The 447,413-nt window shown below is 65.9% G+C and carries 443 protein-coding genes, 8 tRNA genes, 1 other RNA gene, 13 pseudogenes and 1 CRISPR repeat array (2 of these 466 only partly in view); of the genes and pseudogenes, 226 read left to right on the top strand and 239 right to left on the bottom strand.

Annotated features, from left to right (window positions below; translation table 11 throughout):
- The 7 genes from fimV to leuC form a co-directional block, all read right to left on the bottom strand.
- Positions 1-1,595: the 5' portion of a motility hub landmark protein FimV gene (gene fimV / locus LE197_RS03045; RefSeq protein WP_058017422.1), read on the bottom strand. Its footprint begins 1,165 nt before the window's first position; 1,595 of the gene's 2,760 nt are visible here — the first part of the coding sequence; it begins with the start codon at positions 1,593-1,595; its stop codon lies off the left edge, out of view.
- A 168-nt stretch (positions 1,596-1,763) separates the two neighbouring features.
- Positions 1,764-2,774, bottom strand: a complete 1,011-nt coding sequence (locus tag LE197_RS03040) for an aspartate-semialdehyde dehydrogenase (RefSeq protein ID WP_033975872.1) — start codon at positions 2,772-2,774, stop codon at positions 1,764-1,766.
- 101 nt (positions 2,775-2,875) lie between these two features.
- Positions 2,876-3,988, bottom strand: coding sequence for an aspartate-semialdehyde dehydrogenase (gene asd / locus LE197_RS03035; protein ID WP_003111187.1), 1,113 nt, complete (start codon positions 3,986-3,988; stop codon positions 2,876-2,878).
- 69 nt (positions 3,989-4,057) lie between these two features.
- On the bottom strand, positions 4,058-5,140 hold the full coding sequence (gene leuB / locus LE197_RS03030) for a 3-isopropylmalate dehydrogenase (protein ID WP_058017420.1): 1,083 nt from the start codon (positions 5,138-5,140) through the stop codon (positions 4,058-4,060).
- Between the two features lie 58 nt (positions 5,141-5,198).
- Positions 5,199-5,960 (bottom strand): class I SAM-dependent methyltransferase, encoded by a 762-nt coding sequence (locus LE197_RS03025; protein ID WP_010793226.1) that lies wholly within the window; start codon positions 5,958-5,960, stop codon positions 5,199-5,201.
- A gap of 70 nt (positions 5,961-6,030) precedes the next feature.
- Positions 6,031-6,669, bottom strand: coding sequence for a 3-isopropylmalate dehydratase small subunit (gene leuD, locus LE197_RS03020; RefSeq protein ID WP_049239609.1), 639 nt, complete (start codon positions 6,667-6,669; stop codon positions 6,031-6,033).
- A gap of 11 nt (positions 6,670-6,680) precedes the next feature.
- Positions 6,681-8,105 carry a 3-isopropylmalate dehydratase large subunit gene (gene leuC / locus LE197_RS03015; RefSeq protein ID WP_003091399.1) on the bottom strand — a complete coding sequence of 475 codons (1,425 nt, stop codon included), beginning with the start codon at positions 8,103-8,105 and terminating at the stop codon, positions 6,681-6,683.
- A 162-nt stretch (positions 8,106-8,267) separates the two neighbouring features.
- Between leuC and LE197_RS03010 the strand changes: the two genes are divergently transcribed.
- Entirely contained in the window at positions 8,268-9,161 is an 894-nt protein-coding gene (locus tag LE197_RS03010; protein ID WP_033971524.1) for a LysR family transcriptional regulator, read from the top strand.
- 92 nt (positions 9,162-9,253) lie between these two features.
- Here LE197_RS03010 and LE197_RS03005 read toward each other — a convergent pair whose 3' ends face one another.
- Together LE197_RS03005 and LE197_RS03000 are read right to left on the bottom strand one after the other, a co-directional pair.
- A complete protein-coding gene (locus LE197_RS03005; RefSeq protein ID WP_003091402.1) occupies positions 9,254-9,631 on the bottom strand; it encodes a RidA family protein in 378 nt (125 codons plus the stop codon).
- Positions 9,632-9,710: 79 nt separating this feature from the next.
- Positions 9,711-10,622, bottom strand: a complete 912-nt coding sequence (locus tag LE197_RS03000) for a LysR substrate-binding domain-containing protein (protein ID WP_058017419.1) — start codon at positions 10,620-10,622, stop codon at positions 9,711-9,713.
- A 111-nt stretch (positions 10,623-10,733) separates the two neighbouring features.
- On the opposite strand from LE197_RS03000, the gene LE197_RS02995 reads away from it, so the two are divergent.
- Positions 10,734-12,062, top strand: a complete 1,329-nt coding sequence (locus LE197_RS02995; protein WP_058017418.1) for an SGNH/GDSL hydrolase family protein — start codon at positions 10,734-10,736, stop codon at positions 12,060-12,062.
- 42 nt (positions 12,063-12,104) lie between these two features.
- On the opposite strand, the gene LE197_RS02990 is transcribed toward LE197_RS02995, so the two are convergent.
- A complete protein-coding gene (locus LE197_RS02990) occupies positions 12,105-12,554 on the bottom strand; it encodes an Hsp20 family protein (protein WP_003091405.1) in 450 nt (149 codons plus the stop codon).
- Positions 12,555-12,711: 157 nt separating this feature from the next.
- On the opposite strand from LE197_RS02990, the gene LE197_RS02985 reads away from it, so the two are divergent.
- The gene (locus LE197_RS02985; protein ID WP_058017417.1) at positions 12,712-13,515 is read left to right on the top strand and encodes a GNAT family N-acetyltransferase; all 804 of its coding nucleotides are present in this window, start codon (positions 12,712-12,714) and stop codon (positions 13,513-13,515) included.
- Positions 13,516-13,531: 16 nt separating this feature from the next.
- Entirely contained in the window at positions 13,532-14,278 is a 747-nt protein-coding gene (locus tag LE197_RS02980) for an SDR family oxidoreductase (RefSeq protein ID WP_033971534.1), read from the top strand.
- Between the two features lie 14 nt (positions 14,279-14,292).
- On the opposite strand, the gene LE197_RS02975 is transcribed toward LE197_RS02980, so the two are convergent.
- The 11 genes from LE197_RS02975 to LE197_RS02925 all read right to left on the bottom strand — a co-directional run bounded on the left by LE197_RS02975 (position 14,293) and on the right by LE197_RS02925 (position 21,246).
- Positions 14,293-15,252, bottom strand: coding sequence for a tRNA dihydrouridine synthase (locus tag LE197_RS02975; RefSeq protein WP_003091408.1), 960 nt, complete (start codon positions 15,250-15,252; stop codon positions 14,293-14,295).
- Positions 15,253-15,344: 92 nt separating this feature from the next.
- Positions 15,345-15,782, bottom strand: coding sequence for an acyl-CoA thioesterase (locus LE197_RS02970; RefSeq protein WP_003107647.1), 438 nt, complete (start codon positions 15,780-15,782; stop codon positions 15,345-15,347).
- A complete protein-coding gene (locus LE197_RS02965) occupies positions 15,782-16,429 on the bottom strand; it encodes a bifunctional 4-hydroxy-2-oxoglutarate aldolase/2-dehydro-3-deoxy-phosphogluconate aldolase (RefSeq protein ID WP_226033855.1) in 648 nt (215 codons plus the stop codon). Before LE197_RS02965 ends, LE197_RS02970 begins: the two co-directional genes overlap by 1 nt.
- A 112-nt stretch (positions 16,430-16,541) precedes the next feature.
- The gene (locus LE197_RS02960; RefSeq protein ID WP_058017416.1) at positions 16,542-17,399 is read right to left on the bottom strand and encodes an alpha/beta hydrolase; all 858 of its coding nucleotides are present in this window, start codon (positions 17,397-17,399) and stop codon (positions 16,542-16,544) included.
- An 11-nt stretch (positions 17,400-17,410) separates the two neighbouring features.
- On the bottom strand, positions 17,411-17,953 hold the full coding sequence (locus tag LE197_RS02955) for a TetR/AcrR family transcriptional regulator (RefSeq protein ID WP_003091415.1): 543 nt from the start codon (positions 17,951-17,953) through the stop codon (positions 17,411-17,413).
- Between the two features lie 158 nt (positions 17,954-18,111).
- Positions 18,112-18,187, bottom strand: a tRNA-Glu gene (locus LE197_RS02950).
- Between the two features lie 46 nt (positions 18,188-18,233).
- Positions 18,234-18,309: transfer RNA gene (locus LE197_RS02945), tRNA-Ala, on the bottom strand.
- A 93-nt stretch (positions 18,310-18,402) separates the two neighbouring features.
- Positions 18,403-18,478, bottom strand: a tRNA-Glu gene (locus LE197_RS02940).
- Between the two features lie 48 nt (positions 18,479-18,526).
- Positions 18,527-18,602, bottom strand: a tRNA-Ala gene (locus LE197_RS02935).
- A 201-nt stretch (positions 18,603-18,803) separates the two neighbouring features.
- Complete coding sequence (gene gltX / locus LE197_RS02930) at positions 18,804-20,288, bottom strand: glutamate--tRNA ligase (protein WP_033971539.1); 1,485 nt, start codon at positions 20,286-20,288, stop codon at positions 18,804-18,806.
- 37 nt (positions 20,289-20,325) lie between these two features.
- Positions 20,326-21,246: a LysR family transcriptional regulator gene (locus LE197_RS02925; RefSeq protein WP_058017415.1), complete on the bottom strand. Its 921-nt coding sequence runs from the start codon at positions 21,244-21,246 to the stop codon at positions 20,326-20,328.
- Positions 21,247-21,348: 102 nt separating this feature from the next.
- On the opposite strand from LE197_RS02925, the gene LE197_RS02920 reads away from it, so the two are divergent.
- Together LE197_RS02920 and LE197_RS02915 are read left to right on the top strand one after the other, a co-directional pair.
- On the top strand, positions 21,349-22,383 hold the full coding sequence (locus LE197_RS02920; RefSeq protein WP_058017414.1) for an HlyD family secretion protein: 1,035 nt from the start codon (positions 21,349-21,351) through the stop codon (positions 22,381-22,383).
- Positions 22,384-22,432: 49 nt separating this feature from the next.
- Positions 22,433-23,932 (top strand): MDR family MFS transporter, encoded by a 1,500-nt coding sequence (locus tag LE197_RS02915; RefSeq protein ID WP_003130539.1) that lies wholly within the window; start codon positions 22,433-22,435, stop codon positions 23,930-23,932.
- A gap of 3 nt (positions 23,933-23,935) precedes the next feature.
- Here LE197_RS02915 and uvrB read toward each other — a convergent pair whose 3' ends face one another.
- Positions 23,936-25,948 carry an excinuclease ABC subunit UvrB gene (gene uvrB / locus LE197_RS02910; protein WP_058017413.1) on the bottom strand — a complete coding sequence of 671 codons (2,013 nt, stop codon included), beginning with the start codon at positions 25,946-25,948 and terminating at the stop codon, positions 23,936-23,938.
- Between the two features lie 187 nt (positions 25,949-26,135).
- On the opposite strand from uvrB, the gene LE197_RS02905 reads away from it, so the two are divergent.
- Both LE197_RS02905 and LE197_RS02900 read left to right on the top strand, forming a co-directional pair.
- Positions 26,136-27,332, top strand: a complete 1,197-nt coding sequence (locus tag LE197_RS02905; RefSeq protein ID WP_033942683.1) for an amino acid aminotransferase — start codon at positions 26,136-26,138, stop codon at positions 27,330-27,332.
- Positions 27,333-27,400: 68 nt separating this feature from the next.
- A tRNA-Asn gene (locus LE197_RS02900) sits at positions 27,401-27,476 on the top strand.
- 72 nt (positions 27,477-27,548) lie between these two features.
- Here the strand turns inward: LE197_RS02900 and LE197_RS02895 are convergent.
- From LE197_RS02895 to mtnA, 22 genes are all read right to left on the bottom strand, one after another.
- Positions 27,549-27,878 carry a ComEA family DNA-binding protein gene (locus LE197_RS02895; protein WP_003091430.1) on the bottom strand — a complete coding sequence of 110 codons (330 nt, stop codon included), beginning with the start codon at positions 27,876-27,878 and terminating at the stop codon, positions 27,549-27,551.
- Between the two features lie 190 nt (positions 27,879-28,068).
- Entirely contained in the window at positions 28,069-30,066 is a 1,998-nt protein-coding gene (locus LE197_RS02890; protein WP_057388198.1) for a polysaccharide biosynthesis protein, read from the bottom strand.
- 184 nt (positions 30,067-30,250) lie between these two features.
- Positions 30,251-31,288 carry an MraY family glycosyltransferase gene (locus LE197_RS02885; RefSeq protein WP_058017424.1) on the bottom strand — a complete coding sequence of 346 codons (1,038 nt, stop codon included), beginning with the start codon at positions 31,286-31,288 and terminating at the stop codon, positions 30,251-30,253.
- Positions 31,288-32,250, bottom strand: a complete 963-nt coding sequence (locus LE197_RS02880; protein ID WP_058017412.1) for a UDP-glucose 4-epimerase family protein — start codon at positions 32,248-32,250, stop codon at positions 31,288-31,290. Before LE197_RS02880 ends, LE197_RS02885 begins: the two co-directional genes overlap by 1 nt.
- Complete coding sequence (locus LE197_RS02875; RefSeq protein WP_079753951.1) at positions 32,247-33,377, bottom strand: glycosyltransferase family 4 protein; 1,131 nt, start codon at positions 33,375-33,377, stop codon at positions 32,247-32,249. The genes LE197_RS02880 and LE197_RS02875 overlap by 4 nt, the downstream gene beginning before the upstream one ends.
- A 79-nt stretch (positions 33,378-33,456) precedes the next feature.
- Entirely contained in the window at positions 33,457-34,527 is a 1,071-nt protein-coding gene (locus LE197_RS02870) for a glycosyltransferase family 4 protein (protein ID WP_079753950.1), read from the bottom strand.
- A 5-nt stretch (positions 34,528-34,532) separates the two neighbouring features.
- Positions 34,533-35,468 carry a glycosyltransferase family 2 protein gene (locus LE197_RS02865; protein WP_079753949.1) on the bottom strand — a complete coding sequence of 312 codons (936 nt, stop codon included), beginning with the start codon at positions 35,466-35,468 and terminating at the stop codon, positions 34,533-34,535.
- Positions 35,449-36,684, bottom strand: a complete 1,236-nt coding sequence (locus tag LE197_RS02860) for an O-antigen ligase family protein (protein ID WP_126547003.1) — start codon at positions 36,682-36,684, stop codon at positions 35,449-35,451. Before LE197_RS02860 ends, LE197_RS02865 begins: the two co-directional genes overlap by 20 nt.
- A complete protein-coding gene (locus LE197_RS02855) occupies positions 36,671-37,960 on the bottom strand; it encodes an oligosaccharide flippase family protein (protein ID WP_058017410.1) in 1,290 nt (429 codons plus the stop codon). The genes LE197_RS02860 and LE197_RS02855 overlap by 14 nt, the downstream gene beginning before the upstream one ends.
- A gap of 61 nt (positions 37,961-38,021) precedes the next feature.
- Positions 38,022-39,047: an NAD-dependent epimerase/dehydratase family protein gene (locus LE197_RS02850; protein WP_079743188.1), complete on the bottom strand. Its 1,026-nt coding sequence runs from the start codon at positions 39,045-39,047 to the stop codon at positions 38,022-38,024.
- A gap of 9 nt (positions 39,048-39,056) precedes the next feature.
- On the bottom strand, positions 39,057-40,322 hold the full coding sequence (gene tviB / locus LE197_RS02845) for a Vi polysaccharide biosynthesis UDP-N-acetylglucosamine C-6 dehydrogenase TviB (protein ID WP_057386782.1): 1,266 nt from the start codon (positions 40,320-40,322) through the stop codon (positions 39,057-39,059).
- A gap of 86 nt (positions 40,323-40,408) precedes the next feature.
- Complete coding sequence (locus LE197_RS02840; RefSeq protein WP_413247426.1) at positions 40,409-41,458, bottom strand: LPS O-antigen chain length determinant protein WzzB; 1,050 nt, start codon at positions 41,456-41,458, stop codon at positions 40,409-40,411.
- 351 nt (positions 41,459-41,809) lie between these two features.
- The gene (locus tag LE197_RS02835; protein ID WP_079743189.1) at positions 41,810-42,070 is read right to left on the bottom strand and encodes a lipopolysaccharide assembly protein LapA domain-containing protein; all 261 of its coding nucleotides are present in this window, start codon (positions 42,068-42,070) and stop codon (positions 41,810-41,812) included.
- A 29-nt stretch (positions 42,071-42,099) separates the two neighbouring features.
- A complete protein-coding gene (gene ihfB, locus LE197_RS02830; RefSeq protein ID WP_003091441.1) occupies positions 42,100-42,384 on the bottom strand; it encodes an integration host factor subunit beta in 285 nt (94 codons plus the stop codon).
- 136 nt (positions 42,385-42,520) lie between these two features.
- A complete protein-coding gene (rpsA, locus tag LE197_RS02825) occupies positions 42,521-44,200 on the bottom strand; it encodes a 30S ribosomal protein S1 (protein ID WP_003091442.1) in 1,680 nt (559 codons plus the stop codon).
- Between the two features lie 267 nt (positions 44,201-44,467).
- On the bottom strand, positions 44,468-45,157 hold the full coding sequence (gene cmk / locus LE197_RS02820) for a (d)CMP kinase (protein WP_033978822.1): 690 nt from the start codon (positions 45,155-45,157) through the stop codon (positions 44,468-44,470).
- On the bottom strand, positions 45,157-47,397 hold the full coding sequence (locus LE197_RS02815) for a bifunctional prephenate dehydrogenase/3-phosphoshikimate 1-carboxyvinyltransferase (protein WP_033971594.1): 2,241 nt from the start codon (positions 47,395-47,397) through the stop codon (positions 45,157-45,159). The genes cmk and LE197_RS02815 overlap by 1 nt, the downstream gene beginning before the upstream one ends.
- Positions 47,390-48,499, bottom strand: coding sequence for a histidinol-phosphate transaminase (gene hisC, locus LE197_RS02810; RefSeq protein ID WP_033971597.1), 1,110 nt, complete (start codon positions 48,497-48,499; stop codon positions 47,390-47,392). Before hisC ends, LE197_RS02815 begins: the two co-directional genes overlap by 8 nt.
- Before the next feature lie 68 nt (positions 48,500-48,567).
- Positions 48,568-49,665 (bottom strand): prephenate dehydratase, encoded by a 1,098-nt coding sequence (pheA, locus tag LE197_RS02805; protein WP_003091446.1) that lies wholly within the window; start codon positions 49,663-49,665, stop codon positions 48,568-48,570.
- On the bottom strand, positions 49,665-50,750 hold the full coding sequence (gene serC / locus LE197_RS02800) for a 3-phosphoserine/phosphohydroxythreonine transaminase (RefSeq protein ID WP_033978820.1): 1,086 nt from the start codon (positions 50,748-50,750) through the stop codon (positions 49,665-49,667). Before serC ends, pheA begins: the two co-directional genes overlap by 1 nt.
- Positions 50,751-50,837: 87 nt before the next feature.
- The gene (gene gyrA / locus LE197_RS02795; protein WP_003116419.1) at positions 50,838-53,603 is read right to left on the bottom strand and encodes a DNA gyrase subunit A; all 2,766 of its coding nucleotides are present in this window, start codon (positions 53,601-53,603) and stop codon (positions 50,838-50,840) included.
- A 236-nt stretch (positions 53,604-53,839) separates the two neighbouring features.
- Positions 53,840-54,916, bottom strand: coding sequence for an S-methyl-5-thioribose-1-phosphate isomerase (gene mtnA, locus LE197_RS02790; protein ID WP_033971602.1), 1,077 nt, complete (start codon positions 54,914-54,916; stop codon positions 53,840-53,842).
- 109 nt (positions 54,917-55,025) lie between these two features.
- Between mtnA and LE197_RS02785 the strand changes: the two genes are divergently transcribed.
- From LE197_RS02785 to LE197_RS02750, 8 genes are all read left to right on the top strand, one after another.
- Positions 55,026-56,360, top strand: coding sequence for a TRZ/ATZ family hydrolase (locus LE197_RS02785; RefSeq protein WP_033971604.1), 1,335 nt, complete (start codon positions 55,026-55,028; stop codon positions 56,358-56,360).
- 150 nt (positions 56,361-56,510) lie between these two features.
- Positions 56,511-57,209 carry a bifunctional 2-polyprenyl-6-hydroxyphenol methylase/3-demethylubiquinol 3-O-methyltransferase UbiG gene (gene ubiG, locus LE197_RS02780; RefSeq protein ID WP_003122245.1) on the top strand — a complete coding sequence of 233 codons (699 nt, stop codon included), beginning with the start codon at positions 56,511-56,513 and terminating at the stop codon, positions 57,207-57,209.
- Entirely contained in the window at positions 57,206-57,886 is a 681-nt protein-coding gene (gene mupP / locus LE197_RS02775) for an N-acetylmuramic acid 6-phosphate phosphatase MupP (protein WP_078452126.1), read from the top strand. The genes ubiG and mupP overlap by 4 nt, the downstream gene beginning before the upstream one ends.
- Before the next feature lie 64 nt (positions 57,887-57,950).
- Entirely contained in the window at positions 57,951-58,691 is a 741-nt protein-coding gene (locus LE197_RS02770; RefSeq protein WP_003091453.1) for a YciK family oxidoreductase, read from the top strand.
- A gap of 158 nt (positions 58,692-58,849) precedes the next feature.
- Complete coding sequence (locus LE197_RS02765; protein ID WP_058017409.1) at positions 58,850-59,578, top strand: IclR family transcriptional regulator; 729 nt, start codon at positions 58,850-58,852, stop codon at positions 59,576-59,578.
- A gap of 15 nt (positions 59,579-59,593) precedes the next feature.
- Complete coding sequence (gene hutG / locus LE197_RS02760; protein ID WP_049239600.1) at positions 59,594-60,529, top strand: formimidoylglutamase; 936 nt, start codon at positions 59,594-59,596, stop codon at positions 60,527-60,529.
- Positions 60,530-60,567: 38 nt separating this feature from the next.
- Positions 60,568-61,782 carry a sodium/glutamate symporter gene (gltS, locus tag LE197_RS02755; protein WP_033978818.1) on the top strand — a complete coding sequence of 405 codons (1,215 nt, stop codon included), beginning with the start codon at positions 60,568-60,570 and terminating at the stop codon, positions 61,780-61,782.
- A gap of 228 nt (positions 61,783-62,010) precedes the next feature.
- Positions 62,011-62,934 carry a GGDEF domain-containing protein gene (locus LE197_RS02750; RefSeq protein ID WP_033971618.1) on the top strand — a complete coding sequence of 308 codons (924 nt, stop codon included), beginning with the start codon at positions 62,011-62,013 and terminating at the stop codon, positions 62,932-62,934.
- Positions 62,935-63,040: 106 nt separating this feature from the next.
- On the opposite strand, the gene LE197_RS02745 is transcribed toward LE197_RS02750, so the two are convergent.
- Both LE197_RS02745 and rluB read right to left on the bottom strand, forming a co-directional pair.
- On the bottom strand, positions 63,041-63,418 hold the full coding sequence (locus tag LE197_RS02745) for a hypothetical protein (RefSeq protein WP_033971621.1): 378 nt from the start codon (positions 63,416-63,418) through the stop codon (positions 63,041-63,043).
- Positions 63,419-63,510: 92 nt separating this feature from the next.
- The gene (rluB, locus tag LE197_RS02740) at positions 63,511-64,671 is read right to left on the bottom strand and encodes a 23S rRNA pseudouridine(2605) synthase RluB (RefSeq protein WP_033971624.1); all 1,161 of its coding nucleotides are present in this window, start codon (positions 64,669-64,671) and stop codon (positions 63,511-63,513) included.
- 147 nt (positions 64,672-64,818) lie between these two features.
- On the opposite strand from rluB, the gene LE197_RS02735 reads away from it, so the two are divergent.
- The gene (locus LE197_RS02735; protein ID WP_049239378.1) at positions 64,819-65,256 is read left to right on the top strand and encodes an NUDIX hydrolase; all 438 of its coding nucleotides are present in this window, start codon (positions 64,819-64,821) and stop codon (positions 65,254-65,256) included.
- 90 nt (positions 65,257-65,346) lie between these two features.
- On the opposite strand, the gene LE197_RS02730 is transcribed toward LE197_RS02735, so the two are convergent.
- Genes LE197_RS02730 through zwf form a run of 3 tightly spaced genes read right to left on the bottom strand, consistent with a single transcriptional unit; the run spans position 65,347 to position 68,199 of the window.
- The gene (locus tag LE197_RS02730) at positions 65,347-66,009 is read right to left on the bottom strand and encodes a bifunctional 4-hydroxy-2-oxoglutarate aldolase/2-dehydro-3-deoxy-phosphogluconate aldolase (RefSeq protein ID WP_039028008.1); all 663 of its coding nucleotides are present in this window, start codon (positions 66,007-66,009) and stop codon (positions 65,347-65,349) included.
- A 17-nt stretch (positions 66,010-66,026) separates the two neighbouring features.
- On the bottom strand, positions 66,027-66,743 hold the full coding sequence (gene pgl / locus LE197_RS02725) for a 6-phosphogluconolactonase (RefSeq protein WP_033971625.1): 717 nt from the start codon (positions 66,741-66,743) through the stop codon (positions 66,027-66,029).
- Positions 66,730-68,199: a glucose-6-phosphate dehydrogenase gene (gene zwf / locus LE197_RS02720; RefSeq protein ID WP_033971626.1), complete on the bottom strand. Its 1,470-nt coding sequence runs from the start codon at positions 68,197-68,199 to the stop codon at positions 66,730-66,732. The genes pgl and zwf overlap by 14 nt, the downstream gene beginning before the upstream one ends.
- A 186-nt stretch (positions 68,200-68,385) precedes the next feature.
- Between zwf and LE197_RS02715 the strand changes: the two genes are divergently transcribed.
- Positions 68,386-69,243, top strand: a complete 858-nt coding sequence (locus tag LE197_RS02715) for a MurR/RpiR family transcriptional regulator (RefSeq protein ID WP_033978814.1) — start codon at positions 68,386-68,388, stop codon at positions 69,241-69,243.
- Between the two features lie 8 nt (positions 69,244-69,251).
- Here LE197_RS02715 and LE197_RS02710 read toward each other — a convergent pair whose 3' ends face one another.
- The 11 genes from LE197_RS02710 to edd all read right to left on the bottom strand — a co-directional run bounded on the left by LE197_RS02710 (position 69,252) and on the right by edd (position 81,758).
- Entirely contained in the window at positions 69,252-70,103 is an 852-nt protein-coding gene (locus tag LE197_RS02710; protein WP_003112064.1) for a D-hexose-6-phosphate mutarotase, read from the bottom strand.
- Positions 70,104-70,316: 213 nt separating this feature from the next.
- Complete coding sequence (gene oprB, locus LE197_RS02705) at positions 70,317-71,681, bottom strand: carbohydrate porin OprB (protein WP_003116413.1); 1,365 nt, start codon at positions 71,679-71,681, stop codon at positions 70,317-70,319.
- 43 nt (positions 71,682-71,724) lie between these two features.
- The gene (locus LE197_RS02700) at positions 71,725-72,885 is read right to left on the bottom strand and encodes an ABC transporter ATP-binding protein (RefSeq protein WP_049239510.1); all 1,161 of its coding nucleotides are present in this window, start codon (positions 72,883-72,885) and stop codon (positions 71,725-71,727) included.
- Between the two features lie 32 nt (positions 72,886-72,917).
- A complete protein-coding gene (locus LE197_RS02695) occupies positions 72,918-73,763 on the bottom strand; it encodes a carbohydrate ABC transporter permease (RefSeq protein WP_033971634.1) in 846 nt (281 codons plus the stop codon).
- A complete protein-coding gene (locus tag LE197_RS02690; protein WP_003091471.1) occupies positions 73,756-74,688 on the bottom strand; it encodes a carbohydrate ABC transporter permease in 933 nt (310 codons plus the stop codon). Before LE197_RS02690 ends, LE197_RS02695 begins: the two co-directional genes overlap by 8 nt.
- Positions 74,689-74,788: 100 nt before the next feature.
- On the bottom strand, positions 74,789-76,051 hold the full coding sequence (locus LE197_RS02685) for an ABC transporter substrate-binding protein (protein WP_033971636.1): 1,263 nt from the start codon (positions 76,049-76,051) through the stop codon (positions 74,789-74,791).
- Between the two features lie 19 nt (positions 76,052-76,070).
- A complete protein-coding gene (locus tag LE197_RS37035; protein ID WP_079387377.1) occupies positions 76,071-76,586 on the bottom strand; it encodes an endonuclease domain-containing protein in 516 nt (171 codons plus the stop codon).
- A 39-nt stretch (positions 76,587-76,625) separates the two neighbouring features.
- A complete protein-coding gene (gtrS, locus tag LE197_RS02675; protein WP_073649433.1) occupies positions 76,626-78,047 on the bottom strand; it encodes a two-component system sensor histidine kinase GtrS in 1,422 nt (473 codons plus the stop codon).
- Between the two features lie 23 nt (positions 78,048-78,070).
- Entirely contained in the window at positions 78,071-78,799 is a 729-nt protein-coding gene (gltR, locus tag LE197_RS02670; RefSeq protein ID WP_003091475.1) for a two-component system response regulator GltR, read from the bottom strand.
- Between the two features lie 34 nt (positions 78,800-78,833).
- Positions 78,834-79,829: a glucokinase gene (locus LE197_RS02665; RefSeq protein WP_033971639.1), complete on the bottom strand. Its 996-nt coding sequence runs from the start codon at positions 79,827-79,829 to the stop codon at positions 78,834-78,836.
- 102 nt (positions 79,830-79,931) lie between these two features.
- The gene (gene edd, locus LE197_RS02660; protein ID WP_033971641.1) at positions 79,932-81,758 is read right to left on the bottom strand and encodes a phosphogluconate dehydratase; all 1,827 of its coding nucleotides are present in this window, start codon (positions 81,756-81,758) and stop codon (positions 79,932-79,934) included.
- Between the two features lie 129 nt (positions 81,759-81,887).
- Between edd and gap the strand changes: the two genes are divergently transcribed.
- On the top strand, positions 81,888-82,892 hold the full coding sequence (gene gap / locus LE197_RS02655) for a type I glyceraldehyde-3-phosphate dehydrogenase (RefSeq protein ID WP_033978720.1): 1,005 nt from the start codon (positions 81,888-81,890) through the stop codon (positions 82,890-82,892).
- 6 nt (positions 82,893-82,898) lie between these two features.
- On the opposite strand, the gene LE197_RS02650 is transcribed toward gap, so the two are convergent.
- The 6 genes from LE197_RS02650 to LE197_RS02625 all read right to left on the bottom strand — a co-directional run bounded on the left by LE197_RS02650 (position 82,899) and on the right by LE197_RS02625 (position 87,389).
- Positions 82,899-83,081, bottom strand: a complete 183-nt coding sequence (locus tag LE197_RS02650) for a DUF1289 domain-containing protein (protein ID WP_003091481.1) — start codon at positions 83,079-83,081, stop codon at positions 82,899-82,901.
- 114 nt (positions 83,082-83,195) lie between these two features.
- A complete protein-coding gene (locus LE197_RS02645; protein ID WP_003114836.1) occupies positions 83,196-83,726 on the bottom strand; it encodes a hypothetical protein in 531 nt (176 codons plus the stop codon).
- An 81-nt stretch (positions 83,727-83,807) separates the two neighbouring features.
- A complete protein-coding gene (scpB, locus tag LE197_RS02640) occupies positions 83,808-84,806 on the bottom strand; it encodes an SMC-Scp complex subunit ScpB (protein WP_033971644.1) in 999 nt (332 codons plus the stop codon).
- Between the two features lie 144 nt (positions 84,807-84,950).
- Positions 84,951-85,703 carry a segregation and condensation protein A gene (locus LE197_RS02635; RefSeq protein ID WP_003124353.1) on the bottom strand — a complete coding sequence of 251 codons (753 nt, stop codon included), beginning with the start codon at positions 85,701-85,703 and terminating at the stop codon, positions 84,951-84,953.
- A 172-nt stretch (positions 85,704-85,875) separates the two neighbouring features.
- Positions 85,876-86,505: an L-threonylcarbamoyladenylate synthase gene (locus LE197_RS02630; RefSeq protein ID WP_003091486.1), complete on the bottom strand. Its 630-nt coding sequence runs from the start codon at positions 86,503-86,505 to the stop codon at positions 85,876-85,878.
- Positions 86,502-87,389, bottom strand: coding sequence for a PHP domain-containing protein (locus LE197_RS02625; protein ID WP_003091487.1), 888 nt, complete (start codon positions 87,387-87,389; stop codon positions 86,502-86,504). Before LE197_RS02625 ends, LE197_RS02630 begins: the two co-directional genes overlap by 4 nt.
- Positions 87,390-87,604: 215 nt before the next feature.
- Between LE197_RS02625 and LE197_RS02620 the strand changes: the two genes are divergently transcribed.
- The 7 genes from LE197_RS02620 to LE197_RS02590 all read left to right on the top strand — a co-directional run bounded on the left by LE197_RS02620 (position 87,605) and on the right by LE197_RS02590 (position 92,268).
- Positions 87,605-88,192 (top strand): septation protein A, encoded by a 588-nt coding sequence (locus tag LE197_RS02620; protein WP_003091488.1) that lies wholly within the window; start codon positions 87,605-87,607, stop codon positions 88,190-88,192.
- Position 88,193: 1 nt separating this feature from the next.
- Entirely contained in the window at positions 88,194-88,493 is a 300-nt protein-coding gene (locus LE197_RS02615) for a YciI family protein (RefSeq protein ID WP_003091489.1), read from the top strand.
- A 175-nt stretch (positions 88,494-88,668) separates the two neighbouring features.
- Positions 88,669-89,037 carry a hypothetical protein gene (locus tag LE197_RS02610; RefSeq protein WP_033978721.1) on the top strand — a complete coding sequence of 123 codons (369 nt, stop codon included), beginning with the start codon at positions 88,669-88,671 and terminating at the stop codon, positions 89,035-89,037.
- Positions 89,038-89,047: 10 nt separating this feature from the next.
- A complete protein-coding gene (locus LE197_RS02605; protein WP_003091491.1) occupies positions 89,048-89,725 on the top strand; it encodes a response regulator transcription factor in 678 nt (225 codons plus the stop codon).
- Positions 89,726-89,853: 128 nt separating this feature from the next.
- A complete protein-coding gene (locus LE197_RS02600) occupies positions 89,854-90,294 on the top strand; it encodes a Spy/CpxP family protein refolding chaperone (protein ID WP_003091492.1) in 441 nt (146 codons plus the stop codon).
- A 114-nt stretch (positions 90,295-90,408) separates the two neighbouring features.
- A complete protein-coding gene (locus tag LE197_RS02595; protein WP_033971646.1) occupies positions 90,409-91,746 on the top strand; it encodes a sensor histidine kinase in 1,338 nt (445 codons plus the stop codon).
- 42 nt (positions 91,747-91,788) lie between these two features.
- The gene (locus LE197_RS02590; protein WP_059309688.1) at positions 91,789-92,268 is read left to right on the top strand and encodes a hypothetical protein; all 480 of its coding nucleotides are present in this window, start codon (positions 91,789-91,791) and stop codon (positions 92,266-92,268) included.
- On the opposite strand, the gene LE197_RS02585 is transcribed toward LE197_RS02590, so the two are convergent.
- The gene (locus LE197_RS02585; protein WP_059309689.1) at positions 92,249-92,809 is read right to left on the bottom strand and encodes a nitroreductase family protein; all 561 of its coding nucleotides are present in this window, start codon (positions 92,807-92,809) and stop codon (positions 92,249-92,251) included. The genes LE197_RS02590 and LE197_RS02585 overlap by 20 nt on opposite strands.
- 64 nt (positions 92,810-92,873) lie before the next feature.
- Positions 92,874-93,245 (bottom strand): YkgJ family cysteine cluster protein, encoded by a 372-nt coding sequence (locus LE197_RS02580; RefSeq protein WP_033971649.1) that lies wholly within the window; start codon positions 93,243-93,245, stop codon positions 92,874-92,876.
- Positions 93,246-93,402: 157 nt separating this feature from the next.
- On the opposite strand from LE197_RS02580, the gene LE197_RS02575 reads away from it, so the two are divergent.
- The 5 genes from LE197_RS02575 (at position 93,403) to LE197_RS02555 (ending at position 98,441) form a co-directional block, all read left to right on the top strand.
- Positions 93,403-94,857 carry a TrkH family potassium uptake protein gene (locus LE197_RS02575; protein WP_003114825.1) on the top strand — a complete coding sequence of 485 codons (1,455 nt, stop codon included), beginning with the start codon at positions 93,403-93,405 and terminating at the stop codon, positions 94,855-94,857.
- A 66-nt stretch (positions 94,858-94,923) separates the two neighbouring features.
- Complete coding sequence (locus tag LE197_RS02570; RefSeq protein ID WP_059309690.1) at positions 94,924-96,069, top strand: MlaE family ABC transporter permease; 1,146 nt, start codon at positions 94,924-94,926, stop codon at positions 96,067-96,069.
- On the top strand, positions 96,066-96,860 hold the full coding sequence (locus LE197_RS02565; protein WP_003114823.1) for an ABC transporter ATP-binding protein: 795 nt from the start codon (positions 96,066-96,068) through the stop codon (positions 96,858-96,860). Before LE197_RS02570 ends, LE197_RS02565 begins: the two co-directional genes overlap by 4 nt.
- 1 nt (position 96,861) lies before the next feature.
- A complete protein-coding gene (locus tag LE197_RS02560) occupies positions 96,862-97,800 on the top strand; it encodes an MlaD family protein (protein ID WP_003091500.1) in 939 nt (312 codons plus the stop codon).
- The gene (locus tag LE197_RS02555) at positions 97,797-98,441 is read left to right on the top strand and encodes an ABC-type transport auxiliary lipoprotein family protein (RefSeq protein WP_042168065.1); all 645 of its coding nucleotides are present in this window, start codon (positions 97,797-97,799) and stop codon (positions 98,439-98,441) included. Before LE197_RS02560 ends, LE197_RS02555 begins: the two co-directional genes overlap by 4 nt.
- Positions 98,442-98,463: 22 nt before the next feature.
- Here the strand turns inward: LE197_RS02555 and LE197_RS02550 are convergent, their stop codons facing one another.
- Positions 98,464-99,477, bottom strand: coding sequence for an AraC family transcriptional regulator (locus tag LE197_RS02550; RefSeq protein WP_039027969.1), 1,014 nt, complete (start codon positions 99,475-99,477; stop codon positions 98,464-98,466).
- A 142-nt stretch (positions 99,478-99,619) separates the two neighbouring features.
- Here LE197_RS02550 and LE197_RS02545 point away from each other — a divergent pair, with 142 nt between their 5' ends.
- Together LE197_RS02545 and LE197_RS02540 are read left to right on the top strand one after the other, a co-directional pair.
- Entirely contained in the window at positions 99,620-99,937 is a 318-nt protein-coding gene (locus LE197_RS02545) for an Mpo1-like protein (protein ID WP_003114819.1), read from the top strand.
- Positions 99,938-100,153: 216 nt separating this feature from the next.
- Positions 100,154-101,545, top strand: coding sequence for a protein CyaB (locus LE197_RS02540; RefSeq protein ID WP_003124349.1), 1,392 nt, complete (start codon positions 100,154-100,156; stop codon positions 101,543-101,545).
- Here the strand turns inward: LE197_RS02540 and LE197_RS02535 are convergent.
- Both LE197_RS02535 and LE197_RS02530 read right to left on the bottom strand, forming a co-directional pair.
- A complete protein-coding gene (locus tag LE197_RS02535; protein ID WP_033978726.1) occupies positions 101,535-102,590 on the bottom strand; it encodes a glycosyltransferase family 4 protein in 1,056 nt (351 codons plus the stop codon). The genes LE197_RS02540 and LE197_RS02535 overlap by 11 nt on opposite strands.
- The gene (locus LE197_RS02530) at positions 102,587-103,399 is read right to left on the bottom strand and encodes a UDP-2,3-diacylglucosamine diphosphatase (protein ID WP_003091510.1); all 813 of its coding nucleotides are present in this window, start codon (positions 103,397-103,399) and stop codon (positions 102,587-102,589) included. The genes LE197_RS02535 and LE197_RS02530 overlap by 4 nt, the downstream gene beginning before the upstream one ends.
- Positions 103,400-103,545: 146 nt before the next feature.
- Here LE197_RS02530 and LE197_RS02525 point away from each other — a divergent pair, with 146 nt between their 5' ends.
- The 3 genes from LE197_RS02525 to LE197_RS02515 all read left to right on the top strand — a co-directional run bounded on the left by LE197_RS02525 (position 103,546) and on the right by LE197_RS02515 (position 105,619).
- The gene (locus LE197_RS02525) at positions 103,546-104,310 is read left to right on the top strand and encodes a helix-turn-helix domain-containing protein (RefSeq protein ID WP_058173275.1); all 765 of its coding nucleotides are present in this window, start codon (positions 103,546-103,548) and stop codon (positions 104,308-104,310) included.
- 64 nt (positions 104,311-104,374) lie between these two features.
- Entirely contained in the window at positions 104,375-104,710 is a 336-nt protein-coding gene (locus tag LE197_RS02520; protein ID WP_003109191.1) for a tRNA-binding protein, read from the top strand.
- A gap of 9 nt (positions 104,711-104,719) precedes the next feature.
- On the top strand, positions 104,720-105,619 hold the full coding sequence (locus LE197_RS02515; RefSeq protein WP_003116401.1) for a DMT family transporter: 900 nt from the start codon (positions 104,720-104,722) through the stop codon (positions 105,617-105,619).
- A gap of 104 nt (positions 105,620-105,723) precedes the next feature.
- Here the strand turns inward: LE197_RS02515 and azoR3 are convergent, their stop codons facing one another.
- Both azoR3 and LE197_RS02505 read right to left on the bottom strand, forming a co-directional pair.
- Positions 105,724-106,365 (bottom strand): FMN-dependent NADH-azoreductase AzoR3, encoded by a 642-nt coding sequence (gene azoR3, locus LE197_RS02510; protein ID WP_033971660.1) that lies wholly within the window; start codon positions 106,363-106,365, stop codon positions 105,724-105,726.
- Positions 106,366-106,511: 146 nt separating this feature from the next.
- The gene (locus tag LE197_RS02505; RefSeq protein WP_003091533.1) at positions 106,512-106,829 is read right to left on the bottom strand and encodes a hypothetical protein; all 318 of its coding nucleotides are present in this window, start codon (positions 106,827-106,829) and stop codon (positions 106,512-106,514) included.
- A 199-nt stretch (positions 106,830-107,028) separates the two neighbouring features.
- Between LE197_RS02505 and LE197_RS02500 the strand changes: the two genes are divergently transcribed.
- The 5 genes from LE197_RS02500 to LE197_RS02480 all read left to right on the top strand — a co-directional run bounded on the left by LE197_RS02500 (position 107,029) and on the right by LE197_RS02480 (position 111,769).
- Positions 107,029-107,958 carry a LysR family transcriptional regulator gene (locus LE197_RS02500; RefSeq protein WP_003091534.1) on the top strand — a complete coding sequence of 310 codons (930 nt, stop codon included), beginning with the start codon at positions 107,029-107,031 and terminating at the stop codon, positions 107,956-107,958.
- Between the two features lie 6 nt (positions 107,959-107,964).
- Positions 107,965-108,792 carry an alpha/beta fold hydrolase gene (locus LE197_RS02495; RefSeq protein WP_033971662.1) on the top strand — a complete coding sequence of 276 codons (828 nt, stop codon included), beginning with the start codon at positions 107,965-107,967 and terminating at the stop codon, positions 108,790-108,792.
- Positions 108,774-109,337, top strand: a complete 564-nt coding sequence (ppiA, locus tag LE197_RS02490) for a peptidylprolyl isomerase PpiA (protein WP_003114812.1) — start codon at positions 108,774-108,776, stop codon at positions 109,335-109,337. Before LE197_RS02495 ends, ppiA begins: the two co-directional genes overlap by 19 nt.
- Positions 109,338-109,399: 62 nt before the next feature.
- The gene (locus LE197_RS02485) at positions 109,400-111,232 is read left to right on the top strand and encodes an ABC transporter ATP-binding protein (RefSeq protein WP_033978728.1); all 1,833 of its coding nucleotides are present in this window, start codon (positions 109,400-109,402) and stop codon (positions 111,230-111,232) included.
- 270 nt (positions 111,233-111,502) lie between these two features.
- Entirely contained in the window at positions 111,503-111,769 is a 267-nt protein-coding gene (locus LE197_RS02480) for a DUF2790 domain-containing protein (RefSeq protein WP_033971663.1), read from the top strand.
- A gap of 32 nt (positions 111,770-111,801) precedes the next feature.
- On the opposite strand, the gene LE197_RS02475 is transcribed toward LE197_RS02480, so the two are convergent.
- The 7 genes from LE197_RS02475 to LE197_RS02445 all read right to left on the bottom strand — a co-directional run bounded on the left by LE197_RS02475 (position 111,802) and on the right by LE197_RS02445 (position 119,040).
- Complete coding sequence (locus LE197_RS02475; RefSeq protein WP_059309691.1) at positions 111,802-112,926, bottom strand: GNAT family N-acetyltransferase; 1,125 nt, start codon at positions 112,924-112,926, stop codon at positions 111,802-111,804.
- A gap of 296 nt (positions 112,927-113,222) precedes the next feature.
- Positions 113,223-113,381, bottom strand: coding sequence for a DUF3309 family protein (locus LE197_RS02470; protein WP_003109182.1), 159 nt, complete (start codon positions 113,379-113,381; stop codon positions 113,223-113,225).
- Between the two features lie 108 nt (positions 113,382-113,489).
- Complete coding sequence (locus tag LE197_RS02465; RefSeq protein ID WP_033971666.1) at positions 113,490-114,116, bottom strand: 3'-5' exonuclease; 627 nt, start codon at positions 114,114-114,116, stop codon at positions 113,490-113,492.
- Positions 114,113-115,912, bottom strand: a complete 1,800-nt coding sequence (locus LE197_RS02460) for a cyclic nucleotide-binding/CBS domain-containing protein (protein WP_039027965.1) — start codon at positions 115,910-115,912, stop codon at positions 114,113-114,115. Before LE197_RS02460 ends, LE197_RS02465 begins: the two co-directional genes overlap by 4 nt.
- Positions 115,913-116,001: 89 nt before the next feature.
- Positions 116,002-117,657 carry a cation acetate symporter gene (locus LE197_RS02455; RefSeq protein WP_033971668.1) on the bottom strand — a complete coding sequence of 552 codons (1,656 nt, stop codon included), beginning with the start codon at positions 117,655-117,657 and terminating at the stop codon, positions 116,002-116,004.
- Positions 117,654-117,965: a DUF485 domain-containing protein gene (locus LE197_RS02450; RefSeq protein ID WP_003091547.1), complete on the bottom strand. Its 312-nt coding sequence runs from the start codon at positions 117,963-117,965 to the stop codon at positions 117,654-117,656. The genes LE197_RS02455 and LE197_RS02450 overlap by 4 nt, the downstream gene beginning before the upstream one ends.
- Before the next feature lie 217 nt (positions 117,966-118,182).
- Positions 118,183-119,040 carry a glycine betaine ABC transporter substrate-binding protein gene (locus LE197_RS02445; protein ID WP_033978730.1) on the bottom strand — a complete coding sequence of 286 codons (858 nt, stop codon included), beginning with the start codon at positions 119,038-119,040 and terminating at the stop codon, positions 118,183-118,185.
- A 293-nt stretch (positions 119,041-119,333) separates the two neighbouring features.
- On the opposite strand from LE197_RS02445, the gene LE197_RS02440 reads away from it, so the two are divergent.
- The 4 genes from LE197_RS02440 (at position 119,334) to LE197_RS02425 (ending at position 122,863) form a co-directional block, all read left to right on the top strand.
- Positions 119,334-119,555 carry a DUF2061 domain-containing protein gene (locus LE197_RS02440; RefSeq protein WP_033971671.1) on the top strand — a complete coding sequence of 74 codons (222 nt, stop codon included), beginning with the start codon at positions 119,334-119,336 and terminating at the stop codon, positions 119,553-119,555.
- A gap of 142 nt (positions 119,556-119,697) precedes the next feature.
- On the top strand, positions 119,698-121,059 hold the full coding sequence (locus tag LE197_RS02435; protein ID WP_003114807.1) for an alpha/beta fold hydrolase: 1,362 nt from the start codon (positions 119,698-119,700) through the stop codon (positions 121,057-121,059).
- Positions 121,060-121,062: 3 nt separating this feature from the next.
- Positions 121,063-121,866, top strand: a complete 804-nt coding sequence (locus LE197_RS02430; protein WP_033971674.1) for a VacJ family lipoprotein — start codon at positions 121,063-121,065, stop codon at positions 121,864-121,866.
- Positions 121,867-122,005: 139 nt separating this feature from the next.
- Positions 122,006-122,863 carry a pirin family protein gene (locus tag LE197_RS02425; RefSeq protein ID WP_033971675.1) on the top strand — a complete coding sequence of 286 codons (858 nt, stop codon included), beginning with the start codon at positions 122,006-122,008 and terminating at the stop codon, positions 122,861-122,863.
- 63 nt (positions 122,864-122,926) lie between these two features.
- On the opposite strand, the gene LE197_RS02420 is transcribed toward LE197_RS02425, so the two are convergent.
- Both LE197_RS02420 and LE197_RS02415 read right to left on the bottom strand, forming a co-directional pair.
- Complete coding sequence (locus tag LE197_RS02420; RefSeq protein ID WP_003091575.1) at positions 122,927-124,096, bottom strand: patatin-like phospholipase family protein; 1,170 nt, start codon at positions 124,094-124,096, stop codon at positions 122,927-122,929.
- Positions 124,097-124,163: 67 nt separating this feature from the next.
- The gene (locus tag LE197_RS02415) at positions 124,164-125,102 is read right to left on the bottom strand and encodes a lipid A biosynthesis lauroyl acyltransferase (RefSeq protein WP_033971676.1); all 939 of its coding nucleotides are present in this window, start codon (positions 125,100-125,102) and stop codon (positions 124,164-124,166) included.
- Between the two features lie 159 nt (positions 125,103-125,261).
- On the opposite strand from LE197_RS02415, the gene minC reads away from it, so the two are divergent.
- The 7 genes from minC to LE197_RS02385 all read left to right on the top strand — a co-directional run bounded on the left by minC (position 125,262) and on the right by LE197_RS02385 (position 129,915).
- Complete coding sequence (minC, locus tag LE197_RS02410; protein WP_033971678.1) at positions 125,262-126,053, top strand: septum site-determining protein MinC; 792 nt, start codon at positions 125,262-125,264, stop codon at positions 126,051-126,053.
- A 61-nt stretch (positions 126,054-126,114) separates the two neighbouring features.
- Entirely contained in the window at positions 126,115-126,930 is an 816-nt protein-coding gene (gene minD, locus LE197_RS02405; protein ID WP_003091579.1) for a septum site-determining protein MinD, read from the top strand.
- On the top strand, positions 126,927-127,181 hold the full coding sequence (gene minE, locus LE197_RS02400) for a cell division topological specificity factor MinE (protein WP_003091581.1): 255 nt from the start codon (positions 126,927-126,929) through the stop codon (positions 127,179-127,181). Before minD ends, minE begins: the two co-directional genes overlap by 4 nt.
- 103 nt (positions 127,182-127,284) lie before the next feature.
- Entirely contained in the window at positions 127,285-127,920 is a 636-nt protein-coding gene (locus tag LE197_RS02395; RefSeq protein WP_003091582.1) for an RluA family pseudouridine synthase, read from the top strand.
- Positions 127,920-128,351: a class I SAM-dependent methyltransferase gene (locus LE197_RS02390; protein WP_318840967.1), complete on the top strand. Its 432-nt coding sequence runs from the start codon at positions 127,920-127,922 to the stop codon at positions 128,349-128,351. The genes LE197_RS02395 and LE197_RS02390 overlap by 1 nt, the downstream gene beginning before the upstream one ends.
- Entirely contained in the window at positions 128,261-128,497 is a 237-nt protein-coding gene (locus LE197_RS37030; protein ID WP_318840966.1) for a hypothetical protein, read from the top strand. The genes LE197_RS02390 and LE197_RS37030 overlap by 91 nt, the downstream gene beginning before the upstream one ends.
- Before the next feature lie 128 nt (positions 128,498-128,625).
- Positions 128,626-129,915 carry a M18 family aminopeptidase gene (locus LE197_RS02385; RefSeq protein WP_033971682.1) on the top strand — a complete coding sequence of 430 codons (1,290 nt, stop codon included), beginning with the start codon at positions 128,626-128,628 and terminating at the stop codon, positions 129,913-129,915.
- Between the two features lie 42 nt (positions 129,916-129,957).
- Here LE197_RS02385 and LE197_RS02380 read toward each other — a convergent pair whose 3' ends face one another.
- Together LE197_RS02380 and LE197_RS02375 are read right to left on the bottom strand one after the other, a co-directional pair.
- Positions 129,958-130,509 carry a GNAT family N-acetyltransferase gene (locus tag LE197_RS02380; protein WP_039027963.1) on the bottom strand — a complete coding sequence of 184 codons (552 nt, stop codon included), beginning with the start codon at positions 130,507-130,509 and terminating at the stop codon, positions 129,958-129,960.
- A 65-nt stretch (positions 130,510-130,574) separates the two neighbouring features.
- Complete coding sequence (locus tag LE197_RS02375) at positions 130,575-131,291, bottom strand: UTRA domain-containing protein (protein WP_057388481.1); 717 nt, start codon at positions 131,289-131,291, stop codon at positions 130,575-130,577.
- A 363-nt stretch (positions 131,292-131,654) separates the two neighbouring features.
- Here LE197_RS02375 and LE197_RS02370 point away from each other — a divergent pair, with 363 nt between their 5' ends.
- From LE197_RS02370 to LE197_RS02345, 6 genes are read left to right on the top strand one after another with little or no spacing between them, the layout of a single operon-like run.
- Complete coding sequence (locus tag LE197_RS02370) at positions 131,655-132,713, top strand: ABC transporter substrate-binding protein (RefSeq protein WP_033975452.1); 1,059 nt, start codon at positions 131,655-131,657, stop codon at positions 132,711-132,713.
- Between the two features lie 54 nt (positions 132,714-132,767).
- Positions 132,768-133,577: an alkaline phosphatase family protein gene (locus LE197_RS02365; protein WP_226033854.1), complete on the top strand. Its 810-nt coding sequence runs from the start codon at positions 132,768-132,770 to the stop codon at positions 133,575-133,577.
- Positions 133,574-134,413, top strand: a complete 840-nt coding sequence (locus tag LE197_RS02360; protein WP_003091588.1) for an ABC transporter permease — start codon at positions 133,574-133,576, stop codon at positions 134,411-134,413. Before LE197_RS02365 ends, LE197_RS02360 begins: the two co-directional genes overlap by 4 nt.
- Positions 134,400-135,197, top strand: coding sequence for an ABC transporter permease (locus LE197_RS02355; RefSeq protein WP_033975454.1), 798 nt, complete (start codon positions 134,400-134,402; stop codon positions 135,195-135,197). Before LE197_RS02360 ends, LE197_RS02355 begins: the two co-directional genes overlap by 14 nt.
- Positions 135,198-135,199: 2 nt before the next feature.
- Positions 135,200-136,195, top strand: coding sequence for an ABC transporter ATP-binding protein (locus LE197_RS02350; RefSeq protein WP_057388478.1), 996 nt, complete (start codon positions 135,200-135,202; stop codon positions 136,193-136,195).
- Between the two features lie 32 nt (positions 136,196-136,227).
- Complete coding sequence (locus LE197_RS02345) at positions 136,228-136,845, top strand: HAD family hydrolase (RefSeq protein WP_134568645.1); 618 nt, start codon at positions 136,228-136,230, stop codon at positions 136,843-136,845.
- A gap of 66 nt (positions 136,846-136,911) precedes the next feature.
- Here the strand turns inward: LE197_RS02345 and LE197_RS02340 are convergent, their stop codons facing one another.
- Complete coding sequence (locus LE197_RS02340; protein WP_033971686.1) at positions 136,912-137,874, bottom strand: NAD(P)H-quinone oxidoreductase; 963 nt, start codon at positions 137,872-137,874, stop codon at positions 136,912-136,914.
- Positions 137,875-138,003: 129 nt separating this feature from the next.
- Here LE197_RS02340 and LE197_RS02335 point away from each other — a divergent pair, with 129 nt between their 5' ends.
- Positions 138,004-140,100 (top strand): carboxy terminal-processing peptidase, encoded by a 2,097-nt coding sequence (locus LE197_RS02335; protein WP_003091593.1) that lies wholly within the window; start codon positions 138,004-138,006, stop codon positions 140,098-140,100.
- A 95-nt stretch (positions 140,101-140,195) separates the two neighbouring features.
- Positions 140,196-141,944, top strand: coding sequence for a bifunctional diguanylate cyclase/phosphodiesterase (locus LE197_RS02330; protein WP_057388477.1), 1,749 nt, complete (start codon positions 140,196-140,198; stop codon positions 141,942-141,944).
- A 13-nt stretch (positions 141,945-141,957) separates the two neighbouring features.
- Here the strand turns inward: LE197_RS02330 and LE197_RS02325 are convergent, their stop codons facing one another.
- The 3 genes from LE197_RS02325 to LE197_RS02315 are packed head-to-tail and all read right to left on the bottom strand — an operon-like array spanning position 141,958 to position 143,106.
- On the bottom strand, positions 141,958-142,437 hold the full coding sequence (locus LE197_RS02325) for a sel1 repeat family protein (protein ID WP_059309692.1): 480 nt from the start codon (positions 142,435-142,437) through the stop codon (positions 141,958-141,960).
- Entirely contained in the window at positions 142,427-142,792 is a 366-nt protein-coding gene (locus tag LE197_RS02320) for a hypothetical protein (protein WP_003114793.1), read from the bottom strand. Before LE197_RS02320 ends, LE197_RS02325 begins: the two co-directional genes overlap by 11 nt.
- Positions 142,793-142,794: 2 nt before the next feature.
- Positions 142,795-143,106, bottom strand: a complete 312-nt coding sequence (locus tag LE197_RS02315) for a helix-turn-helix domain-containing protein (RefSeq protein ID WP_059309693.1) — start codon at positions 143,104-143,106, stop codon at positions 142,795-142,797.
- A gap of 103 nt (positions 143,107-143,209) precedes the next feature.
- Here LE197_RS02315 and LE197_RS02310 point away from each other — a divergent pair, with 103 nt between their 5' ends.
- Positions 143,210-143,956 carry a substrate-binding periplasmic protein gene (locus tag LE197_RS02310; RefSeq protein WP_033971689.1) on the top strand — a complete coding sequence of 249 codons (747 nt, stop codon included), beginning with the start codon at positions 143,210-143,212 and terminating at the stop codon, positions 143,954-143,956.
- Here LE197_RS02310 and LE197_RS02305 read toward each other — a convergent pair.
- The 4 genes from LE197_RS02305 to LE197_RS02290 form a co-directional block, all read right to left on the bottom strand.
- The gene (locus LE197_RS02305; RefSeq protein ID WP_057388476.1) at positions 143,944-144,375 is read right to left on the bottom strand and encodes a YkvA family protein; all 432 of its coding nucleotides are present in this window, start codon (positions 144,373-144,375) and stop codon (positions 143,944-143,946) included. The genes LE197_RS02310 and LE197_RS02305 overlap by 13 nt on opposite strands.
- A 371-nt stretch (positions 144,376-144,746) precedes the next feature.
- Positions 144,747-145,508, bottom strand: coding sequence for an FKBP-type peptidyl-prolyl cis-trans isomerase (locus LE197_RS02300; protein ID WP_003091600.1), 762 nt, complete (start codon positions 145,506-145,508; stop codon positions 144,747-144,749).
- 256 nt (positions 145,509-145,764) lie between these two features.
- Positions 145,765-145,841, bottom strand: a tRNA-Asp gene (locus LE197_RS02295).
- A 16-nt stretch (positions 145,842-145,857) separates the two neighbouring features.
- Positions 145,858-145,933, bottom strand: a tRNA-Val gene (locus LE197_RS02290).
- A 164-nt stretch (positions 145,934-146,097) separates the two neighbouring features.
- Here LE197_RS02290 and rdgC point away from each other — a divergent pair.
- From rdgC to LE197_RS02270, 4 genes are all read left to right on the top strand, one after another.
- Positions 146,098-147,018 carry a recombination-associated protein RdgC gene (rdgC, locus tag LE197_RS02285; RefSeq protein ID WP_003091601.1) on the top strand — a complete coding sequence of 307 codons (921 nt, stop codon included), beginning with the start codon at positions 146,098-146,100 and terminating at the stop codon, positions 147,016-147,018.
- A gap of 86 nt (positions 147,019-147,104) precedes the next feature.
- Positions 147,105-148,040 (top strand): bile acid:sodium symporter family protein, encoded by a 936-nt coding sequence (locus tag LE197_RS02280; RefSeq protein WP_042168025.1) that lies wholly within the window; start codon positions 147,105-147,107, stop codon positions 148,038-148,040.
- Between the two features lie 139 nt (positions 148,041-148,179).
- On the top strand, positions 148,180-148,494 hold the full coding sequence (gene sugE / locus LE197_RS02275; RefSeq protein ID WP_003091603.1) for a quaternary ammonium compound efflux SMR transporter SugE: 315 nt from the start codon (positions 148,180-148,182) through the stop codon (positions 148,492-148,494).
- 214 nt (positions 148,495-148,708) lie between these two features.
- Positions 148,709-148,918 carry a cold-shock protein gene (locus LE197_RS02270; protein WP_003091604.1) on the top strand — a complete coding sequence of 70 codons (210 nt, stop codon included), beginning with the start codon at positions 148,709-148,711 and terminating at the stop codon, positions 148,916-148,918.
- Between the two features lie 60 nt (positions 148,919-148,978).
- Here LE197_RS02270 and LE197_RS02265 read toward each other — a convergent pair whose 3' ends face one another.
- The 4 genes and pseudogenes from LE197_RS02265 to LE197_RS02250 form a co-directional block, all read right to left on the bottom strand.
- On the bottom strand, positions 148,979-150,853 hold the full coding sequence (locus LE197_RS02265) for an MFS transporter (RefSeq protein ID WP_033968656.1): 1,875 nt from the start codon (positions 150,851-150,853) through the stop codon (positions 148,979-148,981).
- A 174-nt stretch (positions 150,854-151,027) separates the two neighbouring features.
- Positions 151,028-153,193: pseudogene (locus LE197_RS02260) on the bottom strand (TonB-dependent receptor family protein).
- Between the two features lie 96 nt (positions 153,194-153,289).
- Positions 153,290-154,144, bottom strand: a complete 855-nt coding sequence (locus LE197_RS02255) for an AraC family transcriptional regulator (RefSeq protein WP_057388475.1) — start codon at positions 154,142-154,144, stop codon at positions 153,290-153,292.
- Between the two features lie 66 nt (positions 154,145-154,210).
- Positions 154,211-154,798 carry a GNAT family N-acetyltransferase gene (locus LE197_RS02250; RefSeq protein ID WP_079761040.1) on the bottom strand — a complete coding sequence of 196 codons (588 nt, stop codon included), beginning with the start codon at positions 154,796-154,798 and terminating at the stop codon, positions 154,211-154,213.
- Positions 154,799-155,063: 265 nt separating this feature from the next.
- On the opposite strand from LE197_RS02250, the gene LE197_RS02245 reads away from it, so the two are divergent.
- On the top strand, positions 155,064-158,543 hold the full coding sequence (locus LE197_RS02245) for a PAS domain-containing hybrid sensor histidine kinase/response regulator (RefSeq protein WP_058017285.1): 3,480 nt from the start codon (positions 155,064-155,066) through the stop codon (positions 158,541-158,543).
- Between the two features lie 7 nt (positions 158,544-158,550).
- On the opposite strand, the gene LE197_RS02240 is transcribed toward LE197_RS02245, so the two are convergent.
- Both LE197_RS02240 and LE197_RS02235 read right to left on the bottom strand, forming a co-directional pair.
- Positions 158,551-162,897 carry a DEAD/DEAH box helicase gene (locus tag LE197_RS02240; protein WP_042168019.1) on the bottom strand — a complete coding sequence of 1,449 codons (4,347 nt, stop codon included), beginning with the start codon at positions 162,895-162,897 and terminating at the stop codon, positions 158,551-158,553.
- A 68-nt stretch (positions 162,898-162,965) separates the two neighbouring features.
- Positions 162,966-163,349, bottom strand: coding sequence for a hypothetical protein (locus LE197_RS02235; RefSeq protein ID WP_003091614.1), 384 nt, complete (start codon positions 163,347-163,349; stop codon positions 162,966-162,968).
- A gap of 166 nt (positions 163,350-163,515) precedes the next feature.
- On the opposite strand from LE197_RS02235, the gene LE197_RS02230 reads away from it, so the two are divergent.
- Positions 163,516-163,803 (top strand): hypothetical protein, encoded by a 288-nt coding sequence (locus LE197_RS02230; protein WP_003091615.1) that lies wholly within the window; start codon positions 163,516-163,518, stop codon positions 163,801-163,803.
- A 78-nt stretch (positions 163,804-163,881) separates the two neighbouring features.
- Here the strand turns inward: LE197_RS02230 and LE197_RS02225 are convergent, their stop codons facing one another.
- From LE197_RS02225 to LE197_RS02165, 13 genes are all read right to left on the bottom strand, one after another.
- Positions 163,882-164,211, bottom strand: coding sequence for a YnfA family protein (locus tag LE197_RS02225; protein ID WP_033968651.1), 330 nt, complete (start codon positions 164,209-164,211; stop codon positions 163,882-163,884).
- The gene (locus tag LE197_RS02220) at positions 164,208-164,630 is read right to left on the bottom strand and encodes a hypothetical protein (protein ID WP_003091617.1); all 423 of its coding nucleotides are present in this window, start codon (positions 164,628-164,630) and stop codon (positions 164,208-164,210) included. The genes LE197_RS02225 and LE197_RS02220 overlap by 4 nt, the downstream gene beginning before the upstream one ends.
- Before the next feature lie 232 nt (positions 164,631-164,862).
- Positions 164,863-165,675: an SDR family oxidoreductase gene (locus LE197_RS02215; protein WP_003091619.1), complete on the bottom strand. Its 813-nt coding sequence runs from the start codon at positions 165,673-165,675 to the stop codon at positions 164,863-164,865.
- 124 nt (positions 165,676-165,799) lie between these two features.
- Positions 165,800-166,099 carry a hypothetical protein gene (locus LE197_RS02210; RefSeq protein ID WP_033968650.1) on the bottom strand — a complete coding sequence of 100 codons (300 nt, stop codon included), beginning with the start codon at positions 166,097-166,099 and terminating at the stop codon, positions 165,800-165,802.
- A 168-nt stretch (positions 166,100-166,267) separates the two neighbouring features.
- Positions 166,268-167,590, bottom strand: a complete 1,323-nt coding sequence (gene oprP, locus LE197_RS02205; protein ID WP_039028144.1) for an outer membrane porin OprP — start codon at positions 167,588-167,590, stop codon at positions 166,268-166,270.
- A 459-nt stretch (positions 167,591-168,049) separates the two neighbouring features.
- Positions 168,050-169,366: an outer membrane porin OprO gene (oprO, locus tag LE197_RS02200; protein WP_003104423.1), complete on the bottom strand. Its 1,317-nt coding sequence runs from the start codon at positions 169,364-169,366 to the stop codon at positions 168,050-168,052.
- 246 nt (positions 169,367-169,612) lie between these two features.
- A complete protein-coding gene (locus LE197_RS02195; RefSeq protein WP_033975465.1) occupies positions 169,613-170,203 on the bottom strand; it encodes a DoxX family protein in 591 nt (196 codons plus the stop codon).
- A 2-nt stretch (positions 170,204-170,205) separates the two neighbouring features.
- Positions 170,206-170,940, bottom strand: coding sequence for a DUF2063 domain-containing protein (locus LE197_RS02190; RefSeq protein ID WP_033968645.1), 735 nt, complete (start codon positions 170,938-170,940; stop codon positions 170,206-170,208).
- A complete protein-coding gene (locus tag LE197_RS02185; RefSeq protein WP_033975467.1) occupies positions 170,937-171,791 on the bottom strand; it encodes a DUF692 domain-containing protein in 855 nt (284 codons plus the stop codon). Before LE197_RS02185 ends, LE197_RS02190 begins: the two co-directional genes overlap by 4 nt.
- 18 nt (positions 171,792-171,809) lie before the next feature.
- Positions 171,810-172,124: a hypothetical protein gene (locus tag LE197_RS02180; protein ID WP_059309695.1), complete on the bottom strand. Its 315-nt coding sequence runs from the start codon at positions 172,122-172,124 to the stop codon at positions 171,810-171,812.
- A 405-nt stretch (positions 172,125-172,529) separates the two neighbouring features.
- Positions 172,530-172,769 (bottom strand): anti-sigma factor family protein, encoded by a 240-nt coding sequence (locus LE197_RS02175; protein ID WP_033968640.1) that lies wholly within the window; start codon positions 172,767-172,769, stop codon positions 172,530-172,532.
- Positions 172,763-173,374, bottom strand: coding sequence for an RNA polymerase sigma factor (locus tag LE197_RS02170; RefSeq protein WP_003091628.1), 612 nt, complete (start codon positions 173,372-173,374; stop codon positions 172,763-172,765). Before LE197_RS02170 ends, LE197_RS02175 begins: the two co-directional genes overlap by 7 nt.
- Before the next feature lie 2 nt (positions 173,375-173,376).
- Positions 173,377-174,498, bottom strand: a complete 1,122-nt coding sequence (locus LE197_RS02165) for a beta-ketoacyl-ACP synthase III (protein ID WP_033968638.1) — start codon at positions 174,496-174,498, stop codon at positions 173,377-173,379.
- A gap of 490 nt (positions 174,499-174,988) precedes the next feature.
- Between LE197_RS02165 and LE197_RS02160 the strand changes: the two genes are divergently transcribed.
- Complete coding sequence (locus LE197_RS02160) at positions 174,989-175,504, top strand: ankyrin repeat domain-containing protein (protein ID WP_059309696.1); 516 nt, start codon at positions 174,989-174,991, stop codon at positions 175,502-175,504.
- Positions 175,505-175,507: 3 nt separating this feature from the next.
- Here LE197_RS02160 and LE197_RS02155 read toward each other — a convergent pair whose 3' ends face one another.
- Positions 175,508-176,011 (bottom strand): cysteine hydrolase family protein, encoded by a 504-nt coding sequence (locus LE197_RS02155; RefSeq protein WP_073649430.1) that lies wholly within the window; start codon positions 176,009-176,011, stop codon positions 175,508-175,510.
- Between the two features lie 79 nt (positions 176,012-176,090).
- On the opposite strand from LE197_RS02155, the gene LE197_RS02150 reads away from it, so the two are divergent.
- Positions 176,091-176,504, top strand: coding sequence for a hypothetical protein (locus LE197_RS02150; RefSeq protein ID WP_058017281.1), 414 nt, complete (start codon positions 176,091-176,093; stop codon positions 176,502-176,504).
- A 39-nt stretch (positions 176,505-176,543) separates the two neighbouring features.
- Here the strand turns inward: LE197_RS02150 and LE197_RS02145 are convergent, their stop codons facing one another.
- The 6 genes from LE197_RS02145 to LE197_RS02120 form a co-directional block, all read right to left on the bottom strand.
- On the bottom strand, positions 176,544-178,667 hold the full coding sequence (locus LE197_RS02145) for a T6SS phospholipase effector Tle1-like catalytic domain-containing protein (RefSeq protein WP_375080379.1): 2,124 nt from the start codon (positions 178,665-178,667) through the stop codon (positions 176,544-176,546).
- Positions 178,668-179,200: 533 nt separating this feature from the next.
- Positions 179,201-179,758 (bottom strand): DUF3304 domain-containing protein, encoded by a 558-nt coding sequence (locus LE197_RS02140; protein ID WP_071575258.1) that lies wholly within the window; start codon positions 179,756-179,758, stop codon positions 179,201-179,203.
- Positions 179,743-180,264 carry a DUF3304 domain-containing protein gene (locus LE197_RS02135; RefSeq protein WP_031641002.1) on the bottom strand — a complete coding sequence of 174 codons (522 nt, stop codon included), beginning with the start codon at positions 180,262-180,264 and terminating at the stop codon, positions 179,743-179,745. The genes LE197_RS02140 and LE197_RS02135 overlap by 16 nt, the downstream gene beginning before the upstream one ends.
- A complete protein-coding gene (locus tag LE197_RS02130; RefSeq protein WP_058017280.1) occupies positions 180,261-181,073 on the bottom strand; it encodes a DUF4123 domain-containing protein in 813 nt (270 codons plus the stop codon). Before LE197_RS02130 ends, LE197_RS02135 begins: the two co-directional genes overlap by 4 nt.
- Positions 181,074-181,082: 9 nt before the next feature.
- Positions 181,083-183,149, bottom strand: a complete 2,067-nt coding sequence (tssI, locus tag LE197_RS02125; RefSeq protein WP_059309697.1) for a type VI secretion system tip protein TssI/VgrG — start codon at positions 183,147-183,149, stop codon at positions 181,083-181,085.
- A 228-nt stretch (positions 183,150-183,377) separates the two neighbouring features.
- Complete coding sequence (locus LE197_RS02120) at positions 183,378-183,815, bottom strand: HIT family protein (protein WP_003105490.1); 438 nt, start codon at positions 183,813-183,815, stop codon at positions 183,378-183,380.
- A gap of 204 nt (positions 183,816-184,019) precedes the next feature.
- On the opposite strand from LE197_RS02120, the gene phoA reads away from it, so the two are divergent.
- The gene (gene phoA, locus LE197_RS02115; RefSeq protein WP_033968628.1) at positions 184,020-185,450 is read left to right on the top strand and encodes an alkaline phosphatase; all 1,431 of its coding nucleotides are present in this window, start codon (positions 184,020-184,022) and stop codon (positions 185,448-185,450) included.
- A gap of 72 nt (positions 185,451-185,522) precedes the next feature.
- Here the strand turns inward: phoA and hrpA are convergent, their stop codons facing one another.
- From hrpA to fadD2, 4 genes are all read right to left on the bottom strand, one after another.
- On the bottom strand, positions 185,523-189,503 hold the full coding sequence (gene hrpA, locus LE197_RS02110; protein WP_059309698.1) for an ATP-dependent RNA helicase HrpA: 3,981 nt from the start codon (positions 189,501-189,503) through the stop codon (positions 185,523-185,525).
- 175 nt (positions 189,504-189,678) lie between these two features.
- Complete coding sequence (locus LE197_RS02105; protein WP_059309699.1) at positions 189,679-189,888, bottom strand: addiction module protein; 210 nt, start codon at positions 189,886-189,888, stop codon at positions 189,679-189,681.
- A 121-nt stretch (positions 189,889-190,009) separates the two neighbouring features.
- A complete protein-coding gene (gene fadD1, locus LE197_RS02100; protein WP_003091643.1) occupies positions 190,010-191,698 on the bottom strand; it encodes a long-chain-fatty-acid--CoA ligase FadD1 in 1,689 nt (562 codons plus the stop codon).
- Between the two features lie 234 nt (positions 191,699-191,932).
- On the bottom strand, positions 191,933-193,621 hold the full coding sequence (gene fadD2, locus LE197_RS02095; protein WP_033968624.1) for a long-chain-fatty-acid--CoA ligase FadD2: 1,689 nt from the start codon (positions 193,619-193,621) through the stop codon (positions 191,933-191,935).
- Between the two features lie 246 nt (positions 193,622-193,867).
- On the opposite strand from fadD2, the gene LE197_RS02090 reads away from it, so the two are divergent.
- The 8 genes and pseudogenes from LE197_RS02090 to LE197_RS37025 all read left to right on the top strand — a co-directional run.
- The gene (locus LE197_RS02090) at positions 193,868-194,818 is read left to right on the top strand and encodes an alpha/beta hydrolase (protein WP_039027787.1); all 951 of its coding nucleotides are present in this window, start codon (positions 193,868-193,870) and stop codon (positions 194,816-194,818) included.
- A complete protein-coding gene (locus LE197_RS02085; RefSeq protein WP_003091647.1) occupies positions 194,815-195,285 on the top strand; it encodes a MaoC family dehydratase in 471 nt (156 codons plus the stop codon). Before LE197_RS02090 ends, LE197_RS02085 begins: the two co-directional genes overlap by 4 nt.
- A gap of 150 nt (positions 195,286-195,435) precedes the next feature.
- Positions 195,436-196,590: pseudogene (locus tag LE197_RS02080) on the top strand (MFS transporter); the annotation flags it as partial.
- A gap of 52 nt (positions 196,591-196,642) precedes the next feature.
- A complete protein-coding gene (tnpA, locus tag LE197_RS02075) occupies positions 196,643-196,933 on the top strand; it encodes an IS66 family insertion sequence element accessory protein TnpA (protein WP_004423344.1) in 291 nt (96 codons plus the stop codon).
- Positions 196,930-197,274 (top strand): IS66 family insertion sequence element accessory protein TnpB, encoded by a 345-nt coding sequence (gene tnpB / locus LE197_RS02070; protein ID WP_004423345.1) that lies wholly within the window; start codon positions 196,930-196,932, stop codon positions 197,272-197,274. Before tnpA (LE197_RS02075) ends, tnpB (LE197_RS02070) begins: the two co-directional genes overlap by 4 nt.
- Before the next feature lie 28 nt (positions 197,275-197,302).
- Positions 197,303-198,934, top strand: a complete 1,632-nt coding sequence (tnpC, locus tag LE197_RS02065) for an IS66 family transposase (protein WP_004423346.1) — start codon at positions 197,303-197,305, stop codon at positions 198,932-198,934.
- On the top strand, positions 198,924-199,193 hold the full coding sequence (locus LE197_RS02060; RefSeq protein WP_003458515.1) for a hypothetical protein: 270 nt from the start codon (positions 198,924-198,926) through the stop codon (positions 199,191-199,193). The genes tnpC (LE197_RS02065) and LE197_RS02060 overlap by 11 nt, the downstream gene beginning before the upstream one ends.
- A gap of 29 nt (positions 199,194-199,222) precedes the next feature.
- Positions 199,223-200,418: pseudogene (locus LE197_RS37025) on the top strand (DNA topoisomerase); the annotation flags it as partial.
- A gap of 171 nt (positions 200,419-200,589) precedes the next feature.
- Here the strand turns inward: LE197_RS37025 and istB are convergent.
- On the bottom strand, positions 200,590-201,342 hold the full coding sequence (gene istB, locus LE197_RS02050; protein ID WP_226033853.1) for an IS21-like element IS1474 family helper ATPase IstB: 753 nt from the start codon (positions 201,340-201,342) through the stop codon (positions 200,590-200,592).
- Positions 201,339-202,913, bottom strand: coding sequence for an IS21 family transposase (gene istA / locus LE197_RS02045; protein ID WP_226033779.1), 1,575 nt, complete (start codon positions 202,911-202,913; stop codon positions 201,339-201,341). The genes istB and istA overlap by 4 nt, the downstream gene beginning before the upstream one ends.
- Positions 202,914-203,373: 460 nt before the next feature.
- Here istA and LE197_RS02040 point away from each other — a divergent pair, with 460 nt between their 5' ends.
- Together LE197_RS02040 and LE197_RS37020 are read left to right on the top strand one after the other, a co-directional pair.
- Positions 203,374-203,583, top strand: a complete 210-nt coding sequence (locus LE197_RS02040) for a cold-shock protein (RefSeq protein WP_003105733.1) — start codon at positions 203,374-203,376, stop codon at positions 203,581-203,583.
- A gap of 221 nt (positions 203,584-203,804) precedes the next feature.
- Positions 203,805-204,407, top strand: a pseudogene (locus tag LE197_RS37020) (hypothetical protein); the annotation flags it as partial.
- 29 nt (positions 204,408-204,436) lie between these two features.
- On the opposite strand, the gene LE197_RS02035 reads toward LE197_RS37020, so the two are convergent.
- From LE197_RS02035 to LE197_RS01990, 11 genes and pseudogenes are all read right to left on the bottom strand, one after another.
- A complete protein-coding gene (locus tag LE197_RS02035) occupies positions 204,437-204,706 on the bottom strand; it encodes a hypothetical protein (RefSeq protein WP_003458515.1) in 270 nt (89 codons plus the stop codon).
- A pseudogene (gene tnpC, locus LE197_RS02030) lies at positions 204,696-206,326 on the bottom strand (IS66 family transposase). Before tnpC (LE197_RS02030) ends, LE197_RS02035 begins: the two are co-directional and overlap by 11 nt.
- Before the next feature lie 28 nt (positions 206,327-206,354).
- A complete protein-coding gene (gene tnpB, locus LE197_RS37230; RefSeq protein ID WP_226034097.1) occupies positions 206,355-206,615 on the bottom strand; it encodes an IS66 family insertion sequence element accessory protein TnpB in 261 nt (86 codons plus the stop codon).
- Positions 206,616-206,694: 79 nt separating this feature from the next.
- Complete coding sequence (tnpA, locus tag LE197_RS02020) at positions 206,695-206,985, bottom strand: IS66 family insertion sequence element accessory protein TnpA (protein WP_004423344.1); 291 nt, start codon at positions 206,983-206,985, stop codon at positions 206,695-206,697.
- 127 nt (positions 206,986-207,112) lie between these two features.
- On the bottom strand, positions 207,113-207,970 hold the full coding sequence (locus LE197_RS02015) for an HlyD family secretion protein (protein WP_033968619.1): 858 nt from the start codon (positions 207,968-207,970) through the stop codon (positions 207,113-207,115).
- A 27-nt stretch (positions 207,971-207,997) separates the two neighbouring features.
- Positions 207,998-208,201: a DUF1656 domain-containing protein gene (locus LE197_RS02010; protein ID WP_003091655.1), complete on the bottom strand. Its 204-nt coding sequence runs from the start codon at positions 208,199-208,201 to the stop codon at positions 207,998-208,000.
- Positions 208,188-210,182 carry an FUSC family protein gene (locus tag LE197_RS02005; protein WP_057388510.1) on the bottom strand — a complete coding sequence of 665 codons (1,995 nt, stop codon included), beginning with the start codon at positions 210,180-210,182 and terminating at the stop codon, positions 208,188-208,190. Before LE197_RS02005 ends, LE197_RS02010 begins: the two co-directional genes overlap by 14 nt.
- Positions 210,183-210,389: 207 nt before the next feature.
- Positions 210,390-210,503, bottom strand: coding sequence for a cytochrome c oxidase subunit CcoM (gene ccoM, locus LE197_RS37015; protein WP_003091657.1), 114 nt, complete (start codon positions 210,501-210,503; stop codon positions 210,390-210,392).
- 248 nt (positions 210,504-210,751) lie between these two features.
- Complete coding sequence (locus LE197_RS02000) at positions 210,752-210,913, bottom strand: hypothetical protein (RefSeq protein ID WP_003091659.1); 162 nt, start codon at positions 210,911-210,913, stop codon at positions 210,752-210,754.
- Entirely contained in the window at positions 210,910-211,512 is a 603-nt protein-coding gene (locus tag LE197_RS01995; protein ID WP_057388509.1) for an alpha-ketoglutarate-dependent dioxygenase AlkB family protein, read from the bottom strand. The genes LE197_RS02000 and LE197_RS01995 overlap by 4 nt, the downstream gene beginning before the upstream one ends.
- Positions 211,513-211,565: 53 nt before the next feature.
- A complete protein-coding gene (locus LE197_RS01990; RefSeq protein WP_003122428.1) occupies positions 211,566-211,874 on the bottom strand; it encodes a hypothetical protein in 309 nt (102 codons plus the stop codon).
- 235 nt (positions 211,875-212,109) lie between these two features.
- Here LE197_RS01990 and rapA point away from each other — a divergent pair, with 235 nt between their 5' ends.
- Positions 212,110-214,962 (top strand): RNA polymerase-associated protein RapA, encoded by a 2,853-nt coding sequence (rapA, locus tag LE197_RS01985; protein WP_371915126.1) that lies wholly within the window; start codon positions 212,110-212,112, stop codon positions 214,960-214,962.
- A 283-nt stretch (positions 214,963-215,245) separates the two neighbouring features.
- Positions 215,246-215,701, top strand: a complete 456-nt coding sequence (locus LE197_RS01980; protein ID WP_003091672.1) for a universal stress protein — start codon at positions 215,246-215,248, stop codon at positions 215,699-215,701.
- A 69-nt stretch (positions 215,702-215,770) separates the two neighbouring features.
- Here LE197_RS01980 and LE197_RS01975 read toward each other — a convergent pair whose 3' ends face one another.
- Positions 215,771-217,426: a phosphoethanolamine transferase gene (locus LE197_RS01975; protein WP_059309701.1), complete on the bottom strand. Its 1,656-nt coding sequence runs from the start codon at positions 217,424-217,426 to the stop codon at positions 215,771-215,773.
- A gap of 319 nt (positions 217,427-217,745) precedes the next feature.
- On the opposite strand from LE197_RS01975, the gene LE197_RS01970 reads away from it, so the two are divergent.
- Positions 217,746-219,926, top strand: coding sequence for a putative bifunctional diguanylate cyclase/phosphodiesterase (locus LE197_RS01970; protein ID WP_033968614.1), 2,181 nt, complete (start codon positions 217,746-217,748; stop codon positions 219,924-219,926).
- 3 nt (positions 219,927-219,929) lie between these two features.
- Here the strand turns inward: LE197_RS01970 and LE197_RS01965 are convergent, their stop codons facing one another.
- Positions 219,930-220,820 (bottom strand): NAD(P)-dependent oxidoreductase, encoded by an 891-nt coding sequence (locus LE197_RS01965; RefSeq protein WP_033968613.1) that lies wholly within the window; start codon positions 220,818-220,820, stop codon positions 219,930-219,932.
- A gap of 148 nt (positions 220,821-220,968) precedes the next feature.
- Here LE197_RS01965 and LE197_RS01960 point away from each other — a divergent pair, with 148 nt between their 5' ends.
- The 6 genes from LE197_RS01960 (at position 220,969) to LE197_RS01935 (ending at position 225,638) form a co-directional block, all read left to right on the top strand.
- Positions 220,969-221,826, top strand: a complete 858-nt coding sequence (locus tag LE197_RS01960; protein WP_059309702.1) for a putative selenate ABC transporter substrate-binding protein — start codon at positions 220,969-220,971, stop codon at positions 221,824-221,826.
- Positions 221,823-222,626, top strand: coding sequence for a phosphonate ABC transporter ATP-binding protein (locus tag LE197_RS01955; RefSeq protein ID WP_033975480.1), 804 nt, complete (start codon positions 221,823-221,825; stop codon positions 222,624-222,626). Before LE197_RS01960 ends, LE197_RS01955 begins: the two co-directional genes overlap by 4 nt.
- Positions 222,620-223,453, top strand: coding sequence for a PhnE/PtxC family ABC transporter permease (locus LE197_RS01950; protein WP_059309703.1), 834 nt, complete (start codon positions 222,620-222,622; stop codon positions 223,451-223,453). Before LE197_RS01955 ends, LE197_RS01950 begins: the two co-directional genes overlap by 7 nt.
- Positions 223,450-224,220, top strand: coding sequence for a phosphonate ABC transporter, permease protein PhnE (gene phnE / locus LE197_RS01945; RefSeq protein ID WP_003091685.1), 771 nt, complete (start codon positions 223,450-223,452; stop codon positions 224,218-224,220). Before LE197_RS01950 ends, phnE (LE197_RS01945) begins: the two co-directional genes overlap by 4 nt.
- A 123-nt stretch (positions 224,221-224,343) precedes the next feature.
- On the top strand, positions 224,344-225,072 hold the full coding sequence (locus tag LE197_RS01940) for a hypothetical protein (RefSeq protein ID WP_033968604.1): 729 nt from the start codon (positions 224,344-224,346) through the stop codon (positions 225,070-225,072).
- A 65-nt stretch (positions 225,073-225,137) separates the two neighbouring features.
- Positions 225,138-225,638 carry a hypothetical protein gene (locus LE197_RS01935; protein ID WP_059309704.1) on the top strand — a complete coding sequence of 167 codons (501 nt, stop codon included), beginning with the start codon at positions 225,138-225,140 and terminating at the stop codon, positions 225,636-225,638.
- A gap of 57 nt (positions 225,639-225,695) precedes the next feature.
- Here LE197_RS01935 and LE197_RS01930 read toward each other — a convergent pair whose 3' ends face one another.
- Positions 225,696-227,774 carry a phosphocholine-specific phospholipase C gene (locus LE197_RS01930; protein WP_003113149.1) on the bottom strand — a complete coding sequence of 693 codons (2,079 nt, stop codon included), beginning with the start codon at positions 227,772-227,774 and terminating at the stop codon, positions 225,696-225,698.
- A 230-nt stretch (positions 227,775-228,004) separates the two neighbouring features.
- Positions 228,005-228,460, bottom strand: coding sequence for a DMT family transporter (locus LE197_RS01925; protein ID WP_023517851.1), 456 nt, complete (start codon positions 228,458-228,460; stop codon positions 228,005-228,007).
- A gap of 88 nt (positions 228,461-228,548) precedes the next feature.
- Between LE197_RS01925 and LE197_RS01920 the strand changes: the two genes are divergently transcribed.
- Complete coding sequence (locus LE197_RS01920; protein WP_033968600.1) at positions 228,549-229,463, top strand: LysR substrate-binding domain-containing protein; 915 nt, start codon at positions 228,549-228,551, stop codon at positions 229,461-229,463.
- Between the two features lie 7 nt (positions 229,464-229,470).
- Here LE197_RS01920 and LE197_RS01915 read toward each other — a convergent pair whose 3' ends face one another.
- The gene (locus LE197_RS01915) at positions 229,471-230,169 is read right to left on the bottom strand and encodes a MerR family transcriptional regulator (protein ID WP_228777877.1); all 699 of its coding nucleotides are present in this window, start codon (positions 230,167-230,169) and stop codon (positions 229,471-229,473) included.
- A 426-nt stretch (positions 230,170-230,595) separates the two neighbouring features.
- On the opposite strand from LE197_RS01915, the gene LE197_RS01910 reads away from it, so the two are divergent.
- From LE197_RS01910 to LE197_RS01900, 3 genes are read left to right on the top strand one after another with little or no spacing between them, the layout of a single operon-like run.
- On the top strand, positions 230,596-231,471 hold the full coding sequence (locus tag LE197_RS01910) for a M24 family metallopeptidase (protein ID WP_033975486.1): 876 nt from the start codon (positions 230,596-230,598) through the stop codon (positions 231,469-231,471).
- The gene (locus tag LE197_RS01905; protein WP_059309705.1) at positions 231,468-233,246 is read left to right on the top strand and encodes an SDR family oxidoreductase; all 1,779 of its coding nucleotides are present in this window, start codon (positions 231,468-231,470) and stop codon (positions 233,244-233,246) included. Before LE197_RS01910 ends, LE197_RS01905 begins: the two co-directional genes overlap by 4 nt.
- A gap of 9 nt (positions 233,247-233,255) precedes the next feature.
- Positions 233,256-234,143 carry a metal-dependent hydrolase gene (locus LE197_RS01900; protein ID WP_057388501.1) on the top strand — a complete coding sequence of 296 codons (888 nt, stop codon included), beginning with the start codon at positions 233,256-233,258 and terminating at the stop codon, positions 234,141-234,143.
- A gap of 343 nt (positions 234,144-234,486) precedes the next feature.
- Here LE197_RS01900 and LE197_RS01895 read toward each other — a convergent pair whose 3' ends face one another.
- Complete coding sequence (locus LE197_RS01895; protein ID WP_003091706.1) at positions 234,487-235,092, bottom strand: ATP-dependent Clp protease proteolytic subunit; 606 nt, start codon at positions 235,090-235,092, stop codon at positions 234,487-234,489.
- Positions 235,093-235,573: 481 nt separating this feature from the next.
- Between LE197_RS01895 and LE197_RS01890 the strand changes: the two genes are divergently transcribed.
- The 10 genes from LE197_RS01890 (at position 235,574) to LE197_RS01845 (ending at position 251,084) form a co-directional block, all read left to right on the top strand.
- A complete protein-coding gene (locus LE197_RS01890; protein WP_059309706.1) occupies positions 235,574-242,632 on the top strand; it encodes an amino acid adenylation domain-containing protein in 7,059 nt (2,352 codons plus the stop codon).
- Entirely contained in the window at positions 242,629-243,795 is a 1,167-nt protein-coding gene (locus LE197_RS01885; protein ID WP_033968594.1) for an FAD-dependent oxidoreductase, read from the top strand. Before LE197_RS01890 ends, LE197_RS01885 begins: the two co-directional genes overlap by 4 nt.
- On the top strand, positions 243,792-245,120 hold the full coding sequence (locus tag LE197_RS01880; protein ID WP_079761056.1) for a condensation domain-containing protein: 1,329 nt from the start codon (positions 243,792-243,794) through the stop codon (positions 245,118-245,120). Before LE197_RS01885 ends, LE197_RS01880 begins: the two co-directional genes overlap by 4 nt.
- 1 nt (position 245,121) lies before the next feature.
- Positions 245,122-246,036: an SDR family NAD(P)-dependent oxidoreductase gene (locus tag LE197_RS01875; RefSeq protein ID WP_033968592.1), complete on the top strand. Its 915-nt coding sequence runs from the start codon at positions 245,122-245,124 to the stop codon at positions 246,034-246,036.
- On the top strand, positions 246,029-247,285 hold the full coding sequence (locus LE197_RS01870) for a cytochrome P450 family protein (RefSeq protein WP_058017922.1): 1,257 nt from the start codon (positions 246,029-246,031) through the stop codon (positions 247,283-247,285). The genes LE197_RS01875 and LE197_RS01870 overlap by 8 nt, the downstream gene beginning before the upstream one ends.
- Positions 247,282-247,707: a nuclear transport factor 2 family protein gene (locus tag LE197_RS01865; protein ID WP_003091711.1), complete on the top strand. Its 426-nt coding sequence runs from the start codon at positions 247,282-247,284 to the stop codon at positions 247,705-247,707. Before LE197_RS01870 ends, LE197_RS01865 begins: the two co-directional genes overlap by 4 nt.
- Positions 247,708-247,710: 3 nt before the next feature.
- Entirely contained in the window at positions 247,711-248,703 is a 993-nt protein-coding gene (locus LE197_RS01860; RefSeq protein WP_003091712.1) for a beta-ketoacyl-ACP synthase III, read from the top strand.
- 13 nt (positions 248,704-248,716) lie between these two features.
- A complete protein-coding gene (locus LE197_RS01855) occupies positions 248,717-248,956 on the top strand; it encodes an acyl carrier protein (protein ID WP_003106204.1) in 240 nt (79 codons plus the stop codon).
- Positions 248,957-249,073: 117 nt separating this feature from the next.
- Positions 249,074-249,826: an SAM-dependent methyltransferase gene (locus LE197_RS01850; RefSeq protein WP_059309708.1), complete on the top strand. Its 753-nt coding sequence runs from the start codon at positions 249,074-249,076 to the stop codon at positions 249,824-249,826.
- A 91-nt stretch (positions 249,827-249,917) separates the two neighbouring features.
- Positions 249,918-251,084, top strand: coding sequence for an MFS transporter (locus LE197_RS01845; RefSeq protein WP_058173264.1), 1,167 nt, complete (start codon positions 249,918-249,920; stop codon positions 251,082-251,084).
- 10 nt (positions 251,085-251,094) lie between these two features.
- Here LE197_RS01845 and rfaD read toward each other — a convergent pair whose 3' ends face one another.
- Positions 251,095-252,087, bottom strand: a complete 993-nt coding sequence (rfaD, locus tag LE197_RS01840; protein WP_003106207.1) for an ADP-glyceromanno-heptose 6-epimerase — start codon at positions 252,085-252,087, stop codon at positions 251,095-251,097.
- A gap of 95 nt (positions 252,088-252,182) precedes the next feature.
- A complete protein-coding gene (locus tag LE197_RS01835) occupies positions 252,183-252,473 on the bottom strand; it encodes a SelT/SelW/SelH family protein (protein WP_003091717.1) in 291 nt (96 codons plus the stop codon).
- Positions 252,474-252,541: 68 nt separating this feature from the next.
- Between LE197_RS01835 and plpD the strand changes: the two genes are divergently transcribed.
- Complete coding sequence (gene plpD, locus LE197_RS01830) at positions 252,542-254,728, top strand: patatin-like phospholipase PlpD (protein ID WP_033968586.1); 2,187 nt, start codon at positions 252,542-252,544, stop codon at positions 254,726-254,728.
- Positions 254,729-254,735: 7 nt separating this feature from the next.
- Here plpD and LE197_RS01825 read toward each other — a convergent pair whose 3' ends face one another.
- From LE197_RS01825 to LE197_RS01780, 10 genes and pseudogenes are all read right to left on the bottom strand, one after another.
- Entirely contained in the window at positions 254,736-256,784 is a 2,049-nt protein-coding gene (locus LE197_RS01825; protein WP_059309709.1) for a FimV/HubP family polar landmark protein, read from the bottom strand.
- Between the two features lie 276 nt (positions 256,785-257,060).
- Positions 257,061-257,495 (bottom strand): MarR family transcriptional regulator, encoded by a 435-nt coding sequence (locus LE197_RS01820; RefSeq protein ID WP_003091721.1) that lies wholly within the window; start codon positions 257,493-257,495, stop codon positions 257,061-257,063.
- A 117-nt stretch (positions 257,496-257,612) separates the two neighbouring features.
- Positions 257,613-258,629 (bottom strand): DUF2804 domain-containing protein, encoded by a 1,017-nt coding sequence (locus LE197_RS01815; RefSeq protein WP_059309710.1) that lies wholly within the window; start codon positions 258,627-258,629, stop codon positions 257,613-257,615.
- A gap of 150 nt (positions 258,630-258,779) precedes the next feature.
- Positions 258,780-259,949, bottom strand: coding sequence for a diguanylate cyclase (locus LE197_RS01810; RefSeq protein ID WP_033968583.1), 1,170 nt, complete (start codon positions 259,947-259,949; stop codon positions 258,780-258,782).
- A gap of 88 nt (positions 259,950-260,037) precedes the next feature.
- Positions 260,038-262,176 (bottom strand): DNA helicase RecQ, encoded by a 2,139-nt coding sequence (gene recQ / locus LE197_RS01805; RefSeq protein ID WP_003091724.1) that lies wholly within the window; start codon positions 262,174-262,176, stop codon positions 260,038-260,040.
- Between the two features lie 83 nt (positions 262,177-262,259).
- The gene (gene htpB / locus LE197_RS01800) at positions 262,260-262,610 is read right to left on the bottom strand and encodes a two-component system sensor histidine kinase HtpB (RefSeq protein WP_003091725.1); all 351 of its coding nucleotides are present in this window, start codon (positions 262,608-262,610) and stop codon (positions 262,260-262,262) included.
- Positions 262,611-262,674: 64 nt separating this feature from the next.
- Positions 262,675-264,392 (bottom strand): annotated as a pseudogene (gene hsbR / locus LE197_RS01795) (two-component system response regulator HsbR).
- A gap of 1 nt (position 264,393) precedes the next feature.
- A complete protein-coding gene (hsbA, locus tag LE197_RS01790) occupies positions 264,394-264,699 on the bottom strand; it encodes an anti-anti sigma factor HsbA (RefSeq protein ID WP_003091727.1) in 306 nt (101 codons plus the stop codon).
- A 313-nt stretch (positions 264,700-265,012) separates the two neighbouring features.
- The gene (gene cheR / locus LE197_RS01785) at positions 265,013-265,837 is read right to left on the bottom strand and encodes a protein-glutamate O-methyltransferase CheR (RefSeq protein ID WP_003091728.1); all 825 of its coding nucleotides are present in this window, start codon (positions 265,835-265,837) and stop codon (positions 265,013-265,015) included.
- Between the two features lie 76 nt (positions 265,838-265,913).
- The gene (locus LE197_RS01780; RefSeq protein ID WP_003098747.1) at positions 265,914-266,846 is read right to left on the bottom strand and encodes a chemotaxis protein CheV; all 933 of its coding nucleotides are present in this window, start codon (positions 266,844-266,846) and stop codon (positions 265,914-265,916) included.
- A gap of 131 nt (positions 266,847-266,977) precedes the next feature.
- On the opposite strand from LE197_RS01780, the gene flgA reads away from it, so the two are divergent.
- The 4 genes and pseudogenes from flgA to flgZ form a co-directional block, all read left to right on the top strand.
- The gene (flgA, locus tag LE197_RS01775; RefSeq protein WP_003122412.1) at positions 266,978-267,676 is read left to right on the top strand and encodes a flagellar basal body P-ring formation chaperone FlgA; all 699 of its coding nucleotides are present in this window, start codon (positions 266,978-266,980) and stop codon (positions 267,674-267,676) included.
- Positions 267,677-267,820: 144 nt separating this feature from the next.
- Positions 267,821-268,144, top strand: a complete 324-nt coding sequence (flgM, locus tag LE197_RS01770; protein WP_003098742.1) for a flagellar biosynthesis anti-sigma factor FlgM — start codon at positions 267,821-267,823, stop codon at positions 268,142-268,144.
- Positions 268,145-268,198: 54 nt separating this feature from the next.
- Positions 268,199-268,669, top strand: coding sequence for a flagella synthesis protein FlgN (locus LE197_RS01765; protein ID WP_033968578.1), 471 nt, complete (start codon positions 268,199-268,201; stop codon positions 268,667-268,669).
- Between the two features lie 28 nt (positions 268,670-268,697).
- Positions 268,698-269,405, top strand: a pseudogene (gene flgZ, locus LE197_RS01760) (flagellar brake protein FlgZ); the annotation flags it as partial.
- Positions 269,406-269,554: 149 nt separating this feature from the next.
- Here flgZ and LE197_RS01755 read toward each other — a convergent pair.
- Positions 269,555-270,984 (bottom strand): annotated as a pseudogene (locus tag LE197_RS01755) (IS1182-like element ISPmo1 family transposase).
- Positions 270,985-271,052: 68 nt separating this feature from the next.
- On the opposite strand from LE197_RS01755, the pseudogene LE197_RS01750 reads away from it, so the two are divergent.
- Positions 271,053-271,148 (top strand): annotated as a pseudogene (locus LE197_RS01750) (pilus assembly protein PilZ); the annotation flags it as partial.
- Between the two features lie 3 nt (positions 271,149-271,151).
- Here the strand turns inward: LE197_RS01750 and LE197_RS01745 are convergent.
- The 3 genes from LE197_RS01745 to LE197_RS01735 form a co-directional block, all read right to left on the bottom strand.
- Positions 271,152-271,763 (bottom strand): TIGR04282 family arsenosugar biosynthesis glycosyltransferase, encoded by a 612-nt coding sequence (locus LE197_RS01745; RefSeq protein ID WP_033975497.1) that lies wholly within the window; start codon positions 271,761-271,763, stop codon positions 271,152-271,154.
- 41 nt (positions 271,764-271,804) lie between these two features.
- Entirely contained in the window at positions 271,805-273,109 is a 1,305-nt protein-coding gene (locus LE197_RS01740) for an MFS transporter (protein ID WP_003098737.1), read from the bottom strand.
- Positions 273,110-273,292: 183 nt separating this feature from the next.
- Complete coding sequence (locus LE197_RS01735) at positions 273,293-274,534, bottom strand: glutamine synthetase family protein (RefSeq protein WP_073647204.1); 1,242 nt, start codon at positions 274,532-274,534, stop codon at positions 273,293-273,295.
- Positions 274,535-274,859: 325 nt separating this feature from the next.
- Between LE197_RS01735 and dsdA the strand changes: the two genes are divergently transcribed.
- Together dsdA and LE197_RS01725 are read left to right on the top strand one after the other, a co-directional pair.
- The gene (gene dsdA, locus LE197_RS01730; RefSeq protein ID WP_059309711.1) at positions 274,860-276,206 is read left to right on the top strand and encodes a D-serine ammonia-lyase; all 1,347 of its coding nucleotides are present in this window, start codon (positions 274,860-274,862) and stop codon (positions 276,204-276,206) included.
- A 56-nt stretch (positions 276,207-276,262) separates the two neighbouring features.
- Positions 276,263-277,141, top strand: a complete 879-nt coding sequence (locus tag LE197_RS01725) for a DMT family transporter (protein WP_033975502.1) — start codon at positions 276,263-276,265, stop codon at positions 277,139-277,141.
- Positions 277,142-277,145: 4 nt separating this feature from the next.
- Here LE197_RS01725 and LE197_RS01720 read toward each other — a convergent pair whose 3' ends face one another.
- The gene (locus LE197_RS01720) at positions 277,146-278,156 is read right to left on the bottom strand and encodes a DUF2955 domain-containing protein (RefSeq protein WP_003119630.1); all 1,011 of its coding nucleotides are present in this window, start codon (positions 278,154-278,156) and stop codon (positions 277,146-277,148) included.
- A gap of 22 nt (positions 278,157-278,178) precedes the next feature.
- A complete protein-coding gene (locus LE197_RS01715; RefSeq protein ID WP_042169959.1) occupies positions 278,179-279,237 on the bottom strand; it encodes an HlyD family secretion protein in 1,059 nt (352 codons plus the stop codon).
- A gap of 467 nt (positions 279,238-279,704) precedes the next feature.
- Here LE197_RS01715 and lecB point away from each other — a divergent pair, with 467 nt between their 5' ends.
- Positions 279,705-280,052, top strand: coding sequence for a fucose-binding lectin LecB (gene lecB, locus LE197_RS01710; protein ID WP_003098728.1), 348 nt, complete (start codon positions 279,705-279,707; stop codon positions 280,050-280,052).
- Positions 280,053-280,105: 53 nt separating this feature from the next.
- Here the strand turns inward: lecB and LE197_RS01705 are convergent, their stop codons facing one another.
- The 5 genes from LE197_RS01705 to LE197_RS01685 all read right to left on the bottom strand — a co-directional run bounded on the left by LE197_RS01705 (position 280,106) and on the right by LE197_RS01685 (position 284,676).
- The gene (locus tag LE197_RS01705) at positions 280,106-280,624 is read right to left on the bottom strand and encodes an AmiS/UreI family transporter (protein ID WP_033968569.1); all 519 of its coding nucleotides are present in this window, start codon (positions 280,622-280,624) and stop codon (positions 280,106-280,108) included.
- Positions 280,625-280,666: 42 nt separating this feature from the next.
- Positions 280,667-281,257: a transcriptional antitermination factor AmiR gene (gene amiR / locus LE197_RS01700; RefSeq protein ID WP_058178850.1), complete on the bottom strand. Its 591-nt coding sequence runs from the start codon at positions 281,255-281,257 to the stop codon at positions 280,667-280,669.
- Complete coding sequence (gene amiC / locus LE197_RS01695; protein ID WP_033968566.1) at positions 281,254-282,411, bottom strand: aliphatic amidase expression-regulating protein AmiC; 1,158 nt, start codon at positions 282,409-282,411, stop codon at positions 281,254-281,256. Before amiC ends, amiR begins: the two co-directional genes overlap by 4 nt.
- A 25-nt stretch (positions 282,412-282,436) precedes the next feature.
- Positions 282,437-283,552 (bottom strand): AAA family ATPase, encoded by a 1,116-nt coding sequence (locus LE197_RS01690; protein ID WP_003098718.1) that lies wholly within the window; start codon positions 283,550-283,552, stop codon positions 282,437-282,439.
- A gap of 83 nt (positions 283,553-283,635) precedes the next feature.
- Entirely contained in the window at positions 283,636-284,676 is a 1,041-nt protein-coding gene (locus LE197_RS01685) for an aliphatic amidase (protein ID WP_023106108.1), read from the bottom strand.
- 266 nt (positions 284,677-284,942) lie between these two features.
- On the opposite strand from LE197_RS01685, the gene LE197_RS01680 reads away from it, so the two are divergent.
- A complete protein-coding gene (locus LE197_RS01680; protein ID WP_033968564.1) occupies positions 284,943-285,281 on the top strand; it encodes a hypothetical protein in 339 nt (112 codons plus the stop codon).
- 50 nt (positions 285,282-285,331) lie between these two features.
- Here LE197_RS01680 and LE197_RS01675 read toward each other — a convergent pair.
- A tRNA-Arg gene (locus LE197_RS01675) sits at positions 285,332-285,408 on the bottom strand.
- Between the two features lie 119 nt (positions 285,409-285,527).
- Here LE197_RS01675 and LE197_RS01670 point away from each other — a divergent pair.
- From LE197_RS01670 to LE197_RS01655, 4 genes are all read left to right on the top strand, one after another.
- The gene (locus LE197_RS01670) at positions 285,528-286,046 is read left to right on the top strand and encodes a GNAT family N-acetyltransferase (RefSeq protein ID WP_003091762.1); all 519 of its coding nucleotides are present in this window, start codon (positions 285,528-285,530) and stop codon (positions 286,044-286,046) included.
- A gap of 192 nt (positions 286,047-286,238) precedes the next feature.
- The gene (locus LE197_RS01665; RefSeq protein ID WP_033968561.1) at positions 286,239-286,517 is read left to right on the top strand and encodes a hypothetical protein; all 279 of its coding nucleotides are present in this window, start codon (positions 286,239-286,241) and stop codon (positions 286,515-286,517) included.
- Positions 286,518-286,605: 88 nt separating this feature from the next.
- The gene (locus LE197_RS01660; RefSeq protein ID WP_003091766.1) at positions 286,606-286,752 is read left to right on the top strand and encodes a hypothetical protein; all 147 of its coding nucleotides are present in this window, start codon (positions 286,606-286,608) and stop codon (positions 286,750-286,752) included.
- A gap of 51 nt (positions 286,753-286,803) precedes the next feature.
- Positions 286,804-286,989: a PA3371 family protein gene (locus tag LE197_RS01655; protein ID WP_003091768.1), complete on the top strand. Its 186-nt coding sequence runs from the start codon at positions 286,804-286,806 to the stop codon at positions 286,987-286,989.
- 38 nt (positions 286,990-287,027) lie between these two features.
- Here the strand turns inward: LE197_RS01655 and phnP are convergent, their stop codons facing one another.
- The 13 genes from phnP to phnC all read right to left on the bottom strand — a co-directional run bounded on the left by phnP (position 287,028) and on the right by phnC (position 297,653).
- Positions 287,028-287,798, bottom strand: a complete 771-nt coding sequence (phnP, locus tag LE197_RS01650) for a phosphonate metabolism protein PhnP (RefSeq protein ID WP_059309712.1) — start codon at positions 287,796-287,798, stop codon at positions 287,028-287,030.
- Positions 287,789-288,346: a phosphonate metabolism protein/1,5-bisphosphokinase (PRPP-forming) PhnN gene (gene phnN / locus LE197_RS01645; protein WP_059309713.1), complete on the bottom strand. Its 558-nt coding sequence runs from the start codon at positions 288,344-288,346 to the stop codon at positions 287,789-287,791. The genes phnP and phnN overlap by 10 nt, the downstream gene beginning before the upstream one ends.
- Positions 288,346-289,509, bottom strand: coding sequence for an alpha-D-ribose 1-methylphosphonate 5-triphosphate diphosphatase (locus LE197_RS01640; protein ID WP_033968555.1), 1,164 nt, complete (start codon positions 289,507-289,509; stop codon positions 288,346-288,348). Before LE197_RS01640 ends, phnN begins: the two co-directional genes overlap by 1 nt.
- The gene (gene phnL / locus LE197_RS01635) at positions 289,499-290,215 is read right to left on the bottom strand and encodes a phosphonate C-P lyase system protein PhnL (protein ID WP_003098702.1); all 717 of its coding nucleotides are present in this window, start codon (positions 290,213-290,215) and stop codon (positions 289,499-289,501) included. Before phnL ends, LE197_RS01640 begins: the two co-directional genes overlap by 11 nt.
- A gap of 49 nt (positions 290,216-290,264) precedes the next feature.
- Entirely contained in the window at positions 290,265-291,080 is an 816-nt protein-coding gene (gene phnK / locus LE197_RS01630; protein ID WP_042169985.1) for a phosphonate C-P lyase system protein PhnK, read from the bottom strand.
- Positions 291,077-291,961 carry an alpha-D-ribose 1-methylphosphonate 5-phosphate C-P-lyase PhnJ gene (locus tag LE197_RS01625; protein WP_003113123.1) on the bottom strand — a complete coding sequence of 295 codons (885 nt, stop codon included), beginning with the start codon at positions 291,959-291,961 and terminating at the stop codon, positions 291,077-291,079. The genes phnK and LE197_RS01625 overlap by 4 nt, the downstream gene beginning before the upstream one ends.
- Positions 291,958-293,058 carry a carbon-phosphorus lyase complex subunit PhnI gene (locus LE197_RS01620; RefSeq protein ID WP_058178457.1) on the bottom strand — a complete coding sequence of 367 codons (1,101 nt, stop codon included), beginning with the start codon at positions 293,056-293,058 and terminating at the stop codon, positions 291,958-291,960. Before LE197_RS01620 ends, LE197_RS01625 begins: the two co-directional genes overlap by 4 nt.
- Positions 293,058-293,687 (bottom strand): phosphonate C-P lyase system protein PhnH, encoded by a 630-nt coding sequence (gene phnH, locus LE197_RS01615; protein ID WP_003113122.1) that lies wholly within the window; start codon positions 293,685-293,687, stop codon positions 293,058-293,060. The genes LE197_RS01620 and phnH overlap by 1 nt, the downstream gene beginning before the upstream one ends.
- Positions 293,687-294,145: a phosphonate C-P lyase system protein PhnG gene (phnG, locus tag LE197_RS01610; protein WP_003098697.1), complete on the bottom strand. Its 459-nt coding sequence runs from the start codon at positions 294,143-294,145 to the stop codon at positions 293,687-293,689. The genes phnH and phnG overlap by 1 nt, the downstream gene beginning before the upstream one ends.
- 9 nt (positions 294,146-294,154) lie before the next feature.
- On the bottom strand, positions 294,155-294,877 hold the full coding sequence (phnF, locus tag LE197_RS01605; RefSeq protein ID WP_073648728.1) for a phosphonate metabolism transcriptional regulator PhnF: 723 nt from the start codon (positions 294,875-294,877) through the stop codon (positions 294,155-294,157).
- Between the two features lie 20 nt (positions 294,878-294,897).
- Positions 294,898-295,692 (bottom strand): phosphonate ABC transporter, permease protein PhnE, encoded by a 795-nt coding sequence (phnE, locus tag LE197_RS01600; RefSeq protein WP_033968551.1) that lies wholly within the window; start codon positions 295,690-295,692, stop codon positions 294,898-294,900.
- A gap of 67 nt (positions 295,693-295,759) precedes the next feature.
- A complete protein-coding gene (gene phnD / locus LE197_RS01595) occupies positions 295,760-296,764 on the bottom strand; it encodes a phosphonate ABC transporter substrate-binding protein (protein ID WP_003091795.1) in 1,005 nt (334 codons plus the stop codon).
- A 52-nt stretch (positions 296,765-296,816) separates the two neighbouring features.
- The gene (gene phnC, locus LE197_RS01590; RefSeq protein WP_058017929.1) at positions 296,817-297,653 is read right to left on the bottom strand and encodes a phosphonate ABC transporter ATP-binding protein; all 837 of its coding nucleotides are present in this window, start codon (positions 297,651-297,653) and stop codon (positions 296,817-296,819) included.
- 360 nt (positions 297,654-298,013) lie between these two features.
- On the opposite strand from phnC, the gene amrZ reads away from it, so the two are divergent.
- Entirely contained in the window at positions 298,014-298,340 is a 327-nt protein-coding gene (gene amrZ / locus LE197_RS01585) for a transcriptional regulator AmrZ (protein WP_003091802.1), read from the top strand.
- Positions 298,341-298,594: 254 nt separating this feature from the next.
- Here amrZ and LE197_RS01580 read toward each other — a convergent pair whose 3' ends face one another.
- From LE197_RS01580 to LE197_RS01565, 4 genes are all read right to left on the bottom strand, one after another.
- On the bottom strand, positions 298,595-299,680 hold the full coding sequence (locus LE197_RS01580; RefSeq protein WP_059309714.1) for a DUF3396 domain-containing protein: 1,086 nt from the start codon (positions 299,678-299,680) through the stop codon (positions 298,595-298,597).
- Between the two features lie 15 nt (positions 299,681-299,695).
- The gene (locus LE197_RS01575) at positions 299,696-300,403 is read right to left on the bottom strand and encodes a VRR-NUC domain-containing protein (protein ID WP_059309715.1); all 708 of its coding nucleotides are present in this window, start codon (positions 300,401-300,403) and stop codon (positions 299,696-299,698) included.
- Positions 300,400-300,918 carry a PAAR domain-containing protein gene (locus tag LE197_RS01570; protein WP_059309716.1) on the bottom strand — a complete coding sequence of 173 codons (519 nt, stop codon included), beginning with the start codon at positions 300,916-300,918 and terminating at the stop codon, positions 300,400-300,402. The genes LE197_RS01575 and LE197_RS01570 overlap by 4 nt, the downstream gene beginning before the upstream one ends.
- Before the next feature lie 340 nt (positions 300,919-301,258).
- Positions 301,259-301,527: direct repeats of the CRISPR family, unit length 28 nt; unit sequence TTTCTTAGCTGCCTACACGGCAGTGAAC.
- 270 nt (positions 301,528-301,797) lie between these two features.
- Entirely contained in the window at positions 301,798-302,112 is a 315-nt protein-coding gene (locus tag LE197_RS01565; protein ID WP_058017157.1) for a hypothetical protein, read from the bottom strand.
- Between the two features lie 855 nt (positions 302,113-302,967).
- Between LE197_RS01565 and LE197_RS01560 the strand changes: the two are divergent.
- A pseudogene (locus LE197_RS01560) lies at positions 302,968-303,335 on the top strand (DUF2784 domain-containing protein).
- 33 nt (positions 303,336-303,368) lie between these two features.
- The gene (tsaA, locus tag LE197_RS01555) at positions 303,369-304,064 is read left to right on the top strand and encodes a tRNA (N6-threonylcarbamoyladenosine(37)-N6)-methyltransferase TrmO (protein WP_058017156.1); all 696 of its coding nucleotides are present in this window, start codon (positions 303,369-303,371) and stop codon (positions 304,062-304,064) included.
- Between the two features lie 6 nt (positions 304,065-304,070).
- Here the strand turns inward: tsaA and LE197_RS01550 are convergent, their stop codons facing one another.
- Positions 304,071-304,373 carry a putative quinol monooxygenase gene (locus LE197_RS01550; RefSeq protein ID WP_057389221.1) on the bottom strand — a complete coding sequence of 101 codons (303 nt, stop codon included), beginning with the start codon at positions 304,371-304,373 and terminating at the stop codon, positions 304,071-304,073.
- A gap of 60 nt (positions 304,374-304,433) precedes the next feature.
- Here LE197_RS01550 and LE197_RS01545 point away from each other — a divergent pair, with 60 nt between their 5' ends.
- The 7 genes and pseudogenes from LE197_RS01545 (at position 304,434) to LE197_RS01515 (ending at position 312,737) form a co-directional block, all read left to right on the top strand.
- Positions 304,434-304,847, top strand: a complete 414-nt coding sequence (locus tag LE197_RS01545; RefSeq protein WP_003098688.1) for a VOC family protein — start codon at positions 304,434-304,436, stop codon at positions 304,845-304,847.
- A gap of 231 nt (positions 304,848-305,078) precedes the next feature.
- Entirely contained in the window at positions 305,079-307,226 is a 2,148-nt protein-coding gene (gene nosR / locus LE197_RS01540) for a transcriptional regulator NosR (protein WP_058173258.1), read from the top strand.
- Positions 307,227-307,268: 42 nt separating this feature from the next.
- Positions 307,269-309,178: pseudogene (gene nosZ, locus LE197_RS01535) on the top strand (TAT-dependent nitrous-oxide reductase).
- On the top strand, positions 309,175-310,461 hold the full coding sequence (locus LE197_RS01530) for a nitrous oxide reductase family maturation protein NosD (RefSeq protein ID WP_079385228.1): 1,287 nt from the start codon (positions 309,175-309,177) through the stop codon (positions 310,459-310,461). Before nosZ ends, LE197_RS01530 begins: the two are co-directional and overlap by 4 nt.
- The gene (locus LE197_RS01525) at positions 310,458-311,366 is read left to right on the top strand and encodes an ABC transporter ATP-binding protein (RefSeq protein ID WP_196752380.1); all 909 of its coding nucleotides are present in this window, start codon (positions 310,458-310,460) and stop codon (positions 311,364-311,366) included. The genes LE197_RS01530 and LE197_RS01525 overlap by 4 nt, the downstream gene beginning before the upstream one ends.
- Positions 311,357-312,184 (top strand): ABC transporter permease, encoded by an 828-nt coding sequence (locus LE197_RS01520; protein ID WP_033975521.1) that lies wholly within the window; start codon positions 311,357-311,359, stop codon positions 312,182-312,184. Before LE197_RS01525 ends, LE197_RS01520 begins: the two co-directional genes overlap by 10 nt.
- Before the next feature lie 16 nt (positions 312,185-312,200).
- Complete coding sequence (locus LE197_RS01515) at positions 312,201-312,737, top strand: nitrous oxide reductase accessory protein NosL (protein WP_196752379.1); 537 nt, start codon at positions 312,201-312,203, stop codon at positions 312,735-312,737.
- 82 nt (positions 312,738-312,819) lie between these two features.
- Here the strand turns inward: LE197_RS01515 and fpr are convergent, their stop codons facing one another.
- A complete protein-coding gene (fpr, locus tag LE197_RS01510; protein WP_003091832.1) occupies positions 312,820-313,596 on the bottom strand; it encodes a ferredoxin-NADP reductase in 777 nt (258 codons plus the stop codon).
- A gap of 273 nt (positions 313,597-313,869) precedes the next feature.
- On the opposite strand from fpr, the gene LE197_RS01505 reads away from it, so the two are divergent.
- A complete protein-coding gene (locus LE197_RS01505; protein ID WP_003091833.1) occupies positions 313,870-314,796 on the top strand; it encodes a LysR family transcriptional regulator in 927 nt (308 codons plus the stop codon).
- Position 314,797: 1 nt separating this feature from the next.
- Here LE197_RS01505 and LE197_RS01500 read toward each other — a convergent pair whose 3' ends face one another.
- From LE197_RS01500 to LE197_RS01480, 5 genes are all read right to left on the bottom strand, one after another.
- Positions 314,798-315,139, bottom strand: coding sequence for a YceK/YidQ family lipoprotein (locus tag LE197_RS01500; protein ID WP_003098676.1), 342 nt, complete (start codon positions 315,137-315,139; stop codon positions 314,798-314,800).
- A gap of 53 nt (positions 315,140-315,192) precedes the next feature.
- Positions 315,193-316,326 carry an ABC transporter permease gene (locus LE197_RS01495; protein ID WP_003098675.1) on the bottom strand — a complete coding sequence of 378 codons (1,134 nt, stop codon included), beginning with the start codon at positions 316,324-316,326 and terminating at the stop codon, positions 315,193-315,195.
- Positions 316,323-317,495, bottom strand: coding sequence for an ABC transporter permease (locus LE197_RS01490; RefSeq protein WP_003098671.1), 1,173 nt, complete (start codon positions 317,493-317,495; stop codon positions 316,323-316,325). The genes LE197_RS01495 and LE197_RS01490 overlap by 4 nt, the downstream gene beginning before the upstream one ends.
- Positions 317,496-317,498: 3 nt before the next feature.
- Positions 317,499-318,470 carry an HlyD family secretion protein gene (locus LE197_RS01485; RefSeq protein WP_003091837.1) on the bottom strand — a complete coding sequence of 324 codons (972 nt, stop codon included), beginning with the start codon at positions 318,468-318,470 and terminating at the stop codon, positions 317,499-317,501.
- Positions 318,471-318,570: 100 nt separating this feature from the next.
- Positions 318,571-319,056, bottom strand: a complete 486-nt coding sequence (locus tag LE197_RS01480; protein ID WP_003091838.1) for a phosphate-starvation-inducible protein PsiE — start codon at positions 319,054-319,056, stop codon at positions 318,571-318,573.
- 174 nt (positions 319,057-319,230) lie between these two features.
- Here LE197_RS01480 and LE197_RS01475 point away from each other — a divergent pair, with 174 nt between their 5' ends.
- Positions 319,231-319,518, top strand: coding sequence for a DUF3509 domain-containing protein (locus tag LE197_RS01475; protein ID WP_003091839.1), 288 nt, complete (start codon positions 319,231-319,233; stop codon positions 319,516-319,518).
- A 26-nt stretch (positions 319,519-319,544) separates the two neighbouring features.
- Here the strand turns inward: LE197_RS01475 and LE197_RS01470 are convergent, their stop codons facing one another.
- On the bottom strand, positions 319,545-319,763 hold the full coding sequence (locus LE197_RS01470) for a hypothetical protein (RefSeq protein WP_073648724.1): 219 nt from the start codon (positions 319,761-319,763) through the stop codon (positions 319,545-319,547).
- 119 nt (positions 319,764-319,882) lie between these two features.
- Positions 319,883-320,152 (bottom strand): DUF2790 domain-containing protein, encoded by a 270-nt coding sequence (locus tag LE197_RS01465; protein ID WP_003091850.1) that lies wholly within the window; start codon positions 320,150-320,152, stop codon positions 319,883-319,885.
- A gap of 209 nt (positions 320,153-320,361) precedes the next feature.
- Here LE197_RS01465 and LE197_RS01460 point away from each other — a divergent pair, with 209 nt between their 5' ends.
- From LE197_RS01460 to LE197_RS01450, 3 genes are all read left to right on the top strand, one after another.
- Positions 320,362-320,628, top strand: a complete 267-nt coding sequence (locus LE197_RS01460; protein WP_024914800.1) for a YebG family protein — start codon at positions 320,362-320,364, stop codon at positions 320,626-320,628.
- Positions 320,629-320,663: 35 nt separating this feature from the next.
- On the top strand, positions 320,664-321,248 hold the full coding sequence (locus tag LE197_RS01455) for a hypothetical protein (protein WP_042171123.1): 585 nt from the start codon (positions 320,664-320,666) through the stop codon (positions 321,246-321,248).
- Positions 321,249-321,341: 93 nt separating this feature from the next.
- Entirely contained in the window at positions 321,342-321,740 is a 399-nt protein-coding gene (locus LE197_RS01450) for a DUF2809 domain-containing protein (protein WP_042171120.1), read from the top strand.
- Here LE197_RS01450 and LE197_RS01445 read toward each other — a convergent pair whose 3' ends face one another.
- The 4 genes from LE197_RS01445 to LE197_RS01430 all read right to left on the bottom strand — a co-directional run bounded on the left by LE197_RS01445 (position 321,741) and on the right by LE197_RS01430 (position 326,129).
- Positions 321,741-322,853 carry a dihydrolipoamide acetyltransferase family protein gene (locus tag LE197_RS01445; RefSeq protein WP_057389318.1) on the bottom strand — a complete coding sequence of 371 codons (1,113 nt, stop codon included), beginning with the start codon at positions 322,851-322,853 and terminating at the stop codon, positions 321,741-321,743.
- Between the two features lie 17 nt (positions 322,854-322,870).
- Positions 322,871-323,872, bottom strand: coding sequence for an alpha-ketoacid dehydrogenase subunit beta (locus tag LE197_RS01440; RefSeq protein WP_042171118.1), 1,002 nt, complete (start codon positions 323,870-323,872; stop codon positions 322,871-322,873).
- On the bottom strand, positions 323,865-324,962 hold the full coding sequence (gene pdhA, locus LE197_RS01435) for a pyruvate dehydrogenase (acetyl-transferring) E1 component subunit alpha (protein ID WP_196752378.1): 1,098 nt from the start codon (positions 324,960-324,962) through the stop codon (positions 323,865-323,867). Before pdhA ends, LE197_RS01440 begins: the two co-directional genes overlap by 8 nt.
- A 141-nt stretch (positions 324,963-325,103) precedes the next feature.
- A complete protein-coding gene (locus LE197_RS01430) occupies positions 325,104-326,129 on the bottom strand; it encodes a Leu/Phe/Val dehydrogenase (RefSeq protein WP_017149250.1) in 1,026 nt (341 codons plus the stop codon).
- 245 nt (positions 326,130-326,374) lie between these two features.
- Here LE197_RS01430 and LE197_RS01425 point away from each other — a divergent pair, with 245 nt between their 5' ends.
- The gene (locus LE197_RS01425; RefSeq protein ID WP_033968517.1) at positions 326,375-327,187 is read left to right on the top strand and encodes a SirB1 family protein; all 813 of its coding nucleotides are present in this window, start codon (positions 326,375-326,377) and stop codon (positions 327,185-327,187) included.
- A 6-nt stretch (positions 327,188-327,193) separates the two neighbouring features.
- Here LE197_RS01425 and LE197_RS01420 read toward each other — a convergent pair whose 3' ends face one another.
- From LE197_RS01420 to LE197_RS01410, 3 genes are all read right to left on the bottom strand, one after another.
- Positions 327,194-329,677 (bottom strand): LuxR C-terminal-related transcriptional regulator, encoded by a 2,484-nt coding sequence (locus tag LE197_RS01420; RefSeq protein ID WP_121333548.1) that lies wholly within the window; start codon positions 329,675-329,677, stop codon positions 327,194-327,196.
- Between the two features lie 149 nt (positions 329,678-329,826).
- Positions 329,827-331,197 carry a DUF1329 domain-containing protein gene (locus LE197_RS01415; RefSeq protein ID WP_058018102.1) on the bottom strand — a complete coding sequence of 457 codons (1,371 nt, stop codon included), beginning with the start codon at positions 331,195-331,197 and terminating at the stop codon, positions 329,827-329,829.
- Between the two features lie 56 nt (positions 331,198-331,253).
- Positions 331,254-333,011, bottom strand: coding sequence for a DUF1302 domain-containing protein (locus LE197_RS01410; protein ID WP_033975537.1), 1,758 nt, complete (start codon positions 333,009-333,011; stop codon positions 331,254-331,256).
- Between the two features lie 284 nt (positions 333,012-333,295).
- Between LE197_RS01410 and LE197_RS01405 the strand changes: the two genes are divergently transcribed.
- The 3 genes from LE197_RS01405 to LE197_RS01395 all read left to right on the top strand — a co-directional run bounded on the left by LE197_RS01405 (position 333,296) and on the right by LE197_RS01395 (position 335,914).
- A complete protein-coding gene (locus tag LE197_RS01405) occupies positions 333,296-334,039 on the top strand; it encodes an AraC family transcriptional regulator (protein ID WP_003119583.1) in 744 nt (247 codons plus the stop codon).
- Positions 334,040-334,128: 89 nt separating this feature from the next.
- Positions 334,129-335,535, top strand: coding sequence for an NAD(P)/FAD-dependent oxidoreductase (locus LE197_RS01400; protein ID WP_033968507.1), 1,407 nt, complete (start codon positions 334,129-334,131; stop codon positions 335,533-335,535).
- 34 nt (positions 335,536-335,569) lie between these two features.
- Positions 335,570-335,914 carry a cupin domain-containing protein gene (locus LE197_RS01395; RefSeq protein WP_003091873.1) on the top strand — a complete coding sequence of 115 codons (345 nt, stop codon included), beginning with the start codon at positions 335,570-335,572 and terminating at the stop codon, positions 335,912-335,914.
- Positions 335,915-335,933: 19 nt separating this feature from the next.
- Here LE197_RS01395 and LE197_RS01390 read toward each other — a convergent pair whose 3' ends face one another.
- The 7 genes from LE197_RS01390 to LE197_RS01360 form a co-directional block, all read right to left on the bottom strand.
- Positions 335,934-336,704 (bottom strand): crotonase/enoyl-CoA hydratase family protein, encoded by a 771-nt coding sequence (locus tag LE197_RS01390; protein ID WP_003091874.1) that lies wholly within the window; start codon positions 336,702-336,704, stop codon positions 335,934-335,936.
- 116 nt (positions 336,705-336,820) lie between these two features.
- Positions 336,821-337,732, bottom strand: coding sequence for an SDR family oxidoreductase (locus LE197_RS01385; RefSeq protein WP_003111019.1), 912 nt, complete (start codon positions 337,730-337,732; stop codon positions 336,821-336,823).
- A 115-nt stretch (positions 337,733-337,847) separates the two neighbouring features.
- A complete protein-coding gene (locus tag LE197_RS01380) occupies positions 337,848-338,141 on the bottom strand; it encodes a hypothetical protein (protein WP_003111018.1) in 294 nt (97 codons plus the stop codon).
- 98 nt (positions 338,142-338,239) lie between these two features.
- Entirely contained in the window at positions 338,240-339,136 is an 897-nt protein-coding gene (locus tag LE197_RS01375) for an alpha/beta fold hydrolase (protein ID WP_003102328.1), read from the bottom strand.
- Complete coding sequence (locus LE197_RS01370) at positions 339,133-339,912, bottom strand: class II aldolase/adducin family protein (RefSeq protein WP_003114490.1); 780 nt, start codon at positions 339,910-339,912, stop codon at positions 339,133-339,135. Before LE197_RS01370 ends, LE197_RS01375 begins: the two co-directional genes overlap by 4 nt.
- Before the next feature lie 128 nt (positions 339,913-340,040).
- Complete coding sequence (locus LE197_RS01365) at positions 340,041-340,727, bottom strand: LrgB family protein (RefSeq protein ID WP_003102323.1); 687 nt, start codon at positions 340,725-340,727, stop codon at positions 340,041-340,043.
- Positions 340,714-341,103 carry a CidA/LrgA family protein gene (locus LE197_RS01360; protein WP_003091885.1) on the bottom strand — a complete coding sequence of 130 codons (390 nt, stop codon included), beginning with the start codon at positions 341,101-341,103 and terminating at the stop codon, positions 340,714-340,716. Before LE197_RS01360 ends, LE197_RS01365 begins: the two co-directional genes overlap by 14 nt.
- Before the next feature lie 95 nt (positions 341,104-341,198).
- On the opposite strand from LE197_RS01360, the gene LE197_RS01355 reads away from it, so the two are divergent.
- Positions 341,199-342,092 (top strand): LysR family transcriptional regulator, encoded by an 894-nt coding sequence (locus LE197_RS01355; RefSeq protein WP_196752377.1) that lies wholly within the window; start codon positions 341,199-341,201, stop codon positions 342,090-342,092.
- Between the two features lie 240 nt (positions 342,093-342,332).
- On the opposite strand, the gene LE197_RS01350 is transcribed toward LE197_RS01355, so the two are convergent.
- Positions 342,333-342,785 (bottom strand): flavodoxin, encoded by a 453-nt coding sequence (locus LE197_RS01350; protein ID WP_003102319.1) that lies wholly within the window; start codon positions 342,783-342,785, stop codon positions 342,333-342,335.
- Positions 342,786-343,064: 279 nt separating this feature from the next.
- On the opposite strand from LE197_RS01350, the gene LE197_RS01345 reads away from it, so the two are divergent.
- The 6 genes from LE197_RS01345 to LE197_RS01320 all read left to right on the top strand — a co-directional run bounded on the left by LE197_RS01345 (position 343,065) and on the right by LE197_RS01320 (position 346,218).
- The gene (locus tag LE197_RS01345; RefSeq protein WP_003102317.1) at positions 343,065-343,622 is read left to right on the top strand and encodes an antibiotic biosynthesis monooxygenase; all 558 of its coding nucleotides are present in this window, start codon (positions 343,065-343,067) and stop codon (positions 343,620-343,622) included.
- A 110-nt stretch (positions 343,623-343,732) separates the two neighbouring features.
- Positions 343,733-344,437 carry a dihydromonapterin reductase gene (gene folM, locus LE197_RS01340; protein ID WP_003091895.1) on the top strand — a complete coding sequence of 235 codons (705 nt, stop codon included), beginning with the start codon at positions 343,733-343,735 and terminating at the stop codon, positions 344,435-344,437.
- A gap of 17 nt (positions 344,438-344,454) precedes the next feature.
- Complete coding sequence (folE, locus tag LE197_RS01335; RefSeq protein WP_003091896.1) at positions 344,455-345,015, top strand: GTP cyclohydrolase I FolE; 561 nt, start codon at positions 344,455-344,457, stop codon at positions 345,013-345,015.
- Position 345,016: 1 nt separating this feature from the next.
- On the top strand, positions 345,017-345,388 hold the full coding sequence (gene folX, locus LE197_RS01330; RefSeq protein ID WP_003091897.1) for a dihydroneopterin triphosphate 2'-epimerase: 372 nt from the start codon (positions 345,017-345,019) through the stop codon (positions 345,386-345,388).
- A gap of 128 nt (positions 345,389-345,516) precedes the next feature.
- Complete coding sequence (locus tag LE197_RS01325) at positions 345,517-345,828, top strand: DUF1244 domain-containing protein (protein WP_003091898.1); 312 nt, start codon at positions 345,517-345,519, stop codon at positions 345,826-345,828.
- A 51-nt stretch (positions 345,829-345,879) separates the two neighbouring features.
- The gene (locus LE197_RS01320) at positions 345,880-346,218 is read left to right on the top strand and encodes a HopJ type III effector protein (RefSeq protein WP_003091899.1); all 339 of its coding nucleotides are present in this window, start codon (positions 345,880-345,882) and stop codon (positions 346,216-346,218) included.
- 179 nt (positions 346,219-346,397) lie between these two features.
- Here LE197_RS01320 and LE197_RS01315 read toward each other — a convergent pair whose 3' ends face one another.
- The 10 genes from LE197_RS01315 to LE197_RS01270 form a co-directional block, all read right to left on the bottom strand.
- Entirely contained in the window at positions 346,398-346,613 is a 216-nt protein-coding gene (locus LE197_RS01315; RefSeq protein ID WP_003091900.1) for a TOBE domain-containing protein, read from the bottom strand.
- A 40-nt stretch (positions 346,614-346,653) separates the two neighbouring features.
- Complete coding sequence (gene ssuB, locus LE197_RS01310; protein ID WP_003102311.1) at positions 346,654-347,478, bottom strand: aliphatic sulfonates ABC transporter ATP-binding protein; 825 nt, start codon at positions 347,476-347,478, stop codon at positions 346,654-346,656.
- Complete coding sequence (ssuC, locus tag LE197_RS01305) at positions 347,475-348,263, bottom strand: aliphatic sulfonate ABC transporter permease SsuC (protein ID WP_003102309.1); 789 nt, start codon at positions 348,261-348,263, stop codon at positions 347,475-347,477. Before ssuC ends, ssuB begins: the two co-directional genes overlap by 4 nt.
- Before the next feature lie 20 nt (positions 348,264-348,283).
- Positions 348,284-349,432, bottom strand: coding sequence for an FMNH2-dependent alkanesulfonate monooxygenase (gene ssuD, locus LE197_RS01300; RefSeq protein ID WP_003091910.1), 1,149 nt, complete (start codon positions 349,430-349,432; stop codon positions 348,284-348,286).
- 77 nt (positions 349,433-349,509) lie between these two features.
- The gene (locus tag LE197_RS01295; RefSeq protein WP_003117542.1) at positions 349,510-350,481 is read right to left on the bottom strand and encodes a sulfonate ABC transporter substrate-binding protein; all 972 of its coding nucleotides are present in this window, start codon (positions 350,479-350,481) and stop codon (positions 349,510-349,512) included.
- A 118-nt stretch (positions 350,482-350,599) separates the two neighbouring features.
- On the bottom strand, positions 350,600-351,193 hold the full coding sequence (gene ssuE / locus LE197_RS01290) for an NADPH-dependent FMN reductase (RefSeq protein ID WP_003091915.1): 594 nt from the start codon (positions 351,191-351,193) through the stop codon (positions 350,600-350,602).
- A gap of 154 nt (positions 351,194-351,347) precedes the next feature.
- Complete coding sequence (locus tag LE197_RS01285; protein WP_003091922.1) at positions 351,348-352,097, bottom strand: ABC transporter ATP-binding protein; 750 nt, start codon at positions 352,095-352,097, stop codon at positions 351,348-351,350.
- Positions 352,094-352,918: an ABC transporter permease gene (locus LE197_RS01280; protein WP_060627484.1), complete on the bottom strand. Its 825-nt coding sequence runs from the start codon at positions 352,916-352,918 to the stop codon at positions 352,094-352,096. The genes LE197_RS01285 and LE197_RS01280 overlap by 4 nt, the downstream gene beginning before the upstream one ends.
- A gap of 3 nt (positions 352,919-352,921) precedes the next feature.
- The gene (locus LE197_RS01275; protein ID WP_060627486.1) at positions 352,922-353,923 is read right to left on the bottom strand and encodes an aliphatic sulfonate ABC transporter substrate-binding protein; all 1,002 of its coding nucleotides are present in this window, start codon (positions 353,921-353,923) and stop codon (positions 352,922-352,924) included.
- A gap of 250 nt (positions 353,924-354,173) precedes the next feature.
- Positions 354,174-354,812 carry a peroxiredoxin gene (locus LE197_RS01270; RefSeq protein WP_003102302.1) on the bottom strand — a complete coding sequence of 213 codons (639 nt, stop codon included), beginning with the start codon at positions 354,810-354,812 and terminating at the stop codon, positions 354,174-354,176.
- Positions 354,813-355,017: 205 nt separating this feature from the next.
- Between LE197_RS01270 and LE197_RS01265 the strand changes: the two genes are divergently transcribed.
- The gene (locus tag LE197_RS01265) at positions 355,018-355,227 is read left to right on the top strand and encodes a DUF6316 family protein (RefSeq protein WP_003102301.1); all 210 of its coding nucleotides are present in this window, start codon (positions 355,018-355,020) and stop codon (positions 355,225-355,227) included.
- Between the two features lie 202 nt (positions 355,228-355,429).
- On the top strand, positions 355,430-357,001 hold the full coding sequence (locus tag LE197_RS01260; protein WP_003102300.1) for a malate:quinone oxidoreductase: 1,572 nt from the start codon (positions 355,430-355,432) through the stop codon (positions 356,999-357,001).
- Between the two features lie 223 nt (positions 357,002-357,224).
- Here the strand turns inward: LE197_RS01260 and LE197_RS01255 are convergent, their stop codons facing one another.
- The 4 genes from LE197_RS01255 to LE197_RS01240 all read right to left on the bottom strand — a co-directional run bounded on the left by LE197_RS01255 (position 357,225) and on the right by LE197_RS01240 (position 360,991).
- Positions 357,225-357,890: a YceH family protein gene (locus tag LE197_RS01255; RefSeq protein ID WP_003091932.1), complete on the bottom strand. Its 666-nt coding sequence runs from the start codon at positions 357,888-357,890 to the stop codon at positions 357,225-357,227.
- Between the two features lie 128 nt (positions 357,891-358,018).
- Positions 358,019-359,203, bottom strand: a complete 1,185-nt coding sequence (locus LE197_RS01250) for a thiolase family protein (protein WP_003102299.1) — start codon at positions 359,201-359,203, stop codon at positions 358,019-358,021.
- 152 nt (positions 359,204-359,355) lie between these two features.
- The gene (gene pap / locus LE197_RS01245; RefSeq protein ID WP_003122193.1) at positions 359,356-360,846 is read right to left on the bottom strand and encodes a polyphosphate:AMP phosphotransferase; all 1,491 of its coding nucleotides are present in this window, start codon (positions 360,844-360,846) and stop codon (positions 359,356-359,358) included.
- A 25-nt stretch (positions 360,847-360,871) separates the two neighbouring features.
- Positions 360,872-360,991, bottom strand: a complete 120-nt coding sequence (locus tag LE197_RS01240) for a hypothetical protein (RefSeq protein ID WP_003091936.1) — start codon at positions 360,989-360,991, stop codon at positions 360,872-360,874.
- On the opposite strand from LE197_RS01240, the gene mnmC reads away from it, so the two are divergent.
- Positions 360,990-362,954, top strand: a complete 1,965-nt coding sequence (mnmC, locus tag LE197_RS01235) for a bifunctional tRNA (5-methylaminomethyl-2-thiouridine)(34)-methyltransferase MnmD/FAD-dependent 5-carboxymethylaminomethyl-2-thiouridine(34) oxidoreductase MnmC (RefSeq protein WP_196752376.1) — start codon at positions 360,990-360,992, stop codon at positions 362,952-362,954. The genes LE197_RS01240 and mnmC overlap by 2 nt on opposite strands.
- A 100-nt stretch (positions 362,955-363,054) precedes the next feature.
- On the top strand, positions 363,055-363,807 hold the full coding sequence (locus tag LE197_RS01230; RefSeq protein ID WP_003117537.1) for a sulfite exporter TauE/SafE family protein: 753 nt from the start codon (positions 363,055-363,057) through the stop codon (positions 363,805-363,807).
- A gap of 228 nt (positions 363,808-364,035) precedes the next feature.
- Here LE197_RS01230 and LE197_RS01225 read toward each other — a convergent pair whose 3' ends face one another.
- A complete protein-coding gene (locus LE197_RS01225; protein WP_003091943.1) occupies positions 364,036-364,509 on the bottom strand; it encodes a MarR family winged helix-turn-helix transcriptional regulator in 474 nt (157 codons plus the stop codon).
- 142 nt (positions 364,510-364,651) lie between these two features.
- On the opposite strand from LE197_RS01225, the gene LE197_RS01220 reads away from it, so the two are divergent.
- The 5 genes from LE197_RS01220 to LE197_RS01200 all read left to right on the top strand — a co-directional run bounded on the left by LE197_RS01220 (position 364,652) and on the right by LE197_RS01200 (position 372,587).
- A complete protein-coding gene (locus tag LE197_RS01220; RefSeq protein ID WP_003106635.1) occupies positions 364,652-366,421 on the top strand; it encodes an N-acetylglutaminylglutamine amidotransferase in 1,770 nt (589 codons plus the stop codon).
- Positions 366,422-366,461: 40 nt separating this feature from the next.
- The gene (gene ngg / locus LE197_RS01215; RefSeq protein WP_003111433.1) at positions 366,462-368,219 is read left to right on the top strand and encodes an N-acetylglutaminylglutamine synthetase; all 1,758 of its coding nucleotides are present in this window, start codon (positions 366,462-366,464) and stop codon (positions 368,217-368,219) included.
- Positions 368,216-369,412: an osmoprotectant NAGGN system M42 family peptidase gene (locus LE197_RS01210; RefSeq protein ID WP_003091951.1), complete on the top strand. Its 1,197-nt coding sequence runs from the start codon at positions 368,216-368,218 to the stop codon at positions 369,410-369,412. The genes ngg and LE197_RS01210 overlap by 4 nt, the downstream gene beginning before the upstream one ends.
- A 136-nt stretch (positions 369,413-369,548) precedes the next feature.
- Positions 369,549-372,305, top strand: coding sequence for a hybrid sensor histidine kinase/response regulator (locus tag LE197_RS01205; RefSeq protein WP_196752375.1), 2,757 nt, complete (start codon positions 369,549-369,551; stop codon positions 372,303-372,305).
- Positions 372,306-372,356: 51 nt separating this feature from the next.
- Complete coding sequence (locus LE197_RS01200) at positions 372,357-372,587, top strand: YheU family protein (RefSeq protein WP_003091959.1); 231 nt, start codon at positions 372,357-372,359, stop codon at positions 372,585-372,587.
- 473 nt (positions 372,588-373,060) lie between these two features.
- On the opposite strand, the gene LE197_RS01195 is transcribed toward LE197_RS01200, so the two are convergent.
- Positions 373,061-374,386 carry a hypothetical protein gene (locus LE197_RS01195; RefSeq protein ID WP_003113892.1) on the bottom strand — a complete coding sequence of 442 codons (1,326 nt, stop codon included), beginning with the start codon at positions 374,384-374,386 and terminating at the stop codon, positions 373,061-373,063.
- Between the two features lie 216 nt (positions 374,387-374,602).
- Between LE197_RS01195 and LE197_RS01190 the strand changes: the two genes are divergently transcribed.
- Positions 374,603-376,318: an MFS transporter gene (locus tag LE197_RS01190; protein WP_003091965.1), complete on the top strand. Its 1,716-nt coding sequence runs from the start codon at positions 374,603-374,605 to the stop codon at positions 376,316-376,318.
- A gap of 121 nt (positions 376,319-376,439) precedes the next feature.
- On the opposite strand, the pseudogene LE197_RS37225 reads toward LE197_RS01190, so the two are convergent.
- Both LE197_RS37225 and LE197_RS01185 read right to left on the bottom strand, forming a co-directional pair.
- Positions 376,440-376,517: pseudogene (locus tag LE197_RS37225) on the bottom strand (hypothetical protein); the annotation flags it as partial.
- A gap of 163 nt (positions 376,518-376,680) precedes the next feature.
- On the bottom strand, positions 376,681-377,394 hold the full coding sequence (locus LE197_RS01185) for a helix-turn-helix transcriptional regulator (RefSeq protein WP_016068295.1): 714 nt from the start codon (positions 377,392-377,394) through the stop codon (positions 376,681-376,683).
- Between the two features lie 169 nt (positions 377,395-377,563).
- On the opposite strand from LE197_RS01185, the gene LE197_RS01180 reads away from it, so the two are divergent.
- The 56 genes and pseudogenes from LE197_RS01180 (at position 377,564) to LE197_RS00910 (ending at position 414,153) form a co-directional block, all read left to right on the top strand.
- Positions 377,564-377,920 (top strand): helix-turn-helix domain-containing protein, encoded by a 357-nt coding sequence (locus LE197_RS01180; RefSeq protein ID WP_015649676.1) that lies wholly within the window; start codon positions 377,564-377,566, stop codon positions 377,918-377,920.
- A gap of 2 nt (positions 377,921-377,922) precedes the next feature.
- Positions 377,923-378,357: a hypothetical protein gene (locus LE197_RS01175; RefSeq protein ID WP_015649675.1), complete on the top strand. Its 435-nt coding sequence runs from the start codon at positions 377,923-377,925 to the stop codon at positions 378,355-378,357.
- On the top strand, positions 378,357-378,566 hold the full coding sequence (locus LE197_RS01170; protein WP_015649674.1) for a hypothetical protein: 210 nt from the start codon (positions 378,357-378,359) through the stop codon (positions 378,564-378,566). The genes LE197_RS01175 and LE197_RS01170 overlap by 1 nt, the downstream gene beginning before the upstream one ends.
- Positions 378,567-378,633: 67 nt before the next feature.
- Positions 378,634-380,628 (top strand): DNA-binding protein, encoded by a 1,995-nt coding sequence (locus LE197_RS01165; protein ID WP_016068551.1) that lies wholly within the window; start codon positions 378,634-378,636, stop codon positions 380,626-380,628.
- A 14-nt stretch (positions 380,629-380,642) separates the two neighbouring features.
- Positions 380,643-381,395 (top strand): AAA family ATPase, encoded by a 753-nt coding sequence (locus LE197_RS01160; protein WP_003099407.1) that lies wholly within the window; start codon positions 380,643-380,645, stop codon positions 381,393-381,395.
- A complete protein-coding gene (locus LE197_RS01155) occupies positions 381,392-382,057 on the top strand; it encodes a hypothetical protein (protein ID WP_016068552.1) in 666 nt (221 codons plus the stop codon). The genes LE197_RS01160 and LE197_RS01155 overlap by 4 nt, the downstream gene beginning before the upstream one ends.
- Before the next feature lie 71 nt (positions 382,058-382,128).
- On the top strand, positions 382,129-382,764 hold the full coding sequence (locus tag LE197_RS01150; RefSeq protein WP_016050126.1) for a hypothetical protein: 636 nt from the start codon (positions 382,129-382,131) through the stop codon (positions 382,762-382,764).
- A 100-nt stretch (positions 382,765-382,864) separates the two neighbouring features.
- Positions 382,865-383,278: a hypothetical protein gene (locus tag LE197_RS01145; RefSeq protein WP_012613773.1), complete on the top strand. Its 414-nt coding sequence runs from the start codon at positions 382,865-382,867 to the stop codon at positions 383,276-383,278.
- Positions 383,241-383,552, top strand: a complete 312-nt coding sequence (locus tag LE197_RS01140) for a hypothetical protein (protein ID WP_014604074.1) — start codon at positions 383,241-383,243, stop codon at positions 383,550-383,552. The genes LE197_RS01145 and LE197_RS01140 overlap by 38 nt, the downstream gene beginning before the upstream one ends.
- 16 nt (positions 383,553-383,568) lie before the next feature.
- Positions 383,569-384,087 carry a host-nuclease inhibitor Gam family protein gene (locus LE197_RS01135; RefSeq protein WP_016068554.1) on the top strand — a complete coding sequence of 173 codons (519 nt, stop codon included), beginning with the start codon at positions 383,569-383,571 and terminating at the stop codon, positions 384,085-384,087.
- A gap of 1 nt (position 384,088) precedes the next feature.
- Positions 384,089-384,466 carry a hypothetical protein gene (locus LE197_RS01130; RefSeq protein WP_016068555.1) on the top strand — a complete coding sequence of 126 codons (378 nt, stop codon included), beginning with the start codon at positions 384,089-384,091 and terminating at the stop codon, positions 384,464-384,466.
- Between the two features lies 1 nt (position 384,467).
- Entirely contained in the window at positions 384,468-384,746 is a 279-nt protein-coding gene (locus LE197_RS01125; protein ID WP_015649667.1) for a hypothetical protein, read from the top strand.
- 224 nt (positions 384,747-384,970) lie between these two features.
- Positions 384,971-385,252 (top strand): hypothetical protein, encoded by a 282-nt coding sequence (locus LE197_RS01120; RefSeq protein WP_016068556.1) that lies wholly within the window; start codon positions 384,971-384,973, stop codon positions 385,250-385,252.
- 1 nt (position 385,253) lies between these two features.
- Positions 385,254-385,460, top strand: coding sequence for a hypothetical protein (locus LE197_RS01115; RefSeq protein WP_016068557.1), 207 nt, complete (start codon positions 385,254-385,256; stop codon positions 385,458-385,460).
- A gap of 2 nt (positions 385,461-385,462) precedes the next feature.
- Complete coding sequence (locus LE197_RS01110; protein WP_016068558.1) at positions 385,463-385,732, top strand: hypothetical protein; 270 nt, start codon at positions 385,463-385,465, stop codon at positions 385,730-385,732.
- Positions 385,731-385,802, top strand: an RNA gene (locus LE197_RS01105) — hammerhead ribozyme type II. Before LE197_RS01110 ends, LE197_RS01105 begins: the two co-directional genes overlap by 2 nt.
- A complete protein-coding gene (locus LE197_RS01100) occupies positions 385,803-386,099 on the top strand; it encodes a hypothetical protein (protein ID WP_016068559.1) in 297 nt (98 codons plus the stop codon).
- The gene (locus LE197_RS01095) at positions 386,096-386,497 is read left to right on the top strand and encodes a gp16 family protein (RefSeq protein ID WP_016068560.1); all 402 of its coding nucleotides are present in this window, start codon (positions 386,096-386,098) and stop codon (positions 386,495-386,497) included. Before LE197_RS01100 ends, LE197_RS01095 begins: the two co-directional genes overlap by 4 nt.
- Positions 386,490-386,939, top strand: a complete 450-nt coding sequence (locus LE197_RS01090; protein WP_003137290.1) for a Mor transcription activator family protein — start codon at positions 386,490-386,492, stop codon at positions 386,937-386,939. The genes LE197_RS01095 and LE197_RS01090 overlap by 8 nt, the downstream gene beginning before the upstream one ends.
- Before the next feature lie 102 nt (positions 386,940-387,041).
- Positions 387,042-387,389, top strand: coding sequence for a hypothetical protein (locus LE197_RS01085; RefSeq protein WP_015994813.1), 348 nt, complete (start codon positions 387,042-387,044; stop codon positions 387,387-387,389).
- A complete protein-coding gene (locus LE197_RS01080; RefSeq protein ID WP_015994814.1) occupies positions 387,334-387,804 on the top strand; it encodes a hypothetical protein in 471 nt (156 codons plus the stop codon). Before LE197_RS01085 ends, LE197_RS01080 begins: the two co-directional genes overlap by 56 nt.
- Positions 387,804-388,220, top strand: a complete 417-nt coding sequence (locus tag LE197_RS01075) for a virion protein (RefSeq protein WP_015994790.1) — start codon at positions 387,804-387,806, stop codon at positions 388,218-388,220. Before LE197_RS01080 ends, LE197_RS01075 begins: the two co-directional genes overlap by 1 nt.
- Complete coding sequence (locus tag LE197_RS01070) at positions 388,220-388,462, top strand: hypothetical protein (RefSeq protein WP_012613781.1); 243 nt, start codon at positions 388,220-388,222, stop codon at positions 388,460-388,462. The genes LE197_RS01075 and LE197_RS01070 overlap by 1 nt, the downstream gene beginning before the upstream one ends.
- Positions 388,459-388,860: a hypothetical protein gene (locus LE197_RS01065; protein ID WP_015649661.1), complete on the top strand. Its 402-nt coding sequence runs from the start codon at positions 388,459-388,461 to the stop codon at positions 388,858-388,860. Before LE197_RS01070 ends, LE197_RS01065 begins: the two co-directional genes overlap by 4 nt.
- 110 nt (positions 388,861-388,970) lie before the next feature.
- Positions 388,971-389,159 carry a hypothetical protein gene (locus tag LE197_RS01060; RefSeq protein WP_003094538.1) on the top strand — a complete coding sequence of 63 codons (189 nt, stop codon included), beginning with the start codon at positions 388,971-388,973 and terminating at the stop codon, positions 389,157-389,159.
- An 8-nt stretch (positions 389,160-389,167) separates the two neighbouring features.
- Positions 389,168-389,668, top strand: a complete 501-nt coding sequence (locus LE197_RS01055; protein ID WP_015649660.1) for a DUF1804 family protein — start codon at positions 389,168-389,170, stop codon at positions 389,666-389,668.
- Positions 389,665-391,440 carry a hypothetical protein gene (locus tag LE197_RS01050; RefSeq protein WP_015994816.1) on the top strand — a complete coding sequence of 592 codons (1,776 nt, stop codon included), beginning with the start codon at positions 389,665-389,667 and terminating at the stop codon, positions 391,438-391,440. Before LE197_RS01055 ends, LE197_RS01050 begins: the two co-directional genes overlap by 4 nt.
- 11 nt (positions 391,441-391,451) lie before the next feature.
- On the top strand, positions 391,452-393,038 hold the full coding sequence (locus tag LE197_RS01045) for a DUF935 domain-containing protein (RefSeq protein WP_016068563.1): 1,587 nt from the start codon (positions 391,452-391,454) through the stop codon (positions 393,036-393,038).
- Entirely contained in the window at positions 393,038-394,324 is a 1,287-nt protein-coding gene (locus LE197_RS01040) for a phage minor head protein (RefSeq protein WP_016068564.1), read from the top strand. The genes LE197_RS01045 and LE197_RS01040 overlap by 1 nt, the downstream gene beginning before the upstream one ends.
- Positions 394,324-394,791 (top strand): phage virion morphogenesis protein, encoded by a 468-nt coding sequence (locus LE197_RS01035; RefSeq protein ID WP_016068565.1) that lies wholly within the window; start codon positions 394,324-394,326, stop codon positions 394,789-394,791. The genes LE197_RS01040 and LE197_RS01035 overlap by 1 nt, the downstream gene beginning before the upstream one ends.
- A 112-nt stretch (positions 394,792-394,903) precedes the next feature.
- Complete coding sequence (acrE1, locus tag LE197_RS01030; RefSeq protein WP_016068566.1) at positions 394,904-395,206, top strand: anti-CRISPR protein AcrE1; 303 nt, start codon at positions 394,904-394,906, stop codon at positions 395,204-395,206.
- Positions 395,207-395,228: 22 nt separating this feature from the next.
- Positions 395,229-395,648: an anti-CRISPR protein AcrF3 gene (acrF3, locus tag LE197_RS01025; protein WP_016068567.1), complete on the top strand. Its 420-nt coding sequence runs from the start codon at positions 395,229-395,231 to the stop codon at positions 395,646-395,648.
- Positions 395,645-395,884, top strand: a complete 240-nt coding sequence (gene acrF / locus LE197_RS01020; protein ID WP_016068568.1) for an anti-CRISPR protein — start codon at positions 395,645-395,647, stop codon at positions 395,882-395,884. Before acrF3 ends, acrF begins: the two co-directional genes overlap by 4 nt.
- Complete coding sequence (locus LE197_RS01015; RefSeq protein WP_016068569.1) at positions 395,881-396,102, top strand: winged helix-turn-helix domain-containing protein; 222 nt, start codon at positions 395,881-395,883, stop codon at positions 396,100-396,102. Before acrF ends, LE197_RS01015 begins: the two co-directional genes overlap by 4 nt.
- A 219-nt stretch (positions 396,103-396,321) precedes the next feature.
- Entirely contained in the window at positions 396,322-397,428 is a 1,107-nt protein-coding gene (locus LE197_RS01010; RefSeq protein ID WP_016068570.1) for a phage protease, read from the top strand.
- A 9-nt stretch (positions 397,429-397,437) separates the two neighbouring features.
- The gene (locus tag LE197_RS01005) at positions 397,438-397,836 is read left to right on the top strand and encodes a hypothetical protein (protein ID WP_012613793.1); all 399 of its coding nucleotides are present in this window, start codon (positions 397,438-397,440) and stop codon (positions 397,834-397,836) included.
- Positions 397,837-397,863: 27 nt separating this feature from the next.
- Positions 397,864-398,772, top strand: coding sequence for a Mu-like prophage major head subunit gpT family protein (locus tag LE197_RS01000; RefSeq protein WP_016068571.1), 909 nt, complete (start codon positions 397,864-397,866; stop codon positions 398,770-398,772).
- Between the two features lie 11 nt (positions 398,773-398,783).
- Positions 398,784-399,086: an HI1506-related protein gene (locus LE197_RS00995; RefSeq protein WP_015994824.1), complete on the top strand. Its 303-nt coding sequence runs from the start codon at positions 398,784-398,786 to the stop codon at positions 399,084-399,086.
- A gap of 62 nt (positions 399,087-399,148) precedes the next feature.
- A complete protein-coding gene (locus tag LE197_RS00990) occupies positions 399,149-399,325 on the top strand; it encodes a hypothetical protein (protein WP_012613796.1) in 177 nt (58 codons plus the stop codon).
- The gene (locus tag LE197_RS00985; protein WP_015972874.1) at positions 399,322-399,738 is read left to right on the top strand and encodes a gp436 family protein; all 417 of its coding nucleotides are present in this window, start codon (positions 399,322-399,324) and stop codon (positions 399,736-399,738) included. The genes LE197_RS00990 and LE197_RS00985 overlap by 4 nt, the downstream gene beginning before the upstream one ends.
- Complete coding sequence (locus LE197_RS00980) at positions 399,735-400,214, top strand: hypothetical protein (protein ID WP_012613797.1); 480 nt, start codon at positions 399,735-399,737, stop codon at positions 400,212-400,214. Before LE197_RS00985 ends, LE197_RS00980 begins: the two co-directional genes overlap by 4 nt.
- Positions 400,202-400,381 (top strand): hypothetical protein, encoded by a 180-nt coding sequence (locus LE197_RS00975; RefSeq protein ID WP_003099460.1) that lies wholly within the window; start codon positions 400,202-400,204, stop codon positions 400,379-400,381. The genes LE197_RS00980 and LE197_RS00975 overlap by 13 nt, the downstream gene beginning before the upstream one ends.
- Before the next feature lie 32 nt (positions 400,382-400,413).
- Entirely contained in the window at positions 400,414-401,184 is a 771-nt protein-coding gene (locus tag LE197_RS00970; protein ID WP_003137261.1) for a hypothetical protein, read from the top strand.
- A gap of 3 nt (positions 401,185-401,187) precedes the next feature.
- The gene (locus LE197_RS00965) at positions 401,188-401,673 is read left to right on the top strand and encodes a DUF6631 family protein (RefSeq protein ID WP_012613798.1); all 486 of its coding nucleotides are present in this window, start codon (positions 401,188-401,190) and stop codon (positions 401,671-401,673) included.
- Positions 401,673-401,801: a hypothetical protein gene (locus tag LE197_RS36735; protein WP_015972878.1), complete on the top strand. Its 129-nt coding sequence runs from the start codon at positions 401,673-401,675 to the stop codon at positions 401,799-401,801. Before LE197_RS00965 ends, LE197_RS36735 begins: the two co-directional genes overlap by 1 nt.
- Before the next feature lie 2 nt (positions 401,802-401,803).
- Positions 401,804-405,361: a phage tail length tape measure family protein gene (locus LE197_RS00960; RefSeq protein ID WP_034069570.1), complete on the top strand. Its 3,558-nt coding sequence runs from the start codon at positions 401,804-401,806 to the stop codon at positions 405,359-405,361.
- A 7-nt stretch (positions 405,362-405,368) separates the two neighbouring features.
- Positions 405,369-406,325 carry a hypothetical protein gene (locus LE197_RS00955; protein WP_016068573.1) on the top strand — a complete coding sequence of 319 codons (957 nt, stop codon included), beginning with the start codon at positions 405,369-405,371 and terminating at the stop codon, positions 406,323-406,325.
- A gap of 1 nt (position 406,326) precedes the next feature.
- On the top strand, positions 406,327-407,250 hold the full coding sequence (locus LE197_RS00950; protein WP_016068280.1) for a hypothetical protein: 924 nt from the start codon (positions 406,327-406,329) through the stop codon (positions 407,248-407,250).
- Positions 407,250-408,953, top strand: a complete 1,704-nt coding sequence (locus LE197_RS00945; RefSeq protein WP_003117242.1) for a hypothetical protein — start codon at positions 407,250-407,252, stop codon at positions 408,951-408,953. The genes LE197_RS00950 and LE197_RS00945 overlap by 1 nt, the downstream gene beginning before the upstream one ends.
- Positions 408,943-409,764: a phage BR0599 family protein gene (locus tag LE197_RS00940; protein ID WP_003117241.1), complete on the top strand. Its 822-nt coding sequence runs from the start codon at positions 408,943-408,945 to the stop codon at positions 409,762-409,764. The genes LE197_RS00945 and LE197_RS00940 overlap by 11 nt, the downstream gene beginning before the upstream one ends.
- 8 nt (positions 409,765-409,772) lie before the next feature.
- Positions 409,773-410,012, top strand: coding sequence for a hypothetical protein (locus LE197_RS00935; protein ID WP_003094581.1), 240 nt, complete (start codon positions 409,773-409,775; stop codon positions 410,010-410,012).
- On the top strand, positions 410,009-410,227 hold the full coding sequence (locus LE197_RS00930; RefSeq protein WP_003117240.1) for a hypothetical protein: 219 nt from the start codon (positions 410,009-410,011) through the stop codon (positions 410,225-410,227). The genes LE197_RS00935 and LE197_RS00930 overlap by 4 nt, the downstream gene beginning before the upstream one ends.
- Positions 410,217-412,424 carry a phage tail protein gene (locus LE197_RS00925; protein WP_016068574.1) on the top strand — a complete coding sequence of 736 codons (2,208 nt, stop codon included), beginning with the start codon at positions 410,217-410,219 and terminating at the stop codon, positions 412,422-412,424. The genes LE197_RS00930 and LE197_RS00925 overlap by 11 nt, the downstream gene beginning before the upstream one ends.
- Positions 412,421-413,571: pseudogene (locus tag LE197_RS00920) on the top strand (hypothetical protein). The gene LE197_RS00925 and the pseudogene LE197_RS00920 overlap by 4 nt, the downstream one beginning before the upstream one ends.
- Positions 413,568-413,855, top strand: a complete 288-nt coding sequence (locus LE197_RS00915; RefSeq protein ID WP_016068576.1) for a hypothetical protein — start codon at positions 413,568-413,570, stop codon at positions 413,853-413,855. Before LE197_RS00920 ends, LE197_RS00915 begins: the two are co-directional and overlap by 4 nt.
- Before the next feature lie 73 nt (positions 413,856-413,928).
- A complete protein-coding gene (locus LE197_RS00910) occupies positions 413,929-414,153 on the top strand; it encodes a hypothetical protein (RefSeq protein ID WP_003121473.1) in 225 nt (74 codons plus the stop codon).
- 47 nt (positions 414,154-414,200) lie between these two features.
- Here the strand turns inward: LE197_RS00910 and LE197_RS00905 are convergent, their stop codons facing one another.
- Positions 414,201-415,514: a DEAD/DEAH box helicase gene (locus tag LE197_RS00905; RefSeq protein WP_196752320.1), complete on the bottom strand. Its 1,314-nt coding sequence runs from the start codon at positions 415,512-415,514 to the stop codon at positions 414,201-414,203.
- 185 nt (positions 415,515-415,699) lie between these two features.
- On the opposite strand from LE197_RS00905, the gene LE197_RS00900 reads away from it, so the two are divergent.
- The 4 genes from LE197_RS00900 to LE197_RS00885 all read left to right on the top strand — a co-directional run bounded on the left by LE197_RS00900 (position 415,700) and on the right by LE197_RS00885 (position 419,580).
- Complete coding sequence (locus LE197_RS00900) at positions 415,700-417,067, top strand: MFS transporter (protein ID WP_003113893.1); 1,368 nt, start codon at positions 415,700-415,702, stop codon at positions 417,065-417,067.
- Between the two features lie 167 nt (positions 417,068-417,234).
- Positions 417,235-418,563, top strand: coding sequence for a mechanosensitive ion channel family protein (locus tag LE197_RS00895; protein ID WP_003103754.1), 1,329 nt, complete (start codon positions 417,235-417,237; stop codon positions 418,561-418,563).
- Between the two features lie 19 nt (positions 418,564-418,582).
- Positions 418,583-419,125 carry a dihydrofolate reductase family protein gene (locus LE197_RS00890; RefSeq protein WP_124148478.1) on the top strand — a complete coding sequence of 181 codons (543 nt, stop codon included), beginning with the start codon at positions 418,583-418,585 and terminating at the stop codon, positions 419,123-419,125.
- Entirely contained in the window at positions 419,122-419,580 is a 459-nt protein-coding gene (locus tag LE197_RS00885) for an NUDIX hydrolase (protein ID WP_003113894.1), read from the top strand. Before LE197_RS00890 ends, LE197_RS00885 begins: the two co-directional genes overlap by 4 nt.
- Before the next feature lie 121 nt (positions 419,581-419,701).
- Here the strand turns inward: LE197_RS00885 and LE197_RS00880 are convergent, their stop codons facing one another.
- Complete coding sequence (locus LE197_RS00880) at positions 419,702-421,396, bottom strand: NAD-dependent malic enzyme (protein WP_003103761.1); 1,695 nt, start codon at positions 421,394-421,396, stop codon at positions 419,702-419,704.
- Between the two features lie 456 nt (positions 421,397-421,852).
- Here LE197_RS00880 and LE197_RS00875 point away from each other — a divergent pair, with 456 nt between their 5' ends.
- Complete coding sequence (locus LE197_RS00875; RefSeq protein WP_003103763.1) at positions 421,853-422,449, top strand: C40 family peptidase; 597 nt, start codon at positions 421,853-421,855, stop codon at positions 422,447-422,449.
- Positions 422,450-422,469: 20 nt separating this feature from the next.
- Here the strand turns inward: LE197_RS00875 and rarD are convergent, their stop codons facing one another.
- The 9 genes from rarD to apbC form a co-directional block, all read right to left on the bottom strand.
- Positions 422,470-423,369 (bottom strand): EamA family transporter RarD, encoded by a 900-nt coding sequence (gene rarD, locus LE197_RS00870; protein WP_003103767.1) that lies wholly within the window; start codon positions 423,367-423,369, stop codon positions 422,470-422,472.
- Positions 423,366-424,226, bottom strand: coding sequence for a carboxylate/amino acid/amine transporter (locus tag LE197_RS00865; protein WP_151155379.1), 861 nt, complete (start codon positions 424,224-424,226; stop codon positions 423,366-423,368). Before LE197_RS00865 ends, rarD begins: the two co-directional genes overlap by 4 nt.
- Positions 424,227-424,319: 93 nt before the next feature.
- Positions 424,320-425,126, bottom strand: coding sequence for a cyclohexadienyl dehydratase (gene pheC / locus LE197_RS00860; protein WP_003092003.1), 807 nt, complete (start codon positions 425,124-425,126; stop codon positions 424,320-424,322).
- Between the two features lie 154 nt (positions 425,127-425,280).
- Positions 425,281-425,886, bottom strand: coding sequence for an acyl-homoserine-lactone synthase (gene rhlI / locus LE197_RS00855; protein WP_003111059.1), 606 nt, complete (start codon positions 425,884-425,886; stop codon positions 425,281-425,283).
- 179 nt (positions 425,887-426,065) lie between these two features.
- The gene (rhlR, locus tag LE197_RS00850) at positions 426,066-426,791 is read right to left on the bottom strand and encodes a transcriptional regulator RhlR (RefSeq protein ID WP_003119559.1); all 726 of its coding nucleotides are present in this window, start codon (positions 426,789-426,791) and stop codon (positions 426,066-426,068) included.
- Between the two features lie 124 nt (positions 426,792-426,915).
- Positions 426,916-428,196 carry a glycosyltransferase gene (locus LE197_RS00845; protein WP_023109763.1) on the bottom strand — a complete coding sequence of 427 codons (1,281 nt, stop codon included), beginning with the start codon at positions 428,194-428,196 and terminating at the stop codon, positions 426,916-426,918.
- A gap of 65 nt (positions 428,197-428,261) precedes the next feature.
- Complete coding sequence (gene rhlA / locus LE197_RS00840) at positions 428,262-429,149, bottom strand: 3-(3-hydroxydecanoyloxy)decanoate synthase (RefSeq protein ID WP_003092013.1); 888 nt, start codon at positions 429,147-429,149, stop codon at positions 428,262-428,264.
- Between the two features lie 423 nt (positions 429,150-429,572).
- Positions 429,573-430,139 carry a dCTP deaminase gene (dcd, locus tag LE197_RS00835; RefSeq protein WP_003092017.1) on the bottom strand — a complete coding sequence of 189 codons (567 nt, stop codon included), beginning with the start codon at positions 430,137-430,139 and terminating at the stop codon, positions 429,573-429,575.
- Positions 430,140-430,239: 100 nt separating this feature from the next.
- A complete protein-coding gene (gene apbC / locus LE197_RS00830) occupies positions 430,240-431,334 on the bottom strand; it encodes an iron-sulfur cluster carrier protein ApbC (protein ID WP_003092020.1) in 1,095 nt (364 codons plus the stop codon).
- A 130-nt stretch (positions 431,335-431,464) separates the two neighbouring features.
- Here apbC and metG point away from each other — a divergent pair, with 130 nt between their 5' ends.
- The 12 genes from metG (at position 431,465) to LE197_RS00770 (ending at position 442,997) form a co-directional block, all read left to right on the top strand.
- Positions 431,465-433,498 (top strand): methionine--tRNA ligase, encoded by a 2,034-nt coding sequence (gene metG / locus LE197_RS00825; protein WP_012613760.1) that lies wholly within the window; start codon positions 431,465-431,467, stop codon positions 433,496-433,498.
- A gap of 33 nt (positions 433,499-433,531) precedes the next feature.
- Complete coding sequence (locus LE197_RS00820; protein ID WP_003117530.1) at positions 433,532-434,332, top strand: DUF4349 domain-containing protein; 801 nt, start codon at positions 433,532-433,534, stop codon at positions 434,330-434,332.
- An 86-nt stretch (positions 434,333-434,418) separates the two neighbouring features.
- Positions 434,419-435,645: a type VI secretion system effector muramidase Tse3 gene (gene tse3, locus LE197_RS00815; RefSeq protein ID WP_003092026.1), complete on the top strand. Its 1,227-nt coding sequence runs from the start codon at positions 434,419-434,421 to the stop codon at positions 435,643-435,645.
- The gene (gene tsi3 / locus LE197_RS00810) at positions 435,642-436,079 is read left to right on the top strand and encodes a T6SS effector muramidase immunity protein Tsi3 (RefSeq protein ID WP_003113900.1); all 438 of its coding nucleotides are present in this window, start codon (positions 435,642-435,644) and stop codon (positions 436,077-436,079) included. The genes tse3 and tsi3 overlap by 4 nt, the downstream gene beginning before the upstream one ends.
- 136 nt (positions 436,080-436,215) lie before the next feature.
- Entirely contained in the window at positions 436,216-436,800 is a 585-nt protein-coding gene (gene rsxA, locus LE197_RS00805; protein ID WP_151155377.1) for an electron transport complex subunit RsxA, read from the top strand.
- Positions 436,797-437,363 carry an electron transport complex subunit RsxB gene (gene rsxB, locus LE197_RS00800; protein WP_003103780.1) on the top strand — a complete coding sequence of 189 codons (567 nt, stop codon included), beginning with the start codon at positions 436,797-436,799 and terminating at the stop codon, positions 437,361-437,363. The genes rsxA and rsxB overlap by 4 nt, the downstream gene beginning before the upstream one ends.
- Entirely contained in the window at positions 437,360-439,684 is a 2,325-nt protein-coding gene (rsxC, locus tag LE197_RS00795; RefSeq protein ID WP_003112915.1) for an electron transport complex subunit RsxC, read from the top strand. The genes rsxB and rsxC overlap by 4 nt, the downstream gene beginning before the upstream one ends.
- Positions 439,685-439,686: 2 nt before the next feature.
- Entirely contained in the window at positions 439,687-440,721 is a 1,035-nt protein-coding gene (locus LE197_RS00790; RefSeq protein WP_151155375.1) for an RnfABCDGE type electron transport complex subunit D, read from the top strand.
- Complete coding sequence (gene rsxG / locus LE197_RS00785; protein WP_023118769.1) at positions 440,721-441,365, top strand: electron transport complex subunit RsxG; 645 nt, start codon at positions 440,721-440,723, stop codon at positions 441,363-441,365. The genes LE197_RS00790 and rsxG overlap by 1 nt, the downstream gene beginning before the upstream one ends.
- On the top strand, positions 441,358-442,074 hold the full coding sequence (locus LE197_RS00780) for an electron transport complex subunit E (protein WP_003107418.1): 717 nt from the start codon (positions 441,358-441,360) through the stop codon (positions 442,072-442,074). The genes rsxG and LE197_RS00780 overlap by 8 nt, the downstream gene beginning before the upstream one ends.
- A complete protein-coding gene (nth, locus tag LE197_RS00775; protein ID WP_003092050.1) occupies positions 442,071-442,709 on the top strand; it encodes an endonuclease III in 639 nt (212 codons plus the stop codon). Before LE197_RS00780 ends, nth begins: the two co-directional genes overlap by 4 nt.
- Positions 442,710-442,817: 108 nt before the next feature.
- On the top strand, positions 442,818-442,997 hold the full coding sequence (locus LE197_RS00770) for a PA3496 family putative envelope integrity protein (protein WP_003092052.1): 180 nt from the start codon (positions 442,818-442,820) through the stop codon (positions 442,995-442,997).
- A gap of 199 nt (positions 442,998-443,196) precedes the next feature.
- Here the strand turns inward: LE197_RS00770 and LE197_RS00765 are convergent, their stop codons facing one another.
- The 4 genes in view from LE197_RS00765 to LE197_RS00750 are tightly spaced (at most 49 nt apart) and all read right to left on the bottom strand, a layout consistent with a single transcriptional unit that may run on beyond the window.
- Complete coding sequence (locus LE197_RS00765) at positions 443,197-444,270, bottom strand: class I SAM-dependent methyltransferase (RefSeq protein ID WP_003092054.1); 1,074 nt, start codon at positions 444,268-444,270, stop codon at positions 443,197-443,199.
- Positions 444,271-444,319: 49 nt separating this feature from the next.
- A complete protein-coding gene (locus LE197_RS00760) occupies positions 444,320-445,771 on the bottom strand; it encodes an adenylosuccinate lyase family protein (protein ID WP_003092055.1) in 1,452 nt (483 codons plus the stop codon).
- On the bottom strand, positions 445,771-447,204 hold the full coding sequence (locus LE197_RS00755; RefSeq protein WP_003124274.1) for an adenylosuccinate lyase family protein: 1,434 nt from the start codon (positions 447,202-447,204) through the stop codon (positions 445,771-445,773). Before LE197_RS00755 ends, LE197_RS00760 begins: the two co-directional genes overlap by 1 nt.
- Positions 447,205-447,234: 30 nt before the next feature.
- Positions 447,235-447,413, bottom strand: partial view of an HOASN domain-containing protein gene (locus LE197_RS00750; RefSeq protein WP_003110004.1) — the 3' end only. 808 nt of this gene lie beyond the right edge of the window; the window shows 179 of its 987 coding nt (coding positions 809-987); its start codon lies beyond the right edge, outside the window; the stop codon is at positions 447,235-447,237.

Genomic DNA, 447,413 nt, shown 5'->3' with positions numbered 1-447,413 from the left:
GCTGCGACCTGCGGCTCAGGCTCGTCGAGGGTCAGGTCGTCGAAGCCGTCCTTTCCCAGGTCCAGCGCATCCTCCTGTTCCTCGCCGGCATCCGCGGCGAAAGCCTGGGCTTCTTCCTTCTCTTTCTGCGCATTGCGCCGCGACAGGATCATCAGCAGCACCAGCAACGCCAGCAGTGCGCTACCGCCGATCACCGCCAACCACAGCGGGTTGGCCAGCAGTTCGTCGAGGAAGCTCGGTGCCGGCTGTTCTGCCGCCTGTACCGGAGCGGGCGCCGGAACGGCAGGTGCCGGAGGCTTCTCGGCAGCTGGCGCGGGCGGCGGCGCCACCGGAGTCTGCGCCGGAGCGGCGGGTGCTTCTCCGGCCGGAGCAGGAGTCGGCGCTGCCGCAGCGGGAGTCCCGGGCTGAGCCGGCGCCTGCGCGGCTGCATTGGGCTGGGACGCATCCGGCAGGGCTGCGTTCGGCTGGGCTGCGCCCTGGCCTTCGGCGCCCAACTGCCCTTGCAGCTTGGCCAACTGGGCGTCCTTCAGCTGGATCAACTTCTGCAGCTTGTCCAGCTGGCTCTGCAGATCCTGCATGCGGCTCTGCAGTTCTTCGTTCTCGCGGCGAGTGCTATCGAGGCTTTCCTTGGTCACCGCCAGGGTATCGGCGATCGCCTTGCTGTCGCCCTTCCCGCCCTTGTCGGCCCCCTTGCTGGCCTTGCCCTCGCCAGACACCAGGCGCAGGTTGTCCGTGGCGTCGACCTTGGATGGCGCCGACCCGGCGGCATTGCGCTGGGTCGCATCCAACTGCCTGGCGCCAGCGGTGCCCGCAGCCGGATTGCGGCTGCCGCGCCAGCTCTGGTTCTGCGCCTGAACCTGGGACAGCGCCTCGCGCGGCGAGCGCTCCAGCATCTGCTGTTCGGTGGGAATGCGCAGGACCTGGCCGCTCTTCAGCCGGTTGATGTTGCCATCGACGAAAGCGCCCGGATTCAGCTCCTGGAACGCGAGCATCGCCTGGGGTACGGAAACGCGATCGGTACGGTTGCGCTGGGCAATCTCCCAGAGCGTGTCGTTGGAAACGGTGCGATAGGTGTCGCTGCCTGCCGGCGCAGTGGTACGCACCGGAGCCGGTGCCTGCGGGGTTCGCGGGGCGCCGGTCGCGCGCGGCGCGCTGACCGGCGCTTGCGGAGCGCTTGCCGCGGCCTGCGGGGAGTACAGCGGCGGATCCAGCAGGACGGTGTACTCGCGCAGCAGGCGGCCGTTCGGCCAGAGCACCTGGACCAGGAAGTTCAGGTAGGGCTCCTGCACCGGTTTCGACGAGGTCACGCGAATGACGCTCTTGCCGTTGGGCTTCACCACCGGCGTGAACTTCAGGTCGGTGAGGTAGTACAGGCGATCGACACCCGCCTTGCTGAACTCTTCCGGCGACGCCAGGCTCGGGATCACCTCGCCCGAACCCAGGTCACGAACTTCGAGCAGCTCGATCTCGGCATCCAACGGTTGGTTCAACGCCGACTTCAGGGTGATTTCCCCCAGTCCCAATCCATGCGCCATGCCGGAAGTCAGGACCGAGGCCGCCGCGATTGCCCGAACCAGTGTACGAAGCCGAACCATAGTGTAATCCCTTGGTTTTAATATCTTTTCTCGTTTCACGAGAGGGAGTGCGTCGGTGCTTGCTGTCCGCTCGCCCAGCCATGCATGGACGGACGCTCCCCGGCAGCAGCGGATCGAACCAGTATTAACAAGCTCGAATAATTCTACAAATCTGTGGGTAAGTATCTTTTACAGATAGTGTTTTATCAACAACTCACCCAGGAGCACGGCGTTCAGCGCGGCACCTTTTCGCACATTATCAGACACAATCCACAAATTGACCTGACAGGGATCAGCCTGCCCCGCCCTCACCCGGCCGACATAGGTCTCGTCCTGGCCGAGGGCATCGCCGACCACCGTCGGATAATCGCCCTCGCCGATCCATTCGATGCCTTTCGTCGCATCGAGGACCCGCGTCACCGCGGCCAGGTCCACCGGTTCCGCGCATTGCAGGGTCACGCTGAGGCTGTCGCCGAAGAATACCGGCGCCTGGATGCAGGTAACGTTCAACGGTCCGATACGCTCGCCAAGCAAGGCCTGCACCTCCGCGAAGATGCGCCGCTCGATCGCGCTGTGCCCCTCGGCATCCACCGCGCCGACCTGCGCCAGCAGGTTGAAGGCGATCTGGCGGTCGAAGAGACGCGGCTCCAGGGGGCGCGCATTGAGCAGTTCGGCGGTCTGCCGGGCGAGTTCCTTGACCCCTTCGCGCCCCAGGCTGGAGACGGAGAGGCAGGCTGTCAGGTTCAGCTGCCGGCAATCCAGCGTGGCCAGGAGTGGCGCCAGCACTTCGCACAGTTCGGCGGCTACGGCGCAAGGACTGGACAAAAGGAACGGCGCCGCTTGCGAGGCCAGGCATTCGGCATTCACCGAAACCATGACCGGCGGTGCGACGCTCGGTTCCAGGGCGCCGCTCAGGTCGATCACCGAACAACCCGCCGCGCGGGCACGCTCGGCATGGGCACGCGACACCTCCGCTGCCGCGGCGAAGAAGGCCAGGCCGACACTGGAAAAATCGAAGCTATCGACATCGCCGACACGCAGGCTGCTTTCGGCGAACCCCATGCGCTGCCCGGCCGACTCGGCGCTGGCCAGCAGGTGCAGACGATGAAGCGGGAAGTCGCGTTCGTCGAGGAGACCGACCAGAGCCTCGCCAACCGATCCGGTGGCGCCTACGACTGCGACATTGAGGGGCTGGGACATGGGAAAAGCCTCGGCGGTCTGCGAAATAGGCGTGGCACTTTACTTGCCCACCTTCGCCCAGGCAATCGAGGCGCCGCCCATTGCGGACGGCGCCGGATCGATCAGCGCTCCAGCAGGATGCGCAGCATGCGCCGCAGCGGTTCGGCAGCGCCCCACAGCAACTGGTCGCCGACGGTGAAGGCGCCGAGGTACTGGGAACCCATGTTCAGCTTGCGCAGGCGCCCGACCGGAACGCTCAGGGTGCCGGTGACGGCGGCCGGGGTCAGCTCGCGCACGCTTACCTCGCGGTGGTTCGGCACCAGCTTGACCCAGGGATTGTGCTGGCTGATCAGGCCCTCGATGTCGGTCAGCGGCACATCCTTGTTCAACTTGATGGTCAGCGCCTGGCTGTGGCAACGCATGGCGCCGACGCGCACGCAGATACCGTCGACCGGGATCGGGTTCTTGAAGCGGGCGAGGATCTTGTTGGTCTCCGCCTGGGCCTTCCACTCTTCGCGGCTCTGTCCGTTGGGCAGTTCCTTGTCGATCCAGGGGATCAGGCTGCCGCCCAGCGGCGCGCCGAAATGCTCGGTGGGGAAGGCTTCGCTGCGCAGGGTCTCCGCCACCTTGCGGTCGATGTCGAGAATCGCGCTGGCCGGATTGGCCAGGTCATCCGCCACCGATGCATGGGCGGCGCCCATCTGCTTGAGCAGCTCACGCATGTTCTGCGCACCGGCACCGGAAGCGGCCTGGTAGGTCATGGCGCTCATCCACTCGACCAGGCCGGCGTCGAACAGCCCGCCCAGGGCCATCAGCATCAGGCTGACGGTGCAGTTGCCGCCGATGTAGTTGCGGGTACCGGCGTCCAGAGCCTGGTCGATGACCTTGCGGTTGACCGGGTCGAGGACGATCACCGCGTCGTCTTCCATGCGCAGGCTGGAGGCGGCATCGATCCAGTAGCCCTGCCAGCCGGCCTCGCGCAGCTTGGGGAATACTTCGCTGGTGTAGTCGCCGCCCTGGCAGGTCAGGATCACATCGAGGGTCTTCAGCTCGTCGATGCTGTAGGCGTCCTTCAGCGGAGCGATGTCCTTGCCCACTTCCGGGCCCTGGCCACCGACGTTCGACGTGGTGAAGAACACCGGCTCGATCAGGTCGAAGTCCCGCTCTTCCAGCATCCGCTGCATGAGTACGGAACCCACCATCCCGCGCCAACCGATCAGACCTACACGCTTCATCGCAACTACACCTATATGAGAGAAGTGAGCTGGCCGGCAGCCATCATGGCGCCGGCCAAGCCCGTCAGATTACAGATTCTTGAGTGCCGCGACTACGGCATCGCCCATTTCCCGGGTGCCGACCTTGCGGCAGCCTTCGGACCAGATGTCGCCGGTGCGCAATCCCTGGTCGAGGACCTTGCTCACCGCCTGTTCGATGGCGTCGGCGGCGGCTGCCTGGTTGAAGCTGTAGCGCAGCATCATCGAGACCGAGAGGATGGTTGCCAGCGGGTTGGCGATGCCCTGACCGGCGATGTCCGGGGCGGAACCGTGGCAGGGTTCGTACATGCCCTTGTTGTTCGCGTCGAGCGAGGCAGAAGGCAGCATGCCGATGGAACCGGTCAGCATGGAAGCCTCATCCGACAGGATGTCGCCGAACATGTTGTCGGTGACCATCACGTCGAACTGCTTGGGCGCGCGCACCAGTTGCATGGCGGCGTTATCCACGTACATATGGGAAAGCTCGACGTCCGGGTAGTCCTTCGCCACCTCTTCCACCACTTCCCGCCACAGATGGCTGGAGGCGAGGACATTGGCCTTGTCCACCGAACAGAGCCTGTTATTGCGTACGCGGGCCATATCGAAACCGACGCGGGCGATACGACGTATTTCGCTCTCGCTGTAAGGCAGAGTGTCGTAGGCCTGGCGCTCGCCGTTCTCCAGCACGCGCTGCTCGCGGGGCTGGCCGAAGTAGATGCCGCCGGTCAGTTCGCGGACGATGAGGATGTCCAGCCCGGCGACCACTTCCGGCTTCAGGCTGGAGGCCGCGGCCAGCTGCGGGTAGAGGATGGCCGGACGCAGGTTGGCGAACAGGCCCAGTTGCGAGCGAATCTTCAGCAGGCCACGCTCGGGACGGATATCGCGTTCGATCCTGTCCCATTTCGGCCCCCCTACCGCGCCCAGCAGCACCGCATCGGCCTGACGCGCGCGCTGCAGGGTCTGGTCGGCCAGCGGCACGCCGTGCTTGTCGATGGCCGCGCCACCGATGACGTCCTCGGCCAGTTCGAAGCCGAGCTGGAACCTGTCGTTGGCCAGTTCCAGCACCTTGACCGCTTCCGCCATGATTTCCGGGCCGATACCGTCACCGGGGAGAACCAGGATCTGCTTGCTCATAACACCCTCTTGTCCTTCATTCATTGAACGGCGGGCATGCGCCGCCGCGATCGAACCGTCACTCCCGACGCAGCCACAGCACCAGCACGTCGGTGCTGAACGAGCCGTCGTCGGCAATCTCGAAATACTCCCTGACTTCCTCGCCCACCGCCAGCTGCAGGCTGCGGATCGCCTGGCGGAACACCTCCGGCGTACGCATCCGCTCGACCCACGACTGGAACTCCAGGCGCAGGCGCTGGCGCCGACTTCCGGTGACCAGTAACCCCGCCTCGCCGCTCAGACGCGCCCACTCGGCCGGCGAGTAGTTGCGCACATGGCTGGTGTCGCGGAGCATCTCGACGGTCTGCAGGAAGGTGTCCGGCAAGGCCTGCCCGGGCGCCGCCACATCGACGAAGATCGCCACCCCGCCGGGCTTGAGCACCCGCCGCACCTCGCGCAGGGCCAGGCCGACGTCGCGCCAGTGATGAGTGGAATAGCGACTGAAGACGAAATCGAACTCGCCGTCGGCGAAGGGCAGGCTCTCGGCCTTGCCCTGTTCGGTACGGATGTTCGCCATGCCCCGTTCCGCGGCGCTCTGCGCCACCACGGCGAGCATCTCGGCGGAAAGATCGTAGGCCACCACCTCTCCTGCCAGGGCAGCGACCTGGAAGCTCACGTGGCCGGCGCCGCAGCCCAGGTCGAGGACCCGCGCTTCCGGGCGCCCGGCCAGGGCGTCGCGCAGCAAGGCGAATTCCTCGCCCTGGGCATGCACGGCGCTGCTCAGGTAGGCCGAAGCCTGGGCGCCGAACTGGCGCTGGACAACGTCATCGTGGTCGCTCATGAACCTACTCCGGGAGAAAAACCAGGCGCACCCAACCCAGGATGCGCCGGCAAGGGGACTCGCGTGCCGCTCAGCGGAACAGCCAGGGCTGCTGCTGACGGTAGCCGTCCTCGAAAGCACGGATCGCATCGGCGTCCTGCAACGTCAGGCCGATGTCGTCGAGGCCATTGAGCAGGCAATGCTTGCGGAACGGGTCGACCTCGAAACCCAGCACCTTGCCATCAGGACGGGTAACCGTCTGCGCCGCCAGGTCGATGGACAACTGGTAGCCTTCGTTCGCCTCGACCTGGCGGAACAGTTCGTCCACCTCGGCCTCGGGCAGGATGATCGGCAGCAAGCCGTTCTTGAAACTGTTGTTGAAGAAGATGTCGGCATAGCTCGGTGCGATCACCGTGCGGAAACCGTACTCGTCCAGCGCCCAGGGCGCGTGCTCGCGGGACGAGCCGCAGCCGAAGTTCTCCCGCGCCAGCAGTACGCTGGCGCCCTGGTAGCGCGGCTGGTTGAGGACGAAGTCCGGGTTCAGCGGACGCTTCGAACTGTCCTGTCCCGGCTGCCCGACATCCAGGTAGCGCCATTCGTCGAACAGGTTGGGGCCGAAGCCGGTGCGCTTGATCGACTTGAGGAATTGCTTGGGAATGATCTGATCGGTATCGACGTTGGCGCGATCCAGCGGAGCGACGAGACCGGTCGTCTGGGTATAGGGTTTCATCTCGGTTCTCCTCAGGCGAGCAATTCGCGGACATCGATGAAGCGGCCGTTGACGGCCGCGGCGGCGGCCATCGCCGGGCTGACCAGGTGGGTACGGCCACCGGCGCCCTGACGGCCCTCGAAGTTGCGGTTGGAGGTCGAGGCGCAGTGTTCGCCGCTCTCCAGCCGGTCCGGATTCATCGCCAGGCACATGGAACAGCCCGGCTCGCGCCATTCGAAACCGGCCTCGATGAAGATCCGGTCCAGGCCTTCCTTCTCGGCCTGCTCCTTGACCAACCCGGAACCCGGCACCACCAGCGCCTGCTTGATGGTCGCGGCGACCTTGCGGCCCCTGGCCACTTCGGCGGCGGCGCGCAGGTCCTCGATCCGCGAGTTGGTGCAGGAACCGATGAATACCCGGTCCAGCTGGATGTCGGTGATCGCCTGGTTCGGCCGCAGGCCCATGTACTTCAAGGCGCGCTCGATGGAGCCGCGCTTGATCGGGTCGCTCTCGCGGGCCGGGTCCGGCACGTTCTGGTCGACGGCCAGGACCATTTCCGGCGACGTGCCCCAACTGACCTGCGGCTTGATCTGCGCGGCGTCCAGCTCGACCACGGTATCGAAACGGGCATCGGCGTCCGACACCAGCCCCTGCCAGCAGGCGACGGCCTGATCCCATTGCTCGGCGCTCGGCGCGAAGGGCCGGCCCTTCACGTAGTCGATGGTCTTCTGGTCGACGGCGACCAGGCCGACGCGGGCGCCCGCCTCGATCGACATGTTGCAGATGGTCATCCGCCCTTCGATGGACAGGTCGCGGATGGCGCTGCCGGCGAACTCGATGGCGTGGCCGTTGCCGCCGGCGGTGCCGATCCTGCCGATCACCGCGAGGACGATATCCTTCGCCGTGACGCCGGCCGGCAGCCTGCCTTCGACCTTGACCAGCATGTTCTTCATCTTCTTCGCCACCAGGCACTGGGTCGCCAGCACATGCTCGACCTCGGAAGTGCCGATGCCGTGGGCCAGCGCGCCGAAGGCACCGTGGGTGGAAGTGTGCGAGTCGCCGCAGACCACGGTCATCCCCGGGAGGGTCGCGCCCTGCTCCGGGCCGACCACATGGACGATACCCTGGCGCACGTCGTTCATCTTGAATTCGGTGATGCCGAAGTCGTCGCAGTTCTCGTCGAGGGTCTGCACCTGCAGGCGCGAGACCTCGTCGGCGATGGCGGCGATGCCGCCCTTGCGCTCGGTGCGGGTGGTCGGCACGTTGTGGTCCGGGGTGGCGATGTTGGCGTCGATCCGCCACGGCTTGCGCCCGGCCAGGCGAAGGCCCTCGAAGGCCTGCGGCGAGGTCACTTCGTGCAGGATATGGCGGTCGATGTAGATCAGCGCCGAACCGTCGTCGCGCTGCTTGACCAGGTGCATGTCCCAGAGTTTGTCGTAGAGGGTCTTGCCGGCCATCGGGATTTCCTCATCAGCTCATTTCTATGCCCACAGGGCTTGTGAGGATGATCCTATGGCCTGACCACGAATAACTCAAATTCATATTTTTCATCCAAAGCATTCCCAACGGGAATCCATTGGCGCTAAGCTCCGGGCAGCCGAAACCAGCGGAGGCCCGCAATGGACCTGAACAGCCTCAACACCTTCATCGCCATTGCCGAGACCGGCAGCTTCTCCGAAGCCGGCGAGCGCCTGCACCTGACCCAACCGGCGGTGAGCAAGCGCATCGCCGCCCTCGAACAGCAACTCAATGCCCGGCTGTTCGACCGGGTCGGCCGCGAGGTCAACCTCACCGAGGCCGGCCGCGCCCTGCTGCCGCGCGCCTACCAGTTGCTCAACGTGCTCGACGACACCCGCCGGGCGCTGAACAACCTCACCGGCGAGGTCAGCGGCCGGCTGGTCCTGGCCACCAGCCACCACATCGGCCTGCATCGCCTGCCGCCGCTGCTGCGCGCCTTCACCCGGGCGCATCCGCAGGTGGCGCTGGATATCCAGTTCCTGGATTCGGAAGTGGCCTACGAGGAGATTCTTCATGGCCGTGCGGAGCTGGCGGTGATCACCCTGGCCCCGGAAACCGCCGAACCGGTGCGCGCAGTCCCGGTGTGGGACGACCCGCTGGACTTCGTCGCCGCCCCGGAGCACCCGCTGGCCCGACAGGGCACGGTGTTCCTCGCCGACGTCGCCAAGCACCCCGCGGTATTCCCCGGCGGCAACACCTTCACCCACCACATCGTGCGGCGCATGTTCGAAGCCGAAGGGCTGACGCCGAACATCGCCATGAGCACCAACTACCTGGAGACCATCAAGATGATGGTCTCCATCGGTCTGGCCTGGAGCGTGCTGCCGCGGACCATGCTCGACGACCAGGTGGTGCGCCTGCCGCTGCAGGACATCCAGCTCAGCCGCCAGCTCGGCTATATCCTGCACACCGAGCGGACCCTGTCGAACGCCGCGCGCGCCTTCATGCGCCTGCTCGACGAACAGGCACTCGGCAACGGCACTCCAGCGGCCTGAAGCGATTCAGGTCGGACGCCACGGGTAGGCCCTCCCCTATTCGCCATCCGCGGCCAGCGCTCACCCGACCTGCATCACAATGCCCTCGCGACTCAGCCCTCGCCGACCCACGCCTGCACCTCGACCTCCACGTCGACCCCCAGCGCCAGCCCGGCGGTCACCGTCGAGCGTACCGGCAAGGCCCCCTGCACATGACGCTGGTAGACCTCGTTGAAACCGGCGAAGTGGGCCATGTCCGACAGCCAGACGGTGACCTTCACCAGTTGGTCGAAACGCGCGCCACAGCTCTCCAGGGTCTCGCCGATGCGTGCCATCACCGCTTCGGTCTGGGTCTGGATATCGCCACGTACCACCTCGCCGGTCGGACTCATCGGCACCTGTCCGGAAAGAAACAGGAAGCCGCCGGCCCGCACCGCGCGGGAAAAGGGAAACGGCAGGCTGCTGGGGTAACGCTGGATGTCATCGCTCATCTGGATTGCCTCCTGTGGATGAAGCGCTAGGAAGAAAAGGTTTCGGCCGCGGAATCGGCGTATTCATGTAGCACTGCGATCAACCCTGGCTCATATCGACGCGCTCCGCCAGAAAGTCCAGGAACGCCCGCACGCGCAGCGGCAGATAGCCGCCCTGGCCGACGTAGACGGCGTGGACATCCTCCTGGTCGCCCGGGTTGTATGCCTCGAGCACGGGAAGCAGGCGGCCGGCGGCTATGTCTTCGCGCACCTGGAACGCGGCCAGCCGCGCCAGGCCCAGGCCGGCCACGGCCAGGCGGCGTAGCGCCTCGCCATCGCTGGCCTGGGCGTTGCCCGACAACGGCACCACGAGTTCCTCACCGGCGTCCCGCAGCGGCCAGCCGGAGCGCGTTCGCACATAGTTGGCGCCGAGCCGGTTGTGCCCCAGCAGCGCCTGCGGCGTGGCCGGCATGCCATGCCGGGCCAGGTAGGCCGGCGCACCGACGATCAGCATGCGCGTGCTCCCCAGCTTGCGCGCCACCAGGCTCGAGCTTTTCAGCGGCCCCGCGCGCACGGCCACGTCGGTGCGCTGCTCGAGGATGTCGACGACCTCATCGGTCAGCACGATATCCAGCGACACCTCGGGATGCTGCGCGAGGAACTCGGGCACCAGCGGCAGCAGGAAGTGATGTCCGAAAGGCACGTTGGCGTTGACTCGCAAGCGCCCGCGCGGCGCCGCGTTTTCGCTCGCACACCGCTCGGCTTCCTCCAGGTCGGCCAGGATACGCACCCCGCGCTCGTAGAACGCACATCCCTCGGGCGTCAGTTGCAATTGACGGGTGGAACGGTTCAGCAAGCGGGTTCCCAGGCGCTGTTCGAGCCGGGTGATCAGCTTGCTGACTGCCGAGGGCGTCATGCCGCAATGTCGAGCGGCGGCGGAAAAGCCCCTCGACTCGACGACCCGGGCAAACACCTCCAGTTCGCCGGAACGGTTGACTTCAAGCCGGGCCATGGCGCCCTGCCTGATGATTTCGCTTCATAAATGATGTTCCCCGCGAAGGTCTATTTCCCTTAAATCTTTGAATTCATCATCAGCTACAGGATAACCACTGAATTCAACGACATGAAACGACCCATCGAAAGACTTCCCGCCGCGACCTCCAGCGCAACCCGGGCCTTCGCGCTCGCGACGAGCCTGTTGTACGCCTGCGCCGCGCCGGCCGCTTCCTGGACCGCCAGCTGGCAGGCCAGCCCGCAGCCGGTCTGGGCTGAGGACTTCCTGTTTCCCAGCAACGTGCCGGCCGAACTGCACGACCAGACGGTGCGGCAACTGGCGCGAATCAGCCTGGGAGGAACGCGCGTGCGCATCGTCCTGGCAAATACCTATGGAAAGCGCCCGATCCGGATCGGCAGGGCCACCCTGGCCAAACCCGGTTCCGAGCGCGCCGCGGTCGCCACCGGCAGCCTGCATGACGTGACCTTCGGCGGACGCCGGACGGCGACCATCGCGCCCGGCGCCACGCTACTCAGCGATCCGGTGGCGATGCCGGTTGCCGCGCTCTCGCAGGTGCTGGTGAGTATCTACCTGCCGGCCGCCACGCCCATGGAAACCTTCCACTGGGACGGCCGCCAGACGGGCTGGATCGTCGCCGGCGAGCAGACCCAAAGCCACGCATTGCAGCTGGACGCGGCGGACAGCCAGAGCACCACCGCGCGCCTGCTGTTGACAGGTATCCTGGTCGAAACCGAAACGGCAACGCGGACGCTGGTGACGCTCGGCGACTCGATCACCGACGGAGCCAGCGCCAGCCTCGACCGGAACAGCCGTTGGCCGGACTTCCTCGCCGAACGCCTGGCCCCGCATGGCGTCGCCGTGGTCAATGCCGGGATCTCCGGTGCCCGCCTGCTGAGCGACGGCATGGGCGTGAACGCGCTGGCACGCCTGGACCGCGACGTACTGGCCCAGCCAGGCGCAAGCAGCATGGTGGTGATGCTCGGCATCAACGACATTGCCTGGCCCGGTACCGCTTTCGCCCGGAATGCCGCACCGCCCACCCTGGAAGCGCTGATCGCCGGCTACCGGCAATTGATCGAACAGGCGCACAACCGGGGTATCCGGGTCGTCGGCGCGACCCTCACGCCGTTCGAGGGCGCACTGCCCGGCACGCCGCTGAGCGATTATTACCATCCCGCCAAGGAAGCCCTGCGCAGGCAGGTTAACGAGTGGATCCGTCATGCCGGCGCCTTCGATGCGGTGATCGACTTCGACGCGGCATTGCGCGATCCGGAGCAGCCGTCGCGGCTCGCCGTGCGCTACGACTCCGGCGACCACCTGCATCCCGGCGACGAAGGCAACCGGGCGATGGCAGCCGCCGTCGACCTCGACGTCCTGCTGGACGAGATGCCCCACGGCCCACCGGCAGAGCCCCGGGCCGATAGCGCAACGAAATGAAAAAGGCGCCCGGAGGCGCCTTTTTTCGATCACCGCTGACGGTTACTGGTTGTCCAGTGCCGGGCGCTGGCCATTGATGGCGATACGCTTCGGCTTGGCTTCTTCCGGAACCAGCCGGACCAGGTCGATGTTCAGCAGGCCGTTGGCCAGCGAAGCCGCCTTGACCTCGATATGGTCGGCGAGGCGGAACGACAGCTTGAAGGCGCGCTGGGCAATGCCCTGGTGCAGGTAGGTCACGTTGTCCGTGGACTTCTCGCGCTTGCCGCCACTGACGGTCAGCACGCCGCGCTCGACCTGCAGGTCCAGGTCTTCTTCCTGGAAGCCGGCGGCGGCGATGACGATGCGATACTCGTCGTCACCGTGCTTTTCGACGTTGTAGGGCGGGTAGGTACTCCCGGCCTCATTGCGCAGGGCCGACTCGAACAGATCGTTGAAGCGATCGAAGCCTACGGAATGACGGAACAGCGGGGCGAGGGAAAAAGCGTTGCTCATTGCGAATCTCCTGAATTATCAGCAAGTACTCTGGTGCGGAACCCGTCTTCGGCATCCCGCACGAACTAGATAGGGATCGTCGGAAGTATTTCAAGAGCCTTGAGAACGACCGTTCGTCGTGCTCAGATCGAAACTCATCCTTTCGAGAATCGTCGCCATGGAACGCGCAATCCCGACCTTCCCCTGCCGCGATCTGGACAGCGCCAGCGCCTTCTACCAGTCCCTCGGCTTCCACCTTGGCGCTCGCTATCCGACCTACGCCATCCTCCAGCGCGGCGCCCTGGAGCTGCACCTGTCGCTGTTCGAAGCGCTCGAACCGAAGACCAATTGCAGCGCTGCCTACCTGCGCCTGGAGGACGCCCAGGCGCTGCATCGCCAGGCCGAGGCACTCGGCCTGGGCGGCCAGGGGATTCCACGCATCACGGCCCTGGAAGAGCAGCCCTGGGGCATGCGCGAATTCGCCCTGATCGATCCCGACGGCAACCTGCTGCGGGTCGGCCAGGAGCTCGATGCGACGCCAGAGCAACATCGGGTTCGCCTGGCCAGCGCCGACGACGTCCCCGCGGTGGCCACGCTCTGGCAAGCCAATGTCCGCGAAGCCGGGGAAACCCTGGATGCCGGCGACCAGCAGGCGATCCAGGCACTGCTCCTGGCCGCCTCGCGCAACCGCTTGCTCTGGCTGGCGGAGGCCCAGCAGCATCCCCGCGGCTTCGTCCTCGCCCACTTGTGGCAGATCGAGGACGGTCAGGCACGGGTCGGAGAGATCGCAGAGCTCTACGTATTGCCGCAGGCCCGCCGCCAGGGCCTGGCCCGGGAACTGGTGGGCAGCGCCGAGGAGGCCCTGCGCTCGCGCGGCGCTGGCCTGATCCGCGCGCAATCGGCCCTTGACGCGCCGCTGTCCAACCTGTTCTGGCAGGGCCTGGGCTGGGATGCCGACTACCTGACCTTCACTCGCTACTGACCTGGGGAGCATCATCGTGCGCAACGTCATGCTGATCACCGGAGCCAGCCGCGGCATCGGCGCCGCCACCGCTCTGCTCGCCGCCGAACGCGGCTATGCGGTCGTCCTCAACTATCTGCGCAACCGCGAGGCCGCCGAAGCGCTGCGCCAGCGCATCGAGCGCCAGGGCGGCGAAGCCCTGGCGGTGGCGGCCGACGTAGCCGAGGAAGGCGATGTCGAGCGGCTGTTCGCCGCCATCGACGAACGTTTCGGCCGCCTCGATGTGCTGGTCAACAACGCCGGCATGCTGGAAGCGCAAACGCGCCTGGAAAACATCGACGCGGCGCGCCTGCACAGGGTATTCGCGACCAACGTGACCGGCAGCTTCCTCTGCGCCCGCGAGGCGGTGAAGCGCCTGTCGACCCGCCACGGCGGACGCGGCGGCAGCATCGTCAACGTATCCTCCATGGCCTCGCGATTGGGATCGCCCAACGAATACATCGACTATGCCGCCGCCAAGGGCGCCATCGACAGCATGACCATCGGGCTGGCCAGGGAAGTGGCGGCGGAGGGTATCCGGGTCAACGCGGTGCGGCCCGGACTTATCGATACCGATATCCACGCCAGCGGCGGCGAGCCCGGCCGTATCGAACGCCTGAAGGGCGGCATACCGCTAGGACGCGGCGGTACGGTGGAGGAAGTCGCGCGGGCGATTCTCTGGCTGGCGTCGGACGAAGCCAGCTACAGCACCGGCACCTTCATCGATGTCAGCGGCGGCCGCTAGGCCTGGTACGCAAGCTAGGCCGCCTGGCTGAACGACACCTGCAACAGCCGGTCGATGGTTTCGCAATCGCTTTCCCGGCGAATCCGTGCGAACAGCTCGACGGCTTCGGGATAGGTGCGGGTGAGCATGCCCAGCCACTGCTTGAGACGGCCCGGGGCATAGCGCGGGGCGAGCTTGCGCCGGGCCTGCAGCCAGAAGTCGCGCAGCAGCGGCAACAGCTCGCTCCAGGGCATCTCGTGGATTTCGCCGCCATCGCGCCAGGCGGCGATCTGCCGAGCCAGGCCTGGGCGCGAGACCAGGCCGCGACCGAGCATGATGTCCTCCACCCCACTGACCTCGCGACAACGCAGGTAGTCGTCGAGCGTCCACACTTCGCCATTGGCGAACACCGGCACGCGCACCGCCTCGGCCACCCGCGCCACCCACTCCCAGTGCGCCGGCGGCCTGTAGCCATCGACCTTGGTCCGGGCATGCACCACTACATGGGCCGAGCCGCCGTCGGCCAGGGCCCGCGCACAATCCAGGGCGCCGTCGGGACTGTCGTAGCCCAGACGCATCTTCGAGGTCACCGCAATCTCGCTCGGCACCGCGCGACGCACGGCGGCGACGATGTCGTGCATCAGCTCCGGCTCCTTGAGCAATACCGCGCCGCCACGCGAGCGGTTCACGGTCTTGGCCGGACAACCGAAGTTCAGGTCGATCACCGGGGCGCCCAGCTCACAGGCGAACGCGGCGTTATCGGCCAGGCACGCAGGATCGGAGCCGAGCAACTGGACACGCATCGGCGTCCCGGCGCGGGTCCGGCTACCGTCGCGCAGCTCCGGCGCCAGCTTGTGGAAAGCCGTGGCCGGCAGCAGGCGATCGGTGATGCGGATGAATTCGGTGACGCACCAATCGATGCCGCCGACGCGGGTCAGCACGTCGCGGAGGATTTCATCCACCAGACCTTCCATCGGCGCCAGGGCGATTTGCACGAACCACTACCTCGAAAATGACAGGCGGCGGATTCTAGAGAATCCGCCGCCCGGAACAAAGTGCGAATGCCTGCCGGCCGACGCGCGACGGGTCAGGCCCCGGCGAGCAGAGCCTGGCCATAGCCGTCGATGAACTCCGCCGGCATCCGCTTCGGCTTGCCGCTGGACAGTTCGATGCAGACGAAGGTGGTCTGCGCCCGTAGCAGCGTGGCGCCATCCGCCGGGCGTACCAACTGGAAGCGCCGGTTCATCCGCAGGCGCTGGTCGGACTCGACGATCCAGGTCGCCAGTTGCAGTTCGTCGCCCTCGTAGGCCGCAGCCAGGTAGTCGATCTCGTGGCGCAGCACCGCCATCGCCCGGTCCAGCCGGCGGTACTCGGCCAGGTCCAGGCCCAGCCGCTGCGAGTGGCGCCAGGCGCAGCGCTCCAGCCAACTGACGTAGACGGCGTTGTTCGCGTGGCCGAGCCCGTCGATATCCTCGGCGAGGACCCTGAGGTCGATCACGAACGGATCGGCGTAGTCCCAATTCATCAATGCTGCTCCAGGCTGCCGGCCAGTTCGCGCGCTTCCCTGGCCAGTTGTGTGATCTGATCCCAGGCCCGCGCCCGGATCAGGCTCGGTGGCGCCAACCAGGTGCCGCCGACACAGGCGACATTAGGCAGGCGGAGGAAATTCAGCAGGTTGACCAGGTTCACCCCGCCGGTCGGGCAGAAGCGGATGCCGGTGAACGGCCCCTTCAGGCTTTTCAGCATTTTCACGCTGGCAGTGCCATCGGCCGGGAACAGCTTCAGCGAGCGATAACCGTACTCCAGCGCCAGCAGCACTTCCGAAGGCGTCATCACCCCGGGCAGGTATGGCAGGCCGGCATCCTCCGCGGCGGCGGCAAGGCGCGGCGTGCATCCGGGGCTGACGGCGAACTGCGCGCCCGCGTCGCGCGCCTCGAGAAACTGCTCGGTGTGGATCAGGGTACCCGCCCCCAGCAAGACCTCGGGCACCTCGCGATGGATGGCGGCGATCGCGTCCAGCGCCTGCGGCGTGCGCAGCGTCACTTCCAGCACCGTGACGCCGCCCGCATACAACGCACGCGCCAGGTCAGGCGCCAGTGCCACGTCCTCGATCACCAGCACCGGCAATACCGGGCTGGCCTGCTGCAGGACCCGATCCAGCGGCAATGTCATGGGCACTCCTCGATTCGAAACGGTTCGCCCCGCCGGATCGCTCCGCGCGGGCCACAGCGCTTTTTACCGAAGAACCGAGGCCAGGACAACGACAACCCCTCTGCTACGCGCCTCAGGAAGCGCTCGCCGTCTTTTCCACGCGTCGGCAAGCGCGCATCGCCGGGCGCTCCTCGAGCAGCGCCAGCAGCGACTCGCTCAGCCTGCGCTCGCCGAGCAGCCGGTGGTGGCCGCCGCCCGGCAGGCGCAGCAAGCGACTGGCCGGCCAGGCGGCATGGATGCGCTCGGCATTTTCCACCGCTACGCGCGTGTCGTCGTCGGCATGCACCACCAGTCCGGGCATTTCCAGACGGTAGCGCGCCACATCCAGGCACGCCGCGGATATGCCCGCCTGACGCTCGACCAGACGGATGAAATGCGAGCGAGCCAGGGTCGGCAAACCGACGAAACGAGCGAACAGGCGCAACTGTTCGAGAATCCGCGACGGCGCCGAGACCGTCACCAGCGCTTCGCTGCGCAACCCCATCTGGGCCGCCAGCAACGCCGCCGCGCCACCCAGGGAATGACCGACCACCGCACGCAGCGGCGGCAACTCGCCAGCGGCCTCCAGCAAGGCATGGGCGAACAGCACCACGTTCGCCTCCCTGCCCGGCGAGCGGCCATGTGCCGGCGCATCGAGGGCATACACCGAATAACCCGCGCCGACCAGTTGCTCGATCAGATGGGCGAACTGTGTCGGCCTGCCAGCCCAGCCATGCAGCAGCAGGACTGCCGGTCCCTCGCCCCAGCGCAACACCGACAGCCCGAAGCGCAGAGTGACGCGCTCCGAGCTGGCCAGCAGCGGCAGCTCCCAATCCTTCGGCGGCCACTCGCCAGGCATCATGAACGCCCGACGCATACGCTCGGCCGTCCAACGCGGCGCGATGCGGCCGATCGTCCCGTTGAAACCGCGAATCCAGGTCAGGCTGCTCATCTCGCACCTCCTCAGTTCACCGCCTGCTTGGCGGCACGCAGAACCCGGTCGGACAGTTCGCCCGGCCCCAACGCCCGGGCCAGCGCCAAACCGCCAATCATCAACACCAGGTCGGCCAGGGCGACGTCGGTTTCCTCGGGACTTTCCGCCAGGCTGGCGACCATGATCTCGACATGTCTGCTCAAGACCTCGCGAAACCCCTCTGGCAGGCGCGCCACCTCGGCGAGGGTCGCCGGCAGCGGACAACCGGCGTCGACCTGTGCGTCCCGATGCTTGCGCGACAGGTAGAAGGCGGCCGCCAAGGCCCGACGCTCCTTTCCCGACAATCCGGGGTCGAGTTCGCCGAGCAGTTCGCGGCGTTTGCCGAGCAATTGCTCGAATGCCTCGAGCATCAGCGCATCCTTGCTCTGGAAGTGGGCATAGAAGCCGCCGACGGTGAGCCCCGCCGCGCCCATCACTTCCCCGACGCTAGGCTCGACGGCGCCCCGCTCGAGCAGGGCCTGGGTGGCGGCACCGAGGATGCGGGCACGGGTCTGGGTTTTCTTGTCGCTCATGACGGCCTCCGAAAATATTATGGATGAAATATTACATGCATAATAAAAATCGACAAGCGTACGGCCGGACCGTCTGTCAGGAAATTCGAAAAGGGAAAAAACAAAAGGGCCATTCCAATTCGGAATGGCCCTATAGAGCCCCGCAGAGCGGGAAAAAGTGGCGTCCCCTAGGGGACTCGAACCCCTGTTACCGCCGTGAAAGGGCGGTGTCCTAGGCCACTAGACGAAGGGGACAATGAAACCTTCGAAAAGTAAGGCCAGCGATGCTGGCCTTGGAATGTGGTGGAGCTAGACGGGATCGAACCGTCGACCTCTTGCATGCCATGCAAGCGCTCTCCCAGCTGAGCTATAGCCCCGAATTCGCCATCAGGCGGGCGATCTTCCGATCGCTTCGACAACCTTCCGGTCATCGACACGTTCACCCATTGCTGGGACGGATGAACATGAAGTGGCGTCCCCTAGGGGACTCGAACCCCTGTTACCGCCGTGAAAGGGCGGTGTCCTAGGCCACTAGACGAAGGGGACGAAACCTTCGTAGGAATCCGCAAAACCGACCGCGTATTCCCGGCAATTTGGTGGAGCTAGACGGGATCGAACCGTCGACCTCTTGCATGCCATGCAAGCGCTCTCCCAGCTGAGCTATAGCCCCAAAGTACCGCTGGATCGCTTCACTTCGTTGAGTTCGTCGTGAAGACGGGGCGCATACTAAGGGCGAGGCTTGAGGCTGTCAACATTATTTTTCATCGAAACCTAAAAAATTTTACCGGAAGAACAATCACTTACCTCCCCTCCCCCAAAAACGAGGCCCGCAACTGGGCGGGCCTCGTCATCGACTGTGGAAGAAAGCCGGTCAGCCGGGAATGGCGTCGCGGATCTTCTCCCACTCCTTGGTTTCCTTTTTCGACGCCCCGCCCAGCAGCTCCAGGGCCTGGCGCAAGCGATAGCGTGACAGGTCGGCGCCAAGGATCTCCATGGCGTCCAGCACCGAAACCGAGCTGGCATGCCCGGTGATGGCCGGGAACATCAGCGGCATCACGTCGCGCAGCTTGAGCTGGAGGTGTTCGGCGACAGCCTGGATGCAGCCGGTGATGCGCTCCTTCTCCCACTGGCGCAGGGATTCGAGTTTCCACAGCACCAGTTGCAGGACCTGGCGGACCTGGGTCGGATCGAGCTTCTTGTGTTCGAACAGCGAAGCGTCCAGCGACACCCCGCCGCTGAAGAAGAATCCGGCCAGCGGCGCGATCTGGCTGAAGTTCTCCACCCGTCCCTGCACGTGCGGAGCGATCTTCATCAGGTATTCGGGATTCAACGCCCACTTCTGTACCTCACGGGCGAACTCCTCCACGGACTGCTCGCGAATCCACTGTCCGTTCAGCCAGGAGAGCTTCTCCAGGTCGAAGATCGGTCCGCCCAGGGAGACGCGCGACAGGTCGAAATGCTCGATCATCTCGGCAAGGGTGAATTTCTCGCGCTCGTCCGGCATCGACCAACCCATCCGCCCGAGATAGTTGAGCAGCGCCTGCGGCAGGTAGCCCATGCGTTCGTAGAAGGTGATAGAGGTCGGGTTCTTGCGCTTGGACAGCTTGCTCTTGTCCGGGTTGCGCAGCAGCGGCATGTAGCAGAGCTGCGGCTGCTCCCAGCCGAAATACTCGTAGAGCTTGATCAGCTTGGGCGCCGACGGCAGCCACTCTTCGCCGCGCAGGACATGGGTGATCCCCATCAGGTGGTCGTCGACCACGTTGGCGAGGAAGTAGGTGGGCAGGCCGTCGGCCTTCATCAGCACCTGCATGTCCATGCGATCCCACGGAATCTCGACATCGCCGCGGAGCATGTCCGGCACCACGCAGACACCCTCGGTCGGCACCTTCATGCGGGTGACATGGGACTCGCCGGCGGCGACGCGGCGCTGCACCTCATCTTTCGGCAGGTGCATGCAGTGGCCGTCGTAGCGCGGGGTTTCCTTGCGCGCCATCTGCTCGGCGCGAACCGCATCGAGGCGCTCGGGTGTGCAGAAGCAGGTGAAGGCATGGCCCTTCTCGACCAGTTCGTCCGAATACTTCTTGTAGATGTGCCCGCGCTCGCTCTGCCGGTACGGGCCATGCGGGCCGCCGACGTCCGGGCCCTCGTCCCACTCGATGCCGAGCCAGCGCAGGGCGTCGTAGATCTGCTGCTCGGACTCCCGCGTCGAACGCAGTTGGTCGGTGTCCTCGATGCGCAGGATGAACTGACCGCCGTGCTGACGCGCGAAGCACAGGTTGAACAGCGCGATGTATGCGGTACCGACGTGCGGGTCGCCCGTCGGCGACGGGGCGATGCGAGTACGAACAGTGGTCATGGAGACTCTCTTGCCAAGCGGAAGTTAAAACGGAAATTCAGGGGCGCGATGTTATCAGGCGGGCCGCATCCGGCTCCAGTAAACGACCGGTGTCGGCCGGCAGTCGGCTGATCAGGAAATCGAGGAAGGCCTTGACCTTCATCGCCTGGAAACGCCGCGAAGGATAGACCGCATACAGTTCGCCGACCGGCAGCGGCACGTCCGCCAGCAAACGCACCAGACGCCCGCTGTGCACGCTCTCCGCACAGATCAGTGCCGGTAGCGCGGCAATGCCGGCGCCGGCGACCACCGCCTCGCGGGCGAAGGTGATGTTGTTGCAGGACAGCACGCGCTGGCAGGGCAGGCTGTCTCCGGAAAGCGGCCAGTAGCGCTGGGAGTCGGTGGACAGAAGGACCGCGCGATGCCCGGCGAGCTCTGCCACCGATGTCGGCGTGCCGTGCGCCGCCAGGTAGTCGGGGCTGGCGCAGAGCCAGCGGCTGGTGGAGAGCAGGCGACGAGCCACCAGAGTGGAATCCTCCGGCTGGCCGACCATGATCACGATGTCGACGCCCTCCTGCAACGGATCGACGCTGCGCGAGGCCAGCTCGACCTCGGCGGTGATCTGCGGGTACTGGCGCATGAAGTCGCCCAGCAGGCTGGCGAGGAACATCTGGCCGAACTCTATCGGCGAGGTGATCCGCAGCAATCCCGACGGCGCCCGCTGCAACTGCATGACCGCCTGCTCGGCCTCGGCGAAATCATGCATGATCTGCCGGCAGCGCTCGTAGTAGGCCTGCCCTACTTCGGTCAGGCGCAACTTGCGGGTGGTGCGATTGAGCAGGCGGACGCCCAGGCGCTCCTCCAGCAGGGCGATGCGCCGGCTCACCGTGGACTTCTGCATGCCCAGGCTCTGCGCGGCCTGGGTGAAGCTGTGGTACTCCACCACGCGGGTGAAGATCAGCGCATCATCAAGCCCCATTATTGTTCCCTATAAGCAACAAAGAGTCCGAAGTGTAGCGCCTATAACGTCCGGCGGAACACTGCTAGATTGGCCGAATTTTGCCGACGGAACACTCCACCCATGCCCACCCAACTCAAACGTCGCCTGACCGTCTTCCTGGTGGCCGTCGGCCTGATCGCCCTGGCCTTCTTCCTGCACTGGTGGTTCATCGGCCGCCATGTGGAAAGCACCGACAACGCCTACGTCCAGGGCGAGATCACGCGGGTGGCCAGCCAGTTGGGCGCGCGGGTCGAGGAAGTCCTGGTGCGCGACAACCAGCACGTGGACAAGGGGCAGCTACTGGTACGCCTGGAAGACGCCGACTTCAAGCTCGCCGTCGAGCGCGCCCAGGCCGCGCTGGCCACCCGCGAGGCGGAACTGGCCCAGGCGCGCAGCAAGCTGGTGCAGCAGGGCAGCCTGATCGCCGCCAGCGCCGCCGACGTCAACGCCAGCCAGGCAACCCTCGGCCGCGCACAGATCGACCTGAACCGCGCCGAAGCCCTGCGCAAGCCCGGCTACGTTTCCGAGGAGCGGGTCACCACCCTCACCGCCGACAACCACGTGGCCCGCTCGCAACTGGCCAAGGCCCGCGCCGACCTCGAGGCACAACGCGTCCAGCGCGACACCCTGGGCGCCGAGATCAAGCGCCTGGAAGCGCAGATCGCCAGCGCCCGCACCGAACTGGCGCAAGCCGAAATCAACCTGTCACGCACCCTGATCCATTCGCCGATCAGCGGCCTGGTCGGCCAGCGCAGCGCACGCAACGGCCAGTACGTGCAGGTTGGTACCCATTTGCTGTCGCTGGTGCCGGACGAAGACATCTGGGTCCAGGCCAACTTCAAGGAGACCCAGGTCGGCCGCATGCGCGACGGGCAGAAGGCGCGCCTGACCTTCGACGCCTTCCCCGATACGCCTATCGACGGCCGCATCGACAGCCTGTTCGCCGCTTCCGGCGCGCAGTTCAGCCTGCTGCCGCCGGACAACGCCACCGGCAACTTCACCAAGGTGGTGCAACGCATCCCGGTGAAGATCGTGTTCGACGCCGACAACCCGCTGCATGGCCGCATCCGTCCCGGCATGTCCGTCGAAGCCGAGGTCGAGCTCCGTGACCGCTGAGGCGCTGGCCCGGCCGCTTGGCGAACCGACCCGGCGCGACTGGATCGCGGTGCTCAGCGCCATGCTCGGCGCATTCATGGCGGTGCTCGACATCCAGATCACCAACTCCTCGCTGAAGGACATCCAGGGCGCGCTGGCGGCGACCCTCGAGGAAGGCTCGTGGATCTCCACCTCCTACCTGGTAGCGGAGATCATCATGATCCCGATGACCGCCTGGCTGGTGCAGCTGCTCTCGGCAAGGCGCCTGGCGGTGATGATCTCGGTGGGCTTCCTGGTGTCCTCGCTGCTCTGCTCGTTCGCCTGGAACCTGGAAAGCATGATCGTGTTCCGCGCCATGCAGGGTTTCACCGGCGGCGCGCTGATTCCGCTGGCGTTCACCCTGGCCCTGGTCAAGTTGCCGGAACACCACCGTCCGAAGGGCATGGCGCTGTTCGCCATCACCGCCACCTTCGCACCCTCTATCGGACCGACCCTGGGAGGCTGGCTGACGGAAAACTTCGGCTGGGAATACATCTTCTATATCAATGTGCCGCCGGGCCTGTTGATGATCGCCGGGCTGCTCTACGGCCTGGAGAAAAAGGCGCCGCACTGGGAACTGCTGAAGAGTACCGACTACGCCGGCATCGTCACCCTCGGCATCGGCCTGGGCTGCCTGCAGGTCTTCCTCGAGGAAGGTCACCGCAAGGACTGGCTGGAGTCGCAACTGATCGTCAGCCTCGGCAGCGTCGCCCTGTTCAGCCTGGTCCTGTTCGTCATCCTGCAGCTTTCGCGGCCGAACCCGCTGATCGACCTGGGCATCCTGCGCAACCGCAACTTCGGCCTCGCGAGCATTTCCAGCATCGGTCTGGGCATGGGCCTGTACGGCTCGATCTACGTACTGCCGCTGTACCTGGCGCAAATCCAGGGCTACAACGCCATGCAGATCGGCGAGGTGATCATGTGGATGGGCATTCCCCAGCTGTTCCTGATCCCGCTGGTTCCGAAGTTGATGAAGCTGGTCTCGCCGCGCCTGCTCTGCGCCGCCGGCTTCGGCCTGTTCGGCCTTGCCAGCTTCTTCTCCGGAGTGCTCAACCCGGACTTCGCCGGACCGCAGTTCAACCAGATCCAGCTACTGCGCGCCCTCGGCCAGCCGATGATCATGGTGACCATTTCGCTGATCGCCACCGCCTACCTGCAGCCACAGGATGCCGGCTCGGCCTCGAGCCTGTTCAACATCCTGCGCAACCTCGGCGGCGCCATCGGCATCGCCCTGCTCGCGACCCTGCTCGACAGTCGCGCCAAGGTGTACTTCGACTATCTGCGCGAAGCCCTGGTGCCGACCAACCCGCAGGTCGACGAACGCCTCGCGCAACTCGCCGCGCAACTGGGCAGCCAGCAGGCGGCGCTGGGCAAACTCAGCGAGATCACCCACCAGCAGGCGATGATCATGGCCTACAACGATGCTTTCCATGTCATCGGCATGGTGCTCGCAGTGAGCATGCTCGCGGTGCTGCTGACCCGCTCGCTGCCGGCCGGCATCGGCGCCCGCGCCGACGCCGGGGCTCACTGAGGATCAGACGTTGACCAGGCGCTCGCGCAGCGTCTGGATCTCGTCGCGTAGTTGCGCCGCCGCCTCGAACTCCAGGTCGCGGGCCAACTGGTACATCTTTTCCTCCAGTTGGCGGATGCGCTTGCTGATCTCGCTCGGCGAGCGCAGTTCGTTCTCGTAGCGCCCGCTCTCTTCCGCCACCTTGGCCACGCCCTTGCGCTTGCCGCGCGCGCCGGGCACCACGGCGCCTTCGAGAATGTCCTTGATGTCCTTGCGCACCCCCTTGGGCACGATGCCATGGGCTTCGTTGAAGGCGATCTGCTTGGCCCGACGCCGCTCGGTCTCGTCGATCGCGCGCTGCATCGAGCCGGTGACGTTGTCGGCGTAGAGGATCGCCTTGCCGTGCAGGTTGCGCGCGGCACGACCGATGGTCTGGATCAGCGAGCGCTCCGAGCGCAGGAAGCCTTCCTTATCCGCGTCGAGGATCGCCACCAGCGACACCTCGGGCATGTCCAGGCCTTCGCGCAGCAGGTTGATCCCCACCAGCACGTCGAACGCACCGGCGCGCAGGTCGCGGATGATCTCCACTCGCTCGACGGTATCGATGTCCGAGTGCAGGTAGCGTACCCGAACGTCGTGATCACCGAGATAATCGGTGAGGTCCTCGGCCATGCGCTTGGTCAGGGTAGTCACCAGCACCCGCTCGTCCTTGGCCACCCGCTGGCGGATCTGCGAGAGCAGGTCGTCCACCTGGGTCATCGCCGAACGTACCTCGATCTCCGGATCGACCAGCCCGGTGGGACGCACCACCTGCTCGATGACCCGCCCGGCATGTTCCGCCTCGTAGGGGCCCGGGGTGGCGGAGACGAAGATGGTCTGCGGACTCACCGCCTCCCACTCTTCGAAGCGCAGCGGCCGGTTGTCCAGCGCCGAAGGCAGGCGGAAACCGTATTCCACCAGGGTCTCCTTGCGCGAGCGGTCGCCCTTGAACATCGCGCCGACCTGCGGAACGCTGACGTGCGACTCGTCGATAACCAGCAGCGAATTGTCCGGCAGGTAGTCATAGAGCGTCGGCGGCGGCTCGCCGGGGGCCCGCCCGGAAAGATAGCGCGAGTAATTCTCGATGCCGTTGCAGTAGCCCAGTTCGAGGATCATCTCCAGGTCGAAACGCGTGCGCTGCTCCAGGCGCTGCGCTTCCACCAGTTTGTTGTTGTTGCGCAGGTAGTCAAGGCGTTCCTTGAGTTCGGCCTTGATCTGGTCGACCGCCTCCAGCAGCGTCTCGCGCGGGGTCACGTAGTGGCTCTTGGGGTAGAAGGTGAAGCGCGGCAGCTTGCGGATCACCTCGCCGGTGAGCGGGTCGAAGGCCGAGAGACTTTCCACCTCGTCGTCGAACAACTCGACACGGATCGCTTCGAGATCGGATTCGGCCGGGAAGATGTCGATCACATCGCCACGCACACGGAAAGTCGCACGGGCGAAATCCATGTCGTTACGGGTGTACTGCAGGCTGGTCAGTCGCCGCAGCAGTTCGCGCTGGTCGATGCGGTCGCCGCGGTCCAGGTGCAGGACCATCTTCAGGTAGGACGCGGGATCACCGAGGCCGTAGATGGACGACACGGTGGCAACGATGATCGCATCCGGACGCTCGAGCAGCGCCTTGGTCGCTGACAGGCGCATCTGCTCGATATGGTCGTTGATCGAGGAATCCTTCTCGATATAGGTATCGGAAGACGGTACGTAGGCCTCCGGCTGGTAGTAGTCGTAGTAGGAAACGAAGTACTCCACGGAATTGTGCGGGAAGAACGTCTTGAACTCCCCGTAGAGCTGGGCCGCCAGGGTCTTGTTCGGCGCCAGGACCAGGGTCGGGCGCTGCACCTGGGCAATCACGTTGGCGATGCTGAAAGTCTTGCCAGAGCCCGTCACCCCCAGCAGGGTCTGGTGCGAAAGCCCCGCCTCCAGCCCCTCGACCATCTGCCGGATGGCTTCCGGCTGGTCGCCGGCGGGCTTGAAGCGCGAGTCGAGTTGGAACGTATCCATGAAAAACCTCGCAGGGAGCTGTGACGCCAAGGAAAATCCGGCGTCAGAAATAGCTGAAAGCATGCACCTAAATGTCGCCGCATGCATCAAGGGGTGTCTATAATAACCCCCCGTTTGCGCAACCCTTTGCGCCCCCGCATAACGGGTTGCGTTGCCCTCCTCTCTTCACACTCCGAGCAGCCGCAAAATGAGTCTGTTTTCTGCCGTCGAAATGGCACCGCGTGATCCCATCCTTGGCCTGAACGAAGCCTTCAACGCCGATACCCGTCCGGGCAAGATCAACCTGGGCGTGGGCGTGTACTACAACGAGGAGGGGCGCATTCCGCTGTTGCGTGCCGTGCAGGCTGCCGAGAAGGCCCGCATCGAGGCCCACGCGCCGCGCGGCTACCTGCCGATCGAAGGGATCGCCGCCTACGACCAGGGCGTACAGAAACTGCTGTTCGGTAACGAATCCGAGCTGCTGGCCGCCGGCCGTGTGGTCACGACCCAGGCCGTCGGCGGCACCGGCGCCCTCAAGCTCGGCGCCGACTTCCTCAAGCGCCTGCTGCCCGACGCCACCGTGGCCATCAGCGACCCGAGCTGGGAAAACCACCGCGCACTGTTCGAAGCCGCCGGCTTCCCGGTGCAGAACTACCGCTATTACGACGCCGCCAGCAACGGCGTGAACCGCGCCGGCCTGCTGGAAGACCTGAATGCCCTGCCGGCCCGCTCGATCGTGGTCCTGCACGCCTGCTGCCATAACCCGACCGGCGTCGATCTCGAGCTGGACGACTGGAAGCAGGTGCTGGACGTGCTCAAGGCCAAGGGCCATGTACCGTTCCTCGATATCGCCTACCAGGGCTTCGGCAACGGCATCGAGGAAGACGCCGCCGCGGTGCGCCTGTTCGCCCAGTCGGGCCTGAGCTTCTTCGTCTCCAGCTCGTTCTCCAAATCCTTCTCGCTCTATGGCGAACGCGTCGGCGCCCTGTCGATCGTTACCGAAAGCCGCGATGAATCGGCCCGCGTGCTGTCGCAAGTGAAGCGGGTGATCCGCACCAACTATTCGAACCCACCGACCCACGGCGCCAGCGTCGTCTCCTCCGTGCTCAACAGTCCGGAACTGCGGGCCCTCTGGGAACAGGAACTGGGCGAGATGCGCGACCGCATCCGCGACATGCGCCTGGCGATGGTCGAGCAACTGGCAACCCACGGCGCCAAGCGCGACTTCAGCTTCGTCGGTCGCCAACGTGGCATGTTCTCCTATTCCGGTCTGACCGCCGACCAGGTCGAGCGCCTGAAGACCGAGTTCGGTATCTACGCCGTCAGCACCGGCCGTATCTGCGTCGCCGCGCTGAACAAATCGAACCTGGAGACCATCACCAAGGCCATCGTCCAGGTCCTGTAGGGAAAATGGGGAAGTCATCGGGAGAGGCTTGACTTCCCCTTTTTAATCAGTAACATACGCCTCGCTGTTCCGCGATAGCTCAGTCGGTAGAGCAAATGACTGTTAATCATTGGGTCCCTGGTTCGAGTCCAGGTCGCGGAGCCAAATTCAAAGCCCTCGGCACATGCCGGGGGCTTTTTCGTTATCGGGACGAAAGTTCGTCCCTTCAGTCGCACCTCACTCGATGACGATCCGCGACCGGTTCTTCTCCAGCAACGCCGGGCCTACCCCTTTCACTTCCAGCAGTTGATCCACCGAGACGAACGGACCATGGGCCGCACGATACTCGAGGATCGCCCTGGCCTTGGCCTCGCCGACACCGTTGAGCCCCCGTATCAGGGCGGCCTCGTCGACCGTGTTGATATTGACCTGTTCCCCCGGCGACACGGTCGTCGCAGGTGTCGTTGCGGCCAGCGGATTCTTGGCGACGGCGACCGGTGCGGCGGAAGCCGAAAACGGAAGACAGGCGAACAGGATGAGAAGCAGAGCGGATTTGATTAGGTGCATGGGTGCACTCCTTCAGAGATGAATGACCACGTAGAGGGCTTCATGCCCATCCACGAAACCACCTTATCGCCGTGGAACGCACCTGGATCGACAGCCCCAGCAAAGCAGTCGCTTCCTGGTCCGGCACCGGAAACATCGTACGTAGAAAACAAAAAAGGCCGCTAGGCGGCCTTTTCCGGAGAACGATGACTCAGGGTTCTCGCCGCCTCTGGCGATAGATCCAGTCGACGATTTCACCGTCAGGCGCATAGCCGCTAACGGTTTCCCGCAGCAACTGGCGAACCCGCGAGTAGTCGTCCTTCTCCACGGCGGCCAGCAACTGCTCCAGCACGACCTTGAAGGCCTCCCAGCTCAGGTGTTCCTCGTTGGCCCGCATGATCATCGGATGGTCGGTGGGATTCACGTTGTCACCGATCAGCAGCTCTTCGTAGAGCTTCTCGCCAGGACGCAGGCCACTGAACTCGATGGCGATGTCACCATGGGGTGAACGCTCGGAACGCACGCTCAGGCCGGACAGGTGGATCATCTTCTCGGCGAGTTCCAGGATCTTCACCGGCGGCCCCATGTCCAGCACGAATACATCTCCGCCCTGCCCCATCGAACCGGCCTGGATAACCAACTGCGCCGCCTCGGGAATGGTCATGAAGTAACGGGTGATGCTCGGGTGGGTGACCGTCACCGGGCCGCCACGCTTGATCTGCTCGCGGAACAGCGGAATGACCGAGCCGGACGAACCGAGGACGTTGCCGAAGCGGACCATGGTGAAACGGGTCTTGTTGACGTGATGCACGTCCTTCCGGTCGCCGAACAGCACCGGCGCCGATTCGTTGCTGAGCGCCTGAAGGACCATCTCCGCCAGGCGCTTGGTGCTGCCCATCACATTGGTCGGTCGCACCGCCTTGTCGGTGGAAATCAGCACGAAGTTCTGCACGCCGACCTGCACCGCGGCCTGCACCGCATGCAAGGTGCCTATCACGTTGTTGAGAACGCCTTCGGCGATGTTGTGCTCGACGATCGGCACATGCTTGTAGGCCGCCGCATGGTAGACGGTATTGACCTTCCAGGTGCGCATCACGTCCACCAGGCGCTCAGGGTTGCGCACCGAACCGAGGATCGGCAACAGGTTCACCGAAAGCGACTCGCGCTTGATCCGACGCTCCAGTTCCTGATGGATGCTGTAGAGGTTGTATTCGCTGTGCTCGAACAGGATCAGCACGCCAGGCGAACAACTCATGATCTGCCGACAGAGTTCCGAACCGATAGAGCCGCCCGCCCCGGTCACCATCACCACCTGACCGCGGATGCACCGTTCCAGCAGCTCCTTGCGCGGTGCGACGCTGTCGCGCCCCAGCAGGTCAGCGATGTCCACCTCCTGCAGGTCGTCCACCTTGACCCGGCCGCTGGCCAGGTCCATGAAGCCGGGCATGCTGCGCACGTGGAGCGGGAACGGCTCCAGGGACTCAAGAATCTCTCGGCGCCGGGCCCGAGTGGCGGAAGGAATCGCCAGGAGAACCTCCTGCGCGCCCGTCTCGTCGATCATCTGGCGGATATGCTTGGCGGTATAGACCCGCAGACCGGCGATGACCCGGTTGGCGATCTGCTTGTCGTCATCGATGAACGCCACCGGACGCATCGCCCGACCGAGACGCAATGCCGCAACCAACTGGTTGCCGGCCGCCCCTGCGCCATAGATGGCCACCCTGGGCAGGCCGTCCTGGCGATTGAGAAATGGTACCGACTGCACAGCAGAGTACCAGTCGCCCATGAAATACTGGCGCATGGCCAGACGCAAGCCGCCGATCAGCAGCATGCTCAGCCACCAGTAGTTGAACACCAGGGAACGCGGCACCACCGCCGGCGGGGAGCGGTACCAATAGACCAGCAACGACAGGACCAGAGCGGAAATGGTGACGGCCTTGGCGATCGCGATAAGGGCGTCGTTGCCCAGGTAGCGCATCACCGCCCGGTACATGCCGAAGCGGATGAACAGGGGAATGGCCACCAACGGGGCGGCGATGAACAGCCAGGCATGGCCGCCGAAGGGGCTGATCATGTCTTCCGTGCCAAGACGCACCAGAAAGGCCAGCCACAATGAGAGCCATACCAGAGCGATGTCCGTCGCGACCTGGAGAATCCGCTTTTGGCGGCGAGGTAATCCCAAGAGGCGTACACGCAAGTTATCCAACATCCTATTAATCAGCCCCCTTCAATACAACCGTACCCGGCCAATCCATTTATTCGATCTGGCACATGCCATTCTGGAATCCAAGTCGCGATATTAGCGGTATTCACACACTAGATAATCGCCTGCACATTCCCTTCATAATATACGTTTCTGCAGAACCAGCCCGCTCCTCTAGCCGAAGGGGCATTCAGGCAACGCGTGGTTCCAGGGTTCCGGCCTTGAACCGAAGGGCCAGGGCTACCAAAGGCAGGTAGCCGATCAACAACGCAAGCATGCCGTCAATTCGACCCGACGCAACAAATAGCGCCAATGGTAGCAACCAGACAAGATTGATACACCCAACTGCCAGGGTGACAGGCAGGTGACGTCCGTAATAACGAGAGGCGTACTGATATGCATGACTGCGATGTGCCTCATATACCTTGTCTCCCCGCAGCAATCGACGCAGCAGGGTCAGAGTGGCATCGACGACGAAAACCCCCAGCAGGATCAGCCATCCCCAGAAGAGTTGCGACGAGACCCAGGCAGCCTGCAGGGAAAGGCCTGCAAGGATGATTCCCAAAAAACCGCTACCGGCGTCTCCCATGAAGATCCGCGCCGGGGGGAAGTTCCAGAAGAGGAAACCCGTCACCGCGGACGCCAGCAGTGCCGACAACCAGATGCCTTGGGATGCATTATTGGAACCGACGCCACTGACGACGACAAGCAGAACAGCACCAATGCACACGCACACAGCCTCGACGCTGGCAATCCCATCGATACCATCCATGAAATTGTAGAGATTGAGCATCCAGACCAAGTAGAACACCGCACCTATATGTCCGACCCACCCTAGGTCGACCATAAAACCGAAAAAGACCAGCGCCGGCAGGCCTCCCAGCCAGTACAGCAGCCAGCAGGCGCCGGCGAAATGCCCGAGCAGACGCCAACGGGCAGCGATATGACCGTGGTCATCCAGAAAACCCAGCAATGCGGTCCCCACGCCTGCGCCGAGGATGCCGATGGCCAGCCTCATATCCATCATGCCCAGGAAGGCCGCCAACAGGACTGCCAGCAGGAAGGAAAGCACGATAGCGACACCGCCGCCTCGTGGTGTCGGAACCTGGTGGGAACTTCGGGCATTGGGTACGTCCATCAGACTGCGAGCAATCGCATAACGACGCAGCCCCGCGGTCAGCAAGAGGGAAAGGCCGGCAACCGCCGGCAACAACAACCACAGATTCATCATTGGTGATCCAGGAAATAGCGGGCGGTTTTTTCCAAAGCCTCGTCCACGCCTACAGGCGGCGTCCAGCCAAGCATCCGACGGTTTTTTTCTATATCGACCTGCAGCGAACCGCACAGGCGCTGAGCAAACGCCTGCTTGTTCAGCGTCTTGGCGACCAGGCCAATCCAACTGGCGGGAACAGGCACCAGGCGCGCGGGCGTACGTAACGCGTTCCCCATTCTCCGAAGCAGGTCAGTAGTGGAAAGATCCTCCCCGTCGCTTACCAGAAAGACCTGGTTAACCGCTGCCGGGTGATCGATACAGGTAGCGATCAAATCGGTCAAGTTATCCAGCGCCACCAGACTGCGCCGATTGTGTATCGCCCCCAAGGGAAGCGGAACCCCTCTCTTCAGCCAGCGCATCATAGTCTGTACGTTGGCCTTGACCCCAGGGCCATACACCAGGACAGGACGAATGATCACAACCTCGAGGCCGGTCTCCGCCGCCAGGTCCAGGAGCGCCCGCTCCGCCTCCAGCTTGGAAACACCATAGGGATCGACTGGATTAGGCAGGCTATCGGCGAAGTAGGGCTGCCCGGGCTCGCTCCCCTCGCCATTGACTTTGATCGAGCTGAGATAGATAAAACGACGAACTCCCAGGGATGCGGCCTGACGGGCCAGATCGAGGGTACCCTGGACATTGGCCTTGCGAAACTCGGCAAGCGGATCGGAAACCGTCTCGCTCATGACATGCACACGCGCGGCACAATGGATCACCGTGTCGATGAGCGATTCCGTCTCCCAGGCCACGGAACTACCCAGCTCCCCCAAGAACAAAGGGGTAACCCCCTCGGGCCAGGGGCTACTCTCTCGACGGTAACCGGCCCAGACCCTGTACTTTTCCGAAGACCAAAAACTCTCGACCAACGCAGCCCCGACGAATCCGGTAGCGCCCGTCACCAATACATTGTGTCGACTCAAGCTCCGCTCCCTAGTGCCCGATAGATATCGAGGTGCTGTTGGACGATACTTTCGATCGCAAAATCACGCTCTGCCAATGTCCGCCCAGCAGCCCCCATCTTCTTCCGCAGCTCCGGAGATTCGACAAGACGCTGAATGGCGTCAGCCAACGCCACTGCGTCACGAACTGGCACCAGCAGGCCGGTTCTATCCGCTTCGATAGCGTCCCGGCAACCCGGCACATCTGTCGTCACGACTACGCGACCGCAGGCAGCAGCCTCAACCAGGACCTTGGGAAGTCCTTCGCGATACGAAGGCAAGACAACTATATGCGAATGAGCGAAGACGGACGCAATATCCTGACGATAACCAAGACACTCGACCGTACCTTCGCTCCGCCACCGCTCCAGGTCGAACTCTTCGATACTGCTGGGATTCCCCGGATCCAAATCCCCGACCAACTGGAAATGCGCTGACACACCACGCTGCCTGAGGATATTTGCCGCTTCGACGAACTCCACTACACCTTTATCTCTGAGCAAGCGAGCTGCCAGAGTGACCACCGGCGTACCAGGACTTTCCGGTGCCGGATGGCACAGCGACAGGTCAACTCCAGAGCCGCGGATCAGGACGGACTTTTCATAAGTGATCGCCCCCAAGCCAATCAGCGCATCCCGATCATCGGGATTCTGAAAGATGACACGCAACCTTTTCTTGCCCAAGGCCCGCCGATAAAGCCAAGCGATCCCTGAGCGAAACACACTGGCCTTCGAGCCCTTGGCCATAAAGACGAAACCAAGTCCAGAAACAGCCGCTACAACTCCCTTCACCGGCGCCAGACGGGCAGCGATACCGCCATATAAGACCGGTTTTATCGTGACCAGATGCAAAATATCGGGGCGTAGCTTCCACAGCAGACGCCATATAGACAGCAAGAGATAAAACTCCGAAAAAGGATTTTTTCCACTTCTGGACAAAGGCAGTTCATGATGCCGAAAACCTTCCGCTATGAGCCTTGATACAGCCTGTCCGGGTCTGGTCGCAATATGCACATCGAAACCGGAACTCCTAGCCCCTGTCGCAATGGGTAGACGATGAGATATAAAGAACGCCGGATCGTTTATCACCATTAGCAAAACCGGCCTCATACAGGCTCCTGACAGCTTTTAGCACTCATACCTAACTTCACCCAAAAATCCCCAGCAAGCAGACTCAATAGACCGGCGACTAACTCAAAACTTCAGTAAATGTCTGATGAAGACGGCGGGACTGAACTTGAAGGGAATATATTTTTTCTACCGAGGAACGTCCGTTCCGCCCGCACTCCCGCCTGAGTTCGGAAGACTGCAGAAGCTTCTGCAAGGATTCACGCCATCCTCTATTTCCCTCAGCCAGAAGTCCTGACTCATTATTTTCGACGATTTCAATATTAACACCAACTGGCGAGGCAACGACGGGAACGCCACATGCCATATATTGAATTAGCTTATATCCACACTTTCCTTTTTCCCAAGGGCCATCGGGCAACGGCATTATACCAATTGTCATCTGCCGAATATATCCTACCTCATCTTCTTCCTTCCACGCTTTGACATCCACATAGACGCCTGAGAAGTAGGATGATATCTCGGGCGTAGCCCCTACAAGGAGCATGGATGCCTGATATTCGACACAGAGCTTCACTAGTTCAGGGGCAATATCGAGTAGATACTTCTGAGTCGAAGGAGAACCAATCCAGCCTATGACTATTTTCTTAGAACAAGACTCATCTCTGACCTCGTAACGTTCGAGATCGATCACTGTAGGAATAATTTCCACTCGAGATGAACCAGCAACCCGGGCTCGCTCAGCTAAGTAGTCATTACCTGCGATCACACATGAAGAGTGACGCATGACGCTATCAATTTTTTTGCCGAGAAATTTTCTGACCAACCAATTCCCAGAAAGATCATAGTTATGAAAAATGGCATCATCGTAGTCAACCACATAAGGCTTTCCAAAAAATCTTAAAAACCTCTCAGCCACAGAAGGAAAATACGGAAAAATCTCTTTTTCAATCCAGATTAAATCGTACCTACAGACAGTGAAAAGTACAAAGAAACGCGAGATGTATGACTTTAAAACATTATAAAAAGAACGACGCCCCGAGGAATAGAGACCAGACAGGTAGCCATCATCAAAAAAACTTCTAACATCTACCCTTCCTCCTTTCGACTCTAGATAATCGATATATTGGAGAGTCCGCAGTCGGCTGCTGGCTCCTAGGCGTGGGTACTTGGAAAGCAACAATATTTTCATAATAGCTATCGCGTAGCGTTAAAGAAAATCCACTTCGGCAACCAGCGGTAAAGCATTAAATAAGCTGACCAGGTTTCCCGAAGAGCAGGAAAGGAAAGTTTAACCATGGAAAACATAGATCTAATGACAGGCTCAAAAAACAAGCTGGACAACAGAATCAAAAACGCAGAAACGGTCGGAAGGTTCTTGAAAATATAGATAAGTCGGCTTCTCAGGGAGTAGAAAAGCCGCCGCGCCTTGATCTGCCTTGAGGCACCTCCACCGGCATGGAATGCCTGGGCAGTGGAAAGGTAAAAACTACTCCATCCAGAACAGGATATACGGTAAGACAGATCAAGGTCCTCTAGATAGACGAAGAAGCGCTCATCAAAGCCACCGACCAGCTTGAAAACATGCCGCCTTACAAAATAGAACGCTCCGATAACATGATCTACAGGCCTGGATGACAAGTGATCCCAATCAGTCATTGCATATCCGAGAGCAGGAAAGATTCGATCAACGCCCATAGTATGCATCAACATTCTTGCGGAAGAGGGAAATCGAGCACAGCTACGACTAACCTGTCCTTGTTCATCGATTAATTGCACTCCACAAACTCCTACCTTAGAGTTTTCGGATCTATTCATGAAGCGAACAACAGAACCTATCGTCTCTTCATAGAGTTCCGCATCTGGATTCAGGAAAAGTATATATTCAGCCTTTCCTTTGGAAGCTCCGAGATTGCAGGCTGTAGCGAAACCGAGATTCTCTCCTGTCAACACGACCTCAAGATTCTCCCGTTCACCAAGAAGGGCACAAGAGTTATCGTTAGAGCCATTATCGATCACAATGACTTTTCTTATCAGTCCGGAAGAGTTTTTAAAAATGGAGTCAACACAGGCACGCAACTGAAGGCCCGCATTCCAGTTAACAACGACAACATCAATAATTGGACTTTCCATCCTTCCCCCTAGAAACGGCACTGTAATTAAGCAATGCTACCGGAATAAATATTACCCACATATAATCAAATTTTGCCAAATATGGATTGGTTGCCGTAGCCATTAGGAATGCTAACATGCCGGACAGATAGCAAAACTCAAAGCTTCTCCTTCCAATTTTTCTCACACGCAAAACTAGAAAGACAAGCAAAAAAAGCACGCCCAAAGCATAGAACAAGAAACCCAGAATCCCATATTGAAAAACAAGTGAAACATAGAAAAGTTCATACGCCCACGGCATTTCTTCCGAACGAATATAATCAGCAATAGCTCCTGCGCCCATTCCGAAGAATGGTTGCTGATAGACTCCCTTCATCAAGGCTTCGAACTGATACCGTCGCTCAAGATTGCTATCATTATCTGAAAAATTACTTATGGATAAAAAAAGGTTTTCGACATACTCAGGATACGTATTATAAAAAATCAAAAAACCCAACATGAAGACTATAAAAACCAGTAAAACACGAGAAATGACTTTCCATTGAAAACGGTCGGCACCCATGGTAAGAAAATAAGCCAAGAAAGGTGCTGTAAAAGCAACAAGCAACAGTGCTCTCCTGCCTGAAACAAATGCTACCAGTAGCAAAAGGGCCAGAAGAAATAGACCGGAAAGAGAGAATTTTCGGCACAGAAGATAACTGACCACATAGGGGATCAAGAATATCAAAGATGAAACATTGGGAAGCGTAAACTTTATATATCTTCCCGCATTATCCACCACAGCAGCATCGCCATACATCGCAGCCATGGACTCATAAACTGGATTGTAGGAAAAAAGGTAATTACCAAAAACGAAAAATATATCAAGAACAGCTATCAAAAGTGCCGCGTAAAAAAACAACTTACCTAGCGCCTCAGATTGTCCTCTATAAGAAACTGCCAACAAAACGAAGAGAACAGGATATACCACCATGACGGTAAGTACCTGTAGAGCCCCTGCATTCCCCCTCAACTCACCATAAATAGACCAAACCAACCCTACACCGCTATAAAACAATCCAGCCAATAGTACATATAGGTTCAGATCAGCCCGAGCGAGGCTAGAGATAAGCGTAAACAATAATGCCAAGATCAGTAAAATGAATTTAATACCGATCAAAGCCGTAGGAAAAACCAAAGAAAAAATCAGAAGAGTAGCAATAAAAAAGCTGGCGACTCTTGCACTAGCAGTTAGCAAATTTCACTCTCCAGCCTGAAAAATAGCTCAAAACAGCAAGCACTATGGTATCCACTAATGTTCTCAGCGACCACGCAACAGCCGCCCCCACGATCCCATGTCGTGGAATCAGAATAATCAAAATGAGGATAAATATTGGTAGCTCTATGGAGTGCAAAATTGCAGTTTCTTTCACCTTGGCGTTGGCATGCAAGAAAGAATAGAACATAGCACCCAACGCATTGAAAAACACTCCAAGACAAAGGATCCTTCCTACACTGATAGAGTCGTCCCCTATATAATCCCCCACCCACAACTTCAAAATAAAGGGCAAAAGAAAAGCCAGGCAAAGCATCCCTCCTCCCATTATCAACAGCACACGCAAGAGCCATTTATTAAAACACTCCAGAGCTTCAGCAAAGGAAGTGCGAATTAAATTTGATATAGACGGAAAGGCAACGGTGGAAACAGCACCCACAAGGATCATCGACTGAATAGTGATTTCATATGGAATTACATAAGAGGTTACCGCTGCAGCAGACAATAAAACACCAATAAAAAACCTATCGGACTGAACAAGAAAAGGATTTATTATACTACTTACAGTGACCCAACCACCAAATCGGAACAACTCAACAGCCTGACGCCGATCATATTTGCAACTTCTCTCCACCAGTGTTTCTTTGAGTACTCCATGAGCTAAACGCCGGAATATAAAGAAAGCCAAAGCCCGAGACAGGACAAGGGTAGTTACAAGATAATGAAGATCCTTTGCATAGAAAGAAACTAGAAAAGGACCACCAAAATTAGTCGCCCCAAGAAAGATACGTAAGAGGTTGATCCCTTTGAAGTTGAGATACGCCTCATTCACCCCTCTATAGGTAGCACTTATAGCTTGCAAAGGTAAGGCAAAAGCCAATAGTAAAACAGAGAATTCTAGCTCAAGCGAACTGACATCTTTATGGGAAAAAAATTCTCCGCCCCCCAGGAGGCCAAATATGATAATCAGGGAAAAGCCCAGCCCACCAACAATGGCGGTGATCCGAATAGCTGTACTCATTATTGTGTATGAATTCATCTCCTCATCAGAGCCACGAATAGAGGAGAGTTTCTGAGTAACAGCTCGACCTATCCCCAGATCAAGTATTCCGGCATAGCCAATAAGCCCCCATGACAGAGCAAGAAAGCCAAACCTTTCAACTCCTACAGTGGCAATGAGATGTGGCACTGTCAGAGCGGCAATAATTAAAGGAAGCCCTAATCCCAGCAGATTCCAAAATATATTTTTTGGATTCATGCAAGCTTACTCTCAGAGCTATTCAGGAAACTGCTTGAATAGAGCTTCATCTTCCAAGAGCCTACTTTACAAAAGATATATACCAAGGCATAGCCTCAGCAATACCAGCCTGGATATCATATTCGGGATTATAGCCTAGATAGGCTTGAGCCTTTTTGATTTCCGCTTGAGAGTGACGTACATCCCCCGCACGAAACTCCCTATAAATAGGTCCTTGCTCATAGTTAATACCGTTCCGGGAAAGCTCAACTTTTAGCGAGTCAAAAAGCTGACCCAATGTTGTGCGACCACCATAAGCAACATTATAAACCTGATTTTTTGCCTCTTCGGTTTCACAAAAAGCAGCCAGCAGATTCGCTTTTATCACATTATTAATGAAGCAAAAATCCCGACTAGTTTCACCATCCCCATTAATATATACGGGCTCACCCTTTATCATAGCTGAAATCCATTTTGGAATCACTGCAGCATAGGCCCCATTAGGATCCTGCCGTTTTCCAAAAACATTAAAATATCTCAAACCAATCAAGTTGAAGCCATAGCAGCGCGAAAAGACATCAGCATAAAGCTCATTGACGTACTTGGTTACTGCATAGGGCGACAGTGGTTTCCCTATAACTTCCTCTACCTTAGGCAATCCTGGGTGGTCACCATAGGTTGAACTACTAGCTGCATAGGTAAGGCTCTTAACCCCCGCCTCTTTGGACGCCACGAGGATATTCAGAAATCCTGAGATATTTACCGAGTTTGTAGTAATCGGATCTGCAATTGAGCGAGGAACGGAACCCAAGGCGGCCTGATGAAGAACATAATCGACGCCCTCGACTGCACGCCTGCAATCACCAATGTCTCTGATATCCCCCTGTATAAGCTTGAAGTTCCTCCATCTCTCCTCGCCAACAAGCCCCCTCACTTCATCAAGGTTATACATATGCCCGGTAGAAAAATCATCCAACCCCACAACCTTCTGATTAAATTTCAGAAGTAACTCCAGAAGATTCGATCCAATAAAACCGGCAACCCCAGTGACCAGCCAACTACTAGTAGTAGTCTCTAGCCTACTTAAAGCCTTAGCGTAAGCGTTCATGACCCCTCCTTACAAGCGCAAGTCAGAATCTGACTTATCCAAGATAAACTTCAAATCATATATTACACTTTCAAGTTTCCCGAATGCCCTGATCTTATCCGCACCAAGCTCCTTGAACTCGTTATGAGCTACCGCTAGGACAACCGCATCATAGTTGCCCTCGACGGGCGCGGAAATAGGAGTAAGCCCATACTCATGCTGAGCCTCTTCAACACTTACCCAAGGATCATATACATCCACGGCGATATTGTATTCGGCCAACTCCCGAACTATATCCACGACCTTTGTATTTCGTAAATCGGGACAGTTCTCTTTGAAGGTCAACCCCATGACCAAAACACGAGCGCCGTCTACATGAATACGCTTTCTTAGCATGGCTTTGACCAGCTGAGAAACTACATACGCACCCATGCCATCATTGAGACGTCGCCCTGCCAGTATGATTTCCGGATGATAACCTATGCTTTGAGCCTTATGGGTAAGGTAATAAGGATCTACACCAATACAGTGCCCACCAACAAGACCCGGCCTAAAGGGGAGGAAATTCCACTTCGTTCCTGCCGCCTGCAGCACGGACTCGGTATCAATCTCAAGTTTATTGAAAATAATTGCCAGCTCATTTATAAGCGCAATATTTAGATCACGTTGAGTATTTTCAATAACCTTGGCAGCTTCTGCTACTTTTATGCTCTCAGCCTTATGAGTCCCAGCCGTAATTATTTCCCTATAAAGAGAATCGACTATCTCTGCTACTTCAGGGGTAGACCCTGAAGTTACTTTCTTGATTGTCGAGACACGATGCTCTTTGTCCCCCGGGTTTATACGTTCAGGACTATAGCCTACAAAAAAATCAGAATTAAATCTTAGCCCGGATTCCCTTTCCAGAACGGGCACGCACACTTCCTCAGTCGCACCAGGATAGACCGTGGACTCATACACCACGATGTCATTCTTTTTCAGAACCTTGGCGATACTCTCAGATGCCTTCACCAGAGGCGTCAAATCAGGCTGTTTATGTTCATCAATGGGTGTAGGCACAGTAACAATAAAGAAATTACACTCTTGAAGCTCACTCAGAGTGGAAGTAAATTTCAGATGTACAGCACTTTCCAGCTCTTCCTTTTCGACCTCAAGAGTAGAATCATACCCTTTCTGCAGATCTCGAATACGACTATGATTTATATCGAAACCTGTGACGGATCGCTTCTTTCCAAACTCCACAGCCAGAGGTAGCCCAACATACCCCAACCCGACAACAGCGGCCTTAATATCCATGAAAGGAACCTCCAACTATAAAGCCAAACCAGAATTGTAAAGCTCTCTTGAATATCCAAAAATCCAAATAGCAGTAAATATATAGACTATTTTGCGCGAGACCTTCTAACGGCCATAACGATGAAAGCAATCATCACTCCCCAAACGAGTCCAGAGAGCGCACCCAGCACTAGAAGTATTCCCTTCTTCGGGCGAACTGGATCATCCGGCACTTCGGCTACTCCATCCTGCCTGAATACCGCGACCTTATTTACGTCCAATTTCAAAGTAGAATACATAGCTTGCTTTTCTTGCAAATTTCGCAAAGCAGGAATGAATGGATCGTCCGACGTTCGCTCTTCCAAAGCCCTGATTTCTGCCCGCAAGGCCTTGGTACCTCTCATATACATCAATGCTCCCTCCATGATAGAAGAAAGCTGCTGATCCATCTGCCCGCCAATCAAAGGGGGATTTTCCAACTTCAGCGACTCGGCTATTTGATAAGCTTCTTTCAAACGATTGATGCGGTCTTCACGACGCGCCTTCGCCGCATCGCGCAAAATATCTATCTGTTGCTGAATATTCCGACTTTTTACCTCAAACTCTCGCTGCACGGCGTCTTGCATTTCCTTCATGGAGCCTTCGGCAGCCAGCTTTATATATCTACGCCCCCAGTCAGCCGCCTGACCGGGATCGTGCTTTTCAAAGATCACGGTGTAGCGCTCACGCTCATCCTTACTAGGTCTCTGTATTTCCATTTCTTCAGAAAGATTCGAATAAAGACGATCTTTCGAACCAGAGCGCTCGTTTTCACTCAAGGAAGGCAGATAAACTTCGCGAAAAAAATTTCTCCGAGTCTCTTCAGCTAAAAGATTTCGCAAAAAAACGGAATAAACATCATTAACGGAGAATGTGGTTAATCCATTATCGGCTCGCCCCAAATTAAATCCTGCAATACTGCTCCATGATGGAGGGAGTACCGCTATACGTGCCTCATAAACCGGCTTACTTAAAAAGGCATATGTCCCGACCAAGGATGTAGTCAATATCGTTATACAAGCTATCAGCCACTTTTCAGCCCACAAGCCTCGTAAAAGCCCTATCAGATCGAACTCTTCATTTTTGGCCACGCGCTGGAAAAAGGTTTCTTCTGTCACAACTAGTCCGTCTTTGATTGGTTGGCGGAAATCACCAGCAGCATGAGCAAAGCTATGGGCTGAAGCTGCTGCATTTTGACAGCATGCTCCAAGATTACAAGCAGTTACACCGCTGCTACCGATCTGGGTCGGCAATCAGCACTAGCGACTGGATGCCGACAACAACTGCATGGCACACCCTCCTAAGCAGGGTATACCGCAGCCCTTTTAGACATTCTAGCTAGAAATTAGTTGCCGCCCCTCTTCCTTTCCCACCGTCAACAGCATGCCGGCAGTGGATAGAGAAACGCCCTCGCTCAACGAAGTGAAAATAGCAAGGGATATCATCAACTGAAACGCAGAGGAGTAGAGCTATTTCATAGCTTCACGACGAACTGGCAGATGGCCTTTGGATACGGAACCTATCAAACGGAGCCACATGCCGCTGAGTACTCCACCTAAACCACCGAGAACAAAGGCTAAAGATACAAACAAGGATAATGGCCCCTCAGGCGTGCGCCACCCAAGGAAAGATAGATTGACACCACTTTGATTTTCCAAGACAAAAATGATGACCGTCAGCGCAACCATCAGTACAACCACCGCAGTCAAAATCCGTCTGAACCATCGCATGGAAAACTCCCTCTTAATCGCCGCCAAGATCACTCCGGCTCGTTGACCCGATCCCGCAACTCCTTGCCCGGCTTGAAGTGCGGCACGAACTTGCCGTCGAGGCGTACCGACTCCCCGGTCTTGGGGTTGCGACCGACGCGCGGGGCGCGGTAGTGCAAGGAAAAGCTGCCGAAACCACGGATCTCGATCCGGTCCCCGGTCGCCAGGGCCTGGGACATTTGCTCCAGCATGGTCTTGATTGCCAACTCGACATCCTTCGCGGACAGTTGCCCCTGATGGGTAACGATCCGTTCGATCAACTCCGACTTGGTCATGGTTTTCCCTTCTTTTTCAAGCGGCTAGATCAGCTCAGGTCTCTTTTAGCATGCTGATCAGTCTTTGAACAGGTCCAAGAAAGGGAAAACGAAAAAGGGCGGCCTAGGCCGCCCTTTTTTATGATGGATCAGAGACTTAGCCCTGATTCTCCATCTGAGCACGGATCAGGTCACCGATGGTGGTCGGACCAGCGCTTTCTACTTCCTGCTTGCGCAGTTCTTTCATTGCGTCCTTCTCGTCGTCGACGTCCTTGGACTTGACGGAGAGGCTGATGACGCGGCTCTTGCGGTCGATGCTGATGATCTTGGCTTCGACTTCCTCGCCTTCCTTCAGGACGTTGCGCGCATCTTCGACGCGGTCACGGCTGATTTCGGAAGCCTTCAGGATACCTTCGATGTCATCGCCCAGGCTGATGACAGCGCCCTTGGCGTCGACTTCCTTCACGGTACCGCGGACGATGCTGCCTTTCTCGTGCAGGGACGCGTAGTTGGAGAACGGATCGTCTTCCAGCTGCTTGATGCCCAGGGAGATGCGCTCGCGCTCCGGGTCGACCGACAGGATGACGGTTTCCAGCTCGTCGCCCTTCTTGAAGCGACGTACGGCTTCTTCGCCGACTTCGTTCCAGGAGATGTCGGACAGGTGGACCAGGCCGTCGATGCCGCCGTCCAGACCGATGAAGATACCGAAGTCGGTGATCGACTTGATGGTACCGGAGATACGGTCACCCTTGTTGAACTGGCTGGAGAAGTCTTCCCACGGGTTGGATTTGCACTGCTTGATACCCAGGGAGATACGACGACGCTCTTCGTCGATGTCCAGAACCTGAACTTCCACCTCGTCGCCAACCTGGACGACTTTCGACGGATGGATGTTCTTGTTGGTCCAGTCCATTTCGGAGACGTGTACCAGGCCTTCCACGCCCTCTTCCAGCTCGGCGAAGCAGCCGTAGTCGGTGAGGTTGGTGACGCGGGCCATGACGCGGGTGCCTTCCGGGTAACGCGCCTTGATGGCAACCCACGGGTCTTCGCCCAGTTGCTTCAGGCCCAGGGACACACGGTTGCGCTCGCGGTCGAACTTCAGGACCTTGACGTCGATCTCGTCGCCAACGTTGACGATCTCGGACGGATGCTTGATGCGCTTCCAGGCCATGTCGGTGATGTGCAGCAGGCCGTCTACGCCGCCCAGATCCACGAATGCGCCGTAGTCGGTGAGGTTCTTGACGATACCCTTGACCTGCTGGCCTTCCTGCAGCGATTCCAGCAGAGCTTCACGCTCGGCGCTGTTCTCGGCTTCCAGGACGCTGCGGCGGGAAACGACAACGTTGTTGCGCTTCTGGTCGAGCTTGATGACCTTGAACTCGAGCTCTTTGCCTTCCAGGTGGGTGGTGTCGCGAACCGGACGAACGTCGACCAGCGAACCCGGCAGGAACGCGCGGATGCCGTTGACGTCGACGGTGAAACCGCCCTTGACCTTGCCGTTGATGACGCCCTTGACCACTTCGTCGGCAGCGAAAGCCGCTTCCAGAACAATCCAGCTCTCGGCGCGCTTGGCTTTCTCGCGGGACAGCTTGGTCTCGCCAAAGCCGTCTTCTACCGCGTCCAGTGCGACGTGGACTTCGTCACCCACCTTGATGGTCAGCTCGCCCTGTTCGTTGTAGAACTGCTCGACCGGGATGACGCCCTCGGACTTCAGACCGGCATGGACGGTGACCCAGTCACCATCGATGTCGACCACGATGCCGGTGATGATGGCACCCGGCTGCATGTCGAGGGATTTCAGACTTTCTTCAAAGAGTTCTGCGAAGCTTTCGCTCATGTTCATACCTGTAGTCAAAGGCCCGGAAGGGCCCGATTCCGCATCACCAGCCAATGCGGTCAAGTCATTAAATGAAGCCGCAGGACAATGTGCTGGTTTCCTGCTAGCTTCTGATTGCACTCCCGAATGGGAATGCCCAGTTGGGTTGTTCTGCGATGGCGTCAGGCAAGTCGGGAGGCAACCCTCGCCGCACCTGCAAAACACCACAACATAAGGTCTGGAATATTAGCAACCAGGCCCTGTATCGTCAATTCCCGCGCCGAGACCTCAGACGTCCCAGCCCTGCCGCTCGCAGTGCCGGATGATCGTCTCGACCACCGCCTCGATGCTCATTTCGGTGGAGTCCAGCAGGATCGCGTCATCGGCCGGTTTCAGCGGCGCGACCGCGCGCTGGCTGTCGCGCTCGTCGCGCTCGCGGATTTCTTCCAGCAAGGCAGACTGGTCGACATCCGCGCCCTTCGCCTTCAACTGCAGGTAGCGTCGACGCGCACGCTCCTCCGCCGAGGCAGTGAGGAAGATCTTCAGAGGCGCATCGGGAAACACCACGGTGCCCATGTCGCGTCCGTCGGCCACCAGTCCCGGCACCTCGCGAAACGCCCGCTGGCGCTGCAGCAGCGCATCGCGCACGGCCGGCAGCGCCGCGACCTGCGAGGCGCCGGCACCGACCTGCTCGGTACGGATCACATCGGTCACTTCCTCGCCTTCGAGAATGATGCGCTGCCCATGGCTGCCATCGGCGGCGACGAACTGCACATCGAGGTGCGCAGCCAGGACCTTCAGCGCCTCTTCATTAGTCAGGTCGACACCATGGTTGACCGCGGCGAACGCCAACAGCCGATAAAGCGCCCCGGAATCCAGCAGGTTCCAGCCCAGGCGCCGGGCGAGCAGCCCGGCGACCGTGCCCTTGCCGGCGCCACTGGGGCCATCGATGGCGAGCATCGGTACAGCGCCGTTCATCAGTTGTTCTCCACGGCCACCCGGATACCGGTCTGGGCACACAGGGCAAGGAAGTTGGGGAACGAGGTGGCGACGTTGGCGCAATCGTGGATGCGGATCGGCCCGCTGGCGCGCAGCGAAGCGACGCTGAAGGACATGGCGATACGATGGTCGCCGTGCGCCCAGACTTCACCGCCTCCGAACGCTCCACCCTCGATGACGATGCCATCCGGGGTCGGCTCGGCCTTCACGCCCAGGGCCTTCAGGCCGTCGGCCATGACCTGGATACGGTCCGACTCCTTGACCCGCAGCTCTTCGGCGCCACGCAGGACGGTGCGCCCCTCGGCGCAGGCGGCAGCCACGAAGAGTACCGGGAACTCGTCGATGGCCAGTGGCACCAGGTCCTCGGGAATGTCGATGCCCTTGAGCCGCGCGGAGCGCACACGGATGTCGGCGACCGGCTCGCCGCCGACCTCGCGCTGGTTTTCCAGGCTCAGGTCACCGCCCATCAGGCGCAGTATCTCGATGACGCCGATGCGCGTCGGGTTGATGCCGACGTGCTGCAGGACCAGCTCCGAACCTTCGGCGATACTGGCGGCAACCAGGAAGAAGGCTGCCGAGGAAATGTCGGCCGGGACCTCGATATGGGTGGCGCTCAACTTGTGCCCGGATTCGACCTTGGCGGTGCTGCCCTCGACCTCCACCGGATAGCCGAAGCCGCGCAGCATGCGCTCGGTGTGGTCGCGGGTCGGTGCCGGTTCGGTGACCGAGGTCTCGCCCGCGGCATAGAGCCCGGCGAGCAACAGGCAGGACTTCACCTGGGCGCTGGCCATCGGCATGTCGTAATGCATACCGGTCAGGCGCTGGCCGCCGCGAATGGTCATCGGCGGGCGACCTTCCGGCCCCGTCTCGATTACCGCGCCCATCTCGCGCAGCGGCTTGGCTACGCGATTCATCGGCCGCTTGGAAAGGGAAGCGTCGCCGGTCAGGGTGCTGTCGAACGGCTGGGCCGCCAGCAGACCGCTGAGTAGACGCATGGAAGTACCGGAGTTACCCAGGTAGATCGGCCCAGGCGGGGCCTTGAGGCCGTGCAGGCCAACGCCATGGACGGTGACGCGGCCGTTCTGCGGCCCCTCGATCACCACCCCCATGTCGCGGAACGCCTGGATGGTTGCCAGTGCGTCCTCGCCCTCGAGGAAGCCCTCCACTTCGGTGGTGCCTTCGGCCAGGGAGCCGAGCATGATCGAGCGATGGGAAATCGACTTGTCGCCCGGTACCCGGATGGTTCCGGACAGGCTGCCGCCCGGCTGGGCCAGATAAATCAGGTCGTTGTTGTGCATGGCGTCCACATAGGCCCGACGGGCCAGGATTTTGCTGAAATGCTCACGGGCTACCCGGGCGCGCGTGAAAACGCCCAACAACTGGTGCCCGTCCCCAGTGTCGACGGCCTCGCGCAGCGCGTCGAGGTCGTCACGAAAAACATCCAGTGTACGCAGCACCGCCTCGCGATTGGCGAGAAAGATGTCGTGCCACATCACCGGGTCGCTGCCGGCGATCCGCGTGAAATCACGGAAACCGCCGGCGGCATAGCGGAAGATCTCCAGGTTCTCGCTGCGCTTGGCCAGGGAGTCGACCAGAGTGAAGGCCAGCAGGTGAGGCAGGTGGCTGGTGGCCGCCAGAACCTCGTCGTGATGCTCGACCTCCATATGCTCGACATCCGCGCCCAGCGCGCGCCACAGGCTGTCGACCAGCGCCAGCGCGTCGGCATCGGTCTCCGCGGAGGGCGTGAGAATCACCTTGTGCCGGCGGAACAGGGTCGCCTTCGCCGCGGTCACTCCGCTCTGCTCGGAACCCGCGATCGGATGCCCCGGTACCAGGTACCGCGGCATCCCACCGAACGCGGCACGCGCGGCACGCACGATATTGCCCTTGGCGCTGCCAACGTCGGTCAATACAGCCTTGCCCAGGTCGAGCTTCGCCAGGTCGGCCAGCACCCGTTCCATCGCCAGGATCGGCACCGCCAGCTGGATCACGTCGGCGCCGACGCAGGCGCGGCCAAGATCCTCCTCGCAACGGTCGACCACGCCGAGCTCCACCGCCAGGCGGCAAGACTCGGCATCCCGATCCACGCCGACCACTTCCCGGAACACCCCTTTGCTCCGCAACCCCTTGGCGAAGGAGCCGCCGATCAGGCCCAGCCCCACCACCACCAGGCGGCCCAGCTTAGGGGTCGACTGTTGCAGCGGCGTGACCTCAGTCATGCGCCAGCACCTTGCCCAGCGCCTGGAGGAAACGATCGTTCTCTTCCGGCAGCCCGATGGAGACGCGCAGGAAGGTCGGCATCCCGTAGCCAGCCACCGGACGCACGATCACGCCTTCGCGCAGCAGCGCCTGGTAGACCGGACCGGCATCGCGAGCCAGATCCACGGCGATGAAGTTGCCCTTCGAGGGAATCCAGGAAAGGCCCAACGCGTGGAAACCATCCTCCAACTGCGCCATGCCGGAATCGTTCAGGCGGCGACTCTGCGCCAGGTAGTCATGGTCGTCCAGCGCCGCGCAGGCAGCCGCCAGGGCCAGGCTATTGACATTGAACGGCTGGCGCACGCGGTTGAGCACATCGGCCACCGCCTTGCTCGAAAGCGCGTAGCCGACCCGTAGCGAAGCCAGGCCATAGGCCTTGGAGAAGGTCCGCGAGACCAGCAGGTTGGGGTGACGCGCCAGGTAGTCCAGGCCATCGGGCAACTCGTCGCCCTCGGCATATTCGATATAGGCCTCGTCCAGCACCACCAGCACCTCCGCCGGCACCCGGGCGAGGAAACGCTCCAGGGCGTCCGCACCGAACCAGGTCCCGGTCGGGTTGTTCGGGTTGGCGACGAACACTACGCGAGTTTGCCCATCGATGGCGGCGAGCATCGCCTCCAGGTCATGCCCCCAGGCGCGCGCCTTGACCGCCCGCCCCTCGGCGCCCACGGCCTGGGTGGCGATCGGGTAGACGGCGAAGGCATGTTCGCTGAACACGGCGTTCAGACCAGGCGCGAGGTAGGCACGGGCGACCAGGTCGAGAATGTCGTTGGAGCCGTTACCCAGGGTCACCTGCGCCGCATCCACCGCGCAACGCTCGGCCAGCTTGCGCTTGAGTTCGAAACCGTTGCCGTCAGGATAACGGGTCAGTTCCGCCAGTTCGGCGCGGATTGCCTCCAGCGCCTGTGGGCTCGCACCCAGCGGATTCTCGTTGCTGGCGAGCTTGACGATCGCCGCAGGGTCGAGGCCCAGCTCGCGGGCCAGTTCGTCCACCGGCTTGCCAGGGACGTAGGGCGACAGCTTTTGCACCCCCGGCTGGGCCAGGGCAAGGAAATCGGACATGGATAGTTCAGCCTCGACGCGGGACGGGGCATTCATCGATGCCCCGTCTCTTCGGAATGACAGCGCGCTCAGAGCACCGCTTTCGGATAGGACCCCAGGACCTTCAGGGCGACGGCTTCCTGGCCGATCTTCTCCAGGACGTCCTTGATCAGCGGTTCTTTATGGTGGCCGACGAAATCGATGAAGAACACGTAGGTCCATTTGCCGCTGCGCGACGGACGGGTTTCGATGCGGGTCAGGTCGATACCGTTGTTGTGGAACGGTACCAGCAACTCGTGCAGGGCCCCCGGCTTGTTGCGCATGGAAACGATGATCGAGGTCTTGTCGTCGCCGGTCGGCGGCACCTCCTGGTTGCCGATGATCAGGAAACGCGTGGAGTTGTCCGGGCGGTCCTCGATCTTCTCGTGCAACTTACTCAGGTCGTACAGGCTGGCCGCCATGTCGCCGGCGATCGCTGCCGAATTCCACTCGCTCTTCACCCGCTTGGCCGCGTCGGCGTTGCTCGACACCGCCACCCGCTCGACGCTCGGGTAGTGCGAGTCCAGCCACTTGCGACATTGCGCGAGGGATTGGGCATGGGAATAGATCCGGGTGATGTTGTCGGTCTTGGTGGTTTCGCCGACCAGCAGGTGATGGTGGATACGCAGCTCGACTTCGCCGCAGATCACCATGTCATGCTCGAGGAAGCTGTCGAGGGTATGGTTGACCGCTCCCTCGGTGGAGTTTTCCACAGGCACCACGCCAAAGTTCACCGCGCCGGCGGCAACCTCGCGGAACACCTCGTCGATCGCCGCCATCGGCGTGCTGATCACCGCATTGCCGAAATGCTTGAGCGCCGCGGCCTGGGTGAAGGTGCCCTCGGGTCCGAGATAGGCCACTTTCAGCGGCTGCTCGAGCGCCAGGCAGGACGACATGATCTCGCGGAACAGTCGCGCGACCTCTTCGTTGTCCAGCGGCCCCTTGTTCAATTGCATGATGTGCTTGAGCACCCAGGCTTCGCGCTCGGGACGGTAGAACACCGGCGCCTCGCCCTCGCCCAGGGTCTGGGTCTTCACTCGCGCCACGTCCTGGGCGCAACGGGCACGCTCGCTGATCAGCTCGAGCAACTTCTCGTCGAGGCTGTCGATGCGCAGGCGCAAGGCCTTGAGCTGGTCCTGGTCCGCCATCAGCCGTGCTCCTTCTCGAACTCCGCCATGTATGCGACCAGCGCCTCGACCGCGTCCAGGCCAAGAGCGTTGTAGATGGAAGCGCGCATGCCGCCGACCGAGCGGTGGCCTTTCAGGTTGAGCAGCCCGCGCGCCTCGGCGCCTTCCAGGAACGGCTTGTCGAGACGCTCGTCGGCCAGGCGGAACGGCACGTTCATCCAGGAGCGGGCGCTCGGCTGGATCGGGTTGGTGTAGAAGTCGCTGGCATCGATGGTCTTGTACAGCAGGTCCTTCTTGGCGCGGTTGCGCTGCTCCATCGCGGTCACCCCGCCCTGCTCCTTCAGCCATTCGAAGACCAGGCCGGACAGGTACCAGGAGTAAGTCGCCGGGGTGTTGTACATGGAACCGTTGTCCGCGGCGATCTTGTAGTTGAGCATGGTCGGGCAGACGCTGCGGGCGCGGCCGAGCAGGTCTTCGCGAACGATCACGACCACCAGGCCGGACGGGCCGATGTTCTTCTGCGCCCCGGCATAGATCAGGCCGAAGCGGGACACGTCGAGCGGGCGCGAGAGGATATCGGAGGACATGTCGGTGACCAGCGGTACGTCGCCGGTCTCGGGAATCCAGTCGAACTCGAGGCCACCGATGGTCTCGTTGGAGGCGTAGTGCACATAGGCCGCACCCTTGGTCAGCGTCCACTCGTTCTGACCCGGAATGGCGAAGTAGTCGTACTCCTTGGCGCTGGCCGCGACGTTCACGCTGCCATAGCGACGGGCCTCCTCGATGGCCTTCTTCGACCAGATACCGGTATCGATATAGTCGGCGACGCCATCTTCGGGCAGCAGGTTCAGCGGGATCTCGGCGAACTGCTGGCTGGCGCCGCCCTGCAGGAACAGCACCTTGTAGTCAGAGGGAATGTCGAGCAGGTCGCGCAGGTCCTGCTCGGCCTTGCTGGCGATGGCCACGTAGTCGTCGCTACGGTGGCTCATTTCCATGACCGAAAGGCCCTTGCCCCGCCAGTCGAGAAGCTCGGCCTGGGCACGTTGCAGAACTGCGTCGGGAAGCGCCGCGGGACCGGCGCAGAAATTGAAGGCTCGCTTGCTCACATCCACTCTCGCTATAGGTAGGGCGGATAGCCGTGAGTTATCCGCCGACGTCATCGGCCGGGCGGGCGCAGGCACCCGCCCCGAGCCTTACTCTTCGTTGCCTTCCGCTTCCGCCGCAGGTTCGGATTCGGCCGACTCGCCCAGCGATTCGGCAGCTTCCTCGCCCTCGGGCAGGTCCTCGTCATCCCCGCCCGACGGCTCCTGGACACGCTCCAGACCGACCAGTACCTCGTCGCTGGCGAGCTTGATCAGGGTTACGCCCTGGGTATTGCGGCCGGACAGGGAGACTTCGTCGACACGCGTCCGCACCAGGGTGCCCTGGTCGGAAATCAGCATGATCTCCTCGCCTTCCTGGACCTGTACCGCGGCGATCAGCGCGCCGTTGCGCTCGTTGGTGACCATGGCGATCACCCCCTGGCCGCCACGGCCGCGACGCGGGAACTTGCTCAGCGGGGTACGCTTGCCGAAGCCGCGCTCGGAGGCGGTGAGGATCTGCGCCCCGGACTCCGGAATCAGCATGGAGATCAGCTGCTGTCCCTTGCCCAGGCGCATGCCACGTACGCCACGGGCGTTGCGGCCCATGATGCGCACCACGCTCTCGGCGAAGCGGATCACCTTGCCGGCGCTGGAGAACAGCATGACTTCCTTGGCGCCATCGGTGATCGCGGCGGCGATCAGGGTGTCGCCCTCTTCCAGCTTGAGCGCGATCAGGCCGCTGCTGCGCGGACGGCTGAACTGCACCAGCGGGGTCTTCTTCACGGTACCGAAGGCGGTGGCCATGAAGATGTAGGCGCCGGTCGGCTCGGCCACCAGCTCGGCGGTCTCGCCCTCGACTTCCTCGACCTCGGCGGCCTCGACCACCTCGCCCTCGAGCACCGCGCCTTCGGCTTCGTCGAGGTCGTCATCGGCGCCGCCGTTCTGCTGCAGCGCCTCCAGGTCGATCTGCAACATCGCGGTGATCCGCTCGCCCTCGTCCAGCGGCAGCAGGTTCACCAGCGGCCGGCCACGCGCGGTACGCGAGGCTTCCGGAATCTCGAAGGTACGCAGCCAGTAGACCTTGCCCTTGCTGGAGAACAGCAGGAGGGTCGCATGGCTGTTGGCCACCAGCAGGTGTTCGATGTAGTCCTCGTCCTTCATCCCGGTGGCGGACTTGCCCTTGCCGCCGCGACGCTGCGCCTGGTAGGCGGCCAGCGGCTGGGACTTGGCGTAGCCGCCGTGAGAGATGGTCACCACGCGGTCTTCCTCGGTGATCAGGTCGGCGATGGTCAGGTCGACCTGGGAAGCCACGATCTCGGTGCGGCGAGCATCGCCGAATTCGGCCTTGACCGCTTCCAGCTCCTCACGGATCACCTCCATCAGGCGCGCCGGATTGGTCAGGATGCGGATCAGCTCGCCGATCAGGTTGAGGATTTCCTGGTATTCGGAGAGCAGCTTCTCATGCTCCAGGCCGGTCAGGCGATGCAGGCGCAGCTCGAGGATCGCCTGGGCCTGTTCCGGCGACAGGTAGTACTTGCCGTCGCGCAGGCCGTACTGCGGATCCAGGTCTTCCGGACGACAGGCGTCGGCGCCGGCACGCTCGACCATCGCTTCCACCGCGCTGGACTCCCAGGCAGTGGCGATCAGGCGTTCCTTGGCCTCAGCCGGGGTCGGCGAACTCTTGATCAGCTCGATCACCGGGTCGATGTTCGACAGGGCTACCGCCTGGCCTTCCAGGATGTGCCCGCGCTCGCGGGCCTTGCGCAGCTCGTAGACGGTACGCCGGGTCACCACTTCGCGGCGGTGGCGGACGAACACTTCGAGCATGTCCTTCAGGTTCAGCGTGCGCGGCTGCCCGTCGACCAGGGCCACCACGTTGATGCCGAACACGCTCTGCAGCTGGGTCTGGGCATAGAGATTGTTGAGGACCACCTCGCCCACCTCGCCGCGACGCAGCTCGATGACCACGCGCATGCCGTCCTTGTCGGACTCGTCGCGCAGCTCGGAAATACCCTCGATCTTCTTCTCTTTCACCAGCTCGGCGATCTTTTCGATCAACCGCGCCTTGTTCAACTGGTACGGCAGCTCGGTGATGATGATCTGCTCGCGGCCGCCGCCTTTCTCCATCTCCTCGACGACGGCGCGGGCGCGGATGTAGATGCGCCCGCGCCCGGTGCGGTAGGCCTCTATGATCCCGGCGCGGCCGTTGATGATACCGGCGGTGGGGAAGTCCGGACCGGGGATGTACTGCATCAGCTCATCGACGGTCAGGTCGGGGTTGTCCATCAGCGCCAGGCAACCATCGATCACTTCGCCGAGGTTGTGCGGCGGGATGTTGGTCGCCATGCCCACGGCGATACCGCTGGAACCGTTGACCAGCAGGTTGGGAATCTTGGTCGGCATGACCGCCGGGATCTGCTCGGTGCCATCGTAGTTGGGCACCCAGTCGACGGTTTCCTTTTCCAGGTCCGCCAGCAGTTCATGGGCCAGCTTGGCCATGCGCACTTCGGTGTATCGCATGGCTGCGGCGTTGTCGCCGTCCACCGAACCGAAGTTGCCCTGGCCGTCTACCAGCATGTAGCGCAGCGAGAACGGCTGCGCCATGCGCACGATGGTGTCGTAGACCGCGGTGTCGCCGTGTGGGTGGTACTTACCGATCACGTCGCCGACCACACGGGCGGATTTCTTGTAGGGCTTGTTCCAGTCGTTGCCCAGCTCGCTCATGGCATAAAGCACACGGCGGTGCACCGGCTTCAGGCCGTCACGTGCATCCGGCAGGGCCCGCCCGACGATCACGCTCATCGCGTAGTCGAGATAGGACTGTTTCAGCTCGTCTTCGATATTGACCGGGAGAATTTCTTTGGCCAGTTCGCCCATGAGAAGCCTGGTTCCTTTTTCTGGTGGAACTTCGCCGCCTCGATCCTGAGGCAAACGAAGTAGGTCGGCGCATGCCCGAGCAGCGCCAACTCACTACAAATCAACGACTTGAGTCAAGGATTCGCGCACTCTCGAGGCCCCTCCGCGGGGCGCTCGAATAACCGTCGGAGCTTACCACAGCCCACGCCCCAGCCCAAGGCAAAGGCCCTGGCGGGGACGACCTCCAGTCGCCTCGTTCAATGCAGGCGCTTGCGGCTCATCAGGGCGGCCATGCGCTCGGCGTCGGGACGCTCGACGACGCCACGCTCGGTCACGATGGCATCGATAAGATCCGCCGGGGTCACGTCGAATACCGGATTGTAGGCATCGACCTCGGCCGCCACCCGTCGCCCGCCGATTTCCAGCAGCTCGCGACCGTCGCGCTCTTCGATCGGGATGTCCTCGCCGCTCTCCAGGTTCATGTCGATGGTCGAACTCGGCGCCACCACCATGAAGCGCACGCCGTGGTGCATGGCGTTGACCGCCAACTGGTAGGTGCCGATCTTGTTGGCGACATCGCCATTGGCGGTGATGCGGTCGGCGCCGACGATGACCCAGGTGATGTTCTCGGTCTTCATCAGGTGCGCGGCGGCCGAATCCACGTTCAGGCTGACCGGGATGCCTTCGTTGGCCAGCTCCCAGGCGGTCAGCCGAGAGCCCTGGAGCCAGGGCCGGGTTTCGTCGGCGTAGATGCGATTGACCAGGCCTTCCAGGTGCGCGGCGCGGATCACCCCCAGCGCGGTGCCGAACCCGCCGGTCGCCAGGGCGCCGGTATTGCAGTGGGTGAGGATGTTCTGCGGGCTGCCCTGCTGCTTGCGGATCAGCTCCATGCCCAACTGGGCCATGGTCAGGTTGGCCTCGCGGTCGCTTTCATGGATGGAGATCGCCTCGGCTTCCAGCACCGCCAGCGGCCGGTCGCCCTCTTTCATTCGCTCCAGACGGTCGCGCATGCGGTTCAGCGCCCAGAACAGGTTGACCGCCGTGGGTCGCGAGTCGGCCAGCAGGCGGAAGTCCTCCTCCAGCGCGGCGCGCCAGTCGCCGCCCTGCGCCAGGCGCGCGCGGGCGCCAAGGACGATACCGTAGGCGGCGCTGATGCCGATGGCCGGCGCGCCGCGCACGACCATATCGCGAATGGCCTTGGCCACCTCGGCCGCCGACTCGTGTTCGAGCCAGACCTCCTCCTGGGGCAGCAGGCGCTGATCCAGCAACCGCAGCGTACCGTCCCGCCACTCGATCGCCTTGACCCGCTCGGCCGCCAGCAGTCGCTCTCGCATGCACACACCTCTCGCTGAATCACGGAAAAGCTGCGGATTATAACGAGCCCCAGCCGCGGACGCTCGGGTATACTTCCGGCTTCCCGCTCTGCGCCCAGGATGCGCCGCCATGCCCAACGTCCGTAACCCCTTCGACCTCCTCCTGCTGCCGACCTGGATCGTCCCCGTGGAGCCCGCCGGGGTGGTGCTGCGCGATCACGCGCTGGGTATCCGCGACGGCCAGATCGCCCTGGTCGCGCCGCGCGAGCAGGCCATGCGCCATGGCGCCACGGAAATCCGCGAATTGCCCGGCATGCTGCTCGCCCCCGGCCTGGTCAACGCCCACGGCCATTCGGCGATGAGTCTGTTCCGCGGTCTCGCCGACGACCTGCCGCTGATGACCTGGCTGCAGGACCACATCTGGCCGGCCGAAGGCCAATGGGTCAGCGAGGATTTCATCCGCGACGGCACGGAGCTGGCCATCGCCGAACAGGTAAAGGGCGGCATCACCTGTTTCTCCGACATGTACTTCTATCCACAGGCCATCTGCGGCGTGGTCCATGACAGCGGGGTACGCGCCCAGGTGGCGATCCCGGTGCTGGACTTCCCGATCCCCGGCGCCCGCGACAGCGCCGAGGCGATCCGCCAGGGCATGGCGCTGTTCGACGACCTCAAGCACCACCCACGCATCCGCATCGCCTTCGGCCCGCACGCACCTTATACGGTGAGCGACGACAAGCTGGAGCAGATCCTGGTGCTCACCGAAGAACTCGACGCCAGCGTCCAGATGCACGTCCACGAGACCGCCTTCGAGGTGGAGCAGGCCATGGAGCGCAACGGCGAGCGCCCGCTGGCCCGCCTGCACCGCCTCGGCCTGCTCGGCCCGCGCTTCCAGGCGGTGCACATGACCCAGGTGGACGACGACGACCTGGCGATGCTGGTGGAAACCAACAGTTCGGTGATCCACTGCCCGGAATCCAACCTCAAGCTGGCCAGCGGCTTCTGCCCGGTGGAAAAGCTCTGGCAGGCCGGGGTCAACGTAGCCATCGGCACCGACGGTGCGGCGAGCAACAACGACCTCGACCTGCTCGGCGAGACCCGCACCGCGGCGCTGCTGGCCAAGGCCGTGTACGGCCAGGCCACCGCCCTCGACGCCCATCGCGCGCTGCGCATGGCCACCCTGAACGGCGCCCGCGCGCTTGGCCTGGAGCGCCTGATCGGCTCCCTGGAAACCGGCAAGGCCGCCGACCTGGTGGCCTTCGACCTGTCCGGCCTGGCCCAGCAACCGGTCTACGACCCGGTTTCGCAACTTATCTATGCCAGCGGCCGCGACTGCGTTCGGCATGTCTGGGTCGGCGGCAGGCAACTCCTCGACGACGGCCGCCTGCTCCGTCACGACGAACAGCGCCTGATCGCCAGGGCCCGCGAATGGGGGGCGAAGATCGCCGCCAGCGACAGGTCCTGAACCGCGGCGGGCCGGCCCGCTGCGACAAACTGACATAGGAAGGCGAACCGCCGCCGGCCCCATCCCTCCGCCAAAGCTGGCAACATGAAGGATTGGATTCCGCCGCCGCGGCCCTTCCCCCAAAGGCTTCATTCTTCAACGGGAACGATTATGAGCAACGTCGACCACGCCGAGATCGCCAAATTCGAGGCACTGGCCCATCGCTGGTGGGACCGCGAGAGCGAGTTCAAGCCGCTCCACGACATCAACCCGCTGCGCGTCAACTGGATCGACGAGCGCGCCGGCCTGGCCGGCAAGAAGGTGCTCGACATCGGTTGCGGCGGCGGCATCCTCAGCGAAGCCATGGCCCAGCGCGGCGCCAGCGTCACCGGCATCGACATGGGCGAAGCGCCGCTCGCGGTGGCGCGCCTGCACCAGCTGGAATCCGGTGTCGCCGTCGACTACCGGCAGATCACCGCCGAGCAGATGGCCGAGGAAATGCCCGGGCAGTTCGACGTGGTCACCTGCCTGGAGATGCTCGAACACGTGCCGGACCCGGCCTCGGTGATCCGCGCCTGCCACCGCCTGGTCAAGCCGGGCGGACAGGTATTCCTCTCGACCATCAACCGCAATCCCAAGGCCTATCTGTTCGCGGTGATCGGCGCGGAATACATCCTCCAGTTGCTGCCGCGTGGGACCCACGACTTCCGCAAGTTCATCCGTCCGTCGGAACTCGGCGCCTGGTCGCGCGAGGCCGGTCTCGAGGTCAAGGACATCATCGGCCTGACCTACAACCCGCTGACCAAGCACTACAAGCTGGCCAACGATGTCGACGTCAACTACATGGTCCAGACCCAGCGGGAGGCGTGAAGCGCATGCGGCTCAAAGCGGTACTGTTCGACATGGATGGCACCCTGCTCGACACGGCGCCGGACTTCATCGCCATCACCCAGGCCATGCGTGCCGCCCATGGCCTCCCGCCGGTGGACGAGCAACGGGTGCGCGACGTGGTCTCCGGCGGCGCGCGCGCGATGGTCGCCGCGGCCTTCGGCCTGTCGCTGGACAGCCCGGAACTGGAACCCCTGCGCCAGGAGTTCCTCGACCGCTACCAGGAGCATTGCGCGGTTCTCAGCCGGCCCTACGACGGCATCCCCGAACTGCTCGCGGCGATCGAGAAAGCCGGGTTGATCTGGGGCGTGGTGACCAACAAGCCGGTGCGCTTCGCCGAACCGATCATGCAGCGCCTGGGCTACGCCGAGCGTTCCAGGGTGCTGGTCTGCCCGGACCACGTGACCCGCAGCAAGCCCGATCCCGAGCCACTGCTACTGGCCTGTAGCCAGCTCGGCATCGATCCGTCGAGGGTGCTGTTCGTCGGCGACGACCTGCGCGACATCGAATCCGGCCGCGACGCCGGGACCAAGACCGCGGCGGTGCGCTATGGCTACATCCATCCCGAAGACAACCCCGCGCACTGGGGTGCCGACGTGATCGTCGACCACCCGCGCGAACTCATCGACGTTCTCGACCGCGCGCTCTGCGACTGCTGATCCGCAGCGCCGCCGACAGACAACGACCCGCCGCCAGGCGGGTCATGCATTCAAAGGATTCGACATGTTCCAGTACTCCGCTCGCCCCGACCTGCTGAAAGACCGCGTGATCCTGGTCACCGGAGCCGGCCGCGGCATCGGCGCCGCCGCCGCCAAAACCTTCGCCGCCCACGGCGCCACCGTGCTGCTGCTGGGCAAGACCGAGGAGTACCTGAACGAGGTCTACGACGCCATCGAGGCCGCCGGCCATCCGCAGGCCGCCGTGATCCCGTTCAACCTGGAGACCGCCCAGCCGCACCAGTTCGAGGAACTGGCGGCAACCCTGGAGAACGAGTTCGGCCGCATCGACGGCCTGCTGCACAACGCCTCGATCCTCGGTCCGCGCTCGCCGATGCAGCAGATTTCCGGGGAGAACTTCATGCGCGTGATGCAGGTGAACGTCAATGCCATGTTCATGCTGACCACCGCCATGCTGCCGCTGATGAAGCTCTCCAGCGACGCCTCGATCATCTTCACCTCGAGCAGCGTGGGCCGGAAGGGCCGCGCCTACTGGGGCGCGTATTCGGTATCGAAGTTCGCCACCGAGGGCCTGATGCAGACCCTTGCCGACGAACTCGACGGTACCAGCGCGATCCGCGCCAACAGCGTCAACCCCGGCGCCACCCGTACCAGCATGCGCGCCCTCGCCTACCCTGGGGAAAACCCGCTGAACAACCCCACCGGCGAGGAGATCATGCCGGTCTACCTGTACCTCATGGGGCCGGACAGCGCCGGCGTCAACGGCCAGGCCTTCGACGCCCAGTGATTCGCCGGCAGCCTCGCCGCCCGGCGAGGCTGCCCTGTCCTTCCTTTCTCTCTTCCCGTCCGGAACTTCCCATTCTTTTTGCATATTTTTCCCACTGAGTGGGAAAGTGGTTTCATTTTCCGGGAAATCGCCTTCACCCTGTGGGTCAAGGAGTTCCCATGTCGAAGCATTCCCCCACCGATCGCCTGCTGCAGATCCTCATTGCCCTCGGCCAGGCTCCCGAAGCCCTGTCTGCCAAGGAGCTGTCGCTGACCCTGGAGCAGCCGCTGAGCAGCACCTACCGCCACCTGAAGACCCTGTTGCGCTGGGGCCTGGCCGAAGAACAGGCCGGCCAGGGCCGCTACCTGCCCGGCCCGGCCTGCCTGCAACTGGCGAAGAAATTCGATCGCGAGGCCTCGCTGATCGGTCTCGCCAAACCGGAACTCAAGCGCCTGGCCGACCTGAGCCAGGAGAGCGTGGCGCTGATGGTGGCCAGCAACCAGCAGGCGATCTGCCTGGAGCTGTTCGACAGTCCGCAGCCGCTGCGCTGCTGCTACCAGAAAGGGCTGGCGCAGCCGCTGTTGCATGGCGCCTCGGCCAAAGCCCTGCTGGCGCACCTGGAGGACGAACGGCGCGAAGAGCTGTACCTCGCCCAGGAACTCTCCGCCGAGCGTATCGACAAGCTGGAGCAGGAACTCCGGCTGATCCGCGAACAGGGCTACGCCGTCAGCCAGGGCGAGATCGACGAAGGCGTCTGGGGTATCAGCGTACCGCTGCTGGACAGCCGCCAGCGCCTGCACGGCTCCCTCAGCCTGATGGCCCCCGCCTTGCGCGCCCAGTCGCGCAGCGAACGCTTGCGGCAATGGACCCTCGACGCCGCCGCGCGACTTTCCGCGCGGCTGGACTGACCAACAGGAGTTTCGATGTACCCCGCCCCCGACATGAGCCTCTGGCAAGGCCGGATCGATAGCCAGGAAGGCGCCGACGCGCGGCGCTGGCACCAATGGATGCGTCCCTACGCAGACGACGCCGAAGCGGCCAGCGTGCTGCTCGGTTTCGCCAGCGACGAAGGCGTGCGCCGCAACCAGGGTCGCCAGGGCGCGCGCCACGGACCGCCAGCCTTGCGTCGCGCGCTGGCCAACCTGGCCTGGCACGGCGAGCAAGCGATCTACGATGCCGGCGACATCGTCGCCGGCGAAGATCTGGAAGCCGCCCAGGAACGCTACGCGCAACGCGTCGCCGACCTGCTCGCGCGCGGCCATCGGGTGGTCGGCCTGGGCGGCGGCCACGAAATCGCCTATGCCAGCTTCGCCGGCCTAGCCCGCCACCTGAGTCGGCATGAGCGCCTGCCGCGCATCGGCATCCTCAATTTCGACGCGCATTTCGACCTGCGCCACGCCGAACGGGCCAGCTCCGGCACGCCGTTCCGCCAGATCGCCGAACTCTGCCAGGCCAGCGACTGGCCGTTCGCCTATTGCTGCCTGGGCATCAGCCGCCTGAGCAACACCGCGGCGCTGTTCGACCAGGCCCAGCGCCTGGGCGTGCGCTACCTGCTGGACCGCCAGTTGCAGCCGTGGAATCTGGAACGCAGCGAAGCCTTCCTCGACGGCTTCCTGCAATCCGTCGACCACCTCTACCTGACCGTTTGCCTCGACGTGCTCCCGGCCGCCCAGGCGCCCGGCGTCAGCGCACCCTCGGCGCACGGCGTGGAGATGCCGGTGCTGGAGCACCTGGTCCGCCGCGCCAAGGCCAGCGGCAAGCTGCGCCTGGCCGACATCGCCGAACTCAACCCGCAACTCGATAGCGACCAGCGCACCGCCCGGATCGCCGCGCGCCTGGTCGACAGCCTGGTCAACTGATCGCCCTTTCGCCCACACAACAACAATAGAGCCACACCATGCCGACATTGCACCTGGACGCCCTGTCCACCACCGCCCTCGCCCTGCTCCTGCTCGCCCTCGGCAGCCAATTGAAGAAGCGCAGCCGCTGGCTGACACGTCTGTGCGTACCGTCGCCGGTGATCGCCGGCTTCGGCTTCGCCTTCCTGGTCTGGCTGCTCAGGGATCGCGGCTGGCTCGACATCGGCCTCGACACCAGCCTGCAGACGCCCCTGATGGTGGCGTTCTTCACCACCGTCGGCCTCGGCGGCAGCCTCGGCCTACTGCGCAAGGGCGGCAAGACCCTGCTGGTCTACCTGGCGGCCTGCTGGGCACTGGCGATACTGCAAAACCTGATCGGCGTCGGCAGCGCCGGGCTGCTCGGCCTCGACCCGCTGCTCGGGATCATGGCCGGCGCGGTGTCGCTGGAAGGCGGCTTCGGCGCGGCGGCGGCCTTCGGCCCGGTTGCGGAAGGGCTCGGCGCCCAGGGCGCGACCACCGTGGCGCTGGCCTCGGCCACCTTCGGCATGGTCGCTGGCGGCCTGCTCGGCAGCCCGGTGGCGCGCTGGCTGATCGAACGCAATCGCTTGCCGGTGCAGGCGGAAAGCGACAGCCGGCTGGAAGCCCTCGGCCAGCAGGAGCGGCGCCAGCAGGCCGGGGCCACGCTGGACGGCAATCTCCTGCTGCGCCTGCTGACCTGCGTGCTGCTGGTGATGGTGCTCGGCTTCTGGCTCGGCGACGCGCTCGAGGAACGCCTGGGCCTGGTGCTGCCCAGTTATGTCGGGGCGATGTTCATCGCCATCGTGCTGCGCAACCTCGACGACCGCCTCGGTTGGCTGCGCATTCCGGACCATGCCGTCGGCACCTTGGGCGACGTCTGCCTGGGTATATTCCTGACCATGGCGATGATGAGCCTGAAGTTCTGGGAACTGGAGAACCTCGGCCTGCCGCTGCTCGGCGTACTGCTCATCCAGGTCGCGGTGCTGTTGCTGCTGACGATCTTCGTGCTGTTCCGCCTGCTCGGCCGCAATTACGACGCCGCGGTGCTCTGCGCCGGCTTCCTCGGCCACGGCCTGGGCGCCACGCCCAACGCGGTGGCCAACATGGGCGCGGTCTGCGAGCACTATCGGGTGTTCTCGCACAAGGCCTTCATCATCGTACCCCTGTGCGGCGCGGTACTGATCGATCTCGTCGCCATCCCGGCGATCACCTGGTTCATCAACGCCTTCAGTTGAACCATGGCGGCGCTCCGCCAGCGGAGCGCCAGCTTTCCGACGAGCACTGCGGCAGTTTGCAATCAAAACGCCATTATTCCGTCGAAATCTCTTCGAAATTCCTACAGAATGTGGAAACAATTCCTAGGAAAACCTGTCTGTGCCTCTGATTTCTCCGTTCTTCAGTTGGCTGGCACGAAACTCGCCTTAGCCCTACTGTCGCCGTCTTTCGCGCCAGAGGTCCCGCGCATGGCTCCTCCCAAACAGTCCAATACCATCGATTTCGACGCCGCCAAGCAAAAGCGCGGCTCCCAGCCCGGCGGTAACGCCAGCGGGCCGCGCGCCGGCAACCTGATGGAGTTGCGCCAGCAACTGACCCAGCAGTTGCAGAGCAGCCTGGAGGCAGAGCGGATTCTCGGCCTGTTCTTCGAGGAAGTCCGCCAATTGATCCCGCTGGACGCCCTTGGCTATCGCCATCCGGGCTCCGACCTGCGCCTGGAGTTCGGTAGCAGCGCCAAGCATTCGGTGAGCTATCGCCTGAGCCACGATAGCGACTACCTCGGCGAACTGATCTTCCGTCGTCGCCAGCGCCTCGGCGAAGACGAACAACGGCAACTGGAGAGCCTGCTCGGCACCCTGCTATTCCCGCTGCGCAACGCCCTGCTCTATCGCGCCGCGATCCAGACCGCCTTGCGCGACGCCCTGACCGGCACCGGCAACCGCATCGCCATGGACCAGGCGCTCGGCCGCGAACTGGAACTGGCCCGGCGCAACCTGCAGCCGCTCTCGGTGCTGATGCTCGATATCGACCACTTCAAGCGGGTCAACGACCACTACGGTCACGCCGTCGGCGATGAAGCCCTCAAGGCCGTGGCGGAAACCATCAAGGACCACCTGCGCAATGTCGACATGGTGTTCCGCTTCGGCGGCGAGGAATTCCTCGTCCTGCTGTCCAGCACACCGCTGCAGGCTGCCTGCATGGTCGGCGAACGCCTGCGCCAGGCGGTGGAGGAACTGGACTACCGGCACGCCGGCGAAGCGCTGAAGCTGTCGATCAGCCTCGGCTGCGCCGACCTGCGGCCCGGCGAAGGCAGCGACGACCTGCTGCGACGGGTCGACGAGGCGCTCTACGAAGCCAAGCGCGACGGCCGCAACCGCCTGCGCTGCGCCTGAGGCTTGCAGACTCGCACACCCCGAAGCGCGGAGCGGGCGCATCGGGCGATGGCAGTAGCAACGGCTCTCACCGGCGCAGTCACGGTTTCCGCCAAGGCCCTGCCTCTTATGGCTGTGCCGGCTCGTCCGGGGCGCCATAGGCCTGGCGCAAGCGGACGCGCTTCTCCAGCAGCCAGCCGCTGGTTTCCTTGCCGTCTCGAGCCACGTACATGACGTTCAGCCACTCGCCGCTCGGCTTGTAGACAGTGACGAAGTCGCCGGGAATCACGAAGACCCCAGTGGCACAGTCGGCACGCGGCGCGCTGTGGAAATAGGCGCGCCCCTTGTCGATCACCTCGCCCTCCAGCGGCGGACGGAAGTTGTCCTCGGGGCCAGCCGTCGCCTCGCCAAGGCTTGCGCAGCTCTGCGCCGGCATCGCCGCATCCTCCGCCAGCCCGGCGACGCTCCATAGCGTGCAGAACGCGATAGCCAGGATCCTGTGCATTTCACCACCTCCTTGTGTGCGAGCGACCATTAGACACCGATTCCCAGGCATGAAAAAGGCCCCCGAAGGGGCCTTTCCAGGGCGCTTTCCGCTCAGCGGCGGAAGCCCGGACGCATACCGTCGCCGGCCGGTTTCGGCCGCCGCTTGACCTGCGGCTTGCGGGCCGCCGGCTTGTCGCCCGGCGCGCTGGCCGGACGCTCGTCGCGCGGCTTGCTCGGGCGCGGCTTGCGGTTGCTCTCACGAGGCCGCTCGGCAACCGGAGTGCCCTGCTCGCGCCCCTTGCGCTCGGCGCTCGGCTGCGGACCGCGCGCGGGACGCGAAGCCGGCGCGCGACGAGCGGCATTCTCGCCCTCCTCGCGCCGCGGCGCACGCTTGCGCCCGGCTTCCGGGCGTTCGCTGCGCGCCAGCGGACGGGCCTGCTTGCGCTGCTGGCGTTCGGCCTTCTCGCGCGCCTTGGTGGTCATGCCCGGCAGGGTCACCGGCTTGAGGCCGACTTCCTCGCTGAGGATATCGATCTCGCGCTGGTCCATTTCGCGGTAGCGGCCCATGGTCAGCTCGGAGGTCAGGAACACCGGGCCGAAACGCACCCGCTTCAGGCGGCTGACCACCAACCCCTGGGATTCCCACAACCGGCGCACCTCGCGGTTGCGGCCCTCCATCACTACGCAGTGGTACCAGTGGTTGAAGCCTTCGCCGCCCGGCGCCTGCTGGATATCGCTGAACTTGGCCGGGCCGTCCTCGAGCATCACGCCGTTGAGCAGGCGCTCGATCATCTCTTCGGTAACCTCGCCGCGCACCCGTACCGCGTACTCGCGGTCCATCTCATAGGAAGGATGCATCAGGCGGTTGGCCAGTTCGCCATCGGTGGTGAACAGCAGCAGGCCGGTGGTGTTGATGTCCAGGCGACCGACATTGATCCAGCGCCCGGTGCGCAGGCGCGGCAGGCGGTCGAAGATGGTCGGACGGCCTTCCGGATCGTCGCGGGTGCAGACCTCGCCTTCCGGCTTGTTGTAGATCAGCACGCGACGGACACTCTCGGCGGCCTCTTCGCGGCGGATCAGGTGGCCATCGACGGTGATCGCATCGTGGCTGTCGACCCGCTGGCCGAGGCTGGCCACGCTACCATTGACGTTGACCCGGCCTTCGGCGATCCACACTTCTACGTCGCGCCGGGAACCGACACCGAGACGGGCGAGGACTTTCTGCAATTTTTCCCCGACCGGTACGTGGGGATTCTCTGGGGTATCGTTCATCTGGGCACCTCCCGGTGTGGCTGGCAACGAATCGAAGGGCGCGCATCATACGCGCTTCGTCAGGACAAAGCACCGTCCCCGGGCGGAAACCCGGACAATCCCGCTAGACTAGGCCGGGTTCACCCACCCCGCCACCCGGAGGCCCCGGTGCACGATGTCCCCCACTTCAGCGGCGCCAAGCTGGCGCTGTTCTATGGCGACCACCTGGTCGTCTACAAACGCGACGAAAAACCCGGCATTCCCTTCCCCGGCTACTGGGACTTTCCCGGCGGCGGCCGCGAGGGCCTGGAGACGCCTGCCGAATGCGCCCTGCGCGAACTCGAGGAAGAGTTCTCCATCCGCCTGGAAGAACCTCGTATCGAATGGCAGCGACAGTATCCGAGCACCAGCGGCAGCGCGCCCTTCGCCTACTTCCTGGTGGCGCGCCTGGAGGACCGCGAGTTCGAGGCCATCCGCTTCGGCGACGAAGGACAATACTGGCGATTGATGGAGGTGGACGCCTACCTCGCGCATGCCATGGCCGTACCCTACCTGCAGAGCCGGCTCGGCGATTATCTGCGGGAACGCCGGCGCATCGGCGAATAACGCGGATGACGTTATCCGTTCTATGCCCCGGATAGTCCGGGCGGCATAAAAAAAACCCGGCCGAAGCCGGGCATGCCCAGGCGGGCAGTCTCAGTGTCTGCGGTGCTCGGCGAAGCGCTCCAGGGCTTCGCGGCTGAGGCGCTCGACCTGGGCCCAGTCGCCACGGTCGACCACGGCCTTGGGCAGCATCCAGGTGCCGCCGACGCACATCACGTTGGGTACCGCCAGGTAGTCGGCGAGATTGTTCAGGCTGACGCCTCCGGTGGGGCAGAAGCGGATATCGGGGAATGGCCCCGAGAATGCCTTCAGTGCCGCCGGGCCGCCGCTGACCTCGGCGGGGAACAGCTTGAAGCGGCGGTAGCCATGGCGATAGGCGAGCATGATCTCGGAAGCGCTGGCCACGCCGGGCAACAGCGGGACTTCGCTGTCCAGGGCGAAGCGCAGCAATTCGTCGGTGCAGCCGGGAGTGACCACGAAGCTCGCCCCGGCCTTTTCCGCAGCGGCGAAGGTCTGCGGGTCGAGCACGGTGCCGGCGCCGATGCGCAGGTGTGGGCGCTCCTCGCTGAGGCGACGGATGGCGCTCAGCCCGTGCGCCGTGCGCAGGGTGATCTCCAGGGCGGTCAGGCCGCCGGCGGCGAGGGCATCGGCCATCGGCAGGATGTCCGCCTCGCGGTCGATGGTGATCACCGGGAGGATGCGCGCCTCCCGGCACAGCGTGTCGATGCGGGCGGTCTTCTGTTCAAGGTTGTGCATGGCTACAGCTCCGCCACTCAGGGGTACCAATGGATCGTCAGCGGCGCGCGGAGGAAGGCGCGAACCGGCATCCGCCGTTCGTCCTCGACCGCCAGCGCGGTGTTCAGGGTGGCCAGCTTGGACTGGCCCTGGATCGCCAGGAGCTGCACCTTCGCAGCCGCCAGCACGGCGCGCGACAGGGTCAGGCGCTGGTGCGGCACGCTCGGCGCCCACATCGGCAGGCAACGGCGCGTCCCCTGGGGATCCATCGCCAGGTCCAGGCCAGGGCTGTTCGGGAACAGCGAGGCGGTATGGCCGTCGTCGCCCATGCCGAGGACCAGCACGTCGATCGGCAACGGCAGCTCGTGCAGGTGGTGGTCGGCCAGCTCGGCCGCTTCCTCCAGGCTCGCCGCCGGCTGGTAGAGGCCGATGAAGCGCGCCTTCGCCGCCTCGCCACGGAGCAGGTGGCGGCGAACCAGGCCGGCGTTGCTATCGGCATGCGACTCCGGCACCCAGCGCTCGTCGGCCAGGCTGACGGTGACCCGCGACCAGTCCAGCGGCTCCTCGCTCAAGGCTTCGAGGAAGGCCACCGGGCTGCGTCCGCCGGACACCACCAGCAGCGCCTGGCCCTGCTCGGCCAGCGCCGAGCGCAACCGGTCGGCGACCCCGGCGGCCAGGCCGCGGGCCTGCTCGGCGGCGCTGTCCCAGACCTTCAGGCCGACGCCGGCCGGCAGCTTCAACTCAGAAATCGCCATACCAACTCCTCCCATCGCGGGCCACCAGGGCCACCGAGGCCACCGGCCCCCAGCTCCCCGCCGGATACGGCTTGGGCGCTTCGCTCAGGCGTTCCCAGCCGGCGATCAGCTGGTCGCACCACTTCCAGGCGAACTCCACCTCGTCCTTGCGCACGAACAGGTACTGGTTGCCCTGGGTGACCTCCAGCAGCAGACGCTCGTAGGCATCGGGAATCCGCGCCGCGTGGTAGGTCTCGGAAAAACTCAGTTGCAGCGGGCCGGTACGCAATTGCATGCCCTTGCCCAGGCCCTGGTCCTTGGTCATCACTTGCAGGGAGATCCCTTCGTCCGGCTGCAGGCGGATGATCAGCCGGTTGCTGATCAGCGAACGCTGCTCGGGAGCGAAGATGTAGTGCGGCGGCTCCTTGAAGTGGATGACGATCTGCGACAGCTTCTGCGGCATGCGCTTGCCGGTGCGCAGGTAGAAGGGCACGCCGGACCAGCGCCAGTTGCGGATGTCCACGCGCAGGGCGACGAAGGTTTCCGCGTCGCTGTCGCGATTCGCATGTTCCTCCTCCAGGTAGCCCGGCACTGCCTTGCCGTCGCTGAAACCGGCGGTGTACTGCCCACGCACCACGCGCGAAGCCAGTTGTTCGGCGGGAATCGGCTCGAGGGCGCGGAGCACCTTGACCTTCTCGTCGCGAATGCTGTCCGCCGAAAGGTCGCTGGGCGGATCCATGGCGATCAGGCAGAGCAGTTGCAACAGGTGGTTCTGCACCATGTCGCGCAGTTGCCCGGCCTGGTCGAAGTAGCCCCAGCGGCCTTCGATGCCGACCTTCTCGGCCACGGTGATCTCCACGTGGGAGATGTGGTTCTGGTTCCACTGGGTCTCGAAGAGGCTGTTGGCGAAGCGCAGGGCGATCAGGTTCTGCACCGTCTCCTTGCCCAGGTAATGGTCGATCCGGTAGATGCGGCTTTCCGGGAAGAACCGGGCGACTGCCTCGTTGACCTCGCGGGACGACTCCAGGTCATGGCCGATGGGCTTCTCCAGCACCACCCGGGTGCGCTCGGCGAGATCGGCGGCGGCGAGGTTCTCGCAGATGCCGCCGAACACTGAGGCCGGCGTGGCGAAGTAGGCAACCAGCGGCAATTCGTCGTCCACCGCCTCGCGCAAGCCGACATAGGCCTGCGGGTCGAGGAAGTCCATGCTCAGGTAGTCGAGGCGTTCGCGGAAACGCTGCCAGACCGCGTCGTCCCACTCCTTCGCCGGCACCGCCAGGCGCAGGCGCTGCTCCAGCGTCGCCAGGTGTTCGGCGGGAGCACCTTCGTCACGGGCCAGGGCCAGGACGCGGGTATCGCGGTGCAGCAGGTTCTCGCGATCGAGTTGGTAGAGCGCCGGGAACAGCTTGCGCAAGGCGAGATCGCCCAGCGCACCGAACAGCGCTAACGTGCAAGGCAGAACGCGGACATCAGGCATTTGTTGTTACCAACCAAATATTGAGTGATATTGAGCCATCCACTGCGCAATTAAGACAAATATGTAGTAATTAAACAACATATTTTTCCAAGTCCGCCACGCTGTTGGTCGCATGCCGGCCTGACGTTAGGATAGGCGCCGCCGCCGGCCCTTCCCCGCCGGGCCGACAGAACACGAGGAACCCGGATGAAAAACCTGCTGGAGCAGATCCAGAGCCGCCTGGACGAACTGAACAAGGCGGAGCGCAAAGTCGCCGAGGTCATCCTGCAGAACCCGCAGCAGGCCACCCGCTTCAGCATCGCCGCCCTGGCCCAGGCGGCAGCGGTCAGCGAACCGACGGTGAACCGCTTCTGTCGCTCCTTCGGCATGAGCGGCTATCCGGAACTGAAGATCCAGCTGGCCCAGAGCCTGGCCAGCGGCGCTGCCTTCGTCACCCAGGCGGTAGCCGAGGACGACGGACCGGAAGCCTATACGCGGAAGATCTTCAGCAACACCATCGCCTCCCTCGACGGCGCCCACAAGCTGCTCGACCCACGCGTCATCGACCGCGCCGTGGACCTGTTGATCCAGGCCCGGCAGATCCACTTCTTCGGTCTCGGCGCCTCGGCCTCGGTAGCGCTCGACGCACAGCACAAGTTCTTCCGCTTCAACCTGGCGGTGAGCGCCCAGGCCGACGTGCTGATGCAACGGATGGTCGCCTCGGTGGCGCATACCGGCGACCTGTTCGTGGTGATTTCCTACACCGGACGCACCCGCGAGCTGGTGGAGGTGGCGCACCTGGCGCGGGAGAACGGCGCCTCGGTGCTCGGCCTGACCGCTGCCGGCTCGCCGCTGGCGAGGGCCAGTACCCTGTGCCTGGATATCCCGTTGCCGGAAGACACCGACATCTATATGCCGATGACTTCGCGGATCGTCCAGCTCACCGTGCTCGACGTACTGGCCACCGGGGTGACCCTGCGCCGCGGCGTGGACTTCCAGCCGCACCTGCGGCGGATCAAGGAAAGCCTGGTACCGACCCGCTATCCCCTCGACGAGGACAACTGACCGCCCGTCTATTGCAGGCCGGCGGCGAGGCTCAGGCGCATGCGTTCGCCGGGCGCCAGGATCAGCCCGCCCGGGCGGTAGCCAGCGGCGCCGATACAGAGAAAGCGTTCCGCTTCGCCCGGCTCGACCTGCTCCACCGGGCGGCTGCCGGGGTGCCAGATCACGCTGCCGGCGCTGACGTTCTTGTCGATCCGCAGGCGGCGGTTCCAGCCGCCGTCCTCCAGCACCAGCGATCCGGGATGGTAGAGCACCTGCTTGACCGCGCCGCGCGGTATCCAGGTTCCCGGAATCCGCGAAGCGCCGCGCTGGCCGCGAGCCGACTCCAGCTCCATGCCGTGCACCACCACCCGGCTCAGCGCGCCGACCCGCCAGTAGGGCTGCAGGGCAAAGCTGAACAGACAATCGTCGTCTTCCTCATGGTAGCTGCACAGCTCCAGCTCCAGGCGCTGGCCAAGGCGCGCATCGAGGCGCACGTGCCAGTCCTCCAGATCCAGTTGCCAGCTCACCACCACCTTGCTTTCGTCGGCGTAGGCATCCAGCAGGCGCCATTCGCGTTGCCGCGCCCAGCCCTGCTGCGGCCATTCGCTGCCGTTCGGATGGCTACCGAACCACGGCCAGCAGACCGGGATGCCGCCGCGCACCGGCGCACTGCTGAGGGCCGGCCATTCGCTGGCGCACCACAGCAACGGGCGTTCGCCCTGCGGCTGGAAATGCAGGAGCTGCGCCCCTTGCCGACTGAATACGGCCTGGCACAGTGGATGGTCGATCAACAGCAGATCGCGACGTTGGAAGCGTACCCAGTCGAACGGTCGCTTGGCCCGCATGGAATGAAAGAAACGCTGCAGCGGATGCTCAAGCATGTCCGATTGTCCTACCCTCTCCCCTTCCCGGAAAGCCCGGGCGTGCATCCGTGTAGTTTTACTACATTTCGCACGCAAGCCCCAAATGATCGGCACAGGAAAAGCGTAGTCGGTTTGTAACAGGCAGCCGGGAAGAACGGTCGCCGGAAAAAACGGCCCGCCCGAAACGCTCGGGCGGGCCCAGGCACAACACCGGAGCAGGCAACGCGACGGTCAGAACACCGTCTGGATCTTGATCCCCGCCACCAGCGCGTTGTCGACCTCGTCGACCCCGCCCGGCTGCTTGATGTATTGCAGGTTCGGCCGCACCGTCAGCCAGTCGGTCACATGCACCCCGTAGTACAGCTCGGCGTTGTACTCGGTGTCCTGCAGCGGCTGGTACAGCGGGTTGTCGTAGTCGTCGATGCCGTTCACCTGGTTCACCAGGCGCTGGCGCTTCTTCACATCGTCGTTGACATGGATGCGCGCGATGCCCAGGCCGATATCGTCCTTCGGCCGCGCGTCGAACGGCCCCTTGTAGACCACCCCGAGCTGCTGGTAGTTGTCCACCACGTTGGTCGCCTTGTCGTGGACGGTCAGGTTGGCGAACAGGCTCAACCCGCGCGAGGCATCGCCGTTGTGCGAAGTGACCTGCTGCTGCGCCACCACCCACCAGCCATGCTTGCTGCCGCGCGACTTGAAGTCGTTGCCGGTCAGCCCCTGCGGCTGGCCGTCGACGTCGTCGTAGACGTCATCGGCCTTCGCCGTGCTGTAGTAGTAGCCCAGCCGGTACTCGCCCGGCAGTTGCTCGGCGCCGACTTTCGGCTGCCAGATCAGTTCCACCGGCAGCAGCGCGCCCTTGGTCCCGCTGCCGCTCATCTTGAAGCCGTTGCCGGTCTCCAGGTTCGACGGGTTCTGCTCGTAGGCGCCGACCTGCACGTACCAGTCCGGCGCGAAGTTGTACTTCACCCGCAGCGCCCACTGGCTGACCGGCCAGTTGTACCAGATGCTCCCCGCCCAGTTGCCCACCTGCGAGCCGCAGAAGGCCAGGTTCTGGAAATCGCAGGGGAAGCTGTTGAAGTCCTCGCCCTCGCCGAAACGGCCGAATTTCACGTCCAGCGCGCCGTCGAAGTACTGCTGCTTGAGCCACAGCTGGGTCAGCCGCCAGGTCTGCCCGCGGCCCCAGACCTCCTGCACCGAGCTGATGTGCCCGGCACGCGGGTCGCCGATGCGGTCGTTGGAAAGGTTCTTGCCGTTGCGCTCGGTGACGGTGAACTGGAACTCGGTGGCCTTCCAGCCGAGGATCTTCTCCAGGTCCATGTGCACGCCCAGGGCGAACTGGTCGGTGTAGCGCCCGGTCTTGTCGTCGTCATAGCCGCCGTCGAGGTTGGCCGCCGCCTCGCCGACGTACTCCAGCTTGAAGTCGTAGCCCTTCTCCAGCAGCTCGGTGCGCTTGCCGCCCCAGTCGCCGAGCATCCATTTCGAGTTCGGCGAGAACGCCTCGGCGGCGTGCGCCGCGCTCCCCAAGCCCAGCGCTCCAAGGGCAAACAGGCAGCCAACGGTCCTGGCGGCCGGTCTGGTTTTCTTGTTCTTGTACATTTCCAGCATCCTCGTGGTTGTGGTCTAGGCAGTACGAAAGGAATCAGGAGTTCTTCTGGCGATTGCCGTTCAAGGCAGTGACCTTCTCCGCCGCCGCGCCCGCCGTGCGCACGGCCACGCGCTCGCCGCTCTGCGCGTCGAACAGCAGGACCCGCGCGGGATCGAAGCGCAGGCTCATGCCGCTGCCCGCGGCCGGCGCGACGTCCGGCGCCAGGCGGCAACAGACCTTGACCTGGTTGACGGTGACGAAGACCAGGGTGTCCGGCCCGGTCGGTTCGAGCACCTCGACCTCGGTACGCAGATCATGGGCAGCGCTGCCATCGCCCAGGGCGATCTGCTCCGGCCGTACACCGAGGATCAGCTCGCGTCCCTCCTCCAGGCCGGGCTCCAGGCTCAGCGGCAGTTCGATACGGTCCTGGCCGCTATCGAGCAGGCCGGTCCAGTGTCCGTCCCGGCGCTGCAGGCGCAACGGAATGAAATTCATCGGCGGCGAACCGATGAAGCTGGCGACGAACAGGTTGGCCGGGTCGTTGTAGATCTGCTGCGGCGTGCCGAACTGCTGGATGACGCCGTCCTTCATCACCGCCACCTTGTCGCCGAGGGTCATGGCCTCGATCTGGTCGTGGGTGACATACACGGTCGTGGTCTTCAGCCGCTGGTGCATCAGCTTCAGCTCGGTGCGCATTTCCACCCGCAGCTTGGCATCGAGGTTGGACAGCGGCTCGTCGAACAGGTAGACCTTGGGCCGCCGCGCCAGCGCCCGGCCCATGGCCACCCGCTGCTGCTGGCCACCGGAGAGCTGCGAGGGCTTGCGTTCGAGCAGGTGCTCGATCTGCAACAGCCTGGCCACCCGCGCCACCTCTTCGTCGATGGCGGCCTGGGGCATCTTGCGGATCTTCAGGCCGAAGGCGATGTTCTCGCGCACGCTCATGGTCGGGTACAGGGCGTAGGACTGGAAGACCATGGCGATGTCGCGGTCCTTGGGGCTCATGCCGCTGATATCCTGGCCGTCCACCAGGATCGCACCGCCGGTGATGCTCTCCAGCCCGGCGATGCAGTTCATCAGGGTCGACTTGCCGCAGCCCGAGGGCCCGACGAGGATCAGGAATTCGCCGGAGTCGATCTTCAGCCGGATGTCCCTGAGGGTATCGGCCAGGCCGCTGCCGTAGCTCTTGTGCAGGTTGCGCAGTTCGAGGGTTGCCATGTTTCGTTCGTCTCCGGGGTCAGCGACCCGTCTCAGCCTTTCACGGCGCCGGCGGTGAGGCCGCGCACGAAGTACTTGCCGGCCAGTACGTAGACCACCAGCGTGGGCAGCGCGGCGATCATCGCCGCGGCCATGTCGACGTTGTATTCCTTGACCCCGGTGGTGATGTTCACCAGGTTGTTCAGGGCCACGGTGATCGGTTGCGCATCGCCGCTGGCGAACACCACGCCGAACAGGAAGTCGTTCCAGATCTGGGTGAACTGCCAGATCAGGCAGACCATCACGATGGGCGTGGACATCGGCAGCAGGATGCGCAGGAAGATGGTGAAGAAACCGGCACCGTCCAGGCGCGCAGCCTTGACCAGGGCATCCGGGATCGCCACGAAATAGTTGCGGAAGAACAGCGTGGTGAAGGCCAGGCCGTAGATCACGTGGACCAGCACCAGGCCACTGGTGGTATTGGCCAGGCCGAGCTTGCCGAGGGTGAAGGACATCGGCAGGAGGATCACCTGGAACGGCAGGAAGCAGCCGAACAACAGCGCGCCGAAGAACAGCTGGGAACCGCGGAAGCGCCACATCGACAGCACGTAGCCGTTCAGCGCACCGATGAAGGTGGAGATCAGCACGCCGGGCACGGTGATCAGCACCGAGTTCCAGAAGAACGCGCCGACGCTGTCCCAGGCCTTGATCCAGCCGATGACGGTGAAGGTGTCGGGCAGCGACAGCAGGTTGCCGGTGCGGATGTCGTCCGGCGTCTTGAAGCTGGTCAGCAGCATCACCAGCAGCGGCACCAGGTAAAGCGCGCAGGCGCCCCAGAGGGTCAGGTGCACGGCCAGGCGGCTGACGCTGAAGCTCGGGTTCAGGGACGCGTCACGCATGGCGCTTGCCTCGCAGTTCGGAATACAGGTAAGGCACCACGATCGCCAGTACCGCGCCGAGCATCAGCATCGCGCTCGCCGCGCCGAGCCCCATCTGGCCGCGGGTGAAGGTATGCGCATACATGAACATCGCCGGCAGGTCGGAAGAATAACCCGGGCCGCCGGCGGTCATCGCCGCCACCAGGTCGAAGCTCTTGATCGCGATATGGGCGAGGATCATCAGCGCGCTGAAGAACACCGGGCGCAGGCTCGGCAGGACGATGCGCAGGTAGATGGTCGGCAGGCTCGCACCGTCGACCTGGGCGGCGCGCACGATGGCCGGGTCGACCCCGCGCAGGCCGGCGAGGAACAGCGCCATGACGAAGCCGGAGGCCTGCCACACGGCGGCGATCACCAGGCAGTAGACGACCCGCTCCGGGTCCACCAGCCAGTCGAAGCGGAAACCTTCCCAGCCCCAGTCGCGGAGCAGCTTGTCCAGGCCCAGGCCCGGATTGAGCAGCCACTTCCAGGCGGTGCCGGTGACGATCATCGACAACGCCATGGGATACAGGTAGAGGGTACGGATGAAGCCTTCGCGGCGGATGCGCTGGTCCAGCAGCACCGCGAGGAACACTCCGAGCACCAGGCAGATGGCGATGAACGAGCCGCCGAAGAGCAGCAGGTTCTTGCTCGCCACCCACCAGCGGTCGTTGTCCCACAGGCGCTGGTACTGGCTCAGCCCGGCCCACTTGTAGCTGGGCATGAAGCGCGAGTTGGTGAAGGACAGCAGCAGCGTCCAGCCGATGTAGCCATACATGCAGAACAGCACCACGACCACGCTTGGCGCCAGCACCAGCTTCGGCAGCCAGCCTTGCAGGCGATCGAGCGGCGAGACGCGACGAGGCGCTACCGGAGCCGTGGGATAGACAGGGGAATTGGTCGCCATGCGTTTTCTCGCGTGCGAAGGAACCCACCCGTGCCGCTCGGCGGCACGGAGCCAGTCGGGAGGATCGAGCGGAGCCCAGGCCGGGCTCCGCGCCAGGGACTTACTGCGCCGCCGCCTCGATGGCGGCCGCCAGTTGCTGGGCGGCCTTCTGCGGATCCGCGGCGGGGTCGTTGAAGAAGTTGGTCACCACGTCGAAGATCGCCCCCTGCACGTAGCTGGAAGCAGCCATGCTGTGGGCCATGCTCGGCACCAGGTTGCCGTCCTGGGAAGCCTGCTTGAAGTCCTTCATCGACTGCTGGGCGCAACTGTCGAACGGCGCCATGTCGGCGTCCAGGCGAACCGGGATGGAGCCCTTGTTGAGGTTGAAGTCCTTCTGGAAGGACGGATCGAGCACGCTGCGCGCGAGATCTTCCTGGGCCTTGCGGTTCTCCGCGTTGCTCAGCTTGAACATCACCAGCGAGTCGATGTTGTAGTCGAAGGCCTTCTGCGTGCCGGGGAACGGCAGGCACTGGTAGTCCTTGCCCGGCACCTTGCCGGCGGCGGTGAATTCGCTCTTCGCCCAGTCGCCCATGATCTGCATGCCGGCCTTGCCGTTGATCACCATCGCCGTGGCGGCGCTCCATTCGCGACCGGCGGCGTCGGCATCGACGTAGCCGCGGAGCTTCTTCAGCGCGGCGAACACCTCGACCATCTGCGCTCCGGTGAGGGTTGCCTTGTCCTGTTCGACGAAGGCCTTGCGATAGCCTTCCGGCCCCATCTTGCTCAGCACCAGGTTCTCGAACACGGTACCGTCCTGCCACGGTTGGCTACCATGGGCCAGCGGCGTGAAACCGGCGGCCTTGAGCTTGTCGGCGGCGACGAACAGCTCGTCGAGGGTGGTCGGCGGGGTCGCGCCGGCCTTCTTGAACACTTCCGGGTTGATGTAGAGCCAGTTCACCCGGTGTACGTTGATCGGCACTGCTACGTAGTCGCCGTCGTACTTCATGATCTGCGCCACCTGCTTCGGCAGCAGGGTGTCCCACTTGCCTTCGGCGGCCACCGCGTTGAGGTCGGCGAGCAGGCCCAGTTCGCCCCACTCCTGGATATCCGGCCCCTTGATCTGCGCCGCGGCCGGCGGATTGCCGGACACCGCGCGGGTCTTCAGCACGGTCATCGCCGCCTCGCCGCCACCGCCGGCCACGGCGAAGTCCTTCCAGGTGTGGCCCTTGGCTTCGACCAGCTTCTTCAGGGTTTCGGCGGCGCGCTTCTCGCCGGCGGAGGTCCACCAGTGCAGCACTTCGACTTCGCCGGCCTGGGCCAGCAGCGGGGAGAGACAGAGGGAGGAAAGACAGATGACGGCAGAGAGGCGACGGATCGCATTCATGAGGAAAACCTTCTTCTTGTTATTCGGAGCAAGTCTGCGCTTGCAATGCTCCGAGTCTATTCAAGCGTTCCGCGTCGCGGGTAACGAAGCGATCCGGGTTTGTCACGGAGTGGTTACATTGGGATTGAGGCAGAGCAGGAAAATCTAGGCTTGGACTCGGCAAAGCGGTTTCGCGACAGAAACCTCCGACAACACGAGAAGGTTCCTTCGTGCCGCCCTCTCCCCACGACTCCACAGCCCTCAGAATGACCTCCAGCACCACCTCCCTGCGCGCCAGCACGTTGTCGTTCCAGAATGACCCCCGGCTCTCCAGCCAGGCATCGGCCGGCGAACCCACATGCTGCCCGCCATCCCGTTCGATCACCAGCATCCGCTCACGGCAGACGAAATCGACGATGTACGGCCCGAGAACCTTCTGCCGACGAAACTTCAGCCCGAGCAATCGATGCCCGCGCAAGCACTGCCATAGCGCCCGCTCCGCCTCTGTCTGCCGCTGCCGCAGAACGCGGGAAAAACCGTTTCGGGAAAACCTCATGCCTACCTGCCTCGTTCAAGGGCCCGGCAGGCCAGCCCATCACTCCAGCCCCAGGCGCGGCAGGCGCAGGCTGACCCGCAGGCCGCCCTCGCGACGGTTCTGCAAACTGACCTCGCCGCCATGGGTGTGCGCGATGTTGCGCGCGATGCCCAGGCCCAGCCCGTAGCCCTGCCCTCGCGGAGACAGGCGGAAGCGCGGCTCGAAGATCTGTTCCAGGCGCTGCTCGGGCACGCCGGGGCCGTCGTCGTCGACATGCAGCACCACCGCTTCCGGCCCGTCCTCCAGGCTCAGGCGGGCGCGTTCGCCGTATTTCAGCGCATTGTCCAGCAGGTTGCCGATACAACGCTTGAGCGCCAGGGGCTTGCCCGGATAAGGCTCCGCGGCGCGACCGACGACCTCCACCCGGCCATCGGCCAGGTAGGGCTCGGCGATGTGCTGGAGCAACAGGTCGAGGTCGACCGGCTCGACGTTCTCGTGGATATCGGTGTCTTTCACGCACTGCAGCGCGCCCTTCACCAGCAGTTCCAGCTCGTCCAGGTCGCGCCCGAACTTCTCCTGCAAGCGCTCGTCCTCGAGGAGTTCTACCCGCAGGCGCAGGCGGGTGATCGGCGTGCGCAAGTCATGGGAGATGGCGCTGAACAACTGCCCGCGCTCGTTCAGGTAGCGGTCGATGCGCTCGTGCATGGTGTTGAAGGCGCGCGCCACCTCCACCAGTTCGCTGGCGCCGCGCTCCTCCAGCGCTGCCGACGGACTGCCCAGGGCCAGGTCGCGGGCGGCGCGCGCCAGGCGCTTGAGCGGACGGCTCTGCCAATGCATCAGCAAGCCGGTGAAAAGCAGCAGCAACAGGCTGGTGAAAACGATCGAGAGCACCTGCTGCGGCTGCAGTCCCTCGGGTTCCAGGCTGACGTACGGCGCCGGCATCAGGCTGGCGATGTACAGCCACTCGCTGTCGCCGATGCGGATCTGGGTCACCAGCACCGGCGGGTTCACCGGTTCCAGGGTCAGCGCGTAGTGCGCCCAGGAACGCGGCAGCTCGTCGAGCTTCAGCGCGCCGTTGAACAGGCGCAGCTCGTCGGGACTGACGAACTCGACCTGTAGCTCGACCTCCTTGCCCAGGCGTTGGTGCAGCACATCCCGGACGATCTCCAGCACCGCCTGCTTGTTCGGCGTGTCCGGCAGGGCGCGCATCTCCAGCGGCCGGTCGTTCAGCGAGACGAAGAAGCGCGTACCGCCCATGCTGCGCAACTGGTCGAGCACCAGCGGACGGTAGCCGAGCGGCAGGGAACGGAAGTAGCTGACGCTGGCCGCCATCGAGTAGGCCAGGCTGCGCGAGCTGGTGAGCAGGCCCTCGCGCTGGCTGGAGCGCAGGTGCGACAGCCAGAACAGGCTGGAAAGCCCTTGCGCGACCAGCACCGCGAGCAGGGTCAGGAGCAGCATGCGCCCGAGCAGCGAGCGCGGCACCGGCGACCAGCGCCGCCGTTCGCTCATGGCTGCAGGTGCGGCCGCACCTGCGCCGCCAGCAGGTAGCCACTGCCGCGCACGGTCTGGATCAGCCGCGGCGCCTTGCCGGTATCGCGCAGGCGCTGGCGCAGGCGGCTGACCGCCATGTCGACGATACGCTCCAGCGGCAGCACCTCGCGGCCGCGGGTGGCATTGGCGATGGTGTCGCGGTCGAGGATCTGCTGCGGATGGTCGAGGAACAGCTTGAGCAGGGCGAAATCCGCACCGCTGAGGAAGAACTCCTCGCCGTCCTCGTGGAACAGTCGGTGGCTGACCGTGTCCAGCCGCCAGTCCTCGAAGGCCAGTACGTCGCCACCGCGCACCTGGGTGAACTGCGCGCGGCGCAGCAGGGCCTTGATCCGCGCCAGCAGCTCGCGCGGGCTGAACGGCTTGCCCAGGTAGTCGTCGGCGCCCAGTTCCAGGCCGATCACCCGGTCGGCCTCGTCGGAACTGGCGGTGAGCATGATGATCGGCATGCAGGCCAGGCGCTGGTGGGAGCGAATCCAGCGACAGAGGCTGAAGCCGTCCTCGTCCGGCAGCATCACGTCGAGGATCGCCAGGCTCGCCTCCTCCTCGCACAGCGCCTGGCGGAAGTCGGCGCCCCGCGAGACGCTGCGGACCTGGAAGCCGGCACGGCTCAGGTAGGTCTCCAGCAATTCGCGGATCTCCTGGTCATCGTCCACCAGCAGGATCGATCGTCCGTTCGCGCTCACGAGGTTCCTCCTTATGCGGTTGCTCGACGCCGACTCAGCCCTCGGCGTCCAGGGCCTGCTGCAGGGCGACACCGGCGCCGAGCAGGCCCGGATGTTCGGCGGTCATGACCCACACCGGTACGTCCTGCAGGTAAGCGCCGCTGGTCTTGCCACGGCTGGCGAAGGCCTCGGCGAAGCCGCTGGCGATGAAACGCTCGAGGAAACGCGGGACGATGCCGCCGGTAATGTAGACGCCACCGAGCGCGCCGACGGTGAGCACCGCGTTGCCGGCGACCCGCGCCAGCCACAGGAAGAAGCGCTCCAGCACGGCGTCCGCCTGGGCGTCGCCGGCCATGGCCAGGGCACCGACTTCCGCCGCACTGCTCGCGCGGACGGCGACCCCGTCCAGGGCACAGCTGATTTCATAGAGGGCGAGCAGGCCGTTGCCGGACAGTGCGCGCTCGGCGGAGACGTGTCCGTAGCGCGCCTGCAGGCCCTGCCAGAGCGCGAAGTCGCGCGGCGAAGTGACCGGCAGGTCGACGTGCCCGCCCTCACAGGGCAGCACTTCCCAACGTCCCCCGCCCAGCGGCAGCAGGCTGCCGACGCCAAGGCCGGTGCCGGGACCGATGATCAGCCGGGCGCGATCCGCCTGGGCGCTGCCGGCGCGGACCTGCACCAGCTCGTCCGCGCCCAGCCGCGAGGCGGCCCAGGCCATGGTGCTGAAGTCGTTGACCAGCAGCAGGTGATCCAGCCCCAGCTCCTCGCGGAACGCGGCACGATTGATCACCCAGTGGTTGTTGGTGAAACGGAAATCCGCCGCCCCGACCGGCCCGGCGCAGGCCAGGCAGACCGAGTCGATGTTCGCCACCGATTCGCCGATCCGCGCCAGGTAGTCGCGTACGGCCAGTTCAGGCCGCGGGTAGTCGGCACAGGCGAGCACCTCGATGGATTCCAGGCGCTGCCCGCGCCAGAGCGCGAAACGCGCATTGGTGCCGCCGATATCGCCGACCAGGCCGAGGCCGCCGGCGCTTCTCTTGTTGTCGTTATTCATCGTCGTTGAACCGCAATGCCCCGCGCCAGGGCGGGGCGGTCGGCAGATGTTGCCGGAGAGACAGCCGCCAGCCAAGCGCCGGCGGACATCGACCTATCAGAATCAGCGCCAGCCGGTGAGGCTCTCGGTAAAGCTGCAGGCGCCCTCTTCCGCGCTGCTCATGGCGTTGCGCATGAAGGCGAACAGCTCGCGACCGCAACCCAGATTGCCGTCCTGCGGCGCCGGCTCCAGGCTGCGCGCCTGCCATTCGGCGTCGTCGACCAGCACCCGCAGCTCGCCGCTCACCCCATCCACCCGTACCCGGTCGCCGTCGCGCAGGCGCGCCAGGGGACCGCCGGCGATGGCTTCCGGACTCACATGGATGGCCGCGGGCACCTTGCCCGACGCCCCGGACATGCGCCCGTCGGTGACCAGCGCCACCTTGAAGCCACGATCCTGCAGGACCCCGAGGAAAGGGGTGAGCTTGTGCAGCTCCGGCATGCCATTCGCCCGCGGACCCTGGAAGCGCACCACGGCGACCAGGTCGCGCTCCAGCTCGCCGGCCTTGAAGGCCGCGGCCAGGCTGGCCTGGTCGTGGAAGATCCGCACCGGTGCCTCGACCACCTGGTGTTCCGGCGCCACCGCCGAGACCTTCATCACGCCGCGACCGAGGTTGCCCTCCATCAGGCGCAAGCCGCCTTCGGCGGAGAACGGCTTGTCCAGCGGACGCAGGATGGCTTCGTCGAGACTCCGTTCAGGCCCTTCGCGCCAGACCAGCCGGCCATCCTCGAGGAACGGCTCACGGGTGTAGCGGCGCAGGCCGGGGCCGGCGACGGTCTGTACATCCTCGTGAAGCAGCCCGCCGTCGAGCAGTTGGCGGATCAGGAAGGACATGCCGCCGGCCGCCTGGAAGTGGTTGATGTCGGCCTGGCCGTTCGGATAGATGCGCGCCAGGGTCGGCACCACATGGGACAGCTCGGACATGTCCTGCCAGGTCAACTGGATGCCCGCCGCCTGGGCGATCGCCAGCAGGTGCAGGGTGTGGTTGGTCGAGCCGCCGGTGGCGAGCAGCGCCACCACCGAGTTGACGATGGCCTTCTCGTCGACGATCTCCGCCATCGGCACGTAGTTGCCGTTCTCGGGGGTCAGCCGGCTGGCCTGGCGCGCCGCTTCGCGGGTGAGTTCGTCGCGCAGCGGGGTGTTCGGGTTGACGAAGGAGGCACCGGGCAAGTGCAGGCCCATCACCTCCACCAGCAACTGGTTGGTATTGGCGGTGCCATAGAAGGTGCAGGTGCCGGGTGCATGGTAGGAGGCCATTTCCGAGGCCAGCAACTCTTCGCGAGTGGCCTTGCCCTCGGCGAACAGTTGGCGCACCGCGGCCTTTTCCTTGTTGGAGATGCCGGTCGGCATCGGCCCGGCCGGGACGAACACGGTGGGCAGGTGGCCGAAGCGCAGCGAGCCGATCAGCAGGCCCGGCACGATCTTGTCGCAAACACCCAGGCACAGCGCCGCATCGAACATGTTGTGAGACAGCGCGATGGCGGTGGACATGGCGATCACGTCGCGGCTGGCCAGCGACAGTTCCATGCCCGGCTCGCCCTGGGTCACACCGTCGCACATGGCCGGCACGCCGCCGGCGAACTGGCCGACCGAACCGATCTCGTGCAGCGCCTGCTTGATCAGCCCCGGAAAGCGCTCGAACGGCTGGTGCGCCGAGAGCATGTCGTTGTAGGCGGAAACGATGGCCACGTTGGCCTGGTTCATCAGCCGCAGGGTCTGCTTGTCGCTTTCGCCACAGGCCGCGACCCCGTGGGCGAGGTTGCCGCACGGCAGGGTGCCGCGGTGCGGCCCCTTGCTGGCCGCCGCCCGGACCATCTCGAGGTAGCGCTGGCGAGTGGCCGCGCTACGGGCCTGGATGCGGCGGGTGACTTCGAGCACACGAGGGTGCATGGCAGATTCTCCTACAGACTATCAATTGTTGTTTTTACAACATAATCATCGGTTGAAGGATGTTTACTTTTCTTTCTGGACGAAATGTAATGGTTTTTACCACAACAATAGAAAAGAGACGACCTCATTATGACTATCCGCCTGGCCATCAACGGCTTCGGTCGCATCGGCCGAAACGTTCTTCGCGCCCTGTATACCGGCCACTACCGCGAACAGTTGCAGGTAGTGGCGATCAATGACCTCGGCGACGCCGCGGTCAACGCCCACCTGTTCCAGTACGACAGCGTCCATGGACGCTTTCCCGGCGAGGTCGAGCACGATGCCGAAAGCCTGCGGGTGATGGGCGACCGCATCGCCGTCAGCGCCATCCGCAACCCGGCGGAACTGCCCTGGAAGAGCCTCGGCGTGGACATCGTGCTCGAGTGCACGGGGCTCTTCACCCGCCGCGACAAAGCCGCCGCCCACCTGCAGGCCGGCGCCGGCAAGGTGCTGATCTCGGCGCCCGGCAAGGACGTCGACGCCACCGTGGTCTACGGCGTCAACCACGAGGTGCTGCGCGCCTCCCATCGGATCGTCTCCAACGCCTCCTGCACTACCAACTGCCTGGCACCGGTGGCCCAGGTACTGCATCGCGAACTGGGCATCGAGCACGGCCTGATGACCACCATCCATGCCTACACCAACGATCAGAACCTCTCCGACGTGTACCACCCGGACCTGTACCGCGCACGTTCGGCGACCCAGTCGATGATCCCCACCAAGACCGGCGCCGCCGAGGCGGTCGGCCTGGTCCTGCCGGAACTCGCCGGCAAGCTTACCGGGCTGGCGGTGCGGGTGCCGGTGATCAACGTGTCGCTGGTCGATCTCACCGTGCAGGTGGCCCGGGATACCAGCGTAGACGAGGTCAACCGCCTGCTGCGCGAAGCCAGCGAAGGCTCTCCGGTGCTCGGTTACAACACCCAGCCACTGGTGTCGGTGGATTTCAACCACGACCCGCGCTCGTCGATCTTCGACGCCAACCACACCAAGGTCAGCGGTCGGCTGGTCAAGGCGATGGCCTGGTACGACAACGAGTGGGGCTTCTCCAACCGCATGCTGGACAGCGCCCTGGCGCTGGCCGCCGCCCGCGACTGACGCGCCTCAGCGGAACTTGCGCCGACCGCGCGCCTGCAACGCCAGCAGGCGCAGGTCGGCCTCGGCGAGGATCAGTCGCTGCTCGGCCTTGTCCGCGCGCTTCCAGGCACGGATTTCCTGGCGCGTACGCCCGCAGCCGCGGCACACGTCGGCATCGAACTCACAGATATTGATGCAAGGACTCTTCAAGCGTTCCCCCTTTTTCGGCGCGGACCGCAACCGGTCCTCGCCCGTCACTTCACGACAGGCGGCGGGCCGGCGTCCAGGAGGGAATGACTATCGGGCCGATCGAGCGGCCCGCGGTCACTCGGCCTCGGCGTCGCGCAGGCTTTCGTAGGCAGGTGCGGCATAGATGCCGGCCTCGACGCAGAGCGCCATGACCCGCGGCAGGTCCTGGGTATAGACCAGCACCGCCTGCAACTCGTCGTCCAGCGGCTCGCTGAAATCCACCAGCACGTAGCCGCCCTTTTCCGGATACATGCTGCTCAGTTGCACCTGGATACGGTTGAGGGCGACCAGCGGCTCGGTCTTGAGCAACTGCTTCGGCTTGATGTTGAACGCCACGTCCTTGCCGAAGGAGGCGACGATCCGGGCGAACAGCTCGGCATAGGTGTCGGCCTGGAACAGCACGATATCCGGCAGGCTACCGACCACCACCCACTCGCCGAGCGGGATCGGGAAGCTGTCGTCGTAGTTGATGTCCGGGTTGGCGGCGAGGAACCCTGCCGGATCGGCGTAGGCCTGGGCCGCCTCGTCGGCGATCCGCCGGATCTCCTCGGCGCCCATGCAGCCGGTGCTGATGAGGGTGATCAGTTCGTTCAGGGTCTCTTTCATGAGTGGGTTCCAGGGTCGATGAAACGGAGCGGGCCAGACTCGCCGGCGCGTCCGGATGAATTCTACAGGGTGGAACGACGGTCAGCGGCGCGGCCAGTCGTCGTCGGCGTCCAGTGCCTCGCGCTCCTCGCGCATCGCCTCCGCCAGGGCACGCTCTTCGTCATCGGGATCGGCGCCCGCGACAGCCTCCGCGACGGCAGGCTCGACGGCTTGCTCCGCGACCACGGGAATCGGCCCAGCCGCTGGCTCGGCGGACTCGTCGCCCTGCTCCGAGGGCTCCGGAGGGTCGAGCAGGTCGTCGAAGTCGGTCTTCAGGCCCTGCTCCATCTCGTCCAGTTCCAGCAGCAGGCTGCGGAAGCTGGTTTCCTCGCGCGGTTTCTCCGGCTCGCCGGCCTCCCCCTCGATCTCCTCGAGGCTTTCCCCGGCCTCGGCGATGGCGCGATCGGCCAGGGCCTGGATCGAGGCGGGAATCGCATCCTCGTCGAGACCGTCGCGCGGCGGCTGCGCCACGGGCGCCACTTCGACCGGCGGTTCCGGCTCGGGCTCCATCTCGCGCAGCGCCGACAGCGGCGGCAACTCGTCGAGGCTCTTCAGGTTGAAATAATCGAGGAACGCCTTGGTGGTCGCCAGCATCGCCGGGCGCCCCGGCACCTCGCGGTAGCCAACGATGCGGATCCACTCCCGCTCCATCAGCGTCTTGACGATCTGGGTGTTCACCGCCACGCCGCGGATCTCCTCGATCTCGCCACGGGTGATCGGCTGGCGGTAGGCGATCAGCACCAGGGTTTCCAGCAGCGCGCGCGAATAGCGCTGCGGACGCTCCTCCCAGAGGCGGCCGACCCACGGCGAGAAACGCTCGCGAATCTGCAGGCGATACCCGGACGCGACTTCCTTCAGCTCGAAGGAACGCCCTGCGCAGGACAGCGCCAGGATCGCCAGGGCGTCGCGAAACTGCCCCGGCTCCGGCCGCTCGGCCTCGTCGAACAGCTCGGCCAGGCGTTCCAGCGACAGCGGCTTGCCGGCCGCGAGGAGGATGCCTTCGAGCAGGGTGGCGAGTTCGTGGGGATCGGACAGGTTCATCGTCGCAACGGATACCGGAGCCAGGAAGAGGAAAAGATAGCGGAATCGGGCATGCAGCTTAACAGGCCACGGCAGGGAGCGAAGCCGGAAGCGCGGAAAAGCTGACCGTCCGCAGGGGGACGAGCGGCCAGCGGCGCGGCGCGTTCACTCGAAATCGTCTTCCAGGGCTTCCTCCAGGGTTTCGCCTTCCTCCGCTTCGCGGGCTATCCGCAGGCGCACATGGATGGCGCCGAAAGCCTCGTTCTGCACCAGTTCCACCATCTGCTCCTTGACCAGCTCGAGGATCGCCATGAAGGTGACCACCACGCCGAGCTTGCCCTCCTCCAGGGTGAACAACTGGATGAACGGCACGAAGGCGCCGCCTTTCAGGCGTTCCAGCACTTCGCTCATGCGTTCGCGGGTGGACAGTACCTCGCGGGTCACCTGGTGGCTCTCGAACAGGTCGGCGCGGCGCAGCATCTCGCCCATCACCAGCATCAGCTCTTGCAGCGCCAGCTCCGGCAGTAGCTTGCGCGCCCGCGCCTCCGGCGCAGCCACCGCCGGCACCAGCACGTCGCGGCCGACCCGGGGTAGTTCGTCGAGGTCTTCGGCGGCCTTCTTGAACCGTTCGTACTCCTGCAGGCGGCGGATCAGCTCGGCCCGAGGATCTTCCTCTTCCTCCTCGGCTTCCGCCGAGCGCGGCAGCAACATGCGCGACTTGATCTCCGCCAGCATCGCCGCCATCACCAGGTACTCGGCGGCCAGCTCCAGGCGCACCGCCTTCATCAGCTCGACGTAGCCCATGTACTGGCGGGTGATTTCCGCCACCGGGATATCCAGGATGTCGATGTTCTGCTTGCGGATCAGGTACAGCAGCAGGTCGAGCGGGCCCTCGAAGGCCTCGAGGAAGACCTCCAGCGCGTCCGGCGGGATATAGAGGTCCTGCGGCAGCTCGGTGACCGCCTCGCCGTAGACCAGCGCCAGTTGCAGCGGCACCCGCTCGGCCGCGGGCTCGGCTGGTGGGGTGTCGGCGTTGGCCGGGTTATCGTCCTGCATCGGTAGGCTCGTGGTGGGCGGATTCGGGCGGCGCTCAGGCCGGCTGCATGAACGGCGCCGGATCGCCGCAACCCACGCGGATCACTTCGGGATCGGTGTCGGTCAGGCTGATCACGGTGGAGGCCTCGCCGCCACCATAGCCCCCGTCCACGATCAGGTCGACCTGGTGTTCCAGCACCTGGCGCATTTCATAGGGATCGTTCAGCGGCTCGCCGCTGCCGGGCATGATCAGGCTCACGCTCATCAGCGGTTCGCCCAGTTCCTCCAGCAGCGCCCGGGCGATCGGACAGTTCGGCACGCGCAGGCCGATGGTGCGGCGCTTGGGGTGCAGGAGCATGCGCGGCACCTCGCGGGTGGCGCTGAGGATGAAGGTGTAGGGACCGGGGGTGTGCGCCTTGAGCAGGCGGAACAGACCGGTGTCGACCTTGGCATAGACGCCCAGCTCGGAAAGGTCGCGGCAGACCAGGGTGAAGTTGTGCTTGTCGTCCAATTGGCGGATGCGGCGGATGCGATCCACCGCAGTCTTTTCGCCGATGCGGCAGCCCAGGGCATAGGACGAGTCGGTGGGATAGACGATCACCCCACCCTGGCGGACGATCTCCACCGCCTGCTTGACCAGCCGCGGCTGGGGATTTTCCGGATGGATCTGGAAGAACTGGCTCATTCGGCCCCCTTGGCTTCGGAATGACGTTCGGTATCGCGAAAATGCCTGGCGAAACGCGGCCACATGGCCGGAAGGTCCTCTGGAACCGCACGGTACATGCCCAGTTCGGACCAGTCGCCCGGCGCGTGGAAATCGCTGCCGGCGGTGACCATCAGGCCGAACTCGCGGGCCAGGATCGACAGGGTACCGACCTGTTCGGCCGGCTGCACGCCATTGACCACCTCGATGGCGTGTCCGCCTGCCTGGAGAAAGTCGGCGACCAGGCGCCGGCGCTTGGTCCGGGTGAAATCATAATGGTACGGGTGCGCCAGGCTGATCCAGGCGCGCGCCTCGCGCAGGCAGCCGACCACTTCCTCCAGGGTCGGCCAGTGCTGCTTGACGTCTCCCAGCTTGCCGGCCCCCAGCCACTTGCGGAACGCGTCGGCGCGATCCTTGACCCAGCCGCCCTGGACCAGGAACTCGGCGAAATGCGGCCGCGCCGGCGCGTTGCCGCTGTCGCCCAGGGCCCGCTGGATCGCCCGCGCGCCCTCCAGCGCACCGGGCATACCCTTGGCCGCAAGCCGCCGGTCGATTTCCTCGGCGCGCGCCCAGCGGCCCCGGTGCAGGGCTTCGGTCGCCTGGCGCAGGGGAGCGGCGTCGAGGTCGAAACCGTAGCCCAGCACATGAATGGTGGCACCGCCCCAGGTGCAGGACAGCTCGACACCGTTGACCAGTTCGATACCGAGTCGAGCGGCCGCCTGGTGGGCTTCCGGCAGGCCTTCCAGGGTGTCGTGGTCGGTCAGCGCCAGCAGCCCGACGCCTTTCTCGTGGGCCCGCTGCACCAGGGCGGCGGGCGCGAGCACGCCATCGGAGGCGGTACTGTGGCAATGCAGATCGACACGCATGGCTGAATCCTGATTCCAGTGAAGAATGGTGATGAAGCAGCGCCGATTCGCTGCCTCGCGGTATCGAGACGTACCGTTCATGGGTCCGGGGAGCCTGCTCCACCTGGCGAATGCGCCTGCGGCACAGGCCTGACGCATTCGGAAAGACAGGATGACTGTTTCAGAACATCCAGAGGTTGCTATTATGCCGCTTCAACCGTGTCCTGACTGCCACCATGAAGCAATTCATCGATTTCATCCCACTGATCCTGTTCTTCATCGTCTACAAGATAGACCCTCAGAACGTCGAGTTCGCCGGGTTCAATCTGAGTGGCATCTACGGCGCGACCGCGACCCTGATCCTCGCCTCGGTGATCGTCTACGGCGCCCTCTGGCTCAAGCACCGCCACCTGGAAAAGAGCCAGTGGTTCACCCTCGGCGCCTGCCTGGTCCTCGGCGGCCTGACCCTGGCCTTCCACGAGGACACCTTCCTCAAGTGGAAGGCGCCGCTGGTCAACTGGCTGTTCGCCCTGGCCTTCGCCGGCAGTCACTTCATCGGCGACAAGCCGATGATCCAGCGCATCATGGGCCATGCCATCCAGTTGCCGCAGGGCCTCTGGGTGCGCCTGAACATCGCCTGGGTGGTGTTCTTCCTGGTGTGCGGCTTCGCCAACCTCTACGTGGTCTTCACCTATCCGAACTTCTGGGTGGACTTCAAGGTGTTCGGCAGCCTCGGCATGACCTTGCTGTTCCTGATCGGCCAGGGCCTGTTCCTGGCTCGCCACCTGCACGACGCCGATACCGGCGAAAAGCCCAAGGACTGACATGCTCTACGCGATCATCGCCCGTGACATCCCCGCTTCCCAGGAACGCCGCCTGGCCAGCCGCCCGGCCCACCTGGCCCGTCTCGAACAGCTGAAGGAAGAAGGCCGCCTGGTACTCGCCGGCCCGCACCCGGCGATCGACAGCAACGACCCGGGCGCCGCCGGCTTCACCGGCAGCCTGATCGTCGCCGAATTCGATTCGCTGGCCGCGGCGCAGAGCTGGGCCGAGGCCGATCCCTACCGGGCCGCCGGGGTGTACGCCGAGGTGGTGGTCAAGCCGTTCAAGAAAGTCCTGCCCTGAGGCAGTCGCCGGGTACCGGCGGCCGGCCCGGTCGCCCTCCCGGCAAACGTTTTCGCACCGGACGTCGCTTTCCGGTGCCCGCCGCAGTGCAACCAGGCCGGCCCGGCGCTTTCGCCAAGCCGGAAGGGCGAACCGGAAGACAGTGCAATCCGTCGCTTCATCGGTACAAGGAGTCATGATGCGTCCATCCACTGCCCACTGCCTGCTGCTGAGCCTGAGCCTGGGAGCTTCCCTGGCCCTGGCCGAGGAACCCGCGCCAGCACCGCTTCCAGCCGCGCAGCCTTCCATTGCGCAGGCTACCGCCGAACTGGAGCGCCGCCTGGTGGAAACGGAACGCCAGCGCGACGAACTGGTCAGTCGTATGCGCCAGGAGAACCGCCAGCTGCGCGAGCAATTGCAGGCGGCCCAGGCGCAACGGCAACCGCCGCTGCTCACGGAAGAGCAGACCTGGTATGTCGCCGGCGCCGCCACCGCCCTGCTCGCGTTCGTCCTCGGCGCCCTGAGCCGCGGCCGCCGGCGACAGCGACGCGAATGGATCAATTGAGCGACACTCGATGAGCGAACTGCTGTTGATCGATGATGACCGGGAGCTCTGCGAGCTGCTCGGTACCTGGCTGGTCCAGGAAGGTTTCTCCGTGCGTGCCAGCCACGACGGCGCCCAGGCCCGTCGCGCCCTCGCCGAGCAGACACCGGATGCCGTGGTGCTCGACGTGATGCTGCCGGACGGTAGCGGCCTGGAACTGCTCAAGCAACTGCGCGGCGACCATCCCGACCTGCCGGTGCTGATGCTGTCCGCCCGCGGCGAGCCGCTGGACCGCATCCTCGGTCTGGAACTGGGCGCCGACGACTACCTGGCCAAGCCCTGCGACCCGCGCGAACTCACCGCACGGCTGCGCGCCGTGCTGCGGCGAACCCACCCGGCGCAGCCCAGCGCGCAGATGCAACTGGGCGACCTGTCGCTGAACCTGACGCGCGGCGTGGCACAGATCGACGGCCAGGAGATCAGCCTGACCCTTTCCGAAAGCCGCATCCTCGAAGCGCTCCTGCGCCAGCCCGGCGAGCCGCTGGACAAGCAGGCCCTGGCGCAACTGGCGCTGGGCCGCAAGCTGACCCTCTACGACCGCAGCCTGGACATGCACGTCAGCAACCTGCGCAAGAAGCTCGGCAGCCACCCCGACGGCAGCCCGCGCATCCTCGCCCTGCGCGGCCGCGGCTACTACTACAGCCACTGAGCGGGTTTCGTCAGCCCGCCGACACAAGGTCTTTACCCAAGCTTTACCCAGGGCTGACCGCGCTTGACCTTGACCTCCCTAGACTGGGCTCATCCGGTAAATGGCCGGACCCAGAAAGGAGAAACACCATGCGCAAGACGCTAACCGCCCTGTTCATCGCCGCCGCCCTGCCGACCTTCGCCATGGCCGCGCCCGCCGCCAACGACCTGCCGCCCCCGCCGATGGAAGGCGGCCACATGATGGGCCAGCACGGTCCCCGACATGGCGGCCCGATGAAGGAACTGAACCTGACCCGCGAACAGCGCCAGCAGATGGGCAAACTGATGGGCGAACAAATGAAGGCCCGCCACGAGATCACCCAGCGCTACCTGGCCAAGCTGCCGGCGGCCGAGCAGAAGGCCCTGAAGGACGAACTCAAGGCCAGCCACGAGAAGACCCAGAAGGACATCCGCGCCCTGCTCACCCCCGAACAGCAGAAGAAGTTCGACGAACTGCAGAAGAAGCGCGAGCAGCGCAAGGCAGAGTGGGCCGAATTCCAGCAGTGGAAGGCCGACAAGAAGTCCAACTGACGTCCGAGCCACCGCTACCGGGTCCTCCGGTAGCGGTCTTCCGACCAGCCGGAATCGCATATCCTAGGGGTTTACCCACGCGGCCGGCCCGATATGCGATTCAACAGGAAAACCATGCGTTCACTCTTCTGGCGAATCCTCGCCGCCTTCTGGCTGGCCCTGCTGCTGGTCGCCGGGCTGTCCATCCTGCTGGGCCGTGCGCTGAACCAGGACACCTGGATCATCGCGCGCCATCCTGGCCTGAAGGACCTCGCCGAGCAGTGGACCGCCCTCTACGAAGAACAGGGCAGCTACGCGGCCCAGGGTTTGCTGGAGCAACGCCGCCGCGACTACGGGATTTCCATCCAGGTGCTGGATGAAAGCGGCCAGCGCCTGGTCGACGGCACCTACCTGCCGCGCCCCCACCACCGCCCGCCGCGCACCAGCGACCGCAACCTGCCGCGCTTCCCCTGGCGCCAACTGAGCCAGGAATACGTCAGCCCGCAGAGCAACCATACCTATCTGTTCATCTACCGCATCCCGCACCCGGAACTGGAGGCCTGGCACCGCGGCAGCCTGCTCTGGCCGCTCAGCGCGCTGGGCATCGCACTGGTGGTGCTGACCCTCTTCAGCCTGCTGCTGACGCTGTCCATCACCCGTCCGCTGAACCGTCTGCGGCGCGCCGTACACGACCTCGGCCAGACCGCCTACCAGAAGGACAGCCTGGCCCGACTGGCGCGGCGCGGCGATGAACTGGGCACCCTGGCACGCGATTTCAACCGCATGGGCGAACGCCTGCAAAGCCTGATCGGCAGCCAGCGCCAGTTGCTCCGCGACGTGTCCCACGAACTGCGCTCGCCGCTGGCGCGCCTGCGCATCGCCCTGGCCCTGGCCGAACGCGCCGAACCGGAAGCGCGGGCGCAGATGTGGCCGCGCCTGGAACAGGAATGCGACCGCCTGGAAGCGCTGATCGGCGAGATCCTCGCCCTCGCCCGGCTCGACGCCGAACCCGGCGCGAGCCAACGGATCGCCCTGCTGCCGCTGCTCCAGCGGCTGCGCGAAGACGCCCTGCTGCTGGCTCCGGAGCAGGATATCCGCCTGGAAGTGACGCCTGACCTGAGCATCGACGGCTGGCCGGACATGTTCGAGCGCGCGGTGGACAACCTGCTGCGCAACGCCGTGCGCTTCAACCCCGTCGGCCAACCCCTGGAGGTGCGTGCCAGCAGCGCCGGCGACTACCTGCGCCTGAGCGTCCGCGACCATGGGCCAGGCATCGCCGCCGAACTGCAGGAGCAGTTGGGCGAACCGTTCTTCCGCGCACCCAACCAGAGCAGCCCGGGACACGGCCTGGGCCTGGCCATCGCCCGCCGCGCCATCGAGCGCCACGGCGGGCACCTGCGCCTGGGCAACCATCCCGACGGCGGCTTCATCGCCACCCTCAGCCTGCCGCTACGGCGCAAGGCGACCGAATGACGCCGCGCCCAGATGAACGGCAATTCCCCAGGAGCATCCGGCATGACGCTTCCCGCTTCGTTGTTCCTCGATGAACGCCCTTTCGCCCAGGCCATCGCGCCGCCGCCGGAACCTCCCGGCGACGAACCGCAATCGCTGGTGCTGGCGGTCGAACTGGGACAGGTCGCCCAGCAACTACGGCAACGCTGGGCGCGTCTCGACCTGAGCCTGCCGGAACGCGGTACCTGGCCACTGGAAAGCTGGCGCCCGGCCTTGCACGAAGCGCTCTACGGCCTGCTCGGCGGCGCCGCGCAGGCCCGCCCGTGGCAGCGCATCACGCTGAATCCGGCGCTGGACGCTCGCCGCGGACGGCTGCGCCTGGACATCCTCGGCCAGGCGGAAGAAGGCCGGCGCTGGCTGCCGGCGGCCGTGGAAGCCGCCCGAAGACTGGCCGGCTGGCAGGGCGGACGACTGCTCTGGCACGCCCAGGGCACGCATTGGTGCGTACGCCTGCTGTTGCCGCTCAGCCCGGCCAGGAGCTGACGAAGGCCGCCGGGTCGAGTTCCGCCGGCGTGCGCAACTCGCCCATCGGCGTACCCAGGTAGACGAAGCCGATGATCCGCTCCTGCTCGCCGAGCCCCAGGCCGGCGTGCACCACCGGATCGGTGGCCATCTCGCCGGTCCGCCACATCGCCCCCAGTCCCTGGGCATAGGCGCCCAGCACCAGGCCGTGGGCGGCGCAGCCGGCAGCCAGCAGTTGCTCGCCGTGCGGCACCTTCGGGTGGTCCAGCAGGCAGGCGACCGCCACGACCAGCAGCGGTGCGCGCAGCGGCATGTTGCGGGCCTTGGCCAGCGCTTCCTCGGCAGCGTCCGGCTGGCGGCTCGCCAGGGCGCGGGCGTAGAGGTCGCCCAGGGCCCGGCGACCTTCGCCCTCTACCAGGATGAAGCGCCAGGGCCGCAACTGTCCGTGGTCCGGGGCGCGCAAGGCGACCCGGAACAGCCGGTCGAGCTGCTCCGGCGAGGGCGCGGGATCGCTCAGGCGGGCGTGGGAAACGCGAGTGAGCAAGGCGTCGAGAGCCTCCATGGGCGAACTCCTGTCAGAAACGAAATCGCCATTGTAGACGCAATCGCCAGGCTCACGCCCGCTCTCAGGCGACCCGTCCCGGCGCCAGGTGCGGCTGCAGCGGCGGGGTCAGCGGCGGCAGGCCGTAGGCGGCGCGCGCGGCATCGCAGGCCGGATTGGGCTGGCCGTTGGCCCAGGCCGCCTCGAACTCGCGGCAGGTACCCGAGCGCTGCTCGTAGACGGTGCAGCGAACGCCGCAACCGACCTCGCCGAGCAGTCCGACGCAGCGTGCCGGCTTGTTCTCGGTACCGCTCATGGCGACCATCTGCGGGCTGATGCGGACGGTCAGTTCGTCGGGTACGACGCCGCCTGCGGAACGGCACTCGCCCCAATAGAAGGACACACGAAAATGCGCACAGCAGGCGCCGCAGGTAAGACACGGATTGTCAGTGGACATGGTTGGCAGAACACCAGAGAAACCGGCGAGCGCCGGCGGGCGAAGCGAGATTCTAGCGATTTCGCGGCAGCTGTGAAGAGGGGCGCAGCGGCAGATTTACTCTCCGCGGACGGCTGGTAGAATGGCCGGTCCGCCACAGCCCAGAGCCCCACGATCCATGGCCTTGCCGACCCTACGTATCCTCGGTTTCATCATCGGCATCTTCCTGATCACTCTGGCCGCCAGCATGCTGGTCCCGATCCTGACCATGCTCGCCTTCGACCGTACCGAAGGCATCCAGGCATTCATCTGGTCCAGCGTCGCCACCTTCGTCACCGGCCTCGGCCTGGTCCTGCCGGGGCGTCCCGAGCATGTCCACCTGCGCCCGCGGGACATGTACATGCTCACCGTATCGAGCTGGGTGCTGGTATGCATCTTCGCCGCCCTGCCGTTCGTCCTGCAGCAGCACATCAGCTACACCGATGCCTTCTTCGAAAGCATGTCGGGAATCACCGCCACCGGCTCCACCGTCCTCAGCGGGCTGGACGACATGTCCCCGGGCATCCTCATCTGGCGCTCTCTGCTGCACTGGCTGGGCGGCATCGGCTTCATCGCCATGGCCGTGGCGATCCTGCCGATGCTGCGGATCGGCGGCATGCGCCTGTTCCAGACCGAATCCTCGGACCGCTCGGAAAAGGTCCTGCCACGCTCGCACATGGTCGCCAAGTACATCGTCGCCACCTATGTCGGTATCACCCTGCTCGGCAGCCTGGCCTTCTGGGGCGCCGGCATGAGCCCGTTCGACGCGGTCAACCACGCCATGTCGGCGATTTCCACCGGCGGTTTCTCCACCTCCGACCAATCCCTGGCCAAGTGGAAGCAGCCAGCGGTGCACTGGACCGCGGTAGTGGTGATGATCCTCGGCAGCCTGCCGTTCGCGCTCTACGTCGCCACCCTGCGCGGACACCGCAAGGCGCTGATCAAGGACCAGCAGGTCCGCGGCCTGCTCGGCCTGCTGCTGGTGACCTGGCTGCTGATGGGCACCTGGTACGCGGTAACCTCCAAGCTGCCCTGGATGGATGCTTTCCGCATCGTCGCAGTGAACGTCACCTCGGTGGTCACCACCACCGGCTTCGCCCTCGGCGACTACAGCATGTGGGGGCACTTCTCGATCATGCTGTTCTTCTACCTCGGCTTCATCGGCGGTTGCTCCGGCTCTACCGCCGGCGGTATCAAGATCTTCCGCTTCCAGGTCGCCTACACCCTGCTCAAGGCCAACCTCTACCAGTTGATCCATCCGCGCGCGGTGCTCAAGCAGAACTACAACGGCCATCGCCTGGACGAGGAAATCGTCCGCTCGATCCTGACCTTCTCGTTCTTCTTCGCCATCGTCGTCTGCCTGCTCGCCCTCGGCCTGTCGCTGATCGGCCTGGACTGGATGACCGCGCTCACCGGCGCCGCCAGCACCGTGGCCGGCGTAGGCCCGGGGATGGGGCCCATCATCGGCCCCTCGGGCAACTTCGCCAGCCTGCCGGACGCCGCCAAGTGGCTGCTGGCCGCCGGCATGCTGCTCGGTCGCCTGGAGATCATCACCGTGCTGGTCCTGCTGACCCCGGCGTTCTGGCGCCACTGAGCGCTCACGGGCCTGTCTGCAATGGCTCTACTCAGGGACTGAAAAGCCGGTGTAAGCTTCTGCACCATGACGATACAGCCGCAACCCGGCCACGTGAGCCTGGATAGCTCCACCCAGCCCGCCCGCGTCAGAGCCATAGGTGATTGGACGCTCGCCCACTACACGGCCCTGGAGCGCGAAGTGACGCGCCTGCGCAGCGAAGTGGCGGCCAACGTCAGCTTCGACCTGAGCCAACTGGGCGCCCTGGATACCGCCGGTGCCGCCCTGCTCGCCGAATTGCTCGGTGCCGAGCGCCTGGCCGACCTCGCCGAGCTGGAGCCCGGTCTGCCGCGCGAGCGCCAGGCCCTGCTGAAGACCGTCGGCCACGCCCTGCACGACTTCTGCGAGCCGGAGAAACCCAAGCCGCCCACCACCGCCATCGAGCTGCTGGCTCGCATCGGTTGTGCCATGGAGACCTTCTGGCTGCACCTCAAGGCACTCCTCGGCTTCATCGGCCTGACCCTGGAGACCCTGCTCCGCAGCCTGGTCCGCCCGGCCAGTTGGCGGGTCACGCCGCTGGTGGCGAACATCGAGAAGAGCGGCCTGGACGCGGTGCCGATCATCGCTCTGCTGACCTTCCTGGTCGGCGCGGTGATCGCCTTCCTCGGCGCCACGGTGCTGGCCAACTTCGGCGCGACCATCTACACGGTCAACCTGGTGGTGTTCTCCTTCCTCCGCGAGTTCGCCGTGCTGCTCACCGCGATCCTCATGGCCGGCCGCACCGCCAGCGCCTTCACCGCGCAGATCGGTTCGATGAAGGCCAACGAGGAGATCGACGCGATCCGCGCCCTCGGCCTCAACCCCATCGAGCTGCTGGTGCTGCCGCGGGTGCTGGCGCTGCTGGTATCGCTACCGATGCTGACCTTCGTCGGCATGCTCTGCGGCATCGTCGGCGGCATGACCGTCTGCGCCTGGACCCTGGACATCCCGCCGGCGATGTTCCTGTCGATCATGGAGGACGGAATCGGCGTACAGCATTTCCTGGTCGGTATCAGCAAGGCCCCGCTGTTCGCCTTCCTGATCGCCGTGATCGGCTGCCTGGAAGGCTTCAAGGTCAGCGGCAGCGCCCAGTCGGTGGGCGCGCACACCACCACCAGCGTGGTCCACTCGATCTTCGTGGTGATCCTGCTCGACGCCCTCGCCGCGCTGTTCTTCATGGAGATGGGCTGGTGAACCAGGACAACCCGCAAGCGATCATCCAGGTCCGCGACCTGTGCAACCGTTTCGGCGCCCAGGCGGTCCACGAGCACCTCGACCTCGACGTCCGTCGCGGCGAGATCCTCGGCGTGGTCGGCGGCTCCGGCACCGGCAAGTCGGTGCTGCTGCGCAGCATCGTCGGCCTGCGCCGGCCGACCTCCGGCAGCGTGCGGGTGTTCGGCGAAGACCTGCTGCAACTGCCGGAGGAACGCCGCTCCCTGGTCGAACGGCGCTTCGGCGTGCTGTTCCAGCAGGGCGCGCTGTTTTCCTCGCTTACCGTGGTGGAGAACGTCGCCCTGCCGCTGATCGAGAACGCCGGCCTGCCGCGCGCCGACGCAGAGCACCTGGCCCAGGTCAAGCTGGCCCTGGCCGGGCTACCGGCCAACGCCGGCGACAAGTATCCTGCCTCGCTTTCCGGCGGCATGATCAAGCGCGCCGCCCTGGCCCGCGCCCTGGCGCTGGACCCGGACATCCTGTTCCTCGACGAGCCCACCGCCGGCCTCGACCCGATCGGCGCGGCGGCCTTCGACAACCTGATCCGAACCCTGCGCGACGCCCTCGGCCTGACCGTATTCCTGGTCACCCATGACCTGGACACCCTGTACACCATCTGCGACCGGGTCGCCGTGCTGTCGCAGAAGAAGGTCCTGGTGGTCGATACCCTGGAACGGGTCGCCGCCACCGACGACGCCTGGGTCCGCGAATACTTCCACGGGCCGCGCGGGCGCGCCGCCCACCAAGCCGCCGCCGTGCCGGAGAATCACTGAGATGGAAACCCGAGCCCACCATGTGTTGATCGGCCTGTTCAGCGTGATCGTGATCGGCGCCGCCCTGCTCTTCGGCCTGTGGCTGGCCAAGTCCGGCTCGGAGGGCAAGTTCAACTACTACGACATCGTCTTCAACGAAGCGGTCAGTGGCCTTTCCCAGGGCAGCTCGGTGCAGTACAGCGGGATCAAGGTCGGCGACGTGGCCTTCCTTCGCCTCGATCCGCAAGACCCACGCAAGGTCTGGGCACGCATCCGCGTGGTGGCCAGCGCGCCGATCAAGCAGGACACCACCGCCAAGCTGGCGCTCACCGGGATCACCGGCACCTCGATCATCCAGCTCAGCAGCGGCACGCCCGCCAGCCCGATGCTGGAGGGCAAGGACGGGAAGATCCCGGTGATCGTCGCCACGCCCTCGCCGCTGACCCAGTTACTCAGCAACGGCGAAGACCTGATGGGCAACATCAACCAGCTCATCGCGCGCTTCAGCAACCTGCTCTCCGAGGAAAACACAGCGCGCATCAGCCGCACCCTCGACCATCTCGACCAGGCCACCGGCGCACTCTCCGCCGAGCGCGAGAACGTCAGCGCGGTGATGCAGCAGCTGGCCCAGGCGAGCAGGCAGGCCAACGCCGCCCTGGCCCAGGCCAGCGAGTTGATGCGCAGCGCCAACGGCCTGCTCAACGAGCAAGGCAAGGGGATGCTGGAAAACGCCAACAAGACCATGGCTTCGCTGGAGCGCACCAGCGCCACCCTCGACCAGTTGATCAGCGAGAATCGCCACTCTCTGGACGGCGGCATCCAGGGACTCGCCGAGCTGGGCCCGGCGGTCAGCGAACTGCGCGATACCCTGGCGGCACTGCGCGGAATCAGCCGGCGCCTGGAAGAAAACCCGGCGAACTACCTGCTGGGCCGGGAAAAAACCAAGGAGTTCACCCCATGAGGCTCGCCCTTCGCCCGCTCCGTCGCCTGTCCCTGGCCGCCGGCCTGGCCGCGTTCGCAGCCCTCGGCGCCTGCTCGATCCTGCCGGAGGCGCAGGTCCTCCAGGTCTACCTGCTACCGGTGCACAACCCTCCGGCCAGCGCCGCCGCCAGGCCGGTCGACTGGTCGCTGCGGATCGCCCGGCCGCGTACCAGCCTGGTGCTGGAGAGCCCGCGCATCGCGGTGCGTCCGCACGGCGACGAGATCAGCGTGTACCAGGGCGCACGCTGGAGCGATCCGGCGCCGTCGCTGCTGCGCGACCGTCTGATGCAGGCGTTCCAGGCCGACGGCCGGGTCCGCGGCCTGAGCAGCGACGACAGCAACCTGCAGGCCGATTTCGAACTGGGCGGCGACCTTCGCGCCTTCCAGACCGAGTACCCGAACGGCCAGGCCAGCGCGCTGATCCGCTACGACGCGCGCCTGGTGCGTACCGACGACAAGCGCGTGGTCGCCAGCCGGCGTTTCGAGGTCAGCCAGCCGGTGGACGGCAAGAAGGTCGCGGCGGTGGTCAGCGCCTTCGGCAAGGCCGGCGATACGCTGTCGGCCCAGGTTCTCGACTGGACCCTACGCCAGGCCTCGGCGCAACCCGCCGTGCAGCCCTGAAGCGTCCCGCCTGGCCTGGCGACTAGCCCGGGGGCTCCTGGCGGCGCGCCCGGTATTCGTTGGGCGTGCAGCCGAACCAGCGACGGAATGCCCGGAAGAAATTGCTCGGATCGGCGAAACCCAGCAGGTAGGCGACTTCCAGCAAGGTCAGGCCGGGCTGCTGGAGATACTGCTCGGCCATATCCCGGCGCGTGTCGTCGAGCAGTTGCTGGTAGCTGGTGCCTTCTTCCTGGAGGCGCCGTTGCAAGGTGCGCTGCGACAGGTGCAGCGCCTGGGCCACCCGTTCGCGCCTGGGTTCTCCCTGCGGCAGCAGCCGGCACAAGGTCTGCCGGGCCAGATGGGTGATGCGGCTGGTACTGAAACGCGCCAGGTATTCGCCGGCGAAGCGATCGTGCAACTGGGCCAGCGCCTCGTTGGCCGAGGGTAGCGGCGTCTCGAGGTCGACGCGGGAAAACACCAGCGCGAACTCCTCGGCGTGAAAGCGCAGCGGCGCGCGGAACAGCTCGACATAGGGTGCCAGCGGCTCGCGGGGCGCGCCGGGCAGTTCCACCGCCAGCGGGTCCAGCGACCGGCCGGTGATCCAGCGGACCATGTCCACCAGGTAGGCCAGCGAGCATTCGGCACTCTGCGGTGGCGCCGGCAGGCGATCGCCATGCACCGTGACGCCGATTCGATAGCCCTGCGGCGTGCGGCGGAAAGTCAGGTCGGACGCTTCCGCGATGATCCGCTGGTAGCGCTCCAGGCGCGCGAAGCCTTCCGCCAGGTTGCGGCTCGACATCAGCGCATAGCCGACGACGTGGAAAGCCGGGCGCCGGACCCGGGCGATGTTCAGGGCGATCGCCGGGTTGCCGCTGAGCGCCACCGCACGCTGCCACAGACGGCTCATGGCGTCCTGCGGGAAGCGCGCGTCGGGGTCCTGCAGGGCCTGGTAGTCGAGGCCCAGCTCGGCGAACAGCTGGCGTCCGTCGAGGCCTTCCAGCTCCAGGGCGATGACGATGCCCTGGACCCAGCTGGACAAGGTTGTACGTTCCGGCATCGGTCTCTTCTTGTTCTGGCGGGAGGCACGCCGACCGTCGACCGGCCTGGCGGCCCAAGGATACTAAACTGGCCCTGTATGTCATCCGCGACATCGTGCGGCCCGCACTACACTGCGTGGACACAACGAGAGGAGGCATTCCATGAGCAGCCCTGACGACGAGCGTTTCCACAGTTTCGCCGAGTTCTACCCCTACTACCTGCAGGAACACAGCAACGCGGTCTGCCGCCGCCTGCACTACGTCGGCAGCCTGCTGGTGCTGGCGGTGCTCTTCCACGCCGTGGCCAGCCAGCAGTGGCTATGGCTGCTGGCGCTGCCGCTGGTGGGCTACGGCTTCGCCTGGGTCGGCCACTTCGTCTTCGAGAAGAACCGCCCGGCCACCTTCAAGTACCCGCTGTGGTCGTTCATGGGCGACTGGGTGATGCTCAAGGACGCTTTCACCGGCCGCATCCGCTTCTGACCCATCCGCGCGGCTGGCCCCCGGGCCGGTCGCTCCCCCGGGACGACCGTCGGTCCCGGATCGGCGCGCTTTCCTGAACTATCGATCAGCTGTCACTGGCCGCCGCGCAAACGCTTGGTTAAGATTCCGCCAGCAACCTGGCCACCCGCCATTCCCCAGGCGGAAAGCTCACGAGGCCGAGCCGGGACGAAAATACACAGGGATCCTCTCCAGCGCATGAAGCCTACCCTCCCCGACCGCTCGCCGACGAGCCGGTCCGTCGCGTCCATGCGTGAATACTATTCGCGCGTGCTGGCCTATATCGCCTGTGGCGCCAGCATCGCGGCGGGAACCTACACCCAGTATTTCAGCTACGGCATCCTCTGGATGGTGCCCTATGCGCTGCTCTACCCGCACCTGGCGTACCACCTCGGCCAGCGCTTCCGCCAGCACGACCCGCGCAAGGTGACCCGCGCCCTGCTCGCGGTCGACGCCGTGCACTGTGGCCTGGGCATGGCGCTGCTCGGCTTCTCCGTGGTACCCAGCCTGATGTTCCTGCTGGTGCTGAGCTTCACCGCACTGGTCATCGGCGGCCTGCGCCTGCTCGGCATGGCCTTGCTGGTATCGGCCAGCAGCGCCCTGCTGGTCGCCGTGCTCGTCGCCCCGCCGCTGCTGGGCAATACCCCGGTCGAGGTGGCCGCGGTCAGCATCCTGTTCTGCGGCCTGTACATCTGCATCACCGCCTTCTTCGGCCACCAGCAGGGCCTGCGCCTGGCCCAGGTGCGCCAGGAGATCGCCCGCGAGCAGGAGAAGGCCGCGCGGCTCGCGCGCAACCTGGCCAAGTACCTATCGCCGCAGGTCTGGGAAATGATCTTCAGCGGCAAGAAGAGCGTGCGCCTGGAAACCCAGCGCAAGAAGCTCACCGTGTTCTTCTCCGACATCCGCGGCTTCACCGAGCTATCCGAGGAACTGGAAGCCGAAGCCCTGACCGACCTGCTCAACAACTACCTCAACGAAATGTCGAAGATCGCCCTCAAGTACGGCGGCACCATCGACAAGTTCGTCGGCGACTGCGTCATGGTGTTCTTCGGTGACCCCAGCACCCAGGGCGCGAAGAAGGACGCGGTGGCTGCGGTATCGATGGGCATCGCCATGCGCAAGCACATGAAGGTGCTGCGCCAGCAGTGGCGGGCCCAGGGCATCACCAAGCCGCTGGAAATCCGCATGGGCATCAACACCGGCTATTGCACGGTGGGCAACTTCGGCGCCGACACGCGCATGGACTACACCATCATCGGCCGCGAGGTGAACCTCGCCAGCCGCCTGGAAAGCGCCTCGGAAGCCGGCGAAATCCTCATTTCCCACGAGACCTACTCGCTGATCAAGGACGTGATCATGTGCCGCGACAAGGGCCAGATCGCGGTCAAGGGCTTCAGCCGCCCGGTGCAGATCTACCAGGTGGTGGACTCGCGCCGCGACCTCGGCGCCGCGCCCAGCTACGTCGAGCACGAATTGCCCGGCTTCTCCATGTACCTGGACACCAACAACATCCAGAACTACGACAAGGAACGGGTCATCCAGGCCCTGCAACAGGCCGCCGAGCGCCTGCGCGACAAGGTCATCCTCTAAGTTCGTCGAACGCCGCCGGCAGTTCGTCGCGCCATTCCGGCGCAGTCCGCGGGCCGCTCGCCTGCAGCGCCAGGAACTCCTCCGCCGAAACCCGCCAGGACTGCTCCCGCGCCCAGCGCCCGCAGGCCTGGCGATCCAGCGCCAGCGCCTGGCGGCAGGCTTCGCCAAGATCCTCGTGCATGACCCCGGTCACGCCCTGCTGCAATACATCCAGCGGCCCCGGCACGGCGAAGGCCGCCACCGGCACGCCACAGGCCAGAGCTTCGAGCATCACCAGGCCATAGGTATCGGTCAGCGAGGGGAACACCAGCACCGAGGCCGCCCGGTAGGCGTCGGCCAGCGCGCGGCCATGGCGGTAGCCGAGAAAACGCGCCTGTGGATAGCGCTGCTCCAGCGCCGCCCGCTGCGGGCCGTCGCCCACCAGCCATTTTTCGCCCGGCAGTTCGAGATCGAGGAACGCCTCCAGGTTCTTTTCCGTCGCCAGCCGCCCGACATACAGGAACACCGGCGGCCGCTCTTCCGCCGGGGGTGTCTCGGCGGGGTGGAACAGTTCGGTATCGACGCCCTTGCGCCACAGCCGCAGGTGCTGGAAGCGCCAGGCGCAGAACTCGTCGCGCAGGCGCGGGGTGCTCACCAGCACCGCCCGGCTCGGCCGATGGAAGGTGCGCAGGAAGGCATAGCCCCAGGACAGCGGCAGCCACGGACAGCGGTCACGCAGGTATTCGGGAAAGCGCGTATGGATCGCCGAGGTGAATTCCAGGCCGCGCTTGCCCAGCCAGCGCCGCGCGGCCCAGCCGAGCGGCCCCTCGGTGGCCAGGTGCACGGCATCCGGGGCGAAGGCCTCGATCAGCCCGCCGAGGCGCCAGAGGTTCCAGGCCAGGGGGATTTCCGGATAGCTGGGACAGGGCAGGCAGCGGAAGTCGGCGGGCGACAGCACCCGTACCTGGTGGCCCAGCAGTTCCAGCTCGCGCTGCAGGGCCAGCAGGCTGGTGACGACTCCGTTGACTTGCGGTAACCAGGCGTCGCTGACGATCAATAGCCTCATGCCGCCGGCTCGACCGCCGCGGCCTGCGCCGCCAGCCGCGCCTGCTCCTCGGCCAGGCGGTAGAGCTGGATGCTGCCGTCCCAGTGTTCGATCAGCGCCGTGCAGGACTCCACCCAGTCGCCGCAGTTGAGGTAATCGACGCCCTCGATGCGGCGGATCTCGGCATGGTGGATGTGCCCGCAGACCACCCCGTCGAGCCCGCGCTTGTGGCACTCGTGGGCGATGGCTTCCTCGAAGTCGCTGATGAAGTTCACCGCGGTCTTGACCTTGTGCTTGAGGTACGCCGACAGCGACCAGTAGCCGTAGCCCCAGCGCCGCCGCCAGTGGTTCAGCCAACGGTTGAGGAGCAGGGTGAACTCGTAGGCGGAATCGCCGAGGAAAGCCAGCCAGCGGTGGTAGCGGGTGATCACGTCGAACTGGTCACCGTGTATCACCAGCAGCTTGCGGCCGTCGGCGGTACTGTGCACCGCCTCGTCGACCAGGCGGATGTTGCCGAGGATCAGGCTCGAATAGCGGCGCAGGAATTCGTCATGGTTGCCGGTGACGTAGATCACTTCGGTGCCGCGCTTGCTCAGGGTGAGCAGGCGACGGATCACATTGGTGTGCGCCTGCGGCCAGTAGATGCCGCCGCGCAGCTTCCAGCCGTCGATGATGTCGCCCACCAGGTAGATGCGATCGGCGTGGTAGCGCTTGAGGAACGCCGCCAGGTGTTCGGCCTGGCAATCCCGCGTCCCCAGGTGGACATCCGAGATCCACAGGGTCCGGACCCGCTGCTTGCGGTTCGAGGTGAAGCGTTGCGCGGTGCTCATCGGCGGGTCTCCGACGGTGTTTTTCCGATCTTGGCCGGCGCCGGTGAAACGACTGTGACAGGCCGGCGACCGTTGCGTGACAGGGCCCGGCTGTCTGTCGCCGGCGCCAGCGGGTAGACTGGGCGCCTGCCTCCGGGAGCTTCGCCATGGGTTCGATCCTTTCCCTGCGTCACTACAGCCACGACCAGATCGTCCACAGCCATGACCATGCCCAATTGGTCCTGGGCCTCAGCGGCTGCCTCGACTTCGAGGTCGAGGGGCGCGGCAGCCGCGTGTTGCGGCAGACCTTCGCGGTGGTTCCGGCGCAAGCCCGGCATGCCTGCTCGAGTCCCTCCGGCAGCCGCTGCCTGGTCCTCGACCTGCCCTGCGACGGCAGCCTGCTGCTGGGCCTGGGCGAACACACCGAAGCCGGTCGGCGGCTGTTCGAGCGACCGCAGGCGCTGTCGCTGACGCCCGCCCAGGGCCAACTGGTGAACTGGCTGGCCAGCGGCCCGATCAACGACCCGGTGATCGCCCACCAGGGCGCCGGCCTGCTCCTCGCCAGCCTGGCCAGCGAGCGCCAGCCGCCGCGCCAGCAGCCCCGCCTGCCACTGGCCAGCCTGGACGCCTACCTCGACCGCCATGCCGCCCATCCGCTACAGGTAGCCGACCTGGCGCGGCTGGCCGGTCTTTCGGTGGCGCGCTTCCACAGCCTGTTCCTCGCCGAGACCGGACAGACGCCCATGGACTACGCGCGCAGCCGACGCCTGCACCAGGCCCACGAACTGTTGCTGGAGAGCAGCCTGGCGGTGGGCGAGATCGCCGCCCGGGTCGGCTACGCCTCGCAGAGCGCCTTCACCGCAGCGCTGGTCCGCGAGTTCGGCGTCACCCCGCGACAACTGCGTCGCGAGTCCCGCGACAAAACCGGCTAGCCGCACGACAGACAAATCCGTCACGACTCCTTACTCTCTGCCCATCGACAGACCAGGAGTCAGCATGGACATCATCGAATGGCAGGATTTCGAACGCGTCGAACTGCGCGTCGGCACCATCCTCAGCGCCGCTCCCAACCCCAAGGCACGCAAACCCGCCTATGTCCTCGAGGTCGACCTCGGACCGCTCGGCCTGCGCACCTCCAGCGCGCAACTGACCGCACACTACCAGGCCGAGCAACTGGTCGGACGCCAGGTCCTCTGCGTCTGCAACTTCGCTCCGAAGCAGATCGCCGGGGTGCGCTCGGAGGTCCTGGTCACCGGGGTCTACGATAGCGAGGACAAGGTGGTCCTGGCCGGCTTCGACAAGCCCCTGCCCAACGGTGCGCGCCTGGCCTGAAGGATCCCCATGAATCGACGTTCCGCCCTCGCCGCCCTGCACGGCGGCGCCCTCCTCTTCGGCCTGACCGGGGTGTTCGGCAAGCTGGCCAGCGCCTCCCCCGGGGTGATCGTGTTCGGCCGTGCGCTGTTCGCGGTGCTCGCCCTCGGCCTCTTCGCCCGCCTCGCGGGCCAGGCCTGGCGCGCCCTGGGACCCGCGCAATGGCTGCGCCTGGCGCTCTGCGGCCTGCTCCTGGCCGGGCACTGGGTGAGTTTCTTCATCGCCGTGAAGACCGCCGGCGTGGCCATCGCCACCCTCGGCTTCGCCAGCTTCCCGGCCTTCACCGTAATCCTCGAAGGGCTGCTCTTCCGCGAGCGCATTCATCTCGCGGAAGGACTGCTGGTGGTCCTGGTCAGCCTTGGCCTGGTGCTGGTCACGCCGAACTTCGACCTCGCCAGCGGCGCCACCCTCGGCCTGCTCTGGGCGATCCTTTCCGGCCTGCTGTTCGCCCTGCTGTCGCTGGCCAACCGTAGCAACAGCGGGCAGGTCGGCCCGGTGCAGGCGGCGCTCTGGCAGAACCTGGTAGTCGCCCTGTGCCTGCTGCCGTTCGCGGTCGGCGAACTACCGGCGCTACCCGCTCTCGACTGGCTCTGGCTGGCCCTGCTGGGCGTCTTCTGCACCGGCCTGGCGCACAGCCTGTTCGTGGCCAGCCTGGCGGTGGTCAAGGCCCGCACCGCGGCGCTGGTATTCGCCCTGGAGCCGGTCTACGGGATCGCCTTCGCCTGGCTGTTGTTCCATGAGACGCCGGGGCCACGGATGTTCCTCGGCGGTGCCCTGATCATCCTCGCCATCGTGCTGTCGGCGCGCCTCGGTGCACGGGGCAGGAAAACCGCAGTCGGCGACGAACGAGGCGATCCCGAGCGCGCCTGAATCCGCCCCGGCCGTCACACCGGCAACCATCGAAAGTCCGCAGGGAATAAAAAAACCCGGTCGAACACGCGGGGGGAAGGGGTTCGACCGGGTGCTGCGTCCAATCACCGGAGCGTTGGCAGAGGGACGCAAAGGGAGGTGTCGGTTTCCAGCGCCTGCCGCATCCGCTCGCGGGCTCGCGCCAGGCCTTTCTCACGGAATTCCGGGCCCATGTTCATGCCCTCCGCGTGGACGAAGGTAACGTCGTGGATGCCGACGAAGCCCAGCACCTGGCGCAGATAGGGTTCCTGGTGATCGAGACCGCCGCCGGCGTAGATCCCGCCGCGGGCGGTGAGAACGAAGGCGCGCTTGCCCTGTAGCAGGCCTTCCGGACCCTGCTCGGCGTAACGGAAAGTCAGGCCGGCACGCAGCACATGGTCGAACCAGCTCTTCAGGCTGCTGGGAATGGCGAAGTTGTACATCGGTGCCGCCAGCACCAGCACGTCCGCCATCCGCAACTCCTCGGTCAGGCGATTGGAACGCTCGAGGGCGCGCCTTTCCGCAGCGCTATGGCCATCACAGGGGGTGGTCCAGGCTCCCAGCAATAATTCATCGAGGTGCGGCAGCGGCTCGCGCGCCAGGTCGCGGACCTGGAAGCGATCAGCGGGATGCGCGGCTTTCCAGTGGGAGATGAATTCCGCCGTCAGCAGGCGGGAAACCGAGCCCCGTTGGCGGGCACTGCTCTCGATAACCAGGACACGGGACATGACTCGACCTCCACCCACTGCGCTACAACGATGGAGGTGAGGGTAGAGAATGATTAATCGATTAAAAAGTTGAAAAAACCGCTGTTAAATATCGACCAGGTTGATTTATAAACAGGCACCACCTAGTCTTTCGGTGAGAGAACGCTCTATTTCGCGATCTTGCAGGTCAGCTTGATCCGCAACTTGATGATGTCGCGGCCGAACTGCGCGGTGAAGTTGCTGTTCTGCCCGGGCTGGATCACGCCCTTGCGCACTTTCGGGGTCTCCGGGCCGTTGCGGAACACCGCCGTGCACTCTGCCGCCTGGCCTCCCAGGTTGGTGAGGAGGATCGCGCCCATGTCGCGACCGATGTCCTGGGTGCTGTAGGAGACCTCGGTGCCGTTGAGTTGCGGGTCGACCTCGATCGGATAGGCGAAAGCGGACAGGGGCAGCAGCGATAGTGCGAAACAGCAAAGCCTTTTCATGGCCGGACTCCCGGTAGCGACAGATGGAAAAATGGCAACACCCTGAAAACCACGGCATCCCGTACGTCAAGAGAATGGACAGCTACCCCGTACAGGACGCCGACGACACGATAAGCGAAGTCGCCCCTCCGGCGCACTCGTCATCGCCTGCCGGCCGCGGAAACGCCGGCGAGGCATCCCTGCATTCGAGGAGGCGGAAATGAAAGCGCCACGCGTAACCCTGGACCAATGGCGGACCCTGCAGGCGGTGGTCGACCACGGCGGCTTCGCCCAGGCCGCGGAAGCCCTGCACCGCTCGCAATCATCGATCAGCTATACCGTGGCGCGCATGCAGGAACAGCTCGGCGTGCCGCTGCTGCGCATCGACGGACGCAAGGCGGTGCTGACCGAGGCCGGCGAAGTGTTGCTGCGCCGTTCGCGGCAACTGGTCAAGCAGGCCGGGCAACTGGAGGAACTGGCCCACCACATGGAACAGGGCTGGGAACCCGAGGTGCGCCTGGTGGTGGACGCCGCCTACCCCACCGCGCGGATCGTCCGCTCGCTGTCCGCCTTCATGCCGCAGAGCCGCGGCTGTCGCGTGCTGCTGCGCGAGGAAGTGCTCTCCGGCGTCGAGGAAGCGCTGATCCAGGGCGCCGCCGACCTGGCGATCAGCGGCCTGATCATTCCCGGCCACCTCGGCGCCGACCTCAGCGTGGTCGAGTTCGTCGCCGTGGCCCACCCCGACCATCCGCTGCACCGCCTGCAACGCGAACTGACCCACCAGGACCTGGAAACCCAGATGCAGGTGGTGATCCGCGACAGCGGCCGGCTACAGCCGCGCGACCACGGCTGGCTGGGCGCCGAACAGCGCTGGACGGTGGGCAGCCTGGCTACCGCGGCGACCTTCGTCGGCAACGGCCTGGGCTTCGCCTGGCTGCCGCGGCACATCATCGAGCGCGAACTGCAGAGCGGCCAACTCAAGCCGCTGCCGCTGAGCCAGGGCGGCGTGCGGCAGAGCCGCTTCTACCTCTACACCAACAAGGAAAAGCCGCTCGGCCCGGCCAGCCAGATCCTCATGGAAATGCTCAAGTCGTTCGCCAACGTACCGCTCAACGCGCCCTTCGCGGCGCCCGAACCGGCCGCCGAGTGAGCGCAGATGCCTGACTTCCAGCACCGCGACTGCACCCTCGTCTACGACGACCACCCCGGTCCCGCCGAGCGCGCGCCGGTCCTGCTGCTGCACGGTCTCGGTTCGAGCGCCCGCGACTGGGAATACCAGTTGCCGGCCCTGCTGGGCCGCTACCGCCTGCTGATCCCGGATCTGCGCGGCCACGGCCGCTCCGGCAAGCCGCGCGGCGGCTACAGCATGGCCGGCTTCGCCGAGGACTGCGCGGCGCTGCTCGACCGGCTCGGCTGCGGCCCGGTACACCTGGTCGGCATCAGCATGGGCGGGATGATCGGCTTCCAGCTGGCCTGCGATCGACCCGACCTGCTGCGCAGCCTGACCATCGTCAACAGCACTCCGGAAGTCATCCCGCGCAAGCCTCGCGAGCATCTGGAGGTGGCCAAGCGCAAGCTCCTCTCGCGCCTGCTCAGCCTGCGGACCATCGGCCGCGCCCTCGGCCGGCTGTTGTTTCCCAAGGCGGAACAGGCCGTGCTGCGAGAGAAGATCGAGGCGCGCTGGGCGGAGAACGACAAGCGCGCCTACCTGGCCAGCCTCGACGCGATCATCGGTTGGGGCGTGCAGGAACGATTGGCCGAGATCGCCTGTCCGACCCTGGTGATCAGCGCGGATCGCGACTACACGCCGGTATCGCTGAAGCAGGCCTATTGCGAGCGGATCGCCGACGCCCGCCTGGTGGTGGTGGAGGACTCCCGCCACGCCACGCCGATGGACCAACCCGAGATTTTCAACACCACCCTGCTCGGCTTCCTCGCCGATATCGACAAAACCAAGGAACAACCATGCTCAAACGTCTCCTGATCGCCGCCTGCACCCTGCTCTTCGCCGGTTCCCTGCTGGCCGCCACGCCTGCCGCCAAGCCGCACGTCCTGATCGCCACCAGCCTCGGCGAGATCGAGGTAGAGCTCGATCCGGCCAAGGCGCCGATCAGCGTGAAGAACTTCCTCGAGTACGTCGACAGCGGCTACTACGACGGCACCCTGTTCCACCGCGTGATCCCTGGCTTCATGGTGCAGACCGGCGGCTTCAGCGCCGGCATGCAGGAGAAGAAGACCCGCGCACCGATCAAGAACGAGGCCGACAACGGCCTGCTCAACGAGCGCGGCACCCTCGCCATGGCCCGTACCGGCGTGGTCGATTCGGCCACCAGCCAGTTCTTCATCAACCTGACCGACAACGACTTCCTCAACCATGGTGCCCGCGACTTCGGCTATGCGGTGTTCGGCAAGGTGGTGCGTGGCATGGGCGTGGTCGACCAGATCGCCAAGGTTCCCACCACCCGCCGCAACGGCTTCGCCGACGTGCCGAGCGACGACGTGGTGATCCTGTCCGCCAAACGCCTCTGAGTTCAGCCGCAGGGGCTTGATCCGGCGGGCCCAGGACGGGCCCGCTCCAGAAGAGAGCCATCATGCTTTATCGTCGTTTCGAACGTCTGATCGACCCGTTCCGCAACGCTTCCGAACGCATGCCGCCCAGCGAAGTGCTGCGTTTCTATGTCTACTTCCTGCGCCAGGTCTGGCCGGTGTTCCTGGCCCTGCTGGTGGTCGGCCTGATCGTCGCGCTGATCGAGGTAGCGCTGTTCAGCTACCTCGGCCGCATCGTCGATCTCGCCCAGAGCACGCCCAGCGCGGAGTTCTTCCGCGTGCACGCCAACGAACTGATCTGGATGGCGGTGGTGGCGCTGGTTCTGCGCCCGCTGTTCAACGCCCTGCACGACATGCTGGTGCACCAGAGCATCAACCCGAGCATGACCAACCTGATCCGCTGGCAGAACCACCGCTACGTGCTCAAGCAGAGCCTCGGCTTCTTCCAGAACGATTTCGCCGGGCGCATCGCCCAGCGCATCATGCAGACCGGCAACTCGTTGCGCGATTCGGCGGTGCAGGTGGTAGACGCACTCTGGCACGTGCTGATCTATACCGTCAGCGCCCTGGTGCTGTTCGCCGAGGCCGACTGGCGCCTGATGATCCCTCTGGTGCTGTGGGTGTTCGCCTACGTCGGCGCCCTCGCCTACTTCGTTCCCCAGGTCAAGCGCCGCTCGGTGGAGGCCTCGGATTCGCGCTCGAAGCTGATGGGGCGGATCGTCGACGGCTACACCAACATCACCACGCTGAAGCTGTTCGCCCACACCCGCCAGGAAGAGGACTACGCCCGCGAAGCGATCGGCGACCAGACCCTCAAGTCGCAACGCGCCGGGCGCGTAGTGACCTCCATGGACGTGACCATCACGGTGATGAACGGCGTGCTGATCACCGGCACCACCGGCCTGGCCCTGTGGCTGTGGAGCCAGGAGCTGATCTCGGTGGGCGCCATCGCCCTAGCCACCGGGCTGGTGATCCGCATCAACAACATGTCCGGCTGGATCATGTGGGTGGTCGGCGGCATCTTCGAGAACATCGGCCAGGTCCAGGATGGCATGCAGACCATCGCCCTGCCGCGCAAGGTGGTCGACCGCGAGGACGCCCGGCCGCTGCGGGTAGAGCGCGGCGAGGTGGAGTTCGAGCACATCGCCTTCCACTACGGCAAGGGCAGCGGCGTGATCCAGGGTCTCGACCTGAAGGTCCGGCCCGGCGAGAAGATCGGCCTGGTCGGACCTTCCGGCGCCGGCAAGTCGACCCTGGTCAACCTGCTGCTGCGCCTGTACGACCTGGAGAGCGGACGCATCCTGGTCGATGGCCAGGACATCGCCGGGGTGACCCAGGAAAGCCTGCGCGCGCAGATCGGCATGGTCACCCAGGACACCTCGCTGCTGCACCGTTCGATCCGCGACAACCTGCTCTACGGCCGCCCCGGCGCCAGCGACGCGGAACTCATGGAGGCGGTGCGCAAGGCCCGCGCCGACGAGTTCATCCCGCTGCTCAGCGACGCCGAGGGCCGCCGCGGCTTCGACGCCCATGTCGGCGAACGCGGAGTGAAACTCTCCGGCGGCCAGCGCCAGCGCATCGCCATCGCCCGGGTGCTGCTCAAGGACGCGCCGATCCTGATCCTCGACGAAGCGACCTCGGCGCTGGACTCGGAAGTCGAATCGGCGATCCAGGAAAGCCTGGAGACCCTGATGCAGGGCAAGACGGTGATCGCCATCGCCCACCGCCTGTCGACCATTGCGCGCATGGACCGCCTGGTGGTGCTGGACAAGGGCCACATCGCCGAAAGCGGCACGCATGCCGAGTTGCTCGCCCATGGCGGCCTCTATGCGCGCCTCTGGCAACACCAGACCGGCGGCTTCGTCGGCGTCGACTGAAGGGCGGCGTCTCGCGCCGCCCGACCTGGGTGACCTTGTCAAAGGCTCTGCAACGGGCCTTTGCGCGGCAATCATCACCGCCGTCGATCTCGACTAGCACGCGCTTCGATTTTTTCCGCCAGCGAAACGGTGTTCTTATCGAACCCGTGCCCCGGCTCGATCCCGACGCCTGCCGCATCGTCCCCGTCCACCTGGCGTCGGCCACGGACGACCAAGGATGCCAGTGCTCGGTACCGGGGATTTCGCCCCATCGCTACGGAGAATCACAGAATGAAACTTGCCTCTGTCGTGTCCGCCGTCATCACCAGCCTCGCCCCCATGGCCTTCGCCCAGGACGTGGACAAGGACCCGGGCCGCGGCCTGCCGGTCGAGGAATACCACTACGGCATGCAACTGGACGTGAAGACTGTCCTGCACCGTACCGACAATTCGACCAGGACCGGCGTAGTGCCGGTGACCGTGGTCTACGAGGACCATAGCGGCGAACTGCACAAGATCCGCTTCCTCGAATGGGGCGGCAGCACCAGCAACGGCTGAGCGGACGCCACGCCCTATCGTTCCGGCCCCCTTCAGGCCTGGCGGTAGGGCAACAGGCCGTGGGCCTCCTCGGCGTAGGCGCGCACTCCCGCCCGCTCCTGTTCGAGGAACTGCGCCACGGCATCGCGCAGACCGGGATGCGCCAGGTAGTGCCAGGAGCGCGTCAGCACCGGCTCGAAACCGCGGATCAGCTTGTGTTCGCCCTGGGCGCCGGCGTCGAAGCGCGCCAGGCCGGCGCCGATGGCGAATTCCAGGCCCTGGTAGAAGCAGGTCTCGAAGTGCAGCCGGTCGAACTCGGCCAGGCATCCCCAGTAGCGCCCGTACAGGGTGTCTCCAGCGACCAGGCTGAACGCCATCGCCACTGGCTTGCCACGCTGGTGGGCGAAGACCACGCGGATCGCCTCCGGCATGCGCTCGGCCAGCAGGCCGAAGAACTCGCGGCTCAGGTAGGGATCGCGGTCGCGCACCAGGTAGGTGTTGGCGTAGCAGAGATAGACGAAATCCCACTCCAGTTCGGACAACTGGCCGCCTTCCCGCCATTCGAACTCGATGCCCTGTCCGCCGACCTGTTCGCGCTCCTTGCGCAGTTGCTTGCGCTTGCGCGAACTGAGGGCCTCGAGGAAGTCCTGGAAGTCCCGATAGCCGCGGTTGTGCCAGTGGTACTGGCAACCCAGGCGTTCGAGCCAACCGTCACGCGCGGCAAGCAAGGTGTCCGCCCGGGCGTCGGTGAAATTCACATGGATGCTCGACAGACCGCTCGCCTCGGCCTCCTCGCCAAGGGACGCGAGCAGCCCCTGCAACCCTTCGTCCTCGCCCAGCAGGCGCGCACCGGCGACCGGGGTGAAGGGTACCCCCACCAGCAGCTTCGGGTAGTAGCGGATACCGGCCCGCTGGCAGGCGTCGGCCCAGCTCCAGTCGAACACGTACTCGCCGTACGAGTGCGCCTTCACATAGGCCGGCAGCGCCGCGCACAGGCGCCCTTGCGGATCGCGCAGCACGCGATGGGCCGGGCGCCAGCCGGTGGCGGGCGTCACGCTGTGGCTGTCTTCCAGCGCGGACAGGAAAGCATGACGCAGGAATGGCTGGGCGGGAGGCAGCAAGGCGTCCCACTCGGCGGCATCGATAACGGCAAGGGTGTCAAGCGTCTGGATCGGCATGCGCGCCAGTCTGGCGCGAGACGCAAGGCAAGTGAAGCCGGTCGATGGAAAAAAGCGCCCGGCGGACCCGCAATGAAACCGCCTTTCACCAAGCGAAGGCTTCGAACCATTTTACGTAGAGCGCATAACGCCAACGGCGTTATCCGCCGATACCCCGCCGCAACGGCGGATAACCGCGATGCGGTTATCCGCCCTACCCCAGCGCGGAGCGAAAGCTTGGAACCCTCCGCGTAGGGCGCATAACGCCGGAGGCGTTATCCGCCGAGACCCGCCGCGACGGCATTCCCGATCGGGCCCTAGATCATGCCCAACAGCAACAGGACCAACAGCACCACCAGCAATGCGCCGATGATCCCCGAGGGCCCGTAGCCCCAGTTGCGCGAATGAGGAAAGACCGGCAGGCCGCCGATCAGCAGCAGGATCAGGATGATCAGAAGAATCGTACCGAGACTCATGGGCGTCGCTCCTGTTCGGCTCATGGGGCAAAGGGCGGGAGATTCCGCCCTTGTAGTTCTCGACCCCCGCCGAGCAATGAAGATTCAATAAATCCGCGCCCTCCAGCCTCAGTGGATGACCTTGGGCGCCGGCCCCTTGAGCAAACGCATGAACATCAGCGCCACCGCCTGGGCGTCGCCGAGGGCGGTGTGGCGACCGCTCACCGGCACATCCAGGGCCCGCGCCAGGGTGTCGAAGCGCAGGTCGATGTGTGCGTCGGGAAAATGCCGGCTGACCTTCCGGTGGTACAGCGACGAAATCTCGATGGAGGGGTTGTGCAACTGTCGGTCGAGGAGCTGGCGCAGGTGCCGGTTCAGCACGGCGACATCGAACGACAGGTAGTAGCCCAGCAGCGGCCGGTCGCCGATGAACGCCAGCACCTGGCGCAGGGCATGCTCCAGTTGCAACTGTCCCTCCAGGTCGGCGCGGCGCAGCTTGTGGATGCGGATCGACTCCGCGTCCAGGCTCGGCGGCGGCTCGACGTAGAGTTCCAGGCGCTCGCCCATGACCAGTTTGCCGCGCCGCACCAGCACCGCGCCGATGCTGAGGATGTCGGCACGACGCGGGTCGAGGCTGGTGGTCTCGAGATCGAGGGAGATCACTTCCTCCGCCTCGACCGCCTCGTGCATCCACCAATACAGCCGGCGGCGCCAGCCCGGCCAGCGGCTGTCGGGCAACTTGACCATGGTGTTCATCGGGTCTCCAGGTGGAATTGACGGGCCACGCTCTGCTTGAACTTCTTCACCACATGCAGGCCGTAGCGCAGCATGTCGCGCTCGTGGCGGCTCATGCCACTGACGTCCAGGCCCTGCTGGCGACCATCGCGTTGGCCGGCCAACTGGCGGGTCAGGCGCAGTTGCAGGAACAGCTCGAAGGACTCGCTCAGGTCGTCCGCCAGGCGCGCTTCGAGGACCTTGTGTCGCTTCAGTGCCTCGATCCGTGCCAGGGTCCCGCGGGTCTCCAGGCCTTCGCGCAGGGCCAGGGTGCGGATGCCGTGGACGATGGGGAAGATCCCGCCACGCTTGAGATCGAGGCGGGCGCCCTGGGTTTTCAGTTGGCCGAGGAAGGTCAGCGGCGTATCGAATTGCAGGGCCGCCGCCGCGATATCCGCCAGCCAGCGCTCGCCGCCGTCGGCGAAACCGCGCAGTTGCCGACGCAACGGCTCGAACAGTTGCAGGTTGCCGGCCACCGGCCAGGCATCGGCCAGGATCGACAGGCGCAACAGCTGCTCCGGCTTGCCCTCCAGCAGCGTCGCGCGCAGCTCCGCCTGCCAGGCCGCCAGCGGCTTGCACCATTCCGGCCGACTGGCCATCACCCCTCCGGGACAGGGCGGATAACCGAACTCCAGCAAGGCCGCGCTGAAGCGCTGCATCATCGCCAGGGCCTGTTCCTGCGGCAGATCGTCGGCCAGGACCAGGGCATTGTCCTGGTCGGTCTTCAGCAACTGCTCGCCGCGTCCTTCGCTGCCCATCACCAGCAAGCAGCAGCGCCCGCGCAGGGCCGGCGGCAGCAACAATTCGAAAAGCCGTTCGAGCAATTGCTCGTTGAGCGCGCTGACCAGCTGCATGATGAAGCGCAGGCGGATACCGTTGCCGGCCAGGGTAGCGATCAGGGTGTCCAGGGTTTCCGCGCAGCGGCGCAGGTCGCCGAGGTCGTCGGCGCGGGCGATGCGCAGCGCCAGGACGTGGGAATGGGTGGAGAACAGGCTGAGCACCTGGGTCAGGTGCAACAGGCCGATCACCTGACCGTCCTCGGTGACCGCGACCCGCTCGATACGCTGGCGCGTCATGAGGATCATCGCGTCGAACAGGAAATCGCCCAGTTCGACGCTGGTCAGCGGACCATGGGCCAACGGCCCGATCGCCTCCAGCTCGCTGCGCCCGTCGCGGAAGTGCGCGCTCATGAGGTCGGTGCGGGTGACGATGCCGAGCTCGGGCCCGTCCCTCTCCAGCCGCACCAGCAGGGCATCGGCGCCATGGCTCAATTGCAGGCGCGCGGCGTCGCCGAGGGACAGCGAGGCCTCCACCTCCAGCGCCGGCAGCAGATGCTCGCGGGCGATGCGGGTAAGGATGAACTCGGCAAGGTTCTGCCCGTCGCGCTGGGCCAACTGGCGCTTGGCCGCCAGGTCGGCCTGGAAGAAGCGGGCGAAACCCGGGTTCTCCCCGCACAACTGGTGGAAGCAGCTGGCCGGCAGCTCGTAGACGATGCTTTCCTCGATCGCCAGGTAGCGATGCTTGCTGCTGCCGGAGAACAGCCCGCGAACGTCGAACAGGTCGTCCGCGGCGTACTGGGCGAACACCCGCCCGTCGTCGCCGCGCTCCTCGACCACGCCCTTGAGCAGGACGAACAGCCCGGGGACCGCCGAACCGGCCTCCAGCAAGGTTTCCCCCGGCGCGTAGTAACCGACGCTGAGGGCCTGCTTGAGGGTCTCGCGCTGATGGGGACGCAACTGGTCGAAGGGCGGCGAGGCGAAGTTGAAACTGTCAGGCATGGATCATCTCGCTGTGACCGGGACGCTGAAACGAAAGGCGGCGGACCGGAAATCCGGCCGCCGCCTCGGGCTACGCCTTCACGTAGCGCTTAGTGGGCCACCGCGCCAGAGGCGCCGAGGCCGGTCTGGGAACGGATGAACTGCGGGAAGAAGCGCGCCCGCTCCTCGTCGGCCGCCGCCGACTTGTCGGTGATGGAGAAGAACCAGATACCGGCGAAGGCGACGATCATCGAGAACAGCGCCGGGTACTCGTACGGGTAGATGGCTTTCTCGTGGCCGAGGATCTGCACCCAGATGGTCGGGCCGAGGACCATCAGGCCAACCGCGGTGACCAGGCCCATCCAGCCGCCGATCATGGCGCCGCGGGTGGTCAGCTTCTTCCAGTACATGGAGAGCAGCAGCACCGGGAAGTTGCAACTGGCGGCGATGGAGAAGGCCAGGCCGACCATGAAGGCGATGTTCTGCTTCTCGAAGAGGATGCCGAGCACGATGGCGACCACGCCCAGGGCCACGGTGGTCATCTTCGAGACCCGCAGCTCGTCCTTCTCGTTGGCCTTGCCGCCCTTGAACACGCTGGCGTACAGGTCATGGGAGACGGCCGAGGCCCCGGCCAGGGTCAGCCCGGCGACCACCGCGAGGATGGTGGCGAAGGCCACCGCCGAGATGAAGCCGAGGAACAGGCTGCCGCCCACCGCGTCGGCCAGGTGCACCGCCGCCATGTTGTTGCCGCCGATCAGGGCGCCGGTGGCGTCCTTGAAGTCCGGGTTGGTGCTGACCAGCAGGATCGCGCCGAAACCGATGATGAAGGTCAGGATGTAGAAGTAGCCGATGAAACCGGTGGCGTAGAACACGCTCTTGCGTGCTTCCTTGGCGTCGCTGACGGTGAAGAAGCGCATCAGGATGTGCGGCAGACCGGCGGTGCCGAACATCAGCGCGAAGCCCAGGGAGAATGCCGAGATCGGATCCTTGACCAGGCCGCCCGGACTCATGATCGCCTCGCCTTTCGGATGCACCTTGATGGCTTCGGAGAACAGCGTGCTGACGTCGAAGTTGACGTGCTTGAGCACCATGATCGCCATGAACGAGGCGCCGGAGAGCAACAGCACGGCCTTGATGATCTGCACCCAGGTGGTCGCCAGCATGCCGCCGAACAGCACGTAGAGCACCATCAGGATGCCCACCAGGACCACCGCGACATGGTAGTTGAGGCCGAACAGCAGCTCGATCAGCTTGCCGGCGCCGACCATCTGCGCGATCAGGTAGAACGCCACCACCACCAGCGAGCCGCAGGCCGACAGGGTGCGGATCTGCTTCTGCTTGAGGCGGTAGGAGGCGACGTCGGCGAAGGTGTACTTGCCCAGGTTGCGCAGGCGCTCGGCGATGAGGAAGAGGATGATCGGCCAGCCGACCAGGAAGCCGATCGAGTAGATCAGGCCGTCGTAGCCGGAAGTGAAGACCAGCGCCGAAATACCCAGGAAGGATGCCGCCGACATGTAGTCGCCGGCGATCGCCAGGCCATTCTGGAAGCCGGTGATGCGGCCGCCTGCGGCATAGTAGTCGGCCGCCGAGCGGTTGCGCTTGGATGCCCAGTAGGTGATGCAGAGGGTCGCGCCGACGAAGGCGACGAACATGACGATGGCCGAGACGTTCAGCGGCTGGCGCTGCACGTCGCCGGTCAGCGCGTCGGCCCAGAGGGCCGGAGCGAAGGCCGCAAGGCCGAGCGCGGCAAGGAGACGAGCGATCATTGCTGCGCCTCCTTGAGGATTTCCTGGTTCAGGCTGTCGAACTCGCCGTTGGCGCGACGCACGTACAGGCCGGTCAGGATGAACGCGGCAAGGATCAGTCCGACACCCATCGGGATGCCCCAGGTCACGGACGAATCGGGACTGATACGCGCGCCCAGCAGCTGCGGCTGGAAAGCGATCAGCAGGATGAATATCACGTAGAGGCCAAGCATGATCGAAGAAAGTATCCAGGCGAAACGCTCTCGCTTGGCCACCAACTCCTTGAAGCGCGGATTGGTATCAATCCGCTGGTAGATGCTGTCGTTCATTGTTTTTATCCTCACAGCGGGGTGACGCGGAATGTCGTCGATATCCACTGTAGGACGCTGGTGCAAGCGCTCCAGACGACTTTAGTCGTAGCGTTTCGCCAGCCGCTCTAGACCGGTATTCCCGGGCCTTCCGGCAGATTCCGGAGCCAGCCTTCGGCAAGGAAAAACGCCGTGCCCGGTTGCCCGGGCACGGCGTTCCCCAATCGAACCAGCCGTGCTACTGCACCCAGTCCTTGACCCGTCCCGGGTTGGCCGCCACCCACTGCTTCGCCGCATCCTCGGGTTTGGCGCCCTCCTGGATCGCCAGCATCACCTGGCCGACCTCGTTGCCATCCTTCCAGCCGAACTTCTTCAGGAACTCCCAGACCGGCCTGGCCTTGGCTTCCAGCGCCGGGTTGGCGACGGTGTCGACATGCTCGGTATCGCCATAGACCTTCTTCGGATCGTCGAGGAACTTCAGCTTCCACTTGGCGAACATCCAGTGCGGAATCCAGCCGGTCACCACCACCGGCTTCTTCTCGTTCTCGGCACGGGTCAGCTCGGCGATCATGCCGCTGCCGGAACTGGCCACCAGCTTGTAGTCGAGGCCATATTGCTTGATCGCCTCGTCGGTCTTGATCATCACCCCGGCGCCGGCATCGATACCCACCACGCGGCCGCCGAAAGCGTCCTTCTGCGCCTGGAGGTCGGCGATGCTGTTGGCGCTCACGTATTCGGGGACGATCAGGCCGATGCGTGCGTCGGGGTAGTTGATGGCAAGGTTGACCACCTTGTCCTTCATCTTCTCGTAGTAGGCGCCGTGAGTGCCCGGCAGCCAGGCCGAGAGCATGGCATCGAGCTTGCCGCGCGCCACTCCCTGCCACATGATCCCCGCTGCCACCGGCATCAGCTTCACCTCGTAGCCGAGCTTCTCGCGGATCACCTCGGCGGCCACATGGGTGGTCGCCACGCTGTCCGACCAGCCGTCCACGTAACCGATGGTGATCACCGGCTTGTCCGCCGCGGCCGCCATCCCCACAGCCGCCGACATTGCCAGGCCCGCACTCCAGCACAACAGTCGTCGCATCATTCGCATCAGACGTACCCCTTGTTCTATGCCGACGGGGACGCTCCCCGGCGGTCGCGGCACTCTGCGGTGCCGCCGTCCATCATCGGCGCGCCCGGACGGCGGACTGCTCTGAGAACGACACCCATCGCACCCGATAACGACATGCCTCGAACTGCGCTGCGGCACGCTGCGGGTGTGCTCCGAGACAGTGCGATCGAAGCGCTCTATGCACTCGATTGGACAGGCCGATTTCCGCTTGGCCGAGCGCCTGGATAGGCTTTCGCCAAAGAGGAATGATTCTCGATTAAAGGAGAGCAGCCATGCTCAAGACCCTGACCTTCACCGTCATGCACTTCATCATCGCCTTCAGCGTGGCCTATGCGCTGACCGGCAGCATCGCGGTCGGCGGGCTGGTGGCGGCGGTCGAGCCGCTGTGCAACTCGGTCGGTTTCTACTTCCACGAGAAGATCTGGAAACGCTTCGAGAAAGACGGCGCGCCGCGCCCGGCTGGCACCCACGGCTGGCTGCACCGCCACGCCTGAAGGGATATTCGCGAGGCACGGCAAGAGGCGGGAAAGACCGATTGGAACGCTGGCTGCAATAACCCACTGCACTACTGAGGCTTGCAGTTGTCATAGCGGCAGTATATTCACTCAGTACTTTTCCCTCGAAGGGATTCCCCCGATGCCCCACTTCCTCCGTTTCGCTGCCCTGCTCGGCGGCCTCGCCCTCGGTTGTGCCAATCTGGCGCAGGCCCGGGACGTCGACGCCGCGAGCTACGGCTATCCATTGACCAACCCGTTCGAGGCGACCATCGCCACCACGCCGCCGGAACTGCGTCCCGAGCTTCCGCACAGCGAGGACATCGACCAGAAGGACTACAGCCTGAAATTGCGCCCGGAGCGCGAGTTCGCCCTGCCGGACAACTTCTGGCCGGTGAAGAAGCTGCGCTACCGCCTGGCCCGCCAGGATCATGCGGCGCCGCTGATCTTCATCATCGCCGGGACGGGCGCGCACTACGCCAGCAGCTTCCCGGAATACCTGAAGAAGCTCTTCTACCAGGCCGGCTACCACGTGGTGCAGCTGTCCTCGCCGACCAGCTGGGACTTCATGGCCAGCGCCTCGCGCTTCGCCACGCCGGGCTTTTCCAGCGACGACGCCGATGACCTGTACCGGGTGATGCAGGCGGTGCGCGCACAGCAGCGCGACCTGCCGGTGACCGACTATTACCTCACCGGCTATAGCCTGGGGGCGCTGAACGCCGCGTTCGTCAGCCACCTCGACGAAAGCCGCCGGAGCTTCAACTTCAAGAAAGTGCTGCTGCTCAACCCACCGGTGAACCTCTACACCTCGGTGAGCAACCTCGACAAACTGGTGGAAACCCAGGTCAAGGGCATCACCGACTCGCGCACCTTCTACGAGGTGGTGCTTAGCAAGCTGACCCGCTACTTCCGGCAGAAAGGCTACGTCGACATCAACGACGCCATGCTCTACGACTTCCAGCAGTCGAAGCAACGCCTGAGCAACGAAGAAATGGCCATGCTGATCGGCACCTCTTTCCGCTTCTCCGCCGCCGACATCGCCTTCACCTCGGACCTGGTCAACCGTCGCGGCCTGATCACCCCGCCGAACTATCCGATCAACGAAGGCACCAGCCTGGAGCCCTTCTTCAAGCGCGCGCTACAGTGCGACTTCGAATGCTACATGACCGAGCAACTGATCCCGATGTGGCGAGCCCGTTACGACGGCGGCAGCCTGACCCAACTGGTCAACCAGGTCAGCCTCTACAAGCTGCAGGACTATCTGCACGACAGCCCGAAGATCGCCGTGATGCACAACGCCGACGACGTCATCCTCGGCCCGGGCGACCTCGGCTTCCTCCGCCGGACCTTCGGCGAACGCCTGACCGTCTATCCCTATGGCGGTCACTGCGGCAACCTCAACTACAAGGTCAACGCGCAGGACATGCTGGACTTCTTCGCCACGCCCGCTGCCGGACAGACCCAGGTCGCCAGCGCGGCCCTCACCCAGCAGGCAGGAAACTGATCGATGAGCCGAACCGCACACTGGATGTTCGCCCTTCTGCTGAGCGCTGCCGCCAGCGCCCAGGCCGACGAGGCCGCCGCACCGGCCGAACTGCCGCCACGCCAGCTCGACGGCGACGGTTTCAGCCGTCCGCTGGACCAACTCAAGTTCAATCCCGGCCTGGATCAACGCGAATTCGAACGCGCCACCCTCGACGCACTGAACATGTACGATCCCTGGGAATCCTGGAACCGCCGGGTCTACCACTTCAACTATCGCTTCGACGAATGGGTGTTCCTGCCCGTGGTACGAGGCTACGAATACGTCACCCCGCACTTCGTCCGCAGCGGCGTGAGCAATTTCTTCGACAACCTCGGCGACGTGCCCAATCTGCTGAACAACCTCGCCCAGTTGAAGGGCAAGGCGGCGATGGAAACCACCGCGCGGCTGCTGTTCAACACCACCTTCGGTGTGCTCGGCCTGTGGGATCCTGCGACCAAGATGGGCCTGCACAAGCGCAGCGAGGATTTCGGCCAGACCCTCGGCTTCTATGGCGTGGGCAGCGGCCCCTACCTGGTGCTGCCGATCCTCGGCCCGTCCAACCTGCGCGACACCGGCGGACTGGTGGTGGACTACGTCGGCGAATACCAGGTGAACTACCTCAACGTTCCCCAGGCCAGCGGCGACCACCCGGAGATCACCGCCCTGCGCGTGGTGGACAAGCGCTACAACACCAGCTTCCGCTACGGCCAGATGAACTCGCCGTTCGAGTACGAGAAACTGCGCTACATCTATACCGAGGCGCGCAAGCTGCAGATCGCCGAGTGAGACGAAGAACCGTCGCCCTGTGCGGCGGTTTCTTTTCCTCAGAACAATCCAATAAATCGATAGGAATCACATAAAACTCGCATCCATATATCGACCATAGAGGACTATCATCGAGCCATACACGAACCAGGAGGTTCCCATGACCCGCTACCGTGATGTCCTCGAACTGCATACCGGCCACCCCGCCTCCGATGGCGCCGGCGTCCGCCTGACCCGCGTGATCGGCGGCCCGTCCCCGGAACGCTTCGACCCGTTCCTGATGCTCGACCAGTTCGATACCCAGAACCCGGATGACTATGTCGCCGGTTTCCCTTCGCACCCGCACCGCGGCTTCGAGACCGTGACCTACATGCTCGAAGGGCGTATGCGCCACGAAGACCACCTCGGCAATCGCGGCCTGCTCAAGCCCGGCGGCGTACAGTGGATGACCGCCGCCCACGGCATCATCCACAGCGAGATGCCGGAACAGGTGGAAGGCGCGATGCGTGGCTTCCAGCTGTGGGTCAACCTGCCGGCGAAGAACAAGCTGGCTCCGGCCGGCTATCGCGATATCGAGCCGGAAGACGTGCCGCGCCTGGAAACCGCCGGAGGCGTGAAGGTCACGGTGATCGCCGGTCGCTTCGACGACGGCCAGGCGCAGCAGATCGGCGCCGTGGAAAGGCCGGACACCGAGCCACACTACTACGACCTGCAACTGCCTGCCGGCGGCCGCATCGCCCCGCGCCTGCCGGACGGCCATCGCGTGCTGCTGTACGTCTACGAAGGCAGCCTGACGGTGGAAGGCGAACGCCCGGTGGAAATCTCCACCAACCGCCTGGCTCGGCTGTCCGAAGAAGGGGAACTGAGCCTGCGCAGCGAAGCCGGCGCCCGCGTGCTGGTTCTCGCCGGCAAGCCGTTGCGCGAGCCGATCGTCCAGTACGGCCCGTTCGTGATGAACAGCCGCGAGGAAATCGAGCAGGCGCTACGCGACTATCGCGACGGTGTCCTGGCCGTCTGAGCCGTACGCGAGCCGCCCTTCGGGGCGGCTTTTTCCTTCCGCCTGTCCCGTTCCGAATAAGGTTTACCGCTCGATCCGCAGGAAGCGCTCCAGCTCCGCCCGCTTGCCCATCGCATCGTGGTAGCCCAGTTCGATCAGTTCGCTGCAGTAGCCGCGCTCGAACAACAGGTAGCTCAATACCCCCGCCCCGCTGGCGCGGGTCGCTCCGGGACCGCGCAGGAAAAGCCGCAGCACCCGCGACAGCTCCCGGTAGTGCCGCGCGGCGATCTCGTCCAGCGGCCGGCTCGGCGACACCAGCAATACCTCCACCGGCTCCAGCCCACCCGCCTGGCGGCGCACCTCCGGCGCCACCAACTGGCCGATCTGGTTCATCCGCTGCAACTGCTCGATGTCGCCTTCCAGGCTGTCGATGAAGGTGCTGTTCAACAGGTGGGCGCCGATCTGCGCCAGGCTCGGCGGTCGGTCGGACGGCGGCAGCCCGGTCATGGCACTGTCGCCACCGGTGGCCGGGTTGCCGCTGACGCCGATCACCAGCACCCGCGTGGCACCCAGGTGCAACGCCGGACTGATGGGCGCCTGGGAACGCACCGCGCCGTCGCCGAAGTATTCGCGGTTGATCCGCACCGGCGGGAACAGCAGCGGGATCGCCGCGCTGGCCAGCAGGTGCCGAAGCTCCAGGCGGGTGGGAATGCCCAGGCGCCGATGGCGTACCCAGGGATCGATGGTCGCGCGCCCCTGGTAGAAGGTCACCGCCTGCCCCGACTCGTAGCCGAACGCGGTCACCGCCACCGCGCGCAACTGGCGCTGGCGCACCGCCGCATGAATCCCGGAAAAATCCAGCTCACGTGCCAGCAGCTCATGCAACGGCCGGTTGTCCAGCAACGCCACCGGCACCCGCCGCCCCAGACCGAGCAGGCTATGGCCGAGGAAGCGCGAGGCCTGGCGGGTCACGCCCGGCCAGTCGCTGCGATAGACATGTTCGGTGCGGAATCCCTGCCAGACCGCGGTCAGGCGCTGGATCGCCTGGCGGAATTGCAGGGCGCCGCAAGCCAGGCCAACGGCGTTGATGGCGCCGGCGGAGGTACCGACGATGACCGGGAAAGGATTGCCGGCACTGTCCGGCAGCAGGTCGGCGATGGCGGCCAGGACCCCGACCTGGTAGGCCGCGCGGGCGCCGCCCCCGGAAAGGATCAGGCCGGTGAGCGGCGGACGTGGGGCAAGGGGATCGGACACAGCGGGGCTTCCGTCATGAACTGCGGCGAGTATAGCCAGGCCCCGCGCGCATCCGGAATGCCCGTCCTCAGCGCTTGCGCCGTTTCGGATAGAGCTTGGCTTCGCCTGGCGGGCGGGTCTTGAAACGCCGGTGCGCCCACAGGTACTGCTCGGGCTGCTGGCGCACGCAGCACTCGACCCACTGGTTGATCCGCAGGCAATCGGCTTCCTCGCTCTCGCCGGGGAAGTCCTCCAGCGGCGGGTGGATGGTCAGGCGGTAACCGCTGCCATCGGCCAGGCGGCTCTGGGTGAACGGCAACACCCGCGCCCGGCCCAGGCGAGCGAACTTGGTAGTGGCGGTGACGGTGGCCGCCGGGATGCCGAACAGCGGCACGAACAGGCTCTGCTTGGCGCCGTAGTCCTGGTCCGGTGCGTACCAGATGGCGCGACCGCCACGCAGCACCTTGAGCATCGAGCGCACGTCCTCGCGCTCGATGGCGGTGGCATCGAGGTTATGCCGCTCGCGGCCACGGCGCTGGACGTAGTCGAATACCGGGTTGTCGTGCTCACGGTACATGCCGTCGATGGTGTGCACCTGGCCGAGCAGCGCCGCGCCGATCTCCAGGGTGGTGAAATGCAGGGCCATGAGGATCACCCCCTCGCCCTGCGCCTGGGCCTCGCGCAGATGCTCGAGGCCTTCTATATGGGCAAGACGGGCCAGGCGCGCCTTCGGCCACCACCAGCTCATGGCCATTTCGAAGAAGGCGATGCCACTGGAGGCGAAGTTCTCCTTCAGCAGACGCTCGCGTTCGGTGGGCGACTTTTCCGGAAAGCACAGTTCGAGGTTGCGCGCGGCAATCTCGCGGCGCGAGCCGACCAAGCGATACATCAGCGCCCCCAGGCCACGGCCGAGCATCAGCAGGACGGGATACGGCAACTGCACCACCAGCCAGAGCAGCCCCAGGCCGAACCAGAGCGGCCAGTAGCGGGGATGGAGAAAAGCGCTGGAGAAACGGGGGCGATCCATGGACGGTTCCGACGACGATCAAAGCCCGCCATTCTACCCTGCCCGCCGTCCCGGCGGGACGCCGCGTTGCCGATCGATGCCGCCCCGGCTATCTGCCACGCTTGCGGGCATCCGGCGTTCTCGTTATAAGTCCCTGCAATTCAACGACCGACAAGCCCCATGAGCCAAGCCGACCTCCTCGACCAAGACCCCGTATTCCAGCTCAAGGGCAGCATGCTCGCGGTGACCATCCTCGAACTGGCGCACAACGACCTGGCGAGGCTCGAACGGCAACTCGCCGACAAGGTGGCGCAAGCGCCCAACTTCTTCCGCGACACCCCCCTGGTCATGGCCCTCGACAAGCTGCCCGAAGGCGAAGGCCGCCTCGACCTGCCGGCGCTCCTCGAGGTCTGTCGCCGCCACGGCCTGCGCACCCTGGCGATCCGCGCCGGGCGCGAGGAGGACATCGCCGCCGCCCAGGCCCTGGACCTGCCGGTGCTGCCGCCCTCGGGCGCCCGCGAACGGCCGCTGGACATCAAGGACAGCGCCCCGCGCAAGCCTGCCGAAGAGCCCAGCCCGAGCGCCAGTGAAGCCAGGCCCGAGCCGGCCAAGGCGGAAGAAAAGCCCGCCGACCCCGTCAGCCGCCCGACCAAGGTGGTGAAGACCCCGGTGCGCGGCGGCATGCAGATCTACGCCGCCGGCGGCGACCTGATCGTGCTGGCCGCGGTCAGTCCCGGCGCGGAACTTCTCGCCGACGGAAACATCCATGTGTACGGCCCGATGCGCGGACGCGCACTGGCCGGCGTGAAAGGCGATGCCACGGCACGAATCTTCTGCCAGCAGCTGGCCGCCGAACTGGTCTCCATCGCCGGTAACTACAAGGTCGCGGAGGACCTGCGACGCAGCCCGCAGTGGGGCAAGGCAGTGCACGTCAGCCTGTCGGGTGACGTGTTGAACATCACCCGCCTTTAACGGATACTGCCGCCACTTTCAGGGACCAGAATTCTTACGTTTTTCATTGGGGTGAATCACCTTGGCCAAAATTCTCGTAGTCACTTCCGGTAAGGGTGGCGTCGGTAAAACCACCACCAGCGCAGCTATCGGCACCGGCCTGGCCTTGCGCGGTTTCAAGACCGTCATCGTCGACTTCGACGTCGGCCTGCGTAACCTCGACCTGATCATGGGCTGCGAACGCCGCGTGGTGTACGACTTCGTCAACGTCGTCAACGGCGAGGCCACCCTCACCCAGGCCCTGATCAAGGACAAGCGCCTCGAAAACCTGCATGTCCTGGCCGCCAGCCAGACCCGCGACAAGGACGCCCTGACCAAGGAAGGCGTCGAGAAAGTCATGGCCGAGCTGCGCAAGGACTTCGAATACATCATCTGCGACTCCCCGGCGGGCATCGAGAAAGGCGCCCACCTGGCCATGTACTTCGCCGACGAAGCGATCGTCGTGACCAACCCCGAGGTTTCCTCGGTACGCGACTCCGACCGCATGCTCGGCCTGCTGGCAAGCAAGTCGCAGCGCGCCGAGAAAGGCGAGGAGCCGATCAAGGAACACCTGCTGCTGACCCGCTACAACCCGGAGCGCGTCACCAAGGGCGAGATGCTCGGCGTCGACGACGTCGAGGAGATCCTCGCCATCCGCCTGCTCGGAGTGATCCCGGAATCCCAGGCCGTGCTCAAGGCGTCGAACCAGGGCGTGCCGGTGATCCTCGACGAGCAGAGCGACGCCGGCCAGGCGTACAGCGATGCGGTCGACCGCCTGCTCGGCAAGGAAATACCGCATCGATTCCTCGATGTGCAGAAGAAAGGATTCCTGCAAAGACTGTTCGGAGGACGTGAATGAGCCTTTTAGACTTCTTTCGCAGTCGGAAATCGCAGAACAGCGCTTCCATCGCGAAAGAACGACTGCAGATCATCGTTGCCCACGAACGTGGCCAGCGCGCACAGCCGGATTATCTGCCCCAGTTGCAGAAAGACCTGCTGGAAGTGATCCGCAAGTACGTACCGATCGACCAGGAGCAGATCCAGGTGGAACTGGAGAACCAGGGCAACTGTTCGATCCTGGAACTCAACATCACCCTGCCGGATCGTTGATTCGCCCAGGGTCCATACTGCGGCGGCCATTGGCCGCCGCAGTCGTTTCACCGAGCCTGCCCGCCAGGCTCCCTGCCGCCTCCCGGCGATGAGCCCGTTCGCTATGCCGCTGTCCCAGATCCGAATCGTTCACCAGGATGATGCCCTGCTGGTGGTCGACAAGCCCACCCTGCTGCTGTCGGTGCCCGGCCGCGCCGATGACAACAAGGACTGCCTGGTCACCCGCCTGCAGGAAAACGGCTATCCCGAGGCCCGTATCGTCCACCGCCTGGACTGGGAAACCTCCGGCCTGATGGTGCTCGCCCGCGACGCCGACAGCCACCGCGAGCTGTCCCGCCAGTTCCACGACCGCGAGACCGAGAAAGCCTATACCGCCCTTTGCTGGGGCCTGCCGGAACTGGACAGCGGGCGCATCGAACTGCCGCTGCGCTACGACCCGCCGACCAAGCCGCGTCACGTGGTGGACTTCGAGCACGGCCGCCACGCCCTGACCTTCTGGCGTGTGGTCGAGCGTCATGAACGCTGGAGCAGGGTCGAGCTGACGCCGATCACCGGCCGTTCGCACCAGTTGCGCGTGCACATGCTCTCCATCGGCCATCCGCTGCTCGGCGACCGCCTCTACGCCAACCCCGAAGCCCTCGCCGCCCACGAACGCCTGTGCCTGCACGCCAGCCTGCTGTGCCTGACCCATCCGCAGAGCGGCGAACGCCTGCGCTTCGAGTCGCCGGCGCCGTTCTGATGGAACACTCGCGTTTCCACGCCGCCTCCCTCGGGGCTCCCGCCCACCCAACCCTGCTGCAGGCCCTGAGCCACTGGCAGGACGAACCGGGGCTGGCGCTGGACCTCGGTTGCGGCAGCGGCCGGGACAGCCTGGAGCTGCTGCGCAATGGCTGGGCCGTTCAGGCCATCGACCGCGACGCGGACGCATTGCGCCTGCTCAGGGATCAGGCTCCGGAAGCCCACCGGGCACGCCTGGAAACCCGGCAGGCCGGTTTCGAAAGCCTGGTCCTGCCGACGGCGCAACTGGTCAACGCCAGCTTCGCCCTGCCCTTCTGCGCAGCGCCCGTCTTCTCTCGGCTGTGGCGAGAAATCGAAAGCACGCTGGCCGCCGGGGCCTGTTCGCCGGGCACCTGTTCGGCGAGCGCGACCAGTGGCGCGAGCGCGGCCTGACCCTGCATAGCCGGGAGCAGGCTCAAGCGCTGCTGGGCGACTGGCAGGTACTGCAATTCGAGGAACTGGAGTGGCAGGGGCGCACCGCCCTGGGCCGCGACAAGCACTGGCACCTGTTCGCCATCGTCGCCCGCCGGCGCGACTAGACCGTAACGTTGATCCCCTCTTGGAATACCGCGACCAACTTCCGCTTTTTCTGGCCGGCCCCGCCGCCAACGACCTGAACCCCGTCGGACAATACGATAGACTGCATGGATTGCCGTCCGGAGCCACTATGCGCGCAGAACTCAACCAGGGCCTGATCGATTTCCTCAAGGCCTCGCCCACGCCTTTCCATGCCACCGCCAGCCTCGCCCGCCGCCTGGAAGCCGCCGGCTACCGCCGCCTCGACGAGCGCGACGCCTGGCACACCGAAGCCGGTGGCCGCTACTACGTGACCCGCAACGACTCGTCGCTGATCGCCATCCGCCTGGGCCGTCGCTCGCCCCTGGAAAATGGCTTCCGCCTGGTCGGCGCGCACACCGACAGCCCCTGCCTACGGGTCAAGCCGAACCCGGAGATCGCCCGCAACGGTTTCCTCCAGCTCGGCGTCGAAGTCTATGGCGGCGCGCTCTTCGCCCCCTGGTTCGACCGCGACCTGTCGCTGGCCGGACGCGTGACCTTCCGCGCCAACGGCAAGCTGGAAAGCCGTTTGATCGACTTCCGCAAGGCCATCGCGGTGATCCCCAACCTGGCCATCCACCTCAACCGCGCCGCCAACGAGGGCTGGCCGATCAACGCGCAGAACGAGCTGCCGCCGATCATCGCCCAGCTGGCGCCGGGCGAGGCCGCCGACTTCCGCCTGCTGCTCGACGAACAGCTGCTGCGCGAGCACGGCATCACCGCCGACGTGGTACTGGACTACGAGCTGTCGTTCTACGACACCCAGTCCGCCGCGGTGGTAGGCCTCAACGACGAGTTCATCGCCGGGGCGCGCCTGGACAACCTGCTGTCCTGCCATGCCGGCCTGGAGGCCCTGCTCAACGCCGAAGGCGACGAGAACTGCATCCTGGTCTGCACCGACCACGAGGAAGTCGGTTCCTGTTCGCATTGCGGCGCCGACGGTCCGTTCCTCGAACAGGTACTGCGCCGCCTGCTGCCGGAAGGCGACGCCTTCAGCCGGGCGATCCAGCGCTCGCTGCTGGTCTCGGCCGACAACGCCCATGGCGTACACCCGAACTACGCCGACAAGCACGACGCCAACCATGGCCCGGCGCTGAACGGCGGTCCGGTGATCAAGATCAACAGCAACCAGCGCTATGCCACCAACAGCGAAACCGCCGGCTTCTTCCGCCACCTCTGCCAGGACAGCGAAGTGCCGGTGCAGAGCTTCGTGACCCGCAGCGACATGGGATGCGGCTCGACCATCGGCCCGATCACCGCCAGCCAGGTCGGCGTGCGCACCGTCGACATAGGCCTGCCGACCTTCGCCATGCACTCGATTCGCGAACTGGCCGGTAGCCATGACCTGGCGCACCTGGTCAAGGTGCTCGGCGCCTTCTACGCCAGTAGCGAGCTGCCCTGAGCGCCAGCCGCGCTCACGCCCCGGGCATTCGCCCGGGGCCACTCAGGCGTGCGCAGCGTGCCATTCGCTGCGCAACAGCGTGTAGATCGCATGGTCGCGGGCACGCCCGGCGATGATCTCGTTGGCCCGGATCACTCCGTCGCGCCGGAAGCCCTGGCGCTCGGCGGCGCGCTGGCTGCGCAGGTTCTCGGTGGAACAGCGGATCACCAGGCGCTGTCGGTCGTAGCCAAGGAAACCCAGCTCGATCGTCTTCCCCAGCGCCCTGGCGAGCAGCCCGCGCCCTTGCGCGGACGCCGCCAGCCAGTAGCCGATGCTGGCGCTGCGACTGTCCTCGGTGAAGTCGTGCAGGTCGATGACGCCGACCAGGCATCCGGATTCGACGATCCCGCAGCGGCAGCTCCTGCGCTCCGCCCACAACCGCTGGCCTTCGCCAATGAAACGGCGGGTATCGTCCACGCTCTGCGTCAGCGGCACCCACGGCATCCAGGGCGCCAGGTGCTCGCTGTTGGCACGCACCAGGCGGAACAGTTCCTCCGCGCGCGGCTGGTCGAGCAGCTCCAGGTGCAGGTCGGACGAAATCGGCAGTATGAACATGCGAGGGCTCCTTTTCCCGGAGCCCCATCCTCGCAGAAGACGCCGCAGGTCGTCGACGCGTGGCGTTACTGCGGTACTTCGACGCTGATATGGATGGCGTCGTGACGCCAGAACTCCAGGTCGCAGTCGATCAGCCGACCACGCTGGTCGCGGTTGATCCGGCTGATGCGCAGGGCCGGGCTGCCCACCGCCACCTTCAGCGGCGCCGCGGCCTCGGCATGCAGTGCCGTGGGCACCATGTCGAAACGTACCCGCCCATAGTGGATGCCGTACTCGCTGGCATAGAGTTCGGTCAGCGAGCGAGTCAGGTCGTGGCCGAGGATTCCGGGGAAGTACTGCGCGTTCAGGTAGTGCTCGACATACAGCACCAGCCGCCCGTCCACCCGCCGCACCCGGCGGATCTGGTAGACGCTGGACAGCGCCGGCAGCTCCAGCAGCTCGCAGACCGCCGCGCTCGCCGGCATCTGCCGGGCCGACAGAACCTCGGTCGCCGGCACCCGGCCCTGTTCGCTGACCATCGCATGGAAGTGGCTGCGGACCAGCGGGTTGTAGGCCAGCCGCTCGGGGGAGACGAACCAGCCGCGGCGCTCCTCGCGGTAGATCAGGCCCTGCGACTCCAGTTGGATCAGCGCCTCGCGCAGGGTGATCCGGGTCGTCGCGAACAGCTCGCTGAGCTTGCGCTCGGCCGGCAGCTTGCCACCCGCCGGCAGCAGACCATGGCCGATCTGCTCGCTGAGCGCCCGGCAGATCGCCGTTACGGTGGGTAGCGCTTCGTCACGCATCGACTGCTTCCTTATTGGTCTAGTCCAGCCCCAATCAGGGGCACTTCCATCGGCCCGCCCTGCGCCTCCGGCTCGTCCGATGCTAGGAAACCCAGATGACCGTGACGTGACAGGCACAAGACAGCAGTCTTCCCGGAGGCGCCCGGCGCCCATGGAATCGAGGGCTTAAGCATGGTCTACGCTTCTGCGGATGCAAGCCGCGGCGATGCCAGGCGCGGCTAGCTGACATGAAACCGTCATCCAGCGGCTCTAGATTGGCCTGGGTCTTGCTGATCTAGACCACACCCGCGGCAGCCCCGCCCGAAGGAGCGTCGAGAACTCCCGAGGCTGCCCGCCCGAACCTCTCGAACGAAGGAGCACCGAATGAAACGCATGCTTGCTTCATTGCTGGGAACCGCCATCGCCCTCGGCAGCGGCCTGGCGTTGGCCGCCGAAGCGGACCTGCAGGCGCTGGAACAGGCCGCGCGCAAGGAAGGCCAGGTCAACAGCGTCGGCATGCCCGACAGTTGGGCGAACTGGAAGGACACCTGGAAGGACCTTGAGAGCAAGTATGGGCTCAAGCACATGGATACCGACATGAGTTCGGCCCAGGAGCTGGCCAAGTTCAAGGCCGAGAAGGACAACGCCAGCGCCGACATCGGCGACGTCGGCGCCGCCTTCGGCCCCATCGCCGTGCAGCAGGGCGTCAGCCAGCCGTACAAGCCGAGCACCTGGGAACAGATCCCGGCCTGGGCCAAGGACCAGGACGGCCACTGGGCGCTCGCCTACACCGGGACCATCGCCTTCATCGTCAACAAACAACTGGTGAAGGACGTACCGCACAGCTGGGCCGACCTGCTGCAAGGCAAGTACAAGGTCACCATCGGCGACGTCAGCGCTGCCGCCCAGGCGGTCAATGGGGTGCTCGCCGCGGCCATCGCCAACGGTGGCGACGAGAAGAACATCAAGCCGGGCCTGGAGTTCTTCGGCAAGATCGCCAAGCAGGGCCGCCTGTCGCTGACCAACCCGGTGATCGCCACCCTGGAAAAGGGCGAGGTCGAAGTCGGCATCGTCTGGGACTTCAACGGCCTCAGCTACCGCCAGCAGATCGACCCGGAGCGCTTCGAGGTGTTGATCCCCTCGGACGGCTCGGTGATATCCGGCTACACCACCATCATCAACAAGTACGCCAAGCATCCGAACGCCGCCAAGCTCGCCCGCGAGTACATCTTCAGCGACGCCGGGCAGATCAATCTGGCCAGGGGCAACGCGCGCCCGATCCGCGCCGAGAGCCTGACCCTGCCGGACGACGTAAAGGCTCAACTGCTGCCCAACGAGCAATACGCCAAGGCCCAGCCGATCAAGGACGCCAAGGCCTGGGAAGAAACCTCCAAGCGCCTGCCGCGCCAGTGGCAGGAAGCGGTGATCATCAACATGCAGTGACGCGGAGCGCGGCCGTCCTCGCCGGCGGCCGCCCCGCATCGACGGATACCCCGAATGCGCCAAGACGTCATCCTCGTCCTGCTGGACGGCCTCAACCACAGCGTCGCCCGCGACTGCATGGGGCATCTCCAGGCCCTCTGCGGCGCCGGCCGCGGCCAGTCGTACCGCCTGGAATGCGAGTTGCCTTCGCTGTCCCGGCCGCTCTACGAATGCATCCTCACCGGACTGCCGCCAATCGATAGCGGCATCCTGCACAACGACGTAGTCCGCCTGAGCCAGGAACAGAGCCTGTTCCACTACGCCCGCGCGGCCGGCCTGAGTACCGCGGCAGCGGCCTACCACTGGGTCAGCGAACTGTACAACCGCGCGCCGTTCGACCCGGCCCGCGACCGCCACACCGACGACAGCGCACTGCCGATCCAGCGCGGACACTTCTACTGGAGCGACCACTATCCGGACTCGCACCTGTTCGCCGACGCGGAAAGCCTGCGCCGCCGGCACGCACCGAACGTCATGCTGGTCCACTCGATGAACATCGACGACGCCGGGCACAGGCACGGCCTCGCCAGCCCCGCCTACCGCAACGCCGCGCGGCGCGCCGACGCACTGCTGTCGGAATACCTGCACCAGTGGTTGGCGGCCGGCTACCAGGTGGCGATCACCGCCGATCACGGGATGAACGAGGACCGCAGCCACGGCGGCATCCTCGAGGAGGAGCGCGAGGTGCCGCTGTTCGTCTTCGGCGACGCCTTCAGTCGCGACGACCTGGCGCAACCGCTGCAGACCGACCTCTGCGGCACGCTCTGCGAAATCCTCGGCGCCGCCCACGACAAACCCGTCTGCCGGGAGCTGCTCGCCCCATGAAACGACTCTCCGGCAAATGGCTGGCGCTGCTGTTCCTACTGCCCTTCGCGGCGTTCTTCGTGATTTTCCAGATAGCGCCGCTGGCCTGGGTCGCGCTGAACAGCCTGAAGGCCAGCGACGCCTGGAGCCTGGCCAACTACCTCGAACTGTTCGGCTCGCCCTTCTACCGCCAGGCGATCCGCCACAGCCTGGAGATCGCCGGCTGGTCGAGCCTGCTCGGCCTGCTCATCGCGGTGCTCGGCAGCCATTCGCTGCGCCACGTCGACAGCCGCCTGCGCGACTTCGTCATGGCCTTCTCCAACATGACCAGCAACTTCGCCGGGGTACCGCTGGCGTTCGCCTTCATCATCCTGCTCGGCTTCAACGGCGCGCTGACCCTGCTGCTCAAGCAGGCCGGCTGGATCGACGACTTCAATCTCTACTCGAAGACCGGCCTGATAATCCTCTACACCTATTTCCAGATTCCCCTCGGGGTGATGCTGCTCTACCCGGCCTTCGATGCCCTGCGCGAGGACTGGCGCGAGTCCGCCGCGCTGCTCGGCGCCAACGGCTGGCAGTACTGGCGGCACATCGGCATCCCGGTGCTGACCCCGGCGCTGCTGGGCACCTTCGTCATCCTCCTGGCCAACGCCCTCGGCGCCTACGCCACTGTCTACTCGCTGACCACCGGCAACTTCAACGTGATCCCGATCCGCATCGGCGCGCTGGTCGCCGGCGACGTGTTCCCCGACCCGAACATGGCCAGCGCCCTGGCCATGGTGCTGGTCGGCCTGATGACCCTGATCACCCTGGTCCACCAATGGCTGCTGCGCAGGAGCTACCATGTCGCGCGCTGATCGACGTCCTGCCGCGCTCTACCATCGCCTGGTGGTCTGCGCGCTGTTCCTGATCCTGGTCCTGCCGCTGGCGGCGACCCTGCTCTACTCGCTGGCCACCCAGTGGTCGGCGACCCTGCTGCCGGACGGCCTGACCCTGAAGTGGTACCTGACGCTGTGGAGCGACCAGCGCTTCCTGCTGGCCTTCGCCCGCTCGCTGCTGGTCTGCTTCGGCGCCCTGGCGTTCAGCGTGTTGCTGATCCTGCCGCTGATGTTCGTCATCCACTACCACTTCCCGCGCCTCGACGGCGTGATGAACGTGCTCATCCTGCTGCCCTTCGCGGTGCCGCCGATCGTCTCCTCGGTGGGCCTGCTGCAACTCTATGCCAGCGGGCCGCTGGAAATGATCGGCACGCCCTGGGTGCTGGTCGGCTGCTACTTCACCATCGCCCTGCCGTTCATGTACCGGGCGATCACCAACAACCTGCAGGCGATCAACCTGCGCGACCTGATGGACGCCGCCCACCTGCTCGGCGCCAGCACCTGGAAGGCGGCGCTGCTGGTCGTGCTGCCGAACCTGCGCAAGGGCGTGATGGTGGCCCTGCTGCTGTCGTTCTCCTTCCTCATCGGCGAATTCGTCTTCGCCAACCTGCTGGTCGGTACCCGCTACGAGACCCTGCAGGTGTTCCTCAACAACATGCGCAACAGCAGCGGCCACTACACCAGCGCAGTGGTGGTCTCCTACTTCATGTTCGTCCTGGTCCTGACCTGGGCGGCCAACCGACTGAACAAGGACAAGGCCTGATCATGTCGTTCGTCAGCGTCGAACAACTCGACAAGAGCTACGGTGCCACCAGTATCTTCCGCGATATCGACTTCGCCGCCGCCCGCGGCGAGTTCGTCACCCTGCTCGGCCCCAGCGGCTGCGGCAAGTCCACCCTGCTGCGCTGCATCGCCGGGCTGACCGAGGTCGACAGCGGGCGCATCCTCATCGACGGCGAGGATGTGGTGCCTTTGCCGCCGCAGAAGCGCGGGATCGCCATGGTGTTCCAGAGCTACGCGCTGTTCCCCAACATGACCGTGCAACAGAACGTCGCCTTCGGCCTGCGCATGCAGAAGGTGCCGGCGGCGGAACTGAAACAGCGGGTCACCGAAGCCATCGAGCTGGTGGAGCTGGGCGAGTACGCCGCCCGCTACCCGCACCAACTCTCCGGCGGCCAGTGCCAGCGTGTGGCGCTGGCCCGCTCGCTGGTGACGCGACCGCGTCTGCTGCTGCTCGACGAGCCGCTGTCGGCCCTCGACGCGCGCATCCGCAAGCACCTGCGCGAACAGATCCGCCGCATCCAGCAGGAGCTGGGACTGACCACGGTGTTCGTCACCCATGATCAGGAAGAAGCGCTGACCCTGTCCGACCGCATCGTCCTGATGAACGCCGGACGCATCGTCCAGAGCGGTGACGCGGAGACCCTCTACACCGCGCCGGAAAACGCCTTCGCCGCCGGCTTCATCGGCAACTACAACCTGCTCGACGCCGAACAGGCCAGCCGCCTGCTCGGCCAGCCCTGCGCGCAACAGGTGGCGATCCGCCCGGAATCCCTGCGCCTGGGCAACGAACCGAGCGAAGGCGTGCCGGCGCTGGTACGCTCGCACAGTCTGCTCGGCAACGTGATCCGTTACCGCGTCGAGGCCGCCGGGGTGGAACTCACCGTCGACGTCCTCAACCGCAGCGCAGACCGCCTGTATCCGGCCGGCAGTCAGCTGACGCTGGTCATCGATCGCAACAGTATTCGAGAGGTAGCTTGATGAGCCTGGTGATCTTCGACCTGGACGAGACCATGATCCACGGCGATTGCTCCAGCCTGTGGAGCCAGCGCATGGCGAGTCTCGGCTGGGTCGACGAATCCTTCGTCCGCCGCGACGCCGAACTGATGGAGCAGTACGCCGAGGGCAAGCTGTCCATGGACCTGTACATGGACTACACCCTGCAACCGCTGATCGGTCGCAGCGTCGAGGAAGTCGAGCGGGAAGTGGAGGCCTACGTCGAAGAGGTCATCGAGCCGCTGATCTACAGCGACGCCTGCGCCTGCCTGGCGCGCCACCGCAGCGCCAACGACCGGGTGCTGATCGTCTCCGCGTCCGGGGTGCATCTGGTCAAGCCGATCGCAGCGCGGATCGGCGTCGACGAAGTCCTCGCCATCGATCTCGAAGTGCTCGATGGACACTACACCGGGCGCACCCTGGGCACCCTCACCTATCGCGAAGGCAAGGTATTGCGTCTGCTCGACCTGCTGGAAGGAGATGATCGCCAACTGGCCGACGCCTGGTTCTATTCGGATTCGCGCAACGACCTGCCGCTGCTGAAGCTGGTCGGCCATCCGAACACGGTCAATCCGGACCCGACCCTGCTCGCCTACGCCAAGGAAATGGGCTGGCCGGTCAACGCCTGGCGCTGACAGGCTCGCTGCGAAAGCGCGAGCGGATCGCGCTTTCCATCGCCTCGACGGTGCCGAAGCGGCCCTTCAGGCCAGCGACGGGTCCACCACCAGCACGACCTTGCCCTGCACCTGGTTGCTCGCCAACGCCTCGAACGCCGCCTCGGCGTCGCCGATCGGGAAGGTTCGCTCCAGCTGCGCACGGAGTTTCCCGGCGGAGAACAATGGCCAGACCTTCAACCCCAGCTCGGCGATCAACTGCGCCTTGAACCCGGCATCGCGGGTACGCAGGGTCGAGCCGGTCAACTGGATGCGTTTGCCTAGCAGTTGAGCCAGGTCCAGTTGCGCCTCGCGGCCGCCCATCAGGCCGATGATCACCCAGCGCCCGTCGCGCCGCAGCAACTCCAGGTTCAACCCGGCATAGCGGGCGCCGACCGGATCGAGGATCACGTCGAACGGGGCGAAATCGCGCAGCGATTCCAGGCTCTGCTTGCGCAGCACGCCGCCGGCGGCGCCCAGGGATTCGCAGTAGGCCAGGCGTTCGGCGGAACCGACGCTGACCCAGCAGGGGTTGCCGAACGCCTTGCACAATTGGATGCCGGCCGAACCGACGCCGCTGGCGCCGGCGTGCAGCAGCACTTTCTCGCCGGGCTGCAACGCCGCCAGCTGGAACAGGTTCAGCCAGGCCGTGGCGTAGACCTCCGGAATCCCCGCCGCCTCCGCCAGGCTCAGCCCTGCCGGAACCGGCAGTACGTGGCGCGCGTCGACCACCACTTCCTCGGCCATGCCGCCGCCGGCGAGCAGCGCGCAGACCCGGTCGCCGACCTGCCAGGTGCTGCCCGCGCCCACCTCGCTGACCACACCCGCACACTCGAGCCCCAGCGCCGGGCTGGCGCCGGGTGGCGGCGGGTAGAGCCCGGCCTTCTGCAACAGGTCGGCGCGATTGAGTCCGGCGGCCGCCACGCGGATGCGGATTTCGCCCTGACCGCAGGACGGGGCGGCGATTTCCGACCACTCGACACGACCTTCGATACCTTGCAATGCGTTCACGCTGCCTCCATAGTGGGGTTGTCACGGCCCGATCACCCAGAGTCGGGCTTTTTGCATTGCGCCAAGGGAACCCGGCGCCGGCTAATAAGGCCTAATATGCGTCATTACTCCGCGATCAGTCGAATCAGCATGAAGCGTTTTCTGCCCCGTACCGCCCTGTTGCTCCTCCTCGGCGCCAGTTCGCTGCCGCTGTTCGCCTCGACCGCCGTCTCCGTCGGCAGCGCCCAGAATTCCTGGGACAGCCTGCAGCCGGACCGCGAGCAGGTCATCGCCAGCCTCAACGTGGTGGAACTGCTCAAGCGGCACCACTACAACAAGCCGCCGCTGAACGATGAACGCTCGGCCAAGATCTACGACAGCTACCTGAAGATGCTCGATCCGGCACGGATGTACTTCACCGCCGGCGACATCGCCGAGTTCGATCGCTGGCGCAACAGGTTCGACGACTTCCTCAAGAGCGGCGACCTCGATCCCGGCTTCGTCATCTACAAGCGCCACCTCGACCGCCTGAAAGGTCGTCTCGACTACGCCCTGGCGATGCTCGACAAGGGCGTCGACAAGATCGACTTCAGCGTCGACGAGAGCCTGTTGATCGACCGCGAAAAGGCCCCCTGGGCGAAGGACACCGCAGAGCTCGACGACCTCTGGCGCAAGAAGGTGAAGGACGAGGTCCTGCGCCTGAAGATCACCGGCAAGGACGACAAGGCGATCCAGGAACAGCTCACCAAGCGCTACAAGAACCAGCTGTCGCGCCTGAAGCAGACCCGCAGCGAAGACATCTTCCAGGCCTACATCAACGCCTTTGCCCAGTCCTACGATCCGCACACCCAGTACCTGTCGCCGGACAACGCGGAAAACTTCGACATCAACATGAGCCTCTCGCTGGAAGGCATCGGCGCGGTACTGCAGAGCGACAACGACTACGTCAAGGTCGTACGCCTGGTGCCGGCCGGCCCGGCGGCGAAGAGCAAGCAGATCGCCACCTCCGACAAGATCATCGGCGTCGCCCAGGGCAAGGGCGAAATGGTCGACGTGGTCGGCTGGCGCCTGGATGAAGTGGTCAAGCTGATCCGTGGGCCGAAAGGTTCCCAGGTACGCCTGGAAGTGATTCCGGCGAGCAACGCGCCGAACGACCAGACCAGCAAGATCGTCGCCATCACCCGCGAGGCGGTGAAGCTGGAGGACCAGGCGGCGAAGAAATCCATCATCAAGGTCGACCACGAAGGCCGCAGCTACAAGCTCGGCGTGATCGACCTGCCGGCCTTCTACCTGGACTTCAAGGCCTACCGCGCCGGCGACCCGAACTACAAGAGCACCACCCGCGACGTGAAGAAGCTGGTCGCCGAGTTGCAGAAGGACAAGGTCGACGGCATCGTCCTCGACCTGCGCAACAACGGCGGCGGCTCCCTGCAGGAGGCCACCGAGCTGACCGGCCTGTTCATCGACCAGGGCCCGACCGTACTGGTGCGCAACAGCGACGGCCGCGTCGACGTGCTCAACGACGACGAAGGCAAGGCCTTCTATACCGGCCCGCTGGCCGTGCTGGTCAACCGTCTTTCGGCCTCCGCCTCGGAGATCTTCGCCGGTGCCATGCAGGACTACCACCGCGCGCTGATCCTCGGTGGACAGACCTTCGGCAAGGGCACCGTGCAGACCATCCAGCCGCTCAACCACGGCGAACTGAAGCTGACCCTGGCGAAGTTCTACCGTGTCTCCGGGCAGAGCACCCAGCACCAGGGCGTGATCCCGGACATCAGCTACCCGTCCATCGTCGACGACAAGGAAATCGGCGAAAGCGCCCTGCCCGACTCGATGCCCTGGGACACCATCCGCCCGGTGGTGAAGGACGAGGCCAACCCGTTCAAGCCGTTCCTCGCGCAACTCAAGGCCCAGCACGACGCGCGCACCGAGAACAACGCCGACTTCGTCTATGCCCGCGAGCGCCTGGCGCTGGCCCAGGAGCTGATGAAGGAGAAGACCGTCAGCCTGAACGAGGCCAAGCGCCGCGCTCAGCAGACCAGCATCGAGAACCGCCAGTTGGCCATGGAGAACGCCCTGCGCAAGTCCAAGGGCCAGGAGCCGCTGAAGGAACTCAAGCGCGAGGACGAGAACGCCCTGCCGGAAGAGGACGACAAGACCAAGCCGCAGGACGACGCCTACCTCACCGAGTCCGGGCACATCCTGCTGGACTACCTGAACCTCAACTCGGCGGTGGCCAAGCACTGAGTTCAGCGGGAGCGTCATAAAACAGTCATGGGACTGTCGTGAAATACGGGGCCGGTTGCACAACCGGCCCTTTTTCATTGCGACGAGAGCGTTCCATGACCGTCACCGAGCAGTTGAGCGCCCTGGACAGCATCCTGGCCCACGGCGACCTGCACTGCCTGTTCCAGCCCATCCTCTCGCTTTCCGAACGGCGCCTGGTCGGCTACGAAGCGCTGACCCGCGGTCCGTCCAACAGCCCGCTGCACTCGCCCCTGGCGCTGTTCGCCGTGGCCCGCCAATGCGGACGGCTGAGCGAACTGGAACTACTCTGCCGACAACGCGCCTTCAGCCGCTTCCGCGACATCCAGGGCGACGCCATGCTGTTCCTCAACATCTCCCCGGAGTCCCTCCTCGAGGCCGGCCATCCGCCCGGCCGCACCCTGCAATTGCTGCAACAGCTGGGGATCTCGCCGAACCGGGTGGTGATCGAACTGACCGAACAGACCCCCATCGACGACTTCGACCTGCTCGACACCGCGCTGCACCACTATCGCGCCATGGGCTTCTCCATCGCTCTCGACGACCTCGGCGCTGGCTACTCCAGCCTGCGCCTGTGGTCGGAACTGCGTCCGGACTACGTGAAGATCGACCGTCACTTCGTCGACGGCATCCACCTGGACACCGTGAAACGCGAGTTCGTCGGCTCCATCCTGAAGATGGCGCGGGCCTCTCGCGCCCAGGTCATCGCCGAAGGCATCGAACTGCCCGAGGAACTCGCGGTGCTTAGCGAGATGGGGGTCGACCTGGTGCAAGGCTATCTGTTCGGTCGCCCGCAGGAACACCCGGCGAGCGACGTACAACAGATGCTGCCCAGCGCTGGCGCCCCCAGCCAGTCATCCGGCGACGAGCGCGGCGACCTGCGTGCGCTGCTGCTGGAACAGCGCGCGGTCGACGTTCGCACCTCGACCCAGGAAGTGGTGGAAATCTTCCGCCACCAGGCCAACCTGAACTCCCTGGCGATCCTCGACGAAGAAAGGCGTCCCATCGGCATCGTCCATCGCCACGCGCTCACCGACGCCTTGCTCCGGCCCTTCGCCTGCGACCTGTTCCTGCGCAAGCCGATCAGCCGCCTGATGAGCGACGATTTTCTCGCCGTGGAACTCGGTCAGACCCTGCAGCAGGTCAGCCGCCTGCTGACCAGCCGCGCACGCCAGCGTATCGAGGAAGACTTCATCGTCACCCGCGGCGGGCACTATGCGGGAATGGGCCGGGTGATCGACGTGCTCAGGCTGATCACCGAGGAAAAGCTCCAGCAGGCGCGGCACGCCAATCCGCTCACCTTGCTTCCCGGCAACGTGCCGATCCAGCAATGCCTCGAACGCCTGCTGCAGCAAAGGCGCGAGGCGGTGATCTGCTACATCGATGTCGACAGCTTCAAACCCTTCAACGATCTCTACGGCTACGCCCGCGGCGACGAGGTCCTGCTGTGCCTGGCACAGTGCCTGAACGAACGGATCGACCCGGGCAGCGACTTCGTCGGCCACATCGGCGGCGACGACTTCATGCTGGTACTCGGCCCCGAGGACTGGCGCACACGGATCGACCGCTTGCTGGAAACCTTCCAGAGCCAATGCCGGCGCTTCTACAGCCGCGAGCACCTGGAAGCCGGCTGTTTCGTTGCGCACAACCGCCATGGCCAGCGTGAGGAGTACCCGCTGCTGTCATTGTCCGTCGGCGTGGTGCATCTACCGGCCGAAGCCTGCCAGGGAATGGATGCCGCGCACCTGGCGACGCTGGCCTCCGAAGCCAAGCGCCAGGCCAAGGCGCTGCCAGGCTACAGCCTGCACCTGATCGAGGCCGCCTGAACCGTTCGTTCAGCTAGAGACCGAGCGCGGACGCCCGTTGCGCATAGTGTTCGGCGCGCTCGCTGTCCGGCGCCAGGCCCGGTCCTCCATCGCGGTAGAGTTCCGCCAGCTTGCGCGCCGCCAGCGGGTGGCCCGCCTCTGCCGCATGCGCCCAGTGGCGGCTGGCTGCCAGCGCGTCGGGCGCTTGCCGGCTGTCGCCCTTGAGCGCCTGCACGCCGAGCTGGTAGGCCGCTTTCCCATCGCCCGCGCTGGCAGCCAGGCGCAGCAGGCGCAGGCCCTCGTCGCGCGCGCCGAAGCCCTGTCCACGGAACAGCAGCAGGTGACCGTAGAACGCCTGGGCGTCGCGGTGTCCGAGGTTGGCCATGCGCGAGAACTGCCCCTGCATCCATTGCCAGGCTCGCGGCTGCTTGACCAACCAGGGCCAGCCCAGCAACTGCCGGGCCACGCCGTAACCGAGGCGGGCGCGCAGGCGCCAGATCCATTCAGAGTTCATCGGGATACTCGAATTCGAAGACACGGACCACTTCCGCCGCATGCCAGCCAGCCGCGGCCGGGCCGTCCGGCGGACCGGAAAAACGCCCGAGGCGCTCCACGCACTCGAAGAAACCGGTGCGCGGCAAACGGCTTGCGCCCTGGCTGATGACCAGCGAACTGCGCAACGGACGCCCCGAGCGCGCATCCAGAGATGCCAGGTGCTCGAGAGCCGCGGTGAGGGTGGTCATCGCCGGAGTCGGCAATTGCAGGCGCTCGATCAGCGCCCGGTAGGTGAGCAGGTGACGCTGGCGACGTGCATCCTCGATTTCCAGCAGCAGGCTATCCCAGTGTTTACGGCTGATCAGCACACTCAAGGTCAGGCCCCCGTCGCTTTGCCCAGCACACGCTCCAGGGCGAACAGGATGGCCTCGCTGGCCTCGCGTTCGCCGCGTTCGATCATCGCCATGTAGGAAGGACTGATACCGACCTCCCGGGCCACCTGTTCCAGGCTCAGGCCGCGCGCCTCGCGGCGCTCCAGCAGGCTCGCGGAAGGCGGCTCCGGCGCGGTCGTCTCCACCGCGACACTGGCGGCCGGGCGACCGGCGGCGGCCAGCAACGCCTGGTAATCGGCCCAGGGCAACACCGCGTATTCCGCCTCGCCGTCTCGCGTGATCACTTGGACATTCATGTCGGTCTCCTTGCAAGCCGCCATCTTATCAGGCACCGCGCCGCTGCGGACTGGCTATACTGCTGCCCTGGTCACACAGTCTGCCTGGTGGAGGAGCCCACGGGTGCGCCGGAGAAGTCTTGGTTTGTGCATCCTGCTGGGAGTCGGACAGGCCTTCGCCGGCGAGCTGCGCTGGGGCTTCAGCCCCGCCGACGGCATGCCCTATGTGGACATCGTCGATCACCAGCTGCGAGGCGGCTTCACCCGCCAGTTGGGGGAGCGGGTCGCGCAGCGGCTGGGACTGTCGCTGCGTTTCGTGGAAACGCCGAACCGAAGGATCGACGGCTTCATGGCCAGCGGACATATTCACGTGATCTGCAACTCCAACCCCGGATGGGATAGCAAACCCGAACGCTACCATTGGTCTCCCGCCCTCTTCGAAGAGCAGGACGTCCTGCTGCAGCGCGACGACCGTCCGGCGATCCGCGACTTCGCCGAGCTGCGCGGCAAGACCCTGGGTACAAGTCTAGGCTATGTCTACGCGGACGATCTCATGCAGGCCTTCGCTGCCGGGGAAATTCGCCGCGAAGATACCCGCGACCTGGCCAGTCGCGTGCAGATGCTCAAGCGTTCGCGCCTGGACGCCGCGGTGGACATGCGCCGCCCGCTGCTCTACCTGACGCGCCAGCATCCCGAGCTGGGCCTGAGCGTCAGTCCGCTGGTACTGCAGAGCTATCGGATGCACTGCATCTATGGCGGACAACTGCCGGTCCCCGTCGAAAGTATGGACCGGGTGCTCGATGAGATGGTCAGGGACGGTAGCATCGAGCGCCTGCTGGAAAACAGCCTGCGAGCGCCTCAGGAACCCTGAACGCGCTCCGCCCTGGGAGCCGGCAGCTCTCGCAACGCCAGCTGCGTCTCGACGCCCTGGGCGTCGCGCCAGACCTTGAAGGCATCCAGCTCGGACTGCCAGCGACGCACTACCCAGGCCAGGACGGCGAGATCGTCGAGCAGGCCGACACCGAAGATGAAGTCGGGAACGATATCCACCGGCGAAAGGAAATAGGCCAGCGCCGCGATCACCGAGAGCAATGCCTGGCGGCTGAGTCCGCGGTATTCGCCGCGCACCCAGGCCACCAGCAGTTCCTGCAGCAGGCGCAAGTCGCCCTTCACCAGCTTCAGGCGCGAGCGCTTGCGTGCTACCGCAATCAACAAGGCGGGCACCCGGCCACGGGCCAGGAAACGTTCCGCGATCCCCAGGTAACGACTGAATCCTCGTGGTGCATCCATCCTTCCACCTCGCTCAAGCGCTTGCCGCCGAGGCTCTCCGGGTTATCCACGCATACTGTGGATAACCTTGTGAACAGCCCCCCCTTCCGTCGGCGAGAAGCCCGTCGCTACAGGCTTTCCGACAGATCGGACACTTTTTAGACAATGCTCTAAAAGCATTGAAAATCAAGGATTTGACCTAGCGCAACGGACAACCCGAGGTCAATACCGTAGGTCGGGTCGACGTGCGACAAATGTGTGTGCATAAGGGTAACACCGGCCGTGCCCTCGACCTGTTTTCAGACCCTCGCGGCAGCGCCTGGGTTCAGCCGAATCCGCAAATGAAAACGCCCCGTCATGGACGGGGCGTTTCATGCATCGCGGCGGAAGAATTACTTCTTCGCGTCCGCCTTGGCTTCGGGCTGCGCTGCCGCACCGGCCTCGGGCTCCGCGTCCGGCTTGGACGGATCCTTGATGCCGAGCAGTTCCATGTCGAAGACCAGTACCGAGTTGGCCGGGATCGCCGGACTCGGGCTCTGCGCGCCGTAGGCCAGCTCGCTGGGGATGTACAGCTTGATCTTCTCGCCGACGTGCATCAGTTGCAGGGCTTCGACCCACCCCGGGATCACGCCGCTGACCGGCAGGTCGATCGGACTGCCGCGCTCGATGGAGCTGTCGAAGACGGTGCCATCGGTCAGGCGGCCTTCGTAGTGGACGGTCACCACGTCGGTGGCCTTCGGTTGCGGGCCATCGGCCTTCTTCACGATTTCGTACTGGAGGCCGGAAGCGGTGGTGGTCACGCCGTCGCGCTTGCCGTTTTCCTCGAGGAATTTCTTGCCGGCCTTGGCGTTTTCGTCGCCGATGGCGGCCATGCGCTCCTCGGCACGTTTCTGCAGGAAGGCGAAGGCTTCGGTCAGCTCTTCATCGGTGAGCTGCTGCTTCTTCTTGCCGAGAGCGTCTTCGATGCCCTTGGCGACGGCTTTCGAATCCAGGTCGTCCATGCCTTCCTGGGACAGGCTCTTGCCCATGTTCAGGCCGATACCATAGGAAGCTTTCTGCGCCGGGGTCTTCAACTCAACGTTGGTCTGCGAATCGCAGCCGGAGAGAACCAGACCGACCAGTGCGATCGCTGCTGCCAACCGATGTTGTTTCATGCTGAGTCCTTTAATCTGTTCGCCGCTCGGGCATATTCGATGAAGCCGCGAGCTTAGCAGGCTGTCGCGACCAGTGGCTATGGGCAATAGGAACAGGTGCGCGCGGATAAGTTCAAGGACGAACTTTTCGAAAAATGAAGGAGATAGCAGAACGAACGCGAGGAACGAGGACAGAAGAACAGCGGAAAGGAATCGTCGAAAAACGTCGGATTATGGAGCGGAAAGGAAGCGCAAGAGATACAGCGAAGGAAGGAAATGGCGCAGCGGACGGGACTCGAACCCGCGACCCCCGGCGTGACAGGCCGGTATTCTAACCGACTGAACTACCGCTGCGCGTAACTTGCGAGATTGGTGGGTGATGACGGGATCGAACCGCCGACCCTCTGCTTGTAAGGCAGATGCTCTCCCAGCTGAGCTAATCACCCTTCACTCTCGAAGTGGGGCGCATTCTACGGAGCGATTCGGCCCCTGGCAAGCCCCTCGATGAAAAAAATTTTCTGCCGTTCCAAGGAGTTAGCGACGGACCGGGGTTGGCCTGAGCCGCCAGCGGCGGAATAATGGGTCCTTTGTGCCCGGAGAGAACGACCCCATGTGGTTCCGCAATCTGCTCGTCTACCGCCTCACCCAGGATCTGCAACTGGATGCCGATTCCCTCGAGAAAGCCCTCGGCGAAAAACCCGCCCGCCCCTGCGCCAGCCAGGAGCTGACCACCTATGGCTTCACCGCGCCGTTCGGCAAAGGCCCGGACGCACCGCTGGTACACGTCAGCCAGGACTTCTTCCTGATCTCGGCACGCAAGGAAGAGCGCATCCTGCCGGGTAGCGTCGTGCGTGACGCACTGAAGGAAAAGGTCGACGAGATCGAAGCCCAGCAGATGCGCAAGGTCTACAAGAAGGAACGCGACCAGTTGAAGGACGAGATCGTCCAGACCCTGCTGCCGCGCGCCTTCATCCGCCGCTCCAGCACCTTCGCCGCGATCGCGCCGAGCCTCGGCCTGATCCTGGTCGACTCGGCCAGCGCGAAGAAGGCCGAAGACCTGCTCTCGACGCTGCGCGAAGCGCTCGGCTCCCTGCCGGTACGCCCGCTGAGCGTGAAGGTCGCGCCGACCGCGACCCTCACCGACTGGGTCAAGACCCAGGAAGCCGCCGGCGACTTCCACGTGCTCGACGAATGCGAGCTGCGCGACACCCACGAGGACGGCGGCGTGGTCCGCTGCAAGCGCCAGGACCTGACCAGCGAGGAAATCCAGCTGCATCTCACCGCCGGCAAGCTGGTCACCCAGTTGTCCCTGGCCTGGTCGGACAAGCTGTCCTTCGTCCTCGACGACAAGCTGGCGGTCAAGCGCCTGCGCTTCGAAGACCTGCTGCAGGAGCAGGCGGAAAAGGACGGCGGCGAAGACGCCCTCGGCCAGCTCGATGCCAGCTTCACCCTGATGATGCTGACCTTCGCCGAATTCCTTCCGGCGCTCTTCGAGGCCCTCGGCGGCGAAGAAATCCCCCAGGGCGTCTGACGCCCCACTCTCCCAGCGGCGCCCGCCGCTGGGAGAGTCGCGCCCGGCATGGCAGACTGGCGGCCGTCCAATAACAAGGAAAGCCCATGCGTGCCCTGACCGCCCTGAGCCGCTTCGTCAGCGCCAGCTTCCCGTTCTGGGTCCTGCTGTTCGCCATCCTCGCCTTCTTCCGACCTGCCTGGTTCCTCCCGCTCACCGCAGCCATCGCGCCACTGCTCGGCCTGGTGATGTTCGGCATGGGCCTGACGCTCAAGGGCGAAGACTTCCGCGAGGTCGCCCGGCACCCCATACGGGTGCTGATCGGCGTGCTGGCCCAGTTCGTCATCATGCCCGGCCTGGCCTGGCTGCTCTGCCGCCTGTTGCAGTTGCCGGCGGAGATCGCGGTGGGCGTGATCCTGGTCGGCTGCTGCCCCGGCGGCACCGCTTCCAACGTGATGACCTGGCTGTCCCGTGGCGATGTCGCCCTGTCGGTGGCGATCACCTCGGTGACCACCCTGCTCGCCCCGCTGGTCACGCCGGCGCTGGTCTGGCTGCTGGCCTCGGCCTGGCTGCCGGTGTCGTTCGCGGCGATGTTCCTGTCGATCCTCCAGGTGGTGCTGGTGCCCATCGCCCTCGGCCTGCTGGCCCAGCGCCTGCTCGGCGAGCGCACCCGACAGGTGGCGGAGGTGCTGCCGCTGGTCTCGGTATTCAGCATCGTGGTGATCATCGCCGCGGTGGTGGCCGCCAGCCAGGCGCGGATCGCCGAGTCCGGTCTGCTGATCATGGCCGTGGTGATGCTGCACAACGGCTTCGGCCTGTTGCTCGGCTATCTCACCGGCAAGCTGACCGGCATGCCGCTGGCGCAGCGCAAGGCCCTGGCCATCGAAGTCGGCATGCAGAACTCGGGGCTCGGCGCGGCGCTGGCCAACGCCCATTTCTCGCCCCTGGCAGCGGTGCCCAGCGCCCTGTTCAGCGTCTGGCACAATCTCTCCGGTTCGCTGCTGGCCGCCCTGTTCCGGCGCATGGATGATACTCCGCGTTGAGCTGGATCCCGGTCGGGAAGCCTTGTCCCGACCGATGAACCATGCAAAATACCGCACGCAGTGAGGACGACCTCACCACCCGCCTCTGGCCGGTGACCGAATGGGGACGGCCCCGCCACCCCTTTCCCCGGAGGTCTCCATGTCCTGGATCATCCTGTTTTTCGCCGGCCTGTTCGAAGTGGGCTGGGCCGTTGGTCTGAAATACACCGAAGGCTTCAGCAAGCCGCTTCCCACGGTCCTCACGGCGCTCGCCATGCTGGTCAGCCTGGGCCTGCTCGGCCTGGCCATGAAGCACCTGCCGCTGGGCACCGCCTATGCCGTCTGGACCGGGGTCGGCGCGGTCGGCACGGTAATCGCCGGGATCGTCCTGTTCGGCGAATCCATGGCATTGCTGCGCCTGGCCAGCGTCGCGCTGATCGTCTGCGGACTGGTCGGCCTCAAGCTGAGCCATTAGACATCCATCGAATATGCTCGGAGGGGTATCGCTTTCCGCAGTTTTATCGCGTACTCTGCGACCACTGTGCTTGCTTGGGTCACAGTGAATCGTGACCTGGTGTGGTAGATCTCGGTCCGCTCATCGCCTCGGCTCCTCGTACTCTTTGCAACTCAGTACCTACCGGCTCGGATATTCCCGTCGCCGCAATCAACTTTGTTTCAGGAGTTACACCATGTCGAATCGTCAGAACGGCACCGTAAAATGGTTCAACGACGCCAAAGGCTTCGGCTTCATCACCCCGGAAAGCGGTAACGACCTGTTCGTTCACTTCCGTTCCATCCAGGGCACCGGCTTCAAGAGCCTGCAGGAAGGCCAGAAGGTTTCCTTCGTGGTCGTCAACGGCCAGAAAGGCCTGCAAGCCGACGAAGTACAAGTTATCTAACTTGTAGTTCGCGAAAAAAAGCCCCGGCATCGCCGGGGCTTTTTCGTTTCTGCGGATCGATCAGCGAGCTTCGCCGCGCAAGCTCGTCACCCGCGCCTGCAGGTCGAGACGCTCCACCGCCTCCGGCGCCACCGATTCGCCGGCCACCAGGCTTACCCGCGACCACAGGCGGCGGAAGAAGCCCTTGTTCGGGTCGCGGCTGAAGAAGCTGCCCCACAGGCCCTGCAGCGCCATGGGGATCACCGGAACCGGGGTTTCCTCGATGATCCGCTCGATCCCGGCGCGGAACTCGTTCATCTCGCCGTCGGCGGTCAGCTTGCCTTCAGGGAAGATGCACACCAGCTCCCCGTCCCTCAGGTAGTCGGCGATGCGCTGGAAGGCGCGTTCGTAGATCCCTTCGTCCTCGTGGCGTGCCGCTATGGGCACCGCGCCGGCGGTGCGGAAGACGAAGTTGAGCACCGGCAGCGAGAAGATCCTGTAGTACATGACGAAACGCACCGGCCGCCGGATCGAGCCGGCGATCAGCAGCGCGTCCACGTACGAGACGTGGTTGCACACCAGCACCGCCGCCCCCTCGTCCGGGATCGCCTCCAGGTTCACATGCCGGACCCGGTACATGGTGTGGCTGAGCAGCCAGACCAGGAAGCGCATGGTGAATTCCGGGACGATCTTGAAGATGTACACGTTCACCGCGACGTTCATCAGCGACAGGGCGAGGAACAGCTGCGGGATCGACAGCTTGGCGACGCTGAGGAAGAGGATCGAGGCCAGCGCAGCGGCGACCATGAACAGGGCGTTGAGGATGTTGTTGGCGGCGATCACCCGGGCCCGCTTGTCCTCGTCGGTGCGCGCCTGGATCAGGGCGTACAGCGGTACGATATAGAAGCCGCCGAAAATGCCGATGAACAGGATGTCGGCCAGCACCGCCCAGGTCTCATGGTGGCGCAGCACCGCCAGCCAGTCGTAGGGCGCCTCGCCTGGGGGAATGCCGCCGGCGTGCCACCAGAGGAGGATGCCGAAGACGGTCAGGCCGATCGAGCCGAACGGCACCAGGCCGATCTCCACCTTGCGACCGGAAAGCTTCTCGCACAGCATCGAGCCCAGCGCGATGCCCACCGAGAACACGGTGAGGATCAGGGTCACCACGCTTTCGTCGCCGTGCAGCCATTCCTTGGCGAAGGTCGGGATCTGCGTCAGGTAGACCGCGCCGAGGAACCAGAACCAGGAGTTGCCCACCAGCGAGCGCGAGACCGCCGGGCGCTGGCCGAGCCCCAGGCGGAGGATGCTCCAGGACTGGGCGAAGATGTTCCAGTCGAGTTTCAGCCCCGGCAGCGCCGCCGCCGCTCGCGGAATGCCGCGGCTGGCCAGGTAGCCGCAGGCGGCCACCAGCACCACCGCGGTGGCCACCGCCGCCGCGTAATGCGCATGGGACATCAGCACGCCGGCGCCGATGGTGCCGGCCAGGATCGCCAGGAAGGTGCCCATCTCCACCAGCGCGTTGCCGCCGACCAGTTCGTCCTCGTGCAGGTGCTGGGGCAGGATCGAATACTTGACCGGGCCAAATAGCGCCGAGTGGGTGCCCATGGCGAACAGCGCGACGAACATCAGCGGCAGGCTGCCGAAGACGAAGCCGGCTCCGCCGACCAGCATGATGCCTACCTCGGCCAGCTTCAGCGCGCGCATCAGCGCGTCCTTGTTGTACTTCTCGCCGAACTGTCCGCCCAGTGCCGAGAACAGGAAGAACGGCAGGATGAACAGCAGCGCGCAGAGGTTGACCAGCAGGCTGCGGTCGCCGCTGACGCTGAGGTGATAGAGGATGGCGAGGATCAGCGACTGCTTGAAGATGTTGTCGTTGAAGGCACCGAGCAGCTGGGTGATGAAGAACGGCAGGAAACGCCGCTTGCCCAGCAGGGCGAATTGCGAATGTTGGGTCATCGTCCTTGTTACCTTGCGTGGCCGCCGAAAGGAAGCCCGTCATCGATTGGACTGCATGGACCGCGGATCAGGCCACAGCGTTCCGATGGAAATTCCGCGCCCATCATAGAACAGGCGTCCGCGTTACCGCAGGACGCCTGTCGTCGGACGATGCGCCAAGTCGCATCCGAATATTCAGAAACCGACGCTGGCCTGCATGAACAGCGTCCGCGGCTGACCCACGTAGATTCCCGAATTGTTGTCGCTGGAGCGGGTGAAATACTGCTTGTCGAACAGGTTCTTCACCCCGAGTCCGAGCTTCAGGTTCGACGCCTGCGGGCCGAAGTCGTAGCCGACGCGGGCATTCCAGGTCACGTAGCCGGGAATGTCGCCGTACTGGCCGTCGGCGCTGGGCTCGGTGATGTAGTTGTGGGTGAAGTTGCCCTGGCTGTCGGTGCTCAGCCCTGGCGCACGCTGCATGGACTGGGCGAAGGCGTCGAGGTTGTAGGTCCAGCGGTCGACCTCGTAGCGCACCCCGGCGGTGGCCACCTGGCGCGAGTAGAGCGGCAGGTCGCGCCCCTTGAAGGAGGGAATGTCACCTTCTTAGGTGGCACGGGTATAGGTGAGGCTGCCGTAGACCGACAGGCCGTCCAGGCGCGGATCGAGAGCGGCGAAGTCATAGTGGCCGGAAGTCTCGATGCCCTGGTGCTTGGTGGCGCCGAGGTTGGTCCAGCCGACGTCGTTGCTGACGTACTGCAGCTCGTCGTCGAAGTCGATGTAGAACAGCGTGATCTCGCCGCCCCAGCTGCCGTTGTCGTAGCGCGTGCCCAGTTCGTAGGTCTTGGCCTTCTCCGGCTCCAGGCCGGCGGCGGTATCGTTGCCGCTGCCGCCCTGGCCGAGCTGGAAGTACTGCAGGCTGCCGAACGATTCGGAGTAGTTGGCGAACAGCTTCCACTCGTCGCTCAAGTGATACATCAGGCTCAGCGCCGGCAGCGGTTCGTTGTAGTCCTTGCTGCGCTTCTTCTCCTGCACCGGCCTGCCGTTCAGGCCGAGCACCGGGCGGTCGCGCCAGTCGCTGTCGATCTTCTCGAAGCGGATGCCGGGGGTGATGGTCCAGTTGCCGACATCGATCTTGTCGTCGATGTAGAAGGCGCTGGCCTCGGTACCGCCGGTACGGTCCTGGTAGGTATGGCCGTCCGAGCCGGGACGCACGGTCGGCACATTGTCGACCAGGGCCAGTTGGCTGGCGCGCTCGTTCATCGCTTCCTTCAGGTAGCGGTAGCCGAAGCCGACCTCCTGGGTGGTCGGGCCGGCGAAGAATATCCGCGAGACCCGCGGCTCCACCGCGAACACATGGTAGTCGCGCGGGTACGAGGTGATGGTCCTGAGGTTGCGCGCGGCGATGCTACTGCCGCGGAAACTGTCGCTGTAGTAGGTGAGCACCTCGAACTGGGTGAGGTCGTCGACCTGGCGGGTGTACTTCAGCGAGAAGTCCTTGCGCCGACCACGGAAATTGTCCCAGTCGCGCACCGACTGGAAGGGATCGTCGTCGTACTGCGCCTGGGTCAGGCCGCCCGGCATATCGGCGTAGGCGTCGTAGTAGTGGAAGTTGGCCGCCAACTGGTCGCTGTCGCTGAGCTGCCAATGGGTCTTGAGCAGCACGTCGTCGATATCGTTGTCGTTGTTGCCGTCGCGGTAGTCGGCGCCCTTCACCCCGGAATACAGCAGCGCCACGCCCAGGCCGTTGTCGGCGGTCCCGCCGAGGAACGCCTGGTTGAGCTTCTTCCAGCCGCCGTGGCCGGCATGCTCGATGGTGGTGCCGATTTCGCCGGAGAACTTCTCCGGAATCGCCCGGGTCACGAAGTTGATCACCCCGCCGACGTTCTGCGGGCCGTAGCGCACCGAGCCGGCGCCGCGCACGACGTCGATGCTTTCCAGGTTGCCGATGGACAGCGGCATCATCGACAGCTGCGGCTGGCCGTAGGGCGCAACCGCCGCCGGCACGCCGTCGATCATCACCGTAGAGCGCGGCGACAGGCGCGAAGTCAGGCCACGCACCCCGACGTTCAGGGAGATGTCGCTGCCGCCGGTACCGTTGTTGTCCTGCACTTGCACGCCGGGCACCTTGCGCAGCACGTCGCGGACGTTCTGCGCACCGGTCTCGAGCATTTCCCGACGACGCACCACGCTGCGCGCGCCGGGATGGTTCTGCACCACCGCCTGGTCGGCTTCGCCCAGCCAGTCGCCGACCACGGTGACCGTGCCCAGTTCCTTGGCTTCCTCTTCGGCCTGCGCCGCCTGCATGGACACACCCAGCGCGATGGCGACGGCCAGGCGCGACAACGAACTCACGGACGACATCGAGGCTCCCCCAGGGACGCAGGAAAAAGTGGGGCGCAAAATTACGGCAAATCGTAAAGAACGTAAATACAAATGATTTGCAAATGTGAGCTTGACTTATTCGTATGTCGTCAAGGACGAGCGCGCGCAGGCCGAGCGGTATTCACCCGGTGCCACGCCGTAGGCCTGCTTGAACTGGCGACCGAGGTGGCTCTGGTCGGCGAAGCCCAGCTCCAGAGCCACCTCCAGCGGCGCCCGGCCGCTCTTGAGCAGTGCCCTGGCCTGCTCCAGGCGGCGCTGCCTGAGCCAGGCGTGGGGCGGCATGCCGGTGGCGCGACGGAAGACCCGGGCAAAATGGAACGGGGATAGATTGACCGCCGCCGCCAGTTCCTCCAGTGAAGGCGGATCGAGCAACCGCGCCGCCAGCAGTTCGCGGGCGCGAGCCACCGCCAACGGCTCCTGCCCGGCCTTCGGCGCTTCTGGCAGGCGGGCGTGGCGACGGAACAGGGCGAGCATCGTCTCGCGCCAGCGGGTCTGGGTTTCCAGGCTGCCGGCATGCTCGGCCAGCAGGCGGTGCAAGTGGACGAAGGCGCGTGCCAGGGGCTGGTCGTGGATCACGCTGTCGGCGAAACGCGGCACGCCGCCATGATGGACTTCCAGCTCGTCGAGAATCCCGTCGATCTGCTCCATTTCCGGGTAGTAGCCGCGATAGAGCCAACCGGCATCATGGGCCTTGGAGCCGGTGTGCACTTCGTCGGGGTTGATCAGCACCATGCTGCCCAGCGGGGCCAGGTGCTCGCCGCCACGATGGCGGAAGCGCTGCGCGCCCTGCTCGATGATGACCAGGGCGAAGCTGCTGTGCACATGCGGCGCGAAGCGCTGCTCCACATAGCGCGCGTGCAGCAGTTCGACGCCGCCCAGTTCGGCGGCGCGCCAGAAATGCGTGTGTTCTCCGCTCGTCTCGTCCGGCACTGCCGTCTCCTCGTTCGCCCGTCCGGACGGGCCGCCCAGCATACCGCAGGAGCGACGGAACCGGCTTCAGCCGGTGAAGCTGGCTTCCAGCGCCGCCTTGACCTGCGGCCATTCGTGGTCGGTGATGCTGTAGACGAAGGTGTCGTCTAGCCGCCCGCCGGCCAGCCGCCGGTGGTTGCGCAGCACGCCCTCGCGCTGCGCGCCGAGCTTGTCGATGGCGCCCTGGGCGCGCAGGTTGCTCGCCGCCGTGCTGAGCTGCACGCGGACCATGCGCAGGTTGTCGAAGGCATGCTTGAGCATCAGGTACTTGATCATGCGGTTCAGGCCGCTGCCGTGCTGGGCCTGGTCGAGCCAGGTCCAGCCGATCTCGCAGGCCGGCAATGCGGGAAGGAATTCGGCGAAGCGCGTGGTCCCGACCAGTTCCACGCCGAGGCGGACAGCGAGCGGCAACGTCCTGCCCTCGCGCTGCTCGGCGAGGCTCTGGCGGTACCAGTCCGGCCGCGTCGGTCCGTCCATGTACTGCAGCGCCTCGCGGTTGGCTTCGGCGAGGCTCACCAGCTCGGGAATGTCCGCTTCCACCAGCGGCTCGAGACGCAAGGCTCCGCGCTGCAGGGTGATCGGTAGCGGCTTGAACATGGGCGCCCTCCTCGACATCGACGCAAAACTCCGCTCCCATCAGAGCGTAGCGGCCGCGTTTAGTGCCGCAGCCGAAACCGGCTACGATGAACGGACAGCCGGCCGCCGGGGCCGTCCGCGCTCACGCAGCCCGGCACGCTACCAACTCCGCGCGTCCGGCTCAAGCATGCGTGCGACCTTGGTCGCAGGCGGCCTGACGCGCGGGCCGACAAGTGCGAAACTGGCGCGAAAGCAAGACCCCCGCCTCACGCCAGCTTCACGCGGGGACATCATCGGAGTTCGCATGTCGCTGTCCATCGGGCTGATCGCCGTGGTCGCCCTGGTCTACATGGCCATCCTGTTCGCCATCGCCTTCTATGGCGACCGTCGCCGCACCCCGCTCTCACCCCGCCTGCGCGCCTGGGTCTACAGCCTCTCCCTGGCAGTGTACTGCACCAGCTGGACCTTCTTCGGCGCGGTCGGCCAGGCCACCGACCAGCTCTGGTCGTTCCTGCCGATCTACCTCGGACCGGTGCTGCTGATGCTGTTCGCGCCCTGGGTGCTGCAGAAGATGATCATGATCAGCAAGCAGGAGAACATCACCTCCATCGCCGACTTCATCGCCGCCCGCTACGGCAAGTCGCAGGCGCTGGCGGTGGTGGTGGCGCTGATCTGCATGGTCGGCGTGCTGCCCTACATCGCCCTGCAACTGAAAGGCATCGTCCTCGGGGTGAACCTGCTGATCGGCTCCGGCGCCGACTCCACCGGAACCCGCGCCCAGGACACGGCGCTGATCGTATCGCTGGTGCTGGCGCTGTTCACCATCGTCTTCGGTACCCGCAGCCTGGATGTCACCGAACACCACCGCGGCATGGTCCTGGCCATCGCCTTCGAGTCGCTGGTCAAGCTCACCGCCTTCCTCGCCGTGGGCATCTTCGTCACCTTCGGCCTCTACGACGGCTTCGCCGATCTCTTCTCCCAGGCCCGCGCCGCGCCGCAGTTGGCGGACTACTGGGAAGAGACCGTGCACTGGCCGGCGATGCTGCTGCAGACCGGCGTGGCAATGACCGCGATCATGTGCCTGCCGCGGCAATTCCACGTCACCGTGGTGGAGAACATCGAGCCGCGCGACCTCAACCTGGCGCGCTGGGTGTTCCCCATCTACCTGGTGCTGGCCGCGTTGTTCGTGGTGCCGATCGCCCTCGCCGGCCAGTTGCACCTGCCCGCCGGGGTAATGCCGGACTCCTTCGTCATCAGCCTGCCGCTGGCCGAGGCGCACCCGGCGCTGGCCCTGCTGGCATTCATCGGCGGCGCCTCGGCCGCCACCGGAATGGTCATCGTCGCCAGCGTGGCGCTGTCGACCATGGTCTCCAACGACATGCTCCTGCCGTGGCTGCTGCGACGCCGGGAAAAGGACACCGAACGGCCCTTCGAGGCCTTCCGTCACTGGCTGCTGACCGTGCGCAGGGTGAGCATCGCAGTGATCCTGCTGCTCGCCTACGTGGCCTACCGCCTGCTCGGCTCCAGCGCCAGCCTGGCGACCATCGGCCAGATCGCCTTCGCCGCCATCGCTCAGCTCGGCCCGGCCATGATCGGCGCGCTGTACTGGAAACAGGCCAACCGCCGCGGGGTCTTCGCCGGCCTCGCCGCCGGCTCGCTGCTGTGGGCCTATACGCTGGTCCTGCCGGTGGTGGCCAAGGGCCTCGGCTGGCCGCTGGAGCGCATCCCCGGCCTGACCTGGCTGGCAAGCAATCCCTTCGGCCTGCCGATCGAGCCGCTGACCCAGGGCGTGCTGATCTCGCTGGTCGGCAACTTCGCCCTGTTCGGCCTGGTCTCGGTGCTCTCGCGCACCCGCGTGTCCGAGCACTGGCAGGCCAGCCGCTTCATCGGCCAGGAGATTTCCCAGCGGCAGAACTCGCGTTTCATGCTCGCGGTGCAGGTGGAAGACCTGCTGATGCTCGCCGCGCGTTTCGTCGGCGAGGAACGCGCGCGGCAAAGCTTCATCCGCTTCGCCTACCGCCAGGGCAAGGGCTTCACCCCGAACCAGACCGCCAACAACGAGTGGATCGCGCACACCGAGCGCCTGCTCGCCGGGGTCCTCGGCGCGTCCTCGGCGCGGGCGGTGGTGAAGGCCGCCATCGAAGGGCGCGAGATGCAGGTGGAGGACGTGGTGCGGATCGCCGACGAAGCCTCCGAGGTGCTGCAATTCAACCGCGCCCTGCTGCAGGGCGCGATCGAGAACATCACCCAGGGCATCAGCGTGGTCGACCAGTCGCTGCGGCTGGTGGCCTGGAACCACCGCTACCTGGAGCTGTTCGAGTACCCGGACGGGCTGATCTACGTCGGCCGGCCGATCGCCGACATCATCCGCTACAACGCCGATCGCGGTCTGTGCGGGCCCGGCGATCCGGACATGCACGTGGCCAAGCGCCTGTACTGGATGCGCCAGGGCACTCCGCACACCTCCGAGCGGCTGTTCCCCAACGGCCGGGTCATCGAGCTGATCGGCAACCCGATGCCCGGCGGCGGCTTCGTCATGAGCTTCACCGATATCACCGCCTACCGCGAGGCCGAACAGGGCCTCAAGGGCGCCAACGAGTCGCTGGAACAAAGGGTCCAGGAGCGTACCCAGGAACTCTCGCAGTTGAACCAGGAACTCAGCGAGGCGAAGAGCAACGCCGAGGCCGCCAACCAGTCGAAGACCCGCTTCCTCGCCGCCGTCAGCCACGACCTGATGCAGCCGCTGAACGCCGCGCGGCTGTTCTCCGCCGCCCTCGCCCACCAGGACGCGCTGCCCGGCGAGGTCCGCGACCTGGTGCAGCACCTCGACTCGTCGCTACGTTCCGCCGAGGACCTGATCACCGACCTGCTGGACATCTCGCGCCTGGAAAGCGGCCGGGTCAGCGCCGAACGCAACCCGTTCCCGCTGAACAACCTCTACGATGCCCTCGGCGTCGAGTTCAAGGCGCTGGCCCAGGAACAGGGCCTGCATTTCCGCCTGCGCGGCAGCCAACTGCGGGTGGACAGCGACATCAAGCTGCTGCGGCGCATCCTGCAGAACTTCCTGACCAACGCTTTCCGCTACGCCAAGGGCCACGTGCTGCTCGGCGTGCGCCGCGAGGACGGCTACCTGCGCCTGGAAGTCTGGGACCAGGGGCCGGGCATCCCACCGGACAAGCAGAAAGTCATCTTCGAAGAGTTCAAGCGCCTGGACAGCCACCAGACCCGCGCGGAGAAAGGCCTCGGTCTCGGCCTGGCGATCGCCGACCGGCTCTGCAAGGTCCTCGGCCATCCGCTGGAAGTACGTTCCTGGCCGGGCAAGGGCAGCGTCTTCAGCGTCCGCGTACCGCTGGCGCGGCAGGCGCCGCCGACCCTGGCCAACGGCCACAAGGCCGAACCGGCGCAGGCGTTGAACGGCGCCCAGGTGCTCTGCGTGGACAACGAGGACAGCATCCTCGCCGGCATGAACAGCCTGCTCAGCCGCTGGGGCTGCCAGGTCTGGACCGCGCGCAGCCGCGAGGAATGCGCCACGCTGCTGGACAGCGAGATGCGCCCGCAACTGGCGTTGATCGACTATCACCTGGACGACGGCGAGACCGGTACGCAACTGATGGCCTGGCTGCGCACGCGCCTGGGCGAACCGGTGCCGGGCGTGGTGATCAGCGCCGACGCGCGGCCGGAACTGGTGGCGGAGATCCACGCCGCCGGCCTCGACTACCTGTCCAAGCCGGTCAAGCCGGCCGCGTTGCGGGCCCTGCTCAGCCGCCATCTGAGCCTGCGCTGAGCGGGCCTCAGTGACGGCGGATCAGCAGCGCACGGATCTGCTGCGCGGTCTCGCCGTCGACTTCCGCGAGCATCCGCACCTTGCCGGCTACCAGCGCCGCCAGCGGCGCTCCGTCTCGATAGAGCAGGCGGTTGCCGGTCACCGCCGGCACCCGTTCGCCGGGTAGCAGGCCGCCGACCAGGTTCAACGGATCGACCGCCGACACCACCAGCATCGCTCCATCCGGCGGTCGCTTGCGCACCTCGCGCAACAGGCCGACCGCTTCCGCCAAGGCGAACTGCTCACCGGCCAGGCCGGCGATGAAGCGCCCGCCGCGAATCTCGCCGCGCGCTTCCAGGCGATGGTAGACGCGCAGCAGCTCGCGCCACGGCGGCAGCCAGTCGGCCTCGCGCTCCAGCAGGCGCCAGGCGACCACCCCATAGCGCCGCAGCAAGGTCCGGGCGACATGTTCGAGGACCTCCGTCGGCAAACGCTGCCCCGCCTCTTCCGCCTTCGCCCGGCGCAGCGGCGCCCAGCGCCCGGCGTCCTGCATGCCGCCCGGCAGACCGCGCGAGCGGCGCTCCTGGCGGCTGCGCTTGTCCGCCGGCATCAGCAGGGTACGCAGCCCGGCGAAGCTGTCGGCGTTGACCCGGCCGACCGAGACCAGCTCGCCGAGGGCGTTCTCCAGCTCGCTGCGCAGCAGGTGGGCGTCCTGGCTCAGTTCGTCGAAGAACGATGCACCCTGCTCGCGCAGCACCTCCAGTACCCTGGCCGCGCGCGGCGACAGTTCCGGCTCCGGCGCGTCGCGCTGCAGGACGCTCCAGAGCCCCAGCTCACGGCGCGGCAGGAGCACGATCGGCGCGCTGCGCAGCGGACCGCCGGCGGCCTTGCTGCGTCCGGCCAGGCGCGCCCAGACGATGCGTCCGGAACGACACAGCTGGTCCAGCCAATGGCTGGCGTAGTCGGCCACCCGCGCTGCCAGCAGTTCGCTTTCCCAGGCGGCCGCCGCGGCCTGGAAGCCTTCCAACTGCTCGACCACAGTAGCCAGGGACTCCGCACCCCGGCCACGGGTGCCCGGCGCCAGGCGCTGCCAGTCGAACAGGAAACGCATGAAATCGGCGCGCTCCACCGGCTCGATTTCCCGGCGCAGGCGCCTCACCGTGTAGCGATGGATGCGCGCCAGCAGATGGCGTTCGCACCACTCCTCTTCCGTCGCGCCAGGACTGAAGCGGCCACGCAGCACATAGCCCTCCCGCTCCAGGGCGGCCAAGGCGTACAACTGGTCGGCCAGGCCGATGCCCAGGTCGGCCGCCAACTGCCCGGCCGTGCGTGGCCCGAAGCCACCCAGGCGGGCGCGGGTCAGCTCCACGGTCGCCGCTTCCGCCGAGTCCGGCGGCGGATAGCCGCGAGGCGCCTGGAAAGCGTCGGGCACCTTCGCCGCGGGATGCACCAGGCGCATCGCCGGCAGGCGCTCCGCCGCCAGCCAGAGAGTACTGCCTGCGCAGTCCAGGCGTCCGGCGCGGCGTTGCTCCGCCAGTTGCGCAAGCCATCCCCCCCAACCCGGATTGGCCTCGGCCTCGCCCGAGGTGAGGAAGCCCAGGCTGTTCAGCGCCTCATGCATCTCGTCGGCGTTGCGCGCTTCCGGCCAGGCCTCGCCACGCACCGCCTCGATCGCCTCAAGGTCCAGGGCGCCGAGGTCGTCGGCGGACTCGGGATCGCTCCAGCGGCGATTCTGTACCGCCTGGGTACGCCGCTCCTCCAGCGGCGCATCGTCGAGATAGGCGTAGGGACGCGCGGTCAGTATCTCCGCCGCCAACGCCGAAGGCGCCGGCAGGTCGCGCGCCAGCAAGTCCACCGCGCCGCTCTCCATGTCGCGCAGCAGGGCCAGCCAGCCGTCGCAATCCATCGCCTCGTGCAGGCAGTCGTCGAGGGTCTGCGCCACCAGCGGGTGATCGGGCACCTCGCGCTCGCCGACGATATTCTCCAGGCACGCCACCTGGTCGGGGAACACGCTGGCCAGCAGATCCTCGCTCTTCATCCGCAGCAGTTGCGGCGGCACCTTGCGACCGCCGGCATAGCGCGGCAAACCGAGCGAGGTGGTCAGGTTCCAGCGCCAGCGCACGCCGAACAGCGGCGCGTCGAGCACGGCCTGTACCAACAGGTGCTCGGCGCTCGCCGAATGCAGGTAGCGCCAGACCTCGTCGAGGGGAAAGCTGTGGCTGGTGGACAGCGAGAGGATGATCGCGTCCTCGGTGGCCGCCGCCTGCAGCTCGAAGTTGAAGCTGCGGCAGAAACGCTTGCGCAGCGCCAGGCCCCAGGCGCGGTTGAGGCGGCTGCCGTGGGGACTGTGGATGATCAGTTGCATGCCGCCGGATTCGTCGAAGAAGCGCTCCATCACCAGCCGCCGGCTCCCGGGCAGGCCACCCAGGGCCTGGCGGGCGCGGGCCAGGTACTCGACGATCTGCCGCGCGGCGCCATCGTCCAGCCCGAGGGTGGCGCCGAGCCAGGCGATGGCTGGCTCCAGCCGCTGCCCTTCCGGCAATGCCTGGCCTTCGCCGAGCAGCTCGTCGAGGGTGTCGCGCAGGCGCGCCACGCTGGCCGACAGCTCGTCGCTGCGCCCCGGCGCCTCGCCCAGCCAGAACGGAATGTTCGGCGGCTGGCCCTGGGCGTCCTCGACCCGCACCCGTCCCGGCTCGATGCGGATGATCCGGTACGAGGCGTTGCCCAGCTGGAACACGTCGCCGGCCAGGCTCTCCACCGCGAAATCTTCGTTGACCGTCCCCACCAGCAGGCCCTGCGGCTCCAGCAGCACGCTGTAGTCGCCGGTATCGGGAATGGTCCCACCCGAGGTCAGCGCGGTCAGACGCGCGCCACGGCGGCCACGGAGCAGGCCGTTGAGCGCATCGCGATGGAGATAGGCGCCGCGCACGCCGAGGCGTGAGTGGTAGCCCTCGGCGAGCATCCGCAGGACTTCGTCGAAGCGTTCGCGCTCCAGCCCGGCGTAGGGCTCGGCGCGGATCACCAGGCGATAGAGGTCGTCCTCGCGCCACTCCTGGCAGGCCACTTCGGCGACGATCTGCTGCGCCAGCACGTCCAGCGGCTGGCGCGGCAGCACCAGGCTGTCCAGCTCGCCACGGCGCACGCTGTCGAGCAGCGCCGCGCATTCCACCAGGTCGTCGCGGGAGGTCGGGAACAACCGGCCCTTGGGGGTGCCGCCGACGCTGTGCCCGGAGCGCCCGACCCGCTGCAGGAAGGCGGCGATGGAGCGCGGCGACGACAACTGGCAGACCAGCTCGACGTCGCCGATATCGATGCCCAGCTCCAGCGAGGCGGTCGCCACCAGTACCTTCAATTGCCCGGCCTTGAGGCGCTGCTCGGCATCCAGGCGCAGCTCCTTGGCCAGGCTGCCGTGGTGGGCCGCCACCTGGCGGCTGCCGAGACGTTCGGCGAGGAAGCGGGTGACCCGCTCGGCCATGCGCCGGGTGTTGACGAACACCAGGGTGGTGCGGTGCTCGCCGGCCAGACGCGCCAGGCGGTCGTAGACCAGCTCCCAGGTGTCGTTGGACATCACCGCTTCCAGCGCCACCGGCGGTACCTCGATGCCGAGGTCGCGTGGGCGCGTATAGCCGATGTCGACGATCCGGCAGGCCGGATCGCGCGGATTGCCGCTGGCGCCGACGAGGAAGCGCGCGACCTTCTCGATCGGCTTCTGCGTGGCGGACAGCCCGATCCGCAGCAGCGGTCGCGGACACAGCGCTTGCAGGCGCTCCAGCGACAGCGCCAGGTGGCTGCCGCGCTTGCTGCCGGCCAGGGCATGGATCTCGTCGACGATCACGCTGCGCACCCCGGCGAGCATCTGCCGGCCCGACTCCGAGCCGAGCAGGATGTACAGCGATTCGGGTGTGGTGACCAGGATGTGCGGCGGGCGCTTGCGCATCGCTCCGCGTTCGACCTGCGGCGTATCGCCGGTACGCACCGCGCTACGGATATCGACGTCGGGCAGGCCGAGACGCGCCAGTTCCTCGCGGATGCCGGCCAGCGGTTGCTCCAGGTTGATGCGGATGTCGTTGGACAGCGCTTTCAGCGGCGAGACATAGACCACCTGGGTGGCATCCGCCAGCTCGCCGTCGGCGGCCAGCCCCTCTACCACCAGGGCATCGATGGCGGCGAGGAAGGCGGTCAGGGTCTTGCCCGAACCGGTGGGCGCGGCGACCAGGGTCGAAAGCCCCTCGCGGATCGCCGGCCAGGCCTCGACCTGGGCCGGCGTGGGCGCGGCGAAGTGGCGTTCGAACCACTGGCGGACGGCGGGATGGAACTCCGCCAGGGGCCGCGGAGCCGGCTCGGCGCGGCGGGCGGAAGAGGATGAAATAGGCATCATGCTCCGCACTATGGTGGCGCCGCGGGCGACTCACAAGCCCCGCCGATCGCCCGTCGGGCGCAGTTTCAGAGCCCGGCGACGAAACGGTCGAAGCGCTCGGCGTGCAGCGCTTCGCTGCCGTTCTCCTCGAGCAGCCGGCGAGCCTCGGCGGCCTTCGGCGTCTCGCCGCCGATCAGGCCGAGCAGGCGCTCGCCGCGCGGCGTGAGGACGAAGTTCTCGCCATTGCCGCCCTGCTCCTCCGGACGCGGCTCGATGAAGCCGCCCTCCAGCAGGATCGCCTCGTAGTCGGCGGCCTTCTGCTTCAACGCATCCATGTCGCCGACCCGCTGCCCGGCCTGGGAGCGTTCCTCGGCCAGGCGTTCGGCATGGGCGCGCGGGGCGAAGTTCTCGTGGGCGGACTGCCGGACCTCCAGCAGCAACCGTTCGACCAGATCCCAATCGTGAGTCATGGCACACCTCCTGCGGCATAAGCGACGAGGGTCCTTCGCACCCTCTCTATGCGTGCGACCCGCAACCCGCCGCGAGGGTTCGAATCGGTCGCCGTCCGGCGTTGCGGCTGAACTTTGTCGGTTCGACCGGGCTCCACCGCTCAGGACCACCCCACAGGAGTACGCCATGAAACCGCTTTTCGCCCTCGCCAGCGCCTGCGCCTTGCTGGTCGCCACGCCGGTCTTCGCCTGTTCCGAAGCGGAGGCGGAAAAGATGGGCAAGGAAGTTGCCACCAAGGTCGCTTCGATCACCCAGAAGAACCCGCAACGGGCCAGGGAACTCAACGAGCAGTTGCGCCAGCGCCAGGAAGCCCGCTCGGAACAGAACCGGCCGAGCGATTGCGATGCCTACGCGCAGATGCTCAAGGAACTGGATCAGGAAAAAGGCGACGTGCAGCGCAACACTTCGCAGTGATCCGCCGGTTCGGGGTACGGCGGCCCGGGACGGCGGGGCCCGGCGCCCGTGACGGGCGCGCCGCCCACCCCACCTGAGTCACTGCGACAGGCGCGGGCCGAACAGCACGATGCTGGCACCGACCACGCACAAGGCCACGCCCAGCCAGTCGCTCCATAGCGGCCGCGAGCGCTCGACGAAAGCCAGCCAGAACAGCGACGCGGCGACGTAGATGCCGCCATAGGCGGCATAGGCGCGGCCGGCGTAGCTGGCCTCCACGCGGGTCAGCAGCAAGGCGAACAGGGTCAGGCTGAGCAGCCCGGGCAGCACCCACAGGGCGCTCTTGCCCAGCCGCAGCCAGAGATAGAAGGCGTAGCAGCCGGCGATCTCGCAGAACGCCGCGAGGACGAACCAGAGGTAGTTGATCACCGCCGCCCGCCCTCCCGCTCCCAGGCGCAGCGGACCTGCAGGTCGCTCTCCTGGGGGGTATGGAAGCCACGCTCGGACTCCCAGCGAAAGGTATGGCTGCCGTTCACTTCGGTCTCCAGGTGGACCACCGCGCTGGCCCAGTAGAGGCGCCTGAGCAACGCCTCGAACTGCTCGACCCACAGGCTCCATTCGTATTCGATGGCCTGGTAGCTGGCACCGAAGTGGATGATCTGGGTCTGGTAGAGCCCGGCCCCGGACTGCTCGCAGCGGCTGAACATCTCGCGTCCGAGGAACGGCCAGGCCTCGCCGCCCGGCAGGCTGTCCAGCACGCGGCGGTTGGCGGCACGACGCATGCGCCGCTCCATCGAATCGCCCGGCCAGTCGCGGATGCAGCCATAGACGATGGATTCAGACTCCACAGGGGTACTCCAGAACAGAACGGACTCGCAGAGGCAGCCTTCTAGCACAGGGCGCGAGGCCGGAAAAGCAAAAAGCCTCGCAAATGAGCGAGGCTTCTTGTGGGGTCCAACGTACTTCGGCAGGCAGGCCGGTGACTCAAGCTACTCGATCGCACCGCCTTGGGCAAGCACTATCTGCGCCGCACCGAAATGATGCAAAGCCTCGCCCCTGCTGGCCTGCAGCCATTTCCACTCAGGCTTGGCGCTGACGCTTGGCCTGCATCTTGCCGGCCATCGCGGTCATCTCGTCATAGATCGCCTGGGGATTCTGCTGCTTGATCCTCCAAGCCATCCGCGCCTGCTCGTGGGGCAGGATCAGGAAACTGCCCTTGGCCACTTCGGCGTGGATGTAGTCGGCGATGTCGGCGGCGCTGATCGGCGAACTCTCCAGCAGCTTGCCGACCTGGTGCTTCATCTCGGGGCTCGGGCCGCGGAAAGAGTCCAGCAGGTTGGTCTGGAAGAACGAAGGGCAGACCACGTGGACGCCGACCTCGACCAGCGCCAGCTCTACCAGCAGGCTTTCCGAAAGCGCCACCACCCCGGCCTTGGCCACGTTGTAGTTGCTCATCGCCGGGCCCTGCATCAACGCCGCCATCGAGGCGATGTTGACGATCTTGCCCTTGCTTCGCTCCAGCAGCGGCAGGAAGGCCTTGCAGCCCTTGACCACGCCCATCAGGTTGATCGCGATCTGCCAGTCCCAGTCCTCCAGGGACAACTCGCCGAAGAAGCCGCCGGAGGCCACCCCGGCGTTGTTGACGATGACGTCGATGCCGCCGAACTTCTCCTCGCAGCTCTGCGCCAGCGCGGTCAGTTGACTGTAGTCGCGTACGTCGCAACGCTGGGTGAAGCCATCGCCACCCGCCTCGCGCACCAGTTTCAGGCTTTCCGCCAAGCCGGCCTCGTTGACGTCGGCCAGCGCCAGGCGCCAGCCGTCACGCGCCCAGCGCAGGGCGATTTCGCGCCCCAGCCCGGAGCCGGCACCAGTGATCATCATGCGGTTTTGCATAGGGGTCCTGCCTTCCTGTTCGTGTGATGAAGGCCAGTGTAACCAAGGGTTTCAGCGGCCTCCGGCTAAATCAGGAAGCTGAATGCCTCGGGCAAACCCGGACATGCCGGGCCGCGCGAGGGGCTCAGACGAGCAGCAGGACGCAGAGCTTGCCCAGGACCAGGGCGATGCCGCAGGAGACCAGCAGGTAGGAAGCGCCATCGAGACGCCGGCGGTACAACTGGGCGAAGGAACCCACATGATGCTGCAGGACGAACATTCCCAGTGCCACCAGGATCGCCGGGATCAGGAAGACGAATTGCCAGAAGTGCTCGACCGCCAGCGTCGCTTCGCCGTCGTCCGCGAGCAGGAGGGCGCCCCCCAGCAACTGGCCCAGCAACAACAGCCCCCCGACGCCAATACAGGCACGTCCCCAGCCGATCATCAGTCCCTCCCAGAGCGTTTCCGAGAGACCAGCATAGCCAGATGCCGCCATGCGATCTGTGCCCTGGGTCAAGCTGGGCGGCCCGCCCGGACATCCACCAGGCAATTTCATGACGCGGGTAACATCCTGCGGAAACGAACCCCGCCCGCCGGACGGGGTCCGACCGCCTCAGAACACGTACTGCAGACGCATCACCAGGCCATCGCCGCTATCGTCGCCGTTGGCATTGCTGATCTTGTCGGTCTTCGCCTTGACATAGTTGGCGGAAATCTTCACCGCCTCGTTGGCGTACCAGTTGACGCCCAGGGTATGGGTCTTGCCCTTGGCGTCGCCGACCTCGCGGGTGGCGCTGTCGACGACGATGTTGTCATCCTCGACCTTGATCGAGTCGTAGCGGTAGAACAGCTCCCAGGCGCCGATTTCCTTGTTCTCCGGCTTGATGGTGTCGAACTTGGCGCCGTCCAGCTTGTAGAGGCGCGGCTCGCCGGTGAGGGTGTAGGCCAGTTGCGCGTAATAGCCGGAGGCCTTGAGATCCTCGCGGTCGCGCTCGGCCTTGACCGTGCGCCGCAGGTACTCGGCCTGGGCCGAGAAGGCACCCAGCGCCCAGGCGCCTTCCAGGCCCCAGACCGAGTCGTCCTTCCACAGCCCCTCGACTGCCGAACTGCCGCCGAACAGACCGCGGTTGCCATTGCTGCCGGCATCGTTGCCGCCATTGGTGGAGACGCCGCGCATGCCCATGCGCGGGCGGATCCGGGTATCCACCGCGCTGTCCTCCAGGTCGCGATAGGCGTATTGCAGGCCCAGGTGCACCACGTTGCCCGGCTCGTGCAGCGGCGCGAACACGCCGCGCAGGTTGTAGCGCTTGACGCTGTCGCCATCGGTATCGTTGTTGTTCTCGCTGAACACGCTGCCCGAGAGGAAAGCCATGCCGCCCACCACCGAGCTGGCCTGGATACCGGTACCGACGTTGTCGTTGACCCAGTCGGCGATGTCGTAGGTGAGGTTGCGCTCCAGCGCGGTGACCCATTTGGAGCTGGTGGCCTTTTCCAGGCCGAAGTCGGTGTAGAAGCGGCCGAACTTCAGGTTGACCGGGTTGAAGCCGGTATAGGTGACCGAGGCTTCGTCGAAGTAGCCGGCGCTGTCGTTGCCGACGTTGCGCGACAGGTCGTAGTTGATCTGGTACTTCCAGTCCCGGTAGACGGTGCCGCCGAACTCCAGGTAGGCGCGGCGGAAGTAGGCGGCATCGGCGGTATTGCCGTTGTTCGTGTAGTAGCCGTCGAAGCGGCCGTAGTCGGCCTGCAGGCGGCCGCCGAGCTTGAAGCTGAATTCCTTGTCGGTGGTGGCGACTTCGAGGCCGCCCTTGGTCTTGATCACGATGTCGGCACCGTCGGTGGTCACGGTCCCGGCCAGGCTCTGCGCGGAAATCGCCAGGCCCAGCAAACTCCAGGCAACACTGCTCCCCACCCCTTTGCACGAGTGTCTGCGAATCATCAGGTAAGTCCCCTGTTCGGATTTCGAATGGTCTTGAGCAGCGCGGAAACGGCCGGTTCTGTCGCCGGCCGGCGCTGCTGGAGGGGGATCATCTGGATGGGTTGTGACAGCGAGACTGCAAAGCGCGAAAGCTTTTGTGACAGGCAGCCGGATAGCGCCTGGATGAGGCAGTCGGATAGGGGCGCAGGCCTAGAGGCATCAGGTCCTGGCGACAGATGTAACAGCTTGTTTCATATATTGCGGCAACCTTGCGAAGATTGCATGACTGCAATGAAAACCAAGAGTTTCTGCCGATAACCGCCTGGCTTTCGGATATTCCTGCCAGTACCTGCGGGTAAGACCTGTAACGAAAGAAAGACCCGGTTGCAGGCTGCCAACTTCGCCGCAACCGGGTAAGGAAGCGATTAAAAAGACCTCGCCGGAGCGAGGCCGAAAACAGGAGCAGATCGTTGTCGCTTCTTAGAACACGTACTGCAAACGGGTCACGAAGCCGTCGCCGTCATCGTCGCCATTGTTGTTGGTGATCTTGTCGGTCTTCGCCTTGACGTAGGCCGCGCTGATCTTCACCGCATCGTTGACGTACCAGTTCACGCCCAGGTTGTGGGCCTTGGCCTTGGTGTCGCCGACTTCGCGAGTGGCGGTATCGGCGACCACGTTGTCGTCTTCCACCTTGATGTTGTCGTAGCGGTAGAACACTTCCCAGGCGCCGATTTCCTTGTTCTCCGGCTTGACGGAGTCGAACTTGGCGCCCTCCAGCTTGTACTGGCGGGACTCGCCGGTCAGGGTGTAGGCCAGTTGCGCGTAGTAACCCTTGGCCTTGATGTCCTTGTAGGCGTTGTCATCGGCCTTCAGCTTGCGTGCCAGGTATTCGGCCTGGGCCGAGAACGGGCCCATTGCCCAGGCGCCTTCCAGACCCCAGACGCTATCGTCCTTGTAGGAACCGGCCGGCGAGTTGGAGACGCCGCCGAAGGTCGCGCGGTTGCCGTTGTCACCGGCGTCGTTGCCGCCGCTGGTGGCGATGCCGCGCATGCCCAGGCGCGGACGGATGCGCGAGTCGAAGGCGGTGTCGTCGAGGTCGCGGTAGGCATAGTTCACGCCGACATGCAGAACATTGCCGGCTTCGTGCATCGGCGCGAACACGCCGCGGAAGTTGAACTGCTTGACGCTGTCGCCGTCGCTGTCGTCGGCGTCCTTGGCGGATACGCCGGCGGACAGGTAGGCCATGTCGGCGAGGGTCGAGTTGACCTGGGCGCCCATGCCATCCTGGTGGGTGTTGATCCAGTCGGCCAGTTCGTAGGCGGCGTTACGCTCGGGAGCGGTCACCCACTTGGAGCTGGTGGCCTTTTCCAGGCCGAAGTCGGGGTCGAAGCGACCGAACTTCAGGTTGACCGGGTTGAAGCCGGTGTAGGTGACCGAAGCTTCGTCGAAATAGCCGTTATCGGAGCTGCCGGTGTTGTGCGACAGGTCGAAGTTGATCTGGTATTTCCAGTCCTTGTACGCGGTGCCGCCCAGTTCGATGAAGGCGCGGCGGAAGTAGGCGGCGTCGGCGGTGTTGCCATTCTTGGTATAGAAACCGTCGAAACGGCTGTAGTCGGCCTGCAGGCGACCGCCCAGCTTGAAGCTGAATTCCTTGTCGGTGGTGGCGACTTCGAGGCCGCCCTTGGTCTTGATCACGATATCGGCGCCGTCGGTGGTCACGGTGCCGGCGAACGCCTGGGCAGATACGGCCAGAGCCAGAGCGCTGGCAACGAAGCCGAGCGAGTGCTTACGGATCATCGAAGATTTCCCCTTAATGGTGTGTGCATTGGCAACACGCGAGTGCCTGGCTACAGCGCGCCCCTTGTTCCGCGCTGGCCGTGAGGCGGCCCCTTTGTGTTGGGGGGAATCTTGGCGATGGCAGATTGCAGCCAAATTGCATGGAGATAAATGTTTCATTACAGAGGAACTTTTTATCTCCAATGCGAATAACGCGAAAAACCCTCTACTACGGGCCTTTCTGGTTATTCGATATGGGTAGAAATCTCAGCGCAATTTTCGAGTAATCCAGAAGTCAGCAGAAAGCCACTTGCCGGCGCCGCCGAAGAACAGCGCGAGCAACATCACCAGGTAGGTCGCGGCGAACTCGATGCCGTTGTTGACGATGGCGAAGCTTCCGCTCGACGTCAGCCAGTCGTAGTTGCCGTATTCGCGCAGGATTTCCCGGGCCCGCGCCAGCTTCTCGCCGGCCTCCAGCACCCGGGCGTTGGCGAACGGCGCGGACGGATCGGCGATCGCCTGCCAGCCGTTCGGCCAGTGCACGGCGAAGATCGCTACCAGCATGGTCACCATCAGCGGCAGGCTGATCCAACGCACGGCCAGGCCGCACAACAGCAGCACGGCGCCACCGGCCTCGCTCAGCGCGGCGAGCCAGGCCAGCAGTTCGGGAAACGGCAGGCCGAGTCCCCAGTCGGAATTGCCGAACCACTCGATGGTGGCCGGCATGTCCGCCAGCTTCTGGCAGCCGGCCATCCAGAACACCGGCGCCAGGTACAGGCGCAGCGCCAGCGGGGCGAGGAAATCCGCTCGACGGGTGACGTCGAGGGCATGCTGTAAACGCAGGAAGACAGTCTTCATCATCACTCCAGAGCGCCCTCGCCCATGAGGATGCCCTGGGCGTGCCAGTCCTCCAGCAAGGCGAAGGCATTTTCGAAATACTCCGCGTCGGCGCTCAGGCCACAGCTTCCGGCCAACTCGCGCAACAACGGCAGCAGCGCCACCGGCGCCTCCCCCTCCTCGCTCAGGCGCTGCGCGAGGCGATAGGCGAATGGCGACAGGTGCAGGAAGCGCACCCGCTCCGCCGGATCGCGCCAGACCAGCAGGCAGGTCGGTTCGGCCGGCGGTTCCATCGGCCGATGGCTCGGCCCCAGGCGATGGACCGGCCAGCGATAGGCCAGCGGCCAGGCCAGTGGCGACCACGACCAGGCCTGCGGCAGCGTCTCGACAGGCGCCTCGGCCAGCGACAGGGCCAGCTCGACCCACTCGTAGTGAGCCAGCTCCAGCAGGAAGGGCGGATCGCCCTCCTCCGCGCGGTAGCCGTCCTGCAGCCAGCCGATGAACTCTTCGCCCAATTGGCTGAAGTACGGTGTGCGGCAGCGATGCTCGCGCATGAAGGCACGCACCAGGCGATGCCAGCGCGGCTCGTCGAACAACCGGCGCAGGACCGGGAACCCGCTGCTGATGAAACCGTCCAGGTTGTTGAAGAACAGTTCCTCGTAGATCGCCATGCGCTCCGTCGCGATGCCGGGCGGCAAGGCCTGCTGCGGATCGCGGATACGCGCGGCGAAACGCCGTTGCAAGGTCGTGTGGTTCATGTGCCGTACCCCAGGCTGCGCAGTTGCGCTTCAGCGCTGCGCCGCTGCAGCTCGCGGATGCGATCGGTTTCGGCATACAGCTCGCTCAGTGGCGGGAGGTTGAAATCGCGCTCCAGCAGCGTCGGGCGTTCGCCATGGCAGGCATAGGCATGTGCCAGGAGTTCCCAGACCGGATCGCAGACCGGCGCGCCATGGGTGTCGATCTTCAGGCTGGCGCCCTGCTCGTCGTGCCCGGCCATGTGCAGGTAGGCGATCCTCCGGCTGGGCATCGCGGCGATGTAGGCGTGGGCGTCGAAACCGAAGTTGCAGGCGTTGACGTAGACGTTGTTGACGTCCAGCAGCAATTGGCAATCGGCTTCCTCCAGTACCGCGCGGACGAAATCGACCTCTTCCAGCTCGCCCGGCAAGCGCGCATACGCCGAGACGTTCTCGACGATCAACGGCCGCTCGAGGACGTCCTGTACCACCCGGACCCGTTCGGCGACCCGGCGCACCGATTCGTCGCTGAACGGCAGCGGCATCAGGTCGTAGAGCTGGCCGTCGTCGGCGCAGGCCGACAGGTGCTCGCTGTAGGCACGGATGTCATGCTGCCCGATGAAGCCCTTGATCGCGCGCAGCAACGACATGTCCAGCGGGGCGTAGCCGCCGAGGTTGAGAGACAGACCATGGCAGAGGAACGGCAGGCGCTCGGTCAGCTCGCGGAACTGGCGGCCGAGACGGCCGCCGATGCCGATCCAGTTCTCCGGGGCGACCTCGAGGAAGTCGACCCGGACCTCATCGCCGGCGCCGAGCGGCTCCAGCAGCGCGCGACGCAGGCCTAGCCCGGCGCCGCTGACGAATTCCCGTTGCATGGTCCGTCTCCTCAGGCCTTACGACTTCTTCTTGTCGGCGCCGCAGTTGCCTTCGCCGGCCTTCTTCTCGCCACCGCAGGAACCTTCCTTGGTCTTGCGATCCGCACCGCAGCTGCCTTCATGACCGGCCTTGGAGGCTTCGCGCTTGCCCTTGTCGGCACCGCACTTGGCCTCGCCGCAGGAACCTTCCTTGGCCTTCTCGGCGGCAGCCACGCTGTAGCCGCTGCTCAGCTCCTGCACGGCGAAGGGATTCTGCGCGGCATGCGCGCCGACACTGGCTACGCCGAGCAGAGCAGCACCGACGACGGAAGAAGCGAGGGAAATCTTTTTCATGGGTAACTCCTGAAGTTGGTAGCGGGCGCCGGTATGGCGTCCTCGCCCCAATGGACGGAGCACCCCCGGCGGCGTTACAGCGGAGTCGAAAAAAATTTCCCGTCCCTTTGCCTGAACTCAGGGATTGCCTCTGCTGGAGAAATATCGGGCGGCGATATTCGCCAGGTCCCGGGCATTCTCCTCGACTTCGAATGCCAGCCCAGCGAAACGGATTGCCGCCCCTCCGTAGGGCGCATATCGCGCAGCGATATCCGCCAAGCCCAGCCGCGCTCCTCGACCTCGTCACGCGGAAGGGAGAGCCGCCCACGCCAGGCCGGGTTCGGTTCGCCCACGCCGGATAGCGGAAACGAAAAAGCCGCCGCCCACGAATCGCGGGCGGCGGCTTGGTGTCGAAGGTACCCCGGCTCAGCGCCGCGCGGTGTCCTTGCGCAACTCGGAGAGTTGCGCGGCCAGGCGGTCGAGTTCCGGCCCCTGCCCTTCCGGCAGATGGCGCACGGTCGCCTGGGTCAGGCGCATCTGGCGGATGAAGCGCCGGCAGTGCCGGCACATGAGCAGGTGGCTGCGCACCGCCAGTTGTCCGCGGAAGTCCAGTTGCCCATCGAGAAAGTCGCTGGACCGGGCGACCAGTTCCTTGCAACTCAGCATTGGCCGGTCTCCTCGAAATGCTCCAGGGTGGCGAAGACCTTCAGGCGGGCGCGATGCAGCAGCACCCGGACATTGGAAAGCGTGATATCCAGGAGATCACGGATTTCCTCCAGCTCCAAGCCCTGGCGTTCGCGCAGGGTCAGCACGCTGCGCTGCAGTTCGGACAGACCGTTGAGGGTCTTGTCCAGGCAATCGCGCAGTTCGCCCTCGGTGAGCAGGGCTTCCGGCGAATCCTCGTGCCAGGCGTGCGGCGGCTGGCTCCAGTGACCGTCGGCGGCAAAGCGCTGGTCATCCACCGTACCATGGGGCCCTGGCAGGTCGTCGAGGAAAACTTCCCGGCGAACCTGGCGCAAGCGGCTCTTGGCGGTATTGGCGGTGATGGTCAGCAGCCAGGTCTTCAGGCTCGACCGCCCCTGGAACCCGTCCAGCCCGCGAACCGCCGCGAGCCAGGCGTCCTGCACCACTTCCTCGGTATGCGATCTGCCGATGATCGCCCAGGCCACGGCCCGCATGGCGCCCTGGTAGGCGCCAACCAGCTCGCGGAAGGCTCGCTGCTCGCCGGCCAGCAGGCGCGGCAGCAGCTCGGCGTCGGTAGGCGCCGCCACGATCAGTGTTTACGCAGGATCACGCTACCGATCGAGTAACCGGCGCCGAACGAGCTGAGCACCCCGATGGCGCCGCTGGGCAGGTCGTCCTGGTGCTTGTGCAGGGCGATCACCGAACCGGCGGAACTGGTATTCGCGTAGCTGTCGAGGATCACCGGCGCCTCGTGCGCCTCGGCGTCGCGACCGAGCAGCTTGCGGGTGATCAGCAGGTTCATGTTCAGGTTGGCCTGGTGCAGCCAGAAGCGCTTGACCTCGGCGACCTGGATTTCATTGGCCGCCAGGTGCTCGCCGATCAGCTCGGCGACCATCGGGCAGACATCCTTGAACACCTTGCGGCCCTCCTGGACGAACAGCTTGTCGCGCTTGCCGATACCGCTCTCGTCGGCGCGGTTGAGGAAGCCGAAGTTGTTGCGGATGTTGTTGGAGAACTGGGTCAGCAGCCTGGTGCTGACGACGTCGAACTGGTGCTTCGACACGGCCAGGTCGGCGCGCTCGACGATCACCGCGGTGCAGGCGTCGCCGAAGATGAAGTGGCTGTCGCGGTCGCGGAAGTTCAGGTGGCCGGTGCAGATCTCCGGGTTGACCATCAGGATCGCCCGCGCCTGGCCGGTCTGGATCGCAGTGGTGGCGGCCTGGATACCGAAGGTGGCCGAGGAGCAGGCCACGTTCATGTCGTAGCCGTAGCCCTGGATGCCCAGCGCGGCCTGCACCTCCACCGCGATCGCCGGGTAGGCGCGCTGCAGGTTGGAGCAGGCCACGATCACCCCGTCGATGTCGGCGGCGCTGCGGCCGGCACGCTGCAGCGCCTCCCTGGCAGCGGCCACGGCCATCTCGCAGAGGATCGACCACTCGTCGTTGCTGCGCTCGGGAAGGTACGGAACCATGCGCTGCGGGTCGAGGATGCCTTCCTTGTTCATCACGAAGCGGCTCTTGATGCCGGACGCCTTCTCGATGAACGCCGAGCTGGACTCGGCCAGCGCCTCCAGTTCGCCCTTGGCGATGGCCTCGGCGTGCTGGTCGTTGTACTGGCGTACGAAGGTGTTGAAGCTCTCCACCAGCTCATCGTTGGAGATGCTGTAGGGCGGAGTATAAAGACCGGTTCCGCTGATGACGGCTTTATGCACAGTTGTTCCTCTTCTCTCGCTGGGCCGCCGTCGAACGGGGCCGATTAAGCATAGCGGTGCCCGCCTGGGGCCGGCACCGGAAACGGGTTCGCTCGCGGCGATGCCGGGCGCTCTACGAAAAGACGTTGGCGGCGCGCTTTCGTACAGGGCCCGGACAAGGTCGGCCATTGCGCAGTGTGCCACCGCCTCGCTTCGGCAAGCGCGCGCACCGCTCAGTGGTATCGAAGGCGACAAGGATATTCCAGAGTGCGCGCCGGGCACAGCCGATAGGCGCACGATCGGTTTATTTTCCCCGTTTTCGCCACCGATATCCGTATCGAACTGTAAAGACGACGCAACCAGGCCGGCTTCCGGTCACAGCAGGCTGGCACCTTCCCACCCCAACCATCGATTGAATTTGCCAACCCGCCCCATAGGCAATGCTCAACAGCCCACCTCGGCAAGGCCACCTATCATTCGGCAAACCCGGTATTCACAAGGAAGCAGCCCCATGACCGATAGCCTTCGCCCAGAACTGGATATGGAAACCCAGGAGTTCGTCCACCAGCTGTTCGACCTGGCCCGCCAGGGCAATAGCCAGCGCCTCGAGCAACTGCTGCAACAGGGCCTGCCACCGAACCTGCGCAACCACAAGGGCGACAGCCTGCTGATGCTGGCCAGCTACCATGGCCACGCCGACGCGGTACGCCTGCTGCTGGCCTACAAGGCCGACCCGGACCTGCGCAACCTGGCCGGGCAGACGCCGCTGGCCGGCGCTGCCTTCAAGGGCGACCTGGCGATGGTCGAACTGCTCCTCGCCGGCGGCGCCGACGTCGAGGGCGCCTCGGCCGACGGCAAGACCGCACTGATGATGGCGGCCATGTTCAACCAGGCCGAGGTCGCCGCCAGCCTGCTGGCCCACGGCGCCCGTCGTGACGCCCAGGACGCCGCCGGGCTGACGCCGCTGGCGGCGGCGCGGATGATGAATGCCGAGGCCACGGTCGCGCTGCTCAGCCGGCCCCACTGAGCCTCAATCCGCCAGCACCTCGGCCAGGCTGACGACCTGGCCGAAATGATGCTTCCACAGGCGCACACCCAGCTCCCCCGAGCGATCCAGCGAGGAGCCGAGCACCAGGTCGCCGACCAGGGTCGGTTGCAGGCCGGCGTCGAACAGGGCGAAGCCGGCGGCGAGCACGCAGGTGTCGGCCTGGATGCCGCAGACCAGCACCCGTTCCGCTCGCAGCGCACGCAGATGGTCGACGAGTTCCGCCGTCGGCAGGTAACCATGCTTGACGAAGATCCGGTCGGCCGCCACCAGGCAGGCATCGTCGAGCGGCGGTCGCCAGCCGAGCTGGCGCTGGAACGGCGTACGGGATTCGTCATGGCGCTCGACGCTGGCCACCGAGGGCATCCGCCCGAGCAATTGGCCGATGCCTTCCAGCAGCCAGTCCGGCGGGGCGAAACAGGGTTGCACGTCGACGATCAGCAGGGCCTGGCGCATCGGTAGTCGGCTCCGGGAGAACAGGCCAGGCATTCTAGCCCACCCCGCCCCGTCGCTCCGCGCTCCAGCGGAACTGGGCTAGCCTGAGGGAACCTTTCGACGGAGAGCCTTCATGCGCCCGATGTACGCCGTAGCGATCCTTTTCCTCCTAGCCGGCTGTTCCTCGGTTCCCGCCGAGAAGACCCGGGCGATCCCCGCCGAACGCCTGCTCGGCTACCAACAACCGGTGAGCGGTGGCGGCCGGCTGGAAGTCCACCGCGACTATGGCTACCTCGGCGGCGGCTGCTACGTGGCGTTCCTTATCGACCGCCAGATCGCCGCGCGCATCGGCGTCGGCGAGGAAGCCAGCTTCCAGGTGCCGGCGGGCGAGCATGTGGTCGGTATCGGCATCGATACCCAGGACGACACCCTCTGCGGCAAGGGCCTGCTGAACCGCGAGCTGAGAACCCGGGTCGCCGCCGACGGCAGCGCCCGCTTCCGCATCGTCAGCGAGGCCAGCAGCGGGTTCGACATCCGCGCCGAATGATCCGGGGCGACAGGTCGGCCGCGTTCGCCCGGTCGAGGTTCAAAGCGATTCCATCAGGTCCTTGCCGCGCTTTAGCCAGCCCGGCGCCGAGCCGGGGCCCGGCGGTTGCGCCGGCTCCGTGCCCATGTCCAGCAAGGCCTGCTTCGCCTCGGCGAGCCAGGCCGGGGTCGCCGCCGCGGGCGCCTGGGTGAGTTCGGCCTTGGCCACCAGCCCGGCCAGGCTGCCCAGGTCGCGCGCCTTGAGCGCCTCCACGGTCTGCTGAGCCAGCAGCACCTGCTGCAATGCGGGCGATTGCACCGCCGCGACCGCCAGCGGCGGCGGTGGCGGCAACCGGCCGATCTGCTCGACCTTGTCGCCGGGCTCGCGGGTGAAGGCCCGCAGGTTGTCCAGCGCCGCCCCGCCGACCATCGGCAAGGCGATCCCGGTCAGCGGGTCGAAGGCGCTGATCTCCGGCAGGCCGACCTTGCCGCTCAGCAGCGGACGCGCCAGCGATGGCAGGAACAGCCCGAGCAGCATCCGCGGATCGCGGCGCTTGATGCTGAGGCCGACGCTGGCCAGCATCACCCCGACGCCTACCACCCGCCCGGCGGTGGCCAGCACCGAGAGCCGCTTGTTCGACTCGTTGTCGAAATGCACCAGGCGATAGCGGAAGTAGTCGGTGAAAGGTTCTCGCGGGCCTATCGCCGAAGTGTTCATGAACCAGGCGCGGGAGTCGTGCACCTGTTCGTCGAACAGCGCCACCAGCTTTTCCTGGCCCGGCGCCACCCGGTCGGGAGCACTGAACAACTGGTGGTAGCGCGCGCTGCCGTCGCGGTGGATCTGGCTGTACTCCTCGGCTTCGTCTTCCTCGTTGATCAGGAATACGGTGCCGCCGAGCAACAGGTCGATCACTCCCCCCACCGTCATGCCGTCGTCGAGCACACCCCAATCGCCCTTGTAGTCATGGGCGAATTCGGCGGCGGCGCCGAGGAGTTGGCGCTGGTCCAGCGGCGGGTCGAACTGCTTCTCCACCCGCAGGTCGCGCAGTTTGTCCTCGCCGCCGATCAGCGCCACGTTGCGATCCCACTCCGCCTCTTCGCCGGCGCTCATCGGCGGGAGCGGCTTGTCCTGCTGGGCGGCCGCGTACTCCCGGCTACGCCGCTTGTGCAGGGCCTCCCAGGCCTTCTGCTGGGCTTCCGGCATGTCCGGCGGGACATTGGCGAAGAACGCCTTGTTGCGCAGGCCGCCGGCATAGCGGTCGATGCGCCAGGCGGTGATCAACGCGGTCTCGCGACGGATCACCTCTTCCAGGGTGCCGGCCTTGGCCTGGGCCTGCCAGGCGTTGAAACGGGTGGCGAGTTCTTCGGAGACGACAAATTCAAACAGAACCTCATCATCAATTTCTCTCCACTTTTCGTGGAAGTCAGGATGTAACGCCGCACGAGGGACTTGTAACGGCGCTCCCGCCTCGAAAGCTTCAGCGTACATATGCTGAAGAGCAATTTGAGACAACAGCAATTTCAAGCCACCAACCGCTTTCCCTTGGTTTCCAATACCGTAACCCCCGCCCACATCGGAGTGAACTCCTGGATAGGCATACTCCACCGTCCCCTGCCGATAACGGGATGGTCCCGTGCGACGTCCGTTGGCATCCATATCACGACGGCGAATCGAATCCAGCGGAAAACTGGCGCGCTGCTCATGACAGGAAATCAGGTGTACACAACGTTTCAGAAAAGCGCAGTCTTCCGGTAGGGTGGTCGGCAGACACTGGGTCTGGGCATCGTCAGGCAGCCGCATGGTGTCGTCGGCCCAATCCATATGCCCGGCAGCGAACGGCGCACTATCCGCCAGCCCAACTGCCGCCACGGTATCGAAAAGGCCGAGGAACTCGATCGAGATCGGCAGGCCGGCGAAGCGGTATTCCACCCGACCGTCGGCACCGCTGAGCCGGGTCAGCTCCTGCAACCAGTTGGCGAAGGTCCGTGCCTCTGCCGCCCCACGAGAAAAACCATAGACATACAGGCGCATGGCCAGGATATGCGGTTTCTGCTCGGACTCCTGACGTTGCCGAAGCTTGCCCTCGAGTTCCTTGAGTTTGGGCTCCAAGGCGGTTCGGCGTTTTTTCTCGCCGTTTTCCAGTAAACCACCACTGAGGGTATTGATGGTCCAATTGGTGGACATTGCCTCAACTAACTTTTGAGTCTCGGAAACTTCCTCCAAATCCAGAGCAAGGGACAAAGCATCAAGAAGCCTAGTAAGCATCCAATTGATTCTATTTTCTCCGCCCTGTGCTCCAATCAAGCCAAAACTCGACGGAGTGTACTCATTAACATCTGGAAACACGGTACCAACACCAGGACAGTAATAACACGAATAGCCCGTTCTAATCAAACCACCCTCAGAACCGATGCTAGCATGAAACAATTTAGCCACATTACTACAAGATGGTGGAATCGATGCGCCATCGGCCTTCTCATTATTATTTGTCCCATCAAAAGCCAGTGTAATTCGCAACACTTTACAACAAGGTGCACCACTATACTCTTTCTCTTCAGAAATATCTTTTTCCCGCTGATAACCAGAAAACCTCCGCTCATCAAGAAGTTGACTTGATATATTTCTTAGCACCTTATCAGGGCTAAATGGAATATGCCCTTCTGGAGGATACGAGGGGGCAATGAGTACCTCGGCGGCAGGCTCACCCTGCTTCATACTCATTGACTCTGGCATGCTGAACCCTCCTTAATTTTAAAATATTCCTTATCCGGATAATCAGGATGGGATGGAGCATAACAGGTAGTTGAGACCGCCACTTTCTCGCATGGAAGAAAATGCACTTTCAGCGAGCAAACTCTCTCACTATCATAGCGGGGTATATCAACAACCGCTTCATGATGGATATACTCTCTTCTTTGAGTCTCCATACGAGCTATCCATTCATCTGAAAACATTGGTTCCGACCACTGCGCGTAAGACTTCGGATCTGGATCCACTTCCCACACTACAACGGCCTTTAAACCAGGCATCCAAACTCTAGGAATGGTACCGCAACATACTTGCGATCCGCCCCCCTGAAATGGACCGATATTTGGCCCTCCGGCCCCATTCACACTAAACTTGTTAATAGCTGCCGAAGTGTGATTGTATCCTCCGATAGGAATGGACACCATATCGGGGCCTGCCTGGCATGCGTGTAAAAATAAAAATCCAGCCATCAAAAAAATCAGCCGAACAGGCCTCCTTGGGCCCTTTGCATTCAAGAGCTTTTGCATGAACGCCCCCTCTTCTGAAAATACTTTCTATCTGGATACTCTGGATGACCCGGGCTATAACAGGTTGTTGAGACTGCGATCTGGTCGCACGGGAGGAAATGCACCTGCAACAAGCATACGTTTTCACCATACCTAGGTATATCCACGATCATCTTGTGCCGGGTGTAGCTTGCGGCATGTCTCAAGTAATCATCTTTATCCAGCCGTCCATATCTATCTCGCCTTATAGCGGCGCGCGGTCTGGGATCTTTCTCCCATTCGACGACAGCTTTCAAATTTGGATTCCACTTCTTTGGAATCGCTCCGCAACAAACCTGGCTACCATCCCCCTGATAAGGGCCTAAATGTGGTCCACCCGCCCCATTCACCGAAAACCCATTGATCGCCGCGGACGTATGGTTGTAACCCATCACCGGCGCCGCCAGCATGTCCGGCCCGCTCTGGCAGCCCGCGGCCAGCAGGGTCCCCAGAAGCAGGGCGGGAAGGCCGATGCCGCGCCCGTTCATGCGCGACTCGCTCCCGGGCAGAAGCCGGGGCCGGGAGTCTGTTCGCGCAACCACTGGGCGACGAAGGCGTCGCGCTGGTCGAAGTCCTGCACGCCCTGGCGGTCGGCGGCCAGGTGCGCCTGGACCAGATGCTGGAGCAGGCTTTCCTGGCTGCCCAGGCCATGATCGCGGGGCAGCACGAAGTATTCGCGGCGGTAGGCTTCGGCCTCGCTCCAGGCGCGCAAGGCAGCGACCTGATGCGCTTCCAGGCGGAGGACCGCTTGCAGCGGCGGCGCCTCGTGGGCCTGGTAATGACCGGCCAGCTCCCTCGGCCGGCCGTCGCGGTCCAGCCAGTGCCAGCTGGAAACCGGGGCATGCAGGTAGCGGCTCTGCCGGGGGGCGAGCATGTCGCTGACGGCCATGAACAGGCCCGGCTCGTAGAAACGCAGCACGCCGCTGGAACGGCCCTGGTTCCACTCGGCCTGGGTACAGCTGCGCAGGTGCTCGCCCAGGCGCGGCAACGACCAGGGGCTGAACAGGAGCATCAGGTGGTGGCGGCAGTCGATGCGCTCGAGCAGCTCGTCCAGCCAGGCCGCGTGGCCGTCTTCCAGGCGCAGCAGCAGCGGACCCTCGTCGGCCAGGGCGGCCTCCGGGGTTTGCTCCAGCAATTTGAACAGCGCCGGAGGATCGCTTTGCCGCGCATGCTCGGCGAGCAAGGGATAGTCGTCCAGCCCGGTGGCATCGACCAACACATCGATGTGGGTCTGCAAGCCGCGATCGCGGGAGCGCAGCCACAGCTCGCGGGCCCAGTGGCGGGGGTTCGGCGTCATAGCAGTTCCTCAGCGCTCGGCGAGCGCCTGGCCTCTTTTCTTCGCCTGTAGCAGGCACTCTTCGCAAACCGGTTGTCGCGGCGGCAGGTTGGCCGCGACCGCCTCGGGTGGCGCGCCGGGGCTGTCCTGGTCGGCCATGCCCGGCACTCGCGGCATCTTGATCGCAATCCCCGAGCCGCTGCCCGGCGCGCCGCCGGCATTGATCCGTGCCAGCGGGCCGCTGATGGCGATGCCGCTGGCGTCGAGCCGGATGAAGCTGCCGCCGGCCTTCACCGTCAGTTCGCTGTCGGCCTCGATCACCATCTTCTGCCCGGCCTTCAGGTGGATTTCGCGCCCGGCCTTGGCCAGGTAGGCACGACCGAGCTTCATGTGCTGGCTGTCGCCGACCGTCAGGTGGTCATCGGCCTTCAGTTCGACCTTGCGCTCGCCGTGCACGGTGTGATGCTCCTCGGCCTTGAACTCGCTGTAGCTGTTCGCCTCCACGGTGTCGTGGCGCTCGTGGCCGACGCGGATCTTCTGGTCGTGCTCGATGTTCTCGTCCCAGTCGCGCTGGGCATGGACGAAGATCTGTTCCTGGCCCTTGCGATCCTCGATGCGCAGCTCGTTGTAGCCACCGCCGCCAGGGCTGCTGAGGCTCTTGAAGACGCTGCGGGCCTGGTTCGCCGGCAACTCGTAGGGCACCGGGTGGGCGGCGTGGTAGACGCAGCCGCTGACCAGCGGCTGGTCGGGATCGCCTTCGAGGAAGTCCACCAGCACTTCCATGCCGACCCGCGGAATGACGATGCCGCCATAGCCGTTGCCGGCCCAACCGCTGGCTACGCGCAGCCAGCAACTGCTCTTGTCGTCGCCCTGGCCCTCACGGTCCCAATGGAACTGCACCCTGACCCGGCCGTAGCGGTCGCAGTGGATTTCCTCGCCCGGCGGGCCGGTCACCACCGCGGTCTGGCTGCCCAGCACGCGCGGCTTCGGGTGCTCCAGCGGTGGGCGGAAGAACACCTCCCAGGGCGTGGCGAGGAAGCGGTTGCGGTAGCCCTGCTGGAAGTCGTCCGTGCTGGCCGACATGTCGGAGGTGACGTTCTCTTCCAGCACCTGCGGCTGCTTGCCTTCGTGGAAGATTTCGCTGAGCAGCCAGAGGTCGTTCCACTCCGCGCGCGGGTGCTCGGCGATCTCCAGGAAGTGCCCGCTGACCAGCAGCGGCTGGTCGCTGACCCCTTCGCCCAGGCGCCGATCGGCGCGGTGGCGCTCCAGGGCGCGCTGGCTGAGCAGCTTGCCGCGCTGGCGGTCGACGAAGCGGCCGGGGTAGTCGTAGTCCTCCAGGTCCGGCTCGGCCGGGGCGTCGGCAGCCGGGCGGTTGCCGGCCTCCAGCAGCAGGCGCGGCTTCTCGAAGTCGTAGTCGCGGCGGGTGGTGCGCGTGGTGCGGCTGGCCAGGCGCAGGCTGAAGCGCTTGATCACCGGTTCGTCGGCGACCAGCCCGCTGTCGTGCACGTAGGCGGTGGGACGGCCCAGGCGGGGGAACACCGTCTGGTCGTCGCCGAACACCAGCAGGTGCGCCTCGGCGCTGTGCCGGAAATGAAAATGGATGCCCTCTTCGGCACAGAGGCGCTGGACGAAATGCAGGTCGCTTTCGTCGTACTGCACGCAGTATTCGCGCTCGGGATACCGGGTGCCGAGCTGGAAGCGGTAGGCGTCGGCGAGGATGCCGTGCTCCTCGAGGATCAGGGCAACGATCCGCGGCACCGTGAGGTGCTGGAAGATGCGCTGGTTGTTGCGCTGCGCGAGGTAGGCCAGTTGCGGCACGAGGGTGAGGCGATAGCGGGTCAGGCGCTTGCCCGCGTCGGCCTGGGCGGCGCCGTAGACCAGCCCGTGGACGCCCTGGCCCTGCGGGGTGAAGGCGAGGAAGGCGGGTCGGTGCATGAGCGCTTCGAGGTCGAGGCCGGCGCGCTCGCTGACCAGTTCGAGTTCGAAGCGGTAGGGCCGGCTGATGCCTTCGTGGCCGCTGAATTCGAGGACCTGCAGGTCGTGCGCGAGGCCGTCGAGGCTGAGGCTGAAGTGGGTCTGGTTGGCCGGGTTGAACATCCGCTGTCCCCTGTTTCTCGAAAAACCTGCACGGCTGGCGTCCCTGTTCGCCGTGCTCGATCCGAAGTGCGTGATCGCGCGGATGCTACGTCAAAAAAACTGTGCAAATTGTTGCGCACATCGCCGGAAAACCGCGGCGCGCCTGAGTCTCGACAGTATGTAACAAAACATTTCAGAGAAATCCGACGAGCGAAGGACCGCCCCCGACCCGGGCCGGCCCATGCGCAATCAGCCTTGCAGACGCTGCGCCAGACGCTCCTGAAGTTGTGCGAGCACTTCCGGGTCGCCCTGCTTCGCCGCATGGATGCCGAGGTTCTCGCCGCTGAAGCGCGGGATGACGTGGAAATGGATGTGGAAGACCGTCTGCCCGGCGGGGGCGCCGTTGAACTGGGCGACCTGCACGCCGTCCGGCTGCACCTCCTCGACCAGGGCGCGGGTCAGGCGCTGGACCACGGCCATGACCTTGGCCAGGTTCTGCGCATCGATCTCGAGCAGGTTGCGCGCCTCGGCGTGCTTGGGAATCACCAGGGTATGCCCGTAGGACTGCGGGAACAGATCGAGGAAGGCGAGCACGTCCTCGTCTTCGTAGACCTTGTAGCAGGGAGCTTCGCCGCGAATGATCTTGGCGAAGATGTTCTGGGAATCGTAAACGCCGTGCAGACTCATGGAGGCTTTCCTTGAACGAACCGGAATAGACCTGCGCACCATACCGGCTCGCTCCCCGCTCGTCACGACGTGATGCGTCGCGCGCTCCACACACTTCGAAAGAAATTGTCACAAGCCCGTCATCACCCTTCCCTACTTTCGTAGCACTCGCCGGATGGCCCCGCCGTCTCGCACAGTCACCTCCTCAACATAGGGAAATGCGTCATGACCCCAGGTTATCCCCTCGCCCTCTCTCTTGCCGTCTCCATGGCCGTGCTCGGCAGCGCCTTGCCGGCCCAGGCGCGCCAGGACGATCCGTCGCTGTTCAACCGCCAGGCCCGTGGCGAACTCAGCGAATACGGCGGCGCACGACGCGTCGAGCAGGACCTGACCCAGGCCCTGAAGCAGTCGCTGTCGAAGAAGAAGGCGAAGAACGTGATCCTGCTGATCGGCGACGGCATGGGCGACTCCGAGATCACCGTGGCGCGCAACTACGCGCGCGGCGCGGGCGGCTACTTCAAGGGCATCGACGCGCTGCCGCTGACCGGCCAGTACACCCACTACTCCCTGCACAAGGACAGCGGCCTGCCGGACTACGTGACCGATTCCGCCGCCTCCGCCACCGCCTGGGCCACCGGGGTCAAGTCGTACAATGGCGCGATCGGCGTGGATATCCACGAACAGCCGCACCGCAACCTGCTGGAGCTGGCCAAGCTCAACGGCAAGGCCACCGGTAACGTCTCCACCGCCGAGCTGCAGGACGCCACCCCCGCCGCCCTGCTCGCCCACGTCACCGCTCGCAAGTGCTACGGTCCCGAGGCCACCAGCAAGCAGTGCCCGAGCAATGCCCTGGAGAACGACGGCGCCGGCTCGATCACCGAGCAGTGGCTGAAGACCCGCCCTGACGTGGTCCTCGGCGGCGGTGCCGCGACCTTCGCGGAAACCGCCAAGGCTGGCCGCTATGCCGGCAAGACCCTCCGCGCCCAGGCCGAAGCCCGCGGCTACCGGATCGTCGAGAACCTCGACGAACTGAAAGCCGTGCGCCGCGCCAATCAGAAGCAGCCGCTGATCGGCCTGTTCGCGCCAGGCAACATGCCGGTGCGCTGGCTCGGTCCGACCGCCACCTACCACGGCAACCTGAACCAGCCGGCGGTGAGCTGCGAGGCGAACCCGAAGCGCACCGCCGACATCCCGACCCTGGCGCAAATGACCAGCAAGGCCATCGAGCTGCTGAAGGACAATCCGAACGGCTTCTTCCTGCAGGTCGAGGGCGCGTCCATCGACAAGCAGGACCACGCCGCGAATCCGTGCGGCCAGATCGGCGAGACCGTCGACCTCGACGAAGCCGTGCAGAAGGCCCTGGCCTTCGCCAAGGCCGATGGCGAGACCCTGGTGATCGTCACCGCCGACCACGCCCACTCCAGCCAGATCATCCCGCCGGAAACCGCCGCGCCAGGGCTGACCCAACTGCTCACGACCAAGGACGGCGCGCCGCTGGCGATCAGCTACGGCAACTCCGAGGAAGGTTCCCAGGAGCACACCGGCACCCAGTTGCGCATCGCCGCCTACGGCCCGCAGGCCGCCAATGTCACCGGCCTGACCGACCAGACCGACCTGTTCTTCACCATCCGTCGCGCACTGAACCTGCGCGACTGATCGGACCAGAACGAAAAAGGCGCGCCGGTTTCGACCGGCGCGCCTTTTTCATTTCGCGCGGTACCCCTGGAACTAGCCCTCGACCTGGCTCCACTGCTTGGCCAGGCGCTTGTCCGAGACCGGCAGCCGGGTCCCCAGTTGCTGGGCGAACAGCGAGACCCGGTACTCCTCCAGCATCCAGCGATACACCTGCAACTCGGCGTCGCGCTTGCCTTCCTGGGCGTGCTTGGCGAGGCGCGCCTGGTATTGCGCCCAGAGTTCGCCCAGCTCGCCGCTCCACACCCGGTCGCGCTGGACCTGGCCGGCGACCTTGTCCAGGCGCTGCTCGATGGCCTTGAGGTAACGCGGATACTCCTTCAACCACTCCAGCGGGGTGGCACGGACGAACCCTGGGTACACCAGGTTGGCCAGCTGGCCCTTGACGTCGTTCAGCGGCACCGTCATGGCCAGCTCGACCTTGCCCTTGAAGCGCTTCTGCAGGCCGTGCCAGAGCTTGAGGATATCCAGCACCAGGCGTGCCAGGCGCTCGGCGTGCTCGTTCCAGGCAGCGCGCTTGCGCTCGGCCAGCGCGGCCAGGGCGGCGCCGTCGCGCGGCAGGCTTTCGCCCTGCAGCACGCAACTGTCGAGACTGGCCAGGAGGATGTCCTCGACCAGCGCCTCGACCCGTCCCAGCTCGCGGTACAGCAGGCCCATCTCGGTCTGCCCCGGTAGCTTGGCGCGCAGGTACTTGGCCGGCTCGGCCAGTTGCTGCAACAGCAGTCGTTGCAGGGCGCGGCGGTGTTGGTAGTCGGCCTCGGCCTGGGTCGGGAAGCGCCCTTCCTTGACCTCGCCCTGCTCCTCCACCAGCGCCGGGTATACCGTCATCGATAATCCGGCGACCTTCTGCTGGGCCTTCTCGGCGACGCTGGCGAAGGCCTTGGCCTCCACCGGACGCTGCTGTTCCTTGTCGGCCTGGGGAATCGCCAGGGCCGCCTGGCTGGCTTCGGCGAAACGCGCGGTGAGTTCGGCCAGGTCGCGGCCCTCGCCGAGGAACTTGCCCTGGGCGTCGACCACCTCGATGTTCATCCGCAGGTGATCGTCCAACTGCGTCGCCGCCTCGGCCCAGGCCTCGTCGGCTACCCGCACGCCGGTCATGCGCTGAAGCTCGCGGCCCAGCGCCTGCGGCAGCGAACCTTCGCCGAAGGTGATGCGCTCCAGGGCGGCACGGACGAAGTCCGGTACCGGCACGAAGCTCTTGCGGATCGCCTTCGGCAGGTTGCGCACCAGCGCCACCGCCTTGTCGTAGAGCAGGCCGGGCACCAGCCAGTCGATGCGTTCGGCCGGCAATTGCGGCAGCAGCGGCGCCGGTACCCGCACGGTGACGCCGTCGCGCGCGGTGCCGGGCTCGAACTGGTAGCTCAGCGACAGGTGCAGATCGCCCAGGCGCAGGCGATCCGGGTACTGCGCCGCAGTGACTTCGCTGGCTTCGCGGGCCAGCACGTCTTCCTCGCGCATCAGCAGCAGGTCCGGCTGGTTCTGTCGCTCGCGGGCGTACCATTTCTCGAAACTGGCGGTCTGGTAGATATCCGCCGGCAGGCGCGCGTCGTAATAGGCGAATAGGGTTTCCTCGTCGGCCAGGATGTCGCGCCGGCGTGCCTTGGCTTCCAGTTCGTCGAGCTTTTCCAGCAACTGCCGGTTGGCGCTCAGGCACTTGGCACGACTGTTGATCTCGCCGCGCACCAGGCTTTCGCGGATGAACAGCTCGCGCGCCACCGGCGGGTCGATCGGACCGTAGTGCACCGGACGTCGACCGATGACGATGAGGCCGTAGAGGGTGACCTGCTCGAACGCCACCACCTGGCCGCGACGCTTCTCCCAGTGCGGCTCGAAGTGGTTGGTCTTGATCAGGTGCCCGGCCAGCGGCTCCAGCCAGTCCGGCTCGATCTTCGCGACCATTCGGGCGAACAGCTTGGTGGTCTCCACCAGTTCCGCGGCCATGATCCATTGCGGGCGCTTGCGAGCGATGCCGCTGGACGGATGGATCCAGAAACGTCGCTGGCGAGCGCCGAGGTAGTCGCCTTCCTCGGCCTTCTGCCCGATCTGGCTGAGCAGGCCGGACAGGATCGCCTTGTGGACCGCCGCGTAATCGATCCCCGGTACCACGCGTTCGTTGTCGGCCGACGCGCCTTTCTTCGCCTCCGGCTTGCGCGCCTCGGCCTTGGCCGGGCGCCCGAACGGCAGCTTCAGTTCGCGGCAGATCAGGGTCAGTTGGCGGTGGGCGTCGCGCCACTCGCGCAGGCGCAGGTAGTTGAGGAAGTTTTTCCGGCACCAGCTGCGCAGGGCGTTGGAGCCCAGCGCCTGGCGCTGCTCCTCGAAGCCACGCCAGAGATTGATCAGCGCGGCGAAGTCGGAATCCGGGTCCTTCCATTGCGCGTGCGCCTGGTCGGCGGCCTGCTGCCGCTCCACCGGACGCTCGCGCGGGTCCTGCACGGACAGCGCGCTGGCCACCGTCAACACTTCCTCGAGGCTACCCTGCTGGGCAGCCTCCAGCAGCATGCGGCCGAGCCTCGGGTCGATCGGCAGGCGCGCCAGTTGGCGCCCCAGCGGGGTCAGCTGGCCTTCGCGGTTGACCGCCGACAGTTCCTGCAGAAGGGTGAAGCCGTCCTTGATCGCCTTGCCGTCCGGCGGCTCGATGAAGGGGAACGCCTCGATGTCGCCGAGGCGCAGGTGCAGCATCTGGAGGATCACCGCGGCCAGGTTGGTGCGGAGGATTTCCGGGTCGGTGAAGGCCGGACGCGCGTTGAAGTCCTCCTCGCTGTAGAGACGCACGCATATGCCCGGCTCGACCCGTCCGCAACGGCCCTTGCGCTGGTTGGCGCTGGCCTGCGATACCGCCTCGATGGGCAGCCGCTGGACCTTGGCGCGGTAGCTGTAGCGGCTGATCCGCGCGGTGCCGCTGTCGATCACGTAACGGATGCCCGGTACCGTCAGCGAGGTTTCCGCGACGTTGGTGGACAGCACGATCTTGCGTCCCGGGCGCGGCTGGAAGATCTTCTGCTGCTCGGCCGGGGTCAGTCGCGCGTACAGCGGCAGTACCTCGGTGTGGCGCAGGTTGGCCTTGCGCAGCATCTCCGCGGCGTCGCGGATCTCCCGCTCGCCGGGGAGGAACACCAGCACGTCGCCGGGCCGCTTGCCGACCTCGCGTTCGTGGGCGGCGATCTCGTCGAGGGCGGCGAGGATGCCCTGGTCCACCGACAGGTCGTCCTCGACCCGGTTGCCCTCCTCGTCGGTTTCCGCCGCCAGCGGCCGGTACCAGGTCTCCACCGGATAGGTGCGGCCGGAAACCTCGATCACCGGGGCGCCGTCGAAATGCCGGGAGAAACGCTCCAGGTCGATGGTCGCCGAGGTGATGATCAGCTTCAGGTCCGGACGCCGGTGCAACAGGGTCTTCAGGTAGCCGAGAAGGAAGTCGATATTCAGGCTGCGCTCGTGGGCTTCGTCGACGATCAGCGTGTCGTAGCGCTCCAGGTAGCGGTCGTGCTGGGTCTCGGCCAGGAGGATGCCGTCGGTCATCAGCTTGACCAGGGTGCTGTCGTCGCTCTGGTCCTCGAAGCGTACCTGGTAGCCGACCAGCGCGCCCAGCGGCGTGCCGATCTCTTCCGCGACCCGCGTCGCCACGCTGCGCGCCGCCAGCCGACGCGGCTGGGTATGGCCGATCAGGCCGTGGATGCCGCGACCCAGCTCCAGGCAGATCTTCGGCAACTGGGTGGTCTTGCCCGAGCCGGTCTCGCCGGCGATCACCACCACCTGGTGGGCGGCGATGGCGGCCTTGATCTCGTCGCGCTTGGCGGCGATCGGCAGGCTGTCGTCGTAGCGGATCACCGGCACGCTGGCGCGCCGCGCCTCGACCTTGGCGCAGGATGCCTGGAAGCGCTCGACCCACTGCGCCAGGCGCGCGTCGTCGGGCTGCTTGCGCAGTTCGTGAAGCTGCCGGCGCAGGCGGTGGCGGTCGCTGATCTGGGCCTGGTCGAGGCGCCGGACGAGTTGGTCGAGGGAAGGAGTCTGGTCGGTCATCTAGGCTTTTCGAATGCTGTGAGCGTGCCGCAGTCGCGGAGGACGGAAAGAAGCTCCGGCCACTGCCGAGGCGAAAAATATTCGGAATTGTCGCAGATTTGAGCGGAAGAGGACGAATCCCGGTTAACGCTCGCTGCCGCGATACGGCCGAGGCTGCTGGTGGGCGATGGCCCTCTCAGCGCCCCAGTCGCTTGAGCACCTCGGCCAGCGGCAGCGGATCGGCGGTGCCCGCCCGGCAGTCGGCGAGGCGCACCTCGGCCACTCGCAGCCATTGGCGCTCCACCTCGGGGCCGGCGCGATCCAGCAATGCCTCGATCAGTTCCAGACGCCGGCTGATCGGCAGACGGCGTATTTCTTCGGCCAGGGTGGGATCGAGGCGGGCCATGGGGTTTCCTCCGACAGGTGATGCGCTACAGGCATGCCCGCACAGGCCCGCTCCCCCCGCAACCGACTGCCTGCAACGAAGAAGCCCCGCATCGGCGGGGCTTCTTCAGGCAACGGCGGACTTACTTCTGGCCCGCTTTCTTCAGCTCTTCGTCGCGCAGTTCGCGGCGCAGGATCTTGCCGACGTTGGTGGTCGGCAGGCTGTCGCGGAACTCCACGGCCTTCGGCCGCTTGTAGCCGGTCAGGTTGTCATGCATGTGCTGCATGACCTGTTCCTTGGTCAGGGTCGCCCCCGGCTTGACCACCACGAAGACCTTGATCGACTCGCCGGACTTCTCGTCGGGGATGCCGATCGCGGCGCACTGCAGGACGCCCGGCAGGGTCGCCAGCACGTCTTCCAGCTCGTTCGGGTAAACATTGAAGCCGGAGACCAGGATCATGTCCTTCTTCCGGTCGACGATGCGCATGTAGCCGTCTTCCTGGATGATCGCGATATCGCCGGTCTTCAACCAACCATCGGCGTCGAGGATCTCGTCGGTGGCTTCCTGGCGCTGCCAGTAGCCCTTCATCACCTGCGGACCCTTCACGCAGAGTTCGCCGCGCTCACCCAGGGGCACTTCCTGGCCGTCGTCGCCGATCACCTTGCACAGGGTCGAGGGCACCGGAATACCGATGGTGCCGACCTGGATGTTCTGGAACGGGTTGACCGATACCACCGGCGCGGTCTCGGTCATGCCGTAGCCTTCGCAGATGGCGCAGCCGGTGACTTCCTTCCAGCGCTCCGCGGTGGCCAGTTGCAGCGCCATGCCGCCGGAGAGGGTCAGCTTCAGCGCGGAGAAGTCCAGCTTGCGGAAGGTCTCGTTGTTGCACAGGGCGACGAACAGGGTGTTCAGGCCTACGAAGCCGGTGAACTTCCACTGGCCGAGATCCTTGAGCATCGACGGCAGGTCGCGCGGGTTGGTGATCAGGATGTTGTGGTTGCCGGTGAGCATCATCGCCATGCAATGGAAGGTGAAGGCGTAGATGTGGTACAGCGGCAACGGCGCGATGAGGATCTCGCAGCCCTCGTTGAGGTTGGCGCCCATCAGCGCCTTGCACTGCAACATGTTGGCCACCAGGTTGCGGTGGGTCAGCATGGCGCCCTTGGCGACCCCGGTGGTGCCGCCGGTGTATTGCAGCACGGCGACGTCGTCGGCCTGCGGCGCGGCTTCCTGGAACGACTTGCCGGCGCCCCTGGCCAGCGCGTCGGTCAGCTTGGTGGCTTGCGGCAGGCTGTAGGCCGGCACCATCTTCTTGATGTGCTTGACCACGAAGTTGACGATGAAGCGCTTCAGCGGCGGCAGGATGTCGCCGACTTCGGTGACGATCACCTGCTTGACGCCGGTCTTGGGCAGTACGCCCTCGACCAGGTGGGCCATGTTGGCCAGGCAGACCACCGCCTTGGCGCCGGAGTCGTTGAACTGGTGTTCCAGCTCGCGCGCGGTGTACAGCGGGTTGGTGTTGACCACGATGAGGCCGGCGCGCATGGCGCCGAAGACCACGATCGGGTACTGCAGGACGTTGGGCAACTGGACGGCGATGCGGTCGCCGGGCTTGAGATCGGTGTGCTGCTGCAGGTAGGCGGCGAAGTCGCCGGACAGCTTGTACAGCTCGCCGTAGGTCAGGGTCTTGCCCAGGTTGGTGAACGCGGGCTTGGTGGCAAAACGTTGGCAGGACTCCTTCAGTACCGACAGGATGTTCGGGTACTGGTCGGGATTGATCTCGGCAGCAATACCCGCTGGGTACTTGTCCTTCCAGAAGTTTTCGATCATGGAAGCCCACTCCTAAGCAACAGCTAATCTTCACCGCTCATGGCGGCATCTTGTTGTGATCTGCTCGCTAACCCTGGACCCAGGGCTATTAGGCGCGCCGAGATTATCAGCTTTGCCAGAGGCAGACCAGCACCAAACATGACCTATTCGGTCAAAAAAATGACCGAGACATTAGTCTCGGTCACGGTCTTTCCTGTCCCCGGCAAATGCCCGTTTCAGAGCCTTGTAAGGCTATCAGGCGATTTCGCGCAGCTCACGACGGAGGATTTTACCCACAGGCGTCATCGGTAATGCATCCTTGAGCACAATCTGTCGCGGAATTTTGTATCCGGTGAGGTTTTCCTTGCAGTAGGCCTTGAGTTCCTCGACCGACAGGCTGGGGTCGCGAGCCACCACGAACAGCTTCACCGCCTCGCCGGACTTCTCGTCGGGAATGCCTACCGCCGCGCAACTGGCCACCTTCGGATGGGCCATCACCACGTCTTCGATCTCGTTGGGGTAGACATTGAAGCCGGAGACCAGGATCAGGTCCTTCTTGCGATCGACGATGCGCACGAAGCCGTCCTCGTCGATCACCGCGATGTCGCCGGTCTTCAGCCAGCCTTCGGCATCGAGAATCTCCTCGGTGGCCTCGGGACGCTGCCAGTACCCCTTCATCACTTGCGGACCTTTCACGCAGAGTTCGCCACGTTCGCCGACAGGCAGCTCGTTGCCCTCCTCGTCGATCACCTTGAGCGCCGTGCCCACGACCGGAATCCCCACCGTACCCAGGCGTGCCTGCTCGCCGTAGGGGTTGGTGGTCACTACCGGCGAGCATTCGGTGAGGCCATAGCCTTCCACCACGGTGCAGCCGGTGACACCCTTCCAGCGCTCGGCGGTGGCGCTGACCAGTGCAGTGCCGCCGGAGTTGGTGAGCTTCAGGTTGGAGAAATCGACGTCCTTGAACCCGGGGTGCTCCATCAGCGCGACGAACAGGGTGTTGAGGCCGAGCAGCGCGGAGAAACGCCACTTCTTCAGTTCCTTGACGAAACCGGGGATGTCGCGCGGGTTGGTGATCAGCACGTTATGGTTGCCGCTGACCATCATGCACATGCAGTTCGCGGTGAAGGCATAGATGTGGTAGAGCGGCAGCGGCGCGATCATCACCTCCTGCGCCTCCTTCATCAGCGGCAGGCCATCCTTGCCGAGCTGGGAAAGCTGGGCGTGGACCTGCAGCATGTTCGCCACGAGGTTGCCGTGGGTGAGCATCGCCCCCTTCGAGACCCCGGTGGTGCCGCCGGTGTACTGCAACACGGCGACATCCTCCAGGCCGACCCTGACCGGCTGCAGGGCATGGCCCTGGCCTTGCTTCAAGGCCTGCCTGAACGGCAGCGCCTGGGGCAAGCGATAATCGGGGACCATCTTCTTCACCGACTTCACCACGCTGTTGACCAGCCAACCCTTCAGCGCCGGCAACAGGTCGCCCATGCGCGCCTCGATCAGGTACTCGATCCGCGTATCCGGAAGCACTTCCTCGACCAGCTTGCCGAACACGTTCAGGTAGACCAGCGCACGCACGCCGGCGTCCTTGAACTGGTGGCGCATTTCGCGGGCGGTGTACAGCGGATTGGTGTTGACCACCACCAGCCCCGCGCGCAAGGCGCCGAACACCGCGATGGGATATTGCAGGACATTGGGCATCTGCACCGCGATGCGGTCGCCGGGCTTGAGATCGGTCTGTTTCTGCAGGTAGGCGGCGAAGGCGGCGGACAGACGATCGAGTTCGGCGTAGCTGAGCGTCACGCCGAGATTGCTGAAGGCCGGGCGGTCGGCGAATTTCTTGCAGGAGCGCTCGAAGACCTCGACCACGGAACGGTAGGCGGCGAAGTCGAGACTGTCGGGTACGCCGGCCGGGCGTTTGTCGTTCCAGAATTCAGGTTGCATTTATTCTTGTCCTCTTACCTGAGCGGGTCTGGCCCGCATGTGCGGGGCATCGGGCAACTTAGCAGTTGCGTCGGACAGCGCAAATACTCCTCCTGCCCTTATTGATAGTGTGAATCTCCAGCCTGTCACTCTTCGCCGTCCGCCATTCCAGAGCGACCTATGCCCAAGGTTGGCGCTTTTCCGGGACGAAACCGCGCACGCTGCTAGAATGCGCCGGAACGCGTCCGCCCGGCACAAGGAACGAACATGCCCGCCGCTGCCTACTGGCTTCCCGCCAGCGACGAAACCCCGCTGTACACCCGCCACTGGCCGAGCGCAACGGCCGTCGGCGCGGTGATGCTGTCCCACGGCATGGCCGAGCACGCCGGTCGCTACGAGCGTCTCGCCGCCGCGCTGAACGCTGCCGGCTACCACTTCTATGCGATCGACCAGCGCGGCCACGGCCGGACCGCAGAAGCCGAAGAACTGGGCCACTTCGCCGACCAGGGCGGCTGGGGCAAGGTGGTCGGCGACCTGGCCAGCCTGAACCACCATATCCGCCAGCAGCACCCGGAACTGCCGATCTTCCTGCTGGGCCACAGCATGGGCAGCTACATCTCCATGGCCTACCTGCTGCACCACAGCTGCAGCCTGCAAGGGGCGATCCTTTCCGGCTCCAACTACCAGCCGCAAGCGCTCTACCGGGTCGCCCGCCTGATTGCCCGCTTCGAGCGCTGGCGCCAGGGGCCGCTGGGCAAGAGCGCGCTGATCGACTTCCTCTCGTTCGGCTCGTTCAACAAGGCGTTCAAGCCCAATCGCACGGCCTTCGACTGGCTCAGTCGCGATGCGCAGGAAGTCGACAGGTACGTGGCCGACCCGCTGTGCGGCTTCCGCTGCAGCAACCAGTTGTGGGTGGACCTGCTCGGCGGCCTGGCCGATATCACCCCGCCCACCCACCTGCGGCAGATCGATGCCGACCTGCCGCTGCTGGTCATCGGCGGCGAACGCGACCCGGTCAGCCAGGGCAAGCGCCTGGGCGACCTGGCCGACGCCCTGCGCGGTGCCGGGCTGCGCCAGGTGACCCTGAAGACCTATCCCGAGGCCCGTCACGAGCTGTTCAACGAGAGCAACCGCGACGCGGTCACCCAAGACCTGATCGACTGGCTGGAACAGGCCCTGCGCCACCGCCGGGATCATTCGACAAAGGAGAGAACATGAGCCAGGTCCAGAACATTCCCTACGCTGAGCTAGAGGTCGGGCAAAAGGCCGAGTACACCAGCAGCATCGCCGAGCGCGACCTGCAGTTGTTCGCCGCGGTCTCCGGCGACCGCAACCCGGTGCACCTGGACGCCGCCTACGCGGCCACCACCCAGTTCAAGGAACGCATCGCCCACGGCATGCTCAGCGGCGCCCTGATCAGCGCGGCGATCGCCACCGTGCTGCCTGGCCCAGGCACCATCTATCTCGGCCAGACCCTGCGCTTCACCCGTCCGGTCAAGCTCGGCGACGACCTGAAGGTCGAACTGGAAGTCCTCGAGAAGCTGCCGAAGAACCGCGTGCGCATGGCCACGCGGGTGTTCAACCAGGCAGGCAAGCAGGTGGTCGACGGCGAAGCGGAGATCATGGCGCCGGAAGAGAAGCTCAGCGTCGAGCTGGCCGAACTGCCGCCGATCAGCATCGGCTGAGCAGCCTTCCCTGCCGTCGGGCCATGCGGCCCGGCGGACTTGCCGGGCCGCCGCGCGCTGCTCTACCCTGTCCACTGTCTTACCTCAATCACCAGGGATAACCGAAGGCACTCCAGCGCCCGAAACCCCTTACCGGGAATCGGAGCCGCCATGGACCTTCGCTTGCTGTTGCTATCCCTGACCACCTTCGCCGCCGGCCTGGCGGAAAGCATCCTGATCGGCATCCTGCCGCCCCTGGCCGAAGACCTGCGGGTCTCCATCAGCCTGGCCGGCCAGCTCACCACCCTGTTCTCCCTCGGCTTCGCCCTCGCCGCACCGCTGCTCGGCTGGCTGACCCGGCGCATCGAACGCCGCCGCCTGCTGCTGGCGACCCTGCTGCTGTTCGCCCTCGGCAACGCGCTCGCCGCCCTCGCTCCGAGCTATCTCGGCCTGCTCCTGGCTCGCCTGGGAATGTCGGCCTGTTGCGGGCTGCTGATCGTCCTCGCCAGCCTGCTGGCCGCCGAGCTGGCCGCTCCGGCCCAGCGCGGCCGGGCGATCGGCCTGATCTTCATGGGCATCAGCGGTTCGCTGGTGTTCGGCGTGCCACTGGGCGTACAGATCAGCGACTGGTTCGGCTGGCGCTGGATCTTCGCCGGCATCGCGGCCTATTCGCTGCCCTTGTGCCTGCTGCTCTGGCGCTACCTGCCGCAACGCCAGGCCGGCGACCTGCCCGGCCGCGAAGGCTATCTGCGGCAGTTGCGCCAGCCCGCGCTGTGGCTCGCGCAGCTGGTATCGATCCTGTTGCTCGGCGGGCACTTCACCCTGTTCGCCTATTTCACCCCGTACCTGGCGAGCATGGCCGGTATTCGCTCGCCCAGCGAGATCAGCCTGATCCTCCTGCTGATCGGCCTGGCAGCGCTGAGCGGCGGTTATATCGGCGGCTGGCTGGCCGACCGCCTCGGCCACCGGCGCGCCCTGCGTCTGGTGCCGGCGGCCTTCGCCCTGGCGCTGGCGGCGGTGCCGCTGAGCCTGGGCGGCATCGGGTTCCTGCCGGTACTGATGGTCTGGAGCGCGATCAGTTGGATGATCTCGCCGGTGGTGCAGAGCTTCCTGCTGCGCAGCGATCCGGCCAGCGGTTCCGCCGGTGTCGCCCTGAACACCTCGGCCATGCACCTGGGCGTGGGCCTCGGCGCGGCGCTGGGCGGCCTGGTGGTGGCGGCACTGGGAGTCGCCGCGACGCCCTGGGTCGGCCTCGCCCTGGTGCTGGCGGCGCTGGCCTGCGCGCTTGCCGCCGTAAGCGTTCATTCCAAGACATCCTGCCATCCCGCTGACTTCCGCCCTAGAGTGACCTCGCATTCAACAACGCGAGGTTATTTCCATGAGAAAACACCGCACCGCAGAACAGTGGCAAGTCCTAATCGGTCAGCAGCGTGACAGCGGCCTGTCGGCCACGCAGTTCTGCAAGGAGCACAAACTCGGTTATGCCAGCTTCTGTAGTTGGCGCAAGCGCCTGTTGAGTCAGCCGGTCGGTGAGGCTGCGGATTCTGGTTATGCCAGCTTCCTGGATCTGTCATCGCTGATGGATGACTCGGCCTCTCCCGGAAGCGGCTGGAATATCGTGCTGAGCCTGGGTAATGGTGTTGAGCTAAGGCTGAGCCAGATCAGATGATCGGTCTGGATAGCCAGGCCCGGATCTGGCTGTGCACCGAGCCCACGGATATGCGTAAATCCTTCCGGGGGCTGAGCGCTCTGGTCCGCAATCAACTCAAGCAAGATCCGCTCAGCGGGCAGTATTTTGTCTTCGTTAACCGTCGCAAGACCCAAATGAAGATGTTGTATTTCACGCCCACGGGCTACTGCCTGTGGGCCAAGCGACTGGAGCAGGGGCAGTTCCGGGTACGGCCGTCTTCTTCGGGACAGCGCCCCTTAAACCTGACTGATCTCCAGTTGCTGATTGACGGTATCGAGGTGCAAAAGTACCGTCAGTTCAAGCGTTTTCGGGGCACGTAGCGGGTTGTGTTCCGGTATAATATCGGCCATGAATTCAATGGCTTCCGCGTCCTATTCCAACGCCCCTTCCTACTCGGTACTGGCCGAGGAGAATGCCCTGTTGCGTGAGCAGCTACAGGTCATGCAGCGGCAGTTGGACTGGTTCAAGAAGCAGCTGTTCGGCCCCAAGTCCGAGAAGCAGGTGTATGACCTCCCGGAGCAGGGCGGCCTGTTCCAATCGAATGATGCGGCTAGCCCGGAGAAGCCTCTCGATGCGGAGAAACGCCCGGTTCGGGCTTATCAGCGAGGCACCGGAAAGAAACAGCGGGACGACGACTGCCTGAACGATACGGGTCTGCGTTTTACAGCGGACGTGCCAGTGGAAGTTGTTGAACACCTGCCGCCGGAGCTAAGCGGCCCCGACGCCGACCAGTACGACATCCTTGGCACCAAAACGACCTATCGGCTGGCCCAGCGGACGTCCAGTTACGTGGTGTTGCAAGTGGAACGCCCCGTATTTCGGCGCAAGGGCAGCGACAAGCCCGTGACCACGCCGGCCCCGTCCAACGTACTGGACAACAGCCTGGCCGACGTCAGCTTGTTGGCGGGTCTGATGGTCGACAAGTTCCAGTTTCACCTACCGCTGTATCGCCAACACCAACGCATCCAGCAAGCGGGTATTACCCTCAGCCGCAGCACCCTCACCAATCTGATCAAGCGATCTATTGATCTGCTGCGGCCGATCGTGGATGCCCAGACCGACAATGTTCTGCGCAGCCGGGTGTTGGCGATGGATGAGACGCCGATTAAAGCTGGCCACCAGGGTCGGGCAGGCCCACAAAAAGGCAAGATGAAATCCGGCTGGTTCTGGCCGTTATACGGCGATGCCGATGAAGTGGTGTTCACTTACTCGAACAGTCGAGGCCGAGCCCATATCGAGCAGGTACTGAACGAACAGTTCAGCGGAACTCTGATCAGTGACGGCTATGCTGCTTATGCCCGCTATGCCGCCGCACAGCAGAACATCATCCACGCGCAGTGCTGGGTGCACAGTCGTCGTTACTTCATTGAGGCGCAGAAGGACCACCCGATAACTGCCACCGAAGCCCTTCAGCAGATTGCCAAGCTATACACCAACGAAGAAGAGATCCGCGTCCAGCAACTGACCGGCGAAAAGAAACGCCAGTACCGGCTGCTCCACTCAAAGCCGGTGGTCAGCGACTTCTTCCAATGGTGCCGGGATCAACTGGCACAGGGCGGTCTGCTGCCCAGTGATTTATTGACCAAAGCACTGAACTACGTGCTCAGCCGTGAAGCCAGCCTGACCGTCTTCCTGGAAGACCCAGACGTCCAGCCAGACACCAACCACCTGGAACGGGCCCTGCGCCCCATTCCCATGGGACGCAAGAACTGGCTGTTCTGCTGGACTGAACTCGGCGCGGAACACGTGGGCATCATCCAGAGCCTGATCACTACGTGCAAACTGCACGACATCAACCCGTACACCTATCTGGTGGACGTGCTGCAGCGCATCAGTCAGCACCCGGCCAGCAAGGTCGCTGACCTGACGCCTCGGCTCTGGAAGACCCGGTTCGCCGATAATCCGTTACGCTCGCTGATCGATCCGCGCCATTCTGATCGACAGACCGCACAGCCAAAGGGCACCCTCCATGCGCATTGAAGACATGAGCATCGATCAGCTATTGGAGCTGAACCGAATGATCTGCCGGCGCATTGATGAACTGCAAGATCAAGAAAACCTGCAGGCGCTGAGTCGGCTGCACGTGGGGCTGAAGGTGACCTTCGAAAGCCGAACTGGCTTGACTATGGGGATCGTCACCAAGATCAACCGCAAGAGCGTGATCGTCCTGGCCGAGAACGGCACGAAACAGTACAAGGTCTCACCGGAATTGCTAAGGCCCCTTCGGGACGTAAAGTAAGTCCAGTACGTCGTGGAATGAACGCTTACATACGCAATGTGATCGTCGAGACCTGCATTGATGGCGAAGAAACCGATACGCCTCCGGCGCCGTTCATCTCCTCTTCGCTCCAGATGGCCGCCGGGAATGCGCTGAAGTGGTCACCCGACAAGACGATGAAGATCGCCCAGCGGCTGTATGAACAGGGGCTCATCACCTACCACCGGACGGACAACCCCAATATTTCGAAGGACTCCATGTCGGATATCCGTGCTGTCGCCAAGGCATTGGGGCTGAAGTGTGTTGAGCAACAGCGGATGTTCAAGGCTGACCAGGACGCCCAAGAGGGCCACCCCGCCATCACCCCCACCGATTGGACGGCCGCTACCGCTGGTGAAACTGCTGATGAGCAGGCCCTGTACCAGCTCATTCGAGTTCGTGCGCTTGCCAGCCAGATCGAAGCTGCCGTGTACGCAGTGAGAACCATCACCCTCCTGGGCGTCGGCCCCGACAAGAAGCCGCTGCGCTTCGGCGCCAAAGGAAGCTGTTGAACGTGCCTGGCTGGAGAAAACTGCTGCAAGGCGATGACGCCGAGGAGCAGAAGAACGAAACGCCCTCAAACCCCATCCCGGAGCTGGAGCCAGGCCAGATCCTCAAGGTCTACAGCGGCGAGGTCCTGGAGAAGAAAACCTCCCCTCCCAAGCGCTTCACCGATGCCAGCCTGGTGGGCGAGATGAAGCGCCGCGGGATTGGCCGGCCATCCTCCTACGCCTCGATCGTGAAGAACATCATCGACAAGGGCCAGGTGCAGATGAAGGGCCGAAGCCTGATCCCCGGCGAGCTGGGCGAGGCCACCATCGCGCTCCTGGAGCACAACTTCAGCTTCCTCAGCCTCGACTTTACCCGCAACCTGGAGGTCGCCCTGGACCGGATCGCTAACAGCGAGGACACCTACATGAACGTGGTCCAGCAGTTCTACCAGCTCCTGCAGTCGGAGCTGCAGACGCTGCGCGCGCACCCCAGCGCACAGGGCGACCCGCGAGCAAGCTCTACCGCCAGCGCTCCCACGGCGCCGGCCAGTGACTTCCTCTGCGGCAAGTGCGGTCTGCCCCTGGTCCACCGCAAGAAAGCTGGCAAGGGCGGCTTCGACTTCTGGGGCTGCAGCGGCTATCGCACCACCGGCTGCAAAGTCGGCTATCCCACCAGGAACGGCCAACCTGACTTCGACAACCCGCGCGGGCTATAGGTAGTATTCGCGGCGCCACGGATACTCCGGAAAAAGAGCAGGCAACATGTGTTGCCTGTGTCGTTTTCAGGCAATTTCTGCGGATTTCGGTGAACGTGACCGAGCGTTTCGCTAATACGTGACCGGTGCTTCCGCCCCGGTTGCGCGGGTTGTGGATTGTAATCGCATCGGTCACGATGCGGTTTGCTCCTCAGCTTTTTTCCGGCGCAGTGACTCGCCCTTCAACGTCAGTCGGTAAGCGCTGTGCACCAGGCGGTCAAGGATGGCGTCGGCCAGGGTCGGGTCGTTGATCCAGCCATGCCAGTGTTCGATTGGTAACTGGCTGGCCAGGATGGTGGAGCGGTTGCCGGCACGGTCGTCGATCACTTCCAGCAGGTCGTGCCGGGCACCTTCTTCCAGCGGGGCCAGCGCCCAATCGTCCAGCACCAAGACATCGACCTTGGCCAGCTGTTGCAGGGTACGGCCGAAGCTGCCGTCGCCATGAGCGATGCGCAGTTGCTCCAACAGGCGCGGGGTGCGCAGGTACAGAGTGCTGTAGCCCTGGCGGCAGGCCTGGTTGCCCAGGGCGCAGGCCAGCCAGGTCTTGCCGGCGCCGGTCGCGCCGGTCAGCAGCAGGTTGTGCTGCTGGCGGATCCAGTCGCCGCCTGCCAGGCTGGCGATCAGGCGCTCATCCAGGCCGCGGCCAGGGCGGCGGTCGAGGTCTTCCAGGCAGGCGTTGGCATATTTGAGCTTGGCCTTCTTGCGCAGCCGCCGTACCAGGCGCTGGTTGTCACGCCAGGCCAGTTCGCGGTCGAGCAGCAGGCCGAGGCGCTCATCGAAGCTCAGGCTGTGGCTGGCCGGCAGCGTCCATTGCTCTTCCAGGGCGCGGGCCATGCCGTCCAGGCGTAGCTGGTGCAGTTGATTCAGGGTGTGTTGCAGCATCATCGAACAGCTCCTGTTGCGGGGTGGTAGTAGTCGGCGCCACGGACGTTCTCGTGGTCGCTGGGTAAGCTCGTTTCGGCGGTGCGCGTGGGCAGCGGCTGCTGATCCAGGCCTTGCTGGAGCAGGTTGCGCACGCTGCGCCCGGTGAAGGCGCGCAGCTGGACGGCCCGTTCGGCGGCGGCTTCCAAGCGTGCATTGCCGTAGCGACGAGCCAGCGAGAGCAGGCCGAGACAGGCGCGGTAGCCCATCTCCGGATGCGGCTTGTGGGTCAGCTGGTGATCGATCAGTTGGCGCGTGTAGGGGCCGATCCGCGCGCCCCAGTCGAGCAGGCGTTGCGGCGTCCATTCGCGATGGGCCTGGTGTGCGGCGGGCATGTGTTCGCGCTGGGTGCTGTAGGCGCCGCGACGGCCCAGCAGCACATGGCTGGCCACGCGCCGGTTGCCATGCAGCACTTCCAGGGTGTGCGCTGTCAGCCGCACCTCGACGCTCTGCCGGGCCAGGGCGGAGGGCACGCTGTAGAAGCTGCCATTGACCTCGATGTGGTAGTCGATGTTGACCTTGCAGCGCTTGAAGCTGGCGACCTCGTAGGGATGTACCGGCAGCGCTCGCAAGGCCGGGCGATCCAGGCGCTCGAACCAGTCGCGCCGGCAGCCATCGAGGCGCTTGAACGGGCGTCGATTCAGCTCCTCCAGCAGCTCGGCGATGGCCTGGTTAAGCGCATGCAGGCTGAAGAACTGCCGGTGGCGCAGTCGCGCCATGATCCAGCGCTCGACCACCTGCACCGCCACCTCGGCCTTGGCCTTGTCCTGGGGTTTGCGTGGCCGGGCCGGCAGGATCACCGTCTGGTAATGCCGCGCACACTCCAGCGTTGCCCGGTTCAGACCCGGCTCGTAGCGATCTGGCTGGGCGACCAGGGCGCGCGGATTGTCCGGCACAACCATCTCCGGCACACCGCCAAAGTAGGTCAGTGCCTGGCCCAGCGAAGTCAGCCAGTCCACCTGGGTTTCGCCCGGCGTCGCGCAGGCATAGGTGTAATTCGAGGCGCCCAGGGCGGCGACGAAGATATGCGCCCGGCGGACTTCGCCGGTGGCCGGGTCGACCACCGGCAGCGTCGGCCCTGCATAGTCGATGAACAGCTTCTCGCCCGCGCGGTGCACCTGGCGCATCGAACGTTTGAGCGTCTGGGCGTAGCGCCGGTAGTGCTCGACGAACTGGGTGTAGCGGTAGGTCGGCTGGCCCGCATGCGCGGCGAGATATTCCTCCCACAGCAGCTGCAAGGTCACGCCCTTGCGCCGCAGCTCGCGGTGGATGCTCAGCACGTCGGGTGGCACCCGCTCACCGCGCGGCTTGTTTGTCGGCGCCGACGCAAACAAGGCGGCCGCCAGTGCGGCCTCGTCCATGGCCGCCAGCGCCGGCCAGTCCAGTCCGGCCACGCGCGCCGCCGTGACGTATTTGCTGACCACGCCTTTGGACAACTGCAAGGCGCGGGCGATCTTCTCGTGGGACAAACCGGCCTCGAACTTGAGGCGCAGACATTCTTTGATGTTTCGCATGGCTACTCGCGGCGCCGCCATCTTCCCCTCCCGAAATCGGGCGAGGGTGACGGCGCATCAGGTCATGCGCAACGAGAGGGAAGGCTTTCGCTAAGCCGTGACCGGCGATTTCGGTAAGCCGTGACCGCCGGTTTCGGAACGGGCGGAAAATCGGTCACGTTGCTACCGAAATGAGCGGTCACGCGTTAGCGAAATGACCGGTCACGATCTACCGAAACGGCCGGTCACGATGCTCCGAAATCCGCACAATTTCTCTAGCTTCCACTCATGGCCGCCGTCCGTCAGGTTTCTCACCTCGGTAAAATGAAAGCTATCTAATCTCACCGAAACCTGTATGGTGGTCTCTACTGCGTGCCCAGTTTAGCGTCCCGCCTTGATGTTCAGTCTGTTCGATCCTCATCTCCTCGGTTTGTCTTCTCTCTGCATTCAGCTCTAGCCAGGCTTTGAACCTGCGCACTCTCAAATTTTGGAGATATACATCATGGCAACTCGCCAAACTGGTACTGTTAAGTGGTTTAACGAAGTTAAAGGTTTCGGTTTCATCACCCCGGAAAGCGGCGCAGATGTTTTTGTTCACTTCCGACAGATCGAAGCTAGCGGTTACAAGTCCCTTGACGAAGGGCAGCGTGTAAGCTTCTTCGTTACCGCAGGCGCCAAAGGCCCGCAGGCCGAACAAGTGCAAGCTCTGTAGGGCTGTTAGCACCAATTAATAAGTCCCGCATATGCGGGACTTATAATTTCTACCTCAGAGCTGTGCAGTTATCACAGCTAGTTCACATGCCCGTCACCATCTTCCTCACCAACCCCGCCTCATAAGAAAGAGAAATACTTTCAAACCGGGCTGAGCATTTTCGGTCGATACGCAACACACCGGCCGGCCACAGTGCTACTCGCTTACACAGGAGCAAGCGCTTGCCACCACTCGATAACGCCTCCCCTACCGAGCAGTTGCCGGATCCATCCCTAGCCCGTTACAGCGAGCGGCAGCTCGCCGTTGCCAATACCTGGGCAACGCATTTCTCCCTCGCAGGGACAGCTCGAACCAAGTTCATCCGTCACTACCTGCGCAGCACCTCTACGACCAGGTGCTGGTGCATCACCGTCGCTGCTGACAACGGTGTGCGTTACACCATCATGCGTGCAGGGCCACTGCTCCAGGTGTTCGACGGTCAACTGATCGGTGCGTGGGAGTGCAGGCCTGCCCATCGTGTCCCAGCAAGCGCACCCTCCCCAGCCGGAGCGTTGAAGCTGCTGCAGCGCCTCCAGAAGTTCGACGATGCCGTTCCTGTACTCAGCTCTTACACCCAGCGGGCGCATGGGTTGGCGACTCAGTTGGCCCGGGAGGACCTCGGCTCATTCCCCAAGAGTCAGTATCCATCAGTCAGCCACAATCGCTACTACTCGCCGAGGCGCCAGTTCTACCTGAAGCAGATCGGAGCGGTCTTGCGAACCTTCAGGCAGTTCCTGGACCAAGACCTGCTGTTCGCTATCCGCTCGGTTCGGTGCCTCTCGCCCGTAAGCGTTCATTCCACGACGTACTGGACTTACTTTACGTCCCGAAGGGGCCTTAGCAATTCCGGTGAGACCTTGTACTGTTTCGTGCCGTTCTCGGCCAGGACGATCACGCTCTTGCGGTTGATCTTGGTGACGATCCCCATAGTCAAGCCAGTTCGGCTTTCGAAGGTCACCTTCAGCCCCACGTGCAGCCGACTCAGCGCCTGCAGGTTTTCTTGATCTTGCAGTTCATCAATGCGCCGGCAGATCATTCGGTTCAGCTCCAATAGCTGATCGATGCTCATGTCTTCAATGCGCATGGAGGGTGCCCTTTGGCTGTGCGGTCTGTCGATCAGAATGGCGCGGATCGATCAGCGAGCGTAACGGATTATCGGCGAACCGGGTCTTCCAGAGCCGAGGCGTCAGGTCAGCGACCTTGCTGGCCGGGTGCTGACTGATGCGCTGCAGCACGTCCACCAGATAGGTGTACGGGTTGATGTCGTGCAGTTTGCACGTAGTGATCAGGCTCTGGATGATGCCCACGTGTTCCGCGCCGAGTTCAGTCCAGCAGAACAGCCAGTTCTTGCGTCCCATGGGAATGGGGCGCAGGGCCCGTTCCAGGTGGTTGGTGTCTGGCTGGACGTCTGGGTCTTCCAGGAAGACGGTCAGGCTGGCTTCACGGCTGAGCACGTAGTTCAGTGCTTTGGTCAATAAATCACTGGGCAGCAGACCGCCCTGTGCCAGTTGATCCCGGCACCATTGGAAGAAGTCGCTGACCACCGGCTTTGAGTGGAGCAGCCGGTACTGGCGTTTCTTTTCGCCGGTCAGTTGCTGGACGCGGATCTCTTCTTCGTTGGTGTATAGCTTGGCAATCTGCTGAAGGGCTTCGGTGGCAGTTATCGGGTGGTCCTTCTGCGCCTCAATGAAGTAACGACGACTGTGCACCCAGCACTGCGCGTGGATGATGTTCTGCTGTGCGGCGGCATAGCGGGCATAAGCAGCATAGCCGTCACTGATCAGAGTTCCGCTGAACTGTTCGTTCAGTACCTGCTCGATATGGGCTCGGCCTCGACTGTTCGAGTAAGTGAACACCACTTCATCGGCATCGCCGTATAACGGCCAGAACCAGCCGGATTTCATCTTGCCTTTTTGTGGGCCTGCCCGACCCTGGTGGCCAGCTTTAATCGGCGTCTCATCCATCGCCAACACCCGGCTGCGCAGAACATTGTCGGTCTGGGCATCCACGATCGGCCGCAGCAGATCAATAGATCGCTTGATCAGATTGGTGAGGTGCTGCGGCTGAGGGTAATACCCGCTTGCTGGATGCGTTGGTGTTGGCGATACAGCGGTAGGTGAAACTGGAACTTGTCGACCATCAGACCCGCCAACAAGCTGACGTCGGCCAGGCTGTTGTCCAGTACGTTGGACGGGGCCGGCGTGGTCACGGGCTTGTCGCTGCCCTTGCGCCGAAATACGGGGCGTTCCACTTGCAACACCACGTAACTGGACGTCCGCTGGGCCAGCCGATAGGTCGTTTTGGTGCCAAGGATGTCGTACTGGTCGGCGTCGGGGCCGCTTAGCTCCGGCGGCAGGTGTTCAACAACTTCCACTGGCACGTCCGCTGTAAAACGCAGACCCGTATCGTTCAGGCAGTCGTCGTCCCGCTGTTTCTTTCCGGTGCCTCGCTGATAAGCCCGAACCGGGCGTTTCTCCGCATCGAGAGGCTTCTCCGGGCTAGCCGCATCATTCGATTGGAACAGGCCGCCCTGCTCCGGGAGGTCATACACCTGCTTCTCGGACTTGGGGCCGAACAGCTGCTTCTTGAACCAGTCCAACTGCCGCTGCATGACCTGTAGCTGCTCACGCAACAGGGCATTCTCCTCGGCCAGTACCGAGTAGGAAGGGGCGTTGGAATAGGACGCGGAAGCCATTGAATTCATGGCCGATATTATACCGGAACACAACCCGCTACGTGCCCCGAAAACGCTTGAACTGACGGTACTTTTGCACCTCGATACCGTCAATCAGCAACTGGAGATCAGTCAGGTTTAAGGGGCGCTGTCCCGAAGAAGACGGCCGTACCCGGAACTGCCCCTGCTCCAGTCGCTTGGCCCACAGGCAGTAGCCCGTGGGCGTGAAATACAACATCTTCATTTGGGTCTTGCGACGGTTAACGAAGACAAAATACTGCCCGCTGAGCGGATCTTGCTTGAGTTGATTGCGGACCAGAGCGCTCAGCCCCGGAAGGATTTACGCATATCCGTGGGCTCGGTGCACAGCCAGATCCGGGCCTGGCTATCCAGACCGATCATCTGATCTGGCTCAGCCTTAGCTCAACACCATTACCCAGGCTCAGCACGATATTCCAGCCGCTTCCGGGAGAGGCCGAGTCATCCATCAGCGATGACAGATCCAGGAAGCTGGCATAACCAGAATCCGCAGCCTCACCGACCGGCTGACTCAACAGGCGCTTGCGCCAACTACAGAAGCTGGCATAACCGAGTTTGTGCTCCTTGCAGAACTGCGTGGCCGACAGGCCGCTGTCACGCTGCTGACCGATTAGGACTTGCCACTGTTCTGCGGTGCGGTGTTTTCTCATGGAAATAACCTCGCGTTGTTGAATGCGAGGTCACTCTAGGGCGGAAGTCAGCGGGATGGCAGGATGTCTTGGAATGAACGCTTACTTGCCGCCAGCACGCTGGATGGCGCCACTCAAGCGCTGCCGCTCAGTCCCCCTGCACGGTGACGCTGGCGGTCATCCCGGCGCTCAGGTGGACATCCGCCGGCACCTGGTCGAGGCGGATGCGCACCGGAATGCGCTGCGCCAGGCGCACCCAGTTGAAGGTCGGTTCGACATTGGCCAGCAACTGGCCGTCCGGCGTCGAGTTGCGGTCGGTGATACCGCTGCTGATGCTCTCCACCGTGCCGTCGATCGGCTGGTCGCCGCTCATCAGGCGGACCTGGGCGCGCATGCCGACGCGGATGCCGGGCAGCTTGGTTTCCTCGAAATAGGCGACCACATAGAAGGATTGCTGGTCGACCAGTGCCATCACCGCCTGGCCCGCCGTGGCGTAGTTGCCCTGGGCCAGGCGCAGGTTGGTGACCTGGCCGTTGCGCGCGGCGCGCAGCTCGCTGCGCTTGAGGTTGAGTTCGGCGATCTTCACCTGGGCCAGCGCCTCCTGGTACTCGCTGCGAGCGATGGCGGCATTGATCTGGGCGTTTTCCTTGTCCTCGGCGCTGATCGCGCCGATGCCCAGGCGGCTACGCCGGGCCGCCTCGTTCTGGCGCAACAGGTATTGCTGGTGACGGGTCTCGGCGACGGCGCGGGCCTGCTCCAGGTTGGCCTGGTAGCGTTCCTGGTCGATGCGCATCAGCACGTCGCCGACCTTGACCATCTGGTTGTCCTTGACCTCCAGGTCGGTCACCCAGCCGGACACGTCCGGCGCCACCACCACCACGTCGGCCCGCACCCGGGCATCGCGGGTCCAGGGCGAGAGCATGTAGTAGCGCCAGAGCCAGATGCCGGCGAGGACAGCGGCAACGACCACCAGCAGGGTGACGACGACGCGAAGCGATGCACGCATGCGAATCTCCTTCTCGGGGCGACGGATTCAGGTCGTGGCCGCCCAGGTAATGCCACTCAACATCAAAATGAACAGGGCGCAGTCGAACAGCGCCTCGTGCCAGACCCAGCGACGCAACGGCGTTTTCTGGATCAGCACCCGCAGCGCGGCGGTGGCCGCCAGCGCCAGCAGCGCATAGACGAACAGCGGGCTGAGGTAGACGCCGCCCCAGGCCGATTCATGCAGACTCATGGTTTTCCTCCTGATGGCACCACTGCTGCCAGGTGAACAGCAGTTGCGCCAAGGCCGCGCGCGCCAGGCGGCTGGCTTCGTCGTCGTGGCGAGCGTCACGCTCCAGGGCTTCGCGCAACGGCAGGCTGATCCGTTCCAGGCGGTCGCTGCGCGGATCCACGGGACCGGCCTCAAGCAGCTCGCCCAGTTCCCCGAGGAAGCGGTCGCGCGCCTTGCGCAGGACGCCACGGGCGCCTTCCAGGCAGGCCCGCAGGTGGATCAGTTCGTTACCCAGGTCGAGCGCCAGGAGGCCATCGTCCCAACGCCGCCGCTCCTGTTCCGGTAACAGGTTGGCGTGCCGCGCCAGGCGCAACAGGCGGTCGGCCATGCGCCCGCCGAACCAGTTCTCCGCCTGCGCCAACGGGCGCCGGGTGAGGCGGCCGAGATCCACGCAGGTGGCGTCCAGCAGGCGTCGGGTCAGCCAGCCCGGACGCAAGGTCAGCAAGCGGAAGATCACCACCGCGAAGCCGACTCCGATCAGCACGCCCTGGGCGGAATTCAGCAGGGTCGCGAGGTTGTAGTCCATCTGGTTGCGCGGCGCGACCAGGACGATGAAGTGGATCGCGAACGAGGTGGCGGTGCCGGCGGTGACCGGTACGGCCATGCCCAGGGTGGCGAAGAACAGCGGCACGCCCATCGCCAGGCAGAGCAGCGGGAAGCCATTCCACTGCGGCAGCAGCCACTGGCTGACCAGCATCGCCGCCGGGATCGCGTAGACGATGCCGCGCAGGAAGCTCAGGCCGATGGCCACCGCGTTGTCGCGGTTGGCGAACAGGCTGCACACCACCGCCGCCAGCAGCATCGCGCCGGACGCCGCCGGCCACGCGGTATAGATCCAGTAGACCGACAGCCCGAGCAATGCCAGGGCGCTACGCGCACCGTAGAACAGCGCCATCTGCAGGTCGCGGTGCCAGGACAGGGTGCCGGCGCTGCCCACCCGCCCCTCGACCTCGCCGCTGGCCACCGCGCGCATGCCCTTCTCGGCATTCACCGCCTTGAGCAGCAGCACCGAGCAGCGGGTCAGCAGGTAACGCTGGTCGTTGCTCCACTGCGGCTCGACCGCGACCTGCGCCAACTCCTCGCGCAGCGCCTGCATCGACGCCGGATCGGCCCCTTCCAGGGCGCTGGCCAGCGCGGCCAGCCAGCGCTCCACCTGGCGCTCTTCCTCCTCGCTCAGCCGCGCCCGTTGCCGGGCCACGCCGCGCGCGGTGCGCAACAGGCTGAGCAGGTCGCGCGAGAGCAACGCCAGGGCACCGGCCCGGCGCCGCCCGCGCTCGCCTTCGAACCAGGCATGGTCGCGCTGCGCATCGACCTCGACGATCTTGCTCAGCGCGTTGAGCAGTCCCTGCGGCTGCCGCTGGCGCGGGTCGATCTCGCCGCGCGCGGCCTGCATGCCCAGCAGCCAGGTGGCGTGGGCCTGCTTGTCGAGGTTCTGCTCGACCCGCTGCGGCCAGAGGATCGCACTGACCGCCGAGGCGCAGATGATCCCCAGGCAGATCTCGGTACAACGCGCCACCGCCTGCTCGAAGACCAGCAGCGGCTGGTCCACCGCCGGCAGGCCAATGATCGCCACCGTATAGCCGGAGAGTACGAAGGCATAGGAAACGTGGTTGCGCAGGGAGGTCGAGGCCGCCGTGCAGAGCCCCAGCCAGAGCGAGATGGCCAGCAGGAACAACCACGGCGCCTGGGCGAACAGCGCGATCATCAGCACCGACATCGCGGTGCCGACCAGGGTGCCGAGCAGGCGGAACAAGCCCTTCGCCACCACCATGCCGGACAACGGCTGGGACACGATCAGCACGGTCATCAGCGCCCATTGCGGCTGCTCCAGGTCGAAGCGAAAGGCGCACCACAACGCCAGGCCGCCGGCCAGGAGCGTCTTGATGGCGAACTTGAGCGCCAGCGTCGAGGGTGCCAGGAACGGCTTCCAGTGAATGGGCACAGTGTCTTCCGAAACGGGGTCTACATCAGCATAGATAGCCGGCGAACGCCGAGGCGATATGTGCAGCCTATATTATTAGGCTGCTAACAATATCGTCCAGCGACATTCGTAGTATCCCGATCGCTGCGCCGGTGTTTTTCCAGGCGCAAAAAAACGGGCGACCGAAGTCGCCCTAAGTGCCTTGCGTGCTCTGTGTATCCGGGAGGATCAGCCTTTGCGGCTATGGGAATCCTTCCAGATGAAGTAACCGACCCCACCGAAGAAAGCGACCATGAGGCCTACCGTAAGAATCCCTGCGAGAACCACTTCGTCGATGAACATGTTGATGGCCTCCAGTTGCCGGTTGGGTGTTGCTCGATGGGCTCAGATTAGCGAGGCGCGGCGGCGCAATATTGACCTGGATCAATCGCCCGGACGGGCTTTTTCGGCCAGGTGCATGACACTGACCCAGGTCAAGTTTCGCAGGAGGGAGAATGCGGTCGGACGCCGCAGATAACCGGGAAAAACCTGCCCGATCGCCGCACGTTGCCCGCACGAATGCGCCACCGGCGAACGCGGCGGCGGAGGCTTCAGCGCTTCTTCGGCTTGCCTTTCGGCTTCTTCCGCGGCTTGCCCAGCGGCAACACCTGTTCGAAGGCCTTGCGGACCTCCTGCAGGCGCTTCTCGTGCACGTCGTGGATGCGCTTGTCGCGCTCGGCGCTGAGGTCGATCACCTTGTCGTCGTCGTTCATGGCTGGGGGTACACCAGGCGGAAGGTCAGGTTCAAACGGGGCATGCAGGAGCGGCGGGTCTTCGCCACCTGATGTTGCCAATGATGCTGGGTTGCGCCGCGCATGACCAGCAGGCTGCCATGGGTCAGTTCCAGGGAATGGGCGATGCGGGTCTGGCCCTTGCGCCGCAGGTCGAAGCGGCGGCTGCCGCCGAGACTGAGCGAGGCGACCAGCGGATCGCGGCGCAGCTCTGGCTCGTCGTCGCTGTGCCAGCCCATGGAGTCCTGGCCGTCGCGGTAGTAGTTCAGCAGCACGCCGTTGACCCGCTGGCCGACCTCGCGCTCCACGCGCTCGCGAATCTCGCCGAGCAACGCGGTCCATGGCAGAGGCCGGTGGACCTGGCCGGAATAGCGGTAGGCGGCTTCCGGGTCGCCGTACCAGGCCACCAGGCGCGGGGTCGGATGCTCCTCGCCATGGATGCGCAGGACCGGCTGTTCCCAGGGCGTTTCCTGTTCCAGGCGCAACAGCCAGGCGCTCGCCAGCGGCGCATCCAGCCAGTGCGGGAGATAGCGCAGGTCGGCGTCCGGCAGGGTCAGGGGAGCGTCGGCGAACAGGTCCATGGGCCGCAGGTTACTACGCCGCAAGGCCGCTGCTGAAGCCTGGAAAACCAGGGTTACACTTCGATGTCGATCAATTGTCCCTTGCGTGGCGGCTCGTCCGCCTGGGCGCTCTCCCCCGCCTCGTCAGCCGGCGCCTCGTCCCCCTCGTCGCTCCGCGCATGCGCCTCGCCGCCCTGGCGGCGCTGGCGACGGCGGTACTCCTCTTCCAGCCAGCTTTCCTCGTCGCGCTCCTGGCGCAAGGCGACGCCATCGCTGCCCGCGCCAGCCTGGGTCGGCGCGACCGGCGGCGTGGCCGGACGTGGCTTGGGCGGGTCCTGCTGGACGGTGACCGGGATCAGGCCCTGGGGGATCGGCGGAAGCATGCAGGCAACCTCTCTGGGTAGTGCCGCGTCATGGGTTCTCGCAGCGTGCCGGTTTGCGGCGTTCTTCTACAAGGGTTATCGGTCGACCCGCCGCTCGACTTGAGAACCAGCCGCCAGGCGGTAACTCCCGTACCGACGGACGGCTCTCCGACGAAGCCATGGCGCAACACGCAATCCATCGCCAAGCGTCGCTCAACGCCACGCGTTGCGGTACCATACCCGGCTTTTTTGGGAGGTGGACATGGCGCAGTATCAACCGGGGCAACGCTGGATCAGCGACAGTGAAGCGGAATTGGGCCTGGGGACCATCCTGGCCCAGGATGGCCGCCTGCTCACCGTGCTCTATCCGGCGACCGGCGATACCCGCCAATACGCCTTGCGCAATGCGCCGCTGACCCGCGTGCGCTTCGCCCCCGGCGATGAAGTGACGCACTTCGAAGGCTGGAAGATGACCGTTCGCGAGGTCGAGGAAAGCGAAGGCCTACTGGTGTACCACGGCCTCACCGCGCAGAACGAGCAGCGCACCCTGCCGGAAACCCAGCTCTCCAACTTCATCCAGTTCCGCCTCGCCAGCGACCGCCTGTTCGCCGGACAGATCGACCCCCTGCCCTGGTTCTCCCTGCGCTACCACACTCTCGAACGCCGCAGCCAACTGCTCCAGTCGTCGCTCTGGGGCCTCGGCGGCGCCCGCGCCCAGCCGATCGCCCACCAGTTGCACATCGCCCGCGAAGTCGCCGACCGCATGGCGCCGCGCGTCCTGCTGGCCGACGAGGTGGGCCTGGGCAAGACCATCGAGGCCGGCCTGATCATCCATCGCCAGTTGCTCTCCGGCCGCGCCGGGCGGGTGCTGATCCTGGTCCCGGAAAACCTCCAGCACCAGTGGCTGGTGGAGATGCGCCGGCGCTTCAACCTGCAGGTGGCCCTGTTCGACAAGGAGCGCTTCGCCGAAAGCGATGCCAGCAATCCCTTCGAGGACACCCAGTTGGCCCTGGTCGCCCTGGAGTGGCTGAAGGAAGACGAACGCGCCCAGGACGCCCTGTTCGCCGCCGGCTGGGACCTGCTGGTGGTCGACGAAGCCCACCACCTGGTCTGGCACCAGGACCAGGTCAGCGCCGAATACGCGCTGGTCGAGCAACTGGCGGAGATCATTCCCGGTGTCCTGCTGCTCACCGCGACCCCGGAGCAACTCGGCCAGGACAGCCACTTCGCGCGCCTGCGCCTGCTCGACCCGAATCGTTTCCACGACCTCGAAGCATTCCGCCGGGAGAGCGAGCAATATCGCCCGGTCGCCGAAGCGGTACAGGAACTGCTCGACCACGGCAGTCTTTCCGCCGACGCGCGCAAGGCCATCCACGGCTTCCTCGGCAGCGAGGGCGACGAGCTGCTGGCCAGCGTCGAGGGCGGCGATGAAGAAGCTCGCTCGCGCCTGGTCCGCGAGCTGCTCGACCGCCACGGCACCGGCCGCGTGCTGTTCCGCAACACCCGTGCTGCCGTGCAGGGCTTCCCCCAGCGCGAGTTGCACGCCTATCCGTTGCCGATGCCGAGCCAGTACGAGGAATTGCCGGCCGGCGAACACCCGGACCTGTATCCGGAAGTGAATTTCCAGCAGCAGTGGGAAGACGGCGACGACAACAACCGCTGGTGGCGCTTCGACCCGCGCGTCGAGTGGCTGATCGATACCCTGAAGATGCTCAAGCAGTTCAAGGTCCTGGTCATCTGTGCCCACGCCGAGACCGCCCTCGACCTGGAAGACGCCCTGCGCCTGCGTTCGGGCATCTCCGCCACGGTGTTCCACGAAGGCATGAGCATTCTCGAGCGCGACCGCGCCGCCGCCTACTTCGCCGACGAAGAGTTCGGCGCCCAGGTGCTGATCTGCTCGGAAATCGGCAGCGAAGGCCGCAACTTCCAGTTCGCCCACCACCTGGTGCTGTTCGACCTGCCGGCCCACCCGGACCTGCTCGAGCAGCGCATCGGCCGCCTCGACCGGATCGGCCAGCGACACACCATCCAACTGCACGTACCGCACCTGGAGAACAGCGCCCAGCAGCGTCTGTTCCAGTGGTACCACCAGGCGCTGAACGCCTTCCTCAATACCTGTCCCACCGGCAACGCCCTGCAGCACGAGTTCGGCCCGCGCCTGCTGCCGCTGCTCGACGGCGGCGAGGACAAGGCCTGGGACGCGCTGCTCGCCGAAGGCCGCGCCCGTCGCGAAGCTCTCGAAGCGGAGCTGCACAGCGGTCGCGACCGCCTGCTGGAGCTGAACTCCGGCGGTGCCGGCGAAGGCGAGGCGCTGGTGGAGGCCATCGAGGAACAGGACGACGACTTCGCCCTGCCGATCTACATGGAGCGCCTGTTCGACGCCTACGGCATTCACAGCGAAGACCATTCGGAAAATGCCCTGATCCTCAAGCCGAGCGAGAAGATGCTCGACGCCGGCTTCCCCCTCGGCGACGACGAAGGCGTGACCATCACCTACGACCGTGCCCAGGCGCTGGCCCGCGAGGACATGCAGTTCCTCACCTGGGAACATCCGATGGTTCAGGGCGGCATGGACCTGGTGCTGTCCGGCTCGATGGGCAACACCTCGGTGGCGCTGATCAAGAACAAGGCGCTGAAGCCCGGCACCGTGCTGCTCGAACTCCTGTTCGTCAGCGAGGCCGTGGCACCGCGCGCCCTCCAGCTCGGCCGCTGGCTGCCGCCGCAGGCCCTGCGCTGCCTGCTCGACGCCAACGGCAACGACCTGGCCGGCCGGGTGTCCCTGGAAACCCTCAACGACCAGTTGGAAAGCGTGCCACGGGTCAGTGCCAACAAGTTCGTCCAGGCCCAGCGCGATGTGCTGGCCAAGCAGTTCGACGTGGCCGAGGGCAAGATCGTCCCGCGCCACGAGGAACGCGTGGCCAGAGCCAAGCAGCAGTTCGCCGCCGCGATGGACGAGGAACTGGCGCGCCTGACCGCGCTCAAGGCGGTCAACCCGAGCGTCCGCGACAGCGAGCTGGACAGCCTGCGCAGCCAACGCGAGGAAGGCCTGGCCCTGCTCGACAAGGCATCCCTGCGCCTCGAGGCGATCCGCATCCTGGTCGCCGGCTGACGTCCGGCAACGGCTGCGCGAGACGGGAAGCCATGGGGGATGCCCATGGCTTCCTTCATTTCATTTCCAGCGAAGGCCGCAACGGTGGCTAGCCGCGCGGCGACCGTTCGCCCCGCTCCTCCGACACCCGCCGGGCCGCAAGGCGGGCGTCGCAGCGGAATCGCGACGGTCGCCCTGCGACTTATTGACCTCCGGCAAAGGTCCGCAGGCCGCGAGGGTCTACAGTGTCCTTGAAGTTTCAAGAACGCCCGGCGGGCGGACACTCACTCTGGAGGGACACCCTATGTACGATCGCATTCTGGTAGCCGTGGACGGCAGCCCGGTCTCCGACCGCGCCCTGGAAGAGGCCATCAAGCTGGCCGGCCTCAGCGGCGGCAAGCTGCGCGTCATCACCATCGTCGACAGCCCGCTGCGCCACCTTCCCGACTACGCGGTGTACTACAACCCCGAACCGCTGCGCGAAGCCGCGCTGAAAGCCGCCGATGACGTCCTGGCCAAGGCCCGCGAGAAGGTCGAGGCGAGCAACGTCGAAGGCGCCACCTTCGATCGCGTCTGCCAGGAGCGCGCCAGCGAGGAAATCGCCGAGCGCATCGAACTCGAGGCCCAGGCCAGCGATGCCGACGTGGTGGTCATGGGTACCCATGGTCGTCGCGGCATGCGCCGCCTGATGCTCGGTAGCGTGGCGGAAGGCCTGATCCGCGTGGCTTCGCGTCCGGTCCTGCTGGTCCGCGACAAATAAGGCGAAAGCCGACGAAAAAGGCCGTGGGGGGAATCCTCCACGGCCTTTTTTTCTTTCAGCCCCCGTCGCTCACTGGGCTGCCCTGGGCGCGCGGCAACTGGCGAAGATGTCCAGCGCCGGCTGGTACAGCGAAGTCTGTACGTCCAGCAGGCCGAGCACCGAGTGGAACAGGTTGTCGTGGCTCAGGTCCTTGTCGTCGCGCTTGCCGTCCAGGCAACTGCGCTGGATTCCCCAGTTGCCCAGCGCCTGCGGGGCGAACCACATGACCATCGGCACGTGGATCTGCGCCTGGGGCGCGATCGAATAGGGCGCCGCGTGCAGGTAGACGCCATTCTCGCCCAGCGACTCGCCGTGGTCGGAGACGTAGATCATCGCCGTGTCGCGCTTGTCGGCATTCCGCTTGAGCAATTCGATCACCTTCGTCAGGAAGTGGTCGGTATAGAGGATGGTGTTGTCGTAGACGTTCACCAGCTCTTCCTTGCTGCAACTGCCGAGCTGGTTGGTCCGGCATACCGGCTGGAAGCGCTCCATCTCCTTCGGGTAGCGCTCGTAGTACTCGGGACCGTGGCTGCCATCGGAGTGCAGGACGATGATGGCGTCGTCCTGCAACCCGTCGATGTACTCCTGCAGGCCTACCAGCAACGACTCGTCCAGGCAGTTCTTGCCGTCGCAGAACGGACTCGGCTGGGTCTTCGGGATGTCCCGGTTGGGCACCCGCAGGCAGGTGCCCTTGCAGTCGCTGTTGTTCTCCAGCCACAGCACCTGCACGCCGGCACGCTGGAGAATGTCCAGCAGGCCTTCGTGGGTCTTGGCCTTCTTGTCGCTGTAGTCCTCGCGCGGGTACTGGGAGAACATGCAGGGCACCGAGACCGCGGTGGAAGTGCCGCAGGAACGGACCTGGGTGAAGTTGACGATGTCCTGCTTGCGCAGCTCCGGGTTGGTCTCGCGGGCGTAGCCGTTCAGCGAGAAATGGTCGGCACGGGCGGTCTCGCCGACCACGAACACCAGCAGCGATTTCTTCTGTCGCTGCAGCGCAGCCGGCGCCTGGCGGGCGTCCAGGCCGATCGGCTCGACCACCAGGTGCTCCTTGATCACAAGGCGCTGCTTGGCGTACTTGCCCACCGCGTAGATGTAGTTGGTCGGGTTGATGAAGTGGGTCAGCTTGTCTTCCTCGCGGAAGATCGGCGCGTAGGTGGAATAGAAGCTGCCTACCATTACCGCGACGATCAGCAGGCAGCCGAGCAGCGTCAGGATCTTGTTCAGCAGGCCGCGGAAGAACGGCCGGTAGCGTACCGGCCAGAGCCAGATCAGCAGCGAAGGCAGGACACCGAGCAGCAGCAGATAGCCGAGCAGGGTCGGGTTGACCAGGTCGCCGGCCTCGGTGGCGTTGGTCTCGAAGACGTTCTGCACCATCACCGTGTCGATGCTGATGCCGTAGCTGCCCATGAAGTAGGTCGCGCCGGCCGAGCACAGGGCGACCAGGGTCAGGGCCGGCTTGAGCAGCGGGCGGAAGGAAACCAGGGTCAGCAGGAGCGTGAAGGCGGCCCACAGGAACGCCGCGAACGAGGCGAAGAACGCGAAGCCCTTCAAGCCTTGCAGCGGCACCAGCCCATGCAGGGCCTTCCAGGTCGCCGCGTTGTAGAACACCACCAGAACCAGCGCGAACAGCATCACCAGCCGGGTCGAACCGATAGCCGGCAAGAAACGCTTGATACCCCCACCCATTGACGCAACTCCTGAAACGTAACGGACCGCCGCCACCCCCCGTGGCGGGGCGCCCGAACTCTATCGGGCGCCTGGTCAAAATTTCGTGAAGCCTCGCGAGCCCTCGCGGGCGCAGCGATCATGCCCATGGCGATGGAGCCGGAACAAGCTCAGCTATGCCTTTTTCCCTGGGAAAATGCCGAAACCGGCCGTATGTCGGCGGCCAGCGACTTCCTTCCGTGCCGACCTTGCAGGCGGCTCCCGCTATCTATACTGGAAGCACAATGCCACCCCCAGCCCGCGCCGTCCGCGGGTTTTCCGTGTCCAGGGAGACACCGCTATGGATTGGCAAGGCCTGCGCTTCCTCGGAGAGTCTCCCGTCGACGGCTACGTGCTGCAGAACTGCACCTATTCGCCGTCGCTGGTAGCGCTCGCCTTCCTCGTCGCCTGCCTCGCCGGGTACACGGCGCTGGACATGGTCGAGCGGGTCGGCAACAGCCTGAACCACCCGCGCCGTTGGCAATGGGTCGGGGCGTTCTGCCTGGGCAGCGGCATCTGGGCCACGCATTTCGTCGCCATGCTCGCGTTCCACGCGCCGATCGCCCTGCGCTACGACCTGCCGATCACCGGCCTGTCGCTGCTGATCGCCGTCGCCGCCTCGTACCTGGCGATGTACATGACCGCCCGCCCACGCTTCGGCCTGCTGCCCTGCCTGCTCGCCGCCTGCTGCATCGGCCTGGGCATCGCCACCATGCACTACACCGGGATGGCGGCGATGCGCTCGGTGGCCACCCAGTACTACCAGCCATCGCTGTTCGCCCTTTCGGTACTGATCGCCATCGGCGCCGCCTTCACCGCCCTCGCCGCGGTCCCCTACCTGCGCGGCCGGCGCAGCGCGCGCTACCGCTACATGAAACTGATCGCCAGCCTGCTGCTGGCCGGCGCCATCGCCGCCATGCATTTCACCGGGATGGCCGCGCTGGTGCTCAGCGTACCCGCCGGCACGCCGCTGGAACTGCAAGCCAGCACCGACTCGCTGCGCCTGGGCTGGCTCACCGGAGTGCTCGCCAGCGCGATCGCCGCCTGCGGCATCTGGGCCGCATGGTCGGAGAAACAACGGGAGCGCCGGCTCAGCGAAAACAGCCGGGTCAACGCCCTGCTCAACCAGCTCGACCACGCCCACGCCTCGCTGCGCCAGATGGCGCGCTACGACAGCCTGACCGGCCTGCAGAACCGCACGGCATTCAACGAAGTGTTCGTCCAGCACCTGGAGAACTGTCGCCTGAGAGGCAAGGGGCTGGCGGTGATGTTCCTCGACCTTGATCACTTCAAGCGGATCAACGATTCCCTCGGCCACGACTCCGGCGACCAACTGCTGAAGATCGTCTCCGAACGTATCCGCAGCGTGTTGCGCGATAGCGACGTGGTGGCACGCTTCGCCGGCGACGAGTTCTGCGTGCTCGCCGACCTCGCCCAGGACCACGAGGCGCACATCCTCTCGCAACGCCTGATGCAGAAGATGAAGGAACCCATCGCCCTGGACGGGCGCACCCTGGTGATGACCGCCAGCGTCGGCGTCAGCCTCTACCCGAACGACGGCGAGCAGTGCGAGGAGCTGCTGAAGAACGCCGGCCTGGCCCTGCACCAGTCCAAGGCCTGCGGGCGCAACAACGCGCAGTTCTTCAGCCGGCAACTGCTGGTGCGGGCGACCCAGGAACTGCAGATGGAGGAGGAACTGCGCCAGGCCCTGCGCGACGACCAACTGGAGCTGCACTACCAGCCGATCCTCGCCCTCGCCGACGGCGAGGTACACCAGTTGGAGGCATTGGTGCGCTGGCGCCATCCGACCCAGGGCCTGCTCGGTCCGGACCGCTTCATCGGCCTGGCCGAAGCCAACGGCATGATCGACCAGCTCGACGACTGGGTGCTGCGACGCGCCTGCCGCGACCTGCGCAGCCTGCACCTGGCCGGCCACGAACGGCTGCGGGTGGCTGTCAACTGCTGCGCCAGCAATCTCGGCCGGGCCAGCCTGGTCGACGAAGTCCGCCATGCGCTGGAGCAGGCCGGGCTGGCGGCGTGCTTCCTCGAACTGGAGGTGACCGAGGACGCGCTGATGTACAACATCGACCAGACCATCCCGCTGCTCGAACGCCTCCGCGAGCTGGGCGTCAGCCTGTCGATCGACGACTTCGGCACCGGCTATTCGTCGCTCGCCTACCTGCGGCGCCTGCCGCTGGACGCGCTGAAGGTGGATCGCTCTTTCATCATGGACATCCCCGCCTCGCAGCGGGACATGGAAATCGCCCAGGCGATCATCGCGATGGCCCAGAAGCTCCATCTGAAAGTCGTCGCCGAGGGCGTGGAAACCCCGCAGCAACTGGCGTTCCTGCGGGAGAACCATTGCGAGCTGGTGCAGGGCTACCTGTTCAGCCGGCCGCTGCCGCTGGCGGCCCTGGAAGAGTTCCTCCGCGCCTACCGCTTCGACGCCGCGCCGCCGCTGCGCAGCCTGAACCAGGCCTGAGGTTCACTCGACGGCGGTCCGGTATTGCTCCACCAGGGTCGCCGGATCGCCTTCGAGATAGCCCTGGCTGCCGTGCAGACGCATCAACTGCGCGGCCAACCCGCTCATCGGGGTGGCCGCGCCTTGCTCGCGGGACAGCTTCACCGCGGTGTCGAGGTCCTTGAGCAGGGTCCGCACGTGCCACTTGACCGGCTCGTAACGGCTCTCGGCCATTTGCGGGGCGAGGATCTGCAACGGCTTCGAGTCGGCGAAGCCGCCCGCCAGTGCCGGAGCGACCAGGCTGGCGTCGACCCCGGCCCGCTCCGCCAGCGCCACCACTTCGGCGATCACCAGGGCGTTGCAGGCAACGATCATCTGGTTGCAGACCTTGGTCACCTGCCCGGCGCCCACCTCGCCCATGCGTGTCAGGCGCTGGCCGAGCTGCGAGAGGACCGGCCGCAGGCGCTCGATATCCGCTGCGCGTCCGCCGGCCATGATCGCCAGGCTGCCGCTTTCCGCGCCCGGCGTGCCGCCGGAGACCGGCGCGTCGACCCAGCGCACGCCGCAGCGCGCCTCCAGCTCGGCGGCCATCTCGCGGGTGGCGGCCGGCTCGGCGCTGGAGAAATCCACCAGCAACTGCCCGGGCCTGGCGTTCTCGACGATGCCGCCGGCGCCGAACACCACTTCGCGCACCGCTGCGGTATCGGCCAGGCAAAGCATCAGGATTTCCGCGTCGGCGGCCAGTTCGGCCGGGACTTCGACGGCTTTCGCGCCCTCGGCCGCGAGCAACTCGCGTTTGCCCGGCGAACGGTTCCACACCGCCAGCGGATAGCCGGCGGCCAGCAGCCGGCGGCACATGGGCACGCCCATCAGGCCGAGACCGGCGAAGGCGAGGGAAGGCAGGGAAGCGGACATGGCGGACTCCAATACGCAGCGAATGGGCACGGGGAGCGCCATATTACCCGCGAGGCGCCGGCGAGCAACGCCGCTACGGCTGCCCAAGCGGCCCGCGCACCACTATACTCCCCGGGTTTTTTCCGCCATTGAACCGGAGAACTCTCCCATGTTGAAACGCTCCCTGGCGCTCGCCGCCGGCATCGCCCTGTCCCTGTCCGCCGCGCTCGCCCACGCCGAAGCCCTGAAAGAACTCAAGGTCTCGGCGATCCCCGACGAGGCGCCCACCGAGCTGCTGCGCAAATTCAAGCCGCTCGGCGCCTATCTGGAGAAGCAACTCGGCATACCGGTGAAGTTCGTCCCGGTAGCCGACTACGCCGGGGTGGTCGAGGCGCTGGCCGCCGACCGCCTGGACATGGCCTGGCTGGGCGGCTTCACCTTCGTCCAGGCGCGGCTGAAGACCGGCAACGCCATCCCCCTGGTGCAGCGCGAGCAGGACCAGCAGTTCACCAGCAAATTCATCACGGCCGATCCCCAGGTGAAATCCCTGCAGGACCTGAAGGGCAAGACCTTCGCCTTCGGCTCGGTCTCCTCCACCTCGGGCAGCCTGATGCCGCGCTACTTCATGCAGAAGGACGGCATCGTCCCCGAGCAGTTCTTCTCCCGCGTCGCCTACTCCGGCGCCCACGACGCCACCGTAGCCTGGGTCCAGGCCGGCAAGGTCGACGCCGGCGTGCTGAACGCCTCGGTCTGGCAGAAGCTGGTGGACAGCGGCAAGGTCGATACCGCCAAGGTCAAGGTCTTCGCCACCACGCCGACCTACTACGACTACAACTGGACCGTGCGCGGCAACCTCGACCCGGCCCTGGCCGAAAAGATCAAGCAGGCCTTCCTCGCCCTCGACCCGGCGAAACCGGCCGACAAGGAGATCCTCGACCTGCAGGCCGCCAGCCGCTTCATCGAGACCAATCCGGACAACTACAAGGGCATCGAGGAGTCCGCACGCGCCGCCGGCCTGCTGAAGTGAGCCTGAGCCTCGACGGCGTGGACCTGGTCCACGCCGACGGCCAACGCGCCCTCGCCGACATCCGCCTGCGCCTGGCCGCTGGCGAACGGGTGGCCCTGATTGGACCTTCCGGCGCCGGCAAGACCAGCCTGCTGCGGGTGCTCGCCAGCCAATGGCGGCCCAGCGCCGGTCGTGTCGAACTGCTCGGCGAGGAGCCCTGGGCGCTATCCGCCGCCGCCCGCCAACGCCTGCGCGCGCGCATCGGCCTGGTCCACCAGGCGCCGCCGCTGCCGCCACGACAGCGGGTGGTCAGCGCGGTACTGGCCGGGCGCCTTGGCCAGTGGCCGCTATGGAAGAGCCTGGTCAGCCTGGTCTATCCGCTGGACCGCGCCGGCGCCCACGACGCACTGCAACGCCTGGATCTCGGCGACAAGCTGTTCCAGCGCTGCGACCAGCTTTCCGGCGGCCAGTTGCAACGGGTCGGCATCGCCCGGGTGCTCTACCAGCGCGCCGAGCTGATCCTCGCCGACGAACCGGTCTCGGCCATGGACCCGGTGCTCGCCGGCCATACCCTGGCCCTGCTCAACCGCGAGGCCGCCGCGCGCGGCAGCACCCTGCTGGCCAGCCTGCACGCGGTGGACCTGGCGCTGCAACACTTCCCCCGGGTGATCGGGCTGCGCGCCGGACGCATCGCCTTCGACCTGCCCGCCGGCGAAGTCGACCGCGCCGCGCTGGACGCCCTCTACGCCAACGAACAACTGCAGGCCGAGCGCGCCAGCCCGGTCGGCGAACCCGCCGTGGTGCACATCCCACGATGCTGAACGCCGCTTCTCCACCACGCGACCCCGCCGCCCTGCCGCGCCTGCTGCTGACCCTGGCCGCGTTGCTGCTGCTCTGGCCGGGGCTGCGCCTCAGCGAACTGGATATCCCCGGCCTGTTCAGCGGCGACAACGCACGCACCATGGGCGGTTTTCTCGCCGGCTTCTGGCCGCCGGCGCACGATCCCGGGTTCCTCGCCCTGCTCGGCCGCGCCACCCTGGAAACCCTCGCCATCGCCACCGCCGGCATGGCCCTGGCCTGGCTCCTGGCGTTTCCCGCCGCGCTGCTGGCGACCCGCGCCCTGTCACTCTCGGCACTGCCGCGCGGCGGCCTGCCGGCCTGGTGGGCACGGGCACTGCGCTGGCCGGTGCGCGGCCTGCTGATCCTCCTGCGTAGCGTGCCGGAAATCGTCTGGGCGCTGCTGTTCGTCCGCGCCGTGGGCCTGGGCCCCACTGCCGGGGTGCTGGCCATCGCCATCACTTATGCCGGCATGCTCGGCAAGGTCTACGCGGAAATCTTCGAATCGGTGGATCCGCGCCCCGCCCGCGCCCTGCTGCTGGGCGGCGGATCGCGGCTGGCGGCGTTCGCCTACGGGGTGCTGCCGAACGCCGCCGGGGAAATGATTTCCTACACTGTCTATCGCTGGGAGTGCGCGATCCGTGCTTCGGTGGTGATGGGCTTCGTCGGCGCCGGCGGCCTCGGCCAGCAGATCGACCTGTCGCTGCGGATGTTCGCCGGCGGCGAGGTTGCCAGCATCCTGCTGACCTTCCTCCTGCTGGTCCTCCTCGCCGACCTGCTGAGCCGCTTCCTGCGCGGGAGGCTGGCATGAGCCGGACCTGGCGCCTGCTGCTCTGGCCGCTGCTGGTGGTGGCCGCGGTGGGCGCCTCGTTCGCCTACCTGGACATGGACACCGCAGGTCTTTTCAGCGGCAAGGGACTGGGCCAGATGGCCGCCTACGCCAGCGAGTTCTTCCCGCCCGACCTGTCCGCTCCGCACCTGCGGGCGATTGGCCGGGGGCTGCTGGAAACCCTGGCCATGTCGGCCATCGGCACCCTGCTGGCGGCGCTGCTCGGCCTGCTCTTCGCGCTGCCGGCGGCGGGTCGCTTCGGCGTACCGGCGCAGAGCCTGGCGCGACTCCTGCTCAATGCGCTGCGCGCGGTGCCGGAGCTGGTCTGGGGCGCGCTGATGGTGCTGGCGGCCGGGCTCGGGCCGAACGCCGGGACCCTCGCCCTGGCCCTGCACACCGGCGGCGTGCTCGGCCGGCTGTTCGCCGAAGCCCTGGAGAACACCCCGGCGCAGCCCGCCGAGGCCCTGCGCCTGGCCGGCAGCGGACGCCTCGCGGCATTCGCCTATGGCACCCTGCCGGGGGTCTGGCCGCAACTGGTGGCCTATACCCTGTACCGCTGGGAGAACAATATCCGCATGGCCAGCGTGCTCGGCTTCGTCGGTGCCGGCGGGCTCGGGCAGATGCTCTATTTCAGCCTGAGCCTGTTCCAGCAGGCCCAGGCCGCCACGGTGATCCTGGCCATGCTGGTCCTGGTGCTCGGGGTCGACAGCCTGAGCGCCTGGGCCCGGCAGCGCTGGGTCAGCCAATAGGAAAACGCGCCGCCGCGCCCGTTCGAGTAAATTTACGAAGCCCGCCGAAGATCGGGCATCATCGGCGCTCGGAGCCATCAGGGAGGCACCCCGCCTCCAGGGGTCCAGGGAGAGGAAGGAACCATGCGCAAACCACTGCTATCCGCATTACTGCTGGGCCTGCTGGCCCTCGCCGGCTGCAGCCTGCCCCAACAGCAGGCCGGCGCACCGACCGAGCAGCGGCTCGGCACCCAATGGGGCGAAGGCGTCGCCTCGCCGGTCACCTCGGTGGCCCTGCGACGTCTATCGGAGCAACCGGTCGATCGCCGCCAGGTGTTCTACAGCGCGAGCCGCTTCGATGGACGTGCCATCAAGGAACTGCCCCTGGCCAAGGGCAGGGTGGGCTTCGCCGTACTCGACGAGGATGGCGGCAAGTTCGACCTCGTGCAGCACCGCAGCACCCTGCAATTGCAGGGTCGTGAAGGCCAGCGCTACCGACTGTGGCTGAACAACCTCGGCAGCGCGACCTACGAGGTGGTCTCCACGGTGGACGGCCTGGACGTGCTCAACGGCCAGCCGGGCAGCCTGAAGAACCGCGGCTATGTGCTGGAACCGGGCGAGAGCCTGGTGATCGAGGGCTTCCGCAAGAGCGAACGGGAAGTCGCGGCGTTCCGCTTCGCCAGTCCCGACGATGCCTACGCCAGCAACAGCGCGGCCGGCGACAGCCGCAACCTAGGCGTGATCGGCGTGGCCCTGTTCGAACTGGACGCTCCGGCCAGCGGTCGCGAGGCGCCGGCCGACGGACCGCAGGCATTTCCCGCCGACGCCCGGAACGGCGGCGGCTACGCGCCGCCGCCACGCTATCGCGACTGAGGCATCTTCGCGAAAACCGCGCGGCGGCGTTCCATCATAAGCAATCCCTCTCACAGGAGCCGCCGATGAACCGCTTTTCACTGCCCCGCCCCGACGCACGCCAGTGCGTCGCCGGCCTGGGTTTTTCCGCCCTTCTGCTGCTGGCCTCCTCGGCCAACGCCGCCGCCTGCCGCGACATCACCAGCGTGCAGCAAAGCGCCGACGCCACGCGCAATACCTCGATGGGCGGCCACGTGACCCAGCACATCTACGGGATGACGCCGCCGTCCGGCTCGTCGCAGAAAGACAAGACCCTGTTCAAGTCGAGAGGCAACTACGACGCGGCCTGGCGCCAGTACGGATACATCGACAATCCGGTGGCCTGCAGCGGCAACAGCAAGTTCCAGATGGTTTCCCTGGAGAAGCTGCACATGGGCAAGATCGATGCCTACTCCTGCAAGCAGGCCGACGGCCAGGGCGTCTGCACGCGCTGGGATACGTACATGGCCAAGGAGATTTCGTACGGTTTCGTCCTGAAGGACGGCAAGTGGATCCTCAATACCCTCTACCCGGTTCCCCTCGACTAGGGCGCAGGCCGTCCGCGCCGGCCGCCCCATTGCAGGGAGCCGGCGCGGCCGTCCGGGTCAGAAGGTCAGCGTGCCCAGGCCCATGCCCGGGTCGCTGAAGCCGGAGCGACCATCTTCCATGCGACCGCTGAAACGCCGCAGGAAGCTGTCCGCCCCCTGCGCGCTGACGCTGAAGTCGTACCAGTTGCCGCTACTGCGCAGCGAATAGCGGACTTCCCGACGCTGTCCCGGCGGCACGTTGACGGTACGCCGCTCGCCCTGGCGATAGACGTTGTCCTTGACCGTCAGCTTGACCGGATGGCGGCCACGGTTGATCAGTTGCACGCGCAGGTTGCCGAACAGCGGCTCGTAGTCGATCCGCACTTCCGGCAGCGGCGCCTTGCGCTCCGCCAGGTCGCGCCGCAGGTTGCCGCGAAAGACCCGGAGGAACCCGTTCGGACCGTGCACTTCCAGGTGGTAGTCGCCGCTGGCGTCGCCCTGGAAGCTGTCGTGCAGGCGCTTGCGCGCGCCGACGGTGTAGCGTTTCGGCGGGTTCTCGCTGTCGAGCAGGTCGAACACCTGGAACACCGCGCCGGCCTTGCCGGTGTTGGCGAAGGTCAGGCTCAGCGCGTCTCCGCCGCTGCGGTAGCGCGCATGCACGCCCAGCTCGTAGGGCAAGGCGCGGGCCGGACGGATGCCCATTTCCTGCTTGGGCATGGCGGCCACCGCCGGCGGCTTCGGCTTCGGCAGCTTGATCTGGCTGGCGACGATGGCGTCGGCCTGGCTGGTGTCGGGCAGTTCGGGGAACGGCTCGTTGTTCGGGTTGGCGAAGTTGAACGCCGAGGTCAGGTCGCCACAGACGGCACGACGCCAGGGACTGATATTCGGCTCCATGACCCCGAAGCGCTGTTCCAGGAAGCGGATCACCGAGGTGTGGTCGAACACCTGGGAGTTGACCCAGCCGCCCTTGCTCCACGGCGAGATCACGTACATCGGCACCCGCGGGCCGAGGCCGTAGGGCTGGTTGCGATAACGGATATCGCCCTTGGTGTGCCATTCGAGGGTGGCGTCGGCTGTGGTCTTGCCGCGCAGCGTGCCGTCCTTGTTGAGGCTCGGCGCGGCCGGCGGGGCGACGTGGTCGAAGAAGCCGTCGTTCTCGTCGAACATCACCAGCAGCGCGGTCTTGCTCCAGACCTCCGGGTTGGCGGTCAGCGCGTCGAGTACCCAGGAGGTGTACTCGGCCCCCCAGATCGGGCTGGACGGGCCGGGATGTTCGGAGTACTTGGCCGGGGCGACGATCCAGGACACCTGCGGCAGGCTGTTGGCCAGTACGTCGCGCTTCAGCGCATCGAGCTTCCAGGTGCTCAGGCCGTTGACGATCAGCGGCGAGTCAGGCGCTGCGGCGCGGTACTGGCGGAAGCCGATCAGCGGGTTGTCGGAGAAGTTGTCGGCCATGTCCTGGTAGACCCGCCAGGTGATGCCGGCGGCCTGCAGGCGCTCGGGATAGGTGGTCCAGGTGTAGCCCTGCTCCACCGGGCCGTTGCTGTCGTGGTCGTTGGTGGTTACCGGACCACCGTGCTGGCCGAGCGGGTCGTTGGTGCCGGTCCAGAGGAACAGCCGGTTCGGGTTGGTGCCGCCCTGGAACGAGCAGTGATAGGCGTCGCAGATGGTGAAGGCGTTGGCCATCGCGAACTGGAAGGCGATGTCCTGCTCCTTGTAGTAGCCCAGGGAACGCTCGGTCTTGGCCGGCAACCACTTGTCCATGCGCCCTTCGTTCCAGGCCTGCTGGGCGTCCGGCCAGGTGTGCGGGGTGCCGTCGACGCGCTGGGCGCTGGTGGTGCTGGTGTCGAAGTGGTAGGGGAGGATCTCGCCCTTGCTGCCCTTCTGGTGCCAGACCCGCTGGCCATCGGGCAGCGGGATCGCCATGCGGTCGCCGAAGCCGCGGACGCCCTTGAGGGTGCCGAAATAGTGGTCGAAGGAGCGGTTCTCCTGCATCAGGATCACCACGTGCTCGACGTCCTTGAGGTTGCCATGCCGGCGGTGCGCGGGAATCGCCAGGGCCGCCTGGATGCTCGACGGCAGCATGCTGGTGGCGACGGTGGCGCCGACCGTACCGGCGGCCAGGCGGATGAAGCTTCTTCTGCTTTTCGAAATCATCGGGGGACTCACCAGGTCAGGGTGTGGCACAGGGCTGCCGAGCGCATCCATGACGCCCGCAGGCTCACTCGGCAGCAAGCTGTTCGAACCCCGACGACGCTAGTGAGGGAAAAAGACGCTTTGGTTTCAACACGCTTTGCAACAACTATTCATGCCAACTTCATCACAGTTTCAGGTCAAGATTTTGGTCTAGGCCAGATTCCGCTTGACAGCCTTCGCCGGCACTCTCCTCACACTCTTCCCCGCCATTGCAGGAGCAATACCCCCGCCACCACCAGCGCCAGGCCGAGATAGCCCTCCCAGGACAAACGGCGCACCGGGAAACCGGCCCAGCCGAACTGGTCGCAGAGCGCCGAGACCAGCATCTGCCCGGCCACCACGCACGCGATGAAAGTGGCGGCGCCCAGGCGTGGCGCGACCAGGATCGCCACCGTCAGGTAGGCCGCGCCGAACAGCCCGCCGAGCCAGCTCCACCAGGGCGCGCCGCCGAGGCTGGCGGTAGCCGGCAGCGGCACCCGCACCAGCAGCAGGCCCAGGCTGACCACCCCGAGGCTGACGCCCAGCGAAGTCAGGCTGGCGCTCAGCGGATGGCCGAGCAGGCGCCCGAGCAAGGCGTTGCTGCCGGCCTGCAGCACCACCATGCCGCCCACCGAAACTGCCATCAGTACCATCAGATAATTGGGCATGCTGATTCTCCTCCTCCGGCCCTTGCCTCTGGAGCAGAGTTTTTGCTATCCACTTCGCGAATGGAAATCGATAGTTGGTACACCTTCCATGCAGCAGATTCATGACCTACGCCGTATCGACCTCAACCTGCTGGTGGTGCTCGACGCGCTCCTCAGCGAGCGCCACGTGTCCCGCGCGGCACAGCGCCTGGCCATGTCGCAGCCGGCGGTCAGCCACGCCCTCGGGCGTCTCCGCGAACTGTTCGGCGATCCGCTGCTGGTGCGGGTGAAAAGCCGCATGCAGTTGACCAGCCTGGCACTGGAGCTGGCGCCGAAGCTCCAGGCCAGCCTCGACCAGGTCCGCGGGGTGATCGGCGGGCCGGCCTTCGAACCGGTGCGCAGCCGGCGCCACTTCCGCCTGGGCATGTCCGACTACGGTGCCTGGGTGGTGCTGCCGGCGCTACTGCGCCAGCAACAGGCGCTGGCGCCCGGGGTGAGCTTCGGGATAGTCCAGGAACCGCGCCTGGAAACCGCCCGTCAGGTCGCCGAAGGACAGCTGGACTGTGCGCTGGGCGTGTTCCCCCTGCTTCCGGAGGGCGTGCGTGCCAGGCGCCTGTTCGAGGAGCGTTTCGTCTGCGTCTGTCGGCGCAGCCTGTTCGACCGCCCCGACGGCCTGTCCCTCGACCGCTACCTGGCGGCCCGCCACGTGCGCGTCTCGCTACAGGACAACCCGGCCGAGGAGGTCGACAGCGCCCTGGAAAAGCGCGGCCTGCGCCGGCAGGTGGCGCTGACCCTGCCGCACTTCACCGTAGCCCCGGCGCTGCTGGCCGGCACCGACCTGGTACTGACCATCGCCGAACGCACTCTCGAAAGGTTGCGGCTACCCGAGGAACTGGCGGTCTGCGAGCCGCCGCTGGCGATCCCGCGCTTCGACTACGTGCAGATCTGGCGCGGCGACGCCGAGCGCGAAGCGGCCGGCGCCTGGCTGCGGGAACAGATCCAGGCGGCGGCGCGGAAGATCTGAAGAAGAGTCAGGAAGGCTTTTCCAGCTTGCGCAGCATCTCGCCGACACGCTCGCCGAGCATTTCGTTGGCCGACAGCTTGAGGCCGCGCGCCAGTTCCACCTGGACCACGTGTTCCGCCAGCGGGCGCAGGCGCAGGAACACCTTGGCCAGCTCCTGCAGGTCCGGCGCCCCGGGCAGCAGGTCGGTGCCGCGGCCGTCCACCAGGTGGGTGACGATCAGGCGGACGATCCCCGCCGCCAGATGCTCGGTGTCGCTGCGCAACTCGCCGAGGTGATCGAGCAGCGCCTCCAGCGGGATGCCGCTGCGGTACAGCTCCAGCCCGGCCTGGAACAGCCGCGGACTGGGGATCTTCATGCGCTCACCGTCGAACAGCAGCAGGCCCAGCGCCTGGGCCTTGTCGATCACCCGGTCGTTCAGTTCGTCGCCGAAGATCGCCTGGAGTTCATCGAAGCCGATGCTGCCGGGCGTCTCCAGGTTCCACTCGCCGATGATCGCCTGGTCCAGGCCGAGCACATGGTCGAGGTCGCGGCCCTGTTCCCAGGCCTCCAGCAGTTCCTTGATGTTGGCGCTGGAATAGCCGCGCTCGAGCAACTGGTTGATCAGCCGCAGGCGCTTGAGATGACTGTCGAAATACACGCCGACCCGGCCGCGCCGCTCCGGCGGCGGCAGCAGGCCGCGGTCCTGGTAGGCGCGTACGTTGCGCACGCTGCTGCCGGCCGCGCGAGCCAGTTCGTCGACGCTGTATTCGCGGGCATCCTCGGCGGACGGCTGCTCGCCACGTTGCAGCAGGCGCTGCAGGAGGGTCAGGGGTGTGCTCATGGAGGCGGATCATAACGAGGCCCGCCGAACGGCCACAACCTCCGGGGGCGCAACGCTCTTTGCCGGCGTCCGGATGCGCGGGCGCCAACCAAAGACTGGACTCGTCGGTCAGCCGCTCCTCCGGCACCACCGCCAAAACCCGGGGGAAACGTCCCGAGCCTTCTGCCCCGGGCCTTCCGGCGCCGGTAGCAAGTGCCGTAACACCGGCGTGAAGAGACTTCCCCAGGGCTGGCGCAACGCCTGCTTATGGGCCAGCATCAACCATGACATCAATCAATGTCACAATAACGACAAGCCAGCCTGGAGAGAGCCATGTCCCAAGGCGCCTGGGTACCCACTCCCGACGATCTCGATCACTTCCGCCAGGTCCAGCGACTGGCCTATACCTGCTGCGAAACCATCCACGGCGAACTGCGCGCCGGCATCAGCGAGAGGGAAGCCGCGGCGCTGATGAAGACCTGGCTGCAGGATCATGGCGTCGACGACTGGTTCCACCAGCCCTTCGCCTGGTTCGGCAGCCGCACCTCGTTCAAGGGCTTCGACGGCCTGCGTCATCTCGGTGGCTTCAACCTGGCCTTCTACCCCGGCAAGCAGCGCCTGGAGGAAGGCATGCCGTTCATCCTCGACTGCGCGCCGACCCTCGGCGCCTATACCGCCGACGTCGGCTACTCCGGCGCGCTCGGCCACAACCTGTTGCAGGAGCGGCTGATGGACGACCTGCTGATACACCGACGCACCATCCTCGACCTGATCCGCGAACGGCGCCCCCTGGCCGAAGTCAGCCAGGCGGTCGACCGGCTCTGCGTGATCCAGGGCACCCTGCCACGGCACAAGGCCTATCCCTTCGAAGTGCTCGCCCATCGCGTGGAGAAGCTCGGCAACCGCCGCGGTCCCTCGGTGGCGCGCTTCGGCGTGCGCAACCTGTACACCCTGACGCGCAACGCGCTGGTCACCGGCAAGCGCGAAGGCTGGTCGCCGCTGTGGTCCAGCGGCAAGCGCTCCGAGCACCCGCCGACGCCCGGTCTCTGGGCAGTGGAACCGCACCTGGGGCTACGCGGGGTGGGCGCCAAGTTCGAGGAACTGCTGGTAGTCACCGAAGACGACGCCTACTGGCTCGACGACGACCTGCCGCACGTCCGCCGCTGGCAGGCGCGCGGACTGCTGCCGCAAGCACGGGAGGCCGCATGAACGCGCTCCTCGCCCTCCCCGACCTGCAGCCGGAACGCCTGTTCGTGCAATCCGGCGACGTGCGCCTGGCGGTTCATTGCTGGGGCGCGCCGGACAACGGCAAGCCGACGCTGCTGATGGTGCATGGCTACCCGGACAACCACGAGACCTGGCTGCCGCTGATCCGCCAACTGGCCGGGCGCTACCGCATCGTCGCCTACGACGTGCGTGGCGCCGGCGCTTCGGACAAGCCACGCTGGAGCCGCGACTACCACCTGCAGCGGCTCAGCGAAGACCTGCAGGCGGTGATCCGCGCCACCAGCCCGGACCGCCCGGTACACCTGCTGGCCCATGACTGGGGCTCGATCCAGACCTGGGAAAGCGTCACCGATCCGCAGTGCCGACCGCTGATCGCGTCCTATACCTCGATCTCCGGTCCCTGTCTGGACCATGTCGGCTTCTGGATGCGCGAACACCTCAGGCAGCGCAGTCCGAAGGCCCTGAAAGCGGTATTCGGCCAGTTGCTCCACTCCTGGTACATCGCCTTCTTCCATACCCCCGTCGTACCCGAGCTGCTCTGGAGCGCCGGCCTGGCCCGGCTCTGGCCGCAGTTCCTGAAGCGCGCCGAAGGCGTCCGCCATCCGCAGGTCAACCCGACCCAGGCCAGCGACGGCCGGCACGGGGTCAAGCTGTACCGCGGCAACTTCATCCGCAGCCTGTTCCGTCCGCGCAAGCGCCACACCGAAGTGCCGGTGCAACTGATCGTACCGACCCGCGACCGTTACGTCGGCGCCCAGCTGTTCCAGCACCTCAGCCTGTGGGCGCCACGCCTGTGGCGGCGCGAGGCGAGCGTCGGCCATTGGCAACTGCTGGCCGAGCCGGAGCAACTGGCCGGCTGGCTCGGCGAGTTCATCGACGCCCAGGAAACCGGCGAGTCGCCGCCGGCCCTGCAACGCGCCCAGGTCCGGCCCGACGCGCGCTCGATGAGCGGCAAGCTGGTGGTGGTCACCGGCGCCGGCGGCGGCATCGGCCGTTCGACCCTGCTCAGCTTCGCCGAGCGCGGCGCCAGCCTGCTCGCCGCCGATCTCGACCTGGAAGCCGCCGAACGCAGCGCCGAACTGGCCCGAGCCCTTGGCGCCACGGCCCATGTCTACCAGGTCGACGTCGGCGATACCCAGGCCATGGAGACCTTCGCCGAGTGGGTGCGCGACACCCTCGGAGTCCCGGATGTGGTGGTCAGCAATGCCGGCATCGGCATGGCCGGGCCGATGCTCGACACCTCGCCCGCGGAATGGGAGCGCCTGCTGCGGGTCAACCTGTGGAGCGTGATCGATGGCTGCCGCCTGTTCGGCCGGCAGATGGTCGCGGCGAACAAGCCGGGACACCTGGTCAACGTCGCCTCCGGCGTGGCCTTCGCGCCGTCGCGCAACTACCCCGCCTACGCCACCAGCAAGGCCGCGGTACTGATGCTCAGCGAATGCCTGCGGGCGGAACTGGCGGGACGTTCGATCGGAGTCACCGCGGTGTGCCCGGGCTTCGTCGATACCGGCATCGTCCAGGCCACCCGCTTCGTCGGCATGGACGCCGAACGCCAGGCACGGCGCCAGGCGAAGATCCAGCGCTTCTACAAGCGACGCCGGCTCAGCCCGGACACCGTCGGGGAAAAGCTGGTGTGTGCCGTGGAGCGCAACAAGGCGGTGGTCTCGGTGGGCAGCGAGGTGCACCTCGGCGCCCTGCAATGGCGCTTCGCGCCCTGGGCCACGCGGTTTCTCGCGCGCTTCGACCTGACTTCCTGAGAGCCTGCCATGAGCGAATTCCACCACAAGCTGGTCCAGCGCAAGGTCCGCTTCGACTTCAGCGATACCCCCCTGCACTGGGTTCCCGGCGAAGCGGAAGCGTCCCAGGTGATGAACGTCCTGCACATGCTCCTGCCTTCGGGCGAACTGTGGTTCTGCCGCCTCTACAACAAGGCCTTGCCGCTGGTTAGCGACGCCCGCCTGCGCGACGACGTGCAGGGTTTCATCCGCCAGGAAGCGATGCATTCGCGGGCCCACGACGGCGCGATCCAGCGCTACCTGAGCAGGTTCGACATCGACTCCAAGCAGTTCACCGACAAGATGGATTTCCTTTTCGAACGCCTGCTCTGCGACTACCCGCTGGGCCAGAACCGCCTGACCCGCGCCCTCGACGGCTGGTGGCTGCGCCAGCGCTGCGCGATCATCGCCGCGGTGGAGCATTTCACCTGCGTGCTCGGCAAGTGGGTGCTGGAGGCCCGCGAGCTGGATCGCCGCGGCAGCGACCCGGTGATGCTCGACCTGCTGCGCTGGCACGGCGCCGAGGAAGTCGAGCACCGCAGCGTCGCCCACGACCTGCACGTGCATCTGGGCGGCAGCTTCGTCACCCGGCAACTGACCATGCTGTTGGTCATCGCGATACTGGTCTACCTGCTCGCCGACGGCACCCGCACCCTCCTCGACCAGGACCCGGGCCTGCGCGGCGCCAAGCGCCAGGGATTCCTACGAACCTGGTGGCGGCTCGGCAAGCAGGGCCTGCTGCCGAACCTCGCGCACACCTTCCGCGACGTCGCCCGTTACTTCAATCCCTGGTACCACCCCGAGCACGAGGCGAATACCCAGGAAGCCCTGGAATACCTGGCCAACTCGCCGGCGGCCCGGCGCGCGGCGAACGCCTGAAAACAATTCACTGGAAATACCGGCAAGCGCTGCGGAAGCTGGAACTTTCGCGGCGCTTGTCCATTGCTTACGTCAGGTCGAGTCAAACAAGTCCGGCAGACGGAAGGTCATTTCCGTAAGCCTGAAAAATGGCGCTCTATAGAATGATCGAAAATAACGGGCGCGCGACGTGAGACTTTGCAAAAGCCAGCCACTCTTGCTGATGGCATTTTGAAAGCAAGCAAAGTAAAAGTAAGAAAAGTTACCCTATCGATCGGAAATTAAAGAAAGAAAAGCGAGCGAGAAGAGAATCGAGAAATACGCTCTTCGCGCCCGCCTTCGTATTTGTTCGGCCTGCGGAAACTCACTGGCCAGGCAGCGTGATCTCCCGTTCCGAAACGATGATCTTGTTGACTAGGCCGTACTGCACGGCCTCCTCCGCGTTCAGCCAGAAGTCGCGCTCGGTGTCGGCGCTGATCTTCTCCGGCGTCTGCCCGGTGGCTTCGGCGAAGATCCGGTCGAGGCGTTCCTTCATCCGCACGATCTCGCGGCGGTAGATCTCGATGTTGCTCGCCGGCCCCTGGATGCCACCCGACGGCTGGTGCAGGAGGAAGCGGGTATTGGGCAGCGAATAGCGGTTTTCCTTGTCCGCCGCGGCGTAGATCAGCGCGCCGGCGCTGGCAACGCTGCCGGAACCGATCATGATGACCTTCGGAGTGATGAAGCGGATCGCGTCGAAGATCATGTCGCCGGACTCGACGTGGCCACCCGGGGAATTGACGAACATGTAGATCGGATCGTCGCTGATCGAGGCGAGGATATGCAGCTGCTGGACGACGTCCTTGGCCATCTTCTCGTCGACCCCGCCGGTGACGAACACCTTCCTGACCTTGAGCGCGTACTCCATCAGCTTGGCGCCGATGGCGCCGTGGGAGTCGCCGCCTTCGCGGTCCTTGTCATCGGTTTTCATGCAACCTCCTGGAACTGTTGGTAATCCATCCGGCAAACCTTTCAGGGCATGCGTTCGTTGTTCGCCAGGGCGCGGATATATATCCGTTAATGCGCCTCTTCCGAGCGGCCCATTATGCATCAGCCAGAAACTTTCGAAAGGCTCGCTGCAACTTCGAAAAGGCCGGCGAAGGTAATCTCGTGAAGCATAGTCATGCAGGGCCGCGACGCACGTTTCCCGGAACCTAACAGATTTGTAAGTTGCCTCGTAATTACCTACCAGAATTAACAGTTAACAACGCGATTACCCTGCAAGAATTAACAGCTATTTCTTCGAGCCTGCCAAAAGTAATAGTACACCCCGCTCTTGCTTCGGGTGCCGCCGCTTCCCTGCCAACCACGCTGGCTACGGCGCGCTGAAACGTCGACGGGTGGAACCTGTCCGGCGAGGCGTGCGGAGCCCGTGTTCGTCGAACCGATGGATTGTTGAAGAGGACGCAGGGATGGTTCGTTTCGCTCGCTTGCCGCTATCGCCCTACCAACGGGACATCTGGGTCGCCGCCGCGCAGTTTCCGGAACTCGACCAGTACACCATCTTCAGCTACGACCGCTTCACCGGCGAGGTCGATACCCAGGCCCTGGAACGGGCGCTGCGGCAGGCGGCGCGAGACACCGAGGCGTTCCGCCTGCGCCTCGGCGAGACGGACGGTACGCCGTACCAGTGGCTGGATACAGACGCCGATTTCGACGTGCGCCAGGTCGACCTGCGCGCCGACCGCGACCCAGAGGCCGCCGTGCGATCCTGGCTGCGCGACGCCTTCCGCCACGCCTACCCGCTGGACGGCCGCAGCCTGGTGGACCTGGCCCTGCTGCATAGCGACCAGGCGCTCTACGTCTACGTGCGCACCCACCATATCGTCAGCGACGCCTGGGGCCTGCAGCTATTCCTCAGCCGGGTGCGCGCCGGCTACCTGGGCGAGCTAGGCGAGCCACAGGCGCAGATGCCGACGGCTTCCCTCCTGGCGCAGCTGGGGACCGACGACTACTCCGGTTCGGAACAGTACCGCGGCGACCGCGCCTATTTCGCCGAGGCCCTGGAGGGCCTGGAGCCGGCCCTCTTCACCCGCAGGCGCCCGGCCGGGCTGCGCCGCACCGCGCGCCACAGGCTGACGCTGGAACGCGCGCTGCTCGACGCGATCCGCGATCGTGGCGAATCGCCCTTCCTGTTCCTCTCCGCCGCCGTGGCGCTGTACCTGGCGCGAATCCACCAGAACGACGACGTGGTCCTCGGCGTACCGGTGCTGAACCGCGCCGACCGCGCGGCCAAGCAAGTGGTCGGGCACTTCGCCAATACCCTGCCGCTACGCATCCGCACCGCGCCGGAACAGACCATCGACGAATTCCTGGCGCAGTTGCGCGAGGCGACCCGGACGCTGCTGCGCCACCAGAAGATGCCCCTCGGCGACCTGTTGCGCGGCGCCTCGCCACTGTTCGACACCACCCTTTCCTACATGCGCTGGCCCGCCGCCCAGGCGATCCCGAACGCCAGCGTCGAGACCGTGGCGCAGACCCACGCCCATGACCCGGACGCGCTGGCCATCTGGGTCTCCGAGTTCGACGGGCACAGCGACGCGCAGGTGGATTTCGAATACGCCTGCGATGTGTTCGACGCCGACTTCCCCATGGACGCCGCGGCGCGGCATATCGAAACCTTCCTGCGCGCCCTGGTGGAGGGCGGCGAGCGCCGCCTCGGCGAACTCGATCCGCTGTCGGCCGCCGAGCGCGAGGAACTGATCCACACCCGCAACGCCACCGACCAGGCATTCCCCGAGCAGGCTACCCTGCCCACGCTGTTCGCCGAGCAGGTGGCGCGCACCCCGCAACGCACCGCGCTGCTGGAAGCCGACGGCGGCACGCTCAGCTATGCCGAGCTGGACGCCAAGGTCCAGGCCGTGGCCGACGCCCTGCGCGCAGCGGGTGTGAGGACCGACGAGCGGGTAGCGCTACTGGTCGCCCGCGGTCCGCACCTGCTGCCGGCGATCCTCGGCGTGCAGCGCGCCGGCGGCGCCTATGTGCCGATCAATCCCGACCATCCCCTGGAGCGCGTCCGCCTGCTGTTGGAAGACTGCGGCGCCCGCGTGGTGCTGGTGGACGAGCGCGCGGCGACACTCGGCGAGAGCCTGGGCGAGACGCGCGTGCTGCACCTCGAACGCCTGCCGCAGGGCACCGGCGACCTGCCGGCGGCCAACGTGGCGCCCAGCGACCTGGCCTATGTCATCTATACCTCCGGCTCGACCGGCGTGCCCAAGGGCGTGATGGTCGAACACCGCTCGGTGGTCAACCGCCTGAACTGGATGCAGCGTCGTTATCCGATCGGCGAACGCGACGTGCTTCTGCAAAAGACTCCGGTGACCTTCGACGTATCCGTCTGGGAGCTGTTCTGGTGGAGCTTCACCGGCGCCCGCCTGTCGCTGTTGCCGCCCGGCGCCGAGAAGGACCCGCGGGAAATGCTGCGGAGCATCCAGCGCGACGCGGTCACGGTCATCCACTTCGTGCCGTCGATGCTGACGCCGTTCCTCGACCTGCTCGACGGCGACCCGACCGCCCGCGCGGCGGCAAGCTCGCTGCGCCTGGTGTTCTGCAGCGGCGAAGCCCTCGCGCCGTTGCAGGTCGCGCGCTTCCGCCGGCTGTTCGGCGAGGCCGTGCGACTGGTCAACCTGTACGGACCGACCGAAGCCACCGTCGACGTGTCCGACCATGAATGCGCCAGCGACAACCCCACGCGGGTCCCGATCGGCCGGCCGATCGACAACCTGCGCCTGTACGTCCTCGACCGCGCGCTCAGGCCGCAGCCCCTCGGCGCCGTCGGCGAGCTATATATAGGAGGCGTCGGCGTCGCCCGCGGCTACCTGAACCGGCCGGAGCTGAACGCCGAGCGCTTCCTCGCCGACCCCTTCGTCGCCGGCGGCCGTCTCTACCGTACCGGCGACCTGGCCCGCTGGCTGGCCGACGGCAACCTCGAATACCTCGGCCGCGCCGACGACCAGGTGAAGATCCGCGGCAACCGGGTCGAACCCGACGAAGTTCGCGACCGCCTCGCCGCGCTTCCCGGCGTACGCGACGCCGCGGTCGTGGCACGCGATTCGGCGGTACGCGGCACGCACCTGGTCGGCTACTACGTGGCTGCGGCGGAACTCGACCCCGGTCAATTGCGCGCCGGACTTTCGGCGACGCTGCCGGACTTCATGCTGCCGGCCTTCTTCGTGCGCATCGACAGCCTGCCGCTCAGCGCCAACGGCAAGCTCGACCGCCGGCAACTGCCGGCACCGCCGGAACAGGTGGCGGCGGTTGCGCCGCGCACGGCGACCGAGGCCGAACTGGCGGCGGTGTGGGCCGATGTCCTCGGCGTGGCGGAGGTCGGCGTGCACGACGACTTCTACGCCCTCGGCGGCGACTCGATCCTGATGCTGCGCATCCGCGCCGCCGCACAGCGGCGCGGCCTGGGCTTCGAACTCGCCGACCTGATGCGCAACCCGACGGTGGCGGGCCTCGCCGAGCGCCTGGTGCGTCCGCTCGCGGAGCGAAGCTACCAGCCGTTCGAACTGGTTTCCGAATTCGACAAGCCGCGCCTGGAAGGGCTGGAGGACGCCTTCCCGACCAGCCGGCTGAGTCTCGGCCTGCTCTTCCATAGCCGCCAGCGCCCCGACTCGTCGGTCTACCACGACGTGTTCCACTACCGCTTCGACCTGGCCTGGGACGAAGCCGCGTTCCGCCACGCGCTGGACCGGGTGGTCGCCGCCTATCCCGCGCTGCGTTCGTCGTTCGACCTCAGCGGCGCATCCGAACCGCTGCAACTGGTGCATGCCCAGGCACGCAGCGAGCCGCTGATCCTGGACCTGCGCGGCAACCCGGAGGCCGGGACGGTGCTCGACGAGCACATCCGCCAACGCCGCTTCCATCGCTATTCGCTGCAACAGCCCGGGCTGTTCCTGTTCGCCGCGTTCGTCCGCGAGGACGGCCTGGACCTGGTGTTCAGCTTCCACCATGCGATCCTCGACGGCTGGAGCGTGGCCAACCTGATCGTCGCGCTGGTCGCCGCCTACCGTGGCGAGCCGCTGCCGGGCCCGGCGCCGGCGCTGGCCTGCCATGTCCGCGAGGAGCTGGCCGCGCTGGCTTCGCCGGCCGCCGTGGGGTACTGGACCGGGCTGCTGGAGGGCGCGAGGATGACCCGCCTCGACGGCTTCGGCACCCACGAGCCGCAAGCCGCGCAAGGTCCGGCCAGCCATCGCGAAGCGCTGCCGGACGGGCTGCTCGAGCGACTCAAGGCCACTGCGGCGCAACGCGGACTGCCGTTGAAATCGCTGCTGCTCGCCGCCCATTGCCTGACCCTGCATCTGTTCTCCCGCAGCGACAGCGTGGTCACCGGCGCGATCAGCAACGGCCGCCCCGAACTGCCCGACGCCGACCGCATGGTCGGCCTGTTCCTGAATACCGTGCCGGTCCGCTCGGAGATTGCCGGGCATAGCTGGATCGAGGTAGCCGATGCGCTGTTCCGCCAGGAGCGCGACGGACACGCCCATCGCCGCTATCCGCTCAGCGCCATCCAGCAGATCGTCGGCGACGAACTGAGCAGCGCCTTCAACTACGTCAACCTGCATGTCCTCGAACCGCTGTGGCAACTGCGCGACTTCCGCGTCTGGGAAGAAACCAACTTCGCCCTGCTGGTCAACGTGATCGCCACGCCCAGCGACGGCATGTACCTGCGCATCGACAGCGACGGCCGCGGCATCAGCCGCAGCCAGGCCGCGCTGATCGGCGCGACCTTCGTCGAGCTCCTGTGGCGCCTCGCCGAGCATCCCGACGAAGCCGCCGACTTCGCCTTCCTCGCCCCTCGCCGCGACGCCGCTACCCGGCCCGAGCCGCTGGTCGACGTCGTCAGCCTGTTCGAACGCCAGGTCGAGGCGCTGCCGGGCAGCGCCGCGCTGGCCTTCGAGGAGCAACGCTGGACCTATCGCGACCTCGACCATGTGGCGCGCTGCGTGGCCACCCGCCTGGTCCGCGCCGGCGCGCGCCGCGGCGATGCGATCGGGGTGGCGCTGAACCGTTCGCCGGAGATGATCGCGACGATCTGGGGCATCCTGCGCGCCGGCCTGGTCTGCGTGCCGCTGGACGTCAGCTATCCCGCGCAGCGCCTGGCGCTGATCCTGGAGACCGCGCAGCCGTTCCGGGTGGTCGCGCATCCCGAGCACGCCCATGTCGCCGCGGCGGAACGGGTGCTGCCGGTAGAGGAACTGGTCGCCGACATCGAGCCCGAAACCTTCGCCGCGCCGCAGCTCGACGAGCTGGCCATGCTGCTGTTCACCTCCGGTTCCACCGGGCGGCCGAAGGGCGTCGAGCTCAGCCATCGGATGTGGGCCAACTACACCCAGTGGCAACTGCGCGTCGCCAGCGGCGTACCGGGGCTGCGCACCCTGCAGTTCGCGCCGCTGAGCTTCGACATGGCCTTCCAGGAGATCTTCTCCACGCTGTGCGGCGGCGGCGAGCTGCAACTCATCTCCAACCGCGAGCGGATGGACCCCTCCGCGCTGCTGCATGTCCTCGAACGCCGCCAGGTCCAGCGCGTGCTGTTGCCCTTCGTCGCCCTGCAACGCCTCGCCGAGGCCTCCAACGCGCTGGGCGTACGCCCCGGCGCCCTGCGCGTGGTGGTGTCCTCCGGCGAGCAGTTGCGCATCACCGAAGACGTCCGCGCGTTCTGCGCGGCGATGCCCGGGCTGCTGCTGGAGAACCAGTACGGCCCCACCGAGACGCACCAGGTCACCTACCACTCGCTGAGCGGCGACCCGGCGCACTACCCGGACCTGCCGCCGATCGGCCGGCCGCTGGACGGGGTCGAGGTGCAGGTGCTCGACGCCGCGCTGCGCCCGGTACCGGTCGGCGTTACCGGCGAGCTGTACTTCGGCGGCGACTGCCTCGCGCGCGGCTACCACCGCGCCCCCGAACTCACCGCCGAGCGCTTCGTCGAACATCCCTGGCGACCCGGCGCCAGGCTCTACCGCACCGGCGACCTCGGTCGCATCCTCGGCAACGGCGAGATCGTCTGGCTCGGCCGCGCCGATACCCAGGTCAAGGTCCGCGGCTTCCGCATCGAGCCGGCCGAGGTCGAGCTGGCGATCATGCGCCAGGCCGAGCGCCAGCCGGGCCTGCGCGGCGCGGCGGTGGTGGCTCGCGAGCGCCAGGGCAACGATGCATTCCTCGCTGCCTTCCTGCTCGGCGAGCCCGAGGCGGTGGATCTCGCCGAACTGAAGCAGGCGCTGCGCAGCGAACTGCCGGAACACATGGTGCCGGCGCACTTCGCCTGGGTCGACGGCTTCGCCCTCACCCCCAGCGGCAAGCGCGACGACGCCGCCCTGCGCGCGCTGCCGCTGGAGCACGGGTCGAACATCGAGTACCTGGCCCCGCGCGACGACTACGAGCGCACCCTGGCCGGACTCCTCGGCGAGTTGCTGGATCGTCCCCGGGTAGGCATCCGCGACAGCTTCTTCGACCTCGGCGGCACCTCGCTCAGCGCGATGCGCTTCATGCTGCTGATCGAGAAGCGCTATGGCGTCGACCTGCCGATGGCCGCGCTGATCGAGACGCCGACCGTGGAGGGCCTGGCCGAACGCCTGCGGGAGCGCTCGGCGGTACGCGCCTTCGACCCGCTGGTACCGATCCGTGCCGGCGGCAGCCGCCCGCCGCTGTTCCTCGTCCACCCGCTCGGCGGCCACGTACTCTGCTACCTGCCGCTGGTCCGCGCGCTGCCGCCGGAGCAGCCGGTATATGCCCTGCAGGCGGCCGGCACCGGCCAGGGCAGTACGCCGCTGGCGGTCCTCGAGGACATCGCCGCCAGTTACCTCGCGGCGATCCGCCGGGTGCAGCCGGAAGGCCCCTATTACCTCGGCGGCTGGTCGTTCGGCGGCTTCGTCGCCTACGAGATGGCCCGGCAACTGCGCGCGCTCGACCCACAGGCGGTCGCCCAACTGATCGTGCTCGACTCCATCACCGTCGACCGCAACCACGCCGGCAGCGCCAGCGACGAAGCCCTGCTGCTGTTCTTCTACTGGGAACTGGTCTGGTTCGAGCGCAGCGACGAGGAGGTCGAGCCGCTGCCTGAAGGCGCGAGCCTGGAGCAGAAGCTCGACCACATCGTCGAACGCGCCATCGAGGCCGGCGTGCTTCCCGCCGGCACCCCGCGCGCCACCGTGCAACGGCTCTACGAGCTGTTCCGGGCGAGCTGGCAGGCACTCATCGGCTATCGCCCGGAGGTCAGCGACCAGGACATGACCCTGCTGCGCGCGGACGGCCCGCTGCCGCTGGCGCTGAAGCCGATGCACGACGCCGCCGGCACCCACTACGGCGATCCGAAGAACGGCTGGCAGCACTGGACCAGCGGCCGCCTCGATGTGATCGACGTACCCGGCGACCACCTGGTGCTGATGAAAGAACCCTATGTCGAGACGGTCGCGGCAGAGATCGCCGCGTTGCTCGAACCCTCCACCTCCAGCGAACGGACCCGCCCATGAGCAGACATCCCCTGAAGATCGTCATCGCCGGCGCCGGCATCGGCGGGCTCGCCGCAGCCGCGTGCCTGAAGGCCGCCGGCTTCGAGGTCGAACTCTACGAGCGGGCCAGGGAGCTGCGCGCGGTCGGCTCGGCGCTGTCGCTGATGCCCAACGCGTTGACCGCCCTGGAGAGGGTCGGCGTGCGCCCTGACCTTACCCGCGCCCAGGCCTTCGACTCGCTGCGGTTCCTCACCCGGCGCGGGCGACCGATCCGCGCCATCGACTTCGGCGGCCTGGCCCGCCAGCTCGGCCAGCCGAGCCTGGCGATCCATCGCGCGAGCCTGCAGCAGGCGCTGCTGGAACAGGCCCGCGACTGCCGCATCGAACTGGGCGTGAGCGCCACCGGCTACCTGCGCCACGCCGACGGCGAAGGCGTCACCGTGCTCTGCAGCGACGGCCGCGAAGTGCACGCCGACGTGCTGATCGGCGCGGACGGCTTCAACTCGGCGATCCGCGCCACCATGACCGGCCCGGAGCGTCCCACCGACTGGCACTACGTGATCTGGCGCGCCACGCCGGCGTTCCGCCATCCGAAGGTGACGCCGGGCTACGTCGCCCATTACTGGGGCCGTGGGCAGCGCTTCGGTCTCGCCGACATCGGCGAAGGCAACGTCTATTGGTGGGGCACCCGCAACATGCCGGCCGAGCAGGCGAAAGACTGGCGCGGCGGCAAGGCGGGCATCCAGCGCCTCTACGCCGGCTGGGCCGACGAAGTGCAGGCGGTCATCGAGGCGACCCCGGAGGCCGACATCAGCAGCCTGCCGGCCCAGGACCGACCGTTCCTGGAGCGCTGGGGCGACGGCCCGGTGACCCTGCTCGGCGATGCCGCGCATCCGATGCTGACCAGCCTCGGCCAGGGCGCCGCCATCGCCATCGAAGACGCCGCGGTGCTGGCCCACTGCCTGGCCACCATCGACGCCCCGCAAGCCGCCCTGCGCGCCTACGAGAACCGCCGTCGCGACCGCGCCAGGGCGATGGTCGAGACCTCGCGGGCGCTGAGCCGCATCGAGCAGTTGGAGCATCCGCTGCGCACCGTCGCCCGCGATCTCTACTTCCGCTTCGCTCCGGAGCGAACCTTCGCCCGGCAGAACGAACTGGCACTGACCTTCCCAGGAGTCGAATAATGGCCGAGATACGACGCCCGCTGTCCGCGGTGGAACGCTGGTACTGGCTCAGCGACCAGTTCTCCGCGCTGAACGTGATTTCCCGGGTGCGGGTCCATGGCCAGTTGTCCATCGACGACCTGCGCCGCGGCCTCGACGCGCTGCAGGCGCGGCATCCGCTGCTGCGCGCGCGGATCGAGCACGATGCCGGGCTCGACCCGCGCTGGGTGCCCTGCGAGCGGCCCATCCCGCTGCGCGAGGTGCGCGGTGGCGGCGAGGACCGATGGCTGCGGGAAATCAACGAGCGCGAATTGCCGGAACGCATCAATCCGGACAGCGGGCCACTGATCCGTACCGTGGCGATCGCCACCGACGCCGGCGCCCACGACCTGCTGGTCGTGGTACCGCACATCATCGCCGACGGCACTACCGTGCTGACCCTCGCCGAACAATGGCTGACCCTGGCCGCCGACCCCGCCGCGCAACCCTGGAGCGCCAGCGCCCTGCCGCCGGCGGAGGATCTGCGTCCGCGCCGCTTCACCGGCGACGAAGGCGCGGCGCGCCTGGCCGAGCAGACCGCCCAGGACGAAGCGCTGGTCGGCCGCCACCGCCCGGGCCGGATCGAGCCGAGCAACCCGGTGCCGCTGGAGGCACGGCGTACCCGCCTGCTGCACCGGGAACTGGACGGCGCACAGCTGGAACAGCTGCAACGACGCGCCCGCGAACACGGCACCACGGTACACGGCGCGCTGACCGCGGCGCTGGCCATCGCCGCCGGCCACGACCACCAGCGCCGCCCTAGCCACATCGCCATCGGCTCGCCGATCGACTTCCGCGACGAACTGGAGCCGCCGGTGCGCCCCGACGAAGTAGGCACCTACGTCGCCACGGTACCGGTGGTGCTGGACATCGCCCGGCCGTTCTGGGAGGTCGCCCGCGCGCTCACCGACGACCTCGGCGAACGCCGTCGCCAGGGCCATCATTTCAACCTGGTCACCCTGGTCGCCAGCGCTGCGCCGCGCTGCATGGCCGACGCGCGGCCATTCATGACCTTCATGGAAGCCGAAGGGCCGATCAACCTGTGCTCCTCCAACATCGGTCGCTATCCGTTCCCCGAGCGGATCGGCGCCTTGCGCCTCTCCGACGCGCAGTTCCTCACCGGCATCTCGGTGAACGGCTACTTCGTGGCCGCCATCAACTCCAGCCATGGCCGGCTGTTCTGGAACTTCACCTATATCGACGAAGCGGTCCCCGGCGAACGCGCCGAACGCCTGGCCGAAGATTGCCTGGGCACCCTGCTGTCGGCGATCCACGCCCCCCAACGATCCGCCCTCGAGGAGCAATGACATGTTATTCACCAGCAAACCTCTCTCGCCCCAGGGCCGCCACGTACTGATCACCGGCGCCTCCAGCGGCCTCGGCCGGGAAACCGCGCTGCACCTGGCCGAGCAGGGTTTCCAGGTGATCGCCGGGGTACGCCGCCAGGAGGATGGCGAGCGCCTGGCGAACGCCTGTACGTCCGGTCGGATCAGCACGCTGCTGATCGATGTCACCGACGAGGAATCCATTGGCCGGGCCGCCGCGCAGGTGGCGGAGAAAGTCGGCGATACCGGGCTCTGGGGCCTGGTGAACAACGCCGGGATCTGTATTTCCGCGCCGCTGGAATGTGTCTCCAGCGACCTGCTGCGGCGCCAGCTGGAAGTCAACCTGATCGGCCAGCTCGCGGTGACCCGGGCGATCCTGCCGCTGCTGCGCCGTGGCGGCGCGGCGCGCCTGGTGAACGTCACCTCGGGCCTCGGCTCGGTTGCCATTCCCTACCTGGGCGCTTACTCCGCCGCGCAGTTCGCCAAGGAAGGAGTGAGCGACGCCCTGCGCCGCGAGCTGGCGCCCATGGGCATCCAGGTCTCGGTGGTCAGCCCCGGGGCGATCTGGACACCAATCTGGGGCAAGATCGCCAGCGAGGGCGAGCGCGCCCTGGCCGACGCCCCCGACGCCGTCGCCGACCTCTATCGCGATACCTACCTGCGCTTCCTCCAGGCCAACGAGGACGGCGCGCGCAACAGCGCGACCAAGCCCGCCGACGTCGCCGCCGCGGTGCATGCCGCGCTCACCGCGGCCAAGCCGCGGACCCGCTATCGGGTCGGCGCCGACGTGCGCCGTGGCACCCTGCTCGCGCGCTTGCTGCCCGATAGCGTGATCGACGGGATGTTCCGCCCCATCGTCACCGCCGCCCCGGCGGCGAAGGAGGAGCAACGTGCCTGATCGCAAACTGAGACTGGGCGAGGAACTGATCTCGCCACTGCACGCGCTCTACGACGGCCTGCAGGTGGACGGCGCGCCGCGTCCCGCGCACCGCGCCGCCGAGCATCCGGTGTGGGTGGTGACGCGCTACCGCGACGCGCGCAAGGTCCTCAACCATCCGGGCGTCCGCCGCGACGCCCGGCAGGCCGCCGAACTCTACGCGAAGCGTACCGGCAGCCCGCGCGCGGGTATCGGCGAGGGACTCAGCCACCACATGCTCAACCTCGACCCGCCGGACCATACTCGCCTGCGCTCGCTGGTCGGCCGCGCTTTCACCCCGCGCCAGGTGGAACGCCTGCAACCGCATATAGAACGGATCACCGAGCAATTGCTGGACGCCATGGCCGGCCGCGAACAGGCCGACCTGATGGCCGACTTCGCGATCCCGCTGACTATCGCGGTGATCTTCGAGCTGCTGGGTATTCCCGAGGCCGAGCGCGAACACGCCCGCCAATCCTGGGAGCGCCAGGCGGAACTGCTGTCGCCGGAAGAGGCCCAGGCCCTGGCCGATGCGCAGGTCGACTACCTGCGCGTGCTGCTCGAGGCCAAGCGCCGGCAGCCGGCCGACGACGTCTACAGCGGGCTGGTACAGGCCGCCGACGAGAGCGGCCAGCTGAGCGAGGCGGAACTCGTCTCCATGGCCCACCTGCTGATGATGAGCGGCTTCGAAACCACCATGAACATGATCGGCAATGCGCTGGTCACCCTGCTGGTCAACCCGGAGCAACTGGCGTTGTTGCGGGCGCGGCCGGAACTCCTGCCCAACGCCATGGAAGAACTGGTCCGCCACGACAGTCCGGTGCGCGCCTCGATGTTGCGCTTCACCGTGGAAGACGTGGAACTGGACGGGGTCACCATTCCCGCCGGCGAATACATCCTGGTCTCCAACCTGACCGCCAACCACGACGCCGAGCGCTTCGACGATCCCGACCGCCTCGACCTCACCCGCAACACCGATGGCCATCTCGGCTACGGCTTCGGCGTGCACTACTGCGTCGGCGCCTCGCTGGCCCGGCTGGAGGGGCGGATCGCCATCCAGCGCCTGCTCGCGCGCTTCCCCGACCTCCAGTTGGCAGTGCCCCACGCGGAGCTGCAATGGCTGCCCATCACCTTCCTCCGCGCCCTGATCAGCGTGCCGGTGCGTACCGGATGCAGCGCCCCGGCGAACCCCACCTCCCACGCCAACCCGATCGAGAGGATCGCCCAATGAATGCCAAGGAAATTCTCGTCCACAGCCTGCGCCTCCTGGAAAACGGCGATGCCCGTGGCTGGTGCGACCTGTTCCATCCGGAAGGCGTACTCGAATTCCCCTACGCCCCGCCGGGCTGGAAGACCCGCTTCGAGGGCCGCGAAACCATCTGGGCGCACATGCGCCTGTTTCCCGAGCACCTGACCGTGCGCTTCACCGACGTGCAGTTCTACGAGACCGCCGACCCCGACCTGGCCATCGGCGAATTCCATGGCGACGGCGTGGCCACCGTTTCCGGCGGCAAGCTGGCGCAGGACTACATCTCGGTGCTGCGCACCCGCGACGGACAGATCCTGCTCTACCGCGACTTCTGGAATCCGCTGCGGCACCTCGAGGCCCTGGGCGGGGTCGAGGCCGCCGCCAAGATCGTCCAGGGAGCCTGAGCCATGCCGCGCGCCGCCGTGGTCTGCGGCCTGGGCAGCTACCTGCCCGAGGCCGTGCTCAGCAACGACATGCTCGCCGCCGAGCTGGACACTTCCGACGCCTGGATCAGCAGCCGCACCGGCGTGCGCCAGCGGCATATCGCCGGCGACCTCGGCAGCGGCGACCTGGCCCTGCGGGCGGCCTCCGCCGCGCTCGCCTCGGCGGGGCTGGAGCGGGTCGACGCGGTGGTGCTGGCGACCAGCACCGGCGACTTCTGCTGCCCGGCCACCGCGCCCAGGGTCGCGGCGCGCCTGGGGTTGGTCGGCGCGCTCGCGTTCGACCTGTCCGCCGCCTGCACCGGCTTCGTCTACGGCCTGGCCAGCGTCGGCTCGCTGATCAGCGCCGGGCTGGCGGACAGCGCGCTGCTGGTCGGGGTGGACACTTTCAGCCATACCCTCGACCCCGCCGATCGCTCGACCCGCGCACTGTTCGGCGACGGCGCCGGAGCGGTGGTGCTGCGTGCCGGCGATGCCGAGGAAGAAGGCGCGCTGCTGGCCTTCGACCTCGGCAGCGACGGCCACCAGTTCGACCTGCTGATGACCCCCGCCGTCAGTCGCGCCGAACGCAGTTCCGGACAGGCCTCCAACTACTTCCGGATGGACGGCAAGGCAGTGTTCGGCCAAGCGGTGACGCAGATGAGCGACTCGGTGCGGCGGGTGCTCGACCGGGTCGGCTGGCAAGCTTCGGACCTTCATCACCTGGTTCCGCACCAGGCCAACACGCGTATCCTCGCGGCGGTCGCCGACCAGCTCGACCTTCCCGTCGAGCGAGTGGTGAGCAACATCGCCGAGGTGGGCAATACCGTCGCCGCCTCGATTCCCCTGGCCCTGGCCCACGGCCTGCGCCAAGGCATCCTGCGCGACGGCGGCAACATGGTCCTCACCGGTTTCGGTGCCGGACTGACCTGGGGTTCGGTCGCCCTGCGCTGGCCGAAGATCGTTCCGACAATGGACTGAAGAGGGAAGAACAATGCCCAACGACATGGAAGACCATCTCCTCACCGTGCTCAGCGTCGCCAGCGGCGTGCCGAAGGAGGAAATCAGCCGGGACAGCAGGATGGAAGACCTGGCTTTCGATTCGCTGGTGGTCAGCGAGCTGTCGCTGAAGCTGCGCAAGGAGTTCGGCGTCACCGGGGTCGACGACGAACTCGACCTGCTGGAAACGGTGGACGAACTGTTCCAGCTGGTCGAGAAGCACCGCGCCGCCTGAGGCCAGCGAACGCCGGCGTTCCGTCACTTCTCTGCCAGGCGAAGGCGGTGCCGGGACATGGGAACGCGCATCGCCTTCGATCAACCAACACCAGAGCGAGATTCGCTGGAGGAAGAGGTGAGTCAGAACATGGATCTCACGATCGGGACGCATCGGGAGTCGGCTTTCTACGAGCTGGAGTTCGGACCGAGGACGATAATGACCCTGGCCAACTTTCCAGACGACGTGCTGCCGTTGTTGCAAATGGAAAGCCTGATGACCTTCGAGGCGATGGCCTACCTGCGCTGCGACGCACTGGTCGAGCTAGGCTGCTACGACGGCCGGGCGCTGGAAATCGCGCGCCTGCTCAATGCCCGCTATCTCGGCGTCGACCTCGACCAGCGGGCGATCGAGACGCTGCGCACGCGGATCGAGCGCGAGGGCATGAGCGATCGCGCGGACACGGTGGTCGACGACATCCTCAACCACACCAGGCGCGGTGCCTCGGTCGGCTCGCGCGCGCTGTACCTGCTGCCGTTCAACCTGCTGGGCAACTTCCGCGAGCCGAAACGGCTGCTCGACTCCCTCGCCGAGCGCAGCGTGGCGGCGGTGGTCTCGGTGTTCGGCGACAGCGCCGAGGCCACCCGCGTCCGCCAGAGCTACTACCGCCGTTGCGGGGTGCAGGGCCTGGAGTTGCAAACGCGGGACGACGGCACCGTGTTCACCGGCAGCGACGGCTTCTACTCGCGCTCGTATTCGCGCGCCTGCCTCCACGCCCTGCTCGCCGAGTGCGGGCTGACCGTGGTGCGCAGCGCTTCGAACCTGTTCGCCCACTGCGTGACGGTGCTGCCCGAAGGCGCCGACCAGGGCTTCGGTTCGTCGGCGGCATGAGTCGCCGTCGTGCATTCATCGCGCGGCCACGGCACGGGCAGGTCGCCGTGGCTCGCTTCATCGTCGTCTGAACCGCTCGGGAGCTGGAAACATGCCTTTGATTGTCTACGTGCTCGGTGCCGCGATCTTCGCCCTGACCACCAGCGAATACATGGTCGCCGGACTGATGCCGGCGCTGGCCGCCGAATTCGGCGTGTCCTTCGCCGCGATCGGCTACCTGGTCACCTTCTACGCCGGCGCGATGGCCGTCGGCGGCCCGCTGTTGACCACCGCCCTGCTCCGCGTGCCGCGCAAGAACGCCCTGCTCGGCCTGATCGCGCTGTTCGTGGTCGGCCAGGTCATCGGCGGCCTGGCGCCGGGCTATGCGGTGATGGTGGTGGCGCGACTGGTCACCGCGGTCGCCGCCGCGGCCTTCTTCGGCGTGGCGCTGACCGCCTGCGCCGAACTGGTCGAAGGCAACCAGTTCGGCCGCGCGTCGTCGCTGGTGCTCGGTGGCCTGATGGTCGGCACCGTGCTCGGCCTGCCCGTCGCCACCTGGCTGGGCGAATGGTACGGCTGGCGCGCGAGCTTCTTCGCGGTGGCGCTGGTGGCGGTGCTGGTCGGCCTGCTGGTGTTGCAACTGATGCCGGCGATCCCGGGGTCGGCGGGCAGCGGTTCGCTGCGCGAGGAACTGAAGGTGTTCAGGAACGCCCATCTATGGTGGGTCTACGCCACCAGCCTGCTGCTGATCGGCGCCACCTTCGCCGGCTTCACCTATTTCGTGCCGATCCTCACCGAGGTCAGCGGCTTCTCCGCCTCGACCGTACCGCTGCTGCTGGTGGTCTACGGCCTGGCGACGCTGGTGGGCAACAACATCGTCGGCCGCCTGGCCGACCGCCATACCATCGCGGTCCTGGCCTTCGGCCTGCTGGCGGCAATCGCCGCGATGGTGGCCTTCGCCCTGTTCGGACAGGTTCCGGCGGTGGCGGTGGCGGCGCTGGTGGTGATCGGCCTGACCGGGGTGTCGATGAACCCGGCGCTGGTGACCCGCGGCGCACGTGTCGGCCACAACAACATGCTGGTCAACTCGGTGCACACCGCCTGCATCATGCTCGGCGTGATGGCCGGTTCCTGGATCGGCGGCCTGGGCATCGCCGGCGGATTCGGCCTGCTGGGCGCGCTCTGGGTCGGCGCGGCCCTCGGGGTACTGGCGCTGCTGACCCTGCTGCCGGAGCTGCGCTTCGCCCGCGCCCCGGTAAGCGGGGCGCTGGGCCGCTGAGCGGGATCCCTCAGGCGCTGCGCGCCAGCCAGCGGCAGTAGCCGGCGACGCCCTCTTCCAGGCTCTGGAAATCGTCGCGGTAGCCCGCCTCGCGCAACAGCTCCAGGTCGGCGCAGGTATGGCTCTGGTAGCGCGCCCGCAGCGACTCGGGGAACTCGCGGTAGCCGAGCAGGCCGCTTTCCACGGCCTGCTGCAGCGACAGGGGCGGCTGGTCGGCGTTGGCGCGGACGCTATTGATCACCGCCAGGGCGACCTCGTTGAAGGTCCGTGCCTGGCCGCTGCCGAGGTTGAAGATTCCCGAACGCTGCGGATGGTCGAAGAAATGCAGGTTTACCCGCGCCACGTCCTCCACCGCGACGAAGTCGCGCAGGTGGCCGCCGGGCGGGAAGCCGCCGTGTTCGCCGAACAGTTCGACCCGCCCGTCGCGGCGCAATTGCTGGTAGCAGTGGTAGGCCACCGAGGCCATCCGCCCCTTGTGTTCCTCGCGCGGCCCGTAGACGTTGAAGTAACGCAGGCCGACCACCTGGCTGCGCGCCTGCGGCAGCGCCCGCCGCACACGCTGGTCGAAGAGGAACTTGGAATAGCCGTAGACGTTCAGCGGCCGCTCGTACTGGCGCGCCTCGCGGAAGGTCCGGCCGGCGCCGTAGACCGCCGCCGACGAGGCGTAGAGGAACGGCACGCCGAGTTCCAGGCTGCTTTCCAGCAGGCGGCAACTGTAGCGGTAGTTGTTCTCCATCATGTAGCGGCCATTGCTTTCCAGGGTGCTGGCGCAGGCGCCCTGGTGGAACAGCGCGCGGACCGTGCCGAAGTCGCCGCGGGCGTAACGCTCGAGGAAGTCGTTCTGGTCCAGGTAGTCGGCGATATCGGCGTCCGCCAGGTTGCGGAACTGCTCGCCGTCGGTGAGATCGTCCACCGCGATGATGTCGGTCTCGCCGCGCCGGTTCAGCGCCTGCAGCAGATTGCTGCCGATGAAGCCGGCGGCGCCGGTGACGATGATGCTCATGGGCACTCCCTTCGACAGGATGAATGCCCCCAGGCTATGCCTATGCGCCGCGCCGCCCGTTGACCTGCAACAAGCCATGGGTGAACGGCAGCGGTTCAGCGGGAAGGACGATCGTTGTGACCGAGGTCGCGTTGCGGATCGATGCGGTCGCGAACCCGCTGCTTGAGCGCCTTGGCCTCGGGGAAACCGCCGTCGGCCTTGCGCTCCCAGACCTGCACGCCGTCGCAGGTGATGCGGAATACGCCCCCGGTTCCGGGCTCCAGGCAGACTTTTCCGAGATCGTCGGCGAAAGTGCTGAGCAGTTCCTGGGCCAGCCAGGCGGCACGCAGCAGCCACTGGCACTGGGTGCAATAGGTGATGACGATTTCGGGCTTGGCGGTGGGCATGTCGGCGGCTCAGGGGAAACGGTCGCGCCTATAATAGCCGCCTTTTCACCCGGCTCCGGATCGTTCTCATGCGCCGCCTGCTGCTCGTACTGCTGCTCCTGCTTCCCCTGTCCGCCCTCGCCGCGGAGGCCCGGCCGAAGATCGGCCTGGTCCTCTCCGGCGGCGCCGCCCGCGGCCTGGCCCATATCGGCGTGCTCAAGGCCCTCGACGAACAGGGCATCCAGATCGACGCCATCGCCGGCACCAGCATGGGCGCGGTGGTCGGCGGCCTGTACGCCTCCGGCTACACCCCCGCCGAACTGGAGCGCGTCGCCCTGGAGATGGACTGGCAGCAGGCGCTGTCCGACGCGCCGCCGCGCAAGGACGTGCCGTTCCGGCGCAAGCAGGACGACCGCGACTTCCTGGTCAAGCAGAAGATCAGCTTCCGCGACGACGGCACCCTCGGCCTGCCGCTGGGGGTGATCCAGGGCCAGAACCTGGCGATGGTGCTGGAAAGCCTGCTGGTGCACACCAGCGACAACCGCGACTTCGACAAGCTGGCGATCCCCTTCCGCGCCGTCTCCACCGATATCGCAACCGGCGAGAAAGTAGTGTTCCGCAAGGGCCACCTGCCCCAGGCGATCCGCGCCAGCATGTCGATCCCCGCCGTGTTCGCCCCGGTGGAAATCGACGGCAGGCTGCTGGTGGACGGCGGCATGGTCGACAACATCCCGGTGGACGTGGCGCGCGACATGGGCGTGGACGTGGTGATCGTGGTCGACATCGGCAACCCGCTGCGCGACCGCAAGGACCTGAGTACCGTGCTCGACGTGATGAACCAGTCGATCACCCTGATGACCCGGAAGAACTCCGAAGCCCAGCTGGCCACGCTCAAGCCCGGCGACGTGCTGATCCAGCCGCCGCTGTCCGGCTACGGCACCACCGACTTCGGCCGCGTGCCGCAACTGATCGATGCCGGCTACCGCGCCACCACGGTGCTCGCCGCGCGCCTCGCCGAGTTGCGCAAGCCGAAGGACCTCAACAGCGAAGCGCTCGACGTGGCGCGCACGCCGAACCAGCGCAAGCCGGTGATCGACGCGATCCGCGTGGAGAACAACTCGAAGGTCAGCGACGAGGTGATCCGCCACTACATCCGCCAACCGCTCGGCACGCGCCTCGATCTCGGCCGCCTGCAGGACGACATGAGCACCCTCTACGGCCTCGACTACTTCGACCAGGTGCAGTACCGGGTGGTCAAGGAGAAGAAGCTCAACACCCTGGTGATCCACGCCACCGGCAAGAAAGGCGGCACCGACTTCCTTCGTCTGGGCCTCAACCTGTCCGACGACATGCGCGGCGAAAGCACCTTCAACCTCGGCGGCAGCTACCGCATGAACGGCCTCAACCGGCTCGGCGCCGAGTGGCTGACCCGGGTCCAGCTCGGCGACCGCCAGGAACTCTACAGCGAGTTCTACCAGCCGCTCGACGTCGGCTCGCGCTACTTCGTCGCGCCCTTCCTGTTCCACGAGGCACAGAACGTCGACGTCACCGAGGACAACGACCCGCTGCTGCGCTACCGCCTGGAGCGCTACGGCTACGGTCTCAACGTCGGCCGGCAGATCGCCAACAACGGCGAAATCCGCCTGGGCGCGGTGCAGGCCTACGGCAAGGCCGACGTGCGCATCGGCGACCCGAGCCTGCCGGACATCGACTTCACCGAGGGCTACTACGAACTGAAGTACTCGTTCGATACCGTCGACGACGTCAATTTCCCCCACGAGGGCGAGGAGATCGGCCTGACCATGCGCCGCTACGACAAGTCCCTCGGCTCGGACGACAGCTACCGGCAGTGGGATCTGCGGCTGAACAAGGCGCTCAGCTTCGGCGCCGACACCTGGGTGTTCGGCGGCGGCTACGGGCGCACCCTGGACGACGCCGAGGTGGTCACCTCCAGCTTCACCCTCGGCGGCGCCCGCGAGCTATCGGGCTTCCGCCGCGACGCGCTGTCCGGGCAGAACTACAGCCTGGGGCGGATCGTCTATTACCGGCGCCTCACCGAACGTTCCTTCCTGCCGCTGGACTTCCCGCTGTACCTGGGCGGCAGCATCGAGCGCGGACGCATCTGGAACAACGACAACGAATACGACAGCGGCTACATCAACGCCGCCAGCCTGATGATCGGCTTCGATACGCCGCTGGGGCCGCTGACCTTCAGCTACGGGATCAACGACGAGAACTTCAAGGCGTTCTACCTGAACCTCGGGCAGAACTTCTGAGCGGAGTTCAGGCGATCAGCGCCAGCAACTCGCGCGCCTCGGCCTTCTGCCACGGGTCGCCGTGCGCCACCACCAGGCGCAGGATGCGGCTGGCCTGGTCGAGATCGCCGCTGTCGATGCAGGCGCGGGCCCGGTCCAGGCTGTCCGAGGCCTCCTCCGGCGGCACCGCGGCCGGCCCCGGCTGGTCGAGTTCGAGGTGTTCGTACTCGGCGACATCCGGCAGTTCATGGAGATTGCTCTCGAACGCCAGGGGCTCCTCCTCCGCCGGTTCCGCCTTGCCGGCAGCGGCGCGGCGCGGCAGGTCGGGGTTGTCCAGGGGATTCTCCAGGGCACCCCAGTCGAGATCGAGATCGAGGTTGAGGTCGCCGAAGCCATCGGCGCCCGAGGTCGCATCCGGTTGCTGCAAAACGGGCGGCTCGGCCAGCGGCAGGTTGCTCCAGTCGTCGTCCTTGGTTGTTGCCGCCGGCGTCTCGGTCGCCGGCATCCGTAGCAGCACCGGGTAGCGTCCGCGCAACTCGTCGATGGCCTCCGGGTTGCCGCCAGTGGCCAGGGTTTCCTCGGCCAGCGCGTCGAAGCCGGCCGCATCGCCCAGCTCAGCCAGCACCAGCAACAGCTTCATCCGCGCGCTCAGGCGCTGCGGCTGCTCGGCGAGTACCTGACGCAGCAGGTCGCGGGCCTGTCCGTAGCGACCGTAGGCGATATAGATGTCGGCGCCGTCCAGCTTGTCCGCCGCAGCCATGGCGGCGCGCGGAGCGGCGGCCGGAGCAGGCGGAGGAGACGGCGGCGGGCTTGAGGGAACGGCGACCGGCGGCCTGGCCTGTTCCTCGACCTTTGCCGGCGCCGGTGCGCCCGCCGAGGGGCGCGGCGCACGCCGCAGCGGCAGGTTCAGGGCGACCCGGCGCTTCGGTTCGACCGCCGGGACAGGAGCCTCTTCGCGGCGGCGGCGCAACAGCAACACGCCGAGCAGAGCGAGGACCAGCAGCAGGACCATCATCCAGCGCCAGTACTGCGAGTCCGTTGGCGTTTCAACCGCTTGCGCAACCGAAGGCGCGGCCGCGGCAGGCGGCGCCGCGGGCCGCACCGCCTGGCGCCGGGCCAGTTGCTGTTGCAGTTCGGCGACCTGGCGATCGCGCTGCTGCAGTTGTTCCTGCAAGGCCTGCAACTGGCGTTGCAGATCGTCCATCCGCTGGCTCAGTTCCTCCCGTTGCCGGGCCAACGCCTCGGCCTCGGCATCCGCCTGGCGCTGCGCCTCGACGAGAGCCGCCGGAGCGTTTTCCACCACGGCGGCATCGGCTGGCGGCAGAACTTCCACGGCCGCCTCCTTCACGGCGCCGGGCGCGCCTCGCTCCGGCTGGTAGCCGGCCGGCAGGCGCAGGCGCGCGCCGGCCTTGAGCCGGTGCCGGTCGGCATTGACGAAGGCCTGCGGATTGAGCTGGTACAGGGCCTCCATGAGTTCCGCGCGATCGGCGTTGCCGGCACCACGCAGGCGTCCGCCGATGGCCCAGAGGTTGTCGCTGGGGCGAGCCAGGTATTCGTCGCCCGGCTCCAGCAGTGCCGGGTCTACGACGACCGCGGCACTACGCGGCGCGGGCGCCGGCGTCGAGGATTGCCGCTGCGGCTCGATCCCGCTGCGCGCGGCCGGAAGCATGCGCGGCGTATAACCGAGCGGATCGAGCAGTACGGTGAATTCGCGGACGATGCGGCCGTTGGGGCGGGCCACCTCCACCAGGAAATTCAGGTAGGGCTCCTGCACCGGTCGGCTCGAGGACACATGGATGCGATTGCCACCGCGCCCCTGGAGCACCGGACTGAAACGCAGCTCGTTGAGGAACTGCAAGCGTTCCACCCCGGACGCGGCGAAGACGTCGGCGCCCGCCAGGCGGACCTCGATCTCGTCCGCGCCGAGATCGCCGACGTCGAGCAGTTCGATATCCGCATCCAGCGGCTGGTTGAGCGCCGAATGCAGGGTGATGTCTCCCACTCCCAGGGCGCTCGCCTGCCCGGCCAACAGGCACGACCAGGCACACAACATGACACGCAAGGCTTTACCGGGCATTCCGTTCTTTTCTCCGCACTTCGAGCACACAGCCGGCCAGCGGTCGGCTGCTACATCTATTTCACGTTAGCCCGAATTTCGCCCCGTACAGGGCTGAACGCACCACATGGCGCAAGACATGGCTTTTTGCCATCACTGAATAGAGGAATGCCGTGGAAACGGTCAAGATTTTTCGTCAGAAAACCGACGAAAACCTCTGTAGAGGGCTTTCGAACGAAAGCCCGGGAGGTGATGCCATAAAAATGGCGATTCTAGCGGAATTTCGTGACGCAGTGCTCAGCGCTTTTCCAGGTTCGCCAGGATTCGCAAGAGCACCTGCTGGCATAGCGCCTGCTCGGACTCGTCGATGCCGGTCAGTACGTCGTTGCGTACGCTGGCGGCGATGGCCTCGATGTCGGCGATCAGCACATCGGCCTTGGGAGTCAGCACGATGTGCTTGGCCCGCCGGTCCTCCGCCACCGCCAGGCGCCGTACCAGGCCCTGGGACTCGAGGCCGTCGAGCAGTCGCGCCAGGGTCGGGCCTTCGACCCCGACCGATTGGGCCAACTCGCGCTGGGTGGGCGAATCGCGATGGCGCGCCAGATGCAACAACACCAACCAGCGCGCCTGAGACAGGCCGAGGTGACTGAGGCGGCGGTCGAGTTCAGCGCGCCAAGCACGGGAAGTCTGGGCTAGCAAGGTGCCGAAATAGTGCTTGTCTGTCTGAGCCATAGGAAAAAGGAGGTCCGATATTTCATTTGACTAATTATTAGTCGGCTAATAATGCCCGTCCAATTTCCCCCCGTACAATGACAAATTGTCGCACGATATGCCCAGGCCAGGCCCTGTCTACCACTTGGCGTACTGGTCCTCGACGAAGCCCCAGAGCCGCTCGATCCTCACCTCGGCACGACCTCGCGGACGCAGCACACCGCTGAAACAACCGAAGATCTGCTTGAAGTTGCTCGCCAGCAGACCGAGGTTCAGCCGCTCCTGGTGCATGCCGTGAGCCTCGAAGCGCAGCTCCACCTGGCCATCGTATGAACGGATGGTCCAGGGCCGCAGCGGCTGGTCGCGGTCGAAGTCGAAGCGCACGCTGTCGACCTTCAGCAGTTCGCCGTCCAGCCAGTAGCAGTTCTCGGTGAAGCTGGTCTCGTTGACCCCGCACGACAGGTTCAGGCCGACCCGCAAGCCGTCCGCCTCGCCGGACAGGCAAGCCCAGTTCCAGAAGGTTTCCGGGCGCATGTAGCCCGCCGACCAGTCGTGATGGGCGAAGGCGTCCAGCGCCTGCAGGTCGTGGTCGCCGAGGGCGCTGCGCACGTCGCCGCGACAGCGCACCCCGGCCACCTTCTGCGCGTAGACCCAGCCGTTCACCGCGGTCGGCGTACACAGGCACATCGGCTGGAAGCTCGACGCCTCCTCGCTGAAGCAGGCGTCGATGCGGGTGCCATCGTCGAGTTCCACCAGCAGGCGTTTCTCCCGGGGAGCCGTACGGTTCTCCAGGCGCAGCAGGTTGCGCCCCTGGCGCAGTTCGCAGACGCCGTCGTCCGGGGTCTGGGAAAACCGGGTTCCGAACCCCAGCGGCAGCTTGAAGCGCCGCTCCAGCATGCGTCCGCTGGAAGGCTGGTAGAGGTAGACGAAGCCGACGCCAAGCAAGCTCAACTGGGCCAGGGCGCAGCCGCCGATCAGCTCCGGGCTGATCAGGCCGAAGTACTGGAACTGATGGAAGCGTCGCCATTTGCCCAGGGACCCCACGCGCCGGCCCATCGGCGAACGGAAATCGAAATCGCGGTAATTGATGTGCTGCGGGGCACTCGGGAAGATGCCGTAGTGCGGTTGGCCGTTGGCCTGGATCAAGCGCTGCATGGGGTCCGTCCGGAAGTCGTCTCGCGGCGGGGCCGGCAGCTCTGCGAAGAGCGACCGTGCCTGCCATTTTTTCCTGTCGAACCTAGCATTCGCCGCTTCGTCCCGCAGTCACCGGCGGCGCCAGCCACAGGGACAAAATCGGCCATGGACTCAGGCCACCACCTGGTTGCGGCCGAACGCCTTGGCTTCGTAAAGCGCGCGATCGGCATGCTCGTAGAGATCGTAGAGGCGCTTCAGGTCGTTACCCGGGGTCGGCCACAGGCAGGACACGCCGACCGACAGGGTCACTTCGCGCGCCGTTTCCGACGCCTCGTGCTCCATGCGCAGCGCCTGGACCTGTGCGCGCAGCGCTTCCGCGCGCAGCCTCGCCTCGTGCTCGTTGGCGCCGTACAGCAACAGGGCGAACTCTTCGCCGCCCAGGCGCACCGCCATGTCCAGCGGACGCCTGGCATTCGCCTCGAACACCGCGCCGATGCGCTGCAGGACCGCATCGCCAGCCTGGTGTCCGTAGCGGTCGTTATAGGCCTTGAAATGGTCGACGTCGCAAAGCAGCAGCGCCAAGGTCTTCTGTTCGCGCTGGGCCTGGCGCCAGAGGCGGTCGAGGTGCTGGTTGAAGCTGCGCCGGTTGTGCAGGCCGGTCAGGCTGTCGTGGTCGGCCATCACCCGCAACAGGCGGCTGATGAGGAAATGCTCGCGCGACTTGAACTCCAGCAGGTAGCAGCCGACCGCGCCGATCAGGTTACCGAACAGCAGGAACAGCAGGTTGTTGCCCAGCGGCTCCTGGGTACCCGCCCACCACTCGAAACCCAGGTAGGCGAGCAGCACCACCAACGCACAGCTCAATGCCTGCGACAACCGCAGGCCGGCGAGGAAATAGGCGGCGAAACTGACCAACAGCAGGCCTTCGTAGGGATAGCCGGGATCCGCCCGATGCGCCAGGCCGACCACCGCCGCCGCGCCGACGCCAAGGGCTAGGACGCAGGCGATGCTCAGCGGCACCATCAGCTGGATGTGCCGGCGCAGCATGATGAGGCAGCCGCAGACCAGCAGCAGGACCAGCACGCCAAGGCGCACCGCCAGTACGCCCCACAGCGGGGGACCAGCGAGGATCAGCAGGTCGATGCCGATGAACGCCAGCCAGACGAGCATGCCGACGCCGAGGGCGATGCGTTTCAGCGCGAAGCTGTCCTCCAGCATGTAGCGCCGGTAGTCACGCTCCAGTTCGGGAAGGAAACGCAGGCCGCGGAAACCGCGGTTCAATTGGTCGGCATAGAGGTTGGAACGGGAGTCGTCCAGCCGGTCCTTCTGTGTCACGCACACCTCTTCTCTTGGAGGGCTTGGCGTCACAGTAGACGCTTGCGAAGGACGTCACAAGATTGGCGTCAGAAAATACCGGCAAATGGCCATATCACGACTCCAGTTCCACCTGCAGGGCGGCGCGCACGCAGTGCAGCACGCCACTCGGCACCCGCTTGCCGAAACGCTCCTCCAGCGCCGCCACCGGCGGCAGTTCGCCGTCTTCCTCGAGGAAGGCGTCCTGGATTTCGCCGAGGAGTTCCTCGGGCAGATCCAGCGCCTGCTCCAGGCTCACCTGCTGGCCGGCGATAGCCTCGGCGAGCATCGCGTAGACGTTCTTCTCGCTGCAATTGAGCTGGCGGGCTATCTGCGCCGGGGTCATCCCCGCACAGGCCAGGCTGGCCAATTCGTGGCGCAGGTCCTGCGGCGGCGCGGCGGGCGCCGCCGGCGAGTCGGTGAGGACATCGAGGAAGGCCTGGCCGTAGCGCTCCAGCTTGCGCGCGCCGACCCCGCTGACCTGGGCCATGTCGGATAGCGAGCGCGGCTGGCTGCGGAGCATTTCCAGCAGGGTCGCGTCGGGGAAGATCACATAGGGCGGCACCGAATGCTCTTCGGCCAGCTTGCGCCGCAGCGCGCGCAAGGCCTCCCACATTTCCCGCTCTTCGCTGCGCACCAACTGGCTGGCGGCGCTGGCTCCGCCGCTGGAGGAGCCCTTGGCGCGCTGTGGCTTGAGGTCGCGGCGCAGCTCCAGCCGCACCTCGCCCCGCAGCAGCGGACGACAGGCCTCGGTCAGGCGCAGGCCGCCGAAGCCGTCCAGGTCGACGTCGGCCAGGCCGCGCGCGACCAACTGGCGGAACAGGGTCCGCCACTCGTCTTCGCCGCGCCCCTTGCCGATCCCGAACACCGCCAGGTGCTGGTGGCCGAGACTGCGGATCTTCTCGGTCTCGCGGCCGAGCAGGATATCCACCAGATGGCCGACGCCGTAGCGCTGGCCGCTGCGGTAGATCGCCGACAGCGCCTGGCGCGCGGACTCGGTGGCATCCCAGGTTTCCACGCCGTCCACGCAGTTGTCGCAATGCCCGCAGGGCTGCGGCATTTCCTCGTCGAAATAGGCCAGCAGCGCCTGGCGCCGGCAGCGGGTTTCCTCGCAGAGCGCCAGCATGGCTTCCAGCTTGTGCCGCTCGACGCGCTTGTGCCGCTCGTCGCCCTCGGAACTCTGCATCATCTGCCGCAGCAGCAGGACGTCCTGCAGGCCGTAGGCCATCCAGGCATCGGCCGGCAGGCCATCGCGGCCGGCGCGGCCGGTTTCCTGGTAATAGGCCTCGAGGCTCTTGGGCAGGTCGAGGTGGGCGACGAAACGCACGTTGGGCTTGTCGATGCCCATGCCGAAGGCGATGGTCGCCACCATGATCAAGCCTTCCTCGTTGAGGAAGCGCTTCTGGTGGTGGGCACGCAGTTCGTTGGACAGTCCGGCGTGATACGGCAGCGCGGGGAAGCCCTGGTTGCCGAGGAATTCCGCGACCTCCTCGACCTTCTTCCGCGACAGGCAGTAGACGATGCCGGCATCGCCGCGCCGCTCGGAGAGGAAGCCGAGCAACTGCTTGCGCGGCTGCTCCTTGGGCACGATGCGGTAGAAGATGTTCGGCCGGTCGAAGCTGGAGAGGAACTGCTCGGCGTTCTGCAGGTGCAGGCGCTGGATCATCTCCTCGCGGGTACGCATGTCCGCCGTAGCGGTCAGGGCGATCCGCGGCACCTGCGGGAACAGCTCGGCGAGCTGGCCGAGCTGCAGGTATTCGGGGCGGAAATCATGGCCCCATTGCGACACGCAGTGCGCTTCGTCGATGGCGAACAGGCCGACCGGCAGTCGTTGCAGGAAGGCCAGCATGCGCGGCTGGACCAACCGCTCCGGTGCCAGGTAGAGCAGCTTGATCTCGCCGCGCTGCAGGCGCTCGGCGATGTCCCGCTGCTGCTCGGGGTTGAGGGTGGAGTTCAGCGCCACCGCCGGCACGCCGAGTTCGTCCAGGGTGGCGACCTGGTCCTCCATCAGCGCGATCAGCGGCGACACCACCACCGTCAGGCCTTCGCGCAGCAGCGCCGGGACCTGGAAACACAGGGACTTGCCACCGCCGGTGGGCATCAGTACCAGCGCATCGCCACCCTCGGCTACCCGCTCGATGATCCGTGCCTGGTTGCCACGGAAGGCGTCGTAACCGAAAACGTCTTTGAGGATGCGTAGGGCTTGCTCGCGCATGAAGGACTCCAAATCGAGCGGCGCATTATACGCCAGGGAGGCTCGATCGGGCCGGTACCTTGTCGCCGGAAAGGACGAAAACCTCAGCGATAGCGCTGACGTTCCTGTTTGAAAAGGATGCGGACGATGGCGAATTCGCGCTCCATCTGTTCGATCAGCGCCGGCGCCCGTTGCAGGTCGCCGCGCCTGGCGCTTTCTTCCAGCTCCTTGCAGTAGCCGGCGAGGAGTACCGCGCCCATGTTGCTGCTGCCTCCCTTGAAGCTGTGTGCGGTATGCCGCAAAGCCTGGGCATCGCCGGCCTGGAGGGCGGCATGCAGGCTGCGCAGGCGCTCCTCGGAGTCGAGCACGAAGGTATCCAGCAGGACCGGATATTCGTCCTCCATGACCTCCTGCAGCGAAGCCAGAACACGATCATCGAGATGCGGCGCGGACATTCGATCGCTCCCTGAAGTCGACTTCCGATGCCCTACCCATTAGGAGCACCGCGACGAAGCGCGATTATGCCTGAGGCGACCAGAAAAACTCCACGGACACCACCTTTCCGTCGGCCGACCACTGGCAACGATCGGACAGTTCGCGGATCAGGCGCAAACCCCTGCCGCAGAGGCGTTCCTGGCGCTCCACGGCATTCAGCGCGCGCTCCACGTCGAAACCTTCGCCGCTGTCCTCGACCCGCACCAGCAGACGCCCCCCCGCGCCATGCGGCGCCAGGTCCAGGTGCAGCCGCACGTAGCCGTCGCGCAAGGCCTGCAGGCGGCTGACCCGCTCCTGGTAATAGCGGGCGAATCCCGCCGCGTCGCTCTTCATCGTCGAATCGAGGCCGATGACGCCATGCTCCAGGGCGTTCGAATAGAGTTCGGCGAGTACCGTATACAGCGCGCCGCCGCGCGCGCGCGCAGGTCGTGGACCTCGAGCAGCAGTTGCAGCACATGGGGCAGCGGGTTGAAATGCTTGAGGGTTTCGGCGCGGAATTCGAAGCTCACCGACCAGTCCAGCGGACTGCTCACGCCGCTATCGGAAAACGCCAGCGGCGGGCATTGCAGGCCGCTATCCGGCTGCAGGCGCACTTCGAGCATGCTCACGTCGTCCTGCACCGCGCCGCGGAACTGCGCCAGGCTGCGCTGGATCTCGTCGAACAGCGCGGACGGCTGGTGATTGCGCTCGAACAGCTGGAGCAGCCGCGCCTCGCCGAACATCTCGCCAGCCTTGTTGCTGGCCTCGAGGACACCGTCGGAAAACAGGAATATCCGATCTTCGATATCCAGCGGATAGGTTTCGCAACGGTCGCTGAACGCCGCCGGTTCGAGGATTCCCAGCGGCAGGTGGCGGGACACCAGGGCGACCCGCTCGCCGCTGGCGGCGCGCAGCAGGTAGCCGTCCGGCAAGCCGCCGTTCCAGACCTCCACCAGTTCGCGCTGGAAGCTCAGGTTGAGCAAGGTGGCACAGCAGAACACGCCGACCGGCAGGATGCGCTTCAGCTTGGCGTTCATCTCGCGGAGGATGTCGGCCATCGGATAGCCCTTGGCGGTCATCCCGTAGAACACCTCGGCCAGCGGCATCGCGCCGATCGCCGCCGGCAGGCCGTGGCCGGTGAAGTCGCCGAGCAGCACGTGCATGCCGCCGGACGGCTTGTAGGCGGCCAGCAGCAGGTCGCCGTTGAACAGCGCGAGGGGCGATTGCAGGTAGCGCACGTTGCTGGCGTTCAGGCAGCCGGAATGGGCCACCTTGTCGAACACCGCCTTGGCCACCCGCTGTTCGTTGAGCAGGTGCTCGTTGTGCCGGACGATCAGGTCGCGCTGCTCCAGCACCGTTCGTTGCAGCAGGTGCAGGCGTCCCATGGCGTTGATCTTGGCTTCGAGGATCACCCGGTTGTACGGCTTGGAGAGGAAGTCGTCGCCGCCCGCCTCCAGGCTCTGCACCAGCGCCTCGGTTTCGCTGAGGGAGGTGAGGAAGATGATCGGCACCAACTCCTCGCCGGCCTGCTGCTTGATCCGCCGGGCAGCCTCGAAGCCATCCATCACCGGCATCATCACGTCCATCAGGACCAGTTGCGGCCGCTCGGTCTCGAACAGCGCCACCGCCTCCAGGCCGTTGCCGGCGGTCAGCACGCGATGCCCCTGGCGGCTGACGATGGTCGACAGCAGCAGGCGGTCGGCCGCGTTGTCCTCGGCGATGAGAATCGTCAGGCTCTCGATCCGCGCCGCCGGGGGATTCATCTCAGCTGATCTTGAACAACTGCTCGAAGTTGGAGATGGCGAGGATCTTGCGCACTTCCGGGCTGCAGTTCGCCAGGCTGATCTGCGCGTTCTCGCCGCCGGCGTGGTCGCGCAGCAGCAGGAGCATGCCGAGGGCCGAGCTGTCCAGGTAGGTGGCGTTGCGCAGGTCGACGACATAGCGTCGCGGAGTGATCGCGACGCGCTCGTAGGCGTCGCGGAAATCCTGATGGGCCCCGAAGTCGAAGCGCCCCTGGATCTGGATGGTCAACTCTTGCCCATCGGCCGAGGGCAGCGCAGTGATGGCCATGGAAGTCTCCTGGTAGGCGTGACGGATCGAGGGAACGCTTGAATCATGTAAGCAGTTCCCCGGCAAAGCGGCAACTTGCCAGATCACCTGACTATCAGAAATATCTGTCAATACAACTAGATCGCGCAGTCCTAAACTGCCCCGCTCCGAGCCAGCCGTCCTGTGCCGAGCGGGCTGCGACGGCGCCGCCGCGCGTGGCGCTCGGAGCCTGGGCAGTGGGCGAAAGTCTCGTCCCACCTGCCCGTCCCAAGCGGACCCGCGCCAGGCTGCCAGGTCACCCCCGGCGCATCCTGGTGCGGGTCCGCTTCCTGCGCTACTTGGCCCGGTAGATGATGCCCGGGCTGCACTGCACCATCTGGTAGTGGTCGGGCAGGTTGTTCAACGCCTCGGAGGCGCCGAGGAACAGGTAGCCGCCAGGCTTGAGCGTGCCATGGATGCGCAGCAGGATGTCGCGCTTCACCTCGGCGGAGAAATAGATCAGCACGTTGCGGCAGAACACCATGTCGAACTTGCCGAGGCTGGCGTAGCTGTCCAGCAGGTTCAGGGCACGGAACTCGACGCGGCTGCGGATCGCCGGCTTGACCGCCCAGCGCCCCGGCCCCTTGGCGTCGAAATAGCGTTGCAGACGCTCCGGGGACAGACCGCGGCCCATCGCCAGGGTGTCGTATTCGCCGGCCTTGGCGGCGGTGAGCATCGACCCCGACAGGTCGGTGGCGACGATCTGCACGCCCGCCTTCAACTGCCCCAGGTTGGTCTTCTCGAACTCGTCGATGGCCATCGACAGCGAGTACGGCTCCTGGCCGGACGAACAGGCCGCCGACCAGATCCGCAGGCGCTGCCCGCCGTTGGCCTTGATCAGTTCGGGAAGAACCCGCTGCTTGAGTACCTCGAACGGGTAGGTATCGCGAAACCACAGGGTCTCGTTGGTGGTCATCGCGTCCACCACCATCTCGCGCAGGCCGCCGCGCTGGGTCTGGATGCGCTGCACCAGCTCTCCCAGGCTCTTGATGCCCTGCTGCTCCATCAGCTTGTTCAGCCGGCTCGAGACCAGGTACTGCTTGTTGCTGCCCAGCACAATGCCGCAGGTCTTCTCGAGGAAGACCCTGAACAACTCGAAATCCGCATTAGCTGCCGACACGCATAAGCCTCTTCGCCCTGGGCGACCGGAACGCAGCCGGCCGCCCGTATTCACATTGTTGTCGAGGGCCGATCGCTCAGCCCGCGTCCACCGCCTTGATCCGCTCCACCACCCGCGCCGCCAGATCGTCCGGACGGAACTTGGCGAGGAAGTCGTCCGCACCGACCTTCTTCACCATCGCCTGGTTGAAGACCCCGGACAACGAAGTATGCAAGAGAATGTGCAGTTTCTGCAGGCGGGGATCGCTACGGATTTCCGCCGTCAGGGTATAACCGTCCATTTCCGGCATTTCGATGTCGGAGATCAGCATCAGCAACTCGTCTTCCGGACGCCGTCCCTCGGAGAGCATGTTCTGCAGGTACTCCAGGGCCTGGCGCCCGTCGTTGAGCGCGGTCATTTCCACGCCGACCGCCTCCAGGCAACGGATCACCTGCTTGCGCGCCACCGACGAATCGTCCACCACCAGCACCCGCTTGGTCACCGCACGGCTCTGGGTCTCGGCGTCCACCACTCCGTGGGACACTTCCTCGGACGTCGGTGCGACCTCCGCGAGCACTTTTTCCACGTCGATGATTTCCACCAACTGCTTGTCCACCCGGGTCACCGCGGTCAGGTAATGCTCGCGGCCGGCGCCCTTGGGTGGCGGATGGATCTCTTCCCAGTTCATGTTGACGATGCGCTCCACCGAGCGCACCAGGAAGCCCTGCACCTTGGTGTTGTACTCGGTGATGATCGCGAAGCTGTTGGTCAGGTCCTGCAACCCGCGGCGGCCGGTGGCCAGCGCCAGGTCGAGGATCGGAATGGTGCCTCCGCGGATGTTCGCCACCCCGCGCACCACCGGGCTGGACTTGGGCATCACCGTCAGGCGCGGGCACTGCAACACCTCTTTCACCTTGAACACGTTGATGCCGTAGAGCTGGTTGCCGTCCAGGCGGAACAGAAGCAGCTCCAGACGGTTCTGTCCGACCAACTGCGTACGCTGGTTGACTGAATCCAAAACACCGGCCATTGGCGCTCCCCTCAGACGGTCGTGCCGGACTCCGGCACGACCATTGCTTAACCCGTTGCATGAAACAGGCAACGACAGTTTTTCGACGAATAATGGCACGTAGCCATACTTCTCTACGGTTTTTACCCGTTTTGCTCGGGCTCGGCTACCTGTGCGCGGCTAACAACAGCCAGGCCCAGGGTTTTACCGCTCCCGAGGTACTTATCGGCTCCACCCAGGGGTTTCTTGAATTCAAGGTAGAAGAATATCTGCAGAATAGCGGACTCGACGGGCGCTACCAGATTCAGGTCAATCGCGTCGACCCGCGCTTGCGCCTGGCCGAATGCGACAGGGACTTGACGCTCAGCCAGGAAAGTCCGGCACAACCGATCGGCAGGGTCACCGTGCGCATCAGTTGCGAAGGCAGTGCGCCCTGGACCATCTTCATGCCGGCTCAGGTGAAACTGTTCCGCCAGGTGGTGGTCGCGGTGCAGCCGCTCAAGCGCGCGCACGTGCTGGAGGATGCCGACATCGCCCTGGTCGAGCGCGACGTCGGCCTGCTGACCCAGGGCTACCTGACCGATCCGGCCCGCGTCGTCGGGCAGAAGCTGCGCCGACCGGTGGTCAACGACCAGGTACTGGCGCCGGTCTTCCTCGAGCAGGCCGAGGCCGTGCGCAAAGGCGACCAGGTGGTGATCCTCGCACGCACCGCCACCATCAACGTCAAGATGCCCGGCGAGGCGCTGTCCGATGGCGCCCCGGGCCAGCAGATCCGCGTGCGCAACCTGCGCTCGCAGCGGGTAATCAAGGCCCGCGTGATAGAACCCGGCACGGTCGAGGTGAATATGTAGAGGGAAAGCCGTGGCCGGTAGCGCTGGCGCTACCCCGGCGGGTTTCTCTAAACTGGGAAACGACGCACGAAAATAAGTCCTAAAGTTTTTCAAGCCTTCGCCGAAAAGCTAGGCAAGCGTCCAATACCTTCGAGGTTTACAACCATGGTCATCGACTTCAACCGGCTGAACCCCGGCAGCACGCCAGCCACCACCGGCCGTACCGGCAGCACCGCCGCAGGTCGCCCCGACGCCACTGGCGCCGACAAGGCAGGCCAGGCCGCGACTTCCGCGCCGAAGAGCGGCGAGTCGGTGCAGATCAGCGAAACCGCCCAGAACATGCAGAAAGTCACGGACCAGCTGCAGACCCTGCCGGTGGTCGACAACGATAAGGTTGCCCGGATCAAGCAAGCGATCGCCGATGGCACCTATCAGGTCGACAGCGAGCGTGTTGCCAGCAAGCTGCTCGACTTCGAATCCCAGCGCTGACCTCGAAGGACGCGCTGGAGGACATTGGACGCCGAATGAACTCCCGAGCCCGAGATGCCTGACTCCCCTACCCTGCTCGATCTGTTCGCCGAGGATATCGGCCACGCCAGCCAACTCCTGCAGTTGGTCGACGAAGAATTCCAGGCCTTGGAACGGCGCGAGCTGCCGGTCCTGCAACAGCTTCTCGGGGCCAAGCAGCCACTGATGCAGCAACTGGAGCGAAATGGCCGGGCCCGCGCGGAAATCCTCCGCGAAGCCGGCGTTTCCCTCGACCGCGAAGGCCTTGCCCGCTATGCCCGCGAGCGCGCGGATGGCGCCGAGCTGCTGGCGCGCGGCGACGAACTGGGCGAACTGCTGGAGCGTTGCCAGCAGGCCAATCTGCGTAACGGGCGGATCATCCGCGCCAACCAGGCTTCCACCGGCAGCCTGCTGAACATCCTCCGCGGGCAGGACGCCCCGAGCCTGTACGACAGCCGCGGCAGCACCGCCTCGAGCAGCCGGCAACGCCCGCTCAGCCAGGCCTGAACCCGACCAGCACACGTATCAAGGCACAGTGCTATCATTGAGGCATTCGTGCCCCAGGAGAGCATTGAAGGTGCCCAACCCGTTCGTCGAAGAAGCGGGGCCGCAACCCCCGAAGGTGCTCAAGGCACCCGTGGAAATTCAGGCCAACCTGCGCCTGTTGCAGGATAGCCGCGACTCCCTGCTGATCACCTTTGCCGATCGCAACCAGCGCTTCCAGAGCTTCCTGGTGGACATCGACCGCGACCGCGGGATGGTCGCGCTCGACGAACTAATCCCCAACACCGGCGAACGTTTCCTGCAGAACGGCGAGGCGTTTCGCGTCGAAGCCTTCCACGAAGGCGTGCGTATCGCCTGGGAATGCGAGCGCCCGGTGCAGTTCGGCGAACACGACGGCGTCCCCTGCTACTGGACCGCCCTTCCCGCCGAAGTGCTCTACCACCAGCGCCGCAACGCCTACCGCGCCAGCATCAAGCAGAGCCAGCCGATCGCCGCGGAAATCGCCGGGGAAAAACTCCACGCGCCGCTGAGCGGACAACTGCTGGATATCTCCGCCACCGGCGCCAAGCTGCGCTTCGCCGGCAATGTCGCCGAACGCCTGCATCCCGGCGAGATCTACGAAGACTTCAGCGCCCAGCTGCCACAGGGCGCGATCAGTAGCGCGATCGAACTGCGTCACGTGCGCTTCGACGAAAAGCTCGACGCGACCTTCGCCGGCGTCCGCTTCAGTGAGCAGAGTGTGTAAAAACACTTTCTTATCTTGCGTGCTTCAGCCCATTGCTCCTGGGCGTGGCGATTTCCCGATTATTTACCACGATCAGCGCCGGTAACGCTTCAGAGCGCGTATGAAGCGCTTTGGCACCTCTTGGGGCAGTAAAAGCTGGGCTTTTACGCCGCCATCGCCTTCAACAAGCCTTCGGTGCCGATGATTTTCATCACCCGCTTCAAGTTGTAGGCGAGCACATTCAAGCTCATTTCTGCGCTCACCCCATTCAGTTTTCGAGTCAGGAAGTGCGTTGCTCCCATCCATTGTTTGAGCGTCCCGAAGGGATGCTCAACAGTCCGTTTTCGAACCCGCATCATCTCCGGTGCTTGGTTCAGCCGGCGTTGCATTTCCTCCAGCACCGCTTCATGTTCCCAGCGCCTTACTCGACGATTTGTGCTTGGCGTGCACTGGGTTTTCAGCGCGCAACTCTGGCACTTTGAACTCCAGTAACAGTGCATATTCATGCCTTTCTCAACGCTGGAGAATCGCCAAATCAGTGCCTCTCCAGCCGGGCATGTATATTCGTTTTCGTCGCGTCATAAACGAAGGCATCTTTGTTGAACCGGCCATCAGCCTTGGCGCTTGAAGTCATCGGCTTTGGCACATAAGCGGTGATGTTTGCATCGTGACAGGCGAGGATTTCTTCACCCTTGAAGTAGCCTCGGTCGGCGACTACCGACAATGTTTCTGCGCCAATGGCTTCCCTAGCTTGCTTGGCCATCGAGCTGAGTTGGTCGCGGTCAGAACCTCTGTTGGTGACCTCATGAGCAACAATCAAATGGTGCTGCGTATCGACCGCCGTCTGCACGTTGTAGCCGACGATACCGCTGCCGCGCGTCATCATCGAACGGGCATCCGGGTCGGTCAGCGAAACCTGTTTGTCAGGGGAATCGTTGAGCTGAGTTTCGATCCCTTGAAGCTCTTTCATCTGCGATTTGAGCTTGGCGATTTTATCTTCCAGGCTGGCAATGTCTGGCGCGGAGGCGCTAGGAATCTGTCGATCAGCCGCATCGAGCGCAGCCAAATAACGGCCGATGCTCGCCTCGATTTCTTCCATGCGCCGCTTCAGTTTGGCGCTGGTGAAATTGCGGTCACGGTTGTTCACTGCCTTGAATTTGCTGCCGTCGATGGCAACCAGGTTTTCGTCAAACAACCCCAACTGCTGGCAGAGCAAAACGAACTGGCGGCAGACGCCGCGAATGGCCTTGCTGTTGTCTTTTCGGAAGTTGGCGATGGTCTTGAAATCGGGCATCAAACGCCCGGTTAGCCACATGAGTTCGACGTTGCGCTGGGCTTCTCGCTCCAGACGTCGGCTCGATTGAATTCGGTTTAGGTAACCGTAGATGTAGATCTTCAGCAGGATCGCCGGGTGGTAGGCAGGTCTGCCGGTTTCGGCTGGAATGACGCCATCAAAACCTAGATTGGCCAAATCGAGTTCATCGACGAAAACGTCAACCACCCGAACCGGATTGGTATCGCTGACGTAGTCGTCGAGGCTTTCGGGAAGTAAGGTGCTTTGACCTCGATGTTCACCCTGGATAAACCGTTTCATGGGCGTCCCTTGCGATGAGATTCTCGGAAATCATAGCAAGGGTTTACCGGGATGTTTTTACACACTCTGGTGAGATGAGCGGCCTCGCCCAGCGCCAGGTGGATCGCTTCGTCTACCAGTTGCAGCGCGAAGCGCGGCGCTTCGAGAAAGACGAACTGTTCTGAGTTTCACAGGACCAGCCCCAGCGCCGCCAGGCGCGGCAGGTCCTCGGGACGGTCGACGTCCCAGAGCGCCGGCAACAGATGATGTTCCCAGCCCAGTTGCCGGAGACGCTCGCAGGTCAGCGCCAGCAGGCGGTCTCCGCCCCAGGGCATCGACTCGAACAACAGCGGGTCGACCCGGGTCAGGCCGAGCAGCGCGTAGCCGCCCCGCTCCACCGGCCCCAGCACCGCCTGGTGGCGGCCCAGGGCGGTGCAGGCCGCTTCCAGGTAGTCGCCGTCCAGCACCGGGCAGTCGTGGCGAATCAGCAGTACCGCCTCGCTTTCCGCCAACCCCAGCGCCGCGATACGCCGCATGCGCTCGCCGGGATCGCCGGCCGGCTGGCTCATCAGGCTCCAGCCCAACTCCACCGCCAGCGCCTGCAGATCGCTGTCCAGATCATCGTCGAACCAGAGGATGCGGGCGCTGAAACCGCGATCGGGCAGGCGCAGGGCGCGTTCCAGCAGTACCCGCTGCAGACGCCATGCACTCTCCTCACCGATGGCCTGGGCGATCTTCGGCCGCCGCTGTCCGGGCGGCAGGTTGCGCACCATCAGGTGAAGGGAAGGCGTCGGACTCATCGCAACCTCTCCTGCCTATCGGCTCCCGCGGCGAGCGGAGTTCAGTTCTGCGTCGCACCGTCGGCCTGCGGCGCGTCGGGCTCGCCATCGACCATCTGCTCCTGCACCGCCTGTTCGTCTACCCGCGGATCGAGCGCCGCGACCAGCGGGGAGCTGGTCATGTTGTCCGGGGTCGGCACGTGGTGCAGCGGCGCGTCGTCGACCCGGTGCAGGCCGCTGACCTTCTCCGGATGCACCCGCCAGACCAGGATCAGCGCGCAGGCGCTGACGAACGCATATAGCATGTTAGCGCCAAACAGCCGCATCAGCGCGCCGGCCGCCAGCGGCCCGATGCAGGCGCCGACGCCGAAGGTCACCAGCAGCATGGCGGTCAGCGAAACCCGTCGCTCGGTCTCCACATGGTCGTTGGAAAAGGCCACTGCCAGCGGATAGAGAGTGAACTGCAACATGCTCGCGGCGATTCCCAGGGCCAGCAGCAACGCCAGCGGCATCTGTTGCAACAATGCCAGCGGCAAGGCGAACAGACACAGCAGGATGGCGCAGGCGCGGATCAGCCAGGCGCGGTCGCGACGATCGGACAGCCAGCCGAGCGGCCACTGCACCAGCAGCCCGGCGAAGATGCAGGCGCCCATGTACAGGCCGACCTGCTCGTTGGGCAGTCCCAACTGGTTGGCGTACAGCGGCGCCAGGCCATAGAAGGAGCCGACCACCAGCCCCGAGACCAATACGGTGGTCAGCGACTGCGGCACCCGGCGGATGAAGAAGCGTGGTTCGAGCGGCGCCGGGCGCAGCGCCGCGGGGTGGATCTTGTGGGTCAGGGCCAGCGGCACCAGGCACAGGGCGAAGCAGAAGGCCACCAGCATCAGCAATTCCGGCCCCAGTTGCGGATGCGCCACCAGGATCATCTGGCCGAGCACCAGGCCCAGGTAGGAAGCCGCCATGTAGCCGCCGAATACCGCGCCGCGCTGGCTGGCATCGGCCTGCTCGTTGAGCCAGCTCTCGATCACCATGTACTGGCACATCAGGCCCAGGCCCATCACCATGCGCAAGGCGATCCACGCCGGCAGCCAGGGCAGCAGGCCATGGCCGAGGACCGCGGCGGTGACCACCCCGGCGCAGGCAACGTAGGCGCGGATGTGGCCGACCCGGGCGATCAGCCGGTGACCGACCTTGCCGCCCAGCACCAGGCCGAAGTAGTTGGCTGCCATCAGCGCGCCGACCCACAGGCCGTCGACCTTGTCCGCCGCCAGGCGCAGCGCCAGGTAGGTGCTGAGCAGGCCGGAGCCGGTGAGCATCAGCAGGGTGGCGAAATAGAGAGCGCGAAAAGAGAAGAAAATCCGCCGCATCGGACCTCCGGTCCCGTACAAGGGAGCCGGCGCCGCTCGTGGACTGCCCGGCTCGCACAGCGTTGGAGTCCCGGGGAGGCCCCGGGACAGGACGCGGGATGCCGAAGCCGGCACCCGACACCACGACCCTGCCGCCGCGAGGCGGCAGGGGGTGACACAGGGCTAGGAAAGTACCACGGTGGATCAGGCCTGGGCTGCCAGGACGCGACGTTCCCAGGGACTGATCTCGTCGAAGAAGCTGGTCAGCTCCATGCTCTTGGTCGCCACGTAGCCTTCGACGAACTCGCTGCCGAACAGTTCGCGCGCCAGCGCGCTGCCTTTCAGCCGCCGCAGTGCGTCGTACATGGTGCAAGGCAGGGTCAGTTCCTCCGGTACCTCGAACTCACCCTGGATCGCCGGGCTCGGCTCCAGTTCGTGCTCCAGGCCGTAGAGACCGGCGGCCAGGCTGGCGGCGATGGCCAGGTAGGGGTTGGCGTCGGCGCCCGGCAGGCGATTCTCGACGCGCCGCGCGGAGGGTCCGCTGGCCGGGATGCGCAGGCCGGCGGCGCGGTTGTCGTGGGACCAGCAGGCGTTGTTCGGCGAAGCGTAGGGATGGCAGAGGCGCTGGAAGGAGTTCACATGCGGCGCGAAGAAGGGCGTGAAGTCCGCCAGGCAGGCCTGCTGGCCGCCGATGAAGTGGCGGAACGCGGCGGAAGGCTCGCCATCGGCTTCGCTGAAGATGTTTCGCCCGCCGTCCAGCTCGACGATGCTCTGGTGGATGTGCATCGAGCTGCCCGGCGTCTTCGCCAGCGGCTTGGCCATGCACACCACGATCAGGCCGTGCTTGAGCGCGACCTCCTTGAGCAGGTGCTTGAAGAGGAAGGTCTGGTCGGCCAGCAGGACCGGGTCGCCATGCAGGAAGTTGATCTCGAACTGGCTGGTGCCCATCTCGTGCATGAAGGTGTCGCGCACCAGGCCCAGCGCATCCATGCAGCGATAGACGTCTTCGAAGAACGGTCGCAGGCCGTTGTTGGAAGACACGCTGAAGGCCGAATAGCCCAGCTCGCGCCGGCCATCCGGCCCCAACGGGGCCTGGAACGGCTCGTTGGGATCGGTGTTCGGGGCGAAGACGAAGAACTCCAGTTCGGTGGCCACCACCGGCTGCCAGCCGTGGGCGGCGTAGCGCGCCACCACCTGCTTGAGCAGGCCGCGGGTGGACAGCCCGGACGGCGTGCCATCCAGTTCCTGCGCGTCGCAGATGGCGAAGGCGCGCGGAGTGTTGCTCCAGGGCAGGCGATGGACCTGGGTCGGCTCGGCGACCAGCGCCAGGTCGCCATCGTCGCTGCCATAGAAGCGCGCCGGCGGGTAGCCGCCCATGATGCATTGCAGCAGCACGCCACGGGCGAGTTGCAGGCGCCGGCCGCTGAGGAAGCCCTCGCCGGTCATCACCTTGCCGCGCGGCACCCCGTTGAGGTCGGGGGTGACGCATTCGATTTCTTCAACTCCAGCCAGCCGTTCGGCGAGTGAGCCTTGGCCTTCGATAGTCATGACTTCTTATCCTTGTTGGTATCGCGGATGCCGCACCGGGTGGCGGCCGCGTACAAAATACGCATCGCTTGTTCAAGATATCAAGCATGCGGCACATTCTCGCGTGTGCAAAGCCTTTCGCTGCAGAGGCGTTCTGCCTTGCCTGCCGGGTACGAGGAAAAACGCCGGCCAGGCGTATATCCTCTGTGCCTTCGCTGCCCTACCCGCCACAGGAGTACTGCCGTTGATTCTCGGAACACCCAAGGCCGACTGGCTCGCCGAGTTCCCGCGCCTGGCCGACCTGATCGCCCTGCGCCCGAGCGAGTGGTTCAACCCGGCCATCGCGCCGAGCGCCGAAGCCCTGGCCGACGTCGGCCTCGGCCCCGCCGACGTGGCCGACGCCAGCGCCCGCCTGCAGCGCTTCGCCCCGCTGATCGCCCGGCTGTTTCCGGAAACCGCCGCCAGCGGCGGCATCATCGAGTCCGACCTGGTCGAAGTCGCCGCCTTCCACGACGCCCTGCGCCAGCATTACGCCACCGAACTGCCCGGCCGGCTCTGGCTGAAACGCGATAGCCACCTGCCGATTTCCGGCTCGATCAAGGCCCGCGGCGGCATCTATGAAGTGCTCGCCCATGCCGAGCGCCTGGCCCTGGAGCACGGCCTGGTCGGCCTCGACGACGACTACTCGCGGCTGGCCGAGGCGGATTGCCGGGCATTCTTCGCCCGCCACCGGATAGCGGTGGGCTCCACCGGCAACCTGGGCCTTTCCATCGGCATCATCGGCGCCGCGCTGGGCTTCCAGGCCAGCGTGCACATGTCCGCCGACGCCCGCCAGTGGAAGAAGGACAGGCTGCGCGCCCACGGCGTGACGGTGGTGGAGTACGCCTCCGACTACAGTGTCGCGGTGGAACAGGGCCGCCGCGAGGCGGCCGGCGATCCCTACACCCATTTCGTCGACGACGAAAACTCCCGCGACCTGTTCCTCGGCTACGCCGTCGCCGCCGAGCGACTGCGCGGCCAGCTGGACGCCGCCGGCATCCGCGTCGACAGCGAGCACCCGCTGTTCGTCCACCTGCCCTGCGGGGTCGGCGGCGGTCCCGGCGGGGTGGCCTTCGGCCTCAAGCTGGCGTTCGGCGACGCGGCGCACTGCCTGTTCGCCGAGCCGACCCATTCGCCCTGCATGTTCCTCGGCGTCTATACCGGCCGCCACGAGCAGGTTTCGGTGCAGGACTTCGGCATCGACAACCGCACCGCCGCCGATGGCCTGGCGGTGGGGCGTCCGTCGGGTTTCGTCGGCCGCGCCATGCAGCGCCTGCTCGACGGCTACTACACGGTGGACGACGACGAACTGTTCCGCCTGCTCGCGTTGCTCGAACGCAGCCAGGGCATCCGCCTGGAGCCTTCGGCCCTGGCCGGCGCGCCAGGCATCGCCCGGGTCACCCGTGAGCCGCAGGGCTATCGCGAACGCATGGGGCTGACCTCGGCGCGCCTGGCCAATGCCACCCACCTGGTCTGGGCCACTGGCGGCGGCATGGTGCCCGAGGCGGAAATGCGCGCCTACCTGGAGCGAGGCCGCTCGCTGCTGGACTGACACCGACACGCGCGGGGCGCCACGACCGTCCCGCCACCTCCCGACGAGGACCTTGCATGCGCACACCCGCCTGGCTCGGCAGCGGCATGCCGCTGCTCTTCGTGCTGCTCTGGAGCACTGGATTCCTCGGCGCCAAGTTCGGCCTGCCGTACGCCGAGCCCTTCACCTTCCTGGCCATCCGCCTGCTCCTCGCGGCCGCCCTGCTGGCCGCCTTCGCCCTGCTCAGCGGTGCGCCCTGGCCGGGCTCGGCACGGCTGGCCGGGCATGTCGCGGTCGCCGGCCTGCTGGTCCATGGCCTGTACCTGGGCGGGGTGTTCCTCGCCATCGAGCACGGCATGTCGGCCGGCCTGACCTCCCTGTTGGTCGGCCTGCAACCGCTGGCTACCGCGGCCCTGGCCGGCATCTGGCTCGGCGAGCGGGTCAGCCGCCGGCAATGGCTGGGGCTGGCGCTCGGCCTGGCTGGCGTAGCCCTGGTGGTGCTCGGCCGCATCCACGGTGGCGCCGACGGCCTGGCCTGGGGCGCGGTGCTGATGGCGCTGGCGGCGATCACCTGCGGCACGCTGTACCAGAAGCGCTTCTGCGGCGGCATGGACCTGCGCACCGGCGGCGTCGTCCAGTACCTGGCCAGCGGCGCCCTGCTCGGCCTCGCCGCGCTGCTTTTCGAAAGCCGCGAGGTGCAGTGGAGCACGCCGTTCGTGCTGACCCTCGGCTGGCTGGTGCTGGGGCTCTCGTTCGGCGCCGTCGGCCTGCTCTACACGTTGATCCGGCATGGCGCCGCGTCGAAGGTGGCGAGCCTGTTCTACCTGGTGCCGCCAGTGACCGCGCTGGCCTCCTGGCTGCTGTTCGACGAGCGCCTGGCGCCGGCAGCGATCGGCGGCATGCTGCTGGTGATGCTCGGCGTCGCGCTGGTCAACTGGCCGGGCCGGCGCGCCTGAAGCCTCAGTGGCTGTAGTGCCGGGTGGCGGCGAAGCGGTTGAGGAACAGGTGGATCACCAGCACCGTCATCAGCGTGATCAGCACCGCGAAGCACACCGAGGTAAATCGGTAGAGCACGCTGTACATCATGTCGTGGGTTGGCGTCAGGTACTGGCCGAGGACGATCGCCAGGGTGGTCAGCGCGCCGAAACCGATCCCCGGTACGCCGTTCTCCAGCATGTGGATGCGCGCGCAGAACATCGCCGAGATCCACAGCAACAGGGCGACGAAGGGCAGGATGTCGTAGTGATCGTAGAGCAGCACCTGCAAGCCCACCGCCAGCGCACAGCCGAGCAGCGTACCGAGGGCGCGGATGCGCCCGGCGAAGTGCACGCCCTTCCAGTGCATGGGGAACAACACCAGGATCGAGGCGATCTGCGCCGACAGCGAGTCCTTCAGGTCGAAGGTCTGGAAGACCACGAAGGACAGGGTCGCCACCGTGGCCCCGAGCAGCGTCTCGTGGCGCCGGCTGGGGGCATCCTTGGCCGGCGCCTGGCGCGGCGGCCGCGGTTCGACGTCGGGGAACAGGTAGAACATCAGCACGGCGATGGCCACCGTCAGCCAGGTGGCGACCATGTTGCTGGCGAGCATGTCGAACAGATCGACGTCCGGATAGCTGGCAAAGTGCAGCAGCATCGAGAGGAATACCGAACTCAGTGCGCCGAAGAAGAATAGCGGGCCGCGCGCCATCAGGGCGAAGCGGTAGACGAAGAGGCCGAAGACGATAGGCGTCATCAGCAGCGGCCGGTCGCCGAACAACCCGTACAGCACCAGTACCTCGACGCTGATCACCACCGAGTTGGCGAGGAACTGGCGGACGATGTGCAGGTTGATCACCGGCGTCAGGCCGAGCAGCAGCATCGGGTAGACGCCGAAGAACGAGCCGTAGTCCCAGTTCATCAGCTTGCAGACGAAGAACCCCAGGGTGCCGCCGCCGGCGATGCGCAGGCACTGGCGCAGGTCGTTGGCGGACATCGCGAGCTTGGCCGGCATGGCGTCAGTAGACGTAGTGCAGCAGGCTGATGGCGACGATCTGCGCGCGACCGAGCAGGTGGCTCAGGCCGTCGCCGGGATAGAGCTGCACGGTGGCCTTGGCGCCGGTAGGCAGCAAGCCTTCGGGAAGTTCGTCGAGCACCACGTGCAGGCGCTGGCGCTGGGCGTCGCGGACCCAGCGGTCGGAGGTGACCGGCGCGGCGAGGTCGCCGTTGGCGTCCAGCTGGCCCTCCTTGACCCCGGCGTCGATGGCCGCCACCCGCGCGCCGAACACTTCGCCGGGACGCGCGTCGAACACCACCGCCGCACGGTCGCCAGGGCGCACGTAGCGCAGCGATTTCTCGCGGAAGTCGGCGACGATGTCGATGCGATCGTCCACCACCGCCGCCACCGGCGTACCGGCCGGAACGTAGGTGCCCGGGGTCAGTTGCAGGTTGCTCAGGGTCCCGGCGCGGTCGGCCCGGACGCTGCTGTATTGCAGTTGCAGGCGGGCCTGGGCCAGGGCATTGCGCGCCTGGCGCAGGCGCAGGTTGTCCTCGCCGGCCGTGCCGCGTCGCGCGCTCAGCTCGCCGATCCGCGCCTGGGCCGCGGCGACCCGGGCACGGGCGGCCTGGGCCTGGGCGCTGACCTGCTCGTGCATCTGCTGCGACACATGGTGGCGCTGCACCAGTTGGGCGGTGCGGCGCGCCTCGCTGTCCAGCTCGCCGGCGCTGCTGCGCGCGGCCAGGAGGTCGGCTTTGGCCGAGGCGATGGCGGCATCCAGTTCGCGGTTGGTGCGCTCGGCTTCCTCCAGTGCCAGTTCGGCCTGGCCCACGGCCAGTCGGAAAGGCTCGGGATCGAGGCGGAACAATACTTCGCCGGGCTGCACGTGGCCGTTGTTGGACACCAGCACCTCGGCGACCTGGCCGCTGACACGCGGCGCGACGCGCACCACCGGCCGGGTCAACTGGGCCTGCGGGGTGAGCGGCATCCACAGGTCGGCGACCAGGAAGTAGACGAACAGCAACACGAATACCGCGATAGCGACTTGAACCCAACGGGCAAATCGTTGATCGGGAGTCATAGGGTACGAGCCTCGAATCCAGCGGGAATGCAGTCGCCGCAGCGGGGCCTGAATGCGGGGGTTGGCGCGGCCGGGATGGAACCGGCGACCCGGACGACGGCCAGTGGGTAGCCGTCGCCGCTGCGGCGACCAGGTGACGCAGTATATTTCGAGACAATCGCCCCTGGCCTGCCGGCATCGGCAATAGATCGTTACAGACAGCGTAACAATCGAACGAGCCGGCACGGCAGGCCGCTGCCGCAGTCCGGCACCGGGCCATGCATCGCCAGTGCCAGGCTCCCCCTGTAGCCCTCCTGCGAACTCTAGCAGTGGCCGCGCCCGGTCGACGGCGTAGATTGGCTGAACGATGCGTCCTTCCTGCCTGCGCATCGCCTGCCGCCAAGGACTGCGGATTTCTCCCGACACGCCATACCGCGCGCCAGACGGCTGCCTGAAAAGGCAGGCCAGGTATTCAGTGGAGATACACCATGGCAACACAAGGAGTGTTCACCCTTCCCGCCAACACCCGGTTCGGCGTCACCGCCTTCGCCAACTCGTCCGGAACCCAGACGGTGAACGTGCTGGTCAACAACGAGACGGCCGCGACCTTCAGCGGGCAAAGCACCAATAACGCCGTCATCGGCACCCAGGTGCTCAACTCCGGCAGCAGTGGCAAGGTACAGGTCCAGGTCAGCGTCAACGGCCGCCCCTCGGATCTGGTCTCGGCACAGGTAATCCTGACCAACGAGCTGAACTTCGCCCTGGTCGGCTCTGAAGACGGCACCGACAACGACTACAACGACGCCGTCGTGGTGATCAACTGGCCGCTCGGCTAGGCGTTCGGAAGGGACGGGATGGCGGCAAGCCGCCATCCCTTTCCGACTTCCTGCTATGCCTTGAGCACCTGTCCGAGCAGCAGCAGGCCGGGCAACCAGGCGGTGAATATGGCGCTGGCCAGGGTCAGGTAGGCCACCGGCTTCTGGATGCCGCGGGACAGCCCCAGCAGCAGGAAGAAACAGAACCAGAGCAACGCCCAGACTGTCCAGTTGACCGCGTTCCACAGGCCGAACGGACCACTGGCGCCGGCGAACGACTCGATCGCCACGGTGCAGGCGGTGAGGCTGACGAACAGGCAGAACCAGCCGAGGCCCTTGCCGTCCACCTCGAGGAACTGGTTGGCGGCCACCCACAGATAGGTAAAAGCGAATAGCAGGGTCAGCGCTCCGGCCTTCAGCGAGCCCTGCCCGGCTGCTGCGGAAAAGATCAGGTAGAACGCGACGCAGGCGCTCAGCACGCCGACCAGGAAGTTGATCACCGCCACCTCCCGACCGCTGATCTTGCCCAGCAACCAGACGGCATTGAGAAACAGCACCGCGCCAACGTACAGCAGAACCAGTCCCAGCATCATGACGATACCCCTCTTGTTATTGTTCCGGTCGGCCCGGATCGCTCAGGCGGACGGCTCGTTTCCCAGCAACTCCTGAGCGATCTTCAGGATCGGCTCGCGCCGCTTCATCGCTTCCCGCGACAGGTACTGGTGCGCCTCGCGCTCGTCCCAGCCATGGCGCTGCATCAGCAACACCTTGGCCTGGTTGATCCGGGCCTGGCCGGCGATGCGGTCCTGGAGCTGCTCGGTCTTCTGCTTCAGCTTCGCCATTTCCTCGCTGATGCGCCGCGCCGATACCAGCACAGGCAGCACCCGGTGGGCATCGAGCGGCTGGGTGATCACGCCGTGGCACTCCAGCTCGATGATCTGCGAGAGCACCGCGGGGCTTTCGTACTCCACCAGCGCCACCAGGGTAGTGCGCGGAGTCCCGGCGGCGAGCAGCGCAGCGATCTCGTCGTGGTGGCGATTCTGGAAAATGCTGGTGAAGACCACGTCCACCGGCACGTCGAAGGCTTCCGGCGGCGGCCAGCACTGGCGCACCGAACAACCGATGCGGATCAGCTGCAAGACCAGGGCGTCGCTGACCTCCCCCGGCGGGTTGAGGACCAGCACCTGCAACTCGCGCAGGCTGCCGAGCAGCGAGTTGGCGCTCATGGGAGCGCTCCCCCGCCCATGCTGGCGGACCAGTCGTCGAGGTTATGCACGACGACATAAGGGTCGGGGCGAATCGGTTCGGGCGACTGCCAGCGGACCTGGAACACGCCGCGCGCATCGATTTCCGCGATGCGCGAAGACAGGCGGCTGTGGTTGTTCTGGCGCTCCACCCGGACCGGCCCCTGTGGCGCGTCGATGTCGATGTCGTACAGGTGCCGCTGCACGTCTTCCACCCGCCAGTTGCCTGCGGCCTGCGCGGCGCGGCCGAGCAACAAGGTCTGCCAGTAGGCCGCCTCGGCCCAGGCGGTGATGGTCGCGTTCTCCGGGAAGAAACCATGGCAGGCCTGGACGAAGGCCCGGCTGGCGGGCGTATCGATGCTGGAGAAGTAAGGCGCGACCACCACCTGCCCCTCTGCCACGTCACTCTCCATCTTCGCCACCTCCGCCTCGCTGGTGGTCAGGCTGGCGATCGGCGGCCGCCTGCCGTCGCCGTAGCGACGGGCGATGGCGCGATACAGCTCGGCGGTGCCGGTGCCCACCACGGTGGAGAAGACCACGTCGGCGCGCGCCTGGTAGATGCGCTCGACGGCGCGCTGCAAGTCGTCGTCGGAGGGATACAGCGGAATGTAGATTTCCTCGAGCACCGTGCCGCCGTGCTGGCGATACAGGTGGCGCATCACATGGTTGCTTTCCCGTGGATAGATGTAGTCCGAGCCGATGAACACCACCCGCTCGCCGTAGTGGCGAATCAGGTACGCCGCCAGCGGCGCACTGTTCTGGTTCGGCGCCGGACCGCCGTAGACGATGTTCGGCGAATACTCGAAGCCCTCGTAGGGGGTCGGGTAGCAGAGCAGCGCGTCGGCGCGCTCGACCACCGGCATCACCGCCTTGCGCGTGTGCGACATGTAGCAGCCCACGAGGAACCGTACCCCCCGGTTGCGAATGAAGTCCTCGGCGCACAGCCGATAGCGGTCCGGGTCGCCGCCGGGGTCCTGGGACAGCGTTTCGATCGGGCGACCGCCGACGCCGCCCTCGCGGTTCAGTTGCTCGACCGCGAGCAATGCGCCATAGCGCTGCGAGCGCTCGATATCGGCGGTGACGCCGGTTTCGGAGAACAGCAGGCCGATCAGCGGCCGCTCCTGGTGCGATCCCATCCGTTTCCTCTCCTGTGACTGTCGCTCAGCGCCGTACGAAGCGAACCCGCTCGTGCTCCAGGCTCGCCAGGTAGGTCGTGCAGTTCCCGTCGCCCGGCTGGTGGTGATCGAGCAGATGCTCGGCCAGCGGTACCTCGAGATGATGACGGACGCTGCGGCGCAACGCACGGGCGCCGAACTGCCGGTCGAAGCCGGCGCGGGCGATCTTCGCCAGCACCTCCGGGGTCGCCTCCAGGCGGCAGCGATGCTTCTCCAGGCGCCGGTTGAGCCGCTGCACCTCCAGCTCGACCAGGCGCGCGACGACGTCGCGTTCGATCCAGTTGAAGGTGACCACGCTATCGAGACGATTGACGAACTCCGGCGAGAAGGTCTTCAGCAGCCGGGCCCGGACCATCCCGTCGATGTCCCGCCGCCGGCGCTCGCCGCCGACCGGCAGCAGGCGCCAGGGCAGGCGCTGGCGACGCTCGTCGTAGCGCTGGATCTCATGGGCGCAGAGATTGCTGGTCATGAACACCAGGGTGTTGCGGAAATGGTAGGTGCGTTCGCCGGAAGCGACCCGTAGCAGGCCGTTGTCGAGTACGTTGAGCAACGCATGGACCACTTCCGGGCTGGCCTTTTCCAGTTCGTCGAAGAGAACGATGCCGGGGCGCCCGGGACTGCCGTCCAGCTTGTCCTGCTCCAACAGGGTGGTGCCCTCCTTCGCCCCGACGTAGCCCGGCGGCGCACCGGTGAGGGCGGCGGCATAGTGCTCCTGGGACAGGGTGTTCATGTCCACCCGGCAGAACCCCTCGGCGTCGCCGTGCAGGGCCCTGGCCAGGGCGCGCACGATCTCGGTCTTGCCGACTCCGGTGGGGCCGAGGAACAGCGCGCTGAACAGCGGACGGCGCGGGTCGGCGATGTCCGCGCGAACCACCTTGAGCATGTCCTCGACGGCCTGTAGCGCCGGTTCCTGGCCGAGCACCTCGGCGCGCAGGCAGTCCATCACCGCCGCCGGGTCGAAACGGAAACGGCTGTGCAGGGCGCTGCGGTGACTCAGGTGGGCCTGGAGCAGACTTGCCTCGGCAAGATTCTCCCGCGCCAGGGCCTGTTCCTCGTCCTGCTGCCGGCGGGACTGGTCGAGCATGTCGCTCAGAAAAGGCATGGATGAAACTCCTTCTGCCACAGGGGGGAAATGGCGGAGACGGCGTGCCGCACGACGGCACGCCGGACTGGCGGCGTCTGCCGTCAGGCTTCCTTCTCCAGTCCCTCGTAGGGCAGCCGGCCGACCGGGCATTGCGCCACGCCGGTGGTCGAGCGGGTCAGTCGCTCGACATTGTCGCGCGCCTTCTCGGCGTCGGTGACCCAGGTGCGGTAGAACTCGAACGGACACTCCGCCAGGCCCCGGTCGCCATCGCCGGATGCCTGCAAGCCGCTGTAGCCGCGGTGGAGGATCTTGAACAGGTGGTTCTGCGACTGATCGTTGGCGCGCGCATCGCGGATCTGCGAAAGCGACAGCTGGGCGTACTGGATACCCATTTCCTCCTCGCCGCACTCACCGAGGGTACGGCCGTCGAAGCCGATGATCGCCGAGTGGCCGAAGTAGGAATACACGCCGTCGAAGCCGGCGGCGTTGGCCACCGCCACATAGCAGTTGTTGGCCCAGGCCATGGCCTTGGCCATCATCACCTGCTGGTCCTTGGCCGGGTACATGTAGCCCTGGCAGCGCACGATCAGCTCGGCGCCCTTCATCGCGCAGTCGCGCCAGATTTCCGGGTAGTTGCCGTCGTCGCAGATGATCAGGCTGATCTTCATGCCCTTCGGCCCTTCGCTGACGTAGGTCTGGCCACCGGGATACCAGCCCTCGATGGGGCACCAGGGAATGATCTTGCGGTACTTCTGGACGATCTCGCCGTTGTTGTCGATCAGCACCAGGGTGTTGTACGGCGCCTTGCGCGGATGCTCCTCGTGCCGTTCGCCGGTGAGGGAGAATACGCCCCAGACGTTGGCCTTGCGGCAGGCGCGGGAGAATATCTCGGTTTCCTCGCCGGGGATCGCCACCGCGGTTTCCATCATCTCCGCCGGATCGTACATGATGCCCTGCAGGCTGTACTCGGGGAACACCACCAGGTCCATGCCGGGCAGGCCCTGCTTCATGCCGACGATCATGTCGGCGATCTTCCGGGCGTTGTCCAGGACCTCCGCCGCGGTGTGCAGGCGCGGCATCTTGTAGTTGACCACCGCCACTCCGACGGTGTCGTTGCTGCTGGAAATATCGCCGTGACGCATGGGTATCACCTCTTGTTGTTATTTTTTCGGGACGAAAAAAGGCCCTCCCGGGTAACCCCGGGAGAGCCCATTTGCTCTGTGCGTATGCGTTAGGTTCGGTCCCGCGACATCGACGCTGATGCGCATGACCTGATGGCGCCACTTATAAGCCCCGTCGGAAGGGCCTGTCAAGGTTCGTGTAACGTTATGTAATCGGCGCGATCGCGAAAGCACATGGTGCGAGCCTGAGATAGCATGCAGCCATCATTCGCACGGAAGCTTCGCTAATGAAACTCGGACTCTTCGCCTGGATCGCCCTCTTCCTCCTGTCGGTCTGCGCATTTCCGGCACTGGCCGCCAATAGCCCCTGCTCGGGAAAGAAAGGCGGTATCGCCGGTTGCGACGGCGACATCTTTCTCTGCAACGACGGCTCCATCAGCGCCTCGAAGCGCAGTTGCGCGGCCTACTTCGGCAACGCCGGCGGACGTACCGGACAACCCGCCGTACAGCGTCTGCAAGGCACGACGCAGGGCTGTGCCTGTGGCAGCGGCTCGTTCTGCACGGGCCCGCGCGGAGGGGTGTACTGCCTGACGCCGGGCGGCAAGAAAAGCTATCGGAGAAAGTGACGGCAAGCGGACTGGCGAAGCGGCGAGGGAAGCTGGAGCAGAGCATGAAATGGCGTCCCGGAGAGGGGTCGAACCTCCAACCTTCCCCTTAGGAGGGGGATGCTCTATCCAATTGAGCTACCGGGACACACCGGACATGGCGAGCGGTGCGCCGCGTCCGGGCGGCATGTTAACGGCAGAGAAAGCGTTTGTCATGCCACTGCCACCAAGGCTGCGCATAATTTTCCGCAACCCTGGAGGTGCAGCATGAACCAGACCGTCGCCATTCCCGCCGCACAGGACCTGCCGGACGCCCCGCGCCAGCCGCGGATACCGGACTCCCCCTTCGCCAGCTTCGACGTGCGGATCGCCAGCGAGCACGACGCGCCGCGCCTGTCGTTGCTGCTACAGCAACTCGGTAGCGCCGATCCGCGCCCGGACCCGGCGTTGCTGGCCATCCAGCTGCAACGACCGCGCGGCGACCGGGTCACCCTGGTGGCCGAGCGCGGCGAGCGCCTGCTCGGCACCTGCACCCTGCATCTGATCGAACACCTGGCGCACGATTTCGCCCGCTCGGCGATTCTCGAAGACATGGTGGTCGACCGCCACGCCCGCGGCCAAGGCGTAGGCCGCGAACTGATCGGCCGGGCCGTGGAGCGCGCGCGCAGTTGGGGCTGCTACAAACTGGCGCTTTCCAGTCATCAGGACCGGGAAACCGCGCAGCGCTTCTATGCCGCGCTGGGGTTCACCAGCCACGGCGTAAGCCTGGCGCTGCATCTGGGCTGAAATCATCATGCATTTTGCAACCGGCAAAATGCCAATCCGTGCAAAGCGCATGCTACAGAGTTCCAGGCACAGACATATATAATTGATTTAAAAGGATTTTTTATAGAAAAAAGTTGGCACAACCGCTGCTACAAGACCCTCAGGATCAAACCTTGGCCATCTGCCTGGCAAAGCTACGAAATGGAGGTGAACATGAGCAGCTCACGCAACCTGGTCGGCACCGGACTTCTTTCCCTGCTGGCTCTCGTAGTCTTCCAGAACAGCGCACTGGGCGACGAGGACAGGACTCAGGAACGCAACGGCGAAAGGCCGGTAGTGCTGGACAGCAACGCAACGCCGCAGTGGGCACCCGCTGCGCAGCGACTGGTGATCCAGGCGCCCGACGAATCCCCGCGCATCGTCACCGTAGGCGAGGACGAGCGCGGCACGGCGCTGGTGACCGCGGCCGACGAACAGGCCTGGACATTCTGACGAAGCAAGCGCCGGGAGACCGGCATCCAACGACGCTACACCGCCGCACAGGTCCCCGGGATGCTGGCGGGCGGAAGGGAGAAAGAACATGTGGATCCTGGCTTTGCCGCTGACCGCCCTGGCCCTTTCGGTCGGCGTCTACGGGCTGCTCTGGCTGATAGAGCGCGGAGGAGACGAATATCCAGCGAAGCTTCCGCTGAGCGACAAGGGCGCCACGGAACCTCGTCGCCACTGAGCCGGCACAAGGAACAGCGAGCCCGACGGAGAGGGCTCCGGGAGTGAAACCATGTCACGATCCGCCGTCATTCTTCTGTTCGTGGTGATCGCCAGCGCGATCCTGGCGCTGAGCCTGCCGCCCGACGCCACCCTCCTCGCCTGGTGCGCCTGGGGACTGCTGGGCATATCCGGCGCCTGGCTGCTGTTTGCGCTGGTGGTGGGTCGGCGAATCCGCTTCGATCCCAGCCTGGACTGATTTCGCCCGCAGCGCTTTGCCTGGCGCTACAGCGTCGCTCACAGCGGCAGGCACATGCCGTCGCGCGCCAGTTCCACCCCTTCGGGCAACGCAGCGGGGTGGTCCAGCAGCCAGGCGTCCAGCGTATGCCCGACGTGGGTCAACACGGCCCGCCGGGGACGCAGCGATTCGATGCACTCCAGTGCCCGCGTCAGGTCGTTGTGGTTGCGCGGCGGCCGCTCCTGCGGCGGCATCGAGCAGTCCAGCACCAGCAGGTCCAGCGGCGCCGCGAGCAATCGCGAGGCGCTGTCCGCCGGCAGCCCGACGGTATCGGTGAGGTAGGCCAGGCGCCGTATCGTTCCCTCCTCGGAAGCCCCCTCCAGCAAGTAGCCGAAGGTTGGCTTCGAGTGGACCAGCGGCAACGCGGTCGCCGCCAGCGCGCCCCACTGGCGCCGCTCGAAGGCGCCGAAGGGCTGGCTGAAATCGAGGATGCCCGGATGCTTGTAGAGGTCGGCGAGGCCCTCCGGGTCAGCCGGGCCGTGCACCGGGATCACCAGGCCCTGGCCCCAGCGCAGGTGCAGCAGGCCCTGGGCGTGGTCGGCGTGGTAATGGGTCTGGAGGATGCCGTCGAGGCTATGGGGCGGGAAGCGCTCGCAGAGATCGACCAGGCCGCTGTCGATCAGCCAGCGCTGGCCGGCGCACTCCAGCAGCGCGCTACAGGGACGGCGACGCAGGACGGCGTCGGCGCGGGCGTTGCGACAGGCCGGGCAATCGCAACCGTAGACCGGCACCTGGCGGGCGTCGCCGGTGCCGAGCAGGGTCAGGCGCATGCGCGGTCGCTGCCGAGACGGACCAGGAGGCTGCGTAGCGTGTCGTCGAGGTCACCGGAGTTGTCCAGTTGGAACAGCGGGCCCTCCAGGCCGGCGGCGAACTCGGCGTTGCGCGCCAGGCGCGCCTCGATTTCCTCGGGGCTTTCCCGGCCACGCGCCAGCAGGCGCTGGCGCAGCACCTCGGGTTTCACCCCGAGCAGGACCGCGAGCAGATCCGGATAGCGCCGGCGGGCCTGCGCCAGGTAGCCGCGCGAGCCGTTCACCAGCACGTCGTAGCCCTGTGCCAACCACTCGTCGATCTGCACCGGGATGCCATAGCAAAGGCCGTTGGCGCGCCAGCTCATGGCGAACGCCGAGGCCCGCTCGAGGGTGTCGAACTGCGCCGGAGTCACCGCCTGGGCGTCCTCCCCCACCGCTTCCGCGGAGCGCGTGATCAGCCGCCGCACGATACGGCAGCCGCGCAGCGCCAGGGGCTCGCGCGCGGCCTGCAACAGGCTGTCCTTGCCCGAGCCGGAAGGCCCCATCAGATAAATCAGTCTGCCTGTCATCAGAACACTCTCTGCCCGCCGCGCCAGACCTGGCGCACCACCGGCTGGTTGTTGCCGAGCGCCCGCGCCTGCAGCAGATCGGCGCGCAGGCCGACGCGGATTTCGCCACGATCGGTCAGCCCGGCGGCCAGCGCCGGGGTACGGCTGACCATCGCCACCGCGCGCGGCAGGTCGTAGCGGATCGCATCATACTCGCTGTGCTCGCCGGCGAGCAGCAAGGCCGCATGCAGCAGGCTGGCCGGATAGTAGTCGCTGGAAAGGATATCCAGCACGCCGATTCCCGCCAGTTGCGCCGCCGCCACGTTGCCCGAGTGGGAACCGCCGCGGACCACGTTGGGCGCCCCCATCAGCACCTGCAGGCCATGCTCGTGGCTGGCCCTGGCGGCCTCCACGGTGGTCGGGAACTCGGCGATGGCCATGCCGTAGCCGGCCGACTCGCGGACATGCGCGAGGGTCGCGTCGTCATGGCTGGCCACCGACAGGCCGCGTCCCTGGCAGACATCGACGATGGCCGCACGGGCGGCGTCGCTGTAGCGCTCGGAGTTGGCTACCTGCTCGACGATGAAGGCGTCCATCTCGGCATCGCTCAGGTGGTACTTGCCCTGGTAGTACTCGCGGTACTTCTCCAGCCTGGCGAACTGGCGCTGGCCGGGGGCGTGGTCCATCACCGAGACCAGTTGCACCAGCGGATGCTCGACCAGTTCGCGGAACACCTCCAGCGTCTGCGGATGGCTGACCTCGCAACGCAGGTGCAGGCGATGGTCGGCGCGCGCGTCGCCGCTGGCGGCGGCCTCGCCGATGGCCTCGAGCATCTTCGGCAACTGCTGCATGCGCCTGCCCTTGGGGTTGACGTCGCCGATGGACAGCGCGTCGAACACCGTGGTGATCCCCGCGGCGACGATCTGCGCGTCGTGCGCCAGCACCGCCGAGGCCGACGGCCAGTCGACGCCGGGACGCGGGCTCATGTGCTTCTCCAGGTTGTCGGTGTGCAGCTCGACCAGGCCGGGCAGCAGGTAGTCGCCCCCCAGGTCCTCGGCCCCGGCCAGGTGGCTGCGGCCTTCGTCGACCGCGGCGATCAGGCCGTCGCGCAGCAGCACGCTGCCGACGAAGACCCGCTCGGCGCTGACTACCCGGGCATTGCTGAGAACGCGTTCAGACGACATGGGCTTGCTCCTGGCGGGAAAGCTCCTGGCTCATGTCCAGGTAGCGGCTGGCCACCGCCTCGCGGGCGGCGCGGTCGTGGAAGATGCCGATCAACGCGGCGCCGGCGGCCTTGGCTTCGCCGATCAGTTCCAGCACTACCTGGCGGTTGGCTTCGTCGAGGGACGCGGTCGGCTCGTCGAGTAGCAGGATCGGCCACTCGACCATGAAGCCGCGGGCAATGTTGACGCGTTGCTGCTCGCCGCCGGAAAAGGTACCCGGCGCCAGTTGCCAGAGGCGTTCCGGGATGTTCAGCCGGGCCAGCAGGCTGCGCGCCCGCAGTTCGGCGCTGTCGCGGCTCCAGCCACGGGCCAGGGCCGGCTCCATGACCACGTCGAGGGTCGCCACCCGCGGGATCACCCGCAGGAACTGGCTGACATAGCCGAGGGTCTGGCGACGCACGGCGAGCACCTCGCGAGGCTCGGCGCCGACCAGTTCCAGCCAGTCGCCGGCGTGGCGCAGGCGGATGCTGCCGCCGGCCGGCAGGTAGTTGCCGTAGAGCGTGCGCAGCAGGGTGCTCTTGCCGGCACCGGAGCGTCCGTGGAGCACCAGGCATTCGCCGCCGGCGACATTGAAGTTGAGCCCGCGCAGCACATTGAGCACTACGCCCTGTTGCTGGTGCAGGGTGAAGGTCTTGCTGAGGTCGCGGACCTCGATCAGGTTGTTCATCGCTACTTCTCCGGGCGCCCGTCGCGCGGACCGGCGCCGACGCTTCGGCTCAGGGTTGCAGGACCGACGACACCAGCAATTGCGTGTACGGATGCTGCGGGTCGTCGAGAATCTGGTCGGTGAGACCGGCTTCCACCACCCGCGAACGGCGCATGACCATCAGGCGGTCGGCGAGCAGGCGCGCCACCGCCAGGTCGTGGGTGACGATCACCACCGCCAGGTCCAGCTCGCGCACCAGGCCACGCAGCAGGTCGAGCAGGCGCGCCTGCACCGACACGTCGAGGCCGCCGGTGGGCTCGTCCATGAACACCAGGCGTGGCGCCGAGACCAGGTTGCGGGCGATCTGCAGGCGCTGCTGCATGCCGCCGGAAAAGGTTCGCGGCAGGTCGTCGATGCGCAGCGGATCGATCTCCACCTGTTCCAGCCAGTCCAGCCCGGCCTGGCGCAGCCGACCGTAGTGGCGCACGCCCTGGGCCATCAGCCGTTCGCCGATGTTGGCGCCGGCGGACACGCCCATGCGCAGGCCGTCGCGCGGGTTCTGCTCGACGAAGCCCCACTCGGTGCGCAGCAGGGTGCGCCGCTCGGCTTCGCTGGCGGCGTAGAGGTCCAGCCAGCGGTCGCCGTCGTCGCGGTAGGCGACCGTGCCGGCGTCCGGCGGACAGCGCCCGGAGAGCAACGAGAGCAGGGTCGACTTGCCCGAGCCGGACTCGCCGACGATGCCCAGCACCTCGCCAGGGTAGAGATCGAAGTCGACCTCCTGGCAGCCCTTTTCCGGCCCGTACAGGCGGGTCAGGCCGCGTACCGAGAGCAGCGGCCGGTCGCGCGCGTCGAGGCCCGCATCGATGGATTCGCAGACCGCGTTCATTGCGCGTCCTCCCCTTCTTCCTGGCGGGCACGCCGCTGCGTGCAGTAATCGGTGTCGGAACAGACGAAGCGCTTGCCGCCACGGTCGTCGACGATCAGTTCGTCCAGGTAGGACTCGTGGCTGCCGCAGAAGGCGCAGCTTTCCTCCCAGCGCTGGACCTCGAAGGGGTGGTCCTCGAAGTCCAGGCTCGCCACCCGGGTGAACGGCGGCACCGCGTACAGGCGCTTCTCGCGACCGGCGCCGAACAGCATCAGCGCCGGGTTCATGTCCAGCTTGGGGTTGTCGAACTTGGGAATCGGCGAGGGATCCATCACGTAGCGCTCGTCCACCGTCACCGGGTAGGCATAGCTGGTGGCGATATGGCCGAAGGTGGCGATGTCCTCGTAGAGCTTCACGTGCATCACCCCGTAGTCGTCGAGCGCGTGCATGGTCCGGGTCTCCGCCTCGGAAGGCTCGATGAAGCGCAGCGGCTCGGGGATCGGCACCTGGTAGACCATGATCTGCTCGCCGCTCAGCGCGGTTTCCGGTATCCGGTGGCGGGTCTGGATCACCGTCGCCTCCGGGGTCCGTTCGGTGGTGGCGACCCCGGCGGTGCGGGCGAAGAAACGCCGGATGGATACCGCGTTGGTGGTGTCGTCGGCGCCCTGGTCGATCACCTTGAGCACGTCGTCGGCACCGAGGATGGCCGCGGTCACCTGCATACCGCCGGTGCCCCAGCCGTAGGGCAGCGGCATCTCGCGGCCGCCGAAGGGCACCTGGTAGCCGGGGATCGCCACCGCCTTGAGCAGGCCGCGGCGGATCATGCGCTTGGTCTGCTCGTCGAGGTAGGCGAAGTTGTAGCCCTGCTCCGGCGCGGCGCTAGCTTGCGGGGAAAGGCTCATGCGCGCTTCTCCTGGACAGTGGGTTGCGCGGATTCGGCGACGCCGGGACGACGCAGCTTGCGAATCAGCTCCAGCTCGGACTGGAAATCGACGTAGTGCGGCAGCTTCAGGTGCGAGACGAAGCCGCCAGCCTCGACGTTGTCGCAGTGCATCAGGACGAACTCTTCCTGCTGCGCCGGCGACACCACCTCCTCGCCGTATTCCTCGGCGCGCAGGGCGCGGTCGACCAGGGCCATGCCCATCGCCTTGCGCTCGGCGTAGCCGAAGGCCAGGCCGTAGCCACGGGTGAATTGCGGCAGCTCCTCGCGGGAACCGACGAACTGGTTGACCATCTCGCACTCGGTGACCTCGATCTCACCCACCGGCACCGCGAAGCCGAGTTCCTCGGGCTCCAGCCAGACCTCGCAGGCGCCGATGCGGATCTCCCCGGCGAACGGATGGTTGCGGCCGTAGCCGCGCTGGGTCGAATAGCCCAGGGCGAGAAGGAAGCCCTCGTCGCCGCGGGCCAGGGCCTGCAGGCGCTGGGCGCGGCCGGTGGGGAAGTCGAGCGGCTCGCGGGTGATATCCGGCACCGCGCCGGGCAGTTCGTACTCCGGCGTCATCAGGCCTTCCCGGTCGAGCAGGCCGAGCACGCGCGGACAAGGCTCCAGGGAGGCGCCCCGCTCCACCTCGGGGCCGGGGTAGTCGCCCTCGGCGAGCAGGCTGAAGTCGAGCAGGCGATGGGTATAGTCGAAGGTCGGACCGAGCAGTTGCCCGCCCGGCAGGTCCTTGTAGGTCGCCGAGATCCGTCGCTGCAGGCACATCCCGGCGGTATCCAGCGGCAGGCTGGCGGCGAAGCGCGGCAGCGTGGTGCGGTAGGCGCGGAGGAGGAAGATCGCTTCCATCAGGTCGCCGGCCGCCTGCTTGATCGCCAGTGCCGCCAGTTGCTCGTCGTACAGCGAACCTTCGGTCATCACCCGCGCCACGGCCAGCGGCATCTGCTGGCGGATCTGCTCCACCGACAGCTCCGGCAGCGCGGTATCGCCGCGGCGCTTGCGCGCCAGCAGGCGATGGGCGTTGTCGATGGCCTTCTCGCCACCCTTGACGGCTACGTACATCAGGCCACCTCCTCGACGGGTTCGCTGACCCGGGTACTGCGTGGCAGGCCGAGGATGCGCTCGCCGGCGGCGAAGAAGGCATCCAGGCCCCTGGGGAATTCGGTGCGTGCGGCACGCTGCGCCCAGAACCCGGCGCTCACCGGCAACGCCACCTGGCGCACCTCGGCGATGCCCGGTCCGCGCCACTCCAGCGAGGCGCCGCCATCGAGGCCGGCAAGCTGGATCAGCAGGGTGCAGGACTGGTCCGGATAACGGTCGCTGCCGCTGTCGAAGCCGCTCAGGTCGTCCAGCTCGCCTTCGTCGAGCAAGGCGAACAGCGCCTGCTCGCGCTCGGCGACGATCGGGCAGCCGCAATGGAAGGCCAGGTTGGCGCGCAACGTCGGGCTGTCGAGACCCGGCGCCAGCCACAGCGGGGTGTCGGAGTCGAGGAAGCTCAGGCACAGCGCGTAGCTGGCCGGTTGCAACGCGGCCAGCGCCGGTGCGCGGTCGAGGTTGCGCACCAGCCCCGGTTCGGCGAGGGCCTTGAGCGCCGCGCGGAAACTCCGCTGGGCGTCCAGGACCGGGTCCTGGAACGCCGGTTGCAATAGCGCGGCGGTATCCGCCGGGCTGGGAAGCGAAGCGCTGGTCATCAATCTTCTCCTCGGACCAGGGTGAAGAACTCCACCTTGGTAGTGGCGATTTCCGCCTCCTGGGCGGCGCGGCGCTCGGCCTGGGTGCGGGCCAGCGGTTCGATCAGGCGCGCCTGCCAGGCCGCCGCGTCGGCGCCCTGCAGGTGCGCGTCGGCCAGGGCGGCCAGCTCGGCGTGGCGCTTGTCGCGCCCGGCGACATAGCTGTAGCCGGTGCGTCCGTCACCGAGCCGCACCACGCAGCGGGTCACGGTCATCTCGCCGAGGTTGAACGGGCTGCCGGTGCCGCCCATGCGTCCGCGCACCAGGGTCATGCCGGTCTCGGCGGCGCGCAGCAGGTGATAGTCGGCATCGCGCAGGGCGTCCGCATGGGCGTCCAGCTCCTCGCGACGGGCGCGGGCGAGCACGCCCATCCAGCGCTGTCGCGCGGCGATGGTGGGATCGGAATGCAAGGCGGTCATGGGCTTCTCCTAGGGGGCGACCTGGTACTGGAAGCGATCGGCGCGGCTGATCGACTGGGCCAGCTCCACCGGTTGGCCGGTACGGTCGCGGGACAGGGTGAGGACGGTGAGCAACGGCGCGTGGCGGGGCATCAGCAGGCGCGCCGACTCCTCGCGGTTGGGCAGGCGCGCACCGATCAGGCTGTAGGTGCGGGTCAGCGGCAGGCCTTTGTCGGCCAGGTAGCGACGCAGCGAACCGCCCTGGTAGTCGGCGAGCAGCTCGCTGCGGGAAACGGCGTAGCAGTGGCGGATCAGGCTCACCGGCTGGCCGTCGAGGTAACGCAGGGTGGTCAGTTCCAGCACCCGCCCGCCCTCGCCGATCCCCAGGTGGGTGGCCTCGGCGGCGCCGGCCGGACGCTGGCGCGCCTCCAGCAGCCGTGCCTCGACCCGGTGGCCCTGGGCCGAGAGCGACTCGGTGTAGGCGTTGGCGGCGCCCATCGGGTAGATCGTCGGCGCCTCCAGGACCTGGGTGCCCTTGCCCTGGCGCCGCAGCACGCGGCCTTCGAGCACCAGTTCGTCGAGCGCCCGGCGCAGGGTATGGCGGTTCACCGCGAAGCGCTGGGCCAGCTGGATCTCGCCGGGCAGGTAGTCGCCGGGGCGGTAGGCCAGCAGTTCCTGGCGCAGCCGTTCGGCCAGTTCGCGGTACAGCGGTTCGCTTTGTCTAGACAAGTGCATGGTTTGGAAAGGGCGCACCAGGCGCCCTCCTCGCGTCGTCAGATGAACAGCTTGCGCAGGCGTTGTGACAGAACGTCGATCAGGCTCACCACCACGATGATCACGATCAGCACGGCGCAGGTCTGGCCGAACTGGAAGCCGCGGATGGCCTCCCAGAGGATCACGCCGATGCCGCCGGCGCCGACCATCCCGACCACGGTGGCGGAACGCACGTTGGACTCGAAGCGGTACAGCGAATAGGAGATCCACAGCGGCAGGACCTGCGGGATGACCCCGAAGATGACCTCCTGCAGGGCGCTGGCACCGGTGGCACGGACGCCTTCGACCGGACCGGGGTCGATCGCCTCGACCGCCTCGGCGAAGAGCTTGGCGAGCACCCCGGTGGTACTGATGAACAGCGCCAGCACGCCGGCGAACGGGCCCAGGCCGACGGCGACCACGAAGAGCATGGCGAAGACCATCTCGTTGATCGAACGGCAGGCATCCATCACCCGCCGCACCGGCTGGTAGACCCACCAGGGCACGATGTTCTCGGAGGCCAGGATCGACAGCGGGATGGCGCAGACGATCGCCAGCACCGTGCCCCAGAGGGCGATCTGCACGGTGACCAGCATCTCGCTGAGGTAGAGCTTCCAATTGCCGAAGTCCGGCGGGAAGAAGTCGGCGGCGAAGGTCGCCATGTTGCCGGCGTCGCGGAACAGCACGGCCGGGTTCATTTCCGCGCCCTTCCAGGACCAGGCGAGGATGGCGAGGAACAGGCCCCAGCCGACCAGGCGTCCCCAGGATGGCTTGCCGGTGGCGTCCGCCGCGGCGGTGGTGCTCAGAGTGCTCATATCGGGAATCTCGACAGCGGTATTGGCGAATCGGGTGGGGCGCGGCGCCGGCCGCGCCCGGGGTGGATCAGCCGGCGTTGGCGGCGGTCTTCTGCTCGCGCTCGGCCATGCGTTTCTCCAGCTTGGCCAGCTCCTCGTCGAGGGCCTTCAGCTTGGCGGCCTTCTCCTCGGCACCGAGGTTGGCGTTGTTCGCCACGTCGGTGCGCTGCTTGAACAGCTCGAGCTGGCGGATCGGCAGCAACTGGTCATCGTCGGAGGGCTGGAACTTCGACCATTGCAGGTCGGCGAGGACCTTCTTCTGCTCGGCGTTGGCGCCGTACTTGAAGAAGAAGTCGCGCAGCTTGTTCTTCTGCTCGTCGCTCAGGTTGTTGCGCCACACCAGCGGGTCGCCCGGAATCAGCGGCGACTTCCAGATCACCTTGAGCTGCCTGGCCTTCTCCGGCTGGGTCAGTTCCAGCCGCTCCATGCCCTCGGTATTGAAGGTGGCGACGTCGACCTGCTTGTTGGCCACCGCCAGGGCGTTGACCTCGTGGCTGGAGTTGAGGGTGCGCTTGAAGGCCTTGACCGGGTCGACGTTGTTCTTGGCGAACACGTAGTAGCCGGGCACCAGGTAGCCGGACGTGGAGTTCGGATCGCCGTTGCCGAAGGTCAGGCTCTTGGCGTTCGCCAGCATGTCCTCGACGCTATCGATCTTGCTGTCCTTGTTGGCGATCAGCAGGCTCCAGTAGCCCGGCGCGCCGCTGGCGGCGACGGTCTGGGCGAAGATCTCGCCGTGGGCGCGATCCACCGCTTCCATGGCGGCCTTGTTGCCGTACCAGGCGATGTCGACCTTGTCGAAACGCATGCCCTGGATGATCCCGGCGTAGTCGGGGGCGAAGAAGGCCTTCACCTGGTAGCCGGTCTGCTGGCTCATGTCCTTGAGGAAGGGTTCCCAGATGCTCTTGAGGTTCTGCGACGATTCGGTGGAGATGATCCCGAAATTGATCACCGGCTGGTCGGCGTGCGCCATCCCGGCAAGGGAGCCGGCGAGCAGGGCGGAAGCCGCGAGCACACGACTGAAGCGTTTCAACATGGAGAGAACTCCTGGGCAGGGTTTGGCGGGTCTTTATGCGATTCGAATGACGTCAGGCGCGCGCGAGGGTCAGTTCCGGCTGGCTCTCCGCCCCGCGCCGGGCACGGTCGGAAAACAGCAGCGGGGTATCCCCTTCGGCGCCGTAGAGTTCGTTGAGGAAGCCTTCGGAAAGATGCTCGCTGCTGCCGTCGAAGAGGATCCGGCCGCCCTTCAGGGCCACCGCGCGCGGGCAATAGCGCAACGCGTAGTCGACCTGATGCAGGGTCACCACCACGGTCTTGCCGTCGTGGCGGTTGATGTCGGCGAGGATGTCCATCACCTTGCGCGCCGACTCCGGGTCGAGCGAGGCGATCGGTTCGTCGGCGAGAATCACCTCGGCCTTCTGGGTCAGGGCGCGGGCGATGGCCACGCGCTGCTGCTGGCCGCCGGAGAGGGTCGAGGCGCGCTGCCCGGCGAAATCGGCCAGGCCGACCCGCGCCAGCGCTTCCAGGGCCTGGCGTTTCTGCTCGGCGCTGAACAGCCCCAGCGAACCGCGCCAGCGCGGCATGCGACCGAGGAAGCCGAGCAGGACGTTGTCCAGCACGCTGAGGCGGTTGACCAGGTTGAACTGCTGGAAGATGTAGCCGATGTCGGCGCGCAGGCGACGCACTTCGCCACTCAGGCGGCCGGACGCCTGCAGGCGGCGGCCCAGCACGTCGATGCTGCCGCCGTTGTCGCGGTCGCAACGGGCGAGCCCGGAGACGTGGCGCAGGAGCGTGGATTTGCCGGAGCCGGATGCACCGATCAACGCCACCATCTCGCCCGCCTGGATCTCCAGCTTCAGGTTGAAAAGCGCCTGCTTGCGGGCAAAGGTCTTGTTCAGGCTGTCGACACGGATCACCGCGCTCATCGTTCTCCCTCCAATCGGTTGCACGAAGACGCCAGCGGCGCCATCTGGTGTAGACCAAGATAGAAGGAGACTGTGTCAGCCCGGTGAAGTGACGATGACAGTCGAGTGACAATCCCTTGAACGACCGATGGTCAGAAGGCCATCATCCAACCCCCAGTAAAAAACTAGGCTTTTGCTGAATCGCTCGCATTTCAGATAGCTGGTACTGGCAAAACGCCGGCACGCAACGCACAATTGACGTCAACTAATTGTTGTTTCCGAAATAACAGACTGAACGGCTGGCGGAAATCGTGGTCATAGGCCCGAGAACAATGAACGCTTCCTCGGCACCGCTTTTCCCTGACTCTACAGGTTCAATGTATGCGCCCACTGAAACAGGCAACTCCTACCTACTCCAGCCGTACCGCTGACAAATTCGTCGTTCGTCTGCCCGAGGGCATGCGTGAGCAGATCGCAGAAGTCGCTCGCAGCCATCATCGCAGCATGAACTCCGAGATCATCGCCCGACTCGAGCAGAGCCTGCTCCAGGAAGGGGCGCTGCAAGACAATCTCGGTGTTCGCCTGGACAGCCCGGAACTCAGCCTGCACGAGCGCGAGCTGCTGCAGCGTTTCCGCCAGCTGACCCACCGTCAGCAGAACGCACTGGTCGCCCTGATCGCACACGATGCGGAGCTGGCCCAGGCCTGAGCGCCGAAGCCCACGCGTAGCGCTTGAAATGGCCGGCATTCGTCTAATGCCAGTCAGCCAAGAAAAACGGCGCTTCCTTAAGCAAGGGAAGCGCCGTTTTTCTTGGGTCTTCTCATCGATGTGAGCGAGAAGTCTCTGTTTCTCTTAGCTGCCTGCACGGCTGCTTGGCCAATTCCTCGATCAGATTGAATTCAGGGCTCATGAAGTTTTCTTCGAATCGACTCCAGGGACGGCAGCCTATCCAGGCGACTGCTCTACAGGCGTTCCGGCAGGGTATTCGTCGCGTCCAGGTATGGTTCGTCGCCGAGCAGCCTGGCGCGCCAGGCCGGTATGTCGCTCTCATCCACATCCAGGCGCTTGAGCCACTGGTCGGCGGACCAGCCGACCAGGCGCAGTTCGCCGTCGTGCGAACCACCGTGCAGCGAACCGACGGTTTCGTAGCGGATGCCCTTGAGCACCTGGTTGAGCAATACGTAGGCGGCCGGTCTCGGGTCCTCACCGTCGCCCCCTGACGGATAGGCGCCGGCCTGGATCACCACGCCGGCGCCGTAGTCGTAGAAGGCGAAATGGCTGGATGGCAGTTGGCTGCGCAGGGCATCCAGGCCGCCGAGCAGCTCCAGACGCTGCTGATCGAGTACGGTCAGCCAACTGACAGTCTTGATCCTGGTGGGTTTGAACTCAGGAATATTAGCCAATAGGCTGGCTGTCCCCACATCCAAGCCCGGTATCCGCGCAGCCATAAAGGCTTCGGTGGGCTCGTTGTTGTCTCGGCTGGTCGGCGACAGGTTGTAGGCGTGCCCGGCATAGCCTTGCTCCGGAGCCAGACGACGTGCGAAGTCAAGGAGCAGGCGCAGGAAGCTCAGTGGATTCTGTTCTTGATACAGCAGTGGTACGGAGAACTCCAGAACGCTTAGGTCACGCCCAATCTTCGCTTCCCATGCAGATTGGCCAAAAATTTCAAAGTGCCAATCAGGAGCATCAATCGACTGCTTGCCACTGCTGTAGTAGAAGCTCAGCGGGTAATCTTCATCCATGCTGGCCAGCATTTCGCGCAGTGGCTTTGCATCACTGTATGCAGTCAGCGGCTTTCCCTCTGGCGGCTCCTCGCGCCATAGCCAGGTCAGGCGGGGGGCGGCGCAACGCTTGAACTCGTCGAAACACTGACACAACGCCTCGCGTACCAGAGGGGTATGGGCCTCCTTGAAATACAGCGTGCCGCGCAGGCAGAGTGCGGCGCCGATATAGTCCTCGGGACCGCCTTTCATCAGCAGGTTACCGGGCATCTCCAGCAGGTGTGGCTGCTTGGCCAACTCTTCGGCCAAGTTGAATTCCTTCTCCATGAAATTTCCTCCAAATCAATAGGCTGGGACTGGGATGGACGGTCGCGGAGATCGACCACGTGTCACGATAAACATCACCGCCCCTGCGATAGTTGCAGCCCATCCGAGCTGTTCTACCGGTACCTTGGATTGCTGTTTTTCCTGGCTACAGTCGCATTCGGTGGATTGCATTTCGACGACCTTATTTTTACTGCCGGCTATGGCACCGTAGGCGTCACTCTGCCTCGCATTACGCCGGTCAGGTGGAAACTTCATCTCCACCACCTGCTTGATATTGTCCTGGGTCGGCGGTTTGATCGGGTCTTTGACAATCACCACGTCAGGCCGACGAATCATGCCTCGACCCGGCTTGAATGGCGGATGCTCCGGGTCTTCATCCCAGTATTTGCTGATCCAGCCCGGTATCCAGCCATGCGCACTGCTGCCGGTCTGGCTGTCGAGGATCGGCTGCGGCGGGTTCTTGGTCATGTCGTAACTGACTTCGGGCTTGTACGGGCTGCGCCCCCGGAGAACCTCGTCCAGTTCGCCGAGACGCTGGGCCACGCAGGCCTGCTTGAGGTTCCTGCCATCCTGACTGACGTTGGGCGTGCTGCTGCAATGGCAGATCGCCGAGCACAGCACTTTCTTGTCCTGCGGATCGAGCTTGGGCTCCAGGATGCCGACGGGGTTGGTCTTGCCTTCGGGGCTCATGCCGCCCTGAGCGAGGCTGGGCTGATCGCTCATGCTTCACCTCCCGGCATCAGATCGATCTGGATCGACTCCGATGCCTCGTGGTTGATCCACGAGGTCAGGCCTTCGGCATCTGTGGTATCGAGCGCGCTCCAACCGCCACTCGACCAGACCTTCACCCTGCGCCCGGCAACGGGCTTGCCGGTTTCCTGGTCAATGAGCTGGAAGCGTCCGGAGAATGGGGCGGTGTCGCGGTTCGAAGGGACGACGGGAGAGAACGGGGCGGGGCTGAAGACGTCACCGATGAGCACTGTCCCCGAGCCGCCGATGATCACGTTGCCGTGGGCACCCACACTGCCCAGGGTGGCGGCGGGCTGGCCGTTGATGAAGACCGTCGATGAAACGGCCGAGGCGATCGGGCTTCCGCATGCCGAGGCGTCGCCTTGTCGTGCGGCGGGCAGGCCATCGAAAATGACATCGGGAGAGCCTTGAACGATGGGGCTGGTGTCGTGACCCGGCAGAGAGCAGGCCGTGGGATCGGTGGCGCGGGCGGCGGGTTTTCCACTCATGTGCGAATCCTTGCATTCGTTCATGCGCGATATATCTCGCGCGAAAGTAATGGAGATGAAAGGCGCAACTTCCTGTGCACTTCGACTACTGCTGTCGTAGATACGAGACCGCACGATTCTTTAACTTTCATTGATGATGGGGCGAGCGGAGTAGCCGCTCCTTGCCGCTGCCGGGGGCAAAATCATCGGCACGGTGGGGCGCAATCAATGAAGTCGGCGAGGCGGAACTTCCAGTGTGTGGACTCTGGAACCCCCATCATCACTGGGATACGCAGCCGGCTTTCCTGGCCACCTATACGGCAGTGAGCAATGGGGGTTCTCTTACAGGCTGTATTTGACTTTTCTTAGCTGCCTACACGGCAGTGAACGCATGGGAAAGTGTAGCCGGCGGGGAATACGATTTCTTAGCTGCCTACACGGCAGTGAACGTGACGAATGCCCACTTCGCATCCGAAGACAATTTCTTAGCTGCCTACACGGCAGTGAACATCACGCTGTCTGGCCAAGCGTCGCCGCCGCTGTTTCTTAGCTGCCTACACGGCAGTGAACAATGCCGGCATACCAGTCCCCCGAGGATCAACTTTCTTAGCTGCCTACACGGCAGTGAACTAGCCGCGAAAACCTATAACCATTTGAAGGAAAAAGAAATACAGGGTTTTCCTGGTCTGCAACCCTCTTTTTTCGTGTCTTGGTAAGTTATTGATTTTAAAGGGCGTAAGAAGCCGTCCGAAAAAAGGGTCGGAAGCTTCGGGCAATTGGAGGCCATTTCGCGATGGGCGGGACGGGCGGTGAGCCTCGCCGTTTACGCGCAAATGGGCCTCGAAGGGATCGCGTCTCAAAGCCCCTGGCCAGGCCGGGGGCGTCGCGCTTGGGACGGCGCTACTGGCGTGGGTGGGCCGCTTCGATCTCGGAGAGGGCGTCGCTGACCAGCTTCAGCAAGGCGCCGTTGATGTAAGCGAGGGTTTCGCCGGGTTCTTCGTTCTCGTCGAGCAGGCAGGTCATGGCGAGGACGTTGATCGCCGACTTCAGGCGCGTTTTCGCGCTCTCGAACAACTGGCCGGGCGGCGCCTGGGTGTCGAGGTACAGCGTGGCGTTGTGCGGGAAGCGGTTGGCCTGCGAGGTGGGCAGCAGCGGGATGAAGCGGGGGGACGGTTCTGTTACCGGGGGCTTGGACGTATCATTCGGCTTAGCCATGGGTCAGCTCCTTCATACAGTAAGCTGGTTTGTGGTTAGCGGGTCGTAGGTGTTCGTTGCACCTGCGGCCCGCGTCTTTTCTGCCGCTGCAACGCATCCCGGGGATGGCTTTGGCGACCCCACCTATCATCCTCCTACTGGGTTTTTATCCAAGCCTTGGGCTTCTGAGAGAGGCTGCGGAAATGTCCGGAGGAGCTGTCCGGCGTGTTTCCAGAGCCTGAGGGCGAATACCGCTACAGGCGCTATCCGCCGATACCCCGGATACGCCAAGGGTCGGTGGGCGGTGCCGAGCGGATGCGGTTGTGTCTCGATTGGTAGGGCGAATAGCACCAGCGGCGTTATCCGCCGTTACCCCGGAGAAACGGCGGATAACCGCAAGCGGTTATTCGCCCTACGGACCCAGGCCGGCCTGCGGAGGTCTGGCAGGCACGAAGTCATGCCTGGACTCCAATCGGTGGGGCGTGCCACCGGGAGCAACGATGCAGCGAGGGCACCCCAGTCGCGCAGCGGCTGGGGCCGGATGAAGGGGGAGTCTTTTGGTTTCTTTTGGACGCTTGCAAAAGGGACTCGCCTGGGAAGGCGAAACAAGAAGTCGAGGCAGGCACGGCAAGCAGCTAGACCACCCAACACCAGGCCCACTCAAGTTCCAAGCAGCGGCTGTTCACTGCCCTGGAGGCCGAACACTCCGTTATCCGCCGCTCCCACGCTTCGCCATGAAAAGCCGCCCCTTGGGATAAGGCCAGCTTTTTCTTTATATATGGCCAGGCCATGATGTGGGCGAATAACCGTTTTGCGGTTATCCGCCGCCGCCCCGTAGCAGGGGAGCGCGCGCGGATCGGCCCCATGGAGAACCGCATGAGCTACCGACTGGCCGCCGACGCCCTGGTCTGGCTGCACTTGGGCTTCATCCTCTTCGTCCTGTGCGGCGGCCTGCTGCTGTTGCGCTGGCCGCGCCTGGCCTGGCTGCACCTGCCGGCGGTGGTCTGGGGCTGCGCGGTGGAATTCCTCGGCCTGCCGTGCCCGCTGACGCCGTGGGAAAACCGCCTGCGCCACGCCGCCGGGGACGCCGGCTACGATGGTGTTTCGTCGAGCACTACCTGCTGCCGCTGATCTACCCCGCCGGCCTGACCCCAGCGACGCAGTGGATGCTCGGCAGCATCGTGCTGCTGTTCAACCTAGTCGTCTATCTGTACCTGCTGCGGCGCCGGGGGCGCGCCGGGTAATATGTCGGCCCCTACCGTTCCGCACCCATCGCCATGACCCACAGCGTTTCTCCCATCGGCTACATCCGCTCCTGCTTCATGGAGAAGTTCGCCATCCCGCGCCAGCCGCTGCTCGCGCCGGCGGCGCGGGGGACCCTGGAACTGCTGCCGCCGTTCGACCAGGTGGAAGCGCTGGAAGGCCTGGAGCAGGTCAGCCATGTCTGGCTGCTGTTCCTCTTCCACCAGGCCCTGGAAGACAAGCCGCGACTGAAGGTGCGCCCGCCGCGCCTGGGCGGCAACCGCTCGCTGGGAGTCTTCGCCACCCGCGCCACCCATCGGCCGAACGGCATCGGCCAGTCGGTGGTGCGCCTGGAGGGCTTCGAAGCGGGGCGCCTGTGGCTGTCCGGAATCGACCTGCTCGACGGCACCCCGGTACTCGATATCAAGCCCTACGTACCCTACGCCGACGCCGTGGCCGACGCCCGCAACGGCATCGCCGACGCGCCGCCGCCGGGCATCGCCGTGGAGTGGAGCGAGCAGGCGCGGCGCCAGGCCCATGAGCACGGCCAGCGGTTGCAGCAGCCGGTGGCCGAGCTGATCGAGCAATGCCTGGCCCAGGACCCACGTCCGGCCTACCAGAAGCCGGAGCCCGGGCGCCGCTACGGAGTGCGCCTGTGGGACCTCGACGTGCATTGGCACTACCCGCGCCCGGACCTGATCCGCGTGCTGGACGTCGCTCGCGGCGACTGAGCCTTCTCAGCGCAGCGGATTGAGCGCCAGCGCGTCGCTTTCGCAGACTTCCTGTTCGAGGATCAGCGGCTCGACCAACGGCCGGCTGTCGCGGAAATGCGCGGTGCGGGTGTGTGCCTCGTAAGCCGCGTCATCGCGATAGATCTCGTAGAGATAGACCAGGTCAGGGTCCTGTCGGTCGCGGGAAACGTCGAATACCAGACAGCCGGGCTCGGTGGACACGGAGGCGGCGGCGTTGACCTGGATGGCATCGATGAAAGCCTCGGCGCAACCGGGCCTGAGGCGGGTCTTGATAAAGATGCAGTACACGGAAACTTCCTTTTGTTTTAGATTTACAAAATTATTGTATACAAAAAAGGAAGCAAACCCATGTCCGACCGTCCTGCCCGCCCCTCCCGCCTCAACGGCCTGCGTCACCTCGCCCTGCTGGTGCCCAACCTGGAAGAATGCGAGCGCTTCTATGTCGACGTGCTGGGCATGGAAGTGCTGAACCGCGCCAACGAAGACCTGGTGTATCTCACCTGCGGCAACGACAACCTTTCCCTCGGCCGCGCCCACGCCGCCAGCAATGGCCTGCAGACCATGGATCACTACGGCTTCGTCGTCGACAGCGTGGAGGAACTGGAGGCCTGGTACCGTTACCTGAAGGCGCTGGGCGTGACCCTGCTCGACCAACCCTTCGACCACGGCGACGGCGCGCGCAGCTTCCACCTGCTCGACCCGGCGGGCAACAAGGTGCAGCCGCTGTACCATCCGGCGGTATCCGGGCAGCGCCTGGCCTGAGCCTCGGGCAGCCCCCTCCCCCCTCTCCCTGAAGGGAGAGGGGGGAGACTCGGTGCACTCGGGGCCAGCAACCTCGCTTGCTCCCCATCTCCACTTCTTGACTTTCATCAAGCGCGTTCCGCCCCCGCTCCTCCTAGCATCCGGCAACGGAAGCGATTCCACCGCCAGGCGCAGACCCCACCGCAGCGCGGCGTCCCTTTTCTCGCCGGTAGCCAGTAGTAGATGGAACCTATGCGCGCCCTTCGTTTTTCCGCCGGATCGTGGCGGTGTGTCTTCGCCTGGATGCTCCTGCTGGTCGGCCTCGCCGCCCAGGGTGCCGAACTCAGCGAGCTGGAGCGCCTGCGCATCGCCCAGGTATTCCCCGCGGTCGAGCGGATCGGCGACCCCGAAGGCGACTACGGCGTACGCCGCCTGAGCAAGGGCGAGGAAACCCTCGGCTACGCCTTCCAGACCCTCGGCGTCACCGACATCCCGGCCTATTCCGGCAAGCCGATCAACCTGCAGGTGATCCTCGATCCGCAGGCGGTTATCCGCGACGCCTACGTCCTCGAACACCACGAACCGATCCTGCTGATCGGCATCCCGGAAGAGAAGCTGCATGCTTTCAGCGCCAGGTACGACGGCGTGCGCGCCGACCAGCGGGTGGTGGTCGGCCGCTCCAGCGACCCGCAGGCGGTTACCGTCGACGCGGTGAGCGGTGCCACGGTGACGGTGATGGTGGTCAACGAGATCGTCATGCGCGCCGCGCACAGGGTGGCGGTTTCCCTCGGCCTGATCGAGGACCGCGGCAATGTGCGGCCCAAGCCGGCACAGGTACGCCAGCAACCGGCAGCGCCGGCGAGCTGGAGCGAATTGCTCGGCAACGGCGCGATCCGCCGCCTGCAGTTGAGTCGCGGGCAGATCGACGACGCCTTCAAGGGCAGCGAGGCCGAAGGCATCGGCGAAGCCGACGCGGCGCACCGCGACGAGCCGTTCATCGATCTCTACAGCGCCCTGCTCAACCCTCCCGCGGTGGGCCGCAGCCTGCTCGGCGACAACCAGTACCGCGAACTGATGGCGTCGCTGAAGCCAGGCGAATACGCCTTCGTCGTGCTCGGCGACGGCGAGTATTCCTTCAAGGGTTCCGGCTACGTGCGCGGCGGCATCTTCGATCGGGTCCAACTGCGCCAGTTCGGCGACATCATCAGCTTCCGCGACCTCGACTACCAGCGCCTGTCGGACGTCTACGCCGAAGGCATGCCGGAGTTCCGCGAGATGGCGATCTTCGTCGCCCGCGCCAGCCAGCGTTTCGATCCGGGCTCGCCCTGGACCCTGGAGTTGCTCGTGCGGCGCCAGACCGGCCCGGTGGCGGGGGTATTCACCAGCTTCGAGCTGGCCTGCCAGACGCCCGAGGAATACCTGGAGCGGCCGCAGCCAACGGCCGAGGAACTGGCCGCCCTGGAAGAGGCCGCCCGGCCGCTGTGGCTGCGGGTCTGGTACCAGAAGAGTTTCCAGATCGGGGTCCTCTGCACCGCCCTCGTCCTGCTCCTGGCGATCCTCTTCCTCCAGGACCGCCTGGTGCGACGGCCGCGCCTGATGCAGCGACTGCGCACCGCCTACCTGGCGTTCACCCTGGTCTACCTGGGCTGGTACAGCCTCGGCCAGCTATCGGTGGTCAACGTGCTGACCTTCGTCCACGCGCTGTTCGAAGGCTTCCGCTGGGAGCTGTTCCTCAGCGACCCGCTGCTGTTCGTCCTCTGGACCTTCACCGCAGCCAGCCTGCTGCTCTGGGGCCGCGGCGTGTTCTGCGGCTGGCTGTGCCCGTTCGGCGCGCTGCAGGAACTGCTCAACGAACTCGCGCGCAAGCTCCGCGTGCCGCAGTTCCAGGTGCCGTTCGCCGTGCACGAGCGGCTCTGGGCGATCAAGTACATCATCCTGCTGGCGCTCTTCGGCCTCTCCCTGGAATCCCTGGCGCTGGCCGAGCAGGCCGCGGAAGTGGAGCCGTTCAAGACCGCCATCACCCTCGGCTTCGACCGCCAGTGGTGGTTCGTCGCCTACGCCGTCGCGCTGCTGGCGGTCAACCTGTTCACCCGCAAGGTCTATTGCCGCTACCTCTGCCCGCTGGGCGCGGCCTTGGCGATCCCGGCCAAGGCGCGCCTGTTCGACTGGCTCAGGCGCCGCGCGGAATGCGGCAAGCCGTGCCAGCTCTGTGCCCGCGAATGCGAGATCCAGGCGATTCATCCGGACGGCCGCATCGAGGCCAACGAATGCCACTACTGCCTCGACTGCCAGATGACCTACCACGACCAGAACAAGTGCCCGCCGCTGGTGAACAAGCGCAAGAAGCGCGCGAAGAGCGCGCCTGCGGACAGCGGGCGGATACCCGCGGAGAACCTCTGACCTGGCTCCCTTTCCCCTGACTGCCCTTGAGGACGACACGAGATGAGCGACGACACGAAAAGTACCCACGAAGAAACCCATGGCCTGAACCGCCGCGGCTTCCTCGGCGCCTCGGCGCTGACCGGAGCCGCCGCCCTGGTGGGCGCCAGCGCCCTGGGCAGCGCGGTGGTCGGCCGCGAGGCCCGGGCCGCGAGCAAGGGCGAGCGCAGCAAGGCCGAGGTCGCCCCGGCGAACTCGATGAGTACTACGGGTTCTGGAGCGGCGGACATTCCGGCGAAGTACGCGTACTCGGCGTGCCGTCGATGCGCGAGCTGATGCGCATCCCGGTGTTCAACGTCGACTCGGCCACCGGCTGGGGCCTGACCAACGAGAGCAAGCGGGTCCTCGGCGACGGCGCACGCTTCCTCAACGGCGACTGCCACCATCCGCACATCTCGATGACCGACGGCAAGTACGATGGCAAGTACCTGTTCATCAACGACAAGGCCAACAGCCGGGTCGCGCGCATCCGCCTGGACGTCATGAAATGCGACCGCATCGTCACCATCCCCAACGTCCAGGCGATCCACGGCCTGCGCCTGCAGAAAGTGCCGCACACCCGCTACGTGTTCTGCAACGCCGAGTTCATCATCCCCCATCCCAACGACGGCTCGACCTTCGACCTGTCCGGCGACAACGCCTTCACCCTGTACAACGCCATCGACGCCGAAACCATGGAAGTGGCCTGGCAGGTGATCGTCGACGGCAACCTCGACAATACCGACATGGACTACAGCGGCAGGTTCGCCGCCTCCACCTGCTACAACTCGGAAAAGGCCGTCGACCTCGGCGGCATGATGCGCAACGAGCGCGACTGGGTGGTGGTGTTCGACATCCCGCGCATCGAGGCCGAGATCAAGGCCAGGCGCTTCGTCACCCTCGGCGACTCGAAGGTGCCGGTGGTCGACGGCCGGCGCAAGGACGGCAAGGACAGCCCGGTGACCCGCTACATCCCGGTACCGAAGAACCCCCACGGGCTGAACACCTCGCCGGACGGCAAGTACTTCATCGCCAACGGCAAGCTCTCGCCGACCTGCACCATGATCGCCATCGAGCGCCTCGCCGACCTGTTCGCCGGCAAGCTGGCCGACCCGCGCGACGTGGTGGTGGGCGAGCCGGAACTGGGCCTCGGCCCGCTGCACACCACCTTCGATGGCCGAGGCAACGCCTATACCACGCTGTTCATCGACAGCCAGCTGGTGAAGTGGAACCTCGCCGACGCGGTGCGCGCCTACAAGGGCGAGAAGGTCGACTACATCCGCCAGAAACTCGACGTGCAGTACCAGCCGGGGCACAACCACGCCACCCTGTGCGAGACCAGCGAAGCCGACGGCAAGTGGATCGTGGTGCTCAGCAAGTTCTCCAAGGACCGCTTCCTGCCCACCGGTCCGCTGCATCCGGAGAACGACCAGTTGATCGACATTTCCGGCGAGGAAATGAAGCTGGTCCACGACGGCCCGACCTTCGCCGAACCGCACGATTGCATCCTCGCCCGCCGCGACCAGATCAAGACCCGCAAGATCTGGGACCGCAAGGACCCGTTCTTCGCCGAAACGGTCAAGCGCGCGGAAAAGGACGGCATCGACCTGATGAAGGACAACAAGGTCATCCGCGAGGGCAACAAGGTCCGCGTCTACATGGTCTCGATGGCGCCCTCCTTCGGCCTCACCGAGTTCAAGGTGAAGCAGGGCGACGAAGTCACCGTGACCATCACCAACCTCGACGAGATCGAGGACGTGACCCACGGCTTCGTCATGGTCAACCACGGCGTCTGCATGGAGATCAGCCCGCAACAGACCTCGTCGATCACCTTCGTCGCCGATAAGCCCGGGGTGCACTGGTACTACTGCAGCTGGTTCTGCCACGCCCTGCACATGGAAATGTGCGGGCGGATGCTGGTGGAAAAGGCTTGATCCACGCAGCGCGGTCGATGGCCGGGCGCCGGGCGGGGCCGCTCCTCGCCCTGCTCCTGCTCGGCCTCGCCACGGCCCGCGCGGAGCCGGTCGACGGCCTGCCGCTGCGGGCCGACGGCGATGGCCGCTGGAGCCTGGCGGCGGGCCGCTACGCCGGCAACTTCGTCATCGACCGGCCTCTGCACCTGCGCTGCGAGGCCGGCGCCGAACTGGACGGCGGCGGCCACGGCAGCCTGCTGACCCTGACCAGCCCCGGGATCACCGTCGAGGGCTGCCGGCTGCGCAACTGGGGGCGCAACCTGACCGAACTCGACGCCGCGATCTTCGTCGGCAAGGCCGCCAGCGGCGCCGTGATCCGCGGCAACGACCTGCGCGGCGCGGGCTTCGGCGTCTGGCTCGACGCCACGGCGGGCGCGCAGGTGCTCGACAACCGCATCGAGGGCGACGAAAGCGTGCGCTCCCAGGATCGCGGCAACGGTATCCACCTCTATGCGGTGAAGGACGCCCTGGTCCGCGGCAACCGGGTCAGCCACACCCGCGACGGGGTCTACATCGACACTTCCAACGACAGCAGCATCGAAGCCAACCGCTTCGAGGACCTGCGCTACGGCGTGCACTACATGTTCACCCACAACAGCCGGGTGATCGACAACCTGACCCGGCGCACCCGCACCGGCTACGCGCTGATGCAGAGCCGCAAGCTGACCGTGACCGGCAACCGCTCCATCGACGACGAGAACTACGGCATCCTGATGAACTACATCACCTACTCGACCCTGGCCGGCAACCGCGTCGAGGGCGTGCGCAGCGGCAGCACCGGCGACGCGATGATCTCCGGCGCCGAGGGCAAGGCGCTGTTCATCTACAACTCGCTGTTCAACCGCATCGAAGGCAACAGCTTCGCCGACAGCGCCCTGGGCATCCACCTCACCGCCGGCTCGGAGGACAATCGCATCGCCGGCAACGCCTTCATAGGCAACCGCCAGCAGGTCAAGTACGTCGCCAGCCGCGAGCAGGAGTGGTCCGCCGACGGCCGCGGCAACTACTGGAGCGACTACCTGGGCTGGGACCGCGACGACGACGGCCTCGGCGACGCCGCCTACGAGCCCAACGACAACGTCGACCGGCTGATCTGGCTGTACCCGCAGGTACGCCTGCTGCTGAACAGCCCGAGCATCGAGCTGCTGCGCTGGGTCCAGCGCGCCTTCCCGGTGGTGCGCTCGCCCGGCGTGCGCGACAGCCATCCGCTGATGCGGATGCCCGCCGCGGAGCCGAGGCCATGAGCCTGGTCGAGATCGACGGCGCGACCCTGCGCTACGGCGCCCTCACCGCCCTGAGCGGGCTCGACCTGCGCCTGGAGCCCGGCGAGGTGCTCGGCCTGCTCGGCCACAACGGCGCCGGCAAGACCACCACCATCAAGCTGGTCCTCGGCCTGCTGGCCCCCAGCGCAGGCCGCGTGCGGGTCCTCGGCCACGATGCGAGGAGCCTGGAGGTGCGCCGCCAGCTCGGCTACCTGCCGGAGAACGTGACCTTCTACCCGCAGCTCAGCGGCGCGGAAACCCTGCGCCACTTCGCCCGCCTCAAGGGCGTGGCGCCGGCCCAAGCCGCGCGCCTGCTGGAACAGGTCGGCCTCGGCCATGCCGCCAGGCGGCGCCTGAAAACCTACTCGAAGGGCATGCGCCAGCGCCTCGGCCTGGCCCAGGCGCTGCTCGGCGAACCGCGCCTGCTGCTGCTCGACGAACCGACGGTGGGCCTCGACCCGCTGGCCACCGTCGAGCTCTACCAATTGCTCGACCGCCTGCGCGGCCAGGGCACCGGGATCGTCCTCTGCTCCCATGTGCTGCCCGGCGTCGAGACGCATATCGACCGCGCCGCGATTCTCGCCGGCGGCCGCCTGCAAGTGGCCGGCAGCCTCGCCGAACTGCGCCGCAAGGCGGCTCTGCCGACCCGCGTGCGCCTGGCCAGCCCGCATAACCCACAGTGGCTCGAACGCTGGCGCCGGGCCGGCCTGGCGGCGCGGAGACTGGACGGCCAGCGCATCGAGGTACTGCTGGACGATGCCGAGCGCGACGGCGTGCTGGAAGCGCTGCTGGCCGCGCGCGAGTTCGACCTGGAGGTCCTGCCGCCGTCGCTGGAGGACCTCTATCGCCACCACATGTCCCCCGCCGGAGCCACGCCATGCCCGTAGTCTGGACCATCGCCCGCAAGGAACTGGCCGACGGCCTGCGCAATCGCTGGCTGCTGGCGATCAGCCTGCTGTTCGCCCTGCTCTCGGTGGGCATCGCCTGGTTCGGCGCCGCCACGGCCGGCCAGGTCGGCTTCACCTCGGTGCCGGCGACGGTCGCCAGCCTGACCAGCCTGGCCACCTTCCTGATGCCGCTGATCGCCCTGCTGCTGGCCTACGACGCCATCGTCGGCGAGGAGGAAGGCGGCACCCTGCTGCTGCTCCTGACCTACCCGCTGGGGCGCGGCCAGTTGCTGCTCGGCAAGTTCCTCGGTCACGGGCTGATCCTCGCCCTGGCCACCCTGATCGGCTTCGGCAGCGCGGCGCTGGCGATCCTCGTGCTGGTGCCGGAGGTCGAGGCGGCCATCCTGCTGGGCGCCTTCGGCCGCTTCATGGGTTCCTCGCTGCTGCTCGGCTGCGTGTTCCTCGCCCTGGCCTACGCCCTGAGCAGCCGCGCCGGCGAGAAATCCAGCGCCGCCGGGCAGGCCCTCGGCCTGTGGTTCTTCTTCGTCCTGCTGTTCGACCTGGCCCTGCTGGCGATCCTGGTCCTCAGCCAGGGTCACCTGAGCCCGCGGCTGCTGCCCTGGCTGTTGCTGCTCAACCCGACCGACCTCTACCGGCTGATCAACCTGTCCGGCTTCGACGCAGCCGCCGCCGGCGGGGTGGTTCCCCTGGCCAGCGACCTGCCGGTGTCCGCCAGCGCCCTCTGGCTGGCCCTGGCCCTCTGGGCCGGCGCTGCCCTGGCGCTGGCCCACGGCCTGTTCCGCCGCCGCCCCATCTGACTCACGAGGTTCCGCCATGCAACGTCATACCCTCCCCCTGCGCCCTCTGCTCGGCACGCTCCTGCTCGGCCTGCTGCTGGCCGGCTGCGATGCGTCGCGGGACGACGCCACGGCACTCGGCCCGGTGCCGATCGCCGGCGGCGACGAATGCCACGTCTGCGGCATGCTCATCGAGGAAATGCCCGGTCCCAAGGGCGAGGCGGTGCTTCCCGACGCGGTGCGCAAGTTCTGCTCCACCGCCGAACTGTTCGGCTGGTGGCTGCAACCGGAAAACCGCCAGGGCCAGGCGCGCCTGTATGTCCACGACATGAGCCAGGCCGACTGGCGGCACCCCGACGATGCCCGCCTGATCGACGCCACCCGCGCCTACTACGTGGTCGGCATCCAGCGGCCGGGCGGCATGGGCGCCACCCTCGCCTCGTTCGCCGACGAAGAGGCCGCGACGCGCCTGGCGGCCGAGGAAGGCGGCCGGGTACTGCGCTTCGACGAGATCGACCAGGCGGTGCTGCAAGGCGTGGGCGGCGACCACCCGCACCGGCACCCGGCGCACTGAGCGGGGGCCGGAAAGCAGAAAGCCCCTGCCGCGGTTACGGCAGGGGCTTTCTTCGCCTGGCGCGACGAGGCGCGGCGGAGGACTACTTCTCGACGAAGGCACGCTCGATCAGGTAGTCGCCCGGCTCGCCCATGCGCGGCGAGATCTTCAGGCCGAAGCTATCGAGCACGGCGCTGGTCTCTTCCAGCATGCTCGGGCTGCCGCAGATCATCGCGCGGTCGTCCTGCGGGTTCATCGGCGGCAGGCCGATGTCCTCGAACAGCTTGCCGCTGCGCATCAGGTCGGTCTGGCGACCCTGGTTACGGAACGGCTCGCGGGTCACCAGCGGGTAGTAGATCAGCTTCTCTTTCACCTGGTCGCCGAAGTACTCGTGTTCCGGCAGGACCTTGGTGATGAAGTCGGCGTAGGCCAGTTCGCTGACCCAACGCACGCCGTGGACCAGGATCACCTTCTCGTAGCGCTCGTAGGTTTCCGGGTCCTGGATGACACTGAGGAAGGGCGCCATGCCGGTGCCGGTGCTGAGCAGGTAGAGGTGCTTGCCGGGCAGCAGGTCGTCGTGCACCAGGGTGCCGGTCGGCTTGCGGCTGACCATCAGCTCGTCGCCTTCCTTCAGGTGTTGCAGGCGCGAGGTCAGCGGGCCGTCCGGGACCTTGATGCTGAAGAACTCCAGGTGCTCTTCGTAGTTCGGGCTGGCAATGCTGTAGGCGCGCATCAGCGGGCGACCGTCGACTTCCAGGCCGATCATCACGAACTGGCCGGTCTTGAAGCGCAGACCCGGGTTGCGGGTGGTCTTGAAGCTGAACAGGGTGTCGTTCCAGTGGTGCACGCTGAGAACGCGCTCGGTGTACAGATTGCTCATCAAAGACTCCTAGGAAAACGCGGGCGCACACCAACAGCAGCAGACGTGACGCAGTTGCGCGGCATTTTATCGGTTGCCAAAATATCCGCAAAATGAATTGTCTGGATAATGCTTATCCAGAATATGGATATGGGATAACACGATATCGGTCGGCCGCCGGCCGCCGAGGGCTCCCATCGCTCCCGCGGACGGGGCGCAAGGATAACCGAGCCAACCCCGCCGACGGAACGGCAAAATGTCGCGGGGCCTTTCGCTCTAGACGAGGAAGCCTGGATGAAATTCACCCTCCGCCAGCTCGAGGTGTTCGTCGCCGTGGCCCAGCAGGAGAGCGTCTCCCGCGCCGCCGAGGGGCTGTCGCTGTCGCAGTCGGCGACCAGCACCTCGCTCGGCGAGCTGGAGCGGCAGTTCGACTGCAAGCTGTTCGACCGCGCCGGCAAGCGCCTGACCCTCAATGCCCTCGGCCGCCAACTGCTGCCGCAGGCGGTGGCGCTGCTCGACCGCGGCGAGGAAATCGAGAACCTGCTCAACGGCAAGACCGCCTTCGGCTCCCTCGACCTCGGCGCCACCCTGACCATCGGCAACTACCTGGCCACGCTGCTGATCGGCGCCTTCATGCAGCGCCAGCCGGACTGCCGGGTACGCCTGCACGTGCACAACACCGCCCAGGTGGTGCAGCAGGTCGCCCACTACGAGCTGGACCTGGGCCTGATCGAGGGCGACTGCCGGCATCCGGACATCGAGGTACAACCCTGGATGGAGGACGAACTGGTGGTGTTCTGCGCCCCCCAGCATCCGCTGGCGCGGCGGGGCGGCGCCGACCTGGAACGGCTGACGCGGGAGGCCTGGATCCTCCGCGAGCAGGGCTCCGGCACCCGCCTGACCTTCGACCAGGCCATGCGTCATCACCCGCGGCCGCTGAACATCCGCCTGGAGCTGGAGCACACCGAGGCGATCAAGCGTGCCGTGGAGTCCGGCCTGGGCATCGGCTGCATTTCCCGCCTGGCCCTGCGCGACGCTTTCCGCCGCGGCAGCCTGGTGCCGGTGGAAACGCCCGGCCTGGACCTGCGCCGGCAGTTCTACTTCATCTGGCACAAGCAGAAGTACCAGACTGCGACCATGCGCGAGTTCCTCGACCTGTGCCGCAGCGAGACCGCCGGGATCAGCCGCAGCGACGAGATCGTGCTGCCGCTGATTCCCTGACTCAGTTGGCCAGGGACAGGTTGCCGTCGCGGTACTGGCGGTACGAGGTATAGGGCAGCGCGAGGGTGTCGATCACCCCGGACAGCGCGAAGTCGAGGGCCAGCACCTCGAGGATGCCGTCGGCTTGCGCCGGCGCCACCGGCGACCCGGTCTTGACGTTGAGCCGGCAGAAGGTGTAGCTGACCCCGCTGTACACCCGCGGCAGGCTGGTGCAGGCGGTCGCCTTCAGGCGCAGGTCGTGGGCGGCGCTGGCGTCGTCGCGCACCAGCGTGTTGACGGAACCGCACCCGCCGAGCGTGGCGAGCCCCAGAAGCACCAGCAAAGAAAGCCCCGAACGAAACATTCCTTCATCTCCCTGTGCGAACGCCAGCCGAGTATGGCCGGCCTTGCGCCGCTTCACCAACCCTTGACGTTGTCCCAGCGCCAGTTGCGGTACTGGTACAGCAGCGTACCCAGCAACGCATAGGTGGCGGCCATGCCCAGCAGCACCAGGGCATGGTCGCTGACTTCGCGCAGCGGCAGGTCCATCTGGTTCATCTCGGCGATGGCGCGAATCGCCCAGGTCGAGGGGATCGCGTCGGCCAGCCAGCGTACCCAGTCCGGCATGGCCTGTTCCGGCCAGCTGTAGCCGGCCATGTAGAACAGCGGCAGGGTGATGAAGGTCATGGTCAGGTACACCGATTCCTCGGTGGGCAGCAGCTCGGCGATGAACTCGCTGAGGGCGATCACCGCGATCAGGAACGGCAGGACGATCCCCAGCAGCATGAAGAACGAGGCCGACTGGCGATAGCCCAGCAGGTGCGGCCAGATCACGTAGAAGAGCATCGCCAGCACGGTCCAGATCAGCAGTTGCGCACTGTAGCGGCCGAAGCGGGTCGACAGCGGCTGGCGCATGTAGCGCGGGGTGCCGCCGCGCAGCATGATGTTGCCGCGGGTGCAGCCGAGCAGCAGGCTGTGTTGCAGGATCAGCGACAGCAACCCCGGAAGGACGATCGCGGCGAAGCTGATGCCGGGGTTGAACAGGTCGGTCAATTGCCCTACCAGCGGGCTCAGCACCACCTGCGCCTGGGTCGCGGTGAAGCCTTCGCGTTCCAGCAGGGCAGCGTTGTAGCGGTTGGTCAGCGCGCTGTAGACCGCCGAGATGTCCTGCTGGATCTGGCCGTTGGCCATGCGGTTGGTGGCATCGCCGAAGTACGGGATCACCAGCGCCTCGCCGCGCAGCAGGCGCTTCTCGAAGTTCAGCGGGATCACGATGATCGCGTACAGCTCGCGCCAGGCCAGGTCGCGCTTGGCCTGCGGCAGGCTGTCGTAGCCGACCACGGCGACCTTCGGCGCCGAATCGAGCAGCCGGACCAGCTCGCGCGACACGTCGCTGTGATCCTCGTCGACCACCGCCACCGGCAGGTCGAGGGCGGTGTGGTTCATGTACGGCAGCGAGGTGATACACACCGAGGCCACGACCATCAGCCACATCGGCTTGGACAGCATGGCCTTCAGGGTTTCCCGGAGGATCTGCAGGTAGTTCTTCATATCGGGCTCAGGTCCAGGCGGCTGCGCAGGCGCATCTTGGCGATCATGTAGGCGATCAGCGGGTACAGCGCCAGCTTGGCGCAGGTGTAGAGCGCCGAACTGGGCGGCGCCTGGCGCAGGAACTGGTCGAACAGGCCGTGCAGGGTGTGGGTCAGCGGCTCGGCCTCGGCGATCACCCGCGCCAGGGTCGGCATCGCCAGTTCCGGGATCAGCACTCCCGAGTAGGTCTGGGCGACGCCGATCAGCATGCCCACCAGCGAATAGGCGGTGAAGCGGTTGGCGGTGAAGACGAACAGCACCAACCCGACGCTCTGCGCGGCGATCACGTAGAACAGCGTGATCATCAGCATCGCCAGCGGGCTGCCGTTGATGCGCGCGCCGGAGAACGCCACCAGCAGGAAGATTTCCAGCATCAGCAGCGCGGTGAACAGCAGCGTGTAGGGCGCCAGTTTGCCCACCAGGCGTACGCCGAGGGCCTTGGCCCGCAGGATGTGCGGCGAGGAGGCGCGCAGTTCCGGCGCCTCGCGGGCCAGCACATGGACCATGGTGACGATCACGAACAGCTGTAGCAGGTGCACGATGGCGGCGAACTGCTGGTAATAGATGTAGTTGCCGCTGGCATTGAACAGGCTGTCGTAGGACACGCTGATGCTCGCCAGGTGCGGCAGCGCCGCCGGCATCCCGGCGGCCAGGCGCGGACGCAATTCGCCGTTGAGGCTGGCGACCAGCGCCGAGAAGTCCTGGGTGGCGGCATAGCCGGCCGAATACAGCAGCGCGTTGTAGTACAGCTCGGCCTTCGGCGCGCGCCCGCCGAGCACGTCGGCCTCGAAGTCCGGCGGGATGTAGAGCAAGGCGTAGGCATCGGCCCGACGGATCGCGTCGAGCCCCTCCTGGACGCCGGCGGGAACGGTGATCACCTGGGCGTGGGAGGTCGCGTCGAGTTCGCGGATCAACTTGCGCGACAGTTGGCTATGGTCCTTGTCGATCACCGCCAGCGGCATGTCCAGCAGGGTACCGGCCTGGTAGACGCCGCTGATCACGCCGAACAGCAGCAGCGGCCAGCACCAGCCGAGCCAGTGGATGGTCCAGCTGCGGCAGGCGATCCGCGTCTCGGTGTTGAACGCCTGGACGAAACGGCTGGCGTTGCGCTTCAGCGCGGCCCACGCCATCGCTCAGTTCGTCCAGCGCCACAGCGCGCTCATGCCCGGGCGCAAGCCGGGTGTCGGCTGCAACGGGTAGAAGCGGGTCTCGAAGGTCTTCAGGTCGAAATCACCGGTGGCGCGGGTCGCGCGCCTGGTCGAGAAATCGCCCAGCGGGGCGATGTAGCGCAGCTCGGTCTCGACCTCGGCGCCGCCCAGGCCGGGCACCTGCATGACGATGCGGTCGCCCTTGCGCACCTTGGCCAGGATGTCCTCGCGCAGGTTGAAGACGAAGTAGCTGTCGTCCAGCCGCACCAGCGTCAGCAGCGGACTGTAGGCGTTGATCAGTTCGCCCTGTTCGGCGGGGATCGGCCCGACCTCGCCGTTGACCGGCGCGCGCACCTGCAGGTCGTCGATCTGCGCCTGTAGCTCGGCGATCTGCGCGTCGGCCCGGCGCACCGCGGCCTGCAACGCCTGGCGGCGCTCCTCGCGGTCGCCCTTGAGGCCTTCGTCGAGATTGGCCCGCGCCTCGGCGACGCGGTCGCGGGCGACATCGCGCTCACGCCGCGAGAGGTCGAACTGGGTCCGCGAGAGGAAGCCGCGCTCGACCATCTGCTGGTTGCGCTGGAAATCCGACTCGGCGTTGCGCAACTCGGCCTCGGCCTGTGCCAGGCTGGCCTTGAGCGCGCGGATGCTCTCCTCGCGGGTACCGTGGAGCGACTCGTCGAGCTGCGCCTGGGCCTGGTTGCGCGCCGCGTGCAGGGCATCGAGCTGGGCTTCCAGCTCGGGGCTGTCGAGGCTGATCAGCAGGTCGCCCTGCTTCACCTCGTCGCCGCGCCGCACGTGCAGCACCTGGACCCGGCCCTTGGCCTTGGAGGAAACGATGACGTTGGTGGCGTCCGCCTCGCCCTGCAACAGCAGGGGCGGATTGTGCAGGCGCAGGTAGAGGGTGATGGCGACGATCGCGAGGATCAGCAGCGGGGTAAAGAGTTTCCATCCCTTCATGGGGCAGGCTTCCTGAACACGACCGGGCGATGGTAGTACATTGCCAGGCCGTTGCGCTGGCCGGAAGCGCGCCGGAGACCGGCTCCGGCGCGGCGACGAATCAGGCTTCCCCTTCGGCGTCCTCGCTCGCCACCCGCCGCGCGGCGGCGCCGTCGGACTTCGCCGAAGGGAAGCGCGCCGAGGCGAAGCGCACCACCAGGATCGCCAGCGCCAGCAGCAGCAACGCCACCGAGACCAGGATGATGCCATCGTCCGGCGTATGGTTGTGCTGGATGTCGGCGATCATCAGGCGGGTCAGCGCGGTCATCGCCACGTAGATCAGGAAGCGTACCGGCATGTGGTTGGTCTTGAAGTAGATACCGACCATCGCGCCCAACTCGAGGTAGATGAACAGCAGGAGGATGTCGTCGATCGACGCATGCCCCTTGTTCACCATCCCCAGGAAAGCCGCGCCCGCCGCCCAGAACACCGTGGCGCCGATGGCGAACAGGGCCAGGTAGTGGAAGGCCTCCACCAGCAGGTTGCCGAGGCTCTCCGCCTGGTGGTGCATGCTTGCGCGCAGGCGCTCGGCCCAATTCTGTTTCATAGCTTCTCCCGACAAAGACGACGGCCACCTGGCCCGAAGCGTGCAAGGCCCAGGCCAAGGCACGTGCGCAGATAGACGTCCGCACGTCGGCGCAGGGTACAGCCCGGCGGTGACAAAGAACTTTCCGGACGGCACCCAGTCCCAACCAGCACGACAGCATTCAGGTGGTCCGCCATGACCGACAGCAGCCCTTTCCAGCTCCTCACCGAGGCCTTCCAGGCCGAGTACCGGGTCAACCTCAGCCTGGAGCGGCCGGACGGCAGCATCGTCCTCACCCTCTCCAACGAACGCGGGGTCGCCGCCAAGCGCCTGATCCGACCGGCGCAACTGCATGACCTGGAACAGTTGCAGCGGATGATCGAGAGCATCCGCTTCGGCATCGCCATCGAAAACGGCACCAGCGCGCCGCAACTGTTGCAGGCGATGACCCAAGGCAAGGCACGCTGGCCGATAGCTATCTGATCTCGCGTCTCGTAGCGGTCGGCTGATCAGCCGAACACCGCACCACCGCTCAGGCAGGCCAGCCCTGCGCCGAAAGCAGCCAGCGCCAGCGGCGGGCGCATCGGCGCGTCGTTGATGGCGAAGGCCAGTTGCGCCAGCGGAAACAGCAACAGGCAGAGCAAGGCGCAGGGAATCGAACGGCGGCCGCCGCTGGCCACGGACCAGACGTAGCCGATGAGCAGGAGGGCGAAACCAAGGTCGTGCATGCCGGGCATCCTTGCGGGGCGGAAGGTATGCGCCGCGCAACGGGCGGCAGGCGCGCAACCTTAGCAGAAGCGCAGGAGCCGAGGAAAACCCGGCGCGGCCCATGCCGCGCCGGGTTCGCTCAATTGCCGCTGCAACCGCTGCCCCAGGCCTTGTACTCGACGGTATGCCGCTCGCCCTGCGAGTCCTCGTAGACCAGGCGCGCCGGGACGATCCCACAGGCGCTCCACAGGTCGGTCTTGTAGATCACCCGGGCGATGTCCAGGCGCCCTTCCACGTAATGCTGGCGGAGCGATTTCGAGTCCGGGTTGGGTCCGTAGGGCTGCTGCTGCGCCTGGGCCAGCGGCGCCAGGCCGAGCAGCGCGACAAGTGCCAACGGGATCACTCTCATGAGGATGTCTCCTTGGTAGAACGTTCAGCCTGAAACTACGCTGCGGAGACTGTCAGGCTCATGAGCCCGGCGTGACATTTCTGTCAGACGACGACCGCCCCGGCAATGCGCCGGCAATCCTGGCGCTATCCACGGACGGCAAGACGCCATATACTGTATGGATAACCAGTCAAAGCAACCTTGCGACTCAGAAGGCACAGAGGTGATGAATGGCCGTCGAAGTGGTGTACCGCAGCAGCCGGGATCAGGAGCGTTTGTTCATGGACAAGGCTGAAGCCGATCGTTACGACAAGATGCTGGAGCTGGCGGAAACGCTGGCCGAGGTGCTGCAGAAGGCGGTGCCGTCGCTGAAGGAGGAACAGGTGGAAGAACTCGGCATCTTCATGGCGAAGAACCGCGATGCCTTCGCCCGCGCCTTCAAGAACCAGCCGGACGCCCTCAACGAACTGTTCGCGGAAAACGCCGCGGACGAATGAGCCGCCGCTGCAAGCAAAGCGCAAGGAGCCGAAACATGCCGCGACAACTTGCCGGCCTGCTGTGCGTCCTCTTCGGACTCGCCGGCGCCCCTGCCCTCGCCTGCCCGTTCCGGGCCACGGACGCCGAGACACCGGCAGCCTCTGCCGGCGCCGCGCAGGTCCTGGCCCTGGGCGGCGCCGGCAGGCTGCAACTCGACCTGCAACGGGCCCCCGCCACCCTGCTGCACAGCGGCGACCTGCTGATCGCCCGTTACGCCGAGGGTCACTACCTCGCCCACCGCCTGCTCGAAGGCAACGAGATGGGCGCGGACGAGGGCGAACGGCTCGACCTTCCGCGACAGGTTCGCCTGCTCTTCGGAGCCCTGCCGCTGGATGGCCTGCCCGACGCCGAGCGCGAGCGTCTCGAGGCGCAGCGCCAGGCCCTCGGCCTGTGCGACCGGCGCGCCAGCGCCAGCCGCTATCGACTGGCCGGTACCGAAGTCTACCGCCTGCGCGGCAGCCAGGCCGGCAAGCCCTACCATGCGCTCTACCTGCTCGACGGTCCCCAGGTGCACTACCTCGACAGCTCCGGCAGCGACGCCTTCGTCGAACAACTGCTCGCCAGCCTGCGACGCCGCTGAGTCCGCGCGGCGCTTGTCCGGCCCGCGCCCGCCTTGCCGGAAACCGGCGCTTGCCGTACAACGCCCGGCAGCCCCATCGACCAGGAAGGTCCCATGCCCGCTCTCCCCACCTCCCCCGTCCGCTCCCGGCGCTGGCGCCTGGACCGGCGCAGCCTGCTGCTGGCGCTGCTGCTGTTCGGCCTGCTGGCCCTGCTCGCCACCCTGGGCCGGCACTGGGGCTGGATACGCGGCTTCGGCGGCGACCTGCTGGCGGTGGTCTGGCTCTACTACCTGGTGAGCAGCGCGCTCAGGGCGCCGGCCGCCTGGCTGGCGTCCGCCGCCTTTGCCGTCGGCGCGTTGCTGGAGCTGGGCCAGTACCTGGCGGCGCAACTGCATTGGCAATTCTCCAGTCCGGTGCTGCGCATCGTTCTCGGCAGCACCGCCGACGGCTTCGACCTGCTCGCCTACGCCCTCGGCGCGCTGCTGGCGTGGTGGCTGGAGCGCCGGCGCTGATCAGCCGTCGGACTGCTCCAGGGCATTCACCAGTACCTTGAGGAAACGCGCCGCCTCGCCACCGGTAGCCGCGCGGTGATCGAAGGTCAGCGAGAGCGGCAGGATCGGGTGGATCGCCATCTCGCCGCGCCAGGCCACTACTTCATCGCGGATGCCACCGGCACCGAGGATGGCCACCTGCGGCGGCACCACCACGGGGTTGGCGTAGCGGCCGAACAGGGTGCCGAAGTTGGATAGGGTCAAGGTTGCGCCGAGCATTTCCGCCGGCGGGATCGAGCGCGCCTGGACATCCTCGCGCAGGCGCCGCATACCGGCGCGCAGGTCCTCCGGCGAACGCGTACCGACGTCGCGCAGCACCGGCACGAACAGGCCGTCCGGGGTATCCACGGCGATCCCCAGGTCGAGCCGCTCATGCAGCTTCAGCGACAACGAGGTGCCGTCGAACCAGGCGTTGAGGGTCGGCTCGGCGCGACAGGCCTCGGCCAGCGCCTGGGCCAGGCGGATCAACGGGTCGCGTGCGGTCTTCCAGCGATGCAGGTCGGCGTCGCCGTAGATCGTCACCGGCACCACCTCGGCATGCGAGCGCGCCATGTTCAGCGCCATGCTCCGCCGTACCCCGCGCAAGCGCTCGCCGCCGAAGCGTTCGCGGGCGCCCCGGGCGGCGGCCTCGACGTCGGCGCGGGTGATCAGGCCATCCGGGCCGGAGCCGCTCAGGCCGGCCAGCTCGACGCCCTGCTGGCGGGCGAACTGGCGCACCGCCGGGGTCGCGCGCGGTGCCAGGTGTTCGCGGGTGGACGGGGCGGCGCCGATGAAGAAACGGTCCTCCAGGGCGCTGCCGCCACCCTCCAGGCGCCCCACCACGGTGCCGGCGTCCGCCTCCTCGCCCTCGAAGCCCACCAGCGGTTCGCCGACGTGGAGAATGTCGCCCTCGGCGCCGAACAGCTTGCCCACTACCCCGTCGTAGGGCGCGGGGATCTCCACCAGCGCCTTGGCGGTTTCCACCGAGACCAGGCGCTGGTCGGCGCGTACGCTGTCGCCGGCCTTGACGTGCCATTCGACGATTTCCGCTTCCTGCAGGCCCTCGCCCAGGTCGGGCAGCTTGAAGTGCTTCATGGTCGTCTCCCTTCGGCTCAGGCGTAGCCGAGCACGGTGTCGCAGGCCGCCAGGATGTCCTCCACGGCGGGCATGTACAGCGGTTCCAGACGGTACAGCGGCGGCGGGATGTCGGCGGCCGCGACCCGCTGGATCGGCGCTCGCAGGTCGAACAGGACGCGCTCGTAGAGGCTCGCGGCGATTTCCCCACCCAGGCCGCCGCTCTTCGGCGCCTCGTGGACGATCACGCAGCGACCGGTCTTGCGCACCGAGGCTTCCAGGGTGTCGAGGTCGAGCGGCTTGAGGCAGGCAACGTCGATCACTTCGGCCTCGATGCCGCGCTGCGCCAGGCGCTCGGCGGCCTGCTGGGTCTCATGGACGCTGGCGCCCCAGCTGACCAGGGTCAGGTCGTCGCCTTCGCGAAGGGTGAAGCAACTGTCCAGTGGCAGGCGCCGGGCGTCGTCCGCCAGCGGCTGCGGGTTCATTCGGTAGAGCCGGGTCGGTTCGAGGAAGATTACCGGATCGGGATCGTCGATCGCCGCCAGGAGCAGGCCGTAGGCCCGCGCCGGCGACGACGGCACCAGCACGCGGACGCCGGGGATGTGCGCGAACATCGCCTCGGTCGCCTCGCTGTGGTGCTCCGGCGCACGGATTCCCGCGCCCATCGGCGTGCGCAACACCAGCGGGCAGGCCAGGCGGCCGCGGGTGCGATTGCGCAGGCGGCTGGCATGGGACACCAGTTGCTCCATGGCGGCGTAGATGAAGCCCATGAACTGGATCTCCATCACCGGCTTCAGGCCCTGGGCGGCCATGCCGATGGACAGCCCGGCGATCATGTTCTCCGCCAGCGGCGTATCCAGCACCCGCTTGAAGCCGAAGCGCTCGCGCAGGCCCAGGGTGGCGCGAAACACCCCGCCGTTGACCCCGACGTCTTCGCCCAGCACCACCACCGTCTCGTCCTCGGCCATGGCCCGGTGCAGCGCCAGGTTGACCGCCTCCAGAAGCGCCAGGCGTTTCGCTTCGCCGTTACGCTCATTCATGTTCGGCCCCTCCCTGCCGCCGCGCGGCGCGCTCCAGCAATTGCTCGCGCTGCTCCTCCAGAGCCGCCGGCCAGCGCGCGTAGACATGCTCGAACAGTGCCTGCGGCGCCTGCGCGGCGAACGTCTCGAAACGCTCCACCGCCTCCTGCACCCGCGCCTGGCACTCGCCCACCAGCGCCTGCTCGCGCTCCTCGTCCCACTGGCCGCGGCCGGCGAGGAAGGCGCGCAGGCGCTTGATCGGCTCCTCGCGCCAGGCCTGGTTGACCTCCTCGGCGGAACGGTAGCGGCTGGCGTCGTCGGCCGTGGTGTGGTCGCAGAGGCGATAGCTGATGCACTCCAGCAGTGTCGGCCCCTTGCCCTGGCGCGCGCGCTCCAGGGCCACGCGGACGCGCTCGGCGACCGCCAGCACGTCGTTGCCGTCCACCTGTTCGCCGGGGAAGCCGGCACCCACCGCCTTCTCCGCCAGGGTCGGCGCGCCGCATTGGATGCGCCGCGGCACCGAGATCGCCCACTGGTTGTTGTTGACCACGAAGAGCACCGGCAACTGCCAGGCGCCCGCCACGTTCAGCGCCTCGAGGAAATCGCCCTTGCTGGTGGCGCCGTCGCCGCAGGTGGTCACCGCCACCCGGTGCTCGCCGCGGATGCGGAACGCCGAGGCGACCCCGCAGGCATGCAGGGCCTGGGTCGCGATCGGCACGCAAATGGGAAAGTCCTGCGCCGCCAGCGGTTCGGCGTAGTCGCTGCCGCGCTCGTCGCCGCCCCAGTAGAGGAGGATGTCCTCCATGCGCACGCCGCGCATCAATTGCACGGCGGTATCGCGGTAATAGGGCACCAGCACGTCCTCGGCGCGCATCTGGCTGCCGATGGCCACGCCGATGGCTTCCTGGCCGAGGGTTGGCGCATAGGTGCCGATCCGCCCGGTACGCTGGAGGGCCACCGCCTTCTGGTCGAACAGGCGGGTCAGGAGCATCTGCCGGTAGAGGCCGACCAGCGCATCGCTGTCGCCGGCCCAGGCGGGCAACTCGCCGAGGGGCCGACCGTCGCTGTCGAGGTAGCGGGTGAAAGACGGGTCGATCCGGTTGTGAACCATCGCAAACCTCCTCCGCACGCCGGGTAGGCGTGCCGCTCAGGGTCGCGCCGCGGGTGGCGGCGTGCACGCACGGCGCGGCGGGGGTGGCCCGCACTGCCGCTGGCGAGGCCTGTCGGCGGCCTCGCCGGAAACGCCGGCCCGTCAGTGCGGGCCGTAGAGAATCCGCTCCGCCAGACGGTCGGCGATCCGCGCCGGCGACTGGTGGTCGGCCTGGGCATGGGCATAGATCTCGGTGAGCCGCGCGGGAATCCGCGCCAGGTGCGCGGTGATGCTATGCGGGTCGGCGCCGCGATGCTTGAGGGCGACGTAGATCAGGCCGCCGGAGTTGATCACGTAGTCCGGCGCATAGAGGATGCCGCGCGCCTCCAACTCGTCGGCGACCTCCGGCCGCTCCAACTGGTTGTTCGCCGCCCCGGCCACCGCCGCGCAGCGCAACTGGCTGACGCTCTGGCTGGTGAGCACGCCGCCCAGGCCGCAGGGCGCGAGGATGTCGCAAGGGGTGGAGAGCAATGCCTCCGGCGCCAGCGGATGGGCACCGAGCTGCTCGACGGCCAGTTGCACCCGGCCGGGATCGAGGTCGCAGACCAGCAACTCGGCGCCGACCGCCGCCAGTTGCTCGGCCAATGCGTAGCCGACGTGGCCGAGCCCCTGCACCGCGACCCGCAGGCCTTCCAGGTCGTCGCTGCCGAGGCGCGCCTGGGCGCTGGCGCGAATCCCGGCGAACACGCCGAGGGCGGTATGCGGCGAGGGGTCGCCGGCCTGGGTGGTGCTGGTGACGTGGCGGGTCTGCTGGGCGATGCAGTCCATGTCGGCGCTGGAGGTACCACTGTCCACCGCGGTGATGTAGCGTCCGCCGAGGCTTTCGATGAAGCGCCCGAAGGCCTCGAACAGCGCGCCGCGATTGTCCAGGTGCGGCGGGCGGATGATCACTGCCTTGCCGCCGCCCTGCTCCAGTCCGGCCAGGGCCGCCTTGTAGCTCATGCCCTGGGCCAGGCGGATGGCGTCGCCGATGGCGGCTTCGTCGTTGGGGTAAGGCAGGTAGCGACAACCACCCAGCGCCGGGCCGAGTCGCGTGCTGTGAATGGCGATAATGGCCTTGAGTCCCGTGGCCGGGTCTTGGGCGAGGTGGAGACCTTCGAGCCGGGCCGCGTCCATCATGTCGAACATGCTGGGGCTCCCCTGCTTGGTGCTTGTTGTCCGGGCCGGGCCGTTGCCGCCCGGCACCTTCAGTATAGGCAGGCGTCGGCGAAACGCCCGCAAGGCCGACGACCAGGCCGCGGCGCTCGCCGAGCCGGGTACTGGACGAAGCTTCGGCGGACGGTTACAACCTTGGGGTCCGCCCGCTCGAAACCGGCCCCGGCGTGCTCCGAACGGCCCGTCCGCAGCGATCCAGGCGCACCAGGAGGAAAGCCATGGACCCGCGTCAAGCCTGCCTCGATTGTCTCGCCCAGGAACCGCCAGCGCTGTTCGAAGCGGCCCTGTGGATCGCCGCGGAGCACCTCCCGGCGTATTCGCCCGCCCTCTCCCTGCGCGAGCTCGACGAACTCGTCCGGCAGATCGGCGCCAGCCTGGACGACCGCGCCTCGGCCAGCGAGCGCGCCCAGGGGTTGCTGCGGCGAATGAGCGAACAGGGTTTCTGCGAAGACGACGACTTCCCCCTGCAACCGCGCTCGGCCCTGCTCCCGCTGGTGCTGCAGCGGCGCCAGGGGCAGCCGTTGTCGCTGGCGCTGGTGGCCATGGAGCTGGCGCGGCGGCTGGACATTCCGCTGGTCGGAGTGAACTTCCCGGGACGCTTCCTGCTGCGCGTGCCGCAGGCCGACCATCTGCTCGACCCGGCTACCGGGCGGCGCCTCTATACCCCCGACTGCCGCGAACTGCTGCTGCGCCTGCAAGGGCCGAAGAGCGAACTGCAGGCCGCCTACCTGAAGCAGGCCTCTCCCGGGGAAATCCTCCAGCGTCTGTCGCGCAACCTGCGACAACTGCACAGCGCCGCCGGCGAGCCGCTGGCCGCGCTGAAGGATGCCCAGCGGGTGATCGAACTCGGCCCGGTGGGCGCCGCCGACCACGAGGCCCGCGCCGGCCTCTATCGGCAACTGGATTGCCCGCAGGCGGAACGCTACGACCTGGAACGCGCGCTCTTGCTCAGCGACGATCCCACCGAGCAACTGCGCCTCGGCCAGCGCCTGGGCGAACTCGCCCCGCCGACCGGCCGCGCCCTGCACTGAGGCCGCTCAGGCGAGCAGGCCGAGGGCCTTGGCCCGCGCCACCGCCTGGGTCCGGCGGGCCACGCCGAGCTTGCCGTTGATCCGCCGGGCGTGGGTCTTCACCGTGTGCAGGGAAATGAACAGTTGCTCGCCGATCTCCTGGTTGGAACAGCCCTGGGCGATCAGGCCGAGCACCGCCAGCTCCCGGCAACTGAGCGGACTGAGCCCCTCCTCTTCCTCCCCCGGCAGGGCGGCGAAAAGTTGCGGCTGGCGATCCCGCAGTCGCCGCTGCGGCAGTTGCAGGCCTAGCCGCTCCGCCAGCTCCAGGCCGCTGCGCAGGGTTTGCTGGGCCTGGGGCAACTGTCCGCAGAGGAACTGGCACTCGGCGATGCCCATGCGCACCTCGCAAAGCAGCGTCTGCCGCCCCTGCGCCTCGAGAATGGCGAGCAGCCCGCGCAGCCGCGCTTCGGCGGCGGCAGCCTCGCCGCTGTAGAGTTCGGCCAGCGCCAATTGGTGCTCTACCCGCGCTTCCAGCTCCGGTTCGGAGGGCGGCGACAGGCGCGACCGTCCCGGCTGGAAGTAGGCGCGGACCCGCAGCAGGATCTCCCGCGCCTGCGCCGGCCTTCCCTGCTGCAGGGTCAGGGCGGAGCTGACCAGCAGTAGCGCGCCGCGATACAGCGGATCGGGGACATGGCGCTGCTGCATCAGCCGCTCGACCTCCAGCAGGCGGTTGAACGCCGCGTCCAGGTCACCCTGCCCGGCTTCCAGCAAGGCCAGTCCCAGGTAGCCGTAGAGCGCCCAGGGGTCGAGATTCTCCCGTGCCTGCTCCAGCCCCAGCCGATACCAGTGCCCGGCCTCGACCTCGCGGCCCTGCTGCAGGCACAGGCGCGCGCGGCGCAGGGCGATCCGGCCGAGCATCGGGCTGCCCTGCTGGCCGAGGTCCTCCAGGTAGCGCTGGGCACGATCGAGGACGCCTTCCGCGCGCAGCAGTTCGCCGCGCTGCTCCAGCCACTGCGCCCGCTCCAGTTCGATCAGCGCCTCGAAGATCAGGCTGTCGTGCTCGCGCGCCAGGCGCAAGGCATCGCGGCCGATCAAGCGCGCCTGGTCCATCCGCCCCTCGATCATCGCCAGTTGCATCAGCGCCGAGCGGCAGATCAGTCCCTGCGACCAGGCGTCCTCCGGCAGTTGCTCCAGCGCCTCGCGCAGGTAGTCGGCGGCGCCGCGCTCGCCGCGGCAGTGCAGGAGGATCCCGAACAAGCCCTGCCATTGCGCCAGCAGCACCCGCTGGCGGGACGCCGAGGGCATCGGCAGGAAGCGCGCCAACTGGCCGATGCAGTCTTCGGCTTCGGCCAGGCGTCCGGCGTAGAGCAGCGCCCAGGCATTCAGGATCACCAGGCGCGGCGTGCTGGCCAGCAGCGCCGCCGGCAGTTCGTCGCGCAGGGCCAGGACCATGCCGATGTTGTGGCCGTGCAGCAATTGCTCCTCGGTGAGCTTCTGCAACAATCCGGCGGCGGTCTCCGGTTCGTCGGCGGCCAGCGCCTGGTCGACCGCCTCGCGGGTCTCGCCGTGTTCGGCGAACCATTCGCAGGCTTCCCGGTGGAAGTCCCGCTGCGGGCGCTGCGGCGCTTCGCGCCAGGCCTCGCGGATCGCCGGCGGCAGGCTGTAGCGCTGGTTCGTATCGGCCAGCAGGGGGAAGCCCCGCGCCAACAGGTCGTCCAGCCCGTGGGGCAACTCCTCGAACAGCCGGCGGAACAGCTCCGGACCGACTTGCGGCAGCCAGGCCAGGGCACGCGCAGCGTCGGCCAGCGGCGGCGGCAGCTCGTCGAGCAACTCGTGCTGGAGGTATTCCTGCAACAACGGTCCGGCCGTCTCTTCGCCGACCAGCAGGCGCAAGCGCAACGCGGCGCACCAACCGCCGCTGCGTTCCAGCAGTGTCCCGGCCGTGCCGGCATCGGCGCTGCGCCCGTGCAGGCGGAGCAGTTCGGCGACCTCGTCGGCATCGAACGCCAGCAGGCCGCCGTCGACCTCCAGCAACTCCCCTTCCAGCAGCAACCGCGCCAGGTTGCACTGCGGCCGCCGCCGGCTCGCCAGCCACCAGCCCACCCGTGGCGAGGCCGCGCTCAACAGGCGATCGAGGCAAGCGTCGAGGGCGGGGTCGGGGTGCCGTGGGTAATCGTCGAGCAGCAACCACAGCGCGGAAGCGTTGCGCAGCCGCCGGCACAGTTGCGCTTCGTCGCTTTCCTCGGCCAAGCCGAGGGCGCCGGCCAGGCGGCGGCGGAAGGTCGCAGGGTCCAGCGCTTCCCCGCCCAGCGCCAGCCAGACCACCTGCACCCCAGGCGGCGCCCGCCGCGCGCATTCTCCGAGGAGGACGGTCTTGCCGCTGCCGGCGGGTGCGCAAAGCAGTCGCAGGCGGCATTCTCCGCGTAGCAGCGGCTGGTGCAAACGGGGCCGCGGCAGGTGCTGCGGCGGCAGCCGCGGCAAGGCGGCGGGCAGCTCGGTCGGCTCGGTCATGGCAGTGCTCTTGTTCTGTCGAAGCGCCTTGCCGGGAGCCTAGACCGCGCCTGCCCCGCTGCTGAACGATGATTGCGCCGGGTGATGGGCCGTCATAACGAACGAGCGCGTCGACACAAGCCGACACGCTCGTCGCGACTGGCCGGGACTCAGCGTACCCCTGCGTTGCGCAGGGCGGCCGGCGTGTAGTCGGCGGACGAGGCCTTGAAGCCGAACTCGTAGCCGCGCTTCTCCTCGTTGTTCATGCCCAGCGCCAGGTAGCGACCGGCGATCACGTCGTAGAGCGCCTCCAGAGTGTAGCCGGCGACCTTCTGGTCGTAGTGGTACTGCGCGTGGCCCTCGCCGACCCGCCAGAGCTGGCCGCGACCGTCATAATGGTCGACCAGGGCGATCTGCCAGCTGTCCTCGTCGATGTACATGTGGCGCTTGGCGTAGATGTGCCGCTCGCCCGGCTTCACCGTGCCGACCACTTCCCACACCCGGTGCAGCTCGTAGCGGGTCAGGTCCTGGTTGATGTGCCCGGCCTTGATGATGTCGCCGTACTTCAGGCTCGGGTCGTTGAGCTTGTAGGCGTTGTAGGGGATGTACATCTCGCGCTTGCCGAGCAGCTTCCAGTCGTAGCGGTCCGGGGCGCCGGAGAACATGTCGAAGTTATCCGAGGTGCGCAGGCCGTCGGCGGCGGTGCCCGGGCCATCGTAGGCCACCTGAGGGGCGCGCCGCACGCGGCGCTGGCCGGCGTTGTAGACCCAGGCCAGGCGCGGCTCCTTGACCTGGTCGAGGGTCTCGTGGACCAGCAGCACGTTGCCCGCCAGGCGCGCCGGCGCGGTCACCTGCTGCTTGAAGAAGGTGAGGATGTTGGCCGCCTTGCTCTGGTCGAGGTCGGGCATGTTCTGCGGGAATGCCACCGACTCCTCGAAGCGGATCGGCGTGAAGCTGCCGTTGGTCTGCGGGGTGGCCTGGACGATGGTGCGCTTGAGGTTGCCGCCGCGGTAGCGAGTGATGTGGTTCCAGAGCACTTCGACACCGTTCTTCGGGATCGGGAAGGCGTAGTAGCGGCTCTTCTCGAAATTCGACAGGCCGTTGCCGTCGTTGATCGGCTGCACGTTCAGCGCGCTCTGCTTGACCGCCTCGTCGATCTCGGCCGGCAGGGCCACCGTGCGATGGGTCTTGTACACCGGGATCCGGTAGGTCTCGGGGTAGCGCTTGAACATCGCCAACTGGCCGTCGGAGAGCTTGTCCTTGTATTGCTCGACGTTCTGCGCGGTGATGGTGAACAGCGGCTTCTCGTCGGCAAAGGGATCGGAAAGGAAGCCCTTGCCGTCGACCTTGCCGGCACTGGTCGCGAGGCCGCCGGTCCAGGCTGGGATGCTGCCGTCGGCGTTGCCTTCCTTCTGCGCGCCGATAGGGGTCAGGCTGCTGCCGAGCTTGGCGGCCTCGTCGGGCGAAACCGCCGCCGTCACCGAACCGGCCAGCAGGCTTAGGGCCAGCGCCCCGGAGGACAGGAGTCGTGCTGTTTTCATGCGTTGTTATCCTTGTTCGTATCCGCGAAAGCGGCCGCCCCGAAGGGCGGCGGACCTCAGAAGTTCACCCCGAAGCTCACCGCGAGGAAGTCGCGGTCGTTGATCGGGTTGTAGTCGCCGCCGAAGAAGTCGGTGTAGCTGATGCTGGCGGTATAGGTGTTCTGGTAGTCGGCATCGAGGCCGACGCTGACGGCCTTGGCGCCCTCGCTGAAGTTCGGCCCGTAGCCCTCGACGTCGTGCGACCAGGCCAGGTTCGGCTTCAGGTTGACCCCGGCGAACACGTTGGGATATTCGAGGATCCCGCGCAGGCGATAGCCCCACGAGTTGCGGGTGTAGAAGCCGTGGCTGTTGCACTCCTGCGGGTTGGCCACGTTGAGCGCGCCGGTGCACAAGGCGTTGTTCGGCAGTTCGCCGATGCCGTAGATGGCGTCGCGGCCGTAGCGCAGGTCGTCGCCGTCGACCCCGCTGAGGTGGTTATAGCCGACTTCGCCGACCACGGTCAGGCGGTCGGCCGCCAGTACCCGGTCGAAGAACTGGGTGACGGTCACCTGTGCCTGGGTCACCGGCTTGCGCACGTAGCCGTTGATCACCTCGCCGGCGCGCGGGGTGGCGAAGCCGCTGTCGTAGATCGGGTTGCCGAACAGGGTGGTCGGGTAGATCGCGGCGATCGACATGTCGGTGCTGTTGATTTGTAGCGGCATGTTCGGCCGGTAGCTCAGCTCGCCGGCCACCGAGGTGCTGCCGATGTTGGTCTGGAAGCTCAGGCCGTAGAGGCGGATGTCCTCGGGATAGTCGATGAAGTAATAGCCGGTGGAGCGGCCGGTGACCGGGTCGGAGGTGGCTAGGCCGTTGCCGGCGATCACACTGTAGTACGGGTTGCGACTGTGGTAGTTCATCGCGTACAGGCCGAACTCGGTGTCGTTCAGCTCCGCCGCGTACCAACGCAGGGCCAGGCCCCACTGGCCGCTGTCGCGGGCATCGCGATCGCCGGCGCGCGGCAGGTAGCGGTAGCCGTTGGCCGGGTTCGGGTCGAAGTCGCTGCCGGCGTAGACCATCCGCTCGCAGCCATCGGCGACCACGTCGGTGGTGGAGAAGAAGGTGCCGCAGTTGTCGATCACCGTCTGGTCCCACTCCAACTGGTAGAAGCCTTCGACGGTCAGCGCGTCGCTGATGCCCTGGGACAGGTAGAGCATGTTCACCGGGATCAGGCCTTCCTTGATCTCCGCGCCGGGCCGGCGGAAGGCGGCGACGTCCATCGGATTGATGCTGTTGATCGAGTTCTGGATGAACGTGCTCTCGCCCCAGCTCACCACCTGCTTGCCGACCCGCACGCTGCCGGGCAGGTCGCCGATGCTGTAGTTGTGGTAGAGGAAGGCATCGAGCAGCTGCGCCCCGGAGGACTTGGCGCCCTCCTTGCGATTGTGGTCGTCGATGTCGTAGAGCAGGCGGTGTTCGTCCTTCAGCTCGAAGTCGTACCAGTACTTGCCACGGAAGAACGCGCCGGTATCGCCGTACTTGAGTTCGAGATCGTGGATGCCCTTGAAGATCTTCGAGAAGGTTTCGCCCTTCTTGAAGTTGAGCCGGCCGTCGTCGGAGGTCTGCGACGAGGCGTGGCCGCCGTTGCGGGTGCCGATGTAGTCCTTGTCGGCGGAACGCATGGACCAGCTGGCCCCCACCGACAGCGACGAGTCGAATTGCCCTTCGATCTCCCCGATGTTGAATGACACGGCCGAGGCCTGGGTGGCGCAACCCAGGGCTGTGGCCGCAGCGAGTGCGTGCAGAGGGAAGATTCCGCGCCTTTTTGTTGTTGTCATGCGGCTCTCCTGACAGGGTCGAGGTGGCTACACCCTACCCAGCGGCCCGAACGGCGGTAAGCGCACCAAGGAGGTATTCCGGCTGTCGCCCGAAAGAGTGAACAGGGGCCCTGGAAAGCGCCTCCGCGAACGCCATATGCAGGATGGATACGCCGTCATCCAGTGCATGGATGACGGCGCGGCACTGTTCCGCCGGCGACGGCGATGGCATCCTTCGCTGCATGCAGCCCGAACAGACCATTCCCGCCGACCGCGACCTCGCCGACGCCACCCGCGAGACGGTCATGCGCTATCACCTCAGCTGGAAGCACCGCGACATCGACGCGGTGATGGCGCTCTATCATCCCGAGGTCGAATACAACGACTTCTTCCAGAACCGCCGGATGCGCCTGGCCGATCTCCGCGAGTACGTCGAGGCGACCATGCCCAAGGGCCCCGACGAGTCGCTGGAGCATACCGACCGTATCCGCTTCGACGGCGATACCGCCTTCATCCAGTACCGCCTGCGGGTGACCCTCAGCGGCCGCCTGGCTTCGTTCCGCGCCAGCGAGGCGATCACCGTGCGCGACGGCCTGATCTGGCGCATCAACGAATACGCCTCGCTGGTCCACGAAAGCGGCGGCGGAGCCCAGGCCGGCGGCGACGGCCGGCCGCCGGCCAGCCGCCTGGGGCTTTCGGCCAAGCAGCTGAGCCTGCTGGCGCGCGACCTGGAGCACTACTTCCAGCAGGCCCAGCCCTATCTCGATCCGGACCTGGACCTGACCCAGGTGGCCAATGCCACCGGCTATACGCGCAACCAGATTTCCTACCTGCTCAACCAGGTGCTCGGCCTGAGCTTCTACCAGTACGTCAACCAGACCCGCCTGCAACACCTGCTCGGCCAGCTTTCCGGCGAGCTGCCCGGACGGGTCGACGAACTGGCCTTCGCCGCCGGCTTCAATTCGCTGTCGGCCTTCTACCGCTGCTTCCGCCAGCACACCGGCCAGTCTCCGCGCGAATACCTGAAGCGCCTGTCGTCGCGCCGCTGAGATTTCCCAGCGGACCCGCGCGCACGACAGGCGCACGGCATCTTCCTACTCTCGCCGCATCCCCCTTCCCTCTCGCTATGGAGCCCTCTATGTCGGCCTGGCGCCACCTCAGCCTGTGGATGAATCAACTGGACGATCCGCTCGAAGCGCGCCCGTCCCTGGAAGAATCCCTCGAGGTCGACGTGGCCATCGTCGGCGCCGGCTACACCGGCCTCTGGACCGCCTATTACCTGAAGCGCCGGGCGCCGCAGTTGCGCGTCGCCATCGTCGAGGCGGAAACCGCCGGCTTCGGCGCCTCGGGGCGCAACGGCGGCTGGCTGATGGGCAACCTGCTCGGCGAGGACGGCCTGCTCGCCGGCTTGCCGCCGGAGCGGCGCCGGGCCGGCTACGACCTGCTGCACGGGATTCCCGACGAGGTCGCGCGGGTGCTGCAAGAGGAAGGCATCGACTGCGACTACCGCAAGGGTGGCGTGCTCTACTGCGCGGCGCGCTACCCGGAACAGGAACGCCGCCTGCGTGCCTATCTGCATGATCTCTATGCCGAAGGCCTGGACGAAAGCGACTACCGCTGGCTGACGCCGCAGGAACTCGACCAGCAGTTGCGCATCCCCGGCAGCTACGGGGCGATCCATTCGCCGCACTGCGCCACCATCCAGCCGGCCAGGCTCGCGCGCGGCCTGGCCTGCGCGGTGGAGCGCCTGGGCGTGCGGCTGTTCGAGAAGAGCCGGGTGCTGCACTGGCAACGCGGCCGGCTGCGCACCGAGCGCGGCGAACTGCGCGCCGAATGGATCGTGCCGGCGGTGGAAGGCTATGCCGCCAGCCTGCCGCCGCTGGGCCACTACCAGTTGCCGGTGCAGAGCCTGCTGGTGGCCACCGAGCCGCTGCCGTCGTCGGTCTGGGCGGAGATCGGCCTGGAACGCGGCCAGGCCTTCAGCGAATTCAGCCGCCAGGTCACCTACGGCCAGCGCACCGCCGACGACCGCCTGGCCTTCGGCGCGCGCGGCGGCTACCGCTTCGGCGGCAAGCTACGCAGCGACTTCAGCCTCGACGACGAAGAAGTCGGCCTGCGTCGCTACCTGTTCGGCGAGCTCTTCCCGCTGCTCAAGGACGCCAGGATCAGCCACACCTGGGGCGGCAATCTCGGCATGGCCCGGCGCTTCCGCCCGCACATGCTGCTCGACCGCGCCAGCGGCATCGCCCTCTCCGGCGGCTACGGCGGCGAAGGGGTCGGCGCCAGCAACCTCGGCGGCCGCACCCTGGCCGCGCTGATCCTCGGCGAGGACAGCGAGCTGCTGCGGCAGCCCTGGGTGCTGGGCGAGCGATCGCTGGACAGCCTGGCCCGCTGGGAACCGGAACCCTGCCGCTGGCTCGGCTACAACGCGATCATCCGCAGTTTCGTCCATGAGGACCGGGTCCTTGCCGATCCGCACAGCGCACCCTGGCGACGCAGCCTGGCGCAAACCCTCGCGGCCGGCATGGAAAGCCTGATGCGCTGAGAATCCCCTCCACCTCCCACAGAGGAAAAACCGCATGGCCCTGACCCTTCTGAAAAATACCGCCGGCGCCGATCTTGGCGCCGCCAGCCCGGTCGCGGTGCCCCTTGGCGAGCCGGTCGCGCAGACCCGCGCCTACGCCGTGGAGCGCACCGACCAGGTGGAAACCGGCATCTGGGAATGCACCCCCGGACGCTGGCGGCGGCAGATCGTCGAGCAGGAGTTCTGCCACTTCCTGCAAGGCCGCTGCACCTTCACCCCGGACGGCGGCGAGACCATCCGCATCGAGGCCGGCGATGCCCTGCTGCTGCCGGAGAACAGTCTCGGCGTGTGGGATGTGCAGGAAACCGTGCGCAAGAGCTACGTGATCATCCATCGCTAGCCCGCGCGGCGCGACGGCGTCACTCGAAGCGCCCGTGGCGCCCCTCGCCGTCCTTGAAGCGCTGCGCGCCCTCCAGGGTCTCGCCGCTCTCGATCACCGCCAGCCCGCCCTGGAATTCGTTGGCCAGGGCCACGTCGAAGGACAGTTCCCACTGCGCGTATACGCTGGCGCGGTCGGCGAGCATGCAGGTCTGCGGGAAGGCGGCGAGTTCCGCCGCCAGCTCCTCGGCCTCGGCTCGCGCCGAACCGCTCGGCACCACCCGGTTGGCCAGGCCGATCTGCAACGCTTCGTCGGCCTTCACCGGACGCCCGGTAAGGATCAGGTCGAGCGCCCGGCCCTGCCCGACGATCCGCGGCAGGCGCACGCTGCCGCCATCGATCAGCGGCACCCCGAAGCGCCGGCAGAACACTCCGCAGATGGCGTCCTCGGCCATCACCCGCAGGTCGGCGAGCAGCGCCAGCTCCAGCCCGCCGGCCACCGCATAGCCTTCGATGGCGGCAATCAGCGGCTTGCCGAGCTGCATGCGGCTAGGCCCCATCGGCCCGTCGCCCTCCGCCTCCAGGCGATTGCGCCGCTCGCCATCCTCGGCCACCGCGGCGAGGTCGGCGCCGGCGCAGAAATTGCCGCCGCTGCCGGTGAGTACCGCGACCCGCGCCGTATCGTCCGCTTCGAATTCGCGCAGGGCGTCGGCCAGGGCCTGGGCGGTCGGCCGGTCCACCGCATTGCGCCGCTCCGGGCGAGCGATGACCAGGGTGGTGACCGGGCCGTTGCGTTCGACGATGACACTCATGACAGACTCCCTGCGGAAAAAGCGAAAGAAGACACCGGCCGGATGGCAGAAGACCGGCGTCAGCCGGTCTTCACCTTAGTCCTTTTCCCGCGGCCGCGCCGCATCCGCCGGGCGTCTCAGAGCGCGTGCTTCTGCAGGTTGGCCATCATTTCACGAAGCGCCTCGACATTGTCCGCCGGGTGCGCGGCGTTCTCGAAGTCGCAGATCTGCTGCCAGTGCGCGGCCACGTCCTCCGCGTCGAAGCCAGCCTTCGGATCGAAGCCGAAGCCCAGGCTGCGTTCCCAGCGCACCTTGCCGATCCAGCCACCGCCGACCTCATAGAGCCCCGAGGTATCCTCGCAGGCCGAGCTGCCGAGGTAGACCACCAGCGGGCTGACCAACTCCGGCTTGAGCTGCTCGAAGACCTGCGGCGGGATCAGCCCCTCGGTCATCCGCGTACCGCCGGTGGGGGCGATGGCGTTGACCAGGATATTGTTCTTGCGTCCTTCCAGGGCCAGGGTGCGGGTCAGGCCATAGAGGCCGAGCTTGGCCATGCCGTAGTTGCTCTGGCCGAAGTTGCCGTAGATGCCCGAGGTCGAGGAGGTGAACACCACCCGCCCGTAGGCCTGCTCGCGCAAGTGTGGCCAGGCGGCGCGAGTGACCTTGTAGGCGCCTTCGACATGCACCTGGTAGACCAGGTCCCAGTCGGCGTCCTCCATCTTGTGGAAGGTCTTGTCACGCAGGATGCCGGCATTGTTGACCACCACGTCGACGCGACCGAAGGCGTCCAGCGCGTTCTCCACTATCCTGCCGCCGTCCGTGACCGAGTCGTGGTTGGCCACCGCGGTGCCGCCGGCGGCTCGGATTTCCGCCACCACCTTGTCCGCCGCCGAGGCACTGGCGCCTTCGCCATGGGTGCTGCCGCCGAGGTCGTTGACCACCACCCTGGCGCCATGCTTCGCGAACAGCAGGGCGTGGGCGCGGCCAAGGCCGCCGCCGGCTCCGGTGACGATCACGACTTGGTCGTCGAAACGCAGGGCATCGCTCATGTTCGGGACTCCAGGGCAGTAGGAAGGATTGCCCGAGTGTCGGCCAGCCCGCCGGCGGGGACAAGGCTTCGCGCCGCCATGAATGGCGCCCGATAAGGCAGCGGGATGTTCCGCTTCAGTCGAACGGAATGTACAGCCGGCCACGCGGGCCGAGCTTGAACAGCCACCAGTCGTAGTTGTGCCGGACCACCACCAGCAGCAGGCTGCCGAGCAACGCGAGGCCGGCGCCGACGGCGTACCAGCGACTGCCTTCCTGCCAGCACAGGTAGCCGAGCCCGAGCGCCAGCAGCAGGCCGAGTTCGGCGAGGACCATCCCGGACTGGCGGATGAACGGCTGCGCCTGCACCATCTGGCGGAACAACCAGGAGCCCTCGTCGAACACGCGCAAGGGAGAAACGGGATCGTGCATGGAGACCTCCATGGGTGACGAAACGCCTCGTCCAGCGAGGCGCCAGCACCCTAGCCCCGATCCTTGCGCGATGGCACTTGCTGCAATCTCAAACTCGCTTAAGAAAACTCTGAATCATCCAGTCGGGCGCGAAACGCCAGGTAATGTTCGAGCACCGCCGCCGGCGCTTCGATCTGCGGATAATGGCCGATGCCATCGAGCAGCACGCAGTCGGCATCGGCGACCAGTTGCCGGTAGCGCTCGACCATGTGCGCCCCGGAGATCGGGTCGACGGCGCCGTCGATCACCCGCAACGGCACCCCGCCGTGCTGCAACGCCGCCACCCAGCGCTCACGCTGCTCGCGGCGGTCGACGATGTAGCGGATCAGGCGATGCATCACCCGCTGCCCCTGGTTGCTTTCGATCAGGCTCCAGAAGGCATCCAGCTCGGTCTCGCCGGGCTGGCTGCGCGGGCCGAAGACCTTGGCGAAGTTGCGCGCCAGGGCGCGGCGGTCGAACAGCCGGCCGAACAGCCCGCCCAACGGGCTCAGCAACAGCTTCTGGCTGAGCACCGGGCGGTGCGTTTCCGGGAACAGCCCACCATTGAGGAACACGCAGGAGGCGAGCCGCAGCCGGCCTTCGTGATGGCGGGCGAGCAGTTCCTGGGCGACGCTGTCGCCGTAGTCGTGGGCCAGCACGTGCAGCGGCTCGTCGATTCCCAGGCGGCCGAGCAGCGCCTGTTGCAGGTCGGCCTGCTCCAGCAGGCTGTAGCGATGGGCGCGCGGCTTGGCCGAATCGCCGAAGCCGAGCAGGTCGCAGACCAGCACGCGGTAGCGCTGCGCCAGCGGCTCCCAGAGGTAGTGCCAGTCCCAGGCGGCGCTGGGAAAACCGTGGATCAGCAGCAACGGCCGACCCTGCCCGGCTTCCCAGTAGCGGATCGGGAAGCCCTTGAAATCCAGGGTGCGGCCCCGCCTCCGCCAGGCCTCCAGGGGAATGCCGGGCAGCGCCGCGGTCACTGGCGGTAGCCCGGGTTCTGCTGGTCGAGCTTGCGCAGCAGCGCCGGCCAGGCGAGCTGGCCGCCCATGCCGGTCTTGCTGCGCATCACCCCGGCGATCATGTCGCGCGCGCCGGCGAGGATCTGCCCCGGGATGTGGATCAGCTCGGCGCCGCCGCTCTGCGCCATCACCTGTACCTCGCAGGCGCGTTGCAGGGTGAACATCATGAGGAAGGTATCGGCGATGGAACCGCCGCAGGTGAGCAGGCCGTGGTTGGGCAGGATCAGGAAATTGCTGGCCCCCAGGTCGGCCTGCAGGCGGGCCTTTTCCTCATGGTTCAGGGCGACGCCCTCGTAGGCGTGGTAGGACAGGCTGGAGAGCACGAACAACGATTGCTGCGACAGCGGCAACAGGCCCTGCTTCTGGCAGGACACCGCGATCCCCGCGGCGGTATGGGTGTGCAGCACGCACTCGACGTCGTGGCGGACCTCGTGCACCGCGCTATGGATGGTGTAGCCGGCCGGGTTGATCTCGTAGGGGCTGTCCATCAGCTTCTTGCCGCTGGCATCCACCTTCACCAGGCTGGAGGCGGTGATCTCGTGGAACATCAGGCCGAACGGGTTGATCAGGAAGTCCTCGGTGCCCGGCACCTTGGCCGAGATGTGGGTGAAGATCAGGTCGTCCCAACCGTGCAGGGCGACCAGCCGGTAGCAGGCAGCGAGATCGACGCGGGTCTGCCATTCGGCGGCGGAGACCTGGGCTTGCACATCGGCGGGCAGGGAGTGAACGGCGGTCACGGCGGCATCCTCTTTTGTCGTTATCGGATGCCCGCAGTCTAGCCCCGCCCTCCTCCGGCGACTGTCGCCGGGCTTACACTCGCGCGCCGGCTGAATGGCGGAGGATTCAGCCGGCCTATGCGCGCAGGCTACAGGCAGTGGGCGACCAGGGGCGCGACCAGCAGGTTGAACAGCCCGGTGAGAACCATCAGCAGACCGGCCGCCGAACCTTCCTCGCCGCCGAACTCGTAGGCCCGACTGGTGCCGGCGCCGTGCGCGCCGACGCCGAACAGCGCGCCGCGGGCCAGCGGCGTGCGCAAGCGCAGGACGCGCAGCAGGGTGCCGCCGATCACCGCGCCGAACACCCCGGTGATCATCACGAAGGCGGCGGTCAGTTCCGGCACGCCACCCAGGTCGTGGGACATCTCCATGGCGAACGGCGTGGTGATCGAGCGCGGCAGCAACGACAGCGTGACCTGGCCGTCCAGCGCCAGGGCCTGGGCCAGCGCCCAGGAGCTGCCGATGGCCACCGCGGTGCCGGCGAACATCCCGGCCAGCAGCGCCGGCCAGTGGCGCATCAGCAGCTCGCGCTGCTGCCAGATCGGGATGGCGAAGGCCACCGTCGCCGGACCGAGCAGCGCCACCAGCCAATTGGTGTCGCGGGCGTAGTCGGCGTAGCGGGTATGGGTGGGAATCGCCAGGGCGTAGAGCAGCACCGGGACGAACACGATGGGCGACAGCCAGTACCACTTCACCCGGCGGTACAGCTGGCGGCTCAGCAGGTAGCCGCCGACGGTCGCCGCCAACCAGAACAGGGCTTGCTTATCGAGACTCATGGCGCGCCCTCCAGCGGCACATCCACTCCACCGACACCGCGGTGACCAGCATCACCAGCAGGGTGCTGAGCATGATCACCAGGAGGATGCGCCAGCCCTCGCTGCGTAGCAGCGCGCCGTAGTCGAGCAGGCTCATCAGCGCCGGGATGAAGAACAGCAACATCTCCGCCAGCAACAGGCCGGCGCCGGCCTGCAGCCAGGCCGGACGCAGCAGGCCGCTGGCGAACAGCAGCAACAGCGCCGCCAGGCCGACCACCCCGCCCGGCAGCGGCAGGCCGATGGCCTTCGCCAGCCAGCCGCCAGCCCACCAGAAGGCGATGAGTACCGCCAGTTCGGCGGCAAGGCGGGACAGACGGCGGACGAGCGGGGGCAACATGGGAAAGGCCTTGGCTGGGAAATCGGGGATGGAGAAAGGATAAGGCCCGGCCTATCATCCCCAAAGCGAATTGTCCGCATGAGAGCCATTCCAGAATGGAATTCCGTCAACTCCGCAGCTTCGTCGAAGTGGTCCGCCAGGGCAGCTTCACCCAGGCGGCGCAGGTCCGCCACGCCAGCCAGTCGACCATCAGCAAGCAGGTCGCCCAACTGGAGCAGAGCCTTGGCGTGCAGGTATTGGAACGCAACGGGCCGCACGTGCGCCTGACCGACGCCGGCGCCGTGGTGTTTCGCCGCGCCGAGGAGATGCTGCGGCTGCGCCGCGACCTGCTCAGCGAACTGGACGACCTCAGCCAGCTCAACCGCGGCGAACTGCGCCTGGGCCTGCCGCTGCTCGGCGCCGACGCGCTGTTCGCCCAACGCTTCGCCGAATACCGGCGGCGCTATCCGAACATCGCCGTGCACCTGGTGGAAGGCGGCAGCAAGACCATGGAGCAGGCGGTGCTGGCCGGCGAGCTGGAGTTGGCCGGCAGCCTCACCCCGGCAGACGACGGCTTCGACTACCAGCCGTTCTGCAACGAACCGCTGGACGTGCTGCTGCCGGCCGGGCATCCCAAGGCCGCTGCCGCCAGCGTCGCCCTCGGCGAACTGGCGGACAGCCCGTTCCTGCTCTACCAGCAGAGCTTCACCCTCAACGACCGCCTGCTGCGCGCCTGCCTGGAGGCCGGCTTCAGCCCGCGCGAAGGCGGCCGCAGCGGCCAGGCCGACTTCCTCGGCGCGCTGGTGGCGGCCAACCAGGGAGTGGTGCTGCTACCACGGGTGATCGCTCGCGAGATCGAACGCCCGGGAGTGGTGCGGGTCCTGCTCAGGGAGCCGGACCTGCGCTGGGACATCGCCTTCATCTGGCACCGTGGCGGCTACCTGTCGCGGGCGGCGCAGGCCTGGCTGGAGCTGCTGCGCGAGCAGCCGCTGGAGGAAAGCCCGGCGTAGGACGAATAACCGCCAGCTCGGCAGAGGCTACGGCGGATAACGCCTGGGGGCGTTATTCGCCCTACCGCTTGCTCCCTCCCCGTGTAGGGCGAATAACCGCTACGCGGTTATCCGCCACCTCGGCAGGCGTTTCGGCGGATAACGCCTGGGGCGTTATTCGCCCTACCGCTTGTCCCCTCCCCGTGTAGGGCGAATAACCGCTACGCGGTTATCCGCCGCCTCGGCGGGGCAGGCCCGGGATCAGCCCTTGAGGGCGGCGGCGAACTCGGCCAGCCAAGGCTCGGCGTCGGTCTCGGGGGTAACGGTTTCGCTGGCATCCAGGCGCAGCATCGGCAGCACTTCACGCACGCCCAGTTCGCCGAACAGTTCGCGAACCTGCTCGCCGCCACCGCAGAACGTGTCGCCGTAGCTCGAATCGCCCAGGCCGATGACCCCGCCCGGCAGGCCGTGCCAGGCCGGCAGTTGGTCGCGGATCGCGTAGTACAGCGGTTGCAGGTTGTCCGGCAGTTCGCCCATGCCGGTGGTCGAGGTCACCACCAGGAATGCCTCGGGGGCGAAGGCCTTGAGTTCGTCGAGGCTGGCGCGGGGCAGATGGGAGGCCTCGAGGCCGGCCGCGGACAGCAATTTCTGGGCGTGCCGGGCGACTTCTTCGGCGGTGCCGTAGACCGAGCCGGAGAGAATGGCGACTTTCATGAACACTCCGTAAGCCAACAGGGGTAAGCCGGGCATTATGCCGCATGCGTACGCCGAGCGGGACGCACCGAATCAATGCAGACAGGCCGCAAAAGCACCATTTCGGTGCGCTCCCTGTCATCGGGATGTCATCGCGCTGCCGTAGACACGGCAGCGAACCTTCGCCACCACGGCGGGAACGATCCTTGCCTGTCCTCCGACGCAGCCCACCACCCCCGGCGCTGCGCCGTTGTCCGAGGGCGCCCACGAAGCGCGCTCAACCGTTCCAGGAGATACACGATGTCTACCGCTCCCGTTACCCTGCTGGTGGCCCGCCGCGTCGCCGCCGGCCGTTACCGCGACTTCCTCGCCTGGCAGCGCGAAGGCGAAGCCCTCGCCGCCGACTTCCCCGGCTACCTCGGCTCCGGGGCGCTGGCGCCGCCCGCCGGCGGAGACGAATTCCAGATGATCTTTCGCTTCGCCGACGACGCCACCCTCGCCGCCTGGGCCCACTCCGCCTCGCGCCAGGCCTGGCTCGAACGCGGCCAGGGACTCTTCGACGAACCGCGCGAGCGCCGCGCCCACGGACTCGCCGCCTGGTTCGACGACAACCGCAAACCGCCGCGCTGGAAGCAGAGCGTGGCGATCTGGCTCGCGTTCTTCCCGGTCTCGCTGGCCTTCAACCTCGGCGCCGGCCCCTACCTCGGCGAGCTGTCGCTGGCCGCGCGGGTGCTGCTCAGCACCCTGGTCCTCACCCCGTTGATGACCTACTGGTTCATCCCTCTCTCCAGCCGTCTGCTCGCCCCCTGGCTGCACCGCCGCCCGCAGCGCGCCGCCAGCCTGCCGGAAGCGCACTGACGGCTTGCCGCCCACCCCGGCGGGGTGGGCCGTAGCGCAAGGCTTTGCCCGACTGGCTCAGTCGGGTACCCTGCATCCATCCGATTCCCTTCGCCTGCTGTGAGAGTCCCATGGCGACAGCCCCGATCCTGATCACCGGCGCCAGCCAGCGTGTCGGCCTGCATTGCGCCCGCCGCCTGCTGGCCGACGGCGAGTCGGTGATCGTCAGCTACCGCAGCGAACGCCCGGCGCTGGACGAACTGCGCCAGGCCGGCGCGCTGACCCTGCACGCCGACTTCGCCAGCGAGGCCGGCATCTTCGCCTTCATCGGGGCCCTCCGACAGCATACCGACAGCCTGCGAGCGATCGTCCACAACGCCTCGGACTGGGTCGCCGAGACGCCCGGCCACGAAGCCGAGGCGTTCCAGCAACTGTTCAGCGTGCACATGCTCGCGCCCTACCTGATCAACCTGCACTGCGCCGAGCTGCTGGAACGCTCGCAGCCTGCCGACATCGTCCACCTCACCGACGACGTGGCGCGCAAGGGCAGCGCCCGGCGTATCGCCTACTGCGCGAGCAAGGCCGGGCTGGACAACCTGACCCTGTCGTTCGCCGCGCGCTTCGCGCCGAGGATCAAGGTCAACGCCATTTCACCGGCACTGGTGATGTTCAACGACGGGGACGACGCCGAATACCGCGCCCGCACCCTGGCGAAATCCGCCCTCGGCATCGAACCGGGGCCGGAAGTCATCTACCAGAGCCTTCGCTACCTGTTGGACAACCCCTACGTCACCGGGACCACCCTGACCGTGAACGGCGGCCGCCACGTCAAGTGAGGCGCCAAGGACCCCTTATGAACCCAGCACTTTCCCAGCATTACCGGGAGATCCTCGTCGGTCTCGGCGAAGACCCGCAGCGCGAAGGCCTGCTCGACACCCCGAAGCGCGCGGCCAAGGCCATGCAGTACCTCTGCCACGGCTATGGCCAGACCCTGGAGGAAATCGTCAACGGCGCGCTGTTCGCCTCGGACAACGATGAAATGGTCATCGTCCGCGACATCGAGCTGTACTCCCTGTGCGAACACCACCTCCTGCCCTTCATCGGCAAGGCTCATGTGGCGTACATTCCCACCGGCAAGGTGCTCGGCCTGTCGAAGGTGGCGCGGATCGTCGACATGTTCGCCCGCCGCCTGCAGATCCAGGAGAACCTCACCCGGCAGATCGCCGAGGCGGTCCGCCAGGTGACCAGCGCCGCTGGCGTGGCGGTAGTGATCGAGGCCCAGCACATGTGCATGATGATGCGCGGGGTGGAGAAGCAGAACTCGCAGATGTTCACCTCGGTGATGCTCGGCGCGTTCCGCGACTCGAACACCACCCGCCAGGAATTTCTGCAATTGATCGGAAGGAGCAAGTGACATGCCGCGACTGGAACCGGGAATGGCGCGAATCCGCGTCAAGGACCTGCGCCTGCGCACCTTCATCGGGATCAAGGAGGAGGAAATCCTCAACAAGCAGGACGTGCTGATCAACCTGACCATCCTCTACCCGGCCGCGGACGCCGTGGAGGTCAACGACATCGAGCACGCGCTGAACTACCGCACCATCACCAAGGCGATCATCCGCCACGTCGAGGAGAACCGCTTCGCCCTGCTCGAACGGATGACCCAGGAAATCCTCGACCTGGTGATGGAGAACCCGGCGGTGCGCTACGCCGAGGTGGAAGTGGACAAGCCGCACGCGCTGCGCTTCGCCGAGTCGGTCTCGATCACCCTCGCCGGCCATCGCTGAGGCGGCCGACGAGCGAACCGCGCGAAGACGCGCACAAGCGTTGCCCGCCGGCCGCGCCAACTCTTATCATCGCCGGACCTGGCCCTGTGCCTTCACCCTGCCCCGAGCCATCGTCGAGAAACACCGCCATGACCGCAGCCAACCTCACCGAACAGCAACGCCTGGAACTCGAAGCCGCCGCCTTCCGCACCCTGGTCCATCATTTGCAGACCCGCAAGGACGTGCAGAACATCGACCTGATGAACCTCGCCGGTTTCTGCCGCAACTGCCTGTCCAAGTGGTACAAGGCCGCCGCCGACGACCTCGGGGTGGAAGTCAGCAATGACCAGGCCCGCGAAGAGATCTACGGCATGCCCTATGCCGAGTGGAAAGCCAAGTACCAGAAAGAAGCGAGCCCGGAACAACAGGCCGCCTTCGCCAAGAGCCAGGGCAACGCCTGAGGCCACCGGGCCCCTTGCCAACCCTGCCCCAGACACCATGAGCCTGTTTCGATGACCCTGACCGACTTCCGCGCGCGTCTGCGCAGCGAACACCACCTGTTCACCGACACCCTGGCGTTCATCGCCGAGCACTACAGCTACACGCCGAGCGCCTTCGACAACGGCAGCGTGAGCAACCCGGCCGGGCAGAACGAAGGTTCCTGCAAGACCCTGGGCTTCGCCATCCTCGAAGGCCTCAGCCTCGAGGAAACCCTGCTGGCCTTCGGCGAGCACTACCGTGCGGTGCGCGACAACCCGGAAGGCGACGACCACGCCAACATCCGCGCCCTGCAACAGACCGGCCTGGCCGGCGTGCATTTCGAGCGCCAGCCCCTGTCGCGCCGGGGCTGAGAAGTCCCGGTCGCCCCCACGGCGGATAACCGCGAGCGGTTATTCGCCCTACCGACCGCTCCATAGCGACCCACGCCAGCCGTCGCCACCGGCCGGCCTTGCCGATACGCGACGAAAAAAGGCGGGGCCCCATCGGGGTCCCCGCCCTTCTCGCCGCCGCAAGCGCGGCGCAGCCAGCGTCACAGCTTGGCGATGGAGACCTCGGTGGACTTGACGAAGGCGATCACTTCGCTACCGATGGCCAGCTCCAGTTCCTTCACCGAACGCGTGGTGATCACCGAAGTGACGATCCCGGCGGCGGTCTGCACGTCGATCTCGGAGAGCACCGGCCCTTCGATGATTTCCTTCACGGTGCCCTTGAACTGGTTACGAACGTTGATGGCTTTGATGGTCATGGCGTTTCTCCTGGGGGGATTCGGAACGAGGCATGGTTGGTTAGAGCGCCCAGCGCAGTTGCGTGGGCAGGGGTGAAACGGGCTCGGGTTGCGGCGGCAGCTCCGGCTGCGCCAGCACCCGGTTGAGCACTTCGGCTTCCAGCGCGGCCAGTCGCGCCGAGCCACGCGAGCGCGGCCGGGGCAATTCCACCGGCAGGTCGAGGCCGATCTCGCCGTCCTCGATGAGGATCACCCGGTCGGCCACCGCCACCGCCTCGCTGACGTCGTGGGTGACCAGCAGGACGGTGAAACCGTGTTCGCGCCAGAGTCCTTCGATCAGTTGCTGCATCTCGATCCGGGTCAGCGCATCGAGCGCGCCGAGCGGCTCGTCGAGCAACAGCAGGCGCGGCTCGTGGATCAGCGCGCGAGCCAGCGCGACGCGCTGCTTCTGCCCGCCGGACAGGGCCGCCGGCCACTCGTTGGCACGCTCGGCCAGGCCGACCGCCCGCAGCGCCTGCAGGGCCTTCGCCCGCCAGTCGCCGCGCAGGCCAAGGCCGACGTTGTCGATCACCCGCTTCCACGGCAGCAGGCGCGAGTCCTGGAACATCAGCCGGGTGTCCTCGCGGGCCTCGGCCAGCGCCGCCGAACCGGCCAGCAACTCGCCGCGGCTGGGCTGGTCGAGGCCGGCCAGCAGGCGCAGCAAGGTGCTCTTGCCGCAGCCGCTGCGGCCAACGATAGCGACGAACTGCCCGGCCGGAACCAGCAGGTCGATGTCCTTGAGCACCTCGCGCTCGCCGAAGCGCCGCGCCACTCCGCGCAGGGCCAGCGGGATACCGCGCTTGAGGCGCTGCGGAGTGCCGCCAAGGGCGGCGTTGTGGGCATTCATGCGCCACCTCCCTTGACCTGGTAGGCCGGGTGCCAGCGTAGCCAGACGCGTTCCAGGCCGCGGGCGGCGAGGTCGGCGAGCTTGCCGAGGACGGCATAGAGCAGGATCGCCAGGACCACCACGTCGGTCTGCAGGAACTCGCGGGCGTTCATCGCCAGGTAACCGATGCCGGAGCTGGCGGAAATGGTCTCGGCGACGATCAGGGTCAACCACATGAAGCCGAGGGCGAAGCGCACCCCGACCAGGATCGACGGCAGCGCGCCGGGCAGGATCACCTGGCGGAACAGGGCGAAGCCGGACAACCCGTAGCTGCGCGCCATCTCCAGCAGGCCGGGGTCGATGCCGCGGATGCCGTGGTAGGTGTTCAGGTAGATCGGGAACAGCGTGCCGAGGGCGACCAGGAAGATCTTCGCCGACTCGTCGATGCCGAACCACAGGATCACCAGCGGGATCAGCGCCAGGTGCGGCACGTTGCGGATCATCTGCACCGAACTGTCGAGGAAGCGTTCGCCCCACTTCGACAGGCCGGTGACGAAGCCCAGCACCAGGCCGATGGCGCCGCCGATGAGAAAGCCGATCGCCGCGCGCCAGCCGCTGATCGCCAGGTGCTGCCAGATCTCGCCGCTGCGCAGCAGCGCCCAGCCGGCCTCGAGTACGGCGCTGGGCGCGGGGAGGATGCGGCTGGACAGCCAGCCGAACTCAACCGCCGCCTGCCACACCGCCAGCAGGACCAGCGGCAGCGCCCAGGGCGCCAGGCGCTCGGCCAGTCGTTTGGAAATGCTCATGTCGTTCGCTCCGACCGCTCTCAACTCTGCGCGGCCTGCCGGGGCAGGATGTCGTTGGCCACCATCTCGCCGAACGGGCTGACATAGCCGCGTCCCTCGGGCTGCGCCGGGCGCTGCACGTCGAGGTGCGGGAACAGCAGTTCGGCGACCCGGTAGGACTCTTCCAGGTGCGGATAGCCGGAGAAGATGAAGGTATCGATGCCCAGCTCGGCGTACTCCCTGACCCGCGCCGCCACCGTCGGCCCGTCGCCGACCAGCGCGGTACCGGCGCCGCCGCGCACCAGGCCGACGCCGGCCCAGAGATTGGGGCTGACTTCCAGGTTGTCGCGCGAACCGCCGTGCAGCGCGGCCATGCGTTGCTGGCCGACCGAGTCGAAGCGCGCCAGGGAGGCCTGGGCGCGGGCGATGGTGTCGTCGTCGAGGTGCGCGATCAGTCGATCGGCGGCCTGCCAGGCTTCCTCGCTGGTCTCGCGGACGATCACGTGCAGGCGGATCCCGAAGCGCACCTGGCGGCCCTGGCGGGCGGCCTTCTCGCGTACCTGGGCGATCTTCTCGGCAACCGCCGCCGGCGGCTCGCCCCAGGTCAGGTACAGCTCGACCTGCTCGGCGGCGAGGTCCTGGGCGGCCTCCGAGGAGCCGCCGAAGTACAGCGGCGGACGCGGCTGCTGCAACGGCGGATAGAGCAGTTTGGCGCCCTTCACCTGGATGTGCTTGCCGGCGTAGTCGACGGTCTCGCCCTCCAGCACGCGACGCCAGATGCGGGTGAATTCGACCGAGGCCTCGTAGCGTTCGGCGTGGCTCAGGTGCAGGCCGTCGCCAGCCAGTTCGTCGGGATCGCCGCCGGTGACCAGGTTGAACAGCGCGCGGCCGTTGGACAGCCGGTCCAGGGTCGCCGCCTGGCGCGCGGCGACGGTCGGCGAAATGATCCCGGGACGCAGCGCGACGAGGAACTTCAGGCGCTGGGTTACCGGGATCAGCGAGGCGGCGACCAGCCAGGAGTCCTCGCAGGAACGTCCGGTGGGGATCAGTACGCCGCCGAAGCCCAGGCGGTCGGCGGCCTGGGCGATCTGCTGCAGGTAGCCGTGGTCGACGGCACGGGCGCCCTGGGTGGTGCCCAGGTAGTGGCCGTCGCCGTGGGTGGGAAGGAACCAGAAAATCTCGAGGCTCATCGCAATTGACTCCAGAGTGAGCGCGCCGGCGTGGCGTAGCCGCGCGATGATCGTGTCGGTATGTGGGCGGTACGGGCTCAGGGTGCGCTGGCGACCTTGCCGGCCGGCGGCGTCCAGATCACGTCCTTGATGCTCAGCGGTTTGGGAATCAGCTTCAGCTGGGTAAAGGTGTCGGCGATCTTCTGCTGCGCCTCGACCACCGCCGGGGTGATCAACTGCGCGCCGTAGCCCTGGCGCTTCACCGCGGTAAGGGTGATGTCGGCGGGCAGCCCGAGCAGCGGCGCGACCTGCTCGGTCACCTGCTGCGGGTTGGCCCGCGACCAGTCGCCGACCTGGCGGATCTCGTCCACCAGCTTGTCGAGCACCTGCGGATGCCGTTGCGCGTAAGTCCGGGTGGCGAGGTAGAACTGGTGGTTGTCGACCAGCTCGCGACCATCCACCAGGACCCGCGCGGACAACTGCTTCTCGGCGGCGGCCTGGTAGGGGTCCCAGATCACCCAGGCGTCGACGCTGTGACGCTCGAAGGCGGCGCGGGCGTCGGCCGGCGGCAGGTAGACGGGTTGGATGTCGCTGTACTTCAGGCCGGCCTGCTCGAGGGCGCGGACCAACAGGTAATGCACGTTGGAGCCCTTGTTCAGGGCGACTTTCCTGCCCTTCAGCTCGGCCACCGACCGAATCGGCGAGTCCTTCGGCAGGAGGATCGCCTCGCTGGTCGGCGCCGGCGGTTCGTAGGCCACGTAGAGCAGGTCGGCGCCGGCGGCCTGGGCGAAGACCGGCGGGGTTTCGCCGGTCACGCCGAAGTCGATGCTGCCGACATTGAGTCCCTCGAGCAGTTGCGGGCCGCCGGGAAACTCGGTCCATTGCACCTTCACGCCGTCTTCGGCGAGACGTTTCTCCAGGGTGCCACGGGCCTTGAGCAGGACCAGGGTGCCGTATTTCTGGTAGCCGATCCGCAGGGTGTTGGCCGACTTCTCGTCGGCCTGAACGCCGTAGGACAGGGCCGCCACCAGCAGGGCCGCCAGTCCACGACGCAAAGCGATGGTGCGCATGGCGCTCTCCTTTGTCGTTGTGGGTGCCGAACCTGCCGCGCCGTTGACGGAACAGAGAGGTCGTCGTGTGTGCGTTGTGCAATCGGGCCGCGGCGCGCGTGCGCTGGCGGCGGACGGATCAGATGCTCCAGCGGGCGTTCACCAGGCGCTCGTTGAGCAACTGCGGGTCGATCGGCTGCGGCCGTCGCGAGAGGGCCAGGTGGAAGGTTTCCAGGGCGTTTTCCAGGCGCTGCTCGAGGACCGGTTCCAGGCGCGCCGGGTCGCTCTCGGTGGCGTAGGCGATCTGCTTGTCCACGGCGAATACGCCATGCAGTACCTCCTGGGCCTTGAGCGCGGCCAGGACCGGCTTCAATGCATAGTCCACGGCCAGCATGTGCGCACTGCTGCCACCGGTAGCGAACGGCAGCACCACCTTGTGCTCCAGGGCGCGCTCGGGCAACAGGTCGAGCAGGACCTTCAGCGCGCCGGAAAACGAGGCCTTGTACACCGGGGTGGCGACCAGCAGGCCGTCGGCGCGGCCGATCTGCTCGGCCAGCGCCAGTACCGGCGGACTGTCGAGGCGGGCACGCAGCAGGTCCTCGGCGGGAAAATCCAGCACCTGGTGGCTGGCCACCTCGACGCCGCGACGGCTCAGCCAGTCCCTGGCACGCTCCAGCAACACCCCGGAGCGGGAGCGTACGCTGGGACTTCCGGCGATGGAAACGACGAGCATGGGGGGGATTCCTTATAACCGGAAAACAGAATATTCGTTTGGCTTGCTAACCAAGTTGCATAGACCTTAACAGGCGGCCTCATATTCCAATAAATGCTTTTTATTCATTTATTTATTCCATAAAGCATATAAGAACCCGGTTCGGGGTCTTGCCTCAGAGCACGTGCGCCCGCTGCATTTCGGTCAGGGCCTCGCCGCGCAAGTAGGCCAGCTCCACCGCCCGGCGATCGCGGGGACGCGCCAGCGGTACGTGGAACTCGCGGCGGATGTGTCCGGGACGGCCGCCCATCAGCAGCACGCGGTCGGCGAGATAGAACGCCTCGTCGAGATCGTGGGTGACCAGCAGGACGCTGATCTCGTAGTTCTGCACCACGTCCTGCAGCAGGTCCTGGAGGCGCATGCGGGTGAAGGCGTCGACCGCGCTGAACGGCTCGTCGAGCAACAGCACCTGCGGCCGTCCGTAGAGACCGCGGGCGATCGCCGCGCGCTGCGCCATGCCGCCGGACAGTTGCTTGGGCAGCAATCCTCCGCAGCCGGCCAGTCCGACATCGGCGAGCAGGCGCTCGACCCAGTGCTCGTCCTCCAGCCAGCCGTCGGCGAAACCGACGTTCTGCGCCACCGTCAGCCAGGGCAACAGGCGCGGCTCCTGGAACACCACGCCGATTCCGCCGCTGCGGCCGTTCTCGCCGTCCGGGCCGAAGCCGAGGATCGGGTTGCGTTCGACAGTGCCCTGGAAGTCATCGTCCAGTCCGGCGGCGATCCGCAGCAGGGTGCTCTTGCCGCAACCACTGGGGCCGAGCAGGCTGACCACCTCGCCGGGCGCCAGCGACAGCGCCACGCCCTCCAGCACCCGCGTATCGCCATAGGCCTTGCGAATCTCCAGCAGGTCGAGCAGGCCGCTCATGCGCCGCCCTCCCCGTCGAAGCTGTCGCGCCAGCGCAGGGCCCGGCGCTCCAGCGAGCGGAGCAGGCCATCGCTGAGCTTGCCGAGGGCCGCCAGGACCAGGATCGCGGCGATCACCAGGTCCGGACGCGAGGTTTCCCGACCGTCACTGAGCAGGTAGCCGAGGCCCTGGGTGGCGGCGATCAGCTCCGCCGCGACGAGGAACATCCAGCTCAGGCTGAGCGCCCCGCGCAGGCCGGTGAACAGGTTCGGCAGCGCCGCCGGAAGGAGGATGCGGCGGACCAGGGCGAAGCGCGACAAACGGTAGAGCCGCCCCAGTTCCACCCACTTGCGATCGACCCCGCGTACCCCGGCGACCAGCGCGAGGTAGACCGGGAAGAAGGCGCCGAGGGCGATGAGGACGATCTTCGGCGTCTCGTCGATGCCGAACCAGAGCAGCAGCAGGGGCACCCAGGCCAGGCTGGGGATCGCCCGCAGGGCCTGGAAGCTCGGCTCCAGGTAGGCTTCGGCGCGACGACTGAGACCGACCCAGGTACCGACCACCAGGGCCAGGCCGCTGCCGATCGCGAAGCCGGCGGCGACCCGCGCCAGGCTCGCGCCGACATGCCCCCACAGCTCGCCGCGAGCCAGTTCCACCAGGGTCAGCAGGATGCCGCTCGGCGCCGGCATCTGGTAGGCCGGCAGCCAGCCCAGGCGCACCAGCGCCTCCCACGACGATAGTGCCAGCAGCGGCAAGGCCCAGGCCCGCCAGACGCCCGGCACGCGCAGTCGCCACGCCCGGCGCGAGACTCGCCGGGCCAGTCGCAGGCTCTGGCTGACCATGGCTCAGGGCTCCGTGCGCGCCAACGGGACACCGCCGATGACCTCGGCGGCCCACTGCGGCGCGATCAGTTCGTCGACCACCTTCTGCACGTCCACGCCCGGCCGCACCAGGCGCTCGTCCGCCAGGATCGGCGCCGCGGCCTTGAGCGCGGCGACCTGTTCGGCGCCCGGCAGCGGCTGGCTGAAATCGGTGCGCGACAGTTGCAGGCGAGCCACTTCCAGCGGCAGGCCGGCTTCCTCGGCAAGCAGTTGCGCGGCTTCGTCGGGATGCCCGATCACCCAGTGGCGCGCCTGCTCGTAGGCCGCCAGCACCTGGCGGATCAGTTGCGGATGGCGTTCGGCGAAATCCTCGCGGACATTGAGCACGCCGTAGCTGTTGAAGCCGAGGTTGCGGTAGAGCAGCCGCGAGCCGGCCTGCAACTCGCTGGCCGCCATGTGCGGATCGAGTCCGGCCCAGGCGTCGACCTGGCCCTTCTCCAGGGCTACCCGGCCGTCGGGATGCTGCAGGTGGACGATACGCAGGTCGTTCTTGCCCAGGCCCACGCTGTGCAGGCTGCGGAGCAGGAACAGGTAGGGATCGGTGCCCTTGGTGGCAGCCACCTTGCGCCCCTTGAGCTCGGCGAGGCTGCGGATCGGCGAATCCTTGCGCACCAGCAGCGCGGTCCACTCCGGGCGGCTGGCGACGTATACGGTACGTACCGGGCTGCCGTTGGCCCGCGCGAGTACCGCGGCGAGGCCGGCGGTCGAGGCGAAATCGACGCTGCCGGCGTTGAGGTACTCCAGGGAACGGTTGCTGCCCTGGCTGAACACCCAGCGCACCCGGGTGCCGCTGCCGTCCAGGCTTTTCTCCAGCCAGCCGAACTTCCTGAGCGCCAGGCTGGTGGGGGCGTAGTAGGCATAGTCGAGACGGATTTCAGCGGGGGCGGCGGCCTCTGCCGCGGGAAACACGGCAAGAACGGCGAGCAGGGCCAGCCAGGCCCGGCAGCGACGGAGAGCGGCAATCATGCGTCTGCTCCTGGAAGGAGGTGGATGAGCGAGCCTTCTCCCCGTCTGGCGGGCAAGTCAGAGCCGGTTTCGGAAATGGATGGCGGATAAAAAGCGTCGCGGCGACGCGCTGGCGCACATAAAAAAGAGGGCCGGTCGAAACCGGCCAAAAACCCTGCTCGTGGCTAAACAGCGTTGCATGACGGCACGCACCGTCGAATAAAAGGTCCCGCCTGCCGTGCCTGCCCATGCAGGCGGGACGAATCCGGCCTCAGCGGTTGGGCTGGGGCGTCAGGCGCAGGTAGGGCTTCACCGCGCGGTAGCCTTTGGGGAAACGCCGCTTGATCTCTTCCTCGTCCTTCAGCGAAGGCACGATTACCACCTCGTCGCCGTCCTCCCAGTTGGCCGGCGTGGCGACCTTGTGCTCGTCGGTCAGTTGCAGCGAATCGATCACCCGGAGGATCTCGTTGAAATTGCGCCCGGTGCTCGCCGGGTAGGTGATGATCAGGCGCACCTTCTTGTTCGGGTCGATGATGAACAGCGAACGCACGGTCAGCGTGTCGTTGGCGTTCGGGTGGATCAGGTCGTAGAGTTCGGAAACCTTGCGGTCGGCGTCGGCGATGATCGGGAAATTGACCCGGGTGTCCTGGGTCTCGTTGATATCGTCGATCCACTTCAGGTGCGACTCCACCGGATCCACCGACAGCGCCAGGACCTTGACCCCGCGCTGGGCGAACTGGTCCTTGAGCTTGGCGGTGAAACCCAGCTCGGTGGTGCACACCGGGGTGAAGTCGGCGGGGTGGGAGAACAGCACGCCCCAGCTGTCGCCCAGCCACTCGTGGAGGCGGATGCGCCCTTCGCTGGAGTCCTGTTCGAAATCGGGGGCGATGTCGCCGAGTCTGAGGCTCATGGGGTCACTCCTTGTTCGTGTTGGAGCCCACTATGCCCAAGGCCGGCTGACGTTAAAAAGAATAAATTCAGATTTTCTTATAACAAAAAATAGAATACCCAACCCTTCGCCTGGAAATCCGTCTCCTTTCGTCCGCCGGCCTGCCGCCCGGCCAACCCCCGCCTACACTGAAAACACCTTGGCCCGCTATCCAGGAGTCGCCGTCATGTTGGGGAAACGTTCCACCGATCCCACCCCGGCCACCCGCTTTCGCAGTGATCGCATAAGTTCGGTGAATGGGCAGTACTTCTTCTCCACCCGCGAAGGGACCCTGGAAGGTCCCTATTTCACCCGTTTCGACGCGGAGCGGGAAATCGACGCGTATATCCGCAGGATGCGCCAATCGGCGGAAATCCACGCGCCGGGTTCCCGCTGAAACGATACAGGCGCTGAATTTATTTCCCGGTGGCTGAAACGTTCAAGAAAGGGAAGGCAGGTATTCTCGGCGGAACGCCGAGGCAAATGTCACCGCATGTGAACGCACTCACATCGGGGGTGAGTTCCAGTATCATTCACCCGGTGAATACCTGCCATGTCGTGCGTATCCACGCTTCTCCACGTTTTCTAGCGGTAAATCCATGAAAAAAATCTTATTGATGCTTTTGTGCGTCAGCGTGCTGGGTTGCTCCAAAAACAGCGTCGAATCGGAAAAACCGGTCGACGTGCTCCTGATCGGTGGCGGCATCATGAGCGCCACCCTGGGTACCTATCTGAACGAACTGGAACCGGGCTGGACCATCGAGATGGTCGAGCGCCTGGACAAGGTCGCCGAAGAAAGCTCCAACGGCTGGAACAACGCGGGCACCGGTCACTCGGCGTTCTGCGAACTGAACTACACCAGCGAGGCCGCGGACGGCTCGATGGATATCAGCAAGGCGGTGGCGATCAACGAGAACTTCGAGATCTCCAAGCAGTTCTGGGCCTACCAGGTCGACCGCAAGGTGCTGAACGATCCGAAGTCGTTCATCAACAACGTCCCGCACATGAGCTTCGTCTGGGGCGACGACAACGTCGCCTTCCTCAAGAAGCGCCACGCCGCCCTGCAGCACAGCTCGCTGTTCCGCGGCATGGAGTACTCGGAAGACCCCGAGCAGATCAAGCAGTGGGTGCCGCTGGTGATGGAAGGCCGCGAGCCGGGGCAGAAGATCGCCGCCACGCGCATGTCGATCGGCACCGACGTCAACTTCGGCGAGATCACTCGCCAACTGGTGGGCTCGCTGTCGGCCAAGGACACCTTCAAGCTGCGCCTGCAACATGAGGTCCGCGACCTCAAGCGCAACGACGACAACACCTGGACCGTGACCATGGCCGACCTGGCCAATGGCGACAAGGAAACCAGCGTCAAGGCCAGGTTCGTCTTCATCGGCGCCGGCGGCGGCGCGCTGAAGCTGCTGCAGATGTCCGGCATCCCCGAGGCCGAAGGCTACGCCGGCTTCCCGGTGGGCGGTTCGTTCCTCGCCACCACCAACCCGGACGTGGTCAAGCGCCACCTGGCCAAGGTCTACGGCAAGGCTTCGGTGGGTTCGCCGCCGATGTCGGTGCCGCACCTCGACACCCGCATGATCGACGGCAAGCCGGTTCTGCTGTTCGGTCCGTTCGCCACCTTCTCCACCAAGTTCCTGAAGAACGGCTCGCTGTGGGACCTGCCGGGCTCGGTGACCAGCGGCAACATCGGCCCGATGTTCAACGCCGGCATCGACAACTTCGATCTCAGCCAGTACCTGATCGGCCAGCTGATGCTCAGCCAGGACGACCGCATGGCCTCGCTGCGCGAGTACTTCCCGGAAGCCCGCGACGAGGACTGGAAGCTGGTGCAGGCCGGCCAGCGCGTGCAGATCATCAAGAAGGACGCCGAGAAAGGCGGCGTACTGCAATTCGGCACCGAAGTGGTGACCGCAGCGGACGGCTCCGTCGCCGCCCTGCTCGGCGCCTCGCCGGGCGCCTCGACCGCCGCGCCGATCATGCTGTCGGTGCTGGAGAAGGCCTTCAAGGACAAGGTCGCTACCCCCGAGTGGCAGGCACGCCTGAAGGAAATCGTGCCGTCTTACGGGCGCAAGCTGAACAACGACATCGAGCTGACCAACAGCACCCGTGCCTGGAGCAGCGAGCGCCTGCAACTGATCCACGTGCCGGTACAGCCGGAGGCCTGATCGGCCACCGACGCGCGCGCATGAAAAAGCCCGGCAATAGCCGGGCTTTTTTGGGTTGGCGTTCGCCTTGCGGGGCGGCGCATCGGCGGATAACGCCGCTGGCGTTATTCGCCCTACCCGACAGGCAGCGCCGCCCACAAAGTCACTGCGGGCCGTAGGGCGAACAACCGCTCGCGGTTATCCGCCGGAACCTGCATGTCACCGATTGCGCCCTCCCGCGATATCACGCCCCTCCTTCGAGCCTGGCCAGGCGCTCCTCCAGCGCCGCCAGGCGCGTCTCCAGCTCGGCGATCCGCGCTTCCGCATCGGCCGACAGAGCGGCCGGCGCGGCGCGTTCCGGGTCGCTGCCCATCGCCTCCACGGCGGCCTCGAGGTCGGCCTGGCTGCCGAGCAGGTGCATGTAGCGCTCCTCGCGCTGCCCGGCGCGACGCTCCAGGTGCACTGCCAGGCCGCGGCCGGCGAGGCGTTCCAGGTGGTGGCGGATCTGCTCGACGTCGTCGAAATCGTGCAGGCGGTTGCTGCGGGTGAGCAGTTCGTTGAGGGTCTGCGGACCACGCAGGAACAGCAGGCCGAGCAGCGCCACCTGTGGCGCCACCAATTCCAGGCCCTTGCCCAGGGTGTGCTCCCAGCGGTCGGCGCGGCTGCCCATCACCAGCCTGACCAGGCCGCGCCCCTCGAGCTGGCGCAGGCTCTGGCCGACCTGGCCGGGCGTGAGGTTCATCACCGGATCGCGGCTGGTCTTCTGGTTGCAGGCGAGGACCAGGGCATTGAGGGTCAGCGGATAGGTTTCCGGGGTGGTCGCCTGCTTCTCGACGAGGCTGCCGAGAATCCGTGCATCGACGGCGCTCAGCGGGTCGTCGACGAACGGCGAGTTGGGCTCGGTGGACATCGCTACATCCCTATGCAAGGAAAAAGGCGCCTAGCCTAGCGCGAGTCGCCGGGGATGGCACGGAGCGTCATGTAAATAAAACCCATGAGGCGAGCCCCGACCTGCGGGGCCCGCCGTCGCGCACGGTCTCAGCGTACGGCTTCGAACAGCCCGCTGGCGCCCATGCCGCCGCCGACGCACATGGTCACCACGCCGTAGCGCAGGTTGCGCCGGCGCAGTTCGCGGACCAGATGACCGACCTGGCGCGAGCCGGTCATGCCGAACGGGTGGCCGATGGCGATGGAGCCGCCATTGACGTTGTACTTCTCGTTGTCGATCTCCAGCCGGTCGCGGCAGTACAGGCACTGCGAGGCGAAGGCTTCGTTGAGTTCCCAGAGATCGACGTCGGCGATCTTCAGCCCCTTCGCCTTGAGCAGCTTCGGCACCGAGAACACCGGACCGATGCCCATTTCGTCCGGCTCGCAGCCGGCCACGGTGAAGCCACGGAAGAAGGCCTTCGGCTCCAGGCCCAGCGCCAGCGCTTTCTCCAGGCTCATCAGCAGGGTCATCGAGGCGCCGTCGGAGAGTTGCGAGGCGTTGCCGGCGGTGACCGAACCGTCCTCGGCGAACGCCGGCTTCAGCGAGGCCAGGCCTTCGAGGGTGGTGTCCGGGCGGTTGCAGTCGTCGCGGTCGACCACTCCGTCGAGCACCTGCTTCTCGCCGCTGGCCTTGTCCTCCACCGCGTAGCGGGTGGTCATCGGCACGATCTCGTCGGCGAACAGCCCGTCCGCCTGGGCTCGCGCCATCCGCTGCTGGCTCTGCAGGGCGTAGGCGTCCTGGGCCTCGCGGGTGATGCCGTAGCGACGGGCGACGATCTCGGCGGTCTGCCCCATGGGGTAGTAGATGCCCGGCACCTCCCTTTGCAGCAGCGGGTTCACCAGGTGGTCGGTGTTGACGCTCTTCAGGGTCAGGGTGATCGACTCGACGCCGCCGGCGACGATCACCTCGCTGCAACCGGAAGCGATCTGGTTGGCGGCGATGGCGATCGCCTGCAGGCCGGAGGAACAGTAGCGGTTGAGGGTCATCCCCGGCACCTGGATGCCGAGGCCGGAGAGCACCGCCACGTTGCGCCCGATGTTGTGGCCCTGGGCGCCTTCGTTGGAGCCGGCGCCAACGATGCAGTCATCCACCAGCAGCGGGTCGAGGTCGTTGCGCGCCAGCAGCGCGTCGACGCAGTGGGCGGCCATGTCGTCCGGCCGGGTCAGGTTGAACTTGCCGCGGAAGGACTTGGCCAGGCCGGTCCGGACGCTGTCGACGATCACCACTTCACGCATGGGGGTACCCTCGCTGTTATTGTCGGTCGGCCGCCGGGGCAGCGGCCGGATCGAGCGAGGATAAGGCGAGGCAATCGCGCGAGGCACCGATCATTCATCCGGCGTATGCGTCGCCATCCCCTGGAGAGGACGGCGCCGCATTCCGGCGGGCCTCACTTATCCCTCTTGTACGCCGCTTCGATGGCGTCGTTGATGGTGCGCAGCACCTTGACCCGGGCGAAGCGCTTGTCGTTGGCTTCGACCAGGGTCCAGGGCGCGATCTCGGTGCTGGTACGGTCGACCATATCGCCCACCGCGTCCACGTACTGGTCCCACTTGTCGCGGTTGCGCCAGTCTTCCTCGGTGATCTTGTAGCGCTTGTAGGGGGTTTTCTCGCGTTCCTTGAAGCGCTCCATCTGGGTCTGCTTGTCGATCGCCAGCCAGAACTTCACCACGATGATCCCGTACTCGCTGAGCTGCTCCTCGAAGTCATTGATCTCGCCATAGGCGCGTAGCCAGTCGGCCGGTGCGCAGAAGCCCTCGATGCGCTCCACCAGCACGCGGCCGTACCAGGAACGGTCGAAGATGGTGAACTGGCGACGCGCCGGAATGTGCCGCCAGAAGCGCCAGAGATAGGGCTGCGCACGCTCCTCTTCGGTCGGCGCGGCGATCGGCACGATATGGTACTGGCGCGGGTCCAGCGCGTCGGTGACACGGCGGATGGCGCCGCCCTTGCCGGCCGCGTCGTTGCCCTCGAACACCGCGACCAGCGAATGCTGGCGGAAGCGCTTGTCGCGGATCAGCCCGGCCAGGCGGGCCTGCTCGGCGGCGAGCTGCTCCTTGTAGGCGTCCTTGTCCAGGTACTGGCCCAGGTCCAGGGAGTCCAGCAGGCCGCGGTTGTCCAGGCTCGACACCAGCGGCGCGGCGTGCGGCTGGCGCTTGGCGCGCTCCTTGGTGGCCAGCGCGGCCTGCAACCCTTCGAGGAGGATGCGACCGACGGTCAGGGCGCGGTAGCGCTCGTCCACGCCTTCCACCACGTACCAGGGCGCGTAGTCCCGGCTGGTGCGGCGCAGCACGCGCTCGCCGTAATGCACGAAGCGGTCGTAGACCTCGCTCTGCTTCCAGTCCAGCGGACTGAGCTTCCAGCTGTGCTGCGGGTCCTTTTCCAGCGCCTTGAGGCGTTCCTTGAGCTGTTTCTTGGAGAGGTGGAACCAGAACTTGAAGAGCAGCGCGCCTTCGTCGCAGAGCATGCGCTCGAAGCGTTCGGCGGCATCGATGGCCTGATCCAGCTTGGCCTCCTTGATATGCCCCTCGACCCGCGCGTAGAGCATCTGGCTGTACCAGTTGCCGAAGAAGATACCGGTCCGCCCCTTGGGCGGCAGGCGCCGCCAGAAGCGCCACTGCGGCGGCCGCTCCAGTTCCTCGTCGGAGGGACGAAGGAAGCTCTGCACTTCGATCAGGCGCGGGTCCATCCACTCGTTGAGGAGCTTGACCGTCTCCCCCTTGCCGGCGCCCTCGATGCCGTTGATCAGGATGATCACCGGGAAGCGCGCCTGCTGCTTGAGCTCGAACTGCGCCTCGAGCAGCGCTTCGCGCAACTCGATGACGGCCTTCTCGTAGGTGTCCTTGTCGATGCTGTGGCCAACTTCCGCGGATTCGAACATGGAGGTCTCCCTTAACCTGAGTCCTTCAAGGTAGCGGATCGGCGTGCGGCTGTCTGCGCGGCGCCGCGGCATGTTCGCGCAGCGCCTCGCCGCTGGCCGGCAAAGCCCCGTAAAATGCGCCATCCGCTTTTTCAGGTTCTGCCATGTCCGACTTCCAGCATGCCCAGCTCGACTGGGACGAAAACGGCCAGCCGCTATCCCGCGCCTTCGGCGACGTATATTTTTCCCGGCATTCCGGGCTCAACGAGACGCGCCATGTGTTCCTCGCCACCAACCGCCTGGCCGAGCGCTTCGCCGCGCTGGGCGACGGCGAGGTGCTGTGTATCGGCGAGACCGGCTTCGGCACCGGACTGAACTTCCTCTGCGCCTGGCAGCTGTTCGAGCGGGTCGCGCCGGCCGGCGCGCGCCTGGAGTTCGTCAGCGTGGAGAAATTCCCCCTCGCCGCCGCCGACCTGCTCCGCGCCCTGGCGCTATGGCCGGAACTGGCGCCCTGGAGCGAGGCCCTGCTGGGCCAGTACCTTGCCGTGCACCCGGGCTTCCAGCGCCTGGCGTTCGCGGGCGGAAGGGTCGGCCTGACCCTGCTGCTGGGCGATGCCCTGGAGTGCCTGCCGCAGCTCGACGCGCGGGTCGACGCCTGGTTCCTCGATGGCTTCGCCCCGGCGAAGAACCCGGACATGTGGTCGCCCGTACTGTTCGCCGAACTGGCGCGACTGTCGGCGCCGCAGGCGACCCTGGGCACCTTCACCAGCGCCGGTTTCGTCCGCCGCGGGCTGGTCGAGGCCGGTTTCGCCATGCAACGGGTACCGGGCTACGGACAGAAGCGCGAGATGCTCAGCGGCACCTACCAGGGGCCGCCGGCGAACGCCGGCAAGCCCTGGTACGCACGCCCCGCGCCCCACGCCGGGCGCCGCGCGGCACTGGTGGTCGGCGGCGGCCTGGCCGGCTGCGCCAGCGCCGCCAGCCTCGCCGCGCGCGGCTGGCAGGTGACCCTGATCGAACGCCATCCCGGCCTCGCCCGGGAAGCCTCGGGCAACCCCCAGGGCGTGCTCTACCTGAAACTCTCGGCCCACGGCACGCCGCTGTCGCGCCTGGTGCTCAGCGGCTTCGGCCATACCCGCCGGCTGCTCGAACGCCTGCGGCGCGGCCACGACTGGGACGCCTGCGGCGTACTGCAACTGGCCTTCGACGCCAAGGAAGCGCAACGCCAGGCGCAACTGGCCGCAGCCTTCCCCGCCGACCTGCTGCACGGCCTGGAGCGCGAGCAGGCCGAGCGCCTCGCCGGCGTCGCCCTGCCCGCCGGCGGCCTGTTCTATCCCGAAGCCGGCTGGGTCCATCCGCCCGCGCTGTGCCAGGCCCTGGCCGCCACCCCCGGGATCACCCTGCTGAGCGGCCGGGCAGTACGCTTGCGCCGCGAGGGCGACGACTGGTGCGCCTACGCCGGCGACGAATGCCTGGCCCGCGCGCCACTCGCGATCCTCGCCACCGCCGCCGACATCCGCGACTTCCCGCCCGCCGCCGAGCTGCCGCTGAAGCGCATTCGCGGGCAGGTCACCCGCCTGCCGGCCACCCCGCAAAGCCGGGCGCTGCGCACCGTGGTCTGCGCCGAGGGCTACGTCGCACCGCCGCGTGGCGACGAACACACCCTCGGCGCCAGCTTCGACTTCAAGAGCGAAGACCTGGCGCCGACCCTCGCCGAACACCAGGGCAACCTCGAACTGCTGCGGGAAATATCCCCCGATCTGTTGCAGCGCCTGGGCGCCGACGACCTGCCGCTGGAGCGCCTGGAAGGCCGCGCGGCATTCCGCTGCACCAGCCCCGACTACCTGCCCCTGGTAGGCCCGCTGGCCGAGCGCGCGGCCTTCGACGAGGTCTACGCGGTGCTCGCCCGCGACGCCCGCCAGGTGCCGGAGCGTGCCTGCCCCTGGCTGCCAGGCCTGTACCTGAACAGCGGCCACGGCTCGCGCGGGCTGATCAGCGCGCCGCTGTCCGGCGAACTGCTGGCGGCGTGGATCTGCGGCGAGCCGCTGCCGCTGCCGCGCGCGGTGGCCGAGGCCTGCCACCCGAACCGCTTCCTGCTGCGCGACCTGGTGCGCGGGCAGCGCGGCTGAAGCCCCGGGCGCACCGATTTGCGCTACCCTTCGGGCCTGCCGCACGCGCAGGCCATACCGGACCACCGGCTGGCTCACCCGCGGAAATAGTTGATCGACGATGGATGTACTGCTCTTCGAATCCCTGGGCATCGGCGCCGTTCTCGGCCTGCTGCTCGGCCTCACCGGCGCCGGCGGCTCGCTGGTCGCCCTGCCCCTGCTGCTCAGCCTGCACCTGCCGCTGCGCGACGCCATCGGCGTGAGCCTCGGCGCGGTCGCCCTGTCGGCGCTGATTGGCGCCATTCCGCGCGCGCGCCAGGGCCAGGTGGCCTGGCGGCCGGTGCTGGTCCTGGCGCTGGCCGGCCTGCCGAGCAACGCCGTCGGCCAATGGCTCGGCCGCTTCGTCCCGGAAGGCGTGCTGATCGTCGCCTTCTGCCTGCTGGTGCTCTGGTCAGCCTGGCGCATGTGGCGCGGCGCCGGGATGAAACGCGAGGCCAGCGACCAGGCACGGAGCCTGCCGCTGCTCGGCATCGGCCTGGCGGTCGGCTTGCTGTCGGGATTGATGGGCGTGGGCGGCGGCTTCCTGGTGGTGCCGGGGCTACTCTGGTTCACCCCGCTGTCGATGATGGCCGCCACCGCCACCTCGATGGCGGTGATCGCGCTGGTCTCCGGCGGCGGCTTCCTGATCTACCTGACCGGCGCCCACCCGCCGCTGCCGCTGCTCGGCGGCCTCGCCGCCGGCGGCGCGGTCGGCGTGCTCGGCGGCAACCTGCTGGCGCAGCGCCTCGGCGGCCCGACCCTGCAACGCCTGTTCGCGCTGATGCTGGTGGCGGTGAGCTTCTCCCTGGCGGCGCAGAAGCTCTACGGCGGGTAGCTTTCCTCGGCGGCCGGGGCACCGGGGAAGCGGCGTTATGCGCCCTGCTCGACGGTCATGCCATGTCGTCTGGCGGATATCGCTGGGTCGGCGGATAACGCCGACGGCGTTATCCGCCCTACGCGGAGGTCACGCCATGGCGTACAACGCGCTTGTCCACCAGGCATCGGCAGGTTCGCCAGGTAAAGACCGCCGACGCGACTGTCTTTCGTAGCGAACCTGGCGCCCTCACTCTTCTTCGACGTCCTCTTCCGGCAAGCCGAACAGGTCGGCCGCGCGCAGCAGCGCGGCCAGCAGGCCGTGGCGCTCCCACTCGGGCAACGCGGCGAAGCGCTCGATCACGTACTCCGGCAATAGCGGCGGCGCCTCCGCCAGGGCTTCGTGGCCGGCCGGGTCGAGGTGCAGCCAGGACTTGCGCCGGTCCTGTTCGTCGCGCCGACGATAGAGCAGGCCGCGTCCTTCGAGGCGATCGAGCACGCCGGAGAGCGATGCCTGGGACAGGCTGACCAGCTTGGCCAGTTGCGTCGCGGTCAGTTCTCCCTCCACCGCCAGGACATGCAGGATCAGCAATTGCAGCGGGGTCAGGCCACCGTATCGGCTGAGACGCTTGGAGTGGATTTCGGCGGCCTGCTGGAGACGGCGGATGGCGCGGAAAATAGCGAGCGAATAGGTATCGGCAGCGGTCTTATTACTTTCAACCATAATAAATTCTTCGTTAAGGGTCCTGATAGGCCCGGAAAATTCGTATAGAACTCCTTCCAACTGTAACGGTCCTCTGTTAGGTAAGTCATGTACCCGGAAGGGGTACGCAACCCACTTCCCCAACGGAGAACCGGTAAGGAATATGTGCGGCATATCAGGAGAGTTTCGTTTCGACAACCAGGCAGCCGACCTCGCAGCGGTCGAACGCATCACCCACCACCTGGCCCCTCGCGGCCCCGACGCCTGGGGCTTCCACGCCCAGGGTCCGATCGCCCTCGGACATCGACGGCTGAAGATCATGGACCTGGCGGAAGCTTCCGGCCAACCGATGATCGATCCCGATCTCGGCCTGGCCATGGTGTTCAATGGCGCCATCTACAACTACCCCGAACTGCGTGGCGAACTGGAAAGCCTTGGCTATCGGTTCTTCTCCGGCGGCGACACCGAAGTTCTCTTGAAGGGGTACCATGCCTGGGGCGCCGATTTATTGCCCCGGCTCAATGGGATGTTCGCCTTCGCCGTCTGGGAGCGCGATCGCCAGCGGCTGTTCCTGGCCCGTGACCGACTCGGCATCAAGCCGCTCTACTACAGCCTCGACCGCTCGCGCCTACGCTTCGCCTCGAGCCTGCCGGCCCTGCTCAAGGGCGGCGACATCGCCAGCGACCTCGATCCGCAGGCGCTGAATTTCTACCTCAACTTCCACGCCGTGGTTCCCGCCCCGCACACCTTGCTGGAGGGCGTGAAGAAGCTGCCGCCGGCGACCTGGATGAGCGTCGACCTCGACGGCAGCTGCGAGCAGCGCACCTGGTGGACGCTGGACTACGGCCCACGCCCGGACGAGCGCGAGCTGACGCTCGACGACTGGCAGGAGCGCGTCCTCGACGGCCTCCGCGAAGCGGTGGCGATCCGCCAGCGCGCCGCCCGCGAGGTCGGCGTGCTGCTCTCCGGCGGGGTCGATTCGAGCCTGCTGGTGGGCCTGCTGCACGAAGCCGGGGTGGACAACCTGCTGACCTTCTCCATCGGCTTCGAGGATGCCGGCGGCGAGCGCGGCGACGAGTTCCAGTATTCCGACCTGATCGCCGAGCGCTATCACACCCGCCACCATCGCCTGCGCATCGGCGAGCACGAAGTGATCGAGCAGTTGCCGGCGGCCTTCCGCGCCATGAGCGAGCCGATGGTCAGCCACGACTGCATCGCCTTCTACCTGCTCGCGCGGGAAGTCTCGAAGCACTGCAAGGTGGTGCAGAGCGGCCAGGGCGCCGACGAGCTGTTCGCCGGCTACCACTGGTATCCGAAGGTGGATGGCGCCGACGACGCCTTCGCCGCGTACCGCGCGGCGTTCTTCGACCGCGACCACGAGGAATACCTGGCCACCGTCGGCGAGCGCTTCCGCGTCGAGGACGTCGCCGGGCGCTTCGTCCGCGACCACTTCGCCAGCCCCGGCGCCGAGGCCGCGGTGGACAAGGCGCTGCGCCTGGATAGCACGATCATGCTGGTCGACGACCCGGTCAAGCGGGTCGACAACATGACCATGGCCTGGGGCCTGGAAGCCCGCGTGCCGTTCCTCGACTACCGCCTGGCCGAGCTGTCGGCGCGCATTCCCGCCCGCTTCAAGCTCGGCGACGGCGGCAAGCAGGTGCTCAAGGGTGCCGCGCGCAAGGTGATTCCCAGCGAAGTCATCGACCGGCCCAAGGGCTACTTCCCGGTGCCCGGCCTCAAGCACTTGCAGGGCCGCACCCGCGAATGGGTACGCGAACTGCTGCTCGACCCGAGCCAGGACCGCGGCCTGTTCCAGCCGGCGATATTCGATCGCCTGCTGAGCGATCCGGACGGCGACCTCACACCGCTGCGCGGCTCCAAGCTGTGGCAGCTGGCCGCCCTCAACCTCTGGCTCAGCGAACAGGGACTTTGAAAATGGGCCCCCAACGCAGGGGCCCGAACCAGGAGCGATCATGAAAGGCCACTTGCATCTGCCTCACCCGCACAACCAGCGCCTGCAACGTATCCAGGCGCCCACCTACGAACGCCTCCAGGCGCGTCTCGCCGAAGATCACAGCGAGCCCACCGAGAAACCGCTGAGCATCCACTGCGGCTGGGGCCGCCTGCTGATCGGGCAGACCTACCCGGACGCCGAGGAACTGGCCCGCGACCTGTTGCAGGAAGCCCCCGGCGAACGCGACATCGCGCTCTACGTGGCGGCGCCGCAGCAGGTCCTGGCCCACGCCCCGCAGCAGCTCTTCCTCGATCCCTCGGATACCCTGCGCCTGTGGTTCACCGACTACCGCCCGGCGCGCCGTCCGCCACGCGGTTTCCGCATCCGCCGGGTGCATACCGAGGAGGACTGGGCGGCGATCAACCGCCTGTACCTGGCGCGCGGCATGCTTCCGGTGCAGACCGAGCGCCTCAGCCCGCGACACCAGGGCGGGCCGATCTACTGGCTGGCCGAGGACGCCGACACTGGCGTCGCGGTAGGCACGGTGATGGGCCTCAACCACGCCAAGGCGTTCCAGGATCCGGAGGGCGGCTCCAGCCTCTGGTGCCTGGCGGTGGACCCGCAATGCAGCCGGCCGGGCGTCGGCGAGGCGCTGGTACGGCACCTGGTCGAGCACTTCATGAGCCGCGAACTGGCTTACCTCGACCTCTCGGTGCTGCACAACAACCAGCAGGCCAAGGCGCTCTACCGCAAGCTCGGCTTCCGCGAACTGGCGACCTTCACCATCAAGCGCAAGAACGGCATCAACCAGTCGCTGTTCCTCGGCCCCGGCCCGGAGGAAGACCTCAACCCCTACGCCCGGATCATCGTCGACGAAGCCCACCGGCGCGGCATCGAGGTGCGCGTCGACGACGCCGAGGGCGGCCTGTTCACCCTGACCCAGGGCGGCCGGCAGATCCGCTGCCGTGAATCGCTCTCCGACCTGACCACGGCGGTAAGCATGACCCTCTGCCAGGACAAGGTCCTCACCCACCGCGCCCTGCAGCACGCCGGCCTGCGCCAGCCACAGCAGCGCCTGGCCGGCAGCGCGGAGGAAAACGCCGCGTTCCTCGCCGAGCACGGTTCGCTGGTGGTCAAGCCGGTGGACGGCGAGCAGGGCCAGGGCGTGGCGGTGGACCTGCGCACCGCGGAAGAGGTCGAGGAGGCCATCGAGGCCGCCCGCCATTTCGATTCGCGCGTGCTGCTGGAGAGCTACCACGCCGGCCACGACCTGCGCGTGCTGGTGATTGGCTACGAGGTGGTGGCCGCCGCCATCCGTCGTCCCGCCGCGGTGATCGGCGACGGCCGGCACAGCATCCGCGAGCTGATCGAGGCGCAGAGCCGCCGGCGCCAGGCCGCCACCGGCGGGGAAAGCCGCATCCCGCTCGACCACGAGACCGAGCGCACCCTGCGGGCCGCCGGCTATGGCTACGACGACGTGTTGCCCAGCGGCGAACACCTGGCCGTGCGGCGCACCGCCAACCTGCACACCGGCGGCATCCTCGAGGACGTCACCGACGCCCTCCATCCGGCCCTCCGCGAGGCCGCGATCCAGGCCGCGCGGGCCCTGGAAATACCGGTGGTGGGCCTGGACTTCCTGGTCGAGGCCGCCGACCAGCCCGACTACGTGATCATCGAAGCCAACGAGCGCGCCGGCCTGGCCAACCACGAGCCGCAGCCGACCGCCGAACGCTTCGTCGATCTTCTCTTCCCCCTCAGCCGCGAGGTGCCTTCATGACCCCTCTGCCACAACCGGACCTCAACTACCTGCAACGGGTGCTGCTGGAGATGCTCGCCATCCCCAGCCCCACCGGCTTCACCGATACCATCGTGCGCTATGTCGCCGAGCAGCTCGACGAACTTGGCGTGCCCTTCGAGATGACTCGCCGGGGAACCATCCGGGCGACCCTCCAGGGCCGCCTGAATACCCCCGACCGGGCGGTTTCCGCGCACCTCGACACGATCGGCGCGCTGGTCCGCGAGATCAAGCCCAACGGCCGCCTCGGCCTGGCCCCGGTAGGCTGCTGGTCGAGCCGCTTCGCCGAGGGTAGCCGGGTCACGGTGTTCACCGAACAGGGCGTGTTCCGTGGCAGCGTGCTGCCGCTGCTGGCTTCGGGCCACGCCTTCAATACCGAGGTGGACAACCTGAAGATCAGTTGGGACAACATCGAGCTGCGTCTCGACGCCTATACCGCCAGTCGCGCCGACAGCGAGAGCCTGGGCATCTCGGTGGGTGACTACGTGGCCTTCGATCCGCTGCCGGAGTTCACCGAGAGCGGCCATATCAGCGCCCGCCACCTGGACGACAAGGCCGGGGTCGCGGCGCTGCTGGCGGCGCTGAAGGCGGTCAAGGAAAGCGGCCAGGAGCCGCCGATCGACTGCCACCCGCTGTTCACCATCACCGAGGAAGTCGGCTCCGGCGCCGCCGGCGCCCTGCCCTGGGACGTCAGCGAGTTCGTCGGCATCGACATCGCCCCGGTGGCCGAAGGCCAGAATTCCAACGAGCACAGCGTCAGCGTGGCCATGCAGGACTCCGGCGGGCCCTACGACTTCCATCTGTCGCGGCACCTGCTGCGGCTCGGCGAGCGCCACGACATCGCCCTGCGCCGCGACCTGTTCCGCTACTACCACAGCGACGCGCAGTCGGCGATCGCCGCCGGCCACGACACCCGCGCCGCGCTGCTGGCGTTCGGCTGCGACGCCACCCACGGCTACGAGCGCACGCACATCGACAGTCTCGCCGCGCTGAGCCGGCTGCTCACCGCCTACATCCTCAGCCCGCCGGTCTTCGCCAGCGACGCCAAGCCCCGGGAAACCTCGCTGGAACGCTTCAACAAGCAGCTCGAGCATCCGGTGCACATGGAAAGCTGCACCCACGTCCCGCCGGTGGACGAAGTGCTCGACAGCAGCAACAACAGCGACAAGGACTGAACCCGCGCCGGCCTCCCCGCCCCCGGGGAGGCCGCCCTCCTCTCCAGCCAACTGCTAGGCTGATGGCAGGTTCCCTCGCCTGTCTCGTTTCCTCCGTAGCATCATGCGTGCCGACTCGTGTCCATGGAGTAGTTGCATGTCTCGACTCTGCCTGGTCCTGCTGTTGCTCTGCTGCGCGCTGCCGGCCCAGGCGCAGCCGCCCGCGCCGCTGGACGGAGAGGACCTGCGCCTGTCCCTGGGCGCATACGCCGAGTACTACCGCGACGCCGGCGGCAAGGCGCGCCTGGGCGACATCCTCGCCTTGCCGGCGCAGGCCTTCGCCGCCCTGCGCGGCGACCACGCGAACTTCGGCAAGAACGCCGCAGCCTGGTGGTTCAGGGTGCGCCTGGACAACCGCAACGGCACCGACCTGGCCGGTTTCCTGGAGATCAACTACCCGCTGCTGGACGACCTCAAGGTCTACCTGCTGACCGCCGATGGGCGCATCGAACAGCAGGAGAGCGGCGACCTGTTCGCCTTCTCCCAGCGCCCGGTGCAAGTGCGCAACTTCTGGTTCCCGCTGCGACTGCCGCCCGCCGAGAGCACCCTGCTGCTGCGCGTGCAGAGCACCAGCACCGTCTACGTGCCGCTGTACTTCAGCACCTACGCGGCCAGCGCGGCCAGCCAGGAAACCCTGATGGGCTTCAACGGGGCCTTCTACGGGGTGCTGTTCGGGTTGTTCTGCTACAACCTGTTCCTCTTCGTCTCGCTACGCGAGGCCACCTATGCCTGGTACCTGCTGTACAACCTCAGCCTCGGCCTGTTTTCCGCCAGCTTCGACGGCCTGCTGTTCAAGTTGCTGCCCGGACACGTGGCGCTGGAGTCGGCCGGCATCTACCTGCTGATGTACCTGAGCTGCCTGGTGTCGATCCAGTTCAGCCGCGGCTACCTCTACACCCGCCGCGACTTCCCGCGCCTCGACCGCTTCCTCCGCGGCCTGCTGCTGGCCTGCGTGGTCCTGTTGGCCAGCGAGCCGCTGGTGGGGCTGCGCGCCTGGAACGTCCTCGCCAGCCTGACGGTGATGCTGGTATCCCTCAGCCTGCTGCTGGCCGGCGTCCACGTCTGGCGCCAGGGCCTGCGCTACGGCCTCTACTACATCCTGGCCTGGGGCGCGCTGCTGCTGTCGTTCCTGGTCACCACCGCCGCCTCGCTGGGCTTCGAACTGTTCGGCCTGTTCGGCAGCAGCGTGGTCAAGATCGGCATGACCGTGGAACTGGTGACCCTGTCCATCGGCCTCGCCGACCGCATCAATGCGCTCAAGGAGGAAGGCTTCCGCTCGCGCCAGGCGGCCGAGCAGGCGCGGGTGGAGAACGAGGCGAAGAGCCGCTTCCTGGCGAAGATGAGCCATGAGATTCGCACCCCGCTGAACGGCGTGCTGGGCATGCTGCAACTGCTCCGCGACACCCCGCTGGACCGCGGCCAGGCGGCCTACGTGGAGACCATCGCCAGCTCCGGCAGCGCGCTGATGTCGGTGATCAACGATATCCTCGACTACGCTCGCATCGAGTCCGGCAAGCTGCACCTGGAGCGCATCGACTTCGACCTTGAGGAGCTGCTCTCCGACACCCTGGCGCTGTTCAGCGCCCAGGCCGTGGAAAAACGCCTGCGCCTGCATCTCGGCCTGGACAGGGGCGTGCCGCGCCGCCTCAACGGCGACCCGACGCGGTTACGCCAGGTACTGATGAACCTGCTCAGCAATGCCCTCAAGTTCACCGCCGAAGGCCATGTCGCCGTGCGCGTGCAGCGGCGCTTCGACGAGGGCGGACGCGAGCGCCTGCTGTACAGCGTCAGCGACAGCGGCATCGGGATATCCGCCCAGGCGCAGAAGAACCTGTTCGAATCCTTCTCCCAGGCCGACTCCAGCACCACCCGCCGCTACGGCGGCAGCGGCCTGGGCCTGGCGATCAGCCGCGAGCTGGTGCAGATGATGGGCGGGCGCATCGAGGTGAGCAGCGAGCCGGGCAAGGGCACCCGGTTCAGCGTCGACCTGCCGCTCAGCCCCGCCCTCGACGCCGGCGAAGCGGACGAACTGGCGCAACTGCTGCAACACCGCCCGGCCCTGCTGGCCAGCGAGGACAACCTGACCCTGGACTGCCTGCAGGCATTGCTGGAGCGTTGGGGACTGCGGGTCGAACGCTGCCTGCAGCCGAGACGGCTGAACGCCTACCTGGAGGACTTCAGCGCACCGCCCCTGCTGGTCCTGGCGGCGCCCTGGCCGGGGCCGCCGTCGATCTGGCTGGACACCCTCTATGCGCAACTGGAGCAAGGCCAGCGCATCCTCCTGCTATGCCCGCCGCAGCACTGCCAGGACCTGCCGCCGCACGAAGGCCTGCGCCTGCTGGCCCTGGCCCAGCCGGTGGCGGTGAAGGCCCTGCGCGAAGCCCTGCTGGAACTGTACCGGGAGCGGCGCCGACAGCCAGGGCGGAGCAGCGAGGCGGCCCCGGACGAACGCCTGGACGCCCCATGCATCCTGGTCGCCGAGGACAACCCGGTGAACCAGCTGGTGGTGCGCGGCTTCCTCGCCAAGCGCGGCTACGCGGTGCGCCTGGCCGGCAACGGACGGCTCGCGCTGGACGAGTACCTGCGCGATCCGAACGGCATCCAGTTGATCCTGATGGATGGCGAGATGCCGGAAATGGACGGCTTCGAGGCGACCCGCCTGATCCGCCGGGAGGAGCGTGCCCAGGGCTGGCCACGCGTACCGATCGTCGCCCTGACCGCGCACATCCTCGACGAACACCGCCGGGCCGGAATCGAGGCTGGCATGGACGCCTACCTCGGCAAGCCGGTGGACCGGGCGGAACTCTATGCCACCCTCGAACGCCTACTCGGCCAGCCTTCGCGACAGGCATGACAGTGCGCGATGCGTCGCGCTAGCATTCGCCGCCATCCCGGAGTACCGCCAATGCTGATCCCCCACGACCTGCTCGAAGCCGACACCCTGAACAACCTGCTGGAAGACTTCGTCACCCGCGAAGGCACCGACAATGGCGACGAGACCCCGCTGGACGTGCGTGTAGAACGCGCCCGGCATGCCTTGCGGCGGGGCGAGGCGGTGATCCTGTTCGACCCGGAGAGCCAGCAGTGCCAGTTGATGTTGCGCAGCGAGGTGCCTGCGGAGCTGTTGCGCGACTGAGTCGCGGCATCGCCCCGCCTGGCGGGGCGGGTTCGCCGCCCTACACACCCCGAAAAAGCCGGACTGGGCCCCCGCTCCGTAGGGCGAATAACCGCTCGCGGTTATCCGCCGCTCATCCGCGACATCGGCGGATAACGCCCGTGGCGTTATTCGCCCTACACGCCCCGGAAACGCCGGACTGCGCCCCCGCTCCATAGGGCGAATAACCGCTCGCGGTCATCCGCCGCTCATCCGCGACATCGGCGGATATCGCCCATGGCGTTATTCGCCCTGCACACCCCGGAAACGCCGGACAGCGCCCCAGCTCCGTAGGGCGAATAACCGCTCGCGGTTATCCGCCGCTCATCCGCGACATCGGCGGACAACGCCCATGGCGTTATCCGCCCTGCACACCCCGGAACCGCCGGACTGCGCCCCCGCTCCGTAGGGCGAATAACCGCTCGCGGTTATCCGCCGCTTATCCGCCGTCCTCCTCACTCCTTCGCCCCACCCTCCTCCGTCTCCAACGCCGCCCTGGCGATGTTCCGGCTATGCGCGCCGAAATGCCCGATCAGTTCGATCAGTTGCGCGTTCAGCACCGCATTGTCGTGGGCCTCGGGGCGTGGCTGGTTGCTCTCGCTGAAGTCCTGCGCGGCGGAGGCCGGGCGGGCGGCCAGCCATTCGCCGATGGCGGCGTCGAAGGCCGCGGCGTGGGCGTTCGACTCGGCGGCCACCACGTCGCGCAAGTAGGTCGGCGAATAGGCCGGATAGGCACCGTCGCGGCGGGTGTCGGCGTAGGCGTCGAGCATCGGCTGCGGGCGGCCGTCGCGGAGCAGTTGGCGCAGCCAGTCGAACTGGTATTTCTCCACCGCGGTATGGCGGTTCGCGACACGCTCGATGGCCGCCTGCTTTTCCTCCGGGTAGCCGAGCAATGCCTTGCCCTCCATCTGTAGCATCGCCGCCAGGCTGGCACCGGGCAGCGGCGTGGAGTGGTAGGGCTGGGTGATGTCCTGGATGTAGTGCATGCCCCAGCCAAGGAACCGGTAGCCCCAGTAGGGATGACCGTTGGCGAAGGCGAAGCGGGACAGGCCGAAGTACTGGTAGGCACGCCATTCCGGCCAGGCCCGGGCGAGGAACGGCGCGCCGCTGTAGATCACCGCCGCCTCGTGATAGAAGCCCATGTGGAACGGCGCCTGGGAGCTGAACTCGAAGCGCGGGTCGCCGAATGGCTGGGTGCCGAAGCCGTAGCGCTGGCCGGCTTCGCCGGGGTTGTCGCTGAACAGGTTGATGTCGTGGCCGTAGTCCGGTTCGTCGGCGGCGGTGGCCAGCACTGCCAGGGGCGCGACTCGCTCGCCGGGCTCCAGGCGGATGAAACGCCAGGCGGTCCACGGCGAGAGGTTCTGGAACACCAGCACCTCCTGTGGCTTGAGGTGCGGGCGCTGCGGCTGGTCCTGCCCGGGAAGCGGCTGGAGCGCCAGCGCCAGGCGGATCTCCGGGTTGACCCGCAGCGCCGCGAGGAACGCCTGACGCAAGTCGCCGGCCTCGCCCTCGGCAGCGAAGCGCAGGGCGTCCGGACGCGCCGGGTAGTTGCCGATATGCGCTCGGGCGTAGGCTTCCTGCTCGTCCAGCAGGGCGGCCAGTCCGCCGCGCTCGGCGGCGAGGAACGCCTCCAGCGGCTCCACCTCGACTTCCGGCGCCTCTCGGATGGCCGCCAGTTCGCGCAATGCCAGGTAGCTGCCCACCGTATGGTTGGACCAGGCCCACAGGCTCGGCGAGACGACCCACGCCCCCAGCAGCAGGCAACGCAACAGCAACTTCATCGGCTTTTCGCTCTTGTCTCGACTCGGTGCCGGCAAGCCTACCAATGCGGGACACCCAGGGCACTGTCCTGCCTGGACATCGGAACTCTCCGATAGCGCCATCGGACCAATGTCTATCCACGCCGGGCCGGCCCCATGACCGCCATCAATGGCGCCCAGGCGCCAGGCGGCTAGACTTTCCCGACATCAGGCACGCTGATACAAGGCACCCATCTGATGCTCCAGTCCGTTTCGCCCAAGCACGACCTGCCCCTCAAACCCGAAGGCCAAGCGGCCAAGCCAGAACGCACCGGCACCTGGGCGCCGTTCTCGATCCAGGCCTTCCGCATCATCTGGATCTGCAACCTGTTCGCCAACCTCGGCACCTGGGCCCAGTCGGTGGCCGCCGCCTGGGTGGTCACCGACGCCCACGCCAGCCCGCTGATGGTGGCGATGATCCAGGTCGCCGCGGCACTGCCGCTGGTGCTGCTGTCGATCCTCTCCGGGGTCATCGCCGACAACCACGACCGGCGCAAGATCATGCTCTGGGGGCTCAGCTTCGAGATGACCGGAGCGATGTTCGCCACCCTGCTGGCCTTCCTCGGCTACCTCGACCCGGTGCTGCTGATCATCTCCATCCTCTGGATCTCCCTCGGCGGCTCGGTGACCATCCCGGCCTGGCAGGCGGCGGTCAACGAGCAGGTGCCGGCGCGCATGGTCAGCGACGCGGTGCTGCTCAACAGCGTCAACTACAACGTCGCCCGCGCCGCCGGCCCGGCCCTCGGCGGCCTGCTGCTGAGCGCGGTGGGACCGGCCTGGGTGTTCCTGTTCAACAGCTTCTGCTACATGGCCCTGATCTGGGCGATCTGGCAGTGGCGGCGCGAGGTGCCCAAGCGCAGCCTGCCGCCGGAAGGCATCCTCGAAGGCGTCACCGCGGCGCTGCGCTTCACCCAGTACTCAACCGTCACCCGCCTGGTGATGATGCGCTCCTTCGCCTTCGGCCTCTCCGCCAGCGCGGTCTGGGCCCTGCTGCCGCTGCTGGCGCACCGCAACCCGGACGGCGACGCGGCGATCTACGGCTACATGCTCGGCGCCCTCGGCCTCGGCGCGATCCTCGGCAGCACCCAGGTCTCGCGCCTGCGCCAGCGGATCGGCAGCAGCCGGCTGATCAGCCTGGCCGGCTTCACCCTGGCGCTGATCCTGCTGACCCTCGGCCTGGTGGACAACCTCTGGGTTCTGTTCCCGGTGCTGATCCTCGGTGGCGGCTGCTGGATCGGCGCCCTCGCCACCTACAACTCGGCGGTGCAGATCCTCGTCCCCGACTGGATCAAGGCGCGCGCCCTGGCGCTGTACCAGACCGCGCTGTACGGTGGCCTGGCGCTGGGTTCGTTCCTCTGGGGCCATCTCGCCGAGACCATGACCGTGCACGGCGCGCTGCTGGCCGCCGGCTGCCTGCTGCTGGCCTCGGTGATCCTCCTGTACAACTCGCGCCTGCCGGAAATGGACGCCGCCAGTATTTCCCGCGCGCCGGCGAGCATGCCCGGGCAGCCGAGCTTCGTCTTCAACACGCGGCGGGGCATGGTGCTGGTCTCCATCGAATACCGGATTCCCGCCGAGCGCACCCGCGACTTCGTTCGCGCCGCCCAGCCGCTGCGCCGCCTGCGCCTGCGCAACGGCGCGGAGCGCTGGTCGCTGTTCCGCGACGTGAGCAACCCGGAGGTCTGGCAGGAACTGTTCCTGGTGGACAACTGGATCCAGCACCTGCGCATGCTCGACCGCATGACCCTGGCCGACAAGATCGTCATCGACAACGTCACCGCCCTGCATGCCGGCGACGGTCCGCCGCAGATCCGCCATTGCGTGAGCTACGAGGCCAGCAGCTACGATACGCCGCTGGTGAAGAGCGCCACGCCGCCGGCCAACGACGAGGCGGGCGCGACGGCGGGGAGCTGAGAACGGGGCCAGGCAGTCCCCCGGGGCGGACAGCGCCAGCGGCGTTATCCGCCATCCAACGCCGGCGCGGCGGATAACCGCAAACGGTTATCCACCCTCCGAAGCGGTCGGCGGCGCGCAATCACTCCGCCGTCGGCTTCTTGCGCTTGAGCGGCGCCATGCCGTCGGCGCTGACCACCGCCGACGGCCCGGCTGTGGGGAGGTGACTGTTTTGACACATGCCAAAAGAGGGATGGATAGGCTAGAGCCCCTATAACACTAGGGCTCCAGCCGGAGAGGCACCGTGCGGGTGTTTGGAAAATATCGATCAGGATTGAGCAAGGATTGCAAAATATTGATCGTTAATTGGCACGGAATGAGCGCTAAGCCATCCAGCGGCCTGACCATACGACGCGCCCGATAATGTCGATTGCTTCCAAGTCTTGCTTAGACACGAACATTGTCTGATAGGCCGGATTAGCACTGATGATCGCCAGGCCGCCATTGATCTGCCGCTGGACGCGCTTGGCGTACAAGTGGTCATCCAGGCGGATGACGTAGACAGCTTCGTCACGAACCTCATTGCAACTGTGGTCAATCATCACCGTATCGCCATCGCTCAACAGTGGCTCCATTGAGTCACCGCCGATGCGGACGGCCGACATATTCGCGATCTCCAGGCCTTGCTTCCGCAAGCTGTAGCGAGTGAATGCCAACTGAGCGAGTATCTGCGCCCCCTCTGTCCAGGAGCCGTGACCAGCGCTCACCCGAGCGTCATACAGAGGGATATAGGCGTAATTGTCGTCTCCCTTCTCGCGACTATCTTCCGCAGGTATAGGGGTGCCGAAAGCCAGCCACATAGCGGAAGTCCCTGCGGCCTGGGCGATCTGCTCAAGTCGATCCAAGGTTGGGAAAGTCTCCCCCGACAGATAACTGCGCAGGGTCGCCTCGGACAAGCCGCATTCCTTAGAAAATCCTCGCAAGCTATGCGAGGAAATCGCCTGCTTCAGACGGATTTTGAAGTATCCGATTCCATCCTGAGGAATCGGATGCCCAGACAATTCAGTCGGTGCGCCATCCGTTTGTTCGTAACCCATTGATTTTCCTAGTATTCATAGTTTTTCTGCGCACAGGTGCGAAGAAAAACTAAACGGATGAGTGGAAATCCGTTGCTGTGCGAGGATTTTCTCGCTATGTTTATGCCCTAAGTCACGTTAGACACCCCAAAAAAACCACCCTGCACGGTGGTTGAGATGGAACGTAGGCATGAACAGAACCGAAATACCCCGCGACAACAACGTCCGCTGGGAGTGGATCAAATACCAGCTCCGCGCCAGGGGTTCGTCCCTGGCCGAGGTGGCCCGCTCCCTCGACGTATCCAGCCCGGCAGTCAAAAACGCCAAGCTGAATCCCTACCCTCGGGTAGAGCGCGCCATCGCCGCTGTGCTCGACCTCAGCCCCCTGGTGCTGTGGCCTGAGCGCTGGCTCGACGACGAGAATCCGAAGCGGCAACGGCCCAATCGTTCGGAAACCCTCAAGGCATATGACAGTGTCATATGCCGATCCGGGAAAAATAACAGATACGCTGACCAAGCGCAGCGTAAAGCCGACGCGGGGGCTTGAACATGGCCCGCCGCAAAGACGACCGCACCCTGGACATCTTCGATGTTCCGCAGCCAGCTCGCGCTATACCCGGTGAGTGCAACTACGCCGCCCAGGTCAGCGAGCTGGTCAGCGAAATACTGAAGGCCGCCAACCTCGACCGTTACGAGATTGCCGCCCGCATGTCGCGCCTCTCCGGCGATGACGTGAGCAAGAACATGCTCGACGCCTGGTCGAGTCCCGCCCGAGTTGATCACAACTTGCCTTTCTACCGCGCCGCCCTCCTGGAAGACGTCTGCGCGAGCCACCTGCTGACCAACTGGCTGGTCGATGTGCGGGGTGGCCGCGTGGCCTATGGCCGAGACGCACTGCTCGCCGAACTGGGCCGCCTGGAGCGGACCCGCGAGGAAGCGGGTCGGCAGGCGCGTGAGCTGAAACGAATCCTGGGGGAGCCGTGATGACAAACACCGACCTCAAACCGCTGCTCGACAACCTGCGGAACGCCACCGAGTTCTGGAACCTAGTCAAAGAGGCCAGCGCTACGGACGAAAGCACCGTTCACAACCGTTCCTATCGGGACGCACTCGACTGGCTCGAATCGGCGGCCTTGGCCCTCGGTGACGCCCTGATCGCCCAGCGCAAAGCTGTCGGGGGCGACCATGAGTGAATGGTTCTCTGCCCAAGAGCTTGCAGGGTTGCCAGGGGTTCCCGGAACCGCGCGAAACGTCAAAGCAATGGCCGAGCGTAAGTCGTGGAGTGGACGGCGCCGCGTCGGCACCAAGGCTATCGAGTACCACGTTTCGGCCCTGCCGAAGGAAACCCGCGCCGCACTGCTGAACGCCGCCCTGGGCGAGGTGGCCACCAAGGTGGTCCGCCAGGAGACGCAACTGGCCCTGGTCGAAAGCAACCGCCAGCAGCTGGTCGCCGATGCCCGCCAGGGGGTGCTGCACGCCCTGGACCTGATGATGGCCCGCACCGGCTACAGCCGGAAACGCTCCATCACCCTGATGCTGGACATGGCGCGCCTCGGCCAGGTCGAGCCGCAACTGCTCGCCATGCTCAAGATGGCCCGCGATCCTCGCGGCCGCCCGAGCGCGGATGGCCTGCCGAGCGTGCGCAGCCTGGAGCGCTTCCTGGACCAAGCCGAGCGTGGCGCCCTGGTGCCGAAGGTCCGCCGCCCGGACATGAGCGTTCCCGACTGGGCGCCGGCATTCATGACCATCTACCAGGGGCCGGAGAAGCGCAGCGCCCGCGCTGCCCATGCACTGCTGGAGAAGCACTGGCAGGGGCAAATGCCCAGCCTGGACCAGGTCTATGCGTTCCTGCGCAAGGTGGGCAACGTCAGCCGCGAGGTCGGGCGTATGGGTGAGCATGAAATCAAGGCACTGCGCCCGTTCATTCGCCGCGACTTCACCAAGCTACTCCCGACCGACGTCTATTCCTGCGACGGCCACACGTTCGACGCCGAGGTCCAGCACCCGATGCACGGCCGGCCCTTCCGGCCGGAAATCACCACCATCATCGACATCCGTACCCGTCGAATTCCGGGATGGTCCACCGGCCTGGCCGAGTCGGCCCTGGTGGTTGTCGATGCCCTGCGCGACGCCTGCACCAAGGGCGGCATTCCGGCCATCTTCTACGTGGACAACGGCTCAGGCTACGTAAACCACATGATGCGCGACGAGGCGGTCGGCCTTATGGGCCGCCTGGGCATCGACATGAAAAACAGCCTGCCCTACAACAGCCAGGCGCGGGGCGTGATTGAGCGCGTCCACCAGAGCCTGTGGATTCGGGCCGCCAAGGAACTGCCCGGCTACATCGGCGCCGACATGGACCGCCAGGCCAAGCTGGCCACCTTCAAGCTGACGCGCCGGGCCATTGCCAAGGGCGGCACCATGCCGCTGATGTCTTGGGAATCTTTTGTCGCGTTCTGCGAACAGCAGATTGCCGAGTACAACGACCGGCCGCACAGCAGCTTGCCGCGCATCGTTGACCCGAACACCGGTCGTCGCCGGCACATGACCCCCAACGAAGCCTGGGCGCTCCACGAAGCCGATGGCTTCAGCCCGATGCGGGTCACCGACGACGAGGCCCGGCCGCTGTTCCGACCCCAGGTGCTGCGCACCGTCCGCCGCTGCGAACTGGAGTTCATCGGCAACCGCTACTTCGCCCGCGAGCTGGAGGAATTCCACGGCGACCAGGTGGCCGTGGGCTACGACATCCACGACGCCAGCCGGGTGTGGGTCTACGACGGCGAGGGCCGCTTCCTCTGCACCGCAGAGCTGAACGGCAACAGCCGCGACTACATGCCGGCTTCGTATGTCGAGCGTGCCCGCGAGAAACGCGCAGAGGCCCGCGAGAAGCGCGCCCTGGCGCACCTCGACGAGATTCGCGCCGAGCGTGACGGCGGGTATGCCCTGGAAATGGATGCGCCGCTGTCCATCCCCGGCCTCGGCACGATCACCCCTGAGCAACTCCGGTCGCGCAGCGCCGCGACCCTCGAAATGCAGGCCGAGCGGATCGACGAACCGCGCCCGGCCGCAGCCACCGCCCAAGCCACCACCGCCCAGGTCTTCACCCTGCCGACCGCTCCCGCCCAGCGCTACCGGCAGTGGTGCGAGCTGGCCGAGCGGCAGCGCTCCGGCCAACCCATCGAGCCGGACGCCGCCCAGTGGTTCGAGGTTTACCCCAAATCCAAAGAATTCGCCGCCCAGCAGCGGCAAGCATGAAAGGAGCTGTATTCATGACCACCCCGAAAACCACCCAACTGGCCAGCGGCATGGCCGACATCGCCAACATCGCCCTTTGCGATATCGCCCTGGAGAAAGCGCTGTCGCGTACCTCCACCTTGCCCGGCCTGGTCTGCTTCTACGGCCCGTCCGGCTTCGGCAAATCCGTTTCGGCCGCCTGGGTCGCCAATCGCCGCCGCGCCTACTACGTCCAGGCCAAAAGCGTCTGGACCCGCAAGCACACGCTGAAGTCGATCCTGGGTGAAATGGGCATCAAGCCGGCCGGCACCATCCCGGAAATGGCCGACCAGATCGCCGAGGAACTGGCCGCCAGCGGCCGCCCGCTGATCATCGACGAAATGGACCACCTGGTCGCCGCTGGCCAGGTCGAGCTGATTCGTGATCTGTACGAGTCCAGCCAAGCCTCCATCTTGCTGATCGGCGAGGAAATGCTGCCGACCAAGCTCAAGAAGTACGAACGCTTCCATGGCCGCGTTCTGAGCTGGGTTCCGGCCCAGCCAGTGTCCCTGGAGGACGCCCGCAACCTGGCGCCGGTCTACAGCCCCGGAGTGGCTATCGCTGACGATCTGCTCGCGCACCTGGTGAAGAAGTCCCTGGGCTCTGTCCGTCGCGTCGCGGTGAACCTGGAGCAGTTGGCCGAGGCCGCCACCGTTCAGGGCCGACGCGAGCTGGAACTGGCCGACCTCCAGCGCCTGAACCTGGAGCTGTACACCGGTGCGGCCCCGAGCCCGAGGACTTCGAAGTGAGCCTCGGCAAGAACCCGGCCCACCTGTCTATGGTCGGGGGCAAGAGCCCCCGCCAGCAGATGTGGGAAGTGATCCGGGCCAACCGCGAAGAGTTCACCGTCTACCGTGTGGCGCGCCGGTCCAATCAGCACGACAAGACCGTCGAGAAGTATGTCGCCTGCCTGCGCCTGGGCGGCTACGTCGAGGCGATTCGCGGATTAAAGCGCGGCGAAGAGGTCGTTTTCCGGTTGATCCGCGACAACGGCGTCGAGGCACCGAACCTGAATGCCGATGGCAAGCCATCCCAGCAGGGTTACACCACCGAGGCGGTCTGGCGGACGTTGCGAATCCTCGGCCCATCGACCCCGGAACAGATAGCCGCATCGGTGGCGGCCTCGGGCACGCCCGTGTCGCCCAGCACCGTTCAGCGCTACTTCATCGACCTCCAAAACGCCGGATACCTGACCCGCAACGGCCGCCACTACGCCCTCAAGCCGGGCCGCTACACCGGTCCACGGCCGCCCATTGTCCAGCGCGAGACGCGCCGTCAGGTCTACGACCCGAACCTGGATCAGGTCATGTGGAGTTCGCACGGCGAGTACCAGCACAACCGGAGTCGTTCGCGGGGCGCTGCCCAGGCTGGCGTGGCGGATACCGAAGAGAACAACGAATCAGGCGGCTGAGGCCCTGATGAAGACGGTGCCGAGGGGTGGCCGCCCCTCGACACCTACCACCACCCGGAAGGAGAGGAGCCATGCAAATGCATGCACAGCAAGGCGGTAGCGCCGCGAAGGCTAGCACAAGCCACTTTCGCGGAACTACGAACATTGAGGAGTACATCCGCGACATGGCGAGCCGTGGGTTCAGTCGTCGGGCCGTGAGTAAGGCCCTGGGTATGCACTGGCGGAAGTTCATAGCACTCCTGGAACTCCTGCCAGAAATGAACTGGGTGCCTCCTTGCCAGTCATGGGACCGCCTGCGCGCTGACCAGGAGAAGAAGGGGCGTACGTGTCCGATGACAGAGGGGCGTCTGCGCTCGATTGTCGCGGCGAGGCGCGCCGCGATGGCAAAACACACCCGCTATACCGCGTTTGGTGTAACAGCCACCTTGCCGGAGCTGGTGAGCCAGTTCGGCCAGGTCACCGCCGCCTCCGTGCGCATGCGGTTGGCCAAGGGAATGCCTCTGGAGCAGGCCCTTGCCTCCGTGCGCAGCGATCCTTGTGGAAGGAAGGTCGCTGACAGCCATCCCTGGAAACAGGAGGCGCACCAGGGGGCTATCAATCACCTTGAGCGTCAAACCGCTGCAATGCAGGAACGCGTTCAGGGGGAGCGCCTGGACCGGGCGGCCTCACTGCTGAACCAGGAGGTGCCGCCATGCGCCGAGCACTGACCCCCATCGGCATCGTCCTGGCCCTCGGCCTGCTGCTGGTCCTGGTCGGTGATGCCCTGCTACCGATCCGGCGCCTCATTGCCTGGCAGTGGGGGTGCTAATGGACCGCGCAATCGATCTGTCGGCCTGGGGCGAGCGTCCGCCCGTCTTCGTCCAGCTGCTCGCCGCTGAGGTGGCCCGCAGCAGCCAGACGAAGGCCGGCGAGGCAATCGGCATGAGCCGTTCGACCGTCAGCACCATCCTCGCCAACCGCTACCCGTCGCCCTCGACGATCCGCGTCGAGCGTCGTGTCCTGGCCGCGCTGAGCCGCATTGAGTGCCCGGCCCTGGGCGAGGCGGTGACCTCGGTCGAGTGTAGCGAGTACCTCCAGCGGCCGGCGCCGCTGAACAACCCCGTCGCGATGCGCTGCTGGAAAGCGTGCCGCGCCTGTCCACGCAACCCGCATACCGCCCCCATGAAACGAGAGGAACAAGGCCATGAGAACCGCATTGCCCTTGAAAGTCTTGACGCCTGACTTGGCCTTGAGCCTGCGCACTTTCAACGATGCCGCCCGGCTGCTCCAGCGCATGGGGGTCCGCCTTCATCGCCTGGAGCCGACAGAGGGGCGCGTGACCATCGCCGCAGATGACGCCCGCCGGCTCCTGGAGAAGGGGCTCCTGCTGGGTTTCCAGCGCGACGCCTCGGCCGGCAGCACCCGTTACATCACCCGCTTCCAGGGCATCACCCTGGCCTGGAGCGAACCGATCAGCTACCGCGACTTCGCCGGCAGCAACCCCGTAATTCACTGAACAGGAGAACGCCAACATGGCACCGAAGAAACGTCTGAAATCCGCTGCCGCCGTCTACGTCCCGCAGACCCGCGAACAGGTCATCAGCGATATCAAGAACATCGGCGACCTCCAGCGCGAGCTGGCCCGTCTGGAAACCGCAATGAACGATGAAATTGGCCAGATCACCGAGCGCTATTCGGAGCCGGCCGAAGACTTGAAGAAGCGCCTGGCGGTCCTCCAGGGCGGGGTCCAGTCCTGGTGCGAGGCCAACCGCGCCGAGCTGACCGACAACAACAAGGTCAAGTACGCGAACCTCACCACCGGCGAGGTCCAGTGGCGCATCCGTCCCCCGTCCGTGACTGTGCGCGGCGCCGATGCGGTCCTGGAGCTACTGCGCAGCAAGGGGCTAATCCGCTTCATCCGCACCAAGGAAGAGGTGAACAAGGAAGCGATCCTCAACGAACCCGAGGCCGTCCAGGGGCTTCCGGGGCTGACCGTGAACTCCGGCATCGAAGACTTCGCCATCGTGCCTTTCGAAGCGGAGGTGCAGTGACATGGCCGAGGAAGTCAGCATCGACACCATCATGTCGCAGGCCCAGGTATTCGCCAGTGCTTGGGCACTGGTCGGGGGCACATTCGACGACGGCCACGCCATCGAGAACGCGGAGGAAGCCAAGGCTGAACTGCGCGAAATGCTGGAGGACTTCTGTTCGAACACTGACCTCCTGCGCGTGGCTGAGCTGCTCACCTCTTGGCACCAGAACGGGATGGGCAAGATTGATACGGCGCTGAATGCGCCGGATACGGCCGAGGTTCGGATTGGCTCGGTCAAGCTCACTGGTTCCCAAGCCATCGGCTTCCGAATCGGCCTACGAGTGGCCCGCCAGTGGCTTGGCACACTCCCGCTATCGCTCACCAAACAGGAGGTGTGACATGGCTGACACCATCGCTTTCTGCTGGGCCTCTGGCTTGATCCAGTTCGGTGACCAGGTGCCCGACGGTGCAATCGAGATCGCCCGTGGGGACGACCAGGTCGTTCGCGAAATCATCGAAGTCACCTCGCGCCATGCCTACGACGGAAAGTCGCTCCTGGTGCCCGGCATACCCGAGGCAAAAAACCAGGCGGAAGGCATTGACGCCCTCGAAAGGTTCGTTCGCTGGATCGCCTCGCACAACAGCGAGTCGTTCCAGGTTTTCATGGGAGACGTGTGACATGCCTACCAACGTGGAGCTTGTAACCCGCTTGATGGAGTACCCCAAAAGCGGACCGCTGATGCAAGCAATGGTCCTCCAAGCCTTGGATCAGTTCGCTTGCATGGTACTGGCTTCGGAGCCGGGGTCGCTCGAAAGCCCCATGGTTTCCGAGGCGTCCTGGCGCGCCTGCGCTGAGGAAATCCGGGAAAGCCTATCTAGCCACATGCGTCGGGAGGCATGACATGACCAAGACGTTCGCCATGTGCCGCATCGACGGCCTGATCGAGCTGCGGGAAGAGCACCCAGGCGAGGGCTATTTCGCCCTTGCCGTGGGCGAGCTGGCTAGCGTGCGGGCGGCGGTCTTTGCAACCGCTGAGCCGCACCAGGTGGGCCAGAAAGTCGCCCGGCGCGTGCCGGGTGTGAGCCCCGAGGCCACCGACCGCGAGAACCTGGGTTCCATCGCCCGCTACATCCAGACCCTGGGCCAGCAGGATCGGCCCGGCTTCCGTGCGCTGGGGGTGTGAAATGCAGCAGTCCAACCCCTTCAATCACCCCGGACAGAGCTACGGCGCCGTAGACGTCGATAGCCGACTCCGCGCCATTGCCGGCTTCGACCTGGAGCAATGCCGCGCCGCGCTCGCGGTCACCGGCCTCCAGAAGATCGTCGAGAAGAAAGTTCGCACCCGCATCCGCCAGCTGGAAAAGCAGGCATCCGCACAGAAGGAGGCATAACCATGGCCCATTACACCATCACCATCAGCGACACCGAGGGCGGCGTCCTCTTCGGCATGAAAGGCCCGCAGTTGCACGATTCCGAAGCTTCGAAACTGGCCTATGCCCTCATGGAGGCCTCGAAGTCCATTGGCCGGGAACTCGCCAAGCTGAACGGAGCTGGTAACGGCGTTTCCTGCGCCTGCGACGAGTGCCTGGCACGCCGCGCTCGCGGCGAGGAACCGGAGCAGGAAATCCACTACACCACGGCCAAGAACCGCACCGTCCACTGAGCGAAACCGCCCCGGCCTGGCCGGGACGGTCTGCCGGACGTGGTGGTCCGGTACTGATGAGCAGCCACCCATGACGAACGAAACCAAGACGGACCGCCAGCGCCGCCTGGCGCGAGAACGCCAACGGGCGAAGCGCGAGCGCGATGCCCTGCGCCGCGCTGCGCTGGGCGGTCGCCGCTTCAACATGGACATGTACCAGGGAACGGCTGATGCACTCGATCTGATCTGCGCGGCCGGAGGCTTCGCCGAGCCGGCCGAGGCGGTCACTTTGCTCCTACACAACGTTGCCGAAATTGCTGAGCGTGACGTGTCACGTTTTGCCGAATTGATCCAAAAGAGAAGCCTTCCAGGGAGGACCAAGCGATGAGCCTACGCGCCGTCAACCTCGCAAAAATCCACATCGCCAAGGCCCAGCTCGGCATGGACGATGACACCTATCGCGCATTGCTGGCTCGCGTCGCGGGCGTGCGCTCGGCCAAGGACTTAGGGCCGCGCCAGATCGACCACGTACTGGTCGAACTCCAGCGCCTGGGCTGGAAACCGAAGAGCAAACGGCAAGGCCGGGCGACGCCAAAAGTGCCGCAAAACCGGCAAACCGTGCTGCGCAAAATCACCGCGCTCCTGGCCAGCGCCCATCGCCCCTGGAGCTACGCCGACCACATGGCCCGGCGCATGTTCCAGGTCGAGCGGGTCGAGTGGCTGGACGACAGCCAGCTCTACCGGCTGATGCAGGCGCTTATCATTGACAGGAGCCGCCATGAGTAGGTCTGAAGTCGATCTTCGGGAGGTCCAGGACATGCTGCCGGATACCGTCCGCGACATGGCCGGACGCATCGGCCTGCCGGCCACCCTGGTGGTGGTCGAGCAACTCGGCGGCACGTCCTGGCGGATAGCCGAGGGCCGGGCGCGGAGGGGCGAAGCGCGACGGGCTGCGCTGGCCGAGCTGGTGGGCAGCGACATCGAGGAGCAGCTCCACACGCACTATCGGGGCGAAGAAATTTACGTGGCTCGCTGCCACAAGGCGCTGGTACGGTGGCGCGACCTGGAGATCGTCGAACGCTTCGAGCAGGGCTTGCGTGATGGGCAAACCGCCCGTAGCCTGCTCAGCGATCTTGCCCGCAAGTACAACCTGTCCGACCGCTGGATATGGGAGATTGTCAACCGGCCGAGCGAGCCGGCACCGCAGCAATCCACCCTGTTCCACTAAGCCGGGGCGCAACGCCCCGGCCGGCGTCTCCGCGCCGATCCTATCTCAGCCGTTGAACCCCTTCCGCTAATCCCGCGTCGCACTCGCCGCCACGATGGCGGCATGAGCACATCTAGCCCCTCAACGTCTCTACGCAGCCCCCGCGACTACGCCGCCGCCATCCTGGCCGAGCCCAGCCGCGAGCGTCGTAACGCTCTGCTGGCAGCCTGCCCGGCCAACTGGCAGCCGCTTGTTCGGGCGCACGTCGAGGATGCCTTCGCGAAGGTCAAGGCGTATCGCCAGATGATGGACAACCGCGCCGAGTCGATCCGGCGCGGCCCGCCTCCTGCTCCCCGCGTCACCGACACCGATTTCCGCATATCCAACTACACCAAGTCCGCCCCGGAGGTAGGCAATGCGCACCTATCCGCAATTCGGGCAGCGCTCGCAACGGAAGCACCAAATGCCTGATCCCGCATCCACCTCGGCCGGCAGCGCCGCGCTGCTGAAAATGTTCGGCATCCACATAAGCGCGGGCGCCCTGGCTGCCGCCCTGGGCTTCCTTGTCCTGTGGCCCCGAACAATGAAAGAGGGGTTCGCCCGGCTGTTCTGCACCATCGTCGCGTCCAGCGTCTTCGGCCCAATCCTGGTGGTTTACCTGCACTCCAAACGCCCCGAGTTGTTCGAGTCGGCCCATGTGGTGGCCGGGCTCTACCAGCTGGAGCCAGCGGTCGGCCTGCTGTTCGTTTCCGCTCCGCTCCTGGTGATTGCCGGTCTGCCTGCCTGGTGGCTGATCGGTGCGGCCCTGCGCCTGTTTGAGCGGGACGGCGATTCATGGCTGGGCGCGTTCGCCCAGTGGGTAAAACGCAAACTGGAGAACAACTGATGGCCCTTCAACCTCGCGGCATCCGCAACAACAACCCCGGCAACATCGTTTGGTCGGCACGCAACAACTGGCAGGGCCAGCTCCCGCACAACCCGAAGATCGAGCCCCGATTCGCCCGCTTCGACACCGCGCATAACGGCATCCGCGCCCTGGCAAAGCTGCTGCTGAACTATCGCAAGGTCCACGGCCTGCGCACCGTCGAATCGTTGATCGCACGCTGGGCGCCGTCCAACGAGAACGACACCCGCGCATATGCCACGGCCGTGGCCCGAGCCATGGGGGTTCCGCCGCAGGCCGGCCTGCACATGGACCAGGACACCCTGGCCGCCCTGGTGACCGCGATCATTCGGCACGAAAACGGGCAGCAGCCCTACAGCGCCGAGCAGATCGCCCAGGCTGTGCGGGAGGTGCTGTGATGCAGCGCCCCAGCGGAATCAGCCTCAGCGATCTGTTCGCGATCTGCCGTGAAGACCCGGCCAACCGATGGCTCTGGATACGCCTCTATCTCCGCGACCTGCTGGCCCGCGTCGTGATTCTGGTCTTCATGGCAATTGGTGCCGCAGGCCTCGCCTATGGCCTGGGCGGGGCGTTCGCCTACGGCTTCATGCAGACCGTTGCGTCCTACCAGGTCCAGCTCAGCGTCGAGAAATCGCCATGACCTGGCGCGTCGGCCTGGTTGTCTTTGTGCTCCTGGTGATGGTCTGGACGGCCGGCTGGTGGGGCGGTCGCGAGGCCGGTCTGGCCGATGGGCGCGCCGCCTGCGCTGACGCACAGACCCGCGCATATCGCGACGTCCTGGAGCAATCGGCGGCACAACTGAAGACGGTCCAGGACACCAGCGCGGCTCTTTTCCAGCGCCTGGCCCAGCGGGCCGACAGCGACCAACAAACTACTCGGGAGCTTCGCCATGCCCTGGCCGAAACCGCTGCTGATCGCGCTGCCTGCCGCTTTCCTGCTGGCGTCATGCAGCAGCTCGAAACCGCCCGTCAACGTGCCGCCCAGGCCACTACCAGCGGCCTTGGCTCAACCGTGCCAGACCCCGGTGGCGGTGACTGATGACAGCCCCGATGCCGCCGCAATTGCCCTTAAACAACTCTACGACCAATACGGCGCTTGCGCCGGCCTGCACTGGGACACCGTGCGGCACCTTCAAAAGGACTGATCCGATGACCGAAAAGAAAGCCTCTCCTGAGTTCGAACTGCTGCAACGCATCGACGGCCGCCTGGAGCGCTTCGAAGACCGATTCCCGCAGATCGAACGCAAGGCCGTGCTGTACGGCTCGGCGGCCGGCGCGCTGGCGGGTGGCCTGGTTGCCTGCGGCCTGCTCGCGGCGCGTATCAAGCTCGGTATCTGAGGTAGTCGATGGCGCACCCGAAGGAAACCCGCGACGCCCTGCGCCGCGCCTACGTCCTCGACCGCCAGTCCCTGGAGGTCGCGGCCGCCATGTTCGGCGTCTCCTACGGCACCGCCCGCCGCTGGAAACAGCAGGCGGAAGCCGAGGGGGACGACTGGGACAAGGCACAATCGGCGCAGTTGCTGGCCGGTGGTGGGCTGGAGGACGTGGCGCGCCAGGTGCTGGCCGGCCTGGTGACCCAGTTCCAGGCCACCATGGAGGCGATCCAGGTGGACAGCGCGATCACGCCAGCGGTCAAGGTGCAGATGCTCGCCAGCCTGGCCGACGCCTACAACAAGTCGATCAGCGCATCGAAGCGGGTACTACCGGAAACCTCCAGCCTGGCCACCGCAATGGAAGTCATCCAGCGCCTCGCGGCCTTCATCCGTGAACAGTTCCCGCAGCACGTCCAGGCCTTCGCCGAGATTCTGGAGCCGTTCGGGGAAGTAATCGCTAAGGGGCTGAAATGAACACCGAGGAAAAAGAGTTCCTACGGGAACTATCCGCCATGGCGCAGCAGCTGCGCCGCGACATCGAGGCGCAACAGGTCGGCCTCGATAGCTCCCCGGAAGCTCGGGCTGAGCGGCGCCGTCGCGTACTGGTAGATCGCGATTTCGAGTTCTTCGCGTATACCTACTTCCCGCACCACATCCGGCCGCCTGCCTCGTTGTTCCATGCGCATTTCTTCAAGCGCTTTCCCCAGCTCATCAGCACCTCCAGCGGCCTCAAGGAATGGTGGGTAGCTCCGCGTGGCGAGGCGAAGTCCTCACTGCTGACCAAGGTCGGGCCGTGCTATGTCGTTGTCCAGGGGCTGCTCCAGCGACCGGAGATTCGGGCCGAACTGGGCATGACCGGCCCGGCGCCGTACTTCGTCGACTACATCACGCTCCTAGGCGCCGAAACGCGCTTGCCCACCAAGCTCCTGGAAGTAGTCAAGACCGAGCTACTGGTAAACGCCTCCCTGTCCCTGGACTTCCCCGAAGTCTGCGGCAAGGGAAGCGTCTGGAAGATCGGCGAGTTTGTTTCCCTCTCCGGGGTCAAGCTGGAGGCCTTCGGCGCTGAACAGGCGATCCGGGGCACATTCCACGGCGCGAGCCGTCCCAAGCTGCTCCTGGGCGATGACCTGATCACCGACAAAGAGGCCAAGTCCCCGACCGAGCGCAACAACCGCTGGGACTGGCTGGAAAAGGCTATCGACTACCTCGGCCCACCGGATGGCTCCGTCAAATATCTAGGCGTGGGCACAGTGCTGAATAAGGACGATCCGATCAGCCGAGCCAAACGCACGGTCGGGCACCTGGTCCACCACTTCCGCGCTATCGAGACGTTCCCCGCCCACATGGACCTATGGGCACATTGCGAAGAGGTGATGCTCAACGACGACAAGCCTGTGATGGAGCAATACGCCGAGCGCGGTAGCGTCGCGCCCGATAGCGCTCTGCCGTCGTTTCAGTTCTACCAGGATAACCGCGAGCAGATGGAACTGGGGGCCGTCACCAGTTGGCCAGGTGTCCGGTCGCTCTACTGGCTGATGCGTCAGCGGGCGAAGAACAAAGCCGCGTTCGCGACCGAGCTGCAAGGCGACCCGCGATCCGATGAAGACAAGACGTTTACCAACCCGCGCTTTTGGGTCATGCGCTCCGGCCGTTGGCAGATGTTTGGCGCCTGCGACCCCTCTGTCGGGGCGAGCGCACAGTCCGACCCGTCGGCAATCATCGTGGGGGGCTGGGACACCGAGAAACAGGTACTCAACGTCATAGAGGCGGCCATCAAGCGGCGCGTCCCCTCGAAACTGGAATCGGACTTGATCAAGGCGCAAAGGGAGTACCAGATGCGCGCTATCGGTTTCGAGAACAACGGGGCATTCGAAATCCAGCGGCAGAACATCGCCAAGGCTGCGCTGATGCAGCGCGTAGCGCTCCCTCTGGTCGGTGTTACCAGCATGGCGGACCAGTCCGTTCGAATCGATGCCATGGAGCCGTTCATCAACGACGCATTTGCGCCACGGATTCTGTTTTCACCTGGATTGGTCGCCCTGCTCGACGAGCTGGACAGCTGGCCAGAACCGCAGACCGGGCACCACTACGACGGCCTTTGCGCCCTGTCGATCCTCTGGATGATCGCTAGCACCCGCGCTGGTTCCTATGAATTCACCCCGGTGCCTGGCCGTCGCAGCTCTGCGGATTCCAGTGAGTTCAAAGACTCTTTTGACATAGGTGGCCGCATGGGCGGCGACTGGTAGGAGACGCAACGATGGCCACCATCGTGGATATTTACGGCAACCCCCTGCGAACCCAGCAGCTGCGCAAGCAGCAGACCGCGCACCTGACGGGCCTGGCCAAAGAGTTCGCCAACCACCCGGCCAAGGGGCTGACCCCAGCCAAGCTGGCTCACATCCTGATCGAGGCCGAGCAGGGGCACCTCCAGGCTCAGGCCGAGCTGTTCATGGACATGGAGGAACGCGACGCCCACCTGTTCGCCGAAATGAGCAAGCGCAAGCGCGCTGTCCTCGGCCTGGACTGGACCATCGAGCCGCCGCGCAACGCCTCGGCCGCAGAGAAGGCCGACGCGGAGTATCTCCACGAGCTGCTGCTCGACCTGGAGGGCATTGAAGACCTCATGCTCGATTGCATGGACGGCGTCGGCCACGGCTATAGCGCTATCGAGCTGGACTGGTCGCTCCAGGGGCGGGAGTGGTTGCCGCAGGCCTTCGACCACCGGCCGCAAAGCTGGTTTCAACTGAACCCGGACGACCAGGACGAGCTGCGCTTGCGCGATAACAGCATCGCGGGCGAGGTACTCCAGCCGTTCGGCTGGATCATGCACAAGCCGCGTTCGCGCTCGGGATACGTGGCGCGTAGCGGGCTGTTCCGCGTGCTGGCCTGGCCGTACCTGTTCAAGCACTACTCCACGGCCGACCTGGCGGAAATGCTCGAAATCTACGGTCTGCCGATCCGGCTCGGGAAGTACCCGCCCGGCACGCCCGACGAAGAGAAGGTAACCCTGCTGCGAGCCGTGACCGGCCTCGGCCATGCCGCAGCGGGCATCATCCCCGAGAGTATGTCTATCGATTTCCAGGAAGCGTCGAAAGGCTCGGCCGAGCCGTTCATGGCCATGATGCGCTGGTGCGATGACTCGATGTCAAAGGCCATCCTGGGCGGCACGCTCACCAGCCAGACCAGCGAGTCGGGCGGCGGCGCCTACGCCCTGGGGCAGGTCCATAACGAGGTGCGCCATGACCTACTGGCTGCGGATGCCCGCCAGCTCGCAGCCACGCTGAGTCGCGATCTACTCTGGCCCCTCCTGGTCCTCAACCGCTCCGGCAACCTCGACGCACGCCGCGCCCCCCGCCTGGTGTTCGACCTCAAGGACCGGGCCGACCTGGCCGCCATGGCAACGTCATTACCGCCCCTGGTCAAGCTGGGCGTCCAGGTGCCGGTCAACTGGGTCCAGGAGCAGCTGGGAATCCCGCTGCCAGCCAATGGCGAGGCGGTCCTGGGCGATCAGACCGGCGCAGGCATCGCCCAACTGAGCCGGCGCCCTGGTCCTCGCATCGCTGCGCTGGCCCAGGTGATTGGACCACGCTACCGCGATCAGGAAGCGCTGGACCAGGTGCTGGCCAGCCTGCCGGCCCAGGACATGCAAAACCAGGCCGATAGCCTGGTCGCGCCGCTCCTGGATGTGATCAGCCGCGGAGGTAGCGAGGCCGAGCTGCTCGGCGCCCTGGCCGAGGCATTCCCGGATATGGACGACAGCGCCCTGGCGGATGCCCTCCATCGGTTGCTGTTCGTGGCCGACACCTGGGGCCGGCTCAACGGAACGCTGGATCGGATCGACTGATGGCAACGCCAACCGAGGCCGATCTGCGGGCCATCTTCGCCATGCGGCCGGAGGCCGCCATCGAGTACCTGGAGCGCAAGGGCTTCTCGATCACCTGGAACTGGCACGATGTTGACGCAGCCACCCATGCCCGAGCGCTGACGGTGGCCAAGGCGGCACGCCTGGACGTGCTCCAGAACATCCGCGACGCCCTGGTCGATAACCTGGAGCGTGGAGGAACGCTGCGCGACTTCCAGCGCAACCTGCGGCCGATCCTGGAGGCCAAGGGCTGGTGGGGACGTCAGATAGTGGTTGCGCCGGACGGCGGGGCCGAGGTCGCCCAGCTCGGCAGCCCGCGCCGGCTGGAAACGATCTACCAGACCAACATGCAGTCGGCCTACATGGCCGGGCGCTATGCCGCCGCATACGAGGCCAGGGAAACTCACCCTTACTGGATGTATGTGGCCGTCATGGACAGCGTCACCCGGCCCAGCCATGCGGCGCTACATGGCAAGGTGTTCCGCTGGGACGACCCGATCTGGCAGCACATCATGCCGCCGAATGGCTACAACTGCCGGTGCCGAATCGTTCCGTTGACGGCGGCCGCTGTGCGTCGCCGTGGTCTGACGGTCGAATCCAGCGTCGGCAAGACGGGCCAGGTGACCGTCGAGACGGGCGTAGACAAGCGGACGGGGGAGATTCGGGAGCAGACCTTGACCACCCTGGAGACGACCGACCGGGCCGGTCGGAAGATCCAATTTCGTCCCGATGCCGGGTTCGACGGCAGCCCGATACAGAGCGCCCTGATGGACCAGGTGCTGTACAACAAGGCCGAGCGCACGCTGGGAGCGCCTGCCGCCCTCGGCGAGGTCCAGGGCGTGCTCCTGGACCCGGTACGCCAGCGCGCCTGGAAGGCGTTTGTGGACCGCTCCACGTCGCCCCAGGGACAGACGATGTCGGTCGGCGTCCTCGATCCGACCGATATCACCTACGCGGCTGCCCAAGGCGCCCAGCTCCAGGCTGGCGTGGTATCGGCCAGCGACACCGTGATCCGTAACAGTCCGGTCGCTCGCGAGCAGTTGGCGAACCTGCCGCAGCACCTGGCACAGCCCGCCATGGTGCTGTGGGAGCGTGGCAGCGAGTCCTTGGTCTATGTCGTCCAGGACGGCGACTCTACCCTGGCGGTTCGGCTGCGCGGTGGCGTCTATGGGCCGGGCCAAATGGAGAACATCAGCCAGGTTACAGAGGTGACGATGGAAAGCATCGACGACGGGCTCGCCCTGGGCCGTTACAGGAGGGTTCGCTAATGGCCAATCGCATCGAGCTGGAACTGGTGGACCGCGAGGTCCAGGAGCGCCTGGCGGCGCTCTACGCGGCGGTAACCGACACTCTGCCGCTGATGCGCGGCATCGCTGCTGAGCTGCTGGCCGAGACGGAGTTTGCATTCATGGACGAGGGGCCGGGATGGCCCCAGTTGAGCCCCGTTACCGTTGCAGCGCGAGAGGCAAAGGGGCGCGGCGCGCATCCGATTCTCCAGGTCACCAACGCCCTGGCGCGCTCGATCACAACCCGCGCCGACCGTGACCAGGTGCAGATCGGCTCCAATCTGAGCTACGCAGCTATCCAGCAGTTGGGCGGTCAGGCTGGGCGAGGCCGCAAGGTGACAATCCCGGCGCGCCCGTATCTGCCGGTCCTCAGAAACGGCCAGCTCAAGCCAAGCGCTCGCGATGCGGTCCTGGACGTCCTCCTGGCTGTTCTATCCCAGGGTCGCTAGAGGGAATTCATTCGGATAAGCGGCACATTGTGCCTATTGTGCATTAGGCACAATGTGCCTAATATGGCGTCATGCCAGCCACAATGGCGAGGCGCCACGAAGGAACGATGCCATGGAAAAGAAGCTTTCAGATGCTCAGGTTGCGCTGGTAGCAGCCTGGAGAAAATACCCCGATCTTCGGGAGTCTCTTGAAGAGGCAGCCTCGATCCTGTCGCTTATCGTGTTTCAGGCCGAAACACTCTCTGATCAGGCCAATGAGTTGGCGAACTATATTCGCCGCCAGGGGCTGGAGGAGGCTGAAGGCGCCTGCCGAAATATTGACATCATGAGGGCGAAGTGGGTTGAGGTGTGCGGCGAAGTCAATCAACACGGGATTCGAGTCTACGGCGACGCCATAGACCGCGATGTTGACTGAGAATCATCAGGAGGTTACCCCAATGAGCAACACGATTTCAGATCGCATCGTCGCCCGCTCGGTTATTGAAGCGGCTCGATTCATCCAGTCCTGGGAAGATGCAGACCCCGACAGCCTGACTGAAGACCAGGTCCTGGCCGCCGCTGGTTTTGCCGCCAGGCTCCATGAGGGGCTCCAGGCTACCGTCCTGCAACGGCTGGTGGACGAGTCCAATCATGAAGAGTATCGCGAGTTCAAGGCATGGGAAGAGGCGCTGCTCAACGCAGATGGGCGGGTCGCGAGCAGCCCGTTTGCTGATTGGGGATGGTGGTATCGCATCGCCAACGTGATGCTGGCCACTGCCTCGCAGAACGTAGGTGTCACCTGGGGAAGCCGCGTCCATGGGCGTTTAATGGCTATTTTTCAGGACAAGTTCAAGCAGCGGTATGAGGAACAGGCATGAGCCGACCAACAGTCGTTACGGTGACGGAAACCCCCAGGAATCCGGGAAGCTACGAGGTCAACGTAGAGCGGGATGGCAAAATGGTCGTTGGCCGGGCCCGCGCGGGAAGCGATCCCGGCGCAGCTGCGGCGAAGGCCATGCAGATGGCCATGGAGTGGGGGAGCCCGAACTACGTCATTCTCGGCAGCAACAAGGTTCTTGCGTTCATACCGGAGCAACTGCGGGTGAAAATGTGAAACCTGACGCCTCCAGCCACAATCCAGACCCGCGCTACCTGCGCGGGCTGCTCAAGAAAGCCGGTATCAGCCAGCGGCGCGCAGCCGAGCTGCTCGGCCTCAGTGACAGGGTGATGCGCTATTACCTGAGCGAGGATGTCAAAGAGGGCTACCGTCCCGCGCCGTATACCGTCCAGTTCGCCCTGGAGTGCCTGGCGAGCGACCCGCCATCTGCGTGATCACCTGATCCGCCCGCAAACGCGCTACACGCGCCGAAACGGGGTTAGCCGCTACCTCGCATCAGAGTCGGTGCGTTAACCCCGTTAGAACCCCGTTAGAAATCGTTCCATCGCCATCCGCGTGCCAGGGCTTAGCCAGAAGACGGCGCCGGACGGTTTCCGCAGTCGTTGAACCCCTTCACGTAACCGCCGCGCTCGACCGTCGCCACCATTGGCGGCATGAAGAAGAACCGCCTACACGTTGCCATCGCCGCCTGCTCGTTCCAGCTCCCCAAGCTGGAGGACGGCAGCGCCTGGATTCAAGTTACACCTGCCGGTGAGTTCTGGCCCATGGATGGGCGCCCTATGGATGTGCCGGGCTGGCGGATCGATGCCGCCAGTGCCGCCGCAGTGATCGAGCGCGCACGGTCGCGCAAGACTCCGCCCGTCCTGGACTACGAGCACCAGACCCTAAAGAAAGAGCAGAACGGCCAGCCCGCGCCCGCTGCCGGCCGTTTCCTGGACTTCGAATGGCGCGAAGGCTCCGGCCTGTGGGGGCGTGTCGAATACACCGCCCGCGCCGCGAAGCTGATCGAGGACGGCGAGTACCTCTACTTCAGCCCCGTCTTCAGCTACGCCCCGGACGGCACGGTCCTCTCCATCCTCATGGGCGCAATGACAAATGACCCCGCCATCGACGGTCTGGAGCCCCTCGCACGCCGAGCGGCCGCGACCTTTGGCCTCTACCACCCCGACGAGGAAACCCCTGTGGATGAACTCCTGAAAGCCATCATCGCGACCCTGTCGCTGAAAGAAGGCACGACCGAGGCAGAGGCCATTGCGGCCCTGACCGCCCTTAAGCCGGCCCTGGACGCCCAGGCCACCAACCTGGCCAAGCTGCGCGAAACCCTCGGCCTGGCCAAGGACGCCGACGTCGAGCAGATCGCCGCCGCCACCGCCCAACTGAAGGTCGCCGCTCCCGGTAACCCTGACCCGGCGAAGTATGTGCCCGTTGAGGCCGTCGCCCAGCTCCAGGGCCAGGTCGCGGAGCTGACCTCTCGCATCAACGGCGGCGAGCTGGACGGCCTGATCAACAGCGCTATCCAGGAGGGCCGACTCATTCCGTCCATGGAGCCCTGGGCGCGTGAATACGGCGCCAAGGACTTGGCTGGCTTGAAGAACTACCTGGGCCAGGCCAAGCCCATCGCCGCCCTGACCCAACAGCAGAGCGCCGGGCGTACCTCGGTGCCTACCTCGGTTGACCAGCTGGACGAGGCCGCCCTCGCGGTTTGCTCGGCTATGCAGATCAAGCCGGAGGATTACCTCAAGACCCTGAAAGGCCAGTAAGGAGGCGCTATGACCGCCCTGACCACCGACCGCAACACCCCGCTTCAGGACGCCGAGGTCATCGGCGTGCCGGTAGCGGCCAACGTCCAGGTCTTCGCCGGCGCCATCGTCGTGGCGAACGCTACCGGGTTCGCCGTAGGCGGCAGCACCGCCACCGGCTTGACCTACCTGGGCCGCGCTGAGGAATACGTGGACAACCGCAATGGCGCGGACGGCGCCAAGGTCGTCCGCGTGCGCCGCCTGAACGCCTTCAAGTGGGCGAACGACGGCAGCGTCACCCAGGCGCACCTGATGAAACCCGCCTACATCGTGGACGACCAGACCGTCGCCGCCACGGACGGCACCGAAACCCGCTCCCCGGCCGGCCGCATCATCGGCGTCGAACCGGACGGCGTGTGGGTGGAATAACAGGCTCACCAACGGAGAACCGGACACATGCTGATCAACAAGCAGAGTCTCAACGCGGCATTCGTCGCGATCAAAACCATCTTCAACAACGCCTTCGCGGCGGCCCCCACCACCTGGCAGAAGATCGCCATGGAAGTGCCGAGCAACACCAGCAGCAACGATTACAAGTGGTTGAGCACCTTTCCGAAGATGCGCCGCTGGATCGGCGCGAAGGTGGTCAAGAACCTGAAGGCCTACAAGTACGTTGTCGAGAACGAGGACTTCGAGGCCACCGTCGAGGTGGACCGCAACGACATCGAGGACGACCAAATCGGCATCTACTCGCCCCAGGCGAAGATGGCCGGTTACTCGGCGGCTCAGCTCCCGGACGAGCTGGTCTATGAAGCGGTCAACGGCGCCTTCACCAAGCCCTGTTTCGACGGCCAGTATTTCATCGACACGGATCACCCTGTCGGTGATGCCTCGGTGAGCAACAAGGGCACCGCTCCGCTTTCCAACGCCAACCAGGCGGCGGCGAAGGCAGGTTATGGCGCTGCTCGCACTGCGATGAAGAAGTTCAAAGACGAGGAAGGACGTTCCCTCAACGTCTCCCCCAACGTGCTCCTGGTCGGCCCGGCGCTGGAAGACGTGGCGAAGATGCTGCTCACCAACCCGAGGCTCGCGGACAACACCCCGAACCCCTACGTCGGCACTGCTGAGCTGGTAGTGGACGGGCGTATCGAGTCCGACACCGCCTGGTTCCTGCTGGACACCACCAAGCCGGTAAAACCGTTCATCTTCCAGCCCAGGAAGCAGCCGGAATTCGTTTCCCAGGTCAACCTGGATTCGGATGACGTCTTCAACCTGCGCAAGCTGAAGTTCGGCGCCGAAGCCCGCGCTGCTGCCGGTTACGGCTTCTGGCAGCTGGCCTATGGCTCCACCGGCACTGGCGCATAAGGGGGCAGCTCATGGCACGCAAAGCCGCAACTACCGCCAAGCCGACCGCCAGGCTGGCCCGCCAGGCGGCGGGCGATGAAGCCCAGCAGAGCGTCGAGGGCATCTTCGTGCGCAGCTATCCGCCGACCTTCCGGCGTGCTGGCTTCGCGTTCACCAGCGAAGGAATCGGAATCGCCCTGTCCGCCCTGACCGAGGCGCAGCTCAAGGCCCTCAAGGAAGAGCCCCAGCTGCGCGTCGAGTCCTGCGAGTTCCTGCCGGACGACGTCGGCGGCGAGGGTGAGCCGCCCGCGTCGGACAACGACACCCAGGAATAACCCACCCCAGCAGAGGGACCGCCCCTGGCCACGGATGGCCACCTATTCATCAGGAGTTCGACATGAGCGACCACACCCTGGCCATCAGTCAACTGACCATCGCCGCGCAGAACGCCGAGCACAATGCTCCGATCATCGAAGCCCAGGGCGACCTCGCCCAGGCCGAGCTGGATCGCCGGGTCGCTGCCGAGTGCCATAGCGCCATCGACGTCCTGGAGCACCAGGAGCAGCAACAGTGAGCTATTGCACCCAGGCCGACCTGGTCGAGCAGTACGGCGAGGCGTCCATCCGCCAGCTGAGCGACCGCGTCAATAAACCCGCCACGACCATCGATCCGGCGGTCGTGGCCCAGGCTATCGCCGATGCGGACGCGGAGATCGATCTCCACCTGCACGCCCGCTACCAGCTGCCGCTGGCCCAGGTGCCTGTGGTGCTGAAGCGCGTAGCGTGCGTGCTGGCATTTGCCAACCTGCACACCCAGGTCAAGGACGACCACCCCGCGATCCTGGATGCCGAGCGCAAGCGGAAGCTGCTGGGCGGCATTTCCTCCGGGAAGCTCAGCCTGGCCTTGACCAGCTCCGGCACCCCGGCGCCCATTGCCAATACCGTTCAAATCAGTTCGCAACGCAACGATTTCGGGGGCACCTGGTGAGCACTGCCGAGCCGTTCGATTACCTGTTCCTGGAGACGCTCCTGGTCGAGCGCATCCGCGCCGAGGTGCCCGGCCTTCAGGACGTTTCGGGCATCCCCGATCTGGCCACCCTCGACGAACAGCGCCAGGGCTCGCCTTGCGTCTATGTCGTCTACCTGGGCGACGAGATCGGCACCGGGGCGTCGCACCAGGGCGGCAGTCGGGCGATTCAGACGGTCACCCAGCACTGGGCAGCCGTGCTGACGTTGTACTACGCCGACGCCCAGGGCGACGGCCAGGGCGCCCGGCGCGAAGCCGGCCCGCTGCTCGGCCAGCTGCTCAAGGCACTGACCGGCTGGGTTCCTGATCAGGGCGTCAGCCCGCTGGCCCGCAGCCCGCAGGCTTCGCCAGTCAGCTACAGCAACGGGTTCTTCTATTTCCCGCTGGTGTTCACCGCCAACTTTGTCTTCCCGAGGCTCAAGTCATGGAAACCGTAAAAGTCACCATCACCGCCGAGAAACCCAATCACACCCATGCCGGCAAGCCGGTGGCGCAGGGCGACGAGATCGAAGTCAGTCGCGCCGATGCCGAGTTTCTGCTGCGCCGTCAATTGATCACCAAGATTCCCGCCGAGCCCAAGGCCGACGAGAAACGCGACAAGTAACGCGCAACATCTGATTCCTACGGAGGCCTCACATGGCACAGGAAACGTATTTCTACGGGCAAGGTGAGATTGACGCCGCGCCTATCGTCAACGGCGTCCTCGGCAAATGGCGCTGGATTCAGGATGTCTCGGCCATGAGCATCCAGCTCGCAGTCGAGAAGGTCGAGCACAAGGAAAGCTACAGCGGCCAGAAAGCCCTGGTCCGAAGCTTCCCCATCGGCAAGACCGCCACCGTCAACATCACCCTGCACAGCATCGGCCCGGATAACCTGGCGCTTACCCTCTATGGCAAGGTCGTGGCCAAGGCGGCGGGCTCCGTGACGGGCGAGGTACTCCCCGCCGACCTGGTGGCTGGCGATGTGATCCGCTTGGCCAATTTCGGCGTCAGCGAACTGGTCATCACCGACAGCGCGAGCAGCCCGGCGCCCCTCGACCCGCAGTATTACGCCCTGCGAGCCGATGGCGCCTACGGCGAGGTCCAACTGCTGGGTCTGCCGACGCCGGCCCCGACCCAGCCGTTCAAAGCGGCCTATGAGTACGCCGCCACCAAGCAGGTGGGCATGTTCACCGCGCCGCAGCCGACCGTTGCCCTGCGCTATAAGGGCATCAACCTGGCCGAAGGCGGCGCGCCGGTCATCGTCGAGCTGTACAAGGTCGCGACCGACCCGCTCCAGGAGCTGGCATTGATCAGCGACGGCAACACCGTCGCCGGTATGCAGATCAGCGGCGGAATCCTGCTGGACACCAGCAAGCCGGATACCGGCGACCTGGGCCGCTTCGGCCGCATTATTCAGCTGGGGTGAGTCATGAAGAAGCCGAACGACACCCCCGTCGATGACAGCCTGGAAGTTCTGTTCCCCGACCGTCGTTTGACGGTCGGGGGCGAGGACCTGGTTGTCCGCGAGCTGACCTTCGAAGAGCAGCTCACCCACCACGCGGCCCTCAAGGCCATTGCCGAGGCGTTCCTCCAGGTGCCGCGTGAACACCTCGAAGGAGTCGAGGGCGCGACCATTGCGTTGGACGTGCTGACGGAGCACTGGAAGCTCGTTCTGCCGTTGATTGCCGTGAGCTGTGGCAAGGCGGATGACTGGGTCCGTTCGCTCCGTCCAAGCGACGGTGAGTCCCTGATGCTGGTCTGGTGGGCAGCCAACCAGGGTTTTTTCGTCCGCCGCCTGTGGCGCCCGATAGTAGTGGCTCAAGCCCTCCAACAACGTGGGGTCGAGTCTTCGCCTGCCTCGTCGCAGCAGGACACCAGCGCGACCAGCTCGGCCGCTACACCGAGCGACAGCTAATGCTGTTCTTCCGCGAAGCCGAGGCAGAAAAGGGCCGCCAGCAAGCCCGCGAGCTGATGGCGGTCAACCATGGCTTCGCCGGGGGCTCTGTAGCGATTGCCGCCTATGATCAGCTCATGAGTAATTGAACGTGGCCGACCAAGACCTTGTATTAGCCCTGCGCATCCGCGCTGACCTTCAGCAGGGTGCGGACCAGGTCGAGGAACTGTCCGACTCGATCCAAGCCGCTGGCGACCATGCCAGCCAGGCTGGCCGGGAGCTGTCCGGTTTGGGGGAGACAGCCGACCAGCAGGCGGCCCGGATCAAGGCGATGGTCGCCGCCTCCCTGCAACAGCGGGAAGCGCTGGACGCGCTGGCGGAAAGTTCGGATCGGATGAACACCGCCACGCGGGCAGCCACCAGCGGATGGCAGGAAAGCGCCCGTGCGCAATCGGCGTCGATGAATGCCTACCACAACGCCGAGCGCGCCCGCGAACAGCAGGTTGCAGCCGAGCAACGAGCGGCCGAGGCTGCGGCGAAAGCCACCGCCGAGTTCGACCGGCAGCAGGCCGAGCTGGGCAAACTGCTCGCGGCCATCGACCCGGTCACTCGCGAGCTGGAGAAGCTCGACAGCCTCCAGGCGCGCCTGAATGCTGCCAGGGGTCGAGGGATCGACCCGGACGTCTTTACGACCTACAACGCCAAGCTCCAGGAGCAACGGGACCGCCTGCTCGGCACGTCTGACGCCATGGCCGTGGCCGGCATTTCGGCAGGTCAGTACCGCCAGGCCATGCGGCAGTTGCCGGCGCAGATCACCGACGTGGTCACCAGCCTGGCCAGCGGGATGCCACTGTGGATGGTTGCCATCCAGCAAGGCGGGCAGATCAAGGACAGTTTCGGTGGCGTCGGCGCGACGTTTCAGGCGCTGGGCGATCAGGTCAAATCGTTCTTCGGGATCGCGAGTAACGCCAGCGACGGCCTGGACGACATCGCCCGAGGGGCGGACGCTGCCGCAGCGTCGGCCAACAACGCCAAGACGGCTATGGTGGGGCTCAGCGGAGCAGGTAGCGCCTTTATCATCATCGGCGCGGCGGTGGCCGCTGCGGGCGTGGCGCTGGCTCTGGCGTATGAGAAAGGCAGCTCAGAGGCGAGCGAGCTGAACAAGGCCATCGTCCTGACCGGAAACTATGCCGGAACCACCGCCGGGCAACTGTCCGCCATGGCGGCGTCACTCGCCAGGGCGAACGGCACTCAGTATGAGGCCGTGGCGGTACTGTCGGAAATCACCGCGACCGGCAAGTTCACGGTTGACCAGATCGAGCAGGTTGCCACTACCTCCATCGCGATGCAGGAAGCAACCGGCAAGGCTGTTTCGGATACGGTCGCCGAGTTCTCCAAGCTGGCCGACGAACCGGTCAAAGCCTCGCAGCAGCTCAACGAGAAATATCACTACCTGACCGCCTCGGTTTACGAGCAGATAGCCGCCCTCGATCAGCAAGGCGATTCGCTGGGTGCCGCCCAGCTGGCCATGGATGCCTATAGCCAGGCAATGGACGAGCGGGCGAGCCAGATCGTCGAGAACCTGGGCACCCTGGAAACCGCTTGGAAGACCGTTGCCGGGGTGGCCAAGGGCGCCTGGGACGAAATGCTCGGCGTGGGCCGGACGGAGACGCCCGAGGAACGCCTGGAGCAACTGACCAAGGGGCAGGCCTTCCAGCCGGGGCGCGCTGTGGCCAGCGGGGCTGTCTTCGGCCCCTTGGGCTGGTTCAACGAGCTACGCAAGGCGTATCAGCGCAGCTCGATGTCGGACGACGAGCGCGGGAAGCAATTCACCGATGCCCTCCAGGAAATCCAGGACGAGGGCGAGAAGGCGCAGAAGGCGCGCCTGGATCGCTACCTGGAGGACGAGGCAATACGCGGCCAGCAGAGCATGGACAAGCTGCTGGAGTCGGTGCGCACCAACAAGGAAAAGCGCGACAAGCTCAACAGGGAGCTGGACCGGAGCATTGCCGCGATCCAGGCGGCTAACCCGAACGACGAACGCCTGCGGCCGGAAAATATCGCCGCCGCTCGCAAGGCCATCGATCAGAAGTACAAAGACCCGAAAACCCCGAAAGGACCGTCTACGCCCCTCGACCAGTCCAGCGTCACCGAGGCGAAGAACCGCCTGGACCAGTTGCAAACCGATTTCAGGAACGCCGAGCAGAAGCTCCAGGCGCAGCAGCGCGCCGGCCTGCTGAGCTATGCGGACTATGTCGTGCAACGCGGCGAACTGATCAGCCAGAACAAGGACCAGGTCACCGCAGCCTATGAGGGGGAAATCCAGGCGCTGGAGGCGCTGCGCGACAAAAGTTCCACCACGGCGGCCCAGCGCATCAGCCTGGATCAGAAGATCGCCGAGGCCAGGAACAACATGGTCAAGGCGCAGAAGAGGGCCGACGCCGACCTGGAAGTCCTCCAGCTCAACGAACAGGGGCGCCTGAAGAAACAGGCCCAGGCAGTCAAGGCCTACAGCGATGCGCTCCAGCAACAACAGGATGCGCTGGCCCTCCAGGGCCAACGTGCCGCCGCTGCCGTGGGCATGGGCGCGCAACAGCGCCGCCTGTTCGATCAGCGTGGCAGCCTTGACGACCGACTCGCGCAGCAGCGCCTGGACCTGGCGAGCCAGTACGGTGACGGCTCCCGAGGCATGAGCCTCGACGAGTACAACGACAAGCTCAAGGCGCTGGAAGCTAACCATGCCGCGATGACCCAGCAGCTGCAACGCAACTACGCCGACCTCCAGGTCGCCCAGGGCAACTGGGTCAACGGGGCGACGTCGGCGTTCGCTGATTACATCGACTCCGCCAGGGACGGCGCGGGTCAGACCTACGAACTGTTTAGTAACGCCTTCTCCGGTCTGGAGGATGCCGTCGTTAATTTCGTGATGACTGGCAAGGCGTCGCTGGATGACTTCGTCCGCACCATGATTGGCGACGTGGCCAGGATGGCGACCCGCCAGTTGGGGGCGTCTCTGCTTTCCGGGCTTGGCCTGGGCGGTGGCACCGATGGCGGCGCCCAGGGGCTAACGGTCGGCGCCTCGGCTGTATCCGCTTCGGCGGGCGCCCTGGCGACTGCTGGCGGCACGCTCCTGAGCGGCGCCGCCGCTATCCAGGCCGCTGCCGCCTCGCTGGCCGCCGCCAATGGTGTCAGTGGGGTGAGCGGCGCTGCGGGAGCTGCCGGGGCCGCTGGAGTGGCTGGTGGCGGGAGTGGCTGGTTATCTTCGATCACCAGCATTTTCGGCTTCGCGGGTGGCGGCCAGGTCCAGGGACCAGGCACACCCACCAGCGACAGCATACCGGCCTGGCTATCCAACAATGAGGTCGTAATCCGGTCGGCATCCGCCATGCAGCCAGGGCTTACTCCGCTGCTGCTGGACATCAACCAACGCGGATGGGCTGCGCTCCATGACTGGGCGGGAGCTGTCCGCCACGCCACCGGAGGCGTCGCCGGCATTCCCGCGCCATCCCTGCCACGCCCAAGCATGGGCGCCGCTCAGATACAGGAGCCGTCCAAGAATTTCAGCACCGCAGTGAACAACGCGGTCCACCTCCATGCCGTTCAAGACCCCGACCAGATGGCGGCCGACATGTGGGCCGGCAAGGGCGGCGACCATTACATCGTCTGGCTGAACAAGAACCGCCAGCTCGTCAAGCAGATTATCGGATAGGAGTCCCATGGCCACCGAATTCGGCACCGCCACGAACCACCAGAACCTGGTCGAGCGCCTCGTCCAGTTCCTCACCGCGAACCCAGACCTGGTCGCAGCTGGGCAGGCCTACGAGAAGGTTTTCGACAACACCCTTCCCGCGTCGGGCACGGCCATCGCCGTGCGCCAGGTGACCCTGCGCGCCCCCGGCCTGGGCGGCACCGACAGCATCTTCATGGGCATCCAGTCCTACGGCGATACCGCCCTGGACTACTACAACGTCCGGCTCATGGGTGGCACGGCGTTCAATCCTGGAGCGATCCCGCCCGGTGGCGACTACTGGACCGCGTTTGCCAACTACAGCCCGCGGGTGCAACTGCTGGCCTGGAACCAGCCGATGCCTTATTGGTTCTTCGCTAACGGCCGACGCTTCTGGATCGTCGTGAAAGTCTCGACGATCTACGAGTCGGCCGGCGCCGGCTTCATCCTGCCACCCTGTCCGCCGTCGCAGTATCCGTACCCGCTTGCCGTCGTGGGCTCCTACCGTGGTGACGTTGCAACTCGCTGGTCAGACGTCAGCGACCGGCACCGAGGCATCAGCAGCCCCTACGAGCGAAGCTGCTATCTCCGCGATCCCGCCGGGCGCTGGCTCGGTTTCACTGTAGACGGAGGGGCTGCCAACGAGTCCGACTACAACAATCGGACGCTCCTCCCGCTGGGCTGCGGCCGTTATGCGGGCAGCAGTGACACCGTGGTCAAACAACTGCGGGATTCATTCGGGAAGTTCCCGCTGAAAGCTTTGCAGTTCGTCACCCGCGAAACCGAGGGACGCCGCTACCTGGGCGATTTCGACGGCGCCTTCTACGTGCCGACGCTCAACTCCGGCGCCGAAGACGTGATCGTCGAGGACGGTGTCGACCACGTCGTTTTCCAAACCGCTTGGCGTAGCGGTAACCCTTGGCTCTACGCGATCAGGAAGGACTGACATGGCCTATTTCACAGGAACAGCGAACAACCCGGCCGACTTGCTCGCCAAGGTGCGCGTCCACGCCGAGTCGCTCGGCTGGGTCACCGACCGCGCCTCGGCATCGGAATGGCTTTGTCACAACGCCGACGGCTACTGGTCATTCAATGCCGGAGCCAATCAGTTCCAGATGGCGGGCAATACGGGGTTCGATAACAGCCTGGCGTGGAACGCGCAGCCCGGTAACTCGGTGCAGAACAACCCTTATTCGTCGAAGGGGCCGACCGTCGCACAGCTGAGCGGTGGGCCGTTCACGCGCTACCACCTGTTTGCCACGGCGGCCTATCTGCACCTGCACGTCGAGATCGCGGCAGGTCAGTTCCGGCCGGTGATGATTGGCTCGCTCAACAAACGTGGCGTCGGCTATACGGGTGGTCAGTATGTCTGCGGCTCGTTCATCTATACCCCCGGTCAGGCACTGACAAACAACTGGTCGTCGCATCCGTTCGATGGCTACCACATTCAATACAGCAACAGCAGCTGCATGCTGCGGCTGGACGGCCTCGACGGCGGCCCGTCGCCGGAATGGTTGCCGTTCGACTACACAACGAACGTCCCCCGGCGCGTCGTCGGCCCCGGTCGCGGAAACTACAGCAGTCAGTACCATCCCGACGTGGGGCTGATCGACGCCAGCGCAAACGAGCTGAACAGCTCGACCACCACTGTGCCGTGCGCCATCTATGCGTTCGGCGCTCAGCAGCGCTCGCGCTACGTGGGCGAAGTGCCGGACTTTGGCATATGCAACATGGCCTTCCTCGCGCCTGGTGATCCGCTTGTCGTCGGTAGCGACACTTGGCGCGTCTATCCGTTGCTCCAACGCGGAACCGCTACCGACTTCGACAGCACCAGCGCCTGGGTCGGCTATTGCTTCCGGGTGGTCGAGTGATGGCGACGTTTCCGGGGTTCCAGGTGCCGAAGCCTGTGGAGGGGATCGTTGCTGGCATCACGCCGAATATCGACGCCCTGGAGCTGAACCAGGACATCAGCCTTGCAGCGGTCGCGGCCTCGACCTGGGGCGGCGCTTATGGGGCGCATCAGCCGGTAGAGGTGATCCATTCGACCTACCAGGCTGTCCACCAAAGCGCTCTGGAAGAGAACTACTACAACCGCCTCTGGTTGATTCCGACCGCAATGGAACTGGGCAACGTCGTCAGCACCCAGATACGACCGGCATCAGTCTGGAACGCATATTTCAGTCCGCGCACGCTGACCGCAATCGACCGCGAAGCCGCAGACGGCATCACGCTGTCTGGCCAGGCGTCGCCGCCGCTGGGTTTCGCCGCCCTGGAGGAACGCACCTGGACCGTCAGCATTGGCACGGACGGCCCGCCCGTCGTCAATGCGAGGATCGTCTGGAGACTCCAGGGCGAGCCGAACCTGGTCCTGGTCATCACTGGCAATCGCATCATCGCCTGGACGTTCGCACCGGACTGGGGCGACAGCATCGTCGAACGCCTGAGCGCATCGACAAATATCCTGCAAAGCGAATCGGCCGTGACCCAGCGCCGAGCCATGCGCCTGGCGCCGCGCCGAGAGTTCGACGCGAACATGTACGCGGTGGATCGCGAGCGGCAGCTGCTGGACATGACGCTGTTCGGCTGGGGCGCGCGCATTTGGGCGCTGCCGATCTGGCCTGATATCCAGCTGCTCCACCAGCCGCTGGCGGCCGGGTCGCTGGGCATTCCGTGCGACACGGCCGGCCTCGACTTCCGCGACGGCGGTCTAGCGATGCTGCGCGGTGAGGACGCTTTTACTTATGAGGTCGTCGAGGTCAAGACGGTGACCGCCAGCGGCCTGGACCTGGTCCGGCCCGTCCAGGCTGCCTGGAGAACTGGCTCCCGGTTGTACCCGGTACGCACCGCGCAGCTGACCGAGCAGCCCACGCTGACCCGGCTGACCGATACCGCGCAGTCTGCGCGGGTGTCGTTCCTGGTGATGGAACCCAGCAGTTGGCCCGAGGTGATGCCGGCGACGATGTACCGGGGGCGTCCTGTCCTGGAACAGCGCCCGGACGAAAGCGAAGACCTCACCTCCAGCTATCAGCGCCTGCTGTCCACCCTGGACAACGGCAGCGCGATTCCCCGCGTGACCGACGTCGCCGGCATGGCGCTGCCCGTCATCGGCCATCGCTGGATCGGTATGGGCCGAGCCGAGCGGTCGGCGTTCCGTAGCCTGGTCTATGCGCTGCGCGGCCAGCAGAAGCCGCTATGGGTGCCGACCCACGCCGACGACCTGACCCTAGTCGCCACCGTCTCGCAGCTGTCCACCGCGCTGGACGTGCGCAATATCGGCTATGCCCGTTTCGCCAACGGCCGGCCGGGCCGTCGCGATATCCGCATCGAGCTATACGACGGCACGGTCTATCACCGCCGCATCCTCACCAGCACAGAGCTGGACGCCGACACCGAGCGCTTGGCCATCGATGCCGCCCTGGGCCGGCTGGTCGAGCCTGGTGACGTGGCGCGCATTTGTTTCATGGCGCTCTGTAGCGCCGCCACCGACGTGGTCGAGATCGAGCACGTCACTGATAGCGAGGGCGTAGCAACTGCCGCCCTGACGTTCAAAGGGGTTCGTGACGATGAGTTTTAACAGCCGCGAAAGCTCGCTCGCGGATGGGCAGCCGGTGCGGCTGTACCAGTTCAGCCGTGGAGCCATCCGCTGGAGCTACAACAGCAGCGACCGGGACATCACTTATCAAAACCAGATTTTCCGCACCGTGCCGGGCGGCATCATCGACAACGGGATCATCTGTTCCGGCGATCCGCAGTCCGACCAGTTCGTCATCACCGCGCCGGCCGACCTCGACGTCGCGCTGCTGTACAAGTCCCGGTCGCCGAGCGGTGCCATCGACCTGGTCGTCTACGACATGCACTACGGCGACACCGAGGCAGCGGTTTCCTGGGTGGGCCAGATTGGCGATGTGGACTGGCCGACCGTGGATAGCTGCCGCATAACGTGCGTGTCAGAAGACGAACTGATGGACCAGCCCGGCTTGATCGACACCTACTGCCGCACCTGCACGGCAGTCGTTGGCGACCATCGCTGCAAGGTCAACCTCGTTCCGTATCGCGTGACGCTGACGCCGCAGAGCATCAGCGGCTGGGTGATCTCCAGCGGCGTGGTCGCCGGCTATGTCGATGGCTGGTTTACCGGGGGCTACGTCGAGTGGCAAGTGGACGGCGACAACTACGATAGCCGCTACATCGAGCGGCACGCCGGACCCGATCTTTACATCCTGGGCGGCACCGAGGGCATTCCGGCAGGTGGCCAACTGCGGGTTTATCCAGGTTGCGACGGGCTCGCGCAGACCTGCGACGACAAATTCAGCAACCTCCCCAACTTCAGGGGGTTTAACGCGATGCAAGGCAAGTCGCCATTCGATGGCGACCAGGTCTGGTGAGGTAGGCCATGGACCCGATCACAATCAATCTCGTCATCCTGGCGGCGTCGTTCATCCTATCCAAGGTCTTGGCACCGAAGCCGCAGAAGCCCAAGCCGACCGCCTTTGAAGACATCGATTTCCCGCGCTGCGACGAGGGTGACGAACAGGTCGCCGTCTTCGGTCAGTGCTGGTCGAAGAGCTGGATGGTGCTGACCGTGGGCAACTACAGAACGAAGGCGATTAAGACCAAAGGGAGCAAGAAATGATCGTTACGGCTCAGCACCTGCATACCGTGCCGACCTGGACCACTCGGCAGGGCTACTGCCACCGGCAGGCGCGGGACTTCTTCAAGCGCCATGGCCTGGATTGGATGGCGTTCCTACGGGACGGCATCGAGGCCGACGTGCTAGTCGCGACCGGCGACGCGCTCGCGCTCAAGCTGGTTGAGCACGCATGCCAGGAGGTAGCCGATGGGCGCTAAACCGAAGGCACAGACGGTCGGGTTCGAGTACTTTTTTGACATCCATTTCGCCCTGGGTAAGAAGATCGACGAGGTCTGTGCAATCCGGGCAAGCGGCAAGACCGCATGGAAGGGCTCGATCACCAGTAACGGCCAGGTTCGCATCAATGCGCCGGACCTCTTCGGCGGGAAGAAGGGCGAAGGCGGGCTCGACGGAACGCTTGACGTGCTGTTTGGCGAGGAGGACCAGGGCGTCCTGCCGCGCCTGGCGGCGATGCTCGGCGGCCTGGTACCGGCGTTCCGGGGCGTCACCACGTGCTTCTATTCCGGCCTGGTCACCGCCATGAACCCCTACCCGAAGACCTGGGAGATTCTGCGCCGAGGCGGCAACCGCCTGTGGGACGGCAACCCCTGGTATCCCGAAAAGCAATTTATCTGGCTCGCGGACGGTCAGATCAAGGCGATGAATCCGGCGCATATCCTCTATCTCGTCTACACCGGCCGGGACTTCCGGGGGCTGGCCCGCACGCGGATGGACGAGGCGAGCTGGCGGGCCGCTGCCGACAAGCTGTATGCCGAGGGTTTCGGGCTGTGCTTTGAATGGACCAGGTCCGACACGTTCTCAAACTTCTGCGAGACGGTGAAATCGCATATCGGCGCCGAGGTTTACCCGAACCGACAGACCGGACAAATCAGCATCCGCCTCCTGCGGGACGACTACAGCGTTGCAGACTTGCCGCTGTTCGACGAGGACAGCGGCCTCCTGGAGATCACCCAGGAGAAGACCGGCTCGACCTCGCTCGCGCCGAGCCAGCTTATCGTCAAGTACATCGACCAGACCGACGGCGCGCAGCGCCAGGTCATCGTCAACAACAACGCGGTCGCCGCTTCGCAGGGGCGGCGGTCGTCCGAGGAAGTCGAGTTCCTGGGCGTGCCGACTGGCGAGCTGGCCGGGCGAGTCGGGGAGCGGGAAATGCGTCTGAAGACAACCGGTCTGAAGCGCTATAAAGGCGTATTCGACCGCCGCGCCCGTAGCCTGAACCCTGGCCAGCCGTTCCGCATCCGTTCGACCCGGCGCGGCATCCCTGAAACCGTCGTCCGGGTCGGCCGGATCGAGGACAACTTCCTCGGCGACGGCAAGATCACCCTGACCGTCGTCCAGGACCAGTTTAATCTGCCGGCGACAACCGGCGTGGCGCCACCGCCACCGGGCTGGATTCCGCCCGACCGGACGCCTCGGGCGATCACTGTGCGCCGACTGATCGAGGCGCCATATCGCGAACTGGCCGGCGTGATCGATCCGGCGAATCTCCAGCTCCTGGACGTGTCCGCATCCTACCTCGCTGCGCTGGCCGAGGCGCCGACAAGCTTGTCGCAGAGCTACACCTTGACCGACCGCGTCGGCAGTTCTGGCGCGTTCGTGGATCGCGGAACCGGCGACTGGTGCCCGACCGGGCTACTCGCCGCCGAGCTGCCGCTGGCGGCCGGGCCGAACGAGGTCACGCTGACCAACGCCACCCGGCTGGAGGACGTCACTGTCGGCCAGGCCGCTGTGGTGGACGACGAGATAGTCCGGGTCGATGCGGTCAACTATGCCAGTGGCACCGTCACCCTGGCGCGCGGCTGCGCCGATACCGTTCCGGCCAAGCACTTGGCCGGGGCTCGGGTCTGGTTCTACGACACGTTCGAAGCGGTGGACGAGACGGTCTACAGCCAGGGCGTGACGCTTCAGGCCCGGCTGCTGACCAACACCAGCGAGGGCCAGTTGGCCCCGGCGCTGGCCGCTACCGACAGCCTGACGCTGACCGGGCGCCAAGGTAAGCCATACCCGCCAGGCCAGTTTCGCATCAACGGCAGCGCGTACCCGGCCAAGGTCTACGGGGCGCTGTCGGTGAGCTGGGCGAAGCGCGACCGGATCGGCCAGGCCGACCAGTTGATCGATACCACGGTCGGCAACATCGGGCCCGAAGATGGGGCGACGGTGACGCTCCAGGTCTACAGCGGCACGACGCTAAAGCGCACCTATGCCGGCCTCACATCCAGTAACTGGTCCTATCCGGTGGCCGAAGACGTCGCTGACGGCCCGCTCCAGGACGTGCGCCTGGTCCTGCGCAGCGTCCGCGACGGCATCCAATCCTGGCAGCAACACGACATCACCATCGAACGACACGGCCTGGGCTTCCGCCTCGGCGAGGAACTAGGAGGCGTTTCCGCATGAGCCTGACGATGGGGCCGAACACTGGCCTACTGATCAACGGCGCACCCGGTGAGGGGCATTACAGCGAACTGATCCGCATGTTGCGCTGGGATGACTTCCTGCGCCAACCGGTCGTCAAGGGGCGCGTCGCCGCGCTCCCGACCAGCGGCCAGGTCGAGGGCGACACTTACATCTTCACCGGGGCCGGGGCGAACCAGAACCGCCTGGCCCGCTGGTGGGCAACGGGTGCGACCACGGCTATTTGGGAGTACATGCCACCCAGGCTGGGCTGGCGTGTCCAGGTCGCCAACGAGACAACCCCGGCAGGCCAGGTCAAGACCTACGAGTATTCCGGCAGCGCCTGGACTGAGCTGGTAGGCGGGATGGCCGACGCGCCGAGCGACGGCAGCAACTACGCACGCAACAACGGGTCATGGGGCAAGCTTGGGACCGCTGCCGTGGCAGACCTGAACGGCATGCCGTTTCTCAATCTGATGCCCGACAGCGGACGATTCGCCGGCATCATCAATCCGCTGATTCTGCGCTTCACCGGGTCGTTTTCCAGCACGTTCCTCTCGCCGTGGAACGGGGCGACGATTACGGACGGCGGGAAGTATATTTACGACAACACCACAAACGGAGGGACGGCGGGCAACATCAACCAGCGCGTCCAAGATTTGCTAGTGGCGATGGGACGGCCGAGCGGTAGCCTTGCCCGCTACGGGGTGGAGTTCTATACCGCCCTGGTGACAGCAGGGCCGAACGCGACAACGGGTTCCTCTGGGCTCGACGGGACTACCCGCTATCTTCAAATGACCAACGTATTGCGAGCGCTGTTCATCGCCGATGGATGGAGTACGGCGGTGATGTGGGTGCGCGCTGAAACCGGATCGCTCCATTTCATGCCGGCGGGGGTTCCGACGACAGATTACCGGATATGGCTAAACGGCGAACCCGTACTACCAGGGCAGGTACTAACCCCTGCTGATGGGTGGAAGCATGTCCGTCTTTCGAAGCGATCCGCGCAAGGGTACGACAACGGTTTTCCGTACTTCTACATGACTCTAGGCGGGGTTGCGGCTATGGCGTGTCCCGCTTTCTTCGGGGGCTAGTTGACCCCGGAATCCACTTCGCGCCCATTGCAACCGTCAACTCACAGAGTGCATGACCATGAAACGAGTTCTACTGAAAGGCGAGTTCTTCGCGGAATGGGATGGCACGCTGGACGAGGCCGCCGCACTCGCTGGCGTCCCGGTCGGCGACCTGGCGTTCCATCCCGACGACCTCCTTGCCGAAGTCCAGGAGTTACGCCGCCAGGCCTATCGCGCGGAGTCCGACCCGCTGCGCCTGGAGGCCGAGTTTGACGCCATCGCCGCTGGCACCGAGCCGGACCTGGCGGCATGGGTCGCAGCCGTCCAGGCGATCAAAGAGCGCTATCCACTACCTGAATAGGTAGTTGTGATGGCGTTCTCGTTTTTGCCACGTTCCGACGGTCTGATGTCGCGTAGTAGATGGGAATGGTGGGATGGACGAGGTATTGAGGCAAAGGTTGCGGGCTGAACTACTGGAAGTGGGTTTTCTCAACCAGTGCTGCCTTGATCTCATGGAAAGCATGGAGGCTGAGTTCAGCCTCACTAAGGACCAGCGCGAGTGCATCGAGCAGCTCAGCCGATTCCTGCGGGAGGGCATCGGCAAGCTGACAGCTCTGTCTGAGCGGGTGGCCGATGGCGACATAGTCGTCCTGTGCTGATCTTTTGAAATTCTTTTGCCACACACGAAACGGCTAAGGCGCGTCATTTATTGCGCAAATCCGCGCCAAATTTCGCGCCGCGCTACACCGGCCTTCGGCCGCGCGGCGGGCTTGCGCTTGGCCGCGGGCTTGGCGGCGGCGCCCTTCCTGTCCTGCTTTTTCTTCTTGCTGCCGGCGGCCTTGCCCGACGCCTTGAGTTTCTTCGGCCCCTGGTAGGCGGCCTTCAGTTCCTTGATGTTGCGTCGTTCGAAGTTCTGCTTGAGGTAGCGTTCGACGCTCGACATCAGGTTCCAGTCGCCATGGCAGATCAGCGAGATCGCCAGGCCCTCGGCGCCGGCGCGACCGGTCCGGCCGATGCGGTGCACGTACTCGTCGCCGCTGCGCGGCATGTCGAAGTTGATCACCAGGTCCAGGCCTTCGACGTCCAGGCCGCGTGCGGCGACGTCGGTGGCGACGAGGATCTTCACCGCGCCCTGCTTCAGGCGTTCGATGGCCAGCTTGCGGTCCTTCTGGTCCTTCTCGCCATGCAGGACGAAGACCTTGTGCTGGTTGGCGATCAGCCGCCCGGTCAGGCGATCGGCGGAGACCCGGGTATTGGTGAAGACGATGGCCTTGGTGTAGGTCTCGTTGCTCAGCAGCCATTGCAGCAACTGTTCCTTGTGCGCCACGTCGTCGGCGGTGATGACCTGCTGGCGGACGTTCTCGTTCAGCTCGCCGACCTGGTTCAGGCGCAGCACTTGCGGCTCGCGCAGCACCTCGGCGATCACCTTGTTCAATCCGGCGCCGCTGTGGGTGGCGGAGAACAGCAGGGTCTGGCGCTCGGCCGGGCAGGCATTGGCCAGGGCCAGCACGTCGTCGGCGAAGCCCATGTCGAGCATGCGGTCGGCCTCGTCCAGCACCAGCACCTCGATGTCCTGCAACGGCAGGTTGCCGGCGTTGCGCTGCTCGAGCAGGCGGCCGGGGGTGCCGATGATGATCTCCGGGTTCTTGCGCAGGCGCGCGCCCTGCACCTTGAAGTCCTCGCCGCCAGTGATCAGGCAGGCCTTGATGAAGGTGAACTGGGCGAAGCGCTCGACTTCCTTGAGGGTCTGCTGGGCCAGCTCGCGGGTCGGCAGGAGGATCAGCGCGCGCGCCAGGGAGCGCGGCTTGTCCTCGGCCAGCAGGCGGTGCAGCAGCGGCAGCAGGAAGGCCGCGGTCTTGCCGCTGCCGGTCTGCGCCGTGACCCGCAGGTCGTGCCCCTCCAGCGCCTTGGGAATGGCCGCGGCCTGGACCGGCGTCGGCTCGCTGAAGGACAGGCTTTCCAGTGCCTTCAGCAGGCGTTCGTGGAGGGGAAATTGGCTGAACAAGGGAAACCTCGGCATTGCACGTGAAAATGGACAGGTGCATAGCCTAACGGTTGCCGCGCCGGCGCGCAGGCTTTATTCGCGCGGCGCGACGGCCAGCGCCGGCGTCGCAATCGGCTCAACGCCGGGTCGCCGCCAGGCAAGCACGGCGCGGGCGGCGATCGCAGACTCGTTCGACGCCCGCCGCCCAGAGGAACCAGGTCATGCCCGACGCGCCCGCATCCGCCGCCGAACGCCTCGAACGGCTGCCGCTGAGTCCGTATCACCGACTGGTCTTCGTGATCATCGCGCTGGCGTTCTTCTTCGACTCGATGGACCTGGCGATGATGACCTTCCTGCTCGGCTCGATCAAAGCCGAGTTCGGGCTCGACTCGGCGCAGGCCGGGCTGCTGGCCAGCTCGAGCTTCTTCGGCATGGTGATCGGCGCGGCCCTGTCGGGCATGCTCGCCGACCGCTTCGGGCGCAAGCCGGTATTCCAGGCCAGCATCGTGCTCTGGGGCCTGGCCAGCTACCTGTGCTCCACCGCCGGCGACCTCGACAGCCTGACCTTCTACCGGGTATTGCTGGGGATCGGCATGGGGATGGAGTTTCCCATCGCCCAGTCGCTGCTGTCGGAGATGATCCCGGCCAGCCGCCGCGGCAAGTACATTGCGCTGATGGACGGCTTCTGGCCGCTGGGCTTCGTCGCTGCCGGCTGCCTGTCCTACTTCCTGCTGCCGCTGACCGGCTGGCGCAGCATTTTCCTGGTGCTGGCGCTGCCGGCGGTGTTCGTCCTCGCCATCCGCTTCCTGATTCCCGAGTCGCCGCGCTGGCTGGAGCAGGCCGGCCGGCGCGAACAGGCGGACCGGGTATTGCGCGACATAGAAGCACGGGTGATGCGTTCGCTGGGCCTGACCGAGCTGCCGCCGCCGCTGCGCCAGCCGCAGCGGGAACGCAGCCGTCCGGGCTTCTTCAGCGCCTTCGCCGAACTCTGGTCGCCAGCCTACCGGCGCCGCACCCTGACCGTCTGGGGCCTGTGGTTCTTCGCCCTGCTCGGTTTCTACGGCCTGACCTCCTGGCTCAGCGCGCTGCTCCAGCAATCCGGCTTCGCCGTCACCCAGTCGGTGTACTACACGGTGCTGATTTCGCTGGCCGGGATACCCGGCTTCCTCTGCGCGGCCTGGCTGGTGGAAAGCTGGGGCCGCAAGCCGAGCTGCGTGCTGATGCTCCTCGGCGGCGGCGCGATGGCCTACGCCTACGGCCAGACCGCGGTGTTCGGCGGCAGCCTGGCGCTGCTGATCGGCTTCGGCCTGGCCATGCAGTTCTTCCTGTTCGGCATGTGGGCGGTGCTCTACACCTATACCCCGGAACTCTATCCGACCTCCGCGCGCGCCACCGGCTCGGGCTTCGCCTCGGCGGTCGGGCGGATCGGCTCGCTGCTCGGCCCGCTGGTCACCGGGCTGGTCCTGCCGCTCACCGGCCAGGGCGGGGTGTTCACCCTCGGCGCCCTCTGTTTCGGCGTCGCCGCCCTGGTGGTCTGGGCCTTCGGCATCGAGACCCGCGGGCGCACCCTGGAGGAGCTTGCCGGCTGAGCCCGCGCGTCGGCGGAAAACCTTTGTAGACACGTCGGGGATGCGATCCGGCGCCCGATGGGGCACTCTTGGTTCCTTTGTGCGTTCCTGGCCCCCGCGTCGGGATCTCCGTTCAACCGCGGGGCCGGCCCGTCCCCCCCGCCCGCTACAAAGGAAGTCGCCTGTCCATGGACTCCACATCCCTTCTCGACCAGCTCTCCGGGTACTGGTCGGCGCTCGACCAACACCCTATCCTGCACGCCGGCCTGGCCTTCGGCCTGCTGCTGGTGGGCGCCCTGATCCTCGGCCGGGTGGCCCGCTACATCGTCCTCTACGCCGCCAACCTGCTCGCCCGCCAGCCCGCGCTGCACTGGCTCGGCGACCTGATCCGCAACAAGGTGTTCCAGCGCCTGGCGCAAACCACGCCCTCGCTGCTGGTGCAATTCGGCCTGCCGTGGATCCCGGAGATGCCGGACAAGGCCGCGCACTTCCTCGGCAACCTGGCACTGGCCTTCACCGTGCTGTTCCTGATCCTCGCCCTCACCGCGCTGCTGAATGCCCTGCTGGACATCTACGCGCGTACCGAGCACGCCCGCACCCGCTCGATCAAGGGCTACGTGCAACTGGCGAAGATCGCCGTGTTCGTGTTCGGCGCGATCATCATCGTCTCGATCATCATCGACCGCTCGCCGCTCCTGCTGCTGTCCGGCCTCGGCGCGATGTCGGCGGTCCTCCTGCTGGTCTACAAGGACACCCTGATGTCCTTCGTCGCCAGCGTGCAGCTCACCAGCAACGACATGCTGCGAGTCGGCGACTGGATCGAGATGCCGCAGGTCGGCGCCGACGGCGACGTGGTGGACATCACCCTGTACACCGTGAAGGTGCAGAACTTCGACAAGACCATCGTCTCGGTGCCGACCTGGCGCCTGATGTCGGAGTCGTTCAAGAACTGGCGCGGCATGCAGCAGTCCGGCGGACGGCGGATCAAGCGGGCAATCTACGTCGACTCCAGCCAGGTGCGTTTCCTCGACGAAAAGGAAGAGCGGCGCCTGAGCCAGGTGCGCCTGCTCACCGAATACATGGCCCGCAAGCAGACCGAGTTGCAGGAGTGGAATGCCGCCAACGGCGGGGTCGCCCCGCTGGCCGCCAACCGCCGCCGGCTGACCAACATCGGTACGTTCCGCGCCTACGCCCTCGCCTACCTGCAGAACCACCCGGACATCCATCCGCACATGACCTGCATGGTCCGCCAGTTGCAGCCGACCGCCCAGGGCATCCCGCTGGAGATATACTGCTTCACCCGCACCACCGCCTGGGTCGACTACGAGCGCATCCAGGGCGACGTGTTCGACTACCTGCTGGCGGTGATGCCGGAGTTCGGCCTCGGCGCCTACCAGCAGCCCAGCGGCCAGGACCTGCGCCAGGGGCTGCAGGGCATGCTCGAAGGGCGTGACGCCGAGGCCCGTTCGTTCGAGGCGTTGGCCGCACCGAGCCGCAGCGACGAAGCCACTGTCTGAAGCGAGGGGAGCGCCGTCCATGAAACCGCACCTGATCTACTACGTCGCCACCAGCCTGGACGGCTTCATCGCCCGTCCCGACGGTAGCGTCGACTGGCTCGACCGTTTCGCCGAGGGCGGCAACGACCATGGCTACAACGGCTTCTACCAGGGCATCGACGGGCTGCTGATGGGCCGCGGCACCTACGATATCGTGCGCGGCTTCGGCGACTGGCCGTATCCGGGCAAGCCCTGCCAGGTGCTCACCCGCAATCCCCGGGAGAGCGCGGTGGAAGGCGTCGAGTTGCGCCATGGCACGCCCCAGGAAGGCCTCGCACGCCTCGGCGAACAGGGCTGCCGGCGGGTCTGGCTGGCCGGCGGCGGCAACCTCGCCGGTAGTTGCCTGGCGGCCGGGCTGCTCGACGAGGTGATCGTCAGCGTCATTCCGCAGCTGCTCGGCGCCGGCATCCCGCTGTTCGCCGGCGGCCGCGAGCGGCGCCTGCAACTGCTGGAACAACATGGCTACAACAGCGGCATCGTACAGATGCGCTACCAGGTGATCGCCGAGGACGACCCGCAATGACCGACAACCTGCTGAGCATTTCCGCCGCCTGCCTGTTCGACGACCAGGGCAACCTGTTGCTGGTGCGCAAGCGCGGCACCCAGGCCTTCATGCTCCCGGGCGGCAAGCGCGAGCCGGGCGAAACGCCCCTCGCCGCGCTACAGCGCGAACTGCTGGAGGAACTGCGCCTGCCGATGGGCGCCTCGACCTTCGAGCACCTCGGCAGCTTCCAGGCGCCGGCGGCCAACGAGGCGAACACCCGCGTCGATGCCGATATCTACGTCGCCCGCTTGCCCCACGCCGTCTGTGCGCAGGCGGAGCTGGAGGAACTGGCCTGGCTGGTCCCCGGCCAAGCGCAGCCGGACAATCTCGCGCCGCTGCTGCGCGATCATGTCCTGCCGGCCCTGGCGCGGCGCGCGGCGGAAAACCCGGAAACCCAGGCCGAACACCGGACGCGCCCCGATCATGTGCGCTGAGCGCTAGCGCTACCGTCAACGAAAAAGGCCACCTCGGGGTGGCCTTTTCGCGTTCTCGCACCGATCGCGCGGAATATCGGCGGTTAACGCCTCTCCCCCGTGCGCAGCCTGCGGCAGAGCCTCAGAACGAAGTCCGGCGGTAGGCACGGTAGCGCGGGAACCAGAAGTTCGCCTCGATGGCGTCGTTCAGTACCTCGTCGCTGGTATGCAGGGCCTTGCCCTCGGCCTGGGCCTGCTTGGCCACGGCGACGGCGATGCGCTTGCTGACCTCGCGGATGTCGCCCAGCGCCGGCAACACGGCGCCCTCGCCCTGGGTAACGATCGGCGAGCAGTTGGCCAGGGCGTTGGCCGCGGCCATCAGCATGCCTTCGGTGACCCGGTTGGCCCGCGCGGCGATCACCCCCAGGCCGATGCCGGGGAAGATATAGGCGTTGTTGCACTGGGCGATGGGAATCCGCTTGTCGCCCACCTGCACCGGTTGGAACGGGCTACCGGTGGCGACCAGCGCCTGGCCGTCGGTCCAGTTGAGGATTTCCTGCGGAGTCGCCTCGACCCGCGAGGTCGGGTTGGACAGCGGCATCACCAGCGGCTGCTTGCAATGGCTGTGCAGCTCACGGATGACCTCTTCGGAAAACAGCCCGCGCTGCCCGGAGACGCCGATCAGCACCGTCGGCCGGGCATTGCGGATCACTTCCAGCAACGCCAGGTCGTCGCCCTGCTGGCCGCCCCAGGCACCGAGATCGGCGCGCTTCTGCGCCAGGCGGTGCTGGAAGTCGAGCAGGTTGCTCATGTCGTCGGTGAGCAGGCCCCAGCGGTCGACCATGAAGATGCGCCGACGCGCCTGGGCCTCGTCCAGGCCCTCCAGTTGCATGGCGGCGATGATCTGTTCGGCGATGCCGCAACCGGCGGAGCCGGCGCCGACGAAGGTCACGGTCTGCTCGCTGAGCTTCTCGCCCTTGGCCTTGCAAGCCGCCAGCAGGGTGCCCACGGCCACCGCGGCGGTGCCCTGGATGTCATCGTTGAAGCAGCACAGCTCGTCCTTGTAGCGCTCCAGCAACGGCATGGCATTGGTCTGGGCGAAGTCCTCGAATTGCAGCAGGACGTTGGGCCAGCGGCGCTTGATCGCCTGGATGAACAGGTCGACGAACTCCTCGTACTGCGCCCCGCTCACCCGCTCGTGGCGCCAGCCCATGTACATCGGGTCGTTGAGCAGGTCCGGGTTGTTGGTGCCGACGTCCAGCACCACCGGCAGGGTGTAGGCCGGGCTGATACCGCCGCAGGCGGTGTACAGCGACAGCTTGCCGATCGGGATGCCCATCCCGCCGATGCCCTGGTCGCCGAGGCCGAGGATCCGCTCGCTGTCGGTGACCACCACGATCTTCACGTTGTTCTTGGTGGCGCTGCGCAGGATGTCGTCGATCCGCTCGCGGTCCGGGTAGGAGATGAACAGGCCGCGGTGGGTCCGGTAGATCTTCGAGAACTCCTGGCAGGCCTGGCCGACCGTGGGGGTGTAGATGATCGGCATCATTTCTTCCAGGTGCTCCTCGAGCAGGCGGAAGAACAGGGTCTCGTTGTTGTCCTGGATCGAGCGCAGGAAGATGTGGCGGTCCAGATCGGTGTTGCACAGGTTGTACTGGCTGTAGGCGCGCTCGGTCTGCTCCTCGATGGTCTCGATGTTGTGCGGCAGCAGGCCCTGCAGGTTGAAATCGATGCGTTCCTGGGTACTGAACGCGCTGCCTTTGTTCAGCAGCGGCATCTCCAGCAGCGATGGGCCGGCATGGGGAACGTACAAGGGACGCTTGGCTGTTTCGGTCATATCTGGACTCGCTTCTACGGGCTTCACTCGGGTACGGGGAACACGAACATACCCCCGGCGCAGAGGCTTTCCAAGGCCACGGCGAACAACAGGTCATTGCCGGACCCGCAAGTATCGCCACTTGCACGGCGAAACCGGCGCGTCACATCCGGAACCGATCATTCGACGAATGGTCAGAAGGCCGGCGTCAAAATAGGTCACAATAGCCGCCGCTTTCGTAGGGGAATACGCTGGGAACGCCGATGAGTCCCCGATTTTCCTTCGTGAAGCCCGTTATCGCCGGGACAACCTGAATGCATCCAGGCCCGGAAGCAGTTGGCCGTTTCGTTTGACGGCCTGGTCGGAAGAGTCAGGAGGGCTCGTTCCGGTCACCCAGAAGACACTCCGATGAACAGAGAGTAACCACGAACCAGCGGAAGCCTGGACCGTTATTCACGCACGCGAAGACATGCCGAAATGCGTTCACCCTTTTTGACATGCCTGTCTGTAGGCTTCGCGGCCCTTCTGGCCGCCCTCTCGACGCCCAGCCTGGCTTCCAACCAGGTCACCCACACCTTCAAGCCGTCGAAGAATTCCACCCTGTCGCCCAGCCGGGTCGTCAGCACCCGCCAGTCCGCCAACCGCTCGGTGGTCGCGGCCGCCGCTTCCGAAGTCACCGACCGCGCCTTCAGCATGATCGGCACCCCCTACCGCTGGGGCGGCACCACGCCGAAGAAAGGCTTCGATTGCAGCGGCCTGGTCAACTATGTGTTCCAGGACGTCGATGACGTCGACCTGCCGCGGACCGCCCGCGCCATCTACAACATGGACAACAACAAGGTCTCCCGCGGCAAGCTGCAACCGGGCGACCTGGTGTTCTTCCGGATCCGCAGCCGCAGCGTCGACCACGTCGGCATCTACGTCGGCAACGACCGCTTCGTGCACGCGCCGCGGCGCGGCAAGAAGGTCCGCGTCTCCGACCTCAACAGCAGCTACTGGAAACGCCACTACCTGGCCGGCAAGCGCATCCTGCCGACCACCCTCGCCCAGGTCGAAAGCACCCGCAAGCGCTGATTCCGGCCCCTGCGGCTCGCTCAGATGCCCCGCCGCGCCTGTTTCCTCAGCAGGCGCGCGCTGTCCCAGCCGGTCAACAGCACCGCCAGCCAGATCGGCGCGTAGGTCCATAGCTGCTCGGGACGGAACGCCTCGCCGAGGAACAGTACCGCCACCAGGAACAGCAGCACCGGTTCGACGTAGCTGAGAATCCCGAACAGCCCCATCGGCAGCAGCCGGCTGGAAGCCATCATCGCGCCGAAGGCCAGCGCGCTGATCAGCCCCAGCATCGGCAGCAGCAGCCACAGGCGCGGCGCCTCGCGGAAGGCCTGGCTCTCGTCGCCCAGCCAGTACAGCGCGGCCAACGCCAGCGGCAGCAGGAAGAGCATCTCGAAGACGAACCCGGACAGCGCGTCCACGCCCATCCTGCGCCGCAGCATGAAGTACGGGGGATAGCCCAGCGCGGTGACCAGGGAGACCCAGGAGAACGCGCGGGTCAGCCAGAACTCGTGGAGCACCCCGGCCAGCGCGCAGGCCACGGCGATAGCCTGCAGCGGCGTCAGGCGCTCGCCGTAGAACACCCGCCCCACCAGCACCATCGCCAGCGGCAGGAGGAAGTAGCCCAGCGACAGTTCAAGGGTTTTCCCGGCCAACGGCGCCCAGATGAAGATGCCCCATTGCAGCAGCATCATCGCCGCGGTCAGCGGGAAGCAGGCCAGCAGCCAGGGCTCGGCGAACAGCCGGCACCAGGCGGCGCGCAGGGTCGGCCACTGGCGGGTGGCGACGACCAGCAGGAATACCATCGGGATCGACCAGACCACCCGATGCGCCACCACCTGCAGGCTGTCCAGCGGCTCCAGCAGGTGGACGTAGCCCGGCAGGGTAACGAACAGCACCGAGGCGGCCAGCGACAGCAGCACGCCCTGTCCGGAAATCCTCATGCACGCACCTCGCGCCGGCCGAGCCGGTTGACCCACAGCGAAGCGACGATCACCGCGCCGCCCAGGGCCAGGCGCGGCAGGTCGGCGTGCTGGTTCCAGATCAGCAGGTTGAGCAGCAACCCGACCGGCACGTGCAGGTTGTTCATCACCGCCAGGGTACCGGCGTCCACCTCGGTGGAGCCCTTGTTCCACCAGAACTGGCCGAGGGCGGTGGCCAGCAGCCCCATCCATACCAGTACGCCCCATTGCAGCTCGCCGGCCGGCAGGCGCTGCGGATCGCCGAACAGCAGCCAGGCAGGCAACGCCACCAGCAGCGCGCCAACGAAGAAATAACCGAAGCGCTGGCGCTGCGGCAGCTCGGACGGGTACTTGCGCACCAGGCGCTTGTACAGCACCTGGCCGGCGGCGAAGGTGGCGTTGGCCAGTTGCAGCAGCAGGAAGCCCTGGAGGAACTCGCCAGTGATCCCGTCGTAGCGGATGATCGCCGCGCCCAGCACCGCCACCAGCGCGGCGGCCAGGGCCCAGAAGTTGAAGCGGCGGTTGAGCAGGTCGTCGAACAGGGCCACGTGGACCGGCGTCAGCACGGTGAACAGCAGCACCTCGGGCACCGTCAGCACGTTGAAGCTCAGGTACAGGCAGACGTAGGTGATGCCGAACTGCAGCGCGCCGACCAGCATCACCCCACCGACGAAACGCGGTTCGACGCCGCGCCAGCGGGTCAGCGGGAGAAACACCAGGCCAGCGAGAAGGACCCGGGTAAGCACGGCGAAGTAGCTGTCGACCTGGCCGGCGAGGTACTCGCCGATCAGGTTGAAGGAGAACGCCCAGAGGACGGTGACGGACAGTAGATAACGCATGGACCAGGCACCAGGATGGGGCGCCGACCATAACGTTTTTGCCGCCGCCAAGGAAGGCCGCGCGGGCCCGCGGCCACCCTCGCCGCCCCTGTACTACTTGCCGTGCGCGGTGGGCCAGCGGTATTCGAGCCAGTGCTCCATGCGCTGGCGCAACAAGCCGCTCTGCTCGGCGATGTGCAGCCACTGGTCGACGTAGCGCTTGAAGGCCTCGTCGCGCGGCAGCAGGTAGGCCTTCTCGGCGAAGTCGAAGGGTTGCTGCGGATGCACGGCGCAGAGTTCCGGGTGCAGACGCGACTGCAGGCGGGCCTCGATGGCGTCGGTCATCATCAGGTCGGCCTTGCCGTCGACGATCTGCTGGAAGATCGTCACGTTGTCCGGATGCACCAGGATCCGGGCCTTCTTCAGGTTCGCCCGGGCGAACTTCTCGTTGGTGCCGCCGGGGTTGACGATGGCCGTCACGCCCGGCTGGTCGATCTGCTCCAGGGTCTGGAAACGCGCTTCTTCGCTACAGAGGGTGATCGGCGTCTTGCCGTCGCGCAGGTAGGGAATCGAGAAATACGCCTGGCGCTGGCGCTCCAGGTTGATCGAGATGCCGCTCATGGCGATGTCGAAGCGGTCGTCGGCGAAATCGCGCATCAGGTTCGGCCAACTGGTCGGCACCACTACCAGCTTGGCCCCCAGGCTCTCGGCCAGGCGCTGCGCCATGTCCACGTCGAAACCGGCGTAACCGCCCTCTTCCGTGCGGTAGCTGAAGGGCTTGTAGTCGCCAGTGGTGGCGACGCGCAGCACGCCGCTTTCGAGGATGCGGTCGAGGCGGCTCTCCTGCGCCTGGAGGCTGGCGCTGGCCAGCAGCGCAAGGCAGGCCAGGGCCTGGACGAGATGGCGGAATGACTTCGGCATGGCGACTCCTCGGGATGGCGGACCGCAGAGAGACTACGCAAGTCGGCAGCCGCGGCCAAATCCCGGAATGCAGGGGAACGCCCGATGACGCCGGGGCGCGGGCCGAGCATGCGGCAGGAGAAGCGGAAAAAAGTGCGCGAAACGGCTGACGACCTCACACCGCCATCGACAGCGGTACGCCCTGCAGCCATTCCGGGTGGTAGCGCAGCAGCATCTCCAGGCCGCGCTCCTGGTAGGCCGGGAAGCTGATCGCGACCAGCGTCTCGCCCTTGACCTTCTGCGGCGGGCCGAGGCGCTGGAGGATCACGCCGTTGCGAACGAAATAGCGCTCCATGGCCGTGGTGGTCACCGCCACCACCGAACTGGCGCCCAGGTACCAGGCGCATTGCAGGCTGGACCAGAATATCTTCATCGCCAGTTGCGGATCGTCCGCCGCGCTGGCGGCGTAGCGCGAAAGCTCCCATACCGACGGATCGCTGGGCGGGGTTTCGCTGCACAGGTAGGCGAAGACTTCCTTGAGCAGGTAGGCGTCGGTCGTCGGCAACAGGCGGGCGCAACCGCAGATACCCTGGCGGCCCATGGCGACGATGTAGCGGGTTTGCGGATGGTCGAACTGGTCGAACTCCTGGTCGCGGACCCTGGAGGTGGAGACCACATCCCAGCCCAGCTTCTCGATGAAGACCTGATGCCGGTAGCGTCCCAGCTCGGCGATCATGGCGGCGGAAAGCCCTTCCAGCGATTCAGAGAGCAATTCGATCATGACCAAGTCCCCGTGTCGTGCCGGCCGAGAAAAAAAGGCGGCATCCCTACCCTGATACTCCTGGGCCCTCTCAGTCGGAGGACATACCAGCACACACATGAGGGGGAAGACTAAAGGAGGATGAACGGCAGGCAACCTGCCAGATCTGGTAGGGCGCGCCAGCCGGCGCGCCCTGCGCTTCAGATGAGGCCCAGCGCCGCGGCGTAGGCGGCAGCCAGCGTCTTGTTCGGCGCGTCGAACTTCTTCTGGATGTTCTTGTGGTGGAAGTTCACCGTGCTCTCGGAGATGCTCAGGATGATGGCGATTTCCCCGGAACTCTTGCCGTCGGCGGTCCATTGCAGGATCTCGCGTTCGCGATGGCTCAGGCAGACCGGGTTGGACATCAGCATCGGATGCTCCAGGTCGGTCAGCTTCTGGGTCAGCAACTCGATCATGCAACGCAGCCGCAGGCGTATTTCCTCGCGCTCGAAGCTGGAGATGTTCTGCTGGTCGCGCGCCACGGAAAGCACGCTGAGCAAATTGTTCGGCGCGCGGATCGGCAAGGTCGCGCCGACACAGAGGCCCCAATCGCGAGCCTCGTTCCAGAGCATCCGGCTCTGGTCGAACAGGCTGTCGCTCCAGACCACCATTTCCGAGGAGCGCAGGCCGTTGAGGATCGCCGGATCCACGGCCCCGTAGTTCTGCATCTGGTATCGCTCCAGCCAGGCCTTGGGATAGGTGCCATGGACCTCGGTCTTCGGCCGGGTGAAGGGAATCGTATGGCGCACGCCATAGGCGTAGTAATCGAAGCCCAGGCGCCGCACTTCCTTTTCCAGGACGGCGAACACGCCCTGGCTGTCGTGGATCGGCTGCATCTCGCTACGCAAACCGTCCCACCACAGCAAAAAGCCTCCGTCATTCCTCATTGCAGTAAGCCCTGATCGATAAAATGCATCACAGCAGAATTGGCCCGGGGTATGACGCTGTCAAGCGCGCAGCCTTGCCGATACGGCAAAATCATGGCAACCCTATCTGTTATGCCAGCACCGTTCAGGACGCAGCCTTCAGCCATCGCGCATCCCCCTCCCTATGACAACGTTCGACCACCTGGGCCGCTTTACCGCAAGCGATACTGTGCGGTTGTGACAATTCCATGAAACGCCGACAGGCCGCCGCCATGGCCGGGTCCTCGAGCAAGCGCCACAGCGCCCCGCGCAACTCCTGCTCGCGCAATGGCACGCCCAGGCGCATCCCGCAGCCGAGCCGGACCAGCCGTTCGGCATTGTCGAACTGGTCGTGGGCGCAGGGCAGCAGCACCTGCGGCACCCCCGCCGCCAAGGCCAGGCTCATGGCGCCGATACCGCCCGGATGGACCAGCCCGGCGCACGATGGCAGCAAGGCTCCCAGTGGCGCGTAGGCGCGCTGCAGCACGTGATTCGGCAAGCCGCGCAGCGGTTCCTGGCCGGCGCCGGTGAGGAAGATCCCACGCGCGCCAAGGCGTTCCAGCGCGCGCAGGGCCATGGCGTAGAAGTCGCCCTGCAGGTGTTCGGTCGAGCCCTGGGTGAACACCAGCGGCCGGTTGCCCTGATCGAGAAAGCGTTGCAGTTCGTCGTCGAGCGGGGTTCCCGGGATACTGCCGTCGAACAGCGGGAAGCCGGTCATGTGCAGGGGTTGCGGCCAATCCTGCTGGGGTGGCGCGAACCAGGCCGGGAACAGGCAGACCACGCCCTGCGGCGAATGCATCCATTGGGTGAAGATGCGCTTCACCGGCGTTTCCAGGCCGACCTTGCGGCGCACCGCGTTGATCTCCGGCGCGCAGGTGCGATCCAGCTTGAAGCGCTCGATGCAGCGCCAGAGCAGCTTGCGCATCGCCAGCGGCATCTGCTCGGGTACGTTGAACTTGGGGTGTACCGGCGGCAGGTGCGCCGACAACAGGGTCGATGGCGAGACCTGCGCGGACAGGTAGGGAATCCCGTACTTCTCGTGAGCGATGCGTGCGCCCAGCGCCCAGAGCGAGCCGACCACCACGATGTCGTCATGGCGCTGCGCCGAGACGTACTCGTAGACCGGCTCGATCATCCCGGCGATGGCTTGCCAGAGCACGCCGAAGGACGTCTTGGGGTCCCACAGGCGCGGATCGCCCATGGTCCGGCGGTAGGTCAGTTCGTCGCTCAGCGGGACGAACGCGATGCCGTGCTGCTCCACCGCGTCGCGAAACACCGGGATGGTGCAGAGGCTCACGCGGTGCCCGCGCAATTTCAGGGTCCGGGCCAAGCCGATGAAGGGAAATACGTCGCCGGCCGAGCCGATGGCGATGAGGATGGCGTGCATGGGGCTACTCCGTGCGTTATGCAACCGCAAAGCCCGGCCAGGCCGGGTCTTCGCAGGTCAAGGGTTCAGGCGTAGCCGATGGCCATCTCGTGGAATCCCGCCGCGCGTTCCGCCCGCTGCGGCTCCGGTTGCTTCAGCAGGTGCTCGAGCAGGGCGCGGTGCACGCGTACCGCGGCCAGCTTGGACTCCAGGTCGAGGAAATGCCCGGTGCCCTCCACCCGCGAGAAACTGCAGTGCGGCAGGTAGTCGCGGAACTGGCGGGCGTCCTCGGCGGTGGTGTATTCGTCCCAGCTGCCGTTGATGAAATGCACGTGGCTCTGGATCCGCTCCAGGCAAGCCAGGTAGCCCCGATCGTTGAGCGCCAGCACCTGGTCGATGTGAAAGCGCGCCTGCTCGTATTCGCCGGTGGCCAGCGAAGCCATGTGCTGATGGTTGCTGGCTTTCAGGCGCGGCGGCAGGTATTTGCCGACGGTCTCGTTGAGCAGATGGCCGATCGCCGACTTGTCGTCCAGCTCGATCAGCGCCTGCGCCCGCCCGACGTAGTCGAGCATCGCCTGGTTCAGTCCAGGGGCGAATGCCATCACCACCGAGCTGCGGATGCCGCGCGGATTGCGCGACAGCGCCAGCAGCGTGGAGATACCGCCCCAGGACGCGGAGACCAGGTGATTGACCTCGAAGCGCTCGATCAGCGCCAGGAGGATTTCCACCTCGTCGTCCTTGGTGATCAACCCGCGCTGCGGGTTGTGCTGACGCGACTGCCCGGCGAAGGGCAGGTCGAACAGCACCACGTTGAAATGTTCGGCCAGGCACTTGCAGGTCCGGGCGAACGAGGCGGTGGTCGCCATCGCGCCGTTGACCAGCATCACCGTGCTGCGCCCGGGATCCTGCCCAACGCGCTCGACATGTACCCGCAGGCCCTTGCAAACCGATACCAACAGACTTTCGCGCCGCATTTCACACCTCCCAAAAATTTTCGAACAGGCAAACAGCTATCGCTGCCACGGGTATCCCGGCATTACGTAGAGTTCGTTCTTGTTGTTCGAACGGCAGACAAGTAACTCAGCGGCCATCCGCGCGGACCAGCCACGGCGGATGCGTACCCCTTCAGGCGAGGGGCTTGTGTGGGTCTTGCAGATCGGCCTGCGCAAACGATTGGCGTCCGTGTTCACGCGTAGCCGATGAACACTTTTTAGCCAATTCGAAAGCTAACGGTAACTGCCAGATTTCACAGGACGGGCGGCCGCCTGCGCATAAGCCCCTGCCCGCCCGCGATAAGGCGTGCCAGAGCGGCCGGCGGGGAACAGCGAGGGGTTGGCGGAAAAGGCATGAAAAAAACGGGCGCCAGGCCCGGTTTCCGGTGTCGAAACGCTCTGGCGTCAGGCTTTTGGCAGGGTCACGCCGCGCTGGCCCTGGTATTTGCCGCCACGGTCCTTATAGGACACTTCGCAGGCCTCGTCGGATTGCAGGAAGAGCATCTGCGCCACGCCTTCGTTGGCGTAGATCTTCGCCGGCAGGTTGGTGGTATTGGAGAACTCGAGGGTCACATGGCCTTCCCACTCCGGCTCCAGCGGGGTGACGTTGACGATGATGCCGCAACGCGCGTAGGTGCTCTTGCCCAGGCAGATGGTCAGGACGTCGCGCGGGATGCGGAAGTACTCGACGGTGCGCGCCAGGGCGAAGGAGTTCGGCGGGATGATGCAGACGTCGCTGTTGATGTCGACGAAGCTTTTCTCGTCGAAGTTCTTCGGATCGACCACCGCCGAATGGATGTTGGTGAACACCTTGAATTCGGCGGCGCAGCGCACGTCGTAGCCGTAGCTGGACACCCCGTAGGAAATCACCCGGCTGTCGTCCGCGCCGCGCACCTGGCGCTCGACGAACGGCTCGATCATGCCGTGCTCCTGAGCCATGCGGCGAATCCACTTGTCCGATTTGATGGTCATGGAGGGTGTCCTGTCGAAAGCTGCGAAAAATGATCGCGAATCTTACCGGGGCCGCCGCCCCAGGGCAAAGGCAGCCGTCGCCGACGGCTGCCCGAGCGCCTCAGTCGTCGCTGATGCTGATGTTCGGCAGGCCGACGCTGGCCCGCTCGCTGAGAACGATGCGCGCGCCGACATGGCGGGCGATTTCCTGGTAGAGCATCGCCAGTTGGCTTTCCGGGTCGGCGATCACCGTCGGCCGGCCGCTGTCGGCCTGGGTGCGGATGGCGATCGACAGCGGCATGGACGCCAGCAGCTCGACGCCGAACTGCGCCGCCAGCTTCTCGCCGCCGCCCTCGCCGAACAGGTGCTCGGCATGGCCGCAGTTGGAGCAGATATGCACCGCCATGTTCTCCACCACGCCGAGCACCGGGATGTTCACCTTGCGGAACATCTCCACGCCCTTCTTCGCGTCGAGCAGCGCCAGGTCCTGCGGGGTGGTGACGATCACCGCGCCGGCCACCGGCACCTTCTGCGCCAGGGTCAGCTGGATGTCGCCGGTGCCCGGCGGCATGTCCACCACCAGGTAGTCGAGGTTGTCCCAGGCGGTCTGGGTGATCAGTTGGATCAGGGCACCGGAGACCATCGGCCCGCGCCAGACCACCGGCGTGCTGTCGTCGGTGAGGAAGGCCATCGACATCACCTGCACCCCGTGCGCCTCCAGGGGCTCGAACCACTTCTGCTCACGGACCTTCGGCCGGGTGCCTTCCGGCAGGCCGAACATGATGCCCTGGCTGGGTCCGTAGATGTCCGCGTCGAGGATGCCCACCCGCGCACCCTCGCGGGCCAAGGCCAGGGCCAGGTTGGCGGCGGTGGTGGACTTGCCGACGCCGCCCTTGCCGGAAGCCACCGCGACGATGTTCTTCACGTTGCCCATCACCTCGACCTGCGGCTGTGCCTTGTGCGGCTGGATCACGCAGTCGACCCGGACCTCGGCGCGAGCGACGCCGTCGAGCGCCTCCAGGGCCATTTGCAGGGTTTGCGCCAGGCCGTTCCTGAACAGCCCGGCGGCGTACCCCAGTTCCAGGCGCACCCGCACGCGGTCGCCCTGGATCTCCACCTCGCGCAGGCAGCCGGCGCTGACGGGGTCCTGGTTCAGATAGGGGTCCTGGTACTGGCGGAGGGTGGCTTCCACCGTTTGGCGAGTGATAGCGGACATGGGGGATTTCCTGAGGGTTAAGCGGGGAATCGATGCCGGTCATCCTACCCGAGTGGCGCGCGGATGAAAAAAAACCGCCGCTTCTTTATAGTGACCGATCCGTTTAGCTCTCAGCCGATAAGCCGAACCCATGTCCGAACCACGCAAGATCCTCGTTACCAGCGCCCTCCCCTACGCCAACGGTTCCATTCACCTGGGACACATGCTGGAGTACATCCAGACGGACATGTGGGTGCGCTTCCAGAAGATGCGTGGCAACCAGGCCGTCTACGTCTGCGCCGACGACGCCCACGGTTCGGCGATCATGCTCCGCGCCGAGCGCGAGGGCATCACCTCCGAGCAACTGATCGACGCCGTGCGCGCCGAGCACATGGGCGACTTCGCCGACTTCCTGGTGGACTTCGACAACTACCACTCGACCCACTCGGAAGAGAACCGCGAGCTGTCCAGCGCGATCTACCTGAAACTGCGCGACGCCGGGCACATCGACACCCGCCCGGTGACCCAGTACTTCGACCCGGAAAAGCAGATGTTCCTGGCCGACCGCTTCATCAAGGGCACCTGCCCGAAGTGCGGCACCGCCGACCAGTACGGCGACAACTGCGAGGCCTGCGGCGCGACCTACGCCCCGACCGAACTGAAGGACCCGAAATCGGCGATCTCCGGCGCCACCCCGGTGCTCAAGGAATCGCTGCACTACTTCTTCAAGCTGCCGGACTTCGAGGCCATGCTCAAGCAATGGACCCGCAGCGGCGCCCTTCAGGAGTCGGTGGCCAACAAGCTCGCCGAATGGCTGGACAGCGGCCTCCAGCAGTGGGACATCTCGCGTGACGCGCCGTACTTCGGCTTCGAGATTCCCGACGCTCCCGGCAAGTACTTCTACGTCTGGCTGGACGCGCCGATCGGCTACATGGCCAGCTTCAAGAACCTCTGCGCGCGGCGTCCCGAGCTGGACTTCGACGCGTTCTGGGGCAAGGACTCCAGCGCCGAGCTGTACCACTTCATCGGCAAGGACATCGTCAACTTCCACGCGCTGTTCTGGCCGGCCATGCTCGAAGGCGCCGGCTACCGCAAGCCGACCGCGCTGAACGTGCACGGCTACCTGACCGTGAACGGCCAGAAGATGTCCAAGTCGCGCGGCACCTTCGTCAAGGCGCGCACCTACCTCGACCACCTGGACCCGGAATACCTGCGCTACTACTACGCGTCCAAGCTCGGCCGCGGCGTCGAGGACCTCGACCTGAACCTCGAGGACTTCGTGCAGAAGGTCAACTCCGACCTGGTCGGCAAGGTCGTCAACATCGCCAGCCGCTGCGCCGGCTTCATCCACAAGGGCAACGCCGGCGTGCTGGTCGGCGCCGATCCGGCGCCGGAGCTGCTCGCCGCCTTCCGCGAGGCCGCCCCGGGAATCGCCGAGGCCTATGAGGCCCGCGACTTCAATCGCGCCATGCGCGAGATCATGGCCCTCGCCGACCGCGCCAACGCCTGGATCGCCGAACAGGCGCCCTGGGCGCTGGCCAAGCAGGAAGGCCAGCAGGACAAGGTCCAGGCCGTCTGCGGCCTGGGCATCAACCTGTTCCGCCAGTTGGTGATCTTCCTCAAGCCGGTGCTGCCGAAGCTGGCCGCCGCCGCCGAAGCCTTCCTCAACGTCGCCCCGCTGACCTGGGCCGACCACCGGACCCTGCTGGCCAACCACCAGTTGAACCCGTTCCAGCCCCTGATGACCCGTATCGAGCCCGCGAAAGTAGAAGCCATGATCGAAGCCTCCAAGGAAGACCTCGCCGCCGCATCCCAACCCGCCGGCAACGGCGAGCTGGTCAAGGAACCCATCGCCGCGGAGATCGACTTCGACGCTTTCGCCGCGGTCGACCTGCGCATCGCCCTGATCGAGAAGTGCGAATTCGTCGAAGGCGCCGACAAGCTGCTGCGCCTGTCGCTGGACATCGGCGACGCGAAGCGTAACGTGTTCTCCGGGATCAAGAGCGCATATCCCGACCCGAGTGCCCTGGAAGGCCGCCTGACGCTCTATGTGGCCAACCTGGCGCCGCGCAAGATGAAGTTCGGGGTGTCCGAGGGCATGGTCCTGGCCGCCGGCCCGGGTGGCGAGGAGATCTACCTGCTGAGTCCGGACAGCGGCGCCAAGCCGGGCCAGCGCGTCAAGTAACGCAGACCACGAAGCCACGGAGGGCTCGATAGAATGAACGCATGGAAGCTTGCCGCCGGCGTCCTGCTGGCGGCGCTCTACGGATGCTCCGCCGAACACGCCGAAAGCGTCTCCGGCAATGCCGGTTTCCAGGGCGAGACGGGCAAACCCGGCACCGCCCTCGCCTACGAACACCGCGTCGGCATCCGCCTTCCCGCCGCGCGTATCGACGCGCAACTCGCCGCCAGCCGCGACGCCTGCAACAGCGAGCGCTTCGGCCAGTGCGACGTGCTCGCCATCGAACAACGCGGCGGTATCGGCCATTACGCCGAACTCACCGTGCGCATCGTCCCGGACGGCGTGGAGAAGCTGGTCGCGGCCGCTGCCGAGGGCGGCACGCTGGAAAGCCGGCAGACCCGCGCCGAGGACCTGGCCCAGGCGGTCGCCGACACCCGCCAGCAACGCGAGCGCCTGCAACGCGAGTACCAGACCCTGCAGCAATACCAGGGGCGCAAGGACATGAGCGTCGGCGACCTGCTGGCCCTGGCCAAGGAAATCGCCGCGGTGGAAGCCCAACTGGCCGACAACGCCCAGGCCGGCGCCCAGCAGCAGCGGCGCATCGCTACCAACCTGCTGACCCTGAGCTTCAGCAGCGAGGCGCAGCCGGACAGCCGCCTCGGCCAGCTCGCCACGGCCGCCGGGCAACTGCTCGACGACCTTGTCGATGGCACCATCGCCGCAATGAAGTTCTTCGCCTACAGCCTGCCGTTCCTCGTCGTGCTGCTGCCGCTGGGCCTGTTGCTGCGCGGCCTGTGGCGCTGGCTGCGGCGGCCCGGCAAGAACGAGGCGCGCTGAGCCCAGGCATACGGGCGGACCGGGAGGGTCCGCTCTTTCGCCCAGGACCGCCTGACGGGCCTGGCAACTCACAAGGAGGAAGACCGATGACCGCCACCAGCGACCTGATCGAGTCACTGATTTCCTATAGCTGGGACGACTGGCAGGTGACCCGCCAGGAAGCCCGCCGGGTGATCGCCGCGATCCGCAACGACAACGTGCCCGATGCGACCATCGCCGCACTCGACAAGAGCGGCTCGCTGATCAAGCTGTTCCAGCGGGTGGGCCCGCCGGAACTGGCGCGCTCGCTGATCGCCAGCATCGCCGGGCGCACCACCATGCAGCGCTACCAGGCACGCAATGCCTTGATCCGCAGCCTGATCAACAATCCCCTGGGCACCCAGACCGACAACTGGATCTACTTCCCCACCATCACCTTCTTCGACATCTGCGCCGACCTCGCCGACGCCGCTGGCCGCCTGGGCTTCGCCGCGGCCGGCGCCACCGGGGTGGCCAGCCAGGCGATCCAGGGTCCGTTCAGCGGGGTCGGCGCCACCGGCGTCAATCCGACCGACCTGCCGTCCATTGCCTTCGGCGACCAGCTCAAGCTGCTCAACAAGGACCCGGCGACCGTCACCAAGTACAGCAACCCGCTCGGCGACCTGGGCGCCTACCTGAGCCAGCTTTCGCCGCAAGACAAGCTGAACCAGGCACAGACGCTGGTCGGCCAGCCGATCAGCACGCTGTTCCCCGACGCCTATCCGGGCAACCCGCCGTCGCGGGCCAAGGTCATGTCCGCGGCCGCGCGCAAATACGACCTGACGCCGCAACTGATCGGCGCGATCATCCTCGCCGAGCAGCGTGACCAGACCCGCGACGAAGACGCCAAGGACTATCAGGCGGCAGTCAGCATCAAGAGCGCCAACACCTCCATCGGCCTCGGACAGGTGGTGGTCTCCACCGCGATCAAGTACGAGCTGTTCACCGACCTGCTCGGCCAGCCGGTGCGCCGCGGTCTGTCGCGCAAGGCGGTCGCCACCCTGCTGGCTTCCGACGAATTCAACATCTTCGCCACCGCCCGTTACATCCGCTACGTCGCCAACCTCGCGTCGCAACAGGACCTGCGCAAGTTGCCGAAGACCCGCGGCGCATTTCCCTCCATCGATCTCCGCGCCTACGCCGGCAATCCGCGCAACTGGCCGCGGGACAATGTCCGCGCGCTGGCCTCGGAATACACCTCGCGGCCCTGGGACGACAACCTGTCGCCGGGCTGGCCGATGTTCGTCGACGATGCCTACGCCACCTTCCTCGACCCTGGAATGAGGTTCCCATGAAGACAGTCGCCCTGATTCTCGCCAGCCTCGCCCTGCTGGCCTGCACCGCGGAGTCCGGGGTGGACTTCGACAAGACCCTGACCCACCCGAACGGCCTGGTGGTGGAGCGCCCCGTCGGCTTCGACGCGCGGCGCAGCGCCGAGGGCTTCCGCTTCGACGAAGGCGGCAAGCTGCGCAACCCACGCCAACTGGAGGTCCAGCGCCAGGACGCGCCGCCCCCGCCCGACCTGGCGAGCAGGCGCCTGGGCGACGGCGAGGCGCGCTACAAGGTAGAGGAAGACGACGGCGGCTCCGCAGGCAGCGAATACCGCCTGTGGGCAGCCAAGCCGGCGGGCGCGCGGTGGATCGTGGTCAGCGCCAGCGAGCAGAGCGAGGATGGCGAACCGACCTTCGCCCTGGCCTGGGCGCTGCTGGAGCGGGCCAGGTTGCAGTGAGCGCGACCCCGGGAGACGCAACGGCAGTCCGTCTCCCGGTCTTTCGTACGTGTTTGCGCTAGCCTTGCAGGGCAATCCCACCCGATAATAGGGGATTTCCCCCGACGGCCCCGGCCCTGCAACGAATGCTTCGCGTATGACTGAACTCGCCCTGATCCTGGTCAGCGCCATCCTGGTCAACAACTTTGTCCTGGTGCAGTTCCTCGGCCTGTGCCCGTTCATGGGCGTGTCGCGGAAGATCGAGACGGCCATCGGCCTGTCCCTCGCCACCACCTTCGTCCTGACCCTGGCGGCGATGTGCAGCCATATCCTGCAACGCTACATGCTGCGCCCGCTGGACCTGGAGTACCTGCGCACCATCGGCTTCATCCTGGTGATCGCGGTGGTGGTGCAGTTCACCGAGATGCTGGTGAAGAAGACCAGCCCGCTGCTGTACCGGGTGCTCGGCATCTTCCTGCCGCTGATCACCACCAATTGCATCGTCCTCGGCGTCGCCCTGCTCAACGCCAACAAGGCTGAATACGGCTTCCTCCAGGCCACTACCCAGGGCTTCGGCGCCGGGCTGGGCTTTTCCCTGGTGCTGGTGCTGTTCGCCGCCCTGCGCGAGCGCATCGCCATCGCCGACGTGCCGGCGCCGTTCCGCGGCGCGGCCATCGGCATGATCACCGCCGGCCTGATGTCGCTGGCGTTCATGGGCTTCAGCGGGTTGGTCCGGCCATGAACGGCGTGTTCCTGGCGATCGGCGCGCTGCTGCCGATCTGCCTGGCCGGCGGTGCGCTGCTCGGCTATGCGGCGGTGCGCTTCCGCGTCCAGGGCGATCCGGTCGCCGAGCAGGTCAACGCCCTGTTGCCGCAGACCCAGTGCGGCCAGTGTGGCTACCCCGGCTGCAAGCCCTACGCCGAGGCGATCGCCGCCGGCGACAAGATCAACAAGTGCCCGCCGGGCGGCGAAGCGACCATCCGCGCCCTCGCCGACCTGCTCGACCTGGAGCCCGAGCCGCTCGACGCCGCCGAGGAAACCCCGCCGCGGGTAGCCTACATCCGCGAGGCCGAATGCATCGGCTGCACCAAGTGCATCCAGGCCTGCCCGGTGGACGCCATCGTCGGCGCCGCACGGTTGATGCACACGGTGATCGCCGACGAATGCACCGGTTGCGACCTGTGCCTGGAGCCCTGTCCGGTGGACTGCATCGAGATGCGCGAGATACCGGACGACGTGCGCCACTGGAAATGGCCGCAGCCGTCGCCGCGACTGATCGCCAGCGACCGGGAGCGAGCGGCATGAGCGCCCTGCACGCCTTCCCCGGCGGCCTCTGCCTGCCGGCCAACAAGGAGCGCTCCACCGCCCTGCCGATCCAGCAGGCGCCGCTGGCGCAGCGCTACATCGTGCCGCTCGGCCAGCACATCGGCGCGCCGGCGCGGCCTTGCGTGGAAGTCGGCCAGGCCGTACTCAAGGGCCAGACCATCGCCCTCCCGGACGGCACCGTCAGCGCCGCGCTGCATGCCCCGACCTCGGGTACCGTGGTGGCGATCGGCGCACACCCCTATCCGCATGCCTCCGGTCTTCCCGCGCCGGCCATCGTCATCGCCAGCGACGGCCTGGAGCGCTGGACCGAGCTGCATCCCTGCCCGGACTTCCGCGCCGAAAGTCCGCTGGCGTTGCTCGAACGCATCCGCGCGGCCGGCATCGGCGGTCTCGGCGGCGCCGGCTTCCCCACCGCGGCCAAGCTCGCCGCGCGCCCGGCGGAAAAGATCCATACGCTGGTGGTGAACGGCGCCGAATGCGAGCCCTACATCAGCGCCGACGACCTGCTCATGCGCGAGCGCGCCACGCAGGTGCTGGGCGGCATCGATATCCTGGTGCAGATCCTGTGCCCCGAAGAGGTGCTGGTCGGCATCGAGGACGACAAACCGGAAGCCATCGCCGCCCTCGGCGCCGCCCTCGGTGAACGGCCCTATCGCATCGTCGCCCTGCCGACCCGCTATCCCTCGGGCGGCGAGCGCCAGCTGATCCAGTTGCTCACCGGCAGGGAAGTCCCGGCGGACGGCCTGCCGGCGGACATCGGCATCCTGTGCCAGAACGTCGGCACCCTGGCCGCCGTGCACGATGCCGTCGTCCTCGGTCGGCCGCTGATCTCGCGGATCACTACCCTCGCCGGCGGCGCCCTGGAGCGGCCGATGAACGTCGAGGCGCTGATCGGTACGCCGGTACACGAGTTGCTGGCGTTCGCCGGCCTCGCCGAGGGACGCCTGGAACGCGTGCTGATGGGCGGGCCGATGATGGGCTTCGCCCTGCCCGATCTCTCGGTGCCGCTGATCAAGACCTGCAACTGCCTGCTCGCCGGCGATGCCACGGAGCTGCCGGAACCAGTGCCGGCCATGCCCTGTATCCGCTGCGGCGACTGCGCCCAGGTCTGCCCCGTCAGCCTGCTGCCACAACAACTGCATTTCTTCGCCCTGGGCGACGAGCACGAGCAATTGCTCGCCCACAACCTGTTCGATTGCATCGAATGCGGCGCCTGCGCCTACGTCTGCCCGTCGAGCATTCCCCTGGTGCAGTACTACCGCGCGTCCAAGGCGGAGATCCGCGAGCAGCGGCAGAAGTTGCTGAAGGCCGAACAATCCCGTGAGCGTTTCGAGCAACGCCAGGCTCGCCTGCGCCGCGACGAGGAGCGCCGGGCCGCAGAACGCGCCCAACGCGCGGAGAAGGCTGCGCTGGCGCGCGCCGCCCAGGCCGAGCGCGAGGAAGCCGCCCCCGCCACGGCGGTCGACCCGGTGCAGGCGGCGATCGAGCGGGCCAGGGCGCGCAAGCAGGCCGGTAGCGGCAGCGAACGGCTGAAACGGCTGAAGATCGAAGCGAGCATGGCGCGGGTGGCCCTGAAGAAGGCCGAGAAACAGTTGCTCAGCCACGACACCCCGGAACAGCATGGCCTGGTCGCGGAACTGCGCGCCGCCGCCGAGGCCGCCGACAAGGCCCTGGCCGATGCCGAAGCCAGCCTGCCGCGCGACCTACCCAGCGCACCGCCTGCCGCGCTCGACGACGAAGCCGAACTGAAGAAGGCCAAGGCCCAGGCCGCCATGGCCCGCGCCCAGCTCAAGCGCTCGGAAAAGGCCTTCGGCGAAGCGCCCGGCGCCGAGCAGCGGGCGACCCTCGACGAACTGCGCGCCGAGGTCGAGCGTTGCGAAGCCACCCTGGCCCGCCTCGAGCGTCACGCGCCGAAGCCCGCGGCGCCCGGCGACGACGGCCAGGCGGCGCTGAAGCGGGCGAAGATCGCTCTGGTCGGCAAGCGCGCGGCCTTGAAGAAGGCCGAGCAGGCCGGGGTGATGGACAGCGAGCTGGAACGCCTGCGCGGCGAGCTGCAAGCCGCCGAGCGCGACCTGCATGCCGCCGAGGACGCCTGCGGCAAGCCGGCGCCGGAGCTGGTGCGGATCGACAAGCGCCCGGTCGACCCGCGCATCCGCGAGCTGAAGACCGAGCTGGCCTACGCCCGCGCCGCCCTGAAGAAGCTCGAACGCCTGGCGAACGCCGACGCCGCCGCACTCGCCGCCGCCCGCGCGCGCCTGAGCGCCGCCGAGCGCGCCCTGACCGAACACGGCACGGAGTGACCATGGCCCTGCCCCGCCCCACCTCGCCCCACGCCCGCGGCTCCAACCGTACCCCGGCGATCATGCGCCTGGTGCTCGGCGCCTGCGTCCCCGGCCTGCTGACGCTGACCTGGCTGTACGGCCCGGGCACCCTGCTCAACCTGGCCTGGGCCAGCCTCGTCGCGCTGGCCTGCGAAGCCGCCATGCTGGCCCTGCGCAAACGTCCGCCGGTGGTGTTCCTCAAGGACGGCAGCGCGCTGGTCACCGCCCTGTTGCTGGCCGTCGCCCTGCCGCCCTACGCCCCCTGGTGGCTGACCCTGGTGGCGACCTTCTTCGCCCTGGTGTTCGGCAAGCACCTGTACGGCGGCCTCGGACAGAACCCGTTCAACCCGGCGATGCTCGGCTACGTCGTGGCGCTGGTCTCGTTTCCCCTGGAAATGACCCGCTGGCCCTCGCCGGACAGCGCCCTCGGCCTGCCCGACAGCCTCCGCGAATTCCTCGGCCTCGCTAGCCGGCCGGACGCCTGGGCCCACGCCACCGCCCTCGACGTGCTGAAGACCGACCGCAGCCTGACCGTCGATGAGCTGTTCGCCGGCAACCCGGCCTTCGGCCACCTCGGTAGCGCCGGCAGCGAGTGGGTCAACCTGGCGTTCCTCCTCGGCGGCCTGTTCCTGCTCTGGCGCCGGCTGTTCACCTGGCACGCGCCGCTGGGCATGCTCACCGGCCTGTTCGCCATGAGCCTGCTGTTCTGGAATGGTTCCGGCTCCGATTCCCATGGCTCGCCACTGTTCCATCTGTTCAGCGGGGCGACCATGCTCGGCGCCTTCTTCATCGTCACCGACCCGGTGTCCGGCGCCACCAGCAATCGCGGGCGGCTGGTCTTCGGCCTCGGCGTCGGCGTCCTCACCTACGTCATCCGCACCTGGGGCGGCTATCCCGATGGCGTGGCGTTCGCCGTGCTGCTGATGAACCTGGCGGCGCCGACCATCGACTACTACACCCGGCCGCGCACCTACGGCCATCGCAAGGCCGAGCGCGGCTTCAAGGCAGGCGACTGATGGACGCCGCGACTCGCCGTTCGATGCTGCGCAACGCCCTCCTGCTCGGGCTCTTCGCCCTGGTCGGGGTGGGCCTGGTGGCCCTGGTGCAGCAATTCACAGAAGCGCGCATCGCCGAAGCCCAGCGCGAGGCGCGCGGCCGCGCCCTGCTGGAACTGCTGCCGCCGGGCAGCTACGACAACCATCCGCTGGACAGCCAGGTGCCAACTTTCGCGCCGAAGCTGCTCGGCCTGGATGCGCCGCGTCCGGCCTATGTCGCCCGCCTGCACGGCCAGGCCAGCGCAGTCATCCTCCAGGCCAGCGCGCCGGATGGCTACAGCGGCGCCATCCAGCTACTGGTCGGGGTCACCGCCCAGGGCCGGCTGCTCGGCGTGCGGGTCGTCGCGCACAAGGAAACCCCCGGCCTCGGCGACCGCATCGAACTGGCCAAGAGTCCCTGGGTGCACGGTTTCGACGGCAAGGGCCTGGGCGATCCGGCGGACGCCGGCTGGGCGGTGAAGAAGGACGGCGGTACGTTCGACCAGTTCGTCGGCGCCACCGTCACCCCGCGCGCCGTGGTCCGCGCCGTGCACAAGGCGCTGCGCTACTTCGACGCCAACCGCGAACGCCTGCTCGCCCCCGAAGAGGCTGCCGGACATGAGTGAACAAGATTTCCGCGAGATCGCCCGCAACGGCCTGTGGCGCAACAACCCGGGCCTGGTCCAGTTGCTCGGCCTGTGCCCGCTGCTGGGCACCAGCAACTCGACGGTCAACGCCCTCGGCCTGGGCCTGGCCACCATGCTCGTGCTGGCCTGCTCCAATGCCGCGGTATCGTTGGTGCGCGGCGCGGTGAGCGAGGCGATCCGGCTGCCGGCGTTCGTCATGATCATCGCCGTGCTGACCACCTGCATCGAACTGCTGATGCAGGCCTGGACCTACGAGCTGTACCAGGTCCTCGGCATCTTCATCCCGCTGATCACCACCAACTGCGTGATCCTCGGTCGCGCCGAGGCCTTCGCGGCGAAGAACGGCGTGCTGCGCGCCAGCTTCGACGGACTGCTGATGGGCCTCGGCTTCGCCCTGGTCCTGCTGGTCCTCGGCGGCCTGCGCGAGCTGCTCGGCCAGGGTACCCTGCTGGCCGACATGCACTTGCTGTTCGGCCCGGCGGCGGCGGACTGGAAGATCCAGCCGTTCCCGCAGTACCAGGGCTTCCTGCTGGCGATCCTGCCGCCGGGCGCGTTCATCATGCTCGGCCTGCTGATCGCCCTGAAGAACCGTATCGATGAAAGCCTGGCGGAACGCGCCAAGGTGCAGGCGGGCGACGTACCCGCCACCCAGCGCCAGCGCGTCCGCGTCACCGGAGTGATTGAATGAATGCCGCCAAGCGCGCGGAGATCTTCCGCCGACTGCACGAAGACAACCCCGAGCCAAGGACCGAACTGGCCTACACCACCCCCTTCGAACTGCTCATCGCGGTGATCCTCTCCGCCCAGGCCACCGACGTCGGGGTGAACAAGGCTACCGCCCGCCTCTATCCGGTGGCCAACACCCCCGAGGCGATCCACGCCCTCGGCGTCGAGGGGCTGTCGGAGTACATCAAGACCATCGGCCTCTACAACAGCAAGGCGAAGAACGTCATCGAAACCTGCCGCATCCTCATCGAAAAGCACGGCGGCCAGGTCCCCGACAACCGCGAGGACCTCGAAGCCCTGCCCGGGGTTGGCCGCAAGACCGCCAACGTGGTGCTCAACACCGCCTTCCGGCAACTGGCCATGGCGGTGGACACGCATATCTTCCGCGTCGCCAACCGCACCGGCATAGCACCGGGAAAGAACGTTCTGGAAGTGGAGAAGAAACTGCTGAAGTTCGTGCCGCGCGAGTACCTGCTCGATGCCCACCACTGGCTGATCCTGCATGGCCGCTACGTCTGCAAGGCGCGCAAGCCGCAATGCGGAAGCTGCCGGATCGAGGACCTGTGCGAATACAAGCACAAGACTTCAGACGATTGATCAACTATTCGAAATCCTATCTTTACGATTGAAAAAATCTTTTTTACCAGCCACGGCTTTGTCGCTATAAGGTGCGCCATTACCACCCCATAAGTTGGAGTGAATGTCATGGCAAAAGCCAAAGAAGAACTCGAGATCGACGACGAAGCCGGCGTTGAAGAGGATGACGGCGAGGAAACCAGCGTCGAGGTGGCCAAGACCAACCTGACCAAGCGTCGCATCATCGACAACCTGCTGGAAGAACGCCGCCTGCAGCGCCAGTTGTCGGACTACGACTTCGACCTGTGAGCAGCGCCGTCCACACCGCAAGCAAGCCCCGCAATTGGCGGGGCTTCGTTTTTCCGGCGGCCATGAAAAGCCCGCCGAAGCGGGCCTGAACACCAGTGCGATCGAGCCGAGACCGCCATGCCCAGCCGGCACGCGCCGGGCGGCGGCCACGGCAACCGCTATCCGACGGTCGCCGTCCCGGCCGTCCCGGATAACGCCCTCAGGGTCGCAGTTCGAACAGCGCCGGCAGCGGCGGCCACTCCGAAGGCACCTTGCGGAAGCGACTGAAGCCGGCGGCCTCGGCCATCTGCCGCGCGCGGTCCTCGCCCATGAAGGCGCCGAGACCCTCGCCGCCGTGGGACAGCGAACAGGTCATGCAATACAGCGTGCTCTGCGGGTACATCACGCGACCGAACAGGTTCATGTTCTCGTGCAGTTCCTGCGACAGGTTGAGTTCCACCATCAGGTAGGTCCCATCGTCGGCGGTCGACTCGCGCAGGTCCTTCATCATCTGCTGCGGGTCGGTCGCGTCGTGGATGACCACGAAGGTCGTGACGAAGTCGAACTTCTTGCCCGCCAGCGCATCGGAATCGCTGACCTCGAAGCGCACCCGGTCGCCGACCCCCGCGGCCTCGGCGTTCGCCCGCGCGCGTTCGATGGACGGCGCGTGGAAGTCACAGCCATAGACCTGGGCTTCGGGGAACGCCTTGGCCATCATGATCGCGGCCAGCCCGCTGCCGCAGCCGAAATCGAGCACGCTGCCACCCGCCTGGAGCTTTTCCTTGACGCCATCCAGCGAAGGAATCCAGTGTTGCACGAGGAAGTGCTTGTACCAGGGCATGGTCATGCGCTCCATGCCTTCCCAGGTTTCCAGCGGGAAGGATTCCTCGGGGCAACCGCCGCCGCAGCGGAAGGCCTCGATGATCTTCGGCGCCATGCTCACGAAGGGCACGCTCAACTGGATGATCCCGCCGGCGAAATAAGGCGAGTCCTCGTCGGCGAGCACCGGGACGAACTCGGCCGGCAACCGATAGCTCCTGCTCTGCGGATCGTAGGCCAGGTAGTTGCCGGTGACCATGCTGCCCAGCCATTCGCGCAGGTAGCGGGTGGTGTAGCCGGTCTGCTGCGCCAGCTCTTCCAGGGTCACCCATTGGCCATGGGCGAGCGCCTTGAACAGCCCCAGGCGGTCGCCGATGTAGAGCATCGCGCCGCGCAGGGTATTGCCGTAGTCCTCCATGATCCGTGCTGAAAACTGCTTGACCTTCGCGGTTTCGATCTCGTTAGCCTTTGTCATTCTTGTTCTCCGTTGATGTGCAGTACCGCCGCCTCTGGCGGCGGGTGATTCAGTGGTGGCTGGCGACCTTGTCCAGCACCTTGTCGACGATGGTCCCGGCCATGCCGAGATGGGTCCGCGGCTCGAACAGCCTGGCCAGGGTTTCCTTCGGCATGACGGCGCCCACCCGCGGATCCGACTCGAGCGCCTGGCGCATCGGAATCCGCTTGCGCTGGCAGGCCTGGGTGATCTCGAAGATGATTTCGTAAGCGCTGCTCTTGCCCAGTTGCTTGGCCATCTCGAAGACGAACGCCTCGGTACAGATCGCATCGCTGTATGCATTCGCCGTCCGCGCCATGGTCTCGTCGTGGACCGTGAGCCCGTCGATGGTGTCGGTCAGCAGCGACAGCGCCATCAGTGCATAGTGGGAAACGTCCGCCACCGCACACCATTCCAGGCGCGTGCCGCGGTAGTCCCGCTCGTGCTCGAGGATCATGGCGTCCAACGCGAGCAGGACCTGGGCCTTGGCCAGCCGGGCCAGCACCACGACCTGCTCGCAGCCTTCCGGATTGCGCTTGTGGGGCATGGTGCTGCTACCGATCTGCTGCTGCGTCCAGCCCACCTCCAGCTCGCCGATCTCCCAGCGGTTCAGGGTGCGGATCTCGTCGGCGATCCGCGCCAGGGACGCGGTGACCATGGCCAGGGTGCTGACGAACTCGGTAACCCGGTCGCGGGACACGTGCCAACCCGCCAGCGGCACGTCCAGCGACAGCCGCCGCGCGAAGCTTTCGAGCAGGAGCATGGCCTCGTCGCCGAAGGCGGCCATCGTGCCCACGCCGCCGAACAGTTGCACCACCAGGATCCGCTTGCGCGCCTCGCCCAGGCGTTCGCGGTGACGCAGCAACTCGTCGATCCAGCCGGCCACCTTCAGCCCGAAGGTGGTCGGCAACGCCGGGATCGAGTGGGTCCTGGCGACCATCAGCGCATTGCGGGTCCCGCTCGCCAGCACCGAGAGCCGGTCCAGGAGGATGTCCAGCGCCCGCTCCGTTTCATCCAGCACATCGCGCATTTCCAGGGACTGCGCGGTGTCCTGGATATCCTGCGTGGTCGCGCCGAAATGCACGTACTCGCGCGCGCTGGGGCTGCAGTTCCGTTGCAGCGCACCCAGCAGGGGCATCAGCGAGTGCCCGGTGCTGGCCACGCCGTCGGCGATCTGCTGCAGGTCGACGGCCGAAAGCCTGGCGGCCTTCGCGATCTCCAGCGCGGCCTCGGGCGGAATGACGCCGACATCGGCCTGCGCCAGCGCCAGCGCCGCCTCCACGTCGAGCCAGCGTTGCAGGCGGCAGTGGCTACAGAAGATCCGTCGGCTCACCGGACCGGCGTAGCCGCCGCCATGGGTTTTAGAGTCAACGATGTGACTGTGTTCGTGCTTGCAGGACGACTCGGCCGGTGCGCCGCCGAAGCTCTGCGGATGCGCGGTGCACGAGGAACGGGCAAGCATTTCCAGCGATTCAGCATCCATCACCTATCCTCCATCACGTACTGGGACTGACCGGTATTTCCTTGGGAAGAGGCGGCGCCTTCGGGCCTGTCGCCCGACGCGCCGGTTCGTGGTTTGCCGGCGACCAGGTCGACCATCTCCGCGGCGAGGCCGACGTAGCCGACGGGGTCGAGGAGTTCTTCGAGCGCCTCGGCGCTGAAACAGCCGCGCAACCTTGGCTGCCCGAGCAGCGCCTCGCGGAACGGAACGCCCTGCCGCTGGGAGGCCTGGGTTATCTCATGGAGCAGTTCGTGGGCGGTCTGCTTGCCGAACTGCCCCGCCAGCGCGAGCATGACCCGCTCCGACAGGATCAGCCCACCCAGCAGGTCGAGGTTGGTGCGCATGCGTTCCTCGCGCACCTCGAGCCCCTCGGCCAGCACCGCCTCCATGCGGGTCAGCAAGGCGCCGGCGTAGACGAACAGCTCCGGCAACGCCGCCCACTCGATGCGCCAGGCGGTGCCGTCGCGCTCGTGCAACTGAAACGCGGCATCGGTGAGCGCCACCATCTGTGCCCGCACCAGCCGCGACAGCGCGCTGACCAGGTCGACCGACGACGGGTTCCGCTTGTGCGGCATGGTGCTGCTGCCCACCTGTCCCGGCCGGCTGCCCTCGCGTACCTCGTCGATTTCGCTGCGCTGCAGGTGGTAGATCTCGTTCGCCACCCGGCCCAGCGTCACCGACACCTGGACCAGCAACCCGGCAACCTCCAGCACCCGGTCCCGGGCGCTGTGCCAACTGGTCGACGGCGCGCCGAGACCAAGCCTGGCCAGGGTTCGCCGCTGTAGCTCGAAGCCCTGGGCGCCGAACGACGCCAGGGTTCCCACGGCACCGGTCAGATTGCCGACCAGGACGCGTTCGCGCGCCTCGTCGAAGCGCGCCAGGTGACGGTCGATTTCATCCACCCAGACGGCGACCTTGTAGCCGAAGGTCGTGGGCAGCGCCTGCTGCCCGTGGGTGCGTGCAACCATCGGCGTGTGCTGGTGGCGCAGGGCGAGCGCCAGCAGATGGCCACGGATCGAGTGCAGGAGCCCGAGCGCATGGCCCCAGGCTTCCTTGACCTGCAGCATCAGCCCGGTGTCTAGGATGTCCTGAGTGGTCACGCCATAGTGCACGTACTCCCCCCAGCTACCCTCGCACAACCTCGCCAGGGCGCGGATGGTAGGCACCAGCAGGTGCCCTGTCTCCAGGCTTTCGCGGCCCAGTTGCATGAGGTCGAAGCGCTCCACCTGGGCGGCGCGGTCGATCTCCCGCGCCGCCTCGTGGGGGATGATGCCCATCTCGCCCTGGGTCGCCGCCAAGGCTCGCTCGACATCCAGCCACCTCCGCACCTGGTTGGTATCGGAAAAGATCGCGGCGAATGCCGGGGACGAGTAGGCGCCCCCGTGTATACGGGATTCCGTAATGTGACTTGGCATTTTCGAGTGCTCGCTTTGTCCCGGTGGAAGTCACTTGACGCTCTGCATCTCTTCCCAGATCGCGTCGTAATAGGCCCTTTCCACACGGAAGTGCTGCGATAGCGAGGTCAGGAACGCATTCTGGAACTGCACGTCCGGAATCCGCCGCGCGATGAGTTGCCATTCGCGCTTGGCCCGCGGCGGTACGAGGCTGATGTGGACCTTGTAGT

The sequence above is a fragment of the Pseudomonas sp. PS1(2021) genome, from assembly GCF_020405165.1.
Taxonomy (GTDB): Bacteria; Pseudomonadota; Gammaproteobacteria; order Pseudomonadales; family Pseudomonadaceae; genus Pseudomonas; species Pseudomonas aeruginosa.
Note: the sequence above shows the minus strand (reverse complement) of the source record. Positions and strands in the feature narration are given on the sequence as shown.

Excerpts from the sequence above, each read along its gene's own strand:
- LE197_RS03040 (WP_033975872.1), bottom strand. The coding sequence starts at position 2,774 with ATGTCCCAGCCCCTCAATGTCGCAGTCGTAGGCGCCACCGGATCGGTT.
- asd (WP_003111187.1), bottom strand. The coding sequence starts at position 3,988 with ATGAAGCGTGTAGGTCTGATCGGTTGGCGCGGGATGGTGGGTTCCGTA.
- leuB (WP_058017420.1), bottom strand. The coding sequence starts at position 5,140 with ATGAGCAAGCAGATCCTGGTTCTCCCCGGTGACGGTATCGGCCCGGAA.
- LE197_RS03025 (WP_010793226.1), bottom strand. The coding sequence starts at position 5,960 with ATGAGCGACCACGATGACGTTGTCCAGCGCCAGTTCGGCGCCCAGGCT.
- leuD (WP_049239609.1), bottom strand. The coding sequence starts at position 6,669 with ATGAAACCCTATACCCAGACGACCGGTCTCGTCGCTCCGCTGGATCGC.
- leuC (WP_003091399.1), bottom strand. The coding sequence starts at position 8,105 with ATGGCCGGCAAGACCCTCTACGACAAACTCTGGGACATGCACCTGGTC.
- LE197_RS03010 (WP_033971524.1), top strand. The coding sequence starts at position 8,268 with ATGGACCTGAACAGCCTCAACACCTTCATCGCCATTGCCGAGACCGGC.
- LE197_RS03005 (WP_003091402.1), bottom strand. The coding sequence starts at position 9,631 with ATGAGCGATGACATCCAGCGTTACCCCAGCAGCCTGCCGTTTCCCTTT.
- LE197_RS03000 (WP_058017419.1), bottom strand. The coding sequence starts at position 10,622 with ATGGCCCGGCTTGAAGTCAACCGTTCCGGCGAACTGGAGGTGTTTGCC.
- LE197_RS02995 (WP_058017418.1), top strand. The coding sequence starts at position 10,734 with ATGAAACGACCCATCGAAAGACTTCCCGCCGCGACCTCCAGCGCAACC.
- LE197_RS02990 (WP_003091405.1), bottom strand. The coding sequence starts at position 12,554 with ATGAGCAACGCTTTTTCCCTCGCCCCGCTGTTCCGTCATTCCGTAGGC.
- LE197_RS02985 (WP_058017417.1), top strand. The coding sequence starts at position 12,712 with ATGGAACGCGCAATCCCGACCTTCCCCTGCCGCGATCTGGACAGCGCC.
- LE197_RS02970 (WP_003107647.1), bottom strand. The coding sequence starts at position 15,782 with ATGAATTGGGACTACGCCGATCCGTTCGTGATCGACCTCAGGGTCCTC.
- LE197_RS02965 (WP_226033855.1), bottom strand. The coding sequence starts at position 16,429 with ATGACATTGCCGCTGGATCGGGTCCTGCAGCAGGCCAGCCCGGTATTG.
- LE197_RS02960 (WP_058017416.1), bottom strand. The coding sequence starts at position 17,399 with ATGAGCAGCCTGACCTGGATTCGCGGTTTCAACGGGACGATCGGCCGC.
- LE197_RS02955 (WP_003091415.1), bottom strand. The coding sequence starts at position 17,953 with ATGAGCGACAAGAAAACCCAGACCCGTGCCCGCATCCTCGGTGCCGCC.
- gltX (WP_033971539.1), bottom strand. The coding sequence starts at position 20,288 with ATGACCACTGTTCGTACTCGCATCGCCCCGTCGCCGACGGGCGACCCG.
- LE197_RS02925 (WP_058017415.1), bottom strand. The coding sequence starts at position 21,246 with ATGGGGCTTGATGATGCGCTGATCTTCACCCGCGTGGTGGAGTACCAC.
- LE197_RS02920 (WP_058017414.1), top strand. The coding sequence starts at position 21,349 with ATGCCCACCCAACTCAAACGTCGCCTGACCGTCTTCCTGGTGGCCGTC.
- uvrB (WP_058017413.1), bottom strand. The coding sequence starts at position 25,948 with ATGGATACGTTCCAACTCGACTCGCGCTTCAAGCCCGCCGGCGACCAG.
- LE197_RS02905 (WP_033942683.1), top strand. The coding sequence starts at position 26,136 with ATGAGTCTGTTTTCTGCCGTCGAAATGGCACCGCGTGATCCCATCCTT.
- LE197_RS02895 (WP_003091430.1), bottom strand. The coding sequence starts at position 27,878 with ATGCACCTAATCAAATCCGCTCTGCTTCTCATCCTGTTCGCCTGTCTT.
- LE197_RS02890 (WP_057388198.1), bottom strand. The coding sequence starts at position 30,066 with ATGTTGGATAACTTGCGTGTACGCCTCTTGGGATTACCTCGCCGCCAA.
- LE197_RS02885 (WP_058017424.1), bottom strand. The coding sequence starts at position 31,288 with ATGAATCTGTGGTTGTTGTTGCCGGCGGTTGCCGGCCTTTCCCTCTTG.
- LE197_RS02875 (WP_079753951.1), bottom strand. The coding sequence starts at position 33,377 with ATGAGGCCGGTTTTGCTAATGGTGATAAACGATCCGGCGTTCTTTATA.
- LE197_RS02870 (WP_079753950.1), bottom strand. The coding sequence starts at position 34,527 with ATGAAAATATTGTTGCTTTCCAAGTACCCACGCCTAGGAGCCAGCAGC.
- LE197_RS02865 (WP_079753949.1), bottom strand. The coding sequence starts at position 35,468 with ATGGAAAGTCCAATTATTGATGTTGTCGTTGTTAACTGGAATGCGGGC.
- LE197_RS02855 (WP_058017410.1), bottom strand. The coding sequence starts at position 37,960 with ATGAATCCAAAAAATATATTTTGGAATCTGCTGGGATTAGGGCTTCCT.
- LE197_RS02850 (WP_079743188.1), bottom strand. The coding sequence starts at position 39,047 with ATGAACGCTTACGCTAAGGCTTTAAGTAGGCTAGAGACTACTACTAGT.
- tviB (WP_057386782.1), bottom strand. The coding sequence starts at position 40,322 with ATGGATATTAAGGCCGCTGTTGTCGGGTTGGGGTATGTTGGGCTACCT.
- LE197_RS02835 (WP_079743189.1), bottom strand. The coding sequence starts at position 42,070 with ATGCGATGGTTCAGACGGATTTTGACTGCGGTGGTTGTACTGATGGTT.
- ihfB (WP_003091441.1), bottom strand. The coding sequence starts at position 42,384 with ATGACCAAGTCGGAGTTGATCGAACGGATCGTTACCCATCAGGGGCAA.
- rpsA (WP_003091442.1), bottom strand. The coding sequence starts at position 44,200 with ATGAGCGAAAGCTTCGCAGAACTCTTTGAAGAAAGTCTGAAATCCCTC.
- cmk (WP_033978822.1), bottom strand. The coding sequence starts at position 45,157 with ATGAACGGCGCTGTACCGATGCTCGCCATCGATGGCCCCAGTGGCGCC.
- LE197_RS02815 (WP_033971594.1), bottom strand. The coding sequence starts at position 47,397 with ATGACTGAGGTCACGCCGCTGCAACAGTCGACCCCTAAGCTGGGCCGC.
- hisC (WP_033971597.1), bottom strand. The coding sequence starts at position 48,499 with ATGTCCGATTTCCTTGCCCTGGCCCAGCCGGGGGTGCAAAAGCTGTCG.
- pheA (WP_003091446.1), bottom strand. The coding sequence starts at position 49,665 with ATGGCGGACCAGGACCAGCTCAAGGCCTTGCGCCTGCGCATCGACAGC.
- gyrA (WP_003116419.1), bottom strand. The coding sequence starts at position 53,603 with ATGGGCGAACTGGCCAAAGAAATTCTCCCGGTCAATATCGAAGACGAG.
- mtnA (WP_033971602.1), bottom strand. The coding sequence starts at position 54,916 with ATGCGAGAGCGACTGCTGGCGGCCGAGCGGGTCAAGGCGATCGAGTGG.
- LE197_RS02785 (WP_033971604.1), top strand. The coding sequence starts at position 55,026 with ATGCCCAACGTCCGTAACCCCTTCGACCTCCTCCTGCTGCCGACCTGG.
- ubiG (WP_003122245.1), top strand. The coding sequence starts at position 56,511 with ATGAGCAACGTCGACCACGCCGAGATCGCCAAATTCGAGGCACTGGCC.
- LE197_RS02770 (WP_003091453.1), top strand. The coding sequence starts at position 57,951 with ATGTTCCAGTACTCCGCTCGCCCCGACCTGCTGAAAGACCGCGTGATC.
- LE197_RS02765 (WP_058017409.1), top strand. The coding sequence starts at position 58,850 with ATGTCGAAGCATTCCCCCACCGATCGCCTGCTGCAGATCCTCATTGCC.
- hutG (WP_049239600.1), top strand. The coding sequence starts at position 59,594 with ATGTACCCCGCCCCCGACATGAGCCTCTGGCAAGGCCGGATCGATAGC.
- gltS (WP_033978818.1), top strand. The coding sequence starts at position 60,568 with ATGCCGACATTGCACCTGGACGCCCTGTCCACCACCGCCCTCGCCCTG.
- LE197_RS02750 (WP_033971618.1), top strand. The coding sequence starts at position 62,011 with ATGGCTCCTCCCAAACAGTCCAATACCATCGATTTCGACGCCGCCAAG.
- LE197_RS02745 (WP_033971621.1), bottom strand. The coding sequence starts at position 63,418 with ATGCACAGGATCCTGGCTATCGCGTTCTGCACGCTATGGAGCGTCGCC.
- rluB (WP_033971624.1), bottom strand. The coding sequence starts at position 64,671 with ATGAACGATACCCCAGAGAATCCCCACGTACCGGTCGGGGAAAAATTG.
- LE197_RS02730 (WP_039028008.1), bottom strand. The coding sequence starts at position 66,009 with ATGCACAACCTTGAACAGAAGACCGCCCGCATCGACACGCTGTGCCGG.
- pgl (WP_033971625.1), bottom strand. The coding sequence starts at position 66,743 with ATGGCGATTTCTGAGTTGAAGCTGCCGGCCGGCGTCGGCCTGAAGGTC.
- zwf (WP_033971626.1), bottom strand. The coding sequence starts at position 68,199 with ATGCCTGATGTCCGCGTTCTGCCTTGCACGTTAGCGCTGTTCGGTGCG.
- LE197_RS02715 (WP_033978814.1), top strand. The coding sequence starts at position 68,386 with ATGAAAAACCTGCTGGAGCAGATCCAGAGCCGCCTGGACGAACTGAAC.
- LE197_RS02710 (WP_003112064.1), bottom strand. The coding sequence starts at position 70,103 with ATGCTTGAGCATCCGCTGCAGCGTTTCTTTCATTCCATGCGGGCCAAG.
- oprB (WP_003116413.1), bottom strand. The coding sequence starts at position 71,681 with ATGTACAAGAACAAGAAAACCAGACCGGCCGCCAGGACCGTTGGCTGC.
- LE197_RS02700 (WP_049239510.1), bottom strand. The coding sequence starts at position 72,885 with ATGGCAACCCTCGAACTGCGCAACCTGCACAAGAGCTACGGCAGCGGC.
- LE197_RS02695 (WP_033971634.1), bottom strand. The coding sequence starts at position 73,763 with ATGCGTGACGCGTCCCTGAACCCGAGCTTCAGCGTCAGCCGCCTGGCC.
- LE197_RS02690 (WP_003091471.1), bottom strand. The coding sequence starts at position 74,688 with ATGGCGACCAATTCCCCTGTCTATCCCACGGCTCCGGTAGCGCCTCGT.
- LE197_RS02685 (WP_033971636.1), bottom strand. The coding sequence starts at position 76,051 with ATGAATGCGATCCGTCGCCTCTCTGCCGTCATCTGTCTTTCCTCCCTC.
- LE197_RS37035 (WP_079387377.1), bottom strand. The coding sequence starts at position 76,586 with ATGAGGTTTTCCCGAAACGGTTTTTCCCGCGTTCTGCGGCAGCGGCAG.
- LE197_RS02665 (WP_033971639.1), bottom strand. The coding sequence starts at position 79,829 with ATGAATAACGACAACAAGAGAAGCGCCGGCGGCCTCGGCCTGGTCGGC.
- edd (WP_033971641.1), bottom strand. The coding sequence starts at position 81,758 with ATGCACCCTCGTGTGCTCGAAGTCACCCGCCGCATCCAGGCCCGTAGC.
- gap (WP_033978720.1), top strand. The coding sequence starts at position 81,888 with ATGACTATCCGCCTGGCCATCAACGGCTTCGGTCGCATCGGCCGAAAC.
- LE197_RS02645 (WP_003114836.1), bottom strand. The coding sequence starts at position 83,726 with ATGAAAGAGACCCTGAACGAACTGATCACCCTCATCAGCACCGGCTGC.
- scpB (WP_033971644.1), bottom strand. The coding sequence starts at position 84,806 with ATGAACCTGTCCGATCCCCACGAACTCGCCACCCTGCTCGAAGGCATC.
- LE197_RS02630 (WP_003091486.1), bottom strand. The coding sequence starts at position 86,505 with ATGAGCCAGTTCTTCCAGATCCATCCGGAAAATCCCCAGCCGCGGCTG.
- LE197_RS02625 (WP_003091487.1), bottom strand. The coding sequence starts at position 87,389 with ATGCGTGTCGATCTGCATTGCCACAGTACCGCCTCCGATGGCGTGCTC.
- LE197_RS02620 (WP_003091488.1), top strand. The coding sequence starts at position 87,605 with ATGAAGCAATTCATCGATTTCATCCCACTGATCCTGTTCTTCATCGTC.
- LE197_RS02615 (WP_003091489.1), top strand. The coding sequence starts at position 88,194 with ATGCTCTACGCGATCATCGCCCGTGACATCCCCGCTTCCCAGGAACGC.
- LE197_RS02610 (WP_033978721.1), top strand. The coding sequence starts at position 88,669 with ATGATGCGTCCATCCACTGCCCACTGCCTGCTGCTGAGCCTGAGCCTG.
- LE197_RS02605 (WP_003091491.1), top strand. The coding sequence starts at position 89,048 with ATGAGCGAACTGCTGTTGATCGATGATGACCGGGAGCTCTGCGAGCTG.
- LE197_RS02600 (WP_003091492.1), top strand. The coding sequence starts at position 89,854 with ATGCGCAAGACGCTAACCGCCCTGTTCATCGCCGCCGCCCTGCCGACC.
- LE197_RS02595 (WP_033971646.1), top strand. The coding sequence starts at position 90,409 with ATGCGTTCACTCTTCTGGCGAATCCTCGCCGCCTTCTGGCTGGCCCTG.
- LE197_RS02590 (WP_059309688.1), top strand. The coding sequence starts at position 91,789 with ATGACGCTTCCCGCTTCGTTGTTCCTCGATGAACGCCCTTTCGCCCAG.
- LE197_RS02585 (WP_059309689.1), bottom strand. The coding sequence starts at position 92,809 with ATGGAGGCTCTCGACGCCTTGCTCACTCGCGTTTCCCACGCCCGCCTG.
- LE197_RS02580 (WP_033971649.1), bottom strand. The coding sequence starts at position 93,245 with ATGTCCACTGACAATCCGTGTCTTACCTGCGGCGCCTGCTGTGCGCAT.
- LE197_RS02575 (WP_003114825.1), top strand. The coding sequence starts at position 93,403 with ATGGCCTTGCCGACCCTACGTATCCTCGGTTTCATCATCGGCATCTTC.
- LE197_RS02570 (WP_059309690.1), top strand. The coding sequence starts at position 94,924 with ATGACGATACAGCCGCAACCCGGCCACGTGAGCCTGGATAGCTCCACC.
- LE197_RS02560 (WP_003091500.1), top strand. The coding sequence starts at position 96,862 with ATGGAAACCCGAGCCCACCATGTGTTGATCGGCCTGTTCAGCGTGATC.
- LE197_RS02555 (WP_042168065.1), top strand. The coding sequence starts at position 97,797 with ATGAGGCTCGCCCTTCGCCCGCTCCGTCGCCTGTCCCTGGCCGCCGGC.
- LE197_RS02550 (WP_039027969.1), bottom strand. The coding sequence starts at position 99,477 with ATGCCGGAACGTACAACCTTGTCCAGCTGGGTCCAGGGCATCGTCATC.
- LE197_RS02545 (WP_003114819.1), top strand. The coding sequence starts at position 99,620 with ATGAGCAGCCCTGACGACGAGCGTTTCCACAGTTTCGCCGAGTTCTAC.
- LE197_RS02540 (WP_003124349.1), top strand. The coding sequence starts at position 100,154 with ATGAAGCCTACCCTCCCCGACCGCTCGCCGACGAGCCGGTCCGTCGCG.
- LE197_RS02535 (WP_033978726.1), bottom strand. The coding sequence starts at position 102,590 with ATGAGGCTATTGATCGTCAGCGACGCCTGGTTACCGCAAGTCAACGGA.
- LE197_RS02530 (WP_003091510.1), bottom strand. The coding sequence starts at position 103,399 with ATGAGCACCGCGCAACGCTTCACCTCGAACCGCAAGCAGCGGGTCCGG.
- LE197_RS02525 (WP_058173275.1), top strand. The coding sequence starts at position 103,546 with ATGGGTTCGATCCTTTCCCTGCGTCACTACAGCCACGACCAGATCGTC.
- LE197_RS02520 (WP_003109191.1), top strand. The coding sequence starts at position 104,375 with ATGGACATCATCGAATGGCAGGATTTCGAACGCGTCGAACTGCGCGTC.
- LE197_RS02515 (WP_003116401.1), top strand. The coding sequence starts at position 104,720 with ATGAATCGACGTTCCGCCCTCGCCGCCCTGCACGGCGGCGCCCTCCTC.
- azoR3 (WP_033971660.1), bottom strand. The coding sequence starts at position 106,365 with ATGTCCCGTGTCCTGGTTATCGAGAGCAGTGCCCGCCAACGGGGCTCG.
- LE197_RS02505 (WP_003091533.1), bottom strand. The coding sequence starts at position 106,829 with ATGAAAAGGCTTTGCTGTTTCGCACTATCGCTGCTGCCCCTGTCCGCT.
- LE197_RS02500 (WP_003091534.1), top strand. The coding sequence starts at position 107,029 with ATGAAAGCGCCACGCGTAACCCTGGACCAATGGCGGACCCTGCAGGCG.
- LE197_RS02495 (WP_033971662.1), top strand. The coding sequence starts at position 107,965 with ATGCCTGACTTCCAGCACCGCGACTGCACCCTCGTCTACGACGACCAC.
- ppiA (WP_003114812.1), top strand. The coding sequence starts at position 108,774 with ATGCTCAAACGTCTCCTGATCGCCGCCTGCACCCTGCTCTTCGCCGGT.
- LE197_RS02485 (WP_033978728.1), top strand. The coding sequence starts at position 109,400 with ATGCTTTATCGTCGTTTCGAACGTCTGATCGACCCGTTCCGCAACGCT.
- LE197_RS02480 (WP_033971663.1), top strand. The coding sequence starts at position 111,503 with ATGAAACTTGCCTCTGTCGTGTCCGCCGTCATCACCAGCCTCGCCCCC.
- LE197_RS02475 (WP_059309691.1), bottom strand. The coding sequence starts at position 112,926 with ATGCCGATCCAGACGCTTGACACCCTTGCCGTTATCGATGCCGCCGAG.
- LE197_RS02470 (WP_003109182.1), bottom strand. The coding sequence starts at position 113,381 with ATGAGTCTCGGTACGATTCTTCTGATCATCCTGATCCTGCTGCTGATC.
- LE197_RS02465 (WP_033971666.1), bottom strand. The coding sequence starts at position 114,116 with ATGAACACCATGGTCAAGTTGCCCGACAGCCGCTGGCCGGGCTGGCGC.
- LE197_RS02460 (WP_039027965.1), bottom strand. The coding sequence starts at position 115,912 with ATGCCTGACAGTTTCAACTTCGCCTCGCCGCCCTTCGACCAGTTGCGT.
- LE197_RS02455 (WP_033971668.1), bottom strand. The coding sequence starts at position 117,657 with ATGATCGCTCGTCTCCTTGCCGCGCTCGGCCTTGCGGCCTTCGCTCCG.
- LE197_RS02450 (WP_003091547.1), bottom strand. The coding sequence starts at position 117,965 with ATGAACGACAGCATCTACCAGCGGATTGATACCAATCCGCGCTTCAAG.
- LE197_RS02445 (WP_033978730.1), bottom strand. The coding sequence starts at position 119,040 with ATGCGAATGATGCGACGACTGTTGTGCTGGAGTGCGGGCCTGGCAATG.
- LE197_RS02440 (WP_033971671.1), top strand. The coding sequence starts at position 119,334 with ATGCTCAAGACCCTGACCTTCACCGTCATGCACTTCATCATCGCCTTC.
- LE197_RS02435 (WP_003114807.1), top strand. The coding sequence starts at position 119,698 with ATGCCCCACTTCCTCCGTTTCGCTGCCCTGCTCGGCGGCCTCGCCCTC.
- LE197_RS02430 (WP_033971674.1), top strand. The coding sequence starts at position 121,063 with ATGAGCCGAACCGCACACTGGATGTTCGCCCTTCTGCTGAGCGCTGCC.
- LE197_RS02425 (WP_033971675.1), top strand. The coding sequence starts at position 122,006 with ATGACCCGCTACCGTGATGTCCTCGAACTGCATACCGGCCACCCCGCC.
- LE197_RS02415 (WP_033971676.1), bottom strand. The coding sequence starts at position 125,102 with ATGGATCGCCCCCGTTTCTCCAGCGCTTTTCTCCATCCCCGCTACTGG.
- minC (WP_033971678.1), top strand. The coding sequence starts at position 125,262 with ATGAGCCAAGCCGACCTCCTCGACCAAGACCCCGTATTCCAGCTCAAG.
- minE (WP_003091581.1), top strand. The coding sequence starts at position 126,927 with ATGAGCCTTTTAGACTTCTTTCGCAGTCGGAAATCGCAGAACAGCGCT.
- LE197_RS02395 (WP_003091582.1), top strand. The coding sequence starts at position 127,285 with ATGCCGCTGTCCCAGATCCGAATCGTTCACCAGGATGATGCCCTGCTG.
- LE197_RS02390 (WP_318840967.1), top strand. The coding sequence starts at position 127,920 with ATGGAACACTCGCGTTTCCACGCCGCCTCCCTCGGGGCTCCCGCCCAC.
- LE197_RS02385 (WP_033971682.1), top strand. The coding sequence starts at position 128,626 with ATGCGCGCAGAACTCAACCAGGGCCTGATCGATTTCCTCAAGGCCTCG.
- LE197_RS02380 (WP_039027963.1), bottom strand. The coding sequence starts at position 130,509 with ATGTTCATACTGCCGATTTCGTCCGACCTGCACCTGGAGCTGCTCGAC.
- LE197_RS02375 (WP_057388481.1), bottom strand. The coding sequence starts at position 131,291 with ATGCGTGACGAAGCGCTACCCACCGTAACGGCGATCTGCCGGGCGCTC.
- LE197_RS02370 (WP_033975452.1), top strand. The coding sequence starts at position 131,655 with ATGAAACGCATGCTTGCTTCATTGCTGGGAACCGCCATCGCCCTCGGC.
- LE197_RS02365 (WP_226033854.1), top strand. The coding sequence starts at position 132,768 with ATGCGCCAAGACGTCATCCTCGTCCTGCTGGACGGCCTCAACCACAGC.
- LE197_RS02360 (WP_003091588.1), top strand. The coding sequence starts at position 133,574 with ATGAAACGACTCTCCGGCAAATGGCTGGCGCTGCTGTTCCTACTGCCC.
- LE197_RS02355 (WP_033975454.1), top strand. The coding sequence starts at position 134,400 with ATGTCGCGCGCTGATCGACGTCCTGCCGCGCTCTACCATCGCCTGGTG.
- LE197_RS02350 (WP_057388478.1), top strand. The coding sequence starts at position 135,200 with ATGTCGTTCGTCAGCGTCGAACAACTCGACAAGAGCTACGGTGCCACC.
- LE197_RS02345 (WP_134568645.1), top strand. The coding sequence starts at position 136,228 with ATGATCCACGGCGATTGCTCCAGCCTGTGGAGCCAGCGCATGGCGAGT.
- LE197_RS02335 (WP_003091593.1), top strand. The coding sequence starts at position 138,004 with ATGAAGCGTTTTCTGCCCCGTACCGCCCTGTTGCTCCTCCTCGGCGCC.
- LE197_RS02330 (WP_057388477.1), top strand. The coding sequence starts at position 140,196 with ATGACCGTCACCGAGCAGTTGAGCGCCCTGGACAGCATCCTGGCCCAC.
- LE197_RS02325 (WP_059309692.1), bottom strand. The coding sequence starts at position 142,437 with ATGAACTCTGAATGGATCTGGCGCCTGCGCGCCCGCCTCGGTTACGGC.
- LE197_RS02315 (WP_059309693.1), bottom strand. The coding sequence starts at position 143,106 with ATGAATGTCCAAGTGATCACGCGAGACGGCGAGGCGGAATACGCGGTG.
- LE197_RS02305 (WP_057388476.1), bottom strand. The coding sequence starts at position 144,375 with ATGGATGCACCACGAGGATTCAGTCGTTACCTGGGGATCGCGGAACGT.
- LE197_RS02300 (WP_003091600.1), bottom strand. The coding sequence starts at position 145,508 with ATGAAACAACATCGGTTGGCAGCAGCGATCGCACTGGTCGGTCTGGTT.
- rdgC (WP_003091601.1), top strand. The coding sequence starts at position 146,098 with ATGTGGTTCCGCAATCTGCTCGTCTACCGCCTCACCCAGGATCTGCAA.
- LE197_RS02280 (WP_042168025.1), top strand. The coding sequence starts at position 147,105 with ATGCGTGCCCTGACCGCCCTGAGCCGCTTCGTCAGCGCCAGCTTCCCG.
- sugE (WP_003091603.1), top strand. The coding sequence starts at position 148,180 with ATGTCCTGGATCATCCTGTTTTTCGCCGGCCTGTTCGAAGTGGGCTGG.
- LE197_RS02270 (WP_003091604.1), top strand. The coding sequence starts at position 148,709 with ATGTCGAATCGTCAGAACGGCACCGTAAAATGGTTCAACGACGCCAAA.
- LE197_RS02265 (WP_033968656.1), bottom strand. The coding sequence starts at position 150,853 with ATGACCCAACATTCGCAATTCGCCCTGCTGGGCAAGCGGCGTTTCCTG.
- LE197_RS02250 (WP_079761040.1), bottom strand. The coding sequence starts at position 154,798 with ATGTCGAGGAGGGCGCCCATGTTCAAGCCGCTACCGATCACCCTGCAG.
- LE197_RS02245 (WP_058017285.1), top strand. The coding sequence starts at position 155,064 with ATGTCGCTGTCCATCGGGCTGATCGCCGTGGTCGCCCTGGTCTACATG.
- LE197_RS02240 (WP_042168019.1), bottom strand. The coding sequence starts at position 162,897 with ATGCCTATTTCATCCTCTTCCGCCCGCCGCGCCGAGCCGGCTCCGCGG.
- LE197_RS02235 (WP_003091614.1), bottom strand. The coding sequence starts at position 163,349 with ATGACTCACGATTGGGATCTGGTCGAACGGTTGCTGCTGGAGGTCCGG.
- LE197_RS02230 (WP_003091615.1), top strand. The coding sequence starts at position 163,516 with ATGAAACCGCTTTTCGCCCTCGCCAGCGCCTGCGCCTTGCTGGTCGCC.
- LE197_RS02215 (WP_003091619.1), bottom strand. The coding sequence starts at position 165,675 with ATGCAAAACCGCATGATGATCACTGGTGCCGGCTCCGGGCTGGGGCGC.
- LE197_RS02210 (WP_033968650.1), bottom strand. The coding sequence starts at position 166,099 with ATGATCGGCTGGGGACGTGCCTGTATTGGCGTCGGGGGGCTGTTGTTG.
- oprP (WP_039028144.1), bottom strand. The coding sequence starts at position 167,590 with ATGATTCGCAGACACTCGTGCAAAGGGGTGGGGAGCAGTGTTGCCTGG.
- oprO (WP_003104423.1), bottom strand. The coding sequence starts at position 169,366 with ATGATCCGTAAGCACTCGCTCGGCTTCGTTGCCAGCGCTCTGGCTCTG.
- LE197_RS02195 (WP_033975465.1), bottom strand. The coding sequence starts at position 170,203 with ATGAAGACTGTCTTCCTGCGTTTACAGCATGCCCTCGACGTCACCCGT.
- LE197_RS02190 (WP_033968645.1), bottom strand. The coding sequence starts at position 170,940 with ATGAACCACACGACCTTGCAACGGCGTTTCGCCGCGCGTATCCGCGAT.
- LE197_RS02185 (WP_033975467.1), bottom strand. The coding sequence starts at position 171,791 with ATGCAACGGGAATTCGTCAGCGGCGCCGGGCTAGGCCTGCGTCGCGCG.
- LE197_RS02180 (WP_059309695.1), bottom strand. The coding sequence starts at position 172,124 with ATGAAAAAGATTTCCCTCGCTTCTTCCGTCGTCGGTGCTGCTCTGCTC.
- LE197_RS02175 (WP_033968640.1), bottom strand. The coding sequence starts at position 172,769 with ATGCTGAGTTGCAAGGAACTGGTCGCCCGGTCCAGCGACTTTCTCGAT.
- LE197_RS02160 (WP_059309696.1), top strand. The coding sequence starts at position 174,989 with ATGACCGATAGCCTTCGCCCAGAACTGGATATGGAAACCCAGGAGTTC.
- LE197_RS02155 (WP_073649430.1), bottom strand. The coding sequence starts at position 176,011 with ATGCCTGGCCTGTTCTCCCGGAGCCGACTACCGATGCGCCAGGCCCTG.
- LE197_RS02150 (WP_058017281.1), top strand. The coding sequence starts at position 176,091 with ATGCGCCCGATGTACGCCGTAGCGATCCTTTTCCTCCTAGCCGGCTGT.
- LE197_RS02145 (WP_375080379.1), bottom strand. The coding sequence starts at position 178,667 with ATGTCCACCAATTGGACCATCAATACCCTCAGTGGTGGTTTACTGGAA.
- LE197_RS02140 (WP_071575258.1), bottom strand. The coding sequence starts at position 179,758 with ATGCAAAAGCTCTTGAATGCAAAGGGCCCAAGGAGGCCTGTTCGGCTG.
- LE197_RS02135 (WP_031641002.1), bottom strand. The coding sequence starts at position 180,264 with ATGAACGGGCGCGGCATCGGCCTTCCCGCCCTGCTTCTGGGGACCCTG.
- LE197_RS02130 (WP_058017280.1), bottom strand. The coding sequence starts at position 181,073 with ATGACGCCGAACCCCCGCCACTGGGCCCGCGAGCTGTGGCTGCGCTCC.
- tssI (WP_059309697.1), bottom strand. The coding sequence starts at position 183,149 with ATGTTCAACCCGGCCAACCAGACCCACTTCAGCCTCAGCCTCGACGGC.
- LE197_RS02120 (WP_003105490.1), bottom strand. The coding sequence starts at position 183,815 with ATGAGTCTGCACGGCGTTTACGATTCCCAGAACATCTTCGCCAAGATC.
- phoA (WP_033968628.1), top strand. The coding sequence starts at position 184,020 with ATGACCCCAGGTTATCCCCTCGCCCTCTCTCTTGCCGTCTCCATGGCC.
- hrpA (WP_059309698.1), bottom strand. The coding sequence starts at position 189,503 with ATGACCGACCAGACTCCTTCCCTCGACCAACTCGTCCGGCGCCTCGAC.
- LE197_RS02105 (WP_059309699.1), bottom strand. The coding sequence starts at position 189,888 with ATGGCCCGCCTCGATCCCACCCTGGCCGAAGAAATACGCCGTCTGCCG.
- fadD1 (WP_003091643.1), bottom strand. The coding sequence starts at position 191,698 with ATGATCGAAAACTTCTGGAAGGACAAGTACCCAGCGGGTATTGCTGCC.
- fadD2 (WP_033968624.1), bottom strand. The coding sequence starts at position 193,621 with ATGCAACCTGAATTCTGGAACGACAAACGCCCGGCCGGCGTACCCGAC.
- LE197_RS02090 (WP_039027787.1), top strand. The coding sequence starts at position 193,868 with ATGCCCGCCGCTGCCTACTGGCTTCCCGCCAGCGACGAAACCCCGCTG.
- LE197_RS02085 (WP_003091647.1), top strand. The coding sequence starts at position 194,815 with ATGAGCCAGGTCCAGAACATTCCCTACGCTGAGCTAGAGGTCGGGCAA.
- tnpA (WP_004423344.1), top strand. The coding sequence starts at position 196,643 with ATGAGAAAACACCGCACCGCAGAACAGTGGCAAGTCCTAATCGGTCAG.
- tnpB (WP_004423345.1), top strand. The coding sequence starts at position 196,930 with ATGATCGGTCTGGATAGCCAGGCCCGGATCTGGCTGTGCACCGAGCCC.
- tnpC (WP_004423346.1), top strand. The coding sequence starts at position 197,303 with ATGAATTCAATGGCTTCCGCGTCCTATTCCAACGCCCCTTCCTACTCG.
- LE197_RS02060 (WP_003458515.1), top strand. The coding sequence starts at position 198,924 with ATGCGCATTGAAGACATGAGCATCGATCAGCTATTGGAGCTGAACCGA.
- istB (WP_226033853.1), bottom strand. The coding sequence starts at position 201,342 with ATGATGCTGCAACACACCCTGAATCAACTGCACCAGCTACGCCTGGAC.
- istA (WP_226033779.1), bottom strand. The coding sequence starts at position 202,913 with ATGGCGGCGCCGCGAGTAGCCATGCGAAACATCAAAGAATGTCTGCGC.
- LE197_RS02040 (WP_003105733.1), top strand. The coding sequence starts at position 203,374 with ATGGCAACTCGCCAAACTGGTACTGTTAAGTGGTTTAACGAAGTTAAA.
- LE197_RS02035 (WP_003458515.1), bottom strand. The coding sequence starts at position 204,706 with ATGCGCATTGAAGACATGAGCATCGATCAGCTATTGGAGCTGAACCGA.
- tnpA (WP_004423344.1), bottom strand. The coding sequence starts at position 206,985 with ATGAGAAAACACCGCACCGCAGAACAGTGGCAAGTCCTAATCGGTCAG.
- LE197_RS02015 (WP_033968619.1), bottom strand. The coding sequence starts at position 207,970 with ATGCGTGCATCGCTTCGCGTCGTCGTCACCCTGCTGGTGGTCGTTGCC.
- LE197_RS02010 (WP_003091655.1), bottom strand. The coding sequence starts at position 208,201 with ATGAGTCTGCATGAATCGGCCTGGGGCGGCGTCTACCTCAGCCCGCTG.
- ccoM (WP_003091657.1), bottom strand. The coding sequence starts at position 210,503 with ATGTTCATCGACGAAGTGGTTCTCGCAGGGATTCTTACGGTAGGCCTC.
- LE197_RS02000 (WP_003091659.1), bottom strand. The coding sequence starts at position 210,913 with ATGAACGACGACGACAAGGTGATCGACCTCAGCGCCGAGCGCGACAAG.
- LE197_RS01995 (WP_057388509.1), bottom strand. The coding sequence starts at position 211,512 with ATGGACCTGTTCGCCGACGCTCCCCTGACCCTGCCGGACGCCGACCTG.
- LE197_RS01990 (WP_003122428.1), bottom strand. The coding sequence starts at position 211,874 with ATGCTTCCGCCGATCCCCCAGGGCCTGATCCCGGTCACCGTCCAGCAG.
- LE197_RS01980 (WP_003091672.1), top strand. The coding sequence starts at position 215,246 with ATGTACGATCGCATTCTGGTAGCCGTGGACGGCAGCCCGGTCTCCGAC.
- LE197_RS01975 (WP_059309701.1), bottom strand. The coding sequence starts at position 217,426 with ATGGGTGGGGGTATCAAGCGTTTCTTGCCGGCTATCGGTTCGACCCGG.
- LE197_RS01970 (WP_033968614.1), top strand. The coding sequence starts at position 217,746 with ATGGATTGGCAAGGCCTGCGCTTCCTCGGAGAGTCTCCCGTCGACGGC.
- LE197_RS01965 (WP_033968613.1), bottom strand. The coding sequence starts at position 220,820 with ATGTCCGCTTCCCTGCCTTCCCTCGCCTTCGCCGGTCTCGGCCTGATG.
- LE197_RS01960 (WP_059309702.1), top strand. The coding sequence starts at position 220,969 with ATGTTGAAACGCTCCCTGGCGCTCGCCGCCGGCATCGCCCTGTCCCTG.
- LE197_RS01950 (WP_059309703.1), top strand. The coding sequence starts at position 222,620 with ATGCTGAACGCCGCTTCTCCACCACGCGACCCCGCCGCCCTGCCGCGC.
- phnE (WP_003091685.1), top strand. The coding sequence starts at position 223,450 with ATGAGCCGGACCTGGCGCCTGCTGCTCTGGCCGCTGCTGGTGGTGGCC.
- LE197_RS01940 (WP_033968604.1), top strand. The coding sequence starts at position 224,344 with ATGCGCAAACCACTGCTATCCGCATTACTGCTGGGCCTGCTGGCCCTC.
- LE197_RS01935 (WP_059309704.1), top strand. The coding sequence starts at position 225,138 with ATGAACCGCTTTTCACTGCCCCGCCCCGACGCACGCCAGTGCGTCGCC.
- LE197_RS01930 (WP_003113149.1), bottom strand. The coding sequence starts at position 227,774 with ATGATTTCGAAAAGCAGAAGAAGCTTCATCCGCCTGGCCGCCGGTACG.
- LE197_RS01925 (WP_023517851.1), bottom strand. The coding sequence starts at position 228,460 with ATGCCCAATTATCTGATGGTACTGATGGCAGTTTCGGTGGGCGGCATG.
- LE197_RS01920 (WP_033968600.1), top strand. The coding sequence starts at position 228,549 with ATGCAGCAGATTCATGACCTACGCCGTATCGACCTCAACCTGCTGGTG.
- LE197_RS01910 (WP_033975486.1), top strand. The coding sequence starts at position 230,596 with ATGTCCCAAGGCGCCTGGGTACCCACTCCCGACGATCTCGATCACTTC.
- LE197_RS01905 (WP_059309705.1), top strand. The coding sequence starts at position 231,468 with ATGAACGCGCTCCTCGCCCTCCCCGACCTGCAGCCGGAACGCCTGTTC.
- LE197_RS01900 (WP_057388501.1), top strand. The coding sequence starts at position 233,256 with ATGAGCGAATTCCACCACAAGCTGGTCCAGCGCAAGGTCCGCTTCGAC.
- LE197_RS01895 (WP_003091706.1), bottom strand. The coding sequence starts at position 235,092 with ATGAAAACCGATGACAAGGACCGCGAAGGCGGCGACTCCCACGGCGCC.
- LE197_RS01890 (WP_059309706.1), top strand. The coding sequence starts at position 235,574 with ATGGTTCGTTTCGCTCGCTTGCCGCTATCGCCCTACCAACGGGACATC.
- LE197_RS01885 (WP_033968594.1), top strand. The coding sequence starts at position 242,629 with ATGAGCAGACATCCCCTGAAGATCGTCATCGCCGGCGCCGGCATCGGC.
- LE197_RS01875 (WP_033968592.1), top strand. The coding sequence starts at position 245,122 with ATGTTATTCACCAGCAAACCTCTCTCGCCCCAGGGCCGCCACGTACTG.
- LE197_RS01865 (WP_003091711.1), top strand. The coding sequence starts at position 247,282 with ATGAATGCCAAGGAAATTCTCGTCCACAGCCTGCGCCTCCTGGAAAAC.
- LE197_RS01860 (WP_003091712.1), top strand. The coding sequence starts at position 247,711 with ATGCCGCGCGCCGCCGTGGTCTGCGGCCTGGGCAGCTACCTGCCCGAG.
- LE197_RS01855 (WP_003106204.1), top strand. The coding sequence starts at position 248,717 with ATGCCCAACGACATGGAAGACCATCTCCTCACCGTGCTCAGCGTCGCC.
- LE197_RS01845 (WP_058173264.1), top strand. The coding sequence starts at position 249,918 with ATGCCTTTGATTGTCTACGTGCTCGGTGCCGCGATCTTCGCCCTGACC.
- rfaD (WP_003106207.1), bottom strand. The coding sequence starts at position 252,087 with ATGAGCATCATCGTCACCGGCGCCGCCGGCTTCATCGGCAGCAATCTG.
- LE197_RS01835 (WP_003091717.1), bottom strand. The coding sequence starts at position 252,473 with ATGCCCACCGCCAAGCCCGAAATCGTCATCACCTATTGCACCCAGTGC.
- plpD (WP_033968586.1), top strand. The coding sequence starts at position 252,542 with ATGCGCCGCCTGCTGCTCGTACTGCTGCTCCTGCTTCCCCTGTCCGCC.
- LE197_RS01825 (WP_059309709.1), bottom strand. The coding sequence starts at position 256,784 with ATGCCCGGTAAAGCCTTGCGTGTCATGTTGTGTGCCTGGTCGTGCCTG.
- LE197_RS01820 (WP_003091721.1), bottom strand. The coding sequence starts at position 257,495 with ATGGCTCAGACAGACAAGCACTATTTCGGCACCTTGCTAGCCCAGACT.
- LE197_RS01815 (WP_059309710.1), bottom strand. The coding sequence starts at position 258,629 with ATGCAGCGCTTGATCCAGGCCAACGGCCAACCGCACTACGGCATCTTC.
- recQ (WP_003091724.1), bottom strand. The coding sequence starts at position 262,176 with ATGCGCGAGCAAGCCCTACGCATCCTCAAAGACGTTTTCGGTTACGAC.
- htpB (WP_003091725.1), bottom strand. The coding sequence starts at position 262,610 with ATGTCCGCGCCGCATCTCGATGATCGTGTTCTGGCTTCGCTGCAGGAG.
- hsbA (WP_003091727.1), bottom strand. The coding sequence starts at position 264,699 with ATGGCCATCACTGCGCTGCCCTCGGCCGATGGGCAAGAGTTGACCATC.
- LE197_RS01780 (WP_003098747.1), bottom strand. The coding sequence starts at position 266,846 with ATGGCCGGTGTTTTGGATTCAGTCAACCAGCGTACGCAGTTGGTCGGA.
- flgM (WP_003098742.1), top strand. The coding sequence starts at position 267,821 with ATGGTCATCGACTTCAACCGGCTGAACCCCGGCAGCACGCCAGCCACC.
- LE197_RS01765 (WP_033968578.1), top strand. The coding sequence starts at position 268,199 with ATGCCTGACTCCCCTACCCTGCTCGATCTGTTCGCCGAGGATATCGGC.
- LE197_RS01745 (WP_033975497.1), bottom strand. The coding sequence starts at position 271,763 with ATGAGTCCGACGCCTTCCCTTCACCTGATGGTGCGCAACCTGCCGCCC.
- LE197_RS01740 (WP_003098737.1), bottom strand. The coding sequence starts at position 273,109 with ATGCGGCGGATTTTCTTCTCTTTTCGCGCTCTCTATTTCGCCACCCTG.
- LE197_RS01735 (WP_073647204.1), bottom strand. The coding sequence starts at position 274,534 with ATGACCGGCGAGGGCTTCCTCAGCGGCCGGCGCCTGCAACTCGCCCGT.
- LE197_RS01725 (WP_033975502.1), top strand. The coding sequence starts at position 276,263 with ATGCGCACACCCGCCTGGCTCGGCAGCGGCATGCCGCTGCTCTTCGTG.
- LE197_RS01720 (WP_003119630.1), bottom strand. The coding sequence starts at position 278,156 with ATGTCCGCCAACGACCTGCGCCAGTGCCTGCGCATCGCCGGCGGCGGC.
- LE197_RS01715 (WP_042169959.1), bottom strand. The coding sequence starts at position 279,237 with ATGACTCCCGATCAACGATTTGCCCGTTGGGTTCAAGTCGCTATCGCG.
- lecB (WP_003098728.1), top strand. The coding sequence starts at position 279,705 with ATGGCAACACAAGGAGTGTTCACCCTTCCCGCCAACACCCGGTTCGGC.
- LE197_RS01705 (WP_033968569.1), bottom strand. The coding sequence starts at position 280,624 with ATGATGCTGGGACTGGTTCTGCTGTACGTTGGCGCGGTGCTGTTTCTC.
- amiR (WP_058178850.1), bottom strand. The coding sequence starts at position 281,257 with ATGAGCGCCAACTCGCTGCTCGGCAGCCTGCGCGAGTTGCAGGTGCTG.
- amiC (WP_033968566.1), bottom strand. The coding sequence starts at position 282,411 with ATGGGATCGCACCAGGAGCGGCCGCTGATCGGCCTGCTGTTCTCCGAA.
- LE197_RS01690 (WP_003098718.1), bottom strand. The coding sequence starts at position 283,552 with ATGCCTTTTCTGAGCGACATGCTCGACCAGTCCCGCCGGCAGCAGGAC.
- LE197_RS01685 (WP_023106108.1), bottom strand. The coding sequence starts at position 284,676 with ATGCGTCACGGCGATATTTCCAGCAGCAACGACACCGTCGGAGTGGCG.
- LE197_RS01680 (WP_033968564.1), top strand. The coding sequence starts at position 284,943 with ATGAAACTCGGACTCTTCGCCTGGATCGCCCTCTTCCTCCTGTCGGTC.
- LE197_RS01670 (WP_003091762.1), top strand. The coding sequence starts at position 285,528 with ATGAACCAGACCGTCGCCATTCCCGCCGCACAGGACCTGCCGGACGCC.
- LE197_RS01665 (WP_033968561.1), top strand. The coding sequence starts at position 286,239 with ATGAGCAGCTCACGCAACCTGGTCGGCACCGGACTTCTTTCCCTGCTG.
- LE197_RS01660 (WP_003091766.1), top strand. The coding sequence starts at position 286,606 with ATGTGGATCCTGGCTTTGCCGCTGACCGCCCTGGCCCTTTCGGTCGGC.
- LE197_RS01655 (WP_003091768.1), top strand. The coding sequence starts at position 286,804 with ATGTCACGATCCGCCGTCATTCTTCTGTTCGTGGTGATCGCCAGCGCG.
- phnP (WP_059309712.1), bottom strand. The coding sequence starts at position 287,798 with ATGCGCCTGACCCTGCTCGGCACCGGCGACGCCCGCCAGGTGCCGGTC.
- phnN (WP_059309713.1), bottom strand. The coding sequence starts at position 288,346 with ATGACAGGCAGACTGATTTATCTGATGGGGCCTTCCGGCTCGGGCAAG.
- LE197_RS01640 (WP_033968555.1), bottom strand. The coding sequence starts at position 289,509 with ATGTCGTCTGAACGCGTTCTCAGCAATGCCCGGGTAGTCAGCGCCGAG.
- phnL (WP_003098702.1), bottom strand. The coding sequence starts at position 290,215 with ATGAACAACCTGATCGAGGTCCGCGACCTCAGCAAGACCTTCACCCTG.
- phnK (WP_042169985.1), bottom strand. The coding sequence starts at position 291,080 with ATGAACGCGGTCTGCGAATCCATCGATGCGGGCCTCGACGCGCGCGAC.
- LE197_RS01625 (WP_003113123.1), bottom strand. The coding sequence starts at position 291,961 with ATGAGCCTTTCCCCGCAAGCTAGCGCCGCGCCGGAGCAGGGCTACAAC.
- LE197_RS01620 (WP_058178457.1), bottom strand. The coding sequence starts at position 293,058 with ATGTACGTAGCCGTCAAGGGTGGCGAGAAGGCCATCGACAACGCCCAT.
- phnH (WP_003113122.1), bottom strand. The coding sequence starts at position 293,687 with ATGACCAGCGCTTCGCTTCCCAGCCCGGCGGATACCGCCGCGCTATTG.
- phnG (WP_003098697.1), bottom strand. The coding sequence starts at position 294,145 with ATGACCGCCTTGCATTCCGATCCCACCATCGCCGCGCGACAGCGCTGG.
- phnE (WP_033968551.1), bottom strand. The coding sequence starts at position 295,692 with ATGAGCACTCTGAGCACCACCGCCGCGGCGGACGCCACCGGCAAGCCA.
- phnD (WP_003091795.1), bottom strand. The coding sequence starts at position 296,764 with ATGTTGAAACGCTTCAGTCGTGTGCTCGCGGCTTCCGCCCTGCTCGCC.
- phnC (WP_058017929.1), bottom strand. The coding sequence starts at position 297,653 with ATGAGCGCGGTGATCCGTGTCGACAGCCTGAACAAGACCTTTGCCCGC.
- amrZ (WP_003091802.1), top strand. The coding sequence starts at position 298,014 with ATGCGCCCACTGAAACAGGCAACTCCTACCTACTCCAGCCGTACCGCT.
- LE197_RS01580 (WP_059309714.1), bottom strand. The coding sequence starts at position 299,680 with ATGGAGAAGGAATTCAACTTGGCCGAAGAGTTGGCCAAGCAGCCACAC.
- LE197_RS01575 (WP_059309715.1), bottom strand. The coding sequence starts at position 300,403 with ATGAGCGATCAGCCCAGCCTCGCTCAGGGCGGCATGAGCCCCGAAGGC.
- LE197_RS01570 (WP_059309716.1), bottom strand. The coding sequence starts at position 300,918 with ATGAGTGGAAAACCCGCCGCCCGCGCCACCGATCCCACGGCCTGCTCT.
- LE197_RS01565 (WP_058017157.1), bottom strand. The coding sequence starts at position 302,112 with ATGGCTAAGCCGAATGATACGTCCAAGCCCCCGGTAACAGAACCGTCC.
- tsaA (WP_058017156.1), top strand. The coding sequence starts at position 303,369 with ATGACCCACAGCGTTTCTCCCATCGGCTACATCCGCTCCTGCTTCATG.
- LE197_RS01545 (WP_003098688.1), top strand. The coding sequence starts at position 304,434 with ATGTCCGACCGTCCTGCCCGCCCCTCCCGCCTCAACGGCCTGCGTCAC.
- nosR (WP_058173258.1), top strand. The coding sequence starts at position 305,079 with ATGCGCGCCCTTCGTTTTTCCGCCGGATCGTGGCGGTGTGTCTTCGCC.
- LE197_RS01525 (WP_196752380.1), top strand. The coding sequence starts at position 310,458 with ATGAGCCTGGTCGAGATCGACGGCGCGACCCTGCGCTACGGCGCCCTC.
- LE197_RS01520 (WP_033975521.1), top strand. The coding sequence starts at position 311,357 with ATGCCCGTAGTCTGGACCATCGCCCGCAAGGAACTGGCCGACGGCCTG.
- LE197_RS01515 (WP_196752379.1), top strand. The coding sequence starts at position 312,201 with ATGCAACGTCATACCCTCCCCCTGCGCCCTCTGCTCGGCACGCTCCTG.
- fpr (WP_003091832.1), bottom strand. The coding sequence starts at position 313,596 with ATGAGCAATCTGTACACCGAGCGCGTTCTCAGCGTGCACCACTGGAAC.
- LE197_RS01505 (WP_003091833.1), top strand. The coding sequence starts at position 313,870 with ATGAAATTCACCCTCCGCCAGCTCGAGGTGTTCGTCGCCGTGGCCCAG.
- LE197_RS01500 (WP_003098676.1), bottom strand. The coding sequence starts at position 315,139 with ATGTTTCGTTCGGGGCTTTCTTTGCTGGTGCTTCTGGGGCTCGCCACG.
- LE197_RS01495 (WP_003098675.1), bottom strand. The coding sequence starts at position 316,326 with ATGAAGAACTACCTGCAGATCCTCCGGGAAACCCTGAAGGCCATGCTG.
- LE197_RS01490 (WP_003098671.1), bottom strand. The coding sequence starts at position 317,495 with ATGGCGTGGGCCGCGCTGAAGCGCAACGCCAGCCGTTTCGTCCAGGCG.
- LE197_RS01485 (WP_003091837.1), bottom strand. The coding sequence starts at position 318,470 with ATGAAGGGATGGAAACTCTTTACCCCGCTGCTGATCCTCGCGATCGTC.
- LE197_RS01480 (WP_003091838.1), bottom strand. The coding sequence starts at position 319,056 with ATGAAACAGAATTGGGCCGAGCGCCTGCGCGCAAGCATGCACCACCAG.
- LE197_RS01475 (WP_003091839.1), top strand. The coding sequence starts at position 319,231 with ATGACCGACAGCAGCCCTTTCCAGCTCCTCACCGAGGCCTTCCAGGCC.
- LE197_RS01470 (WP_073648724.1), bottom strand. The coding sequence starts at position 319,763 with ATGCACGACCTTGGTTTCGCCCTCCTGCTCATCGGCTACGTCTGGTCC.
- LE197_RS01465 (WP_003091850.1), bottom strand. The coding sequence starts at position 320,152 with ATGAGAGTGATCCCGTTGGCACTTGTCGCGCTGCTCGGCCTGGCGCCG.
- LE197_RS01460 (WP_024914800.1), top strand. The coding sequence starts at position 320,362 with ATGGCCGTCGAAGTGGTGTACCGCAGCAGCCGGGATCAGGAGCGTTTG.
- LE197_RS01455 (WP_042171123.1), top strand. The coding sequence starts at position 320,664 with ATGCCGCGACAACTTGCCGGCCTGCTGTGCGTCCTCTTCGGACTCGCC.
- LE197_RS01450 (WP_042171120.1), top strand. The coding sequence starts at position 321,342 with ATGCCCGCTCTCCCCACCTCCCCCGTCCGCTCCCGGCGCTGGCGCCTG.
- LE197_RS01445 (WP_057389318.1), bottom strand. The coding sequence starts at position 322,853 with ATGAAGCACTTCAAGCTGCCCGACCTGGGCGAGGGCCTGCAGGAAGCG.
- LE197_RS01440 (WP_042171118.1), bottom strand. The coding sequence starts at position 323,872 with ATGAATGAGCGTAACGGCGAAGCGAAACGCCTGGCGCTTCTGGAGGCG.
- pdhA (WP_196752378.1), bottom strand. The coding sequence starts at position 324,962 with ATGGTTCACAACCGGATCGACCCGTCTTTCACCCGCTACCTCGACAGC.
- LE197_RS01430 (WP_017149250.1), bottom strand. The coding sequence starts at position 326,129 with ATGTTCGACATGATGGACGCGGCCCGGCTCGAAGGTCTCCACCTCGCC.
- LE197_RS01425 (WP_033968517.1), top strand. The coding sequence starts at position 326,375 with ATGGACCCGCGTCAAGCCTGCCTCGATTGTCTCGCCCAGGAACCGCCA.
- LE197_RS01420 (WP_121333548.1), bottom strand. The coding sequence starts at position 329,677 with ATGACCGAGCCGACCGAGCTGCCCGCCGCCTTGCCGCGGCTGCCGCCG.
- LE197_RS01415 (WP_058018102.1), bottom strand. The coding sequence starts at position 331,197 with ATGAAAACAGCACGACTCCTGTCCTCCGGGGCGCTGGCCCTAAGCCTG.
- LE197_RS01410 (WP_033975537.1), bottom strand. The coding sequence starts at position 333,011 with ATGACAACAACAAAAAGGCGCGGAATCTTCCCTCTGCACGCACTCGCT.
- LE197_RS01405 (WP_003119583.1), top strand. The coding sequence starts at position 333,296 with ATGCGCTATCACCTCAGCTGGAAGCACCGCGACATCGACGCGGTGATG.
- LE197_RS01400 (WP_033968507.1), top strand. The coding sequence starts at position 334,129 with ATGTCGGCCTGGCGCCACCTCAGCCTGTGGATGAATCAACTGGACGAT.
- LE197_RS01395 (WP_003091873.1), top strand. The coding sequence starts at position 335,570 with ATGGCCCTGACCCTTCTGAAAAATACCGCCGGCGCCGATCTTGGCGCC.
- LE197_RS01390 (WP_003091874.1), bottom strand. The coding sequence starts at position 336,704 with ATGAGTGTCATCGTCGAACGCAACGGCCCGGTCACCACCCTGGTCATC.
- LE197_RS01385 (WP_003111019.1), bottom strand. The coding sequence starts at position 337,732 with ATGAGCGATGCCCTGCGTTTCGACGACCAAGTCGTGATCGTCACCGGA.
- LE197_RS01380 (WP_003111018.1), bottom strand. The coding sequence starts at position 338,141 with ATGCACGATCCCGTTTCTCCCTTGCGCGTGTTCGACGAGGGCTCCTGG.
- LE197_RS01365 (WP_003102323.1), bottom strand. The coding sequence starts at position 340,727 with ATGAGTCTCGATAAGCAAGCCCTGTTCTGGTTGGCGGCGACCGTCGGC.
- LE197_RS01360 (WP_003091885.1), bottom strand. The coding sequence starts at position 341,103 with ATGTTGCCCCCGCTCGTCCGCCGTCTGTCCCGCCTTGCCGCCGAACTG.
- LE197_RS01355 (WP_196752377.1), top strand. The coding sequence starts at position 341,199 with ATGGAATTCCGTCAACTCCGCAGCTTCGTCGAAGTGGTCCGCCAGGGC.
- LE197_RS01350 (WP_003102319.1), bottom strand. The coding sequence starts at position 342,785 with ATGAAAGTCGCCATTCTCTCCGGCTCGGTCTACGGCACCGCCGAAGAA.
- LE197_RS01345 (WP_003102317.1), top strand. The coding sequence starts at position 343,065 with ATGTCTACCGCTCCCGTTACCCTGCTGGTGGCCCGCCGCGTCGCCGCC.
- folM (WP_003091895.1), top strand. The coding sequence starts at position 343,733 with ATGGCGACAGCCCCGATCCTGATCACCGGCGCCAGCCAGCGTGTCGGC.
- folE (WP_003091896.1), top strand. The coding sequence starts at position 344,455 with ATGAACCCAGCACTTTCCCAGCATTACCGGGAGATCCTCGTCGGTCTC.
- folX (WP_003091897.1), top strand. The coding sequence starts at position 345,017 with ATGCCGCGACTGGAACCGGGAATGGCGCGAATCCGCGTCAAGGACCTG.
- LE197_RS01325 (WP_003091898.1), top strand. The coding sequence starts at position 345,517 with ATGACCGCAGCCAACCTCACCGAACAGCAACGCCTGGAACTCGAAGCC.
- LE197_RS01320 (WP_003091899.1), top strand. The coding sequence starts at position 345,880 with ATGACCCTGACCGACTTCCGCGCGCGTCTGCGCAGCGAACACCACCTG.
- LE197_RS01315 (WP_003091900.1), bottom strand. The coding sequence starts at position 346,613 with ATGACCATCAAAGCCATCAACGTTCGTAACCAGTTCAAGGGCACCGTG.
- ssuB (WP_003102311.1), bottom strand. The coding sequence starts at position 347,478 with ATGAATGCCCACAACGCCGCCCTTGGCGGCACTCCGCAGCGCCTCAAG.
- ssuC (WP_003102309.1), bottom strand. The coding sequence starts at position 348,263 with ATGAGCATTTCCAAACGACTGGCCGAGCGCCTGGCGCCCTGGGCGCTG.
- ssuD (WP_003091910.1), bottom strand. The coding sequence starts at position 349,432 with ATGAGCCTCGAGATTTTCTGGTTCCTTCCCACCCACGGCGACGGCCAC.
- LE197_RS01295 (WP_003117542.1), bottom strand. The coding sequence starts at position 350,481 with ATGCGCACCATCGCTTTGCGTCGTGGACTGGCGGCCCTGCTGGTGGCG.
- ssuE (WP_003091915.1), bottom strand. The coding sequence starts at position 351,193 with ATGCTCGTCGTTTCCATCGCCGGAAGTCCCAGCGTACGCTCCCGCTCC.
- LE197_RS01285 (WP_003091922.1), bottom strand. The coding sequence starts at position 352,097 with ATGAGCGGCCTGCTCGACCTGCTGGAGATTCGCAAGGCCTATGGCGAT.
- LE197_RS01280 (WP_060627484.1), bottom strand. The coding sequence starts at position 352,918 with ATGGTCAGCCAGAGCCTGCGACTGGCCCGGCGAGTCTCGCGCCGGGCG.
- LE197_RS01275 (WP_060627486.1), bottom strand. The coding sequence starts at position 353,923 with ATGATTGCCGCTCTCCGTCGCTGCCGGGCCTGGCTGGCCCTGCTCGCC.
- LE197_RS01270 (WP_003102302.1), bottom strand. The coding sequence starts at position 354,812 with ATGAGCCTCAGACTCGGCGACATCGCCCCCGATTTCGAACAGGACTCC.
- LE197_RS01265 (WP_003102301.1), top strand. The coding sequence starts at position 355,018 with ATGTTGGGGAAACGTTCCACCGATCCCACCCCGGCCACCCGCTTTCGC.
- LE197_RS01260 (WP_003102300.1), top strand. The coding sequence starts at position 355,430 with ATGAAAAAAATCTTATTGATGCTTTTGTGCGTCAGCGTGCTGGGTTGC.
- LE197_RS01255 (WP_003091932.1), bottom strand. The coding sequence starts at position 357,890 with ATGTCCACCGAGCCCAACTCGCCGTTCGTCGACGACCCGCTGAGCGCC.
- LE197_RS01250 (WP_003102299.1), bottom strand. The coding sequence starts at position 359,203 with ATGCGTGAAGTGGTGATCGTCGACAGCGTCCGGACCGGCCTGGCCAAG.
- pap (WP_003122193.1), bottom strand. The coding sequence starts at position 360,846 with ATGTTCGAATCCGCGGAAGTTGGCCACAGCATCGACAAGGACACCTAC.
- mnmC (WP_196752376.1), top strand. The coding sequence starts at position 360,990 with ATGTCCGACTTCCAGCATGCCCAGCTCGACTGGGACGAAAACGGCCAG.
- LE197_RS01240 (WP_003091936.1), bottom strand. The coding sequence starts at position 360,991 with ATGGCAGAACCTGAAAAAGCGGATGGCGCATTTTACGGGGCTTTGCCG.
- LE197_RS01230 (WP_003117537.1), top strand. The coding sequence starts at position 363,055 with ATGGATGTACTGCTCTTCGAATCCCTGGGCATCGGCGCCGTTCTCGGC.
- LE197_RS01225 (WP_003091943.1), bottom strand. The coding sequence starts at position 364,509 with ATGGTTGAAAGTAATAAGACCGCTGCCGATACCTATTCGCTCGCTATT.
- LE197_RS01220 (WP_003106635.1), top strand. The coding sequence starts at position 364,652 with ATGTGCGGCATATCAGGAGAGTTTCGTTTCGACAACCAGGCAGCCGAC.
- ngg (WP_003111433.1), top strand. The coding sequence starts at position 366,462 with ATGAAAGGCCACTTGCATCTGCCTCACCCGCACAACCAGCGCCTGCAA.
- LE197_RS01210 (WP_003091951.1), top strand. The coding sequence starts at position 368,216 with ATGACCCCTCTGCCACAACCGGACCTCAACTACCTGCAACGGGTGCTG.
- LE197_RS01205 (WP_196752375.1), top strand. The coding sequence starts at position 369,549 with ATGTCTCGACTCTGCCTGGTCCTGCTGTTGCTCTGCTGCGCGCTGCCG.
- LE197_RS01200 (WP_003091959.1), top strand. The coding sequence starts at position 372,357 with ATGCTGATCCCCCACGACCTGCTCGAAGCCGACACCCTGAACAACCTG.
- LE197_RS01195 (WP_003113892.1), bottom strand. The coding sequence starts at position 374,386 with ATGAAGTTGCTGTTGCGTTGCCTGCTGCTGGGGGCGTGGGTCGTCTCG.
- LE197_RS01190 (WP_003091965.1), top strand. The coding sequence starts at position 374,603 with ATGCTCCAGTCCGTTTCGCCCAAGCACGACCTGCCCCTCAAACCCGAA.
- LE197_RS01185 (WP_016068295.1), bottom strand. The coding sequence starts at position 377,394 with ATGGGTTACGAACAAACGGATGGCGCACCGACTGAATTGTCTGGGCAT.
- LE197_RS01180 (WP_015649676.1), top strand. The coding sequence starts at position 377,564 with ATGAACAGAACCGAAATACCCCGCGACAACAACGTCCGCTGGGAGTGG.
- LE197_RS01175 (WP_015649675.1), top strand. The coding sequence starts at position 377,923 with ATGGCCCGCCGCAAAGACGACCGCACCCTGGACATCTTCGATGTTCCG.
- LE197_RS01170 (WP_015649674.1), top strand. The coding sequence starts at position 378,357 with ATGACAAACACCGACCTCAAACCGCTGCTCGACAACCTGCGGAACGCC.
- LE197_RS01165 (WP_016068551.1), top strand. The coding sequence starts at position 378,634 with ATGGCCGAGCGTAAGTCGTGGAGTGGACGGCGCCGCGTCGGCACCAAG.
- LE197_RS01160 (WP_003099407.1), top strand. The coding sequence starts at position 380,643 with ATGACCACCCCGAAAACCACCCAACTGGCCAGCGGCATGGCCGACATC.
- LE197_RS01150 (WP_016050126.1), top strand. The coding sequence starts at position 382,129 with ATGCAAATGCATGCACAGCAAGGCGGTAGCGCCGCGAAGGCTAGCACA.
- LE197_RS01145 (WP_012613773.1), top strand. The coding sequence starts at position 382,865 with ATGGACCGCGCAATCGATCTGTCGGCCTGGGGCGAGCGTCCGCCCGTC.
- LE197_RS01140 (WP_014604074.1), top strand. The coding sequence starts at position 383,241 with ATGAGAACCGCATTGCCCTTGAAAGTCTTGACGCCTGACTTGGCCTTG.
- LE197_RS01135 (WP_016068554.1), top strand. The coding sequence starts at position 383,569 with ATGGCACCGAAGAAACGTCTGAAATCCGCTGCCGCCGTCTACGTCCCG.
- LE197_RS01130 (WP_016068555.1), top strand. The coding sequence starts at position 384,089 with ATGGCCGAGGAAGTCAGCATCGACACCATCATGTCGCAGGCCCAGGTA.
- LE197_RS01125 (WP_015649667.1), top strand. The coding sequence starts at position 384,468 with ATGGCTGACACCATCGCTTTCTGCTGGGCCTCTGGCTTGATCCAGTTC.
- LE197_RS01120 (WP_016068556.1), top strand. The coding sequence starts at position 384,971 with ATGACCAAGACGTTCGCCATGTGCCGCATCGACGGCCTGATCGAGCTG.
- LE197_RS01115 (WP_016068557.1), top strand. The coding sequence starts at position 385,254 with ATGCAGCAGTCCAACCCCTTCAATCACCCCGGACAGAGCTACGGCGCC.
- LE197_RS01110 (WP_016068558.1), top strand. The coding sequence starts at position 385,463 with ATGGCCCATTACACCATCACCATCAGCGACACCGAGGGCGGCGTCCTC.
- LE197_RS01100 (WP_016068559.1), top strand. The coding sequence starts at position 385,803 with ATGACGAACGAAACCAAGACGGACCGCCAGCGCCGCCTGGCGCGAGAA.
- LE197_RS01095 (WP_016068560.1), top strand. The coding sequence starts at position 386,096 with ATGAGCCTACGCGCCGTCAACCTCGCAAAAATCCACATCGCCAAGGCC.
- LE197_RS01090 (WP_003137290.1), top strand. The coding sequence starts at position 386,490 with ATGAGTAGGTCTGAAGTCGATCTTCGGGAGGTCCAGGACATGCTGCCG.
- LE197_RS01085 (WP_015994813.1), top strand. The coding sequence starts at position 387,042 with ATGAGCACATCTAGCCCCTCAACGTCTCTACGCAGCCCCCGCGACTAC.
- LE197_RS01080 (WP_015994814.1), top strand. The coding sequence starts at position 387,334 with ATGCGCACCTATCCGCAATTCGGGCAGCGCTCGCAACGGAAGCACCAA.
- LE197_RS01075 (WP_015994790.1), top strand. The coding sequence starts at position 387,804 with ATGGCCCTTCAACCTCGCGGCATCCGCAACAACAACCCCGGCAACATC.
- LE197_RS01070 (WP_012613781.1), top strand. The coding sequence starts at position 388,220 with ATGCAGCGCCCCAGCGGAATCAGCCTCAGCGATCTGTTCGCGATCTGC.
- LE197_RS01065 (WP_015649661.1), top strand. The coding sequence starts at position 388,459 with ATGACCTGGCGCGTCGGCCTGGTTGTCTTTGTGCTCCTGGTGATGGTC.
- LE197_RS01060 (WP_003094538.1), top strand. The coding sequence starts at position 388,971 with ATGACCGAAAAGAAAGCCTCTCCTGAGTTCGAACTGCTGCAACGCATC.
- LE197_RS01055 (WP_015649660.1), top strand. The coding sequence starts at position 389,168 with ATGGCGCACCCGAAGGAAACCCGCGACGCCCTGCGCCGCGCCTACGTC.
- LE197_RS01050 (WP_015994816.1), top strand. The coding sequence starts at position 389,665 with ATGAACACCGAGGAAAAAGAGTTCCTACGGGAACTATCCGCCATGGCG.
- LE197_RS01045 (WP_016068563.1), top strand. The coding sequence starts at position 391,452 with ATGGCCACCATCGTGGATATTTACGGCAACCCCCTGCGAACCCAGCAG.
- LE197_RS01040 (WP_016068564.1), top strand. The coding sequence starts at position 393,038 with ATGGCAACGCCAACCGAGGCCGATCTGCGGGCCATCTTCGCCATGCGG.
- LE197_RS01035 (WP_016068565.1), top strand. The coding sequence starts at position 394,324 with ATGGCCAATCGCATCGAGCTGGAACTGGTGGACCGCGAGGTCCAGGAG.
- acrE1 (WP_016068566.1), top strand. The coding sequence starts at position 394,904 with ATGGAAAAGAAGCTTTCAGATGCTCAGGTTGCGCTGGTAGCAGCCTGG.
- acrF3 (WP_016068567.1), top strand. The coding sequence starts at position 395,229 with ATGAGCAACACGATTTCAGATCGCATCGTCGCCCGCTCGGTTATTGAA.
- acrF (WP_016068568.1), top strand. The coding sequence starts at position 395,645 with ATGAGCCGACCAACAGTCGTTACGGTGACGGAAACCCCCAGGAATCCG.
- LE197_RS01010 (WP_016068570.1), top strand. The coding sequence starts at position 396,322 with ATGAAGAAGAACCGCCTACACGTTGCCATCGCCGCCTGCTCGTTCCAG.
- LE197_RS01005 (WP_012613793.1), top strand. The coding sequence starts at position 397,438 with ATGACCGCCCTGACCACCGACCGCAACACCCCGCTTCAGGACGCCGAG.
- LE197_RS01000 (WP_016068571.1), top strand. The coding sequence starts at position 397,864 with ATGCTGATCAACAAGCAGAGTCTCAACGCGGCATTCGTCGCGATCAAA.
- LE197_RS00995 (WP_015994824.1), top strand. The coding sequence starts at position 398,784 with ATGGCACGCAAAGCCGCAACTACCGCCAAGCCGACCGCCAGGCTGGCC.
- LE197_RS00990 (WP_012613796.1), top strand. The coding sequence starts at position 399,149 with ATGAGCGACCACACCCTGGCCATCAGTCAACTGACCATCGCCGCGCAG.
- LE197_RS00975 (WP_003099460.1), top strand. The coding sequence starts at position 400,202 with ATGGAAACCGTAAAAGTCACCATCACCGCCGAGAAACCCAATCACACC.
- LE197_RS00970 (WP_003137261.1), top strand. The coding sequence starts at position 400,414 with ATGGCACAGGAAACGTATTTCTACGGGCAAGGTGAGATTGACGCCGCG.
- LE197_RS00965 (WP_012613798.1), top strand. The coding sequence starts at position 401,188 with ATGAAGAAGCCGAACGACACCCCCGTCGATGACAGCCTGGAAGTTCTG.
- LE197_RS36735 (WP_015972878.1), top strand. The coding sequence starts at position 401,673 with ATGCTGTTCTTCCGCGAAGCCGAGGCAGAAAAGGGCCGCCAGCAAGCC.
- LE197_RS00955 (WP_016068573.1), top strand. The coding sequence starts at position 405,369 with ATGGCCACCGAATTCGGCACCGCCACGAACCACCAGAACCTGGTCGAG.
- LE197_RS00950 (WP_016068280.1), top strand. The coding sequence starts at position 406,327 with ATGGCCTATTTCACAGGAACAGCGAACAACCCGGCCGACTTGCTCGCC.
- LE197_RS00945 (WP_003117242.1), top strand. The coding sequence starts at position 407,250 with ATGGCGACGTTTCCGGGGTTCCAGGTGCCGAAGCCTGTGGAGGGGATC.
- LE197_RS00940 (WP_003117241.1), top strand. The coding sequence starts at position 408,943 with ATGAGTTTTAACAGCCGCGAAAGCTCGCTCGCGGATGGGCAGCCGGTG.
- LE197_RS00935 (WP_003094581.1), top strand. The coding sequence starts at position 409,773 with ATGGACCCGATCACAATCAATCTCGTCATCCTGGCGGCGTCGTTCATC.
- LE197_RS00930 (WP_003117240.1), top strand. The coding sequence starts at position 410,009 with ATGATCGTTACGGCTCAGCACCTGCATACCGTGCCGACCTGGACCACT.
- LE197_RS00925 (WP_016068574.1), top strand. The coding sequence starts at position 410,217 with ATGGGCGCTAAACCGAAGGCACAGACGGTCGGGTTCGAGTACTTTTTT.
- LE197_RS00915 (WP_016068576.1), top strand. The coding sequence starts at position 413,568 with ATGACCATGAAACGAGTTCTACTGAAAGGCGAGTTCTTCGCGGAATGG.
- LE197_RS00910 (WP_003121473.1), top strand. The coding sequence starts at position 413,929 with ATGGACGAGGTATTGAGGCAAAGGTTGCGGGCTGAACTACTGGAAGTG.
- LE197_RS00905 (WP_196752320.1), bottom strand. The coding sequence starts at position 415,514 with ATGCCGAGGTTTCCCTTGTTCAGCCAATTTCCCCTCCACGAACGCCTG.
- LE197_RS00900 (WP_003113893.1), top strand. The coding sequence starts at position 415,700 with ATGCCCGACGCGCCCGCATCCGCCGCCGAACGCCTCGAACGGCTGCCG.
- LE197_RS00895 (WP_003103754.1), top strand. The coding sequence starts at position 417,235 with ATGGACTCCACATCCCTTCTCGACCAGCTCTCCGGGTACTGGTCGGCG.
- LE197_RS00890 (WP_124148478.1), top strand. The coding sequence starts at position 418,583 with ATGAAACCGCACCTGATCTACTACGTCGCCACCAGCCTGGACGGCTTC.
- LE197_RS00885 (WP_003113894.1), top strand. The coding sequence starts at position 419,122 with ATGACCGACAACCTGCTGAGCATTTCCGCCGCCTGCCTGTTCGACGAC.
- LE197_RS00880 (WP_003103761.1), bottom strand. The coding sequence starts at position 421,396 with ATGACCGAAACAGCCAAGCGTCCCTTGTACGTTCCCCATGCCGGCCCA.
- LE197_RS00875 (WP_003103763.1), top strand. The coding sequence starts at position 421,853 with ATGCGTTCACCCTTTTTGACATGCCTGTCTGTAGGCTTCGCGGCCCTT.
- rarD (WP_003103767.1), bottom strand. The coding sequence starts at position 423,369 with ATGAGGATTTCCGGACAGGGCGTGCTGCTGTCGCTGGCCGCCTCGGTG.
- LE197_RS00865 (WP_151155379.1), bottom strand. The coding sequence starts at position 424,226 with ATGCGTTATCTACTGTCCGTCACCGTCCTCTGGGCGTTCTCCTTCAAC.
- pheC (WP_003092003.1), bottom strand. The coding sequence starts at position 425,126 with ATGCCGAAGTCATTCCGCCATCTCGTCCAGGCCCTGGCCTGCCTTGCG.
- rhlI (WP_003111059.1), bottom strand. The coding sequence starts at position 425,886 with ATGATCGAATTGCTCTCTGAATCGCTGGAAGGGCTTTCCGCCGCCATG.
- rhlR (WP_003119559.1), bottom strand. The coding sequence starts at position 426,791 with ATGAGGAATGACGGAGGCTTTTTGCTGTGGTGGGACGGTTTGCGTAGC.
- LE197_RS00845 (WP_023109763.1), bottom strand. The coding sequence starts at position 428,196 with ATGCACGCCATCCTCATCGCCATCGGCTCGGCCGGCGACGTATTTCCC.
- rhlA (WP_003092013.1), bottom strand. The coding sequence starts at position 429,149 with ATGCGGCGCGAAAGTCTGTTGGTATCGGTTTGCAAGGGCCTGCGGGTA.
- dcd (WP_003092017.1), bottom strand. The coding sequence starts at position 430,139 with ATGACCATCAAATCGGACAAGTGGATTCGCCGCATGGCTCAGGAGCAC.
- apbC (WP_003092020.1), bottom strand. The coding sequence starts at position 431,334 with ATGTCCGCTATCACTCGCCAAACGGTGGAAGCCACCCTCCGCCAGTAC.
- metG (WP_012613760.1), top strand. The coding sequence starts at position 431,465 with ATGTCCGAACCACGCAAGATCCTCGTTACCAGCGCCCTCCCCTACGCC.
- LE197_RS00820 (WP_003117530.1), top strand. The coding sequence starts at position 433,532 with ATGAACGCATGGAAGCTTGCCGCCGGCGTCCTGCTGGCGGCGCTCTAC.
- tse3 (WP_003092026.1), top strand. The coding sequence starts at position 434,419 with ATGACCGCCACCAGCGACCTGATCGAGTCACTGATTTCCTATAGCTGG.
- tsi3 (WP_003113900.1), top strand. The coding sequence starts at position 435,642 with ATGAAGACAGTCGCCCTGATTCTCGCCAGCCTCGCCCTGCTGGCCTGC.
- rsxA (WP_151155377.1), top strand. The coding sequence starts at position 436,216 with ATGACTGAACTCGCCCTGATCCTGGTCAGCGCCATCCTGGTCAACAAC.
- rsxB (WP_003103780.1), top strand. The coding sequence starts at position 436,797 with ATGAACGGCGTGTTCCTGGCGATCGGCGCGCTGCTGCCGATCTGCCTG.
- rsxC (WP_003112915.1), top strand. The coding sequence starts at position 437,360 with ATGAGCGCCCTGCACGCCTTCCCCGGCGGCCTCTGCCTGCCGGCCAAC.
- LE197_RS00790 (WP_151155375.1), top strand. The coding sequence starts at position 439,687 with ATGGCCCTGCCCCGCCCCACCTCGCCCCACGCCCGCGGCTCCAACCGT.
- rsxG (WP_023118769.1), top strand. The coding sequence starts at position 440,721 with ATGGACGCCGCGACTCGCCGTTCGATGCTGCGCAACGCCCTCCTGCTC.
- LE197_RS00780 (WP_003107418.1), top strand. The coding sequence starts at position 441,358 with ATGAGTGAACAAGATTTCCGCGAGATCGCCCGCAACGGCCTGTGGCGC.
- nth (WP_003092050.1), top strand. The coding sequence starts at position 442,071 with ATGAATGCCGCCAAGCGCGCGGAGATCTTCCGCCGACTGCACGAAGAC.
- LE197_RS00770 (WP_003092052.1), top strand. The coding sequence starts at position 442,818 with ATGGCAAAAGCCAAAGAAGAACTCGAGATCGACGACGAAGCCGGCGTT.
- LE197_RS00765 (WP_003092054.1), bottom strand. The coding sequence starts at position 444,270 with ATGACAAAGGCTAACGAGATCGAAACCGCGAAGGTCAAGCAGTTTTCA.
- LE197_RS00760 (WP_003092055.1), bottom strand. The coding sequence starts at position 445,771 with ATGGATGCTGAATCGCTGGAAATGCTTGCCCGTTCCTCGTGCACCGCG.
- LE197_RS00755 (WP_003124274.1), bottom strand. The coding sequence starts at position 447,204 with ATGCCAAGTCACATTACGGAATCCCGTATACACGGGGGCGCCTACTCG.